Consider the following 399,770-nt stretch of genomic DNA (forward strand, 5'->3'; position numbering starts at 1 on the left):
TCGACCCATACGCCGCTATAAGAGAGGGATAATAAGCAGGGATCCCAATTATCCTATTATCTCCTTTAATTTCAACAATAAATTTCTGCCCCTTCATATCCGACTCAACAAAGCCGATATCCACGCTTGAGGTGTTTATCATATCCACTATTTTTTTGGTGTTTCCGATTTTAAGATTAACCCGTGCCCTCGGGTTGATTTTCATAAAGTCGGCAATAATCTGCGGAATGAGGTAATTTCCTATTGTCAGGCTTGCCCCTACCCGAATGCTGCCCTTTGTCAGCCCTGTAATCTTACATATCTTCTTTTCTGCGTCCCCGTACAGGGATAAAATGTCTTTGGCATACCTGTAGAGAATCTCACCGGCAGGGGTCAGCGCTATGCTGTTTGTTGTCCGGTCAAAGAGTTTTGTGCCGTAATACTCCTCAATGACCTGTATCTGGGCGCTTACCGCCGGTTGAGTCAGATGGATTATCTCAGAGGCTTTTGAAAAACTCTTCAGCTCCGCTACCGTGCAAAAAACTCTTAACTTATAGTCTTCCATCGCTTCCCTGCACACCTCCTACGAATCTCTCTCCATGTAGGAGTATCCCGATGGTGAATCCTCCCGCCGATTTATACCAAGTAGCAGTCAAAAGAGTAACGAGGCGGCAAGGAGAAAGCGACACCTCCCCTTACAGGGGATTCCCCTTTGGGGAGACGTCAAGGAGCTTTCGACGAAGCCAACAAAGTTAATCGAATGAATGCAACTTGGTATTAGCACCTCTTGAGGCCGCCTCCCTTATGCCGGTAAACCACTCTTTTCCGCTATCAGTTTCCCTACATTATGGGCAGCCTCAAGGTGCAAATCCTCTGTCTCTCTACCGCCTACTACACCTATTATTACCACAAATTATATCTTAAATATCATAGTAGAGGAAAAACTCGTATGGGTGAGGGCGCAGTCTCATTGCGTCCACCTCGTTGGTTCTCTTATATGATATCCACGTTTTAAGGGAATCCTCGGTAAAGACGTCTCCCTTTAACAGAAAGTCATGGCCGGCCTCAAGATTATTCAAAGCCTCATCAAGGCTACCCGGCATCTGGGGCACTGAGGCCAGCTCCTCCGGCTCAAGATCATACAGGTCCTTATCAAGAGCCTCACCCGGGTCTATTCTGTTTTGCACACCATCAAGGCCTGCCATCAACATGGCGGCAAAGGCAAGGTACGGGTTACAGGATGGATCAGGATATCTGACCTCACATCTTTTAGCCTTTGGGCTCTGGGAGTACATGGGGATTCGGATTGAGGCCGAGCGGTTTCTTGCCGAATAGGCCAGATTTACCGGTGCTTCAAACCCCGGCACCAGTCTCTTATAGGAGTTGGTTGTAGGGTTGGTTATAGCGGCCAGTGCCCTTGAGTGCTTAAGAATTCCGCCAATGTAGTGCAGGGCCATCTCACTGAGACCCGCATAGCCGTCCCCTGCAAACAAAGCTTTACCGTCTTTCCACAGACTCTGATGAGTGTGCATACCGGAGCCGTTGTCACCAAAGAGCGGTTTAGGCATAAAGGTCACTGTCCTGCCGTTTTTAAAAGCTACGTTTTTAATTACATACTTAAACATCATCACAAAGTCCGCCATCTTTACAAGCGGGGAAAACTTCATGTCTATTTCACCCTGTCCCGCTGTTGCCACCTCATGGTGCTGTGCCTCTATCTCTATGCCGCACGCCTGAAGCACCATACACATCTCAGAGCGAAGGTCCTCAAATACATCTGTTGGTGATACCGGAAAGTATCCCTCTTTAAAACGGGGTTTGTAAGCAAGATTTGGTTTTTCGTCACGCCCTGAGTTCCATATCCCTTCGATGGAATCTATATGGTAGTAACCCTCGTGAGCTTTCTGGTCAAAGCGCACATCATCAAAAATGAAAAACTCCGCCTCAGGGCCGAAATATGCAGTATCGGCAATCCCTGTTGACTTCAGATAGTTTACCGCCTTCATTGCAATGTAGCGAGGGTCACGGCTGTAGGATTCCTTTGTTATCGGATCCAGAATATTGCATATAAGGTTTAACGTGGTGTGCAGCCTGAAAGGATCAATAAAAGCCGATGTCGGGTCAGGAAGTAACAACATATCGGAAGCATTGATGGCCTGCCAACCCCTTATGGATGATCCGTCAAAACCAAAGCCCTCCTCAAAGGACTCCTCCTTCAATTGACCTATCGGCACTGATAGGTTCTGCCACACTCCGGGAAAATCAACAAACAGTAAATTCACCATTACAACATTTCTTCTCTTGGCTAGCTCAAGTACCTCTTTTGGCGTCATTTGTTTTCTAAACCTCCATTTCTTAAGTTTTTTCTTAGAGAGCTATGTCTCCTCTCTCTCCTGTCCTTATTCTTACAGCATCTTCAACACTGTAGATGAAAATTTTGCCGTCGCCGATTTTACCGGTTTTAGCAGCCTTCTCTATGGCCTCAATCACCTTCTCAACCAAATCATCCGGCACTACCACCTCGATTTTCACCTTGGGGATAAAATCTATAACATACTCCGTACCCCTGTAAACCTCCGTATGCCCCTTCTGTCTTCCAAAACCTTTAACCTCCGTCACCGTCATGCCCGCCACACCCAAAACATGCAAGGCATCCTTGACATCATCAAGTTTAAAGGGTTTAATTATTGCGTCTATTTTTTTCAAGTAAAACCCTCCTTTCCCGGGTATTTATGTTATGTTCCAAAAAATTCACCATAAAAATCCATAGCACGCTTTAAATACGAATCAAAAATCTCATCGGTTTGTTTCCTTAACTCCCCGAGGTCAACGTTCTCTGTGCTCATCCACTCCATAACCATTTGCTTGTTGACTTCCATGTGAAACTGAAAAGCATACACTGTGTTTTTGTACTTAAACGCCTGGTTAGGGTAGAGCTCCGAGGAAGCAAGTCTCAGCCCTCCCTCGGGAATATCAAAAGTTTCACCGTGCCAGTGGAATACTTTTAGTGTTGATGTCTCCGGCACTATGAGTTTTGAAAAAGCGCTGTCGTCAATACCTGCGGCTGTTGCTTTAATGTTATACCAGCCTATTTCTGGAGCCGGCCCCCTATAGACCCTCTGCCTTAAAACTCCGGCTATCATCTGAGCGCCCAGGCAAATCCCCAGAACCCTTTTCCCTTTATCTATGAACTCCCTTACCAGTGCCTCTTCCAGTTTTAAAAAAGGGTACTTCTCCGTGTCGTTAACACTCATAGGGCCCCCAAGTATTACAAGGGAATCAAACCCCTCCGTCTCTGGAATTTTCTCTTGTTTCAGATAAACTATTTTATAGGCGATGGAATTACTGTTAAGGTAATCCACAATAGTGCCGGGGCCCTCGTTAGCTATGTTTTTCACTATCAGGACTGACACCGCATAACCTCCATTGTGGCCATAGTTTGCACAAAATCACAGTATTCTAACAAATGAACGTTTAAAAATACATAGCTATTTATTATTTTGCTATAATAATAAATAACAAGCAATAAAAATAAATTTTTAAGGAATGTATATGAACAAACTTTTAGCCTCCGCCATATTTTTTCTTTCCGGCTTTATGCTTGCCATATATCCACACTTTCTGCTTCCACTTAGAAACTTTGTAAGTACCGCCAAAGCTAATGTCCTAAATATCTGCTTTATCCACTATCACCCTGAGTTATATCTTGGTATCGGCGCTATGGCTGCCGCTATTTTATCATTTAAATACAAAAAAATTCACTTTATTTCAATTTTAATCTCCGCCGCTGCACTAATCCATGCTCTTACCCTAAACCCTGTAAGCTACTACTTGTCTGAAAAGGAAATTTTAGTGGCAGCCAATACCGTATCCATAAGGGCACATTCCGGTATTAAGTATATGATCTTAACCATTGCCGCCGTTATGCTTTTAACTTCACTCTGTGCTTTATTAAAAAAACAAAAAAAACTGTCCCCAAAAATCAGTATCTTTCTCTATGCACAGGCTAATCTTAAAATGTGCGGATTTCGCAGCAGCGCTCTCATTGCTGCTGTCTCAGTGGTTACGATAGTGACGCTGGTATCATTTTCTGTGTTTGAGACGGTTAAAAAAACTCTCACACTGTCCGCTTCCAGGCTAAAGGCTGATGTTGTGGTTGTGCCTCAGGGGAAAGAAACCGAGGCCTTTAATCTTATCACAAGGGGAGAGCCCTCGCTGTTTTATTTTGATGAGGGCGTGTATGAGAAACTCCTTAAGGTGCAGGGCATAGGCGAGGTATCCCCGCAGTTATACCTGCAGCCTTTTTCTTACGAGATTGAATCTGAAATTGAGAAAGTGCTGATAGTGGCCATTGACCCTGAACATGATTTCATAGTGGGGCCATGGATTGAGTACTCAATCGGGCAGGCAGCCGGACTGAGCGTTGGTTATAAAGTGAAGTATTATCCCGGACAGGAGATTAAATTATTTGGCAAGAAGCGAAAAATTACCGCAGCCCTGACTCCCACAACAGTCGGTTATCTCGATTATGCCGTTTTTATTGCCGTCAATGAGGCTAAGGAGTTTATAACGGAATACAAAAAAATGCCTGCCCCAAAGGTTCCCAAAAAGCCGCTGCCCGGTATGGATTTTATGGATACTAATCAAAACGACACCCCCGACCTCTCTCTGTTGAACCCCGATACGTTCTCAGCCGTTTTCATAAAAGCTGACAAGGGAATGTCGGTTAAAGCGCTGACACACAATATATATGAAACGGTCAAAGGCGTATCGGTAATAGACCTAAACGTAACATCTAAAGAGGAGAAAAAACTCCTGATGTCCAAAGCCAAGCCGCTTATTATTCCGGCAATAACGGTTATACTGTTTAGTGCTGCGATATTATTTACAGCTTTTTCATTAATTGTAAATGAGAGACGGCGGGAAATCGGCATGATTCGAGCGCTGGGAGCAAAACGCTCCGGGGTTTTCTACGGAATAATCATTGAATCGCTGTTAATCTCTTCAATCGGCTGGTTTTTAGGTATCATCTTTGGTAACGCTATATTTTTTGCGGTAAAAAATACGATAATGAGCAGCCTCGACCTGCTCTACATCCGGCCCTCACTTGCCTCGATAATTTCTGTTTTAGCGCTGACTTTTACCGTAAATATTGCAACCACCCTATTTGCCGTTATAACCCCGGCCATCAGCGCATCAAGAATCGACCCATACGCCGCTATAAGAGAGGGATAATAAGCAGGGATCCCAATTATCCTATTATCTCCTTTAATTTCAACATCGTTACTCGTTTTTCTTACCTCTATGCCGGATTTCGAATATTGACAAAACCATGACTTTGGCGCAATAATACACCATGACTGCAGGGACCATTGAAAGAGATTTAGAATTAACGGAAATTATTAACGGAGAGGAAATCATGGGGCCTAGTCCTTTTATGAGACATCAATATATTGTTCTTAATTTAACAGATATCATACATAATTACGTTAAAAAGAAAAACCTCGGCAGATTATATATAGCTCCCCTTGACGTAATATTTGAGGAAGGAGTAAACAGGCTCCAACCCGATATCCTCTTTATAAAGAAAGAAAATTCACATATTGGACAGGACTGGGTTCGAGGTGTACCGGATATGGTCTGTGAGGTAATATCTTCAGGCAGTTATGAGATGGATACAGCAGTTAAGAAGGCTATATATGAGAAATACAAGGTGCCGGAGTACTGGATAGTTATGCCTGAGCCACAAACCATTGAGATATTAACCATCGCAGGTGATAAGTATAAACTACATTCCTTTGCAGCACTTGAGGGCATTGTTACATCTAAAGTCATAGAAGGGCTTTCAGTTAACATTTCTGATGTATTTGAATAATCACCCCCAATTAGAAGTGGAATTAGACGATTGAATGGCAGCTGGGTATAACAATCAAAGCGGCTCAATCTCAATAATAGTGACCTCAGGCGGGGCTAAAAGCCGTATGGGAGGCCCCCAGGTGCCTGCCCCGCGATTTACATATATGGATGAGCCGTTATGAAGCTCACTGAAACCGGTGTTGATTTTAAATATCAATTGTGGAAAAATGTTATATGGAAAAATCTGTCCCTTATGAGTGTGTCCCGAGAGCTGAAGATCGAACAGACCGGTTGCCGCCTGATTTATTAAAGGCTTGTGTTTAAGTAAAATATTGTATTTAGCCTTAGGCAGTGACAAAAGCAGCTCTGTTTCCGATTTTGTTAAAGAGATATTAAATCTGCTTATTTCGTTGTCATCTACTCCGGCAATACTAATAAAACCGGAAGTTACCGCCTCATTTCTCAATACTCTAAAACCGGATTTTTCAGTAAACTCCAGTGCTTCATCAAGCCCTGCATACAGTTCATGATTTCCAATTACTGCAAATTTGCCGGAGGGCGGTTTAAGCGCCTTAAAAAGCTCTGACAGGCCATCCAGATGATCCAGCTGTCCGTCAACCAAATCTCCTGTTGATACTATTATATCGGGATTTTCTCTTTTAAGGATTAAGGTTATTGGTTTTAGCCTGCTTTCACGGACAAGAAGACCTGTGTGAACATCTGATATCTGGGCAATTTTTATTTTTACAGCTCCTTTGGGAAGCTTTGGAGTTTTTATTGTAACCCGCTCTGTTCTTATCATACGGGCATCTATGAAGGCATAGACATAGGCTGAAAGTGTAATGATTAGAGAAATAAAAAAAAACGTCCGTTCTGTAAAATTCATGGCTGAAAATTTTGAAATAAAACCTGAGCTGCATATTGTTTTTGTGATTTGCAAAAGCACCGAAACAGGAATAAAAATAACTATCAGTCCCATCCACGTATAACCGGTGTACGCACTTAATGCCGCAGCATTTGTATAGCCATACTTTTCTAAGACTCTTATGACTATTGGGCCGGCCACCATTAATACCATAAAAAAAACTATGAAAAGTCTCAGAAAGAGCGGCATGGTTAGCGCAGCAGTTATCCGGCTGTAAACATAGATGTGCATGGAGCCATAAACCACCACAAAAATGATTATAAACAACTTCAATGCTGCGTTAATCCTGACTTGCTGATTTTTATCATATTATTTAAAATAATAACATCTTACTCTATAACATGGAAACAAAATAAAACAGCGAAAAGGGAGCAGCTGATCTGATGTTTAAAATACAGAGAATAAAAATTGAAAAAAAAACAGTGGAAAAAATGATAACCCTCTACTGCAGGAAAAACCACAACGGCACAAAAGAGTCATTGTGTCCCGATTGCCTGAGCCTGCACGATTATTCCCAAGCCCGCCTTGATAAATGTAAATTTCAGGATGACAAACCCAACTGCAAGGACTGCACCATACACTGCTATAAGCCCGATATGAGAGAAAAAATCAGAGCGGTTATGCGTTTTTCCGGTCCGAGAATGATTTTCAGAAATCCTATCCTATCCTTTTTACATGCAATTGACGGTATAGGCAGAAAAAAACAGAAATCCTGAGAACAGCCGGGTAGCGGTTAATACCGGGTTGCAGTCAAAACTTTTGTTATATTCAAAATTGCGGGAAATGTTATAATCACAAATAAAAGCAGTGGATAAAGAGAAAAACATAAGATTTGCCCTGATAGGCTGCGGCGCAATAGCCGATAAACATGTTACCGCCATAGGGCGGCTTGATAACGCCTCCCTCTGTGGCGCATATGATATTGACCCCAAAGCCGCCGAGGCTTTTACCGTCAAACACGGCATTAGAGCATACACCGATGTCGAAAAACTGATAGCAGAGGCCGGCCCTCACGTTTTAAACATACTTACCCCTTCAGGACTCCACGGAGAGAACATTCTGGAGCTGATGAGATTTAACCGCCACTTTGTTGTTGAAAAACCATTTGCCCTCAGTCTCCTTCAGATTGACAAAATACTTGAGGAATGCGACAGAAGACGGATTAAAATATTTATAGTCAAACAAAACCGCTTTAACCCGCCCATTGTAAAACTCAAACAAGCGCTGGATAAGGGCAGGTTTGGTAAACTCGTGCTGGCCTCTGTACGTGTGCGCTGGAGGCGTGACGATACATACTATAAGGCAAAATCGTGGCGCGGCAGCTGGGCCTATGACGGAGGTGTGCTTACAAATCAGGCAAGCCACCACATTGATATGCTGATTTGGCTTATGGGGCCGGTTGAGAGCGTCATGGCAAAAACCGCAACAGCCCTTGTGGATATTGAGGCCGAGGATACAGGAGTTGCCATCCTGAAGTTTAAAAACGGTGCGCTTGGTATAATAGAGGCAACAACGGCAACAAGGCCGAAAGACCTTGAGGGCTCAGTGAGCGTACTGGGACAGAGGGGCACGGTAGTGGTCGGTGGATTTTTTATGAATGAACTGAAAACGTGGGAATTTCAGGAGCCGGATGAGGAAATGGATGCCGATATCTGGGAAAATTATTCAACAGTGCCTAAGGAAAGTGCATGGAACCACACGGAGTTTTTTAAAGACGTGCTGCATAGCCTCACTCATGACAAGCAGGGGCTTATCGGAGGCATCGAGGGACGTAAATCAGTGGAGCTGATACATGCAATGTATGAGTCCGTTGAGACCCAAAAAGAGGTGTTTTTATTATTTACTCCAAAGAAGTGCCGTCTTGGTATCACAAAATGATTAGTAAAACAGCGATAATATATCCTAACGTGGTTTTAGGGCAAAACTGCACGGTTGAGGACTTTGCCGTAATAGGGGTGATACCTCAGGGCTACAGCGGTGAACCGCTTGAGACTATAATCGGGGATAACGCCGTTATTCGCTCTCATACCGTAATTTATGCCGGAAACACTATAGGCGACAACTTTCACACCGGTAATAAGGCAAACATCCGGGAGTCTAACCTGATTGGCCACAATGTCAGCATCGGCACTCTTACCGTGGTTGAGCACCACGTAGCAATTGGAAGCGGTGTGCGAATTCACTCGCAGGCCTTCATCCCTGAGTACTCTGTGCTTGAAAACAATGTGTGGATTGGTCCTAATGTGGTGTTAACCAACTCAAAGTACCCTAACTCACCGTCGGCCAAAGAGTCCCTGCAGAGGGTATGTGTGAGAGAGGGAGCCGTCTTAGGGGCAAATGTAACTGTGCTTCCCGGTGTTGTAATAGGGCTGAAAGCTCTTGTCGGAGCAGGCTCCGTTATAGTAAAAGAAGTGCCGGACGGTGCGGTAGTCATGGGTAATCCGGCTAAGGTGCTTAAAAATATTGATGAGCTTCCATATCAGGTTTAGTTAATTTCAATAAAGGCCTACGATTGATACGAATATAGAGTTATTTGACAAAACGGTTGTTTTGGTGCTATATTGGGCTATGCTTGCGGCAACCATAGAGAGAGATTTTGACTTAACTGAAATCATCAACGGAGAGGAAATCATGGGGCCTAGTCCTTTTATGAGACATCAGAGGATTGTCGGCATACTGCATGACATTATACGCCGGCATATCAAGTTATCGAATTTGGGAGATGTGTATCTGTCTCCACTTGATGTAATATTTGAGGAAGGGGTTAACAGGCTCCAACCGGATTTATTATTTATAAAGAAGGAAAATTCAAAAATTGGGCAGGATTGGGTACGAGGCGTGCCGGATATGGTTTGTGAAATAATATCACCATGCAGTTATGAAAGAGACACGCAGGTTAAGAAGGCAATCTATGAGAAATACAGGGTGCCGGAGTATTGGATTGTTATGCCGGAGGTGCAAACGATAGAGATATTAACCATTGACGGTGATAAGTATAAATTATATTCAGTAGCGGCATTTGAGGGTACTGTTATATCTAAAGCCATTGAAGGGCTTGTAGTTAACGTTAATGACATATTTGAATAACATGCAGATTCATGGTGTCAGCACCTGACTGGGATATGCACTCGATAATAAGGTAAGTGCTCTCTATGGGCTTGGAATGAGCTATACTGACATTTTTCTCTCACCTCTCCCCAGAGTTATTCCATAATTAACCAAACAAATAGTATAATACCTCAAATCAAAGCAAGAAGCTCGATAACAGGAGGTAGAGGACTATGTGGCAGTGTCAAGCGGCAACGTGTGGCTATATATACAACCCGGAAAAGGGTGACAAGAAAGGGAAGATACCACCCTTAACAAAATTTGAGGATTTACCGGATGACTGGAAATGCCCACTGTGCGGGGTAAATAAAAAATTCTTTAAGCACGTAGAGGATTGAAAAATATGAAATATATAACCCTCTGTGATGGATCAGGTTTGAACGCCTATTGCAGGTAAATAATCATACCAAGTAGCAGTCAAAAGAGTAACGAGGCGGCAAGGAGAAAGCGACAAAGGCGTACTATGCTCGTACGTCAAGGAGCTTTCGACAAAGCCAACAAAGTTAATCGAATGAATGCAACTTGGTATCAATACTTATTGACCCAAGCATTATATCTAAACAATGAAAAATAAACTGAAATGGCAGCTTGTTTTGGAGATTTCCTTAATTTTGCTTTCTCTGGGGATTTATCTGATACAGATTTTAATTTTTCATGATGCAAAAAACACATTATTTTATTTTATGCAGGATGTCGCATTTCTTCCTATACAGGTGCTTTTAGTAACTCTTGTGATAAACAAGTTGCTTGCTTACAGAGAAAAAGTCAATATGCTCCAGAAGCTGAACATGGTGATAGGATCTTTTTTTACAGAGGTTGGAGTTAGTTTATTAAAGTATTTTGAACGCTTTGATTCTAATGTGGAAAGCATCAGGAAAGAACTGATGTTTGACACAAACTCAGGTCAAGATGAATTTAATAGATCCCTCAATAAAGTAGGCAAATACATAAGCCATATCGATTGTCATACCGATGGACTTGTCAGATTGAAAGAATTCCTTATAGGGAAACGAAACTTTATGCTGGGTCTTCTTCAAAACCCTAATCTCTTAGAACACGAAGCGTTTACAGAACTACTTTGGGCAGTTTTTCATTTAACCGAGGAACTATCACTTAGACCGGATGTTACAAAACTTACAAACTCAGATTACGAGCACTTAAATGTCGACATCCAAAGGGCTTATTCTATTTTAATCACCCAATGGCTTAATTACCTAAACCACCTGAAGGAGGACTATCCGTATCTGTATTCTTTTGCCGTAAGAACCAATCCTTTTCGTCATAGATGACCTATAGTTGTATGGGTTTTTCTCACAAACTTGAAATATAAAACAAACCCCATTAAAAACGGTTCAAACCGCAGAAGCAGATAATCTGTGAAATGATATAAAACCACGTGCACATTCATTTCTATAACACCTACGTCATGAAGGCTTTTATCATAAATCACACGTGTTAAGGCAAGTGTTTCTAAACTGTACAGATATAAAAGATGAACGCTCAGTAGTATAATTAATGTATAGAGCAATGCCTGTCTCCTTCTATAAATCCACGGGATGAACACTGTTGCTATTGCTAAAGTTAACGGCGTGTTGTAGGTGTATCGTGAGGTAGAAATACTTAGATTACACTCCTCTTTAAATTTCTTCAGTATCAGTTTAATTTTTACAGTATCACCACTTTGCATTAAGATTTCAAAAGAGGCATCTTTTGTTACACAAGCCAATGGTGAAGCCGCATAAATCAAAGCAACAGCATAATAGTTCTTAACCTGGATCCAAATGATAAAAAACACCATATAGGCAACAATAAAAATAACTACAGCCTTTATTGTTTTGTTAGGAATTTTTCTTCTCCACAAAGAGTACATCTTCTGATATAGATAATAAACAGTGCAAGTGATACTGCAATCATGATACTTTGTGCAAAATACACATGGAAGTAATCAAAGTATTCCTTGTAACGGATAGCAACAAAAATAATTCCCAATAGCCTGAAGATATTTAATATTTGAATTACTACAAAACCAACGGCAATTCCTTTAATTTTATAAACCCAGGTTGATGGAAATGACAGTATTGCAAATACATACATTATTGTCGCTTCCAACCCATTGCAGCCAAACTTTACGTTTAGTGAAATATTTGAAAGATTTATAACAGTTCCCCTCTCTACCGGATAATACGTTGTATGAATTCCAAATAGTTTGACAACATTAGAGAGTAGAACAACAATAGCCTTTGAATATACTCCGTTTATATCCAAGTAGTTCTCAAAGTAGTTTAATTGTACCAGATTGAAAAAGACAAACATCAGAACTATATAGAGTACAACAAACCGCCACAGGGTTATCTGCTTTTTTTGATTTTTTACCATTATTTATAACTGTTTTTCATGGTTTAAAGACATACAGTGCAGCATGTTCAAATCTGTTTATTGTATAAGCACTATGGAAGGTAAAGTCAAGCTTACGAAAAAAGATAATTTAGCTATATAAAATATAATCTCCTTTGTTGTAAATTATACTGTGCTATGATAAATTACGATATTACCGGAAACAATAAAAGGGGGAAGTTATGTTAAGTTCAGAGACAGGTTTAAAATCATTAATAGTTCTCATGTTTTGTTTGTTGGCTGCTGTAGATGCTTTTGCAGGCTTAGCGCCAACCACTACGACGGCAGCAGCAACAACCGTACCTGTAATGACAAATTCCGGTCAATTGGTATTTGCAGTTATCTCCGGTATCGGTGGAGTATATTTTATTATTAAAGCCGGAATAAAGAAATAGTTTTTAAGGTTTTCTTAGAAAGTTTTATTCATTTGTAATAGAAAGGATTTTTTATTATGTACAGATGCTGACAAACAAATATATCTTAACTGATTGTCTCATTTTAGGGATTCATTATATCTTTTATGAAAAACATCGCAAGGTATTTACGGCTGATATTACAGAGCCCGCTTGAGGAGTTTAAGAGACGGCTAAAAAGACGGCTTAATTATTTACTATTCAGAATAAGAGATACTTTTCTGCCTGCTTCAACAGGCGGAAAAATCGAAATCACCCAAAGGTTTATTACTATAAAACCCGATAGACCATATACTAATAATAAGCAGATAAACCTTACCTTAAACCATAAATTTAATATTCTGGGCTCCGGCTGGATAGAGGTTAAGCATGGCATAGAGTGTAAAGGGCTTCACGGCTATCGCTATAACTCCGGTAAAGCAGTAAAGGCGGACGGAAACGGCATGTGGTTATTAAATCGTGTAACCCTTCCCAACTTTTTCAGATCAAAGAACCTCTGGATGCTTATCGGGGGTGGCTACAGCCCGATAGACTGGCAGCTGGATTTTAAATCGGGCCACAGATGGAAGGAAAGCACCTGCTACGCTAAACAATCCTTTTTGAATAAGCCTGGGGTGGATATAAAAGTGCCGTGGGAACTGGCACGGCTCCAGCACCTGCCGCCGCTGGCACTTGCCTGCTTCAAAAACGATACAGCACAACCGGGCCCGAAGCGTTTGGCCGCAGAGTTTCAAAATCAGGTGTTGGACTTTGCAGCAGCCAACCCCCCGCGCTTTGGTGTCCACTGGCTCAGCGGTATGGATGTGGGAATCAGGGCGGCCAATATGCTCTTAGCTTATGATATGTTCTCACTTTCCGGAATTTTATTTGGAGACGGTTTCAATAAGCACTTTGGCCGGTTAATATACGACCACGGAGGTTTTATCATAAACAATCTGCAATGGTCTCAGAGCCTCAGAGGTAACCACTATTTAGCTGAAATTACCGGTCTGTTGTTTGTTGCCGCTTACTTGCCTGCCTGTGAGGAGACTGACTGTTGGCTGGCCTTCGGCGTATCTGAGTTAATAAGTGAGATCGACTTTCAGTTTAACAATGACGGCACTCACTTTGAGGGCTCCACCGCTTACCACTGCCTGTGTACTGAGTTGGTGCTTTATGCAACAGCCCTTGTTATCGGACTTTGCAAAACAGAGCGTATTAATGTCTTTAAAAATTATAATTATAAACTCCACAAAGTATATCCCAGGCTTTTGCCGCCTCCAATAAGGCTCTATCCGTTAGGCACCACCGGCCTGTTGAGCCCCTTTTCTTCACAATACATTACAAAGCTCCGGAACATGGGTAACTTTATAACTGACATTCTAAAGCCCGGTGGAAAGGAGATTCCGCAAATCGGAGACAATGACAGCGGCAGATTGTTTAAGCTTACCACCTCATTTAAAACAATGAGTATGGATGAGGCGGCGAAAACATATAAAAACCTTGAGGGTTTTGAGGGCGGTGAAACATACCACGATGAGGACAGCCCTGACTACAGCGGTGTAGTTTCAGCCTTTAAGGGGCTTTTTGAGCCTGCAAATCCAGTGGATGCAACAGAGGCCTATATAATAGGAAATTACACAAACGGAGTCGTTATCCCTCCGGATGATTATTGTTCAAATGTAACCCTAAAAGAGTATGGCAAAGCTGATGATTTTCAAAATTTAATTAGTGAGTTTAATAACTCTGATACAGCCAAGAGGGACAAAATAACCATACCGGTTAAAGCGCCCGGTGTTTTGGATGGATTAACCCCGGCCGGTTATCCTGACTTTGGCCTGTATATTTTCAAAGCGCAGGGCTTATACATGGCAGTGCGCTGTGGAAAGATTGACGGCAGATATAACGGGGCACATGCACACAATGACCAGTTGTCGGTGGAGCTTAGTGTTGAGGGAGCGGAATATTTCACTGACCCGGGAAGTTATCTCTACAGCCCTGTGCCGGAGCTCAGGGACAAATACAGGTCGGTCTCATGTCACTTTGCACCACAGCTTGAAAACCACAGAGAGCCGGGGGAGTTAACTCACGGGCTTTTTGAGTTAAGAGACAAATGCAATTGTCAATGTATTTACTTTGGCGGCAGGGGTTTTGCCGGAGTACACTACGGCTTTGGAGCCGCCATATACAGAGTGGTCATACTGGAGGCCGGAAAGATTGAGATTTTGGATTATTATACAGGCACTGAATCAATCAGAAAGCTTTCTACGACAGAGGGCAGGGTTAATGCCGGTTATTCAAAGGGCTATGGGGTATTATTCCAATTCTAATTCATTTGTCTAACTTCGTTGACTTCGTCACAAGCTCCTCAACGTACAAAACAGTACGTCTGCGTCACTTGTTCCCAGCCGCCTGCGTTTACCTTTTGAATTAGAATTGGAATTATTCAGGTAGTCTGGAATTTTAATCAGAAATCGTAAAACTTAGCCATCTCATCAACGCTAAGCTGTCCCGGCGCTGTGGTTGTCTCTATCGTGGCAAACGTAAAAAGGCTGCCTATCAGAGGGAAAAATACACGGGACGCCATTCCCACACTACCCATGGATATACACACTATGGCGGCATCCCTGTGCCTCAGTGTAAAGCCGGCAAGCAGCCCGACATCTTCCATTGTGTTAGCCATGAGGGCTATTTTAGTTATATCAGCGCCGGCTTGTTTTGATTTTTCAAGAATATGTTCAAGCTCATCCTGTGGCGGCGTTTTTTTGAAATCATGAAAAGAGGCTATCAGTGGAATTTCCTTAGATTTGGCAATTTTCATAATATCACCAAAAATACGGGAGTTCAGCTCTATGTCTATGGCATCAGCACACTGCGCAGCCGCAGTTAATAAGTCAATTCGTTTGCCGTCATTGATTTCAACAGCACCACCCTCCTCAAACGCACGGCATGTGGCTATGACAGGAAGGTTAAATTTCATTTTTGTTTCATTGAATACGGCACTTACACAATTCATGGAAAAATCTGAAAACATATCGATTCTAAGCTCGACAACGGAGGCGGTTTTTATCTCCGATACGGTCTTAACGGTTATGTCCGTAAGAGGCACCACTATAACCGGAGCACCGCCCAGAGCAACATTTCCAATTTTTATCTGTTTCATTAAATTAAAGGGGGAGAGTCTTATACTCTCCCCTTGCCGGATTTAAGTAACTTTTCTCTCAATGGCCGTTAACAGGGAAATAATCTCCTGACTCATCGGCCCGATATGTGTAAATTGTGCTTCAGCTGAGGCTGTGTCGCCGGAATTTTTCATTCGCACTATATCCTTAACTAATGAATGAAGCTCCTCGTGAATTTTTTCAAGTTTTAGCATCTCAGGTATATCGCCGAAGGTGGAAATTCCTTTGGAATATAACCACTTACCAAGATCGCAGTCTTTATGTGAAACAGCCTGTGCTTCACTAAGACTTTCTTTACCGTCCAGAAAGTCTCTAAGCCTGCTCTTCCATGCAAGATGTTTACTTCTTGCGTTGGAAAAGTCAAACGTTATCTTTGCCTTATCGGAATGATTGTTATGATGAGTCAACTGTATGGCTCGGGCAGGCGCCTTTTTAACAGGTTTCATTTCATAGGCAATGTGGGATGGAGGCGTATGTTTTCTTACTGTTGCGCCGCCGGAATCTGCTGTAGTGATATGGCCTGTTTTAAAGTATGCGATAGCGTCATGTAATTGGCCGGCCTGTGAGGTCAGTTCCTCACTTGTTGAGGCCATCTGCTCTGCGGCTGCTGCGTTTTGCTGAATCACATGGTCAAGTTGTGCAATCGCCTTGTTTATCTGCTCGGCACCAATGTTTTGTTCATTGCTTGCAGCGCTTATCTCTTGAACCAATTCCGCCGTTTTTTGAATATCGGGTACCAACTGCTTAAGCATAGCGCCTGCTTTCTCAGATACCGTGACCGTTGTGGTTGACAGTGTGCTGATCTCCCCTGCGGCTTTTTGGCTTCTCTCCGCCAGTTTTCTTACCTCAGAGGCTACCACTGCAAATCCCTTACCATGCTCACCGGCACGGGCCGCCTCTATGGCTGCGTTAAGCGCTAAAAGGTTGGTCTGACGTGCTATTTCCTCTATTATAGATATCTTACTTGCTATTTCTTTCATTGCCTTTACTGCCTCATTCACGGCTTTTCCGCTCTCCAGCGCATCTTGAGAGGCCTTAATCGACATCCGGTCGGTCTGCTGGGCGTTATCGGCATTTTGCCTGATATTGGACGCCATCTGCTCCATTGATGATGATACCTCCTCAACCGCCGCCGCCTGCTCTGTTGCCCCCTGCGAAACAGATTGTGATGCGCTGCTTAACTCCCCGCTGCCCGCCGATACATTTTCCGAGGATGCCCGAACCTCTCCTATTACTCCCTTGAGCTTATCCACCATCGTTTCCATCGCTGACAACAGGTGTCCAGTCTCGTCCCTGCCTGTAACATCTATGCTTACTGTAAGATCACCGTCTGCCAAACTGTTGGCTACATACACCGCCTTATTTATCGGTTTTACAACACTGCTTATTATCCACCACGCAAATACCAGTGATAATAACAAACTTATTATAACAGCGGCTATTGACATAGTCCGTGCATTTGCATATGTTTTCTCATTTTGAACTTCCAGTTCTTTGCCCACACGGTTTTGAAGATTTGTTAAATCATCAACACCGGCTTTAGCCTGATTATAAAGAGGTAACACAGTCTTTACAATGAACAGGTTAGCCTCGTTGAATTTCCCTTCCTTAAGAAATGTCGCACATGGCTTTAACCCGTCAGTTACAAATTTTGTCCTGAGCTCTAAAAACTTCTTTGCCAGTTCACTCTCCTCCGGTGTCAGGGTTGTAGCCATATACTCTTTCCACAGCTTGCCGATATCCTCAACGTTTGAATCAACCTTATCTGTGTGCTTTGTTATAGGGTGGTCGGCGTTATGAACCTTGCTTACCTCTATGATTGGATCATGAAAAGAGGCAAGCAGCAACTGTTGTACGTTTTCACGCATTTTGTCGTTAATTGTTGACAACTGCTGAAGAGGCACCATCCTGTCAGCGTAAAGACTGTCGAAATTAGCATTTATGCTCTTTGAAGCCATTATGCCCAACACACTAAGAGCAATGATTATTACGGACATGAAGCCCACCAGTAAATATAGCCTTGTGCCGATTTTCAAATTTTTAAACATTTCTCTCCTCCATGTAATATTTATACCTTTGTAAACATTCACACCTGCGTAGTCAACGCATGTCTAAATCAGAGACGGACAAATCTCCACTATTGCACCTCCATTTGACGATATTGTATATGTTATAGATAATATTTTTCAAGTGCAGTTCAGATTTCCAAAACTTGACAGAAGCATAAACTAAAATGTAGCATATACCCTGATGTTAATGTATAAAGAGCTACCTTGTTGTGGTGGAGGCTGGTTTAATGAGTGAGAGTAAAGATGTAAATGTTGATATAATGCAGTTTCTGGGTTTTATCAAATCGTCATTTTATGCCACACTGGATAACATATATGAAATCCATGAATTAAGTGAAAAAGTGCTCATTGAAATGGCGGCATCGGGGAAGGCTATCCAAAATGAGGGAGAGAAAGTGATAAGAGAGTTTCTTGAAACCTCAAGAAAAAGCAGAGACGATTTCAGGCAGGTAATTGAAGAGGGTTTTAAGAAATTGGAGGAGACTCTGAAGCAGTAGTTACACTTAGCTTGTCAAGCACAAACTGTAGTAAGGAATCAGAGAAATGAGAGAAGGATATTTTGGTATTTATGGGGGCAGATATGTTCCGGAGACGTTGATTCCGGCCCTCAGTGAACTTGAGACAGCCTATAACGACTCAAAAGGTAACAGTGATTTCCAAAGCCAATTAAAGGAAATTCAGAGTAACTACATAGGGAGGCCGACTCCTCTGTATTATGCCCAAAGGCTTACTAAATATCTGGGCGGCGCTAAGATATATCTGAAACGTGAAGATTTGGCTCATACCGGCGCCCATAAAATAAATAATGCAGTCGGGCAAGCGCTCCTTGCCAAAAAAATGGGTAAAAGACGTCTCATTGCCGAAACCGGCGCCGGTCAGCACGGTGTTGCCACAGCAACGGGTGCAGCTTTTTTTGGACTTGACTGTGAAATATACATGGGCTCGGAGGACATGCAACGCCAATCACTTAATGTCTTTCGAATGCGCCTTCTGGGGGCTCAGGTCAGGGAGGTCTCTCTGGGCTCTAAAACCCTAAAAGATGCTATCAACGAGGCTCTCAGAGACTGGACTACAAACGTCAGAGATACTCACTATGTGCTGGGCACAGTCTTTGGCCCTCATCCTTTTCCTTCCATGGTACGAGACTTTCAGTCTGTAATCGGGCAGGAGGCGAAACAGCAGATACTTAAGGCCGAGGGGCGCCTTCCAGACTACCTGATAGCCTGTGTCGGCGGGGGAAGTAATGCTATGGGACTTTTCAATTCTTTTTTAACGGACAGAAAGAAAAAACACATAGAATTCATCGGTGTAGAGGCGGGAGGGCTGGGGATTGAGACCGGAAAACATGCGGCACGCTTTTCAGGCGGCTCTGTGGGGGTTTTTCAGGGCTGTAAGAGTTACCTGCTGCAGGATGATAACGGCAATGTCCTCAGCACTCATTCAGTCTCGGCAGGGCTGGACTATGCCTCCGTAGGCCCCGAACACGCCTATCTGCACGATACCGAGGCCGTGCAGTACTCATATGCCCTTGACTCCGAGGCTATGGAGGCCTTTGAAACTTTATCCAAAACCGAGGGAATTATCCCTGCCCTTGAATCGTCCCATGCTATTGCCGAGGCTGTAAAACTTGCTCCCACTTTGTCAAAGGATACCATTATTATAATTAACTTATCGGGCAGAGGCGACAAAGACGTTCAACAGGTTGCAAGAATTAAAGGGATTGAACTCAGATAGAAATCAGTATATATTTGTTGTGGCAATAAATTCTGTGTCACTTAATTAAACACAAAAAACTTTAAATTTTGTTATAATTACGGAATCGGGAAGATTGTGGGGAAAGTAATATCAATTTCAAATCAGAAAGGCGGAGTGGGCAAAACTACGACCGCAATAAATCTGGCCGCCTCAATGGGGTTGGCCGGTAAGGATATTTTAATAGTGGATACCGACCCGCAGTGTAATTCAACAAGCGGATTAGGTATTGACAGGAAAAACCTTGTCAAAACACTCTATGATGTTTACACATCAAAGCATAAGATAGAAGACATCATCATCACAACCCCGTATGACCATTTGTTTTTGGCCCCTTCCTCAATAGACCTGCTGGCCGTGGAGCTGGAGATGGTTAACCGTGACCGCCGTGAGTGGCTGCTCTCAGATGCGCTTATACCCCTAAGGGACCGCTACCAGTATATTTTCATAGACTGCCCGCCCTCACTTGGGCTTATAACTTTAAACTCCCTGGTGGCCGCCGGCTCTGTAATAGTGCCGGTTCAGTGTGAGTACTACGCACTTGAGGGACTCACCATGCTTATGAGAACCATTAATCTTGTTAAACGGTCTTTTAATCCGTCACTTTCTATAGAGGGAATCCTGCTGACTATGTTTGACGCCAGAAACTCTCTGTCATCGGCGGTGGCAAAAGAGGTGAAAGCTCATTTTGGGCAGAAAGTCTATACAACAATTATTCCGAGAAATGTAACCCTTGGTGAATCTCCCGGGCACGGCAAGCCGGCCTTGTACTATGATGTTCGTTCAAGAGGCGCACAGACTTACCTTATGCTGGCAAGAGAAATTCTCGGTGATATGCAGCCGCAAAATAAAGTGAGCTTATGAAAAAAGCCCTGGGAAGAGGACTGGATGCACTGATTCCTGTTGAGGGCGAGGAAATCCACCAGATTGAGATTGAAAAAATCTTTCCAAACCCGTCTCAACCCCGTAAGCATTTTTCAGATGAATCGTTAAATCAGCTGGCTACATCGATAACTCAGCAGGGAATAATTCAACCCATCATAGTATCCAGAGCGGGGGACGGCACTTTCACCGTGGTGGCAGGCGAGCGCCGCTGGAGGGCCGCTGCAATTTCAGGCATCAGGAAAATCCCCTGCATCATTCGTGACGAGAGCTCTGAGGAGTCATTTGAGATCTCACTTATAGAAAACATCCAGCGGGAGGAGTTAAACCCTATAGAGACTGCGGCGGCATTTCTCAGAATCATAGATGAGCAGGGGTTAACCCAGGAGGAGCTTTCTCAAAAAATCGGCAAGCAACGGGCCACTGTGGCAAACTATCTGAGGCTTCTCAGCCTGCCGGAGGAGATAAAGTCTTTTGTAATATCCGGGGCGCTTTCCATGGGACATGCCAAGGCGATTCTCTCTCTTACGGAACAGCCCGCCCAACTGGAGGCGGCTCACACTGTGGTTAAAAATGCGCTCAGTGTGCGCGAAACGGAAAACCTCTGTAAAAAACTCTCCACCGCCACAACAACCAACGTAAAAAAACCGGAACCTCCTAAGAAGGACCCGCATATCGCAGGCGTTGAGGATGAACTGATTCGCTCCCTGGGCACTAAAGTCAGAATCCATCATAACGGTAAAACCGGACGTATTGAGATAGATTATTATTCAATGGATGACCTTAACAGGATTATTGATATACTGAGAGTATGACAAAAGCTGCTGTTATTGTACCGGCGCGGTACGGCTCAACGAGGTTTCCGGGCAAGCCACTGGCGCTGATAAACGGTAAACCCATGATTGAACACGTATGGCTGCGGGCAAAAACGGCACGCCTTGCGGATGCGGTTTTTGTGGCCACAGACAACACAGACATATTTAACACTGTGGAGGGTTTTGGTGGTGTTGCCGTTATGACAAGTGAGTCTTGTGCCTGTGGCACGGACAGGATTGCCGAGGCGGTGCGAGACTTGCCCTTTACCGTGGTTGTAAATGTACAGGGGGATGAGCCGCTCATTGAGCCCGCTATGATTGACGCTGTAATTGAGCTAATGCACGATGACAGAGCTTCAATGGGAACACTGAAAAAGAAAATAACAGACACCTGCGAACTATTTGATCCAAACATCGTTAAGGTTGTCACAGACTGCGAGGATTTTGCACTTTATTTTTCGAGATCAACGATTCCTTATCTTAGAGATGTGTTTGACGGTAAATTACCACTTATTAACATGGATGATATAAACCCTGCGGGGATACAATATTTTAAGCATATCGGAATATACAGTTATAAAAAAGACGTCCTCATCAGGCTTTCAGAACTGCCTGAGAGTGTTTTAGAGAGGGCGGAAAAGCTGGAGCAATTACGGGCTCTTGCTAACGGTTATAAAATCAAAGTCGGTGAAACCGCCTTTAACACTATAGCGGTGGACCATCCTGAGGATACAGGGAAGGTGGAGAGATGGCTAAATACATATTCCTGACAGGCGGAGTGGTATCGTCTTTAGGCAAGGGGATAGCCGCCTCGGCAACTGGTGCGCTTTTGGAGGCAAGGGGGTTAAAGGTAAGCCTTCAAAAACTGGACCCTTACATAAACCTTGACCCGGGCACGTTAAGCCCTTTTCAGCACGGCGAGGTGTATGTGACTGAGGACGGAACGGAAACAGACCTCGACCTTGGCCATTACGAGCGGTTTACACATGTTCAGAGCTCTCAGAAAAACAACTACACAACAGGAAAGATATACTTTAATGTTATCCGAAAAGAACGGCTTGGGCAGTACCTGGGCCAAACCGTGCAGGTGGTGCCCCATGTTACGGATGAGATAAAGTCGGCGATACGGTCTCTGGACTGTGACGGTGTGGATGTGGTAATAGTGGAAATCGGGGGCACAATCGGAGACATTGAAAGTTTGCCGTTTCTTGAGGCCATCCGGCAGATTCCCTATGATGTGGGCAGGGACAACACCATGTATTTTCATCTGACCCTTGTGCCCTACATCGGCAGTGCGGGGGAGTTGAAATCAAAACCTACTCAGCACAGCGTAAAAGAGCTTCGTGAGATAGGCATACAGCCAGATGTGCTTCTTTGCCGCTCAGACAGGGCAATTCCACAGGATATGAAAAGAAAAATCGCCCTGCACTGTAACATCGAGGAGGACTCCGTGATAAGTGCCATAGATGTGGACACCATTTATGAGGTTCCGCTGGTGCTTCATAAAGAGGGGCTGGACACTCTGATAGAGCGGAAGTTTAAACTCAACACGGATGCCCCTAAGCTTGATGTATGGCATAATGTTGTAAGCACTATAAAAAACCCTGCCAATGATGTAACAATCGCTTTGGTAGGAAAGTATGTCGGCCTTAAGGATGCTTACAAAAGCCTGATGGAATCGCTAATCCACGGTGGAATTGCAAATGATGCAAGGGTGGATTTTAAATGGATTGATTCTGAGGAGATAGAAAAACATGGGGTGGAGGGGCAGCTTTCCGATGTGGACGGGATACTGGTGCCCGGGGGGTTTGGAGTTAGAGGCATAGAGGGGAAAATAACAGCCGTGCAGTATGCGCGGGAAAAGAGGATTCCATATTTTGGAATATGTCTTGGAATGCAGTGTGCGGTAATAGAGTTTGCAAGAAACGTCTGCGGGGTAGCCGGAGCTAACAGTGCCGAGTTTGACGAGCATACGGTGGAGCCGGTGATTTACCTGATGGAGCAGTGGTTTGATTTCAGGAAGGGTTTGATAGAAAAGCGCTCCGCCGAAAGTGAAAAGGGGGGCACAATGCGCCTTGGCGGTTATCCGTGCGTCCTTGAGCCGGGCTCTAATGCCCATGCCGCCTATGCGGCGGCGGAGGTGACGGAACGCCACCGGCACAGGTATGAGTTTAACAACAAGTACAGGGAGCTTTTTAAATCCAGGGGGTTGCGGATAAGCGGGTTGAGCCCTGACGGGGAATTGGTGGAGATAGTGGAAATAGGGGGGCATCCGTGGTTTGTCGGCTGCCAGTTTCATCCTGAGTTTAAGTCTCGGCCGACTGAGCCTCATCCCCTTTTTAAGGCATTCATATCAGCGGCAATTAGGGAAAAGCGTTCCCTGTTTCCAACACATGGAATAAGCGCCTTAGACAGAAGGTAGCGCAGAGTGATTTCAGAGAGTAAAATAATAGAAACCGCCCGGGGAGTACTATATGAGGAGGCGCAGGCCATCCTTGGATTAATGGATAAGCTTGACAGCCGTTTCATTGCGGCTGTGGACCTGATTTTTGAAAGCCGCGGCAAGGCAGTGCTTACAGGAATGGGAAAGTCAGGGCTGATAGGAAAGAAAATATCGGCAACCCTTGCCTCAACCGGCACACCCTCGTTTTTCATGCACCCAGCTGAGGCAGGCCACGGCGACCTTGGCATGGTGACAAGCGACGATGTGGTTATTGCCATATCAAACAGCGGCGAGACTGAAGAGATTCTGAAGCTGATCCCTTTTTTCAAACGATTTAACATAAATCTAATCAGCATGACCGGCAATATAAATTCAACACTTTCAAGAGAGTCTGTGGTAAACATAGATATAACGGTTAAGGAGGAGGCGTGCCCGATGGGGTTTGTGCCGACCTCCTCAACAACTGCGACTCTTGCCATGGGGGATGCCCTTGCCGTGGTGCTGCTGCTTAAGCGCGGATTTAAGAAAGAGGATTTTGCTTTTTTTCATCCTAACGGAGCAATAGGCAAGCAGCTTTTCATAAAAGTGGAAGATTTAATGCACACCGGCGATACGCTTCCGTACATTAAACCCGAGGCTAAGATGACGGAGGCTGTGATGGAAATATCATCTAAGCGGCTGGGGGTAACCATTGTTGCCGGAGATGACGGGAAAATCCTTGGCATAATAACAGACGGAGACCTGAGGCGAGGAATAGAGCAGTGGGGGCGTGGTTTTTTTGATATGACGGCGGCGGCGGTGATGACAAAAAATCCGCTTTCTATCTCTGCCGATGAGCTTGCCGTGAAAGCCCTGTCAGTTATGGAGACTCGTTCAATCACATCCCTGGTTGTGCCTGACTCTGAGGGCTGCGCCACAGGCATCATCCATCTGCATGATATCTTAAGAAAAGGAATTGTGTAAAGTGAATTGATAATATCCTTTGATTGTCACATTGTATTAGTAGTGAATCTCATCCAGCACCTTTTTAGCGGCGTCAACAGGGTTTTTGGCTGAAATTATGGGTCTGCCTATTACAATAATATCGGCCCCTGAGGATATGGCCTCTTTTGGGGTCATAAAACGTTTTTGATCGTCAGTGGCCGACCATGCAGGCCTTATTCCGGGGGTGAGAATTATAAAGCCATTGCCACAGGCTTCTCTTACAGGTTTTATTTCACGGGCGGAGGCAACGACTCCATCCAGTCCTGCTTCTTTAGCAAGTCTGCTTAAATGAAGCACATGTGTTTGTACATCCCCAGGCACTCTCAGCTCATCGTTTAAAATCTTGCCGTTTAGGCTTGTAAGCACGGTGACAGCCAATACAACCGGTTTTTGAATGTTGCGTTGCGCCGATTCTGTATTTAAAGCGTTTGAGACGGCGCTCATCATTTCAAAACCGCCGGAGGCATGAAGGTTAAAGATTGCGGCTCCTGAATTCATTGCCTCAATTGAGGCCTTAGCCGCAGTGTTTGGTATGTCGTGGAATTTTAAATCCAGAAAGACTTTCCCGCCCTCCGCTATAATGGCTTTTACTATTTGGGGCCCCTCACTTGTAAATAATTGAAAACCGACCTTAAAGTAACCGGCATAGTTTTTTAACTTGCTTACAAGCTCCATAGCAGCGCTGGAGGTGTCAACATCCAGAGCCACACATAATTTATTTATTAATTCCTGTGTCATCGTTTTTTTACTTATTTAACATTTAAACCTGAAAAAAGCAGTTCACTTAATCATAACGAGATATAATCAGGCTTCAGCCTAAAAAACACTCACCCGGAAGCAGGTAAAATGAACTGCTTGCTGAGAACTGCTCCGGAAAAAATCTATCGCTCAGTGGAGACTTCTATAGTTTCCATTCTATTAAAAAGTATGCCTCATGTGCACAAGAAACAGTATGCCGATAGACATAACACAGAGCGTTAGAATTATATCCAGAATCGGCGACAAAATGAACCTTTCAATGCAAATCTGCTTTTCGATTTTCTTATACCGGATAAAGCAAAATAAACTTAACACCACTCCAAACACTATCAACATCTTACCAATTGAGGTGGAATACTTCTCTATCTCCTCTACCTCTGCAGCCTTTAGGGAAGCTGCATTCAGAATATCCATTGATTTAAGTAAAAACAGGCCGAACTTCTCGATTACAAATCCAAATGCCATAATTGAAATGCTCGTCCGTATCCACGAAAGAAACGTTCTCTCATTTGAAAGATGCTGAAGTATATGGCTGAATTCATTAGTTTTTTTTTCTTCCATTGTTCCCCTTAGAAAGATTTATATAAATTATAAATTAACACTACGCTTATAATCAGACCTACCATGGTAATAAAGCACGTTAAATAATTGGGAATCGTATAACGGCCTTGTTTTACCATTTTATTTACATTTTTATACCGGATGGCTGCCATAAAAATAACGGAAGTCCCCAACACCAGCAGTACGCTTCCAATTACCGATGAGGTTAGCAATATTCTTGAAAAAGATATACCCCCTCGCTCCGTCACAGATGAAAACGCTGTAAGTCCCTCTATGAAAACAACAAACTTCTCACTGATAATTCCAAACACTACAATGGAAATCCCAGTCTTAACCCAGGCAAGGAAGTTTCTGTCCATCACCTGCCGGACACGTTCTATATATTTTTCCTGCTCCGTCAAAACACGATAATCTACCATATTTTATTTAAAATATGCTAACATAGCTTTGTACAATGACACCGGTGTCCAAAGAAAAGGTGTTGGGGCTTGCACAGTTAAGCCGCCGTGTTTCCGGCCTGAAGGCCGAAGGTAAGAAAATAGTGTTTACAAACGGCTGCTTTGACATTATTCATGCCGGCCACACAAGGTACTTAACACAGGCCGCAGCCCTGGGGGATGTCCTAATAGTTGCACTTAATTCAGACTCCTCAGTCGGAAGGCTTAAGCCGGGAAGACCTATCATCTCTGAAAATGAACGCGCTGAGGTGCTCTCTAATCTTACAATGGTTGACTACGTGGTGGTTTTTAACGAGGATACCCCCTGGGAGACTATCAACGTCCTTCGCCCCGATGTGCTCGTTAAAGGCGGCGATTGGAAAATACAAGAAATCGTGGGCTCAGACCTTGTGCCTGAAGTCCACAGCCTGCCCTATGTTGACGGAAGATCCACCACGGAAATTATAAATAAAATTTTAAGACTCCGCTCTTAAAGGCCGTTGCCCCTGTGTCCGTAAAAGATTTAATAGAAAAGAGTCTCGGGCATCTTACAAAACCCCTGCCTCAGAGGATTTATAACTTGAAGGGTTCCCTGCTTCCCCTGTTGCTTTGCCTTGTGGATAAATCATTTATGGCAATAACAGAAACGGAAGATGAAGCTGTTTCCGTTTTTAACGGATATGAATATTTTTCAAAACTTATGGGAAAACGGCCGGCCATCTACTTCCCTGAATCAATAGATGCTGAAACCGCAGGCAGACAGATTGAGATACTGCTTAATGCTGAAAACGACTCATCATTTATTCTGACCCTCACATCTTTTACAGCACAGGTTACCGGCAGAGCCGCCATTACCGGTCAGGCCATAGAACTTAGAGCAGGCGAGGAGTTTCCCCGTGAGTACCTTAATGAAACCCTGACGGCAATGGGTTACAAGAAAGTATCTATGGTGGTTGATGAGGGCGAATTCAGCCTGAGAAACTATATATTTGACATTTATCCGCCGGGAAGAAAAAACCCTGTACGGGTTGAGTTCTTTGGTGATGAGATAGATTCCATAAGAGCCTTTGACGTCAACACTCAAAAAACAATAGAAAAACTACATGGCGAGTCCATCCTGCCGTTGTCACAAGGTGGTGGTACAGAATACTTGTTTGAGTCTTTTGACATAAAACATCTGTTTTTTATAAACGACTCTAAAGCTAAGGCAATGGAGTTTATCGCTGATTTTAAAAACGCCCCACCCTCAACGGTACTCTCCGGGCTTGCAATAGACACTGAGGGCGTGGATGCCGGAGCGCTTCAACTCAACGGCATGGGAATACTCACAGAGGAACGCAAGAGCATATCTGAGCTGCCGGCAGCAATAGCGCTGGTTTCTAAGGCCGCACAGGTAATGCTGGTCTCTAAAACCGCTGCCCAGTCGGAGCGTATAAGGGAGCTCTTTGCCGAGGTCTCAATGAGTATTCCCCTTGTTTCAGAGCGGAGGGCTTTTGCTGAGTACGATGGAAATATTTTTGTAGTGACCGGAACACTTAATGAGGGATTTTATCTGGATGGGCTTTTGGTGCTGACTGAGACCGAACTCTTTGGTGAGGTACGCCGTCCCAAGAAGTACAGGAAGGCGGCAAAGGGAGAGCTGCTAAGGAGTGTGGATGATTTAAAACCCGGTGACTATATAGTCCACAATGAGCATGGAATCGGGTTGTTTGAGGGACTGAGGCTGGAAAGCGCCGAGGACTTTACATATGATATGCTTGCAATCCAGTATGCCGACGGTGCCCGGCTCTACGTGCCGGTTTACGGAATTGGGCTGGTTAAGAAGTACCATGCCTCTGAGGGAGTTGTCCCGCGGATTGATAAACTGGGCGGTAAAACATGGGCTGCTGTTAAGAGAAAAGTCAGAAAAAACATAGAAGAGCTGGCTCAAAAACTCATAGCCCATTATGCCCAAAGGGAAATAACTCCGGCTTTTGCCGTAAGTGCCGATGCACACTTGCATCAGGAATTCGACACATTTTTCCCCTACGAGCCGACCCCTGACCAACTAAGCGCAACGGCGGAAATCAAGTGTGACATGGAATCGGACAAACCCATGGACAGGCTCCTTTGCGGTGATGTCGGATATGGTAAGACTGAGGTAGCCATGCGGGCGGCGTTTAAGGCCGTTTTCGACGGCAAACAGGTTGCCGTCCTGGTTCCCACTACTATACTTTGTGAGCAGCACTACATGACGTTTAAAGAAAGATTCTCGCCATTTCCGGTAAGTATAGACTATGTCAGCAGGTTTAAGAATAAATCTCAGACGGAGGGCACGCTGCTGATGGTGTCAAAGGGTGAGGTTGATATTATTATAGGCACACAGGCGCTGCTTGCCAAAAAGGTGAATATCCCAAACCTGGCGCTTCTGATTATAGATGAAGAACACCGCTTCGGTGTGGCACAGAAAGAGAAAATAAAAGAGCTGAAAAGAGGTGTCCACTGTCTGACACTCAGTGCAACACCGATACCCAGAACCCTTCAGATGTCACTCTCCGGCATATGGACAATGAGCACGATTGAGACGCCACCGGAGGAAAGACAGGCCGTGCGGACTTTCGTGCTGAATTTTGACAAAAATATAATAAAAGAGGCCATCGGACGGGAACTTCACAGAAACGGACAGGTGTTTTTTGTTCACAACAGGATTGCCGATATTGACAAGTATGCCGTTATGATTAAGTCATTTTTTCCGGATAAAACCGTGGCTGTGGCACATGGGCAGATGAAAGAACATGAGCTTGAGGACAGGATGCTTAAGTTTATGAAAAAAGAGACTGATGTGCTTGTGTCCACCTCAATAATCGGCTCGGGGATAGACGTGCCCTCAGCTAATACGATAATAGTAAACCGGGCGGATATGATGGGACTTGCGGACCTTTACCAGTTACGGGGCCGGGTGGGAAGGTCTAACGTCAGAGCCTATGCGTACCTTATCACCCCCGGAGAGGATGCTATGACAGGGGATGCGAAGAAGCGTCTTACGGCTATAGCGGAGTTGAGTTACCTTGGAGCGGGGCTTAGGCTTGCCATGAGAGATATGGAAATCCGCGGGGCTGGAAATCTGCTGGGGCCGCAGCAGTCGGGGCACATATATGCGTTAGGATTTGATACCTACATGGAGCTGCTTGAGGAGGAGGTGGCAAAGCAACGGGGAACACCTATAAAGCGGGAGTTTGACCCCACCGTGGACTTACGCATACAGGCACTGATACCGGAGGACTACATTGAGGATGTCGGCCTGCGGCTTAATTTTTACCGAAGGGTTGCTACCGTAAAAGATGAGGATGCGCTGCATGAACTTAAGGATGAAATGAGAGACCGCTTTGGAACCATTCCTGATACGGTTGACAATCTCCTTGGAGTTGTAAGGGTAAAACTTCTTTGTAAAACCCTTAAGCTGGAAACAGTTAAACGTTTTGGCCAAAAAATAGTGGTAACCGCAGCAGAGGACGCCGGCTTAGATGTTGAGCACTTGCTTACTCTCAGGAAAGTATCAGGAAATAATATAAAAATTCTTAGCAACGGTTTTGAATTTTCCCCCGCCAATTTCAAAAAAGACCTTATAATTAATGAACTGGCCGGAGTGTTCAGAAAACTTATAGAAAAAACCCCTATTAGCTGATACCAAGCAGCCCGGCATTGTAAAAATGGGGTCAAGGGGGCTGCGCTCCCTTGCAGGAAGGAGTTATACCCTGTAGCAATTAACCTCCTGTGTTCTGAACTAAATAAAATGACAGACCGCTGCTCCAATTGCTCAAGCCTGCATTATTATAAGCTGCCAGATACCAAGCATATCTTGTCCAATATGCAAGACTCGTTGATGGTGTATATTCACAAGAGGCATTAAGCTCACAACCAGCATCAGATGGTGTAATTACTTCATTTATTACTATATTATTTGCTGAATCGACAACGTATAAATAATAATTAGTCGCATTAGATACACTATCCCATTTATATGTCGGGGTTTTTGAATATGCGTAATCAACTGGTGATATCAAAACAGGTTGAGCCGGCAATGTCGGCGGTGAATCTGATAATAACTCCAATGTATAAAACTTATAAGCATCATTCCAATAGCCGTATGTCGAATTATAGTGGCTGCAATTATAATTCATATTCATGGAAATACTAAAAAGTCCATTAGGGCGTATTGTAGATGAACCCCAGCTGTTAAGGACAGTCCAGTATTGATTCTCCGGCTTGCCGTCTTCATCGTTAAACCCTGTGATAGCAGTTACATGACAATCACCGGTCGGTGTCCATAGTTTACCACAGTGTTCGTCATTGTTCCATGCAACGGTCTCGTTGTCATTTAACCAAAAGATATCGAACTTTTCCCATACTGACGAATCCGGGAAACAGTATAAAAACAGGACGGCTTTTTTTTGCAATAAGGCATTTTTAATGTTCTCTATAGCAATCGATCTTAGCCCGTATGTGTTTTGAGCTAAATTAGAATTTGCACCCAATGCATCCTGTGTAGTCGGGATAGCGGTATAATACATGTCTATCAATGAGTATGATGTATCTGTCGATATGCTGCTGCATGAGGCTGAGCTTGAGGGGCACATATTGTTATCACATTGACGGGTTGAATCCACATATGAACCGTTTGTTGCCGACCATGGAATAAACTTACCTGCTGCATTGTAAAAGATGACAAAATCGCCGGGATAACCTCCGCAACATGCACACACACCGGTTTTACATGAATTAATATATTGAATAGATAATCTGTCTTTAATCTGGTTTTGCACATTTAAAGCAACCTCTGCTACTGCAGTCGGCCCCCATACAAAACAATTCCCACAATCACCCTCGTCACGCTCAGAAGGAGTATATTGCAGATAATGTAATAAACTGACTTTATTGCCGCTTACACTCTGCCTTGTTTTTTGCTGCAATTTGTCGTAAGTATAATTGTAAGCAGGCATTTTTTTAAATTCATCATGGAGCTGCTTCAGCTGATGGTCGTTATAATGTTTTCCGGTGTGATTGTCGGCTGCGTAGATATTTAAATCTCCAAAAATCATAATTTTGAATATAATGAAAAAAGCCCAAAAGAAAGAAATCGAAATAAATTTCAGTAAAACCCTCTTTTTATCAGATAAATTTATACATCCACTTTTCATATCATGCCCCCTGTTTAAGTTATAACTGCTATAAAACAAAAAACATTTGCGGAGCTTGGCAACGGAACAAGTGCTCTTGACGTTTTAGCGACAGCAGTGTGTATAACTCTGAGTCAACCTTCCTGTTAAAATACCGGCATACTACATTCTACAGCATAGTGGAACCGGCTCCACAAGTTATTTACCATCAAATCTATATGTCAGGAGCTTAAACTATTACAAATCCTCCCTCTGTCCCGGGAATTGAATTTTAAAAGCTCTTCCTTAAGGTTGCCGTTGGAAATGAATTTCCGTACCCATCGTCAAACTGATTACCGCCGGCTATTTTTTCAAGGTGTTTTTCACTTAATTCGGTGCTCTTGAGGGTGATTTGCTTAAGCTCCGCCTCTGTAAAATCAAATCCGGCTTCTTTAATTATTTTGTTACGCACTTCTTTGTCTTTAACGGCTTCCACCTTGTTCCTAAACTCCATATCACTACTTAGTTTTTCAATGTATTTAATTGCACTTTCCACCGACATTCAAGACCTCCTTATTTTAAGGACAGTAGTCAACTTCAAACCTCATAATAATATAAATTATTAGTCAATTAAAGTCAATTAAACGTTTGTAAAAGGAGCTTTCAACGATGCCGGCAAAGTTAATCGAATGAATGCAGCCTGGTATTAACGCTAATTTTTCCATAAATCATTGATTTTAGGTATATCGGGAGAGGGTATATCTGCAAGCCCCACTGGTTTAAGATACCGGTCTGGATTTGCAAAGACTTCTTTCAGGTCAATTTTAATAATGCTGCCGACATTTTGGTAGGTGTCAAGATACCAGATACCGTTTTTAAGATCCTTGACTACCCTCCATAGTGTGTAGTCCTGTGCGTAATTTCCATCGTTCATCTTTTCCCTTACCGAACCAAAGGGGATGTCAACGTTGTTTAGTATATGTATAACAGAGCGAACACCCTCCATTGCCGTATCCGGTTGTTTGGCATGCAATAGGAGGTATGCAGCCTTTACAAAACGTGAAGGGGGGGTATAATCACCTGGTACTCCAATCATACCTGAGCCCTGTCCGAAAGGCTTAAGGTTAATACCGTTAAATGTCCTGACAACATTGTCAGGTGATAAATTGACATAGTTCTTAAGGTTCTCGGTCATCCATATGTAATCAGGGCTGTTTGTCATAACCTTTATGTTATTATCATAGATATGTAGTTTTTTCTTTATATATTCGATTATTATGCTCTTTCCGCCTTTATCGTGGACTACAAAATGAAATTGTGGAATCTGGTTTGACATCAACACATTTGGTTTACCCCACACCGTCATCAGTGGTAATTGCTGCTTTATCTCATCTACGCTGCCAAAATTACCAAGTATCCATGTGCCGAAATCATCCGTAGCTATTACATTTTTATCGTTTGGTTTAACATCCTGATACTGGGCATATCCAGGGAAATTTAGCATCTCCAATGAAAGCCCTGCACTGTTTTGCCCATCGGATACATTGGTTGAAGTTTTATTGCCGACAAACCCGAAATAGGCATACTTAGAAGTCCAGCTTGCACCGGCGGAACCATCCGGCCTGACGCTTGTAATCTTATTACCCACAGGCCAAAGCCGTAAAGCATAATCGAATTGATTATATATATAAGATGAACCATCTGCGCTCTCCTTTAAAAATCCTTCCCATTCCAGAGTTCTTCCCACAACAACTGAACCATCCTTTGCAATCAATTGAATATCTGTGCAAGTAAAAGCAAATCGGGGAATCAAAAGTAAAACAATTATAACAACAGCAGATAACATGCCTTTCATACTCTGCTCCTCATACCAAGTTGCATTCATTCGATTAACTTTGTTGGCTTCGTCGAAAGCTCCTTGACGTCTCCCCAAAGGGGAATCCCCTGTAAGGGGAGGTGTCGCTTTCACCTTGCCGCCTCGTTACTCTTTTGACTGCAATCTGGTATCATTTTAACTCATGGTATCTCATTAGACTCCGGTTATCAATTTACGCTCCCATGAGTGTATAACGCTGATGGAATCGCACATTGTCCTAAAACTCTTCTCAGATTTTAACATGGCTTAGGTGTAATGTCAATAGTTGATACCGGCCCCGAAATCCGATACATAGATATGAAAAACGGGTAAAATGCTTAATGCCAAAGGAGAAAGAGCCATCGAATTACTTCATATTTCCATTGATACCATATAGCCGTCTGACGGCGGCAATAAGAATGTCACGGTCCTCGTCATCACTTTTTAGGGCAACGGTTGGGGGGTGAATGAGTTTATTTACGATAGCGGAGGCCATCAGCTCAATTGATTTCTTTTCCTTCTCGCCAAGACCGTCCAGTTTGTTAAAGAGCTTAGCCAGTTCATCGTTTCGGATTTCCTCAGCAGTTTTTCTTAAGGCCACTATGGTTGGCACCGCATCCAGTGACTGCATCCATTTAAAAAACACTTCCACCTCTTCCTTTACTATTTCCTCAGCCCTGAGAGCCTCCCTCTGCCGCTCATGCAGATTGGAATCAACCACGCCTTGCAGATCGTCAATGTCGTACAGATACACGTTGTCAATGTCATTGACCGCAGGGTCAATGTTGCGCGGAACGGATATGTCTATAATAAAAACGGAACGCTTTTTTCTGTCTTTCATTATTTTTTCCATATCGTGTTTATTTAAAACATAGGAGGGTGCTCCGGTAGAGCATATCACAATATCGGCTTTAGTTAATTCGGCTTTAAACATGGAAAACTCTATAGCCCTACCTGAAAACTCATTTGCAAGCGCACAGCCCCTTTCATAGGTACGGTTGGCCACTATAACTTCCCTGACGCCGCTGCCGGTAAGATGCTTTGCCGCAAGCTCGGCCATTTCCCCTGCCCCCAGCAACATAAAGACTTTATCGGAAAGCTCTCCAAAAATCTTCTTTGCCAGCTCAACAGCCGCATATCCTATAGATACAGCATTTTCGGCTACTTTTGTCTCCGTGCGCACCCTCTTAGCCACAGAGATGGCTTTTTTCATCAGTTTATTTAAAATTATCCCTGATGAGGAATTCTTTAGAGCAAGGTCAAAGGAGTCCTTTAGCTGTCCCAGTATCTGGGGCTCTCCCAACACCATCGAATCCAGACTTGACGCCACCCGGAATATATGCCTTACACCTTCATAATCACTGCGCAAATACAGAGCTGCTTCCAGTTTTTGTCTTTCAATGTTGCGAGCCCCTGAAAAATAGTCCTTAACACAGGCGGATATGTTCTCTGTGTTATCACCGCTTAGGTATATCTCGACACGGTTACAGGTTGATAAAATAACCGCCTCATGTACGTTTGCCATGCCTCTAAGAGTGCTCAGGCCTGCAGGAATCTCCTCGGCTGTAAAAGCAATTTTTTCCCTGACCTCAACATCAGCCGTCTTGTGGTTAAGCCCTACTACCAGAATGTTCATTTAAACTCGTGTATTGTTTTTAAAAGTATATTTACACCGAAAAATGTAAACAGCACAGCGATAAACCCGGCGATTGACAGAATTGCAGAGCGTTTGCCGTGCCAGCCCACGGCAATTCTGGCATGTAAGATTAGTGCATAAAAAAACCATGTAATCAGTGACCAGACCTCTTTTGGATCCCATCTCCAGAAAGTGCCCCACACACTCTGTGCCCACACGGCTCCGGTTAAGATGGCAAGCGTAAGCAGTGGAAACCCGATAGTTATAAGCCTGTAGTTGACCTCATCAAGAACCCGCAGGCTTGGAAGACGATGAAACAAGCCGCCCAATTTTTTAGCTTTCACAAAATGCTCCTGAATCAGATACATAACCCCAACGCAGCAGGCTACCGCAAAAGCGGCATCACCGGTAAAGGCTAAAAGCGTGTGTATCCATAGCCAGTAGTTTTGGAGCACCGGGCTTAACGGGTTTATCTCCCTGGGCAGTATGGAGGATGAGAGCATCAAAATAAACGCCACGGGAAGGATAAATGCACCAAGCAAACCAACCCTGTATTTAATCTCGATAATAAAGAACACAAGTACCACACTCCACGCAAAAAAAGAGGCCGCCTCGTGAAGGTTAGTCACAGGCATATGGCCGCCCTCAATAAATCTCATAAACACAGCCACCGTGTGCAGGGTAAAGCCGGAAACTGCAAAAATCATCATACCTCTTGACGTTGCCTTAGTTCCCCTCACTAACTCCAGCACGCCAAGGATTGTTGATATGAAATAACATGTCAGGGCTAATTCAAATACTATAATCAATTAAAAACAACCCAGCTCACAGTTCTTTATTTTAATATTAAGTCTATCCGCCATCTCCCCTAATTCCTTATAAGGTATCTCCAGCTCCTGCGCCAGAGCTCTTGCCTGGGCACAGGGGATTTTACCATTTGCTGAATTCTCAAGCAGTTTTTTTTCCATCTCTTTAGTTTTCAGTGTTTCCATAATCATTACGGTACATGTTTCAAAGTCCAGCTCACCGGTATTATATACTTTAGCGGTACAAGTTTTCATCCCCTGCGGCCAAATTTTTATTTTGTGATACTCCACCGGTAAATGGAAAACAACAGCGATATCAGAGTGTTCAAAAAACACCACTGCCGTGTCCTTAAAGCGACCTGTGTCAACACCGGAAACAAAAATGGTGAGATCGGCTTTTACAAAATCACGGGGGCTATTGCCCTCTATAATAATACCTCCAACCGGGGGCAGGTCAAACATAGCAAACCTTATGGCCTCATCGAGGGCACTATATGGGCACTGTAGCCATTTCACTGCTACAGCTCCTGCGTCTAAGAGCACTGTGGAGTCCTTGCTTTCCTGATGTCTCAGGTCCTTGGCGTCAACAATGGATGTGTAAAATGAGGTCTTCGTGTATTTTATCGCAGCCCACCGGCCTTTTAAACTTCTTAAGAGCGCCACGGCAAGGGAGGTCTTCCCTGCACCACTGTACGCCCCCCCTATACATACTATCAGCGGATTAGTCATATTGTTTTAATCTATACTTAGATGATAGCAAGTCTGAGAAATTAAGTAAAGCCCCTTTGGAGCGGCTCAACATGCGTTAAGCGGGAACTGAAGGTAACGTTCACCTCAATTTCCTCGTCGAGCTTGCCGAGAATTGAAATCATCCGGTCAAGCGTAAAGCGCTGAAGCTGTGCATTTCGGATGCGTGAGAACTCCGAATGTGATACGCCTGTTAGCCTTTCAGCCTCGCGTGTAGACAGTCCACGTTCATCAAGTGTGCGTATAATTTTTGCGGCAAGAATCGCTCGAGCCTGTTCAACGTTGGCATTGGAACGTTTAAAGTCTCGGAACACGTTTCCGCTGCCACGTATCAATTCAAAATCGTCTTTCATTGAAGAGCCTCCTTCAAACGTTTTATGCGTTCACGGATAAGGTCAACCTCCATTTGAGGTGTTTTAATTCCTGTCTTTGATTTTTTCTGAAAGACGTGAATAACCCAAATGTCCTCAGCGATTTTCACGGCGTAGAGGACTCGGAAAGCGTCCCCCCGATGTTTAAGCGTTATTTCAAAGACTCCACCTTCAACACCTTTGAAAGGCTTAACGTTGTCCGACTGGCTGCCCTCGGCTGCAATCGTAAGCGCACTCATCATGCCAGCCTGCACGTCTTCAGGAAATTTCTAAAAATCCCTTCGTGCAGATTTTATCCATGAAATAAGCCGTGTATCCCTCATTGGTGTATGTTGACATATTTGCCACCAATTTGCAAGCTCTTTTTTTGTAACTTGCAACAGCAATGGAACCGAGAAAGTGATTTCACAATCTTATCATCATGAACTGTATTGGTTATAAACGTTAAGCTCGATAGTAAATTTAGCGCCGTCACCCTCGTTTTGTGCATAGAGTGCTCCGTTCATGTTGTTTTCTATTATGACCTTTGACATGTAAAGCCCTATGCCTGTTCCCTGTTCGGCCTCTTTAGTGGTAAAGTACGGCTCAAACAGCTTACCCAGTGCCTCTTTAGGGATTCCACCGCCATTGTCTTTTATTTCTATTAATACCCTGCCCTTTACCTTTGAAACCAGAATTCTGATGTCTCCCTTTAGTCCAGGACTTATCACAGCCCTGCTTACTATAGCATCTCTGGAGTTGTTTACTATATTCATCACCACATGTTTAAACTCATTAGGGTAACCCAGCGCTATTATCTCCTCTGAACCAGCCACACTTATATCTGTCTTTTTAATTTCCCTTTCAGTATCTCCATGTTTGTAAAAAAACCTTATTTCTATCACAAGCTTTACAAACTGCACTGTTAAAATAGAAAGAAGCTCCTTTATTGCCGCTACTACACCAAATGGAATTCTGTCTTTGCTTGGTTTAAAGAAGTTTCTGAAATCATCTATCGTACGCGACATATAAGAAATCTGTTCCATGCTTTTCCTAACTGAGTCTGACATAGAGGGGCTGTCAAGCTCCCCATGCTCATACGCATCCTCCATATCCTGAATCAAGAGCCCCAGAGAATTAAGCGGTTGTCTCCACTGATGGGCTATGGCTGCAAGCATCTCCCCCATTGCAGCCATTTTCGACTGTTGTATCAGCAATTGCTCCTTTTTCCTGCCCCTGTCTATTTCCTCGGCAACGAGAGTTTTTAAATTTTTATTTAAATCCTCAAGCTCTTCTGTTTTTCCCTTTAGTGCATTTTCTGCTTCTTTCCTGCTGCTTATGTCTGTACAGAGCCCGATATATCCGGAGAAGTTCCCCTCCGGCAAATTAAAGGGCACCGCTCTGTTTAAAAACCAAATATATACGCCGTCATATCTTTTTAAGCGGAATTCCAACTCAAAAGATTTAAGCTCGATAAATGAATCAGCATAAATGTTTCTTGTCTTTATCATATCATCAGGATGTACAATATCATTCAAACAGTCGCCGGCATTGTCACTCAACAATTTACCTGTAAATTCCTGCCACTGCTTGTTTACATAACTGCATCCGCCCTCCAGACTTGACATCCAGATAAGTGAAGGGATGCTGTCTGAAATCATTTTAAAATGCTTAACCGCCTCAAGCAATTCCTCTTCCGCTTTTTTCCTCTCCGTTATATCTCTTATTATCCCAACTGTCCCTGAGGCCTCAACAGGAAAGGGTTTAATCACTCCTATCGTACCTGAGAGCTCTCTTTTCATTGTAGAACAGTCTATATCATAGACACCGGAGCTGTTTACCTCCGCTATCATACACTTGCCTCTTTCGCTCTCTGCATCATCAGTTTTTTTCAGAATATAGACCTCAAGCCCCGTAGTGCCCCTTGAGCCGGTTCTTCTTTCGTCAAAAAGTTTGGGGGCGGTGCTGTCTCCGGTTTTAACACCGGCCAATTTCGGCAGCACACATGCTCTGCTAACCTCCTCAACATAATCAGTTGATATTATTTTACTGAAATGCTGCCCGATTAGTTCCTCAGGAGAAAACCCTAATTTTCCTATTGTGCTGTTTAAATACGTAAATCTGCCCTCGGAATCCAGTCTGTAAACAATATCAGGAATAGTCTCTACAAGGGTTTTAAACCGCTCCTCAGATGCCGCCAGTTCGCAGACCTTTAAGTTTAGCTCTGCATTAAGGTCTCTAAGACGTTGTTTTGCCTTACAGCACTCCATGATTTGAATCTTAAGCGGACGAAACAGAAAAAAATACAAGCCGGGCAAAACAAATATCACAAGAGAGGTAGCATCTATCGTGCTCCTTGTAAAATTAGATAAATCACTTAACTGAGGAATCAAAGTCATTATAAACCACTCGGAGACAAAAATTGTTAAGACTATAAATGCTGAAAAGACTGCCGGTGAATCAAGGTTTAGATGCCTTAAGGCCCTCTCACTAAACACTTTCATCAGTATGGAGTCCTTAGAGATTTTCAACTAAAAGCCCTCCTTATATCCTGCGCTGCCTGCCACCTTAATAAAATATTACCACTGCCTGAATTATTATGTCCATATTCAAAGTCACCTATTTTATAATATAAACATTTGTAAGTTGTTTTAGCAATTATTTCATTTGATTTTTTGTTTTTTTTTCTGTATAATTAATGCAATTATGGCAATTTCGGTGATAGATGAAAAAGTAAGAACAAGGATTGTGAGAATTCTGCAGCAAAGAGGAATTAAACAAAAGGAATTATCTGAGATGATAGGTGTGATGCCTCAGAATTTAAATGCCTACATGACGGGCAAGAGGGGCTTTGGCAAGAGAAACATAACCAGAATAGCATCAGCCCTGGGCATTTCAGAAGAGGCGATATACTCCGATTCATCCGCTATCAAATCCAGAATAAAGAAGACAAAAAAGATACCGCTGATATCATGGGAAAAGGCCGGCCAATGGCACGAGGCTCTGGACATATTTGAGACCGGCTATGCCGATGACTGGGTTTCCTTTGACACTGAGGATGAAAATGCCTTTGCTCTGACTGTTTCAGACAACAGCATGGCTCCGGAGTTTATACAAAATGATAAGGTCATGGTCTCACCCTCTGTTGATACGAAAACAGGTGATTACGTAATCGCCATGCTCAGTGACAGCATAACGCTAAGGAGGGTAAAGTACCTCGATGAGGCGGTTTTGCTTAAAACCATTAATCCTGATTACGATGACAGTATTATAACCGGAAGAGACAGGAAGAATTTAAGAATCATCGGAAAAATTATTGCAAGGTTGGTAAAATACTGATAATTTTCCCGATACTTTGCCGGCTGTGAATCTCCTCTTTGGCAGAGGAAGGTTCTCTCTAAAGTGCCGGTAATTTTAATAAGCCCTTTTTGGCTGTGTATAGTTTACTGGAGGTTTTAGTATGCTTTTAGAAAAATACAACCTAGGGACAATGGAATTAAGAAACCGGATGGTACGGTCGGCCTGTTATGAAAAGATGGCTGACGATGACGGCTTTGTTACAGATATGATACTAAATCTGTATAGGGATTTAGCCGCAGGCGGGGTGGGATTAATCATAAGCGGCAATACGCTGGTGCACCGCAGTGGATTTACGGTAAACAAGATTCTCTGTATATATGACGATAAATATGTTGATGGGCTTAGAAAAATGGCCGATATTGTACATAAAGAGGGTGGCAGGATTGCTCTTCAGCTAACTCATGGGGGCAGACAGAGTGTGCCGGCATTGTTAGATGACAATCAACCGATTGCACCCTCAGCAGTGTATGAGCCTTTCATGAAGGCACTACCCAGGGAGATGACGGAAGATGAGATATGGGAAATTATAAATGCCTTCGCATCGGCTGCAAAGAGAGCGCAACAGGCGGGCTTTGATGCGGTTCAGATTCACGGCGCCCATGGTTATCTGGTTAGCCAGTTTCTCTCGGGATACACAAATCGCCGCACGGATGCCTGGGGCGGCGATGAGGAGCGCAGGTTTCGGTTTGTTGGAGAGATGGTTAAGGCTATACGTAAAGAGGTCGGTAACACTTACCCTGTATATATAAAAATGAACTATGACGACTATCTGCCGGGGGGGCTAACCCTGCCTGAGGCTCTAAGGATTGCAAAACGTCTTCAGAGTGCCGCCATAGATTCCATAGAGGTCAGCACCAGCATGTATGAATCAAAAGTTAAAACGGCACGGCCGAAAATTCTGACGCCTCCGGATGAGGCATACAACCGTATGGCGGCTATGGAGTTTAAAAAAACGGTTTCAGTGCCTGTGATGCTGGTTGGCGGGGTTCGTTCAAAGGCTGTGGCCGAGGATATCTTAAAACAAGGGCATGCGGACCTTCTGTCATTTGGCAGACCTCTTATAAGACAACCAGACCTCCCAAATCTGTTTAAACAGGGGAAAGAAACCGCCGATTGCATCTCCTGTAACGGTTGTATGAATTATATGAAACTCGATTACGTCAAATGCGTGCAAATAAATAAGTAGTACCTGAATCAACTCTTATCAACCGGTAAGCGGACTTCTAAATAAGCAGAGCGGGCTGCTCTGATGTTGTAAGTGAAAAAGGAACATAATACTGTGGTTAAAACGGAAATTTCGGTAGAGTTATACGATCAAACCTTGCTTGCAGACGTTAAGGGACGTCTTGACACCATAGGCGCACAAGAACTTGAAAAAGACATTAATTCAAGCCTTAGTGAACAGATCCTTTGTGTGGTAATTAATATGAGTCTCACCGATTACATAAGCAGTGCCGGGTTGAGAGTGATTCTCAGCATAAATAAGAAACTAATGAAATCAGGCGGCTCAGTGGCTCTGTCAAATCTCAACAGATACTGTGCAAGTGTCCTTGACATGGCAGGTTTTAAGAATATACTGCCAATCTTTGATTCATCTGCTTTGGCGTTAAACTATTGTGAGCAGATATCCTCGGAAAGGGCAATCATTGCCAACTGGCATAATTTACCGTCAGAAGAGGTTGGTATTGGCTCTATGGTGTTTATTGCCGGCGCAGAGGATGCAGGCGCTATAGAGATTTTAGGTAACGTTGACGACGTGCTCTATAGTAAAATCACTTTAAACCACTTAGCCTCGAAGAGATTTTCAAAAACCGAGTATTCAATCGGATTGGGGGGGCTGGGGGATAAGGTGGAGGACTACTTTCCGATAATGGGAGAGATGATGACAATAGGGGGCACGATGGTTTGGCTTCCAACAGACGGCAACGATGTGCCTGATTTTTTTATTCCACAGTATGATACCGGAGGCGTAACTGTCAGAACCACCTTTAATGCTTCAATTACAGGGAAATTCAATGAATATATATATTTTGAAAGCGCCAGTGAGGGCGGCTGCACGCTGACGGAATTGTATCGGGTGCTTTTTAACTCTGCAAAACAACGGCGCTCTGACTTTAAGGGTGTAATAGGAGTGGCTATGATGGCTGATATGGCTGCCGTGTATGCCTCAGGAGTGAAAAAATCTCCCATATTGGACAATGTCCCGTCAAACGGGCAGATGATAGTGCATTCCTCCAATATAGCCGTATGGTTTGATATAGACACAACGCCCCGCCACAGAGACGCCACAGTGTTGATTTGCGGCATTGGGGCAGACCTCACCATGGATTTATCGGCTTATGACGATAAGGAGCTGAAATCAGTGTTTTACCTCCATCCTGCAAACATCGGAGGAAAGACCGAAATGCTTCATAATCACGGCGTAATATTCTCTCCAATTCCGATGACTGAAAAACCGGTAAATTTTGAAGCCGAAATTAAAAATGTCATCAACAAGGGCGATTTTATTGATATGAGACACTTGCTTGACATCTCCACCATAAAAAAAGCTTTTATCGGTCTAAGCTACACCCAAAAATTTGTAAGAGAGTGATAAATATCGACAACGGATGCGTAATTGCGGAGGAAATAATAGAGAAAAAGATGAGGGGTGGTATAGCATAAGAAATTAATGAATGTTGTCAACTGAGGATAGAAATATGAAAGATGAGCCTGTGTTAAAATCGCTGACTGTGCTTTATGCAGAGGACGAGGGATATATAAGGGAATTGGTTACCCGTTTTCTAAAAAGAAGGGTTGCCGCTGTTCATGAGGCCGGCAACGGCAGGGAAGGTTTGGATATTTTCAGATTAAATAAAGCCGTTATTGATGTGGTGATAACCGATATTCAGATGCCGGTTATGGATGGGATGACAATGATAGAAGAAATACTGAAAATAGAAGAAACTCAGCCGATTATAATAACCACCGCTTTTAATGACGAATACCACACAAGCGACAAGGTGTGTAAAAATGTGATAAAACCGATAAATCTTGACCGGTTACTTGAAAGCATAATGTTTTGCATAGGGATTGGGGTTCAAAATTAGGGTATTTTGGAGGGGCCCGGCTCCCTTAGTATAAAACCCCCTTATCCTTAGCAGGATAAGGGGGTTTCCTTGCCTTTATATATTCCTTTTCCAGGGCTTAAATAAACAACGGAGCCAGTACGAGTGTAATCGTGGAAAGGAGTTTAATCAAAACGTGAAGTGAGGGGCCTGCAGTGTCTTTGAAGGGATCGCCTACAGTGTCACCGGCAACGGCTGCCTTATGAGCAAAAGAGCCCTTACCACCCATATTCCCGGCCTCAATGAATTTCTTGGCATTATCCCATGCACCACCGGCATTATTAAAAAACGTTGCCATAAGAATACCGGCTATTGTTCCAACCATTATAAATGCTGCTACAGCTTCAGCGCCCTTTCCTACTTGTTTAAACAATAACCCCACAACAACGGGGCTCAGGGTTGCAACAAGGCCCGGGACAACCATCTGCTTAAGTGCTCCCTTTGTAACAATATCAACGCAGCGGCCATAATCAGGTTTCTCGGTGCCGGCAAGAATGCCGGGCTTTTCCTTGAACTGGTCCCTGACGTCCTGAATGACGTAATAAGCAGCGGTGCCGACGGCCTTAACCGCAAGCGCTGAAAATATAAACACAAGAGCTGCACCAAGCAGAGCTCCGACAAATACCACAGGTTCCGCCAAGTCAACTGTCTCTATTTTGTGTCCATAATTGTTAACCTCATCAAGGTATGCTCTGAAAAGCAGAAAGGCGGCCAAAGCAGCCGAACCGATGGCATAACCCTTTGTGAGAGCCTTTGTTGTGTTTCCGGCTGCATCAAGTTTATCCGTTCTGTTTCTGACGTCTTCCGGCTGGTCACTCATTTCAATAATACCGCCGGCATTGTCAGCTATCGGGCCGAAAGTATCCATTGCTAACACATAAGCAGCCGGCCCGAGCATTCCCATTGTAGCTACCGCCGTGCCGAATATCCCTGCGTTTGGAAACCCGGAGTGCTGCCCTAAGTAGTAGGCAAAAAGAAGGGACAGAGAAATGGCTATAGCTGTCGGCGCTGTGCATTCAAGACCGATTGCCACACCTGTTATTATATTGGTGGCCGGACCTGTCTGGCTTGACTCGGCTATCGACCGTACCGGCCTGAACCTGAACTCTGTGTAGTACTCAGTTATGTATATAAACGCTACCGAGGTTAGCACACCTACAACGCCGGCCATAAAGAGATATTTCCATGCGCCCGGATAGTCCGGATGGAAAAACAAAAGTTTACTTGCTATGGCAAGCCCTATAATGGCCAGCACAACGGTCACATAGTAACCTCTGTTAAGCCCTGCCATCGGTTCCTCATCTTCTTTGATTTTAACAAACAAAATACCCACTATCGAGGCTATTATGCCAAAGGCTCTGGCAAGCAGCGGAAACATCATAACGCCGATAATCCAGGCCGGGTTTACATTGGGTACACTGCTGGCCATAACTGCAGCCAAAATCATAGCACCGATATTTTCTGCAGCGGTTGACTCAAATAAGTCGGCGCCACGGCCTGCACAGTCTCCGACATTATCACCGACCAGGTCGGCTATAACCGCAGGGTTTCTGGGGTCATCCTCAGGAATGCCGGCCTCAACCTTACCTACCAGGTCCGCTCCCACATCGGCTGCCTTGGTATAAATACCGCCTCCCAACTGAGCAAATAAAGCCACAAATGAGGCTCCAAAACCATAACCCACTATCATAAAAGGAACCTTAACGGCATCCACATGTGCAAAGTTTTTAACAAGTACATAAAGGCCGGCAACGCCCAGCAAGCTCATACAAACCACCATAAGCCCCGATACCGCACCACCTCTGAGGGCAACCTGAAGCGCATCGTTTACACTATACCGTGCCGCCGCCGCTGTTCTTATATTACTCCTTATGCTTACCCACATGCCTATGTAGCCGGCAAACAGTGAACATATCGCTCCAAACACAAAAGACAGTGTTATCCATATAGCCAACTCAACACTCGATGACACAGGGTCAAAAGACTGATGTTGTCTGACAAGACCGTAGCCTACGAATAAAACCACAGAAAATATTGCCGCAAGTATCACTATTGTTTGATACTGCCTTTTTAGAAAGGCGTTTGCGCCCTCTTTGATAGCATCTGATATAGCTCTCATGTTCTCTGTGCCGTCATCTTTTGCTAAAACCCATTTGGCAAACATGAACGCTACTAAAATGCCGACTATGCTGATACCGAAAATCAGCGCCAGTAAGACATTTTCCATAACTCCTTATCTCCTTAACATTTTATTTATATACATTTGCCACACTATGCGTGGCCTATTCTAACCCGTTTTACGATTAACCTCAACGGCGCAGCTTTCTTGTCTTGAGGTTGTAACACGTAGGCAAACCTGCTCTAAACCCTTACACCACCATAACACCGGCCGGTTATCTGGAATATGGACTTGTAACATAACTTGCAATTATATATCTTTAACATCTTATTGTCAAGAATTTTTAAATGACCCGAAATACAATATAGAAAATCAATATCCAAAGTAAAAAGGATTTTTTTGGAAAAAGTTTTAAGTTACAGCGGAACTATACTTTTTTATGGTTCAAAATATCATTTTGTCAGCGATAAGTATTAAATCATCATATGTTTTCTGTAATTTGTCAGCACTTTAAAGGAAGCTCTTTCTCTTTTAGGATTTGTAAAGTATAGAGCATCTTTCATTTCAACAGCAAATTCCAATTTTTCTAGTTGTTATATTACTATCTCACATGGTTAAAACATCTATCCACATACGAACGGCTGCCAGTGCTATCATAACAGCAAGAGCTTTTCTTAATGCCTGAGCCGGTATTTTTTTTGTAAATCCTGCTCCTAACTATAGTAATCCCTGCAACCTGTTTCATACTAAGTATCCCCACACCAAGCAAGGGAGGAATATAAAGCATCATGGGCACGAGGATTATGGCACCTCCCAGACCCAACATACCGGAAAAAAAGGCTCCTGTTACACCTATAAAAAACACTGTTATCAGTAATCCGTAGTCGCTCATATTTTTTGACCTTTTATCCTTTTAAGAATTTCATTTTCAAGTTCCTCAGAGGTTACATTTCGCCCCTCAAAAACAACATGTCCGTCAATGCTAACCGCAGGGAATTCCGGCTCTGCATGACCACAACCTAAACACATGTTGTTTTTAATATCACTTTTTTTAAGTATTGTAAATTCAAGATCATATTTGTTCATCAGATTAATAACTGAGCTTAGGATATTAGTGCACCTGTTGCCGGGCGGTTCGTTAAGAAACAATTTTAACTGCATAGGAAATTCCTCCATCTCTGTATATTAGTTAATTCTAATATTAGAATATACTAATATAATATAGGCGCCTTGATTAAGTCAATACTAAAAAGTTATATTAAATGTCATTAGGGGGCAATACTATGAAAAGTTTAGGTAAAAAAATAGAGTTATTAAGGGTGATTGCACATCCTGTGAGAATCAGAATTCTGGAAGAACTCAGGAAGGGAGTTAAGTGTGTCAGTGATTTTGAGAAATTTCTGGAAATAAGCCAACCCAACGTATCCCAACACCTTTCCTTACTGCGAAACCATGGGGTTATTAACTACTATATGGATGGTAATCTCAGGTGTTATTTTTTGGTTGATCCTATCATTATTGATATATTGACGTTACTTAACAAAGAATACACAGAACCTCTTCCACCTCCTGCGTGCTGTCCAGTAAGAAAAAGGGAAAAAACAGGATTGGAGCAATAATCTGTTTAAACTGAGAGCTTTATATGGAATTATTCCAATTCTAATTCATTTTAAGGATCACAACGTTTCAATGTGAAATATTTTGCATGTGTGCATGTTTTAGCACACAATGTGTGAATCAAATATCATGTTTTTTAGTATCCGGAAATTTGATAAGAATAACAGGAATAAACCATGTTGCGAGAAACATAATAAAATCAATAAGTTAAATTCAAATGCCGGGAGATAATATTTTAAAAATCTTAATTATTAATATGGCACAGTAATTGCGTATTATAGTTAATATTCAGGCAACGTTCACAGGCACATATTGTCATGGATATTGGGTAGTTTCGGGGAGTTTTCTGAAGAGGAACAGATGGTCGTAAAAATAATTGGGCAGGGTGTATCCGGGGAGGAGACACCCTGTTTTCTTTTTTATTTTATATTATATATATTATCAGCTTTTTCATTGAATTCTGCTACTTTCACTTATTATAATGTTTTGTCATAATAGTAAAGTGGTATAATATGTTTTTGGGTGTTTTCACTTTCGCAAATAGTAGTACATAACAGACCATTACAGCATATGCTGTATCCACGTAATTAATATTTAAAAATCCAAATAATTATGACAAAGCATACTATTAATCCAAATAAAACAATGAGATGAAGGGGTTAAGGGGGCTGGCCCCCTTACAGGATGGGGTAATAAGGGGAAGGACAGAGTCCTTCCCCTTATCTCTCTACCTATATGATTTATCCACAGCTCTGGCCAGCACAACGGCGTTGACCTCGGAGGCGCCGGCTTTAAGCAGTGTTTTTGCGCATTCGTTGATAGTTGTGCCTGTTGTTACAACGTCATCAATGAGGATAACGCTCTTGTTTTGAACATCTGCGGCTGTGTAGAAAGCCCCTCTGAGTGCCTTTGTACGGTCAGCTTTGTTAAGCAGAGATTGACTGGGTGTTTCCCTTTTTTTTAGCAATAAATCGCGGGCTAACTTAATACCTGTATGTTTGGAAACTTTATCGGCAAGCAGAAGGCTTTGATTAAATCCCCTGTAATGAAGTCTCCTTCTTGTTAAGGGAACCGGCACTAAGACGTCTGCCTGTGGAGCTGGCAATTGACATAGTAATTTACCAAGAGGCGTTGAGAATCTAAAAATCTTAGAAAACTTGAAAAGATGTATCGCCTCTTTTAGCGCTCCGTCATAAATACCATATGCTAAAAGACCTGAGATGTTTGGCCTGTCCTTATAGCAATCACCGCAAATGGTAACGCCGGTATGAAGGCCCGGCTTTGAACAAAGGCGGCAAATGCCGCCTTTAAGCCGCTCTATTGTATTCCAGCAGTCCCTGCAAATGGGAGAGACGGAGATATCATCTTTCCCGGCCGTTGAACACAGAGGACACGGGCAGGGATAAAAAAGCCTGCTTACGGCATTAGCTATTTGTAATCCCAGCCCCATAGGGTATAACTCTTACTTTAAAAATCCTTCAGATATATTATGTTTTCTCTTTTTTTGCCGGTTGAGACAATAACTATGGGTATGCCTAGTTTTTCCTCTATCATTTTTAAATATGCCCTTGCATTTACAGGGAGCCTGTCAAAAGATTGTACTGCGCCGGAGGTTTCAGTCCATCCGTCAAAGTGTTCGTACACGGGTTGACAAGCCTCAAGTACCGGTAGTTCCGTAGGGAAATCATTTAAAATCTTTCCATTGCTCTTGTAACCGACACAGACACTTATCTTATCAAATCCGTCCAATATGTCAAGTTTTGTAATGATTAGCCCTGTGAGGCCGTTTACCCTTACAGCATGTCTGAGAACAACTAAGTCAAGCCAGCCGCAGCGTCGTGCGCGCCCTGTGGTTGCTCCGTACTCCCCGCCCTTTTCTCTGAGCAGTTCCCCTGTATTGTTGAGCAGCTCGGTTGGAAACGGGCCTCCCCCCACACGCGTTGTGTAAGCCTTCACCACCCCGAAAACCTCATCCACCTTCTTTGGCCCCACCCCCAGACCGGTCATAGCCCCTCCTGCACAGGCACTGGATGACGTAACAAACGGGTACGTTCCGTGGTCTATGTCAAGCATTGTACCCTGAGCGCCCTCAAAGAGTATTTGCTTGCCGTCTTTGATTGCGTTGTCAATTATCACATCTGTGTCATCCACATGTGGGGCAAGCATATCTGCGCAGCGCATGTACTTATCGTAAATTACCACAGCATCCAGTGGCTCTTCATGATAGAGATTTTTTAACAAAAAATTTATCTCTACAAGATTGTTTGTAACCTTCTCCTTAAATATTTCAGGCCAGTAGAGGTCGGAAATCCGAATACCGGAGCGGGCAATCTTATCGGCATAGGCAGGCCCTATGCCGCGCCCTGTTGTGCCGATTTTCTTCTCTCCCTTTTTCGACTCTTTAACACTATCCAGTACGGCGTGGTAGGGCATTATCATATGAGCGCTCTTACTAACCTTGAGATTGTTACCAACCTCAACCTTACGCTTTCTGAGTTCCTCTATCTCCTCAATCAAAGCCTCAGGGTGGATTACCAGTCCGTTACCCATGATGCAGAGCTTTTCCTTATGAAGTATTCCTGAGGGGATAAGATGAAGTATAAACTGCTCTTCACCTATTACTACCGTGTGGCCGGCGTTGTGTCCGCCCTGGTAACGGGCAACAACATTCGCTCTCTCCGTCAGGCAGTCAACCACCTTACCCTTACCCTCATCGCCCCACTGTGCCCCTACAACTAATATATTTGCCATTGTGCCTCCGTGTGCATGTATCACCTAATCTATGGTTATTTTTTTAACACTTATGATATTGGCAAGTTTTTTTATTTTGCCCATAATTTCGCTGCTTATATCGTCATCAACACTTACCGCTGAAATGGCCACACCGCCTTTTGATTCTCTTCCAAAGGACATGCGGGCTATGTTAATTCCGCTTTCACCCAGCAGCATCCCTATGCTGCCTATCACGCCGGGTTTATCCACATTATTTATAAACAGCACAATGCCCTCAGGAATCAACTCAAGGGAGTAGTTGTTGATTTTGATAATTCGAGGGTCATTTTTGCTGAACAATGTGCCGGAAAATACATGGTCTGTTCCGTCACATTTTATTTTTAACGTCAGCATTGTGTTATATGCCCCTGCATCGGCGCTCTTTGTCACCTTTACATCAATGCCGCGCTCTTTTGCAATTATCGGAGCATTTACAAAGTTTACGGTCTCCTCAAGTATGGGGTTCAGATATCCCTTCACGGCTGCTATTACAACCGCCTCTGCAGGGATCTCTGCGGCCTCACCGGTCAGCTCTATGTTTATCTCTCTAACCTCATGCTCAATAAACTGAGAGGCAAAAGCGCCCATCCTGCTTGCCAGGTCTATGTATGGCTTCAAAACAGCTACTTTGTCCTGAGGAATTGAGGGGAAGTTCACAGCATTTCTGATAGTGCCGTTTACAAGATAATCCGCCACCTGCTCGGCCACAGCCAGGGCAACGTTTTCCTGGGCTTCCATGGTTGAGGCGCCCAGGTGCGGCGTGCAGACTACCTCGTCAAGGCCGATAAGGGACAGCACCTCAGGGGGCTCCTTTTCAAACACATCCAGTGCCGCCGCCGCCACCTTCCCGCTCTTTATGCCCTCAAGCAGGGCTTTTTCATCCACTATGCCCCCACGGGCACAGTTTATTATCCTCACACCGGTTTTCATCTTTGCTATACTCTGTGTATTTATTACATTTTTCGTCTCAGGTGTCATAGGCGTATGCACTGTTATAAAATCTGAGTCTTTAAAAAGCTCATCCAGAGACACCTTTTTTATGCCCATATTCAGAGCCGTTTCCTCACTAAGAAACGGATCAAACCCAACCACATTCATCTGAAGTCCAATTGCCCGCTTTGCAACCTGTGCTCCGATATTACCTATACCTATGATTCCAAGTGTTTTATTAAAGAGCTCTACACCCATGAATTTTTTCTTTTCCCACTTGCCGTCTTTCATTGACTGTGTGGCCTGTGGTATTTTTCTTGCCATAGAGAAAAGCAGTGCGATAGTGTGCTCAGCCGTTGTTATGGTGTTTCCACCCGGGGTGTTCATTACAACTATGCCCTTTTTAGTAGCTGCACTTTTATCCACATTGTCAAGGCCGGAGCCTGCCCTGCCTATTACCTTCAGCTTCTCAGCTCTTTCTATTACATCGGCTGTCAGTTTGGTTGCGCTTCTTATCACTATGCCGTCATAACCGGCTATGCAGTCCTTAAGCTCCTGCACACTCATCCCAGGCTTTACTTCAACCTCAAGACCGGCGCTTTTTAGTATTTCCACTCCTCTTGCCGATATGTTATCACTTACCAAAACCCTCATCTGATAAAACCTCCTGATGCTTTTTCAATTATACCTGCTTTACTAAATAAACAATACGTTGAGCTAAAAGAGCAGCTCCTCAGCCGCAGCCACGCCCCTGCCAAGGGCCACCTCGGCGCCAAGTCTCCTAAGGGTCATCTCTATAGCTGAGATTGCCGTAATAATATCAAACCTGTCTGCATAACCCAGGTGTGCGATTCTAAATATTTTTCCCTTTGCGGCATCCTGTCCTCCGGCACATGTCACTCCATAGGTCTCCCTGAGTACTTTATAGATTTTCTGCCCGTCAACACCGGCCGGGGCCTCAATGGCGGTAACTGAGTTACTGGGATTTTCCTTTGCATAAAGGCCGAGGCCCAGTGCTGTGGCGGCGGCACGGGTGGCATTAGCAAGCCGTGTGTGCCGGTCAAAGACATTTTGGAGTCCCTCTTTTTCCAGAATCTTTATGCACTCGTTGAGACCGATTATAAGGGTAACCGGCGATGTAAAATTTGTCTGGTTTTCACTTTGTTTTTGTCTTTCCACTTTTAAGTTAAAATAGTAATGGGGAAGTTTAGATTTTTCGGCCATTTTCCATGCTTTTTCAGAGACACTTACAAAGGCAAGCCCCGGTGGCAGCATTAGCCCCTTTTGAGACCCCCCTACCATTATATCCACCCCCCAGTCGTCGGTTTTTAAATCATGGGCAACCAATGAGCTTATGGCGTCAACAACAAATATGGAGTCATGATTTTTGACAACTTTGCCGATAGCTTCTATATCGTGATTGACGGCGGTTGAGGTCTCAGTTGCCTGCACAAACACTCCTTTAATGCCGCCGTCTTTCTTAAGTATCTCAGCCACCTCTTCAGGCTTTACCGAATACCCCCAGTTGACGTTTAACTCCACAGGGATAAGCCCATAGGACTTAGCAATCTTAAGCCACCGCTCTCCGAATTTTCCGCCGTTTATCACAAGCACCTTGTCATCTTTATTGAAAAAGTTGGTAACAGATGCGACCATACCGCCGGTGCCGGAACAACTGAGGATTAAAACGTCGTTGCCTGTCTGATACAGCCACTTAAGCCCCTTGCGGGCTGACTCAAGGATGGGGATAAAATCCGGCGCTCTGTGATGAATCATGGGCATTGCCATGGCAAGGAGTGCTTCCGGAGGCACCGGTGTAGGTCCCGGCGCTAACAAATATTTTTTTAACATGTCACGTACCTCCTGGGCATATTTTTCTATTTTAACTTTTTAACACTTGTACACTATCTTTGTTTACTGAATCCACGTGAAAAATACCCTTGTTTAATAAATATAATTTTTATACGTATTTACAACATGGCAATATGACTATTATAATAAAAACTGTGAAAAAAATATAGGTTTTCACAAAAATTCTTAACTTCTTATCGTAATGGTTGCGGTAAGGGATTAAAATAAGGGGGTGTGTAGAAGTGGCGGTATTTTTCAGGCTTTTTATTTTCGTAATTTTTGTAATCGGCGGATATCATCTTATGAAGCCGTATGGCTTTACTTATGAAGGAGCCTTTGTCGGCATCATGCTGGGGCTAATGGTGTTGGGCAGCGAGTATTTTCTGAAGAAATTAAAGATTGGAAAAATTGTAGGCGGCATAACCGGCCTTGTTCTTGGAATTACATTAGGCAGACTCATCATTTTTCCTATCAGAAATCTCATAGGAGTTTACCCTGTAATATCGTATTTTATTGAAGCTTTTACCGGCTATACCGGCCTTTTAATCGGTCTTATAAGGGGCGAGAACCTTTCTGCATCCAGTATTATAAGACTTTTCAGAGGGCAGGGACTGGAGGAAAACCTTAAAATTCTTGACACCAGTTCCATTATTGACGGCAGAATAGCCGATGTTTGTGACACGGGTTTTCTCGAGGGGATTTTTATTGTTCCCCAGTTTATCCTTCAGGAGCTTCAACACATAGCGGATTCATCTGATTCAATGAAAAGGAGCAGAGGCAGACGAGGTCTTGATGTTTTGCACAGGATACAGAAACTATCCAACATAACCGTAAGGTTAATTGAGGAGGATTTCCCAAAAATCAAGGAAGTTGACTCCAAACTCGTAGCACTGGCAAAAATGATGAATGCAAAGATTATCACCACGGATTTTAATTTAAACAAGGTTGCCCAGCTTCATGACGTTTCAGTGTTAAACATCAATGAACTGGCAAATGCTCTTAAACCGGTGGTGTTACCCGGGGAGACGATGAAAGTGTTTATTATTAAAGAGGGTAAGGAGTCCAATCAGGGGGTTGCCTACACGGAGGACGGCACAATGGTGGTTGTTGAAAATGCAAGAAAGATGATAGGCAAAAACATAGAGGTTGCCGTAACGAGCGTACTTCAGACAACGGCGGGCAGGATGATCTTCTCTAAGCCGGCAAACGAATTTTAAACAGACAGTATCGGGCTGCGGTTAAGGCCGCAGCCCGGTACATGTTTTATAATAATCTAATTGCGGATATTTGAGGTTTTGTCTTAATGTTTACAGTTGCAGTGATACCGGGCGCCGGTCAGGGCAGCAGATTTAACTCTGAAAAAAATAAAATATTCCACACAATTTGCGGTAAACCTGTGGTTGCCTGTGTTTTAGAGGTATTTCAGAACCTGGACATTATTGATGAAATCATCCCGGTACTAAGAGACTGTGATTTAAGGGACTGTGATTTGATAGTTGAGAAGTATGGGATAACTAAAGTCAGGAGGGTGGCTCCCGGGGGGCGGATTCGTCAGCAATCGGTTTTAAATGCGCTTAGGTTAATTGAAGACAAAAGCGCACGGATTGTCGTCCATGACGGGGCAAGGCCGTTTGTAACGGCGGAGTTGGTGCTAAATTGTATAAATTCACTGCACGGCTGTGATGCAGTGGTGGCAGGCGTTAACATTAAAGACACGGTCAAGGAAGTTAAAGACGGCCTATATGTTGAGAGGACACTTAAGCGGCAGGAGCTGATGGCCGTGCAAACCCCGCAGGTTTTCCGGCATGAGACGATTTACAGAGCATATGAGAGGGCTGCCGCAGATAACCTTGAGTTTACAGATGACACATCGGCGATAGAGCACTACGGGGGTAGAGTAAAAATAGTACCGTCATTTTATGGAAACATCAAGATTACCACAAAGGAAGACATGGACTATGCAGAGTTTATAGTCTCACGGGGTGGATTTTCACGGTGATACGCGTGGGGATTGGGTATGACAGCCACAGGTTTGTAAAAGGCGGAAGACTAATCATAGGCGGTGTGGAGATACCCTTTGAGTATGGCCTTGCGGGGCACTCCGATGCTGATGTCTTAACCCACAGCATAACGGATGCCATAATAGGTGCGGCGGGGCTTGGCGACATCGGCAAACTTTTTCCAGATACCGATCCGAGGTGGAAAGATGCCGACAGTGTTGCGATGCTCTCTGTAGTTATTGATAAAATTAAAGAGCTTGGGTTTGAGGTGCAGTGGACAGACTGTGTTGTGATAACTGAGGCTCCAAAGATATCTCCTTATGTTGAGAGGATGAAAGAGGCCATATCAAAATCAGGCATACAGGCGGGCTGTATCAATATCAAAGCAAAAACCAATGAGAAAATGGGCTTTATCGGCAGGGGCGAGGGGGTGGCTGCTATGGTTACGTGTGTTCTTGTGCAACTATAAAACTGTTTTTATAATTGAACCGCATGATTTTTAGAAGCAGAAATAAATCTTTGAGCTCAATGTCAACCAGCGATTATACTAAGCTGCATTCAGAATAAAAATGAAGGGAGTCAAAATACTATCCTCAAACGAAAACCTTATAGATGAGATTCTCTCACTGCTGGTCACGGATGGTAACGATTATTCATCCAACGTAGTGGTTTTCCCAGGCAAACGTCCCGGGCATTTTTTAAGAAAAGCAATAGCAGATAAGGACGGAACCGCATTTATACCTCCTCTGATTTTTTCAATGGATGCGTTTGTGGATTATATTTATACCGAGGTACTGAATCATCACGAAAGAAAAACGGATACGCTGGATGCCATTGCGATCCTCTATAAACTTCACAGACAGGCGATAAAGCCAATCGGCGGGGATTGTTACCTTGGCGCTGATAGTTTCCTCTCCGTGGGAATCGATATTTACAAAGATATCGAGGAGCTTTACATTGAACATGTCAACATAGAAGCTGTCACTGAGATTGACCATATAGCGGAGGATGCGCTGCCCCCCCGCACCAGAGATATGCTCAATTCGCTCTCGTTTTTCTATAAAGAATTTTATGCTAAGATAAAAACTCTGAATCTCTCCACCCGCTCGACAAGGTATGTGAAAGCCGCTGAGGAAGTTGATGTTGATGCATTACAAAAATTTGATCGAATTATTTTTGCCGGTTTTTTTGCTCTTACAAAAAGCGAAAAGGAGATATTTAATAAATTATCAAATGCGGCAGGCAGCAGGTTCATATTTCAAAACGGCCCGGGAATTGACAATCTTCTTAAGGCGCTGAATGTTGATGAGACTGCAGACTATGGCAGCGGCAATGACAGCCCTGAGATTAATCTCATAAGTTGCGCTGATACACATGGTCAGGTCTTTGGCGTAAGCAGCATTCTTAGCGGCAACTGTGATCTCAGTAAGACAGTTATAGTGCTGCCGCTTCCTGATACACTGTTTCCGCTACTCTATCACGGCATATCGTCATTTGGTGAGACCTCCTATAATGTATCGCTGGGGTATCCGTTAATACGGACTCCGGTTTATGGCTTTTTTCAAAGTCTTATGGAAACAATCCTGTCTATGGAAGACGACAGGGTATATGTGCCTGACTATATTAAGTTTACACTTCACCCATACACTAAAAACGTGTTTTTCAAAGGACAGGCTGAACTTACAAGAATAGTTTTTCACACAATAGAAGAGGAGCTTTCATCCAACAGGGCAAGGACATTTCTTAAACTCAGCGAGATAGAAAATCTAAACGGAATCTTTGAAAAAATCATCAAAAAACTTGACGGCTCAGCGGAGGTAATAGAGGAGGATAGTCTCAGAGGGCATTTAAAAGGCATTCATAATGCCTTTATCAGCAGTTTTTTGAGTTTCAAAAACATAGGTGATTTTGCCGGCGGATGCCTTAAAATTTTAAGTTATATTTATGACAATACAACGGCAAAGAGCCATCCATATTTTTATCCGTTTGCCGAGGCATTTGCCGAGGCATTATTTACAATAAGCCGAAGCCTGCTAAAGGATATGGAATTTTCCAGCCTTTCCGGTTACTTTAACCTCTTTAGAAAGTATATTTCCACCTGTCACTGTCCTTTTGAAGGCACACCGCTTCGGGACTTACAAGTGTTGGGTTTTTTGGAGACGAGAAACATACAATTTGATCGTGTGATTTTTTTAGATACCAATGAGGAGATTGTACCAGTGGCCGGAAAGGAAGATACCCTGCTTCCGTTTAAGGTACGGATTATGCTTGGGCTTCCGGCATATGAAGACAAAGAACGTCTTTCCTTGTACTACTTTGAAACCTTGTTAAGGGGTGCAAAGGAGGCACACATATTTTATGTGGAAAACGACAGAAAAGAGCGCAGCCGTTTTGTTGAAAAAATTCTGTGGGAAAAACAAAAGGCCTCAGGGCGGCTTAACGGACATATAAGACAGATTCAATATAAAATAGAATTGCGCAATCAACCTGTTGAGCCGGCATCGAAAACACCTGAAATGTTAGAGGCTCTGAGAAACACAGTTACCCTGAGTGCCACGTCACTTGATACATATCTCAGGTGCGGGCTCATGTTTTATTACCGCTACGTGCTGTCGTTATACCGGCGGGAGACTGTATCGGGAAGTCTTGAAATTGCCGATGTCGGTTTGTTTGTTCACAAGGTGCTGAGGGATTTTTTTTCAGCTAAGACTGAAGGTATCCTGACTGAAGACAGATTAAGCATACGTGAGGTCAACCATCTGGTTGAAACAGCGTTTCTTAAATCTTACGGTAAGGATGCCTCCGCAGCGGCATATCTTATGAAAAACCAGGTGAAAAAACATCTTGGTGATTTCATAAGCGGCTATCTTAATGTCCTTGTCAGAAATAATGAGGTAAAAGTCCTTGGAGTTGAGAAACAACTTACAGCCGCCTCTGAGGGATATAATATTGGGGGGCGAATAGACCTAATCCTAAGCATAAATGAAAAAATCGTCATCGTGGATTTTAAAACCTCAGCGAATCCGGCAGCTTATGCAATCCGAAAAGACAAATTAATTTTTGAAGACAGAACCACATGGACTAAATATATCGGGAGCATTCAACTGCCATTTTATCTGTATCTGTTTTTAAAAAGCCGGAATGAGAAAATAGAAAACCTTAACGCTATGTTTTTAATGCTTGGCAGAAACTACTTAAACGAAAAAATAGAATTGCCGCTTTTTACCGCTAAGGATGATGTCTCTGAGGTTTACGGCAAGTTAAGCGGCATAATTACAGCACTCATTAAAGAAACAAACAATGTAAATATTCCCTTCACGCCGGCATCTGAACGTAAAAGCATTTGCCCTTACTGTGATTATGCAAACCTTTGCGGAGAGTATCATTAAAGTTAAACTTTTCCCGACTTCATCACTTTTAAGAGCTAACGTATTGATATATAAGGAAAAAACAAAAAACAGGGCACTACATTTTCCGCCCTAACTATAGTCACTTATTTTTAGGCGTTTTCACGCTCTCTTTTGTGCACGAAGTGATAAAGTCGGGTGGAACAACAAGGATGGGGATGGAGGAAATTCAAACCACCGAACGCCTTTAGTGCATTAATTTACCCAAATGTTATAATATCACCAAATGCCAAAACGCTATGACAAGGTTATAAAGGAGATACTGAAGGATGTCGTAGATACCCTAATTACAGAAGTAATCGGGTTAAAAATAGTTAAATCCACGGCAGTAGAAACTAAACTTACGAGAAATATTAAACCGGCTTAGTAAACTTGTGTTAAAAGATGAGATTACCACGAAGCTAACGCTCCTCGTAATGACGAATAAAAAACGTTGGAGCAACAACCCCGTGCCGTCATTGCGAACCCCCGCAGGGGGTGTGGCAATCTCAGCCTTTAAAGTTGCCAAAGGAAGAAACGCTTCGTGCAAAGTACATAAGGCAAGTGGAAGTCCTGTCACAACTAAGGGATTTACAGAACGAAGTATGTAAGGAGGCGGAGGATATGGCATTAGTTTATAATTTAGAAAGAGATGTGAGATTTAAACAAGGACGACAACAGGGATTGTTTGAGGGTCAACAGAAAGGGTTGTTTGAGGGTAAGCGTGATGGATTGCTTGAAGGCATTGAATTAGGGCTTGAACTAAAATATGGTTCAGCCGGACTTGAGTTGATGAATATGGTTAAGGCCTTAAACACTATAGATAAATTAGAAGAATTTAAAAATTTTATCAAGAAAGCCGGTTCAGTGGATGAATTGAAGGAGTTTTTGACGTGCGGCATGAAGTCGCTTTAATTATTGTAAAGCCTTATAGAATAAGGACTTAACCCTGTTTTCCGTAGCAGGTAGCTTAGTCCGGCAAGCAGAGGTGGTAACGCATCTGTTTGAAGCCCGGACGACAATGTAACCCGTTAACTCCAACCCGTGAGGAGAGACTGATAGCATCAATCAGTAGGGGGCTAATCTTCAGATGGTATGCTTAACATAAGTGAACTGCCGTAAGCGCCGTTACTCCTGAAAGCCAAAGATGCTGAGAGGCTTCGACCAAAAGATGAATGGGTGGTTGGCATTCTCTCAAATAATGTTACACGGACATGAAACCCATCGGTGTACAGGGAGAAGCTAAACCATCAACATGTAATTTTAGCGGAACATGGTAAGCCCGATTAGTTGCTGTACACAACAGCAAAGAAAACCGTGAGGAATTCTGATGGTTAAGCGGGTAGAGGAAAGCGTAAAAAGCGAATGCCCTCTTGTAATGAGAGAGATAAGGAATTTTATACCTTTACCAGTCAGGATAAGACTCTATCTGAAACGCAAGAAATAATGAAACAGGTACCGCCGGTATTAACATATCCGGGGGAGTTGGTCGTTTGTCAGCATTTCAATTATACGTTTACCACCTTGAGCAGTTTCAAGTATTACTACGCCCGATGGAGCAGGAAGCACCTCGCCGATTATTGCAGCATTACTGCCGTCAGGGTGTCGATTCATTTTCTCAAGCAGGCCTGGAGCATCGCAGGCGTTAACTATAGCTATTAAAATCCCCTCATTGGCAATGTAGAGCGGGTCAAGCCCCAGAAGGTCACACAGGCCTCTTACCTGATTTTCGATGGGTAAGCACTGCTCTTTTATCTTTATACAAAGGCCTGAGGCTGTTGCGGCCTCTTTAAGGGTGGTGGCAACGCCGCCGCGTGTCGGGTCTCTCATGAAATGTATGTTTTTTGTGCATAACAGCATTTCTTTGACCAGAGCATTTAACGCCCTTGTGTCACTCTTTAAAGGTGGCGTAAAACTCAGTCCGTTGCGCCCGGCCATTATGCAGGCACCGTGATTACCTATCCCGCCGCTTATTATGACAACATCTGATGTTTTTATTTTTACTGGGGATATATCTATGCCCTCAGGCAGTAGTCCGATGCCGGATGTGTTTATGAAAATCCCGTCCGCCTTGCCTTTCTCTACTACCTTTGTATCACCCGTTACGATTTTAATCCCTGCCACCGCCGCCGCCTTTGACATAGATTGCACTATTTTAGCCAGGTGTGAGACTAAAAAACCTTCCTCAATTATAAATCCGGCACTAAGGTATAGCGGCTTAGCTCCTGAGACCGACAGATCATTTACAGTACCGTTTACTGCAAGCGTTCCAATATCACCACCATCAAAAAACAACGGGGACACTACAAATGAATCTGTGGTAAAGGCCAGCCTGCCCGCAGCGGTATTTAAAATTGCGCAATCACACAACTGTCCTAAATCAAAAGCCGGAGCAAAGCACTCCTCGATGAGTGTGTGCATAAGCCTCCCGCCACTGCCGTGAGCCAATAGTATTCTATCCATCCGCCGCCCCTCCATAACGATAATATGCGGCACAACTGCCCTCTGAGCTTACCATGCAGGCCCCAACTGGATTTTCCGGTTTACAGCCCTTACCAAACAGTGCACACTCAGGCGGACTCTTCAGCCCTCTTAAAACATCTCCACACATGCAGGCATTTGATTCAGGGTTGCAGTGGTCAATCTCTATTGAAAAGCGTTTCTTAGCATCGCACTGTGAATACTCATCTTTGAGGATTAACCCACTTTGGGGAATTTGCCCAATCCCGCGCCAATAAGTGTCTGAAACATCAAAATACTTGTGAATCTTAGAAATTGCTTTGGGGTTGCCCTCCGGTCTTACCACTTTGGTGTACTGTATTTGTATCTCAGCTTTTTTATCAGATATTTGTAAAAGCAGCATGTAAATGCCCATCAAGATATCATCAGTGCTAAATCCGGTGATTACACCGGGTTTGGCATAATCCGATGCCAAAAACTCATAGGGCTCTTTACCGATTATGGCGCTAACGTGGCCTGGGAGAATGAAACCGTCAATATCCACCGCCGGAGAGCTCATAAGAGCGCTGAGTGCCGGCGGTACAAGCTTATGGGAGCTGTAAACATAAAAATTACCGATGCCTCTGTCTCCGGCCTCCTCAATGGTCGCTGCTATTGAGGGCGAGGTGGTCTCAAAACCTGTTGCAAAAAACACTACCTTTGAACTGCCGTTGTCTGTTGCAATTTTAAGTGCATCCAGCGGGCAGTACACAACCTCTGTACATGCCCCCTGTGCTTTTGCCTTATACAGAGACATTCTGTCTCCGCCGGGGACGTGCATCATATCTCCAAAGGTCACAAGTATCACACCTGGAGTCATTGACAGACTTATTGCAGCATCAATGTCCTTAACGCTTGTCACACACACGGGGCAGCCGGGGCCGCTTATCAGTGTTATTTCCTTAGGAAGCAGGGATTTTATTCCGCCTCTGAAAATGCTTACCGTATGAGTGCCGCATACTTCCATGAGCTTAAGGTGCTTAGGTGGTGTTATATCATGTATTAGCTTTACAAAGCCATTCATATAACCTCGCTGTTTTTTAATCTCTCCCGTGCTATGTAACCCTGGCCCAGAGACAGCCCTCCGTCATTACAGGGGACCCTTTCATTTACAAAAACAGCCATGCCGGTTTCCTTAAGAGCCCGTACTGTCTTATTTACAAGAAAGGCATTCTGAAAAGTCCCTCCGCTTAAGACCACATTTCTAATATTTCTCTCTTTGCTTACTCTGTTAACAACCTCGCAAATTACGGCTACCATGGTGTTGTGAAATGAGGCCGATATTCTACCTGTATCCACAGCGTTTAATATATCCTCAATTATTTTTGAGATGGTTAATGAAAAATCTATGAAACGCTCAGTTGTTATAGAAAAAGGATAGCTGCCGCTGTAATCCTCATCAATTACAGACTCCAAAGCCATAGCGGCCTCTGCCTCAAATGTGTTTATATCACACAGCCACAGCAGTGCCGCTACCGCATCAAACAGCCGTCCGGCACTCGATGACAACGGGCTGTACTGTCTCTGCGGGATTATCCGAAGCAGATTTTCTGTAAATTGCCTCCCGTGCCTTTCTATAAATCCAAGGTCTTGCAGCACAGCCATGGTGTTTTCCTTATAAACATCCACAATATAACTTACAGCCATTCTGCGGGGTTCTCTGACAGCCTGTGCGCCTCCGGGAAGTGGAATATATTTAAAATGTGCTGCACGGTCAAACTCATAAACATCGGCAACTAAAAACTCCCCGCCCCACAGGTTGTTATCCGTGCCGTACCCTGTGCCGTCAAACACAACACCGATTGCTTTACCTTGTAAATTGTGCTCCGCCGCCACGGAGGCAAAGTGGGCGTGATGGTGCTGAACTGCCGTTTTTACCACCACTGTGCTGCCTGAAACGTACTCAGAGGAGAAATACCCCGGGTGCATATCACAGGCTGCAACCAGAGGTTTTATATTATACATGGACATTATGTTTGCAAGGTTGAGGCTGAAAAATTCAATTGTATCAATGTGTTCCATATCTCCGGTGTGGGGCCCCGGTATTGCGTAGCAGCCCTTTGCCACCGTAAAAGTGTTTTTTATATCACCACCGAGAGCCAGCGTATCGGGGCCGTCCTCAGAAAGCATAACCGGAGCCGGCACAAACCCGCGTGCTCTCCTTATGAGGTTTATCGTGCCCTCAGCCCGCACGCTTAACACAGAGTCGTCAATTGCCATGTAAATATCCCTGTTGTGTGTGATAAAGGCGTCGGCCACGGTGGAGAGCTTCTTTATCGCCTCCCCGTTGTCCGATATTATCGGCTCACCAGGCTGGTTTCCACTTGTCATAACCAGCGCCTTAAAGTTATATTGTGCCGGAGGGAAAAAAGTGTTTTCCACGGCTGCAGTGCAAGGATAATGGAACAAGAGATAATGTAGAGGGGTGTAGGGCAGCATAAAGCCGTACGATGGACTCCGGCTGCTTACACCATGCGGTATGCCGCCCTTTTTCTTTAGCAACACAACAGCCCGTTGTGGACTCAGAAGCATTTCCCTCTCTCGGGCTGAAACATGTGCAAACTCCTCAATTGCAGTTATATCGGGTGACATCATGGCAAAGGGTTTTTTATCTCGTCTTTTTTTATTTCTTAGCCTCCTGAGAGCTTCCTCATTCAGAGCATCACAACAGAGGTGATAGCCCCCAAGGCCTTTAACCGCCAGTATTGCCCCCTGTTTTAAATACTCTACGGCTTTAAGTAGGGGATGTGCTGAGAGTCCGGTTTCCGGGAAAAGCGCAACTTTCGGCCCGCAGCTGTGACATGCTATCGGCTCGGCGTGAAAACGTCTGTTGCCGGGGCTCTCGTACTCAGCCCTGCACTCACCGCACATTGTAAACACAGACATTGTTGTGTTTGCCCTGTCGTAGGGGATGGCTTTAGTTATCGTATATCTGGGGCCGCAGTTGGAGCAATTGATAAAAGGATACAGATACCTTCTGTCTGAGGGTGTGAACATTTCTCTTAAACAATCCTCACAAATTGATATATCGGGGGAGAGCATAGTAAATGATGTTTCGTCGGAAATGCTGCTCAGGATTTCAAAATCGCTGCTACCCTCCGTGGGTAGTGTTGAGGTGTTGATATAATCTATATGTGAAAGCGGCGGCGGATTTTTTAAAAGGCGCTGCATAAAACTTTCCGTTTCCTCTCCCTCGACCTCAATTTTTACGCCTGCGGAGGTGTTGGTCACAAAGCCTTTTAAGCCGCAAGCGTGCGCCAAATTATACACATAGGGCCGAAACCCCACACCCTGCACTGTGCCGTTAACAGTTATCTGAGTCCTTTTAACCACGTACAAAAGTCCCCGATTCCATCCCTCGTCTTACAGGATGTTTTAAATATCTTAATAGCAGGGTTTATAGAGAGGGCGTCTCTTAGGGCTCTGTCTATATCAACGTCAATATAGGGCAGAAGGTCAACCTTATTAAGCAACAGAGCGGTGGACTCACGAAACATAAGCGGATATTTTAGTGGCTTGTCATGCCCCCCGGTTACACTTAGTACCATAACTTTTATGTCCTCCCCGACTTTAAACTCCGCCGGACAGACAAGATTCCCTACATTTTCAATTATCAGTATATCCAGGGAGTCAAGTGGCATGGAGTCCAGAACTTCACTTATCATATTGGCGTCAAGGTGACAGGCCCCACCGGTGTTTATCTGAACTACGGGCACATCAAGCGCACTAATCCTTTGGGCGTCCTCAGAGCCTACAATGTCACCCTCGATTACTCCAACCCTGAGTGTATCTTTCAGAGTTGTGATAACACGTTCTAAGACGCTTGTCTTGCCTGCTCCGGGAGCTCCCATAAGGTTTATAGTGTAAATACCGGCAGCTTTCAGCCGTTGGTTGTTAGATTCGGCAAGGCGGTCATTTGACTCAAGTATTTTCGACACTACCTTTATATTCATAGCGCTTCCAGTTGCAGCAGTTGTAGTTCAAAGCCCTTAGTTATATTAACATCAGAGGAGAGGCAATTAGGGCAACTCGTGAGGAATACCTCAGCGGGTTCAAATATTTCCAAGCAGTTTTTACAAACACACTGAGGGGTTATTTTCTCTATGATGAGCTCTGCCGTCTCTGCGATAGTGCCGCCCTTCAGAGCGTCAAAGGCAAAGGCAAGCGCCTCACTCATAACGCCCGCAGCAAGGCCGACCTGTACCGTTACCGATTCGATGCGGCTGCATCCGTTTTCCATGCAGTGAGTGACGGCTGTCTCCAGTATGCTTTGAGCAATATATAGTTCGTGCATTAGCCCTCATCAAGAGGCACTCCCGCCTCCTTAAAAAAGCACAGAGTCTCCAGTGCAGCTGTTTCGTCAACTTTTTGGATTGCAAAACCGGCATGTATTAATACATAATCCCCTGCAGTGACCTCCTCAGGCATTAGAAGTAAACTTATCTCCCTCCGCACCCCCATAACATCAACCACCGAGGTATGATTATCAACACTTATGACTTTTGACGGCACAGCAAGACACATATTTTATTTCCCTTTCCTTTCTCTGGAGCAACCCTGCATCACAAGATTACCTTCTTATACCAAATCGCAGTCAAAAGTAAACAACCTCTCCATTGTTTTTTTATTACCAAGTTTATCCTCTTTTCCTCCTCTAACACACCGGTTATCACTTCAAATCAAAGACGGAAAGGGTCTCTGCATGGTAGGTGTTAGGGAACATGTCAAACAACCGGACGGAAGAAAGAACATATTTATCGAGAAGCTTTGCAGCATCACGAGCAAATGTGGAGGGATTACATGAAACATAAACTATTTTAGCCGGAGAGAGCGCTTTAAGTGTTTCCATAGCGTTGTTGGTTAATCCCGCCCGCGGTGGATCTGTGATGACAACATCGTATGTTTGTAACGAGCGATATTTTTCAAATGGTTTTGCTTTAAAGGTCACGTTTTTAACATTATTGAGTTTTACGTTGCGGAGGCCGTCCTCAACACTGTGGCGGTTTTCTTCAATTACCGTAACGCTGCGGGCTGAAAATGACAACGGGATAGCAAAATTACCACCGCCTCCATAAACATCCAAAACGCTTTTGCCCTCGATAGGGCCGGCGAGCTCCAATACTTTTTCCACCAAAAGCGCATTCATCCCCTGATTAGCTTGTAAAAACCCCATGGGAGATACCGTATAAGTAAACTGTGGCCGGCTGTTTTCCAGTACGCAAAAGCTCCGGCCCAATGAAAGCCCCTCATCCGACACTACCCCGTCAAATCCGATGTCGATGAAAAAATCCAACTGTGCCTCATCCACTCCATCGCCCTTTACATAAGCTATCGTGTTGTCACCGGTCAGAATGTGAATCTCCTTCAATCCCCTGAGAAAGCGGGCTCCGGTTAATTTCTCTAAAAACTTATTTATCGTAGGGTTTAACAGATGACATTGTGATATCGGAATTACATGTCTGGAGTGTTCTCTGTAAAAACCTATCCCGGGCTCATTCTGTCCTGAGACCTTAAATTGCGCCTTGTTTCTATAATTCCATTGATTAAGAAAGACTGTCTCAGACAGTGGTATATCTATTTTACCGATTCTCTGAAGGCAGTCCAGAAGGATTTCCTCTTTAATGGAAAGCTGCCGTTGATAGGAGATGTGCTGATAGTGGCAGCCTCCACAGAGGTTATAGTCTTTACAGCGGGGAGTGACTCTGTCTGTGGAGCCGTTTAGAATCTCCACCGTCTGTGCTATAGAATAGTCACGTTTGCTCTCTGTCAGCTCCGCTATGACTCTCTCGCCGGGTAAGGCCCCTTTTACGAAGATAACTCCGTCTTTTTTCGACAGGCACATACCTCCGTAAACAGGGGCCGACGGCTCAAGCTCGAGAAATTTCATTTTTTGGCTAAAAGGGTCTTTATCGTGCTCTTCAACTCTGTTAGATCTGCTGATTTTACAACGTAAGCGTCAGAGGCCCAAACGGAGAAATCATCCCTGTAATCGTAAGCCGTTGACATTATGACGGGAAGGCCGGGTTTCTTTTCCTTCATCCTTCTGAGCACCTCTATGCCATCCATTCCAGGCATTAAAATATCCAGTGTTACAATATCCGGAGTTTGCTTTTCAAAAAATTCCAGTGCTTCCTTGCCGGAACTTGCGATAAAAACCTCGTAGTTTTCATCCTCAAGCTCCGCCTGATAAAGCATTCTGAGATGTTGGTCGTCATCAACTATCAGCACTTTAGGTTTACTCATTGTTTCCCTCCTTTAATGGTAAATTAATTTTAAATATAGTTCCTACACCAACTGTACTTTCTACTTCTATTGTTCCTTTATGCTCCTCAATTATTTTTTGTGCTATGGTTAAACCCAAACCTGCCCCCGTTGTCTTTGTCGTGAAAAACGGATCAAACAGATGCTTTAACTCCTCCTCTTCTATCCCGGCCCCCGTATCTTCTATCTCTATGGCGGCTGCATTATCCTGCCGCCGTGAGTGCACTATAATCTTCCCATTGCCCTCTATTGCCTGCCGGGCATTGTCAAAGATATTAAAGAGTGCTTCCTTTAAACTCCCCGGATTACCGGTTATTTCAAGGGTCTTCTCACTATGGATTTCCTCTATGCGGATTTTACCTTTAATCGGCTGCTCTATCATAGAAATTATAGAGTGCAAAAGGGCTATAACATCAACTTTTTCATTGGATATTTTGTTTTTTCTTACAAAACCAAGGGTCTGCCTCAGCAGTGCCTCCAGCCGTCCCACCTCACTTACGATTATGTGGGCATACTCTTTTAACGGCTCATCAAGCTTTTTCTCAAGCCTTCTGGCAAATCCCCCTATTGAGGAAAGGGGATTCCTTATCTCATGTGCTACACGGGCTGCCATCTCACCAAGGGCCGCCACTTTCTCTATGCTGGCTAACTGCTCACGAAGGGCTTTTATCTCCTTCACATTACTAACTATATGGATTGTCCCCTTAAATCGGGCGTGATGGTCAAATATTGGAGAGTTCGACACACTACATGTATCCTTTAAGCGATAATAAAAACCCTCCACCTCACTTACCCCTGATTTCCCCTCTTCCAGAATCTGCCTATGAGGGCAGTTAGGCCATGGCTCGGAGGTGGCGTGAAATATCTCATAGCACTTTCTCCCTATAATTTCAGACGGCGGTAACTCTGTAAGGTTACACACCGACTTATTAACCTTTACAATGTTTAAATCCTTATCCGTTATATAAACCAGATCGTTTATGGATTCAAACATGTTTTCCAGTTCCGTCTCAGCCAGTTTTACTTGTTCAAAAAGTCTGGCGCTCTCGATAGCTGTTGCAGCCTGATCGGCGAAACTTAACAAAAACTCCGTGTCATCCTCTGTTATTGGGCGGTGGTTAAAGAGATTATCCACCCACAACACCCCTATTGCCCTGTTGCGGGCTATTATAGGTACAACTAAATATGCCTCCGTCTTGAGGTATTGAGTCAGTATGGGATTAGACATGGGGTCTGTGGCCGCCGATTTTACATTAAAGTGCATCTTTTTAGCTATCGCCGTCGAAAGATAACATTCCGACTCAAGGGGTATTTGCAGGCTCATGGAAAGCTTATCCATAAAGGAGTCCTTACTAAGCGGGCCGTTTTCAATCTCCTGCAGGATGCTGTGAAGTGATTTGTCCTCAAATGACAAGTCCTGCCATATCCTTGCCGCCTCCTCATGATTGGCAGGCCCCACCCCCATCATTCCCTTCAGCATCCGCTCCGAATCATCACAGAGAAAGATTATTGCCCTGTTAAAACCCAGTCCGTCGCTTACCGTTACCGCCGTTAGAATCATTCTGAGGAGCCTGTTGAGCTCAAGTGTGCCGCGCATAGCGGTACTTATAAAAAATAACCTCGAAAATTTCCTGTTACTTTTAACCAGTTTTTCCGCTATAGATTTCCTTAAAGATATGTCACGCGCTATCATGCTCATTCCGGTAACAACCCCTGTGGCATCCTTTATAGGAGAGATGGTCAGGCTTATATCAACCATTGAGCCGTCCTTACGGTTCCCGCTTGTTTCAACATCTTTGAGAATCTCACCTTGTCTTATTGCATCCAGGTGTGCTTTGCCGTTAATTAAGGCCGACTCCGGTAAAAAAGGGATACAGGTGTCTATAGCCTCACGCAGGGTAAAGCCGAATATCAGCTCGGCACTTTTATTCCACGAGGTAATTACACAGTCTAAATCAGTCGTTATTATGGCATCGGCGGAGTTCTCTATAAGACTCTCAAGGCGTTCCTTTGTATCTGACACCTTTTGGTATAACTCCGTAATTTCCATCTGGCTGGTTATTCTGTCGGTTATATCCCTTACCATGACTATGCACTCGTCTATCCGCTCATTTTCCTTTATCGGGTAAGCGGATATTTCAGCATAGCGGCCATGTTTTTCGTAATTGACCGTGCATATATCCCCTGAATCGAAAGTTGCCTCAGCCACACACTGGGGACATATTCCCTCTTCATACGGAAAAACTTCATGACACTTCCTGCCCGGTATTTCCATTACGTTAAAAGACGTCCATTTCTCAATGGCCTTGTTTGCCGTTGTAATGGTTAGCCATTTGTCAACAGTGACAATTGCAGCGTTTACGCTGTTAAAGAGGATTTCCATCCTGTTTTGAGATACAGTTTTAGCCCGTTGCCATTCGAGCTCTTTTTTGTGTGCAAGAGCGCGTTCTATGCTCAGAGCCGCAAGAACTGCAAAACCCTCAAGCGTTAAAAGATCGTCCGTTGTCAGCACAGGTGCAGCTGCGGCGGAGGGCTGTTTTACTTTATCATAGACCTCAAGGGTGCCTATGAGTGAGCTGCCGGTTCTCAGAGGCACTATGGCCATGGAGCGGATCATTAATTGAAGAACCCGCAGCTCATTTGGCAGCACTTTGGTATCGTCAATCAGAAGTGCCTGATTTTTTTTAAGAACCTGGGAAAAAACCTCCTCACCAACCTTTTGAGTCAATATACTTAAAACACCCTTAGTAAGTCCAAACGATGACTTTATGGTGTATCCGGCCTCTCCCTTTAGCCTTATAGCGCAACCTTTAACATTTGCAAGAGCTGTGACGGTTTTGCAGATAGTCTCAAGCAGCTTATCAAGGTCGGAAAGAGAGCCTGTTTGTCGTGCAAAATCAAAAAGACAAAGGAGCCGCTCCGCCTTTATAAAAGGCTTATATTGAAGTAATTGTTCAGGGTCGTTAAACCCCGACAACTGTTTTTGTGCCGTCTCGGTTTGCAATTAAAAATCCTTGAGAGCTCCCCCTATTGCTCTAAGCTCCACCCTTTAGGAATCTGACGGCATCCTCAGGAGACGTTGGATTAATATAAAACCCTGAGCCCCACTCAAAACCCGCCATTTTCGTGAGTTTGGGAAATATTTCTATGTGCCAGTGGTAGTAGTTGTTCTCCTCGGCATTAAGTGGAGAGGTGTGAATTACAAAATTATACGGTGGAACGTCCAGTATTTTATCAAGCATCTGTAAAGTAGTCTGGATGATTTCGGCAAGCTCGGCGAAGGAGTTGTTCTTAGGCCTGAATGATGATTCGTGGTTCTTTGGCATTATCCACATTTCAAAGGGCACACGCGGAGCATAGGCCGACAGGGTAATGTATGAATCGTTTTCACACACTACACGCTTATTTATGTGTTTTTCCTGTTGCACAAGGTCACAGTATATGCATTTTTCCATAAAGTCAAAATATTTTTTTGAGGAATCCAGCTCTTCCTGCACTCTCTTGGGAACAATCGGAAGGGCTATCAGTTGGCTGTGCGTGTGCTCCAGGGTTGCGCCGGCGGCCTCTCCCTCGTTTTTATAAATCAGGATATACTGAAAACGGTGGTCCTTCTTTAAATCTGTAAGACGTGAGTAATAAGCCCACAGGACATCCTCTGCACTCTTGCGAGGCATGGTGGAGAGAGAGTATTCGTGGCCCGGGGTCTCTACGATGATCTCATGAGCGCCGATACCGTTCATTCTGCCGAAAATGTGCTCTCCTGACCTCTCCAGCTCTCCCTCTATCTGAAGTGCCGGAAACTTGTTAGGTACAACCCGTAGTGTCCAGTCGGACGGTCCGGTCTTATGAGAGCCTCTGAAAGCGAGTATCTCGTTGGGGGTTGTGTACTCATGACCCGGACAGAATGGGCAAAACCCGACTAATTTCTTCCTCCTTGATGAGGGTGATAAGAAATCAGAGGGTCTTTTGCCCCTCTCCGTTGATATTATAACCCAACGCCCTATTATAGGGTCTTTTCTTAACTCTGACATTGAAGCCTCCTGTTTATTAATATTTTTGTATTGAATGTTTCTGAATCCGCTTTATATCAAAACTTTCTTCAGTTTTTTAAAATATGTTTTAAGTATGAACCCACCTCTTTCTCTAAAATAGTCAGGTTATTGTATCATAAATAAGGAAAAGTTTGAATATGAAAACAACATTTTTTTGTAAGCCGGTAAACAGCCCTTTTGAGGACCCTGCAGTGTATGTACGGCTGCGGTGCCAAAGGCGCACTTTTCTCTTTGATTGCGGCGATATATCTGCATTAAACCAGCGGGAAATACTGAAAATATCAGCTGTTTTTGTTACCCACATGCACATTGACCACTTTATCGGCTTTGATTTAATATTGAGGCTTCTGCTTGGTCGTGACACGCCCCTTAGCATATATGGCCCCATGGGAATCATCCACGCCGTGGAAAGCAAACTCAAAGGCTTTACGTGGAATGTAATCAAAGAATATCCAATTAAAATAGAGGTCTTTGAAATTACACAAAACTCGATAGCTCATGCCGGCTTTTATGCAGAGTGCGCCTTTGAAAAAATCCAAATGCCTGATTTGCCCTTTAATAACACTGTCTATAGTGAAGACGGCATTACTGTTACCGTGGAGATTTTTGACCATGGGATACCGGTAGCAGGATTTTCGTTGAGTGAGGAAAGCCACATAAATATAAACAAGAATGAGCTGCTACGGCTGGGGTTTGAGGTAGGTCCGTGGCTTAATGAATTTAAAAAAGCTATCAGGAACAACACAGAGGACTTCAGGGTAACCCATCAGGGGAAAACCTACACATTAGAGGACCTTAACAGTCTTGTGATGATAACTGAGGGGCAGCGGATTTCATACATCACAGACATTGCCCCGACAGATGAAAACATAAGAAAAGCCGTGGAGCTTGCCTCAAACTCAGACATCCTCTACATAGAGGCTTTTTTTCTGAAAGAGGACCATGAGAGGGCGGTTAAAAGAAACCACCTGACCACCTCCCTTGCCGGCCTTATTGCTAAAACGGCTAAGGTTAAGCATATCGAATTAATCCACATATCCCCTAAGTACACCGGCTTGTACAGTAAAGTGGAGGCGGAAGTATTGGAGATGTTGCCGGAGGCATATCAGGATTAATACCAAGTTACATTCATTCGATTAACTTTGTTGGCTTGTTCGAAAGCTCCTTGACGTCTCCCCTAAAGCAACCGTGATGTCAAGCAAAATTTTTAAGAAATAGTTCTTTCACGTTTTGAGTGGGTAAAAGAACCATTTTACTTTTTTGATTGTAGCTTGGTATTAATTGGAAACAGAACCGGCTGTGTGTTTGCACTCTTTGTTCTGGCAGAAAATAACAGTCTCTCCGGTTTTATTTATTTTTTCATACATGGCGGGCGTTCCGCAATCCGGGCAGCTTTCGTTTACCGGCTTGTAGTTAGAGATAAATTTACACTCCGGGTACTTGCTGCAACTATAGAAAGTCTTTCCCCTAAATTTTCCTTTTGAGGATCTTCTCTCTATAATGTCCCCCCCATCCATCGGGCACTTAAGCCCTGTAGGGATCGGTTTGGCGTTTTTACACTTCGGATAGCCTGAACATGCCATAAACCTGCCGAACTTTCCTGTTTTTATAACCATAGGAGCCGAACACTTATCACATATCTCATCGGTCTGCTCCACATGGGCGTTTGCACCGTTTTGGCCGTCCTCAAGAGGCATGGTGTTTTTACACTTCGGATAACCGGAGCATGCCAGAAACCAGCCGTTTTTACTCCACTTTTTAACCATTGCCATGCTGCATTTATCACACACAATGTCAGTCGGAATATCCTCCGGTTTAACCCTGTCCTTAGCCGATGAGGCATCATCCAGCTCTTTTTTAAAGGGCGGATAGAAGTCCTCAATAAGAGCATTCCAACGAATGCTTCCCTCTTCCACCTTATCAAGGTCGTCTTCCATTTTAGCCGTGAATGTTATGTCAATAAGCTCAGGGAAACGTTCAACGAGCAGATCGTTTACAACTTTTCCAAGCTCAGTGGGTTTAAACTTTCCCTCCTCTTTTTCCACATACCGGCGCTCCCCTATAGTGGATAATATGGTGGCATAGGTGCTTGGTCTGCCTACCCCTTTTTCCTCCAAAGTCTTAACAAGGGAAGCCTCAGTGTATCTTGGGGGTGGTTGTGTGAAATGCTGTTTAGGCAGCAGATCGAGTAATTTTAATATCTGTCCTTCAATTAATGAAGGCAATATAGCGCCTTCCTCGGTCTCATCTCCTTCCTGGGTATCCGAATAAAGCGCCAGAAATCCCTTAAATTTAATTATCGTGCCGGAGGCCCTGAAGAGGGCCTTTTCAGCGCTGTCTGTTATATCAAAGGAGGTTTGTTCAAGCTCGGCTTGTGCCATTTGGCTTGCCATGAAGCGCTTCCAGATGAGCTCATAGAGGGCATATTCCTCAGCTTTAAGGTATTTCTTAATCGCCTCAGGGGGGTACTTAACATACGTTGGCCTTATTGCCTCGTGAGCATCCTGTGCACTGCCTTTAGTCTTAAATTTATGGGGTTTATCCGGCACGTATTTTTTACCGAAGGTCTTCTCTATAAACTCCCTGGCCCACTTTACCGCCTCGGGCGCACATCTCACAGAGTCAGTACGCATGTATGTTATTAAACCGACTGCGCCCTCCTGCCCCAGGCTGACACCCTCATAAAGTTTCTGAGCGGTCATCATGGTTTTTTTAGCTGTAAAACGAAGATGTTTGATTGCCTCCTGTTGCAGTGTGCTTGTGATAAAGGGCGGATAGGGCATCCTTTTCTTATCCTTTTTATCAACACTCTTTAGCTTAAACGTATCAGATAAAAGACTTTCCTTTATTTTAGCGGCCTGCTCCTCTGTGGTTATAAAAAACTTATTACCCTTTGGCGACTTCTCTATTACGATATGGCCGTTATATTTATGGAGCTTTGCCAAAAAAGACGGTTCTGCATTTGCTATAAATGAGGCGGTTAAAGACCAATATTCCTCCTTGTTAAAAGCCTCTATCTCTCTTTCCCTGTCAACAATCAGCCGTACCGCCACAGACTGCACTCTGCCTGCGCTGAGTCCCCTGCTTACTTTTTTCCACAAGAGCGGACTTAGTCCGTAACCCACAAGCCTGTCAAGCACCCTTCTGGCCTGCTGGGCATTTACCTTATTCATGTCTATGTTAGCCGGGCGTGTCATGGCGTCTTTCACCGCTTTTTCCGTTATTTCATTAAAAGCCACCCGAAACATTGCAGGTTTGCTCTCTGTGTTATCAGCTATAATGGAGGCTATATGCCAGGCGATAATCTCGCCCTCTCTGTCGGGGTCAGGGGCAAGATAAACCTCCTGCACTTTATTGGCAGCCTCTTTCAGCTCCGATGTGATTTTCTCCTTACCCGGAATTGTTATGTACTCCGGTTTAAAGCCGTTTTCCTTATCTACTCCCAACACTTTTTTGGGTAAATCCATTATATGCCCTACTGAGGCTTTAACCGTAAAGCTCTTACCCAGTATCTTCTCTATCGTTTTTGCTTTGGCCGGGGACTCCACTATTACCAATTTTAATGCCATACGATCCTTTTACCGGCCCCAAATACCATCGAATAAATCTCATCCCTGTCCATGTGAGTGTCTTTTGAGATTACATATGCTAAAAATGATTTAAGGGTGTCAATGTCCTCGTCACTCATTATGCCAAGACTCTCCAGATCCATTAAGTCCTCGTATAAATCTGCTACGTTGTAGTCTTTGACCATCATTCTGACGTTACTCTCTTCAAAATTTAAATCATTTGCGACTATCTCATTTGCTATCAACTTCAGTAACGTCATAAATTTCTTGTACATCCCTAACCTCCGGTCTCTTACATTTCCACGTATTCTATCAAAACATTCAACTTAAAGAAACACTCTCTGTCACACAATGCAAAATTTCATACCATCAGTTTGTTTAACCAGCCCTTTTAGTTCAAGCTCAAGCAACACATTTAGTACCCTGTGAGCCGGCAGTGACGTCTTACGGATTATCTCATCTACATGAAGCGCCTCAAAACCCAGCACAGAGAACACCCTTTTCCCGTCGTCATTATGTTCAGGATTTTTTTTGACAACCTGCTTACCTGCAGGCTCTGCAGCTTTTTCTTTCCTTTCAACTGCTCTCTTAGCTTGTAGTGCCTTCCGTTTTACTGCCGGTTTTTCTTTTCTTTCTTTGATATAGGCTTTTATTAAATCACCAAGCTCCTCTAAAATATCCTGAGAGTTGTTGACAAGCTTTGCACCGTGTTGAATAAGGGCGTGAGTGCCCTGTGCATTTGAGGCCATAATATTACCCGGAATTGCAAATACCTCTTTACCCTGCTCCAGCGCAAAATTAGCCGTAATTAGAGCTCCGCTTCTTTGCCCTGCTTCAACCACAAGCACTCCCAGTGAAAACGCACTTATCAGCCGGTTTCTTATTGGAAAATTCTCCCTCTGAGGCCGGCTGCCCGGTAGGAACTCCGAAACTACGGCTCCGTTTTCCGCTATCCGTTGCATAAGCCACAAGTTCTCAGGCGGATACGCTATGTCTATGCCACAGCCCAGGACCGCTATGGTGCGGCCGTAGCCCTTTAAAGCCTGCCTATGCGCCACTGTATCTATTCCCCTTGCCATGCCGCTTACTATCGTAAAGCCCATATCCACAAGCTCGCCGGTAAATTTCTCCGTCACACTCTTACCGTAATGGCTAAGCGTTCGAGTTCCCACTATCGCTATAGCGTAGCGGTCCTCAGGTGTGATATCCCCTTTGACAAACAGTAGTATCGGGCTATCCGGCAACTCCTTGAGCATCTCCGGATACTCATCCTCCGTATGGCAAAGCACTGTTATCTGATTTTCCTCTATCTTTTTTAAAGCCTGCTCCACAACATCCCAACCGTTGAAATTACGTATGCTTTCAGCGCGAAATTTTTTTATTCCCTCCACTTCCATCAGCTCAGACAAGCCGGCCTTGAAGATGTTTTCAGGGTTTTTAAAATGGGCAAGCAGCTTGCGCCCCGTGCCTGGTCCCACGTTTTTTATTGCTGAGAGCGCCAGCCAGTGTTTGATATCCCCTTGCATTAGTTCCTTAAAACCGCCTTTGTAGTCAAACTTGATAAAAACTGGATTACTGCTTTCGCAGCAATGACGGAAAAGGAATGACAATAAAGAAAAATCCCCACCCTTTGTCATTGCCGCCACCAAGCGGCAATCCAACCCTATTTATTTCCAACATAAAAGCCTCTATCTGTATATTCAAATTTTCAAACGCCCTGTCTTTAACCTTAGTGCGTTTAGTTTGATAAAGCCATCGGCATCCGCCTGATTGTAAACATCTTCCTCCTCAAAGGTGGCAAGCCTGGCATCATAGAGGGAATGTGGTGACTTCCTGCCCACAACCGAGCAGTTACCCTTATAGAGTTTAAGACGCACTGTGCCGGTTACCTCCTCCTGGCATTCATCCATGAATTTCTGTAGGGTCAGTCTCTCAGGTGAAAACCAGTATCCATTGTAGATCATCCCGGCATACCTGGGAATCAGCGAATCCCTCAGATGGAGCACTTCTCTGTCCATGGTCACAGACTCAACGGCTCTGTGGGCAATATGCAGCACAGTGCCTCCTGGGGTTTCATACACGCCTCTTGATTTTATCCCGACGTAGCGGTTTTCAACAACATCAACCCTACCCACGCCGTTACTACCGGCTGTTTTATTAAGTTTAGAGAGCAGCTCAAACGGGGTTGTCTTTTTGCCGTCTATTGCCGTGGGATTTCCCCTTTCATACTCTATTTCTACATATGTGGCGGCATCGGGGGCATTTTCCGGTGATACCATAAGCGTAAACATGTCCTGTGGGGGCTCCGCCCAAGGATCTTCCAAAATACCGCCCTCGTAACTTATATGAAGCACGTTTCTGTCCGTGCTGTAGGGTTTTTCCTTTGTCACGGGTATGTCTATTCCATGTGAGGAGGCGTACTCTATAAGTGATTGTCTTGATTTAAAAGGCCACATGCGCCATGGGGCTATTATCTTAATGTCAGGCTTAAGTGCATAGGAGCCAAGCTCAAAGCGTACCTGGTCATTGCCCTTACCGGTTGCGCCATGTGCAACGTATTCTGCATTTTCCTTTATAGCCGTCTCTATGAGTTTTTTTGCTATTAACGGTCTAGCAATTGATGTGCCAAGAAGGTAGTACTGTTCGTAAACGGCATTAGCCCGCAGCATTGGAAAGACGTAATCACGGACAAACTCCTCTTTCACATCTTCAACATAAACTTTAGAGGCGCCGGTTTTGAGAGCTTTTTCCCTGACATGGTCAAGTTCCTCACCCTGACCCAGGTCGGCGCAAAATGCTGTCACATCGGCATCAAAGCTCTCCTTTAACCACTTTATCCCTACCGACGTATCAAGCCCGCCGGAGTACGCAAGCACTACCTTTTTCATTCTGGCCAACCCCTCCGATTTCTTTTCTTTAAAAGTTAGCATTATAGTGTTAAAAATGTAAATATTTTTTTGCACTTTTAGCAAAACGGCTGTGCAAAAAAAAGGAATCCGGTATCCGGTGACCAAATCTCTAAACATGTGCTATAATGTGATAGTGCAAAGCAACGAGGGGATAAACCGGTTAAAGCAACACGTGGCAAGCCTCAAACGCCTTTGCCTTGAACACCTGTTTATGCTTAGCTCAACAGCACGTGGTGTGGCTAAGGAACGGGAAGTAAAATCTGATGAAATCAAAGGAGGATAACACTAAGGGTGTCAAAAGACGCTTATCAGGCAAATCTCCTGGGCGATATAAAATCAATACTTCTGTGCACAGACTGCTCTGAGTACTCAAAGTATGCCGTGTCGGAGGCGGTCAACTTGGCCGGTGTTTGCGGTACGAATTTAAATATTTTATATGTAAAGGAAAATCCGTCATTTTTAGAGGATTACACAGCAAACGAACAGCGCCACATGGATGAAATTCTTGAAATGGCCGCAGCTAATAATGTTGAGTGCAGCGCGCTGATAAGGTATGGATTAGAGCCTCATGAGGCAATAGCAGAGGAGTCAAGGAGGCTGAAAACCGACATAATCGTAATGGGTAAGCACGGTGGCAAAGGACTAAGCCGCCTTCTGATGGGAAGTGTTACAGCAAAAGTTATTGCCTATGCCGATTGCAAGGTTGCTGTTGTACCCAGGGACTCGGAGATGAAAGGAGAGACAATCCTGCTGGCCACAGACGGCTCTGCTTGCAGTAAGGCTGCTGAGATGGAAGCCATAATGATGGCTAAGCGTTGCAATAAGGTTAAAAAACTTGTCTCTATCACCGTTTATCCACACGAGGATAAACGTTACGAATATGAGGAAATAGTGAGCTCTTTAGAGTCCGCCGCCGCAGAAAACGGCGTTGCAGTGGAGTCCCTGCTGCTTTGCCACAACGACCCCTACAAGGCCATAGTGAATGTCTCCCTTGAGAGTGGTGCGGATTTAATCATCATAGGCAGCCACGGCAGGACAGGCCTAAGCAGGCTTTTGATGGGAAGTGTGTCGGAGCGGGTGGTGGCTCTTTCTTTTTGCCCCGTGTTGGTAGTTAAAGGCACATAAAGCGTGTTTGATACGTTAGTGTATGTGGGTGGTGAAAACGCCTTTGAACGGGGCGCCATCGGCACGCACATGCGCGGAGTAGTCAACGCCTTCCATAACACAAGCAGATTTAAAATTATCTTTATCGGCGGCAAGTACCACGATGAGGTTAACGACGGTGGCATCAAGGCCCACGAAATAAACATTCTGCCGGTTAACAGAAGCACCTCAATGGCCGGACGAATGGCAGCCTGTCTCAGGTACTCTTATAGTGTTATCCAGGCACTGAAAAAACTAATGCGTAACGGCAGTGATTTTTATGTTTACACACGGTACTCTCTTTATACCACTCCGGTTGTCCTTACATTTCTTAAAAAACACGGCATCAAAACCATTGTTGAATACAACGATGTAACAACAGACGTGTTGCTTTTTGAAAAAAACCTCAATCCTGGATTTTCAGCCGGAAAACTCATAAGAACCGGCAATTTAACTGTTAAAGCCATCCAAAGGCTTGAGGCATATTCATTTAAAAAGGCCGGCCTTATTGTCACTATGACTGAGGGACTCAGTAGATACATCCACGGCCTTACCCCTGAGGCCAACGTAATAGTTTCCAACAATGCCACCGGCATTGAAAATATCAGATACACCAGAGGCATAGACAAAAGTGGGCTGAGAGTAAAACTAAATTTATCGCCGGACTTATTTTACATCTGCTACCTAGGCACGATAACGTGGTGGGACGGCCTCGGGATTTTGCTTGAAGCCCTGCATATGCTTAAACACAGGGCGGATATCAGGTTAATTATGATAGGCTATGGAGCGGATTTAAAACTCGTGAAAGATACGGTTAAAAAGCTCGGATTGATGGAGCGTGTCATATTTTTTCCTGCCATGCCCTTTAAAGAGGCCTATGACTACCTGATAGCCTCAGACCTAGCCCCTGTGGTTAAGCTTATTGACACCTACGAATACACGCCAATCAAGTACTATGAGGCCATGGCCTCTGCTACACCGATAATCGCTAACGACATACTTTACATAAACGAGGCGGGCAAACACCGGTGGGGAAAAGTGCTGCCTCACCCCCCCTCGGCAAAAGACATGGCAGAGGCCATAGAACATTTCTACGCAATAAAAGATACACTGGATGCAATGAAAGAGGAAATCCTCAACTACGCCGAGTCTTTTCACACATGGGACAGACGTGTAGAGGCTGTCATCGCCGCTATGAGGGCGGTATTAGGGGAAGGACTCCATCCTTCCCCTAATACCAAGTTGCAGTCATTCGATTAACTTTGTTGGCTTCGTCTAAAGCTCCTTGACGTCTCCCCAAAGCTTACTCACTCTCTATTGAAACATACAAGGGGAATCCCCTGTGTGCTTTCTCCCAGCCGCCTCGTTACTCTTTTGACTGCTACAGGGTATAAAACTTGTTAAAGGACGTATTTTTATTATAAATTTAATGTCAAACCTGAACATGGCATTACCACACCGTTAAGAGTTTTTTCATATTTTCAGTCTCACCTTGTAAGCCAAAGGCTTTTTTTAGTTTTGACTCTCTGTATGAATCAAGCACAAGCCCCTTTTTGCCCTCAGTAACTTTAACGGCTCCCATTATGTCAGTCCTTAAAATCAGTGTGCTACTGAGCCTCTTTATCACCTCAGCCGAGGGATGGTCAAAGATATTACATCTGCCGGCACTTATCACGGAAACTCTTGGTGACACTGCCGACAGAAAACTATAACTGGACGACGTTTTGCTTCCATGATGAGCCACCTTTAAAACATCACTTTTAAGGTAATCCTTGATGCTCCCCATCGTCTGTTCCCCTTGTTGCTCAATGTCTCCGGTAAATAAAAATGTATTGTGTAAGCTCTTTAACTGAAAAACCAATGATGAATTATTCACGTTGTGTATTCTGTCCGAATAATAATTTTCAAAAGGATGAAGCACTTTAATTGATACACCGTCTATGTTAATTATATCGCCTTTTGTGAGGTGTTTTATTTTATTTTTCTTGTGCGCAACTCCATAATCTATAAAACCGTTGTCAAAGACCACCGCTATTTCAAACTTAGCGTAAATAGCGGTAAACCCGCCTGCATGGTCGCTGTCACCGTGGGTCAAAAACAGTGTCTCTATTTTGTTTTTACCTAAGTAGTGCAGAAATCCCTCCAGCTCCCTGCCGTTCTTTCCGGTATCAACAACAATAATTTTCCCCGACCGGGTTTCTATAACCATTGAATCACTCTGTCCGACATCAAGGTATGTCACACGCAAGTCCCCCCGTGTTTGTGAACTATAAAAAAACACTATAAATGAGAAAACCGTTAAAATCAGAAGAAGTGCCGCCCTTTTCACATTCTTAAAAAAGTACAGAATATTAACATACAGAATAATCATTAATGCCGGGGGAAATGCCCCTGTGTTTATCATTGAAAATGGTATCCTCGAAAAAAACTCCATTAGTTTTATTGAATAAAGCAAGATTTCTGAAATCACAGAGACAAATGGAAGTACACCGGTTAGCAGAAATATAAAAGTGGCCAATGCAATCAAGGGCATAGCTAAAAGACAAACTACAGGAACAACCACAAAGTTTGCAACAACTGATATAAGTGAAATATTGTAAAAGTAGTACATTACTATGGGCAGGGTGCCGGTTGTTGCCGAGACGGTTATAATGAGATTAGCATAGAGGTATTGAACTGCAATTTTAAGTTTTGTGTGGAAAATATTTTTAAGATAACTGATAATATACTTAAACCGCTCAGTGCTCAGATTATATTGCTCACTGTCAAAAGTTATACCCGCAGTTTCAGTATGTATAGCATCGCTGAGGAATCTTTCAGACGCTAAAGCAATAAACATCACTGCATTAAATGAAAGCAAAAAAGATATATTAAAAATGGAAGCAGGGTCGGTTAACTCTATTACAAATGCTGCAAACAGAAGGCTGTTCCACCATGTACCCTTTCTGCCCATGAGTAAACCTACAATATAGACTCCAATTGTGATAAATGACCTGTATGATGGAATGGTCAGTTCGGAAATAAGAAAATATGATACGATAAAGGGGGCGGCAATCAGGGCTGAGAGTTGATTTAAACTCAGGTATGCAGTTATCTTAAGGAGCATTTTAAATGGAAATAAATTGATTATAAACCTTATGAGTAAGAAAGCCGCAAGCGAAAGCATTCCGAAATGAGTTCCAGAGACACTTAAAAGGTGGGTAAGTCCTGTAACTCTGAAAACCTCCCTCACATGTCCCGATATTGACGACGTGTCCCCAATCGTCAATGCCTTAACAAGGTCTGCAGAGTCGCCACGAAAATTCTCTTCTATTGAAGCTGCAAGTTTTTGTCTTATTTGTGGAAATATCCAAGCAATTGAATCCGGCTCTTTTAATGAATATATTTTTCTTATCACAGCGGAGGGTTTATAGGGAAACGGATATGTTCCGGGATTAAAGTGCCTGTGGTCAGGGTTAATTCTGATATCCACTGTTGCCTCGACTCCTGCACCGGCTACGGTTTGGTTATCATGGAAAAAGACCGTTACCGCTAACGGCAGTTTAAGGGTTGCCGCCTTATATCCCTGCTTGTGTCCACACGGCAATACCCCGGCAGCCTTTGCGGAGTTGATTGTAAAATCCTGCCGGATATATGTCTCAGACGGTTGAGACAACGGAGATGCTCTTTTGACTGTTACCGGCCTTGATGTGAAAACTCCCCGGGCTTCTGTGATTTCAACGGGATTGGAAAAAACCTCCATACCTTCCGGCTCATATCTCATATAAGTATAGAGAAACCCGGCAGCCGCTGCTGCTAATATCAACAGGTATAAAGCCGGTTTTTCTCTGAGCCTGAAAAAACAAAACAGAGCAGCTCCACCTGCCGCTGCCACAGTCGTATAAGGAAAATACAGATAAGAATAAAAAAACACTGCCCCGAAAATAAACGGAGCAAACAGATACATCTCAGGCCATTAGCCTTTCAACTGTTGCTGAGACCCTCTCTGCAATCTCCCCGATAAGCTCACTGCTGCGCCCCTCTACCATAATGCGGATTTTAGGCTCTGTGCCGGAGGGTCTCACAAGAATTCTGCCTGTATTGTTTAGTGCCTTCTCGGCCTCTGCTATGGCGTTAATGATTTCAGGGAAACCCCTGTAGTCCTGCATTCTGGAGACACGCACGTTTTTCAAAATCTGAGGGTAGAGCGTGATCTCCGAGGCAAGTTCGGAAAGTGGCTTTTTAGATTTCCTTGCTATGTTAAGAATCTGCACGGCAGTAATGGGGCCGTCACCGGTTGTGCTGTGGGCAAGGGAGATTATGTGTCCTGACTGCTCACCCCCAAAGTTGTAGCCCCCCTCCAGCATTCTCTCCACCACATATCTGTCACCTACTTTGGTACGCAGTAGGGTTATTCCCTCTTTTTCAAGATAGTGCTGCAACCCCAGGTTACTCATAACAGTTGAAACCACAGCAGCGTTTTTAAGCTTTCCCTCTTTGTGGAGTTCTTTTGCCCATACAGCCATAATAAGATCGCCGTCCATTGTGTTGCCCAATTCATCACACATCAGAGTTCTGTCGGCGTCTCCGTCATGGGCGATTCCCACATGTGCTCCGTGGCTTAGTACCGTCTGTGAGAGACTCTGCAGATAAAGTGAGCCGCAGTGGTCATTTATGTTTTTTCCGTCTGGATTGTCGTTTAAACTTATGACCTCAGCGCCCAGTTCTGCAAGCAAAAGCGGGGTAACCTTATAGGCTGCTCCATTGGCTGAGTCAACCACGACTTTTAAACCGTCAAAATCGGCATCACGCGGAATTGTTGATTTCACATATTCGATGTAGCGTGCCGTGGCGTCCTCAAGCCTGTAGGCTTTTCCTATTTTACCGGCGGGGGGCAGAGTCATGCCGGAGTTGAACACCAGTCTTTCTATTGTTTGCTCAATATCGTCTGAGAGTTTAAAGCCATCCCTGTCAAAAATCTTTATGCCGTTGTCCTCAAATGGATTATGAGAGGCTGAGATCACAATGCCTGCATCAAATCGCAGGGATTTTGTTAAATAAGCCACACCGGGAGTTGGAAGCGGGCCTACCAGAGTTACATTCATACCCATAGCGCAGATGCCAGAAGTAAGTGCGCTCTCTATGGTGTAGCCGGAAAGCCGTGTATCTTTCCCTATCAGGACCATGTTTTTCCCGTTGTTTCTGTGAAGGATTTGCCCTATAGCCATGCCTATACGCACAACTGTCTCCGGTGTCATCGGATGCGTATTTACCGCCCCCCTTATGCCGTCTGTACCAAATAATTTCATTTAGTCTCTCCTGTTATTACAACTGTCACTTTCACTGTGTCTTTTTGTGAGGCCATGGTGTAATTGTTAAGTATTAGCGGCACCGTTTTTTCCACTGTTGAGTCGGCACCTTTTATTTCTATAGGCTCGGTTTCGATGGTTGTTTTTCTACTAAGGGTATGTTTGGTTCCTGTTACTGACACTTCATCAGGGGTTATAGTAATTTCAGATATTACATATCCCTTATTGGGACTGCCCTTTATTACGGGTTTTACTGAGAGTGTTTTTGTAAGAAGCTCATCAATATGGATAATCAGGTATGAGGGGGCAATCTTTTTTATTGTAAGAGATGACGGCAGTTTTATGTTGCTGTTTTTAAGATAAAAAATTGACTCTCCTGGTTTTCCCTTTGACATATCCAGATAGACGCTTATATCCTGAGGGTTTAGAGCCTTTATTAAACGTTCCTGTCCGGCAACGGTCACATTTACCGTGCTGGTGCTGGTGCTTGAAAGTTCATATCCCTTAGGGACATTTTTAAATTCCACGGGCAGTTCAAGTATCACCTCAGATTGTCCCCTGTAGGTGACAAAAGACCAAAGTAAGATGGAAAGAACAAGAGTTATTATTTTTGCTTCCCAGTTATGTGTGATAAATCTCTTAAACATCAACCCTGCCTGTGGTCTGTAAATAAATCAGTGAGTTCGTTCCTGAGCTGGTTCATATCAATGCTTTTAATGAAATCGCCTCCGATAGAGATAGATATATCCCCTGTCTCCTCAGACACTATGACGGCAACCGCATCAGTCTCCTCCGTTATAGCAAGGGCTGCCCTGTGGCGGGTGCCCAGTGTTTTATCAATATCGGGCCGGAAGGAGATCGGTAAAAAACATCCTGCCGCCAGTATCTTGTTTGCTTTAAGCACCACTGCTCCGTCATGTATCGGAGAGGTAGGATGAAAAATACTGAGTAACAGCTCCCTGCTTACCCGTGCCTCCAGGTATGTGCCGATTTCTATATAATCCTTTAATGACGTCTCCCGCTCTATTACTATAAGTGCCCCTATTTTGCGCGCCGACAGAGATGCCGTTGATTTAACGACCTCATCTATAGACTTAAGTTCCTCTGCCGGTGTAAACGGTAAAAATGGGGCTTTTCCCATCTGTGCCAAAGCACGCCTGATCTCGGGTTGAAAAAGAACTACCATCGCTAATATTATATACGTCCAGAAGCTCTGTATCATCCAGTCTATGGTATATATCTTCAGGTAACTTGAGGCAAATGACGCCACAAGAAGCACACCAATCCCCAGAAGCATCTGCACGGCCCGCGTCCCCTTTATCAGTAAAAAGAGCCTGTAAAACACCAGCCATATCAACAGAACATCTAAAATATCCTGCCATCGTATCTGACTTACTAAGTTCATAAGAAGTGCCGGATTAGCGCCGTTTTACCGCCTTGTTAATAGTATTTTATGTTTAATCAATGAAATCTCTCCAATATCGCCGTCAAAAAACCTCTGTTCGCCGAAAAGGTTCTTCATGAAAAGTTTGCCGTCCTCCGGGCGCAGTACATCAACATTTTCAAGATACAGCACCTCGGTTCCGTCTTTTTCCCGTATATAGACGTTAGCTTCACACATGAGTTTGGCCTCCAATGAGATTCTTTACTTTTTCTATCAAACAATCAACCTGATGGGGCAACGGCTCCCTGGCGCCGCCAACCACCTCTATTCCTTCCTGGTTCAGATGAAGCAGGATTTTTTTTGCTTTAGACTCCGCTATGCCCTGTGCCATTTTAGGAGTCAGCTCACCCATCATCGAATTTGCTATCACTATGCTAAGCGGTCCTGTTATCACATCCACCCTGTTTGAGTTCAGCACTATAGCGTTTTCACCGGTAGCCCCCCTGTTGGCCTTTGCCCTGAGCATTGAGGTTGTTGCCGATGAGTTTGTACCAAGGGCTATTATCTCCACCGCATCATCAAATTCATCGCGCAGGCGTTTCACTATTACACTGCCGATCCCTCCTCCCTGCCCATCCACTACCGCCACTTTTAACATAAATTTGTCATGTTCTCTTTTATTTACTTTGTTATTTGATTATATTTAAGTATAAATTAAAACGCCTATACTGTCAAATATTGCAGTTTTTTATAAATCTAAACATTGTATTGCTTTTGTTTTATATAGTGACGGGTAAAAACATGTTCGTATCGATAGCCCTCATACCAAGTTGCAGTCAGAAGTAAATACAGGCGGCAAGGAGAAAGCGACGCCTCGTCATACTTTTAAATTAGAATTGGAATTACACTTCGGGAAAGCAGACTGAACACTTTTATTTTTCCCTGTCCCTGAATCATCAATGGCTGTCATGTGAGTGCCATATAGGTGGTATGCACAGTCGGGACCAACCATCTGAGCCGCCGCTTTATATGGAATTCTGATTTTTCCCTTCATTATTAACCCCCGATACAGGTACTTAATTCTTATTTGCTCTGATTTCTCACTTTTCATAAAAACTCCCCTCTATTGAAATCTTTTCTCAAAACCGGTCTCACCAAGGTGTTTTCTAACCGTGTCATAGTAAAGTTGTTCATACCGGCGTATTTAGGTACAACGGCTCTGACGTCATGTCCTGCTTTTGCAAGCTCCACAGTCAGTGAGTCAACCACATCGGCAAGGCCACCCTCCCTGGGCAAACGGGAACATCTCTGAGGCTGCCGTGAAAATCTTTAGTTTTCTTAGCACCTTTCTTTATCTCTCAGCCGTAATTATAACAGTTGGGCACACAGTATGACGGCCTCGTTAATATGGTTAGTTGTAGTTACAGTAAAACCTGACCTTTTTAGCCATGATTCCATCTCACTCATTGAGTAGCACCTGCCTCCTTCCGAATTGACAAGCATATTTACAGAAAACAGAGCGCCCTCAAGTGGAGATACCATGTCATCCTCTATTAAAAACTCCTGTATTACTATTTTACCTTTTTTGTTTAGTGCTTTTCTAACTTTTCTTATAAGCTCTGTACACTGCTTAACAGTATAGGAGTGGAAGACCTGACTGATAAGGGCCAGGTCGTAACCACCGCCGATAGGGCCGGTGGTGAAATCCCCCTCCATAAATTTAATGTTCTTAAGCCGTGACTTCTTTATGTACTCTTTGGCAATGGCGATGGTATCGGGCCTGTCAAAAAGGGTGGTTTCAATCCCGCGCTTTGCTAATTCGATGGTATAAGTGGCAGGCCCGCCTCCGATATCAATAGCGCTCTTTACACCGGATAAATCAACAGAGTCAATAACCTCTTTGACTTTCATTATGGATAAGTTGTGCATAGCCCGTATAAAGCTGCTGTGGTTGTGAGCTGTACGATTTGGGCTACCGGTTTTGACAATCTCATCAAGGCCGCTCCAGTTTTTCCACAGTGTGTCGCTGTGGCTTATGATATCCCCCTGATAGTGGGGAGTTGCGCTTAGAAGGTACTGAGTAGCTATCGGCATGTTTACATAACGGTGGCCGTCTTTTCTAAGTAGCTCAAGGGCGGTTAAGGCATCAAGTAAAATGGTGGTGGCTCTGAGATTGGTGTCAAGTTTAGCAGCCAGTGCTTTTGCAGATTTTGGTTTTTTAAGGTAATCGAAAATTTTCAGATTGTTGGCGGTAAAGAGGATTCTGCTTTTTCTGTATCCCCCCATGAGATTTTTAAGCTTAAGTATATCTGCCATATCCATTATGACTTCCTCCCCTTAACGTGTATAAATTAAGCAAGATAATATTAAAGTTATATGTATTATATAAAAAAATTATAAAAACAATGTTTGATAATAGTTATGTAATTAAGAAAAAAATCTTGACAAAAAAAATCGTTTGTGTGATAATGAACATCGTTCTTGAGCACATTAAAGCGGGCGGATAGCTCAGTTGGTAGAGCACAGCCCTTACAAGGCTGGGGTCACAGGTTCGAGCCCTGTTCCGCCTACCATAATTATCTTTTGAAGTGAGTTGAGTACAAAGCGGGGGTGGTAGTTCAGCTGGTTAGAACGCCGGCCTGTCACGCCGGAGGTCGCGGGTTCGAGCCCCGTCCACCCCGCCATATAAAATCCTTTATAATCAGTAACTTAGCTTCCACTGTTTTACATAATAACTGTCCCCAGATATACTTTTTAAGCCTCATCACTACATGTAATATGTAAATGAAAATAACCGCTCCAAGGCAGTTGTGGTGTTTCTGGTGAGGTGTTTTTGATAGAGCTATGTCTTACTAAGAATGGAAATACGCTTCACTTTCCGTCTAAGATTTCCAATACTGCTTTAACGGGTATCCTCTTAACTTTACGCACGAGTGTTTCAGGTAGCTCACCGGACCTCAACATCCGGTAAATAGTGGATTTTGACACTCTAAAGACCTTTGCCACTTCTGAAGGTATTAAGAACTGCCGATTGCTGAGGTTTATCCCGTTCATGTGGCTATTGTATCAAATTTTCCCCGTGTTGTGGATATGATTTCCTTTTAATTCAATGAGTTATCTATTATTTGAATCACTTATTAATTATTGACTCTACCGGTAGCGTTTATTGAAATAAAATAATTCCTATATATACCCGTTTTAATGTCCTGTTTGTCCTGTTCGTCCTGAAGGCTTGATTTAAGCCGTTCTACGAGCAGGACGTTGAAATACAGAAAAAACGAACGTCCTTACCGATTCCTTAAAGTGAGCACCTGAGATAGAAATATCTATACTGCAAAAACCACCGACAAAAGCGACAAAAGTTAAGGGGACATAATCAGTCGGTTTCAATTTGTAGCCAACGCAAAATTGCGTTGGTTAACTACATAGATGTGAAAATATATTAAATATTGTAAAACAGCAAAATAAGTGGCAATGTGGCATAGAGCAAGGAAATAAGCCGGTCTATACCATGCAACATATAAAAACAGAAGTGGCACTATGTGGCAATGTGGCAGTAAGTCGCATTTTATAGCTGCGGCCCACTGAGCAGCCGTCCGTTATAATCCTCAAAATCACGCATAAGTATAACCCCAAGGTCATTATCGTGGCGCTGCCCTTTCAGGTGTACGACCACTAAAGGTGTCTTACCATCCGGTGCATTCCTGACGGCCTGAGACATCCACTCTGAAGCTACAAACTTTTGACGGGCTTTAACCTCTACAGAGAACACCAGATGAGATATATCCTCAGCACCTAAAATCCCTACCCGTTTACCAGACATGCGGGAAGCAATAGCACGTTCTGTAGCCTTACCACGTTTCCTATTAGCGTTTGGGTTCACAGTCTAACGTTGCCTATTAATGCTATATGTTTCTGTCATGTAAAGAAAAAACTCTTCAAAGACACTTTCAAAAGCAGGTGCAACGTCCGGTTTCTTGGCCATTAACCACTCTGCAAAGATTTTCATTACGCCTTCAAAGGACTCCACCTTAGCCTTTTTAGTTTTGGAGTAGGCATCTATCAATGAATTATAAATGCCTGTAACAGCCGTTGCCGCATGTGCTGACTTCTTATTCCTGAATACCTCTAATGCCTCATTTTTTACATGGTAGAGCTCGCAGAACAAGTCCTCAGTACCTACAAACTTAGCGAACTGATGGCTTTTAAGATTTCTATCCCATCCGTGCTTTTTTACCCACTCTGAAAACGCAGGGATTGAAATCTTTAAGTGAAACCTGTCTTTTAAAGTTTTTACCGCTTTTGATAAATTGCCGTCTGAAGACAAATAGACTGCTTTTGCAAGTAACAAGTTAGCTTCATTACTTCTGCAAGATTTTAAAGGCATTTTTAAGTCAGTTTCGTTATTTATCAATGTGTTATCCAATTTTGATATACCTCCCCTAACATACATGTAATATTTCCGTACTGTATTATATCTTTAAGTGTATAAATGTATCAATTATTGATATATATTAGTGTATTTGTAATCCATATAACTAATACCCTCTGAGCAGGAGTATAAGCCTTATGGTTTGTCTGTTACCCAAAAGACAGAGGATTCTTTGTGAAATCAAAGTAGCTCTCTGTTGGTCGTTACAGTGAGTTTTAGTGGGGGTGTAATATTTGTGGAGTGGATTAATCCTGTTTGAAACAGGAAAAATAAGAGGAAAGGGGTCGGTATAAAATACCCACCCTTGAATGCCCACTAAGGATGAATGGAAAAGGGATGATGAAACTCAACACCCCTATTAGAAGATGATGAAAGGGGGGCGGTAAAACTGGACACCCTTGGTGGATTACTTAAGCAGGCCTAACAACCGGAACATAACAGCCATTAAGCTGGCTTGTGCTACGAGCATTGCGGCTACCCACTTGATGATGTCAGACTTGGATGTTTCTATTTTAACTTCGAGTTTGGCTATGTCTTCTTTAGTAGATAAGTCCTTGCGGGCATTTGTCTCTGACTCATTAATAACTTTAACAAGGGCTTCTGCGCCGTCATCGCCGAGCTTCTTTCTTAAGACCTCTGGTATTGTTATCACGCTCATACATTCATTGTATCATGCTATAGATTTTCTGTCAACCCCTCTTGACATCCTCATCATTACTGTGGTATTCTCGAAGCGTCTATATTACAGGGTTGCCCGCTGACCTTATCAGTGGTTTTTTAGTTTTAAGAGGCATATTTATTAGTAAAGCCGAGTGTCCACCTAACCGTGAGGCGGTGGCTGCCCTGTAAGCAGAGACAACACTCGGCATATTTTATGCCTAAATGTCTATATTACAGAGGTGTAACATGACAACACGGAAAGTACAAACCAGACCTCACCAAACATCAGTAAACTCACCACAAGCTGTCGGATATGTGCGAGTATCCACAGTAGAGCAAGCCACAGAAGGAATAAGCCTTGACACTCAGAAGGCTAAAATCAGGGCTTATTGTGAGCTTAACGGGCTAACGCTTGTTAATATCTTTGAGGATGCCGGCAAGAGCGCTAAGAACACCAAACGTGACGGCCTTCAGGAGCTTCTGTTGCTGGTTAAAAGTAAGCAGATACAGCCATAGTGGTTTATAAGCTGGACAGGCTAAGCTGTTCGGTACTGGACACTCTACAGCTCATAGAGAGCTTTAAGAGCACCGGAGTAGCCTTTCACAGTGTAAACGAAAAGATTGACACCACAACAGCCACAGGTAAGTTTTTCTTAACGATTATAACAGGGCTTGCAGAAATGGAAAGAGGGCTTATCAGTGAGAGGACATCTGATGCCTTGCAGATGAAAAAGAGGAATCATGAGAGAGCCGGACAGATACCATACGGCTGGTCGTTAGCAGAGGACGGTAACACACTTATAGAGGACGGAGAGGAAACTAAGGCCATTGAGCTTATAAAGGAGCAGAAGGCTAAGGAGTTCAGTTTAAGGGCTATATGTAGTGAGTTTTCCGCTAAGGGATACAGGCCATGAGGCGCTAAGTGGCATCCAATGACAGTAAAAAGAATACTCACGGAGGCGGCATAATGGATAACAAGGATAAAAATGTAACACACCACCATCCGGTGAGTGACAAAAAGAGAACAGGCCGTAAGCCGATAATGGGTTGTCATGTAATAAACCCTGATAATCCGACAACAGCAGATGTTTATCCCGACTTCAACGCTTTTAAGAGCTAACATAATGAAATAAAAGGAAAAAGCGAAAAAAAACAGGGCACTACATTTTCCGCCCAATCTCTACCCCCTTATTTTTTGCCATTTCTTACTCTCTACTACGCTCAATGTGATAAAGTCGGGAATATGTTTACCTTAATCGAATTCTTGACTGCTCTGCGCGGATATCTTCCTCTTTTGCACTTTGTCTCCAATATTGTGCTATTTTTTTAAGTAAAGTTGTTGTACGCGGCCATGTATTTCCTGTTGTTACAGCCCACTCTTCCCATTTTTTAGTTAATTGTAATTCTTGCACTCCCCCTTCATTTTTAGCTCTAATGACTACACCCCTTTTACTAATTTGTGCTGAAAGAATTCCCTCTTCAATAGAATGGTTTAATAAAACCTCAAAAATATCTCGTATTTCTTTATGTGGCCAGGCACTATCGTCCGGATCATAAAAGGGGTTGCGGATGTCAAAAAAAGTGTGAGGAAAGGTTTTTTTATCGAAGAAATTACTCGAAAATATCCTTGATATTAACTTGAAGTCCTTCAATCACTTTAGATGTAACTGTACCTTCAAGTTCCGCAATGGAATGTAATTTATACTTATTGTTTTCTATGGTAAAAATCTCGACAGTTTGTAGTTCGGGTATAACAATCCAATATTCAGGCACCCTGTATTTTTCATAAATTGCCTTCTTAACTTCTGTATCCTTCCTGAATGTGCCTGGTGATACTATCTCGCAAACCATATCCGGCACGCCTCTTATCCAGTCCTGTTCAATATCCACATTCTCCTTTCTAATAAATAAGATATCTGGTTGGAGCCTATTTAACCCTTCCTCGAAGATTACATCAAGTGGAGAAAAATAAACCTTTCCTAATCTATTTGTTTTTACATGATTCCATATAATACCATTTAAATTGCTGCTAACATTTTGATGCTTCCTAAACGGACTTGGACCCATAACCTCCTCTCCATTGATTATTTCAGTTAAGTCTAAATCTCTTTCGATTGTCTGCATAAATGTATTATATCAATAGAGGGATGGGTTTGTCGATGATACGATTTTAAACCCATATGTCCGAACAAGTATCAAAATGATCATATACATATCCATCTTTGAAATGTCGAGGTTAAGCAAAAAAAGCTACAGGATCGAGTGAGCAGAAAAGTAAGAAGTATCCTCTGTCGCCTGAACCACAGTAGCCTACAGGTAAAAGGGGAAGTCAAGTTTTGCGAAAGCAAATTTTGACATTTTTGCATACCGAAGACTACCCTTTGTAAGGCCACAGGAGTTTATTCTTTCTTTTACCCACTCTACCAAGTTGCAGTCATTAAACAACAAAATGTGCTGTGCTTCCCTTGCCGTTAAAAGTAATCTCGAGGCGGGCATCTATTCGCTCTTTTAAATCTGGAACATGGGATATTATGCCTACGAGTTTTCCGGCCTCCTGCAGATCAATAAGTGCTTTGAGGGCAAGGTCAAGCGATTCCGGGTCTAAGTTTCCAAACCCCTCATCAACAAAAATCGTCTCAAGATGAATGCCTCCGGCATACGACTGTACAACATCAGAGAGTCCCAGGGCAAGCGATAACGAGGCAAGAAAACTCTCACCCCCCGAAAGAGTGGACACCTGCCGGCTTATTCCCGTGTAGGAATCATACACCTCAAGGTCAAGCCCCCCGGCGGTACGTCCGCTTTTGGTTGAAACACTACGCTCTAAAGTGTACCGTCCCCTGCTCATCAGCTGTAGTCTCTTAGAGGCCACCAGTAAGCAATCATCTAGTACCGATGCCAACACAAACCTCTGAAATGTTAAGTTGTAAGGGTTCTTACCGTTTGCCACATCAGCTATATAGCCCAGAGTGCTGTATGTTTTTTCAAGTGCCGTGATTTCTTTTTCAATCTTTTGCAGCCGTTGAATATAATTGCCGATATTGCTGTGTGTGTTTTTCAACTCAAACAAGGTTTTCAGTTGCTCATCATATTCTGTTGTTGCAAAGTTATACGCTTCCTCAAATGTTTTAAGCTCTGAGGGCGTCAGTCCGGCGGCGGCCTCTTGAGCCCGTTTCAACCGCTCTGATGCAGCTGAAACAGATGCAGAGAATTCACTGACTTCAGTCTCCAGATTTTCAATATCAGGAAGAGTCATTTTTGAGTTTTGAAACTCCACTGCATCCTCAAATCCTGCTTCCTTTAGTTTGCTCTGAAACAGCCGCTGCAGTTGCTCTTTCCTCTGTAAACTAAGTTGCAGGTTCTCATTCTTCATCTTTAGTGATTCAGCCTTTGCTGCAAAATCAGCGGTTGCGGCGCTCTCATCTGCACGGGCTTTTTCCATGAGTTTCTTAAGCTCTGATACAAGGCCTTGAGCATACTCTATGGCCTTTAGCAACGCCGTCTCCGTGCGAAGCTCCTCACTTACGTCCTTTTCAATGACCTCCGCCTTAGACCTTGCCTTTGATTCATTCTCTATGGCAGCTTTAAGTAGTTCATCATCTCTCTGAAGTTCCTCTTGCAGCCTTTCAACCTCTGAGTTATCCGTGGCTTTCCGTAGGGCTTCCAGTTCTGCTTGTGCCTCTGTGGCTCTACGAAGTCTCTCCTGAGTTTCCTTAACAGCGGCGGCGATGTCTTTGTCTGCAAAGTCCAAAAGAGCACCCCTGATGGATTCGATGTTAGCGCTAAGCACGGCTATAGCACTCTCTATATCGGCCTGTTCCTTTAGCATCATGCTTTTTTCCTGTTGGAGTTTTTCAACCGCCTGCTTTTGTGTTTTTAATCTTACCTCAGTCGGGATAGTTTCCGCCCCGGCAGCCGGCAACGGATGCTCTGTAGAGCCGCAAACCGGACACGGATTTCCGGCAACCAAAGTGCTTGCAAGAAATGCCGCCTGACCCTCGCTCCAGAGTCCGTTAAGTTCATCCAGTTTTTCCTTTTCCTGTTTCAGGCGTAATTGCAGAGATTGGAAGGCTTCACGGGTTTGTGCTAATTTACTCTGAGCTGCAATAAGTTCTTTTTTTAATTCATCTGACTGTATGCTCCAGCCGTGCTTCTGCTGAAGACTTTTAAGCTCTCGTTCTAAGTGTTCTTTCTGAGATGCCGCAACTGAGACAGTTAACATTTCATCTTGGCGCTCTGTGATTTCTTTTTTAAGGTTTTCATATCGTACCCCTGCGGTTGCTATTTTTTCCAGGAGTTGCTTGCGGGTGTTTTCAAAGAGAGTGATTTCCGCCTTTGTGCTCTCTAATTCTTTTACCTTAACACTCAGACCGGTTAGCAGAGAAAGCGTCTCCTGAGCCTTCAGTCTTTCACTTTCCCGTGCCAGCTCCGCTTGCAGAGACTCAGCAGCGGTTTTCTTAATTATACCGGCAGTTTCAAGTTCACTTACCGCCACATCGTGTTCCTTAACTGCCCGCTCTGAGTCTTCAGTGCCTGCACTCAGGGATTTTTCCACCTCGGAAAGTGGAAGCGCCTTGCGGGCCCTTATCAGCTTAGCTTGTTTTAAATCAAGCTCATCACTGCGGGATTGAAGTTTTCTTAGGGCTGCCTCAGCATTTGCCTGTTCCTGAAGTTTTTCATTGTCTCTTCTGACCCTTTCCAGGGAATTCCTTGCCCCCTCCGCCCTGTCTTTTAATTCATAGACTATTGCTTCCTTTTTAGATATACACAATCCGTACTCATAGTGTTTAAAACCCAGCTCATCAAGTGAGGACGAATCACTTTCGTTAAGAATTTCCTTCTTTTTAATAAGAGCGTGCTCAATCTTAGTTTTTAAGTCTTTTGAGGCCTCCTTCAGAGCTTCTTCTATTATTCTGAACTCCCCGGTCTTAAATAAAACCTCAAGAATTCTCTGACGTTCTTTTACAGGGGCCATAAGAAGCTCTCTGAACCTGCCCTGAGGGAGCACTACCACCTGCCGGAATGTTTCAACATTGAGTCCGAGCAGTTCTATGATTTTTTCGTCGGCCTGTGTCTTTTTATTTGCTATCAACTTGTGATTGGCCGTCTCTGTGGTATTCCAAAGCGCCGCCGCCGGTGCTTTTTTGCCTTCATGGACAGGACTTCTGGTTATGCGGTAGCAGTTGCCGCCCACGCTAAATTCAAACGTTACCTCGGTAGGGGTACTACTGCCGGCAAAATTACTTCTCATCTGGGTGCCGGTTCTTTCATTGCCGGAGGTCTCACCGTAGAGGGCAAAGCATATAGCATCCAGTATGGTTGACTTCCCCGAGCCCGTGTTGCCGTGAATCAGAAACAGTGTCCTCTGTCCCAATACTGTAAAATCTATCTCCTGCTTGTTCACATACGGGCCGAAACCCTCTATTGTTAATTTCAGCAGTTTCAAAGGTTTTCCGCCCTCGTTACCGTCTCCAAAATTTCGTTAAATACCCTTTGCTGCTCAGTGCTCAGCTCTCTGCCTTCCACCTCTTTAAAGAAACTGCTAAAGAGCTCGGATTTAGTGTGGTCACGGTTATTTGAAGAGAATTTTATATCGGCCCTGACAAGCATCGGACGCTCGATTTTAAGCACGTTAGGGTATATCTGTCTTAGTTTATCCATAGGATTTAACAGCGCTCCCTCATCAAGCAGTGTGACCTCAAGATAGTCATCCGAGCGGTTTCCATCCTTAAGCAGGTTATCAATAAAGCCTGTGATTTGTCTGATATCTCTTTTTGGCGTAAGCGTAATACGCTCTGTCTTACAGATGCCGTCTCTGTCCATATCCACAACTTCCAGCGATTTTACATGCTTTGATTCAGAGAAGGAATATTTCATCAGAGAGCCGCTGTATCTGACAGTATCACTGCCAACGGTCTGAGCCCTATGGAGATGCCCCAGGGCTGTGTAGTTAAAACTGTTAAACAGGGCTGCATCAATGGTATCAAGGCCGCCCGCTGATGAGCACAGGGGGCGTTCCGACTCACTGGTTAGCCCTCCTGTTGTAAAGGCGTGTGCTATTACAATTGTCCTGTTTGCAGCTGAGTGTTTTTTTATAATATCCACTACCGAGGACATGGCGGTGTTGTGGCTTACAATGTTGTTATTATCAAGAGCCTCCCTTACAGTAACAGGCTCGGTGTATGGCAGTGCGTAAATGTTTACGGGGCCGTAAGTATCCGATATAGTTACAGAGTCAATATTAGGGTTGAATGTTCCAAAGACAAATAATTTCTGCTCCGATAAAAACCGTGAGCCAAAAGCCATACGCTGTCCGTTGTCATGGTTTCCTGCTATGATAATTACCGGCACTTTCAGCTCTGATATGATTTTGCAGAGTACCTCGTCTAAGAGTGTAATAGCCTCAACAGGTGGTATGCCGCGGTCATAGACATCACCTGAGATCAAAAGCACATCTGGTTTTGTGTCTTTCACTACAGGCAGTAATTGCTCCTTAAGTAGATACTCCTGATCGTCTGTCAGGTGCAGCCCAAAGAAAAACCTGCCCAGATGCCAGTCAGACGTATGCACAAACCTCATTGCCTCTCCTGTAAAGGAAGTACATAGAATCCCCGACCCCCTTGACCCCATTTTGTTAAGCAAAGCCTGAGCCTAAACAGGTCCCATGCCGATGGATTTTATCATACCAGTGTTCTGTGAATTGTCAAGAGCCGGGTTTATTCCCCACCCTGGGAACAGACTTTTTCATTTTACTATAATCATCACACCTGTTGAGTCCCTTTCCTACAACTTTCTCATAATTGCTCTTACAGGGGAGCCGTCGCTGCCTGATATTTTAAGTGGAAGACATATGAGGTCGTAGTTACCTTCTGTGGTTTTAGATAAATCAAGGCTTTCGATTATCCAGATACCTGCGCTAAGCAGCATCTTGTGGACAGGTGCAGATTTACCGCACTGTGCAATTGAGTAATAATCAATTCCGACAACGCTTACTTTGCTGCAGAGAAGGTAATCGGCGCCCTCTTCAGTCAGATAGACGTAGTTTTCATAAAATTGCGGCTTCTTTAGATGCTCGGTAGAGTTAATCGTTTTAAAGAGAATCCTCTGTCCTTCTTTTAAGTTATGTTTTTTGAGCTCCTCAGGCTTAATGGATTCCCTGTCCTTGATGCAAATAACTCTTGCCGGGCCCACTGTTGCCTCAACCGGCATCGCATCTATTGAGAGGCCGTCTTTTATAAAATGAAGCGGACTGTCCATGTGTGTCCCGGCATGAACACTCATGGTAACTTCTGAAAGATTCATATTGTCTATATCCATACTCATTTTTTTCCGAATGCTAAAAGGTGGATCTCCTCTCCATACCACCATATCCGGACTAAGCGTCAATGTTGCATCAATCCATGAGTTATCAGCCATGAGTCAGCTCCCTGTTTTTTTATATTACAAACACCTCGTTCAAAGAAATTCACGGCAAAAAGTGTAGCCGGACTGAGTTTTTTTATTTTCAGCCCGGTGGAAAGTGTGTGCCACCGGGTGGTGGCCTCAGGCCGGTAAGCTCCGGGTGTGTTGCTAAAAACTTGTCAAGGTCTTTCAGTATGGAATCAAGAAATTTTGCGGCCTCCGCAGGGTCCCTTCTGCTTAGTTCGTCCAGTTGTATAGATTTTTCACGTGGAAACACCGAATCTATATTAGCACGTTTTGCCACCATGGCTTGTGCCCAGCGTTGCAGGATAACTACCCGGTCGTTAAGATTTGCCGGTGTGGTGCTCTGTTTCTTGCTCTGTGCCAATAGCCCGGTAATGCCTTCTGCAGGGGGCATGACGGGCTGCGCCGGTTGCGGATTATTTGCATACTGAGGAGCCGGTGCAGCGGAAGGTAATGCGCTTGTCGTACTTGATGAATCAGAGTAGCTCTGCGCCGATACAGGGTATTGTGTTTGAGGTTTAGCCCCCTGGTTAATAAACTTTTCAACATCGGCATATATAGCATCAAGCATTTTATAAGCCTCTGAGGAGTTTTCATTTGCGAGTGCCTCAAGTTTTCTTCCACGCTCCGGAGGCAGCACACCGTCAATATTTACTCCGCTGACCATCATGCTTTTTGCCCAAAGATTCAGAGCTTCCATCCGTTGACTAATATTTGACTTATCTGTGGGGGCGGTTTTTACCTGCTTTACAATTTCCTCAATATTGACAGGACTGCCGGCTGCTTTCGGCGGCTCTTTAGGCGGTGACACAGCAGGCTCCGGCGTGCAGCCAAACACAATTGACATAGCAGCAGCAATGCACAAAAACATTATCATTACAATCTGTGGCTGTTTTGTGTTCATTGTATATATCCTCCATGTTGTGATTAGTTTTCATTGAGTAATTTTTGCTGATTTATGCCATGTTCTTTTTACCAAAAATTTTATTTTTTAATTCCCTTAATCCCCGGCCTGCCAGTGACCGCCATCTTACTATTTGATACAGCCTGGTTAACTGCTTTGAGGTTAGCTCACTTACAGGATAAGGTGATTTGTATATATCAAAGTTACCCCAGTCTATTGTGTCAAATTTGTACTTATTCTTTATGTAATAATACACATCGGTACCCGGCAAAGGAAAGCACAGATTGAATTTAACCAAAGGGGTTCCAGCGGAAAAGGCAAACTTTATGGTCTGTTGCATCTGAGCCCTTGACTCACCGGGAAAACCCAGAATAAACCACGCAAAAGGCTCTATGCCGCTTTCAGCTATAAGCCTGATCTTTTCGTTTATCATTTCAAGTGAGCCGTGCTTGTTCATAACCTTACGGGTCTGTTCAGAGCCGGACTCTATGCCCAGGTGGATCATCCTGCAGCCGGACTTATACATAAGGGAGAGTACCTCAGGGGTCAGATTGTCAAGACGTTCGTAACTAACACAGTCCCACTCAACCTTCATGTCTGAATCAACCATAAGTTGACAGAGCTTTACAAGGTTATTCTTAATTGATGTAAAGCTGTTGTCCTGAAACATAAAGCTTCTGACGTTATAGTTGTCATACAGGAAGCACAGCTCTTTAAAGACATTTTCAGGGGATCTGAAGCGGATTTTTCTGCCGCTTATATTGTGGACGTCACAAAAGGAACACTTTCCGGTGCAGCCCCGTGTGGTTATGACAGGAGCCGGCACGCCCACTGACTTGTCGGAGCCGTGTATGGTGGCAAAGTAGTTCATGGGATTTATCATATCCCAGTCAGGGAAATCAATGTCGTCCAGTCCGGTGTGAAGGGAAATAGGATTAGCACATACACCGGTGTTGCTGCGCCATGTGAGGCCGGGTATGGCAGAGGCAACAGCATGTTCTAATCCGACATGTCTGCTTTTGCCGTTAATGGCACTAAGCAGGAGGGGAAAACTCTGTTCAGCTTCACCCTTTATTGCATAGTCACAGATGCTGAAATCACTCATAAGCTCACCGGGCTCTGTGCTTGACGGATGCGGTCCCCCTATAACAATAAAAGCCTCCGGCAGTGTTTCCCTCACGATTTTAACTGTTTCCTTCGCTGCCCCCACATCTTTGGTAAACAGCTTAACCCCCACACACTGCGGAGCGTTATCAACTAACCATTTCTTAAAGCCGGAGACTGTCAGATTCATATTCCAGTCCATGATTGTGACGTCATGGCCGTGTTTTTTTAATGCCGACACTATATAGCCTAGCCCCAGATCAGGAATATTGGGCGGATACTTTACAAATTCCTTAAAGGGCTGCATAACATGGACTTTCATTATTCGCTATTTCCTTTCTCGTGCTATTTTCTCACCTATATGCTATATCTACACATCTCTTGCTGTCAATCCCTATGTGTACGTAAAACAGTTTTTTCTGCATATAAATTATTTTTTCATTGCAATTTGGTTTAATTTTTGTTATAAAATATTACGAAATGGGTATTGTGCAAACACTAAAAGGTTATTTAAATCCTGCTGGTTTTTTAAAGTGGCTTTACTGGAAGTATCTGAGAGTTGTTTTCTCTGAACTGCCTCCGTTTGTTATAAATACGATAATGTCTTTTTTAGCAAGGTTGCAAATGGCCTCAAGCAGGAAACGCAAGCTAGTTACGCTTGAGGAGCTTTATAAATCGGGATTAATAGACGGCACTGAAAACTTACGTGAAATATTACATATTGCATTTCAAACGCAGCTAAACTCATGGGCAAAACTCTGCTACTTAAGGAAAATCAACAGCGGCAATGTTGAAACCTATATTACGGCAACAGGGTTAGTACACCTTGAAGAGGCACTAACAAAAAACAAAGGGGCTATACTATTAAATCCGCATTTCGGCCCCTTTATGCTGATAATGCCTGCGCTTGGGTACAGGGGATATAAGGTAAGCCAGGTAGCCATTCAGGGGGAGCCGCCGACTGTGGCAAGAAGGGGCTTTGTCTGGTACGCTAATAATGCCAAGTTTCATGCCGTTGAAAAACTTATGCCGGTGACTTTTATAAACGCCGGTATTCCCCTTGAAGACAAGTACGGTCTGAGGAACATGTCTATGAGGGAAATAATGCTCTCTTTGCAGAGAAATGAGGTCATACTGTTTCCTGCAACCGGGCGTGGCGGCAGAAAGTGGTGTGAGGCCGGATTTTTAGGCCGTAGAGCCAACTTTAATATATCTCCCTTCAAACTTGCCATTAAAACAGGGGCGGCACTCTTGCCGGTGTTCCTCGTTGACAAAAAGGATGGTGTGGCCGAAATGGTGGCGGAGCCTTCCATAAATATTTCAAAAGAAGACACTCCGGAGACCCTGCTGGATAAGTATCTGATTGTTTTAACCAAATACGTCAGGCAGCATCCGGAGCACTTTGCATATTTTCTTTATGAGATGAGGATGAAAGCGTGGTGGGATGACCATCCTTTTTTCAATGATTATAAAAAAGCCTGACAACCGCCACTGACAAATACGTTCAACGTTAATTGCCTGCTCTTACATGATACCTCATCTTTCGATGTATAATATCGAAAGATGAGGAGCCTTCATCAGGCATAAATAGTTAAGCACATAAAGCAAATCCTGTACCATGGCACGTTGGGCATTCCTTTTCGGGTTCGGTTATGCAATCCTCCAGTGCGTCGTCAGATTTATTAGCTCTCCACTCCATATTGCAGACGGTTTCGCCGGCAATTACCGTTTTTCCCTTACACTCCGGGCAAATAGTTTTAGCGTCCATAATGTTTTCCTCCTTACCTTATATAAGCGGGTTAACAATCATAGAATACGCCTCTGCTGATTTTATTATACAAAATAGAACATACAGATGTAAATACGGACCGGAAATCCAACGCAGAAACTATGCCGGCTTACTAACCCAATCAAAAGAACAAAAAAAATTGCTCAAATTATTATCTCAAAAAAACACTTGACAATATTCAAACATTCGAATATATTAATAATAGCATATATTAGTTATCTTCTATTATGGAGGCATTGTATGAAAAAACTGTTTCTTGTCGAGTTCTCTGTTAAACATCCCAAAATAGTTGTTACCCTGACGTTACTCATTACTATAGCCTTTATTACACAGTTTCCTAAAATAAAAACCGACACCAATCCAAAACATATGCTCCCTGCAACATCTGACGTCAGGATGTGGAATACTGAGGTAGATAAAACATTTGGCCTTTACGAGGATATGATTGTCCTGGGGGTAGTAAATGAAAACGGTATCTTAAACAAAGAAAGTCTTGGAAAAATCTATAGGATAAGCGACGAAATAGTCAAAACTAAAGGAGTTGCGGCAAGGGATGTCAACAGTCTCTCAACTATTACCAATGTGACGGCAGACAAAGGTATTTTAAAAGTCGCTCCTTTAATGGTGGATATTCCAAAAACCGAACCGGAGATAGCTTCTATCAGAAAGAGTCTATTTGAAAACCCTGTCTTTATTAACCGCATTGTATCAAAGGATGAAAAGGCCACTGCCATATATATACCCCTTGAGAAAGGAGCAAATGGAAAAGAGATAGCTGATAAGCTCAGAGAGATAGTTAAACTGGAAGGCGGCCCGGAAAAATACTATGTAGCCGGTGACCCTGTTGTAAGAGACACCTTTGGTGTAGAGATGTTTAAACTAATGGCAATTTTTGCTCCCATTGCAGGAATGCTTATGTTTACTTTGAGATATCTCATGTTTAGGGACTTTTTTCTCTCAGCCACGCTGATGATGGATGCGATGATTACAATTGTGTGGAGCATGGGAGCTTTGATAGCTCTCGGATTTCCTATCCATATTATGAGTTCAATGGCTCCTGTATTTTTAATGGCGGTTGCCACTGACAGTATCCATATCTTTAATGAATTTTATTTCCGCTACAAAGAAAAGAAAGACAAAAAGGCTGCAATACTTGAAACTATGCAGGCTGTAGCTCAACCGGTTAAATATACTGCATTAGCAACAGCAGCTGGATTTGGCGTACTTCTATTTATGAATATTATTCCTGTAAAAATTTTTGGTGGTGTTTTGGTTTTAGGTACGGTTCTCTTAAGGGTACTCAGTTTCAGTTTTATCCCTGCCATGTTTACCTTTGTAAAAGAACAACACATAGAGGAGGCATCAAAGAAAGAAGACATAGCAGTCAGTGGTACTTCTCAATTTCTGAGGGCTCTGGCAAGTTTTGGTGCCGGTGAGGCAAAGAGTACAGTTGCTGTGGGGTTGATACTTCTGTTAGTAGCCATTATAGGGATAACGAAGATACGTGTTAACAACAACATGGTGGAATGGTTTAAGAAAACCAGCGATGTTCGTACCGCCGATACGATAATTAATAAATCGCTCGGAGGCACATCATTAGGATATATTGTGGCCGAATCAAAGGAGGACGATTTCATTAAAAATCCGGAGGTAATGCGCTACATGGAAGGTCTGCAAAGGCACATGGAAAAGCTCTCTGTTGTTGGTAAAACAAGTTCTGTCGTTGATTATGTAAAAACAATTAACCGGGTACTTCATGATGATAACCCTGTATATAACTCAGTACCCAATACAAAGGCGACAATTGGGCAGTATTTGTTTTTGTTTAGCATGTCGGCAAAACCATCTGATCTTAACAATGTCGTTGACTATCCCTTTAGAAGAGCCAACATATGGGTACAGCTAAAAACCTGGGATGCACAGGCAATGAGTGATGTTATAAGGGCGGTAGATGAGTACAAAAAGGCCAATCCAATATCTTTGGAGTTCAGGCCGGCAGGCATCGCTTATTTTAATCTCATCTGGAATAATGAGGTGCTCTGGGATATGGTTAAAGGATTTATTTTAGCCTTAATAGCCGTTTTGGTGATTCTTGCCTTTAACTTTCGCTCCATAAAATGGGCAATAATCGGATATATTCCTCTGCTTTTTACAATCACTTTTATATATGGAGTTTTAGGCTTTATTGGTAAAGACTTTGATATGCCGATTTCTGTGATGAGTTGTTTAAGTCTTGGCATGGCGGTAGATTTTGCCATCCATTTCATTAGCCGGTTCAGACAGAGGTTGGCTGAAATGCAAATTTCCAGCGCCGAAAAAGATTATACTAAGGAGATTTTAACCGATTCTTTGCTCTGGAGCGCCTCAAGACCTGGTAAAGGGATACTTCGCAACGCAGTGCTCTTTGCCGCAGCTTTTTCCGTTATGATATTTGCACCCCTTACGCCTTATGTTACCGTGGGAGTTTTTATTGTAAGCATGATGAGTTTAAGTTGTGTATTAACAATTATTTATCTGCCGGCTCTTATCATTTTATTAAGAAAATGGTTATTTCGGTAGAGGGAGGGTAAAGTGAAAAAGATATTGAAAAGCCAATGGCACTGGTCAATGGCAGGGATTTTAGCCGGAGTTTCTATTTTAGCTGCCATGACGCTTTCTAAAAACCTTGCTATAGCTGGAGCATTTGTAGCACTTGTGAGAAAGATAGTTAATATTGTTAACCCTGATTACTTAGCGGGTACATCATTTATCGGAGAGATCAGGGGCAGCGATACGTGGATGGTTTCAATGCTTGGCGGCATAATGCTGGGGGCTTTTGCAGCATCGAAGCTCTCCGATACCTTTCGGCTGCACGGGGTAACGGCACTATGGGGCAGGGCCTTTAGCCGCAGTGTATGGAAACGAGGTGTGGTTGTTTTTGGCGGAGGTGTTTTATTAGGCGTTGGGGCCAACATTGGCGGAGGATGCACTACAGGAGCATTTCTTACGGGAGTACCCACACTGTCTGTAGGCAGCATTGTAACAAGCGTCTCCTTTTTTGGCGCTGCAATACTGACAGCAAACCTGCTTTACTTAGGCAAAGATAAGAAAGTAGGCAATCTGTCATATAATGACGATTAAAGGGAGGAAATGATAAATGGATATGGTTTCCGGTTTAATAATAGGTTTTTTGTTTGGCCTTGCGCTGTGGAAGGCAGGGGCTTTGAGGTACTCGGTGGTAGTTGGCGCTTTACTTCTTAAGGACTTCCGCCTATACGGATTTATGATGACAGCTCTGGCAACGGTTGTGTTCGGTATCATCCTGTTTAAACTATTTGGAGTTAATGTAGAAGTAGGAATCAGGCCATACTGGGGGCTCTCTCATGTCATAGGCGGTGGTATTTTCGGTATAGGCATGGGCCTGCTTGGCATGTGCCCTGGTACGTGTGTGGGACGAGCCGGAACAGGAAAATACTTAGCTCTTTTGGGGATATTGGGAGTATTAATTGCCTCTTGTATTGCAGAGAAAATTCTACCGGTAATGGGTGGTTTGGGTTTACGGTTTGATGAACCCAGAGAGCTTACCATTTACCAACAGGTCGGAGTAGAATATTTTACCGGTATAGTTCTGTTAGAAATTCTTGTCTTATTCTTTTTAGGAGGATTATTTTTTCTGGAAAGAAAAAAAGCTAATGATGTACAAATATAAATAATACGGAGGTCGGAGATGATAAAAAAACTCATTATTCTTCTTATAATTATTTTACCATTAGATGTATTTGCGCTTACACCTGAGGAAATAGTAAAGGAATCACAGGCTGTTTTCTTCTATAAGGGGCAGGATTTTAAAACAAGGGTTTCTATGAAATTAATCGGCGGCAGCGGCCAGGGAAGAATAAGGGAACTAACGATGATAAGAAAAAACTATGGAGATACGGGCGGTCAACAGAAAATTTTTATGTATTTCTTTCAACCGGCTGATGTTAAAGATATGACTTTTATGGTTTACAAGTATCCTGCAAAGGATGATGACAGGTGGCTGTTTATACCGGCGGTAAACATGGTAAAGAGAATTTCGGCTCAGGATAAACATTCAAGTTTTGCCGGTTCAGATTTCACGTATGAGGATATTTCAGGGAGGGATGTTGAAGACGATACGCACGAAATCAAAGAAGCCGGCAGAACCTTGCCGATAGGAAATGAAAACAGAGATTGTTTTGTTATCAAAAGTACTCCCAGATTCCCAGGCGGAGATTATAGTTACAAACTTTCATACATAGACAAGGACACATTTGTCCCTCTGAAGGAGGAGTATTTTGATAGAAAAGGGGAACTTTATAAAATCTATACGGCAGATGAAATTAAAATCATAGACGGCTTTCCAACCGTTATAAAAAGAACAATGAAAAACCTCTCAAGCGGACACAAAACAGAGGTCGTCCTTACAAAAACCAATTACAATATCGGCATTGAGGATAATTTGTTTTCTGAGCGTTACCTCAAACAGCCTCCTCAGAAGTTGATTGAATAAATGATACCGTAGGAGATAGAAAATGGTTGGCACAAATCGTTATAAGTTGAAACTTACATGGTGTTTATATTGTTTAGCCTTTATAAACATTTTGTTGTTGTCCAAAAATGTTGCCGCATCGGATATCTCTGTTAACGGGTTTTTTCAGGGTAATTACTCCGGCGGCCTGAATGCAAATCCTGACGGCGGCGATTTCAAGTTGGCCGATGAGAGATTTCAATTAAAATTAGCCGTAAAAAAAGAGCCGTTTAAGTTCTTTATCAAAACAGACACATACCTCGATAATGTTGTTAAAAAAGGAGATATTGATGTAAGAGAGCTCTACTTTGACTATGTTACTCAGCACTGGGATTCAAGAGTGGGCAGACAGATAATAACATGGGGAGTTGGCGATCTTATTTTCATTAACGATGTTTTTCCTAAAAACTACAACGCCTTTTTTTCCGGGTATCCTATGGAGTATATGAAAAAGGGTATTGATGGTGTAAAAATTGGACTATATCCCGATTTTGCTTCTCTTGATGTTGTGGTCATACCTTTTTTTGAGCCAAACAGTTACCCTGACCCTGAACGGTTCCAGATGTATGATTCGGTAAAAAGAGATGAGGAAAAGCCTGTGATATCACTTAAAAACACGGAATTAGCTTTCAGACTTTACAAAAATATCTCAGGCACAGATATATCGTTATACTATTACCATGGTTTTTACAGACAACCATCTTTGTCATCCGACAACCAAATGACTCTAATTTATCCCCGACTTACGACATATGGGATGAGTTTACAGACGATGGGGTTGGATGGTATTTTAAGTTTTGAGGCAGGTTACTATGACTCAGTGGACGACAGGGGAGGGACTGATCTAATGACGCCTAATTCGCAGACAAAATTTTTAGCAGGTTATCAAAAGCAGCTCTGGGAGGATTTCACGGCAGGTTTGCAGTATTATTGTGAATATATGAATGATTACTCAGAATACGAGAAAACCCTTGTGGAAGGTTATCCTAAGGAAAAGCAACTAAAAAACCTGATATCCGTCAGACTTACACAAATTCTCTTGCATCAAACGTTAAGACTTTCGTTTTTTTCTTTTTGGGGAATCTCAGACAACGATTATTTAATTAATCCTGAGATAAAGTATAACTTTACAGATCATATATGGGCGGCGGTAGGAGCAAATGTCTTTGGCGGCCAAAAGAAGTGGACTCAGTTCGGCCAGTTTGATAAAAATGATAACGTGTATGTTCAGTTAAGATACGAATTTTAACCGAAGGAGGTAGCAATGGAAAAGATTATTAAGAATGCATCTATTATGTGTTTTCACGACGAGTTGTGCCAGGTCTATAACGCACTAATGACAGCTTTGAGTCTTTTGAGGGAAGGCTCAAGGGTAACGATTTTTTTTGGTTCACGCGGTGTTAATGCAATCCATAAGGACAAGGTAAATGATCTTAGGTGTCTTACCGATCAACCCAAAGATATAGCTGATGCTGTAATGGAAAGAATGGAGGAAATGAATCTGCCGTCTGTTGAGGATCTACTTGTCATGTTAAACATGGAAGGTGCTAAAATGTTAGCATGTCCTTTGAATGTCCCTTTATTTGGAATGAAAAAAGATGATTTTGTAGAAGGTGTGGAACTTGCCGACCCTGCTACGTATTACAAAGAAATAGTTATAAAAGCAGATATGAATTTAACATTTTAAGTTTTTTTACAGAAAAGGAATTTAAGTAAAAGGCGCTGCCCACTACTGCGGGGCGCCTCACTCTTTTCCGTCATCTCAAACTGCTAATTCCAATTTTAATTCAGAAGTAAACACAGGCGGCCGGGAACAAGCGACACCTCCCCTGATTCCCCTTTAGGAGACTACGCCCCGGAGCTTGTGACGATGCCAACGAAGTTAGACGATTGAAGGCTACTTGGTATGAGAAGCTATTAATTTGTTGTGTCTCAACAGGTTTGCAACAGAAATAAAAAATAATAACGGATTTTCAGGATGAATAATGAAAAAAACAGTTGACTAAACTGTCCAATAAAATATTAAATATACAGGTGTTGAAAATGAAGACAACGATAGTATTCATATTAGCGGTGTTATTTGTGCTGTCCTGTTCAAAGAAAGAGGTCAAGCCAACATACACGGAGCCAAAGGAAACCTACGCCAAGGCTCTCGCGCTAATTGAGGATAAGGATTACGAGGAGGGAAGGATACTTCTCACAGAGATAACCAATCGTGACAGTGCAACAGATTATGCACCTGCAGCCCAGTTAAAGATAGCTGAATCATACTCAAAAGAAGCTGAAGTAGAGCTTGCAATAACAGAATACAGGAAATTCCTGCGCCTTTACCCCGATAATAAGAATGCCCCCTACGCACAGTACATGATAGCAACCCTCACGTTTAATCAGATAGAGGGACCGGACAGAGGATTCAGGGCTGCCGACAATGCTATAAAAGAGTTCAACAAATTATCGGAAATGTTTCCACGGAATCCCTACCGCGAAATAATCGCCCTGAGAATTCAAAAATGTAAAAACATCCTGGCAGAACACGAGTTTTATGTTGGTTCTTTTTACCTTGAGAAAGAATCATTCCATGCGGCTTTGGAACGTTTTAATATTGTGCTTCAAAAATACCCTGATTTTACCAATAAGTCAACCCTGTATTACAATTTAGCATTGTCATACGAGGGACTTAAAAATACACCGTTGGCTAAAGAGTATTTTCAAAAAACAATAGATACCTCTACAGACAAGAAAATTATTAAAGACGCAAGGGCCAGACTCGCCAAGCTAAAGTAAAGTGGATTTCTATCCGATTTTCGTTTCAGTAAAAGGGAAAAAATGTATTGTTTTAGGCGGCGGCGATGTTGGGCAGAGGAAGGTGATAACACTTACAGAGGCTGGAGCGGATGTTACCGTTATAAGCCCGGCTCTGACGCCTGTTTTAGAATTACTCAGGGCAGAAGGTAAAATCAATCATATACCCCGGTTATATAAAGAGGGGGACCTCACGGAGGCATTCTTAGTGATTGCTGCAACAGATGACATAAGTTTAAACAACAGGCTCTGCGAGAACTTTAATGGTCTGATAAATGTAGCAGGAGGTGATAAAGAATACGGTAATTTTATAGTACCCTCCACGGTTAATCGCGGTGCTTTAACATTTGCCATATCAACACAGGGCATAAGTCCTGCTCTTGCCAAAACCGTCAAGGAAGAGGTTCAAACCTTATACTCTGAGGATTTTGCCGCTTATCTGGAATTTTTGAAAGAATTCAGACACAAGACTCTTACTACAGTGTCAGACTCTGCTCTGAGGCGGCAGCTCTTAAGCAGTGCCGGTGGCAAGGATTGCGTTGATAAAATCCGTGCAGGCTGTATCGAGGAGTTAAAAGAGCAACTATGCGGGATTTTGTCGTTACACGGCAGTGGCAGCCATGAGTGATTTAACCCATTTTGATGAAAACGGAGCTGCCCGTATGGTTGATGTAACCGAGAAGGTAGTTACCGGCCGTTTTGCCCTTGCAAGTGCAACCCTCAAGATGAGACATGAAACACTAAACCTTATTGTAAATAAAGAGTTGGCAAAGGGTGATGTGTTTGCAGTATCACGTCTGGCGGGAATTATGGCCTCAAAGCAAACTCCTCATCTTATACCTCTGTGTCATCCATTGATGATAACCGGTGTAAGTATTGAGTTTAATGTAAATCAGGCTAAGTCTGAAGTACAAATTTTTGCAGAGGTGAAAACCTCAGGGCAAACCGGTGTTGAGATGGAAGCACTCACTGCAGTGGCAGTCGCCGCCCTTACCGTATATGATATGTGTAAAGCTGTGGATAAAGATATGGTTATCTCAGACGTGTTGCTGGTTGAGAAACGAGGGGGTAAGAGCGGAACTTTTAAAAGGGAGTCACACCATGGCATTAAAGATTAAAATATGCGGCATAACAAATCTTCAAGACGCTCTTTTAGCCTGTAAATTAGGCGCTGATGCTCTTGGCTTTGTTTTTTATGAAAAAAGTCCAAGAGCTGTGACAATCGCCATGGCAAGAGAAATCATAGAACAGCTTCCACCTTTTGTGTTGACAGTGGGTGTATTTGTTAATGAGGACATGGATAAAATCCTGAGAATATATGAGCAAGCAAGTCTTGATGTTATACAACTTCACGGAGATGAAACACCACAACTATGCAACACTCTGAAGCGCCATGTAAAGAGGGTCATAAAAGCCTTTAGAGTAAGGAACTTCACAGACCTTGACACACTCAAGACATATGAGGCAGATGCTTTTTTATTGGATACATATACAAAGGAAGTCTATGGCGGCAGCGGCACAGTGTTTAACTGGGACATAGCGCGGGATGCCAGGGAATTTGGGAAAATAATTCTTTCCGGCGGCCTTACCCCGCAAAACATTGAAGAGGCTGTCACATGGGTTAATCCCTATGCGATTGATGTAAGTTCCGGCGTGGAGGAAAAAAAAGGCAAAAAAGACCATGAGAAAATGCGGCTGTTTATTGAAAGAGCACGATTAGTTTCAGATTAAAAAGGTAATACATGGTCGGAGCATTGATTAATTTCACAGCATCATGATACAATTACTTAAAAAATTTAAAGGAGGTAAGGCATGGGAAAAAGGGATTTATACACAATATTGTTTGTAGGGATACTAATGATGTCTATGTTGTTTTTTAGTCCTGTCTTTGTAAAGTCAGCAGCAACGGCACCAGGTGATTTAACGACTACAACAACGGTGCCCGGGGGCGGAGGAATGACAACCACAACAACGGCGGCAGGCGGTGGCGGGCAAACAACAACAACTGTACCAGGTGGAGGGGGCGGCACAGTTATGGGAACGGTGTCTTATTATATACCATATCTTCACACCCATACGAATAATGTCACATACTGTTACATAGCAAATTTTTCGTCAAACGCCCTTACAACCTCCTTCACGGTCAACGCAGCAGCCACAAAGCCGGTAGGGAACGCTACAACATTTGGTGACACACTTGGAGCCGGCCTTTCAAAAATGGTAACATTTAGCGGTACCACTATAAGCCTTGGCGTAGAGACTTTGGATTTGGCTTCAGAAACAGGTACAGGTTTGACAGCATATGGTGGGACATTGAAGTTTACAACCACTGTCACAGGTGGAGCTAGCTGTAAAAATGTGATAATATCATGTTTTCAGGGAACTACACAGCCAAAGCGTAATGTGGTCGGTTATCTCTGTGGGGATGACAGCACCTCAGGGCCGGGAAGCAGCAGTATTTTGCTTGGATTCTAACAGTTATACCAAGTAGCATTCAAAAGAGTAACGAGGCAGCAAGGAGAACGCGACGCAGGCGTACTTTACGTACGTTGAGGAGCTTTTGACGAAGCCAACAAAGTTAATCGAATGAATGCAACTTGGTATTATTAAGTAATATTTTATATGCAGAGGGGTGGGAGGGGCCGCCTTGGCCCCTCTTATCTGCCGAAAAGTACTTGTCAGCTTTACTTACGGAGGAAACCGGCAGATATCAATCCTTAAGCAAAAACCGCCCTGTACCTGCATCTGTAGTAAGTATCTCACCACTAAAATTAAGCGTGGTAAATTTTTCCGAGATTAAATCCACATCACCACCTGGAGTTAAAGCCACTTTAAAAAGCTCCACTTCACAGTTACGGCTGTTGGCTCTGTCAAGGCCGATAAACCTTACAAAAGCCTCTATTTGCTTTTCTGTCGATATATTGGTTATGCTGCCGGTTAGTGAGTCATAGGAGTAATCCACAAGGAGGCTTTGACCATCCTCAATATCGCCGCTCTCTATCACATATATGCGTCCTATCTCATAATCCACCTCATAATCGGTGTCCTTGACAAACGTATATTTCCGGCATGTCCATGTCACGGTGCCATCTACTACCGTATTACCCACAACAGTCGGCCACGTGGGTTCAGTCGTATCGTCCGATGTCCCCGCTGTGGTCACCTCAAAAAAGTAACTGCTACCGGCAGGCTTTACAATATCACCCAGTGCGTAAGCGTGAGCCGCCGCCCATGTGCCTGAGGCATTAGCTTTAACTACCACATCAGGGGAGCTCTTTAAGTTTCTGTAGATCAGCTTTGAATACTTGCCGGAGTGAGCCGTCATCAACTCGCCTGTTACAGAACCGGAGGACTGAGCTAAGTCCTCATTATCACCCATGAAGGCCAGTTTGAGATTTTCCTTTGTATAATCAGACAGGCTAAAACTTAGAGACTGTTTAAACTCTGTTATGACGGATTTAAGCACTTTACCGTAGGATTCTCTCATTTTAGATTTCAATTCTGCTTTGCTGATTTCCGGTGTGGCAAGTTTAAATTCAGCAACATTGCCAAGGAAAAACTCGCCGGTTTTAACCCCTGTGGTGCTATCCAAAATGTCTAAATATAAATCCCCTGAGCCTATAAACGACTTTTCTACATATGTCGGCATATTACTCTACCTCCTGTTTGTGCCAGGGCTTTTCATTGGCACCGGTTGCATATGTTGGTTCATATTTCTTGCCCAGTTTATAATACCACCAGGACTTTTCCTCTTCCGTTAGTTGTACCTTTCCGTAACTGTGCATTATTCTCTCCTTCTATTTATCCCCGTCTTTGGCGGCCAACAAACCCGCCGCAGACATTACCCCAATGACTGCCATAGCCGTGTCTTTGTCAATTTTACCGGCAAGCAACGCCATCACAGTAGCTATGATTAAGACCCCCATCGTGGAAGTCCGGGGATGCTGTAAAATTGCCTCAATTAACTTATCCATAAAGCCCCTTTTCCTTTAATTAGTCCCGCAACTAATCTTGCCCCAGACTTGCTGGTGGCTGCCGTTTTCATTAAGCACCTCCGTCACCTCATACCGGCAGCCGTTTTGCATACTGCCGAAAATCCCCAGCGTGGTATTGTCGCTGTCAGATGAGGCAGACATCCCTATACCGGCACAACCGCAAACCAATACCGCCCATACTAAAGCTAATACCACAAGCAAGAAATGAATTCTCTTCATTATTCCCCTCCTAATTCTTTGATGATTTTTACAATTATTTTTTGCTGTGCCTGGTCACTGAAAGCGTCCTTAGCGTCTTTGAGCAGTGTTTTCATATCGTCCTTCTTTGCTTTTTTGGCGGTTACAACATCAGGTTTGCCGATACGTTCCGTCTCCGCAAATGCGTAAGCCGTGATTAACAGCCCTGCGGCAATAAGTATTGTGATTTCCACTCCCCTAAAGGTGATTCCCCTTAGATACCTTATGTGTTTATTCATTTCACCTCCTAATTCTGAGATTGCCACGCCTTCGGCTCGCAATGACGGAAAAGATAGAAATAATAGGCTGTCATTGCGACTGCCCCCACCGCCGTCATTGCGAGCAAAGCGAAGCAATCTCATCTTTTCCCTTGGGGAACGACTGCCGGTCGCCCCCCTTAATCCCACACATGCCACACCCCCAATAATTTGTTAAGTTTATTCCATGTCTGAATCTTCCATCTCATACCGGTGCCGGCTCCTGTCAGATTTACGGAGCCGGAATACATCGTGACGTTATCGCTGTACATGCCCTCTTTGGCCAAAGTTATTTGATTCCAGTTAGTACCGTTGTCGCTTGTGACGTATGCCTTCCAGTCAGTATTAACAACTGCGGCGGGGTCAAGCTGTTCCTGCAACACTCCAAACCGTGCTGTTGCCGGAATTGTCAGCGCTGCAGTTGGTTTTGAGACCAGTGTCATATTGTCTGTGTAGCTGCCGCCTAAACCCCATGGAGATGACGGCAGTGTGGCTGAAAAATCTGTTGTCCAGCGGGCTATTCCTTTTGAGATGTGAATTTCATCCATATAACCGGTGTGGTAAAAACCGGCGTGTCCGCCTATCTTCATATCTCCGGTACCGTTAGGGGCAGCAGAGCTATAGCTGCCGCCTTGTAGAGTTTTTGTTTTTGGCACTCCATTAACAAAATAGTACCATGTGTTTACATTCCTCACTAACGCCATGTGGTACCACTGACCGGTGCTTAGTGTCGTAACATCAGCAGTAAAGTTTAGCGGGGAGCTGTCACCGAGAAAAACTTGACAGGATGTAGCGGTACAGTTTATTACAAAACCGCCTGACTGCTCAAAAAGATAATTAGTGCCAAAGGAGCTGAAATATACCCAGAAATCTACCGTAAAATCCACGGTATCAAAATACCAATCGTTAGAATCCGGTACGGTTAAATAATCTCCCGCACCGTCAAAATAAGTGCTCTTTCCGCCAAACTTACTTTGTACCGCCGATTGCGTGACGTCTCCGTTAGCTGTTACTGTATGAGGACTTAGCGAGCTGTCAACAAACGTCTGCCCTGAACCATCCGCATGAATCAACAACTTAGAATATGCATCTGCACCTCCAACCGCCTGTGACGTTGTATAGCCGCCCAAACTCCACACATAATTAGACGACACACTGCCTGAGACATTATCCAGCGTTGTTGTATCTTTAAACTTATCCACTATGCCGTCAACCATATTAAACATTGACATTGATGCATTGGCCGCCATCCGCAGAGCATTTAAAAAGATGTTTTGCTCTATCCTGTCAGCGATTTTTAAAGCTCCTCCACCGGTCTGCTGAATAGTAAAGTTATCTATTGTCACCGTAGCACCTCCTCCACCCTGTGCCGCAGCATTTACCCACTTACTGCCGTTATAGGTTAGTACCTGATTAGCTGCGGGTGATGTTATCGTTGTATCGTCTAAGTCAGCATGAGTTAACCCTGCCGCCGTGACAATGCCGGAGGGCGTTGCGTGCATATAGCCCGAAAGCGGCGTAGTTATGCTGCTTAAGAAATTGACAGCGCCCTGGGCATACAGGGTGCCCGTAGTAGTTGCATTTGAAGTCACACCAACAAAGGTTGGGCTTGATGTGTTTGTAACGCTCTGGTTAAGGTAGTTGCGGTAGGTATCGCTAAAGGGATGCACGGTCGGGCTCTCTGTGATGTTGTCATAGTAGAGCTTACCGGTTATGGCCGAAAACACGGAAGCGTTATGAAAATATTTATCGGTGGCGCCTTCCGTGATATTATCGGTGGTCAATCCAGTCAAAAGCGGCATAACCTGAGCGTTGGCCCGTGCCGGGGTGTAGTAGAGATACCCGGCGCTCTCAGTAACGTTGTCGGTAAATAATTTGCCTGTTAAGCCCTGATACAACAGGTAGTTGTGCCAATACTTATTAACACCGCCCTCTGTGATGTTGTCGGTAGTTAAGTTATCTCCGGCGGCAGTCGTTGTGTATGAGTAATAGGTGTTATAAGTGGCTGTGCCGCCGCCTGCGCCTGTGGGAGCCCCCTGCCAGCCGCCGGTTATTTGCCAGGCGTAAGCTGATACTGTAAATAATCCTGACAACAATAGCAATACCGTCATTGCGAGCCGCAGGCGTGGCAATCTCAGCCTTAAAACGTGAATAACAGATGAGATTACCCTCCCCTTAAGAGGATTCCCCTGGTCGCTAACGCTCCTCGTAATGACGGATAAAAAAACGCCGCAACCACAGCCCAATGCAAATAATCTTTTCATCGCCCGCCTCCCTATTGCGCACCGATACAGGACATCTTAACCGTCACGTTATCGGGGTTAGAGAGCAGGTTACCGCGCACGTATTTAACCGGTGTGCCGTTGATGCTGAAGAAGGCCGTTTTATTGGCAAGCTCAGCAGCCGTAAAATCGTGATTAACCATCTCTCCGAAACTAATGCCGGTCACGCCGCCCTCAAGGGCCACTGTCACATTATCTGCCGCCGCGGATATGTTTACCTGACACGTCCAGTCTTTCAACGGCTGGATTAATAACTGAGCGGCTCCCGCACCTGTAGCAGTTTTTTCAAACAAAGTAAAACTATCGGCAAAGGATAGCGTTGCCAATCCTAAAACTATTATTAACAGTATTAATACCGGTACTTTCCTCATACGTTACTCCTCTTTGCTGTTAGTGCTTCCCTGCATTTATAATGCTGGGAGTAAATTACCACTCCTGTCTTTGTCATAACCTCTAAGCCCTCTTCCTCCCATATCAGAGTGGCGGAGCCTTGTTGCAGTCCATTTAAAGAGCCTCTTACATCCTCAAGGATTGTCTTAATGCTTTCCCCGGCTTCCTTCCTGCTCTTTAGACTTTTACCAGCAATAAAAACCGTAAAGCGGAAGTCCACATTATACAGAAGTCCTCTGCCGCCCTCAGTCTGTAAATCGGCCTTAGCGCCGCTGTAAACCAAAAGTGCTGCCGGTAATTTCATACTGCCGCTTAAAGCATCCTCTATCTTACCGATGTATATATCCACAGTTTTCAGGCCGGATATCAGCTCTAATTTATTTAACATCATGGCTTCCATTTCCGCTATCTTAAGCATTTTTATCCCTGTCCACTCGTGTTCACTAAAAACCTTTAAGCGTATCCTGGGTAAACACCCTGTCGTTTGTTGTTTTGTTAGTGCTTGAGGAATCGGGATTTTTAGCTGTCTTTTCCTCAAGTCCTAAGCCGGCCACTCCTTTTGCTATGTCCTTTAAAAACTTAATAGCGTCATCGTAAACCTTGATGCGTGTTTCAGTAGGATTAAACGCACCCCTTTGACACAAAACCCAAACTGTGACACTAACGGCAATGGATTTAACAATCTCAGGCACAATAGATAACGGTAACTGATAACGGCTGCCAAGATAACTGTCTATAACACTATCGGCTTGCACAATAGCAGACTCAATCAGAGCAGTGTTTTGTACCCCTATATCGCCGTCATCAGTGAGCGCTATAACATCCGATACTTGCATTACTACTGTTATGTCCGTTGCCGTTATGTACATTTAATCCTCCTTTGAGAGCAGTAGAGCAACAGAGCAGTAGCAAGGATTAGTGTTCTGTTGCTCTGCCGCTGTGCTGCACTACTATCCCAGCCAGGGCACTATCAGCAGCTCTGTCGTGCCTTTCCAAACGTTTGCAGCACCTGATGTGTTCCTGTCTGCCTGTAAAAGCTCCCGCGCCTCACCCTCCAGAGACGGCGGCACTACCATCAAGTTTGGCATTATACCAAGAGGTCTGCCTGAGTCATCTGTATATTGCATCATCGCTGAACGGGCTGAGGAGTAGTTGGTGGCGTCCAGGCTTTTTTCCGATCTGTAAGCCAGCTGCCATAATCCATAGCCGGCATTATAGCGGACATCTACGCCATAGACGTATTTACGTTTAAAAAACGCATTAGAGTCTTTAAGATCATCGAGGGTGATAAATTCGACCGCCCTGCGGCTTTGAAACACAAAGGGTTTAACTGCTCTGGATAAGTCAAGCAGATACCACGGCGTGCCGCTGTCATCTGCAAAGTTTGAGACGCTCTTGTTATTAACTCTGTGATCTGCTGCAAAGAATGCCTTACCGTCGTAACACTCATTAACAGTGCCGTCTTTAAAAAGCTCAAAGATCAACTCATCCGGGTGAGTGGCTGCAACACGGGCAAACTCCTGCACTATGGGGTTATAGATTCCAAGGTTGTCGTCTTCTATATCGTTACGGTCAACCTCTATAGTACTTTCAAAGTCTTTGTTTTTGATTGTAAAGTCGTGAGTTGACAGGTTTTGCAGCACCCGGTCACCAACCCACTCCCTCATACGCGGGAAGGCCCCTAAAAAACCGTACTTCTGCTCTTTGGTTTGTGTCTGTACGGTCATGGCAACACGCTGATAGAGCGGTGCTATGCCGTTAAAGGCGTTTTCAAATATCAGGCTGAATGACTGATATATAGCGTCTAATGTTTGTTGGTTTAGTATCATTTCTTTGTTATCCTCCTTGTTTATATTTTTTTTTATCATAAGCAAAAGGCTGAGATTGCTTCGCTCCGCTGCCAATGACGGATAGAAACATTATAGTAATCTTCTGAGCCGTCATTGCGAACCCCAGATGATGACCACCCCATCCGTCATTGCGAACCCCCGGAAGGGGGTGTGGCAATCTCATCCTTAAAAGATAAATAATTATTCATTTAAAACTTCACCCAAACACCATGACTGTTTACGTCAAAAACGGTTCCTGCAATTGACCTTGTGCCTGTTCCGTCCGTCTTTGCCACGGTCTGGTCATCCACTATGTAGCAGTCTTTGCCAATATCGGCCTTAGTTATTTCATCAGCGGCGCTGCTGTTTTCATATGCAAATACTCCCTTTGACACGGCAACAATTTTATTGCCGTCAGCGCCACCAGAGTTGTCCACATACGCCTCAGCAGGCCTATGCCTCTGATGGTAGTGGCTGTTGCTCCCGCAGTGGCATAACCATTTGCATCCACCGCCACCAGTGCTCCCTGGTAGAGTATCTTACCGGCTGCCACCTCCATATGCAGCACATCCCCGCTCCTTGACACCGTGTTTCTATCTGCTGTCAATGCCGCCATTATTTAACCTCCTTATTAATCTGAGCATCCTGACCATGTTGCAGGATTACCGTGGTTTTTTCCTTTCCTGTCAAAGAGCGTTGTTTCCAGAGCTTGTCACTAATCCCAAGTTGTTTGTTGACCATGAGTTGGGTCTCATCAATGGCCATATCGTCATTTTTAGCCATCCCTCCGGTTATATCTTTTAGAGGAATGGCTTCCGGGGCTTTGGCTGCAAACATCTTAAAACCGTCCGGGTCTTTTGTGGCATACTCCATAGCCCAGTCCCTTTGTGCCGGCATTAGCTTTCCCTGAGTCAAAGCCAAATTAACGGTTGTCTCCGCCTCCGCTTTGGCCATTACTTCTTTTAAGACCATGACCTCTTTAGTGAGACTCTCAACACTGCCGTGGGATTGTTTCATTGCCAACACTGTTGCCTTAAGTTCAGAAATGCCGGCATCCGGTTTAAGACCTGCTGCCTCACATATCTCTTTGAAGGCACTTGCTGTTGTTGTTACTTCTTTAAGCGCCATAACTGCTGTTAATACATTGTCTTCACTATCCCCGTCTTTCAAGCCCAGGGCCTCATACACTTTCTTCATTTGTTTAACCTCCGTTTGTTTGTCTTTTCCTGCTGTTGTGCTGCTCTGCCGCTCTCTCCCTTGAAGGGGATTTCCCTGTGCTCTATCCTTATTGACCAGCGGCACCATGCCGTCTATAGCAGGCTGATTCGTAAGCGCTGCATTAATAAGTTTTATTACCCGGTTGTCTGCCGTCTCTTTTAAAAACACCGGAGAGAGGTACCGATACTCTTTGTTGGTCAGATAGGCTTTTGCCTTATCAGTCCACTCCACTTTTGCCCATATTCCCTCGTGGCCTTTATCTATTAATTCTTTAATCCAGCCGGCGGCGGGGGCCTCCGATCCGGTAAGAGTCTGATGCTCATAATCAATCACCATATCGTTTTGACGGCGGCGGAAGTCTTTCATTATCAGGTCAACCGAGTCCTCATCGCAAAGAAAATCCCCTTTACCGGTTTTGTGATAGCCATAAGGGATTACTTGAACCTCCTCTGTAGTACCAACTATTTCACTACACACTATTACTTTCATTTTGCGGCCTCCAAAATCGCCAGGGTTTTTTCACCTTCTTTAGGCTTGGGAATTCCGAATTTTTCATATATATGGTTAGTGCTGATATCCTTAAAACCCATATCAACAAGTGTCTTATAGGTTTTAGCGGTTTTTTCCAGATCTTCCTCATCTTCAAAATTAAATCTGAATTTAGGGATGCCTGCCTCAGGCCCAAAGCTAAACATAACCCAGGGGGTTAAAATGCAGGTTTTAATGGCTTTAGCAAGTGCTACAGCATCGGACTCCAACAGATCGTGTCTAACGCCGTATGCTTCTCTTTCACCGCCGAGTTTTCCCGGTGTGCTTTCCACAGCACCGGTGTGCCCTAGCACAGCCTTTGTTATAGATCTGTCACAGAAGGATATAAAGTCTGAAAAGGCGGAGCTGTTACCGTTTATGCGGGATTCAAGGAGCTCTATCAGGGTGTTGTCTGAGACCACAGCAGCGGCATCCACGCCAAGATTAAAAACAGCCTGTTTAAGGACATCTATTTCATTCTGTGTGGCTCCGGATTTATATTTACCTATACGCATCGGCACGGAAAACAGCTCATTGAAAACTACCCAGTCCTTTATCCCATAATTTTTAAACAGATACATATAGGCACACGGCCTTAGAAGCCCTGCCCGCGGAAGTATGCCCGAGCGGCTGCGATATTTGTGAATTACAAACTTATTTGCCGTTAACACTTCACCATAGATTGGCTCTTTTTCAGTTATTAAGTTTGGAGTTGATAATATGCCGTCTTTAGATGAAAACGTAAACCTTTTTTGGTCAATCCACTTAAGGGTATCTATCCAAACCTGATTTTCCGATATACTCCACATAATCTCAAGGACTGAAAAACCTTTTCCGACAGCGTCAAGCATATCTATGAGTGCATCCTCGAGATTGTCGATATAATCGAACATTTCTTTGGCTGCACGGGCAATTTCGACATCTTGTTGTGATTCTGATGCAGGTAGTATTTCCCATCTCAGGCCTGCCACCTGTGCTTTTCTGATTTGCAGAACACTTCCAAGGTGAGTGTCTTTTTCTTCTATTTCTAAAAATATTTCCGCTTGTTTAGAAATGTTTCCCAAATCCGCTTCCTTAAATATTCTTGATAGTTTTTCAGGAGTAAGTCCCTCAGACGGATAACTGTTATATCTCTGACGAACACCGGCTACTGCGATTTCATCAAAAACCGGCCGCCCTGGGATGTTGATGTTACTTTTAGAACTTTTGCGTCCTTTAACGGAGATTGCCATGTACGTTCCTCTCTTTTGTTGTTCCTTGTTTTAAAACTAATACTAAGCTGCATTCAGAAGTAAACACAGGCGGCAGGGAGCAAGCGCCGCAGGCGTGTTTTTTCGTACGCAGCGGAGCTTGTGACGCCGCCGGCAAAGTTAGACGATTGAAGGCTGTTTGGTATAAATCATACATATGATTAAGTTATCAGATAATTTAATGCGGGTATGTAAAATCTGATAAAAGTGTCTGATACCAAGCTGCAGTCATACCAAGTAGCAGTCATAAAGAGTAACGAGGCGGCTGGGAGAAAGCGACACAGGCGTACTGTTTATGGCATGTTGCAACTAAAAAAGTAAAATTAATATTACGTCTTTGAACGCTACTTGGTATTTGTATGTTGAGGAGCTCTTGATGAAGCCAACAAGGTTAGACGATTGACTGCAACTTGGTATAATATACATCTTTGGTATTATTATTCGTTAGCTTTCCCTTAATTCCTGTATCTATTCTTTCCTTGTCATCTTATAAAGAGCAAACATACGATTACGCTCGGTGTAGTGGTGTACTTGACGGCAATCGTAGGTGTCGAGGATTTTTTTACAAAACCCGGTCTGCACGGGATCTGCGGTGTTACACCAGTAGTTGTAGTGAAAATAAACGTTGCCATTGTAGCGGTCAAACAGGTTGTTTAATCTGCTGACGTTTGTTGTGGCGGTAGATGTCTGTACTGCGTTGGCGCCCCACAGAAGAAACATATTTGGATTGTGGGTCAGCACAATGGAGTTGTCTTTGTCTATCATGGTAAGCATTTTCTGAGCTTCACGGTAGTCAACCCGGCACTCCCATGATTCCTCACCAAGCGCTCTTATATGAGGCATAAACGAGATAAAGACAAAACACAGTATCATTACCGGTATAAGTTTTTTGTTATTAGCGGAGGTTTTAAACATATTTTGTATTACAGAAAATCCGGCGCCGGCAAGTATCGCCATCGGCATGTATGATACCAGTGAGTAGCGTACATCCTGTCCATAGTTGTAGCTTCCTGCATAAAAAAATAAAAATATTCCCCAAAGTAATATAAACCAGAGTCCTAAAAAGAGTTTTTCTTTAAAGAAATTCTTCATGGCAACCAGCCCGACAATGGCAAGCACAGTAAAGAGTGCAGGAAATTTTACGTTGTTAAGATAGAAAAGGCCGTTGACTTTCAGGTTACCCCAGAAATAGGAAACAGCCATTCTGTCTCCGCTTGAGCCCCAGTTTTCGTTTCTGACCGAATATATCTGCAGGATATGGGTAAGGGCAAGGATCAATGAAATAAGCAAAAACAGGTAAAACATCTGTGACTTTAAGATGCTTCCGTCCTTCAACACAATATACAAAAATATAACCGGTAAGATTAATACCGCCTCAAGACGGAATTGAAGTGAAAAGGGCAGTACCACAGAGAATAAAAACAGGGATTTGTTATCTTTTTCTTTCAAATATATTAGAAAACACAGGATTGTAAAGCCGGGGAACAACAGTGCGGAGGGCTCAACAGCAGCAGTGTTGCTCCACATTATGTTTTCAGGAATCATGGCAAATATAAGGGCCGCAAATACTGAAAGAGTAATCTCATCAAAAAGCATATAACTTATTAAAAACACGGTAATAGTTGACAGCAGAAAAGTTACATTATTAAACAAAAAGCCTGTCAGTTCAGAGCTTCCAAAAAGTTTAAACAGCAGGCTTAAAAGAAACGGATACGCATATGGCTGTTTGTTAAATTCAACAATGTCACAGCCATAGACGCCGTAGTGGTTATTGCCGTCGTTACACATGCCGGCCTTGCCTAAAAAACCGATGTTTTGCCCAATGCTGAGGTAAATGTTTTCATCGTAGTAGATTCTGTGAATCCGAGGGGCCACAAAAACTACCATAACAAGAGCAAAAGCCAAAACACCACCCAGAGCGTACCATTGCCCCTTTGTTAATTTACTGAACACTGTGGTTATCGCTTTATAATTAATAACTACGCCAAGGAGTATAAGAACAAAATTAACCGCAAGACAGACAGGAATCAGTGTTATAAGATGCTGCCTTATAATTTCAGAACTATGTCTGTGAGCATAAATATGGGCTGAGACGAAAACTACAATGAAACCTGCCGCAATGAAAACCCACTTTTTATCAAAAGCTGTCTTACCCTGCGTTTTCGTTTTCAACTAAATAGCTCCCTATAGCCAAATATTTGTTTCCGGCTGTGATAAGGGTTTTAACTGCATCCGCAGGTGTGCAAACCAGCGGTTGTCCGTGAATGTTAAAACTCGTATTAAGCACAACGCCCCTGCCTGTCAAATTCTTCAACTCTAAGAGCAGATTATAAAACAAACCGTCATGTTCGTCAACAACCTGAGGTCTGCACACGCCCCTTAAACTGACTATCCCTTTCATATCCGGGACTAACTCCGGCTTCACCCTGTACCCCATAGCCATAAACTTATTATAAGTGCTGTTTCCGTTTCGATCAATCAGAGAGTCAAAGTCCTCTTTTAATATGGATGGGCAAAATGGCTGATACCACACCCTCATTTTCAACTTCAGATTAAGGCGGTTTTTAATCTCCTCGGAATTTGGAAGCGCAAGGATGCTTCTTTTGCCAAGTGCCCTTGGACCATACTCCATCCTGCCGTTAAACCAAAATACAATGTTGCCGCTTGAAATCAGTTCTGCCGCAGCTTTGGCAATGTCCGGTTTCTTTTCAAACTTCAGGTTGTGCTCTTTTAATACTGTTAAAATATCGGAATCATTGAAATCAGCACCCAAAAACACATCTTTAAACTCATATTTTGCCACCTCGTTTAAATTGTAATTGGCACACATGGCCGCACCCACGGCAAGCCCGCCGTCTCCCATGTGAGGAAATATAAAACAATCCGACACTGTGGGAAGCTCACTTATCAGCATATTTACCACGATATTAGAAAACACTCCTCCCGCAAGAGCTATATGGGTGCAATCGGTTATAGTGAGCGCATTTTTCACCAGCTCCGTCACCTTTACCTCAAGCAGTCTCTGTGCCATAAAAGCAAACTGCTCGGAAGGATACATCCAGAGGATTCTCTTTAACTGCCCGTACATTTTCAGGGAGCCGTATTTTGCGTTGACACTGAGACCGTTAATCTCAAAGAAATCCAGCAGTGGATTCTTTTTATCATCTATCGGATATGCATAATCGGCAAGCGCCATGACCTTACCCTCATCCTCAAGCTCTCTCATATTCAAAAGATTCGTCACGTGTTCAAAAAAAATACCGAATGAATCCCTTCCGTGTATTGTTTTAATTAAACTGAGCCTATTATCATCCATGAGACTTATGCCGCCGGAGAGCCCGTCTCCGATTCCGTCAAGTGTTACGACAAGGGATTTATCATATCCGCAGCAGAATGCTGCGGCTGCGGCATGGCAGTCATGATGGCTGTACTGATGGAAATCAGTCTTTTTGAATCCGATATCTTTTAGCTCTCTAGTTATCAGGTGGCGGCTGATGTAGCGGCTTGCTGCTGAGGGACCTATTTCGGTCAGCATGTACTTTGCCTTCTTCTTTAAACTCTCAAAGGCGCCCTGTTTAACTTTTCGACGCCGGATAAGATAGTACTGTTCCTTTAGGGATGGAAATGCCCGCGTCAGTGTTTTAGAAAAATCCGTAGTGCAACTGCTTATACAATTAATATCTTCAGGGCGCAGATTCAAATATCTTAAACATTCCTTTATGGAAAGAACCGGAAAACCGGCATCCAACTTTCTTCCGGAAAGTCTTTCCTCGTTTACCGCCACAAGTATTTTATTATCTTTAATGATGGCGGCCCCTGCGTCATGCCCATCCCATATGCCCATTATATACATGTGTTTATACCACCACCTTTAAAAATTTTAATGTGGAGATTATGGTTCTGAAAAGCGATTTCGGGTTTATTAATTTTATGATTCCAAAAATAATTTTTGGTCTTAAATAAAACTCCCTTACAGCCTGTGCCCTTATTTTTTCAACCTCATCAGGAGATATCCCCTTTAAAGACATAATTGCCCGCTCCTGCCGGAAAGCGTTAAAGCCGCCTTCTTGTATCCAACCGTTTGCCAGAGCTGTGATGTAAAGCTCGGAGCCCGGGAAAGGGACGGCACAGTAGAACTGTGCAAAGTCCAGGTCCAGAGCCAAAACTTTCCGTTTAGTTTCCACTGCCGAGGCAGCCGTTTCATCAGGCAGCCCGAAAATTATATGTCCTGACGTTAATATTCCTGTTTTCTTAGCTATTGAAAGCGTGTTTTTAATCTGTTCATACTCTATGTTTTTTCTCACACCTTTAAGCACCTCTGAATTAACCGACTCTATGCCAAAACTAATCATCCAGCAGCCGGCCCGCCTCATCAAGTATAATAGTTCCTCGTTGACCGTGTCAATTCTGCTGTTGCAGACCCATGAAATCTTTAGTTTACTTTCAATTAACCCCATGCAGAGTTCCTTAACAAATGCAGGATTAGCTGTGAATGTTTCAGCCCAAAAGAAATAATCATGCACTGCATATTTTTCAATGTCAGCCCTGATTTCCTCGATGATTGAGGCAACCTGTCTGAATCTTATCTTTTTCCCGTAATACGTCCGGCTTGTGCAAAATGTACATGGAAAGTGGCAGCCGCGCAGCGGCATGACCATAAGAAACGCAGTGGCTTTCAGTGGCAGCAGGTAGGAATTAATATTTATCATACTCCAGTCGGGAAACGGCAGCCTGTCCAACTCAGAGCTGAACTCTCTGTCCTCGTTGCGTATGATGTTACCGCCGGCTCCTCTGTAAGTTATTCCCCGCACCTCCGCCAAATTGTTTAAATTATTAACCGTCTCAAGGGCTGTTATTTCCGGCTCATTTCTGATAACTATGTCTAAATCCGGCCTCTGTGCAAGCACCTGCTTATCGAGCACTGTTACATGTGTTCCGATGACAACAGTGGTAATTGCCGGATTCATCGTTTTTATTAATGAGACCACTGCAAGGTCGTTATCAATTGACGGAGTGCCGGTGCTGAGAATCACAACTTCCGGCCTGAAAGAATCAATTATCACCTTAAGCCCTGTTAAATTTATGCCCTCGGCAGGTGCGTCTGTGACTCTGACATCATAACCGTTATCCTTTAGCAGTGTTGCAATATACACAAGTGAAAGGGGCGGCCACAGGGTTGACCATATACCGCTTTGCTGGGTACATCGGCCCTCTCGAGTAAACTTCTCACCTGCTGCATCAGGCGGATTAAGCAGGAGCACGGATTTATAAGGGAAGGTTCCATCTTCTCTTATAATCCCATCCGCAAGGGGGCCTGCCCCCTTAACCCCTTTATTTTGCCGGTTAGCAGTGTTAGCCATTTGTTGTTTTATGTGAGTAAAAAACTAATAATACTAAAAAATAAGTGTTGGATTTGTCAATATTTTTGTATCGCAGTGGTATGCAATGAAGATATCAAAAATTCATGTGTATTTTTGCCTTGACTTTCCCTTCCCTTCAACCGTTAAAATAGGAGCACTAATGAAATGAAAACATATTGAAATATGGAAAGATTGCTTCTTAAATCCTCTTAAAACACACAAAGTTGGAAAGGAACTAATGACTGCATATGGAAACAGCCTTAATAGTGCTTAATCAGGCAGGGGCCTCTGTTGCTGAGAAAATTGCAGGGGAAATACCTGCAAGGATATTTGTTAAAAATGAAGCTCTTCAGTATCTAAACACCATGCCTGATGTAGAAGGCTATAACAGGCTTTCTGAGTGTGTATCCGCCAATTTTAATAAATACAGACGGTTTGTTTTTATCATGTCAATGGGCATAGTAAACCGCACCATAGCACCACTGATTAAGGACAAACGTACCGACCCTGCCGTGGTGACTCTTGATGAGTCCTGCCGGTTTGCCATAAGCACACTTTCCGGGCATGAGGGAGGTGCAAACGAGCTTACCTTTATAATCAGCTCGATAACCGGTGCAGAACCGGTAGTAACAACAAAGACAGAGTCGGACCGTATCTACATCGTGGGGGTTGGCACAAAGAAAGGCGCCCTTAAAGAGGATATAGTACATGCCATTACGGAGGGCTGCAGGATGGCTGGTATTACGCCCTCCAAACTCCGCTGTATTGCCACAGCGTGGGTTAAGAAAGATGAAAAGGGACTCTTACAGGCAGCAGCCGAGCTTTCCCTCCATATCAGATTTATACCGAAATGGATGATTGAGCACTACTATAATGTCACTGCACAAGCCGTGCGTTCTGAGACTGCGTTTAAATCCGTGGGAGTGCATGGGGTGTCGGAGTCATCGGCGGTGCTCTCAGGTAAGAATGCCCAACTGGTGCTTCCTAAAACCGTATTTAAGAAAGTCACAATTGCCATGGCAAAGGAGACACTTTTATTTAGCCGTAAGGCAGCCTATAAACCCAGGGATATGGTGTTGATTCTGGGTGGTACGACAGAGGGGGTTTGTGAGGCACAGAGGCTTGAGAGTGAGGGCGTCCCTTTTTATATTTCTACAGCCACAGAGTATGGGTATAATTTGTTTAGGGAAAAATTTGGTGACAAGGCGGTATTAGAGAATTTTACACATGCCTCACTTAAAAAGTTTATAAATGAAAAAGAGGTTAGAAGAATTATAGATTGCACACATCCATATGCACAGGTTATCACTCCTCTTGCGCAGAAGGTATCGGCGGAGCTTCAGATAGAGTACTTTCAGAAATCACGGAGCACGGATGTGACGGATGATTTGGGCTACGACAAGCTGGTATTTGTAAAATCGCTGGATGAGTGTGTAAAGAGGATTTTAGAGCTAAAGATAAAAAAGCCGCTTTTTACAACCGGCAGCAAAGAGCTTGGCTTTGTTAAGCAGTTGTCGGCTCATGGCATAAGTGATGTCTATGTACGGGTACTGCCGTTTGAAAATTCCATATCAAGCTGTCTGAGTACCGGAGTAAAGCCGCAAAACATAATAGCTATGCATGGGCCCTTTAGTGCGGAGCTTAACACCGCCGTAATCCGTCTTTACGGGATAGATTGCCTGATAACCAAAAAAACCGGCAAAGAGGGTGGATTTTTTGAAAAGGCATCGGCTGCTATGGAGTGCGGGATTTTCATCTTTGTAGTTGAGAGGGAGGGCTGATGTCTGCTGTTGTGTATTTTGTGGGAGCAGGCCCGGGAGACCCTGAGCTAATCACAATTAAGGGTAAGAGGCTCATAGAGCGGGCGGATTTGATTATCTATGCGGGCAGCCTTGTTAATCCTGAAATATTTAAAGGCACAGCGGCCCAGGTGGTTGATTCATCCGCCCTTACCCTTGAAGAGTTGACAGCCCTGATGGAGAAGTGGACATCGGAAGGTAAAACGGTGGTACGTCTTCATGCGGGGGATTTGTCATTTTACAGTGCCATATCGGAGCAGACGGAGAGGTTGGCGGAGTTAAATATAGATTACGAGGTGGTGCCGGGAGTGTCCTCTTTGGGGGCGGCATCGGCAGCCCTGAGGCAGGAGCTGACTATCCCTGAGATAAGCCAAAGCGTGATTATAACGCGCCTTGAGGGCAGAACACCGGTACCTGAGTGTGAAAGACTTTCAGCTCTTTCCCTTCACAATGCCACCATGGTGATTTTCCTGAGTGTATCAATGACAGAGCAGGTGGTGGAGGAGCTCAGGGCTGGGTACAGGGACACAACACCGGTAGTGGTGGTGGAGAGGGCCTCGTGGCCCACGCAGAGGATTATCAGAGGAACACTGTCTGATATTGCCTCAAAGGTAAAGGAGGCAGGGGTAAAAAAGACGGCGCTTATTTTAGTGGGAGAGGCGTTAAGGGCGTCTGAGGAGCCCACCGGTAAGACATCTAAACTTTATGATGCTGATTTTAAACATGGCTGCAGGGGATAACTTTTTTTAAATTTAAATACAGGGGTTCTGAATGAAAGGTAAGATATTTGTAGTTGGCACCGGGCCGGGCAGACGGGCGCTTATGACAACAGAGGCCCAAAAAGCAATAGAAGAGTCGGAAGTAATCGTGGGATACAGGATTTATGTGGACTTGATTCGTAACATGTTAACAGGTAAAGAGGTCGTTACAACCGGTATGACACATGAGGCAAAGCGTTGTATGGCAGGAATTGAGATGGCCTCCAGGGGAAAGGTAGTCTCAATAATCAGCAGTGGCGACCCCGGCGTGTATGCCATGGCAGGGCTTGTACTGGAGCTGATGAAAAATTGCTCCTCAGAGACTGCACCGCCGTGGGGCTCTGACAGCACAAATCGTCCTGATGTAAAAATCATCTCAGGTGTCCCTGCTCATTGTTCATGCGCATCCCTTCTGGGTGCTCCTGTTATGCACGACTTTGCAGCAATCAGCCTATCTGACAGACTAACCCCGTGGGAACTGATAGAGAAGCGCCTGCATAGCGCCTCAGTGGCTGATTTCGTTATAGTCATATATAATCCAAAAAGCAGAGGGCGCAGCCATCATATAAACAAAGCCCGTGACATCATGCTTAAGTACAGGGCGGAGGGTACTCCCGCAGGAATAGTAAAGGCCGCCATGCGAGATGATGAAACTGTAGTGCTTACAACTCTCGGTGATATGCTTAATCATGAAATAGATATGCAAACCACAATAATTGTGGGTAACTCACAGACGTTTTGCTGGGAAAACTGGATGATTACCCCCCGCGGGTATAGACTCGCCCCGGAAGCCGAAATTTGAAGCGGCAGGTATCCGCTCAACAATGCGCATAGTATTTGTAACGGGAGGGTCAAAAAGCGGCAAGAGCTCATTTGCACTGAAAACTGCGGAGAGTTACACAGGAAGAAAAGCGTATATTGCAACGGCTCAGGCCCTCGATGATGAGATGTCTGAGCGTATAGAGGCACACCGCAGGCAGCGCAGTAACCTCTGGGACACGGTGGAGGAACCGCTCCATATCCATAAAACCATCTCCTCATTAACCGCCACACATGAGGTTATTATCGTGGATTGTCTGACACTGTGGCTGTCAAATATTTTGCTCAGAGAGCCGCAGTCCACAAATGATGAAGTTTACAGCACTTTTTCCAAACTAACGGATTCTCTGACAACTGCAAAACATGTAAACCCGGATGGAGCAATTATTTTGGTATCAAACGAGGTTGGGCTTTCCATAGTGCCGGATAACCTCCTTGCACGGCTTTTCAGAGACTACGCCGGTGTCCTCAACCAGCAGGTAGCGGCTGTCTCCGACGAGGCATATTTAATTGTTAGCGGTTTGTCTCTCAGGTTAAGGTCTTTGGTGTCAGGTCTTGACATAGATGGAGTAGTTTGAAATCTCCCCAATGCAGGGCATATGCGTCTTACCCACTAAGTCTCATATATATGTCTTTAAATATATGAGCGCATTTTTTTTCTGTGTTTAATTCTATATTTTCATCTACCACACGGATGTACTTTGCAGTTCCACCAATCTCTCTAACAGGTTCGTAAACGCCTGGGGTCCACTATAGTATTCCGGAACAAAACCGGAACGAGTGGATAAATTAATGAATTGGCACATTTTATTTTAGTGCATTAATTTATCCAAATGTTATAATAATGTCAAATGCCTAAACGCTATGATAAAGTTATAAAGGAGATACTGAAGGATGTCGTAGATACCCTAATTACAGAGGTAATCGGGTTAAAAATAGTTAAATCCACGGCAATAGAAACTAAACTTCAGATAACGAATGAGCGAGAGGCTGATTTTATTTTACTTGTGGAATTTGAGGATGGTTCTAAGTCTATTTTACATATTGAATTTCAGGCAACTAATTATTCAAGGATGGAGTATCGGGAGTTGGAGTACTGGACATATATAACGGTAGTTCATGGAATACAACCGATACAATATGTGTTTTACATAGGCAACGAACCGCTAACGATGAAAAACACCATACAAACTGATACTCTGAACTACAGGTATAACCTAATCGATATGCGCAATGTTGATTGCGAAAAATTCTTGTACTCGGAGAAACCTCAAGAGGTGATTATATCAATCTTGTGCAATTACCAAAAGAAAGGTGTTAAAATATTTATACGAGAGATATTAAACCGGCTAAATGAACTTGTGAAGGAAGAAACGCTTCGTGCAAAGTACATAAGGCAGGTGGAAGTCCTGTCGCAACTAAGAGATTTGCAGGATGAAGTATGTAAGGAGGCGGAGGATATGGCATTAGTTTATAATTTAGAAAGAGATGTGAGATTTAAACAAGGACGACAACGGGGATTGTTTGAGGGTGAAAGGAAAGGACTACTTGAAGGTAAGCGGGAAGGGTTGCTTGAAGGGATTGAAGGGATGCTTGAACTAAAATATGGCTATGCCGGACTTGAGTTGATAAATTCAGTCAAAGCCATAAGTACTATAGAAAAATTAGAAGATTTCAAAAACTTTATAAAGAAAGCCGGTTCAGTGGATGAATTGAAGGAGTTTTTGACATGAGTATATAAAACTCATGAGGGGATGGCGTTGTAACACCACCCCCCAGAATTTATAACAACCACTCAATAGGCAAACTTATTGGTTCCGTCCTCACAGGTATGCCCGACCAAATTACGTTTAGGCGATGTTGTTCCCTGAAAACAACTCATAGGAACATCGCTACAGGTTACAGTTGAAGACGTTATAGCCCCGCTAAATTCACTATCCCCGCTTGAGGTTGTCCCTGTAAATGCTAATTTACCACTATAGCCTGTAGAACTGCCTGACGTTAAATCAGACAAGAAGATTGTTGTACTGCCTGTAGTCATGGTGTTGCCTGAAAATGTCATCAGTTGAGTTGTCTTAGCATCTACACTAAAACTTGTACCTGCTGTTTGATTTGCTGAACCACTTTCTACCGTCATTGTTGTAAATGAACCTGTTACCGGGCTTGTTGATACATTAGATACAACACAATAAACCACATTATTCGTATTTGTATGAATATACGGCATATAATATGTTGCAGTATCGGCTTTATCGGCTATTGTTAAACTTAAAGTTATTGTTATCAGTAATGCTGTTAATGTATATGCTATTATCTTTTTCATTTGTATTGTCTCCTTGTTATAACAATTATCAATAGTATGTTCATATTAATTTTTTTAAAAGATGAGATTACCCTCCCCTGAAGGGGATTCCCCTGGTCGCTAACGCTCCTCGTAATGACAAATAAAAAAACGTTGGAGCAACAACCCCGTGCCGTCATTGCGAACCCCCGCAGGGGCTGTGGCAATCTCAGCCTTTAAAGTTGCCAACGGAATTTTGCAAACCACTATAATCTTAATGAGCATAGTAGCTGCTGCCATCGTAACAAAGAATTCCCGATAAGTTTCTCTTAGGGCTTGTTGTTCCCTGGAAACACGCAATCCCGATAGTGCTGCAACTAGCCGATGTATCATTAGAAGCAAATGTCAATTTAGTTCCATACATTACAGATGCGCTTGATGCGCCGCCTGTATTGTTAAGCAAACTTATTGACGTTGAACCAGTTGTTACGGTTTGTCCTGAGAACGTAATCATCTGGGTGCTCTTCGCTAGGAGTGAGAAAGTAGTAGCCTCATATGATTGTGTTGGTTTTAATGTCGCGCCATTTGCCAAAACCATTACATAACCTGTAGCTGATGATGTTGTCATGTTACTTGCCATGCAGTAAAGCACCTGATTTGTATGTGTTTGAAGATACGGCATTATATAACTTATATTTTTGGTAGTGCCTGTTGTGGTTAAAGAAGTCGTTGTGGTTAGGGATGTTGTTGTGGCTATGGCTGTGGTAGTGGTTGAGAGTGCTGTTGTGGTTGTTGCTGTGGTTGTTGTGGCATATGACCCCAGTATTTGTATTTCTTCAACTGAAATGTTATTATCCGAACCGCCTCCTGAGCTTGCCGAAGGACTGAGCCTGTCGAAAAACGCTCCCGAGCGAGAATACAGTCTTTTTTTAATGACATGGATTCCGGCTTTCGCTCGGAATGACAGAAAAAAAGGAATGACAGAAAAGGAAAAAGGAATGACGCCCTCCTTTGTCATTCCCGCCTACGAGCGGGAATCCAGTCCCTTTTTTCTTCCTATGTAGTTCTGGTTTTGAAGGTGAGTTAGTGACATAGGTTAAAAAAGACAATACTTTACCATAAGCCGGAAATGGCAGAGCTTTGTGCAAAACTGGTTTTTCTTTTTTGTTAGTGTGAAATGGTTGGTGAGTATTTACTGCTTTTGCGATAGATAGATGTTGCCTGATTAATTGCTCTTTTTTAGTTAAAAGCATATAAAACACTTCCGCCTGCTGCCTCCCTACATTTTGAAGATAACTATAGAAAATATGTTAGTGCACAAAGCAATGGCAAGTGGTTTCAATGTAACAAGCTAATATGTATCATCACCCTTGACGATTTCTGTTAACTCATGGATATCATTGTATCTGCTGTTTAAGTGCTTGAGTACCTTAGTGCCAAGCGGGGTTATGGAGTAGCCCTGGGCCTCGCTGCTGGAGATTAGCTGCAGTTGTTTCAACTTAATCATAAACATTTTAATCATATCCGGTGGTATGTCAACCGGTTTTTCAAGGTCTTTAAAACGCACATGCCCCTGCTGTTTAAGCAATTGTAACGTCTTTGCAATCCAGGGTTTAAAACTTTTCTGCTCCAGTATAAGCAATTGCTCTTTTATGTTGAAAATATCTGATTCCTTTATATTGCCCATAGCCCTCTGATAATCCTCGATGTTCTCACCAAGATATTCAAACTCAATCCTTACCGCTCTTTCTGTTTCATAGTTATAATCAGCATCATAATCAAGGGCCTTCATAAAATGGTGACGAAAATCCTCAAAAGTCTCGTAACCGGCACACCGGATCTCTTCCTCTGTTATATCCATAAGGTCTTTAAAGTTAACATCCAAAACCCGGAGATAACCCACATTTTGAGCCCTGTAGATTTTACCCTTAAGAAACTTAAACGTATCCCAGTACCTGAAAGCAAGCGTTATAGTGCCAGCTTTTATACCATCACGTCTTATTCTGTCAAACACTAACATCGTAATACTTACACTAACATATCTGAATAAAAAAATCAAGTAACTTTAGACATTAAGTTAAAATTAATTTTTGGATGATATTCAAAATAAAAAAAGGCTAAATACCAATATATTTATCTCAGACCTCCGATTTATCCTTTTCAGCGGATTTTCCAATTCCGACTATCATGTTTTCCGGGCCTACATCCATAATTCTGACGCCCTGGGTGTTTCTGCCGGTTACCGGTATGTTTTCAGCCGGTGTGCGTATCAGCTTGCCCGCCTTTGTGATAAGCATTATCTCATCCTCATCACGAACCTGTATAAGGCCTACCGCCATGCCGCCCTTTTCTGTTATCTTTATTGATATAACCCCCTGCCCCCCGCGGCTCTGAGCACTGTAGCCTGCCGCTTTTGTCCTCTTGCCATAACCAAGCTCCGTAACAGTCAGCAGGGTTGAGCGTTCATCTATCACATCAGCAGACACTACTGCATCCTTTTTCTTTAAGCGTATGCCGATAACCCCTCTTGCACCACGCCCCATATCACGAACGTCTTCCTCGTTAAACCTGATAGCGTGTCCCAGCTGTGTCCCTATTATCACGTCAGATTTCCCGTCTGACATCTTTACAGCAATCAGCTCGTCGTCATCATCTATTGAAATCGCTATAACCCCCTTGCTGCGGGGATTACTGAACTCAGCCAGTTGAGTTTTCTTTACAATACCCTTTTTTGTAAACATCATAAGATATCCGCTCTGAAACCCTTTAACAGGCAGTGCTGTGGCCAGTTTTTCACCATGTTGTAACTGAAGCAGGTTCACTATGGCCTTACCCTTTGTCGCCCGCCCGGCCTCCGGTATCTGGTAAACCTTCAACCAGTAAAGCCGCCCAAGGTTTGAAAAAAACAGGATATGGTCGTGCGTAGAGCCTATAAACAACTGTTTGACATAGTCCTCCTCACGCGTCTCCATTCCGATTGAGCCCTTGCCACCGCGCCTCTGCCGCCGGTACTCAGACAGTGGATTGCGCTTTATATAGCCGTTGTGGGAAACCGTTATCACCATCTCCTCAACAGTGATTAAGTCCTCGGCGCATATCTCTGAAATGTCGGAGACAATCTCAGTGCGCCTCTTGTCGGCATACTTTTCCCTGATTTCCTTCAGCTCGTTTTTTATAATCCCGGCAATGAGGGCCTCACTTGCCAAAATTGCCCTCAGACGCTCTATCTCCTTTATGACATCGTTGTACTCACTTACTATTTTTTCCCGCTCAAGACCGGTTAATCTCTGCAGACGCATCTCAAGAATTGCATTGGCTTGTATCTCAGACAGTGGAAACTCAGTCATTAGGCCGCGCCGCGCTATCTCAGGGGTTTGAGCCGCCCTGATGAGCGTGATTATCGCATCCAGATTATCCAGCGCAATCTTAAGCCCCTCCAGTATATGGGCACGCTCCTCCGCCTTTCTTAAATCAAACCGCGTGCGGCGTATCACTATCTCACGCCTGTGCTTAAGGAAATGGTTTAAAATGGTCTTAAGCCCCATCACTCTTGGCTGCCCCTCGGAAAGCGCCAGCATTATTATTCCAAAGGTAGATTCCATAGCCGTATGTTTATACAGATTATTTAAAACCACCTGAGCCATTTCATCCCGTTTTATCTCTATCACCATTCTGATGCCGTCACGGTCGGACTCATCCCTCAAGTCGGAAATCCCCTCTATTTTCTTCTCTCTCACCAGCTCCGCTATTTTTTCCATAAGACGAGCTTTATTAACCTGATACGGAAGCTCCGTCACGATTATACTCTCCCCGCCGCGGGAACGCTGCTCAAAATTAGCCTTTGCACGTACCTTTATCTGTCCCCTGCCTGTCTCATAGGCATTGATTATCCCCTGAAGGCCAAAAATAATACCTCCCGTCGGGAAGTCCGGCCCTTTTATGTGCTGCATTAAATCACGGGTTTGAACGTCGGAATCTGTGTTTTCAAGCAGATATATCAGGGCGTCTATTACCTCGCCAAGGTTGTGCGGAGGAATGTTTGTAGCCATACCGACCGCTATGCCTGAGGCCCCGTTTATGATAAGGTTGGGAACGGTTGCCGGTAGAACCACCGGCTCCTCCGTGGTTTCATCAAAATTGGGGATGTAATCAACGGTTTCCTTATCTATGTCGTTAAGCAGTTCCTCGGCAATCTTAGCAAGCCGCGCCTCGGTATATCTATAGGCTGCAGCAGGGTCGCCGTCCATGGAGCCGAAATTACCCTGCCCGTCAACCAGCGGATACCTCATGTTAAAGTCCTGAACCATGCGCACCAACGCATCATATACGGAGCTATCCCCGTGAGGATGATACTTCTTCAGCACCTCCCCGACCACACCGGCGCTCTTGGAATACCGCCGGCTTGAGAGCAGCCCCTCTCTGAACATCGCATAAAGAATACGCCTCTGCACCGGCTTTAAACCGTCTCTTACCTCCGGCAGCGCCCTGCCTATTATTACGCTCATAGCGTAATCCAGGTAGCTTACCTTCATCTCCTCTTCTACGCTTATCGCTATTGTTGACATTGTCTCACTTTTCCTTATTTATGGGTTTTATTATTCTTTCCATCAGTTCATTGCTCATTCGGATTGCCAAGACCTCATCAGTTTTGGCAGTTTCAATCACCTTCTTTGCCTCTCCCTCATCAAGTAATTCAAATTGATTTTGGCATGGACAGAAACTATTATTTAGATCACCTGGTTCAAATTTATCTAAGTTATCACCATAACTTCTTTTATTCGTTTGTATTATCTTCTGACCTATATCACTGAGTAAATACACAAACAATTTGTTTATAATTTGTTCACCAAACATATTTGGATAAAAAGAATGAAAGCATGTAAAATTAATCGCTGTCGTAAAATTTCTTATTACTTTTAGACGGCCTCTGTTAAATACACCAAACAAAATTGGAGCAGGATTTCTTTGTTCAATTTTATACCATGGATTTCTTTTTTTTGTAAGATACCTTTCATGATATCCCTTCTTTTCACCCTCTTTTATATAATTATTAATTTCATGGTTTTCGTGGTTTTTTACATCTAAACAATGAACAGCTTTATCTGCATTATAGAGTGCATTAAAATCATTGTCGCTAAATACTGCTTTTCTTATTTGTGGGCTTTTTGTAATACATTTACATAGATTAGTGTCATCTATTTTTAATTTTTTAATATTTGATTTTGTTAGAGCAAAAAAATCATTTGCGCCGGTAGCAATACCTCTCGTAAATGTGCCATATAGAGATAATTTACAGAAACTATCTGAGGGTTGTTGTTTTATGAATAATGATAATATAATCGGTGTCCATTTTTTATTATATGGCAAATCCAATGTGTTGATTTTACGCTGATAGAAATTACTAATATCAGATATTTTATCAATTTCCTCATTGGCTTTGATTTGTGTAATTTTTACAGCTTCTTCTTTCCCGTCATTTTTACAAAGAAGCACACAGACTGTTGTAGTTACATCCGGAAAAATTTCTTTTTCATTTGAAAATATTATTATTTGCTTTAACAAATGATTCTCAAGCAGACTTCCCTTAACTTCATTACCATAGCCGGTATTAAAAAACTCGAAAGGCATAATGAAAGCCAAATTACCATTTACTTTAAGTTCTTTTAAGGCTTTCATAAGAAAAACAGAGGAGATGTTAGAATACCCAAGAAGTTTCTTCCCTATTTGTTCCTCAATTTTTGGCAGCACATTGTGGCGGTTAAGAAACTTTTGAAATCTCATATATGGCGGGTTGCAAATTATCCCATCAAAAGACCCAACTTCAGATTCAAGGTAATCGTTATTGATAATTTGAAGATTCATACTGTTTCTATTATGGTTCCGATACGCAATAATATGGTTATCAATTTCATAACCAACAAATAGCGATTGTTTTCCTGAATTAATTTTCATTACTTCATCATAAAAAACTCCCAAACCAAATGCCGGATCCAATATGATTTCTGGATTATCTTGCATAACCCATTCTGCCAAAAGACGCGCAACAGGATTAGGAGTAAAGAACTGGCTATAATTTTTCCGATGTTTTATAGGAGTTTCCGATATGTATTTTGATTCAAGCATTGATAACGTCCCTTACAAATACATCGCTATCGAGATATCCTTTTCCACCTTTAAATGTGACATAAAATAATAGACGGCCTCTGTCTAACTCCTTCATAGCCGATTTATGTTCAGGCATTTCAATCTTTCCAATTATTTCCCTTCCAATTTGTACATTTATCTTTATCGTAGTTTTGCCTTGATTTTTTATATCACTCTCTATCGAGAAATTATTGCCGTCATTGTTATCGCTTGAGATCAATGTTAGAATATTCTTAAAGGATATTATATATGCTTTATCAAAAAATACCTGTAGATAGAAATGTTTAACATTGTAATTTTGTATCCATCTGTTGACAAGAGCAATATCCTCTATTTTTGGCGTAATGCTTAAATAATCACGTTTATGCAATATTTTTATATTTTCTTTTAAATCTTTCAATAATGTTGTTAAATCTGTCAGTTGATTAGTTAATGACCATGATGGACACCGAAAGTCTAATTCTCTAAAAGTGTCATCAGTAGCGTTTAACAGTAGATTGTAAATGGTTTCGTTTTTACGCCTTAATAGATTACCCAAATCAGTATTTAAAATTGTGTTTCTAATGTCTGTGCATTTATTAATCGCTTGTTGTTGCCTTTCACGCATGAATACAGAATATTTATCCGCTAAAAACGAGCTTGACCTTACCTCAAGAGCGGCAACCGATTGCCTTATGTGTTCATCATTTTCTATATCAATGTTTCTGTTAGGAAAATCAGTAACCTTAAATAGAAGAATATCAGGCCTTTTCCCTATAACATTAAGTTCATTTTGATATTCTCTATAAAAGTCAGCAAACCCATCATTACCCGACGCTATTGATTCAGAGTGGCCATATTCAACAGCAAAATAATCATTTGAATATTCATTGATTGCCTTAAAAACAATATTTTCCGCCCAGTCGCCCTGTTCTTTGTTTGTAAGAAATTCTGAGCTTGCCATCGTTGGAGGGCGACCGCTCAGTTGTATTTCGGTATCAATATCCAGCGGCGAATTCTTAATCAAATCAAGAACATCATCTTTGTACATATTCATCAAAAATTTATCCTGACTTTATTGAATAAACTATACATCAATATTCCTTGCATCAAGAGCGTACTTGGTTATAAACTCTTTTCTGGGCTCAACGGCATCTCCCATTAAAATTGTAAATATAGCGTCTGACTGTACCGTGTCCTCTATGGTAACCTGCAGGAAGATCCTCCGCTGCGGGTCCATCGTTGTCTCCCACAACTGATGAGGATTCATCTCCCCCAACCCCTTATACCGCTGTATGTGAAGCCCCTTTCTTGCTATTTTCATTACAAACTCCAAAACCTCCGTTGGGCTGCCAAACTCATGGTCAACCCCCTGATGGCTTATAACATACGGCGGCTCTCCCATGTCTTCCACTATCGCATGATAATTCCTGAGCTCTTTATACTCCGGTGATTTTATATAATTAAGACTGAGTGATAAACCCTTATTTTGCCTTTGCAGTTTTACTGAATAACTCATGTGCTCCTTGTCAAACACTATCTCACTCCACTCTGTATCCTTGTAAATATCTTTTATTACGGCAAGAAAATCCATGAGCTTTCCCTCGTCTTTTAACGTATCCTCCAGATTTTTAAATTTCAGCACGTATCTGAGCAAATCACTGTCACTTTGTCTTCTTACATGCCATTCGATTAGCTTTTCATAAGACATGAGCCTTTTGAAATGCGGCAGGAGGGTTTTACCTCTGAGTTCTGACCCCTTTATTGTTGTCTCAAGCTCGGAAACGGCAAGCTCAAAAAGCATGTCCTGAAGTTCCCCGTCGTTTTGTACGTATTTCTCGGTTTTACCTTTTTTTACTTTGTAGAGGGGGGGCTGTGCGATATAGAGGTATCCGCGCTCTATAATTTCCGGCATTTGGCGGTAAAAGAAGGTTAGCAGAAGAGTCCTGATATGGGCGCCGTCCACGTCTGCATCAGTCATCAGGATGATTCTGTGGTACCTGAGCTTGGCGATGTCAAACTCATCAGAGCCGATGCCTGTACCAAGGACTGTAATCAGGATACGAATCTCCTCGGAGGAAAGCATCTTATCAAAGCGTGCCTTCTCGACATTTAAAATCTTACCCCGCAGAGGCAGTATGGCCTGAAAGCGTCTGTCTCGCCCCTGCTTTGCCGAACCTCCGGCGGAGTCACCCTCCACTATGTAAATCTCACTCTGTGCCGGGTCTTTTTCCGAGCAGTCGGCAAGTTTGCCGGGAAGGCCGGAGTCCTCAAGGGCACCCTTACGGCGTGTGAGTTCCCTGGCTTTCCGGGCCGCATCCCGTGCCCGCAGTGCCTGTATGGATTTTTCTATTATTTTCTTAGCCGTTGATGGGTTCTCTTCAAAGTACTTCCCCAATGAGTCATTCACTATTGACTCCACTATGCCCTTAATTTCGGTGTTACCCAGTTTCATCTTTGTCTGCCCCTCAAACTGGGGATTTTGCACTTTTACACTTATTACAGCAGTAAGGCCCTCACGCACATCCTCGCCTGAGAGGGAACCCGTTTTCATAAGTCCTGCGGCTCCGGCATAAGCGTTGGCGGTTCTGGTCAGAGCCGCCTTAAAACCCGTCAAATGAGTGCCGCCCTCACGGGTGTTTATGTTATTGGCAAAGGTGTATATGAGCTCTGTGTAACCGTCATTATATTCAAGGGCAATTTCCACGTGGCAGCCTTCACGCTGCCCCGATATATAAAGGGGTTTGTCCTGAACTGTAACCTTGTTTTTATTTAAATGCTCAACAAAGGACACTATGCCGCCCTCATAGAGAAACGTATGCCGCCGTTCGGAGCTCTCCTCCGACAGGGAAATACTGAGCCCTTTGTTAAGAAAGGCCAGCTCTCTTAATCGCTGAGCAAGGGTGTCAAAGCTAAACTCCGTGTTTTCAAAAACTTTAGGGTCCGGCTTAAAAGTGATTTTTGTACCCCTCACTTCCGTCTCACCTACAACGGTAAGTCCACAGGCGGGCTTACCACGCTCAAACCGCTGCTGATATACTTTACCCTCTTTTTTTATCTCAACCTCAAGCCACTCACTGAGGGCGTTAACCACAGAGACCCCCACTCCGTGAAGTCCACCTGAGATTTTGTATGCCTTAGAGTCAAACTTGCCCCCGGCGTGAAGCTCCGTCAAAACAATTTCTGCAGCAGTACGCTTTTTAGGGTCCCCCGGATGCACCTCCACAGGAATCCCCCGCCCATCATCTATGACCGTGCAACTGCCGTCATGGTGAAGGGTCGTCTCTATGTTTGTGCAATGCCCGGCAAGTGCCTCATCAACACTATTGTCAACCACCTCATAAACCAAATGGTGAAGACCCTCTATGCCGGTTGATCCTATATACATAGCCGGTCTTGCCTGTACCCCTTCAAGACCTTTCAATATTTGTATTGACTCAGCCTCATACGACACATCCCCTGCTGCGGAAGTACCATTTGAGACCACGTCGTCACGGCTATTTTCCATTAATCCACCCCTGTGTTACCATTGTTTTTTTACATTACTAATTAACTATCAGCACAAATCAGCCGCTTGTTGTTTTTTGCACCTTTTTAACTAAAACAACACCGGTTTCAGTATTAAAAATTATCTTTCTCCCCTGGTTGCCACCTATGTCAGAGCCTGCTATCATAATCTTTTCCTCCGCAAGCAAGTCCTGGGCTATCATTATGTTTCTCTCGCCGACATTTAAGAGCCCGGAGGAGTTTTGCATTATTGCGGCACCGCCAAAAACCTTTGCCTGAATGTTTCTCCTGTTACAGCCAAACGATACCACTTTCTCAATGAGTTTTATAATGGCAATGTTTCCGTACTTGGGAGAGGCCAGCCCTTCCCCGTTCCAAAGCGGAAGCAGGTAGTGGTTCATCCCGCCACACTTAAGCTGCATGTCCCACAAGCATACGGAGATGCAGGAGCCCAGCACTGTGGTTATCGCATAGGGGGACCTATCGGCAAGCAAAGTTCCCGGATATAAAAAATGTTCGTTCATCTATATATTAAAACTGCTGCGCATCGTCAAAAAGAAAATCATTACCATCAGAGGAGAAAGACTCCAGCTCAATCTGACCCTCCAGCTCCGGCAAAATTACTGTAAACAGAGTCCATTTATCCACCTCAGACTCAACCGTTACTTTACCATTAAGCAGGTCAACAAGGGTCCTTATTATGCTTAAACCCAGGCCATGCCCCCTGTGAGACTTCATTGTTCCTACATCAACCTGTACAAATCTGTCAAATATCGCCCGGAGATTCTTGTCTTGTATCCCTATACCATAGTCTTTTACTTCAATGTGCAGTTTAGCTTCTTTCTTTGAAACTCTTATCTCTACAATACCATCCTGTTTGTTGAATTCTATTGCATTACTTATCAGATTTGTAAGTATCAGATGAAGCTTTTCAGAGTCGGTTACAAAAAACAACTGTCTGCCGTCTCCTTCTGCAGCATCATCAACAAGCGGAGAGAAGTAAATTTTAACACCTTTTTTTCCCGCTAAGTTATTAAAGGAATCAATGACGTCTGAAACGAGAGAAACGATATCAACCATAACGTGGGTCAGAGTAGTCTCCCCTGATTCAAGTTCGGCGGCCATAAAAATATTTTTCAACTGGAAATCCAGCACAAATGACTCCTCGTGAATCAACTGTGCCATCAGTGTGATATCGTCACATTCCATGTGTGAGGCTTTTTTATAAAGCTGCTCGGAAAAACCCAGAATGGAGGTCATGGGGTTGTTAATTTCATTTTTTATATTTGACAGAAAATTACTCCTGAGCGACTCGGACTCTTGCAGCCTTAAATTAACCTCCTCAAGTTTTTTGGTCATTATACGTATATCGGAAATCGCCTTTTCCCTCTCCCCAAACCGTTTCTTTAATTCCTCTATAAGCTCGGCATCTGTCAGTTGTTTCATCATATTATATCCTCACAGGCATAATAACACATCTGTAGTTCTCAGTGCCCTCTTCCATAAAAAGCGTGGGATTTTGGCTGTCCAGGAATTTAACAACTACATTTTCAGCTTCCATACTTAAGAGCAACTCCAGCAGGTACCTCGAATTAAAACCGACATTAATGGCTTCGCCGTCAAAATTGACCTCCATGGAATCACGCGCCTCACCCAATTCAGGGTCGGTAGCAAATATTTCCATTTCATTTTCATTTATGTCTATCTTTATAATCTTGCTTTTGTCACGATTTATTACTGAGACTCTCTTTAAGACTGTTATGAACTCCTCACGGTTTATTGTAGCGGTTTTATCATTATTTTTTGGTATTACCTGATCGTATGTGGGGTATGAACCCTCTATAAGTTTGGTAAGAAACTCTTTTTCAAAAAGATTAAATCTGATGTGGTTCTGAGAGAGGTCAAAAGATATCTCACCGTCTATGCCGGTTAAGAATTTCTTTAATTCAGTTACACTCTTGCGCGGCACTATAAGCTTTAATTCATCTGTAAAAGGAACATCTATAGGTGTTTCAATAACAGCAAGCCTGTGACTGTCGGTACCAACCAGCAGCATCTTTTTTTGCTCCCCAAAGATGTGAAACAAAACCCCGTTTAAAGTGTAACGGGGGTCAGCCTCTCCAGCGCTGTAAAGCGTCTTTTCAATCATGCCAAGGAGCTTATGGGCATTAATTACAATTTGCTTATCCTGCTCGATTTCAGGCCACTGGGGATACTCCTCACTTTCCAGAGCTGCTATACGAAAGTAACTCTTGCCGGCTTTAATACTTACCCAGTTGTTTTCAGTTTCTTCAAATGCTATCTCACCTGTTATCTCGCGGGCGATTTCATATAGTTTCTTTGCAGGAAGGCAAAACTTCCCTGGTTTTTCCACACTTGCCGTCGTTACCGGCTCCTTTATGGCCATGTCAAGGTCAGTTGCATAAATAGTGCTCCCGTCATTTTCCACATTTAGCAGAAAATTACTAAGTACAGGCGTGGTCGCCTTTTTCTCTATAATGCTCTGGATGTCTGAGAGCTTTCTCTGTAGCTCAGAGCTGTCTATTTTAAAATTCATACCCGTTTACCTCCCAGGTTTATGGTTTTATTCTGTTTATCAATTGATCCACAACTTTGCTGAAGTTTTCGTCACTTTCAATTTTGCTCTCAACTTGCTTACAGGCATAAATAACCGTAGCATGGTCTTTTCCTCCAAAGGACTTTCCTATATCGCCAAGAGATAAATCCGTCAGCTTTTTTATAATATACATAGCCACCTGTCTGGGAACTGTCACCTCTTTGGTACGCTTTTTAGCCTTTATGTCTATTGGTTTTATGTTGAAATACTCAGAAACTGTTTTTTGTATATACTCAATGCTTATTGGTTTAAAATCATCAACAAATACATCCTTTAAGACGTTCTTTGCCATGGAAATATTTATAGGATTTCCTGTCAGATTGGAATTAGCGGCTAATTTAATGAGGCAGCCCTCCAGTTCTCTTATGTTAGAGCGAATACGCGTGGCAAGATAGTAGGCCATATCATCTTGCAGGAAAATTTTCTGCGCTTCCGCTTTTCTTTGTAAGATTGCAACTTTCAGCTCCACAGACGGAGGTTGAATATCTGCAATTAATCCCATTGTAAAACGGGATTTAAGGCGGTCTGTTATTGAAGTCAATTCTTTTGGAGGTCTGTCCGCCGAAATTATTATCTGTTTTTGTTTTTCGTAGAGGGCGTTAAAAGTGTGAAAAAACTCCTCCTGAGTTTGAGTTTTATTTGCTATGAATTGTACATCGTCAATAAGGAGGGCGTCCAGTCCCCTGTACTTGTCTTTTAATTCGCCCATCTTTTCGTGCCTTATGGCAGAGACCACCTCATTAGTAAACTGCTCCGATGATACGTACATAACAGCGGCATTATGGTCGGTATCTATAACCATGTTGCCGATTGCACTTATCAGATGTGTCTTACCTAAGCCGACATCACCATAAATGAAAAGTGGATTATATGTTTTTCCCAGTGACTCCGAAACAGCAAGGGCTGCTGCATGGGCAAACTGGTTACTTGGGCCTACCACAAAGTTATCGAAAGTATATTTTGGATTAAGATGAATTCCCCTGTTGGCTAATCTAGTCCGGCGGGTTTGCATCATAGTGTCTTTTTTTGAAAGCTCGTTCGACTGCCCCTGATCTACTTTAAAAACAACACTCATTTGTTTCAAAAGTACGTTTTCCAATGCCTTGTTAAATAGATTAGGGTAATTGTCCTCTATCCATTCCCTGAAAAATCTGTTGGGAACCGACAACACAGCTCTGTTGTCTTTGATTTCCAGCGGCTTTACAGGTTTAAACCACAGCTCAAATGCCGAACTACCCACGGATTCCTGTATAACGCCTTGTACCCTCTGCCAAATCTCTTCAATATCCATAAGTTTTTAACAAATTATCAACAATTGTTAATAATTTATAAATAACTCCTTTCAAAAATCGGTAGTATATTGTTAATATTTAAATATAATTTTAAATTGTTAATAAGTGTGTAAAAACTGCTAAATTCCCAACAACAAACCAAACACCATAAGCAGGCATTAAATCTGTGGCCACAGCAGGTTCTCAACAAATTAACACCACCTACTATTACTGCTGTTTTCTTTATATAAATAGTAATAGAAGGATTAAGCATTTTTTCTCCAAAGTAAAAACTCCTTAATGAAGGAACCTATTTCACCGTCAAGCACAGCGTTAACATTACCCATTTCATAACCTGTTCTGTGGTCTTTTATTAATCTGTAGGGGTGAAGTACGTAAGAACGAATCTGGTTTCCCCATTGGATATTTTTTTTATCTCCGATTATTCCGTCAAGTGTTTTCTCCTGCCTGGCAACCTGCAGCTCATAGAGTCTTGATTTAAGAATTCTCATGGCTCTTTCCTTGTTTTTATGCTGAGAGCGTTCATTTTGGCAAGAAACTACAATTGAAGAGGGCAAGTGTGTGATTCTTACGGCGGAGGAGACTTTATTAACATGCTGTCCTCCCGCCCCCGATGCCCTGAATGTGTCAATTCTTAAGTCATCATCTTTGATTTCTATCTCGATGTCTTTTTCTATTTCAGGATAGGCCAGCACTGCGGCAAATGATGTATGCCGTCTTTTGTTGGTGTCAAACGGGGAGATTCTGACAAGCCTATGTACTCCTATTTCAGAGCTCAGGTAGCCGTAGGCATAGGGCCCGGTAAATGTTATCATGACACTTTTAATGCCTGCCTCATCACCGCTTAATAAATCAACGATATCGGCCTTATATGAGTTAAGTTCGGCCCATCGTAAGTACATCCTCATCAGCATCTGTGCCCAGTCCTGGCTTTCAGTGCCGCCGGCTCCTGGATGAATTTCCACAATAGCGTTACAGTCGTCAAACTTTCTACTGAGAAGGTGCTTTAACTCAAGAGAATCTATTTTCTCTACCGTGCTGTTTAGTTTCTCTTCAAACTCACTTACAAACAGTTGGCCGTCCTCCTCATCAAGTATTGAAAGAGACTCCATCAGGTAGTTGACATCGCCTTCCACATCAAGAAAAGACCTAACTATGTCCTGAACTCTGGACTGTCTTTTTTTAAGCTCAGAGACCTTTTCATGGCTGGACCAGTTTTCCGTTATACCCAGTTGAATTTCTATATCGGATATTTCCTTAAGCAGGTTTTCCACCTCAAAGATAGCCTCTGAGATGATTTAATTTCAGTTCCAGCGGCTTAATTTTCTCTTTTATTTCTACAAGCCCAATCATAAATAAAAATTACCTCCGTCTTTTAACTATCAAAAATGCTGTAATGAAAACACTGTAAATCAGACAACTATATGCAAAGACATCTCCAAAGACCGTGTAAAAAGTAACTCCTCCGGCAGATTTATAAATATCTCCGGTTAAGGTTACTCTTTCAAAAAGAGATGTTTTTTTCAATATACCGCCCTTTGGGCCGACAATTGCCGATATGCCGGAGTTAGTAGCCCTTATAAGATATTTTCCATTTTCCACCGCCCGCAGCACTGCTATTGCAAAGTGTTGATACGGGCCTGATGTATCGCCAAACCATGCGTCATTGCTAATGGTTACTATAAAATCACCGCCGTTTATATAAAATCTCCTTACCAAATCCGGGAATATAATTTCATAACAAATATGCGTTCCAAATGAGCCGAATTCCGCCCTACCTGACACAAAATCCCTGCCCGGAGAAAATTCACCTGTTGAGCCGACAAGTTTATCGACAAAAAAAAGCAGCTTTCTCAACGGCACATATTCCCCAAACGGTACCATATGGATTTTATCATAAACATAATCAATTTTTCCATCTTTCCCCAGTAAAACAGCACTATTTGTGAGAATTAAAGATTTTCCTTTTCTGCCTCGTATCAGATCTGTGCCAAAGAGAAGACTTTTTCCCAAATATTTTTGAAACTTGACAAAATCATCCGTATATTTCCGGTCACTCATGAAATAAAACGGCAGTGCCGACTCAGGCCATACCACTAAATCGGTATTATCAGGTGTATTTTCCAAAGTCAGAGTCTCGTAGGTGTTTATAATTTTATCTGTATAGTCCCGTGATAATTTCATTTCCTGCGGGATATTACCCTGAACTAAGGTAACAGTGACTTTTTCGGTGTAATTTAAAGACGGCTGTTTTTTTAGTCCATAAACTATAGCAAGGATAAAAATAACGGAGGCGATAATAATTGGTTTGAGTTTTTTAAGCGGATTCTTTTTGAGAGTATAGTTATTTTCAAAAAAAGTCAGATAGAGTGCGCAATTAAAAAATACTATCAAAAAAGAAATGCCATAGACGGCGGTTATGTCAGCTATTTGAATGAGCGGGATGAATTTGTACTGAGAGTACCCAAGGAATGACCACGGAAACCCGGTGAGAAATATTCCCTTTAAGTATTCAAGGCTTACCCATATAAATGGTGTGCTGTAGCAGGCTCCTCTGATGGATCGTCTTTTTCCAATAAGATGAAACATAAGCGCAAAGACGCTGATGTAGAGACTTTGGTAGAGACAAAGGACAAAGACAATAATTATGCTTAAAATAAACGGGATGCCGCCGAAGTGGTTAATTGAGTGATAAATCCAGTACTGAGTGCCGAAGAAAAAGATAAATCCCGTTATAAGACCGCTGCATATGGCCCGTAGCTTAGTATCTGCCGCCGTAATTGAGTAAAAGAGCGGCAGGAGGGCGGCCCATGCCAGCGTGGAAAGCTCGGGCTTAGGGAAGGCAAGAAAGAGCAGTATTCCCGAGAAAGCCGGCAGGAAATAATTAATAAAAAAAAACTTTGGAGTAAGTTTTTTTATAATGCTTGACAATGAAAGAGCAAAATTGTGTAATATATCCATGTGTGGGCAGTTAGCTCAGTCGGTAGAGCAGAGGCCTGAAAAGCCTCGTGTCCGCAGTTCAATTCTGCGACTGCCCACTCTTTTTACTTTATTGCCTGTTTTAGTGTTCTTGTGTTTAATCATAAATCACATTGTCAAGTGTTGATTATATATGAAACGGGTATAAATTTGCTAATGTGGGGTTGTAAGCTATTTGCTTTCAAAAGGGTGCTTCATAACTTATGGGCAAGGAGCGAATTCAGATGCGGAGCAATTTCACTTTGCTACTATAAATTATAAATTATTTGTTGACAAAATAATAATATTAAGTTACAGTAGATGCTCTTAATGGATAGAGTATCTATAATTAAAATTAACAGGAGGGTAGGCAATTGCATGCTTTAGGTAAGCATCTATTAGTTGAATTAAGGGAATGCAATCCCACCAGGATTATTGATCTAAGAGAAGTAACGGACGCATTGGTAGGTGCCGCAAAGGCGGCAAAAGCGACGATAGTTGATGTTTCATTTCATGAATTTAACCCTTTTGGTATCAGCGGAATGGTTATTATCGCTGAGTCACATCTTTCTATTCACACATGGCCTGAGTATAATTATGCTGCGGTAGATATATTTACCTGCGGTGATATTATTAATCCCGACCATGCAGCAAAGTATCTCATAGACAAATTCGAGTCAAAATGTCCTTCTATTATGGAGATGAAAAGGGGGATTATTTCTGAAGCAGACGTTAAACTGCCTCATAAGGTATTTCAGGATGACTTCCAATATGTCTCATAGGACGGTAAAACAAATATTACCTTCTTTAACAGAGCTTTCTATGTTAAAACTCTTTATCTATATACGCAGGTTGAAACTTTAGAATAAAGTACGTTTCACAAAATCTCTTTCAATTGCTTGCATAAGATATAATCACTACTTTAAGATTTTGTCTATATACGCATGAGTATTCGCACCTCCTTTTTTTCTGATCGAGCAATAGGGGACCGGCGGGGGTTATTTACTGCTCCAATAATCGCCAATACGGTAATGGACAAATAGCTCATAAATTTTTAGGGACGGCTGTTTTATTCCTTAGCTTTAACGGCAAGTTGTAAACCAAGTGTTTTTAGGAGTGCAGAAAGGCTTGAAAACTCAGGATTCCCCTTTTCTGATAGCATACGGTACATGTTTTCTCTGTTAAGCTTTGATTTTTCAGAGACACTTGATAGCCCCACAGCCTCGGCAACGTTACGAAGAGCCAGCAGAAAAGCCTCCGGCGCTTCCTCTTCCAACGCGGCGCTAAGATATAAAGCCGCCTCCTCAGGATTCTTTAATGACTGCAAAAGAGTGTCCTTATAATTTATTGTCTTTTTTAATATCATCTTCTTTTATAGTCCTCCCAATATGAAAATGCTTTTTTAATATCATGCTTCTGTGTGCCTTTATCCCCTCCACATAAAAGTATTATTATGTTGGAATCCGCCTGTCCATAATATACACGATACCCTGGACCACAATCCACTTTCAATTCATGGACACCATCCTCTAAAGACTTACAATCGCTGAAGTTACCAAGACTCAAGCGATCTATTTTTACCCTTATTTTAGCTTTACCTTTATAATCTTTAAGAGCATCCAACCAGTCCAGAAAAGGTATCCTGCCTTCACTTGTTACATAAATCTCCAGCTGCCTGGGGAATGCTTCCATTGAAATTATTGTAGCTTATAAGCTACTCTTTATACAAGAGCTAAACCCTTAAACACAGATAAAAGAGACCGCAATCTTTGCATATAACCCGCTTCCGCTGCAAGATTGCACCGAAACATTTGGAGATTCCAACCAACATCAATTCCACCACAAATGCACCCATGCGTATTGCAAAAAAAAGTGCCACGTTGTAAAATTAATTAAAGAAATGTTATATATTAGGTTATAAGCGTTTGATTTACTGCTGATTCAGTATGTCTGTCAGCAACTAAAATAGTATGAAAATACTTTTTAAGAGGTACCGATGCGAGTTCAAGACGGGTCGCACCCAAAAACTGTTAGGCAGACAATGTATTATGACGGTAAGCTGCAATATGGCGGAGTTGATAGTCCTAACGTTACTGTGATCAACAATCAACTGAAAGCATTCATTATTTATACAAAATATCATAATAATGATGCCGACATAAGCAGTTTAACACAAGTGAAGCCACCTAAGAAGGTGGAGATTGAGTCATTTATACCATCTGATACTCTCATTAATTTAGTAAATAAGAACAGACGAAAACCTAAAGCAGGGCTTCCTAAGGCATTAAAAGCATTATATGGAGTATTTCCTCAGGAAGATATGAAAAATGAACATGAAATCGTTAAAGAGAGAATAACAAATGAGTTGGAGGGAATGTTGATAAGCCTTGTTAGAAGAAATCCAGGAAATAATGAAAATATCATAATTTCAAAAAAAGACGGTTTTACGGACAAAATAACCCTGGAGTTAGTGGAAAGATTAGCGATAGATAGAAAAAAAACCAAAGATGTCTTATCACAGCTTTATAAAGAATTCAATAAATTTATTTCTGAAAAACCTCGCAAACGTCTATGGGGTGAAATTAAATTGATTGACTCCATGATTACATTAGTTCCTGATTATAGCATGTTATCGTATCCCAATATGGATTTTGACGACGAGAATTCATGGGAAACGATTTGATGTTAATTGGAAATATTAAAAAATGAGTATCTTGAGGATTTTACACTGGTCAGACTTGCATATTTCTGAAGCGAGTAATGTTTTAAGGTTCTTTCACATTTTGAGTGGGTAAAAGAAAGAATAAGTCCCTGTCGCCTTAAACAGGGTAGCCTTCAGGTAGACAAAAATGTCAAATTTTCTTTCTGAAAATTGCTTCACTCCGTTACGCCCCTACGGGTGACATTTTTTACCTTTCGGCTATGTGAGAATTAGGCGACGGGGAGGGCCGTGGGGAAGGGACCCCAAACCCCGCAAAGGAAGTTCATAATCTTACCAGCTCAGAAAAGAGCATTTACTTAGCAGATAAAAGAGACCGCAATCCTCATAATCCCGCTCCTGCCGGCAGTTTGACCAAGTGCAAAGAGCAGTTTTACGGACTATGGAGAGCGCATTATGACAGGCCACAGCTCTGCACTCTGTATGCAGGCTTTTTCGCTACAGGGATAGATTCAAGCCGCAGCTGGTTTATAAATAAAATGAAGGCCAACCTGCAGTCAGAAGTAAACACAGGCGGCAATGAGGAAAGAGACGCTTTAGACATCCAGGAGCTTTTGACAAAGCCAACAAAGTTAGACCATTGAATGCAGCTTGGTATTAAATACATGCTTTTCCCAGAGCTGTAAGGTTGCCCTGCCTCCCCCGTCGCCTAATTCTCACATAGCCGCAAGGTAGGGGATGTCACCCGCAGGGGCGTAACGCAGTGGAGCAGTTTTGCGAAAGCAAAACTTGACCTCCCCGTTTACCTGTAGGCTACTGTGTCTAAGGCGACAGCGGTTACTTCTTACTTTTCTACCCACTTCTGCAGTAGCTCCTGCACGGTCTCTAAAACCTTATCAGGAGATACCCTGAGAGATTCCTTTGATTTTCTGATTTTTATTTCAATCACGTTTTCCTTAAGGCCTTTGGGACCGATTACCACCTGTAGAGGTATTCCGATAAGGTCGGCGTCCTTAAATTTAATGCCTGCCCGCTCATCCCTGTCATCCATTAAAACCTCGATGTAGTTTGTGGTAAGGGAATTATAAATATCTTCAGCTGCTTTTTGTGAGACTGTGTCATTTACGTTAAGAGGCAATATTACAACAGCAAAGGGAGCTATTGAAGGCGGCCATATGATGCCGTGCTCGTCATGGTTTTGCTCAATGGCTGCTGCTGCTACACGAGCCGGCCCTATGCCGTAACTTCCCATTATAATTGGTTTTTCCACACCGTCCTTATCAAGAAAAACTGCATTAAGTGCAATGGAGTACTTAGTTCCAAGTTTAAATATGTTTCCTATCTCAATTACCCGCTCTATCACAATGGGCTTGCCGCAAGCAGGACAGCCGTCATTATTGTGTGCCATATGAAGGTCGTAGTAATCGGCACTGAAATGTACGCCGGGCTTTATTCCTCTGATGTGGTAGTCCTTTTTATTTGCGCCGCTTACGTAACTGCCGGTCCCTAGTACATTGTCGGCTATCATCTTTATAGTGTGCCCGACAGGGCCGATAAAGCCAGCCTCAACTCCGGCTATGTCCTGGATTTCATCTTTTCGTGCAATGCGAAAGTTTCCGATTATCCGCTGGGTTTTCTTTTCATGAAGCTCCTGGTCTCCGCGGATTAGTGCCAGCACCGGCCCGCTGTCGGAAATTAACACCAGAGTTTTTATGAAATCTTGTGAATCCCTTTCTAAGAAACCGGCAACCTCATCAATTGTTCTCTTGCCGGGAGTGAATACCTCTTCAAAGGGTGTTTCATCAAATTCAATTGCCCGAGACGTTGTGACGGCAAGCTCCACGTTGGCTGCATAGCCGCATGAGCTGCAGAGTGCAACATCGTCTTCACCAGCCGGGCTTGGGGCCATGAACTCATGCGCAGTGGCACCTCCCATCATTCCCGGATCAGACTCCACCATGTAAAATTTCAGGCCGCACCGTGTATAAATTCTCTTATAGGCTTCTGCATGAAGCTCATAGCTGATATTTAGACCATCCGTGCCGGCGTCAAAACTGTAACTGTCCTTCATTATAAACTCACGGGTGCGAAGTATGCCGCTTTTGGGTCTTGCCTCGTCCCGGAGTTTGGTCTGGATCTGATACCACATCTGTGGTAATTCCCTGTAGGAGCGGATTTCCCGTGAGGCCAGCCATGTCATTATTTCCTCATGAGTCATGGCAAGGCACATATCCCGTCCTGTTCTGTCCTTAAGACGAAACATCTCATCTTTTATGTCATACCAGCGTCCGGTCTTTTGCCACACCTCGGCAGGATGCAACACCGGCATGGAGACCTCCTGGGCTCCTATAGCGTCCATCTCTTCCCTGATTATTTTATTTATTTTATTCATAACCCGTAAAAAAAGGGGCATATACAGGTACAGCCCTGCTGCCAGTTGTCTGACATATCCGCCCCTTAGCATTAGCACATGGCTGACAGCCTCCGCCTCAGAGGGCGTTTCCTTAAGCGTGGGGATGAGAAGTTTTGAATATTTCATTTTATTTATTCCTTATATTTTTTTATAAAATATCTTTAAACCAAAAATTGGCATTTAAGAGCTCTTATATAATATAATAAGTGCGGCAATATTACAAATGCGGCTAATGAATAAAACTTAAACACAGGATGATGATGAAATTTGCACCGGAAGGGATACCGTTTATTGCAGGGGCCATGGCTGTTACGGTTGCAGTTGGGCTTTTTGCATTTGCCAGAAGTTGGAATTTCGTGGTTTCTCTGTTACTTCTGTCCTTTTGTATGGATGTAACGGTGTTTATGTTTTATTTTTTTAGAGATCCGGAGAGAACCACACCTGTGGGGAACAATGTTGTAGTGTCCCCGGCGGACGGGAAAGTTATAGTAGTGTCGGATGTCTATGAGGATACAACACTGAGGGCTGATGTCAGAAAATTAAGCATCTTCATGTCCCCCCTCAATGTCCATGTAAACCGTATTCCCTACACCGGGACGGTGGTACATGTTAAGCGTAATGCAGGGAATTTTTTTAAAGCATTTCTTGATGAGGCATCCCTTAAAAATGAAAACGTTGCTACCACCCTGGAAACTGACAGAGGCACTATGTTGATAAAGCAGATAGCGGGCTCTGTGGCAAGGCGGGCTGTGTGCAGGGCAAAACCGGGAGACAAACTTAAAACCGGTGAAAGATTTGGTATAATTAAGTTCAGCTCCCGTGTGGATTTATTTTTACCGCTGGAAGCAAATATTGTCGTAAAAACAGGTGATATGGTCAGAGCCGGCGAGACGGTAGTGGCCAACTGGACGGAAAAGGAGTAACCCCTGAATTTATGAAAAGAGGCGTCTATATTTTACCTAACGGCCTGACACTGGTCGGCATGTTTTTTGGTTTTTTTTCAATAGTGTCCTCATTAAAGGGGGATTTTACAATGGCCGGCTGGGCAATACTTATTGCAAACATATTTGACGGCCTGGATGGCTGGACGGCAAGGATGACAAACAGCACATCGAGATTTGGAATAGAGCTGGATTCACTTTCCGATCTTGTGGCATTTGGCGTGGCTCCCGCCATTATGATTTTTACCTGTGCCCTTTCCCCGTTTGGGCGCATTGGGTGGGCGGTGTCGTTTCTTTACGTCAGTTGCGGGGCTTTGCGTCTTGCCAGGTATAACGTGCAAATGGTCACGGCTGAAAGTAAGCACTTTACAGGGATGCCGATACCGGCGGCAGCCTCTATCCTGTCAACCTATGTGATTTTCTATCAACATATGTTCAATACCCATCCTGGTAAAAGCTATTTTGTGTTGGCTCTGACCGTTTTAATATCCCTGTTTATGATAAGCACACTCAGATTTCACGGTGCAAAAGAGATTAATTTTAAAGAGCGCAGGCCGTTTCTTTTTCTTGTGGCTCTGATACTTATTCTTACTGTTGTGGTAGTCCACCCTCCGATAACTCTCTTTGTACTTGCAATTCTCTATCTCATATGGGGTATCATAGAAAATACATATTTATTTTATCTAAAGGTAAGACAGCAGAGCCGGCAGTCTGAACAGTAAGCAGTTGAGTTTAAAGTACAGGGAGAACGCAAATGCCGAAGAAAATAATAAAAATATTTGACACTACCCTCAGAGACGGTGAGCAGTCCCCGGGGGCGGCTATGAATGTTGACCAGAAGATTCAAATAGCCCGTCAACTGGCGAAGTTAAAAGTGGATGTAATAGAAGCCGGATTCCCAATATCCTCAATCGGTGATTTTGAAGCGGTAAAAAAAATTGCTGAGCAGCTTAGAGATGTAACTGTAGCGGGGCTTGCCAGAACCATAGAGGGGGATATAGACCGCGTAGGGGAGGCGATAAGGGGCAGAGATAACGGCAGGGTTCACATCTTTATCGCCACAAGTGATATTCACTTGAAATATAAACTAAAAATGGACAGGGATGAGGTTTTGCAAACCGCTGTAAAGGCAGTTAAACACGCAAGGAAGTACACGGATGATGTGGAGTTTTCAGCCGAGGATGCAACTCGTTCCGACTGGGATTTTCTTTGCAAGATAACAGAGGAGGTTGTAAAGGCGGGGGCTGCAACGGTAAACATTCCCGATACGGTCGGTTACACGGTGCCTCAGGAGTACAGTGAGCTAATTGAATACCTGTTTAATAAGGTACCCAATATAGATAAGACAGTAATTTCCGTGCATTGCCATAATGACCTGGGGCTTGCCGTGGCAAATTCTTTATCTGCGGTTCTTAAGGGGGCAGGCCAGGTGGAGTGTACGGTAAACGGGATAGGTGAGAGGGCAGGCAATGCCGCTATGGAGGAGATAGTGATGGCGTTGAAAACCCGTCCGGCTTTTTTCAATGCCGATACTACAATTGTAACCCACGAGATATATAAAGCAAGCCGTCTGGTGTCAAAGATAACCGGTATGGCGGTTCAGCCCAATAAGGCCATTGTCGGGGATAATGCCTTTGCTCATGAATCAGGCGTGCATCAGGACGGGTATTTAAAGGAACGCTCCACATACGAGATACTAAAACCGGAGGAGATAGGAATTCCAAAGAGTAAACTGATACTGGGAAAGCTCTCCGGCAGACATGCCTTTAAGGAGCGTCTGATGGAGCTTGGGTATTTCCCGGTTGATGCAGAACTGGATAAAGCTTTTGAGAGATTTAAATCGCTTTCCAATCAAAAGAGGCACATCTTTGATGAGGACCTTGAGGCCCTTGTTGCAGAAGGCGTGGGCGGAACCTGTGATGTTTTTTGCCTTTCCAGTCTTTACATATCAGGGGGCACCGAGCAAAAACCTGTTGCAAGAATAAAGATCACTATAAACGGCAGTGAGCTTGAGACACAGTGTGACGGTGACGGTCCTGTGGATGCGGTTTACAGGGCTGTCGGGGAATTGACAAAAACAAAGAGCGCTTTAAATAAATTTGAAATAAAAAGTATAACCGGCGGAACCGACGCACTGGGTGAGGTCTTTGTCACCCTTGAGGAAGATGACAGAGTGGTCAGAGGCAGCGCATCTGACCCTGATATAATAGTGGCCTCGGCTAAAGCTTATATCAATGCACTCAATAAGCTTGAGGATAAGAAAAGAAACATTAAAAAAGGCATATAGACTATGGGCCCCTCTCTGTTAACAACGCGGTGTCTCCTGCCGGCAATGTACATGTGTTAAAATTATACACATTGCTAATATTAGCTTGTATCAATTAAAATCACATTTTCTTTGGGGAGAGTTCTGTATGAATGCCTGAGATAAGTATAACAAAAAGGAGCAGGTGGATGAAAGCAGAAATAATTAATCCATTTTTGGTATCAATCGTAAATGTTTTGGCGACAATGGCCCAGACCGAGGCACGGGTTGGTAAACCGGTGCTTAAAAAGGATAATGTCGGCAAGGGAGATGTCTCAGGGGTTATCGGCCTTGCCGGTGAACAGACTAAGGGCTCTATTGCGATTACTTTTACCGAGAAGGCCATAATAGATATAGCCTCAAAGATGTTGGGTGAGCAACTCAACACTGTGGATGAAACCGTGGCTGATATGGTTGGTGAAATAACAAATATGGTAACCGGTGGGGCTAAAAAAATCCTTTCTGAAAAGGGGTTGAAGTTTAACCTTGCCACTCCCTCAATTATTGTAGGCAAAGGACATATGATCTCGCACAGATCAAAGGCTCCTGTGATATTGCTTCCTTTTGAAACAAATGCAGGCAGTTTTTTCGTGGAAATTTGTTTTGACGAGTTTGCCCTGAAAAAGTGATGTAACCTTTTTCGCCGTTAATCCGTTAATGCCAAGTTGCCACCTGCGTTTACTTTTGAATTAGAATTGGAATAATGTTCCGGAGCATTGTTTCAACGCAGTGGCTGGATGAGATTGCACAAACGCCTGGTGGCACTGTATAAATACAACACGGGAGGGCTCACCAAACCTCCCTCTCCAAGGAAGTTTCTACCCCCAAGCCCCTACAAAGGGGGCTCTATGAGTTTTTCAGCTATCTGGACGGCATTCAAAGCTGCTCCTTTTCTGAGATTATCGGAAACCACCCACATGTTAAGGCCGTTTTCTATGGACTCATCCTCACGTACCCTACCTACATACACAGCATCCTTGCCGGCGCAGTCTATGGCGGTAGGGTAAATGTTTTTAGCCGGTGCGTCAAAGAGTATTACTCCCGGGGCCTCAGACAGCAGTGCCCTTGCTTCATTTGCCGTGATTTTTCGGTGCGTTTCTATGTTGACGCTTTCTGAGTGTCCCCTAAAGACCGGTACACGCACCGTCGTAGCCGTTACGCGTATTGTGCCGTCTCCCATAATTTTCCTGGTCTCGTGGACCATTTTCATCTCTTCTTTTGTGTAACCGTTTTCAAGAAACACATCTATATGCGGGAGACAGTTATAGGCTATCTGATGTGGATAGACGGAGATTTTTATATCCCTGAAATGGAGTAAATCCCCTGTTTGTTCTAAAAGCTCATCCATAGCCTTCTTACCGGTACCGGAGACGGCCTGGTAGGTGGATACCACGATTCTCTTAATCCTCACGGCATCATGAATAGGTTTGAGGGCTACCACCATCTGAATGGTGGAGCAGTTGGGGTTTGCAATTATCCCTTTATGTTTTTTTAAATCGTGAGGATTTACCTCAGGAACGACAAGGGGAACCTCCGGGTCCATGCGCCATGCGCTGGAATTATCAACAACAACGCAGCCTGCGGCTGCGGCATCCGGCGCAAACTCCCTGCTCCTTTCCGCACCTGCTGAAAACAGGGCGATATCTATACCTTTAAAGACCCCCTTTGTAAGACGCTCCACAGTTATCTCAGCATTCTTAAATGTGAGGGTCCCTCCCTCAGACCGTTCCGAAGCAAACAACCGTAGTTTATCTACCGGAAAGTCCCTCATCTGAAGAGTTTCTATCATTTCGTTTCCCACAGCCCCCGTAGCTCCCACCACTGCCACTACATATTTGTCTTTTTTCACGAGCATTTAAATCCACCTCTTTGAAATCTTTTTGTGATAAATATTTCTCTTCATACAGACGGTTATTATAACATTTTGCTATAAAACTTTCCTGTTTCTTAAAACAATCGAAACAGTGTATAATAGGTTGACATAAGAGACGTTTCATTTAAACAAAGGAGTGTGGATGGCACAGAAAAATTATGAGGCAAATCTTGAGACAGCCCTGTCTTATTTAAAAAATGATCAGAGAAAAGACGCCGTCTCTACTATGAAACGTGCCCTTTCTCAGGTGCCGGAGAGCGAAAAGGGACCTGAGAACCTCGTTTATTTGAAAATATTGTTTTTTTGCGCCAGATTTGCGATAGAGGATACCGATGAAAGGGTTGCATACCATTATATAAAAGAGGGGATTAAACTTAAAAAATTCTATGCCGATTTTCTGTTTCTCGATGTTTTCCTTGCCAAACTTCAACACAGATACGGTGATATGTTAAGCTCACTCATTGCATATCTGATTTCAATTGATTTGCCAGACACTGACACATACGGCTACGATTTCGTGAATCCTGACGCTGTCAACGAGGTCCTTACAGTCTATCTGCCCCTTGCATACAATAACACTCAAAACCATGCCATGATTTTAAATGTACTTAATAACACGATAGAAAAGGTTAAGGAATTCTCCACCGCTGAAAATCTCACTAAAGCATACGATATTATGCGCTCGATGGATTTCAAAAGCAACTGACCATGACTGCCCCTAAAGTGCTTTTACCCATCGGCGAGACCGAACTGCAGGCGACAAGCGGACGCCTTCTCCACATCGCCAAAACGCTTGCCCTTGAGGGCATATCGGTTGACGTTATCACCTACAGCGAGTCCATTAAGGAGTTTTCCCTTGAGTTGTTTAAGGAAATGAAGGCTGTCACAACAATTCGTATCGAGTCTGAGCCTACACACTACCACCACGTCACATCGCTTGTTAATACATTTATAAAGCTAACTTATGAGATTTATCTGCCCGAGACTGAGTTGAAATTTTACAAAATGACTGCTTTTGACGATTTCAGAGGCCACATAGCTAATTTTACTTATCCTGAGATTGACTTTGTCCCGTACAGCGCCGTTATTTTTCCAATTCCTTCTAATGAGATTCCTCCGCTTCCCGATGCCGACATCTTTTACTCCACCATATGCTTTTATGCCAGGGAAAATAAGGTACCGATAGTCGGCATTCAACTCTACCCGGTGGTTCAGACCCCCCCCATATACTACAGTGCCATGGATTATTTAATATTAAAACACGACTGGGAAAGAGATATGCTCAAAGAATTTGCCTACGATTTAAACAAAGTTTTTGTGGTTACATACAATCATGAGGGTTATTTTTTCAGTACCATAGAGGATAAATATTTGGATACTCTGCTTAATCCCGGTATTTACATTCCCAAACATGAGCTGTCAATTATGCTTATAAACCATCCGAGGCTCAGGTTTTGTGTCTCAGACGCCCTCGATGTTATTAATGAACTTAATGTGCCTACAACCGTTTTCTTTCTGAAGCGAAAATTTGTTATACGAGAACTTACCGAGGATAACATCATAAATGACTACTATATGCCGAAAATAAAGAAACTAAAGGGCAGAGCTTATATGATGGAGCCTGACTCAAAGGGAACTCTGCTTATGCTCTCAGACGTTATAATATCACCGGCTTACCTGACAACCCTTGGCTTTGCAGCAGGGTATGGAAAGTTGGCTGTTGTGTATAACCCTCTGGTGGATAAAAAACTGGCCGACCCTAACGCCACGTTTATAGAAAATAAAATTGAGTTAAAAGCCGCTATTTTAAAGCATTACGAGGAGAAAAAATCCTTAATATCCATGCCTGATATAATTAAGAGGGTAATACGGGAGAGGACTCACATGTGAAAATATTTATTTTTATAAAAAAGGCTAAAGTTTTAAATAATGTTGCCGATAAGGAAAGTGACAGTTGTAGGGATTGATAAAATATTATAAGGTGGTAACACTTGGTGAGGAGGTGTGTGAGGGCCGGAGATTGGAAGCGCCGCAAAAGTACCGGAGGAGATGGTAGAAACAGGTTTTAAAATAATAGCAGGAAGCTGTTGTTTTATCAGTACTTAATTAAATTTACAAGGAGGTAAACTATGGCTTTTGTAATTAATACAAACATAATGTCTCTAAATGCTCAACGTAATTTAAGGCGAACACAGGGACCGCTGCAGGATGCAATGGCCAGATTATCATCGGGTTATAGGATAAACTCAGCTAAGGATGACGCAGCAGGTCTTGCAATATCAACAAGAATGTCTTCACAGGTAAGGGGTTTAACCGTCTCTGTAAGAAATGCCAACGACGGCCTCTCGATGGTGCAAACCGCTGAGGGCGCAATGGATGAAATAACCAACAACCTTCAGAGAATAAGAGAGCTGGGCGTTCAGGCTATGAGTGGGCAGTATGGTGTAACAGACATATCGTACATGCAGAAAGAGGTTAATGCTCTTGTTGAGGAGATAGGCAGAATATCTGAACAGACCAAGTTCAACGGCCAGCGGCTGCTTGCCGGAGGGTTTGATTCAAAACTTCACACAAGTTATTCAGCCTCTGACTCGCAGATAAGGATATCTGTAGGCTCTATGAACACAGATGCCCTAGGCGGCCAGATATTTACAGCAACCGGCAAAAACGGCGCAACTATGTTTTTAAAAGACATCCACACGGCTACATCTTCCGGTGTGCAAGGTATCGGGGACGCCACTTTTGTCAGTGGTGCGGGGTATCCGCCTAACTACAGCTTTGAGGCTAAATCCTCTATAACATACACCGGTTCATCATCGTTTCAGGTAGCTGATTCAACCACTGCAACCGGTTACAGGTCCCAGGCGTCAAATGCCATAGCCATTATAGACTCAGCGCTGAATTTTGTGACAAGCGCCAAAGCGACTATGGGTGCTAAGGCTAATCAGTTTGAGGCCTCTATCAGAAACATAGACAACACGATAGAGACAACGCAGGCTTCGCGTTCAAGAATAATGGATGCCGACTTTGCAGCAGAAACGGCAAATCTTACTAAGTCAATGATATTACAGCAGTCCGGCATCTCAGTTCTGTCTCAGGCTAATTCAGCTCCGCAGAACGTGCTTGCCCTGTTGAAATAGATTAATGAGGGAAGGCTCTGGGGAAGGTGAATCCTTCCCTCTCCTTTTAACAGGAGGAAGGAGGTTTTAACATGAATATTAATTTAGGGCCCCTGAGCTCATATGCCTCAGAGTGGGGGAAACAGCCCCAGAAGAGGGATATCACTGTAAGTGAGCAGGAGCAGCGCAGTGGGGGACAGTCAACAGGTGACGGCAAGTTAAATAAAGCTTTAGAAAAGGCACCGGCGGAGCAATCAGCCGAATTAAAAGAGAATAAGGCGGTTTTTGCTGTTGATGAGAATCAAAAAGTTGTAATCAGAATCGTTGATTCCGATGGTAATCTTCTTAAGCAGATACCTGCCGAGGAGTATGTAAAAATGGTGCAACAACTGGAGCAGAATTCCCAGAACTTGTTCCATAAGGAGACATAACATGGCTGCGATAACCTCAACTGTAGGAGCTTTCTCAGGAATAAACACCGGAGATATTATTGATAAGCTTATGACGATAGAGAAGCAACCTTATGAAAAACTTACTACTAAAAAGAAAGAATTTCAAACGGATATAAGCTCCTACGGGGAGGTAGCGTCCAATTTGTCATCGCTTAAGGCTGCGCTGGCAAATATTCAGTCAAAAAAGCTCAACTCATATACCGCCTCATCATCAGATGCGCAGTATGTGAAAGTTACGGCAGACACGGGGGCAAGTGCAGGGCAATATGGATTGAAGGTTGCTCAACTGGCTCAGGAGGAGAAACTTTATTCACAGGCATTTTCCTCTACATCGGATGTTTTTAATTCCGGCACAATAACAGTCTCAAACGGCGGCCACAGCACTACGATAACACTCGATTACTCTAATAAGACTCTCTCGGGCATCAGAGACGCCATAAACTCCGCCGCTACCGACGTCAGTGCCACAATACTTCACGACAGCACCGGATATCGCCTGATGCTTAGCTCCCGCGGTGGTTCCACATCATCTCCCCTGTCTATATCTGTTTCAGATGCCGGTGGCTCAGCCAATGCGCTGGATGCTTTCACCTATGATCCCACAACAGGGGGCAATATGACTTTGCTTCAGTACCGGCAGGACGCCCAGTTTTCCGTTGACGGTTTCCAGTTGACAAGTCCTACAAACAGAGTATCCAACGCTGTAAGCGGGTTAACTTTCGACCTGGTTAACCCCACTTCCAACAGAACGGTTACAGTTACAGTCAATCCTAATTCAATATCTACTTCCGACAACATGAAAACCTTTGTTGAGGCTTACAATAATACACTTGCTAAATTAAAGGAGCTTACCGCAAAGGGGCAGCCTCTTCAAAGTGATGGAACTATCAGAACTATAATTAATTCCATGAGAAACGTCTTTATCTCCGGCACATCAAGCAGTTCCGTGGCGGTATTCGGTATTGCACACAACAAAGATGGTACATTAGCGATAGACAGCACAAAGATGGATACTGCTATTTCAAGGAGTATGGTTAATTTTTATAAATCAATTAATTCTTTTTCCAGTTCTTTTACCACTACACTGACAAATATTCTTACTAACACTTTATCTGTTAAAAATGATACTATTAACACACAGATAAGGCAAATTGATGACAAGCAGAGCTCTCTATCTGATATTCTGGATAAAAAGCGGGCAGCGTATGTTAAAAAGTTTGCGGCGATGGAACAGGCTATAGCAGATATGCAATCTCAAAGCCAAAGTTTAAACAACATAACCCGTTCAAGCACTACGTCGAAATAATTTTTATATCACAGGAGGATACTAAATGCAAAACATCTCTTATGCGCAGCACGCTTACAGAAGCATTGATATAAGTAGTTTATCGCCCCTTGACCTCATAATAAAGCTATATGACGGCGCAATAAGCTTTCTGTCAAAGGCGGCAGTCGGCATAGAGAAAAAAAATAAACTGGTTAAAATCGAGTATATAAACAAAACCCGCATGATTTTAGAAGAACTTCTTGCATCATTAAACATAGAGGCAGGCGGCGAAATAGCCCTCCACCTGCAGGACCTCTATACCTACATGCTCGTGGAGCTTACCCGCGCAAATGCCAATGATTCCATTGATAAGGTATATCACGTTCAGGAACTTATGAAAACTCTCAGAAGCGCCTGGCAAGAGATAAAGACTACTACTCCGGCAACTGACCTATATACCAGCAGAACCATAAACAGTTCACACTGAGAGACCGGAGAGTTAAAACTATTTTTGTTTTCATAACCAATTCACCTTGTTGTAGTTTGTTTGGCATTAGAAGCTCTCAGTTGACACATCGTAATATTTTCTGCTATTTTACACTGATAGTAGTATTACTACAGCAGAAGTCTGCTTTTCTATGAGACTTTAACGGAGCCGCAGCAAATGTCACTAGGAAAGAACATAAATGTAGTTTGTAAGATAATGCCTAAGCCGGAGCAGTATATTGCCTCTGTAGTGGAGATAAACAATGATGTTATCTTTTTAAATGTCAAGGAAGGTGCTGCCAATCTGCGTATAGGAATGAGTCTTGTTGTGGCAACAGAAACGATGGATTATTACACGGAGGTTGCAGATGTAAAGGGCAATATAGTTACGTTAAAAGTTCATGGCAGCGAAAAGAGGGATTATTTCAGGGTTGATGATACCTTTCCTGTGGTTATAACAAGTATAGCCGGCAATCCATACGAAAAAAAGTCTAAAATTCTGTCTGAATATGGTCTGGAGTTATCGGATATGAGATCGTATATGGTTGATGTGCCTGATGAGAATATAAGCCCTGTGCTTTGGAAAATGCTTGTTGATATAAATATGAAAGTCGGTCTCATACTGGACAGGCTTTTTCTTGACCATGAGGGGTTAATGAAAGCACCCGAGAGGGCTGTAAATATAAGCGGCTCGGGAATACGGTTACGGTTGGATAAGAAATTCGAGCTTCATGACAATGTGGCTGTGAAAATGCTCTTACCCTCTTCCCCGCCGATAGGGTTGTCGGCTATGGGTGTGGTAGTGCTTAGTCAGGTGGTTGAAGACGGGCGATTTGATACAGCAATAAGTTTTACAAATATTGAGGAGGGTGTAAGAGACGAAATAATCCAATATACTCTTAAGAGGCAAAGAGAGGTATTGAGAGCGCAAAGGGGGCTTAAACCTTAAACTATGATTGTAATCATGGGATTTGTTGTGCTAATGGGCGCATTATTAGGGGGCTATGTAATGGAGCATGGCAATCTTGCCATGCTTATCAATATACCTGAGTTCATTATATTGGGAGGTTGTGCGGTTGGCTCTTTGATGGTATCCAGCCCGCCTGCTGTTTTGAAACTTGTTATGGCAAGTATTCCGACAATATTTGGCAAGGGAGGCGCACATAAGCATGAGTACCTTGAGCTGTTGTCCCTGCTCTTTATTATATTTTCAAAGGTCAGAAAAGAGGGTTTGATATCTATCGAGCAGGATGTCGAGGACCCGAGTAAAAGCGCAATATTTACAAAATACAAGAGTGTTTTGGATAATAAGAAAGCTATGGGTTTTATATGCGATAACCTGAAAGTGATAATAACAACCAACATGCCGCCTCATGAGCTTTCCGACCTGCTGGAGATAGATATTGAGGCAAATGCCCACGAGGCTCTTCTGCCCTCACAGAGTATCGGTAAGGTGGGTGATTCTATGCCTGGGTTTGGAATAGTGGCGGCGGTTTTAGGAGTTGTTGTGACAATGGGCAAGATAAGCGAACCACCGGAGGTACTTGGACACAGTATCGGTTCAGCCCTTGTCGGAACCTTTCTTGGTATTTTGATGGCTTATGGATTTTTGGGGCCTATGTCAACCAACCTTGAGCTTAAGGCAAAGGAAGGTGAGGTATATTTCCACGTAATCAAGGCTTCTCTGGTTGCTTTTGTAGGGGGGGCGGCACCGCAGATAGCAGTTGAGTCGGGAAGGCGTGCTATCCCTAATTCTGAAAGGCCGTCTTTTGCAGAGCTTGAGGAGGCGATAAGAAAATGAAAGGACAGACTGTAATAATCAAAAAGGTGAAAAAAGGTGGCCATGCCGCCGCTCACGGCGGTTCATGGAAGGTTGCCTATGCCGACTTTGTGACGGCTATGATGGCGTTTTTTCTTCTTATGTGGCTTATTTCTATGGTGTCTCCGGAAAAAAAACTTAAATTATCCACATATTTTAAAACTGTCGGTATTATGGAAGCGGCTGGTTTAGGTTTTATGGGTAAGGGCAAGGAAATACTTGACACCGAGATTGTCAGCACCGCCCAGGATGTAAATGAAAAAAAAGGTGACAGTTTTTACAAGCAAAACAAGGAAGAGTTTAAGGAAAAACTTAAACACGATATAGAGACAAAATTAGCCGCTGCAAAGGACCAGGTGCTTGTTGATGTGATAGAGGGGGGTGTGAGGATAGACATTGTAGATAAACTGGGTAAGCCTATGTTTACCATTGGCAGTTCTGAGCTCACGCCTGAGGCGAAGGCGGTTTTGAAACTGGTTACTGAAAACATAACAGCCTTTAAAGATATGAAAATATCAATAGAGGGACATACCGATTCAACGGCATACTCAGGCAATAAATATACCAACTGGGAGCTTTCCACCGACAGAGCGTCTGCGGCAAGAAGGGAACTTGAAAAAAGCGGTTTGGATCCTAACGATCTTGCTAAAGTTTCAGGTTTAGCGGCAACGCAGCCCCTTATAGCTGAAAATCCCACAGACCCGCGAAACAGAAGAATAAGCATAATGGTTTTATCGTCAGATCAACCTGCAATTGAGAAGGTAAAGGACAATCAGGATGAAAAAACAAGTGTAAGGAAAACTAGTGCCCATTAAGGGAGGTATTTTATTATGAGTGGCAAGTTTGAGACAGAAGTAAAGGGCAGTGTGATAATAGCCCACTACGTGGGTGAAATGAGCAGTGAGTTGGTAAATGATTCTGCAACGCAGATAGAGCAGTTGTTAAATACAACAGAGGCAAATAAGATACTTTATGATACATTAAATATGTCAAAACCCCCGATGAAGCTTGCGCTTCAGATGAAGAGTTTTGATACCCGCATTAAGGATAAGGTAATAAAGAGCGCCACTGTTGTTCCAGGGGCTGCCACTGCACTTAAGGCATCTATTGCCTTTGTACTTTCAAAGCAGCACAAGGTGTTTCATAACGACTATGAGGGCGCTATTGAGTGGCTAAACACCTGATATGTTTTACAGTCTGCTCTAAATAAGAGGACGGCAACTGTGAAAGTGACTCTTAATGTTATAGCCGGTCCAAATACCGGAGAGAAGTTTTTCTTTACCGAATCGGATACTTTTTTGGTAGGCAGGTCAAAGAAGGCACATTTGAGGCTTGCCAAAAAGGATGATCTCTACATATCACGAACGCATTTCATCCTGGAGATAAGACGCAATGTCTGTTACATAACCGATATAAACAGTACAAACGGAACCCTTGTAAATGGCAGGAGAGTTGACAGAACTGAGCTTCACGACAAAGATGAAATAACAATAGGCAACACTAAAATAAAAGTGCTGATTGATCAGGATGACACACAGAAGTTCCACTACGTTTATTGTGCAGTGTGTCATGAAAACGTTGACCATGAGGTGGATGAAAGCATACCACAGACAGAGCGTAAATCGATGCACTACATATGTAATAGGTGCAGGGCGGAGTTGGCCGGTGGCAAAGTATTAAAAAAACACAGCGATTCACACAAACATTACCACTGTGTCAGCTGTAATTCCGACTTGACTGAGGCAGCAAACTCTGACGGCAGAGCCGATGAGTTTCAGGACGGTATGTATTTGTGTAATAACTGTGAGTGGAAGTGGCGTACAAAGGCTCCGATTTTTGATGCAGGGGAGGCTTATGTTGTTTTAAGCCAGATAGGCAGAGGTGCTATGGGCAGTGTGTATAAGATAGTTCAGGTAAGCACACGGCGTGTGTATGCACTTAAAAGGGTCAATATAGACGGCAAGAAAAACTTATCCGGCCTGAAGCTTTTTTCACGGGAGATGGATATTCAGGCCCGCCTGAATCATCCGTATTTGGTACGATACCTTGACAAGGGTGAGGCTGGGGATATGCCGTTTCTGATTAGTGAGTTTATGTCAGGAGGTGATTTGGGTAAACTTATAAAGACAACTCTTAAGGGCCCGTTGCCGCCCGATTTAGCCTGCAAGATAATAATACAGGTTTTGACAGGTCTTGAGTTTATCCACGGCAGCGGATATGTTCACAGGGACTTAAAACCATCAAATTACCTTCTGAACAAAATCCATACCGATGCTGGTTTAGTGGTAAAAATCACTGACTATGGCCTTGCTAAATCCTACGAGGAGGCAGGGAATTCACTGTATGATTTTACACAGACAGGAACCTTTGGTGGTTCTTTGATGTTTTTATCGCCGGAGCAGATTACAAATTATAAATCTGTAAAGCCTCCCTCTGATGTTTACTCAGCCGGTGTAAGCCTCTATTATATGCTGAGTGCTAAATACACCGTTAAGTATCCGCCTGAATCCAGCCGCTCAGGGAAAAAATGGAGACACCCTCTTGATATGGTCTTAGAGGACACCCCGATACCTGTTCAAGAACGCAACAAAAACCTTCCGGCAGCCCTGGCCGCAGTTGTTGATAAAGCGGTGTCAAAAGAAGAGCATAAAAGATTTCAATCAGCCTCGGAATTAAAAGAGGCGGTAGTGCAGGCTGCAAAGAAAGACGGGCTTAAAATAGTCTGATGAGAAACTGTATGCCGGCTATCCGGTGCGTGTCTGCTTCAGCTTCAGTTTCAACTGTTATTTCAATTCTAATTCAAAAGTATAACGAGGCGTCGATTGTTCCCAGCCGCCTCGTTACTCTTTTGATTGCCACTTGGCATTAATGAAAACCTGTACTAAAAAAAAGCTCAATCCATTTATGAAATTGGCGCTATGAATGAAAAAAAAACACGCGTTTATAGTAAGCTCTTACATACCGTTAAGCAAGCCGCAACACAACACCAGCCGGCTAATATCTAACTCTCAATCATGTTTTTTCTTTTTATGGTTCTTCTTTTTATCGTGCTTTTTCTCGGTATGGTTGTCATTCTCTAATTCTTTTTTTTTTCTTCATTGCTGAAGGAGGAATTAAGCACTTTTTTCCCTTCATCCAAAGTGGAAGCGATAGTGGTTTTAAAGCCGCTTATGAGTGTATTGCCTTTTTCCACAGCAAGGTTTAGTCTGTCCTCAGTTTCTTTAGACAGTGCTAAAATATCGGTCTTTACATGCTCAGGGACATCCTTAAGCTCTGTTTTGAATTTTTCCAACACACCTGGAAGCGTACCGTCAACTTTCTTAGCTATTGTGTTGACACTGTCAACCAATTCACCGTAGGTTTCTTTAATCTTTTCTCTGGTCTGTTTACCGGACTGAGGGGCAAGCACAAGTCCAATCACTGCTCCCATCATACTGCCTATTATCGTTGCTACTGCAATAAAGGCAGATGAAACCCCCTTTTCTCCCTCATTCTTCTTCATTTTGACCTCCCTTTTTCTTTAATCCTTTTATTAGCATTTCTATAGCCTTTTTGAGTAAGCCAAGCAGGCCTGTTGTTTGTGACATCAGATTAACTAAATAGCCTATAGAGTCCTTAAGTGCGCCGGAGAGTTTTCTTGCGCCCTCACCCAGCTCCCTCAGTGCTCCTACAAACTCTCTGAATCCGGCTATGACCTCATCTATTGTTTTCACTATGTTGTTTGCCGTCTTAACGGTTACCGTTACCTCAGACACGAGAGTGCCAAGAGACGTATCAGCTGTTTTTATCAACCCTGTCAGTGAACCAATCATACGGCTTATCTGAATTAGTATATGCACAACAAACGGAATCAGAACTGCCAGTAGCAGAAAAGAAAGCAGCAAAAAAAGCTTACTATCCATTTAAACATCCTTTAAAGCCTGTATTTGCCGTTAGCGTTATATTAGTTAACATTGTCTTCTATGTGCTGCCCTGAAGTTTCCGAGACATTTTCCACGGCATTCTTAGCGGCATCATCAATAGCCTTTATCAGAGAGTCGCCCACGTGTTCAACCAGTTCCTGAAACTTATTCTTTACCGGAGTAAATAAGTCTCTCTGTATATCGGTAAGGGTTTTCTTTCTGTCCTCAGGGCTCTGTGGCACTAAAAGCAGAGCAGCCGTTGCCCCAATCAGGCCGCCGAGAAACGAACCTAAAAACACATATCTCTTAACATCATGTCCTGTCTTGTGACTACCCATAACAGACCTCCACTTTTACAGATTTCAACCCCGGCGGTTTAACTCAACCACAAAAGCCCTCTAATCTGAGCCGCCGGTAAACTGTACCGGCTTTACCCTAACATATTTTTACTGTTTTGTCAATTACTGAAAACCGTCTCTGTGAACTGTTTTATTTATAGGCGGTACCGCCTCTGAAGCCTGAAAACAATGACGCAATCCCCTTTGGGCGTTCTTTAAGCCAGGGGCTTTCCCTGAGGGCTTTTACCATGTCGTTATAACCGTGCTCGGCACGCTCTCTGATAGAACTCTTAGAAAATTCACAGTCCTTAGTTGGTACTTCAAAGGCTGGAGCATCATAAACAATGTGCACAATATCAAATATTTTATCTCTGAGCATAAATTTCAGTTCTGCGTACGTGTCACTGTCAAGGTTGGCGTTGCCCAGCGCTTTGGAAAGTGCACAGGCAAGGTTATGGCGCTTATTGATGTATTTTATGTGGTCAAATGTGCGACTTGAGTACAGAATGTCTTTATACCTTGTCGTAACGTCATTCATATCCTCCGGTTCTTTCCCTATGGGGTTAAACAAGTCAATCATAAAGACCAGCATGTCCATGTCCGGTATGGCTTTGTATATACCCTTAAGTGGGGTATTGGAGATACAACCGCCGTCCCAGTAAAGGTCGCCGTCCACTCTGATTCCAGGAAAACCGGGTGGCATGGCACCGCTTGCCATTACGTGCTCGGGGCCGATTTTGTAATTATTGTCTTTGGCATGCCGGCTGTCAAAAAACTTTAGCACTGAGTCCTTTACGCGTACGGAACCCAGAAGAAGGCGTGTCTTACTGGTGTTGATTCTGTCAAAATTTACAAATTTCTTAAGTGTGGAGGCCAACTCCTCAGTGTCGTAGTAACTTGTCGCCTCAGTGGAGCCCACCGGATAGAACTGTGGTGCAGGCAGCCGTGGTGAAAAGAAATTAGGCTGGCCAAATAAAAACCCCTGTATTGAAGACAGTGTGTTGTGAAACCTCTTTAACTGTGTCCCTGCTTTTGCAAAACCGCTTACATCCGGCCATGCAATAGAATCCCAGAATCCGTAAAGGCTTTTAAGTCTGTCCTGTGGCTCATTGCCGGCTATTATAGCCGCCGTAAAGGCTCCTATTGAGATGCCGGAGACAACATCCGGCTCATACGAGCCCTCGGAAAGTGCCTTATATGCTCCTATATGATAGGCGCCCAGGGAGCCCCCTCCCTGAAACGCCATCCCTATACTCTCATACCCATGTTTTTTCACAATTTCACCTCGTTGCATTTTTTGTAATCATTTCCGCCCGCACTATTGTACCCGATTAAAAAATATTTTTTCAATATTGGTTTTTTCAACAGAGTTTAAGACTAAGTACAACGAAGGTTTCTTAGGAGTATCCGATGCCCGATGTGGCCGGACATTCCTTTAGTAAGAACTTAATATGGCAATAGACTCTTGTTGTCAATCCTGCGAAAGCAGGAATCCAGGTCCTTTGAAGATGTTTTTAAAGGACTGGATTCCCAATCAAGTTGGGAATGACAGAGAAGTGAGCTCTCGATAGGCTCAGCCCTTCGACAAGCTCAGGAGCACAGAATGACAGAGGAGTTGGCGGCATGATTTACACAAATAAAACGGTTAGTTGCTTGAAAAAAATCCTTCAAAAACAAGCACTTACGATGAGTTTCTTAGTAGTATAACATTAGAGAGGCTGATATTCTAGTGTCTAATTGCAGAAGTTTGCGATAGTTTTTCAGAGTTATATCCTTTTTATAATGGCTTGCAAAATTTTGTTGTCAATGAGTTTTACCTTTAAGGGCTGAGATTGCCACACCCCTTTGGGGTTCGCAATGACGGCGCTGGGCTGTGCGTTGACGTTTCTATCCGTCATTACGAGGAGCACAGCGACGTGGTAATCTCCTCTTTTAAAAAATTAATCAGAATTATTTGAAATATCTATTACTTTTGCAATTAGACACTAGTTAATCCAAATATCTCTTAAATCAACAACGACAGCCGAATACCTGCTGATGAGATGTTCTATAACCTTATCAACATCCTGGAAGTTGTGCAATCCAACAGTTGCCTTTAAATCCCCCACATTCATTATTGCTATGTAGTTTAACCTGACATTTTGTGTTTTCATAATTTTATATCGGTTTTTTCCGAGACTAGCTTAAACCTGACATTATGCTGGAACTAAACATCTGAAAAAAGTTTGGTTTTAGTACTTAATTCTTCCATTATTACTTTTATCCTTTTCCGCTAAACTGCTATAATAGCATTTTAAGCTGTACGATTTAAAAATTGCTTCACCGGAGGCATAAAAGTTGGAAATAGCGATAACCGGGCTTGTAAATTCCGGAAAGACTACTATATTTAATGCATTAACCGGCCTGAATCTGGAGACGTCCATATATCCGTCATCGCCCTCTGAGCCGCACCCGGGCCTTGTAAAGGTGCCGGATATCAGAATTGATGAGCTTTCTAAAATCTTTAAACCAAAGAAAATTACTTACTCCACCATAGAGTATAAAGATTTTATGGGGATTTCCAGAGGCGGCCTGCTTCAAAACAGAAAAGTCTTTGACGCTCTGAAAGACGCAGATGCTTTTGTGGAAACCATCAGAGTGTTTAAGGATGACTCGGTGGTTCATCAGGAAAGCACGGTTGACCCTGTCCGTGACGCCCTTAACGTTGAGATGGAGTTGATTTTTGCCGACCTTGACCTGGTTGAAAAACGCATAACCAGAATGGAAGACGGCTTAAGGCGTGGTAAAAAGCCTGATGAGGCGGAAATGAGGCTCCTTACCAGGGTCAGAGCACTGCTTGAGCAGGAAAAGCCCCTCAGGTCTGTGGACTTTACAGAGACAGAGCTTAAGGAGCTCAGGCACCTCCAGTTTGTTTCAATAAAACCAAAAATAATTGTTCTGAATATGGGTGAGGGCGACACGGAGCCTGCCGGCACAATATCTGAAATAAGCCGGAAACTCAACTTCCCCACTCAGTTTATAATACCTGTGTATGGTAAGATTGAAATGGAAATAGGGCAGCTGCCCCCGGATGAGGCAAAGGAGTTTCTTGATGATTTAAATATTGGTGAGCCTGCTCTTAAAAAATTAATAAGGGCAGGATATTCTCTGCTCGGACTTATCTCATTTTTAACGGTTGGGCCGGATGAGGTAAGGGCCTGGACTATTAAGCAAGGCAACACGGCTCTTGAGGCTGCAGGGAAAATCCACTCCGACATTGAGCGAGGTTTTATTCGGGCGGAGGTTGTCTCCTACACTGATTTTATGGCCGCAGGGTCTGTGGCGGATGCCCGTAAAGCCGGCACCGTACGCCTTGAGGGAAAAACATATCTTGTAAACGACGGAGATATTGTCAATTTCCGGTTTAATGTGTAAGATTTTTTCCGGCAACAATACCGGATTGCTTTTGCCAAACCATATGGTTTTAAGCTATAATGGCACTGCATGATTTGATGTAAATTAACAAGATGATGGTGTATCGGCAGCCTGAAACTGTCGGCTGGTAACTGTTTAACACCCAAAAGAGGAGTGTTGATGAAAGCACTGATTTTAACAAACGAGTATCCGCCTAATGTTTATGGAGGCGCAGGTGTACATGTGGAGTACCTCAGCCGCGAGCTCTCTAATATTATTGATGTAGAGGTAAGGTGTTTCGGTAATCAGGACTTTAGCAATAGTGCATTAAAAGTAAAAGGCTATGGTTTTGACCAAAAACTGTTTGACAATACTGACAAGCAACTGAAGTCGGTTTTTACCGCCCTGTACAACTGTGTAATGATGAATGCCGCCCCTGTGGATGCAGATGTAATCCACTGCCACACATGGTACACCCACTTTGGGGGAGTAACCGCCCGTAAATCCTACAATATTCCGTTTTTTATAACGACTCATTCCCTTGAACCCCTCCGGCCATGGAAACGAGAGCAATTGGGCTACGGCTATGACATGTCTGTGTGGATTGAAAAAACCGCCCTCAACATGGCCGACTCCATTGTCGCCGTCTCTGAGGGGATGAAAAATGACATTGTCAGGCTCTTTGACATAGATGAAAAGAAAATAACTGTAATATATAACGGCATAGATACAGAAGAATACAAGCCCACACAGTCTGAAAAAATATTAGCGGAGTACGGTATAGACCCAAATAAACCATATGTGCTTTTTGTAGGCAGAATTACAAGACAAAAGGGCATAATCCATCTGGTAAACGCCATCTCCCACATAAACGATGAGGCACAAATTGTGCTCTGTGCCGGAGCACCGGATACCCCTGAAATTAAAGCTGAAATGGAAGCCAGCGTTATGAAAATCCAGACAAAACGTAAAAATGTTATCTGGATTCAGAAAATGGTTGCCAAAGACCATATAATCCCAATTTACTCGCACGCATCGGTCTTTTGCTGCCCATCCATATATGAGCCGTTTGGAATTATAAATCTGGAGGCTATGGCTTGCTCAATACCGGTAGTTGCCTCTGCTGTGGGCGGCATTGTGGAAATCGTTGAGGACGGGATAACCGGCACTTTGGTTAAACTGGAACAACTTAAGGAATGTCCTTTTGAGCCGGTTGAACCGGGTGTGTTTTCAAAGGATCTGGCACAGGCAATAAATAAAATTCTTGACGATAAAGCACTACGGCTTGAGATGGGGCTTAAGGGCAGACAGAGGGCTGAGCAGCATTTCAGCTGGAAAACTATTGCACATGAGGTTGTTGATTTATATAAGAAGTTTATATGACAGACAAGTTTTTGTTTATTTTTCATTAACACTGAAAAACCGGTTGGAGGATTCAGGATGAATACTTTTTTTATAAAGCCGTTTGTGATAGAGGCGATAACGCCTGCCGTTGACGGTGGTAAGTTTCCAATAAAGCGTGAAGTGGGGGAAACTCTGGTAGTAAAGGCCGCGGTTTACAGAGACGGCCACGACCTGACAAGGGTTAACCTTAAGTATAAGGAAAAATATGGTGACAACACGTGGCAAAGTGTTGAAATGGAATCATTAAACCAGGGGCTTGATTTATGGCAGGGCTCCTTTATTTTAGAGAAAAACACAAGATACCTTTATACCATAGAAGCATACACGGACATTTACCAGTCATGGCTTAAGGATACAACAAAGAAACTTGCAGCCGGGGCGGATATAAGAAGCGAACTGGCAGAGGGTGAGATTTTCCTGACATCTCTCATAGACGAAAGTGTTCCCGACGATGAGAAATCCTACCTGAAAGGGATTCTTGTATTAATAAGCAAAAAGAAAAACCAGAAGGACAAGCTGACGATAATGTCCGATGCAGTGTTGACGGACTTTGTTACGATGTATGAGCAAAAACCCGATCTGACTGTCAACGAACCCTTCCTTGAGGTAATAGTGGATAGAGAGCGGGCGCGTTATGCAGCCTGGTATGAGATATTCCCGCGTTCTCAGGGCAACAAACCCGGCAAGAGTGCAACATTTAAAGATTGCATAAAGAGGCTTCCTGAAATAAAAGAAATGGGTTTTGACGTTTTGTACCTTACCCCCATCCACCCAATAGGGGTTACAAACCGCAAGGGGCCAAACAACAGTTTAAATCCCACCCCACAGGACCCGGGCTGTCCCTACGCTATAGGCAGTGAGCTGGGCGGCCATAAGGCAACAGAGCCGGGGCTGGGCACGATAAAAGACTTCACGGAGCTTGAAAAAGCCTGTAAAAGCATGGGAATGGAGATTGCATTGGACTTTGCAATTAACTGCTCCCCCGACCACCCATATGTTAAAGATCATCCGGAGTGGTTCTTTAAACGCCCCGACGGTACTATTAAATATGCCGAGAATCCCCCTAAGAAATATGAAGACATATACCCTCTTAATTTCTACGCCCCCGGAGATGCTAAAGATGCGCTTTGGGAGGAGATGAGAAGCATCCTTGAGTTTTGGATTAAGCACGGTGTGCGGATATTCAGAGTGGATAATCCACACACTAAACCAATACCGTTTTGGCAGTGGTTGATTACTGAGCTGCAAAGGGTTTACCCTGATGTGATATTTCTCTCGGAGGCTTTTACAAGGCCTCCTGTGATGAGAATGCTGGCAAAGGTGGGATTCACTCAATCCTACACTTATTTTACGTGGAGAAACTTTAAAGGTGAAATCACGGAGTATTTTACGGAACTGACGCAGTCGGAATGTGCTGAGTATATGAGGGGGAATCTCTTTGCCAATACGCCTGACATTTTGCCTCAGATTCTTCAAATTGCAGGCCGCCCGGCTTTTAAGATGCGTTTAGTGCTTGCCGCTACGCTGTCCTCTGTCTATGGCATATACAGCGGGTATGAACTCTGCGAAAATGCTGCAGTTGCAGGCAAGGAGGAGTATTTAAACTCCGAGAAGTATGACTACAAGGTTTGGGACTGGGACAGAGCCGGCAATATTAAGGATTTTATCACAAAAATAAATAGAATAAGGCGAGAAAACCCTGCCCTGCACCAGTATAAAAATCTGCGTTTTCATCATTGCGATAATGACAATGTTTTATTCTACGTAAAGACCACTGTGGATAATAAGAGCATTATTTTGTGCGTTGTTAATCTGGATCCCTTTAACACTCACAGTTGCAAGCTTACTATTCCTGTCGGGCAATTCGGCATTGCTTACGATGAAACCTACGAACTTCATAACCTTATAAACGGCGAACGTATGCTGGTTAAAGGGCAGGAGTACTTTGTCACTTTAAATCCCGACTGGGAACCTGCTTTTATATATAAGCTGACCCGCTGGGTTCATACGGAGGAAAAGTTTGACTATTTCAACATGTAAAGGTTTAGCGGTGCTGTACAGGTTTTTTCTTATAATCAAGGAGAAGGACTTTTATTCTTTTGCTTAATCATGCACTATGTCTTTCATGCACAGTGTTTTAGGGGCATAAGTGAAGGGTGTGTTTAAATATATAGCGGATATGGTGAGCAACAGCGGGTTGATTTTTGAGCTGACCAGGAGGGATTTCAAATCAAAGTATCTGGGCTCCTATCTCGGGCTCATTTGGGCTTTTGTTAATCCTGTAGTTTATGTCGTGATTCTGTGGTTTGTGTTTCATCTTGGTTTTAAAAGCTCGCCTGTTGAAAATTTTCCTTTTTTCCATTGGCTTATTGCAGGGATAGTGCCGTGGTTTTTTATTTCCGACAGTTTAGCCAATGCTACCCACTCTATTTTAGACTACAGTTTTTTAGTTAAAAAGGTTGTGTTTCGAGTTAGCATGCTTCCGCTTGTTAAAATATTATCAGCTCTGTATGTTCATTTGTTTTTTCTTTTTTTAGTTATTCTGATTTATTTTTTTTCCGGCTACAGTATCGGCCTGTATGTTCTCCAGATACCGTACTATCTTTTTGCCGCTATTGTGTTTGTTACCGGAGTTTCGTGGATAACCTCTTCTGTAACTATTTTTTTTCGTGACATGGGGCAAATAGTTAACATGCTCTTGCAGTTTATTTTCTGGTTGACACCGATATTTTGGCATGTTAAAATTATACCGGCAAAGTTTATATTGTTTTTAAAATTAAATCCGGCTTATTATATAATAAACGGATATAGAAACAGCTTGATAAACAATGTGTGGTTTTGGGAGGAGGGTATGCTCTCAATTTATTTTTGGATCGTTGCAACGTCTGTGTTTTTTTTAGGAGCCTTTCTTTTTAAAAGGTTAAGGCCTCATTTTGCGGATGTAATATAAAAGGCGATGGATACGCTTACGTTTAACGGAAACCCTGTGTTAACTGAAAACTCGCAGCTGTCCCGTGATTGTGCACTAACTGCTGAGGATTGCCGGTCAGGGGAGACGGCTATAAGGGCTGAGGGCGTCTCTAAGGTCTATAAACTCTATAAAAGAAAAATAGACAGGCTTAAGGAGTCAATTCATCCGTTTAGAAGAAAATATCATATGGATTTCTATGCGCTGAAGGATGTCTCCTTTGAGTTGAAAAAGGGACAAACTATAGGGATAATTGGGAAAAACGGGGCTGGGAAATCAACGCTTTTACAGATTTTGACGGGAGTACTTACACCGACCTCGGGCACTGTACACCGTTGCGGCAGAATATCTGCTTTGCTTGAGCTGGGGGCAGGTTTTAACTCGGAGCTTACCGGCCTGGAGAATGTTTATTTTAACAGCACTCTTATGGGCTATTCTAAAAAGGAAATAGACGAAAAAATAGACGATATAGTGAGTTTTGCCGAAATAGGGGACTTTGCCGACCAGCAGGTTAAGACATATTCAAGCGGGATGTTTGTGAGACTTGCCTTTGCTGTTGCGATAAACATAGACCCTGCGATACTCATCGTGGATGAGGCATTGAGTGTTGGAGATATCCGCTTTCAGCAAAAGTGTTTCAGGCGTTTCAGGGAATTTAAAGAGCAGGGAAAGAGCATAATATTTGTTTCCCACGATATGGGAGCAATCAAGAGCTTCTGTGATGTTGCGGTGTGGCTTAAGGATGGTTCCATATATCGTTACGGTGACCCTGAATTGGTAAGCAAACAGTATTTTTCCTTTATGTGCTACGATTCGATAACAGTGGAGGAAAACAGCAAGGGGATAGCCGGCGGCAATAATATCGACAAAAAGCAAAACGATATATACAGCAACGCCTCCTTGTGGGAGGACGTCACTGGATACTCGTCATTTGGTGAGGGTGGGGCGGAAATACAAAGGGTAACTCTCATCAACAGGACTACCGGACAGCGGATCGGCTCTTTAAGCGGGGGAGAGGACGTTCGTTTCATTATTGAAGCCAGAGTGGCAAAACCAATAGCTAATCCGGGCTTTGGAATAATCCTTAAGGATGTGTATGGTAATTTCATGTTTACACTTAACAATTACATGTATAACATCCCGATAAAACCGATTGGGCCTGCCGACAGAATCAGGGTAGAGTTTGACTTTGTGTTTCCAAAACTTAAAAACGGCCATTACACTTTTACGGCTTCCATATCTGACGGCACTCTTGAGACCCACATACAAAACCACTGGGTGCATGACGCCTATCTGGTACAGTTGGCCAATAACGATATGCGCTATAAGATGGGCTGTTACGTCATTCTGGACGATGTTGATATGAATGTTGTACCCGGATAGATATTTATTTCCAGCTCATATCTCCTTTAGAAGGAGTGTTGTTAAATAAAGCAGGTATGCCGGCCACAACGCCCTGGAAATGCAGCATAAGTGTCTATGCCGCTTGCGTTTACTTTTGAATTAGAATTGCAATTACTATGCCATAAATTTCCTGTGCCACAGCTGGAACATCAACAGTGTCCATATCTGATGAGTGAAGTTAGCTTTGCCCGCTATATGAGGAGCAGCGATTTTTGTGTAAAGGTCCAAGGAGAATATTCCCTGCTCTTTAATGTATGACGGTGAAAAATACTGATGCAGCAGTGGTTTTAACTTATTGCGCATCCATAACTCAATCGGTAAAACAAACCCCCTCTTACGCCCTGTTATGACCTCAGGGGGCAACATATCCGTAAGCAGTTTTTTTAAAAATGATTTCATCATGCCACCTCCGGTTCGTATCTGCGGAGACATTTTAAACACTGTCTCAATCAGTTCGTGGTCTAAAAAAGGCACTCTTGCCTCCAGTGAATGAGCCATTGAAAAACGGTCTGTAACAAGCAAAAACTCCTCCGGCAGCTGCAGTTGAAAGTCAATGTAAGCAACCCCGTTGCGGGCACTCTTTGTGCCAGATGCCCTCCGGAGATTTTCTATAAGCTGCTCTGTTGACTCATCAGCAGGGGCTTTTTTATCAAAAACAAGGGAATCCTTAGCGGCGTCTGAGAAGTACCTGTGATAAAAATGCCCAAACGGATAGTTTAAAGCATCCCGTATCTGTTTAAGAACATTTTGCCCTGCGCTGTCTCTAAGAGCTCTTAAATGCCTGTAAAGAGCGCTCCGTTCATATATTAAATACTTCTCATAATTACCAAACAGTTCATCCCCGCCGGTTCCGGTCAGGCAAACCTTTACGTCATTGCTGATTATTTTATACACGTACCATGATGGGAGACCTCCACCGTAGGGCTCATCGAGGTGCCAAACCATTGAATCAATGTCCTCAATCAACGTGTCACTCTCAATGGTTACTTCATGATGTATGGTGTCATATCTTTTGGCAACCATGGCGGCAAGTGGCAGCTCGTTAAGCTCCTTGCCCTCCTGCCCTGTAAAGCCAAAGGAGTATGTTCGCAAATTGCCGGCTCCGGCCTCAGATAAATGAGCTACGATTGCGGATGAGTCCAGCCCGCCTGAGAGCGAGCACGCAAGCGGCACATCGCTTAGTGTCCAGCGCCGGATTGCTTCTCTTAATTTTTCTTGCACTATCTCCAGCCACTGTGCCTCAGTCCTGTCCTCTGTGTTATTAACATCCAGCCGCCAGTACCGCTGAACGTCAAGACTCCTTGAACTGAGTGTGTATGTAAAAAAATGCCCGGCCGGCAGTTTCTTTATATCATTGAAAATGCTGTTTGGCGCCGGTACAAACTGTAAGCTGACATAGTGGTAAAGGCTGTTAAAATCTATATCTTTTGATACATAGTCAAGAGCTAAGAGGGATTTTAACTCCGAGGCAAATGAAAAGGCGCCGCCTTTGAGTGTATAATAAAAGGGCTTTATGCCGACCCTGTCCCTTGCCCCGAAGATTACACCTCTTTTTTTGTCATATATAACAAAGGCAAACATCCCGTTAAGTTTGGACAGCATCTGTACAGACATGTCCTGGTAGAGTGTAAGGAGCACTTCAGTGTCTGAGTTTTTTGTCGTAAACTTATATCCACGACTCTGCAGTTGAACTCTCAGCTCGGGGGAGTTAAATATTTCACCGTTAAATACTATGGTGTAGTTTCCGGTCTCATCGGTCATGGGCTGCTTACCGTGTGCTATGTCAATGATGGCAAGGCGGCGCATAGACAGATACACCAAGTTGGCGTTGTCGGCATAAGTACCCTCATCGTCGGGGCCGCGATGAGCCTGAAGTGCGTTCATTTTAGAAAGTAGCTCCGGCCTGTTTTTCCCGATTATGCCGACTATCCCGCACATTTTATTTAATACAGGAGCTGTACAGGGCAGCAAAGCGTTCAGCCTGTCCTGTCAGCGTGTGTGAGGATTTAACCCTTTTGAGGCAATTAGCCGACAGCGCTGCATATAAAACTGAATCTGTTAGAAGCATCTCAGTCCCATTATACAGACTTTCAAAGTCCTTAACCGGTGCAAGATAGCCGGTTTCCATGTGACTGACAATGTCCTTTACGCCGCCAACGTCAAAAGCCACGGCTGGAACTCCGCAGCCCATTGCCTCAAGCACGCTGTTGGGTAAATTCTCCGCCACTGCCGGGTGTAGTATGAGGTCTGCGCTGTTATAGATGTCAGCTAAAAGGCTGTCGTTATTAACAAAGCCATGCCGCCACACAGGACAGTTTATCTCGTCAGAGAGCTGCTTGGCCCCATCCCCTGCTATCATGGCAACAATGTCGCCCTTATGTTTAGCGGCTAACCTGTTCATAACTTCCGCAAAAAATGCTCCTCCCTTACGAGGGTTGTTCTTTACCACATGGGCCAGAAATAAAACCACCTTTTTATTTTGGGGAATACTTAACCTGTCCCTGCAGGTGGACTTGTTTAACGGCTTAAAGATGCCGGTGTCGATGCCGTTTGGTATAACGGATATTTTAAAAATGTTAAGAAGCGGACTTTCCATTGCAATGTTGCTCATCCACACAGAGGGCGCTATCAGATGTATGTTTGACCGGCAGTAAACTGATTTTTTCCATTTCCACAGCAACGATGCACTGTCAAAAGCAAGAGGTGGATAACAGGCGAGATCAGGGCACTTTTTACAGCCTGTCATCCACAGTGTGCAATCTCCGCTGTATGTGCAGTGGCCGGTTACAGGCCACATGTCAGAAAGCCGCCAAAATACGTGTTTTACTTTACAAAGTGCCGGCAGCACGCTGTGAGAGAAATAGTTACCGTGTGTGTTATATAACTGAATGATGTCGGCCGCCCGGATCTGCGGATTTCTCAGCAATCCGATGGAAGATGGCATAAAGAGGTACTGCAGGGATAATGCATTAGTGATCTTTGCGGCAATTTTATCGGATACAGACATTATACCCTTTGAGATTTTCACAACATCAGGGTCTGTGCAGGACTTGTAACCGACCAGCATTTTTGAGTCAATACCCAGGTTTAAAAGCCCCTTGTGAATCTTATAGGCGGAACGGCCTGAGCCGCCGATATTGTCGGCTGTGCTTAGGTGAACAACTCTCATTGTTTTAATCTAAAGTATAAATTGTAAAATGTCAATCTTATATCTAATAATTATGTGTTGACAGAAAATCCTCATCAGTGGAAAAAGCGATAAAGCGGGCAATATTTGAAAACTGTTTGCTTTGAAAGACCTCTGTATCTATAAGGTTAAAGTCTCTGCATATGGGATGTCCCGGGGGGTGCGTAAACAGATCGTTTATAAGGAGATCGAATTTTGCAGGACGGATTATGAAAAAAAGATATGCATGTTTGACGGCTAAGGCTATTTCACTGTGGGAAAGAGGTTTTATCTCATGAATGTTTCTTATTTTTTGCAGGTACTCTGAGACGGAGGTGGAATCCACCGTAAAGCCCTTGTTAGCGTAGCGTCCGGTTCCAGCCGTAAGCACAGGGACGCCGAAACACGGTAACTCCGCCCCCACTGTGCCCCGTACAGTGACACCATAGTCTGCAATCTGAAAAAAAGACCATGGATTTATGCCGGTATCGGGAAGAATCACTTTGATGTTTTCAGGCAGTTGCCCTAGAGCCTCTTTTATGGCGGCTATCTCGCCATACTCGCCACTGTAGTTTTGAAACGCCCGTCTATAGACATTAGCCGGATGCAGCTTTAAAAGCCAGTTGACATGAGTGTTAAGGGCTGCAGCCTCTACGGTTTTTACCAGCCACTCTGAAAAACCGTTTACAAAAATATCCTCTCCGAAGAAGAGGTTGGCGTCGTCAAGTATATGAGAAAAAATGACTGCAATTTTTTTGCCGGGATTGAGCCCGTAAGTTTTTATTATTTCATCTTTATCTGAGAGGACTTTATCAGCCGCCAGTTTTTTGTACTCAAACCATCGTCCGTTTAAATATCCGTCTTTGAGAATACTATAAACGGACTCACTGTGGTCGTTGTTGTCGCTGAGAACTTCCCGCCATGATTTGTCGGAGATGGAAAAAGGATGGGCACGGTGATTTCTTAAATTATAACGTTTTAACATCAGAGAATTCGGCTCATGGCAGCTTAACCATGAAACGTAGTCAATCCCCCTGTGTAATGCCTCATAAAACAATTCACAGTTTCCGATGTTGCCTTTTTCCATGCTTATAATTTTTAAAGGTTTTATTTCGTCAAGGATTTTTTCTACTGCACCGGCTGCCATCAGAGAGTACTTAACGTTATTATATATTTGTGCAAAAAACGCTCTGTTACCGCTAATATCCCCTGTTGGAAGAGCTCCAGGGTAAGAGGCTAAAGCATGCAGTCCAAGGGGAATATTTCTGTAATGTACTTTTTTTATTTCAGGGATTGTTTTCATTTTCATGATACTGTTTAAAATCTCTTTAGCCTGCCTGGACAGAGTAACCGGCATAAAATCCTGTAGATATAATATTTCACTGAAACCGTGAATTTGTTTATGGATTCTGTCTGAGAGGCCTTTATGTTCATATTTGGTTAAAAAGATTACTCTGAAACCGTTGTTTTCTAAAAATCTGCCTGCAATTGATTCCATTTGCATACTGTAGGCCATGTACAACGGGCTGTTTATTAAAACAACGGAGCCGGCTTTGTTTATTTTTCGGGGTTTTCTGCACAAGTAAGGATACTTTTGTTCAAACTCTCTTGCATACGAGGCGATATCCTTATCATATTTACCGGTGGTATCGGACTTTAAGTGTTTCTTTACGAGTAACTTGCTTTTAAACAAAAATGAATAGATCATTCAGAGCGTCCACCTTTGCGCAAGAGCAGGCATTGAATAACCTCCCTCCCTTGCTTTTACAATGGATGCAGATTTTTTTATTTTGGATGCAACAACATCTTTCAACAGGCCGGTGTTTTCCCCTACCCATTGTAATACAGGTGATTTAATCTTAACGTTTTTAGACACCGCAGACATTAACACCTCCTGCGTCTGTAAACCACACTGTAGCTGCATTTTCAGCCTCCCTCTTATTTATTGTATATCAAAAGAGAAATATTTATCCATTGCTTATGAGACGGCTTCATTGAGATTTGCTCTTACGAAACACTCTCCTCCACATATATAAGCACTTCATAGCCCTCGTCTGATTCAGAATCATAGTTGGCAGGCTGTGATATGCTTATTGAGTAACTGTCATAAGTGCTTTCGTAGCTTAAGCGCCCCACGGCAACACCCTCCGACTCTGAGCTGACCTCCATATCGCCGCTCTTTTTGATTGTTCCAGGGGATGTCCCCCACCACGTTATTGAATTGATGGAGTTAATCGGATATGACACTTCAGCCGTATTTGTGTTTTCAAATTTTATGGTTTCCTCCTGTGTTACACTCTGCTGTGTTCCCACAGTTGTGAGTGTACCGTCTGAGACTGCCGTCTTGTACCCCGAAATGCCGGCTGTTTTATATACCCTGAAATAGTAGTTATCTCCAAACGTAAAGCTGGATTTTTCATCCCCGCTGCTATCTACATTTAAGTCCTTATCCGCCTCCACTATGATGCTTTCCCCCGAGCTTGTACAACTGCTTTTAAATGATACAGTTTTCGAGGCCTTTACCTTTGATGAACCCCCCACTACCATCCCTCCTCATAAGCACAGATTTTTATGATTTCTTTTAGTTTTACCGCACCACCGGAAAGTGATATTTCAAGCGATGCCTCTCTCACTATCCCTCTGACGAATGTCCCCCCGGCCTCATCATCCACCGTGGCTACCTTTCCGTCCTCAACTCCGCTATAGGGAACGTCTATTGTATATTTCTTACGCCGGTAGTAATGTTCATACAGGTAGAGCTCTCCAACGGTGCTGGCTTGTGACTCGGTGGTTATCAAGGCGTTATTAATAGCGCCGGCCTCTTTGCCGCCACCGCCCATTATCACTGTTACTGAGGAAGTGGCGGTATCCGTACTGACAGACAGTGACACTGTTTCAGTTACAGCAGATGTGAGCTCCCACAGGTCGTAATATTTAACCTCCTCATCCTCCGACTCCGAGTACGTGCCAATCTTAGTTGCCGTAGCTGTGCCGCTTACGTTGAGGCTGTAGAGGGCATTTGCCGAGGGAATATAAACTTTCATCTGAAGTGTTTCCCCAGGCCTTGCACATGTGCCGTCCACCGCCTTGATTGAGTACTTTTGCAAGCCGGCACTGTTGGTACTGAGATTAACTGTGACAGCGTTGAATTCTGGCTGCTCCTCAGCGTAATCCAGTGATGTTATCCCTGTGCGGTCAAATGAATATATAGCAGTTTCGTTTAATAACTCATCAGGTGTAACTGGAAACTTACTCCTGACGGTTAGTGAACCATCCATTTTAGTTCTCACCACAGCACCTATACCCTCAGCCAATGTAACCAGCACGTTTAACGGATAGTCATCCGCCGTAAATGTGCTTATCCAGTAGTCGTCACAATCCCATGTAAGCGTAATATCACCGGCGATTTCAACTGCTATCTCTGAGGCGTACTTATTTGAGTATGTCCCTGTTAATTTTGTTGCAAACCCTTCAGCTAATATTGCCGTTTTTTGCCTGCCCCAGATGTTCATACCGGCTTTAAACCCCTCTCCTGCCGATTCGTTCTTTTCACGGCTCTCCAGATAGAATTGATACTCATTGCTATTTATTGTTAACTTAATCCGTAACTCCCCATAGTTTGTGGCAGGGTTACAGGTATCCCATAACGTTAGCCCTGCCAGCTCAATCTCTATCTGGTCTATAGGTTCAGATTCCCGCCTGTCCATGTTTATTTTTTTTGTATATCTCTTGATTGATACGCCCTCCAGTGTTAAATCCCACACAGGAGAAACTCTTTTTACAGGTACCGGCGCTAAAGAATTGCGCAGAAAAAACGGTATATGCAAATGATCCTCAATTGTGTTTGTAACATAAAGAGTCGAATTAACAGGATCAGCCATGCTGGTTAATAGTGCCAAGGTTTTATTAATTCCCTCCGCTATCATTGTCGTAAAGGTAATGTCCTTTGTATCAGATAATGAGCTGCTTATGGTAAGCATCGTCTCGATCCCTGAGTCCACTATTTTGCTCTGAATGCTCAGGAACTTATTCCAACCCTCTGATATTGTGAGAGGTAAGCTATTTGTCTTTGAATCGCTGATGCCGCTGCTTATGGCAAGCATCGCCTCAATTCCGGAATCAACTATCTTGTTGCAAATAAATAAACCCTTGGTATGACCCTCAGCAATATCCAGTGAAAAATGTAATATGCGTTCCAACAGCAGCGGTTGTTTGATAAATAACATTGCCAGGTCGCCGCCATAAGTGTTTATAAGGTTAAGATATTCGTTGCTTATGGCGCTTACAAAGTACTCCGTGCCGGAATCACCTAACGCCTGTGGAACACTAAAAAGCAAATTATCGCTGAGGCTGTTAAAAAAACAGCGTGTCATTATCTCAGAAGTAATAAGGTTTAAAGAGCTGAAAGTACCCATATCGGCAAGTGCAGACGATACTTTTAAAACCTCGTTGTCACCGGTTGCATGGTTAATCTTTACGTTATCGCTATCTGAAACTGAACCCGATACAGCACATTGATTGTTAAACTCTCCCACCCAGTTACGAGCCACCAAATCCACATTTTTATACGGCTTTGAGAAATACCCTAAAACATAAACTTTTACATGCGTGCTCTCACGCTTACACTCAAACGTCTTAGCCGCACCCATGCCGGCAACATATGTAACGTTGCCTGTGGAATAATACATGTCATCGGTTGACCCCGGAGCCCGTAGAGCTATGCGTGGGTTATCGCCGTTGTCAGTCCATGTCTGCACCAGTGCTCCGGCGTAGCCCCACGGCGGATGGTCTGCGCTCATATCTATGGTTTGATATGATCCTGTTGCAGGGGATTTATCGAGGCCGTTAATTTTGCCTTTACCGTTTGTAATATAGCCATGTAGGTATAATTTGGTTGGCCCGACGTTTCTTGCAGCTTCAACTTTGCGGTTGTTATCCAGTGCAATAATATAACCGTAATGCCATCCTACCCCTGACCATGTGCGTTGAGTATCCGTGCTGCCATAAGCTCTTATGCCGGTTCCGTGGTTATCTGCTCCGGCCAGTATTTCAAGCACTGCAAACTTAGCACCCAAAGGCACGTAACTGTTGAGGTCATACGCCGCCCAAGAGGTGGTTAAGTCGGAAGCTATCTGATAAGGATTTGAAAACCCAATAGCATCACTGGTGAAGTAACCGCAGAGGTAGCAATAAACATTTGTATTTTGACGTTTTATCTGTATTTTTCTGTCTGTGGATACGGCTGTATAAAATTCTGAATAACCATTTACGCCGCTATTTGTAAAGTAATTATCATAAGTAGATCCATACGCTCTGAAGCCATACCAACCACCCCCTCTTATCCGGACACAAACAACCGTGGCCCCCTCAGGTATATATGAAGACAGGTCAATAGTTACCCATGAACCCTGTGCACCGGGTGTTATCTCTGTAAAATTTGTGAAAAAGTGTGCCATAATCCTCCTGATACAATGACTGATTAATACAGTAATACCAAGTTGCAGTCATTCGATTAACTTTGTTGGCTTCGTCTAAAGCTCCTTGACGTACGAGCATAGTACGCCTTTGTCGCTTTCTCCTTGCCGCCTCGTTACTCTTTTGACTGCTACTTGGTATAAATTCTGTTAACCACATAATTATTTACTTTTTAGAATCATATAGTATGAAAAATCTGATAAAAGCAAGGAATATTTTTAGTAGTGACGTAGCAATAATTAGTAAAAAAGTGTTAAACTCATCGAGTTTGTTTTGGAGAGGTGTCCGAGCGGCTGAAGGAGCACGACTGGAAATCGTGTGTGGGGCGTAAGAACTTCACCGAGGGTTCAAATCCCTCCCTCTCCGTTGTCAAGTCTGTAGCTTTGGCAGGGGAGATATGATTCTTAAATAGATATATGTTGTATGAATTTGTTAAAAGATTGCTTGACATATCTTTGGGCTTGGTATTGCTTGTCTTTTTAGCTCCGGTAATGTTAATAATAATACTGTTGATATGGTTTGGCTCCTCCGGTAATGTAATCTTCTGTCAAAAGAGAGTGGGTAAAGGAGGTGTGGAATTTAACATGTATAAGTTTCGCACAATGGTGGTCAATGCCGATAAAATAAAGAGTTCATTGTCAAGTGAGGTGGATGGTCCGGTGTTTAAAATCAGAAACGATCCACGTGTGACCAGGGTGGGCAGAGTGCTCAGGAAGTGGAGTCTTGATGAGATTCCTCAGTTATTTAATGTGCTCTCGGGGGATATGTCGCTGGTGGGACCACGTCCGCTGGAGGACAGGGAGATGGCGGAAAATCAGCACTGGAGAGACCTCCGGCTCACTGTTAAACCAGGAATGACCGGCCTTTGGCAGATAAAAGGCAGAGAAACCGGCCAATTTGCCGACTGGGTGGCCTATGACTGCGAGTATGTAAAAAACAGAAATATATTTTTGGATTTAAAGATTATTTTTATGACAATAGAAGCAGTATTAAAAAGGAGAGGGGCCTGCTGATTATGGAAAATGTTGTTACTCTGGATATGGCCTTACGGCGGAATTGTATCGAAAAGCCCGCCAAAATATTTATCAGGTACCACCACACGGAGATGTCTTATGAAGAGGCCGGATGGATGGTTCTTGGGTTTGCCGAGTTTCTGAGAGAGACACAGGTGCAAAGAAATGACCGGATATGCATGATCCTGCCCCGTATCCCCGCTCTTGTTATAACCATGCTTGCCGCCCTTGACGTCGGAGCCCTTTGCGTTCCAGTTAACTACACAATAGAGAAACCGGCAATTACCGCTTTTATAAGACACGTTGCACCAAAGGTGACTGTTGTCTGTGAAAAGCTGTTAAATGTGGTTGATTTAAACTCATTTGCCGGCACTGTTGTTGTGGTTGAATCAGAGGGTAAAGCAAAGCACGGTTTTATCCCATGGAAAAGTGCTTGTTACAGAAAAAAGGGATTACCGGAGGCCAAATCCGCTGCCGGTGATATAGCATATTTAAACTACACAACCGGTTCAACCTCAGACCCAAAGGGTGCAATAGCAACTCATGCCAATGTGTATTACAACACGTTGTCGGCTATAGAGACATTTAAGATAACACCGGAGGATAAGCACCTGTGCATGTTTGCCTCCTTTGCCCATCCCCATGAAATATTCAGCCGTGCACTCTACACCGGAGGCACGCTGTCTTTACTTGAGGAGATAAACCCAAAAACCATAGCAAACACTATAAAAGATGACTCCGTCACTATGATGATGGGTATAGCTCCCATGTACGATATGCTTTTTTCACACTGTTACGGTTATAATATCTCCACCTTGAGGATAGCGGAAAGTGGAGGGATGTACACAAGACCGGATATAACGGAGGGTTTCAAAAAATCCTTTGGTATCCCTGTACTTTCTGTGTGGGGAAGCACGGAAACCAGCGGTATATCGTTGGCAAACCGGCCTGAGGATTACCGCCAGGACGGCTCTATGGGAAAACCCTGCCCGTACTATGACATAAAGATTATAGATGAGGATGGTAAAGAGGCACATACCGGGGAGATGTACATAAAGGGCCCGGCTGTTATATCAGGGTACATAGATGACAATGTGGAGTTTTTATCTCAGGATGGATGGTATCAAACCGGAGACCTTGTAAAAAAAGACAGTGACGGGTACTATTATTTTTTAGAGAGAAAGAGTGGACTTCTAAAAGTGGCCGGGTTAAAGGTGTATCCGCTTCAGTTGGAGTTGGCCATAAGAGAGTATCCCGGGGTCAGTGATGTGGCTGTAATAGGCATTGAGGATAAAAGCCGTGGTGTTGTCACGGCAGCGTTTGTTGTTGCCAAAGACGGCTTTGATATGACCTCAGCCGGCTTAAACCATTATCTGAGGTCAACAGTTGCCAATTACATGTTACCCAGAAGGGTGGAATTTGTTAAGGAACTTCCAAAGATAGGTAGCGGTAAAACAGATAAAAAGAGGCTAAAGAGACTCTTTGAGGATGGACAGATATGAAAGCACTTGTAGTGGAAGCCACGTGGAAGCCTGCTGCCGGGTATATTCCCACTGCTAAGGAGATACAGCTCAGGCGGGCCTCGATGGGCAGCCGGGTTTGGAAAAACCCTGTGTTTGAAATTCGGGAGGTTGCAGTTCCTGATGTAGGAGACAATGAGGTGCTGGTGAGGGTAAAACGCTGCGGCATCTGCGGCTCAGACACCCACATATATGAAAATGACGGAGACGGCTATATACTGTTTTCCGGTCCTGCCCGTTTCCCCTGCATAATAGGACATGAGTATTCGGGGGTGGTGGAAAGGGTTGGGAAAAATGTGGATACCTTAGTGCCCGGCGACCTTGTGGCGGCAGAGAGCATTCATTGGTGTGGAAAGTGTACACCGTGCCGCAGCGGGGCATTTAACCAGTGTCAGAAGGTGGAGCTTATAGGTATAACTAAAGACGGGGCGCTGGCTGAGTTTATATGTGCTAAGGAGCGCCACTGCTGGAACATTGAATCACTCGGAGAGCGTTACACTGAGGAAGACGTATTTTCTTTGGGGGCACTGATTGAACCGATAGGGTGTGCCTACAACGGGATTTTCATAAGCGGCGGCGGATTTAAGCCCGGTGCAACCGTAGTTGTCTATGGGGTGGGGCCGATAGGGCTGGCAGCCGTTGCGCTGGCAAGACTTGCAGGAGCAAGTTTAATTATAGCCTTTGACACCATAAATGAAAGACTCCATATAGCAAAAGAAATGGGGGCGGATATGTGCTACAACATAAATGAACTCACAGGCAGGCCCCCAGGAAGTATAGTTATGGAAATGACAAAGGGTGTCGGGGCGGAGTTTCAGGTAGAGTCTGCCGGTGCCGCTCTTTTTACTGTTCCTGAAATGGAAAAATCCCTTGCCGTTAACGGCAAAATAATCTATCTTGGAAGGGCAGCAACAACTGTACCCCTGATGCTTGACACTCTTGTCTCCGGCGCTAACAGCATTGTCGGGGCAAGGGGACACGCCGGTTACGGCATCTACAACAACATTATAAGACTACTTGCCTCAGGCAGGCTAAACGTTAAAAAAATGATTACCTCCACGTATGAATTTAAGGATGCCGTTTTAGCAGTTAAAAATTCAACGACTCGAACCGACGGAAAAAGCCTGGTGTTTGTTTCGTAAACCTAAGCTGAGGTAGAAAATGCAACTAAGATATTTTATTGAACTGCTCCACAGGCGCAGGGTAATCATATTAACAGTGTTTGCTGTTATTTTCTTAACAATAACACTGGGTACCCTTGCCATTGCTCCATCGTACGATTCCACAGCAAAAATAATGTTGAAACGTCCGGGAGCACTTAACGTGTTAAGCTCCGCAATGGGAGTAACAACTGAGTCCTCTACGTTTACCTCAACAGACAGGGCGGATTATCTGGCGCTGTCATCACTACGCCCTACGGCTGAGCGTGTTGTGAAGAAACTATCTCTTAAAAGAATTCGCTTCAGGCAAAGGGTTCTGAATGCTCTGCCTTTTCTTAAACCTCTGCTGAGACCCCTTGGTGTAGATATTGACTCCGTCAGCAAGGAAATGACGGCGGAGCAGTTGTTAAGTTCAAATATTATGACGAAAATATTTCCGCGTCCAAACATAAAGATAACTCAGATTGAGGACACGGACTTATTTACAATAACGGCTAAGGGGGCAAACCCTGAGGCCGCCGCAGACATAGCTAATGCTATGGCTGAGGCTATTGTGCACCAGGAAATTAGCAGAGTCTCAGATGCTTACAAATATGCCGACCAATTCATAGATGACAACATTGATAAGGTCAAAACACAGGCACTTGAAAATTTAGAAAAGATAAAAGATTTTCAGGAAAAAGAAAAGGCCGTGGCACTGGACACACAGACAACCAACATACTGACCGACCTTAACTCTTACACTAAAAATATAGAAACAAATAACGTATCTATCGCAAAGACTAAAGTTTCTATCTCAAAGGTGGAGAGCCAGTTGAGGAACGTACCGGCTTTTGCTAAAGACGGCAGTACCATGGGTAACTCCGATCTGCTATCTTTTTATAAGCAAAAACTGGCTACCCTGTACCAGACCTATTCTGAGTCAAAGACCAAATATACTAAAAATCACCCGACTGTTATGGACGTGGAAAACCAGATTAGCATGGTAAAAGAGCTTTTGCAAAAAGAATATGAAAAGGTCTTTGACTCCAAGTCCTACAACATGGATGACATATACATGTCTGCAAGAAAGAACCTCATCACCTACTACCTTGAACTTGACGGATATTATGCCCAAAACAGAGCCTACCCTGAAATTATTAAAAAGTATGAACAAAAGCTTGCATCGATTCCACAAAAACAATTGACAAGTACAGCTCTTACTCAGGAGGCTACGGCTACCAACACAGTCTATTCAAATCTTCTTACCTACAAGTACCGTGTCGGCCTTATGGAGTCCATAGAAATGTCAAACATAAATATTGTGGAGCCGGCAATCGTTCATGAAAAATCCACCCATAAGCATCCGTCATTTTTTCTAAATCTGATTATAGCAGTGTTTTTGGGCTTTGTTCTTAGTCTGTTAAGTGCATTGATTATGGAGATACTGGACAGTTCAGTTAAGGGTGTGAGGGATATAAAGGGATTAAAAAATATAGCGCTTCTGGGTGCAGTAAAAAAGCTAAAAGAAGGCCACTTCGGTCCCTCTGCGGCGACACAGGTTAAATCCTTTAAGACCATATCAAACAGCATTTCAATGATTCACCGTAACACTCCGGTAAAAACCATCGTGGTATCCAGCACACAAGACGGTGAGGGGAAGAGTTTTTTGTCGTCAAACCTTGCACTGTCTATGGCAAATGAGGGTAAAAAGGTGCTTCTTATTGATGCTGATACCACAGCAAATGCTCTTAGCACTATTTTAAAGGTATCCAACACACCCGGCCTTTCTGATTTTTTAACCGGCAAGGCAGCCGACTCTTCAATTATTAACTCCACAGGGGTTGCAGGTCTTTTCCTTATTCCTGCCGGTGAAGCGGGGTTAAGCAATTTAATCTCAGAGAGGTTTGCCGGCTTCTTAAACACTTTAGAAAGGAATTATGATTTTATTATAATAGATACGCCCTCTCTGCTGTCCTCAGATGAGGCGTTACTTATAGGCAGCCATACGGGCAAAAATCTTGTTATTGTTGTTGAAAATGAGCGCACACGTATTGATGTCCTTTCCGGAATCTTTTCAAACTTTAAAACAACAGGAATAAACTTTTCAGGAGTTGTTCTAAATAAGGTCGAAACTATAGAATTCGGCTCAGAATACTACACCACAATCAGATACTTTCCAAAGAATGAGGCTGCCGGCGTTTAAGCGCTTTTAGTGTGACATAAACGTAGTTACTTTCAGGGTTTCCTTAGAGTAACGAGGCGGCAGCGATAAGGGGATTGGAGCGTACGCCCCTGAGCTTGTGATGATGCCGGCAAAGTTAGGCAATTGAAGGCTAAATGGTATTAGTGATATCTTCAGAACAAAAACGGAGGGAGAGATGGACAGACGCGATTTTTTAAAAAGCGGGGCTGCATTAACGGCCCTGGCAGCCGCTTTCGATACAGGTGTTGCTGAGGCCGCAGAGGATAAGCAACCCACAATAAAACGCTATCAAGAAATTGGAAAAACCGGCCTGAAGATGAGTGATATATCATACGGGGGCGGGCACATTCCTTCGGCTTCAATGGTGCTTCGTGCAGTAGAGCGCGGGATAAATTACTTTGACACCGCACCGGATTACGGACAGTCTGAGTCATATATCGGTGAGGCAATGAAAAACATCAGGCGGGATAAAATTATCATAGCCTCCAAGTTCTGTAACCCAATACCCTATCCAGGACACCTTTCCACAGGCACTTCAAAAGACCAGTATGTCAAATCGGTGGAGGACAGCCTAAAGCGCTTAAAAACAGATTATCTGGATTTTTGCTTCGTACACGCCATAGGTGAGCAGAGTAAGGACAAAGAGGCTGAAATGAAGCGTCTTTTTGACGAAAATATGCTATCAGCGGTTGAGACCCTTAAAAAGAGCGGCAAGGTCAGGTTCCTTGCCACCTCATCTCACGGCCCCTCAAACATGGAAGCACTCCTTATGGAGGCGGTTAAGAGCGGTAAATTTGATATGATCATGCCGTCTTTTAATTTTATGAAATTTCCACAGCTGCCGGATGTGCTAAAAGAAGCTAAAAAGCGCGGAGTCGGCGTCATTGCTATGAAAACCCTTGCCGGTGCAAAGGACATGAACATGGAATTTAAGGAGTCCAACTATGCACAGTCCGCCTTTAAGTGGGTATTGAAACATCCGGAGGTCAACGGCCTCATTATAACAATTAAAAGTGTAGGCGACCTTGATAACTACCTTCCCGCATCGGCAAAGGAATACACCGCTGCGGATGAGTATATCTTACAGCGATATGCAGCTCTCTACGGCTCAAGTTACTGCCGTACAGGCTGTGACACCTGCCAATATAGCTGTCCCTACGGAGTTGAGATTTCCTCAACTTTAAGATATAACATGTATTTTCATGACTATGGTATGGAGAAGCGAGCGATGACCTCCTATGCCTCTGTCAATAACAAAGCCGGCAGATGCAGCACTTGCACTACTAAGCCCTGCACAGGCGCCTGCCCCTATGGTTTGCCGGTTGCTGAGATGCTTGTGGAGGCACATAACTCTTTAACTTTTATCGCATAAAGAGGCCATTATGATAACTTGTTTTAGAATATGACGGCATGAAAGCTGCTTCAAATTCAGTCTCATATGTGTTGCTGGGCTTGTTGCCGGTAATTGCGGCTGTTATCTGGTTTACAGGGCAGCGCTATGACCATGCCCTTATTGATTTTAAGGCTTATGGTGCAGCCTTTAACCTGCCCTTAACATTTGCCGACTTAAAACAGTTACCCAGTCCCCGCTCCTACACACAGGAAAACCTCTATGAGTATATTGACGGACATGCCGACTATTTCATTAGTAACGGTTTTATATCGCTTGGAGTGTTTGAGTATATTAAAGCAAATGGAAATCCGGCAAGCCCCGATGTTACTGTGGAGGTTTACGATATGTCCGCCCCTATTCAGGCCTTTGCCGTACTAACCGGTGAGCTGCCCGACGGTGCACAGTCCGTTGAAATTGGAAACATGGGATACATGACGTCAAAAGGGATAAGTTTCTTCACAGGCCGGTACTTTGTCAAAATTACGGCATTTTCTGAGGGTACTGATGTCAAGGGTATTGCCGAAAAGGTCGCCTCCTCAGTTAACCCGACTCCTGAGCCGTTTCCTTTATTTGCAGCATTTCCCGACATAGGCAACCATATCTCCACGCGCTTTATTAAAGAGAACTACCGCGGCCTCGATTTTATGAAAAACGTCCTTGAGCGGCAATATAATATCGGTGGCAAGCAACTGACCATTGCCCTGTTAAGCACCAAAGAGCCGGAAGCCTTTGTCGGCCGGACCCTGTCGTTTTTAAATAAGTCCAAAATCAGGGTTGAGGCGGTAACACGGGGTAATGCTAAGTACTACAAGGTATTTGACCCCTACGAGGGAACATGGTATTTGATACCAAACGCTGAGCGGGTGTTTGCCCTCTACGGAGATGCGGATGATGAGATCATCGGAAAAGTTATTAAGCAATAAATTGCCTTTGTAGTTAACTGCTATGTTGAAATGTCAAGCCTTCTTTTTTTTCTTTTCTAAATTTTTGGAGAAAATTTAGAAAAGAAAAAAAAGAAGGCTTGACATTTCAACATAGCAGTTAACTACATAAGCATTAACAATAAATTAACGCAACTTACAGTTGACAAGGCAAAATGTCTCTGATTTTACTTTACTAAAACGTTGAGCATATGGTACATTCCATCATATCAGCAAGAGCCTGCCATAGTATTGTAATGAGGATGTAATTAAAGGAATAATGGGCAACCTATTTATTTACGGGAAATTGATAGAAAACATTTATAGATTAAAACACTGCGTTTATATATTGGCTAATCAGGCCGGGTTTGTAAGGCTTGGGCGATAGGGGAGACAGAGCAAAAGCTATGCAAAATCTATTGCACGACCTCATGAGACTTCTTGAGCAGGACGACCGTTTGGTTGTGGAGGGGCAATTGCTCAAGAATAAAATTGTTGAATTGGCTTTGGGGATGGATTCAGGGTTGATCCGGCTATTATTGACACATAAGGGTATCCGCCGTCATTTTTTTACTGATATAGACGGAGTTTTGGTTTTCGATAAAATCAAGTTTCAGCAATTTGTGAGCAACAAGGATTTTTTACCGGACAGTTACACTACCTTCAAAAACAAAATCGGTTTGACAGCGGACGGCCGTTACCTGACGGACAGTAAGGAAGTCGTTTTGGCATGGCCTTATAAGGACTGTGTGTTGGAAGGCGGTCAAACGAAAGAGGATGCAAAGCGCAATGAGATTTTTTGGAATGAGACACTTGCGCCTGATCAAATTGACAGGCTTTTGTCGCCGAAGGTTCTTACGAATTTCAAAAGATATGATAGAGGCGGTGAACACAAAGTTTCCACTATAAGTTTGGATGATAATCTCGTTATCAAAGGTAATAACCTGTTGGCTCTACATACCCTGAAAGGTGTTTATGCCGGACAAGTAAAGTTAATTTACATTGATCCACCCTATAATACTGATGGAGATGACAATGTCTTTTCGTATAACAATACCTTTAACCACTCGACATGGCTTGTATTTATAAAAAATAGACTAACTATAGCCAAAGAGTTTCTATCCAATGACGGTTTCATTGTTATTGCTATCGATCACGCAGAATTATTTTATCTTGGTGTTCTTGCTGATGAGGTTTTTGGTCGAGATAACCGAATTTCAATTGTAACCGTTGAACACAATCCAAAAGGCAGAAATCAAGCTGAGTTTTTCTCAGCCAATAGTGAGTTTATGCTTGTTTATGCAAAAAATAAATTTCTTGCTGAATTTAACAGCGTCGCAATCAATGAATCTGTCAAAGCACTATTCAATGAGTTTGATGAAGAAGGAAGCTACCGATGGGAGCCTTTTATTAGGGCTAGGACTGTTTGGTCAAGAGAAAATAAACCCAATAATTGGTATCCAATCTATGTGAGCAAAGACCTAAAGCACATAACGAGTGAACCTTGTATAGATTACTACGAGATTTATCCCACGACAAGCAGTGGTGAATTTTCCTGGAAGAAAATAAAACAATCATTCAATGATCTTAACAAAGGCGATTATTTCAAAGCCACAAGAGATGGCGATAAAATTGTTTTACTACACAAATACCGTGAACAACAGGTGCTCAAGAATGTATGGACGGACAAGCGTTATCATTCAGAGTTTAATGGAACCAATCTTCTGAAGAAGTTGATAGGCAAGACTAAGTTTAGCTACCCAAAGTCAATTTATGCAGTGATTGATGTAATTAAAATTATGACTAATAGCGATGACCTGGTTATGGACTTCTTTGCTGGAAGCAGCACAACTGCACATGCTGTCTTACAGGTAAACAAAGATGATAAATCAGACAGAAAGTTTATATGTATCGAACAGCTTGATGAACATGTCGATGTATCTATCAGAAGGTTAAAAGCAGCAATTAAAGGTACTTCGGATATCCCATCCATTGAAGAAGGTGCATTTGTCTATTGTGAACTGCTAAGAGCAAACCAAATCTTTGTTGACCGCATACAAGCTGCAAAAGCCACTGAGGTGTTACAGGCAATATGGAGTGAGATGCAGGACAGAGCTTTTTTGAGTTATAAAATTGATCCGAAAACGATTGACTTAAACAGCGCTGAATTCAACACCTTAAGCCTTGAAGACCAGCAGCGTTTTCTGATAGAAGTGCTTGATAAAAATATGTTGTATGTCCCATTGAGTGAAATGGACGATGAAACCTATGGTATCAGTATCGAAGACAAAAAATTGAACCGTCAGTTTTTTAGTCAGCGGTAATTCGAGGTAGCTGTGAACAACATTAAGACCCTTCATCAAATTCTGATAGAGGAACTTGGAAAGAGAACGATTGACAAAACGGAATTACCAACCGTGATTACCGGCAATCTGAATCCGTCCTTTAAGTTACGGCCTTATCAGGAACACACCTTACAGTTTTTTCTGAACTACTGGCAGGAAGATTTTGACGGCAAGCCGCGCCAGAATCATCAATTGCTGTTTCACATGGCAACGGGAAGCGGCAAGACCCTTATCATGGCAGGGCTGATGCAGTATCTATATGCACAGGGCTATCGCAATTTTCTGTTTTTCGTCAACAGCACCAATATTATTGACAAGACGAGGGATAATTTTCTGAACCCTCTTTCCGGCAAATACCTGTTTGCCCCGCAATTAAGCATAGGCGACAGACATTTTACCGTGCGGGAAGTTGATAATTTTCAATCATCCAATGGAGACGATATCAACATCGTGTTTTCGACAATTCAAGGCTTGCACTTGAGCCTGAACGTGCCCCGCGAAAACAGCCTTACTTATGATGATTTTGAAAATCAGAAAATTGTCCTTATTTCCGATGAGGCACACCATATCAATGCCGGCACAAAAAAAGGAGAAAAATTCACTCAAGATGCTCTCTTTGAGTCAGCAAGCTGGGAAAACACCGTACAGCGTATCTTTATGGCGAATCCTGAAAATGTCCTGCTGGAATTTACGGCTACCGTGGACTTTTCCGATCAAAATCTGGAAGCTAAATACAAGCCAAAGTTGATTTTTGATTATACGCTTAAAGAGTTTCGTAAAGACGGCTATTCTAAAGAAGTGACGGTATTGCAAGCCGACTTGCCGCCTTTAGACAGGGCATTGCAGGCTATCTTGCTTTCCCAGTATCGCCGAAAAATTTTTGAGAAAAATAAACTTGCAATTAAGCCGGTCATTCTTTTCAAATCCAAAACCATCAAGGAGAGTGAAGATTTTTTTGAGGATTTCAAGGCTGGTATTGCTTCACTAACCAGCAAAACTCTTGCCGATATTCAGGCACGCAGTAAGGACTATCTGCTGACAGCCATGTTTGCCTATTACGCAAACACGGAGATCACCCTTGATAATCTTGTAACAGAGCTAAAAGCTGATTTCTCCGAAGACAAAATGATTGTTGTCAACAGCAAGCAAGAAAGTGAAGCGAAACAGTTGATTGTCAATTCATTGGAGGCTGCTCACAACGAGTACCGCGCCGTGTTTGCGGTTGAAAAACTTAATGAGGGTTGGGACGTTCTAAATCTTTTTGACATAGTACGCCTTTATAACACCCGTGACAGCAAGGCAGGGAAAATCGGCAAAACGACCATGAGCGAAGCACAGTTAATCGGACGGGGTGCGCGTTATTGCCCGTTCCGGCTATTGCCTGACCAGCCTTTTGATCAGCGAAAATATGACCAGGACCTTGATAACGAAATGAGGATTTGTGAGGAGCTTGTTTATCACAGCGCTTATAATCCAAAATACATTCAGGAATTAAACACGGCCATGCATGAAATAGGCATCAAGCCGAAAGAAACACGCAAGCGGACCATTAAGCTAAAGGAGTCATTCAAACAAACAAAGCTCTATAAGGCCGGGCACATCTTTCTCAACAACCGGCAAAAATACGATCGCCACAACATTTTTGGCTTGGATAGTACCCTGATACAAAAAACCTATGCTTTTAAGTTACACACCGGCCAGAGCCGGACCAGTGTTGTTTTTGAAGAGACAAACGGCGCTAAAGCCAACATTGATCGAACATCTAAGGATTATGAGCTATCGGATTTTGGCGTTTCAGTTATACGAAAGGCCATGCAGCGCATAGACTTCTACCAGTTCGACAACCTTAAAAAACGGTTCCCAGGACTTAAATCAGCGCAGGAGTTTATAACTTCGGAGCGATATCTTGCCCTCGTTAAAGTTGAAGTTTCCGGCAAAACCGGCAGCGTAAATAATTTGCTTCCTGATGATAAACTACAGGCAACGACAAAAGTTTTGATGGAAGTTGCAGACGGCATTGTTTCCAACAAGCTGGAATACGAGGGTGCTAAGGAATTCAAGCCCTATTTGCTCAAGGATAAAATCACCGACAAGACCCTCAGTTTTTCCTTAGACGAAAGCGATGACAAGCAATTCGGAAAGTCTATGAGCAATGCCAATGAAACACCCGAGCAGTATCACCTTGATTTGAGTAAGCGAGATTGGTTTGTGTTTGACGATTGTTATGGGACTTCCGAAGAAAAATTGCTCATTAAGTTTATAGACAAGCGTTATGACGATCTGAAAAAGAAGTTTGCAGACATCTATTTGATCCGTAATGAACGGAATTTTAAGATATATAACTTTTATGACGGCAGACCCCTTGAGCCTGATTTTCTGCTTTATCTCATTGGTAAGGAAAAGAAGGACACCATGTACTATCAAGTATTCATTGAACCAAAAGGTGGACACCTTCTCAAAGTTGACGAATGGAAGGAACAAATGCTTGCCAACTTAAAGGTTAAGGCTGTTATTGATCAATTATGGAAAGATAAAAAATACGTTGTTTGGGGGATGCCATTCTTTAATAGTGAACAAAGGATGCCTGAATTTGAAACTGCATTCAAAACACTTGTTGAATAAGATTTCAGTATAAATAAAGGAAATAATATGGATTTACTAGTATTCAAGAAGAGTTAAATGCTTAAGCAAAAAATACGTGCCTGCCTCAATGGATATTTCAGTGCAGCGGCGTGACTTTCTGAAAGCATGTGCACTATCAGTCGGGGCTGCGGCAACCGGGGTTGTGTTTTACAGTAAAGAGCCGGTATTAAGGCCTCAGGAGAGGATTCATGTTTTAAAGGATTACCGTGTTGTACAGAGCGCAGTTTATCCTAAGCTCTGCATAGTCCACGGCAAGGATGCCTTAAAAATGGTAACGGCGGCAGTAGAAAAGCTGGGCGGCATATCAGAATTTATAAAAAAAGGCGACCGTGTACTGATAAAACCAAACGTTGGGTGGGACAGACAGCCGGAGATTGCCGCTAACACTAATCCTGATGTTGTAGCGGCGGTTGTGAAAGTTTGTCTTTCAGCAGGGGCTAAAGAGGTCTGTGTGACGGATGTATCAATAAACGACGCCTTCAGAAGTTTTGCACGCTCCGGTATCGAGCCGGCGGTATTAAAAGCGGGCGGCAAGGTCAAAATACCAACGGAAAATGACTTCCTTTCCACAGACTTAAAAGGTGAGATGCTAAGCGTGTGGCCGGTTGTAAGCTTTTTGCATCAGGCGGATAAGGTGATAAACATTCCTGTGCTAAAACACCATTCTTTAAGCAAGTGTACACTTTCTATGAAAAACTGGTATGGGATTCTGGGTGGCAAGCGAAACCGCCTTCATCAGGCGATAAATGTCTCCATTGCTGACCTTGCAGCCGCCGTTAGACCGACTCTGACCGTTATGGATGCTACCCGTGTGCTGAAACAAAACGGTCCCACAGGGGGCAACCTCTCAGATGTATCGGCGGCGGATACAATAATTGCAGGCACCGATGAGGTTGCAATAGATGCATTCTGCCTTAAATATCTGGACTTAACTGTGGATGATGTGCTTTTTCTTAAGATTGCACAGGCACGAGGGATAGGACTTTACGACTGGAAATCCCTCAGCCATGAGGAATTCTCCGTATGATCACCTTGGCAACTATACGACGGATTTATTCCGTCTTTTTTTTCATACTTTTTGTAGTTCTGCTTTTTGCCACAGATTTCAGACACCTCAAGGGATACGAGACTTCACTGTTTTTAAAGATAAGTCCACTTACATTTCTTTCAACTCTTTTGAGCAGCTTTACCGTTTATAAGGGAATCATTTTATCGCTTTTTGTAATTATCCCCACTATTTTTCTTGGTCGTTTTTTCTGTTCATGGATATGTCCAATGGGTGTTTTTAACCAATGGATAAGCCATGTTTTTAATAAGTGTAAAAATGTTGACCACTGCAAGAATAACTCCTACCGCAGCATATTTGCATTTAAATACTATCTGCTAACCGTTTTAATAATTTTAGCGGCATTTGGGGCGCTGCAGAGCGGCCTTTTCGATCCTGTTTCATTTTTAACCCGTTCTTTTACTGTTTCTCTGTATCCCGCTATAAACTATACAGGGGGCACATTTTATCTGAAGCAGCCGATATTTAACGGCGGGATGCTGATAACCCTAATATTTATAATAATCATCTTTTCCAATAGATTTATAACCCGCCTGTGGTGCCGGGCGCTGTGTCCGCTTGGTGCGCTCCTTGGCGTTATTTCTGCTTTTTCAGTGCTTAGGATACGCCGCAATACGGCTAAGTGTACCGACTGCCGGAAGTGTATGAGGTTTTGCCATGGTGCCTGCGACCCTCACTTGTCACTGAGGCAAAGCGAATGCCACCTGTGTATGACTTGCATTGAGGAGTGCCCTGAGGGGGCAATCCATTACGGATGGGAAGAGGCGCAAAGCTCGGAGCACGTGCCGGTTGATGTAAGCCGCCGCAGGATAATCGAAACCGCTGTGGCTTCAATTGTGGTGTTTCCGATGATGAGGAGCGCCGTCAACGCCCATACGCTGGATACCGATAGTGTAATTCGCCCGCCTGGAACAATTGCCGAGGGGGATTTCCTGAGACGGTGTATCAAGTGTGGAGAGTGTATGCGCATCTGCCCAACCAACGTGCTACAGCCGGCCCTCCTTGAGGCGGGACTGGAGGGGCTCTGGTCTCCGGTGTTGATTAACACCATCGGCTACTGCGAGCACAACTGTGTGTTGTGCGGACATGTTTGCCCCACAGGAGCTATCATGCCGCTTAGTGTTGAAAAGAAGATAAAGACAAAAATCGGCACAGCCTTTTATGACCGCGGCAGGTGTCTTCCCTGGGCTATGAACATTGAGTGTATAGTTTGTGAGGAGGTCTGTCCGACCTCACCCAAGGCGATTTGGTTTCAAAACGTAGAGCTAACCATGAGAGACGGCAGCACTAAAACCCTGAAACGCCCCTTTATAGATACCAAACACTGCATAGGCTGCGGCATATGCCAAAATAAGTGCCCGGTTCACGACAAACCCGCTGTATATGTCACCTCCATCGGGGAGAGCCGCTCTAAAACCAACCAAATGATCTTAAAAGGGTGATGCAGGTTTTAGGATTATACCCCTTCCTGCGAGGGGAATGATTTCCCTCTATAAACGCTACTTGGTCTAAACAGCTTCTTTAATAAATCATTATATGATCATATAAAAGATACTTGACATGAGTGTTATAAAGTATTATACTATTAGTAATAAATATATGAAGTGAGGAACTAAAATGGCAACGGGCGCAAAGGACTATTACGACTTACTCGGGGTTGGGAGGACCGCCAGCCAGGAGGAGATAAAAAAGTCATTCAGAAAGTTAGCCAGAAAGTATCACCCAGACCTTAACCCCGGCAACAAGGACTCAGAGACCAGATTTAAGGAAATAAACGAGGCATACGATACCCTGGGAGACCCTAAGAAGCGCAGTGATTACGACAATATGGGCAGAAATCCGTTTGGATTTCAGAGTGGTTTTGACAGAGGAGCAGGTAATAATTTTACCGGTGGTTTCAGAGATTTTACAGATAAAAGAACCGGTGCTAATTTTGAGTTCGGCGGTTTTGGTGATATTTTCTCTGAATTCTTTGGCTTTAACGAAAGAGCCTCCGGTGCATCAACAATGTTTTCACGCGGAACCGATATAACAACCAACCTTACTCTTACACTTGAGGAGGCATATACCGGAACTACTAAATCCCTGAATTTAAAACGAGAGGCGCCATGTAAAAACTGCGCAGGCTCAGGTAAAAAAAACAAGATACCCTGCCGGATATGTAACGGCACGGGGTTTACCCATGCTAACGAAAATATAAAAGTACGGATTCCACAGGGGGTCTCAACAGGCTCAAAGATGCGTCTTAAGGGTAAAGGCGCTGTGGGAAGCGGAGGCGGACAGCCCGGAGATATCGTAATTGAAATAGAAGTGCTGCAACATACTATGTTTACCAGAAAAGGCGATGACCTGTATGTGGATATCCCTGTAACTTTTGTTGAATCAACCCTTGGTGCTAAAATTGAAATACCCTCCTTAAACGGCTCATCCATAATGACGCTACCGGAGGGCACACAAAGCGGCAGAGTGTTTAAACTTAAGGGCAAGGGTATGCCCAGCACTCAGAGCGGCAACATGGGGGATTTATACGCCGAGATAAAAGTAATGGTACCGACAGAGCTCACTGAGAAGGAAAAGGAGCTGGTCGGCCGGATTGAGTCTCTATACAAACAAAATCCGAGAACCGGGATGGTGAATAAGTAATGTTTACAAAAGATAAGGACCGTCCTCTTTATGTTATAAGTGTGGTGGCGGAGATGCTGGGAGTTCATCCCCAGACCCTCAGGCTCTATGAACGAGATGGTTTTATTGCTCCTACAAGATCAAACAAACAACGCAAGTACTCAGATGACGATATAGATGAGCTGTCATTTATTCTTAATCTGACAAAAAACATGGGAGTAAATAAAGCGGGCCTTGAGATTATACTTCAGATGAGACGGCGTTTTCAGGCGCTTCAGAATGAAATGGAACAGTTTATGGTCTGCCTTGAGGATGACTCCAGAAAGGACTTGCAAGAGAGGCTGAAGAGGGTTCTGCAGGGGGTAAAATGACTTTAGATAAATTGACTGTTAAAAGCCAGGAGGCATTGGCACAATCACAAAAAATAGCAGAGAGGTTTGGTAATCAGGAGCTTAACCCGGAGCACCTGTTACTTGCTCTTTTGTCGGACAAAGAGGGCACGGTTATACAAATTCTCCTTAAACTGGGCATAAACCGCACTGATTTAACAAAGGCGGTGGAGGAGGGGATAGATAGATTTCCCAAAGTCAGCGGCTCAACCCCTATGGGGCTGACATATGTATCGGCACGATTTAAGGAAACCCTGGATGAGGCCTTTAATCAGGCCACTGCTTTTGGTGACGAGTACGTAAGTGTTGAGCACATTATGCTGGGGATAATAATCAAAGGGGGCAACGCCTCTGAGCTGTTAAAAAAATATGGAGTAACGGCTTCGGACTTTCTTACAGCCATGCAGGCGGTGCGGGGGCACAGTTGTGTGTCGGACCGCAGCCCTGAAGATAAATTCCAGGCTCTTAAAAAATACAGCAGGGATTTGACGGAACTTGCCCGTACCGGGAAACTTGACCCTGTCATCGGCAGGGATGAGGAAATACGGCGGGTCATACAGGTGCTGGCACGGCGGACAAAAAATAATCCGGTTTTAATCGGAGAGGCCGGCGTGGGGAAAACTGCTGTAGTAGAGGGGCTTGCTCAGAGAATTATAGCAGGGGATGTCCCTGAGCCTCTTAAAGAAAAGAGAGTGGTGTCACTGGATTTGGGCTCTCTTATAGCAGGGGCAAAGTTTAGGGGTGAGTTTGAGGACAGACTTAAGGCTGTTCTGAAGGAGATAGAGGGATCCTCAGGCGGGGTAATTTTGTTTATAGATGAGCTGCACACCCTTGTCGGGGCAGGTGCTGCGGAGGGGGCAATGGACGCCTCCAATATGCTCAAGCCAGCCCTCTCCAGAGGTGAGCTTCGCTGCGTTGGTGCTACCACGTTGGATGAGTACAGAAAGCATATTGAAAAGGATGCCGCCCTGCAACGCCGCTTCCAACCGGTTTTGGTTAAAGAACCCACCGTATCCGATACAATCTCAATTCTGAGGGGCCTTAAGGAAAGATATGAAATACACCACGGAGTGAAGTTTAAGGATTCTGCATTGATAGCCGCCGCCGCTCTTTCTCATCGCTACATAGCGGACAGATTCCTTCCCGATAAGGCCATTGACCTTATTGATGAGGCCGCCTCCAAGCTCAGAATGGAGATAGACAGTATGCCGGCTGAGCTCGATGAGATGCAGCGCAGGGCCAGACAGCTTGAGGTTGAACGTCAGGCGATGCTTAATGATACATCTGAGGAGGCAGTGGAGCAACTTGATAAGATTAACAGAGAGTATGCGGATTTAAACGAAAAACGTAACGCACTTAAAGCTAAATGGATGGGTGAAAAGGAGATAATTTCAAATATCAGAAGCCTTAAAGAAAAAATTGACAGTGTACGCACTGAGGCGGAAACGGCGGAAAGAGAGGCGGACCTTGCACGCGCCGCAGAGCTCAAGTACGGTACACTCATAGAGCTTAATAAGGCTCTGGATGCAGAAAATCAAAAACTTAAGCAACGCAGTGCAGGTAACAAAATGATAACCGACGTAGTGAGCGAGGATGATATCGCAGGGGTGGTTGCCAGATGGACCTCAATTCCCGTCACCAGAATGCTGGAGGCTGAGACAGATAAACTTATTCACATGGAAGACCGCTTGAAGCTCAGAGTTGTGGGACAAAGCGAGGCTGTTGGGAAAATATCAAACGCCATAAGGCGGGCTCGGGCCGGCATTCAGGACCCTGACCGCCCAATAGGTTCATTTATATTTCTGGGGCCTACCGGAGTGGGTAAAACGGAATTGGCTAAAGCCCTGGCTGAGTTTCTCTTTGACGATGAAAACGCCATTGTACGCATAGACATGTCGGAATATCAGGATAAGTTTTCAATGTCAAGGCTTATCGGAGCCCCGCCCGGATATGTCGGCTACGATGAGGGCGGGCAGCTGACTGAAAAAATCAGAAGAAAACCCTACTCGGTAGTCCTCTTTGATGAAATCGAAAAGGCACACCCTGAGATTTTTAATCTGCTGCTGCAACTCCTTGATGACGGACGTCTTACTGAGAGCCACGGAAGGACGGTTGATTTCAGAAACACTCTCATTATTATGACCTCTAACGTCGGCAGCAGACATATTGTTGAATTTCTCGAGGATAAGTACCTCCACCCGGAGTCGTACTGGCAGCCTGATGAAAACTCAGTTATCATAGAGAAAATCATGGAGGACTTGAAAGAGCATTTTAAGCCGGAATTTCTTAACAGGGTTGACGATGTGATTATATTTAATCCTCTCAATAAGGAGCTTATTAAAAAAATAGTGGATATTCAGCTCTACAGAATGAGAAAATATCTGAAACATAAACAGATAAATATAATTCTCACAGACCTTGCCAAGGAGGCACTGGCTGAGTCCGGTTATGATGCCGTGTATGGTGCAAGGCCTTTAAAACGGGTACTTCAAATGGAGATTATCAATCCGCTTGCAATGAAGATTCTTGACCGCACAGTTGCAGAAGGTGATACGGTAGAGGTTGACTATGTCGGCGGTCTCATGCGTTTTTCTAAAGTTGATGTGCCTGAGACTGCCTGAGAGAGGGTTAAAAATAAGTGTAAAAGACGGCGGATGTGTTGACAAAAAACTTTTTTTATTATATCATTGTCAATAGGTTTCTGTTAAATAAAGAAAATTTATTATGGAGGTAGGCAAATTGACTAAAAGGAAGTTGTTTTTATTGGGACTTATAGTAATATCGCTTTCGATGTTAACAGCAAGTTGCGGATTTGTAGCAGACGGGCCGTTTGGGTGGGTCTATACCGACAATAAGGTGCCGGTAGCTATGGGGACGGCTCAAACCGGTGCAAAAGCAGGGAAGGCCTGTATTCATTCTTTTTTGGGAGCAGTAGCTATAGGAGATGCAAGCATTGAGACAGCGATGAAAGCTGCTGGAATTAAGACAGTATATTCGGTCAACAAGGAAAATCTGAACATATTCGGCACCTACACCAGACAGTGCACTATAGTGGCCGGAGAGTAGTATTTTACGGGTGGGTACTTATTTAAATACCGATACAATCAAGGAGGTGATATTATGTCAAATGACAAAACGTTAACAAACGAATCTCCTAAGAGTCGTTTAATATCGTTGTTACTGTGCTTTTTCTTAGGCTGGGCGGGAGGCCATAGGTTTTACTGCAACAAAATAGGAACAGGACTAATAATGCTCTTTACTATGGGCGGTTTTGGTTTGTGGTATTTTGTGGACATCGTAATGATTTCTCTGGGGTCGTTTAAAGACAAGGACAATCTCCCTATATCAAGATGGTAACTTGTAAGAGATATGTTTGACAGACCGGCTAAAAGGGGTGGTTATGATGATGACTTCCACCACTGTCGGTTTATACGGGTTAAAATAAGATGACGGAGATAAATCAGGACACATTATGGTAAGCATAAATAACAGCAGGGATATCAGGCAGCTGCTCCCGATAGTGTTGCTTTTGTTTGTTTCGGTAATATTATCAATAGCGTTTCGCAGCGGCTGGCCATTATTGCTGGCGATAACGGCTGTGTTTGTTTACAGACCAAGCTGGTGGCTTGTAATAATAATGGGTTTTGCTTTTACGGTGTTTCTAAAAAGCGGCTGGCCTCTGATAGGGTCGGTTGTATTTGCTTTTGCCGGCAAGCCTAAGCGATGGTGGCCGATACCTGCCGGTATCGCCTTTGCTCTTGTGGAGGTGTTGTCCTTTTATTTATCCGAGAGGCCTTTGGGAATAACCAGAGGATATACCGTTATGGCGGCTATAACGGAATATTTGATTTATCCGCCCCACGTTGACCTCATTGAATACTGGAGCATATATGAACCAAAAATTGACTGGACTATAGCGTTAATTTTGGGGCTTACAATAGGGAGTTTTATGTCGGCCAAGTATTCAGGGGATTTTAAATGGATGAGTGTGCCCTATATGTGGAGGCAGTCCAAGGGACCATCGGTATTTAAACGCTGGGTGTGGGTTTTTTTAGCAGGGATACTTATGGGTTTTGCAGCCAGGATAGCCGGCGGCTGCGTAAGCGGTCTTTTAATTTCAGGCGCTATTCAGTTGATGCCATCGGGGTTTATTTTTATGATTTCTCTGTGGATAGGCGGTGTGGTTATGACTTTGCTTTTCTACAGAGGCGGAATAATAGCAATAAAGAAGGAGTAACATGTTAGAGCTTGTCACATTTAATGAATTCCTTAGCAGGCTGGCCTCAATATTTGATTCCGGGACGATTGAAGGTGTAAGGGGCGGGTCAAGCCTCTACGGCGGCTTTATAATCGGCCTTATTTTTGGAGTGGTATTACAAAAAGGAAGGCTTTGTAAGTACGACACTGTATCGGGACTTTTCAGGCTTCAGGATTTCACAGTGTTTCGTCTTGGGGCGCCGATTCTCATGGTTTCTATGGTACTGGTGTTTTTGTTGACAGATTTAAAAATAATAGAATTGCATGTTCCTAAGACTGTGATTGTTCCTCAGATAATAGGTGGTTTGATGTTTGGCGCGGCTATTGCTATAATGGGTTTCTGTCCTGGCACGGCGGCAGGGGCTTTAGGCGAGGGCTCCCTTGATGCTATACCAGCTATCGGGGGTATGATGGCAGGGGCTGCTATATATGCTGAGTTTTTCCATGACGACTGGTCAAAGACGTTTTTGACGTGGGGAAATATCGGGTCAGAGACTTTTGCTGAGCTGCTAAAAATTAACCATTGGTATCTGATTGTGTTATTTATACTGATGGCTGCCATGTTTCTTATCATGACTACAATGTTTGACTGGATGATTGTGTTTTTAAGGAAGACGTTTAACATGTATATGGATTTGACAGAAGCTCTTGAGGAAAAGATTCCTCCCGCCGTTAAACAATCACAGGGCAATGTCAACGAAACAGTACGCAATCTTAAAAAGAATATAAAGGATATTTTCTCTAAGTGATACCATATTCTTTCATCTTTGCCATAATGCTGCGGTAGGAAATTTGAAGCATTGTGGCTGCTTTGGTGCGGTTGCCCCCGCAAACTTCCAGAGCGTCCTTAATAGCCTTTCTCTCCTGCTGCGCAAGCGTAACTTTCAGCGGTATGCACGCTCCTTTGATAGTTTTTGCTGTCTGATTATTATTACTCTCATTATCAAGCAGCGGCTTTATGTGCTCATAGCGGATCAACCCGTCATTGCAATAAAGCACCGCCCTCCTCATCACATTTTTTAACTCTCTGATATTGCCCGCCCATTGGTTTTCATTTAAAAGTTCCAGAGCCTCATCTGTTATACCTCTGATTGGTTTGTTAAGTTCATCGGAGGCCTCTGCTACAAACCTGCCGGCAAAAAAATTAATGTCCTCACGCCTTTCCCTTAGCGGCGGCACTGTTATAATAAACTCCCCAAGTCTGAAAAACAGATCATTTCTCAGATTTTTTTTATCCATCAGTTGTTTTAAGTTACCGTTGGTAGCTGTGATTATTCTTACATCTATCTCTATCGGTGCTCTGCTGCCTACCGGATAAAGCAGTCTCTCCTCTACTACCGACAGCAGCTTTGCCTGTATGTTGGGAGACATATTTTCTATTTCATCAATAAATATTGTGCCGCCGTGGGCAGTTTCGAAAAATCCCTTTGACTTTCTGTCTGCTCCGGTAAAAGCACCCCGCTCATGTCCAAAAAGCTCGCTTTCTATAATGTTTTCAGCTAAGGCCCCTATGTCAACCTTAACAAAAGGCTTACCTGCTCTTGCACTGAGGTTGTGAATTATTCGTGCTATATATGACTTCCCTGTGCCTGTCTCACCTTGCAATATTACAGAGAAATTGCTCTCCGCCACTTGCTGTATATCTGCTATGAGTGAGCTGATTATGGCGCTTTTCCCTAACTGGCTTTCTAAGGAAGTACCCACTACATTTCTTAGCGCTACAGTCTCCTGTTTTAACTGCCGCTCTTGAATTGCTCTTTTTACGGTTATTATCAATTCATCGAAATTAGGTGGTTTAACTACAAAATCATATGCTCCCAGTTTCGTTGCCTCTACCGCTGTTTGGATGTTTGCATAGCCGGTCACTATTATTACGGGTACATCAGCACTTATTTTTTTTAATTCTTTTAATGTTTCGATCCCATCCATCCCATTCATTACTAAATCCAAAAGAACTGCCGATGTCTCTCCCTGCTTTAACAATTCTATTCCCTCAAGGCCGCCCCGCACACTTACCACCTCATAGCCGACAGCACCTATTAGTTCTTCCATACTTTGTGCCAATACTACATCGTCATCTATTATCAGTATTTGCTCCGTCTTTGCCATTCTCCCTCCCAGTAAATAACAACTCTATCGCCTCTGTTAACAGTATCAGGTTTTAAATTTTTTAGAAAAGTCAAAAGGGGGCGCTCTTTCATATCCAAAGCCGGCACTCCATTTACATTACAGTTACAATTTTGCACAAATACATTTAGTGCATATTTAGAAGGAGAGCCGTTTTGGGGCTCTCCTTTGTATTGTACTTATTATATAGAGCTATATTTAGCTGTTTACACAAAATGGTTAAGGTTTTTTAGTCTCGCCACCGGTTGGAGCTACCGGTCCCTGGCTGTCCTTGTTAGTGTCATCCTTAGGCTGTACTCCTGCGCCGCTAAGCGGTAGATTTGACCCAGCAGGTGAACTCTTTGGAGCAGCTTGAGGGATAGTGACAACCGATGTCTTTTTTGCCTCGTAAATGGCAAGCAGTAAGGCTGTTATCATAAAGATAACGGCAGTGGCGGTGGTAGCCTTAGCAAGGAAGGTGGCCGCCCCTCTTGCACCAAAAATAGTCTGGCTGGAGCCGCCAAAGGCCGCGCCCATCTGTGAACCCTTTGAGCTCTGAACCAGCACAACAAAAATCAAAAACACACAAACCAGCACATGAACTATCAGTAGGAGTATATGCATGTGTGTTACCTGAACTTCACTATTTTTTCAAAACTATCGGGCTTTAGGCTGGCACCACCTACAAGGGCGCCGTCAACATCAGGCTTTTCCATAAGCTCTTTGACGTTTTCAGGCTTTACGCTGCCGCCGTAGAGGATTCTCAGCTCATCGGCCTTGCCGCCATAGACATTACGCAGTTGGTCTCTTACGAAGGCGTGCGCCTCCTGGGCCTGCTCAGGGGTGGCGGTCACGCCTGTGCCGATAGCCCATACAGGTTCGTAAGCGATAACAAGGCCGTTGGTATCAACGTCTTTGAGGCCGCCTGTAACTTGTCTTTTTATGATGTCAAACATTTTGCCGCTGTTTCTTTCGTCAAGTGTCTCGCCGATGCAAAATATAACATCAAGACCGGCAGCCCTTGCCGCTTTGACTTTTTTATTCAAAAACTCATCTGTCTCACCGAAGTACTGGCGTCTTTCCGAATGGCCGAGGATTACATATTTACAGCCCAAATCGAGGAGCATCTTAGCCGATATTTCACCTGTGTAAGCTCCCTCGGCCTCAAAGTACATGTTCTGAGCCGACAGGTCAACATTTGTGCCCTTTAGCAGCTCACCGGCTGCGGCTAAGGAGGTAAAAGGCGGTGCAAGCACGATGTCAACATCCGCCACAGATTTAACCGCCGGTAAGAACTTGCTTATAAAATCCTTTGTCTCGCCGGTGGTCTTGTACATTTTCCAGTTTGCTGATATAAAAGGTCTCCTCATTATTAACATCTCCTTATATTTATTTTTTACTTTTCTGTTCTTTTGCTTTTGACTAGTTATTAGCCTTTGAAAGTTTAAAAAAATTATGCTTAAAAAGTCAACCCGAAATCCGATATATATAGTAGCAAAGTGAAAATGTCCGGATTTCAGCAAAGTGAAAGTGTCCAAAAGAGATAGTCCATAGTATGCTCATTTGAAGAGGGAGGATACTATGGCAGGCGAGGACATAATAATGCTAAGGCAAAAAGAGTTAAAGAGATTTACATTTAATAAAAATGGTAGAATAAAGACTCTGTTCCGGCATATAAATAAATTATGGTAAAACAAATTAAAATTTTACACAACGTGATAATGTGAACATGTTAAGAGGGTTGTTTGGAATCACGATACTGCTTCTTTTTTCCTGGATTATTAGCGAAAACAGAAAGGAGATAAAATTTAAACCTGTGATTTCAGGCATAATCCTTCAGGTATTGTTCGTATTGTTGATTTTAAAAGTACCTGTTTTCAAAGTTTTTTTTCAATTATTAAATAAAGCAGTGCAGGTTTTGGAGAAATCCACTCAGGCCGGTACAACACTGGTGTTTGGTTACTTAGGTGGCGGCAAACTTCCCTTTGCCGAGACGATACCGGGGGGCTCCTTTGTACTGGCCTTTCAGTCGCTTCCGATGGTACTGATTGTTAGTGCTTTATCGTCACTGCTGTTTCACTGGCGCATATTACCATACATTGTGAGGGGGTTTTCTTACGTCCTTCAGAAAACCATGAGTATAGGCGGCGCAGTGGGGTTAAGTACCTCGGCTAATGTTTTTTTGGGGATGGTTGAATCACCGCTTTTTGTTAAACCATATTTGAGGGAGATGTCACGAGGTGAGCTCTTTGCAGTTATGTCAACAGGCATGGCAGGCATTGCCGGTACGGTTATGGTGTTATATGCAAGCATTTTAGGCCGGGTGATTCCGGATGTTTTAGGGCAAATTCTTCTTGCCTCGGTAATAAGTGCTATAGCATCCCTTGTGTTTTCTTTTATAATGGTGCCACCGGTTGGTAAGCCGGCAAGCGGTGACATTACCGTCCCACGGACTGCACGCAGCTCACTGGATGCTGTGGTTAAGGGCACGGAGGAGGGTATCGGCCTGTTAATAAACATAATAGCCACACTCATAGTCTTTGTTGCGCTTGTGCATTTTACAAACTATGGGCTTTCTTCTTTATTGCCGTCTTTTTACGGAGAGCCGTTGACATTGCAGCGGATTTCAGGCTTAATTATGGCCCCTGTTGTGTGGGTTATCGGAGTGCCGTGGACTGAGGCTGTGACAGCGGGCTCTCTTATGGGAACAAAAACTATATTAAATGAATTTGTAGCCTACATTGACCTTGCCAATCTGCCTGAGGAAGCGCTTAACCCTAAAAGCCGCATCATTATGCTTTATGCCCTGTGCGGCTTTGCTAATTTGGGAAGCCTCGGCATACTTATTGCGGGCCTTAGTTCGATGGTCCCTGAAAAAAAGGACGTAATTATCTCCCTCGGCTTTAAATCCATCATCTCAGGCACCCTCGCCTCCTGTATGACCGGTGCGGTTATAGGTATGTTTTATTAAACTCAACACCGTTGTAATTCCCTCTTTGATTTGTTTATTGTGCCTCCTTTTTTTTCGCACAATTATGACACCTTTGATGCTTTATGGGAAGATGGGGTTTATTAAACGATTACCCTTCTAATAAATGCCTCTTCCATTCATTGACCTAACTCACATGGATACCAAAATCCTGAGCTATTTCATTTGCCATTCGTTGGCCATTGAGGGCTTCTATCACTACTTTTGACTTGAACTCATTGTTGAACTTCCGTCTATTTTTCATCTGTTTTCCTCCATTGATTACAAACAGCTCTATCTTAACTGATTGTCTCAATCTAGGAATCCATTATACCTAGTTAAAAATATGAAATATTTAATGTCTTGAGTCAATTTTCAAATTAGGGTCATTGTATAATTTTAATAAGCTTTTAGCCTGTTTCAATATTGTTTTAGCCTGTTCTTTTTCAAATATTTCTGAAGCGTCATAGTCGGCTTTTTTACGTTCTATGTGTAGCCTTTGTAAATCTAATCCTATTTTTTTTGCTATTCTCCCGGATGAATAATTGAATTTGTCATGCACGAATGTGTGTGAATCTCCTTTTGGAACTTTATCTCCAAGATATTCTTCAACTTTGTCTTTTGCAATACAATAAACACCATAATAAGATCGGCTGATAGAAGTTCTATAATAGGCAGACTTTATATCAGAACTCTCTCCGTTATTAATAAGCTGCTCTGACAGTTCAATATACTCAGACCATTTAAATATCATTAATTATACCGTCACTATAATAAGCTTTCTCATACTGACATCTTTATTTAACCAATAATCATAATCGAATTGATCTAATAAGTTAAGTTTTTCATCAATTGACAAATCAGTATCAATTTTTACTAGTAACATTTCTAAATATTCTTCTGGATCATAAAAATGTTCTATTTTTAATTCTTTAATGTTATGCTTAAAAATTCTATTGATTTCACAATGTACCTCCTTAAGCACCTCAAGCAAATTCATCTTCATATATATAAAACCTTGAACCTGATATCTGTTTGTAATAGTATAAAGGTATTTTAACTGATCAAATATTAATGTTTCTACTGAGGGTTTAGTGGAATTTAATAAATCTCCGACATTCACAATATCATATGTGTACTTAGATATATCACGGTAAGGCGTTAATATGTTTGTATTTGGTTTAACTTCTAAAGTCCGCATGTTTAATCATCCTTGTTTTTTAAATTTGTTAATAATAGAAAACAATGTAAAACAAGACAGCTAATTCCGGAAGTTAAAAGCTCATGCCTTATAATGCCATGAGCTATGTTGTTTCTTAAATTTAATCCGGTTGAATCGCAGAAAACAAAATAAAAATGCCTGCTTAGATATTCACCCAGAACATTCTTGATATCCTCCCGCATTAAAAAAGCACCAAATGTTTGTTCCTTGATGCTTATCCCTTCATCTTTTGTATACTCAGGCACGACTACATTATATCCAGCATTATGAAATGTCCTGCGTAGTATACCCTCGAACTGTGGTACCAGGATATGAAGAGCACTAATGTAATCCTTTTCAAAGTGCTTCTTTACACCATGCTCCACAATTGATTTGTTTTCCTGATGCATAAACTTCCATGAACCAAGGTATTTGTTAAATTCAGTGTCATTGAGATTTTTCTCTTTCTCTAAATATAGGAAAGCTAATTCCAAAAAAAGATGAGCCCTCATCTGAACATGATTAGACAAAAAAATCTTTTTTTGCAAGTCAATGCCTGTTCTTTTTAATCCCTCACCAGCAATTTGAGTTCCCATTCTACCAATGATTACATTCTGTGCGATTAAACTGGATAAAGGAGGATTACAGGTGAACATTTTCTCCAAACTATCATAATCCGGCACAATACCAGGATAACCTATCAAGATGCCTATCGCTTTTTCAAGTGATTCAGCTTGCCGAAATGGGGTAAGAAACTCTTTGGTCTGTTTTTCCCCTAATTTTAATTCAAATTCATGTTTCGAGAATTGACCTGCCTGTTCCGCCTGTTGAAAGTATCTTGTCTTCTGAGCGGACAACTTTTTCATGGTTTCATGGTCATCGCCTGCTTCCGCTAATATAATTGCCATGTCCAGTATTATTGAAGCTGATATATAATCGCCATTTTCTGCACGCTGATGCGCTGCCATAGCAATTTGTTCAACACTCTTATTTTTTGCTCGTCTCTCCGGCTCCTCTTCTCCTAACAATTTGCCGATCCTTGCCGATAAATTGTTTGCGGAGTATATTAGATGTAATAAGCCATCAGCATTAGCAAATCCATTGGCACATTCCTCAGCCCAACTTTTTATATATTCCTTATCCGATACAAGGCTGGAATATGTTTTGTTGTCAATAACGCGGACATATGATTGAACAACAGGAAACAACCATCTCCAGTCCATTGCCAAATGAAAACTCTTTCCGAGTTCCTTTAGAATTACCAGAGTCTGAACAATCTTATCTTGTTGATTGAACTTCAAACTTAATTCAAGGGCTCTATCCAAAGAATCCATAATGGCAAGATGCCAAAACTCCGGCCGTTCAGCTTCAGGTTTCTTTTTAAGTTCCGTTACTTGAATAAGATAGCGGTCAATTGTTCTTTGTGCTAGAGTAATGACGTTAATGCCTTTATAATTTTTTAATTTGTCCTTCGATTCAATCAAAATATCATCCAAAAAAGGTGCAATAATATAATGATTAAGTAAAGTGGAAACTTCATTTATAAATATAAGTTCATTTTCTTGTAATTCAATATCCCCACCTGTTTTTGTATAGAAACGAGATTTATCTTCTGTTGATGGATTGTGCTGTCCTCTGACATCAAAGAAAAAGACTTTTTTAAATGATTCTATTGCTTTTTCATCTTCCTGTGACAATTCACTTTTATATTTTTCAGAAAATAATCGCAATTGATTACGTGCTTGATATATTTGATAGGGCTGGATATCTGCTTTATCTAAATCTTCTGAAAGTTCTTTTACCAAATTATCCATTTATTTTGCCTCCTAATAATTCAAAGGATTCCGGAGGATATAATCCTAGTTTATCGTCACATTGAAATACAGAATTTTTGCATAACCTCCCTTTTGAGAAGGATCCATACGTAAATTATACTGTACCATAGAAATTCATAAATTTTCAATCTGCAGAATTGCCCGAAATCCGACATAGAAAAACCGGTTCTCCGGAAAAAGGGATATTTTGTAAAAAATCGTAAGGCTACAATATGTCCGGAATTCACCATCAAAATAATTAGTAATGCCGGTATTATTTTTTTGGGGTTTTTAAGATTAATTTAGAGCTTATACCAAGACAACAAAGTTAACTGTCGGATTTTCTATGCCGGATTTCTGGTGATACATTTTCCGTATATTTTTTCATGTTATGTGGTACAATAAAACAGGCTGTTAGATATAACAACCGGCATTAAGGAGGCCATATGACAAAAGATACCCAAGGGGAAAAGGACAGAACCGCAGCTAAAGACGCTGATACCACAGATGAGCCGCAATTAACCGGATTAATAAAAAACTATGTGCCCGGCACCAATGTGTGCAAGGTTACTTTTATGCTTCCTAAAGAGGCCACAGAAAATGCCCAAAAGGTAACTTTAACCGGTGATTTTAATGACTGGGACACCGAGGCTACACCGCTTACAAAAGATAAGTACGGGGTATTTTCCGTTACTGTTGAATTAGAGGCCGAAACAGAGCACCAATACAAGTTTTTAATAGACGCAGAGCGCTGGGAAAACGACTGGAATGCCGACAGATACGAAAAAAGCTGTCTGGGTGAATTTGAAAATTCGGTAGTGGAGTTATACAGAAATTAGGATTACTGCGCCCGGTAAAATATTTAACAAGTGGATAACCTAAGAAGTTTGGGACTATTTGGCGGCACCTTTAACCCTGTCCACTATGGGCACCTCAGGGCGGCGGAAGAGGCGAGGGCCGCCTTTTCACTTGATAAGGTGATTTTTATACCCTCTTGTAATCCGCCGTTGAAGAAGCATGAGCTTGCCATGCCGACGGACAGACTTGAAATGGCAAGGCTGGCCACACAAAGCAACGGCTGCTTTGAGGTCTCAGACCTCGAATGCAAACGTGAAGGGCCTTCTTATACAGTGTGCACTCTTGAGGAGGTAGTTAAAGATTATGGTGGCCGCTGCAATCTATTCTTTATACTGGGACTTGATTCCTTTTTAGATATTCCCGCCTGGTATCAGGCTGAAACTGTTATCTCTCTGGTTAACTTCATAGTGCTTACCAGGCCGCCGCTGAATGAAAATGCAGTTTTACAATCCCCATATGTTGTGGAGAGGTCATCAGAGCCGGAGAGCACAAATGTTGTAAAAGTTAAGTTAAAAAGCCGGCGGGAGGCATTCTTGCTAAAAATAACATCCATTGATATTTCCTCAACCCGCATAAGACAATTAATCAGCAGCGGGGAAAGCGTAAAATACCTCTTGCCTGAAAACGTGCAATCATATATAATTCATAAGGGATTGTATAAATAATGGACAGGTGTCTGAAATAATGTTGATTTATAACGGAGAAGGCGGTTAATTTGGAAAATACGGAAAAGCATTTAAAAGAGATTGTTGAGTCTCTTTCAGAGAAGAAAGGTGACGAGGTGGTTGTACTTGATCTGAGGGGACTTACTCCGATAGCAGATTTTTTTGTTATTTGCACAGGGGGCTCAACCTCACACATAAAGGCTCTGGCCGATAGTGTGGAAAGCAAACTGAAAGAAAGAAAAATCAAACCTCTGCACATAGAGGGACAGAAAAACTACAGCTGGGTAATTCTGGACTACGGCGACATCCTGATTCACATATTTAATCCTGAGGCAAGAGCGTATTACGAGTTGGAAAGATTCTGGCTTGACGCCCGCAGGGTTTACTTTGATGAAGTTCCTAAACAGGAAGCTTTTGCACGCTGATGATCAGGGTGACCTCATTATTGTTTTTGGCCATGCTCTGCGGGGTCTTCTACCTTGCCATATACAACAGCGATTCCGTCAGATTACATCTTACAAAAGATGTAGCCTATGACCTTCCATTAATAGCCCTGATGGCTATATCCACAGTGGCCGGCGCTGTTTTAATGTTTGTGATTTTCTTTATAAGGGATACGAAAAACTATATCCAGTCACGGCTGACGCTGAAAAAGCGTAAGAGGGAGGAGATGTCGCAGGTGTTGTACTCAAAGGCTCTCAACTATGCCTCAGCTAATCTGACAGAGGAAGCAGTGAGTGAGTTACAAAATGCACTAAAGGAAAATCCTGAACATATACCGTCAATTATAAAGTTAGCCGATACTTATGTCGAAAAAAATGAGCCGATGAAGGCTCTGGAACTTTACCATAAGGCACTTAGCATGGACTCCGGTAACATCGAGATTCTCTTGAAATCACTTGAGGTACGTATAGCCCAGGGGGCTTTACATGAGGCCGTGGAAATTGCCGATAAAATCCTCTCAACAGAGCCCAATAACGCTCCGGCCTTGTATAAAAAACGTGAGATATTTGAGCGGCAGTCCCGCTGGGATGACCTTATGCACCTGCAAAAGACAATAATTAAGAATCTGCCTGAAAATGATCCCCAAAAAGAGACACAGGGTAAAATCCTCCACGGCTACGAATACGAATACGGAAGGCAGTCTTTGGAAAACTCCGAGGTTGAGAAAGCTCGAAAAGTCTTTAAGGAAGTAATAAAGCATGAGAAGTCATTCATACCGGCGCATCTTGGGCTTGCCGAGGTGTTTTTGCTTGAGGGCAACACCGAGGAGGCGATAAATTACCTTGAAAAGGTTTATAAAGAAACAAACTCTTTAATAATACTTGCCCGGCTTGAGGATTTGCTTATAAACGAAAGTGAACCTTCACGTCTTATCAGAATTTATAAAAATGCTCTGTCTGATGACCCCGGGGCTGATGCGATAAAACTTTTTTTAGGTAAACTCTACTATCGTCTTGAGATGCTTGACGATTCTCTGGATACGTTTAACTCCTTTGACGGTACATCCACCTATTCGGAGGTGCATAAGATTAAGGGCAGTTTGTTTCTCAGAAGAGGTGAGTGTGAAAAGGCATCGGCTGAGTTTTTAAAAATTATAGGGCTTAAAAGAGCACTAAGAATCCCCTACCACTGTCTAAACTGTAATCATGAGGCCACAGACTGGGAAGGCCGCTGTCCCTCCTGTAAAACATGGAACACTTATGATTTTAATTTCGATAAACATATCAGACCATAAATAACAGAGGTTAATTTATGAAAAAAGTAATCATCTTTGCTACATTTTGTATAGTGGTTTTTTCAATGGCTGTTGTTGCCGCCGCTTCCGAGTCAAATCCTGAGACTGCTGTAGAGTATTTCAAGCGTGGAGTTGACTATGCGCAGAGGGGTGATTATGATAAGGCCATCGCCGATTTCACCAAAATTATTGAAATAAACCCAAAGTATGCTTTAGCATACCGTAACCGCGCACTGGTTTGGTTTAGTAAAAAAGATTATGACAAAGCCATTGCTGATTTCACAAAGGCTATAGAGATAAATCCGGCATTTGCTGAAGGCTATCATGGTCGGGCATTAGTTTATGACGCCATGAAGGAGCACGATAAGGCTAAAGCCGATTATGCCAAAGCGGCGGAGATAGACGGCACACAGTAGGTTTCTGTACAGGTCAAGACATCCCCCTCTGCTGTAACAACAGCCATAGCACGTGTAATTCCAACAGACACTGTTCTATTTCAACAGAGCAAGCACATTTTGCGGGGCCGAATTTGCCTGGGCCAACACTGATATGCCGGACTGTTGTAAAATCATGGACTTAGTAAGATTTGCCGTCTCTGAGGCAAAGTCGGCATCTATTATCCTTGACCTTGCCGCCTGTGTCGTCTCCAGTGTGTTGTCTATGTTTCTGACGCAGGCTTCAAACTGGTTAGCCTTAGCGCCCATATCGGCCTTTGAACTTGTCACAAAATTAAGTGCAGAGTCAATAATGGCTATAACGTTTGATGCCTGAGACCTGAAACCCGTCTGTGTAGTTGAATCCGCCACCTGTAGTGATGATATGCCGGTGTAAGCAATTGTGCTTGAGGCTGTAAAGCTGTAATTGGGCGGAAAGCCAAAGCCTGCGCCGCTTACAAAAGCACCATCACCTATCCCGTTTACTCCTGTTGTGGTCGCTGTATGAATATCTTTTAAAAACAGTAGCGGTCCGTTCTTTCCGGTTTGTGTAAATATGGGACCGCCCAGGGCATCTGTGTTCATTGAGCCGATATGTACCCTTATCTGGGAATCACTGGCGGCAAAGCTTGTATGAAGTCTCGAATCAAAGTTACCGGCCAGCAATCGCACTCCGTTAAATTTAGTCTGTTCAGCTATTCTACCAATCTCCTCAACAAGTACATTTACCTCTTTCTGCATGTAAGATATATCTGTTACTCCATACTGGCCGCTCATTGCCTGCACACCAAGCTCTCGTATTCTCTGAAGGTCCTCGGTTATTTCATCCATTGAGCCCTCTGCAGTTTGAACCATAGACAAACCATCGTTGGCGTTTCTTACCGATACGGTCAGGCCCCGTATCTGAGTGCTCATTCTTGTTGATATTGCAAGACCTGCTGCGTCGTCTTTAGCCGAATTTATCCTGTACCCGGATGACAGCCTAGCCATAGCATCCTGCAGCGGTCCCTGAGTTTTCTTTAAATTACGCTGTGAGTTAATGGACATTATATTTGTGTTAATAACGAAACCCATTATTTTCCCCCCCGTCCAGCTTTATTTTTTTTAATCACTTTTAGCTTAACAAGCTAATTTGTATCCTTAAAAAAGTAAAGCAATTTTTATGCCAAATGCATACTTGCTTTTTTTGTGATACTATCAGCCTAAACAGTTGGAATTAGACGATTGAATGCGGATTGGCATGAAAAATCGTAAAAAAACGGCAATATTTTCCTTGCAAAGAAGAAAAAATTTCCCTGGGCATAGACACTGTTTATGGTGAATAATATAGGATAGAAAATGTAATACCAATGGCAATGCGGACTAAAACATACACATCAAGGTTAGCGACTGTCTCTGGTGACGGTGTATTGACAAAACGAGATGATATTTGAAAAAATAAAGAGTGGAGAAGTTTTAGTCGCTAAAAGAAGTGGCAACACTGTTTACAATCTCAAGGGCTACAATTTATCGATTAGTAGAGAAGGGGGAGCTACATCCGGAAAAACTTTGAAAGAGAACTCTTTTTACAGAGCAGGAAATTAACAGTTTCATAGAAAAGATAAAAAATCCGGCCTTAGCACCGTAGCTTAAGGAGTAATTTATTTGGCACATCGAGTGAAGAAACACACACCAGGAGAGGCTTTAAGGTATTTGGCCAATGCAAAGGAATTATTGAGTCAATCGCCGATAGAGGGTAACTTCTACCTTGACAAGAAGCCTGTAAGGGAGGCTTTCGGTACGGCCTATTTAGCCATGCTTGAAGCTATTAACGAGGTGTTAATAGGGAAAGGCTTTACTTCAAAGGAACTGCCTAAATCAGTAGATGGATACAGAGCAGCTTTACAAAAACATCTTTCTGTGAGTAACGGGAAACTTCTGACGGAATTTGAACGTCTTTATGACGCTCTGCATATAGCTGGCTATTATCGAGGCTTAATCACCAGCACGAGTATGGTTAAAGACGCTTTAAAAGATACAGAAGCGTTTATAAAGAAGGTAACCGGCTAATAATTATTTTGATAGCAAGTTCATAAGTTTGGGGCAAGCTATGCAAAGAGTATAAAAAAGCCGGTGATCCCAAGTTGTATTCATTCGATTAACTTTGTTGGCATCGTCAAAAGCTCCTTGACGTACGCTCCTCTAAAAGGGGAATCCCCTGTAAGGGGAGGTCGCTTTCTCCCAGCCGCCTCGTTACTCTTTTGACTGCTACTTGGTATGACGGTATTTTTAAGGGTTTTGAGAGGATTTATTCTTCATTATCAAGGGTTTAGTAAATGCCGAAGGGGGGACTCGAACCCCCACGGAGTTGCCCCCACAAGACCCTGAACCTTGCGTGTCTGCCAATTCCACCACTTCGGCTCCGCCTAATTATTGAGACTAACACACAGCACAGGCGGCTGTCAACACGGCGAGGCGGATTTGTCTTAGTTTTGTGCAATATTTACAGGAGCTATCTTTAGTGCCCTCATTGAGGGATAGACCCCTGACACTACACCTGTCAACGTGCAGCAGACTAGTGCAAGCACAACCCCTTCAATAGAAACACTAAAGGGAAGTTCCGAAAAATAACTTATCCCTGTTGTTATCAAAATGCCGAGCATAAGCCCTGCAAGCCCTCCACTTATTGAGATAAATGATGACTCCACTATAAATTGAGCCACAATATCTTTTTTTCCGGCTCCCACCGCCCTCCTTATTCCGATTTCAACACGGCGTTCCATCACCATTAAAGCCATTATGGAAAGTATTCCGATAGCGCTTATCGAATAGGATGCCGTTGCTGCACACAGTCCCAGAATTTTAACTATACGGATCGTTTTATCCTGCATCAGACTTATATCTTTCAGAGTAAAGACAGTAAAATCATTTTGCTCACCCTCTTTTATGCCGTGGCGCTCTTTCAGTATCCTCTGTATTTGTTCCTTAAGCGGCTCTGTTGAGGTCTTATCAGCTCCTTGCACATGAATACTGGTGAGCTTTAATGTGTTTGTGAATCTTCTAAGAAAAGTCTGAAGCGGCAGATAAACGAGGTTATCCTGATTTATCTCGGAAAAATCCACCCCCATCGGCGCAGCCACCCCTATAACCTCACATGGTACTCTCTGAATGTATATGTATTTTCCCAGGGAATCTCCATCTGGTAAAAATCTCTCCGCTATGTTTGAACCAATGACAACCACTCTCTGAAGTGATTGAGAGTGGGCTTGTGTAAAGAGGGCACCACTGCTGAGTTTAAGGTCCCTGATTTTAAAATATTCCTCAGATACACCCATTACGACAGCCCCGGGAAGCGTGGTATTACCGTAGCGGACGGGAAACGATCTGCTTGAAATGGCAGCCGTCTCTTTAATAAATGAGGATTGCTCCTTTATGGCTGCGGCATCAAGGAGAGTCAGTTTTGGAGAGTCAGCCATTACATTTGGCCTGCCATGGCCTTTCATCTGCCCACTTCTGACTACAATCAGGTTTTTACCGAAGGAGGCGAGTTCCCGCTCTGTTTTTATCTTCATCGATAAGGATACGTTTGATACCACGGTTATTGAGAGCGATCCAAGGACTGCGCCCATTATGGCAAGGGCGGTTCTTAATTTAAAGTTACCCAGGGATTTCACTGCAATTTTAAGGTTAAGAATAAAGTTTCCGGGTGCATACTCACGCAGCCAAAGAGGTTTCAACGTATTGCCTCAATGGGATTTAAGGATGCGGCATCTCCGGCCGGTTTTATGCCAAACACAATGCCTGTTAAAATTGACAGGGTAAGACCTGTTGCAAAGGCTTTCCATGAAAAATGGACGGGGAAATCCGCTGCAGCATTAAGAATTTCAGATACAATAACTCCCAGAAAAAAACCCGCAAATCCACCCAGTGCGGTTACCAGCGTAGCCTCAAATAAAAACATGGTAAAAATATCTCTCTTTGTTGCCCCTATAGCCCTTCGTATTCCTATCTCACGGGTCCTTTCCTTAACAGAAAGAAGAAACAAATTTGCCAGCACAAACCCCGACACAACTAACGATACTATACCGGTTATACCTAAAAAAACCACTAAAGAGCCTGTTAAAGCAACCAGAAAAGATATTATCTCATCAGCGCTTACTATTTTGAAATCGTCGTCTTCATCCTCTTTAAGACCGTGGCGTGACCTCAGGAATTCTCTTAACTCACTAATGTGGTATTTCAGATTTTCCTGATCTTCAAAGCGCACCTTTATGACCGACACGTAGCGGGATTCATTAAGTAATTTACGCATAACCGTAGAAATGGGCATTATTACTCTGTCGTTGAGGTCGGAGCCCATCTGAGAGATCGTTCTATCTGCAAGTACGCCTGTGACTTTACATGGTATTTGTCCAACCAGGATGGTCTGCCCCACCGGGGATTTATCTGCAAAGAGTTCACGGACAACTTTTACCCCGAGCAGGCAGACACTTGCTCCTGAGACAATATCATCCGCCGTAAAGTCAGAGCCTTCTTCAACCGGCCAGCTCCAGCTCCTGCTGTAGTCCTCCGATGAGCCCAGAACCAGAGTCTGGTGTTTTTTACTGCCGTGTGAGACACCGGTTCCCTGTTTTATAACCACAGGAAGGACTAACCAGGCCGTCATAAAAGCGTCACGGATTGCCTGAGAATCGGTAAGCGTCAGGGTTTTATATCTGTACCCTGCTGCTTTGGCAACCTCTCCGCCACCTATAATGAGGGCGGTATCGGGACCAAATTTATCAACAAGCTCATAGGCGCTTTTATACGCACCCTCCACTGCGGCCACTATGGCGGTTATCGAGGCAATGGCAATGCTGACGCTGAGTATGCAAAAAAAACTCCTGAGCCGGTATGCTCTGACGGCTGAAACAGCAGAGCGTGCATTAGATAGTATTCCGTAGCGGTTTATCAAATTCCTCCGTGAAAAACAGCTTATACCAAGTAGCAGTCAAAAGAGTAACGAGGCGGCAAGGAGAAAGCGACACAGGCGTACTATGCTCGTACGTCAAGGAGCTTTCGACGAAGCCAACAAAGTTAATCGAATGAATGCAACTTGGTATTCCTGCTTAATCAGCTCAGCAAAAGGGCACTGCCAAAGGCCGCCCTCCAAACTATCAGAGCTTTCTATAGTGATGTGCATGATTCCGTTTATTATTTTTAAGGCTGAGATTGCCCTCCCCTAAAACAACCGATAAGTCACCGCTACAGCCGCCCGATGCCTCGTTCAGTTGCAGGGCGGGGTTTTCTATAGACTTTAAACCACCTGTTTGTAAACGGCTTGACTTGCCGAATCCCTCAGACTTCAAATAAATCTCCTATTTCACCTTAAGGCGGTTTTTTCTGACCAGCACAGAGTCGGCGTGGCCGTGTAGTCCCTCGCAAGTGGCAAGGTCATATACGGCATCGGCAATATTTAAAAAGCCGGTCTCCGAGAATTTTATATAACTTGTACGCTTTATAAAGTCATAAACACCAAGGGGCGAGAAGAACCGTGATGTACCGTTTGTGGGAAGCGTATGGTTTGGCCCTGCTGTATAGTCCCCCAGAGGCTCAGCTGAAAATTTTCCTAAAAACACCGCTCCCGCATTTTTAACCTTATCCAGACACTCATCAGGGTTTTTAACCATTATCTCCAGATGCTCCGGCGCAATCTCATTTGAATACTCAAACGCCTGCTTCAAATCATTAGCATAAACCAGCGCTCCGAAATTACTGAGGGATTTCTGTGCTATTTCTTTTCTTTCTAAAGTCTCCAGCTTACTTATTAATATTTTTTTAACATTATCAAGCACCTCTTTTGAGGTCGTTATCAGCACAGAGGAGGCCATTTCATCGTGCTCGGCCTGACTAAGCAAATCAGCAGCTATAAATTCAGGGTCGCCGCCTTCATCCGACACTATTAGAATCTCAGAGGGCCCCGCTATCATATCTATATCAACCACACCGAAAACCTGTTTTTTAGCCTCGGCTACGTACATATTTCCGGGGCCTGTAATTTTATCCACCTTTTTTATGCTCTCAGTTCCATATGCCATAGCGGCTACAGCCTGAGCGCCTCCCACGGAATATACCTCAGTTATTCCCAACTCAAGGATTGCTCTCATAACGTATGGGTTAAGCTCTCCCCACGGCGTGGGCACACACAGGGCAATCTCCTGCACTCCGGCAACCTGCGCCGGGATTACATTCATAAGCACAGTTGAAGGATAGGCTGCCTTGCCCCCCGGCACATACACCCCTGCGCGCTGTAAGGGCCTTATCAACTGCCCTAACTCAGCGCCCTTGTAACAATACCGCCGGCTCTTTTCCCGCTGTTTCTTATGAAAACGCCTTATCCGCTCTATGGAAAGTTTTAGTGCTTTTACAATTTTTGTTTCCACTGCCCGGGCACTTTGCTCAATAACACTCTCCGGTATTGTTATTTTATCGAGCTTAACATTATCAAATTGCTGCGTATATTGTTTTAGTGCCGCATCACCGGTGTGCTTTACATTTTTGATAATCTCACTGACCACCTCCGTCACATTTGAGTCAGTCCCCTGAGCTCTGTTGCTGAGAATTTCCATGAACTCTTTAAATTGTTCCGCTTTATATATTTCTCTCACTTTTTATCTCTCTCTTTTTCCAGTTTTTGATGTGTTATAAAATCACATTATATCAGATAATAGAGGATAACATAAAATGGACCTTAGAGGATGCTTTACCGAAATCTCTTTGCAGTTAAAACTTAGTGGACACCTGTGCCTGCCTACAATGTACTGTCATAAAACATTTTGAAGTTTTTCTTTAAGCGGCGTGGGCTCTATGGCAATCTTTAGTATATTGTTTATTACCTGTTGTATCTGGGTATTATCGTCAAGCTCCCTCGTTCGTTCCTTTACACTTATTTCAAGCTCTTCCGTGTAATTTGCTATTTTTGCCGTCATCTCATTAAACAGCCTGATAAAATTAGAAAACTCATCATTGCCCCTTACTGGTATAGGTTGGGATTTTTTCCCGTTATATACAGCCATAGCCGCATTTTGAAGCTCTTTTAATGGGGCGGAAAGCCTTCTGGAGAGTACCACACTAAATATAATGGAAACAGCTATAACGACCAACAGGATTATCAAACCGGTTTGAAACAGTCTGCTGCTAAAGGCGCTCCATCCCTCATTTAGTATCTCATCCTGTTTGCATAAAAAATCTGCCAGCGGTTTATCGGAAAACTCCACCTGCCCGTAACCTATAGTGTTTTTATTTAATCCTATTGGAAACAAAACCATGTGCCCTGTAGTAGTCTTTGAGATTACAAGTGCTAAAGCGTTCGGAGGTTGTAGTTTTGAGATATCTATATAAGAGCCGGGTGAGGCATTTTCATAGGTGCCCTCTGTCAGAACTTTTCCGGTTGAATCCGCTATTTTTATTGCTGAAACATCCATTTCGGATTTTATTTTTTCTATAAACTGATCCATCCCTTCTATATTGAGCTCGTAAAGTAAGTCAAAAAAAAGATGAGACAAAAATCCCGACAATTGTTTTATCTTCTTTTCATGGTCCAGCTCGTAGTTACTTACATATTGATTCTGTAAACTGGCTTTTAGAGATAAGGCGTCTTTATGCGCAACAAAATAAAAAACTGAAAGCATAATAAAAACCAGGATTATAGAAATCAGCCAGATGATTAAAGCGTATTTAGTATGAATGCTTACCTTATAAGGCATTGATCTGTGAACCTCCCAAGACCTAATATAAGCAGATTATCAGCATACAACAAGGTACTGTCAAGAAAAAGAAGGGTTAAAACATAAAGTATAAATAAACTCCTCTAATACATATGCCTCCCCAATGTATTTTTTGAAATCCGCTTTTATAATCGCCTATATCAAAAAAAACTTATCAAATGAAGATTATATTTATTTGCTATTTTTTTCAAGAGTATAATAATTAAACATATCTGTTTTTTTCGTGCAAATCTTTCGTATAATAGAAATTATTTGCTCAATAATCACTAACAGATAATCTCAGCAGAGCAATGGTGATATGGAAGAGACAAGTGAAATCAAAATAGAGGAAATTAAAGTTAAAACAATACGTTTTAACATTCCTACAGCGTTGACATTAAGCAGGATTTTACTAATCCCCGTGTTTTTGTATGTAACTCCTGCATATCCGGTAACAGGGGCGGCAGTGTTTGCACTGGCTGCGATTACAGATTTCTTAGATGGCTATCTGGCAAGACGTTCGGGACAGATTACAACGTTTGGGATAATTATGGATCCGATAGCAGATAAGTTTCTGGTCATAGCAGCTCTAATCCTTCTTGTTGACATGGGCTCTCTCTCCATATGGCCTGCCGTAGTTATTATTGTCAGGGAGTTTCTTATTACAGCTCTCAGGGTTGTGGCTCTGTCGAAGGATATTGTAATAAAGGCGGAGATGGGCGGCAAACTTAAGACCGGAGCGCAGATAGCAGGTATTCTTTGTATGATAGTGGAGAGCAACCTCCTTGGGATTAACCTCTACACCCCGGGACTTATGTTTTTATGGATTTCAGTGTTTCTTGCCGTTGTTTCAGGCATCCAATATACTGTTTTGTTTTGGAGGAAAATTTGATCGTACTATATCTGCTGCTTTCGTTTCTGTTGGGTTCTATACCATTTGGAGTGGTAATTGCCAAAGCTAAGGGTGTGGATTTAACAAAAGTTGGAAGCCGCAACATTGGCGCCACTAATGTGCTCAGAACGGTTGGAAAAGGGGCAGCCCTCTTTACTCTCCTTGGCGATTTGCTTAAGGGCTCTGCTGCCGTGCTAACCGGACATCTAACCGGACAGAGCGATATTGCAGTTGCCCTTATGGGGCTCTTTGCCGTGTTAGGCCACGATTTTTCTGTTTTTATGAAATTTAAAGGTGGCAAAGGGGTTGCAACAAGCATTGGAACCACTCTTATTTTCATGCCCTATGCCGGTGTGTTTGTTATACTACTGTGGCTTATCACAGTGATAATCACAAGATACTCATCGCTTTCGGCACTTGTGTCATTTGCTCTTTTACCATTTGCCACCGTTTTTATATACGGCTGGACTTTTAGTAAATTCAACTTCAGCCTCATATTGGCACTCCTGATTTTCTATAAACACAGGGAAAACATACGAAACCTTCTCAAAGGTGACGAACACAGGGTCGGTAAAGAAACCGGTGAAAAAAGCGGTAGTTCTTCTTAGCGGCGGTGTGGATTCCTCTACAACCCTTGCCGTTGCAATCTCTGAGGGTTATGACGTCCATGCCCTGTCTTTTGATTACGGCCAAAGGCACCGGATAGAGCTCCTGTTTTCAAAGCGAATTGCCGCCCTGTTTAATGTTAAAAAACACACGGTTTTAAGTTTTGACATGAGAGAAATCGGCGGCTCCGCCCTTACTTCCGATATTGCTGTTCCTAAAGGGACACATACCGGTTCTGAGACCATTCCGGTAACATACGTGCCTGCCAGAAACACAATTTTTCTTTCATTTGCCCTTGCTATGAGTGAAGCCGTCGGAGCCGCAGATATCTTTATCGGCGCCAACTCTGTTGACTACAGCGGCTACCCCGACTGCCGCCCACAGTATCTGAGGGCTTTTGAGGCTATGGCTAATCTGGCAACAAAGGCCGGTGTTGAGCACACCTCTGTTTTTAAAATCCATGCGCCCCTGCTTCACCTAACAAAGTCTGAAATTATTCAACTCGGTGCCTCCCTTGGCGTTGACTTTGCTCTTACCTTAAGCTGCTATGACCCCAGTGCTGAGGGCAGCCCGTGTGGAGATTGCCAAAGCTGCATAATCAGAGCTAAAGGGTTTAAAGAGGCGGCGCTCACTGATCCTCTGCTGCTGTAGAGCATGAACCCTGTCGAATACATTTACTACATGGGATACCGGTTAAGCCGTTGGAACGGATTACGTAAGCAGCGGCGACTTCCCCATAAAACTATAAGCATTGGAAACCTCACCCTTGGCGGTACCGGTAAAACCCCCCTTGTTATCTCTATTGCAGAAAAAGCAAAAAAACTCGGATACTCGCCATGTATATTAACAAGAGGCTACAGAGGGCGGGCTAAGAATCCTGTTTTTGTCTCAAAAGGGGACGGCCCGCTTATTGATTACAGTGACTCCGGTGATGAGCCGTATTTGATGGCGCTGCGCCTCAGAGGGGTTGAAATCATAAAGAGCGCCGACAGGTACGAGGCTGGTGTGATGTCTGAGAAAGCCGACCTGTTTATAATCGATGACGGCTTTCAGCACAGGCGGCTCCACAGAGATGTAGATATTGTGTTAATTGACGCCGGCTGCGGATTTGGAAACGGAAGGCTCTTTCCCGTTGGACCGCTTAGAGAACCAATTACTGAACTCTCACGCGCATCAATCATCATACTCACTAAAAACACTACTACCTGCGTTGCTGCTAAATCCGACATATACCGGTTAGCCGGAACTTCTATACCAAACATCACAGACCATATATACAAAGCCTCCCACGGAGTAACCTCCCTGATAACTCCACAAGGTGAGCGATTACCCGCCTCCATGTTAACCGGCAAAAACGTATATGCCTTTTGTGGTATAGGCAATCCGCAGTCTTTTGCAGATTCACTGAAAGCAGCAGGAGCAAATGTCCTAAAACTCCGTATATTTCGTGACCATCATAACTACAAGCCCTCAGAGATTAAATCCCTCTTAACTGAAACTAAATCATCATCAGCCAAATTGATTATAACTACCGAAAAAGACCTGATAAAACTTAAGGATTTCCCCGCCCAAAACCTCTTCGCTCTTGTGATTGATTTTATAATTGATGATTCATTTTATGATATTGTGATATAAAGAAATTGCAGCTATCCCAAAAAAAACATTAAGTTAAAGCGACTAAACCTTGGAGACCGGGGGTCGAGGGGAATCATTCCCCTCGCAGGAAGGGGTATGAGGGGAAGGACAGCGTCCTCCCCCTTATTAATTTTACTTTTTTGAATGCAACTTGGTTTTATTATACCAAAGCCGCTAGTAAACCATAACAAGGCGTCTCATTCTGATATTTATAAGAATCCCTGCAATAATGAAATTAGAGATTAGCGATGTGCCGCCGTAGCTCATAAAAGGAATCGGCACACCCACCACGGGCATCATCCCAAGTGTCATCCCGATGTTTATCAGAAAATAGAGAAATAACATAAAGGTAAGCCCCGAGGCCAGATATTTGCCGAATTCGTCTTTTGCCTTTATTGCCGTATCAAACCCCCTGATAAAAAAAATAAGATAGAAGCCAAAGAGCATCATCGCCCCTGCAAATCCCCACTCCTCGGCAAAAACCGAAAATACAAAATCCGTATGTTTTTCCGGTAAGAACTTAAGAGGTCCCTGTGTTCCTTTGAGAAATCCTCTGCCAAACGCCATCCCTGAGCCGATTGTTATCTTTGACTGCTCTATCTGATAGCCTATCCCCTTAGGGTCTATCTCAGGATTAATGAAAGCTAAAATGCGGTTTTTCTGGTAATCTTTAAGATGCTTCCAAATGGTTTTTCCACCCAGGGGCACTACCACCAGCGCTATTGCTATAAGAATTAGAAGCAGTTTTTTTTCTATTTTCTTAGACAACGCTAAAAAAAAGAATGTCGTAAAAAGAATAATCCCTGTACCAAGATGTGGCTGCTTAATTATCAAAATAAATGGAATAATTCCAAAGATAAGCAAAGACAATAAAAATGACCTCTTATCAAGCGGACTTTTTACGGAACTAAGGTACTTTGAAACCCCGATTACCAGAATCAGCCTAAATATCTCAGACGGTTGAAAGGAGATAATTTTTAAATCCAGCCACCTCTGTGCACCAAGACCGCTTTTGCCCATAACTAACACAAGTACAAGTAAAAATATCCCAATGCCGTATATGGCATAGCCCGCTTCCCGAAGCCATAAATAATCGTAAACCATAACGATAAATAAAACAATGAACCCAATAAGCACCCATACCAATTGTTTCAAATAGTAGTTGGGATGTATTGCCGAGGACATAATTGGCCGTGTGGTACTGTAGATGGTCATAACACTTATTATTGAAATAGCCAACAGCAGTATAAGCATGAGGGCATCTACCTGTTTAAGGTACTTTCTGTTAATCTGAAAGAAACTCATTCCTTTGCCGCCTCATGTTTTTTATACCATGGGCTTTTAAAAAAAGCCTCGATCACGTTTTTTGCAATAGGAGCGGCAGCACTTCCTCCATGCCCGCCGTGTTCAACTACAACCGCAACCGCTATCTGAGGCTCCTCAGACGGTGCATAGGCAATGAACCACCCGTGGTCTCTGAGATGTGGTTTAAGGGTTTCTGTTTTTACTCTGCCCTTTACTACCTGAGCAGTGCCGGTTTTGCCTGAGACGCGGGCTATCGTACTGCGTGCTCTGCCCCCTGTTCCGCCATCCTCATTAACAACCCCGTACATGGCGCTTTTAACCTCGGCAAAGACCTCAGGTTTTATTTTAAGCCGTTTGGATTCATCAGGGAGGGGGGTGCCCTTTATCAGGCTAAGACGCACCGGAAGTCCCTCGTTTGCAACCATGGCTGAAAGTAACGCCGCCTGCGCCGGCGTTATATTAACATATCCCTGCCCGATTGAAGCTACAAAGGTCTCACCAAGGAACCATGGCTGCTTCATAGTCTTTTGTTTCCATGTTGTTGATGGAATGAGCCCCTCTCTCTCATCAGTCCCTACAATGTCAAGGCCGGTCTTTTTACCCAAACCAAACATAGAGGCATATTTTTTTATTTTATCAATGCCAAGTTTTCTGCCAACCTCATAGAAGTATATATCACAGGACTGTACCAGCCCTCTGTGGAAAGTGACGGAACCGTGAGCGCTCCAGCATCCAAATGACCACGAACCATAGTGGAGCTCACCACCGCAGCCCACCTGAGTTTTAGGTGTTATCACACCGTCATCAAGTCCGGCTACCGACATGAGAACTTTAAATATCGAACCCGGAGGATAAGAACTCTGAAGCGCCCTGTTTAAAAGCGGATACCGTTTGTCTTTATGCAAAGACGCCCACTTCTCGGAGTCTATTCCCATGACAAAATCGTTAGGGTCAAAAGACGGCAGGCTTGCCATGGCAAGGACCTCACCGTTGCGGGGGTCTATAGCTACCAGAGAGCCGGTTTTATCCTGAAATGATTCCTCTGCTACCCTTTGGAGGTTTATATCCAGGCTGAGAGTTATGTCATCACCTGTGCTGGGCTCTATGATTTCCAGTTCTTTCAACTGTCTGCCCAGAGCATCCACCTCGATTATCTTTTTCCCTGCACTTCCCCTCAGAGTGGCGTCAAAAAGCTGCTCCACTCCCCACTGTCCCACAAATGTCTCAGGGGATATATCATCCAGTTGTAGTTTCTCTATCTGTTGTTTATTGGGTTTTCCAAGGTAACCTATAACGTGAGAGCCCACGGTGTTATAAACATAGTTTCTCGTCACGCTTGTTTCTATAATAAGGCCCGGAAAATCAGACTTACTTGCCTCTATTTCCGCCACTTCCTTAAAAGACAAACCCTCTTTGAGCACAATTGTTTTAAAAATATTGTTTTTCTCTTTTCTTATCTTTGCAGCAAGTTTAGACTCATCGGTTTTAAGAATTGCGGCAAGTCCGGCAGTATCAACCGTAGTGTGCCCGGGAATAAGAGATGCGTAAAAGTAAGGTTTATTTTTAACAAGGGGCACCCCCCCTCTGTCGTATATGATTCCACGCGATGAGGGCATCATAACAACCCTAACCCTGTTTGAATCCGCAGCCTCACGATAATCGCTGCCTTTTAATATCTGGATGACGTAGAGCCTTACGGCAAGTATAAAAAACACCGTAATTATGACATAAACCGTAAAACCGGCAAATCCTTCAAAATACTCCTTATTCATCTCTTTCTCGCATGACAAAATACCCTGACACGGCATTTATCAGGGATTGAAACATTATATTGTCAATGGCTGTAGATATATCCACAGGCCTGGTATCAAAAACAGATAAGGATGAATAAACGACAACACCGTCAACAATGGTGAAAGCAAAACTAAGAAGTGCATTAAGCAAGGGGGTGAAGTTAAAGATGCCGGTCTTAAAAAAAGAGGCTATGAAAATCACTGAGCTTTTAGAAAGCATGTTGGGGCCGATTATTCTAAGTGAGAGGCTGTCCTCTATAAACCCTATACCTGAGGCCCATAAAAAAGCCTTTGATTCAGGCCACTTTATACCCATATAATAAACTAAGAGCAGAGTTAAATTTAGTTTTAAGTTTAAAAAACCAGCCCTGTCAACAGCCATAGCCAAAGCGGTAAGAGACAACCAAAAAAGGTATTCCCTCGCCTTTTTCATTTAAGTGCCTTCTCTTGAGACGACAAGAACCTCTTCAGTTTTTATTGGCTGTGCAAAGAGCTCTACCGATATCTCATGAAACATGCCGGTGGCGGCACGCTCTACGTTTACAACTCTTCCTACCGGAATACCCGACGGAAAGAGGCTGTCTGTCCCGGATGTAACCAGCTCCACGCCGGGCTTTACGTCTTCACTTACCGGGATATATTTGAGGCTGCACAGTTGGGTGCCATTGCCTGAGAGCACCGCCTCCGTACGGTTGTCCTCAAACCTTACAGCTACCGAGGAGTGCACATCGGTCAAAAGCAACACAGTAGAGTAGTTGGGCTCAGACAAAATGATTTTCCCGATTAGCCCATTCTCTGTCCGCACCGCCATGTTTTTTTTTACACCCGCTCTTGTGCCGCTGTCTATCACCATTTGGTGGTACCATCTGTCGGGCTGACGGGCTATCACACGTGCAGATGTCACATAGTTTGTTATTTCACTTTTCAGAGACAGAAGGCTGATAAGGCGGTTGTTTTCGTAAATAGCCTCATCATAAAGCTGCTCTTTTAGTAACAGCTTGTTTAGTTCAATCTTTAAGCGGGCATTTTCCCTTTCAAGAGCAAACAGAATGACAAATGGTTTCTTAATTACGTCCAAAGTTGTAGAGATAGCATCGTTAACAAAAAAAAGTGGATACCTCAGGCGAAACAGCGGCTGGAAGGGCCCCTTAAAACTCTGGTATGTCATAAGCGAAATAAGAAAAAAGACATAAATTAAAAAGAGAGTATGATGCTTTTTGAGCATTAACTGACGGCAACTCTCCTAAGCAGCGCCAAATCCTCAAGCATCTTTCCCACTCCCATTACTACCGCAGTCAGCGGGTTTTCCGGCACGATGACGGGGAGTCTGGTTTCCTGCCTGATTAGCTCATCCAGCCCCCTGAGCAGCGCCCCTCCCCCGGCAAGCACAATGCCGTTGTCAACAATATCTGAGGCAAGCTCCGGCGGGGTGTTTTCTAATGCCTGTTTAATTGTGCTCACAATTATGCTCACAGGCTCGTTTAAGGTCTCACGTATCTCGTTTTCACGGATAGTTACCGTTTTGGGTATCCCTGAGATAAGATCGCGCCCATTGACATCTATGGAAAGCTCCTCCTTTGATATCTTAAAAGCTGAGCCTATCTCTATTTTTATTTGCTCGGCTGTTCTGTCCCCTATCATAAAGTTGTACTTTTCCTTGACGTGGGTTATAATCTTTTCATCCATCTTATCCCCGCCGACCTTTACTGCCTTACTATAGACTATGCCATCCATTGAAATAACCGCCACGTCTGTTGTTCCCCCGCCAATATCAACAATCATATTGCCGTAGGGCTCATCAATGGGAAGTCCCACCCCTACTGCGGCAGCCATGGTCTCCTCTATAAGATATACTTCACGGGCACCGGAGGCCTCCGCCGCCTCCTTTACCGCCCGCTGTTCCACCAGAGTTATTGCCGACGGTACCCCTATTATTACACGCGGAGAGACGAAACTCTTTCTGTTATGAGCCTTTTTTATAAAATATTTCAACATCTCGCCGGCGGCGTTAAAGTCCGCTATTACTCCGTCTTTCATCGGCCTTATTGTGATAATGTTTGCAGGTGTTTTACCAAGCATTCTCTTAGCCTCAGCCCCTACCGCTATCACCTTTTTTGTATCCATCCTCATTACAACTACCGAGGGCTCATCGCAAACAATCCCCTTTCCTTTAGCATACACCAATGTGTTGGCCGTACCAAGGTCTATAGCCAGATCGTTGGAAAATAGCCCCAAGAGCTTATTAAAAATCATTTTACCTCCATTTTACCGATGACGGACACAACCACTGTGCCGGCAAGCTCGTCACCTATTCTCTTTCTTTCTGCATTGCCTGTCATTACTATAAACTCTATAATAAGTATTCCTGCAAAGAAAAACCATCCTAAAAGCGGTATCCGCCACAGCAAAAGTGCCGCCGCCATGGTTAAATTTCTAAGTATGGAGCACCTGAGGGCGGCTCCGGCCTCAGCCCTCTGTGACACTACCCTTAAACCCATCAGTTTTTTGCCGACACCTGCCCCCTCAAATAACCCGTCCGCTGTCAGCAAGTACATTACCGCCACGTAAAACCCAGCCCTCGGGACCAGTTCAATCAACACCATAACAATTAAAAAGTCCACAGCTCTGGCTACCACCCTTGATAAAATGTCGGGTCTGCCCGTTCCTTCACTCATCATACATAATAGCAGATACGCTTTCTAATTATCAACAAATCGCTTTTTGTTCAACCATGTCAATTGTTAAAATTTTTACCTTATACCGGAAGTTCAGCGTAAGAAATGGCGTTAAGTAGCTATTGCAATCAAAAAAGTAAAATCAATAAGGGGAAGGACTCTGTCCTTCCCCTTATACCCTTTCCTGCGAGGGGAATGATTCCCCTCGACCCCCGGTTTCCAAGGTTTAGTCGCTTTAATTTAAATAATTTTAATATTACGTCTATGAATGCTACTTGGTATAAGTAGTTAATAAATAAGAAAAAAGCAATTGTGGAGGGTTGAAAATATCCCAGCTACACGGTATCTGTAAAATTAGTAGAAGGAGTATTCGTTTATATTTTGTTAATTTGAATTTGTACGAGTGATACGGCGGTTTAACTCTCCGTAGTCCTTTACTTCAGCTTAAAATCTGTCACGTATTTTTTAGCTTCCTTTACAGCATGGCGGATGATGTTTTTTACGTATATTCCGAATGCCGCATAGAACAGGTCCAGGGTTACAATCCGTTTGAAGACATATTTCCATGAATAAAATCTTTTCATCGAATAGAGCGTTTCCATGTGCAGAGCCGATGGGGTCATCTGTGCCGGTGTAAACACGGTGTGGTGGATGTCGTACTTATCCCACTGTGTGTGAAGAATCCTGCCGGCATTTTGAAGCTCATCATAGACGGGAGTACCGGGCAGCGGGGTTAGTATCATAAACTGGACGGAATCAATCCCCGAGTCGGAGGCAAAGTCAACCGTTTTCCTGATACTTTCAACCGTGTCTGTGTCTGCGCCAAGAACAAACATCCCGTGAACCTTTATCCCATGGTCTTTGAGTGCTTTTACTGAGGCGATATTGTCCTGATGGGTTTGTTTCTTGTCATATGCAACAAGAGTCTCAGGCGTGATTGATTCAAAACCGAGACATGCCGTAAATTTCCCAACCTGCGCCATAAGGCTTAGTAACTCTTCGTCCTTTACCACATTTGGTCTCATCATGGCAGACCATCGGGGGGTGATTCTCTCCTCAAGCATGAAGCGGATAATCTGTTTTGTCCGCGTCCTGTTGGCAGCAAAATTATCGTCAACAAAAAACAACGGCGAGCTGGATACGGCTGCGATTCTTTTTAGTTCATCCGTAACACTCTTAACAGAGCGAAACCTGTACTTTCTGCCAAACATCGGGGAGACCAGGCAAAACCGGCAGTTATAAGCACACCCTCTCATTGTGGCCACTGGGTGAATGTTGGAGTTCTTCCATTTATAAATTAACGAGAAATCAACATCGGGAAGAGAGTCAAGGTCCTGGATAAACTCTCCTGACGGATTGTGTTTAACAGTGCCCTCAGAGGTCTTATACGAGACTCCGGCTATTGTGCTAATATCAGGGGCACCGGTTCTCAGGTAATTGATAATTTTGGGTAGCGCTATATCACCCTCACCCCGCACCACAAAATCGGCAAACCCCAGACACTCCTCAGGCCGGAAAGAAGGATGCGCCCCTCCCATAATTACCGGTATGCCGAGTTTCTTTAATCCGGCGGCGGTTTTGTAAGCAGTACTAACCGTGGAGGTTATCGTTGATATGCAGACAACATCGGAGCTTTCAACAAAACTCCAGTCAGGCCGGCATATGTCTTCTATAAAAACCTTTACCTCAAAGCCCATTTTACTTAAAATTGTTGACAGCAGAACACTGCCTACACGCGGAATGGGAAATCTTCTGAATATGTACGACTCAGGTGACCTGACCTCTATAAATGATATTCTCTTTATATCCATACCGGCGTTATATTAACACTTTTGCAATAAAATAATCTTAAATCATTCAGTGCTGATTTTTTGTGTGATGATATGCTAAATTACAATGGTGTCGAGTTTATTATTTAAAGGAGTGCAGCCATGTACATAGTGATGGTGACGCCGGAGATAGCGCCGGTAGCAAAGGTAGGGGGGCTAGCAGACGTTGTATTTGGGCTTTCGCGTGAGCTTGAAATCAGAGGCAATTCCGTAGAGATAATTTTGCCCAAATATGATTGCATGTGGTATGACCGGATATTTGACCTTCAAGTTGTTTATGATGGACTTTGGGTGCCATATTACAACACATGGATTCATTGCACGGTTTTTTTTGGTTTTGTTCACGGCAGAAAGTGTTTTTTTATAGATTCACATTCAGACAAAAACTTCTTTAGCCGAGGAGTGTTCTACGGCCACGGGGATGACAACGAAAGATTTGCTTTTTTCTGCAGGGCCGCTCTTGAGTTTATGTATAAAGCCGGTAAAAACCCCGATATCATACACTGCCACGACTGGCAGACAGCCCTTGTGCCGGTTCTTTTATACGAAATTTACCAACACATCGGAATGAGCCACCCTCGGGTGATTTTCACACTTCACAATTTAAAACATCAGGGAATAGCCGGTGAATATGCACTCCGTGAGGTTGGTCTTGACGCAGGTAAACTTATTAACTACGAAAGGCTGCAGGATGACCACAACCCTCACGCCATAAACCTCATGAAAGGCGGAATTGTATATTCCAATTTTGTTACCACTGTCTCACCACAGTACGCATGGGATGTGCGCACCTCTGAGCAGGGCTTTGGGATGGGGCATACTCTGCACATTCATCAGAGCAAATTTGGCGGCATATTAAACGGCATTGACTACGATGTGTGGAACCCCGAGATTGACCCGCATATACCCTTTAAGTATGGTACTTCAAACATAGATGATAAGTATAAGAACAAAGAGGCGCTGAGGCATCGTCTCTTGCTGAGGCAGGACCTTAAACCGATAATTTGCGCAATCGGCAGGTTGGACCACCAAAAGGGAGTGCATCTGATAAAGCACGCCCTCTATTACGCTATCCAAAACGGCTGGCAGTTTATTTTACTCGGCTCAAGTCCCGACAGAGCCGTTAATGATGAGTTTCTCCACATAAAACATCAACTTAACGACAATCCCGATTGCCATCTGGAAATCGGATACAATGATGAGCTGTCGCATTTAATGTACGCAGGCTCCGACATGCTTTTGATACCCAGTCTGTTTGAACCCTGCGGCCTTACCCAGATGATTGCCATGAAATACGGCACGATTCCAATAGTACGAAGTACCGGAGGCCTGGCTAACACAGTCTTTGACGCCAATCACTCAGACAGGCCGTTTAACGAAAGAAACGGCTACGTTTTCCACGGCACTGATTACGGCTCTCTTGAGCACGCCATGCACAGGGCTACAGGGCTCTGGTACTCCTACCCCTCCGATTTCAGAAACCTTATATTAAACGCTATGAACTACGATTGGTCATGGAACTGGCCGGGGAAACACTATCTCGATATTTATGAATTTATAAGAAATAAGTAGAAAAGCAGAGATAGAGTGCATGATACCAAGTAGCAGTCAAAAGTAAACACAGGCGACTGGGAGCTTTCGACGAAGCCAACAAAGTTAATCGAATGAATGCAGCTTGGTATGAGAAGGAAGATGAAGTGAAAAGAAAATTGGTATTACATCACACAATCACTATGACCTCTTTCCCTATCACGATTTAGCCTTATTGGTCCAGGCTGTTGCCAGGTTAAAAAGCTGGTCATAATCAACCGGTTTTGAAATATAGTCATCAGCTCCTGCCTCGATGCACTTGTCTCTGTCATCTTTCATTGCTTTGGCAGTAAGGGCTATGATGGGCAGCTTTGCTGTTTTAGGGTTTTTACGTATTTCTCTCATAGCTTCAAAGCCGTCCATTACGGGCATCATTATATCCATAAGAATCAAGTCAATTTTATCGAAGTTGTCCTGTAAAATATCAAGGGCTTTTTGTCCGTTTACCGCAATAAGTGTCTCGGCCCCCTGGCTTTCCAGTGTGGCGGAGAGGACAAATATATTCTTAGAGTCGTCATCCACAACCAATACCCGTTTTCCATCAAGCATTTTTCCGCCGCTCTTTAACGCCGGTATATCCTTTGCGTAGTCCTTATGCACCCTGTGCAAAAACAGCGATACCTCCTCCTTTAGCCGTACATAGGAATTAGCAGTTTTAGCTATTATGCTTTGAGAAAACCTCCTTAGCTGCGCATCCTCCTCCGGTGTTATATCCTTGCCGGTATAGACGATAACAGGCACATCAAAATCATTGTCCCGTATAAATTTACAAAGCTCAATTCCACTGCCGTCTTTTAACTTTAAATCCACAACTACCGCGTCATAAATTTCTTTTTTTAATTCAACCTTTGCCTCCTCCGCCCCTGAAACTCCCGTAACTCTAACATAACTGTCAGCCACCAGCTCGATAAGGGATTCCCTCTGGTGTTGTTCATCCTCAACTATGAGCAAATCTTTGGGGGTTTTAGTTGAAAATTGTGCTATATGGTCTATGGCCTTCTTTATGTCCTCATCTGTTACGGGTTTAGCGGTAAAACCGATGGCTCCCAGGCTTTGCAGATAGACGTCCTTTTCCCTGCCGCTGATTATTTGTATGGGAATGTGAATAGTGGAGCGGTTGGACTTAAGTTCTTTCATAACCTCTATGCCGCTTGTGTCGGGCAGTCCCAAATCAAGAAGTATGCCCATGGGATTGTATTTACGGGCAACATTGAGTCCCTCCTCTGCGGTTAATGCAGTGATGGCTTTAAAACCACCTGCACGGACGCTGTCTCTGAGGATTTCGCAAAACATAAGATCATCCTCCACTATGGCGATGATTTTGTCACCTGGCTGCAAGTTATCCCTGTCGTCATCCAGCTGGTTTTTTCTTGGCACAGAGTCTTTAACAGGCAGCAGAGGCCTGCTTATTTCAACGGAGGGACTTCTCTCTACAGTAACTTGCCTGACAGACTCTGTACGTCCTTCAAACTTAAGAGGTAAGCAGAGGAAAAACTCGCTTCCAGAGCCGTGCCGGCTCTTAACGGTAAGGGTGCCGCCCAGGACTGTGGCAAGCTCGTGGCTTATAGAAAGCCCAAGGCCGCTGCCTCCGTGTTCACGGCTTATTGAACCGTCAGCCTGCTTAAAAGCCTCAAAAACCACATTTAGCTTATCTGCCGGGATACCAATGCCGGTGTCTTTTACTGAAATAAGAACAGGCCGCTTAGTGTCGCCGCTTCTTTTGATTGTAAGGTTTACACTGCCGGTTTTTGTAAATTTAAAGGCGTTTGATAAAAGATTTTTCACAATTTGAGCGGCTTTGTCCTCATCGGAAACTATTTCTGTTTCCAACTCATCTGCAATGTTAAATTGTAGTTTCTTTTCTTTTGCCAGCTCCTCAAACAATTCCTTAAATTTATTCAGGAATCTTGAACTATGGAATTGTTGAATGTTTAAGGCTACAACACCGGATTCTATTTTTGAGAGATCCAGGATGTCATTAATCAGCAACAGCAGATCGTTACCTGAGTTGTATATAACATCAAGTTTTTTAACATCATCGGCACTGAGGTTTCCTGCCTTATTTTGACTCAGTATTTTAGAGAGTAAAATTATCGAATTAAGCGGGGTGCGGATTTCATGTGAAACGTTTGCCAAGAATTCGGATTTATACTTGTTGGCAAGTTCAAGCTCCCTGGTCTTTTTGCTAAGCTCATCCTGTTTTTCAATTAAAAGATAGTTTCTCTGTTTTAGCTCCTCCGATTTAGACTCAAGCAGCTGGTGTTGCTCCTCCATTTGGGTATTGGCCTGTTCAAGTTCCTCGCTTTGTATCTGCAGTTCCTCGTTTGCCCTTTGTGAGGCGTCAAGGAGGTCACGTATCCGGTCTGTTTGAGTGGACAGGAAAATGTAGTTGGCAACAGTGGAGCCGATAAGGTTTAAAAACTCCAGTTTTTGGCTGTCAAACTCCTCATGAGAGGCAAGCTCAATAACCCCCAGTATTTCCTCTTCAAAGAGCAGTGGAAAAGTGTAGGTATTAAGCGGCGGTTCACTCGTTGTTCCGGTTGTAATTACGGAGTGGGTTCTTTTTATGTTTCGTAACAGTATAGGGGATTTTTGAAGTCCCACCTGTCCGACCGTTCCCTCACCAAGCCTAAACTCATTGGAGAGCTCTTGCCTTTCAACAAAAGCATAAGAGGCATAAAGTTTAAAGAGCCTGTTTTCAGAGTCATAAATGAAAAGTGTTCCCACTGCTGAGGACGTATAGGCGGCCACGTAGTCAATGGCCTTAGAGGCAATTTCCATGAGAGTGGGATTTCCTTTTAATATGGTGTTTAGGGTGTTAACACCGTCTTTTATCCAGTTTTGCCTGTCGTTGTTAATTTTATTTTGCCGCAGGGTTTCAGTCATACGTAAAAGGGCTGAGGCAAGCTCGTCTTTTGCACTGAGGGGCATTATTGAAGTTGAATAATCACCCTCAGCTATATGATTGGCTTGATGCACGACATTTTGGAGATTTACTATCATATCCCTCAGGGAATGTCCAAGGATATCGTTTTCGCCCCTTACCTCTACTTGCAGCGAGAAGTTACCCACTGAGACCATATAAGCGATATTTGCTACTTCCCGCAGATTTTCTATCATCCGGTTTATAGAATTACACAGAATGTCATGTTTTCCCTTTGACTCAATTGATGCGGCGAAATTACCCGTGGAGATGGTTTGTGCAATTTCTGCAATATCTCTTAGGGTTTTAGTCATAAAGTTCAGGGAGCCGCCCAGTCTGTCATTATCCGAAAGCAGCACAACATCTTGCGAGTAATCCCCCTGTGCAATGGCATTAGCCTGATTTATAGTTGATTTCATGTTTTGCACAAGGCGGTCTGAGGCTCTGACCATGGCGCCGATTTCATCCCGCGGCAGATACTCAATGGTTTCCTCAGGAATCTGCCCCAGCGACAGAGCCGTTAACCTTCTGCTTATTGCAAGAATCGGCGGTACGAGTGTGGATATAAATCTTTTTGACAGAACAAGAATCATAATCAGCACAATAATCAAAATCGCAAAAAAGGCATACTTGAAACGCTGCAGGGAGATTAAGGCGATTTTTTTATCAGTTGCAGTGAAAAGTGTCCAGGATGCTGAGTCATCGCCCTTTTCAATGGTTATTTTTTTAAGATTTGCAATTGAGCCGCCTTCCATAAAGTTACCGCTTTTGCCGGCGGCAGCCATCTTATATACCTCAGGAAATTCTGTCCTAAAGGACGTTTTTTGGTTTAACAGCTCCTCCCACAGCCTGTCCCTGTTTTCAAGGTAAAGGTATCTGCCTGAACTGTTAAAAAGGTAGAAATCCGTATGACGTGCAGCCTGCTCCCTACCTGTGCTTTGTGCGGCGGCATCAATTGTTTTTAAAATCTCATCTGCAAACAACGAAAGTATAACTACGGCACGGGTAACGTTGTTTTTATCCACAATAGGTGTGCTAAAGACAATTACAGGCGTGTAGGGCCTTATTACCATGTTGCGGTCTTTGGCTAATTCTATATCGGAGGTGTAAATCTGAGATTTTTTCAGAGACAACGTTTCTTTAAAAACCGTGGTGTCAATTAAATTTTCCAAATTCTGTTCATGTATCATTTTTGCAATCTGAACTACTGTCTGAGTTGTTTTATCAAAAGTAATATGGATGTCTTCTCTGCCGTCATGACCGATAATTTGCACGGAGTGATAAATACCTCTTGATTTTACAAATGAATTGAGAACACTTATGGAGACTTTATACCATTCTCTCATCTTTGTCTCTTCACCAATTTCCTCCCAGTGCAGGTATCTTTCAATAAAAACACTGCCTGCTAAAAAATTTAAATCTGATTTAGCGGTGTCTATCTGATGTTCAATATTACCTGCTGTATTTACGGCTTTGATTTCGTTTGTTAAAACGGCGTTGTTAGTGTAACCCCTCAGGGCATTTTCATAGGAGTAATAACCGATTGCCAAAGTTGAAAGCAGGGTCGTTGAAACAAAAATAATAACTATCTTCTTCTTTATGCCAAGACTGGAAAAAACAGTTATTAACTCTTTTATAAACGATTTCACAAAAGCCGCCGTTTTTACCTTATTTAATTGTTTTTATAAGTTGAATTCTCAATAAAGACCAACCCATCAACTGAAGCACATCTGCAGGGATTTTGTTTTTATATGTTTTAGCTGCAGGAGTTATATATATGTTAAGCTTCAGATACGCTTTTAACGTTTGCAGCTCTGAGATTACCATCAGCTGTAGATTAAACACATCGGATGGTTTTGTATGTTCAGCCCTGAAAACAGAGAAATCCACAGTTTCAATTCCCACAGATTTTTGAAGTTTCTGGACATATTCCATTAAAGCATAGGTAGTGTCAAACACTTCCTTAGGGGTTGCATCAGGAAGCCTCTTAGGAGGTATCGTAGAATCATTTAAACCCAACTCATTAACCATCAGGCTGATGTCGTCGAGAATTATCATGCTCTGTGCAAATGTGTAGTCAGGAGTAACCGTCTGTTCCGTTACAAGCTCAAGCTCTAAGAATACCTGATGAAGACGATTAAAAACATCTATGGGATGCTTATCGGAGTACTGTTGCCGGTCAGTGGCTTTCTCGGTAATACCCATCCTGCGTTTAAAGATGCTAAACTCGGTCAGGATTCTTTGGGTTTGCTCATACACAAGCACCGGGTCAACATTAATAACCGGTTCAATTATGGGAATTGAAAGACCTGGAAGGCCGTTCTTTTTTCTTAATAAATTAAGTTTATAGTAAACAGCATAAGACATCTGCCAGACATTGCGGGGTTGTATGTTTGTTTTAAAATCTCTTACCTCGGCGGATGTTTTAATTTTAAAATGTTTTTTTATAATTTCCACCTCTTTCAATATCTGCATAGCTTCAGTGTAAACATCAAAGGAGGCTATCTCTGCGGCAGTTGATTTAAGGGGCAAGGCGGCCGCAATGAATAAAAGAATAAAAAAAACGGCGGCTGCAGATATTCTCCTCAGATTTATAATCTTTTGTTTCAGCTTAGTTTAACTCCTTTTTAATTTTATTATACAAGAATTATGCAATGGAAAAAAATATTTTATTTTGGTATGTTTACATTTATTTCAAATTAAGTATATACTGAAGTGGTATGTTTGGATACAGATTCCTTTTGTGCTGGTCTTGTGAATCCAAAAAAACAAAAAATAAAAGAGCAAGGGTAAAAAATGAAAAAAAATAAGATTCTTTTTGTATCTCCGTTTCAACCATATGGAATAAACGATCAATTCGGGCACAAGGATGTTCAGGGTGAGTTTTTTTTGGCTCATATAACAAGAAATCAGGGGATGTTTCAGATAAGAAGTGTAAATCCGTTTGTTAATTTGCATTTTCTGTCAATAAATATTAAGACACCGTCTGTGGTCTTAGAATATCCAACCGTAGAGATGTATATTAATGAGTTGAAAAAGGGCTGTTATACGCACGTTGCCATAACAACGGTGCTGGCAACAAACCCGAAGGCTAAACATATGATAGAGCTTAGCGCTCAGTACGCTCCGTCAGCGGAAGTAATCATAGGCGGTTACGGTGTGGCAATGGAAAATCCGGAAGCCTATTTCGGCGTTGACTTGGAGCATATTTGCCGCGGAGACGGGGTCACATTTATGAGAAAACTACTGGGTGAGGAAGATGCTCCGGTTTTAAACCCGTTGATAGAGAGCAGGCCATCTCATGTTTTAGGCTTTAAGATGGATACGACTCTTTACATTGTAGGCTCTATGGGTTGTGAGAACAAATGTGAGTACTGTATAACCTCGCATTTTTATGATTGTAAAAATGAAAAGGTATTAAAAAGCGGCAAAGAACTCTACGACCTTATAATGACCCACAGAGCGGCCAACTATGAAACATTAAAGAAAAACGGCGTTCAGACGGTATATATATTTAATGAGAACTTCTTAGGCGACAAAAAACTGGTTGAAGAGTTTGGAGCACTAATTGAGGGTGTGGATGATTTCCCTGTCTCAATAGGATGTTTCGGTTCAGCGGCGGCGGTTATGCAATATGACCATGCGTATTTAGCAAAAATCGGCATATCAAACATTTGGATAGGCGTGGAGTCTCTTAAGTTTAAACACAAAAAATTAAGAGACATTAATATGAATGAAATGTTCCAGTCTTTGTATGAAAATGGGATTTCAACTATCGCCTCTCTTATAATAGGATTTCCATTCCATACACCGGAAAACATTCAGGATGATATAAACTATTTCTTTTCACTTAAGGCTACGTTTTATCAGTTTACAATATACTCCCCAACCCCCGGCACGCCAAGTTTTGAGCTGGCAAAGAAAAACAACTGGATAGGGGCTGATTATGATTTAAGGGCAATAAATGGATTTAATGAGTACTTTAAACATCCAAATTTTGAAAGCGGCGGGCTGGAAGAGGTTCTAAATAGCTGTGTGCAACGGGAGATGGCTGAAAAGGGACCGACCATTTTCAGATATTTGGAAATAGCGGCAAGAAAACTTGAAATAGCGGACCAGAGCACTCTTAACAGCACGGCAAGCTCTTATCAGAAAAAATACTATAAAAGGATATTAGACAGGGCATTGCTGATGTCTCCGCTGGGACTGTTGATAATGCCGACCAGATTTAAGAAAAACGCTTATGTGCTGTCGGTTATTTATAAGATGCTAAAGGCACGGAAGATATCCGGCCTGTTGGCGCTCTTGTTGTCTCCGCTGGGAATGCTCTATGTGTTAGTTTATAATTTATTTTATGACAAGACAGAGCAGCCGGAAGCCATAGCCTTCGTGTATGAAAACTACAAGCAAATACCGGAAGAAAAATACACGGAAAGTACAAATCCAACGGGGCTGTTTGCCAGAATCTCAGAGAGTATAAAAAATATATTTACAACAAAACCTGAAGCATCACTAAGTCCTGAACCGTCTGTGAATAAACAATAATCAGCTGACTATACTGATATTTTGCAGGGACCGCTAAATTTTGATTATATCAGATTTAGCGGCTCTTTATTTTTATAGTAAACCTATAGCCTTAAAAAATGTTGAGGAGAAAGTATTTAATAGATATACAGAATACCGGTTTTAAAGTCGGAGGTTGAAAAGCTTCTCTGTGCGGATAAATAAATACATGGGCGGCGGAAAGACAATAGCCCCTCACAACGAAAGGGATGAGACACTGTTTCTTATAGAGAATCCTCTGAGGACTGGAATTCCTTTGCCTCTGTACTGAACCATTACCTTGTGGCTTTGCCCCATGCCGCCGCCGGTAATGAGCCTCTTAATCTTTGCCGCCTGAAAAAGAAAATCTTCTGTATGAGCCGTCTCAGCTAAAAATTCATCAATGCCCAGAGAAACCAGAAATGTCCCCTGCGGGCAGTACCCCAAGCACTCAAAGCCCATCAAGAGCCCCCACTGCATTAAAGACGTGAAATTAACGTGCGCTGTTATATCCTGAGCGCCGATATTTATATAAGGGTTTTCATTTACACTATGCCTGTGGTAACACATAAGTGTTCCTCTGTTTCGCTCCGGCGCATAGTACTCCCACGCTGTGTAACCATAATCTATTGTTAATATAAATCCTTCAGACAAAAATCCTGAAATCTCCAAAAGCCAGTCTCTTAGACCCAAATTTATTTCCGTCCTGTATCCAACACTTAAATCAAGCGGGATTGATATGTTAAATTCCCTGAAATAATCCGATACGCCTATGGATGGACTGAAAAAAATTTCCTTAAAATTTTCATCAACGAAAACCTCCTCGATTTTGTGTTTTTTTGCAAATACTAAATTAACCGCAAATGAATCCAATAACTCATTTGAAATAACGCATCCCAAAACCTGCGGGAAATCTTTCGTATCAGCGTGCCATATGACTTTATTTGAGAAGTCAGTAAGTTTTTCCTTTTGCTTAACTTGAAAATAAGGGTTTCGTTCAACAATTACATACGATATGCTGTCAAAAATCTCCTTGTCTTTCAAACTGCGCATTATGTCAAAACAAAGCAATCCGCCCCCGCCGCCATACTCTATAATATGAAAACATTCCGGTTTTTTCATTAGTTCCCACATCTGCTGAATCTGCCCTGCTAAGGCCCATCCAAACGCACTATGAAGATTTGCTGCTGTGAAGAAATCCCCCCTGCGGCCTATCTCTGTACCGTTGTTCATGTAATACCCAAGTTCAGGGAAATAGAGTGCCATGTCCATAAAAGACCTAAAGCTAATCGGCCCATGCCGCCGTATCCGCTCTTTTATGATTTGCTCAAGAGCCATGTTAGAGAGGATTAAGACAAAGGCGTTGCCCGTTGCAGCAGTGATGTCTCAAAAGTAATGTTTCCCTTATAGAGATTCCGAAAGTCTCCTCAAGCTTGCTTTTTCACCGAGAATCTCCTTAGCCTCACCCAATAAATAAAACGAACCGGTTACTACTATTAATGAACCTGGACGGTACAAATCCATTGCTTTGTTGAGTGCCTCGACAACTGTTTCCGTTAAATGAAAACTCCTGGCACTGAATTTCCCTGTGCACTCAGAGAGCAGACTCTCCGGCTTTTCAGCCCTGCTATAAGAGGGGGCGGTAAAGATAATCTCATCCCCTATGGGAACTATCTCATCAAGCATATGCTTCCAGTCCTTATCATTCATAGTGGCAAGGATCAAAATTACTCTGTCGTAGGGAGAGCCGGGGTTGCCGGTCTTTAAATAAACATTCCACAGTGTTTCAGAGAGCAGGCTTAACGCATCGGTGTTATGAGCGCCGTCAAACAGAAAATGAAAGTTGTCAATGATGTTAAGCTCGTTCCTTCCGGGCCATTTAATTTGCTTTAATGACTCTTTAAGCATATATTCGTTGCCGTTAATTTTACCACTTTCCCTCAGTAACTCCCACGCCCTGACGGCACAGATTATGTTTATTGCCTGATGGTGGCCTACAACAGGCGCAAACAGCCTTTTTATTGTGCTCCTGCCGTGGTAGTTAAAGGTACTTCCCTGCATGGTAGTCATCAGGTTTTTTACGGAGAAGTTCTCTCCATATAGATGCATGGGGCTTTGGTTTTCCATACAAGCATCAGTAATTACCTCTAATGCCTCAGGCCGCTGTGGTGACACTATAACCGGTACATGTGATTTAATTATTCCGGCTTTTTCAAATGCTATTTTTTCAATTGTATCGCCAAGGAACTCCTTATGGTCCTCACCGATTGTTGTTATTATTGAAAGAGCAGGGGTGACAACGTTGGTTGAGTCAAAGCGTCCGCCCATACCGGTCTCTAAAACAACCCAATCGCACTCCGTGTTTTTAAAATAAAGAAATGCCATGGCTGTTACAAATTCAAAAAATGTCGGCTTTATATCAGGGTGCTCTCTAAGAGCGTCTAAAATCACACCGGTTAGGGTTACAACCTCACTTTCGGAAATCTCAGAACCGTCTATTGTGATACGCTCGGTAAAGCGCACCATATGGGGTGAGGTAAACAGGCCGGTTTTGTAACCGGCTCCGGTAAGGATACTTTGCATAACTTTGGCAGTTGTGCCTTTACCGTTTGTACCTGCAATATGGATGATTTTTACGTCAGACTCAGGGTTATGTAAAAGAGCACAAATACATCGAGTATTCTGAAGGCCTAATTTTATCCCGTGTTTTTGCAGTGAGTATAGATAGTTGACAGCTTCAGCGTAATCCATCAGTCAGGTTTGCAGTTAGAATTCTGATAATGTTGGAAAGAGTGGCCTTTAAATCTCTCCTGTGGACAACCTTATCAATGAGTCCGTTTTTAAGAAGGAACTCCGCCTGTTGAAAATCTTCCGGTAACTGGCGGTTTATAGTTTGCTGGATGACCCTTGCCCCGGCAAATCCTATAAGGCTTCTGGGCTCAGCTATTATAATGTCGCCAAGCATGGCAAAACTAGCGCTTACGCCGCCAAAGGTGGGGTCAGTTAAAACAGTAATGTACGGTATCTGTTGTTCCTTTAAGGCGGCTATTGTGCAGGAGACCTTCGCCATTTGCATGAGAGAGAAAATCCCCTCCTGCATCCTTGCACCCCCGGATGATGTAAACACTATCAGAGGTATCCTCTCTTGTAATGAGCGCTCAGCCGCTCTTACGATTTTCTCTCCGACTACGGAGCCCATACTGCCACCCATGAAAGAGAAATCCATTATTGAGAGCACCACAGGCTGCCGGTTTATCGCACCACGGCCTGTCACCACAGCCTCTTTGAGATTACTCTTTACCTCGCTGCTTTTTATCCGTCCCATGTACGTTACAGTGTCTTTAAACTCAAGCGGATCGTTTGCAGTAAGGTTTGAATCCATTTCCTCAAAACTGCCGCCGTCTGCCGTAAGAGCTATCCGTTCCTTTGCCCCTATACGGAAGTGGTAATTACACTTGGGGCAGATTTTAAGGTTTTTTTCAAATTCCTTGCGATAGATTATCTCCTTACAAAGCGTACATTTGACCCACAGGCCCTCAGGGATTTTTACTTTTCTATGCGTCTGTGTATCTATGGGTTTTTTAAACCATGGCAAAACAGGGGTCTCCTCTTGTTAAATAGCCTTTCTTAAACTAATTATATAATTTTCGAGATTTTTTTCATCATTAAGCATGGCTGAGACTATAGAGCTTCCCACAATTACGCCGTCTGCGTGGCGGGCTATCTCTGAGGCCTCCTCCGGTGATTTTATGCCAAACCCCACGGCCACTGGTTTACCGGAAATTTTTTTGATTTTTCCGACCATCTCTTTCAGCTCAGCCCCTATACTGATTGTTGAGCCGGTTATGCCGGTTATGGAAACATAGTATATAAAACCCCGGGAGGCTTGTGATACAAGTTTTATTCTATCGCCGGTTGAGGTGGGAGCCAGTAGGTAAATTGTATCAAGGTTATTTTTAAGGGCAAGTCCCTTAAAGCCCGGTTCCTCATCAGGCGGCAAATCAGGGATTATTACTCCGTCCACACCCTTTTGTACGGCATCAAGGATAAACATCTCCATCCCATACTTAAACACCGGATTGAAGTATGTCATAAGGACAATGGCTATATCGGTCTTCTTACGTAATCCGGCAACAAGGTCAAGAACTTTCCTGAGGGTGATGCCGTTTTTAACGGCTATATCAGCTGCTGCCTGAATTGTCGGACCATCGGCAAGGGGGTCGGAAAAAGGCACTCCCAGCTCCACTATGTCACACCCAAGCCGTGCAAAGTTTAAAACCCATTCCTCAGTCTTTTCCAGAGATGGACACCCGGCCATTATGTAGGGGATAAATGCCCTCTTTCCTTCTTTCAAAATGGTTTCAAATCTCCGCCCTATTCGTGTGTTTTCCATATCTTCCTCTTATCTTTTCACTTTAGTCCGGCTCATGGTTTGCTATTATAACTTAAATTCCTAAAAAGGACAAAATTTTTTAAGGATGAAAGGCGTCAGTCGTGACATTATTGAAAACCCTTGTACTCTGAATTTGCCGGCGATTATGTCTATAAGGGTTGCGTAGGTTTGGGTTGCTCTTTTTTCAGAGGGCAACTCTTTGATGAAAAGCAACAGAACAGTTGATGTTTTTTATATTGATAATCTCAAACAAATAATCCCCCATTTCTTATATTTAACGGCTTATCTCCCACATATAAAAGTATCTGTCTTGGTAATCTGTCATAATCGTTGAAAATACGTGCATAATAAAGAAACATCCGCTTTAACATTTTCTCAGGATACACAGCTCAATATAACAAGGAATCATTTAGTTAACACAAATGTAACATAATTTTCACTTTGTTGTAACAATTAAAATGTTAGTATTGTCGTAATGCAAAGTAAGGAAGAGTCTGAATAGTTTTGTTTAGCAACGAGCTTAAAGAAAAGCTGATAGAGGGGCTTTTGTTTTTGTCCGCCCTTTTATCCGTGTTAACAACAGTCGGGATTGTATTGGTCCTGGTGTTTGAGACTTATGAGTTTTTTATGGTTGTCAAAATCAGGGATTTTCTGTTTGACACACAGTGGACGCCTTTGTTTGAAGATAAACACTTTGGGATTATGTCACTGTTTTGCGGCACCCTTCTAACTACACTTATCTCTATGCTGATATCATTACCGATAGGACTTATCGGCGCCGTCTATACGAGTGAATATGCCGGCGCAAAGACAAGAAAGATATTGAAACCGGCAATTGAAATTTTGGCGGCTGTACCCACGGTAGTTTATGGCTACTTTGCCCTGCTTTTAATTACCCCGTTTTTACAGAAAATCATTCCTGAGCTTTCCGGTTTTAACTCAATCAGTCCGGGCATTGTGATGGGCATAATGATAATACCTGTGGTGCTTTCCATAAGCGAGGACTCACTCAGGGCTGTACCGATAAGTATCCGGGAGGGGTCATACGCCCTTGGGGCATCTAAACTCCAGACGTCTTTTAAAATAGTGCTCCCTGCGGCTCTTTCAGGTGTGGCGGCGGCATTTATTCTGGGCATATCAAGGGCAATCGGCGAGACGATGATTGTTGCCATAGCAGCCGGTCAGCAGCCCCGCTTTACGCTAAACCCCCTCATTCCCATAGAGACCGTTACTGCATACATTGTGCAGGTTAGCCTCGGGGATACACCGACCGGGACAATAGAATTTAAAACTATTTTTGCCGCCGGAATGAGTCTTTTTGTAGTTACTTTTTTGTTAAATATCCTCAGTTATCATTTAAAGAAGAAATTCAGATATGTTTATGAATAAATCTAAAAATTCAGAAATATTTAACAAGTGTTTTTCTGTAATTGGTTTTCTTGCTGCGGTTTTTGGTCTTGTAATAGTGATTTTTCTCATATACAATGTCTTTACCACAGGGTATCCAAGGTTAAGCTGGAAATTTTTGTCAAGTTTTCCATCCAGAAAGCCTTTAGAGGCCGGGATTCTGTCAGCATGGGTAGGGTCGGTGTGGATAGTGGTAACCACCGTGATGGTTTCGTTTCCTGTTGGAGTTGCCGCTGCTATTTACCTTGAGGAATATGCTCGGAAGAACTGGATGACCGAGGTGATAGAAATCAATATAGCCAACCTTTCAGCCGTGCCGTCAATAATTTACGGGCTTTTAGGGCTTGAGTTGTTTGTACGAATTTTAAAGTTAGGAAACAGTGTTCTTGCCGGAGGGTTGACGATGGGGCTGCTGGTATTGCCGATAATTATAATATCCTCCAGAGAGGCTATAAGGTCAATACCTTCAACGATACGGGAGGCCTCATATGCGCTTGGGGCTACTAAATGGCAAACCATAAGAAAGCAGGTGTTACCCTCTGCAATGCCCGGGATTCTAACCGGCGCAATCCTTGCCATATCACGTGCTATTGGGGAGGCGGCGCCTCTTATAATGATAGGCGCTCTTACTTACATAGCGTTTCTGCCTGAGATGCCGATAAAGACGGAATTTCCATTCTTTTCTCTGCAGGGGTTTATGGATGGATTTACCAATTTGCCGATTCAGATATTTAACTGGGTATCAAGACCGCAACGGGAGTTTTCAGTTAACGCCGCCGCCGGTATTACCGTTTTGCTGGTCATTGTTTTTATCATTAACGGACTCGTTGCAGTGCTCAGAAATAAATACGAAAAAAAGATGCGTTGGTAAGATGCGCTAATCTTTTGTGATTTTTGGGCCGATGTAAACTATATACAGTTTTTCGCCCGATGTTTTCTTTGGCCAGTTGAAGTGTATCCTAAATTGCCGGTCCATTTTGATTTTTCCATGAAACGGGCAAAATAACTCTTTACTCTTGTCCTCAGGGTGCTCAAATGTCAGGTCTTTCTTATGGTTTCTTTTATTGGTATCCGATTCATCAGTAAAAAGAGCTTTCTTTTTGCTAAAATAGTTATTCTTGATGTCTTGCTTTCTTTGTTGAAGTTCAGCACTACCGGTTTTATCACATTCGCACATATTTAATTCATTTAAAATCTCAAGCAGAACTTGTACTCTTGCTGCAAGCTGTTGTGAATATGGCTCCGGTGTAAGTTTATCTATAACATAGTCTGCAAAATGGAGATATGTACAATTTCTTTTTGCCCATTCAATAAGAGTATCCCATGAAGAAACTTTATTTTTGTCACTTTCCTTAAGAAATATACCGAGTTCCGCGAATTTCCAAAAGTTGTGTATTTCTTTGGTTGTGTTTCTATTTTGAATTAAAACGCTTAAAGGTGTTTTTGTATAATCTGAAGGTTCATAACTTAATGAATAACATCTGCTGCCATAAAAAGCTCGTATTGCCGCCTCTGAAAGTGAGGCAGCCGTTATATCAGTATTACTTGAGTTATTTATCAGCCTGAAGGTATCGTCTTTATCTTTATATGATTCATTTTCCCAAAAAGGGCCTGTCTTGTGTATCCACGATAAAACGCTTCTTGTAAAGTTTTTATCTGCAATATCATTAACTGCTTTTTGAAATGTTACATCCCCATAAACCATGATACTATATAGATTACCTGAGCAGTACAGTTTATAGCCTGACTTATTAACTAAGGAATGACATCTGAGGATTTCCTCAGTGGATGAGCGAAAATCACCTAAATTCTTAAACTGACTATGGACTGAAAGCTCATTAAAAAAAAACTCCATTTACTCACTCCAACCTGCAAAATACTCCATGTCGAGATCAAATTGATCGAAAAAACCTTTTGGCCATTCACCAAGATTTCCATTACCATCAATGACAGGTGAAATTACCTGTGGTATATGTGTTTCATCCTCTTTGGGGCGGCGGTTAAAAAAGTGGATGGCCACATCCTCATGACTTATCTTATTTTTTTTGACAGCCTTTCGTATGCCGTTTAAGATATGGTCACTGTGAGTTTCCACAATTACCTGCACACCGGAGGCTGCAACCAAACCCAAAAACTCTCCCATCTTACTTTGCCCTGCCGGATGCAAATGAGACTCAGGGCTTTCAATCAACACAATGTCACCCTTGCCGGCGCCAAGGCAGGCCGTAATAATAGGCAGTATGTGAGTAAGGCCATATCCAACGTTTTGAGGTCTGTGAAAATCCCCTCCCTCACTTGAGCGTATTGTCAAGGTCACATAAGGCGTCCCCCTCAAAGACTCTACAAGAAAACCTGAGCCGGGGAAAAACTCTCCCATCCAGGCATTTACCTGACTCTCAAGGGTTGACGGGTTGCCCTCTTTACATAACATGGGCTCTACTGTTTTATATGAAAATTCATTCAGATACCACGGGGTTAATTCCCCGTTTACCCCAACATCTCTTCTGCGATCTGATGTACTAACATTGTATGTTTCCCTTGGGCCTAGTCTGTCAGCAGATACGTAGGTTAGGTTTTCCAATAAATTTTCATATTTTTTAACTGTTTTATATAATTTTGGCTCTAATTCATTCTCGGAAGTACTAAACGGAGAAAAAATAAAATATAATCCTTCATATTCTATTTTCTTTTTAGATTTATGAATATCCTCATCTTTATAGTGGCACTCAACTTCTTGTAAGGGGATAACTAAGTTATCCTTATCAGCAGCGTTGAACTTCCAGGAAAAACTATCTTCTTTAAAACTCAATCTTATAGTTAATTCATCCCTTCCGGTTACTTTATCAACGATATCACCAGCAGTACCTAAACGTATAACAGAGCCGTGTAACAAAAGTGAATCACTATATGTATTATCAACGGCAGTTTGGTGAAGTAATAACAACGCCTGTAATATTGAAGATTTCCCTGAAGCGTTAAGGCCGGTAAGTAATGTTAAAGGCGCCAGCGGAAGCCTGAGTCTCTCAAAGCACTTAAAATACTCAAGGTAGATTTCTGTCAACATCAGCCTAAGACCTCTTTAAAGGCATTTTCTGTATAGCTAAATCTTGTATTCACTCTTTTCTTATCATTTGTACCGGAGGTAATAGAAGCAACAAAATCCTGATTTTCCATAGTTTTATAAAAAGCGTTGTGAATTAAATCAGCGTTTGCTGCTATCATTTCTTTCTTATACTTTGCCATAAATACGGAATAAACATCAAAAAGAGACACATTAATTATGTTTCTTGCCTGCTCAGGGTTTGAATGTTTTCTAAAAGCGTGTTTGCCAAACACCAGATAATTATTCTCCATACTCTGATAAAAAATATCAGAGAGCCCTTTTAATTCATCATCAGTCATTTTATTCATATGCTTAAGTGTTTCTGCAAGAAAACTATCCATGTTGCCGTCATATGTGTTTGTGCCAAGAAGATAAAACCCGCAAAAACGGTTTATACACTCTCTGTCCCGCATAGTTTTAGAATCAAGGCTGTCTCCGGTTGCCTTCTTAAATATTTCATTTTGTGCACATTCTTTAAGCCAATTTGTGGCTTTCCCCATATAAATACAATTTCTCATCTGCTGTCTTGAAAGAGGAACTCCGCCATTTACCCGCTCAAAAATATCCAGCCTTGCCTGTTCCGGCACTTTGGAATCTATAATATACAATATAAGGTTTGTATCTTCTATCCGATTTTGAAACTTTGGATGGAGGGCGGCAAATGTTTTGCCGTTCAAATTCTTTCTTGGATCAACGAGCCCTTTTAAAGAAAACTCATTATTATGAAAACGGTAGAATGTTGTCAATCTCTGAAGGCCGTCAACAACAACAGTCATGCCGTCTTCACGCTCGGCCAGATATAACACCGGCAGAGGAATACGCATTAAGACAGACTCTATCAGCTTGCTTTGTTTATCTACTTCCCAAACGAAATCTCTCTGGAAATCAGGATTTAATATAAACTGCCCGGCCTTTATCCTTCTTAACACGTCATAAACAGTTCTTGATTGAGTTCTGATCAAAATGTTGTCAATCGGATATTCACCTAACGCATCGGATGGCAAACGATCGTATCCCTCAACATTATCTCCTGACTGGTTTGACTCCACAATGCTATTTATTTCCATAGTTCCTTCCATAATATATGCTCCAGTAAAATATATAATTTTGATCTATGTCAAGAAAACAGGTACTTTCATCTTAAAGCATGTGACAAACTTTTGAATAAAACAGAGTTTTCCCTGCGGGTTTTTACTGCTATTCGCAGGTGATTATCGCTTAGTCCATTATAGTCAGCGCAACTTCTTAATAAAATCCCACGGTCTCGTAGTTTTTCGTAAATATGTGCCGCCCGTTCATGCTTAATCAAATAAAAATTAACGCTTGACGGAAAGTATTGAATTTCACGCTTATTAAATGATTTTTCGAAAAAAACCTTTTCCTCTTTTAATAAAGCAAACGTGTCACGTTCATATACCTTATCTCTGAGGGCCGTAACCAGCGCCCTCTGAGCAAGCGTATTAACAGTCCACGGCTCCTTATAAGTTTTCAACAGTTGAACCGTTTTTTTATCTGAAAACACAGCACCGATTCTAAGGCCGCACAGTGCATAAAACTTGGTGTATGACTTCAGCACAATAAGATACGGGTTTTTTAAAACATGATCAATTACGCTAAAGCCGCCCGGGTTTTCACTGTGAAGATAAAAAAAATCCATAAATGCCTCATCCACAACCAGATAACACCCTGTGGCCTCAGCCGTCTCAGAAATCCTGAGCATATCCGCCTTGTTTATAAACCCGGCGGTCGGTGTGTTTGGGTTACAAAGAAATGCAATATCCCTGTCCTTGAGCTTCTCGGTAAAGGCAGAGACGTCTAATTTGAAATTGTCCGTCTCTTTCAGCATCATCACGGACAAGTCACTAACTCCATACATTCTTAACGCATTTTCGTACTCGCTGAAGGTGGGAGCAACAAGAAGCGCCCGTTGAGGCTTCAGAGCACGTACAATTAAGTATATCAACTCGGTGCTGCCGTTGCCACAGAGTATATTTTCCGTACCGGCCACGTAACGCTCAGACAGCACTCTTGTCAATCGCCGGCTTTCAGGGTCAGGGTAATTGCTCAGAAATTTAAGGTACTTCCGCATCTCAGCTCTTACCTTTTTAGAGACGCCATGAGGGTTGGGGGACGAGCTGAAATCAATTATTTTTCTCTCCGGTATTTTTAACTTCTCAGCCGCAGAGTAAATATCACCTCCATGCAGGCCGGACACTACACAACACTCATCAGGCCTTCCCAATGTCTGTAAGAATACCCTTCATTACTTTATAAAACAGGTCGTTTTCGGAGATAGCCTTATTGAGAATTACTTTTAAATTCGGTAGATCCTTTACGTTTATAATCACATTTACACTCTTTGTATAAGCAGTCATATTGTCCAGCGTCTTATAATTATTGCCGATAAGGGCTAAAAACACCTTTCTCCTGTTATTTATGGGCATTGTTTGAAATGTTTCAAGAAGTTCATTTCTGCCGGCGTCCCCTCCACCAAACACCTCATCAAGGACCAGAACGTCATACTGGTTGTACCTGATACGTTCAAAGGCGTCCTCTAAATTAGGTGATATGACAACATTATATTTCAAATCATTAAGGGTATCGCTTATGAGTTTAAGATGCTCCTTATTTTCGACACACACCATAGATTCCTTAAATCCTTCAGTGTAGTGCTCAAAGTTCATTCCCTGGTAGTCTTGCGTTGGCATAAGATTCGTCTCCTCTTTTATCTTCCCTGAGGCGGTCTGTTTGGCAATTTAGCCTTACGTGCGTATTCTCTATCCAGTGACAAGTCCTCAATGTCGGTGGTTTTCTCGCCCCTGGTACTCTTTACCGTGTCTATGCCGCGGCCAACCAGAGCCTTTCTTGAGGCATATGCCATTGCCGTCTCCTCGGTAATGAGCCCTACCCTGTAGAGGTTCACTATGGACTTGTCAAAGGTCTGCATTCCGTAGGTTTCACCGGCGTCTATTATTTCGTAGAAGGTCTTACCCTCCGACTCACCGTTTATAAGACTGTCTTTTACCCTTATGTTTGTTTTCATAATTTCAATGGCGGCCACCCGGCCCCCGCCTACTTTTGGAAGCAGCCGCTGACTTACTATCCACCTGACCGTGTCCGAGAGGCGGTTTCTTACCAACACTTCCTCTTCTTTATCAAACATGCCGATTATTCTGTTTATTGTCTGGCCGGCATCTATAGTGTGGAGTGTGGAAAGCACAAGGTGTCCGGTTTCAGCCGCCGTCATGCCGATTTCAACCGTTTCACGGTCTCTCATCTCTCCAACCAGAATGACCTTGGGAGCTTGCCTCAGCGCCGCCCTTAACCCACTTGAAAATGCATCAAAATCCAAACCCATCTCCCTCTGGTTAAACGTTGCCTTCTTATGCGGATGGACAAACTCTACAGGGTCCTCAAGGGTAAGAACGTGCACTTGTTTGTTTTCGTTAATTATATTTAAAACTGCGGCAAGCGTTGAGGATTTACCACTGCCGGTTGCCCCTGTTATAAGGACAAGTCCGTTTTTTTCCTCCGCAATCTGTCCTAAAACCTTTGGAACTTTTAAATCGGCAAGTGTTGGTATTCTTGTTTCAAGCTTTCTCAGAACGATGGAATAATTCCCGCGTTGTGAAAATATATTGACTCTGAACCGGGCCTTGCCCGGAAGGGAATAAGATAAATCACAAGAGCCTTGTTTCAAAAGATTTTCTGTAAGCCGCCTGTCGGAATTTATCAGGTTCAGAGCAAACATTTCCGTCTGAAACGGCGTTAATTCCTCTATCGGCATTTCTTCCAGATGTACCGGTAATAAGACGCCGGATGATTCCACCTGAAGGGGCTTACCAACAGTAAGGTTAAGGTCGGAAACATTTGCCGCACTTTCCAGCATTCCTGAAAGGATAAAATCTACCTCGGCTCTTCTCATAGTTATATCACCTCTTTCTTTTTTTTAAAAGTCCGGCGGCGGTTCTTTCAAAAATGGAATAAACCGTTTTTTGTCCATCGATTTATCATAGGCATCCTCGGGGGATATCCATCCCTTTTGAAGTAAGTCAAGGATGGCGTCATCAAGGGTCACCATGCCGAGTTTCCTACCGGTTTGCATGACTGAGGCAAGCTGCGGTGTTTTTGCCTCCCTGATAAGGTTTGCAGCCGCATAAGTTATAACCAGAATTTCAAGCGCAGCGCAGCGGCCTTTTTTATCTATACGTTTGAACAGGTTCTGGGCAACCACACCTTTTAAGGCCTCCGAGAGGGTTGTGCGAATCTGTGCCTGCTGGTTAGCCGGAAAGACGTCTATTACTCTGTCAACGGTCTTGGTAGCGCTCTGTGTATGCAGGGTGCCAAAGACAAGATGTCCGGTTGAGGCCGCCTCAAGGGCAAGCTGTATTGTTTCAAGGTCTCTCATTTCGCCGACAAGTATTATGTCAGGGTCTTCACGCAGTGCCCCTCTCAGGGCTGCCGAAAATGATTTGGTGTGAAGGCCGACCTCTCTGTGGTTTACGATACAGCTTGCGCTTTTATGGACAAACTCCACCGGATCCTCTATGGTCAGAATATGGTCTTTTCTGTTTTTATTAGCATAGTCAACAATGGCGGCAAGTGTTGTTGACTTGCCGCTTCCGGTGGGCCCGGTTACAAGCACAAGCCCCTTATTAAGCATAGCAAACTTTTTACACACCGGAGGCAGCCCAAGCTCGTCAACCGTGGCTATTTTTTCCGGTATTTGCCTGAAGACGGCGCCGACTCCCCATTTCTGTTGAAAAAAGTTAGACCTAAATCTGCCTAACTTTGGTATTTCATAGGCAAAGTCAACATCACCGGTTTCCTCATACTGCTTAACTTTGTCCTCGGGGGCTATTTCATAAAGCATACCCTTGAGCTCATCGTTTTCAAGCTCTTTGTACTTTATACGCTCCATCTCCCCGCGGATACGCAGTATAGGCTGAGAGCCCGACACCATGTGTAAGTCCGATGCACCCTGCTCATTCATTAGCTTAAAAAAGGCATCTATTTTTGCCATTAAGACCTCCGCCCTCGCATGTCTTTATAAAAAGCATTCACCCACCTTCAACGCAAGTGTATCAAATATATCATGGCTTTGTCAAAAGGGCGAATTGCCTCATCAAAAAACTATACGAAAAAGTACGCCTGCTTCGCTTGCCCCTTGCAGCCTGTGTTTACTTCTGACGTGTTTGTTGTAGGGGCTACCCCTTCTTTCCATATCAATAGTTTCTCTCTAACAAAAGCACCGGTACCGGAGGAAAGGACGCTCTTAGGCCCATCTCCACAGGGAAATAACAAAAAGCACTGCAAAAACCAAAAACAGATTCATATATACAAAAAAGAAAAACAACCGCTTATGAAAAGGTTCCTTTGCTGTTTTCTGCTCTTGTACCAACTCACCGACAACCGGATACCTCGATAGTTTATCCTCTCCGTGAGGCGCTTGTTTCAGCGACTCCGTGTGGTCAAAACCGGCTGGATGTTTTCCGGCATGTTTGCCGTCTTTCCACATCCTGCTGGCGGTAAGGTCATAAATATTCCCTTTATACTGAACATATGCAGGCCTGCCGTCCTTACCGTCACATTTTGCAATTTCCTCCGGCGTAAAAAAGCCCTTTTTAGTGTCAACTGTGCCCGCCACTGCCTCCTTAAGTTTCTTGCCGATAAAAAAAGTAACTATTGCCGCCGTTGTCACCATCAATATGTAAATAAGTATTTTTATGGTTAAAAGAACTCCAAATTTTGTATGAAATAGTGTCTGTAAATTACTGATCCGAGCTATGGTCAAAAGAAACCCTGTGATACCCACAGCACAAATAGAAATCCAGCCAAGAGTCAGCTCTCCGCGTGGAAGCCCCCGTGAAGCATAGGCAGGCTTTAACAGAATATGCACATAAAGTATCGCACCAAACCACGTAACGCCCCCTGTTATGTGTAAAAAACCAACAATAAACCTGATTATCTTCTGAGCGGTTGTACGCTCCAACCCCTTGCCTTTGCTAAATAGCTCTGTCTTATAGGCTTCTCCCTCAGCTGTTAATTTCCCGCCGCCGTCGGAATCTATATGGCAGTACCGGCATTCTTTTTTTGTCTTTTCGGAAAACTCGCTATAGGCAAACGAATTACCGCTGACAATTATAACAACAGACAAAGCAACAATGGTTGCTTTAGCAGACTTAATAAACATCCGATATTGTAAATATTTGCCAAAAAATACGCAAGTACATAAATACATGGCTTGTAACTTCTCTTCAACCTCAGCGTTATTACAGTTTTTTGTAGTAAGCGTTGTTGTGAAAGCACGCCTTACACACTGCTTTGCCGTCTTTTTCTATATGTCTCATGTCTTGCACAAATTCACCGCAAAGGTGGCACTGAAGTCTCTTGAGAGGCCGTCCGGGCATGTCCTCAGGAGCAATAGATACGACAACATCTGTTAAGTCAAAAAGCTCCTCGTTTTTCATAATCATATAGGCCTGAAGCTGAGCCTTATGAGTGTCTGTCTCATCCGGGAAATACTCTGTAGATTTAAGGCGGGAATCCTCTCTTGCCACAATTCTGACAGCGTGGCCGGTCTTTAGATTGACAAAAGTTGCCGCCATCTTGCCGTAATCCATAAACTTAAGGGACCGCTTTCCAAGGCTTGCTCCTGTAACCGACTGTATAGCATCTGTGGCGCAACGGTCAATTTCCACATACACAATGAAATCTTTTCTTTGCGTGTTCTTTGGGTCGGTGATACCAATTGAGTTAAGCCCCAGCATGGATAGACGCACACCAAGGACCTGCCCTGGACACAGGTGACCATGTATTCTTACCGACTCTTCTAAAAGTGCATCAAAATCATCTGACATTTCTTTAACTTACCCATTTAACCATGCTGTTGTCCCCTAAGTCAAGATGTGCCCTGTGGTTTTTGTGGACAGTCCTCTTAATGAGATATAAACGGCCTTATACCAAGTTGCATTCATTCGATTAACTTTGTTGGCTTCGTCTAAAGCTCCTTGACGTCTCCCCTAAAGGGGAATCCCCTGTTAAGGGGAGGTGTCGCTTTTTCCTTGCCGCCTCGTTACTCTTTTGACTGCAACTTGGTATTAGGAAAGGGATTGCAAGTGAGCTCTGGCGGTTTCCACTTTTGCACTTTGCTCGGGGGAGTTCTTTGCCTCTGATATAAAAAGTTTCCAATATAATATGGCTTCCTCGTTTTTCCCAAGATGTTCTGAAGACAGTGCGAGATTAAAAAGCGCATCAAGAGTATTTCTGTTTAGTTTATATGCTTTTTTGTAGTCGGCGGCGGCCGCCTCAAAATTGCCCATAGCAAAGTGCGCATTTCCACGGCTTTGGTAGGCTTTGACATAGTTAGGCTTAACACGAATAGCCTCTCCGTAGTCTGCAACGGCTTCATCGAGTTTGCCAAGTTTTCTTAAAACAACACCACGGTTAAAGTACGCTTCAGCATAGTTTTCATCAAGCTCTATCGCCTTAGTGTAATCCTCCGCCGCTTTTTCGTTGCGTCCTGTGGCAAAGTATGTTACCCCGCGGTTGTAGTACGTCTCGGCTGATGCAGGGTTTAATCTTAAAGAATCTTTAAAATCCTTTATTGCCTCATCAAATTTACCCAAAGCATGATATGTGCTCCCGCGGCCTCTGTATGCGTCCGGATTTGATGCTTTTAGCCTTATGGCTGCATTAAAGCACTCAAGTGCCTCATTATAGTACTTTAGGTTGAAAAGAGATATCCCCTTGTTAATAAGTTCCCACGATTTTTTAATAACCGATTTATCATCCTGATACACCCTTGAGCCGGTAAATGAATGATACATGTCGTTAAGTTCATCTCTGATAATGCTAAAATCGCTGTACCTTTTGTTTTTGTCCTTTTTAAGGCAGGTACCTATTAAGGCAGAGAGCCTGGCCGGTAAATCGGGGATTGGTTTAGGTGTTACATTTATGTGAAGTTGTTTAATTTCATCAAGTGTTGCGGCTGCAAACGGCGGGTTCCCTGTAATCATTTCATAGAAAACACAACCAAACGCATAGATATCGGCTCTTACATCCAACTCCTTACACAACCACTGCTCAGGAGACATATAGTAGGGAGTACCGACAATCGTACCAACCTGGGTAAGAGAAAAATCCTCCGGCTCATCATCATTTTTGCGCTTTTTATCTGCTTTAGCCTCCGGCTCCAGTGCTAACTTTACAAGGCCGAAATCTGTAATTTTTAATACCCTCTCCGCTGTAACCATTATATTTGCCGGTTTTACATCCCTGTAAATAAAGGGACGCTTCATTTCCTTAAACTTTGTAGAGGCGTGGACCATACCGTTACAAAACTGTAAAGCAAAGTTAACACTGCCGGGCAAGTCAATGCCGCCCTTTCTTATCCAGCCCTTAAGCTCCGCTCCGTACTTTTCATTTCCCTCTATGTACTCAAGACAGATAAACGGCAAGTCCTCAATCTTTGTAACGTACTCCGCAACAACTATGTTTTGATGTTTTTCAAGCCGCACCCACGTCTCCGCCTCCCACATAAACCGTGCACTGAGGGTTTTACTGCTTAAGTACCGCTCCTGAAGCGTTTTAAGTGCTACCCTTTTTTTGAATTTGCGGTCATAACAAAGATATACGATTCCCATACCACCGGCCTTTATGTCTATGATCTCATAGCGCCTAGTGATTTCATCACCCTGTTTCCATTTGCTGTCAACTAATGAGCCCATATCTCGCTTTCTATTGTAACACAGGTGTTTTTTTTAGTGTAATTTTAACACACTGACCGTGTTGACTCAGGGCGCCCTCCAAATGTATTATCTATATATCTATCTTTAATATGCTTTTGACAATGACTACTAAATTGTGCTGATAATGTTTTGGTGCAGCTTACATAATAATATTTCATAAAGGATACACATGAACAATGTTGCTACAGGGAAGCAGGGGGAAAAATTAGCCGGTGAGTTTATAAAAAAGCTGGGGTATCAGATTTTAGAAAAAAATTACAAGAATAAAATAGGTGAAATTGATATAATAGCAAAGGACGGCGACTGTGTTGTCTTTATAGAGGTGAAAACGAGGCTCAATGATACATTTGGAATGCCGGTTGAAGCAGTTAACTTTAGAAAAATTCATAAAATAAAAAACACGGCATTAATTTATATGAAAACCTTAGATAATCCGGCAGCGGTCAGATTTGATGTTATCAGCGTTATGATAGGTGCTAAACAGTATCAAATCGAGCACATAAAGGGCGCCTTTGAGGGTTAATACCGCCTATGTCACTGCTTAGTGTAAATCAGCTCAGCGTTAGTTTTAAAATCGGCGGCAGAGATGTACGCGTTGTCAATTCCCTGAGCTTTGATATAAATAAAGGTGAGATATTTGGAGTTGTCGGTGAAAGTGGTTCCGGTAAAAGCATGACGGCTCTTTCTATTATGGGTATTTTGCCTGAAAATGCCAAAAGTGACGGACAGATTTTTTTTAACGGCGAGAACCTTGAACTTCTTAGCCCGCAAAGACGCAGAGCACTCAGGGGCAATTCAGTTTCCATGATTTTTCAAGAACCCATGACTTCCTTAAATCCTGTACTTACCGTGGGCTACCAGATAGCTGAAGTGCTGGTAACACATAAGTGTCTCTCATGGCGTGAGGCTAACAACAGGGCTGTTGAGCTGCTCAATGAGGTAAAGATACCATCTGCACAGCGCAGGGCTAAGGACTATCCCCATCAGATGTCCGGTGGTATGAGGCAGAGGGTTATGATAGCCATGGCAATTGCTTGCCAACCTGAGCTCCTTATCGCCGATGAGCCCACTACAGCTTTAGATGTCACTATTGCTGCTCAAATACTAAACTTGATACACTCTATTAAAGAAAATAAAAACATGTCTGTAATGTTTATAACACATGATTTGGGAATTGTCTCCGAACATACAGACAGAGTGGCGATAATGTATGCAGGCACAATCGTTGAGTCTGCAAAGACTGAGGAGCTGTTTAATCGCCCCTTGCATCCTTATACTATAGGACTTCTTAATTCAATACCAGGGAACAAGGGACAGCCCCTGGAGTCTATACTGGGCACAGTGCCGCGGGCTGACTGGCTACCCTGCGGCTGCAGGTTTTCAGACAGGTGCCGCTTTGTTCTGCCAAAGTGTTTGTCAGATGAGCCGGAGCTCAGAGACACCGGTGACGGCAGACTTCTCAGGTGTATCAGAAACGAAAGGCTGTCATCATAAGTTTTTATGGAAACTTTTTTAAAAGTAATATCGCTTAAAAAGCACTACGCAGTCGGCACCGGTGTCTTTAAAAAAACCGGCTATGTCAGAGCCGTTGACGGTGTTGACTTTACTATTAACAACGGCTCGGTGTTTGCCCTTGTCGGTGAAAGCGGCTGTGGGAAATCCACTGTAGCGCGACTTGTTTTACGCTTGATTGGGGCTGACGGCGGTGATGTTTTATTTAGAGGTAAAAGTGTCTTTTCTCTTAAAGGTGACGAATTAAAAGCCTACAGACGCTCGGTACAGATTATTTTTCAGGACCCGTTTGCATCGTTAAATCCCAGAATGAGGATTTATTCTACACTTGCTGAACCACTCATTATCCACAAGCTCTTTCCAAAGCGACAGATTAAGGAGCGTGTCGGAGAGCTGCTAAAGCAGGTGGGACTTGAGCCTGATGTTATGAGCCGTTATCCTCATGAATTTAGCGGCGGACAACGGCAGCGTATATGTATTGCCCGTGCACTGGCACTTTCCCCTGAATTAATTGTTGCAGATGAACCACTGTCCTCTTTAGACGTTTCAATACAGGCGCAGGTGCTTAATTTACTTGAAGAGCTAAAGAATACTTACGGTCTCTCTTTTCTGTTTATCAGCCACGATTTAAATGTTATCCGGTATTTTAGTGATTCAATCGGTGTTATGTACCTTGGAAAAATAGTCGAACTTGCACACTCTGACGCCCTCTTTAGTGCACCCATGCATCCATACACTGTGATGCTGCTTGATGCGGTTCCAAAAATCAGAACCTCAAAGCCTCAGAGAAAGACATTTGACATTAACTCTTTCGATGTCCCCTCTCCCATAGATATACCTCCCGGCTGTCCTTTTCATCCAAGATGCCCCAAAAGTTTTGAGAAGTGTAAAATCGTACCCCCTCAGCTTCTGCTCACTCATGGAAGGCAAGTCTCCTGTCATCTTTATGAATAATATTCACCTTTAATTGCAACCTTGTATGACAAACGCAGAGGATAACAGTTATTTAATAATAATGCTTGGTATAATCAGATTTTATTTAGAAGCCTGATAAATTTATCAGTAAAGGACATAGTTGAGAACTGTTGCTTAACTGTTTCGCAGCCGTTTTTTGAGATCATTGCTGCAAAGGATGTATCATCAAGCAGTCTTGAAATTGAATCCGCCAACGCATCAGTATCATTTGGTTTAACCAGCACTCCGTTATAATTGTTTGTAATAATCTCAGGAATTCCGCCGACATCAGAGGCGATACAAGGAATTCCCATTGCCATCGCCTCAATCAGCGACATTCCAAATGATTCAAGACCTGAGGTCGGTAAAACAAAAATATCAATGCTGCTGTATAAGAAAGCCATGTCTGATCTGAAGCCTGTAATGGTCACTTTGCCGGAAATGTTATACTCAGAGGCTTTCCGGTCGATTACCTCTCTAAGAGGCCCGTCTCCAATAAAAAGCAGGTGCAGGTTATTAAATTTCTTCAATAACAGTACAAAGCTGTCAAACAAGACTAAACCGCCTTTGTCTTCATATAGCCTGCCGGCGGTTCCTATAATAACCGTTTCTTTTTTGATTGAAAGCGACTTCTTTGCCTCGGCTCCGATAAACCTGGAGCTGTCAAACACTGTAAGATCAACGGAATTGTATATAACTGTGACCCTTTCTGAGCTTACTCCACATGAGGTGAGAGCGTATTTAACAGCACCACTTACTGCTACAACATGGTCACAGAGGTGTCGGATTAGCAGGTTGGTGACGTATTTTAATTTGTTTGCCTGATGGCGGACTATTACAAACTTAGTGCGCAGCATAAGTGAGACAAACGCTGCGTGCCAGTACTCCTTGCCAAGATTAGACACAATAACATCTATCCCCTCTGTATAAACAACGTACAGAAGCCTAAAGAGCGCTAGAAAATCCATGAGATTTTTTAATTTCAAATGGTAAACATATACTCCCGCCGCTTTGCAGTTTTCAAAAACAGCACTACCCTTTGGACATGCAACAATGACTTCGATGCCGGAATTTAAAAGTGAATTAGCCAGCAGTGTTCCGTGAGAACCGATGCCGCTCCACTTTGTGTTTGTATATAAAAGAAGTACTTTCTTCATGTTAACGGAGCAGCTTCCATGTAAAGGCCAGAGGCCCAGTGTTAAGCTTAATTGACATACGTTTAAACTCAAAAGGGTCATCGCCGCTATAAATATATCCTTTTTTTGTGGTAAAGGCTCCTTTAAATCCAGACTCTTTAATACTCCTTATAACCCTGCTGTCATAATCGCCGTATGGATAGCAAAAAAAATCCACAGGAAGGTCTAATGCAGATTGCAGATCGTCTTTGCAGCCTCGCACCTCTGCCTCAAGTTCAGTGTCTGAAAGTGTGGGAAGTGATGGGTGTGTCCTTGAGTGGGCGCCAAATTCGAACCCTTGTTTCTTTAAGAATTCTATGTCACTCCAATCCATCATTTCTTTTGTATCTTTTAGGTCCACACAATCCCATTCGTTATGTTTTCCAACTAGGGATGAGACTAAAAAAATGGCTGCTGGGAAGTTGTACTTGTTTAGAATTGGAAATGCAAGCTCTATGAAGCTCTTAAAACCGTCATCAAATGTTATTGCTACCAGTATAGAATCAGAGGGCTGACCCAGAGAGAAATTAAAAATATCGGTCAGACTTACAACCTTATACCCGCAGACCTTAAGGTAGTACATTTGAGCGGCGAACATCTTAGGGGTGACGTATAGACCCTGAAGCCTGGCTCCCTTTTTGGGCTGACCAATGCTATGGTATGTTAGAACAATAGCTTTTTGCATATTACAGGTTTTTTTAAGATATTATAGCAGAAGAATATAAATAAATATTTTCGAGTTATATTTTGTGGAAATTGACATTAGAAATTCTGTATTGCTATAATGAAGTGTTGCTGAGGGTATGTAATCCTGGGTAGCTCAGTCGGCAGAGCGGGTGGCTGTTAACCACCTTGTCGGGGGTTCGAGTCCCTCCCCAGGAGCCAAGTCAAAAAATAGTTCCAAAAAAAATTCGTGAGGAGAGCTTGAGAATGAAAAACCCAATGATAGAGTCCTTTTTGATACCATTTATTACTTCTGTTCATGTTGTAAGTATTTTAATTTGGATAGGAGGAGTTGTATTTGTAACGACAGTAGTGTTTCCTATGATAGTTCGCATGGAGGATTCCATGGAAAAAGTATTTTTTTTCCAGGGCGTAGAACAACGGTTTGCTAAAATTGCTAAGGTTTTCGTTTTGATAGCAGGATTGACCGGTGGTGTATTAATATATTTAAAAGACGTTTTACATACGCTTTTCCACAAAGACGGATTTTATTTGACATTAATGCTGATTTTGTGGACGATTTTTTTAACAGTTCTTACTTTTGAGAAAAAACTATTTAATATAATATTTAAGGGTGAGGCACAGCATGATACAAAAAAGATTTTTATGCGTTTAACTATGTTTCACTGGATAATAATGTGTGTAAGTCTGGTAATCGTTTTTCTCGGCGTTTATCAGGGACACAAAGGCACATTTTAGTTTTGGAATTTAATTATGTCAAATTTTTTATTTAAGACAGTACTCCTCTTTCATTTATTTTTTTTTGCGTACCCTGTTAATTCCCTGCAAGCTAATTGGATCAAATTAGATGAGGGTATTGAATTTTCCGAATTTGAGACCTCAACTGAGTCTGCCGGCGACGGCGTGAAAATTACTGTTTTACGGGCAACCCCTAAATATTATGAGTTAAAATTACTTACATCCTCAGATGCAGGCGGCGGCAGCATGACAGTAAAGGAGTGGGCTTACAAGTATAATTTATTAGCTGTAATTAATGCCGGCATGTATCAGGAGGATGGTAAAACTAATGTAGGTTATATGAAAAGCAAAGGTCGTGTTATTAATTCTCACATAGCAAAGGCATACAAGACAATGTTGACACTTGACCCTAAGGACAGATCAGACAAAGAATTTCAAATAATTGATTTAGAGTGTAACAATGACAATTCTACATTTAGCAGATACAGAACATTAGTTCAAAACATAAGAATGATTAGCTGCAAACAGCAAAATGTCTGGTCACAGCAGGCGGCCTCATGGAGCATTGCAGCACTCGGCATGGACAAGTCCGGTAATATTCTTTTTTTAATGTCTGTCACCCCACTTACAGTTCATGAGTTTATAGATATAATTTTGAATCTCCCTATAAGAATATATAATGCAATGTATTTAGAGGGCGGCAAACAAGCATCGTTGTATATAAACATTGGCGGCAAGGAAATTGAGCGCTCAGGAAGAGGGGGCGTATATTTGTCCAATAAAAACACCAAGGATTCCTATTGGCCGATTCCAAATGTTCTTGGTCTGGTTAAGAAGAAATAATTTGGCTCTGCTGTGGTTTTGTGTGGGTAGAAGCAGCCACAGACTCAGCTATGGAGCTTTCGACGAAGCCAACAAAGTTAATCGAATGAATGCAGCTTGGTATTACAACTCTTTCATGGCCCATTTCTAACTTACATTTTTGGAATTTTCAGGGAAAAAATGCATTCGTATAACTGACGAGATTCGTCTGTTTTATCACAAGCCATATCATACTATGTCTTTAAAATAAAATCCAATATCGGCTGTTACAAAGCGTTATACACAACATCGATTTTTTCATGAGACTTTGTTCCACGTGGAACATTGATAGGTGGATCAGTAATCCGTTTTGCGAGAATCAATTATTCCAACAGCAGCGATAGTGGCAACAGCTATTGTAAAGCCTATGAATAAGCCGAGGACATTCGCAATTTTAAAATAGATTAATGATGACATAGTAATTATAAAAAAAATTAGACGAAAACTGTTAAAAAAAATTGCAACAGGTTTCGCATCCAATAGTTTTGATATACCGCAAGATAAAAAAATAAAATTAATTAAGGATACAAAACTGCTTATCACTACGCTAAAGGCAGTATCAGTATGACCGGTGAAATATAAAATAGAAAAAGCAGAAAATGAAAGAATGAGGGTAAAAAAGGAAACCTGTTTAATCATTGTCTTTCATGGCTCTTTGAACAAGACGAAACATCTCTAAGAAACCGGATATGATTCCAAAAATTAAAAATATAATTGTAAGCCAAGGAGCAGTTTTAAAAAAGCTGTCCAGTCCGCTACCGATTATATATCCAACAGAAGTTGCAACCACCAGATTAAGACCAACCTGACCTGCAAAAAATAAATGCCTGAATATGCCTGATTTTTTTTGAGCTGTCAAAAAATGCTCTGTTAATGCGACTCCTTCAAGTTGCGGCGCATATTGTGAGAAAGAAAACTTAGTTCACCCTTATATATCGGAATAGCAGTCTTAAGTAGAAGTGTATAAAAAAATGCTCCAAAAGCCCAAATTCCTGCGCTTACACTTATCTCAGTATAGGAGGGCAGATAGTCATATATCTCACCAAGTGTATCCGGCACAAATCCTGGAATTACAAAGCCCATACCTTTTTCTATATAGACTCCGATAAAAACCAGTACACAGGCAATATTTAGGTATAAAAATCTGTTTCTTAATCCGGGTGAAAGTAAAACAACAAATGCAATCAGGTTAAATACCAATGCAGTCCATGTAAACGGCACTAAAAGTGTGTGTCCCTTAAGTCCATGAAACATGTACTCCAGAGGCGCTACGTGTATGCTCATTGAGTAGAATTCTTTAAATATTTCTGCTCCATACAGAAAAAGATTAACACCCATAGCATAAGCTATCAGCTCTGCAATTTTAAAAATTGCCTTATCATTAACCTCTATGTCGGAGACTTTTCTGGCAATCTGAAACACCAGTATCATGAGTGCCGGCCCCGAACACATCGCTGATGCAATAAACCTCGGCGCTATTATTGAAGCATTCCAAAAAGGCCGTGAGGATAAACCATTGTATAAAAAGGCAGTTACTGTATGAATGCTAAATGCCCATGGTATTGATATTAATACTAATGGCCACATAATATACATTTTATATTCCCGACCGTTGGCTGCACAATAAAGAACATAAATAACCGCTAAAGAATTTAATATAAGATAACCATTCAGCACAATAACATCCCACATGAGTATTGAACTGGGAAAATTCGGTGTCACAAATAAATGCCATGATGCTAATGGTTTACCTAAATCTACTACTACAAAAAGCAGACACATTAAAACAGCAGTCACGGCTACCATCTCACCAAAAAGCACTATTTCCTTTATCGGCTTAAAATGATAAACATACGACGGTATTACAAGTATAACAGCCGCCGCCGCCACACCAACCAGAAAAGTAAAATTTGCTATATAAAAACCCCAAGAAACCTGATCTCTCATATTTGTAACGATTAACCCATGAGTTAGTTGATTAATATAGGAAATTAACGCATTTAACATTACTACGGCTAAAACCCCAAGCCATATAAAATACGCTCTTTTTCCTGTAGTGATGTGCTTGAATAAATCCTTGCTAAATCTTAAAATTGTCATATCAACATCTCCTCATAAACTAAAGAAATAGTAAAACTTAGGTTGAGTGTTTAACTCTTCTTTAAGACGAAAGACTCGCTTAGTCTCTATTAGAGTACGTATTTCACTGTTTGGATCGAGTAAATTGCCAAACTTTCTAGCCCCAACCGGGCAGATTTCCACACATGCAGGGTAGCGGCCTGGGTTTTCCCTAACCCTCTGCACACAAAAAGTGCATTTCTCAACAGCGCCTCTTAAGCGCGGTCTATTGCCAAGATAATGAGTTTCAGTATTGATCTCATCCAGTGGAATCTCCGGCTCTCCCCAGTTAAACTTGCGAGCACCATAGGGGCAGGCCGCCATACAGTATCTGCACCCGATGCACCAGTTATAATCAACAACTACAATACCATCCGGTTCCTTCCACGTAGCCTGAGTAGGGCACACCTTAACGCATGGCGGGCGCTCACACTGCTGGCACTGTACAGGCATATAAAAATGCCCTGCCTCAGGCACCTCCTCAGCATTGTAGTACTTCTTTGCCTCTTCAAGATCACTGACCCACTTCTCTCCCTGTTTAAACTGTAAAACAGTTATATAATGAATTTGTGGTTTGCGTGATTGATTGTTTTCTGTAACACAAGCATAAACACATCTTCTGCAACCAATACAGCGGGATAAATCAAGGCCGTATCCGTAGAGAACGTTAGGAAGCGCAGGTGTTGATTTGACTGTTATCCGCTTCTTGTATTTTTGCATATATTCTATTTCAAGCCTTGCAACAACATCCTTTTTTTCCTTATCATTCATCTCTCTAAAGTGCTTTTGAAAAAAAGCTTCCCAAACAGAGGCATCGCTGTCTTTAGCAGGAAGTAAAATACCGCCGACACCAAGAGCTGCACTTTTTAAAAAACCTCTTCTGTTCATCACTTTATCCTTCCTTTATACTGTGGTATGGAGAGTTTAGTGCCGCCAACTTCAACTAATGAAGTACTCTGTACTTTATTAACATCCTGTGGTTTTGCAGGTTCCGGCATGGGTTTAACGGCTTTAAATCGTGGAGAATGCGGACTATGGCAGTTTACACAAAGATAGTAGGTTTTATCGCCATTCCAATATCCTACCCTTTTACCATGTATGCCGGTTTTCCAATCCCTGAAAACATTACCATGACACTGGCCGCAAAGATTATACGAGGTTTCAAAAGATACAAGGTCACCATTAGCCAGTTTTAGCATGTCCCTGTTAGATGAATCATGACAGTCAAGACACCAACGTTGCTTCTGAGCGTGATTCAACTGAATTTCCGTGTGAAAGCCTAACTCACGCCGCTGCCGGTTAGGCTCCATTGAAGCATGACAGCTGGAACATGGAAAAAGCCCCTCTGTAAACTCAGGCTTTGTTGTTACATATTTTGGAATATCATCTGTCGTTGAATTATCCAGCGCCTCTGCATAAAGGGGTAAAAAAAATGCAGTAAGGCAAAACATTAAACAATATATCAGTTTATTATTCATATTTAAAACCTCTCTATGTTATATATTTTATTTTAAAGTATTATAAAGTAAAGAATACAAAAAATTGAAGTATTCTTATAAAGAAAATTAAAAGGAAATCTCATCTAATTATTGTGCTTCTGCGGCCTGCTGTCATGATAATCGTTTAGTTCTTTAAATTTTATAGTAAAGGCGGTACCACACTCTCTACTCAATGAAATAGAACCATGCAGCTGCTCCTCCGAGAGACTTACTACAAGTTGAAATCCAAGCGTATCAGAATTTCTGAAATCCACATTTTTAGGTATTCCCACGCCTGTGTCCCTGACGGTAAGCTCGAAATAACCATCCTCAATTTGACGCATTAAAACAGAAATCTCACCTCCCGCACCGGTGACAAACGCATACTTCAGAGAATTTGAAATTAACTCATTGATTATAAGTCCACAGGGAATAGCAGTATCAATGCCCAGGGTAACACCACCTATGTCAACTTTAAGAGGTACATTGACAGGGGTCAAGTAGGAGCTGTAAAGACCAGATGTTAAGCTCTTGACATAAGCGGCAAAGTCAATACTTGACATATCATTTGATTTATAAAGTTTTTCGTGAATAAGCGCCATAGACTTAATCCTGTACTCGCTGTCTTTAAATATGGCTAAGAGTTTTTCATCTTCTATATACCTTGATTGTAATCTGAGCAGGCTTGAAATTATCTGCATATTGTTTTTTACACGATGATGAACCTCCCGCAGAAGAACCTCTTTTTCTCTAAGTGAGGCCTTAATAAGTTCTTCTCTGTTGTGCCGTTCGGTAATATCGTGAACTGTCAACACAAAACCGGCAATTTCTGAATTATGCTCCCATATCCCTGAAAGTCTGCACTCCAGAAGATACGACTTGTTTTCAATTTTTGTGGTTAACGGAAATTTATAATCTGTATCCCTGCTTACCGCAGCAGCAATATCTAAAAAAGTGGCACGTAATTCCGCTTTCTGAAATAACTCTGGAATAGGAAAACCTTTAGCTCTTTCTATTTTCACGCCAAGAAATTTCTCAGCTGCAGGGTTATAGTACCTTATACAAAAATCGAGATCCATGGCAACAATTCCAACGTCTGAAGAGGAGCGCAAAATGCTGTCAAGATACAATGTTTTTTCACTTAGTTTCTTAATGCTTTTTTGCAGAGCAGCGTTTAATTTGATTATTTGCCGCTGCTGATAAATTGCATTTGCGCAACTGACTATTGCTGAATTAAGTTGTTCAAATTTAACTGGTTTAACCAGATATTTATCTATCCCTATATCTATAGCAGACAGAAGAAAATTGAGATCATTATAAGAAGTTATAACAATTATTGGAACAGACTGTTTCCTTTCCTTTATTGCCTTTGACATCATCAGCCCATCCATGACAGGCATACGTATATCGGTGATTACCAGCTCCGGTTCACAAGAATCAAACAAAGAGAGGCCTTCACTGCCGTTTGCGGCTACGAAAAGTGATCTAACATTTTTTTCTAAATAGTGGACAAGAGTCTCCCTTGTCGCCACGTCATCCTCTACATAAAGCACCGACACATCATGCTTTATACGAATATGTTGAGTCTCACTTATCATATGTCTCGTTTTGTGCTCTTTTATAACAAAAAATAGAATTCATATTTTGATTTTAACATATATACATCTGTTAAAACTGTGTGATTGAAACAATGTAGTAAGAGGTAAAGGAATAATAAATAAAAACTAACCAGTATATTTAAGTTCAAATACTTTATGAAGTCCGGAAATACCTTTGAGCTCAAAGAAACCGACCGGCTGAATTTTAATTCCATCCATTTTTTTAGCCTCCTCGATGACGTGCTCAGTAACAAAAACTCTGTTTACAAGAGGCATATCACCAGGCTTCATGCCGCCCTCCATGGGAACTAAATCTGCTGCTTTTACACCCTCCACCCGAAAAGTCATATTAGTGGCAACACCCAGTCTGTCTCCCTTGGCATCAGTTCTGGTCTCACCCAAATTAATAGCAAAACGCAGGTCTATATGAGCAGATTCCTGAGCAGCCTCGTTGTACTTAGCAATTTCCCTGAGAAGATCGAAAGCAAAAGTAACAGCGTTTTTAACTTTCGGGAAAGTTATGAGAAATCCGTCTCCTGTGCTTTTTAAAAATTGTGCTTGCTGCCGCTTTGAGATAGGTTTGACTTTCTCTGTGAGTGTTTTAGTCAAATTAAGTGCAAATTGGTCACCGTACATATTTGCAATGCCTGTTGAGTTACATAAATCCAGAACAAGAATTGTCTCTGTCTGGATTGAGCCCTCAGGAAGGATATGACCCATAATTGTTCTGGTTCCGATAGCGCCGCTATCCATCGATCTGGCGTCACCGGCTTTAAATACTTTACCGGTTATTTTCTTTAAGGCCTCCACGGCTTCCATTTTTACATCATCATCATCGGCATTAAGCAGTTCCTTAATTTGAGGAACAGTTTCAGGCATTCTAAGTTTACCCAGCGCTCTCAGAGCCTCTACGCGTACACGCTTCTGCCTGTCATTCATTAGTGTCAGAAGCGGAGGAATAACATCTTTTCCACCGATTTTTAAAAGAGCATCCGGTATAACACCTTTTATTTCTTCATCATCCATCATTTTTGAAAGGGGTTCGATGGCACGGGGGTTTTTCAGCGTTCCTAATGCCGCCACTGCTTTTTCCCTAACCCACCAATCTGTATCGTCAAGTGCCTTAATTAAAGGCTCTAGTGCAGATTCGTCAGGAACTCTGGAAAAAAACTCAGCAGCAAGACGCCTCATGCTTTCATCTCCGGCATCCTTCAGCATAATAATAAAGAACTTAACTATATTTTCGCCCTTTAGCTCCGACAGTGCATCGGTTGCAATTTGACGCACCCACCAGTCGGAGTCTTTCATGGCTTTAAGCAGCACTTCTGAGGTTCTTTGGTCTCTGAGGCCGTTTAAAACATCCACTGCACAGCGCCTCACATTTACGTCCTTATCTCGCATTAGACCGATTACATCAGGAATAACATCGGCGTCCGCCACCTGGAGGATGTAATCAACGGCCTTTTGCCTGATCATCATATCGTGGTCCCTGAGCATGGAAAGCATAGGGTATGCTGCACGTTTGTCCCCGATTGAACCAAGCGCCTCTAAAGTAGCTCGTCTTATCAGAGAATCATCTTCTGAGAGCTTATCAACTAATTGCATCACTGCATCGCGCTCTTTCATAGCACCCAGGGCTCTTACAGCCGCCACTTTTACAGAAATTGTGCTATCGTTAAGCGCCCCTATTATAACCTTTGATGCTGTAGGGCCTCCGGTTTCAGATAATATTTTTATTATATTTTTCTTTGTTTCGGCGTCACACTCGCTAAAGATAAGTACAAGTTTTGGTACAGCCTGCTGGCTCTTTATAACACCTAACAACTCTGTGGCATTTGAGCGGGTTGTCATATCCGGCGATTTTAGGTACTCGATAAGAAAAGGGATTGACTGTTCCTTCCACTTTTTCAGTATTAATTCTTTTGCTACCATTCTGACATCGCTTTGCCTGTCACCAATTAATGGCAACACCTCGTAAAGGCACGTTTCGTCACATATCTTCTGTGCTATATAGTGGAATCGTTCATAATTGATTTTCCTGTTTCTGAAAATATCAACAACTCGAATAAAAGCTGCGCTTCCAAAAGATATCAGATCATCAATAGCCTTGATTTGATCATCCTCAGTCTTTGCCTCCTCAAGTCTGACAAGAATTTTCTTTATCCTTATTCCTTCAAACATACTGCCTGTTAGACCCTATAGAAGACTGCATTTCTAAATAAACTCCCGCTCTTAAAAGTATTCAACACCATTTAAAGCGCTGTCTGTTTAAACCACACAACGGCGGCAATTTCAGCAATTGCAGCCTCTAACTTATTTTTTTAAAATATGGTTTTCCGATGTAAGCGATACCAGCTGAGACGTAGTCTGTCTAAGTCTTTCTACCAAAGTAGTTAATATCAGGCGAAACTCCTCAGATGTTTTATTGATTTCTTCTTCTAAAAAATTTTTATCAAGAAGTCCGCACTGCACATCACCCACGGCTATGGCTGAAGCTGAGCGGGGTTGTCTGTCTAGATAACTCATTTCGCCAAAATAATCGCCTTTTTCAAGAGTCGCTATCACCACATTGGCGTTATTTATCTTTTTGACAATTTGTACTTTACCGGAAAGTATCACATAAGTACCCTCACCATAGCTAGTCTCTTTAAATATTACCTGTCCGTCCTTGTATGACTCTTTTATAGCTATTCTTCTCATGCTCTCCTTCCTCTTGCAGGCACTATCCACTATTAAGCATTACTATTTTATCATATGTCTGCAGAAAATTAAAACAATGGTTGATATAATAACAAAGTTTTGTATATTATTGTATCGAGTATAAGTATGGACAGACCGGCAAATATACAAAAGGAAGCATCGGGGCGTAAGCGTGTTGTCATAGTGGGGGCAGGTTTTGGGGGTCTCTGGGCGGCAAAGAGCCTTGCTAAGAAAAATGTTGATGTTTTGCTTATTGACAGAAACAACTACCACACTTTTTTCCCACTTCTTTACCAGGTAGCCGCTGCAGAGCTTGAGCCCGAAGATATTGTCTATCCTGTAAGAAGCATAATAAGAAATTATTCCAATATAAAGTTTATTTTGGCTGATATTGAAAAAATAGATTTTTCAAATAAAATAGTGAAAAGCTGTGATTATGCCATTCACTATGACTACCTTGTGCTTGCAACCGGCACGATAACGCAATTTTTTGAGACACCGGGAGCAGAGCAATATGCTTTTCAGCTTAAAAACCTTCAACAGGGGGTTGAGTTAAGAAGCCACATATTAAACTGCTTTGAGCTGGCCTCAAGGAAAATCACTGAAGCACATAAGCAGAGCCTGCTTACGTTTACCGTGGTTGGAGGGGGGCCAACCGGTGTTGAATTCTCGGGAGCGCTTGCCGAGTTGATTCACGGGCCGTTTAAAAAGGATTTTCCCAACATAGACTTCAACTACGTCCATGTGATACTGATAGAGGCGGCAAACTCATTGCTTGTGTCGTTTCCAAAAAATCTCAGAGACTATGCCCAGGGCAGACTCAGCCGTATGGGGGTTGAGATAATGCTTCAGACCTTTGTCTCTCATGTTACTGAACAGACCGTTCACCTGAAAGACAAGGGAGTGATTCCCACTGAAACAGTGCTTTGGACTGCCGGGGTGTGTGCAGACCCGATTACAGAGAAATGGGGATTACCCACAACCCGCAACAATTTGGTAAAGGTGCTGCCCACACTGGCACTTGAGTCCTATCCCGAGGTTTTTGCTATCGGTGATGTGTCCTCCATAGATGAGGGCAGACGCCAATTGCCGATGACAGCCCCTGTTGCCATACAACAGGGGGTGTTAGCCGCTAAAAATATAATGGCCGCTATAACTGAAAAGCCGCTTGAGAACTTTACCTATAAAGACAGGGGGGCTATGGTTACAATAGGACGCAATTCAGCCGTTGCTCTTATCGGTAAAAAAACCTTTACCGGTTTCTTTGCATGGATAATTTGGCTTGTCATTCATCTTATGAATCTTATCGGCTTTAGAAACCGGCTCATGGTGTTGATTAACTGGGCGGTTGATTATGTGTTCTTTGAGCGGGCGATAAGGCTGATTTTCCCGGCCCCTAAACAGAAGAAGCCTCCCCGTAGCAGCACTTGACTCTGAAATTTTGGAAATCCATGCAACCATAGGGCCTAAAAGCAAAAATGAAGGCACACTTAGAGAGCTGATTAAAGCAGGCGTTACGGCGTTTCGTTTAAATATGTCTTATGTTGCACCCGGTGAGATGGCGGGGTTAATTGATGTTATAAGAAATATCTCTTCAACTGTAAGAATCGGCGCCGATATCAAAGGCAGAAAGCTCAGAATAGGCCCCATTGAAAAACCTATCCACCTGACTGCGGATTCCCTGCTCACACTGATTCCCTCAGAAACAGAATTTACAGGCGGCGCCACCGGCGTGTGCATAAATTACCCGCAAATTGCCGCTTTGCCCGCACCCGGAACTAAGATTTTACTTGATGACGGTGCAATCACTCTTACAGTCACAGACCTCACAAAAGAAGCTATCACCTGCAGAGTCATAAAAGGCGGGCAGCTCACAAGCCGCGCCGGACTCAACCTGCCGGGCATTGCACTAAACCTTCCACCCCTCACTGACAAGGATACGGAGGATTTGTCTGAAGTATCCTCAGCCGGCATCGATTTTCTTTACTTTTCATACGTTGAGACTAAGGAGGATATCACTGCACTAAGGGAAGCCTCAAAAGCAGCAGGCTTTAACGTCCCGATAGTGTCAAAGGTGGAGTCGATGTATGCGGTTAAAAACGTCACGGAAATCTGCGGCCACTCAGATGCAATATGCATCGCAAGGGGAGACCTTGGCGTTGAGGTTCCTCATGCCTCACTCCCATATGTTGTCAGGGATATAACGGCAGCTGCAAAAGCAGCAGGAAAGCCTGTTTTGCTGGCCGGTGAGGTTATGTTTTCTCTTATCTCAAGAGAAGTGCCCTTCAGAGCGGAACTCACTGACGTTGTTGTGGCCATCGAGAGCGGTATTGACGGTTTTATACTGTCAGATGAAACCGCTGTCGGTATTAACCCTGCCATCGCTGTCAATTATATAATGTCTATCGCTAAAGAAGTATATAACAGAGTTCAGAGGAAGTAAAAGAGATTGTGCCTGAAAAAGCTATTTTGCGCTGCGGAAGCTGAATATGGAACAAGAAATTAATATCAAAAATACTAATACCAACAAGCATATAGCTTTATTTGAAAAACTTCTGTCAGCAAGCTCAAACAATTATGACACAGCCGCAAAAACACAATCCCGCCTTTTATTAGCAAGCTTAATTACATCAGCAACTAAATGAACATAGCCGACCAAATAATAAACGGTAACCTTAAATTATTCATAATGGGTGATTTATCATCTAAAGAGGATATATCTCTTTTTATAAAATTAACGGAAAAAACCTACAGAGGAATTGAAATAACCTTTTCCGATGCGGAAGTACTTAGCGCAAAAGTGATTGAACGTCTATACAGCCTGCATGAACGATACGGCAGTGTTGGACTTAAAATATTGGTTTTCAAAAGAGTACTCACCTCATACCTGATGAGGCTCAACATAAAAAATACGCTGATTGCTGAAAACAAAGACGACCTGAGCCTTTTATCCCAAAAGGCAATAAAGGTGATAGCACTTGGAGGCTCTTCAGGTAGTTTTGACAAAATAAAAAAAATACTTCAGGAAATTCCGGTTAAAAATCTCACATTTTTTATTGTACAACACGTAAATGAAGCTATGCCCGCTGAGGCAGAAAAACTCTTTCAAAGTTTTACCGGTTATGAAGTTGTATATGCACAAAACGATACGATGGTTAAAGCAAAAACGATATATTTAGCCCCTCCGGGCTATCACACTATCGTAGTGGGAGAGTATATTTATCTGACAAGAGAAAAAAAAGTACACTTTGCAAGGCCCTCTGTTGATGAGCTTTTCAGAACCCTGTCGTTGTGTTACCAGGAGGAGTTTCTTGCTGTTTTACTCTGTGGGCACGGCAAAGACGGTTCAACGTCGCTTTCTGAATTGAAAAATAACTGCTCAACAGTTATAATAGAGGACCCTGAGGATTGTGAGGCTAAGGATATGCCGTTAAATGCTGTAAAAACAGGAAATTACGACTACATATTACCGATAGATGGAATAATTGGTTACCTTAAAGGTTTAGGGTCCGATACCGGCTATGGTGATGGTGAGCTAAACGCATTTTTAAAAGATATACATAAGACATATGGATATGATTTTACACTCTATCAGATTGAAAGCATAAAGCGGCGAATAGCAACTGCAATGGCTAAAGAAAGGATCGCTTCTTTTTATGACTTCAGAGCGGCTGTTTTATCTTATAAAGATATGTTCAGGAGGTTATTTTTTGATTTTTCAATTAATGTAACATCTTTTTTCAGAAACCCTGAAACCTATAAGATTATAAGAAACGAAATTTTGCCATACCTTCAAACATATCACCATATAAAGATATGGTGTGCCGGTTGTGCAACCGGTGAGGAGCCCTACTCCATGGCAATACTGCTTAATGATATAGGAATACTCAGCAGATGCCAGATATTTGCAACCGATTTTAATCCAATAATTATAGAACAGGCTAAAAACGGTCTTTTTCCTATGGAATCTTTAAAAATCAGTGAACAAAACTATAATGCAGCAGGGGGAACAGCCTCTTTCAGAGGGAATTTCTCCCTTTATGGGTTGTTTATGAAAATAAATGATAATCTGCGGGAAAAAATCCTGTTTTTTAATCACAACCTTACAACAGACGGTGTCTTTAATGAGTTTCAGCTTATACTTTGCAGAAATGTGCTTATCTATTTCGATTTGAAACTTCAGGGCCTGGTTTTAAAGCTTTTTAACGATTCCCTTGACATGAGTGGATTTTTGGTTTTAGGTGAAAGTGAAAACATACGTCACAATGGAGGAGATATATACTTTAAGCCCTATGACGCTAAATCAAGAATATTCAAAAAACAATTTCCGATGATGTCAAAAATGGAAAGAATAAACTAATGGCTCAACTAAAATTCATACATAAAATTCTCTGTGTTGACGACAATGAAAATAATCTGTTTTCACTTGAGGTGTTATTATCAGAGATAAACAACTGCCGCGTATTAAAAGCACAGTCCGGGCACGCCGCGTTGGATATTTTAATTGCCGTGGACATTGATATTATTCTTTTAGATGTACAGATGCCGGAGATGGATGGTTTTGAGTTGGCAGAGCTCTTAAAATCAAATAAACGCACTAAAGACATCCCGATAATATTTTTAACAGCTGTGTTTAAATCCGATGAGTTCATCAAAAAAGGATACAGAACCGGTGCGGTTGACTATCTTACCAAGCCTGTCAATGACGATCAATTGTTAAATAAGATATCCCTGTATCTTAAACTCTGCGACAGGGAAAAAGAGTTGCGTGACTTAAACAACTCTCTGATAGAGCGGGTGCAAGAGGAGTTGCGGTTAAACAGACAAAAGGACTTCATGATGATTCAGCAGTCGCGGCTGGCCTCAATGGGAGAGCTGATAATGCAGATAGCGCACCACTGGCGTCAACCCATAAACATAATCGGCCTTCTCATACAAGACCTGCTGGATGCCTACGACAGCGGTGAATTAACACGTGAGTATCTGGCTGTAAATATCGAAAAGAGCATGAGAACACTGACTGAAATGTCTGACACCATTGATGAGTTCAGAAGATATACAAAGTCATCATTGACCAATGAGCCTTTTGACTTGCGGGAAATAGTTGAAAAAACCGTAGCTCTCATTGAGCCCATATTCAAATATGACGGCATCAGTATTGAATCTGAGTATCCTGCCGAAAATATAATAATATCTGGTTTTGTCGGGCAGTACAGTCAGGTGCTGATTAATTTATTAAACAACGCCAAAGATGCCATAATAGAACACAAACCGGAAAATCCTTTAATAAGAGTACAATTGTACAAGGATGGTGAAAACTCTGTGCTGTCTGTAGCCGACAATGGAGGGGGCATAGCCCCAGGTATTATAGAACGAATTTGCGAACCTTATTTTACATCAAAAGAAGGAAGTAACGGCACAGGGCTGGGGCTTTTTGTAGCAAAAAATTTTATTGAAAAAAATATGCACGGCAAACTCCTTTATCAAAATATTGAGGGCGGCGCCGAGTTTAAAATTGTTATATAGTAATTATTATATAGGCGGAGATAATTTTGTAACACAAGTTATTCGAATATATCCCTGATGTTAACTTCAAGCCCTTCTATGGCTTTAGACGTAACAACGCCGTCAAGTGCTGCAAAGGAATGCAGTTTATAATTATCACCATCGATGGTTAATATTTCGACAGTTTTAGACTCAGGTAGAACTATCCAGTACTCCGGCACTCTATACTTTTCGTAGATAGACCTTTTAACGGCGGTATCTTTTTCGTATGTTCCCGGTGAGATTACTTCACATACCATATCGGGTACACCTCTTACCCAATCCTGAAAAATACCCATGTTCTCTGTTCTTATAAAAAGTATATCGGGTTGGACCCTGTTAATACCTTCCTCAAGGATTACATCAAGCGGAGATAAAAAAACCTCACCCGACTTTGTCACTTTGATATGTTGACGTATAATATCCTGCAGTGTGCCGACAATTCTCTGATGGTGTCCAAATGGACTAGGCCCCATGATTTCCTCTCCGTTGATGATTTCCGTTAAGTCTAAGTCACTTTCAATAGTTCCCGCTTTCATATCATAAAGTAACGCTAAAGCAGCAGTTTTGTCAACAATTCACTATGATCCCAAGTTGCAGTCAGAAGTAAACACAGGCGGCTGGGAGAAAGTTTAGTACTTTTGACGAAGTCAACGAAATTAGACGATTGAATGCAACTTGGTAAAAGATGCATAAAGGGGAAGGACTTATGTCCTTCCCCTTTAGATTATCAATACAGTCTGTGAACAGGGTTTTACTTAGCGGCGGCTTTTTTGTGAGGTTTGCCGTCTGCTCTTTTGTGTAACCACTCGGAAATTGCAGGAGCTAATTCTTTCTGTGATTTAGCTCCAACAAAGACGCCGATGTGGCCGCCCTTAAACTCGTACAGCTCCTTGTCCGTGCTGCTTACGAGATCATTAAGAGGCTTGGTGGCGGCAGGGGGAACTATATGGTCTCCGCTTGCATAAATATTCAAAAGAGGCATCGTTATCTTTTTAAGGTTGACGTCCTTTTCACCTATCTTTAAGCCACCTGAGGCAAGTTTGTTGCCCTGGTACATGTCTTTAATAAATTGTCTTAGACACTCCCCTGCCTGGTCGGGGCTGTCAAATATCCACTTTTCCATCCTGAGGAAATTAAGGAGTTTATCCTTTTCCCCCACAACATCCAACATGCCGATGTACTTGCCGACATTAAGGGTAATGGGCATAAGCATAAGAAATCCTGAGTTCAGAAAATCTCCGGGCACCACACCGTATGCATCAATGAGGGAATCCGGGTTTATGTTCTTTGACCAGTTAAAGAGCAGTCCCTTCTGTATGGAAAAATCTATGGGAGTTACAAGGGTAATGAGGTTCTTAATTTTTTCCGGGTATATGGCTGAAAACATAGTTGAAAATGTACCGCCCTGACATATCCCCATGAGGTTAATCTTGTCATTATTTGACCTTTCTCTTATGAAATCCACGGCATCATGTAAATAAACATTTATGTAGTCGTCAAGGCCGATATATCTGTCGGCCTTAGTTGGATATCCCCAGTCTATTATGTAGAGGTCAAGGCCGCGGTCAAGCAGGTTTTTCACGATACTTCTGTCCGGTTGTAAGTCCAGCATGTACTCTTTATTGACTAAAGCATAGACAATCAGAACCGGCACACTGCAAGTCGGTTTGTTTTTCGACACGTAGTGGTAGAGCTTCATTTTGTCTTGCTGAAAGACAAGCTCCTTTGGGGTTGCCCCAACGTCTATATCTTCAATGCCCATTATTGTCTCGGCCCCTTTAATCATTTTCTGTCCGAGATCAAATAATTCTTTTGTCATGTTTTTTGTGTCAAAAGTTAAAAAAGGTGCCTTCATTATTATTCACCCTCCTTTACGGTTTTAACATTAGCATTTCTCTCAAGGGCCCGCAGTCTTTTCTTTAAATCATAGATGGTTTTATATACGTCATCCATCTCGGAACGTACGGGGATAGGCAGGTCGGCAAGATTGAGCTCAATGAGTTTATGGTATTGTTTTCTGAATTCAAGTGCAGACTCAAGGAGAGAACCCTGCACTGTTGAGAACTCCTCTGTGTTAAAAAGCTCAAAGTACTCGGCCTCGTTAATATCAGCCCAGATTTTATAGAAATCGTTATAGCCCTTAATTTCCTCACCGGCTTTTATTTTCTGTGCCAGCGACTCTATAACTTTCCGCATGGCGCCCTCACCGGCTACGTACATCTTGTGCTGAAACTCGGCGTTCTTTGCTATATAGACCGAGTAGAGATCCATAGTACGCATAAGCAGCTCAAGCTTCTCTCTGTCCTTACCAACTTGCGGAGTTTTAAACACTTTGCCGAAGGTCTTTTCAAATGCGCTGTAGAAATTATGGAACAGGTTCATGCTGGCATTTGGATCGGCAGCGGAGGAGGCATCAAGCACGATGTTAAAATTCTTCTGCATTGAGTCCATCCATGGGTGGACGAAGTTCTGAGCCGCTGCACCCCATGTTTCAATTAACCCTGATGCCTGGCCGAAAAACTCTGTTGCAGACTCCGGTCCGCCAAAACCCAGCACCCTATCAAGCAACTCCTTGTATTTTGATGAATCCAAAAGGTCCTTATAGGTGTCGGGATTAAAAGTGTTTTCTTGAATAGCCTTTATAACCGGCTGCCAGAAGTCATAAAACTTCATATAAGCGTCAAATCCCCTGAACAGTTTCGATACCGTATCTTTACCCAACCCCGACGGATACATTTTCATCATTTCATCGAATGAACCGCCTACAGTTTTAAGCCATGAATTGTACATATTTAACATATCATGTGGAGCATTTGTGCTTTGTCCTGCACCTTGAAAAAAAGGCTTTTGCATGTTGGTGGCAGCTTGTGTCCAGTTGTTCATAAATTCCTTCTGTGCCTTTAGCAAGGCGTCGAAGAAAAAAGAGCTTTCTTGCATAGAATTTGTCCTCCTCGCATTTTAATTCCCGGCAGCTTTAGTGCCGCCTCTTTATTTTGCTTCCTTTAACATTTCAAAAAATGACTTTGCTAATTCCGTGCTGACTGATAGCTGTTTGTCTAATGCTGTTTTCCATGTCTCCTGAAAAGTCCTGCTACCCTCTTCAAAGACCTTTAGGTTCATCTTTTGTATTACTTCTTTCAGAAAAGCATTCTCTCTTTTGAGCTTTTCGTTTTCCTCCAAGGCCTCATCGTATTTCTTACGGCTGATAAATCCCAGCCCTGAATAGAAATCTACCATCTTTTCAAATATGTCCGCCCCGCCGCTAAACAGGGCACTTTTGTCAGAAGCTCCCATCCAGTACCGGCGTGCTGATTCCAATCCCTCTTGCTGCATTTTTGTTAAATAATCCGTAAATGCCCCTTTAAATAACGGATTACTGTACAGGGACATCAAGTCCTTTATGAAATTTTCATTCATGGCTGCCTCCAGTGGTTGCCCATTTATCGCTTGCTCAGGCTTACCAAAATTTTTTATCTACATCAATTCAAGATTTTAAAAAACAAAATCACGTATATACTAATTTTTTTTTCTACAATAAGTCAATACGACAGCCAAGCCAATATAGAAAACAGGGTTTTTCGGTAAAAGAGATTTTTGAGAAAATTTATCAATAACTTAAATGCTTATGCAGTTAACTCAGGCAGATAGTTTTCTGTCATCTGGAGATGCAGAGATAATACTGGATTGCCGCTTGGTGGCGGCAATGACAGAGGGTAGATTTTCTGTAATTCCGAGCGGAAGCCGGAATATAGTTCTTTGTCAGCGGAGTTACTGCAAAGGCAATTTAATTCTGTTTTGAGTTTAGTTTTAGCCGCTAAAAATAATTTTTGAAATATGCTAAAATAGATTAAAGAATTTTCTAAATTTGCAGTGACTTTTCTGATAATTACTGTAAAACCTGTGAGCAAGAGAGGCAATATGCATCAAAAGTTTGATGTTACAATGAAAGATCTTTTGAAAGACATGCCCAGAGTGTTTTTAAAAATTCTCACTGGTTATGACACCTGTAAATTTATAGACGTCCAGTTTCCTGATATTCAATTAAGAGAACCAGACCTTGTGTTGGAGGTACCTGATGGAAATCTATTTCAGGTTGAGATTCAAGGCGGAAATCAGAATAATATGTTGGAGCGGATGTATTTGTATTCGGGATTCATATTTAACCAACATAAGAAATTGCCTATACAAATAGTGCTTTATATTGGCAATGAACCTCTGAATATGAAATGTCATATGGAAAATAAATATGTTAAATACTCATATAAGGTGATTGATATAAAAGAGATTGATTGCAGTCAACTTTTAGCAGGCGACGATCCTGAGGATATCGTGTTGGCGATACTGTGCAAAACCAATGATGTGGATGTCACAATAAAAAACATTCTTAAAAAATTGTCTGTATTACCGCCCAAAGAGTGTGAGGGTTATATCAGAAAGTTACTGTATCTGTCTGATTTGAGAAAATTGTATCCAAAAGTAAAAATGGAGGTAAGTAAGATGCCTATAACTATTGATGTAAGAGAGAGTGATATTTTTCTGGAAGGGTTAACTGAAGGTATTGAGGGAATGCTTGAAATCAAATTCGGCTCCAAGGGGCTTGAACTGATGGATATGGTTAGGATTGTACCCACTGTAGATAAACTTGAGGAATTTAAAAATCTTATCAAAAAATCCGGTTCAATAGAGGAATTAAAAGAATTTTTGGGAAAGAATATTTAAATATGTTCAAACGATTCCAATCATTTATTTCCGTTTTGCATAATATAGTGGATCCCAAATATGAGACAATCAGATAAAGTATAATTGGTTAAAGTTCTTGGAGGGAAACAGATGAAAAACAGACGGAAGTTTGGCAAGGAGTACAAAGCGAAAGTAGCGATAGGAGCACTGAAGACGAAGCCAAGCAGTTTAGCAGCGTGCAAAAATAAACGGAGAGGCAGGGATTCGAACCCTGGGTGGAGTATTACCCCCACAACCGCTTAGCAGGCGGCTGCCTTCGACCGCTCGGCCACCTCTCCACTTAATCTGCTCTAACGGCAGGTAACTATAATGTCTTAGAGTTTAGCATCTTAAATCTAAAAATAGCAACCACCGTTTTAGTAAGCACTACATTGAAATGTCTGTTTAAAGCGCTTGTTAAATTCCTCTTTTGTAAATTTAAAATTCTGCGGCCCAAAGACCTCAACACAGTATGAGGCGGCGGCGGCTCCTATTTTACAGGCAAAGCTGAGGTTGTTTTTATCTAAAGCCAATCCTTTCAGAAGGCCGCCCCTGTAGGCATCCCCTGCTCCGGTTGGGTCGCTTACCGTAGTGGTTTTAACTATCGGAATATCCTCTGTTTTTACACCGTCACCCTCAAGTGTTTGAATTACTGAGCCGTATTCGCTCTTTGTGGTTATCACGGTTTTGCAGAGTTTGAGTAAATCTGCGAGTGTTTTGCCTGTTTTTTCCAGCACAAGGTTTAATTCGTAGTCGTTGCTTATGAAAATAAATGAGCCTGTTATCATTTCTATCAGGTTCTCTCCGTTCCAGGCGGGAAGCGATTGCCCGGGGTCAAATATATACTTAATCCCTTTTTGTTTATAAACCCTGCTGAAATTCAACATGTCATCAAGATTTCCGGGGGCTATGATTGCTAAGGTCTTTGAGGGTTCAAGTGTGTCGAAATCATATGTGGATGGAAATTTCATAGCTCCGGGATTAAATGATGTTATCTGGTTGTCATCGGCGTCTGTGGTTATGTAAGCTCCGGCTGTCAACTCTTCTTTGTATATTTTTACATGCTCTGTTGATATATTGTTAGATTGCAGCCTGTATTTGTAATGTTCAAAATCCCGTCCGGCCTGAGAAATCAGGGTTGGGGTCTCATCAAGCAAAGACAAGGTATAGGCGATGTTGCCGGCTGTGCCGCCAAAATTCTCCCTTACCCCGTTTATCATAAAACACACGTTTAATATCTTCAACTTATCGGCAATTATGTGGTCGGAAAACTTCCCGGAAAAATCCATAATCCTGTCAAACGCCAAAGAGCCTGCTACCAATATTTTCATCCATGCCTCCATTGCTTTATTATCATATCATTTTATCATAAATCCCTTAATTGAGCATATTTTAAGCTACCTCGTTGTTTTTTTGTAACCCTTCTATAATAGTTTCTGCAAGTTTCTTATTAAATCCTTCTATTTGTGAAATTTCCTCAACTGTTGCGGCCCTTATGGCGGAAATACCGTCAAAGTGCTTAAGAAGAGCTACCCTGTGCTTTTTAGATATTCCCCTGAGTCTTTCCAGAGGAGATTCCACAAGCCTCTTTGCCCTGAGTTTTCTGTGGTACGTTATGGCAAAACGGTGTACCTCATCCCGTATCCGCTTTAAAAATAATGAAGACGGCAAGCCGTCTTCTATGTTTAAAGGTTTTTTGACACCGCTCTGAAAAAACACTCTGTCCGGTTTTTTAGCTATTGAAACAATTGTTACCCCTGCCATGTAAGGCATGTCCTCAGCAATCAGTGCCCTCATCGCCTTAAGAGCCGCCTCCAACTGCCCGCGCCCTCCGTCAATTATTGCAAGCTCAGGGAAATCCGCCCCAAGGTTTTTTGCAACACGCTCAAAAGTTTCCCTCATCATCGAGTAGTCATCCACGCCGGTTACACTCTGTATTCTAACATGTCTGTAGAGATTTTTATTAAACCCCCCGTCTTGCCAGCATATGAAAGCTCCAACCGATTCGCTTCCCGATATTGTGGAAATATCAAATGCCCCAACACAAGACGGTGTTTTACTAAGCCCCAGCCTGTAGCTAAGCTCATCCAATATAAAGGCATCCGAGTTACCCTGTTTTATCTTAAAAGATGTTGCGGCGTTTTCATTTGCCATTTTAAGCAGGTTTATCCTTTTTACATCTTTTGGTACTGTTATTTTAACCACAGTGCCGCGCTTTCTTTTAAGCCACTTCAAAAGTGTCTCCCTGTGCTCAGGTTTTTCATTTACGATTATCTCACCAGGCGGATATATGTCCTTGTTATAAAACTGCTCGATAAAGGTGGAAATTAATTCTTTCACGTCAACTCCGCCAATGTCTTTTATATAAAAATCCTTAACACCGGTTAAACAGCCGTTTCTGACAAAAAACACATTGATGAGCCCCTCCGTGCCGGTCCGGTAAAGGCCTAAAACGTCCATATCGGCAAAGTTGACATCAACCACCTTTTGCATCTCCCATGCCGCCGCTATGGCCTTTATCTTATCCCTGTATCCGGCGGCGGCCTCATATTGCAAAGCCTCCGAGCAGGCATTCATTTTTTCGGTAAGTTTATCCAGTAAAGACTGTCTTTTACCCTTTAGAAATTCTACGGCCTCATTTACGTGCTCCATGTACTCTTCCTTACTGATGAGCCCCACACACGGCGCACTGCAGTACCCTATCTGGTAATCTACACACGGGCGGTTGATGCTCTCAAGACGATAGTTACAGGTTCGTATGGGAAAATATTTTTTAATGAAATCAAGTGTCTCCCTCATGCTCCTGGATGATACATAAGGCCCTGTGTAAACATTGCCGTCATGGTTAAACCTGCGCACAATGTCAATTTTAGGCCATTTCTCAGTCATGGTAATTTTAAGGTATGGGTAGTTTTTGTCGTCTTTAAGAATGATATTATATTTTGGCCGGTGTTGTTTTATTAGATTGGCCTCAAGAGCAAGCGCTTCCACCTCGGATTCTGTCACGATAAAAGTGAAATCATGGGCCTCTCTGACAAGTGCCGACTTTCTCAAATCACTTTTGATACTTGAATTAAAATAACTGCGCAGACGATTTCTCAGTACCCGTGCCTTTCCCACATACAGGATACTTTCCTTTTCATTTTTAAAAAGATACACCCCCGGCTCAACCGGCACAGTGCTGAGTTTATCTGCAATTTTATTCATAAATAACAGCCATCCGCTCAAGCCCTGCATAGTCTTTTTTGAAGTGAATATTTTTAAAACCGGCTTCTTTGGCAATTTTTTCAACCCCTGCAGCCTCATCACATCCAATTTCCAAAACTATCAGAGCTTTCTCTCGATACATATGACTTTTAGCCTGCTTCAGGATTGCTCTGTAAAACAGTAGTCCGTCAGCACCTCCGTCAAGGGCCTCTATCGGCTCATAGCAGCTGATTTCAGGCTCAAGTCCGCTGATGTCACCTGTTTTTATGTAAGGCGGGTTTGAGATTATTAAATCAAATTTCAAGCCACCGACCGGCTCAAAAAGATTACCCCTTAGAAAATCCACATTGCCGATACCATTGAGGCGGGCATTTTCACGTGCATAACTTAGTGCTTTATCTGATACATCAACCCCACAGACAAGGGAATCCGAAAGAGCTTTGGCAAGACTCAGTGCAATGGCACCGCTGCCTGTGCATAAGTCTAAAATTGTAAGGGGCTGATTAAAAATCTCTTTTAAGAGTTTGATGGTTTCTGCGGTGACAAGCTCTGTCTCAGGCCTCGGAATAAGCACACCGGGGCCGACTTTTAAAGTTAAGTCTAAAAAATCCATCTCTGAGATTATATACTGCAGGGGTTCTCTCAGAAGACGGCGGGTTATAACATCCTGGTACATGTCTTCCGTGATTTCAGGGTTATCCCTGTAAAGGGAGTTTTTGCCGGTTTTTAGGGTAAAACAAACGATAAGTTCCGCTTCTTTTTCAGAGGCGGTTATGCCTGCGCCCTTAAGCTGAGCTGATAGTTTTCGTATGGCCTCATTTGCTCTCATACAGGAGCCGCCTTCAATCGTCTAACTTTGTTGGCTTTGTTACAAGCTCAAACTCAAAAGTCTTGCCGCAGTAGAGGCAGGTTATCGAAATTTTACCGGAATTATCAGGAGCATCAACATCCGGTAAGTTTATACCGCTTATCCCCCTGCATTGAGGGCATTTTGCTCTCTTAAAAATTCCCATATCAATAATTTAAATCAAAGACGGTATCAGAATCTGTTAAAATATTCATTGACTTCAAATAATAATTCTTTCCCTTCCCTGAAAGTAATTGTTGAGAGTGCCTCAGCATAGCCGGCCCATTTGTAGTGCATGATTTCGGATTCCTGAATCGTAACGGCAGGGTTTTTCACAAAGGCTAAAAAAAACGTAACGGTTTTATTAACAGCTCCGCCCTGCCTCATCACTATATAGTTTTCGACAAAGGGAGCGAGGTCTGAGAGTTCATAATCAGTGACGGCGGTTTCCTCTTCGAATTCCCTTTTAGCCGCCTCCGCCGGGGTCTCTCCCTCATTAGCGTGCCCCTTTGGAAATGCCCAATGCCCTGCATTATGTTGTATTAAAAGAAAAAGCCTTTTTCCGTCCTGCTCATACACCGGCACTATTCCGTATGAGCGCTCCTGTTTAATGTTTAAAATCACGGCCTGTTCGTCACACTCAGGGAATTTCGGGCACTTCAGACACTCTCCCCATATTTTTTGCGGCAATTGTGACTTATCTGTCTCAGTAAAACCGTGTTTTATGAAAAACCCGGGCACATAGGTTAGAGCAAAGACCCTGCTGATACCAAGTTTTGAGGCATCTTTTAAGCAGCGTTTCAGCAGCTCCCTTCCAATAGAGGTTTTCTGGGCGCTTTCCCTTACTGCAAGAGATTTTATTTCAGCCAGGTCCTCCCACAAAACGTGTAAAGCACATATTCCTGTCAGCTCTCCCGCCTCATCCTCGCAAATAAAATAATCCCGGATGTGTTCATAGAATTCATTTAACGACCGCGGCAGCATTACCCCCTGCAAGGCAAACTCATTTACCAGCTTATGGGCTGATTTTATATCAGAGACCAGTGCGTTTCTGATTTTCAATTATCTCAAAACCTTTCTCTATTGCACGCTTGTTAAGCGCAAGAGTCTCAGCGGGTAATCTTGCTGAGTCCTTTTCCATAACCGACAGAAGATCATCTTTCTTTAAAATACCTGACATTGAAGCGACAGCCCCCAGCATGAGCATATTTGCAGACTTCTTACTGCCAAGCTCTGAGGCAATAGTTGTGGCGGGAATCCCCACGGCATTTATTTCAGCGGCTACATTGTCATATGAAAGCAGTGATGAATCATAAAACAACAAACCGTCTTTTTTTAATCTGCAAATGAATTTTTTTAAAGACATGTCGTTAAAAACAACCAGCACGTCAATGAACTTTATAACCGGTGAGCCTATTGCTTCATCCGACACAATGACGGTACAGTTTGCCGTGCCGCACCTGATTTCAGCGCCGTATGAGGGAAACCACGTCACCTCCATGCCGCTGACCATTGCGGCAGAGGCTATAAGGTTACCCATAAAAAGGATACCCTGTCCGCCGGAACCTCCGATAAGAAACCGTTTCTCCATTTCAGAGTTTTCCCCTGCCGGGGTCAACATCTTTAAGTATCCCGGGTTTAAACACCGCAGACATATCCGTGTGTATCCATCTAAATGAGTCAACAGAGCTGAGGTGCCAGTCGGTGGGGCAGGAAGAGAGGATTTCAAGAAAACTAAACCCTACACCTCTTAATTGATTCTCAAACACTCTCAGGATAAGTGACTTTGTTGCTGCTACACCCTTAATGCCGTCAAGAGCTGCTCTGGCTACAAAAGCGGCGCCGTCAACGGTTGCTATCAGCTCACTAACCTTAAGAGGATAGCCCTCTGCGGCTATGGTTTTTCCCTTAGGGCTTGTCGTGGTTTTTTGATTTAGTAAGGTTGTCGGGGCCGCCTGCCCGCCTGTCATTCCATAAGTGGCGTTATTTATAAAGAAAAACGACAGATTTTCACCTCTGTTTGCGGCATGTATAATTTCTCCTGTGCCGATAGCGGCCAGGTCGCCGTCTCCCTGGTATGAAAAAACTATAGAGTCTGGGTTAACGCGCTTTAGTGCTGTTGCTACCGCAGGGGGCCTGCCATGAGCGCACTCTATTACATCAAAGTTAAAGTAATCGTAAGCAAACACAGCGCACCCCACCGGGGCTATTCCGATTACTCGTTCCCTGATTTGCAGCTCATCTACCGCCTCGGCTATCATCCTGTGCACCAGGGAGTGGCCGCAGCCGGGGCAAAAACGGAACGCCGCCTCTTTCAGACTCTCCGGTCTTTTAAAGACCTGCTTCATAAGTTGATATCCATATCGCTTAAGATTGTCAATTATAACATATTTAATATCATGTTTAATCAAATTGCCCCGGACTGCCGGAAAAGCCGATTTTTTAAATCAACCCTCGTCTTTCATAAAAAACAATAACAACGAGCTTAAAATAACCACTGCAGATGCCAGGTAGAACAGGTAATTTATACCGAGGTACTTGACCATGTATCCGCTTAGGGCAACCCCTGCGGCTGAGGCGAAGCTCACTGCCGCCTGAAATTTCCCTACGGTTTGGCCCCTGAACTCTCTTATGGTTATGTCGCCTAGTATCACGGTTTTTATTGTTCCCATCACCCCGTTTGTAATACCAAGAATAGCTTGCAGTATATACAACTGGTAAGTTTGAGTGACAATGGTGTATAAAAACATGGTTACGGCCTCAACTACGGCTGTTGCGATAAGTATGGGCTTTCTGCCGACTTTATCCGCATAGTGCCCTGAGAAATACGACGACACGGCTTGAAGGAAAATCATAATGCCAAATGCTATACCCAGTTTCTCAACCCCGTCACTGAGCTCCTTTACCTTTATTACAAAGTACGGACCTATAAAACCATAAACAACCGCCCATATCGAGCTGACTGTGGAAAATATATAAAATGTCTTTTTGGCCGATGAAGTGGTCAAGCTTTGCTTATAAGCTGATTATATTTGACTTCCTGCTTAATAAGCACCTCTAATGTTGAATCTAAAGTTTTTTTCTTACAATCCATCCCTTTCATATTCCCATCTTTAGCGTTTTTTATGTATCTGCACCCTCCAAAACATATCGGCAGGTACTCGCATGACAAACATTTTTTGTTTTGCCACCATGAGTTTAAATTTAACTTCTCCGTGTAATTCTCAATTCCACGGTCAAGGCTGCCCACTGCATATTCCTTGTGTCCCAGCATCGGAGGACATTTGTACATCAGGCCGTCATAGTTAATTATCAGATTATCCTTAAACTCCACCACACAGGCACTGGGAACCAGCTTCCCGGTTGTGTATCCCCTTTTCATTATCTCCTCCCTCAGGTATGAATGTGCCATATGCGCCCACGGCTCATCCGATGACACACATCCGTCTGTGAAGTCGCTTAGCGCAAATTTGCTTTTAAGCTGCATGACGGGATCAAATTTAAGCATATAGAGCTTATCAGGGGTAATTCCCTGCTTATAAAGATAATCAATCAGCTTAGGAAACTCTGAATAGTTGTCCTTAGTGTAATTGCCGCCTATCTCCAGTTTCACATGTTTTATAACTTCTTTTATGTTTTTAATTATAACATCGAAAGAGGGATCCCCGTTTTTAAAGGGCCGAAACACATCGTGGTTATCGCTTATTCCGTCAAGTGTAATTCTTGCACCAACAAGCCCTAAAGGCACTAATTCCGCAGCCTGTTTGCCTGTAAAAAGCGTACCGTTTGTCACTATCTTAAAAGCAAACTCAGCTTTGAAACTATCAGCTAAGGACCTTACCCTGGTTGCGATGTGTTTCATCAAGCTGTAGGTTATAAAAGGCTCGCCGCCGTAAAAAACCAACGTTATATTATCCTTGCCTGCTTTGAGCTTATTGTGAACCATTTCAATAAGGCTCTCTGAGGTACTCATCTGCATATAAAACTCACCCTTTTGTGTCCCCTCAAAGCAATACCTACACGCCAGGTTACACTGGAGATTAAGAACTACTGTGGCGTTAAAAAATTTCCCTTCATTGTTTGCCTTGTCAATGCTTTCCAGCATCTCTTTTTTTTCTTTTGCCTTGCTTTCTACAACTAATCCATTTTTCTTACAGAAAGTAAAAAACTCCAGCTCCTTTTGGTTTGTTAACTTCTGTGGATTAAACGCATCCCAGAATTTTTTATTTATAACCATTTTCAGAGCCCTTTTAGTTGAATACAACAGATAGGAATCAGGTTTATCTTCTAATTCGAAAGTTTTAATATAAATTGATTTATCCATGCCTTTCCTTCCATTTGATTATAGCAGCCTGAAAACACAGCTCCGGCTGTAATTAAAGAATATATGTATTGCCTGAGTTCACTTTCAGAGGATGGTATAAGTCGTGTATATATTTTGTCAAGAAAACATTTTCTTTCATATATAGATAGAAAACAGCGCAATTTTGAAAATTTTTTTCATATTTCCGTCTCTAAGCTACTGAGGGCTGTCTCCCAACATATGGTATTTTCTGAGAATATTTCTTATTTCCATATCCTTGTGAGTGCCGGAGCTCTCTAGTGTCTCCCTTAGTTGCCCTAACATGTCCTGAATTTCCGGTTTTGTACTGACTCCGGCATTCATTATTGTCAGTATTTTTTCATGAGATGTCCTAGTTATCTTCTCAACAGAGGTATATAGCTCTTCCCTTAGTTTTTCGGCAGGGCGCAGGCCAATAAACTCAATATCAATATCTTTATATGGCGTCATGCCGTGAAGCCTGATTAACTCCTCGGCCAGCTCAAGAATCTTTACCGGTTTTCCCATATCAAGGATCATGATGTCCCCGCTCTGCCCTATAACACTGGCTTGTAAAACAAGCGATACAGCCTCCGGTATAGTCATAAAGTACCGCTCCATATCCCTGTGTGTTACGGTAAGCGGCCCGCCCTTGCGTAATTGCTCAAGCATAAGGGGCAGTACGCTTCCCCTGCTTCCGAGCACATTTCCAAACCTCACGGATATAAAAGACGTAGCCCCCGCCAACACTCTGCAAATCTCCTCTGCAGCCCTCTTGGTTGCCCCCATTATCCCGCTGGGGTTTACCGCCTTATCGGTTGAAAGCATAATAAATTTTTTCACCCCGTAACGTTCCGAACATGTTGCTATATTGTGAGTGCCTAAAACATTGACCTTGATAGCCTCCGTAGGATTATGTTCCATCATGGGGACATGCTTATACGCCGCCGCATGAAACACCTTATCCGGCCTGTACTGTGTAAAAACCTCCTCCACGCGCCGGATATCCGTTATGTTACCTATCACATAACTTATGTTTTGTTTCAGTGCCGGATAGTGTTTACTTAACTTGTGTTCAATATTAAACATGGCCGTTTCATCCATGTCAAACAGTACAAGGTGTGAGGGCTTAAGCGCACAGAGCTGGCTTGCCACCTCAGAGCCGATTGATCCCCCTGCTCCAAACACCACTATGCGGTTATCCGACAGAAAATCCTTTATTTTGCCGTAATCAAGCTTTATCACCTGTCTTCCGATAAGGTCCTCGATTTTCAAATCCTCCAGTGAATTGATAGCTATGTTTACGTTGTTGTCACCGTGCATCATAGGTGTGATTTTTATGTTTTTTATGCCTGAGCCCCTCGACATCTCATATATTTTCTTAAGTGCCCCGTAATCAAGATTGGTTATTGCAATAATAACCACCGCAATGTTGTGTTTATATATAAAATCGCGGAGTTTTTCGATTTTTCCAAGTACCTTAATGCTGTGAACATAAGCGCCGATTTTATTGGGATCATCATCAAGAAAACCTATTACATTAAATTCCGGCACCAGTTGCCTTGATATCTCTCTTACAAGCATTTCGGCGGAGTTGCCGGCTCCGATTATTATCGTGTTCTTGCCCTCTTTACTCCGTTTCCGGCTTAGTATCTCATGGTAGAGGCGCTTGGATATCCTTATGGCAGACATAAAGAATAATGACAAAATCCAGTCTATGACTATTATACTGCGGGGAAACATCGTGCCGCTCCCCGATAATCGCTGCGTTTCCGTCAAAAACATGTAATATATGACCCCTATGAGGACCATCTCAGCGGTTATTAAGGCGTTGACTATCTTACACAAATCGTTTAGTCCGACATATCGCCATGTGATACTGTAGATTCTGAATACATAAAATGTGGATATTTTTACAATCATGAAAATCGGCAGGAAAAACAATATGAGTTGAAGGTACTTATCCACAGTATCAATTGAGAAATCAAACCGGATATAAAAAGACAAATAAAAAGACGCTGCTATGATTAGCATATCGGATAAGATGAAATAAAATTTGCGCTTCATGCCACTACCCTGTCCTGTAAACCACGCCCTGTCCCAGGCATTCAGAGAGCTCCACAGGGTAATAAACCCAAAAACAGACTATATGATTTTGTAATTGCGGCATTTTTGTAATTCTACTTATCTGACAATTTTACGTTTTCTACGGGCTTATGTCAAGAGTGACAATTGCCTCATCAAAAAACTATGCAAATAGGCGGCTGGGAGCTGGCGACGCTCGGAGAGTACGCCCCTGAGCTTGTGATTCAAGCCAACGAAGTTAGACGATTGACTGCAACTTGGTATAACTACAAATCTCGTCTTCTTGACAAAAGAGCTGCAATAATATAGCATAATACACAGTACGTTTTAGTATGCGGCAACGATGCTGATTATAGTAAAATAACATAAGCAAAGGATGTGTGGGCAGCTGATGTTTGCAATAGTGGTATTTCCCGGCAGCAACTGTGACCATGACTGCTATCACGTGATAAAGCACGTCTGCGGAGCCGATGCCGGGTTTGTATGGCATAAGGAGACCTCACTGGGAAAGGATGTTAACGTTATAGTGCTTCCCGGTGGTTTTTCACACGGAGACTATCTGAGAGCCGGGGCAATAGCAAGATTTTCTCCCATAATGCAGGCGGTGTCTGACTTTGCAGCCGCAGGCGGCCCCGTTATCGGTATCTGCAACGGCTTTCAAATACTCCTTGAGGCAGGCCTGCTGCCGGGGGCCATGTTAAGTAACAAGAACTTGAAATTTATCTGTAAAGATGTTTATATCAAAGTTAAAAATACAAACACTCCGTTTACCTCCACCCTTAGAGAGGGGCAAATTTTGAAAATCCCCATAGCCCACGCACAGGGTAATTACTATGCTGATGTGCAGACCATAGACAAGCTAAAACAGCACAATAGCATCGCCTTTACCTACTGCAAAAGTGACGGAGAGGAAAACGGCGACGGTAACCCTAATGGCTCAATACTAAATATTGCAGGGATTACAAATTCAGCAGGTAACGTGGTTGGTATGATGCCCCACCCTGAGAGATGCTCAGAGGAGATACTTAGCAATACCGATGGCAGGGCGATTTTTGAATCAGCTTTGCAATATATAAAAAAAAGGCTCTAAAGAGGAGGTTATATGCCAGGAGGTATTTTTGACGGGTATGAACCCAGAATTCCCAAACCGGTTTTTAAGAAGAGTTATCTTGTTATTGCCTTACTGATAGTGGGATTTTTTGTACTTCTTGCAATAAATCCATTTGTAACAATAGGAGCAGGCGAGAGGGGCGTTGTGCTTAATTTTGGAGCAGTGCAGCCTATTGTTCTTTCCGAGGGACTCCATGTGGTAATTCCAGTAGTGCAAAAAGTGGTGAAGGTGGATGTAAAGGTGCACAAAGCGCAGACTAATGCAGACGCCTCATCGCGTGATTTACAGGAGGTTACTACAGTAATCGCTATTAACTACCACATCCTGCCGGATAAGGCAAACATTATTTATCAAAATATCGGTCTCAGCTACAAGGAAAGAATCATAGACCCTGCCCTTCAGGAAGTAGTAAAGGCGGTAGCGGCACGATACACTGCTGAGGAGTTAATAGCCAAAAGACCGGTTGTGAGCACTGAGATGAAAGACGGCCTTATGGAAAGACTGCATAAACATAATATTATAGTAGATGAATTTTCAATAGTCAACTTTGCATTTTCAAAGCTCTTTATGGAAGCCATCGAGTCTAAGCAGACGGCTGAGCAGTTGGCACTAAAGGCCTCGCGTGACCTTGACAGGATAAAGATTGAAGCTGACCAGAAGATTGCACAGGCAAAGGCTGAGGCTGAGGCGTTAAGGCTTCAGAAAGAAAACATCTCCCCGGATCTTATCAAACTAAGAAGAATTGAGGCCAACATGAAGGCCATAGAAAAGTGGAACGGCATAATGCCGAAGGTTACCACTCAAACTATGCCGTTTATTGATGCAACAAATCTGGAATAAAACATTAAGGGGACTTCCCTCGGTTGATGCAGTACTTCAATCGGAGGAAGGCCAGCGCTGGCTGAACGCTTATCCCCGCAAATTTCTCCTAAAGGCAATCAGAGAAGCAATCGGGGAAAGACGTTCAATGCTGCTTAAAGATACTCCTGATAGCCATGACTCCGGCAATTTGTTCGATGATATACAGAAAAAGCTTTCCGATATAGGCTTATACAGCCTCAGAGCGGTAATAAATGCAACCGGCATAGTGATTCATACAAACCTTGGCAGAGCGCCGCTTAGCGGCACCACGCTTAAACACCTCAACGACATAGCCTCCGGGTACTCCAATCTTGAGTACGATTTGAAAGCAGGCGGGCGCGGCAAGCGTCATGTCCATTTAAATACAATACTAAAGGAACTGACGGGGGCCGAGGATGCCATGGTGGTAAATAACAATGCCGCCGCCGTGTTTCTTGCCTTAACTGCACTTACTTCCATTAAGAAAGAGGTGATAGTCAGTCGGGGGGAGCTGATAGAAATCGGCGGCTCCTTTCGCATTCCTGACATAATGGCGGCAGGCGGGGCTATCCTTAAAGAGGTCGGCACTGCCAACAAAACACATCTCTATGACTATGAAAGTGCTGTCTGCGCAAACACCGGAGTGATTTTAAAGGTTCATCGCTCAAACTTTACAGTGACCGGTTTTACCGGCGAGGTTGAAATTGCCGGCCTGGTAAAACTAGCGCAAAAGACGTCAACACCTGTGATGTATGATTTAGGCAGCGGCTGCCTTGTTGATCTGCGTCCCTGGGGTATTCACACCGAGCCTGTAGTGAGTGAGGTGGTAAAAGCCGGTGTTGACATTGTAACTTTTAGTGGAGACAAACTCCTTGGCGGCCCCCAGTGCGGTGTTATTACAGGCAGGCAAAAGTATATAGAGCTATTAAGAAAGCACCCGCTTGCAAGAGCCCTTAGAGTGGATAAATTTACCATATCAGCCATGGAGTCTGTGCTTATGGATTATGCCGCCGCAGAGGGGGTAACTGAAAATATCCCGATTCTTGGAATGCTTCTGGGAGATGTTGAAAAAATAAAGGAGCGGGCACTTAAAATACAAGAGGGTTTAAATGCCCTCACCTCACTAACCGTAACAGTTAAGGAAGATGAATCCGAGGCTGGAGGGGGCTCTCTGCCCGGTGTTAAATTTAAAACATTTACCCTGCTAATTAAGCATTCAACTCTGTCTGCGCAACAACTGCAGCGTCTTATAAGAAATACCAAAAAGACGCCGATTATTGGACGAATTAAGGACGATACTCTGATTCTCGATGCCCGCACTATCTTCGACAACCAAGTGCACCGGATTATAGATACTATGATAGAAATATAAAGGACAGCCCCCTCATACCAACTGGGTATTACTTCCGGCTGCAACTTGCAATAGCATGTTGATATAGAAGTCAAAAAACAGGGCACTATACAGTGTAATAGCCGGAGTACCAATCTATGAAATTTTTAATTCCCTCACGTAGTGGAGTTTTTGGTGTGAAATCAAAATCCTGTGTCAGAGCGTCAATATCTGCATATGTGGAGGGCACATCGCCGGGCTGAATCGGTAAAAACTCCTTAACAGCCTTTTTGTTTAACAGCTCCTCAATTATTTCAATAAAATCAAGTAGTTTCACAGGTTGATTGTTGCCGATATTATAGAGTTTGTATGGAGCAAAGCTAATAGAAGGGTCAGGGGTTTCACTGTTCCAGTATGCTGATGGTTCAGGGATTTTCTTTATTACCCTCACCAGCCCCTCAACTATATCATCAATGTAGGTAAAATCACGGTTCATATTTCCAAAGTTAAAGACCTTAATGGGATTTCCCTCAATGACAGCTTTTGTGAAAAGAAAAAGGGCCATATCAGGGCGCCCCCATGGACCGTAAACCGTAAAGAAACGAAGTCCGGTTGCCGGCAGCCTGTACAGGCTACTATAGACATGAGCCATGAGCTCATTAGACTTCTTTGTTGCAGCATATAAAGAAACCGGGTGATCAACATTTTGGGTGACTGCAAAGGGCATCTGCGTGTTTGCTCCATAGACGGAACTTGATGAGGCAAAGACCAAGTGCTTTACCCCCGTGTTTTTGCAACCCTCGAGGATATTTAAAAAACCCATTACATTGGAGTCAATGTAAGAGTATGGATTTATCAAAGAATACCTTACACCGGCCTGAGCAGCAAGATTTACAACCACGTCAAATCCCTCTTCAAAGATTTTAGAAGTGGTTTCCCTGTCGGAAAGCTCACACTTATAAAACTTAAAGCTGCTGTGTTTTGTTAATTGGCTAAGCCGGTCTTCTTTTATTTTAACATCGTAATAATTATTCATATTATCTATGCCTGATACAGGTTTTCCCTCATCAAGGAGTCTTTTACACAGATGAAAGCCAATGAATCCAGCGGCACCGGTTACAAGCACATTATCCTTCATTTTCAGGCTCCTTTAGTATATGATTAGCAAATTTAATACCCTGAGATACGGCGGGAGGGGTCATACAGAAGAAGAAACCGCCTAATCTGCCAATAGAGTACAGATTTTTATATTTTTTGATTTCTGCAAAATTTCTTTCAAGCTGCACCTCGTAATCGAGGCCGTAAAGCGGCATAGAGTTACCCAGCCGGACAACCAGAGAGTTGCGCAGGTTCTCAGCTTTAAATATTCCCGCCCTTTCTAAATCAGCCGTGCACCTTTTAACAAGTCCGGTATCCGTCATAGCGGAGACTTCCGGTGTTTCATGAATTGTAAGGCAAATGCCTTCTTTCGCCGCGGCTGTATTGTCGCCAAAAATGTTTGACGGGTAGTATAGCCTCTTAAATATATAAGAGGGGTCTGTGTAGTAAACATAGAGAAGCGGTCTTTTCTTTAGGCGTCTTTGTTCGTAGGTAAGAAATACGTTTGTTATATTGGCATAGTGGAAATTCAGAGATGGGACACCTAATAGCGTGTTTAATTGATTTGCAGAGGCGCTCCAGAGAACATTTTCAACATGGTACTTGTTGCCGTCAACGATTACCGCTGTAATACGGTCTTCATTTTTTTCAAGCCCTATCTTTTTACAATTTAATATTATATCGCCTCCGGCCTCTTTATATCTTTGAAGCAACTGATTTGGGATAGACTGAAATCCGTTTGCCGGATATACGTACTTCTTATAAATGGCATTAATGATGTATTTAACTTTATGCAGGATACCACCGGCGTGAGGGTCTCTGAATGGTTCCTTGTGGTGACGGATATCCCTGTCCACACGTGCAATCCAGTCGGCATGTACTGAGCCGGCAGGCATAAGTGCTTTTTTATGGATCATAGGGCCCAGCACTTGGTTATAATAAACATGACCGAATTTTGCTGTAATGTCCGCCTCCGCCGATATAAGCTCTTTTGGATTTATCTGCCCTTTCTTAAGATACGATTGCAATATCTGCTTCTTTATAATCCATGGGTAAAACAACAAATCCATAATACCTGCGGGCATAGTCCATGATTTATTGCCGTTGACTATGCCGAATTTCCATCTTCTGGTAATCAGAGGCTCTTCCTTTAAGAGCTCGAATATTAATTCCTCGGCCTCGGCTCCCGGATTGGGAAACAGCACGTGAGGGCCCAGGTCAAACACTATGCCGTCAAGAGTAAATGAGCGGCACTGCCCGCCCGCCGAAGATTCCTTCTCAACAATTAAACACCTCTTCCCGGCTTTAGACAATAAGTACCCTGCTGTAAGACCTGTCACTCCGGCTCCCACTATCAGAGTTAAATTGCTTTTATTTTCTTTGGTGGTGTTCATAAGACGTTAGAGGTTACCACAGTGGCCACAGCAGTGTCAAACACTCGTAGTTTGTGTTGCGATGATCAAAACACAAGAAAGCGTAAATTGCACGGCCATCGAAGTAGCGTTGTATATGTTCCGAACTAATACGCATAGCCTCCTCGAGTAACTGTGTTAGTTTTTCATCCTTGCCAGCAGGGCGTTTACCTTGGCATCGCTTTTTTTGAGTTTTTCTGTGAGGATGATGGCCAGGTTTTTATAGAGTTTTAAACATAGCTTAGGCTCGGAGGTTCTGAGGATAACCTCGTTTATGGCAATGAGGTTACAATCGGTTTCCGCTATGGCTGCGGCAAACCTGGGAGCTGCCGATATAAGAGACATCTCCCCAAAACACTCGCCTAATTTCAGTACATTTAGTACAGTCTCAGGGCTGGAGTCGTCAAACTTTTTAGTGATTTTCACCTGGCCGGAGATTATTATATACATCTTACTGCCTACGGTGTTTTCCTTAAAAATAACCTCTCCCTTTTTATATGTCAACTTGAGGCTGATGTTGTAAATCTTGTTAAGTTCATCAATAGAGAAATCAGAAAAAAAAGCATAATTTCTCTTGAGGCTTTGCAGGAAGTCCTTATCTGCATACTCTTTAGAGAGATCAAGTCTCTGAGTTTCGTGTAACTCTTCCTGATTATGAAAAATTTCAAGGTCATCGGCAAATTCACCTGCGGACTGATATCTGTTGTCTTTGTTTTTTTCAAGCCCCTTTAATATACACTTGCTGAGATTTTCAGGAATATTACGGTCAATAGCATGTGGAGGCGTAGGGTTAAAGGTTTTAATTTTATGAAAAAGTTCAGGAAGCGCAGGTGCCACAAAAGGCTTCTTTCCCGTAAGAAACTCATACGTAAGGCAGGCCAGGGAGAAAACATCCGTTTGTCTGTCCAGTTCCAGACCGGATATCTGCTCAGGGGACATGTAGGAGGGTGTTCCCAGGATTCTCTCTGAAGAAGGTTTACCGATAGGGGAGCTTGAGGAGGAGAGCATGGCAATACCAAAGTCCATAATCTTCACCTGATAATCCTTTGTTACTTTCTTATCGTCTGAGACAATCATAATATTGGCAGGCTTAATGTCTCTGTGAATTACTCCTCTTTGGTGTGCATAGTGGAGCGCATTGGCTATCTGGATAAGTAATCCCACCTTTTCAATGAGTTTAAAAGAGGCCTTTTCCAAAATTATGCTTTTTAGATTAATGCCGTCAACATACTCCATTACGAAATAATGAATGTCGTTATATTCACCAACGTCAAAGATGGTTGCTATGTTGGGATGAGATAGCTTTCCGGCTATTCTCACCTCCTGATAAAATAGATTGAGCATATCCCTTAAATTGATATTAGTTATGGCTTTGCCGATTTTGATTGTCTTGATTGCAACCACTCTGTCAATAATAGTATCCACACCCTTATAGACAAGCCCCATGGCCCCCTGCCCAAGCTCATGCAATATCCTATATCTGCCTATTTTAGTCAGGCCTACTGTGGAGTCATATAGTAAATTAAAATATCTCATATAAACGGGCTTTATTATAACATAGTTATTGAAATGTGGTGTTAGTAACCTGCGGCAGCGAACATATCTTTGCAAATAAAGTGAATATATCTTTACAAATAAATTATAATAATGCTATAGTCTCGGAAATTTAAAATTCAGGGGGTTAGAAATGAAAAAAATCTTTCTTTCAGTTTTTATTTGTTTTTGTCTGTTGGCAGCAATCTCAGTCTATAGTAGCAGTGAACTGTATGCAGGTAGTTATGTAAGATTCTACCTTCCATACTTACACACTAACTCAAACAATATTACTTATTGTATTGCTGCTAACTCAGGGAGCGCCTTTGACAACATTACAGCTCTTGAATTTAAGGTGACAGCCAGTGGCTCCGGTTCATCAACGTCTTTAGGCAGCCCTCTTTACACGACAGCCAACAATTTGAGAACCAACATTACTAATTTTACTTCAAAAAGAAGCACTCTGGTAACATTTAGTGGTCAGGGAGTATATGTTGGTACCAGTACTGATGCATTATGGGACATCTCCGGCGTTACCGATACAACTTTGGGACAGTATGCCACCGCACTGACTTTTGTCTCTACTCTTGCCGGCTCAACCGGTGAATCAACAGGTGACAAAATAGCGTCAAACCTGGATTGCAAGAAGTTCGGATTAACTTGTTTTCAGGGCACAACAAGCCCAAAGCGTAACGTTGTAGGTTATACTTGTGAAGCCGGCACTTATGACGGCACAACTTACAGGGTTTATAGGAATAGGAGCTATAATTCCGTTCACTTTGAGTGGACGAAATTGACCCAGAATGGGCAACAACCTTCTTATGTGCTACAAAGTACGTTTTTTATGCCTAACAATGGAAATGTAGATTCAGGAGCAGATAACGCTACCGACCTGACTTATTAATATTTCATTAGAAATGCTTTTGCCTTGCCGGTTGGTTTTATAGCCAACCGGCATTTTTTTTAGAGTTACACGGAGGAGATTTCTTATAGATATTACCCATTTTTTTATCTATACCATTAATGTGCTGATACCACCAGTTCCGCATCCACGGCTGAAATTCTTTTGCTATTTTGAATATTTCACCTTTAGTACCTATTTTTATTTTCTCAAACTCTGTAAAATCTCTGATAAACGCATCATGTTCACTCTTATGCTCCACATAATTTATAATCCCGTATTCATAGTTAATATTACTCTTAATAAAATCATCCTCGGTTTCAAAGTGAGTATCGACATACTGCCTCACAAATATAAATGTCCTGGCTATCTCTCTTAAATCGTTAGTTTCTATAGACTTAAATAATACATTTATACGTCTGAAGAGTTCTTTATGTTGAGTGTCAATAACATCAACACCAATTATTAAATCATCTGTCCACTCTATTTCCATTTTCCTTAGTACTCCTTTATACGATTGAATGCAACTTGGTATTAAATAAGCGCTGTGAGTTTTGTGTATATGGCTGCTGTCTGTGTGCCGAGCGCTTCAAGGCTGCCGGAGTTATTTATAACAAAATCCGACAGGGGCAGCTTTTTCTCATCCGGTATCTGAGCCGACAGTCTGCTCTCTATGTCCTCTTCACTAAATCCTCTCTTTTTTAACCGCTCAGGAAGAAGCACCCTGTCACTTATTATCGTTATTATTTTATCAACAACACCGGTATAGCTATCCTCAAAAAGAAGTGGAATTTCCGCAATAACCAGTCGTTCTTTATTTGCAGAACCGATATGTATTATTTCCTCTTTTACTAAAGGAAGAATAACGCCCTCAAGGGCCCGGCGTAAAGCAGGATTATTAAAAACCAGTGCTGCCACCATTGGTTTATTTATTTTGCCGTCAGCATCAAAAATATCACCAAGAAGCTCACCGGCTCTGAGCTTAACGGCAGGCTCAGCTAAAAGCCTGTGAACTATTTCATCGGCACTGACAGTTACCGCCCCAAGTGCTTTAAACACATTAAGGGCTGTGGTTTTTCCACAACCCAGGTTTCCAGTCAGACCGGCCAGCACAGTCTCCGCTCCGGCAGAAGTGTTACATACACTTAGTGTAGCCGCAATCGTGGCAAACTGCACAGCCGCTTTCGTGCTCGACCACGCCGCCACACTCAGGGCACGCCCCCATGGACATGTTTACCATAGACTTAGGCTTTTCACTAAAATGCGCACTGTGGCTGCAGTAAGTCTCTATCGCCTTAGCTATTGCGTCTGCACAGGAGGATATTTTACCGCCATTTGCCCATATCGGCTGATGGCACGAAATCCCTTTAAGCTGGGAGATTACCTCATCCGGTGATATATTGCACCGCAGCGCCAGTGAGACAAGCCGCCCTATGGCTTCCGACTGGCTTGAGGCACACCCCCCTGCCTTACCTATATGGTTAAACACTTCAAAAGGTAATCCGTTTTCGTCCTCATTAATTGTGACATAGAGGTTTCCGCAGCCCGTTAATGTTGACTCAGTAGTGCCCTTAATTAGTTTTGGGCGTTTTCTGGGTGTCAGCTTTGCCACTGTGTTAAAAGTTGTGTCCAGATTCAGGTGTTTTCCGTCAGTGGGCTCCGGCATGGTTTCTTTTGAGGCGGTTGAAATCACCTGCCCCTCACGTGAGCCGTCCCTATAGACGGTAACACCCTTGCAGCCCAATTTATACGCTGACATATAAACTTTTTTAACATCCCCTGCGGTTGCCGAGTCAGGGAAGTTGACGGTTTTTGATACAGCATTATCCACATATTTCTGAAAGGCCCCCTGCATTCTTATGTGATATTCAGGGGAGATGTCATGTGCCGTCACAAAGACCCTTCTGAGGTCATCCGGTATGTCAAAAACCTCTGAAATCGAGGGCTTTGTTGATATATCCTCCATAAGGTCAAGAGAGTAAAACCCGCGCTCATTTGATATTTTCTCAAACCATGGGTTAACCTCGTAGAGCTTTGTACCGTCCATCACGGTTTTAACATATGAGACGGCAAATATGGGCTCTATGCCTGAGGAGCAGCCGGCTATTATTGAAAGAGTTCCGGTTGGCGCTATTGTTGTTATTGTTGCGTTTCTTTGTTTTCTTTTCCCGTCATGTATGCTGTCTTTAAAATTTGGGAAAACCCCTCTTTCTCCGGCAAGGGCCTCTGAGGCATTTCTTCCCTCATCCCGTATAAATTTCATAACAGTTTCAGCGGTTGACAGCGCCTCTTCCGAGTTATAGGGAATACCTAATTGCAAAAGCATATCAGCCCAGCCCATTACACCTAACCCTATTTTTCTGTTTGCTTTTGTCATTTCCTCAATTTTTTTAAGAGGATACTTATTTAAATCTATAACGTTATCAAGAAAATGAACGGCCTTATGGGTGATTGCCCTGATACGGGCATAGTCAATTTCCATTGCGCCGGTTGAGGATTTCCTGAGCATTTTTGAGAGGTTTACAGAACCCAGGTTGCAGGATTCAAATGGAAGCAGCGGTTGTTCACCACAAGGATTTGTGGATTCAATGTTTCCAATATGCGGGGTCGGATTAGATTCATTTAACCTGTCAAGGAATACAATGCCGGGCTCGCCGTTTTGCCATGCGTGCTTTACGATGAGGTCAAAAACATATCCTGCGCTTATTTTCTTTACGGCCTTGCCGTTTCGCGGGTTTATAAGCTCGTAATCACCGTCCTCTAAGACGGAATCCATAAATTTATCTGTAAGGCCCACCGATATGTTAAAATTATTAAGCCTGCGGCTGTTTTCTTTACATGTTATAAAGTCTGTTATATCCGGGTGATCTACTCTTAAAATGGCCATATTTGCACCACGCCGGGTGCCGCCCTGTTTGACTGCCTCTGTAGCCGTATCGAAGACGGTCATAAAGGAAATCGGCCCTGATGAAACCCCCTTGGTTGAGCCTACAACATCGCCTGAGGGCCTGAGCCGGGAAAAACTAAAACCTGTGCCGCCGCCGGATTTATGAATCATGGCTGCGTTTTTAACAGCCTCAAATATACTCTCCATCGAGTCCTCAATGGGTATAACAAAACATGCACTCAACTGTCCCAGACGCCGTCCGGCATTCATGAGTGTCGGAGAGTTCGGAAGAAAACTCATATCTGCCATCATCTCGTAAAAATCCTTTTCCAATTGCTCCATCTCGGAAAAACTCTTGCCGTAGTTTAAATCGTTTGAAGCTATTGCATGTGCCACTCTTGTAAATAAATCATGTGGGGTTTCAACCGGCTGTCCGTTTTCCCCCTTTTTTAAGTACCGCCTCTGTAGTACTTTAAGTGAATTTTGCGTTATGTTTATTTCTGTTGCAGTTTCCAAAGTTATACTCCCCCAGGTATATAATCCACCCTGTTTTGAACAAAAATCAGCTGTGTTGCTTTATATTGTAAGCAAAACTCCTGAACAATTTCAAGTATTAAAAAACAAAAAGTATCAATTATCCGTAAAGGCCTTTTTTTGTAAAAAAATCCGAAGATTATGTTATAGTCTGTAAAGATATGGAAATTTTAGTTTTATGGCTTGTAATGTCCGCCGCCATACTGGTCTCTGCTTATATAACACCGGGGGTCAGGATGAGAGGGTTTACAACCCCTTTGATAGTGTCACTTCTGTTGGCTGTTCTAAACCTCATCCTGAAACCGGTTCTGCTTATTCTGACCCTGCCTGTTAATATTCTCACTCTTGGCTTATTCACGCTGGTTATTAACGCCTTCATTATCATTATAGTTGATAAGATGGTGGATGGATTTAAAACAGACGGTTTTTTTTGGGCTTTGCTATACGGTATTGTTTTGACGGTAGTCACTTCAATCCTGAGGCATTTTTTTACTGTGTAGGTATTGTGCCGATGTGGCCAAAGTAATGTATGTGTGTATAACTTGTGGAAAGAAAATACTATTTAAAAGAAATTTTACTTATCCTGATTGTAGCATTCTATAGTCTTCTTTTAGTAAATATTTTAAAATATCACCTGACTATTATTTATCATCCATATCAGTTGGAGCAGGATGAATTGGGAATGGTCCTTTCAACCGACTTATTGCTAAAAGGTGGAAATCCGTATGATTTTGCAAACCAGCCAATGTATATTAATATCTACGGTATTGCATACAACTACGTTGTAATATCTGTTCACAAGGTAATTAGTCTAATGTATTCCAATAACAGTGCCACGCTCATTTTGTCTCACAGGATGACATCCGGCATTTTTATAATATTCTCTGTAATGCTCCTTATTATTGTAATGCGCCGGCTAAATTTTAATTATATTTACATCTACGGAGCTGCATTAATTCAATATGCAGCATTTATGGTCAATACCACCCCAATTATCAGGCCCGACAGCTTTGGAACATTTATGTATTTATTAAGCATTATTATCCCGTGGCGCTACAATTATACAATATTCAGTATTTTGTTTAGTATTTTATTTAGTCTGCTGGGTTTTTATTCAAAAGTATATTTTATCATGGGCATCTGTGTGGTTTTATCTTATATATTTATTTATATTTCAAAATTAAGAGCTATGCTGTACTTTTTATTATTTGGATTAATTTTTTTGATATCCGTATTAGTTATGAATACCTTTTATGAGTCTTACTTCTATAACGTTTTACTGTTACAGTTCAACCAGCTGCCTTATAATTTTGGTGTCATGATAAAACAGAGTTGGATGTTTGTCTTATGTAACATAGCTCTTGTTGCATACTTATTGATTGCAATGTATTATTTATTTTTAAAAGACTACGCAGAAGCTGTGTACAATTTTTTTAGCGGATTTTCCGCCAACATAAATATTTTAGATTTAAGAGAACCTTTGTACAGAAATAAGGTAAGCATTTTTTCCTATGCCGCCTTTACAACACTTTGTGCGCTGCAGTTAAAGCTTGCCTGTAATTCCGGTGCATGGATGTCTTATTATTTTCAGTTGTTTTTACCCTTTTTTCTTGTATATGTATTAGGTGTAAAGATAAAAACTTTTAAATCAAATTTTTTGCTTATATTGTTATTAACTGTTACAGTTTACACTAATTATTCATTTGGTTTGTTTACCAACAGAACAGGTAGTCTCCAGCTTCCGGTTGCCTCTTTAACAGAGGACCCAACTACCAGACTTAAAACAAAACAGTCGCATGATTTTTGGGAAGATATGTCGGAATTGATTAAAAAACATAATAATGTTCTGGTATCAAAACCGTTTAATTTTTTGGTTTTCAACAATGGACAAAGAGTGTACGATTCCGGATTCAACAACTATTACGACAAAGTAATTACTAAAAACAAATTGCTGAAAAAAATTTTCCCCATGGAGTTTTCTGATTTACATAAGAGTTTTTTGAATGATATTGACAGTAAAATAAGCCGGAAGCATTTTGATTTACTTATTCTTACCCACGCAAATGATACCGGCTTTAGGTATCTGCAACCCTGGTTTATTCTGAATAAAACAGTTTTTGACAATTATGCGGTAGTTGGCAGTTATAGATACACCGCTGATGATTATATACTTAAGGGAACCATTGATTTTTTAATTTTAACTCCGATGAGGTAAGTCATCATTTTTTTTTAGTCAGAGACGGCGGAGCCGCCGCCCACCGTCTCTTATGTGAAAATCCTGTACAAATCTTTCAACACTAAACCTATATGTTTAAATAATTACTCAACTTTTCTCATATCAGTGCCGCATGTACACTTGCCGGGCTTATTAGACACTGTGTTACACGCGCAATCAGCGCCGCAATTGCAGACGTAAAGCCCTTTGAGGCTGACTCTTTTAACATCTTTCCCGCATCCGCACTTTGTGGAGTCGTTTGGATCAATTTTACAAATACAGCCCTTTCCGCAAGTACACAATAAGGCCTCATCGCCCTCAATCTTTAATATGTGCATAGCAACAGCTTTTTTCCCACAGGTACACTTCCCCGGCTTTGTGAAAACGCCTTTGCATGAACACTCATCCCCGCAAGCACAAACGTAAAGAATCTTGGATGCACCCTTGCCCTTTTTGCCGCCGCCTTTTTTCTTGTCTCCCTCGGCAAAAACCATTCCGGCACTAAGCAGCAGTGCTAACACCACTACCCATAAAACCACAAGCTTTCTCTTCATACAAACCTCCTGATATTTTAATTTTTATTGTTTTAATTTTATCATATACCAGTCAATAAAAAGTAAACAAAAGTGGAGAGGGGTAAAGAAATGCCGGGGATATTGGTTATAGATGATGAGCCGGACATATGCCGGTTTTTAGAGATTTTATTTAAGCGCGAGGGCTATGATGTAACAGTTACCCATACTGCCGAGGAAGGCATCGCCCTGCTGTTGCGTGAGATTTTTGAAATAGTCATAACGGATTTAAATCTTCCCGGTCTAAGCGGTATGGATGTGGTTGAGCACGTAAAGAGGGAAAGCCCTGTGTCGCAGGTGATAGTTATAACCGGCTACGGAACGATAGAGACCGCCGTGAAGGCTATCAAAAACGGCGCCTATGACTACCTTACTAAGCCACTAAATATAAATCAGGTTCGCACCATGTGTAAAAGAGCGATAGAGAAAACCACCTTGATAGATGAAATCGAGGCACTGCGGAGAGAACTTCATCACTCATATGGGGTTGATAATATGGTAGGTAAAAGCACTCGGATGTATGAGGTGTTTAAGCTGATTAAACAAACTGCAACAAGTGACTGTAACGTTATAATAACGGGTGAGTCGGGGACGGGAAAGGAGCTTGTGGCAAAGGCAATCCACTACAACTCAGGAAGACGCAAGGAGCGCTTTGTGCCCGTCAACTGCGGAGCTATTTCGAGGGAGTTAATCGAATCGGAACTGTTTGGACACGTTAAAGGTGCTTTTACCGGAGCGATAAGGGACAGAGAGGGATTTTTTGAAACGGCCTCCTCCGGCACACTGTTTTTAGATGAGATAACCGAGACCCCGCCGGAGTTTCAGGTTAAGCTTCTTAGAGTGCTTCAGGAGGGGGAATTTTATAGGGTAGGCAGTTCATCTGTTCATCCCATGAATGCCCGTGTCATTGCAGCCTCAAACAGAGATATAGAGACGGCAGTGCGGCAGGGGACGCTCAGGGAGGACCTGTTTTACAGATTAAACGTAATGTCTGTCCATATACCGGCCCTCAGGCAAAGGCGGGAGGACATTCCTCTGCTGACACTGCATTTTCTGGATAAGTTTTCAAAAAGGGATAACATGGCACTTAAGTATGAAATTACTCAGGAGGCACTTGAGATACTTAGCAATTATACCTATCCCGGTAACGTGAGAGAACTTGAAAATGCCATAGAATACGCCGTGGCAACATCGAGGCACGGAATAATAAACCCTGAAAACCTTCCTGTCAATATCAGGAAAAAAACAACAGCAAGTGGCAACACCGGCGGTTCCGTAAAAATCAAACCGCTTAAAGACGCTCTGTTTGAGTACGAACGCTCTATGATACTGGCAGCCCTAAGAGAAACAGACGGCAACATATCGGCATCTGCAAACCTGTTAGGGCTTTTCAGGCAAAGTCTTCAAAGAAAAATCAAAGAACACTCAATCAGTGTTGTTACACTAAAAAATAAATAGCCCTCAAGCCAGGTTAGCAACCTTTGAGGCAAGCCTTGAAATCTTCCGTGATGATGTGTTTCTGTGGATCATCCCCTTGGAGGCGGCCTTGAAAAAAGCACTCTCCGCTTCAATCAACTGCTTTTGCGCCTCATCCTTATTGTTAGAGGCAATGGATTCCTGAACCTTTCTGGCAAGTGTCCTCAGTCTGCTTATAGTCATCTTATTAATTAACTGCCTCTTAAGCGACTGCCGCGCTCTCTTTTTTACAGATTTACTTTTCTTAGGTCTGGATCTTGCCGCCATTGTTTAGTTAACTCCTTTCATTGTGTATATATTTTATAATAAATTAACAAATTATCATCTCGCTATACAGAGTCACACGAACGGTTTGACAGGTAGTTCCATGTGTTGGAGTCAATCTCGTCTATATAATCAGACAGCAGAAAGCGTGCGCCACATTCCATGCAGCGTAATTCCACCGAGCGTCACCTCACTATGAGGTCTAATTTGCTGTCACAATCTCTGCATTTCATTATCGCTCTGTCTCTGTCCAATGTTGACTACCTCTTTTTCTTATATTTACGTCTTTATTATATATCATTTGCAAAAAATTTAAAATACAAGAGGGATATTTATTTTAATAAAAAATTATTTACCTTTATAAATAGTTCCGCTTTGGTATCAGGCGATACGGCTCTCCTGAGCAAATTGCTTTTTAAAGTCTCCGCCATCTGTACAAAAACAATAAAAACAGGTTATAATAGGAGTGATTTTTTTGACTATAGAATATTTTTTTATTTTTTTGCTAAAATTGGAAGCTCAATGTGAAACTAAGGAGGGGTAGAGCCGAATGAAAAATCGTGTAGCGCTGATAACCGGTTCAGCAAGAGGCATTGGAAAGGCGATAGCATCGGAATTGGCTCAAATGGGAGCCAATGTGATAATTTCTGACGTTAACCTTGAGGAGGCACAAAAAACCGCCGCCGAAATTGCAGCCCTTGGCGTAAAAACCCTTGCTGTGAAATTTGATGTATCAAATTCTAAAGAAGTAGCAGAGGCGTTTTCCGCCATTACAGGTGAATTTGGCCGCCTCGATATCCTTATCAATAATGCGGGCATTACCAAAGACTCCCTTATAATGAGAATGAAGGATGAGGACTGGGACGCCGTAATAAATGTAAATCTCAAGAGCGTGTTTCTGTGTTCTAAAGAAGCTCTTAAAACTATGTCTAAGCAGCGGTACGGCAGAATTGTAAACATTGCCTCTATAGTTGCTTTCATTGGAAACCCTGGACAGGCCAACTACAGCGCCTCTAAGGCCGGTATCATCGGACTTACAAAGACCACTGCTAAGGAATACGCTAAAAGAAATATAACTGTTAACGCAGTAGCACCGGGATTTATTAAAACCGCTATGACCGAGTCGCTGCCTGAGAAGGTCAAGGAGGAGATGTTTAACTCCATACCGATGGGGCGCTTTGGCGAGGTCACAGATGTTGCAAATGCAGTGGCTTTTTTAGCCTCGGAATCGGCTATGTATATAACCGGCAACGTCATACACGTAAACGGTGGAATGTATATGTAAAGTGCTAACTTATGCTGCTTCAGGTACAAAAATTAATATAAAAATAAACGGAGGTTAATTTAATGTCGGTAAATGTTGAGGAAAAGGTAAAAGAAATAATATCCAAGCAGTTGGGAATAGAGTTGGCTCAGATAAAACCGGAGGCTTCATTTGTAGAGGACTTGGGGGCGGACTCCCTTGATACTGTGGAGCTTGTAATGGCTTTTGAGGAGGCTTTTTCAGTTCAAATACCGGATGAAGACGCCGAGAAAATCACCAAAGTCGAGGATGCCGTCAACTATATAAAGAACAAGCTTGGCCAGTAAGTAAATTTCAGATTTCTGTAGCTGCTGAAACTTACGTAAAGGAGGTATATGGCAAAGGCAAGAGTCGTGATAACGGGCCTGGGACTAATAACCCCTCTGGGCACGGGGGTGGAGAAATCCTGGCAATCGCTCATAGCCGGTAAGTCGGGTATAAGGCGAATAACTAGATTTAATGATCCGTCAATTCCTGTACAGATAGCTGGTGAGGTTGATGATTTCGACCCTGAGAGCTATATCCATCCCAAGGAAATCAAAAAGATGGACAGATTTATCCACTTTGCTATCGGTGCTTCAGATATGGCGGTAAAAGACTCCGGATTAAAAATAACCGAGGAAAACGCTGACAGAGCAGGCGTCTATATAGGCTCAGGAATCGGCGGATTACCCGCAATTGAGCACTACCATAAAGCCTATCTTGATGGTGGCTACAGGAAAGTATCTCCTTTTTTCATACCTATGCTGATAATTAACCTGGCTGCCGGAAATGTCTCTATGATGACAGGAGCAAAGGGGCCCAACTCCGCCGTGGCAACTGCCTGTGCCTCAGGAAATCATGCCATAGGAGATGCATTTAAAATAATTCAGCGTGGGGATGCCGACATTATGATAGCCGGCGGTGCTGAGTCGGTAATAACCCCTCTGTCAATATCCGGCTTTACAGTTATGAAAGCGCTGTCAAGGAGAAATGATGAACCTCAAAAGGCAAGCCGCCCTTTTGAGCTAAACCGTGACGGCTTTGTTATGGGTGAGGGGGCGGGGATACTTGTATTGGAAAACCTCGAAAGCGCTCTTAAAAGGGGCGCCAAAATATACGCCGAATTAGTCGGCTACGCCATGACTGGGGACGCTTACCACATAACCTCTCCGGCCCCGGGAGGTGAGGGCGCAGGCAGATGTATGGCGGCGGCTGTCAGAGATGCAGATGTTTCACCTGACAAAATTGACTACATTAACGCCCATGGTACTTCCACTAAATTTAATGATGAACTGGAATCCATGGCGATAAAAAATGTTTTTAAAGAACACGCCTATAAACTCATGGTCAGCTCTACCAAGTCAATGACAGGACATCTGCTGGGAGCATCGGGGGGCGTGGAAGCAGTGTTTTGTGCTCTTAGTATTTATAACGGAATTGTTCCGCCAACCACTAATCTTGATGAGCCTGACCCCGAGTGTGACCTTGATTACGTGCCGCACACGGCAAGAAAAGCTGATATTCAATACGCCATGTCCAACTCCTTTGGCTTTGGCGGCACTAATGCGTGCATAATTTTTAAAAAGTACTCTGCGGATGGGATATCACCGGTATAAATGCTTGAGGAGGCGTTAAATTACCATTTTGTAAATAAAACACTCCTTGATGAGGCCATAACTCACAGGTCATACTATCATGAGTGTCCGGACAAGAGCCGTAAGTATAATGAGAGGATAGAGTTTCTGGGGGATTCAGTTTTAGGGCTTGCCATAACAGAGGCGCTCTTTAGGGAGAACTCTGTTTTCACGGAATCTGAGATGTCCAAAATGAAATCCTATCTGGTGTCAAAAAAAATGCTGCACAGTATAGCCTCAGGGCTTAACCTTGGCAGTTTCCTCAGGCTGGGTAAAGGGGAGGAGATGACAGGGGGGCGGGAGAAGGCCTCCTTGCTGGCAAATTCCATGGAGGCTGTAATTGGGGCGGTTTTTCTTGACTCTGATTACGAAAGGGCTAAAGAGGTTGTCTTAAACCTTTACAAAAAAGACATCGAGGAATTGGTAGTCAAACAGCGGTGTTATGACTATAAGACAGAGCTTCAGGAGCTCGGGCAGAAACTCTATGCCGAACTGCCTGAGTATGTGCTTGTGGCGGAGACCGGCACTGACCATGATAAAGCATTCACATACGAGGTAAGGCTTAATGGCAGATGTTTTGGCAGCGGTGAGGGCAAAAATAAAAAGTCGGCACAATCCGAGGCTGCCCGTATGGCCCTTGAGGCGATTAAAGACGTTGTTGTATTAATTCAAAAAAGAGATGAAAGAACCACGTTTAACGTATAAAGACGCAGGCGTTGATATAGAGGCCGGAGACGCCTTTGTCAAACGCATTACCCCTCATGCGGCAAAAACACTTCGCAAAGAGGTGCTTACCGGTATAGGGCCCTTTAGCGCCCTGTTTAAGTTAGACGTGTCCAGGTACAAATCCCCTGTGTTGGTAAGCGGCACGGACGGTGTCGGCACAAAGTTAAAAATAGCATTTATGACGGGCATACATGACACCGTGGGCATTGACCTTGTAGCCATGTGTGTTAATGATGTGTTAACAACGGCGGCGGAGCCGCTGTTTTTTCTTGACTACCTGTCCGTGTCGGAGTTAAAACCGGAGGTGCTTGAGCAGGTTATTAAAGGGATAGCGGACGGTTGTCTTTTAGCGGGCTGTTCATTAACAGGCGGTGAGACCGCCGAGATGCCCGGGTTTTACGAAGGCGGCGAGTATGATATGGCAGGGTTTTGTGTGGGAGTTGTCAACTCCGATGAGATAACGGATGGCTCCACTATCAAAGAGGGAGACGTAATTATCGGGCTTCCCTCAAGTGGTATTCACAGCAACGGTTATTCCCTTGTGAGAAAAGTGTTTTTTGAAGCCGGAGGCTTGAAGGTTGACTCATACGTAAAAGAGCTTGGAAAAACAGTTGGCGAGGAACTTTTAACGCCTACATCAATATATGTAAAGACCATCCTTTCCCTTAAGGAGACAATTAAAATAAAAGGTATGGCTCACATAACCGGAGGCGGCATAACCGGAAATGTTCCGCGTGTGTTACCTCAGGGGCTGGGAGCACAAATCAATAAATCCTCATGGCCGAAACCGCCTGTGTTTGAACTTATAAAAGACATGGGTAATATATCAGAGGAAGAAATGTTCAGTACCTTTAATATGGGCATAGGGTATGCGGTTATAGTGAGCCCTGAAGACTCCGATAATACTATGAGAAAACTTAATGATATGGGGCGGAAGGCTTATCCGGCAGGCGAGGTTATAAAGGGAGAGGGAGTTGGTTATAGTGCTTAAGGAGATGCGATGGCTCTTTGCCGCATTAGGGGATAAAGAAAAAAAGTAAACCCTGCCGCCTCAAAATACGAACTACTTAAGAAGCCCTAAGAGCCGAAACATAACAGCCATTAAACTGGCTTGCGCCACAAGCATAGCCGCTACCCACTTTATGATATCAGACTTAGCGCTTTCAATGTCTGCCTTAGTCGCTAAATCTTTACGGGAGTTTGCCTCAGCCTCATTAATGACTTTAACAAGGGCTTCTGCGCCATCGTCGCCAAGTTTCTTTCTTAAGACTTCCGGTATAGCTATTACCGCCATGTCTTCATTATATCAAATTAAAAAAAATTTATCAATACGTACGTCACTTACTAGCCTACAAAAGTGTCATTATCGCAAAGTTATTTATTTCATTGTTGGATTTGACCCCCAAGACAAGCCCCTGATAACAGTATCATAGACGAACTTAGCAAGCCTAAGTGGTAAATCAGCCTGCGACTGTGTCTGTAACTATTTAAAACAATACATTCAATACTACGAAAAGTGTAGCCGCGATACCTTTGCAAAAACAAAAGATCGACTCAAACAGGCTATAGAAAATGATAGGAAACTTGAGAAAGACAGGGAATCAACGGGAACAGATAATCCATCAACTGATATACACCACCTGATTAAATATTTCAACGAGCTATGTAAAGAAAGAATGAAAGTGTCAGTTTTAAACATGTAAACAAGGGAACAAAGGGGGCAGGTTACTCAAATATATCGTTAAGGTTAACTTGAAGTCCTTCTATGACTTTAGAAGTAACAAACCCCTCAAGCGCTGCAACTGAGTGTAGTTTATACTTATCGTCTGCGATGGTTAAAATCTCAACTGTTTGTGGTTCCGGCATAACTATCCAGTACTCCGGCACTCTGTATTTCTCATAGATAGCCTTCTTAATCGCCGTATCCATTTCATAACTACCTGGAGATATTATCTCACAAACCATATCCGGAACGCCTCTTATCCAATCCTGAAAGATACTCATGTTATCTTTCCTGATAAATAATATATCGGGCTGAAGTCTGTTAATTCCCTCTTCAAAGATTATGTCTAACGGCGAATAATAAACCCGTCCTAAGTCCCTCATTTTAACATAATGATGAATAATATAATTTAGATTGCTGCTAACCCTCTGATGTTTTCCAAATGGACTAGGCCCCATAATCTCCTCTCCGTTTATGACTTCCGTTAAGTCTAAATCTGTTCCTATTGTTTGTATATTCATGCTTTAATATTACATCTAACTTGCTGTTTTGTCAATTACAAGAAGTACCTGCTATCTGCGTAACTATCCTGTTTCAGCGTGAATTGGACATTTCACTGATTAAGTTGGTATAGTACAGAAAAAAGTTTGTGAACTCGCTATTGAAAAAAAACATCTATATAAACAGTATAGCTCTTGATGAGGCGGAAAGTAAGTGGACCACTTTTCTCAAAGAAAAAGGACTCCAAAACCCACTTGGCACAGTTATCGCCGATGTAACGCAATCCTGCGGCGCTGTAACGGCTGAGCCGCTGCCTGCTAAAGTATCATCCCCGTTTTTTCACTCATCCGCAATGGATGGGTTTGCCGTAAGGTTTGAAGATACGTTTGGAGCCAAGGAAACCGCCCCTTTAAAGTTGAAAATCCCCGATGCGGCAGTGTATATAAACACGGGAGAGCCTATCCCTGAAGTTTTTAACGCAGTTATCATGATTGAGGATGTTAACATGGTAACTGAGGGCACAGATGAATTTATAGAGATAACCGCTGCCGTGACGCCCTACAAAAATGTAAGAGTAACCGGAGAGGACATAGTGGCCACGGAGTTGATATTGCCGGAAAACCACCGGATACGCCCTATAGATGTTGGAGCGCTTATTGCCGGCGGGTACAGCGAGGTGCCGATAAGAAAGAAACCAATTGTGGCCATAATCCCAACCGGCAACGAGCTTGTACCCCCATCAGTAACGCCTGAGCGTGGGCAGGTGTCAGATTCCAACTCGTTTATGCTAAAAGGTTTGACAGAGGAGCTGGGAGCCACAGGGCTGCGGTATGAAATAGTGCGCGATGATCTGCCGGCCCTCAAAAACGCCATAATCAGAGGAGCTGAGGAGGCTGACCTTGTACTTGTGATAGCGGGTTCATCGGCAGGGCACAGGGATTTTACGAGATTGGCAATAGATGAGTTGGGTGAGGTGGTAGTTCATGGTGTTAATATCAAACCGGGCAGACCTCTCCTTCTGGGATTTGTACAGGGCAAACCGGTTATAGGGATTCCCGGTTTTCCTGTCAGTGCCTATATAACTTTTGACCTTTTTGTGAAACCTCTAATCCTCACGTGGTTTGGACTTACGGAGACATCAGAAGAGACACTAAATACAATTAACTCAAGAAACATCAGCTCAACCATAGGGCAGGAGGAGTTTGTCCGTGTAAAGGTTGGCATGGTGTCGGATAAGTTTATATCAACTCCACTTGGTAGAGGAGCAGGGGCTATGATGTCTCTGGTGCGTGCCGACGGGATACTAAGAATACCGGCAATGAGTGAAGGCGCAGGGGCTGGGACGGAAGTTGAAATTGAGCTGCTTAAACCGTTTACTGAAATCGTAAACACCATAGTTTGTATCGGAAGCCATGACAACACATTGGACGTGCTGTTTAATTTATTGAAAAGACGATATCCGCTCTATTCCTTGTCATCTGCGCATGTGGGGTCAATGGGCGGCATAACAGCTATAAAACGGGATGAAGCCCACATCGCAGGCATTCACCTTCTGGACACAGTCTCGGGGACTTACAATGTGCCGTTTATTGAGAAGTTTCTTGCCGGAGAGCACGTAATTTTAATTAATCTTGCTTACCGTCTGCAGGGGCTTATTGTGCAGCGTGGAAACCCTAAAGGGATAACATCAATTACCGACCTTAAACGCTCTGATGTTACATTTATAAACCGGCAGGCCGGCACCGGAACAAGGCTTCTGACGGATAAGTGTTTGTACGAAGCCGGTATTTCTGCAAATTCAGTCAGGGGCTATGATAGGGTTGAATATACTCACATGGCGGTGGCTTCGGCGGTAGCCTCAGGAGTTGCCGCTGCCGGCATGGGGATACTGTCGGCGGCTGTTGCTCTGAATCTTGATTTTATACCCATTACACAAGAGCGGTATGATTTTCTGATGAAAAAAAAATCCTATGAATTACCATTGGTTGCAGCTTTGATAGATATAATAAGAAATGACGGGCAATTTAAAGAAATCGCATTGGCTTTGGGCGGCTATGACGTCTCCCAAACCGGTGAGGTTATGTACTGCAATTTTTAGTCCTCTGTGCTTTTGATAAAGCCAACGAAGTTAGACGATTGAATGCAACTTGGATTAATCTTTAAAAATAGCCTTAAGCGTACAGCAACCCTCCTCATCGTGTCTTTCGATTGCAGCATCTAATGAGTTAAACAAAGCAATCATAGAGAGGTTTCCCGACATGGTTTCAGCTATGAAGCCAAGGAGTCCCTGTTTTTGGGCAATAAATGTCAGATGGTTAATCAGTGCCTTTCCAATCCCCTTCCCGTGGTAATCGTCTCTGACTACAAAAGCAGCTTCCGCCATGTAGTTGTCCTTAGAAAGAGCATATTGGGCAATTCCGGCTATCCATTCCTTTTTGCCCTCTCTCATCAGCGCTACAATGACGATTTTAGACGTATAATCAATCGCTATAAACTCCTGAAGCCTCTCATGAGGCATGTCTTTTCTGACTGATGTAAACCGTTTATAGAGCGTATCGTCCGAAAGCGAATAAAAAAAATCCTTCATAAGCGGTTCATCACTAATCTTTACCGGCCTGATAAAAATATCCAACCCGCTCTTTAGTGTTTTGTAAGCTTCAAGCTCAGAGGGATAGTTACCTGTAACACAAATCTGGTCCTTGTATATAAGATTAAGCTTCTTAGCCTCCTCAATTAGCCACGGCTTGAAGTGAGGATGAGATATGGAAATAAGCTCCATCGCACGCTCTCTGATGTTTTTGCCGTGAAGATAGCAGATTCCGTACTCTGTTACAACGTAATGGATATCCCCGCGATTAAGTGTTACCCCAGCCCCTTCACTCAGATATGGAACTATCCGTGAAACTGTTTTAGCCACGCCTCTTTTATCGGTAACCGTGGCCGTTGACTGGATTATTAAAATAGCCTTACCGCCCTTTGAAAGCACAGCTCCACGCATAAAATCCGCCTGTCCCCCTATGCCGCTGTAAAACACCTTTCCTATGGACTCCGCCGAGGCCTGTCCGGTTAAGTCCAATTGCAGGGCACTGTTTATCGCTACCATATTGTCATGTGCCGCTATTACCATCGGGTTATTTGTGTAATCTGTGACTCTGAACTCTATCGAGGGGTTATTGTCAATAAAATCATATGTGCTGCGGCTTCCCATCGAGAAAGCCGCCACTGTTTTGTTGCGGTTTATGTTCTTTTTACAATTATTAACTATTCCGAGTTTTATCAGCTCAACTATGCCGTCTGAGAGCAGCTCCGTGTGTATGCCAAGATTCTTTTTACCTGTCAGATGTGCCATTATTGCATTAGGAATGCTCCCGTAACCCACTTGCAGAGTATCACCATCCTGAACCAACCTGGACACATACCGGCCTATGCTCTGTACGCAGTAACTGTCCACTTCAGGGTGGTACTGCAAGATGGGTTCATCTGCGGCTACTATGAAATCCACGTCATTTAAATGAATAAAACCATCACCGTGCACTTTGGGGCTTTGAGTGTTTACCTGAGCAACCACCATTGAGGCGGCTTCAAGAGCCGCCTTGACTATATCAACACTTACGCCCAGGTTCATATAGCCGTGTACATCAGGTGGTGAACACTGAATTAGCGCTACATCAACCGGCACAATTTTACGCCTGAATAGCTCCGGCACTTTTGAAAGAAACACAGGGCTGTAGTCGGCAAGCCCCTCATTTACCGCTTCTCTGGTGTTACCGCCCACAAAAAACGAATTGTACCTGAAATTGTTTTTATATCTTACATCAGTATACGGGGCTACCCCAAGAGTCCAGACATGAAAAATCTCAGTGTCTAAAAACGCCTTGGGGTTAGCCTCCGCATATTTTATCAACGCCTTTACCAGATACTGCGGCTCGGCACAGCCGGTGCCTATAAAAATCCTGCACCCAGGCCTGATACGGCTAAATATAGCCTCCTCACTCGTGCACTTGCCGCGGTATTGCTCATCCACACTCATTGTTACAGCTCCAGCCACCCTGAAGTATAAGGGATTTTAAAAATCAATAATTTTCAGCGGCAATTTCAAAGTGCGCTTTCGGATGGTTACAAGCAGGACAGTTATCAGGAGCATTATTGCCCTCAACGATAAAACCGCAGTTTCTGCATTTCCACTTTACCTTTGAGCTGCGGCTAAAAACCTCACCTTTCTCAATATTGCTTAAAAGGGCGCGATACCTCATTTCGTGTTCCTTCTCAACCATAGCTATGGCTCTGAAGGCCTGCGCCACGGCAGGGAACCCCTCACTATCTGCAATTGCGGCAAACTCAGGGTACAACACCGTATGCTCATGGTTTTCACCGTCCGCCGCCGCTTTGAGGTTAGCCTCTGTGCCGGCTATCACACCAGCCGGAAATGTAGCGGTAATTTCCGTATCCCCTCCTTCTAAAAACTTAAAGAACCTCTTAGCATGCTCCATTTCGTTTTCCGCCGTCTCTGCAAATATGGCTGATATTTGCTCATAGCCTTCTTTTTTAGCTACTTTTGAAAAATATGAATAGCGGTTGCGGGCCTGAGACTCACCGGCAAATGAACCAAGCAAATTTTTCTCCGTCCTTGTACCCTTTAAACTTCCCATCGTGTCTTTACCTCCTCTGAATATTAATTTAAACCCCTTAACTATAATAACCCACGGAGTTGACTTTGTAAACAGGCTTTATACCAAGTTGCATTCATTTGTCTAACTTTGCCGGCTTCGTCGAAAGCTCCCAGACGCCTGCGTTACTCCTTTGACTGCTACTTGATATAATCTGTATCAATTTGATTTAGTGAGCCGGAGACAATGACTATATATTTGTATCATTTATCAAATCCATTTTTATGCTATAATAATGTCTAAAGTGAAAATGTATTTTTAAGGAGTTCGCTGATATGCCCATATATGAGTATGAATGTACAGAGTGCGGCGATGTTTCAGAGGTGATTCAGAAATTCAATGACGAGCCCCTGTCAACATGTACTAAGTGTGGAGGGCAGCTGAAAAAGTTGATTTCTAATACCGCTTTTGTTTTAAAAGGAGAGGGCTGGTATGTCACCGATTACCCGTCAAAAGACAGAAAAGCCGCCCTGGATAAGGAAAAACCAGCCACTGAATCTAAAGATGCCTCAGTTTCCGCTGACGCCAAAAAGCCGGAAACAACCTCAAAACCGGAAACAACACCTAAAGAGACCTCCGGCTCGGATACCGCCTCAAAAACCCCCTGATGCGTTAAAGCAACTACTTGGTTAGCTCCATGTTTCTTTGAGCTTCCACATACGAGGGGTTTATCTGCAGCGCCTTTAAATAGTATTCTTCAGCCATTGTTTTATTGCCGGCAAGCAGATGCATATTGCCTGTTGTTGTTAAAATCTCAGGACTCTGCGGGCTTATCTCCAACGCCTTGTTCAGAGCATCTGCTGCATCGTCAAATCTGTTGAGGGCTAAATAAGCATTTGCAAGATTTTTAAACCCTGTTATGTAGTCCCCTTGAATTGCTATTGCTCGTTTGAATTCATTGACAGCCTCCGTCATTTTGCCTGTGGAGGCATATAAAACCCCAAGGTTGTTATAGCCCTCATACAGCTTTGAGTTAAGCTTAAGCGCCGTCATAATTTCCGTATCGGCCAGAGTATAATTTCCGGTCTGTGTATAAAGGTGTCCAAGAGCGTTGTGTGTTTCAGCGCTTTGTGGATATAGTTTCAGTGTATTTTTATATTCATTAATAGCTTCTGTGATGTTGCCGGTCATGGTCAGTGCATGGGCTAATAAATGATAAAGTTCAAAAGAATAGTTTCCGTATTTAAGAGACAGTTTCAGCTCTTTTATCGACTCCGGCCACATATTTTTGGCCGCTAATACCTTACCCTTACTGAAGTGGCTAAAAGGCAGATAAGGGTTAATACTAATAGATTTATCATATTGCTCAATTGCCTTGTCAAACTGTCCCTCTTGAGCAAATACATTGCCGATTTGATAAGGAATCTCAGGAAATTCCGGTTCCATTTGTTGTGCTGTCTCAAGCTCCCTGAGGGCATCCTTAAAAAGTTTAGCCCCGGCATAGGCCATACCTAACTGAATACGGGCAACAGGGTGCAAAGGCTCTTTCTTTACATTATCCCTCCAAAGCAGCACCTCCGACTTCCAGTTTCGGTTCTGGTAAAATGTAAAAAAGGTGTTAAACACTATTATCGCTGTAATTAAATAAATGAAGGCTTCTCTGTTTCTAAAAAAATGTAATAACAGAAAAAACGAGGCAATAAAAAAACCTGCTGAAGCCAAATACACCCTGTACTCAAAAATAGTCCAGCCATACTTGTTGATTAATCCGGATTGTGGGAAAATTCCGATAAAAAACCAGAATATCCCAAAAGAAATAAGGCTTTTTTGAATATTATTTTGTTTAAAGCCCTGAGAAAACATGAAACAGCCGGTAAGAAATATGGCCAGAAGAAATAAAAACGAAAAAATCACTTTTAATTCAAAAAACCCTCGTGATACCGGATAATAATGGACCAATGTGAGGTTTACAGGCAAAACAAGCATTCTCAGGTAGGTGACAATAACCCGCAATTGTGTAAAAAGATATTCAATCCGCGTTTTTGCAATTAACGGGCTCTTTACATCATACTCGATAGCCGCCTGTACTGTATTGTCACTAAGTACATACTGGGTTTGCATCTGCCCGGCAAATGTAACACTTCTTACGGCAAACGCATTTAAAACAACTAAAGGCAAGATCAAATAAAACGGTAAAACATAAATAAGCCTGGATTTAGTTTTACCACTAAAAAAAGTAAACTCACAGAGTGTAATCAAAAGTGGCAGCACTACTGCAAGCTCTTTTACTTTTACAGAGCACATGGCAATAATAATTGCTATTGCATAAACTCCAAATGATTTTGTTTTAGAATTTCCACTACTGTAATTAAGCCTCCACATTAAGTATGTGTTTAAAGAGGCCAAAATGAAAAAAGTGACAAGGGATGTGTATCTTTGTGAAAGAAATGTCACCGACTGAATCTGTATAGGATGTGAGAGAAAAAGCAGGGCGATTAAAAATGAGTATTTTTTTGCAGAATCTTCCCTAATTTTTAAAAAAGGTGTTTTATAGATTTGAACCATAAACAGATAAATTAATACTCCGTTTAAAGCGTGAATTGCTATATTTACAAAATGGAAACCAGGTAGCCACAGGCCATGAAATAAAAAGTTAAGGGCAAAAGTATTTTCTGTAATGCTTCTGATTTCTATAAAACGCCTGAAGTTTAAAAAATTATAAATAACTACGTCATCAAAAACAAAAGGAGCATTAAACACATTTACATATGGAATAAATGCTGAAACCAGTATAGCAGATAAAATTACAGAGTTTTTTCTAAACATCTCTGAGTCACTGCCTGCTCTGTTGGTGTTGTATGTTAAATAATGCGCTCTTTGCTTCAACATCATCCGGTGAGATAGTTAAAATATGCCGGTATTGAATTGCAGCATCGGCGATAAGCCCCTGTCTGATATAGACCGCCGCCAGATTGTGGCGGGCATTTATACTGTCTTTATTATACTTAACGGCTTTTAGATAGTTTGCTGCAGCCTCCGTAAATGCACCCCTTTCCTCATCTATAGTTCCCATAATGTTATAAGCTTCTGAGTATGACGGGTCAATCATTATGGCTTTTTTCAGGCTCTCCAGTGCCAAACCTCTGAGCCCTCTGTCGGCATACAACGCACCAAGGTTAACGTAGGGCTCAACAAGGTTTGGATTAATAGCGATAGCTTTGCTAAATTCTTCTATTGCTTTTTCCTTTTGACCCATTTTTGCGTAAAGAGTGCCAAGATTGATATGTGCACCGGGACTTCGCCGGCTGATTCCTATAGCCCTTTTAAACTCAACTTCAGCCTGTTCATTCATCCCTCTATTTACATACAAACGGCCAAGGTTAACAGCAGGGGAGGCATATGATTTATCGAGGCTCATGGCGTGTTTAAATTTATCCTCGGCATCCTGTAACAGCCCCTTGCGTTCATACACTAAGCCAAGGTTATTATGAGCCTCGGCAATGCTTGGGCTTAAGCCGATTGCCAGTTGAAATTGAGCCATTGCATCATCATATCTTTTAGCCGCAAAGTATGCACTCCCAAGGTTTATGTGCGGTATAGGATGTTTTGGTTCCTTTTGCACGTTGTCCTCCCACATGGTTATCTCTGTTGCCCAGGTCTTATTGTTCTTATATGTTAAAAATGTTAAGGCCGCAGAAATCAGCAAAAGTAAAGAACAAACTAACCTCCACTGAGCCCTAAAAAGACTGAACAGCGTAACTATAACAGCAATATAAATTCCTAAAGAGGCCATATATGCCCTGTATTCAAAAATCATCCAGCCATGAATCGGCACTATGCTCGATTGCGGCGCTAAGTTTATAAAAAACCACAGTAATCCAAATCCGGCTAATTTACTTTCAAAACAGTTCAGGAAAACAGTTTTTACGCCTGCTTTCCCCCTGTAAATCAACCAGGCCCCACATACAAATAAGATAAGAAGGAACAGAAAGGCTGATACAACCTTAGGTTCAAAAAAAGTCCTTGATACAGGGAAGTAATGAATAAGCGTAAGGTTGTCAGGATAAAACATCAACTGTAAATATGTCGTTATCACTTTAAACTGTGTAAATAGGTACTCCCACCTGTTGGCGGCAATAAGTGAGGCTCCGGGGGCAGCCTCCGTTTTAACTGTGTTGAGAATTATATTACTTTGAGGTTCACTCAAAAGAACATCCACACCTATAGCATTTACTTGAATTATAGTTAGTGGAATAAGTAAAAAAAATGGTAATACGTATATTATCCTTTTTTTTATATTCCCTTTAAAAAATATAAATTCACAAATTGTCAGCACAATAGGTAAGGTGACAGTGATTTCCTTTGTTTTTGCAGCCAAAAGCGCACATAACAAAGACAGAGCATAATTTAGCTTTAGCGCTGCATTGTTTGAAACTCTTGATTTTATGTAGAAAAAAAGTGCCGACAAGTACAACATAGCAGCCAAAGAAGTAGCTCTTTGAACTGTATATGTTACGGCAAATAATTCTAAAGGATGGATTGCAAAAATCAAGGCGATAAAAAATGCAGGTTCATAGTTATAATGGAATTCATCCGTAGTTTCTGTTTTGCTAATAAGTGAAACAAGAAAATAAATCAGCAGTCCATTGATTACATGAATAATTATATTAAAAACATGGTAGCCGGTAACATTAAGATGGTTAAGCTTGTAGTTAAGTAAAAATGAAAGATTGACGAGTAATCTTGGATCTAAAATAGTCGGCAATACCGTTCCTTTTTTTATGGCGTCGTCATCAAAGATAAAAGGACACTCTAATGTGTTGAAATATGCTATAAGTACAAAAAAAATAATTGTAAAAGGATAAACAATTCTTGAAATAACAGAAATCTTAACGGGAATATGAGCAGATTTCATAATTGCAGCAATGAGTGGTAAAAAAGAAGCAGGCCTTTTTAGGCCTGCTTCTTTCCAAAAATTAATAACCTGTTGGAGGGTACATGGAATTGACGGTATCCATGCACATGTAACCGACAAGGTTTCTCTTAGGAGATGTGGTTCCCTGGAAACATGCCAAACCCATAGTCTGACAGGTAAGAGGAACAGTTGAGTAGCCCATATACTGGTTTACATAACTTCCATTTTGTAAACGAGCGGCCTTTCCATAAGTATAGCTAGGTAAAGATGAGAAACCGCCTATTGTGCCTCCACCTTGACCTGCTCCTGCTATAGCTACTGCTGTAATATTAAGTGGAGGACGTGTGTACCAAATTCCCGTTGTAGTATTGGTGGTATTTGCACCGACAAAATTAACAATAGCACCATAAGCATTTCCGCCTGATGCAACAGAACTGGATATGTCTCCGCTGGCACCTGAACTGCTTGTAACGGTAGAGCCGCTAAATGTGAGCATTGTGGTTTGCCTTGCATTTAATGTCAGTCCCGAGAGCGCTACCGGTGTCCATGAGAGAGAATAACCTGTTGGGTTTGTCATTACCGAGATACTGACAGTTGCATTATCTGAGGACATATTAGATGCTATGCAGTAAACAACATTGTTTGTGTGAGTGTGCAAAAATGGCATTATATAGGAAACATTATCCATAGCCATAACACCTTTTCCACTTTCATTAACTGCCACTGCCGTTATTATGAGCAGAAGTGCCAGAAAATATATTAATCTTCTCTTCATTATAGTTTCCTCCTCCACCTTAGTAACTAATAGGTTTGATAAATGTATTAATACTGTCCATACACGTGTAACCGACTAAGTTACGTTTCGGTGTTGTCGTACCCTGGTAACAAGCAAATCCTATAGTCAGACAGTTCACTGGAACGGTTGGCTTGCCCTGATAACTCATAGTCGTGGTGGTTTGAGGTCCAAACACCGTATTTGGTCCTGCTGTCAATACAGTAGTGGTGACGCCGGTATACTGTCCGATAAAGCTGACATTAGCACCATAGATAGTGCCGCTGGATGTACCGGTTTGCTGAGACAAATCCGCTACCGCCGAGCCTAGTGTTGCTGTTGCACCCGTAAAAGTTATCATGCTTGTCTGTTTGGCGTAGATAATCATACCACCAAGCATTGCCATATCCTGGGACGGATCAGAACTAGTGGTTGACATTACAGAGACGCCGACACTTACATTATCTGTTGACATGTTTGAAGCAAAACAATAGACCACGTTATTTGTGTGGACACCCAAAAACGGCAATGAATAAGTAGCGTTGTCCTGGGCACTCACTGTGTTGATGCCAACTCTTACAGCAAAAGCAGTTAAAATAAGAGCCAGTAAAAGAATATATACCATTCTCTTTTTCATTACATCCTCCTTACTATTCTTTTCTATATAGTGAATAAAAAAAAACCTGCTAAGCAGTTTACTACCTACGAAAAAACCTACACCCCCTTTCTTTATACTTTCTAATTCCTAATACCAAATTGCATTCATTCGATTAACTTTGTTGGCATCGTCGAAAACTCCTTGACGTCTCCCCTATAAAGGGGAATCCCCTGTAAGGGGAGGTGTCGCTTTCTCCTTGCCGCCACGTTACTCTTTTGACTGCTACTTGGTATAAAGCATACTTCTTTACCAAAGTCAGCTTACTTTCTTGATTCTCTAATATATCACCTGTAACCTCCAATGTCAATAGGCTCAAACAACATTTGCTTAAAAAAGCACAAGATTATTATGTTTTAAAGCAAATAAAGCCGTCTAAACATTGGCCCCACACATCCTGTATGATAAATCAGCATCCTGCGTCCGGCTCTTTGTCCCGTACATCTTCCCCACCTCCTTAGTGGACTCTGCCCGACCTGTTATTTTTAATTACTTTATCGGTATATAGTTTCAGAAACTTAAACATTTATTATTTTTAATGTAACCATCCCAGACCATCCTTCATTTCTTTGGTTGCCGATGAGGCTTCCTCAGCATTATGTACTATTTTCGGAGTTATCAGAATTATCAGCTCAGTTTTTCTCTCATTAGACGAATCAGCCTTAAATAACTGTCCGACTATGGGAATATCACCTAAAATCGGCACCTTACTCTCGGAATTTGAAATTGTTTTTGTTCTTATACCGCCGAGAACCACAGTGCTTCCGTCGGCCACTACCACTTTGGTGTGTACTGACCTTGCGAGAATCAGCGGAGAGTCAATGCTTGAGGTATTGTTCGTCTCAGCCTCACTTACCTCCTGGCCGATTTCAATTGTAACAAGCCCCTCGGAGTTTATAGTCGGTTTCAATTTCAGCATTACGCCGGTGTTTCGGTATTGGACATTTCTCAAAACGCTTGAGGTAGTTGATGAGGTTGTGGTTACATCCGCTGCCGATACCTCGCTTGTTATAACCGGGACCTCAGTTCCAACCCTAATTGTCGCCTCCTCGTTGTCAAGCACCATCAGATGGGGCCTTGACAGGATTTCCACCTTTTTGTCTGTTGCTAAAAGACTTGTCAGCAGTTCAAGGTTGCCGCTGTCGGCGGTAAATGTATAAGCCAGGCCGGTGCCGCTGCTTACGCCCAGGTTGCCATAGGTCCCTAAACTAAATGGTCCAGCAAATTTCCCGCCTGCCACGTTGCTTAACATTCTGCCGGCAAGATACCATTCAAATCCCATATTGTTTTTATCGTCCAGGGTTAGTTCAGCAACCGTGGCCTCTATTAATACCTGCCGCGGGGGAGTGTCAAGCTCTTTAAGCAGACCTAACACTGTTCTGTATTGGGTCGGAGAGGCCATCAGTAGCACTACGTTTCTTTTGTCGTCGGCTGTTATCTTAAGGCTGGGAACTTGTAGTGAACCCTCTGTGCCGGGAGCCGTAGGTAAAAGCCCTGTTGTTGCTGTTGCCGCCGACCTGGGTAGAGCAGCAGGTACTGCAAATTCGCCTTCGCTGGCAGCTTTGCCGGCTTGTGCTTTTGCAGAGGCCGACGGTAATGCTCCGGTTACAGAGGTTTTACCCTTTTGCGTCTGAGTAACTCCGGTTTTTAAACCGTAAAGCCGCTGTACGGAATCTACCAGTTCCGATGCTGCCGAGTATCTGGGTGTATAGACATATATTTTTTCCTCTGCACCGGCTGACTCGGAGGTGTCAAGACGACTCCTCCACTTCATTACCAGCTCCATTGCTGTTTCATCGGGGGTTATGGCCAATACACTGTTTAGAAACTTTATCGGTATAAATGTCACTCCAGGCATCTTCGGATCCAACGATACCGTTACCCCTATCCCTCCCAGTATTGACGCCATCTGGCTTACAAACTCCTCCGGTTTCCAGTAAACAAGCTTTATGAGCATCAGTTTTTTCTTATTCAAATACGGCACATCCAAGACCTCTATGAAGCTCAATATATCCTTCATAGCTGCCGCCGTGCCGGTCAATATCAATGAATTGTCTTTTGGGTAGTTCTTTACAGTTATGCTTGTCTTGTAAAGCTCAGCGACAAGAGGCACAATGTCTGCTGAGCTTACATACCTCAGCGGTACTATCTGAACTATTCTTGTGGAGCTTGAGATAACACCGCGCCCTAGTCTCACATCTGTCGGTTCCCCTGATGTGGCAGGTTTTAAAATATACAGTCCCGGCCCCCGCGCTCCAACCAAAAGGCCGCTTTGTCTCAGTTGCTCCACCACAATTTCAAGTACGGTTTCCGGGGGAAGCTCCTTTGTCATTCTAAGAGTTACAGGGTTTTTAAGTGATTTTACCGCCTCATCTATAAAGAAAGTAACCTTTAAGGCATCCCCTACGGCATAAATTATAAAATCGCTCAAAGGCATCCCATCCACATTTATCATTACAGGTTTTGTCTCAGTCACCATTTTCTTAAAATCTATCGGCTCCAGCTCCGCCGCCAGTTTTTCCGGTGAGGTTCGCTCATATGCCGGCAACGTTATCTCCTCAGCTTTACCCTCTTTTTGCTTTTCTTCAAACTCAAGTACCGACCCGGTACCGGGCATACGTCTGGTTATGTTGTCTTTCGTTACATTGTCTTTAGCACCGTCCACCGTGCTTTTTTCTATTTTTAACTCCCTGAAGATCATCGAACATGACATTGCCAACATTAAAGGTATTAATAATAAATATTTTATTTTCATTTATTTTCCACCGTCAAAATTTTCAATCTTTTTTCCTCCCTGCCATTTCTTAAAACCACTGATATATTATCAACACCCGCCACCTCACTTCCATCCTCAAGCTTATCACCTTGCTTGACAACATACGTTGTCCCAAGGTTATCCACTAAAAACACCTGATTGGCCTTTGCCCTGATGATTCCCACAAGTGTGTATGTCCTGGCGGATTTGGGCGGAGCATCCGGCTCATATTTACCGTCCTGAGAAAAAATATTTCTCTCATTAATAATGGGATATTGTTTATCAATCCCCCCTGATACCATTCCGAGCAACGTTTTTTTGTCAATATAGGTATTATTGTCGCCACCGCCCTTAGGGCTGTAGCCGGCATTCGGTTTTTTCACTGCCAATAAGGGCATTAGGCTTAACAGAACCAGCAATATTACAATATCCTTTCTATGCTTTTTCAGACCGGAAAACCGGCTGCCTGGAGCACTCCGGTCACCTCTGAAGTATTTCGTTAAGCTTTTAATATATTCTTTTACCATTGGTTGTTGTCAAGCTATAATTTTCTAATGTAACCTGAGGCTACAATTTTAACGGAATACTCGCTCTCACTTCCCTGATTTATTTCTGTGTTCTTTATTCTGACAAGCGGTTTATGAGTTTGGATTTCTCTTAAAAACCCAATAATTTGTTTTGGTTTACCTTTCACTTTAACCATAACCGAGACCTCTGTGACAACCGGGCCCTCTGAGCCCTCAACCATCTGAAAGTTTGACACATTGAGGTGTTTGCTCTCAGCCGTTGTGGTAATAAATTTGAGAACGTCGGTTTGAACAGATGTTTTATTACTTTCTTTTGGGAAAACAAGTGTGGATAACTCCTGGTTTACCTCAGGGTAGTCATTCATATCCACCGATGAGTACCTTTGAAGCAGCTCCATCTTTGAGGCATAAGTAACCCTATAGTCCTCAATTACAGATTTCTTTCTTTCAACCTCGCTTCTTAACGGAAACAGCCCAAAACGTGCTATTGTCAAAAGAACTATCACAAAAAATCCAATTTTTCGCATTCTTTCCTTACTGATTCCACCCCCTGTGTGTTTTATATTCTGAGACATTAAAACACCTTACCGGATTTAATCACCGCCTGGGGGGACGATGGTGTTGTAAGCGTATTGATCTGGCCGGATTTAATCACCGCCTGTGGAGAGGACGGCGCCTTAATTGTGTTTACACTTGCACTGCCTGTGGTCAGAGCCGGCAAGGGGGCCTCTACAATGGCCTTTTGTGAAAGTAATACTTTGGAGAGCCTTACGGAGTCTGCAACCGTAATTGACAGATTAATTTTGTATTTATCCTGAGCGTCTTTCTGAGGCTCACCCACCAGTTGTACAAACTCTACAGTGGGGCTGGTGCTGAGGCTTTTTATGGCGGAGGCCGGGTCTGCCGTAAGCATTGCGGCATTTACGTTTCTGTTGGTTATCTGAATCTGCTGAAACCGGGTTCCCTCAGGGGAGGCCGCCGCAAGTGCGTCTAAAACCTCAAGCGGCGGGGTGGTCTCGGCAACTTTACCGGCAAGTGTGGTCAGAACTTTTGAGGTTATATCCTTAGCCTGTACCTCGGCTAAAAGCATAACTTTCTTATTTGTTTCTGAAATCTTACTCTGGAGCTCCATAGCCGTGCCGTCAAGCCTGCTTAATGATATGTAGGTTGAAATCATATAGCAGGTCATAGAATAAGCTGACACTCTCAGAAAAAAATCAATATCCAGTCCGGCATACCATGGTTTTGACAAAAACGGATTGAGATTAAATGCAGAAATATACTCAAGAGCCGCCGGATAGTCTTTCCTCACGGTCTCCAAAACAGGTATTGAGAGTGCAAACCCATTGCTAAGGCCTAAGTCGGTTTCTGAGACAAAAAACTTAACTGCCCTTATTTTTTCCCTTGCACTCCCAAGGCCTCTTATGAAAGTCTCCACGTCTTTGGCTGTGACTGCTCTTATATAGAGGCGTGTGCCAATAAAACCCTCAGGACCATGGGCCACCAAAGAAGTCCTTCCGCCGGTAAAAAACACTGAAACCTCATACTCAGACGACTTAAATAAAACATCCTCCGGGACCGTGTAATTGTAGGGAAACTCATTGGCAAGCCGGCCTGCTATCCGGCTCTCCCAAGCCCATATATCCACAACAACATAGTTTTCATGTTTTTCAAATACATGAAAATAAAAGACCGGAGAGGAAATCATTGGGAAGAGCTCATCCAGCTCATTTGAAATCATTCCCATCAGATTTTTGTCGCTTGCCGGAGGGTACTTGCTCCTTAAGTAGAAAGATATCTCCTTGCCGATTATCAGAACATTTCTACCAAAAATCTTGTTTATAAAAGATACATTCCCATTTAAAACTCTCTCTACGCCGTCTTTTCCGATTTTAAAATAATCAAATCCATTTTCATATGCGTAGCAGGCGGTTATGGTTGTCTTGCTATCTTGCCGATTATGTCTAAAAACACTTTTAAAGTAGCGTTTAATGCCGCCCAATATTTTCTTAATGGGTTTCAATGCAGGGGTCATCCCTCCTTCCAGTAATATACCGAATGTGGTGAAAACCCTGTTGTGTCTCTTATGCTGATTCCTGACTTTATGCGGTATAGACTCCCCCCTGCTCTTACATCCAGGGATATTTCAAAGTACTCCGACGCTGTTACGTGTGTATCCTCAAAAGAACTTGTATTTAAACCGGTTATCTGGTTGAAAGTGTCAGTGGTCTCGATGGTGTTCTTAGCCATGTATTGGCGCAGAGACTCCATGGTCTCGGCGTTTAATCCGTAATGGGCGGCAATTATCTCCGGCCGTGCAGTGTTAACGTTAAATCCGGTGCTCCTAAGCAGCGTTATAAACGGTCTGAGTTTACTGAACAGTTGAATATCCATTCCCTTAATCATAAGCAGCTCCTCAGGTATCTGAAGATGAAAATTTCGAGGCTCATAATCAGCTCCGATCATTCTGTAGTACTCCGACTCCGCCCCGCTTGTGCGTACAAGGTCGTCTGTATCAATCCAGTCGTTTATGCAATCCACGATTTCATAAGCGTTTCTCTCAGGCGCCAGCGTCTGTATCAGCTTTATCAGGTCATCGCCGATTTTATCAGCAAGTGAAACCAGACCGTTAGAGTCCTGAAGCCGCAAAATAATGTTTTCGTTAACCCACAGAGGGGTACCGTTTGCTATAATCTGATTTACACCAAGCAAGGATTCATCCGTAAAGGCAACACCTCTGTTGGTAAGCTTTCCGGTTAAGATTGCAAACATAGCGGTATCAAAGGATGATTCGGCTAAAATCATTGCCTCGGACTTGTCCCTGAGTGCCCCTGCCGTCTTTATATGCTCTTTAACAATCCAGTTAAATCCCACCCCTACCGTTATTATTATTGACGCTATAAATATAGTCAGCAAAACGGCTGAGCCGTTTTCATTTTTTACTGCTCTGTTCATATCTCCATGCCTCTGCGGTATTATACTATATTATGTTAGGGTCTGAGTGAAAAGTTCCGTTAACCCTGACATTTAAAAAAATGGTCTCATTTATATTATTTTTTCTGTAATTTATTTTGACGGCTGTCGGAAGAATCGTGACGCCGGGTTTAGTTTCGTAACTGTCAACCCAGCTCCAGAGCTTTGTTAATGAATCCATGGCGTAACATTCCATTGAGACATCAGTTACGTCTTCAATTATGGTAAAAGACTGTCCGGTTTTATACAATCCACTGTCATAGTCGTGGTGTATTTCCTGCATATTTTTTGTATAAACCGGCAGCTCATAGTACATGAGATCAAAGGTGTTGTCAGTGGGGTTTCTCTCCGCTGTTATCCATGCAACTACGGGGATAGTTCCAGCCAAAGGAGTATTGCTGACATAACTCAACAGCTCCGGGCGGCACACAATGTATGGCCGCCATGTGTTCCATGTAAGCCTTTTTTCGTCACTCACATAGTAATAGACCATGCCGCTTACGCTTTTGTGAAGCCAGTAACTCCGGGCTATTTTCCAGAAATTAACACCCTCCTCCATTATATCCTTGTACTGTTTAAAACCCTGATTAAGTACCACCATTGCAAGCATTATCATGGCGGAGAATATTGCCACGGCTACAACCGCCTCAATTAAAGTGTATCCTTGCGGGGTTTTCTTAGTATCTGAGTACATTTACCGTGTACTCTCTGGCCAGTTTATTGCAAGTTACCAAAAAATCAACCTTATACAGGGTAAGAGAATATGTTTTCCTTGGATTAATTATCAATGAGGGCGAGCCCTGCCTTATCGGGGTTGCCTTCCAGGTAAGAACAACCCCTGTACCCATATCAACACTGCGTTTGACTTCCGCCAGATCGGCATTTTTAAGAAAATCTATTATCTCCGGCATTTTAGCCGAAATCATATTTGAATCCCGAGCTCTTGAGAGACTCTCGTAGCCGATTCTCAGCAGATACATGCTGGCCGCTATGGCAGCCGTAAGGATAAGACCTGAAATCAGGATTTCTATTACAAGAAACCCGCCGTTTTGTAAGTGTTTTTTTATAAGAACACCCCTTTAAAAGATTATACACTCTGCAGGTTTTTATTTCAAGCACATCGGCCATAAGGACACAATATATTCTTAGCGAGAATTATAATTAAATATCACACAGGTATTTCTACTAAAATATTATCATAGCTTACCGTTGGAGTTGTTTTTTCTCTGCCGTCTTTAGTTTTTTTAAGCTCTATGAGCCCCATTTCAGCAAGGAATTTAACATCATCGAAAGTGTTCTTAGTATCCCTGTCGAGAATTTTAGCAAGTTCATATATTGATTGAGGATTATTTTTCTTTATTCCCTTGAGTACTTTTATCCGTCCATCTGTGAGGATTTTTCTCAGTGTGTCTATATCATCAAAGGATATTTCCTCATGTTTTTTTATTTTTTCGTTTTGTTCTATCTTTCTGACAACTTCTTTGACCTCTTTAAAAATATCCTCGTCGGATTTAATGACTATCTTTATATTTTTCACTTTCATGGTCTGTCCCCTTTATAGAGTTTAATATCAGTTTCAAAGTCCGCCCACAGTCTTTCTAAAGTTTGAAATTTGTATGGATACTCTATTCCCATAAAATGCCTGTGATCACCTTTGCCCTCAGAATTATCATAACCGACAATTCGTTCACTATTTACAATATAAACCAGAGAATACTTATAGCCAAATGGTTTATCTTCAGACCAGGGAACTTTCCATATTTTTATTTCCTTAATGGCGCCATCTTTATAATATTTCTTTTGATGATAAACAAGCTCCGCCATCATATATTAGTAATATCATACCATAGATTAAACTTAAAATCAATACGTAGAATTGCCTCATGAGAAAATCATACGAAAGTTCAATCATTGACAAAACCGTTGGTTTGATGCTTTATTGTAACATGGCTACGGGAACTATCGAAAGAGATCTAGGCTTAACAGAAATCATCAATGAAGAGGAAATCACGGGGCATAGTCCATTTATGAGGCATCAGAGGATTGTTTTTACTTTGGAGAGGCTAAAGATGTGAGCACCATCGGGGTGCTTTATTAGGTTACTTGTCACTTGGTATAGCTAAGATGATTTACTCATACGTTATGAGCCTCCATCCTAATTTCCCCATATGGTGGTGCAATTTTCACGGCAAATATGAACTCCTTTACATAGACCATTACCACACCCCCTGAGGTTGTGCCGTTTGTAAAAAACAGTATAGGGGTTGGAATATAAACAAAGTTAATTTGGGCCTCAGGGCTTTGTTGTTTCGGTTGGGGGCCGGAGGGATTTACCGGAGCGTCTGTGGAAAACATGTGGGCAACACCATTTACCGTTATGAGCCCCTTATCGGTTTCAACCAGTTTTTCCTCTCCGTCTAAAAAAGAGTCCCTCTGGAGCTTAAACATATATAGCATTACCTTTTCCGCCTCGATGGAGGCTATGTGCCTGTTGTACATACTAACGGAAACGGGCAGTGTTACGGCAAAAATCATACCTATGATTACAATTACGATAAGCAGCTCAACGAGTGTAAACCCCTTTTGGCTCACAACTTTATATTTCCCACATTCATTACGGTAAGAATAAGTGAAATCACTATAAATCCTACAATCATTCCCATCAGAATTATAATGGCAGGCTCAATGAGGATGACGATTCTCTTTATTGCTCTTTTAAATCTGTCGTCAAAGACATTGAAAAGCTCAAGGAAAATCTCCTTCATGTTGCCGCTCTTCTCACCGACTGTCACCATACTGGGCACAATATCGGGCAGCATCTCTATGCCGGAGAACACCTCTCCGATACTGCGCCCCTCTTTTATTAATTTTAACGCCGGCTGAAACACGTTTTGTACTTTCTCATTTTGAATTAACTCTATGGAGTACTTCAGCGCCTTTATAAACTCTATGCCGCTGCTTAGCATTGTGTGCATAGAGTAGGAAAACCTCGAAAGCTCAAGGTTTAATATAAGGGTTCTGAAGACGGGAAGGGACAGAGCATGGGCATAAACATTCAGAAAAATTTTTTTAACGCCCACATATTTAAAAAATATCATAACTGCCGCAATAACGCCGAAAATCACATAAACGTTTAAGTACTGGGACATGGCAAAGAGGATTTTTGAAACAGTGGGAAGGTTCTGCAGCTGGTCTGTGCCAAAGACGCTGAAAAACCTGGGAATTATGAATTTAAAGATAATAAACAGGGTGACAAGGCTGGCAAGTATCAGGAAAACCGGATAGGTCAGGTTATTTTTGATTTCCGCCTTAAATTGAATCTGGAAATGTAGATTTCCAGCTATCTGTTCAAAAGACATCTTGAGGTCGCCCACACTCTCGCCCACTCTGATAACGGAGAGCATGAGGTTATTAAAAATACCGGTTTTTTCAAAAGCCTCGGCAACGCTCTTACCTGCCCGTATTTCCTTTACCGCCGCCGCCAGAGCAGCCTTAAGTGCCGGATTTGCCGCCGTCTGTGTTACAATTTCCAGGGAGTTGTCAATTCTGAGCCCGGCTCTTAGTAACACGCTGAGTTCTTTGGACATGTTATAAAGGTCAGACTCTTTTACACTTGTACTTTTAAAAGATGAAAAGGGCGATTTAATGGCTGACGACTCACTGATGGATACGACTCTGAGCCCCTTGTCTTTGAGTGTTGCCCGAGCCTCCGAGACGCTTGCGGCGGTGAGGGTTCCGGTGCTTTCCTTACCGGCAGGGTCCACACACTGATACTTAAAGCTGCTCATACCAGGCAGCATCCAGAAGTAAACACAGGCGGCTGGGAGCAAGCCCTCATAGGGGATTCCATGGGAGACGTTGAGAATCCTATGACAAAGCCAACAAAGTTAGACGATTGAAGGCTGCCTGGTATCACGTAACCCTTAGCACCTCCTCAATTGTTGTTATACCGGAAATTACCTTAATAAGTCCGTCCTCCCTCAGGGTTCTGAAGTTATGCTCCAGTATGAGTCTGCGTTTCAAAGAAACGATGGAGTGTTCTTTTATAAATAGGTCCTTGAGGTCCTCAGTGTATTTAAAGACCTCGTAAATTGCAAGCATTCCTCTGTAACCGGTGCCGGAGCATTTTCTGCAACCCTGTCCTTTTTTCATATTCAGGGTCAGATTAAGGCTGCTGAATCGCTTAATCAGCTCCTCAAGATTATATTTTTGAATAATATGCGGCGGGGGCTCTGTCGGGACGGAACAGTTCAGGCAATTTCTCCGGACTATTCTCTGAGCGATGACGCCAAGGACTGAAGCATTTAGCAGATAATCCTCCAGCCCCATTTCAATTAACCTAAACAGACTGCTGGGGGCGTCGTTTGTGTGCAGGGTTGAGAGCACAAGATGCCCTGTGAGAGCGGATTGAACGGCTACCTCGGCGGTTTCAGGGTCACGGATTTCACCAACCATTATGACGTCCGGGTCATGCCTTAAAATTGAGCGAAGGGCTGCGGCAAATGTGAGGGCGATTTCCGATTTAACCTGTATCTGGTTTATTCCGTCAAGTTTGTACTCAACGGGGTCCTCCACAGTTATGATTTTTTTTTCTTTTCTGTCCAGGGTGCTTATCATAGAGTACAGGGAGGTGGTTTTCCCTGAACCGGTCGGGCCGGTTACAAGTAGTATCCCAAATGGCACATTAATAAGCTCTAATATAAGGGGTGCGACATCGGGCTCGATTCCAAGTTTTGTAATGTCAAATGTAAGGCGCTCCCTGTAGAGGAGCCTCATGACAACTCCCTCCCCTATGGCAAACGGTATGGAGGACACTCTGATATCAATGAGTGAGGATGCTATTTTTGTGCTGAACTTACCATCCTGCGGAAGCCTCTTTTCAGCAATATCGAGCCCTGCAAGGAGTTTTATTCTGGAGACGATAGCCATGTAGAGTTTATCCTCAACGTCCTGAGTCTCGTGCAGTACGCCGTCTATGCGCATCTTTATGCGGTGGGCGCTCTCTGAGGGCTCTATGTGAATGTCTGAGGCTCTAAGTTCTACAGCTGAGCTAAGCAGGTTATTTAAAAACTTAATGACCGGAGCTTCCGACGCCATTTCTTTAAGCAGCTCAGGGTTGTCATCCATGCTGAGGGATACGAGGTCCTTGCCGGAGACCCTGAATGGCCTTGAAAACTCATTTATAGTCTGCTCAGTGGCAAGCAAAACAGAGACATCGGCCACCAGCGACATTGTGATGTAATCTATTATGGGAGCATTAAGGGGATCGTTTGTTATAAAGGTAACTGAGAGCCCGGCAGGCATTTGTTTTAACTCAATGGGCACAAAGCGGTTTTTAATCAGGTACTCGATATTAAGTTTACCGGTAAATGATTGAACCAGGTCGTCCTTTGGCTCTCCGAATGATTCCCTGTCAAAGACGGCAATCCCCAGTTGAGCGCTGAGGCTTTCAATGAGCTGGTAGTCTGTGATAGCACCGGTGCTGATAAGAATTTGTCCGAGGAATCCGCCTATTTCTTTTTGTACATCAAGGGCTTTTTCAATTTCCTGCTCTCTGATGCCGAATTTGTTGACAAGTATTTGGCCAACCGGCATGGAGGAAAACCGGGCTGTGGGCGCATAATCAAATGGCTGCGAAGCCTCAGAGGCGCAGGGGAGCGTGTCTGTTGAGGTTTCTTCTACCAATTTTTTATTATCTGCTCGTCCACCTTGCCGTTGGGTCCGAGGGAGTAGAGATCAAAAGTGCCGTGTTCACCAGGACACTTGTACTGGTAGGCCCTGTGCCAGGGGTCTTCAGGAATAATTTTTTTAGAAAGATATGGTCCTCTCCAATGTTTTTCCGTTGAAGCAATCAGTTCGTTTAAATCAGTCGGGCAGCGCCCGATGTCAAGATAAAAAGACTGCACGGAGGCTGAGAGCATCTCTACCTGCGCTTTGGCTATTTCCTCCTGGCTCCTTGCAAACCTGCCCATAATGTTGGGAGCTATCAGGGAGGCAATGAGACCTATAATCATAACCACTATGAGTATTTCCATAAGCGTAAAGCCCTTTTGATTTCTCAACTGCCGTGTTACTAAAGAAAGTAAAATTTTCCTGGTTTGTTTTATCACCGTGTCAGCTCCAATCATTCAGAATCTATTATATAAACTATCCGATATTTAATCATTTTTACAGGTATGCCGTCAATGTTTAAAGTAATTTGTTTTGGTTTCTTTCCATTTTGTGTGGGTAAGAGATTTAATAAAAGGGTATTAATCGCTTTGGAGGCGAGTGGTTAATGGGGAAAATATGCAGACGTGTTGACAAAACGGTGAGTCAGATGCCATACTGTATCATGATTATGGGAGCTCTCGAAAGATTTCAGGTTTAACGTTAATGATATATTGGAGTAACCTCAGTGCCCGGGATATTTCCGTCCATTGTCATTTGATGTTAATCGGTAAAAATCTTTTTCAACCTCAAACGGCTAAATAATGGCAAATCAAGAAATATTAAAATAGCACACAAGGTAAACAGACACAGTTATGCTTGAATACAATAAATTATTTGAAGTTAAAAAGGATTTAACCATACTGTTTGTTGACGATGAGGATTCCCCCTGGCTAATCAGAATACTGATGAGAATCTTTAAGGAGGTCATCGTTGCAGAAAGCGGTGAGGCGGCCCTTAGCAAATACAGCCAACACCATATTGACCTGATCCTGACCGATTACATGATGCCGGAGCTAAACGGCCTTGAAATGATAAGAGAAATACGTAGAATTGATACCCGTGTTCCAATTATCCTCATAACCGGCTACATAGACACCAATTTCTTAATTGAATCAATAAACCTGGGTGTAACCCAGTTTGTTACAAAACCCATAATGATGCCCACCCTCATTAATGCCATAGAGTTGGCGGTAGCGCAGTATGTGGTGGAAAATATGGCGCGAAAAAACCAGGCTCAGGAACTGGAAATTCTCCGCTACAGAGAAAAATACCATTTGGCACAGCAGGATATGGCTTTTCTTAAGGAGCTTAAGATAATTAAAAACGATCTGAACTATAAATCAATAAGCTCTGCGGAGGGTAATTCCATCTGGTTTGCCGAGGTTTGCTATGTTCCGCTTGATATACTAAGCGGGGATAGCTACTCATTAAGGGAGGTGTCGGAGCAAAAATACCTGTTTTTTATATCAGACGCCATGGGTAAGGGGCTCTCCGCCTCGGTTACAACCATTCTTACGACCTCTTTTATTAATCATATGATTGACCAGAGTGTACAGAGCGGCTGTTTTGATTTTAATGATTTTATAATAAACTATACAAACTTTATAAAGAAAGAACTGCTTAGTGAAGAAATCCTGTGCGCCGCTTTTGTTTTTTTCGACTTTAAAAATGAGACTATGGACTATGCCCTGTACTCCATGCCCCCTATACTTGTTGAAAAAAACGACGGCTCCATACTGAAACTAAAAAGCAATAACCTGCCGATTATGAGCTATCTCAACACTCATACTATCAACAGTTGCAGTCTTAAAGAGTTCAAAAAAATTCTCATTCACAGCGACGGTTTAAACGAGTGCGGCGTAAGACAAAATACCGCCATTTACCAGGAACAGATAGAGGAGGATTTCCTTAATAGTTTCTTCAAAGAGGAATTGTACGGAAAATTTAAAGCAGTAACGGAAGCATCCGAGGATGACATTACCTTTATCTTGCTTCAGAGATTTAACGAAACTGATGACAACATGAGGATATACAGTATAGAGAGCCGGATTGAAGAGGTTAACCGGCTTGAGTGTGAGGTGGAAAAATATCTGACGGCTATGGGAATTAGCGTCAACCTCAATGCCTCAGTTATGAACTCTTTTACTGAACTGTTAATGAATGCCTATGAACACGGTAATTTGAACATAAAAGCTATTCAAAAAAACGAATTGATCAATAAAGGTACTTACGAGGAATTCTTACTTGAAAAAGAAAAAGATATTGATGAAAAAATAACCGTCACGATTAATGTTGTCAAAAACAAGGGAAAAGAGTTTTTGCTGATAAAGATTGCAGACGAGGGTTTAGGCTTTGACCTTTCCATACTCAGTGATACAAACCCTGATAACAAGCAATTTACCGGAAGGGGAATCAAAATTGCAAAAGCTCTCTCCAATATATTATTATACAGCGCAGGTGGTACCGAGGCGGTACTGATAAACACTATAAGGTGAGGGAAAGATGGAAATTTTGGTAACTGGTGATTCGGAAGTAACTATAACCGGACATATTAAAACAATAGATGATTATCTGAAAATCAAAGACTCTCTCAATAGTCTGGTGGAAAAGGGGAAGAATTACATATCAATAAAAATACCGGAATCTGTTTCAATGACGTCCTCATTAATCGGCTATTTATTAAAACTTGTTTTAGAAAACAAGATAGAAATCAAACTTTTTATTAAAGATGAACGCTTGTACAATTTGCTTGAAACATTAAATCTGGTTGAGGTGCTCAAAGCACAGAAAATCTGATACCATGTAGCGTTCGTAAGACGCAATATTTTAAATTATTTAAATGAGGGCTTATTTGTGCAGTACTTCAGTGGAATATTTCAAGTTACTGTCTCCGTTTTAAATCATTGACAGGCCTGCTGTATGGAAAGCAGACTCATAGGGCTTAAGGATGTACGTATTGGGGAGCCGCTGGAGCGTCCCATTTATGACGTCAACGGAAAGCTCATGCTCCGCAAGGGTTACGTAGTTAAGAACGATGGGGAGCTTCGTCTGCTGACTGAGCTTATGACCCCCTATGCAACGGCCGTGTATCAGGACTTTGAGCAGGATGAGCTGGGAGGGCAGGGCGATAAGATACTTGAAACCCCCTTTGAGATAATCAATACAGTAACGGATAATTTAAACGGCCTGCTAAATGATAGTACCGGCAAATCAAACATATCACTTCGTATCGGGCAAATAACAGACAACATTGTACAGTGCTGCTATGATGACGAGGACCTTAGTCTGGGAGCCCTCTACATGGACAGAAATCTTTCATACACAGTAAAACACCCGGTGCATGCCGCCACGGTGGCGGAGATTATAGCCAAAAGGCTCAACTGGCCTGTAGAGCAAAGAAAATCCCTCATAGGAGCTGTCCTGACCATGAACATATCAATAGTGGAGCTTCAGAACAACCTGCTGTGCCAAAGCCTTCCTCTGACAGATGCTCAGCGCAGGGAAATAAAAGAGCACCCCGCCAAAAGTGTTGAAATGCTGCAATTGCGCGGTATAAATGACCAACTGTGGCTAAAGACGGTCATGCAACATCATGAGACTTATGACGGCAGCGGCTACCCCTCAGGCCTAAGGGGAGATGAAATCACGGAATGTGCCCGTGTTGCCCGCCTTGCCGACATATACTGCACTATGGTGTCGGAGAGAAACTACAGGGGGGCGCTCTGTGCCAATGAGGCAATGAAGAGGATTTTTCTGCAAAAGGGCAAGGACATAGATGAAAATCTTGCCATGATCTTTATAAAGCATCTTGGAATTTACCCGCCGGGGTCCTTTGTAAAACTTAAAAATAGGGAGGTGGCCGTTGTTGTAGAAAGGGGCAGACAGGCAAACACGCCGGTTGTGAAAACCATAATTAGGTCTAACGGCTTTTTAGCAGCTAATCCCATCAGGCGCGACACATCGGAGCCCGACTATGCCGTAGTGGAAATGCTCTTATACTCAGACATTCATCTGCATATAAATCCGCACAAACTTTGGGGATTTTCCGATTTTGAGAAATCCTCTGCGATGAAAAGGCGCCACAGCAGGTTTACAGCCAACTGTGAGGTAGAGGTTACAGAGCCCATGGGCGGTTTTTCCGCACGGTCTCTTATTCTTAACTTTAGCTCCGGTGGTGCTCTGCTTAAGATTTCAACCAGGTCTTTTACAGCCGGCCATGAGCAGTTGAAAATTAAGCATATCTATAACCTGACATTTGAACTTTTTGACAAACATCTTAAAAATATTAGGTTTCAGATAAGAAACTCTAAAATCAGCGGAGGTTACCAATTTGCCGGCGGTCAATTTGTTGATATGACAGAGGATGAAAAATCCATTATAAGACTATACGTGGAAATAAAAGGCAATGAAAAAGGGTAGTGGTATAACTCCGATGACGTCATAGTCAAGGGAAAGGCTAAGGCCGTAAGAATATATAAGGTCCGTACGTATTGTCTTTTTACTATTATGTCCTCCCCTGCCATAGCCCCTCCTTCTTCAAATGAGGATACTATGACCGCTCTCTTTTGGACACTTTCATTTTGCTAAGAACCGGACATTGTTACTTTGCTAAGACAGGGTGAATATTTTGCTTGACTTTTGTATATATATATGAGTATATTCTGTAGAGATGGCGTTTATCTGTGGGGGGTATCAATAGAGTGTCATTATTTACTTTTTGAATTTAATGAATTGTCCAGCAACTTGGTATTAGCCTTGATGGACTATTGCTTTTGTATAATTGATAATCATAAAGAGTTTCTTTATTAAAGGAATACATGAGCGCTGAATTTATGATAACATTGAAACGATGTTATCGTGGGGATGAATTTGTAAGTTGTGAATCCTGCTCTATAGATGTTTAGGGTTTACCTTGGGGGGTAGCGCCATGAAAGCATGCACAATAGGACAGACGTTATACTGCTCTTAATATTAGTTATTCCACTGCTTGCAGGAAGTGATGATAATGGAGATACAGTTTTATTGTGCCGCTTAGGTTTGACCTGCCGGCTGTTGAAAAGAGCATGCACGGAAGGCTTACGGTAATAAACATTGATGGTGGTGCTGAGCTCAGAATAGAGATATGACAGTGTTCTTGTTTATTGTGATAAACCTAATTAGCGAAATGAAAAAAGGTTTAAAAAACCGTGTAATGTACTATCGTCTTTTTATTGTGTATATAATGATTTGTCTGGTTGCACTGGGAATTACGGTATTTTGGACAGAACACAGTACAATACTATATCTTCACAATAAGGCTGTGGAGCATTTAATTGTATATGATCATTACTTGACCGATAAACTGAAAAATTACATCTCTGCAGCACACGTATTGTCGGAAAATCCTGTAATCATCGAATTTTGTAATCATCCGGCTGAAGTTGCGGCGATGAATGAGTACTTATTGCGGTTTAATGCCTCAGTTGGCGCTGCTGTAACCTATATAATGAATACAGAGGGGCTTACGCTGTCATCAAGCAATTACAAATCACCGCAAAGTTTTGTTGGTAAAAATTACAACTTCAGGGAATACTTCAAGAAAGCTGTTAAAGGCCAGCCGGACAGATATATTGCTATAGGCAGCACATCGAATGTTCCTGGGTATTATTCTGCATATCCTGTAAAAAATGGTGAAGATATAGTCGGAGTAGTTGTAATCAAATATGATTTAAATATTTTTGAACCAAAAACCACTGCAATCAATGGGATATTACTTCTTGTAGATGCTAACAGTGTGATTTTTGCTTCTAATGATGAAAGATACAGGTTTCACTCTATAAATAAATTATCTGATAAAATCATGCAAGAAATAAAAGATACCAGGCAATATGGTACAGAGCCTATACCTCCTCTGCCAATAACAGAATCATTAATCAAAGGTAATTTAAATATTGTAACAATTCGCCGGAATGACCCTGAAACAAATCAATATGTTAACATCAGATATATTTTGGAGAGTGCTCATAGCACAGAGGACGATTGGCATATGCATTTACTCGTTGAACTTTCTGAAGTAAACAAAAGAATTTTAAAAAATTGTCTGTATGTATTTTTGATAGCAAGTGTGATATTCCTTACAGGTGCACTCATGTTATTTATGTCGCTGGATATAAAAAGGCGCAAGGAATATGAACATGAAATACAGAGAATTAATGAAGAGCTGGAGAGCAGGGTAGAAGAAAGAACGGTTCAGCTTAATGATTATAATCTACAGCTTCAGACTGAGATAACTAAGCGTAAAAAAGCTGAGGATATTTTAAAAAAATCGGTTTTAGAGAAAAAGATGCTATTAAGGGAGTTGCATCACAGGGTAAAAAACAACCTGCAGTTGATTTCAGGGCTTATTGAGCTTCAAATAAAATATGTTAAGGATGAAACGTACAAAGCCATGTTTATACAGACTCAGAACAGAATTAAATCAATAGCGTTAGTTCATGAAAATCTTTATAGCACAGAAGATTTAGCTGGTATTGATTTAGGTAAATACATAACAACTCTTACAAATGAGCTTGTTGTTTCATTAATAATTGATGAAAGTAAGATTGGTTTAAAATATGACATAGATAATTTCAGTGTCGGAGTAGCGGTTGCTATTCCATGTGGAATAATAATAAATGAGCTGTTTACTAATATTTTAAAACATGCTTTCAGGGATGGCAAAGGTGGTGAAATTAAATTATCACTTCATAAACATGAGGATGACGAGATTGAATTAATCATAAGCGATAACGGGACAGGATTTCCGGAAGACATGGACATTAGACGGGAGAGAGGTCTGGGGCTCCAGATAGTTTTTCAGCTTGTCAGACAACTTAAAGGAACCATAGAAACAGACGGAACAAACGGAGCAAAATTTATTATCCGGTTTATTAAGAGTTATGATTAAAAATGGTTACATAGAGTTTTATGGTGGAGGATTGCAATGAGTAAAGCCAGGATTATGATAGTAGAGGATGAGGTAATAACCGGAATGTGTACAAGGGATATTCTGGAAAACTTGGGCTACATCGTAACCTCGCATGAGATGACGGGAGAGGCGGCTATCGGACGTGCATTGAAAGATATCCCTGACCTGATTCTTATGGATATAAGACTGGAGGGACGATTGGATGGTATTGAGACAGCTTATGAGATATCCAGCAAAATTGATATTCCTGTCGTGTATCTTACCGCCCATTCAGATGCCGAAGTGTTGGAGCGGGCCAAAGCAACACAGCCGTTTGGTTACATGATAAAGCCATTTAACAGCAAAGAGTTACAATCTAATATTGAGATAGCCTTGTACAGACATAGTACGGAAAAGAAACTGAAGGAACTAAAGAAGAAATTAGAGGAAGAGGCGGTTTTGAGCAAGAAATTTGAGGAGGAACTGAAAAATTCTTTAAATGAGTTGAAAATGACAAAGCAATTGCTGGAGACGGTCGCAAACGGAATTACAGATGAAATACTCCTTATTACAAAGGATTTTAAGATATTATGGGTAAACGACTCTGTGCTCAAAAAAAGAAAGAATGTAAAAACAGAGCCAGTAGGGATGTGTTGTTATGAACTGACACATCACAGGGGCGCACCTTGCCTGTTGCCGGATACTCCGTGCCCGATAGAGGAGTTTTTAAGAACCGGGAAGGCGGCGGCGGTTAATCACATTCATTATAACAATAGTAAAAGTTCGAAGATTTATGTTGAGGTTGCGGTGTATCCTATTATAAATGCAGTTGGAGATGTAGATAAGTTTATTCATGTATCTAGAGATGTCACGGAGAGAATGGCAAAAGAGGATGAGATACGTTCTCTTAACAAAGCACTACAGCAGAAGATTAAGGAAGAGACGGCACTGAGGGCACATGAGAGACGCCTGCTTGCACAACAATCCAGGCTGGCCTCTATCGGTGAGATGATAGGCGCCATAGCACATCAATGGAAACAACCCCTGACTGCTATATCTTTACTGTCACAGGGAATAAAGGATGCATACAAATACGGAGAGATAACTAAGGAATACATGAATGAAACAGTTGCCCATATTATGAATAAAATTGATTTTATGTCAAAAACTATTCACGATTTCAGGAATTTTCTTAAGCCGACAAAGGCCTCCACTATGTTTGACCTCAGAGACTCAATAGAAGATGTATTATCTATGTTTAGTGACATGCTAAATACATCCAATATAGTCGTTACATTTGATAAAGGCAGCCCTTCCGAGCGGTTTTTAATTACCGGACATGAAAACGAATTCAAACATGTAGTTTTAATCCTGATAAACAATTCACGGGATGCCATCACCGCTTGTCGGGAAAACAATCTCATGAGCAGGGACATCATGGGTGAGATAAAGATTGGTCTTTCAAAGGCAGGCGGCAAGATTATATTAACAGTTGGTGACAACGGCGGAGGCATTGCAGATGATATTATCGGCAAAGTCTTTGACTCTTACTTTACGACCAAATCCGAGGACAAAGGCACGGGCATTGGTCTGTATATGAGTAAAAACATAATTGAGAGTATGGGCGGCTCTATCACATGCAAAAACATAAAGGGAGGTGCTGAGTTTAAAATAGCACTGTAGCGGTTGGGGATACGTTATACCAAGCAGCCTTCAATCGTCTAACTTTGTTTGCTTTGTCACAAGCTCCTTAAATGTATGTAAAAGTACGCCTGCGTTTACTTCAGAATGCTACCTTGGTATTACAATTACAGAGTACATCATGTTTTTTCAGATAAGTTTCAAAAAGTTGTAGTCCCTGCATATGTTTTTCAGTAAGGTCATAAGAGATATTTTCCCAGTACGAGACAAGCATGTCTTTAGAGAATATTTTAGAGCAGGGGCAGCCCTGTGCGATTTCAGAGAGGCTGTTCAATGAGCGGTTTTTTGCGCGGTTAAGAGCTAATACAAACTCTGAGAGCAGATTTTGGTTGCAATCTTTTCTTGATATCCACAGAGCAAAGACAAACGGCAGACCGGTGTGTTCATACCACAGAGCTCCAAGGTCGTATGTGAATATTTCCGTTGAAATACCGGCACGGCAGTGAAGTTTGTACAAAGCGTTATCACCTATCAGCAGATAGGCGGGGTGAGTGTTCAGGCCCTCGGCAAGTGTGATGCCGGTTGTCTCAATGTTGACATTTATTTCGTAAAATTCCAAAAAAATGATCTTAAGAAGTGCCGCAGATGTTTCCGACTGGAATGAGGCAAGCACTGTGGTGCCCTCAAGCTTAGTAATATCCATTTTGCTAAACAGGATGATGCTTTTTACAGGACCAAAGGAGCTGACAGAGTGCCCGGGCACTATGTCATAAAGCTCAGGGCGTCTAAGGTACTCAATTGAGGATGAGGGGCTTACGTCTATTTTCCCCTCTCTGATTAGTGAGTTAAGATGAGAGGGCACGCCCGGGATTATTTCATAGTACTGTTTTTCTGTGGAGTTTCCTGCAATGTCCTCTTCAAGGCACCGAAAAATTGGATATAAATTAACAAAGTTGATTTTTCCTATTTTCAGCACTCTAACCCTTTATAACGCCTATGGGCTTTAGCATAGCTACTTTTTTAGATATCTGAGCGCTGTCAACAACGCTTACCACATTTGCAATATCCTTATACGCCTCCGGCATTTCCTCGGCAAGCGTGCCTCTGCCGGCACTTGTGGCTGTAACTCCGGCCTCAAGGAGTTCCTGCCGTATTTGCCTGCCCTTTGCCGCCCTTATAGCGCCGTGGCGAGACAGTAGTCTGCCTGCTCCGTGACAGGTTGAGCCGTAAGTTTCCGTCATTGCCTGCGGGGTGCCGATTAGTACAAAGGAGGAGCGCCCCATATCGCCTGGAATCAAAACCGGCTGCCCGACAGCTTTGTAAATATCGGGAAGCTCAGGGTGCCCTGCAGGAAATGCCCGCGTTGCCCCTTTTCTGTGAACAACCAGTTTGATGTCACGGTTTCCAACTCTGTGGGTTTCCACTTTAGCGATGTTATGTGCAACGTCATATATAAGACTCAGGCCGGCACTTGAAGGAGAGCCTCTCATTGCCGTAATGAAGGACTCTGACACAAGGTGCATAATGCACTGCCTGTTAGCCCAGGCATAGTTGGCGGCCCCCTTCATAGCGGCAAAGTAATCCTGTGCCTCCTGTGAATAAAATGGAGCGCAAGCTAACTCCCTGTCGTGCAGCTCGATTCCGTACTTTTTAGAGGCTTTTTCCATCAAAGGAAGGAAATCCGTGCAGACCTGATGTCCAAGCCCCCGAGAGCCGGTGTGAATCATGACAGTTACCTGTCCCTCAAAAAGTCCGAAAACCTGTGCAGCTCTTTCATTAAATATCTTGCTTACATACTGGATTTCGATAAAGTGATTACCTGAGCCCAGGGTTCCCTGCTGGTTTCTGCCCCGTTCCAAGGCTTTTTCACTTATTACGGAAGAGTCGGCGCCTTCCAGCACTCCGTCTGATTCGGTTTTTTCCAGATCGGAGGCACTGCCGTAACCCCGCCCGAGAGCCCACAGTGCGCCTTTTACTATGATTTTTTTTTGCTCATCGGGGCTTAGTCTGATCTTGCCCTTTGAGCCAACCCCGGAGGGAACACTGTTATATATGGCTGAGACAAGATCGTTTATCCTGGGAAGAACCTCCTGCCTTGTGAGATTGCTTCTAAGCAGCCGCACTCCGCAGTTTATATCATAACCGACTCCACCGGGAGAGATTATCCCCTCGTTTATATCAAATGCCGCCACACCGCCTATGGCAAAACCGTATCCGGTATGAATATCCGGCATGGCAAGAGATGCCCCGACGATGCCGGGCAGTGTGGATACATTTGCCACCTGCGCTATCGCCTGCGGCTCAAGAAACTCCCCAAGCTGTTCATTTAAAAAAATCACGCCCGGCACAAGCATTCCACCCTTGTAACCTATCGGTACCTCTATCCGGTTTTCATCCTTTCTTATCAGCTTTCCTGCCATAACACCACCTCCACCTGCTAAAATGATACTCTAAGGGGAGAGTTTCACTCTCCCCTTAGTATCCCCTCTCACAAGGGAGCGCAGCCCCCTTGACCCCCTTAAATATCCAGAATTATTTCCAGAGACGAAAAAGACTCGCCGCTTTCTATTTTAAGGCCGTGATAGGTGGCGGCTTTTATCAAAAAACCTTTTTCATGTCTGTTTTCGTCGAAAGTCTCACCTTTGACAGTGGCGCTTATATGAGTTTGAGAGAATTCTTTGATTATTATTTCCTTGCAGAGAAATCCGTTTGTGTCAAAGTTATAAATTAGCTCATTAAGCCACGCAACGATGAGGTCAGAGGTGGACTCGGCGGTAAGGATGATTTCCATGGTATCTGCGGCCTCTATCTTATCAAAATCGGTAGTAAGTGAGGAAAACGCACAGGCCGCCTTAACAAATAACTCAGCCATGTTTGCGGCGGTTACTCTGAGCCCGATGTCGCCCGATACGTCAAGGAACTCCACTGCGTCCATATCTTAAATTAACCCTTTGGCGGCAGCAGAGTCAATGTGAGGAGCTAATAATACCAAGTAGCAGTCAAAAGAGTAACGAGGCGGCAAGGAGAAAGCGACACCTCCCCTCATAGGGGATTCCCCTTAGGGGAGACGTCAAGGAGCTTTCGACGATGCCAACAAAGTTAATCGAATGAATGCAACTTGGTATAAAGATGTACTTGTGTATGGCAGGAGCTCTTGCAGGCTTTATATTTTTTAAACAAAGAACCCTAACATCTTTAAGTTAAAGATTTTTTATGTTATAATAAACTATTAGACAGAAGAGGCCGGATGAAGTGTATCTTTGATAAGTTAAGGGAAAAGCTCCTGGCGTGTTGCCGAAGGAGACTGGAAAGAGCCTTGTACATGGGCGATTTCCTATGATTGAGGTGTGTACTAACTAATATTATGGAGTAAGATGAAAGGTAGAATATTCTTTTTTTTGCAGTTGTTACTGTTGTTTAGCTTTGTTTTTAATGCAGGGGCATACGCCACCGGCGCTAATTCAAATTCAAATTCAGGTGAAAGCAGAATTGAGTATGCCTGGTACCACTACATGCTTGGAGTCATAGCCGAGGAGCAAAATGACTGGGCAAAGGCGTTAAAGGAATTTAGAACAGCTTTAAAGGAAGACCACGACTCGCCGTATCTGAAAGTTCAGATAGCGTATATTTTGCTCAGGCAGGACAGAGCGGATGATTCGGTAAAGATTGCCGAGGAGGTGTTAAAGAAAAACCCCAACTATATCCCTGCCCTAAAGCTCCTGGGAGAGCTGTACAATGCACGGAAGAGCTCTGATGAATCCATAAAACTCTATGAAAAAATCATAGACCTTGACCCCAACGACACCGGTGCAATAGTGTTTTTAGGCGCACTGTATCTGTCAAAGAAAGATTACGAAAGTGCCGGCAGGGTGCTCAGGGTCTTTGTTGATAAAGATCCTTCCAATGTTATGGGAAATTATTATCTGGGTGTTATATATATGGAGACCGGTGACTTTGATAATGCAACCAAATATTTAAAAACAGCCATTACCATCAACCCGTCTTTTGACCCTGCAATTGTTTATCTGGGTATAATCAGTGAAATGAAGGGCAACAAGGACGAAGCGGCAAAACAATACAAGAGCGCCCTTGCAATAAATCCACAGAACCTGAAGGCCAGGGAGATGCTCTCAAGGCTTTATATGACAAACAAAGACATTCCTAAGGCTATAGAGGAGTTAGAGGCACTAAGTAAAGAGTTGCCTGAAAATGTTGACATACATTTAAGAATCGGTCTGCTGTATCTTGAACAGGAAGTCTTTGACAAAGCTGTTGATGAATTTATGCTGGTTAAGTCGGCCTCGCCAAGGAACGTTTTGGCCAGATACTATCTTTCATTAGCATACGAGGCTTTAAGGAAATTCGATTTAGCGATTGAAGAGTTAAAACAGGCTGTCAACATATCTCCTAAGAATGTAAAAGCCTTTCTGAGACTCGCATATTTGTATAAGGAAACTAAGAATTACGAAAGGGCTGCTTATTTTTACGAGGAGCTTCTTTCTTTTGATACATCAAAGCCTGAGTATTTCCTTTATACCGCACTCGTTTACACTAATATGAAAAATTACAATAGGGCAATGGAGCTGCTGTCTAAGGGACTGGAACTGTACCCTGACAATGAGGAACTGTACCTTAATGTTGCCAATGTGTATGAAAAGCTGCATGACTATGATACGATGGAGAAGTATATAAAGAAGGTGATAGAGCTTAATCCCAACAACTCCGATGCTTTAAATTACCTTGGATACTCCTACGCCGACAGAGGAATAAAGCTCGATGAGGCTCTTGAGTTAGTGAAAAAAGCCTTGAAGCTTAAACCAGACAGCGGTTATATTATGGACAGCCTCGCCTGGGTTTATTTCAAAAAGGGCAAATTCAAGGATGCCCTGAAAGAGCAGGAAAGGGCTGTAGGTTTTGTTAATGACGACGCCACCATATTTGAACATCTTGGAGATATGTATGCCAAACTGGAGATGCACGAAAAAGCGCTTGAGGCATGGAAAAACGCTATCAAACACTATAAAGACGAGATTGGCCTTAAAGAGCGGGTGGAAGAGAAAATAAAAAATTCAGCTAAGCCTGTGAATAATTAGTTCCCACTTGTATGCTTATACTAACGGCACCTGCAAAAATCAACTGGTTTTTGTACGTTACCGGCCTGAGGGCTGACGGCTACCACGATATAGCCTCTCTGTTTCAAGCTGTAAGTGTCTGTGACACTCTGGAGTTTAAGAAGACGGATGACGCCACTGTGTTTTCACCTCTTACATTGGAAAGCGACTTAAAAATACCGGCTGATGCAAATCTTGTTTCAAAAGCACTGAAAGTTTTAGCCGGTTATATAAAAAGTTCCTGTGCAACAGCCGAAAATAATGATGGCAAAATCTATATCAGACTTAAAAAGGAAATACCGTCAGAGGCAGGCCTAGGTGGCGGAAGCTCAGATGCCGCCACTGCCCTGATGGGTATGAATATGCTTTTTAACCTTAACCTCAGTACAGGGACCCTTGTAAAATTAGCATCGGAGGTTGGCTCAGATGTCCCATTTTTTATCAGAGGCACTACAGCCATGGTAGAGGGCAGAGGGGAGCTTGTTACGCCTGTGGAGCTTGACAGCACCGTGCCTCTGCTGTTGCTGAAACCCCCTGTTTCAATATCAACCCCGTGGGCTTACGGCAGGGTTGACGATATGACGGATAAAAAAATTATGAGGCATAATAAAGCTCTGAACATACCTGCTATTGTCAATGAATTTATTAAAGCAATGAAAACCGGTGATTTTCAATCTGTGGCTAGCCTAATGAGAAATGATATAGAGGAAGCAATCAGAGGAGACTTTCCGTGGATTGATGAAATAAAAGGACTGCTAAGAAGTAAGGGAGCACTTGTGTCACTTCTCAGTGGCAGTGGCTCAGCGATTTTCGGCGCATTTGACAATGACCGGAAAAGAAATGCGGCATTGGAGTGTTTTGAAAAGAGATATCCTGATTTTTGGATAAAGCCAGCCGTAACCCTTAAATCGTCTCTGTTTTCAATAAATGACGGTCCCTAAAAATTTTTTTGTAAAAAACTATAATTTATAGCTTAACTCCCTTGACACAAAAAAAATATATTTGTAAAATCCTAAGGTATTGCATAGTTATTTGCGTAAAGCCGGGAAGTCCGTCTTGACAACGGAGAATGTTTTTGTGTATGATGTTGCCGGATGTGTTGTGCAGTTTAAGGGAATGAATGGATAAAAGGGTTAAATTTAAATAGACCAGTACCGCATTAAGACAAACGGAGGAGATATGAGATTAGTTATGCTTGGAGCGCCGGGCGCCGGCAAGGGAACTCAGGCTAAGATGCTGATAGACAAATATGGTATTCCTCAGATATCAACCGGGGATATTTTGAGAAAACATGTGGCAGACGGTACCGCCCTTGGAAAAGAGGCCAAAGGCTATATGGACAGAGGAGAACTTGTGCCCGACAGTGTGGTGATTGGCATGGTAAAAGACAGGCTTTCGCAGAGCGATTGCAAGGCTGGTTTCATACTTGATGGATTCCCACGCAACACCGCCCAAGCTGCGACCCTTGATACTGTTTTAGAGTCTATGGGAATGCCGCTTCAGAGGGCGTTAAGTGTGGATGTTGACTTTGACATCCTGATGAAGAGATTAACCGGAAGGCGTACCTGCAAGGGCTGCAACCAAATGTACAATGTTTACTTCAGTCCCCCAAAAACTGAGGCTAAATGTGACAAGTGCAGCGGAGACCTTTATCAGAGAGATGACGATAAAGAGGATACTATCAAAAAAAGGCTCGACGTATATAAGGCTCAGACTGAGCCTCTCATAGATTACTACGGAGGCAAGGCAATTCTGAAGAGGGTTGACGGCCAGGGCGATATAAATGAGATATTTAATAAAATAACCACGATGTTATCATAATAAATCACAGGAGGTAGTAAAGATATGGCACTGGTAAGGCCGCATGGCAAGGACAAGGTATTGAAGCCGCTTCTTTTAGAGGGAGCAGCTCATGCCGAGGAAATGAAGAAAGCTAAGACTCTGACTCAGGTTAAGATGGCCTCAAGAGAAGTCGGCGATCTTATAATGATGGGTATAGGGGGCTTCACACCCCTTGACGGATTCATGGGGCATGATGACTGGAAAGGAGTCTGCGATAACTACTTGATGACAGATGGAGTATTCTGGCCGATCCCCGTCACCATTTCAACATCAAAGGAGCAGGCTGATAGTTTAAAAAATAACCAAGAAGTCGCCCTCGTTGATGATGAAACCGGCGAGATCATGGGCACCATGGTTATAAAGGAAAAGTATTCAATAGACAAGATACACGAGTGCAAGAAAGTTTACAGAACCGACGACCAGGCTCATCCCGGTGTAGCCATGGTTATGCAGCAAGGCGATATAAATCTTGCAGGCCCCGTAAAAGTTTTAAGCCAGGGCACATTCCCAACCGAATATGCAGGCATATATCTGACCCCTGCCGAGACCAGAAAGATATTTGAAGATAAGGGCTGGAGCCGTGTGGCAGCGTTTCAGACCAGAAACCCGATGCACCGTTCCCATGAGTTTCTTGCAAAAATTGCTATCGAAATTTGTGACGGCCTTTTAATTCACCAGCTTTTAGGTAAACTCAAACCCGGCGATATTCCTGCAAACGTAAGAAAGGACTGTATCAACCTGCTCATGGAGCACTATCTTGTGAAAAACACCTGTGTACAGGCCGGATACCCGCTGGATATGAGATATGCAGGCCCCAGAGAGGCCCTCTTACATGCACTGTTTAGACAGAACTACGGCTGCAGTGACCTTATCGTGGGCAGAGACCACGCAGGTGTGGGCGACTACTACGGTCCGTTTGATGCCCAGACTATTTTTAAAGAGATTCCATCAGATGCTCTTGAAACCAAGCCGATGAACATTGACTGGACATTCTACTGCACCAAGTGCGACGGTATGGCCTCCATGAGAACATGTCCGCACGGTAAGGAGGACAGACTGATGTTAAGTGGTACAGCCTTAAGAAAGATGCTCTCTGAAAATCTCGAGGTTCCCGATCATTTCAGCCGCCCTGAGGTTCTTGATGTTCTGAGGAAGTACTACGCCGGACTGACTGATAAAGTTGAAATAAAGATGCACAAACATTCAACCGGCTAAGTAAAACAGGGGGTATTTTTATACCCCCTTTTGTATTACAAAACAGGGCTGCTTTGTATGACAAGGCAAAAGCCTGAAAGAGAACAATTAACGCTGGCTTTTTAAGCCAACAATTAAAAAGGAGGTAACATATGCCGAGTTTTGTTATGACCGAGAAGTGCGACGGCTGCAAAGGGCAGGAAAGAACCGCTTGTATGTACATCTGTCCTAATGACCTTATGAAGCTGGATCGCGACAGAATGAAAGCTTTCAACCAGGAGCCTGAGCAGTGCTGGGAATGCTATAGCTGTGTAAAGATATGCCCGCAGCAGGCCATCGAGGTAAGAGGCTACCAGGATTTCAATCCCCTTGGTGGAAACGTTATTCCTATGAGAGGTTCTGATTCCATTATGTGGACTGTAAAGTTTAGAAGCGGTGCACTGAAGCGCTTCAAATTCCCTATTCGTACAACCGCAGAGGGCTCAATAGACCCGTACAAGGGCAAGCCTGAGCCTAATTTCGACAATCTGAAGAAGCCCGGTTTCTTTAACCTGCCGGAAGTGAAAAAACCGTAACTGAAGTAAATACTAAAATTAAAATAGTATAAATTAGGAGGAAACTAATGGAATTAGAAACATGTAATTTTTCTTTTTGCCAGAAGCCTGAGATGATCGAGGTTGAGACCGACATGCTTTTAATCGGCGGTGGTATGGCATGCTGCGGAGCAGCTTTTGAGGGAGCCCGCTGGGCAAATCCAAAAGGCATTAAAATAACCATGGTTGACAAGGCTGCCACTGACAGAAGCGGCGCAGTTGCAATGGGTCTTTCAGCAATCAACACATACATGGGTGAAAACGATCCTAAGGATTATGTTAAGTATGTAAAGGGTGACCTTATGGGAATCATAAGGGAAGACCTCGTATATGACGTAGGCAGACACGTTGACGATTCAGTACACCTTTTTGAAGAGTGGGGCCTCCCTGTATGGAAAAGGGCGGATGACGGCCATACTATGGACGGAGCACAGCCGGCAAAGAAACTTACCGAGGGCGGCAAGCCGGTAAGAAGCGGTAAGTGGCAGATAATGATAAATGGTGAGTCCTACAAGGTAATAGTAGCAGAGGCGGCAAAGAAGGCCCTTGAGATCAACAGAGCGGCTACAGGCGTTGCCCAGAACCACTACGAGAGAATTTTTATCGTAAAACTCATCCTTGATGCTAAAGAGCCTAACCAGGTGGCGGCAGCGGTAGGTTTTAGCACCAGAGAGAATAAAGCTTACATATTCAAAGCAAAGTGTATGCTTCTGGCGGCCGGCGGAGCTGTTAACGTATTCAGACCCCGTTCAGTTGCAGAGGGCCAGGGAAGAGCATGGTACCCGGTATGGAACGCAGGCACCACCTACGCATTAGCGGCACAGGTTGGAGCAGAGCTGGTTCTGATGGAAAACAGATTCGTACCTGCAAGATTTAAAGACGGTTATGGCCCTGTCGGCGCATGGTTCCTTTTCTTTAAAGCAAAAGCAACCAACGCTCTTGGTGAGGACTACTGTGTAACCAACTTTGAGGCAACCAATAAACTCTATGGCAAGTACTGCTCAGACCCACACAAACTCGGCACAGCAATCAGAAATCACATGATGATGATTGACATGAAAGCCGGTAAGGGTCCTATCCTTATGAATACCCACCTGGCTATGGCGGAGCTTGCTAAGACCATGGACGCCAAACAGATCAAGCACCTTGAGGCGGAGGCATGGGAAGACTTTCTTGATATGTGTATCGGACAGGCCGGAATGTGGGCATCCAACAACGTAGAGCCGGATAAGTCCCCATCAGAGATCATGCCTACCGAGCCTTATCTCCTTGGCTCACACGCAGGTTGCGCAGGTCTTTGGGTAAGTGGTCCAAGTGACCTCGGCGCTCCAAAAGAGTGGTGCTGGGGCTATGACAGAATGACCACCGTAAAGGGTCTCTTTACAGCAGGCGACGGCGTTGGCGCATCCGGACACAAATTCTCCTCAGGCTCACATGCCGAGGGCAGAACCGCAGCTAAGGCTATGGTAGCTTTCTGTCTTGACAATGCCGGCTACAAGCCTACAGTAGCAAAATCCACAGAAGAACTGGCAGCTGAACTTTATCTGCCGTTTGAGATATATGAGAAGTACAAAAACTACAGCACAGATCCTAACGTCAACCCCCACTACATCAGACCTAAGATGCTTCAGGTCAGACTCCAGAAGATCATGGACGAGTATGTAGCAGGAGTATCAGTATGGTATATGACCAGCAAGACCATGCTTACAGAGGGTTTAAGACAGTTGGCAATGCTTAAGGAAGACTCCTTAAGAATGGCGGCCTCAGACCTTCACGAGCTTATGAGATGCTGGGAGAACTACCACAGAATCTGGACTGGTGAGTCCCATGCAAGACACATTCTCTTCAGAGAAGATTCCCGTTACCCTGGTTACTACTACAGAGGAGACTTCAACCTCGTGGATGACCAGAACTGGAAGTGCTTCACGATTTCTAAGTACAACCTTCAGACCAACCAGTGGGAGATGTCAAAGAGAGATTACGTACAGTTATTCCCAGACTGATAGATAAACGCATTTGTGGTATCAGGGACCCCATCAAGTGTGGGGTCCCTTTCCGCATTTTTGCCCGTTGAATAAAAAGTGGAGGAGTTTTTATCATGCCAGAGGAAAAAACAGCACAAATGGTGGTAATAGGCGGCGGTATAAGCGGTATGACTACAGCTATAGAGGCTGCTGAGGCGGGTATAACCTCGGTAATCATAGAAAAAAGTCCATATCTTGGCGGTCGTGTTGCCCAGTTAAATAAGTACTTTCCTAAGCTCTGCCCGCCGTACTGCGGATTGGAGATAAATTTCAGACGTATCAAGCAGAACTCTAAAATAAGTTATTACACTATGTCGGAGGTAGAGAGCGTCAGCGGCTCCGAGGGGAATTTTACTGTAAAAGTTAAGGTTAATCCGCGTTTGGTTAATTCAAAGTGTACTGCATGTAATAAGTGCGTTGAGGTGTGTCCGGTAGAGCGCAGTAACTCGTTTAATTTTGGAATGGACAAGACCAAGGCCGTTTATCTTCCCCATGATATGGCTTTTCCTATGAGGTATGTGATAGATGAGTCGCTTTGTACAAAAGCCTCTTGTGCTAAGTGTGTCTCTGTTTGTAAATATAATGCAATAGATTTTAACATGAAGCCTGAGACAATAGAGATAAAAACACAGTCGGTAGTGTATGCCACAGGTTGGAATCCTTATGATGCAACAAAGATGGATAATCTTGGTTTTGGCAAAGTAAAAAACATGTTGACCAATATGATGATGGAGCGTTTAGCTTCCCCTAACGGCCCTACTAAGGGGAAAATAGTCAGGCCTGCCGACAAAAAGGAGCCAAAGACGGTAGCCTTTGTTCAGTGTGCCGGCTCAAGGGATGAAAACCACCTTATCCACTGTTCGGCCATTTGTTGTATGGCCTCCCTTAAACAAGCAACATATATAAGAGAGCAGTATCCGGATTCCAAAGTGTTTATTTATTACATAGATTTAAGGACGCCTGGAAAGTATGAGGACTTTTTGCAGAAGATACAGGCGGATGAAAACGTGCAGATGATAAAGGGCAAGGTGGCAAAAATTGAGGAGGACCCGGAAAGCGGTGACCCTGTACTTACTGTTGAGGATATAGAGGGTGGTACAAAGATAACGAATAAGGTTGACATGGTGGTCCTGGCAACCGGAATGGAGCCGGCCATAAAGACTGCCGGTAAACACGGTTTGAAGCTGGATGACAATGGATTTATAGATGCCGATACTCAGAGTGCAGGCATATATTCATCAGGTGTGGCAAAGAGGCCTAACGACGTTAGTAATTCCGTTCAGGACTCCACGGCATCGGCCCTCAGGGGCATACAGTCCACGGTGAGGAGGTAACACAGACATGGCTGACAGTAAACTGGGCGTATATATATGCACCGATTGCGGTATCGGTGAGGCTATTAACATTGAGGAACTTCAGAAATCGGCCAGGTCGGCTGCTCAATGCAGAGCCCATCCTTTCTTATGTAGTGATGCCGGAGTGCAGATTATCAAAGATGATATAAACAATGAGGGTATAAATAAAATAGTAATAGCTGCCTGTTCACCCAGGGTTAATACCGATGTTTTCGATTTCGATCCGCTTCTTTATTTTACCGAGCGGGTTAACCTCAGAGAGCATGTAGTGTGGACGCAGCCTGCGGGTGCCCCCGGTACCCAGCTGCTTGCAGCGGATAATCTTTGCATGGGAATGGCAAAGGCGCAGAGAGCGGAACCACCGGTTCCTAAAACCACCGATGTCAGCAAATCTGTGTTGGTAATTGGCGGCGGCGTAACTGGTTTGACTGCCGCCATAGAGACGGCAAAGGCAGGCTATGAGGCTGTCATAGTGGAGGAAAGCTCAGAGCTTGGTGGTTTTGCTAAAAAGTCGTTTAAGGGTTATCCGGTAAAAGAGCCGTTTAATAAGTTGGCGGAGCCAACCATCGGAGCTAAAATAAAAGCGGCTGAGAGTGATTCTAAGATAAAGATACATCTTGGTTCAAAGGTGACCTCGATAGAGGGCGAGCCCGGTATGTTTGATGTTATCGTTGATAAGGGCGGTAAAGAAGATAAATTTACGGTTGGAGCGGTAATACTTGCCACCGGCTGGAAGCCTTATGATGCGACAAAACTGGTGTCCTATGGTTACGGCCGCTTTAAAAACGTGGTAACAAACGTTGAGATGGAGGCAATAGCCTCAAAAGGCAAGATAACAAGGCCCTCAGACGGTAAAACGGCAAACAGCGTGCTGTTTGTTCAGTGTGCCGGCCAAAGGGATGAAAACAATGTGCCCTACTGTTCCTCAGTGTGCTGTAATGTATCCCTGAAGCAGGCAAAGTATGTAAGAGAGTCTAATCCTGACTCAAGTGCTTATATTATCTATAAGGATATGCGCACGATGGGCCAATACGAGGGTTTTTACAAGGCCGCCCAGGATGATGAGGGAATATTCCTTGCCAAGGGTGAGGTGCGGGGCCTTGAGGAAGCTGCAGACGGCGGCATAATGGTTGATGTGTATAATCAGTTGCTTAAACGTGATATGAAGATAAAGGTTGACCTTGTGGTGCTTGCCGTGGGTATGGTTTCAAATATGCTGCCGGAGGGCAGGGCGGTAAACAGCGTTACACCGGAGTACATTGGAGATTTAGTTACCAAGCAGACCCAGGATGGTTCTATAACAGAACTTAACCCTGTACCTATTGTTTTAAACTTAAAATACAGGCAGGGACCTGAACTGCCTCATCTGAAGTATGGCTTCCCTGACTCGCATTTTATATGTTTCCCGTATGAGACACGACGAACCGGAATATATGCGGCAGGTGCGGTAAGACACCCGATGGATGCACAGCAGTCAAGCACAGATGCCACAGGAGCAGCCCTCAAGGCTATTCAGTGTATAGAGCTGACGGCACAGGGCAAGGCGGTACACCCGAGGGCGGGGGATATGACATTTCCCGAGTTCCGGCTTGAGAACTGTACGCAGTGCCGCAGGTGTACGGTTGAGTGTCCCTTTGGCGTGTTGGATGAGGATGAAAAGGGTACTCCAAAAGAGCATCCGTATCGTTGCCGCCGTTGCGGTACTTGTATGGGTGCCTGTCCGCAGAGAATTATTTCGTTTAAGAACTACAGTGTTGATATAGTGTCCTCGATGATAAAAGCGGTTGAGGTACCAACTGAGGGAGATGAACCCTTTATATTGGCATTTATTTGCGAAAACGACGCTTATCCGGCACTTGATATGGCAGGGCTCAACAGGGTTGCACTGAATCCCAATTTCAGGTTTGTGCCTTTGAGATGTCTTGGTGGAACTAACCTTGTGTGGATAGCCGACGCCCTTTCAAAAGGCATTGACGGAGTAATGCTGATAGGGTGTAAGTACGGGGACAATTACCAGTGCCACTTCATAAAGGGCTCTCAGGTTGCAAGTGAGAGGCTCAGTAAAGTGCAGGAGACACTGGGCAGGTTGATGCTTGAGGCTGAGAGAGTGCAGCAGGTTCAGCTTTCGATAGATGAATGGGACTTGTTACCTAAGTTAATGAATGACTTTTCGGAGCAGTTGAAAGGTTTCGGCCCCAATCCATATAAAGGTTTCTAACAATAAAATGGTGGAGGTAAATATGGGTGATGGTTCGGTATTGACGCCTGATCTGGATTTTGTTAAAAGTTTAAAGAGTTCAGGTGCAGATACGTTAAAGAGATGTTACCAGTGTGCTACGTGCTCGGCTGTGTGCAGTTTAACGCCGAGTGATGATCCGTTTCCGCGCAGGGAAATGTCAATGGCGCAGTGGGGCCTTAAAGATGAATTGGCAAAGGACCCCAATGTATGGTTATGCCATAACTGTAACGAATGCACAAAGTACTGCCCAAGGGGAGCAAGACCAGGTGATGTTCTTGCTGTTTTGAGAAAACAGGCTATCACGGAAAACTCATTTCCCCGCTTTTTAGGAAAGATTGTAGGAGAGCCTAAGCTGTTGGTGATTACGTTTCTTATACCGATAGTGTTATTTCTTATTATTTTGAAAACTACCGGGCACCTAATGATACCGGATGGAGACGTGGTGTATGACAAGTTTTTCCCAATCCACTACGTTGACCCGATATTTTTGACTTCAGCATCCTTTGTGTTTCTTTCCTTTGTGATAAGTATAAGCAGGTTTTGGAAAAATTTAAACTCAAATCCATACAAGCTGCTGGCTCACGGCAATCTGCTTAAGAGCATACTGGAGACACTGAAGGAATTTCTGCTTCACAAAAAGTTTGACAAGTGCAGTGTCAACAAAGACAGAACAATGGCCCACAGACTGGTTTTCTTTGGTTTTGTAGGACTGTTTATAACTACCAATTGGGCGGTTTTTCACATTTACGTGCTGGGGTGGCACTCACCATACAGACTGGATGACCCCGCCATATTAGCTCTTTTCAACGGTTCAAAGGATTTGGTATTTCTCCTGTATATGGCCTTTAAGGGATTTGGCAACCTCAGCGCTTTGTTGCTGTTTATAGGCGCCGTAATGATTTTTTCCAATAAGGCTAAAGATAAAGGATTTGTCACCAAGACTTCGTGTTTTGACGGCAGTTTTAACATTGTTGTTATGTTACTTTTTGTCACCGGCATACTCTCTGAGTTTCTCAGGTGGGCAAATGTGCCAAAGATAGCATATCCGATGTACTTTGTACATTTAGTGCTTGTGTTTTACACGATAGCTTTTTTACCTTATACTAAACTGGCTCACATGGTTTACAGGACAACAGCTATAGTCTATGCCAAGATGGCCGGCAAGGAAGCATAGACAAAGGTTATCAGTTATGAGATGTGAGATTGCCAACCCCCTACGGGGGTACGCAATGACGGCTTGAGCTGCTTTATCCGTCATTGCCCAGAAGCGGTAGCTTCGTGGCAATCTCAGTCTTTAAAGTTATCAATAGATTTGAAAACTACTATAAAAAACTAAAAACACCCCGGCATTCCGCCTTGCACAGGCTGCCGGGGTGTTTATTATTAAAAGGATTTGGTAAAAAAATATGGATGAGGTATTTAACAAGTTAAGGAGTTTTCCTGGAGAGAAGATAGAGCTGACTTACAAGGACACGTTTAGCTTTAAGTGCCATAAGGGCATTGAGTGCTTTAATCAATGCTGCAGGGGAGGATTGGAAATTTTCCTGACCCCCTATGATGTGCTCAGGATAAAAAACACTATTGGAATAACATCAACCGAATTTCTGGCGACTTACTCACTTACTGTAATGCTTGAAAAGAGCAATGTTCCGTTTTTAAAGCTGAGGATGGATGAAAGCAAGAATTGTTATTTTAACAGAGAAGACGGTTGCGCAATATATAAAGACAGGCCCCTTGCGTGCAGGTATTATCCGATAGGTTATGCAGTTATGAAATCAAACAGGCCCTTTGAGGGTGATGATTTTTATTTTAAGATTCAGGAGGATTTTTGCAAGGGCCATAAAGAGACGGCGCTGTGGGATATTGAATCATGGCGTATTGATCAGGAGATTAACACATATGAGGATGCCAACAAAGACTGGGTTGACTTGATTTTAAATAAAAAGCTCTACGGAAGCTCCATCAAACTTGATGATAAATCAACATCTATGTTTATGCTGGGCAGTTTTGATGTGGATGCTTTCAGAGAATTTTTATTAAAGAGTACGTTTTTGAAGCGTTTTGATGTAGAAGAGGATGAGTTGGAGTTGATAAAAACGGATGAGCTGCAGCTGCTGAAGTTTGCACATAAGTGGCTTAAATTTGCTTTGTTTAACGAGCCTACAATGTTTTTAAAAGAGCCCCAAGTATAGGGCATCGGTATTAGAGGCAATTCAATATAAACAAAAAAAAGGCAGTGAGCACATGGCCACTGCCTTTTTTCATTATTGAAGGAGAACTACTTCTTCTCTTCTTTCTTCTCTTCTTTCTTCTCTTCTTTCTTGGCGTCTTTCTTAGCGTCTTTCTTAGCGTCTGCTGCAGGGGATGCTGCAGGGGCTTTATCCTCGGCAAATGCTACAACTGAAAGTGAAAGTGCAAATACTGCTGCTACTAAAATTGATAAAAGTTTCTTCATTTTTTTCTCTCCTGTTTGCTTATTTACTTTTTATTAAATAAAAAGTTTACTAATTTATTTTGCTTCCTCTGTTGCTGCTGCCGCCTTTGCTTTTTTAGCTTTTTTGGCCTTATGCTTTTTGTGTTTCTTAGCTGGAGCTGCTCCTGCATCTGCTGCCGGCTCCTCTGCTACTGCAAATACTGCAAATGAGAGCGTAAGAACTAATGTTGCCAAGATTGCGAGTAATTTCTTCATATCTGTCACCTCCTTTAATTCACTTTTCTTATTTATTGTTACCATCTTCTCAGCTTTCTATTTTCATGTAATAGACATCATTCGTTTTGCAAGTATCGTGCCAGAGGCTTAAATGTTAACTTTAGACAAGAATATGAGTAGAAAACATAAATAAATATTCTTAAATCAGCACATGTGTCCTCATTTGAGGATACTGCTTACTGCTTATCAGTCCCCGTTAAATAATTTATTGCTGAGGGGATGGATTCAATAAGGTCGGATGCAATAGTTGAATAAACGCCGACTTTACCGGCTGCAATTTCACCTGTCATTCCATGAATGTAAACTCCCAGCAGGGCGGAATATAGCGGAGGTAAACCCTGTCCGGAGAAAGATGAGATGATGCCTGTTAATACATCTCCGGAGCCTGCTGTTGCCATCGAAGGACTACCGGTGGGATTAATAAAAGTGTTGCCCTCAGGGTCTGCGGTGATTGTGGGTACACCCTTAAGTATAAGGTATGATGTTGAAGAAGAGGAGAACTTTGAAGCTTCACCGACTCTGTCTCTCTCAACCTCCATGCACTTAGGTGAGAGATTAGATGTTTTGCCCTCAAGTATCAATCTTGCCATTTCCGCCGTATGAGGCGTAAGGATAACAGGAGATGGTGATGTGTTAAGTATGTTTATCCTCTCATGATATTTCAGGGCGGAGAGTGAGTTAATGCCGTCAGCATCAAGCACTATAGGTATGGGTGAATTAGAAATCAGCTCTCTGACCAGCTCAACAGTATCGGGGTCAACACCCATGCCGGGGCCGATAGCAATAACATCACAGCGGCGCTCGGCAAAGTCCAGTATTTCATTAAAAGCCTTTTTGGAAAATCTTCCTTTACCCTTGTCGGACACAGGAAGTACCATTTCCTCAAGTGCTCCGCACTGATAACTATCCAAAAGGGAAGAGGGAACTCCAATAGTGGTAAGCCCCGAACCTGCTCTCATAGCAGCTTTTGCCGCCATCTTTATGGCGCCGGTTTTGCCCCGCGCTCCCCCTACAAAAAGCACATGGCCATAGTTGCCTTTATAAGAATAGGATGGGCGGTTTGGCAAAAACATTGATACTAGTTGTCTTTCCACTGTTTCACATATAATGTTTTCATCGCTGAGAAGTGCCCTGGGAAATCCTATATCTTCCACAAAAAGCTCTCCTGTATAGTCACTACCGGGATGCAGTAAATGGCCGCGCTTAGGAAGGCCGAATGTTATAGTTCCATTTGCTTTTATTGCTCTTCCCAATATCTCACCGGTGTCGGATGACACACCGGAGGGTATGTCAACAGAAAAAATATAACTGCCTTTAGCGTTTATATAATCAATAGTCTTTGCCATAGTGTCTTTTACCTGGCTTTTTAAGCCGGTACCAATCAGGGCATCTACCACAACGTCACCGACTATATCACTTTCGCGAACAACGGGTTTAGTAAATATCTCTATATCGAATTTTTTAAGAATTTCCAGTTGAAAACGGCACTGCTCACTCAATGAGGCAGACTCAGATACTATAAAAACATGGACACAGAATCCATTATTGTAAAGTTCCCTTGCGGTAACCAGGCCGTCACCACCGTTGTTGCCGCCGCCACAGAGTATTGTTATTGTCTGAGGAGGAAAGCGCTCCATTATACGCTTTGACACTGCCAGTCCTGCTCTTTCCATTAACACCACAGCAGGTATTCCTACATCTTCAATAGTTTTACGATCAATCTCCGTCATCTCCGCCGCTGTCACAACTTTCACTGTATTTTGACCTCCTGACTCTCAAGCACTACTATTGCCACACTGTGAGTTGATTCATGACTTAAACTCAGGTGAACACGGTTAACTCCGCTTTGTTTTAGAAAATCACCGGCAGTGCCGTAAAGTAAAAGAAACGGCCTACCTCCGGGCTCATTACACACCTCTATTGAGTTATATGGAAAAAAAGAACCTGCAGCTTTTATGAATGCCTCTTTAGCTGCAAATCTTGCTGCCAACGAGGTCTCTGAAAAACGCTCTCCAATACAATAGCTGCGTTCTGCCTCTGTATAAATACGGGATATAAAACGCTCTCCCCATCTTTCGAATGCCGCTCTTATACGCTTATTTATGATTATATCAATGCCAATGCCAAAAATCATCCTGCCTGCCTGAGTACGTCAACCATTTCGCGCACAGCTCTCTCCATACCTACCATAACAGCCCTTGACATTATCCCATGCCCAATGTAAAGCCCTCTGATATGCTCTGTAGCCGCTATGGGCGAAACGTTTCTGTAATTCAAGCCGTGTCCAGCATTACAGCCTAAACCGACGGTGTAGGCTCTGTACACAGAGAGCTTGATCTTATCCAGCTCTATAGCTTTTGCTTTAGAGTCCGCTGCATTAGCATAAAGCCCGGTGTGGATTTCCACCATCTCAGCCGATATCTCATAAGTTGCCTCAACATCGGCTGCAGAAGGATTTATAAACAGGCTTACCGGGATGCCTCTGGACTGGATTTTCTTTACAGCTTCAGTCAGACGCTGCTTCTGTCCAATAACGTCAAGGCCGCCCTCTGTTGTCAGCTCATGGCGCCTCTCCGGTACGAGAGTAACCATATCCGGCTTTACTGCTAAAGCAATGGAAATCATTTCATCAGTTGCCGCCATCTCCAGATTCAGGGGGGCGGTTATTATCTGCCGTAGTAGGGTCAAATCCCTGTCCTGTATGTGTCTGCGGTCTTCCCTTAGATGCACTGTTATTCCGTCAGCACCCCCCGAAAGCGCAAGCAATGCTCCCTCCACAGGGTCTGGTTCGCAACCTAAGCGTGCCTGCCGCAGTGTTGCTATATGGTCAACGTTTACACTTAGAAACATATTTTCCTTCCTGCAGCTATTATATATCATCTGTTGTTTTTTTTTAAATAGTCTGAAGAAATTGTTATTATCCTGAAGTTAGGTTTTCGGATTTATGGTATGGAGAGATGCTGGAAATTTTTGTCATTCTAAAACAGATAAATAGCGAAAATGCTGATTAATTTGTTAAACTATCGTTCTGAGAAGGAACAGAATAAGTGTTAAAAAAAGAACCTCCCATTAGGGGAATTATAAAATCACTGGGTCTTGTCTTTGGAGATATTGGTACAAGCCCTATATATACCCTGACTGTGGTCTTTCTGCTTCTTAAGCCGACTGAGTCAAATATAATGGGAGTTCTGTCTCTTGTTTTCTGGACTATCATAATCCTGGTTAGTATTGAGTATTCATGGCTGGCTATGAGCCTTGGAAAGAGGGGTGAGGGGGGCACTATTGTGCTCAGGGAAATTATTTTGCCACTGCTTAAATCATCCCGGGCAGCCTCTTTTATAGGTATCCTGTCCTTCCTGGGCATTTCCCTTCTGATTGGTGACGGTGTTATTACACCGGCTATCAGCATACTGAGTGCCGTTGAGGGTCTTACGCTTGTGCCGGGTCTTGAGTTTTTAAAAACAAACGCCCTTATCGCCATAGCATCCTGTATTGCAATTGTTCTTTTTGCAGTACAAAAACATGGCACGGAAAAGGTGGCGACTTTTTTCGGCCCGCTAATGCTGATGTGGTTTGTTTGTTTATCAATCTCGGGGTTTGTCTCTTTAACCGATCACCCCGCAGTAGCCTTTTCTGTAAATCCATACTATGCTGTTAATTTTTTCAGGGAAAACGGGCTCACCGGTTTTTTCATTCTATCGGAGGTTATACTGTGCGCTACCGGTGGTGAGGCACTATATGCCGACATGGGACACCTGGGCAGAAAACCTATTTTAAGGGCGTGGTATTTTGTCTCAGTGGCGCTCATCATTAATTATCTCGGACAGGGCTCATATTTGTTAAGCCATCCGAACACAAAAAATATACTCTTTGAAATGATTATGTTTCAAACTCCGGCACTGTATATTCCTTTTTTAATACTAAGTATAGCTGCAACAGTGATAGCATCACAAGCTATGATAAGCGGGATTTTTTCTATTGTTTATCAGGGGATTATGACAAACATTATACCGGCCTTTAAGGTTCACTACACATCTGAGGAGCTGCGCTCCCAGATATACATAGGGACAGTGAATTGGTTCTTACTTGTTGCCGTTTTGTTTATAATGATAGAATTTCAGCGCTCGAGCAATTTAGCCGCCGCCTATGGCCTTGCTGTTACCGGTACGATGGCGATAACCGGTATTATGATAACATGGATTTTTTACCTGATGAAAAACTACCTTAAAACTGCAATCGCCGCCTTTGTAACACTCGTTGACCTGGCCTTTCTATTTTCAAACACATATAAAATTCCGCACGGTGGTTATTGGTCTATTGTTATATCAATGCTGCCACTGTGCTTGATCTTTCTTTATACAATAGGGCAGAGAAAGCTCCATCAGTGCACGGAGCCAATGGAACGGGATGAATTTCTGGAAAAATATAACCACTCATATAACAACAAAAGTAAGATAAAAGGCACGGCTCTTTTCTTCACCCGATATGCAGACAGAGTAAATCCGTATATTTTGCAAACTATGTTTGTTAATGAGATAATTTACGAGGATAATATAATTATCAATGTAGTGGTACGGGTTGACCCGTTTGGTGCAACAGGTTTTTTCACCGCATACCTGGCCGACGGACTCAGTGTTTTTGAAATACAGCTGGGATATATGGAGGTTGTTGACGTTGAGGAGATTCTCAGGGAAAACAGTATAGATGAAAAGACTATCTTTTACGGCATTGAGGACATAATAACTGAAAATCCGCTTTGGCAGATATTTTCAATTATTAAAAAGCTTTCCCCAAGGTTTGTTCAGTTTATAAAACTTCCCTCTCACAAGCTCCACGGAGTGGTGACAAGAATTGAGATGTAATTCTTAATTTATGTGTTGCCGTGTTGAGCGTAACACTATAAAAATAACCGCCGCCGTTGAAAAGTATAGAGCCGCAAACTGATAATTAACAAAAGAGGGCAAAACCGCGCGGATTATGCTGTAATAGTGATGAAATGAGGCGATATAACACAGCAGGCACATGAAGCCGGCATGTTTGTATGTCATAAATTTCAATGAATGTGCTTTATCGGAGATAAGAGCAATAGCGGATACAAGGGGAATTGCTGCAAAGCTGACAAGGCGGGTGGCGCTTTCAGGGTTACCGTTCATAACCGGCTGAAGCATTATCAGCAGGGCTAATGAAACCATAAGGCAAAGCTGTTTGAGCAATTCAGAGTCTTTGCGGTGCAATAGCATTTCAGGTACTAAAACTGCAATCGGAATGATTAGCGATATAATATCCCGTGATATAAGATTCATAAAAAAATAAATAATTCCCGCTCCATGCAAATCAGGCAGTGACGTCCTCAGATAAACGATTAAACTAAAGAGCTGCAAATAGTTAATATTTTCTCCTCCAAAAAAAGAAGCAAAAAAACCTGTGAGTTTATAGAGAAATATAATGATAAAAGACAGTACAGAGATAAAAATTAGTTTGCTGTTAAAGTGTTTACTTCTGAATGTTTCAGAGATAAACAGCCAGAGAAAAAAAGCAGGTATAAAAACAACAGTTGTCTGTCGTGCCAACACAGCCGTGATGCAGCCAACGGCAAGGATAAAACGGTTGTTTCTTATCAACCCTAAAATAATTACAGATGTTCCAAAAAGAAAAAGGAGGTCGGTAATCATTCCAGGGGAGGTTAAGTATGATCTGAAAACATAAGGGTTAAAAATTAAAAGCGCCATACAAAGACAATATAAAGGGGTGGAAACATTATAAAAGCTGAGAATTCTGTCTGTTACATACAAGGTAGCTATGAGAGAGACAATTGTAACAGACAAAAAAGACAGATAGATGGAAATCCCCGACACATAGCTAATCATGCCGATTATGTAGGGAAAAAACAGCCTCTGTGCATGGTGAAACATAGTGACGGATTCTGGAAAGTGTGGAAAAGCATCTGCAATAGCCCTGTAGGAGGCGACATCTGAAAAGCCGTTACCAATAGCCTCTGTAAGACTAACAAACCTATTTGTGGCAGCTACAGTAAAAAACATAAAAAATACTATAGATGCCCGTAAGATGCTATTGTTTATTTGCATCTCTTATTTGCACCCGTTATGAGGCGGCCGGTTCTTCATTTTTGTGATTTCTCAGTAAGTAATCTGAGGTTATCCTTAGCGTTGATATAATTGGGATCTATTGTCAGAGCCGTTTTATATTCATATTCCGCAAGGTCAATTAATCCCTTTACCTGATAAACAGTGCCGAGATTATTGTGAAACTCTGCAACATCAGGTTTAAGTGCTATGGCAGTTTTATACTCATTTATAGCACCGTCCAGTTGCCCTGCGTCTGCATAGACGTTGGCTATGCTTGCGTGTGCAGCGGCATTGGTGGAATCATAATGGAGTACCTTTTGAAATTGTCTAAGGGCATCCCCCAATAATCCCTGCCTCAGAAAAACATTTCCGATGTTCATATATGCACTACTATAGCCGGGACGTAATTTTGCCGCTATCTGAAACTCTCTTAACGCTTCAGCGACATTTCCAAGTCTGTCATAAGCAACTCCGGCATAAAAATGAGCCTCAGGGAAATCACTGCGAATAGCTATTGCTTTTTTATAACATTGTAACGCCTCGCTAATCTTACCTTTCTTTAGATAAATACCACCCATACCCATAAAAGCATCGGCGGGACGCAGGTCAAAAGAAGCCTCAAGGGAATACTCCAGCATAGCTTTATCGTCAAGCCCCTGCTCCAGATACAAGTTGCCCAGGTTGTGGTGCGCCTCAGGAAAATCAGGCCTTATCCTGAGAGCTTTTCTAAACTCCTCTTCAGCCTTTTCATTATCCTTGAGCCGTATGTAGATGGTGCCGGTGTTGTTATAAACCTCCACCCTCCATGGGTCCATCTCCAGGGCCTTTCTGAACTCCTTCATGGCTTTTTCGTACTGTTCCATGCTCAGATAAGTATTTGCCAGGTTTATGTGAGGTATGGGGTTAAGGGGATAATTCCTTATATTTTCCTGCCATAACATCTCCTCTGTTTTCCAGTAACTGTTTCTCTTATAAGTTAATGCTGCAAACGTTATCAGAGTAAATATCAGCAAGGCAGTGGCAATTTTACGGTGCCGTTGTCCTGTAAAATAAAAGATCATTGTAACAAGAACAAACAAAAACCCTGTTGAGGGTAAATACGTTCTGTAGTCAAAGATTACCCAGTTGTCTGCAGCCCTGACTACAGACTGAGGCAAAATATTAAAAAAAAACCAGAACATGCCAAAAGGAACAATAATAAGAACTATGTGTTTGTCGTTGCTGCGGTATCTGATAAATAAAAAAACTGAGACAAATACAATTAAACCGAGAAATGCTAAAGAAGCTAAAGCTGAAGGGTCACCGAAAGAACGGGAAGCAGGATAAAAGTAAATGGGTGCAAGCTTATACGGCAAAACAAGCATTCGCAAGTAAGAACATGTAACTCTTAATTGTGTTAAAGCATGTTCTTTCCATGTGCGCACCTTCATAAGCTCTGCCGGGCCCTCTTTAATACTCTCCAGAGCCTCCTGATTCTGTCGTAATGTTATTGCTCTGTCCTTGTGAGTGTTTGCCGTAGTACCGCTTTTTTCAGAGGCCGACTTATAAATTGAAACTCTCAGCGCATTAAGTACTCCGACAGTGTTAAATAACCCTGCAGAAAACGAACTACTAAAAATAATCGGAATAATTATGAAAAAGGGTAAACACCGGATAAGAATTTTCTTTAAAGTATCCTGATAAAACATGTAATCATAAAGAAGTAAAACTACAGGAAGTGTTACGACTATTTCCTTTGTCCGTGTCGAAATTAAGGCAGCTACCAACGAAAGGGTGTAATAAACTATACGCTTTAAAACATGGTGTTTCGATAGTACACTACTGCCGCAGCCTTCTGTTGAAAGAATACGATATTTAGCATACAAAACAATAGTAAGCAGGTAAAACATTGCTGCAAGCGATGTGAATCTCTGAATAGTAAATGTAACCGACATTACTCCTAAAGGATGCACTGCAAATAAAGAAGCTGTAAAAAAAGCTGCAAGTGAAGCAGTCCTTTCATTAAAAGAGTGTCTGAGTTTTGTACAATTAAGAGTCAGTAAAACAAACCAATAGAGCAATAGAGCATTTAATATTTGTATAAAAAGATTTACAACATGATAGCCAAAGGGTTTAAAACCGTGCAATTTGTAATTTATAATGAATGTCGCCACCGTCAGGCTTCGCTGTGTTTTTGAAAAATCTACAAGGCCGGCAAGAAAATGGTTTTTATCTATATTAAAGAATTTGTATTGCTCAAGAGATGCGTCATCAAACGTAAAAGGACAGTTGAGAGTGTTTGAATAAGCCAGAAAGCAAACAGTTGTGATTATTAATACCTGTAACGGCCTTCTTCCCAAAAAGTGCGATATCAAATTGCAAATCTCCTCATAAAAAACGGCTCAATGTAATAGTAACTTAAAATACGTGTAATTGTTAATAGTACTGTTATTTTAAATTTTTCAGAAGCTCAACATAATCCCTGGCTTTAGAATGTTCAGGGTCAAGCTCAAGAGCTTTTTTGTAGTGCTCATAAGCCTTATCCATGACACCTTTGTAGATGTAACAGGCTCCGAGATTACTGTGTGTTTCCACTGAGTCAGGATTTATTTTTAAGGCCTTTTCGTAGTACTTAAGCGCCTCATCAGGTTTTCCCTGTTTGAGATGAACACTGCCCAGATTAGTTAATGCCTCAACATAATCAGGTTTTATTTTTAGTGCATTTTCATACTCCACCCTTGCCGCGTCCATGTCTTTTTTAGCAATATAGGCATTTCCAAGGTTGTTGCGTGCCTCGGCATAATCAGGCTTAAGCCTCAGAGCCTCTGAAAACTCTTTAAAGGCACCGGCAACGTCTCCGTTTCTAAGGTAAATATTGCCGATATTGTTGTGGTTAATCGGGTCCTCAGGGTTTAGGTTAAGAGCAATACGGTACTGTTTGGCTGCATCTTCAAAACGTTTATTTGACAGATATACATTGCCTAAAAGGATGTGAACATAGTGATGGAGCGGCTCTTTTCTTACATTGTCTTCCCAGACGGAGGTTTCATTGCGCCACTTGGAATTATTTATGTAAGTAATAGTGCCCAGAGTTATAACTATCAAAAAACACGGCAGGTAAAGGCTGAGATATAGATATTTATGACATCTTTTAAAAACTTCTGTTGCGGCGGCGGTAATTACAGCGAAAAAACCTATTGAAGGCAGATAGACTCTGTGCTCCAGAATAATCCAGTTTTGTATTGGAATTATGCTTGCCTGCGGTAAAAGGGTAAGAAAAAACCATGCAATTCCAAAAGAGATTAAGCATACAGAGCCGGTTTCCATTTTAAATATTCTCTTGCCGCTGCGGGATTTATAAAACAGGTACAAGGCAAAGCAGGCAAAGGCGGCAATAGTGATAAAAGACAGCAGCACCTTAAACTCAAAAAAAGATCTGGAAACGGTGAAATGGTGGATAAGAGTGAGGCCATATGGTAAAACCAGCATTCTCATATATGTGATAATCACCCGCATCTGAGTGAAAAGGTACTGAGCTCTGTTTTCAAAATTTTGAGACGGCGGCAGGTTTGCATTTAATTGTACAAAATCAGAGTCTTGTTGTGCAACAAGGGGGCCGGTAACGATACTGTCTTTACGGAAAAGTCCGAAATTGGTATAATCAAAGAATATTATTGATGCAATGGCAACATATGGCAGGATATGCAGGATACGCTTTGTTATGTGTCCTTTAAAGAAACAAAATTCGCAAATCAAAAGCACCGCCGGTAAGGTTATAACAGTTTCCTTTGTTCTGATTGATATTAAATAAATACAAAGTGAAAGGATATAATAAAACGAAGTGGCCGGCTTCTCTGTAATCCTCCACGCACTGTAGAGGATTATGGCCATTAAATACAGTGTGGTTGAAAGCAGGGTAAAGCGTTGAATTGTCAGAGTAACAGCCTGTATCGCTATTGGATGAGCCACAAAGAGCAGGGATGCAAAAAAAGGAGCCGCACGTTTGGAGCCTCCTTTAAAAGAGGGAGTTCTCTGTACAAGTAATAACAACACATATACTAAAACGGCATTAACAATGTGTATTATAATGTTAACAAGGTGGTATCCCCAAACGCTGTTTCCGCCAAGCTTATGATTTAAGACGAATGATGCAACAACAACAGAGCGCTGGTCGTTCCAGCCCTTGAAAACAGTGTATTTGTTTATGTTTACATCATCAAAGAAAAAAGGGACATTAAAGATATTGGAATAGACGATAAATCCCGTAACTAACAATGTTAAGACAACCGGGCCATGTGCTTTTGCCGCATTGGTGATTATTTCAAAATGTTTTGTTTTATCCGGCATCTTCTCATGTGTTTCACTGATATGGTACTATTATAAACGATATGCTGACATATCCACAAATAAAACCCTATTTGTTTAAAATCGGGCCGCTTCAGGTAAGATGGTATGGCCTTATGTATCTTATCGGCTTTATTTTATCCTACTTAATAGTACAAAGAGAGATAAAGCGAAAAAAGATAAACATAAAAAAAGAGGACATAGAAAACCTATATCTGTACCTGATTCTTTCATTGGTTTTAGGGGCTAGGGTTGGGTATGTTTTGTTTTACAATCTTTCGTACTATATACATAACCCGCTTAGTGTGTTTGCACTGTGGCAGGGTGGGATGTCGTTTCACGGCGGTCTAATCGGTTGTTTAATCGGGGGATACATCTTTTGTAAGACCATGAAGGTGGATTTTATTGCCATAGCGGATACAGTATCACTAACAGTGCCGCCGGGGCTTGCGCTGGGGCGGCTTGGTAACTTTATAAACGGTGAGCTCTTTGGCCGCACAACTGATGTTCCCTGGGCTATGGTGTTTCCCGGGGGGGGGGGCCAATCCACGCCATCCGTCTCAACTGTATGAGCTGTTTCTTGAGGGGGTGGTTTCATTTGCCGTTCTTTGGCTGCTAAAAAACAGACTGACGGCAAGGGGGGCAACCGTCTCACTGTTTGTACTTCTTTATGGAATCTTCAGATTTATAGTTGAGTTTTTCAGAGAACCGGACCCTCAGGTAGGGCTGATATTAAGCCTTCTCACCATGGGGCAGGTGCTCTCCGCCGCTATGGTGATTGCCGGTGCTGCAGGATTATTTATTTCAATAAGTAAATCTGCTAGGTCTTAAGAAGTTCTCTTGCGGTTTTGAGGATATTATCGGCGGTAAAACCGAAATGTTCAAACAATACATTTGAGGGCGCCGACACACCGAATCTATCAATCCCAATCACTTTACCCTTAAGGCCGACATATTTGTACCAACTGAGTGAGCACCCTGCCTCAACGGCAATTCTCTTTTCCACCGCCGGTGGCAGCACGGAGTTTTTATAATCATCAAGTTGTTTTTCAAAGAGTTCAAAAGAAGCCATATTTACAATTCTGACGCCGGCGCCTTCCTTTGCCAGCACCTCGTATGCCTCAAGTGTGCAGTGAACTTCCGACCCTGAAGCGATAAGAATCAACTCAGGTGTTTTTCCTGAATCCGCCAGCACATAACCGCCCTTATAAATACCCCGTGCTTTGGCGTACTTTGTTCTGTCAATAACCGGCACGTTTTGTCGTGTAAGCACAAGGGCTGTAGTGCCGCTTCCGTGCTGAAGGATGTACTGCCATGAGCGTACGGTTTCGTTAGCGTCGGCAGGGCGGATTACCGTAAGTTCCGGGATCGCTCTCATTGTGGTTAGCTGCTCCACGGGGTGATGACTTGGGCCATCCTCGCCAACGCCTATGGAGTCATGGGTCAGAATGAAAATGACCTTTGCTCCCATCATAGAGGACATCCTTATTGCCGGCAACATGTAGCTTGAAAACACCAGATATGTGCCCACATAGGGTATCAACAATCTGCTAAGGGCAATACCTGCGGCGACAGAGCCCATGGAAAACTCTCTTATGCCGAAGTGAATATTACGGCCTGACCGGCCGGGAGCAAAAATTGGTTTGTTTTTCATAAATGTCTGATTTGACGGTGAAAGATCAGCCGAGCCACCAATCAGATTTGTAACAGTGTCAGCTAAGGCGTTAATTACTGCGCCTGAGGCTGTACGGGTTGCTATGGACTTGCCGGGTTCATAAACAGGCAGAAGTCCCCCAAGATCAATGTTTATTTTACCACTTACAAGGGAGTCCCAATTTTCAGCCTCTTTTGGATATTGCTTTCTGTACTTTGCCAGCAGGTCTTCCCAGCTCTTTTGAAGTTTTGCACCATTGTCTATAGCCACACGGCAGTGCTCAGTGGCCTCTGCAGGCACATAAAACTCCTCCTCCGGCCAGTTAAAATGAGCCTTTGTTGCTTTAACCTCATCGGCCCCAAGCGGAGCACCGTGAATGTCAGCGCTGTCTTGTTTATTGGGGCTGCCGTATCCAAGGTGCGTATTAACTATTACTATTGAAGGACGGTCTTTCACAGCCTTAGCTTTCCCTATCACATCAGCCAGTTCCACATGGTTATAGCCGTCTGCGTATTGAACATGCCAGTTCTGGGATTCAAATCGTTTCCCCACATCTTCTGTGAATGTTAAATCGGTTGAGCCGTCTATGGTCGTATTATTTGATGAGTATAGATATATGAGTTTCCCGAGTTTCAGATGCCCGGCTATCGAGGAAGCCTCGTAGGAAACTCCTTCCATTATGTCGCCGTCACTAACTATGCCATAGATGTTGTAATCTATTAAATCAAAACCGGGACGGTTGAACATATCGGCAAGGTATTTTTCCGCAATAGCCATTCCAACCCCCACGGCAAAACCATATCCAAGGGGGCCGGTTGAGACCTCCACCCCTGTGTTGAGGCAGTACTCGGGATGTCCCGGAGTACAGCTATCCATTTTCCTGAAATTCTTTATATCATCAATGGATATATTATATCCTGTCAAATACAACAGACTGTATAGCAGCATTGACCCATGACCGGCGGATAGAATGAATCTGTCTCTGTTTGGCCATGCTGTGTCTTTGGGGTTATGCTTTAAAAACTCCGTCCACAACACATAAGCCATGTCGGCGTCCCCCATAGGCATACCGGGATGTCCTGAGTTAGCCCTCTGCACTGCATCAATGGCCAGCATCCTTATGGTGTTGACACATAGCTCATCTACTTTGTTCATTTACAAGCCTCCAAAAAATTTTATAAGAGTAAGTTTATTCCTAATGCTCTGGATTTGTCAATCTTTTTAAAACTTGTGTCAGGGCATACACATTATACTCCGGTAGTCTGCTCAACTGCCTTGATAAATCCTCGTATTTCCCTCGTATCCGTCCATTGAATAACTCTTCTCCCCCGGTTAATATCGTTATGTGCCAACTCTCTTACTCCTGTTGTCATCATTTCTGTTGCCCTCCTTTTTGGTCTTGGCTACTATTTTAACCAATGAGGCTATCTTTCATGTTTCTATCATAGTATCTCAGTCAATAAGAAACTGGATTCCCGTTTTCACGGGAATGACAGAAAAGGAGGAAAGAAAGACCTCCCCAATAACGTACTGCTCTGTCATTGGCGCCTACGAGCGGGGGTCAAGTCCTTTTTTCAATAAAAAAAATGAAACAAGCCTCCTCAGAATCCAGAAAAACCTCTGCCGGAGTTAACTATAAAGGCATTTAAAAAAAATATACTTATTGACAAAGCTAATTAGGTGTGTAAAGATAATCAAGGGTTGTTTGGGATAGATTAATATGCTTGTTTAAAAAGCTTGTTTAAAAAAAAAGTTGAGGGATAAGAGATGGAGGAGCTTTCATCTGTTGATGTAGTTAATAAGCATGTAGAATATATGACTAAATCTCTGTTGTCTGTTGATAAATTGCAGGTAAAAAAGATGTTGATGGAATTAAAGGAATCATATGAGCCCATAGCTATTGTGGAGAGGATAATTGTTCCTTCTTTAGAGCAAATTGGTGAGGGCTGGATGACAGATACAGTGTCGCTTTCGCAAGTCTATATGAGCGGGAAAATATGCAGCGAGATACTTGATGATGTGATACCACATGAACAGATTAACAGACAACAGCAATTAAAAATGGCCATAGCCACGTTGGAGGATTTTCACACACTTGGTAAGCAAATAGTCAAGGGGTTTTTATATGCTTCAGGGTTTGAAGTAGCCGACTACGGCGGCGGTCTCACAGTTGGCAGCCTTGTGGAGCGGGTAATAAGAGATAAAACAGATGTTCTTTTAATCTCTGTACTTATGCTGCCCTCAGCATTGAGTATAAAAGAGGTGAGAAAACAATTGAGGGAAAGACACGCAGCAACAATAATTGTAGCCGGTGGCGCACCGTTTAACTTTGACGATGAATTATTTAAAGAGGTTGAGGCGGACTATGCGGGAAGAACTGTATCTGATGCGATACACATTGTACGCACTTTAGAAAATAATAAGGGGGTATGATGTCTCTTCACATGACTTCAATGCAGAGGGTTTTGACTACGCTTAAACATCAGGAGCCTGACCGCGTGCCTCTGTGCCTTCCATATACAATGCATGGGGCAAAAGAGCTGGGAATTTCCATTAAGGAATATTATTCAAAGGCTGAAAATGTTGCTGAGGGGCAGTTGCGTGTGTGCGCAAAATTCAAAAATGACTGTATCAACGGTTATTTCTACGGACCGATAGAGGTAGAGGCATGGGGCGGTGAGGTGATATTTCGTGAAGACGGCCCGCCTAATGCCGGTATGCCGTTTATAAGGAAGGTTGAAGATATACGGGGATTGACGCCTCCTAAAGTGGGAGAGTGCCCGTGTCTGATTAAATCCTTAGACGCCCAGAGAATAATGAAAGAAAAGGCTGGTAATGATATTGCAGTTATGGGCACTGTAATGTCGCCGTTTTCCTTACCGATAATGCAAATGGGTTTTGATAAGTACATCGAACTTATTTATGAAAATGAGGAATTGTTTGAACATCTGATGAGAATAAATGAAGAGTTCTGTGTTGACTGGGCAAATGCACAAATTGATGCCGGATGTACTGCTATTTGTTACTTTGACCCTATGTCTTCAACAACGATAATAGATAAGGAATTATACTTAAAGACAGGTCACAAGATAGCTATGCGCACATTGAAGAGGATAAAAGGCCCTACGGCAACCCACTTTGCGGCAGGAAGGTGTTTAACAATATTAGATGACGTTATACAAACAGGCACCTCCGTAGTAGGCGTAAGCGTACTGGAAGATTTGGAAAAGATAAAAAACACCTGCAAAGGACGAATAAGTGTAATGGGAAACCTCAATGGCATAGAAATGAAGCGATGGACCATCGCTGAGACAACAAGGATTGTAAAAGAAGCAATTGCAAAGGCCGGCAAGGGTGGCGGATTTATTTTATCTGATAACCACGGGGAGATTCCGCTTCAGGTGCCGGACGATGTGTTACACACAATAGCTGAGGCTGTGAATGATTGGGGCAATTATCCGCTGAAATGGTTGGAAAGATAGTGGCGGCAATGAACAGAGAGTTTCCCAGGATTAGATGCAGCAAGAGAATAATATAAACGGACACGACAAAAAACTTGCAGATTATGCCATGGCTTGTGAATTGGTAGGCCGGATTGCGTCCTATGAATCCGAAGACGGTGTGATAGATAACATAATAGAACTATTGCGAACTCTTTGTGCACCTACAAATATAATCTATATTTCCATGGTTGACGGACAGCCTTCTGAAATAAGGACATTTCCTGAAGCGAAAAATTCTGAAGAGGTAATAAGTGATTTAATCAATAATTTCAAGGATGATTATGCGTGGACAGCCTCCGGAGCGGGTTTTAGATTAAAGATTAAGGGCAGAGACGGGGTGTTTGGGTTAATAGAGATAGACGGAGTGTTATTCCCTGATTATAAAAACCATTATCTTAATTTATCTTTGACCATTGCAAGTGCCCTGGGTCTTGCAATATCCAATGCACGAATATATCAGTCACTTTTAAATGCAAATATACAGCTAAAGCTGGAAATTGAAAAGAGAGAGATAACAGCAAATGCCTTGAAAATTTCCGAGGAGAAATATCGTACCTTATTGGATGATGCCGCAGAGGCGATAATAATATCAGACCTCAGTGGGAATTTCTTAGACTTGAATAAAAAAGCCGAGGAGCTTACAGGTTTTGTTAAGTCTGAAGCTCTTAGCCTTAATTACACCCAAATTCACCCTGAGGAGGAGCTAAAGAGAACAAAAGCTGCATTTGACAATATTATTAACAATGGTTTTGGTACCTTAACTAACGCAAAAGTAAAGAGAAAAGATGGAACTATGATTCCAGTTGACATAACCGGCAGAGTGATAGAGTACGGTGGTAAGAAAGTAGCACAGGGGATTTTTAAAGATATAAGAGAGCGGCTCCAAACAGAGCTGGTATTAAGGGAGTCTCATGACAGGTTGTTGAAGATACTTGAAAATATGGAGGCAATTGTTTATGTTGCAGATATGCAGACATACAAGATGATATTTGCAAACCGCTATTTAAAGGAAGCAATAGGCAATGTAGATATATTGGACAGACTCTGCTGGAATACGATTCAAAGCGGACAGGGCGGACCGTGTAGTTTTTGTACTAACAACAAACTCCTTGATGAAAAAGGCAACGTAACCGGAGTATATACGTGGGAGTTTCAAAATACGGTTAATAAGAAATGGTATTACATGCAAGACAGAGCTATCAGATGGATAGACGGAAGGATTGTACGATTAGAGATAGCAACCGATATCACAGAGAGGAAAATATTAGAAGAAAAACTGGCGCTGGAACACTCTTTTCGTAAGGCGATAGAAGAATCAGTCATGGCAGGTATTGCAGCTACAGATTTAGATGGAAGACAAATATATATAAATCCCTCTTTCTGTAAAATGCTCGGATATGATGAGAGCCAACTAATTGGGTTACACCCGCCGCATCCATACTGGGCTCCTGAGGATTACGCTCATATCAGAGACGCTTTCCGTTGTACACTTGAAGGAAAAGCTCCCAAAGAAGGCTTTGATCTGATATTTATGAAAAAAACCGGAGAGAGGCTATATGTAAATGTTCTGATGTCTCCTCTTGTCAGCAAACAAGGTGAAAAGACGGGGTGGCTTGCATCAGTGTATGACATAACAGAGAGGAAAATGCTTGAGGATGAATTAAAAACAAAGACATACATTCTCTCACAGTTAAATAAGAAACTGGAACTTGTCGTTGATGATAAAATAAATGAAATACGTCAGAAAGAACAGATGTTAATTCAGCAATCCAAGATGGCGGCAATGGGCGAGATGATAGGAGCCATTGCCCACCAGTGGAAACAGCCTTTAAATGCCATGTCTTTAAACATACAGGATATACAGGATGCGTATGAATTTGGCGAGCTTAATAAAGAATATATTGATAAAATGATTGAGACTTCAACCGAACAAGTCGCTTTTATGGCAAAAACGATAGATGATTTCAGAAATTTTTTTAAGCCGAGTAAGGACAAAACCATATTTAATGTTGTCAACTCCATCAAAGAGATACTTTCAATGTTTAAAGAGATGTTTAAGAAAAACAGCATTTCTATAGATTTTCTATATAATAAAGACAACGAACTAAAATGTAATGGATACCCAAACGAATTTAAACAGGTAATACTTAACCTCATAAACAATTCTAAAGACGCCATTGTCGCAAAACGCAGCAGAAATACCAGAACATATTTAGAAGGTAAAATCCAAATAACTGTACAAAGTGAAGACCATGCCGTTGCTATAACAATAAGTGACAACGGCGGCGGCATACCGGAGGCTGTAATAGAGAAAATCTTTGAACCATATTTCACAACCAAACCGTCTGAAATCGGCACCGGAATAGGGTTGTATATGTCTAAGACAATAATTGAGACAAATATGGACGGCAGACTTACAGTGAGAAATATTGAAGGCGGCGCAGAATTTATGATAACAATGAACAGGGTGATGTTATGACGGATAAAGAAAAACTAAAAAAAGACTGTGTGCAAAAAATAAAGCAACACGTAACTCTTCTATACGCAGAGGACGAAACAATGGTTAAAGAGGCATCCATAAAATCACTAAAGAGAAGATTTAAAGAGGTCTATACGGCGGTGGATGGTAAAGAAGGATTGGGCCTATTTAAAAAATACAGACCTGATATAGTTTTAACAGATATTTTGATGCCTAAACATAATGGTTTTGAAATGATTAAACAGATAAGAGAGATAGATCAAAATGTTCCTATAGTTGTAATTACCGCCCTGCCGGAAGATACTTATCTGGCACATGCAAAGGAATACTCAGTACAAGGTTATTTTATAAAACCGATTAAAGAAGAGCAGTTTTTAGAGTTTCTCTACAGTGTATCTACTACTTTAATTGATGTCAGCGATGCCTGCGATGATTGAAATTGTAGTGTACTCCCGTTGCCAAGACCGCTTTTAAGTGGAGTTAAGGTAAACACTACCGCTGGATTCTGATGCTCTGATAGCGGCCGGGGATAAACATCTTGGTGTAGGGCTGGATTATATATGTCAAAGATGTTGCGGGTGGCACAATGTTTACTATTGAGATTGGGTGTTGATGACAGATGAAAAGTAAGGGATTAAAGACGGATTTATCTAAGATAACAAAATCGGCAGCCTCTTTATCTATATTTTTGAGGATGGTAGTGTTGTGTGTTTTACTGATTGATATCTTTGTTGTTATTTTGGGTGTAGGATATTTGCGCCACAGCAAACATCAGACAGAGCAGCAGGCTGCTGCTACTTCTCAAAATTTATCACAGGTACTAGAGCAGTATATAAAAGGATTTATTGACATGATAGACCTGACTTTGATGGATATTGCAGAGGAGATCAATAATGAAAAGCGTAAAGGTACAATTGACAGAGACGAGGTAACCGCACTTTTGGCTAAACACCAAAGGTATCTGCCTGACCTTGAAAGCCTGAGAATAACCGATGCACAGGGAATTGTAAGATACGGCCTTGGTGTGCCTAAAGACGCCAAAGTAAACCTCTCAGACCGTGATTTCTTCATTGCGGCGCACAGCGACCCTAAGTTGAAGCTAATAATATCAAAACCGGTATTTGCACACATCAGTAAGAAGTGGGTGATAGTGCTTGCGCGCCGTATAGATGGCCCTGAGGGCGCTTTTGGAGGTATTGTTTATGCAAATGTTGCTTTGGAGCACATAATTAAAGCTTTTGCCTCTATTGATATCGGCCGGCACGGGGGAATCAGTTTACGTGACAGTGAGATGGCAATCATCGCCAGATATCCGCAGCCTAAAGAGGTTGGCACTGATATTGGAAATAAAAACATATCTTCTGAGTTGAGAAAACTGTTTGAGTCCGGTCAACCCTCCGGAACTTTTTTTACTCCAACCAGCTTTGATAATAGACCTAAATATGTTTCTTACCGTAAAATAGCCGACTATCCACTGTTTGTTGTTATAGGCCTTGCTGCAGATGATTACCTTAAAGGGTGGAAATATGAATGCATCGTAACATCGGCACTCATTATTATCCTCATTATCGCAACACTCATATTTTTGTACCTTGTTTACAGATATGTTATTTATCGTAAAGAGCTGGAGAGAGCACTGACGGAGAGCCGCAATCAACTCCAGGCGATAATAGACAACACGATTGCAGTCATTTTCCAAAAAGATTTACAAGGCCGTTATATGCTTATAAACAGCCGCTATGAGACGCTTTTTCATATATCTAAGGACGCTGTTATCGGCAAGACCGACCACGATATCTTCCCAAAAGAGGCGGCGGACAGTTTCAGAGCAAACGATATAGAAGTGATGGAAAAGAATGTGCCTTTAAGTTTTGAAGAAATAGTCCCTCATGAAGACGGCATACATATTTATATATCCATAAAGTTTCCCTTGTTTGATACACAAGGGCAAATATATGCCGTCTGCGGCATAGCCACAGATATTACTGAGCGTAAGGGCATGGAGGAGACCCTCAATAGTAAGACAACACAGCTCCAGTCTCTAACAAAAGAGCTGGAGAGAATGGTTGCCGATGAGATGAACATCAGACTTCAAAAAGAACAACTGCTGATTCAGCAATCTAAGATGGCAGCTATGGGTGAGATGATTGGAATGATAGCCCATCAATGGAAGCAGCCTTTAAACGCTTTATCCATTAATGTATTTGATATAAAAGATGCATATAGATATGGTGAACTTGATGAAGAATATATAAATAACATGGTAAAAACATCAAGGGAACAAATTACCTTTATGATAAGAACGATTGATGATTTCAAAAACTTCCTGTTACCGGACAGAGAGAAGGTTCCCCTTTTAATATAAAAAACACAGTTGATGAGTTGTTGTATATGTTTGGGGGGGTGTACAGAAAAGACAACATAGAAATATCCACGGAAATATTTGCTGAAGAATCAAGCCTAATCACTGTGGGCTATCCTAATGAGTTAAAGCAGGTGCTCCTCAATATTTTAAATAATGCCAGAGACGCGATTTTGAACAGACGTAAAAGTGACAACCCGGATTTTACCGGTCAGATAAAGATTGTAATCTCTGAATTGGGGGATAATACTATTAGTATTTCAATAACCGACAATGGCGGGGGAATTTCGGAAGAGATAATTGCTAAAATCTACGAGCCTTATTTCTCAACCAAAAAACATGAGGGAGGCACAGGGCTTGGGCTATACATGTCAAAGACAATAATTGAGACAAACATGGGCGGTACGCTGACTGTTAGAAACGTGGATGATGGGGTGGAGTTTTTGATAAGGTTAATAAAAATTGGTAGTGTGTGAATAAAATTACTTTATGCCAAACTTGACTCCCGGCAGATGCAGTGTATCCGGTGTGAGAGAAAATATAAGAGTCATTGATGCTGTAGTTAACTTGACGCTTCCCTCTAAAACAACAATCTGCCGCCGAATTGTTTAAGTGCGTTGATAACAAAAGACTGTATAAAACGTATTATTAAAATAACAATAACCGGTGAGATGTCAATGCCGCCCAGGGTGCCTATTTTGCGTCTTATGGGTCTTAACACGGGCTCTGTAGCCAGATACAAAAACCTCACAACAGGATTATAAGGATCAGGATTTACCCAGCTTATCAATGCCGATATAATTAAAATCCACATATAGGCGCTCAAAACAATATCCGCCACGGTTGCTACAGAAATAAAAAAATGCCCGGCAACAAACATATCTTTCACCTCCCGTTTTATATTGAAGCCATTAAATTATCTCTTTATTATAACTATCAAACACTACCATGACCCTGTGTGTGTCATTTACCCAGTTCAGCACTTCTCCGTGATGCGGCCGTTAAGGCTTCCGACACAATATTTATAAATCCACGTTGCTCAAATACTTTTAAGCCGGCCTCTGTTGTTCCCCCGGGGGATGCCACCATTGTAATTAACTCTTCCGGTAACCGCCCACTGCTGAGCATCTTTGCCGTCCCTGACATGGTCTGTACGGCAAGTTTCAGGGATATTTCCCTGCTTAACCCAAGAGCCATCCCGGCCTCTGTAACACTATCTGCAAAAAGAGCAAAAAAAGCCGGTCCGCTTCCTGACACCGCCGTTACGGCATCCATCATCTCCTCCGGCAAAAAGACAACCTGCCCTATTGACGAGAAAATCTCCTCCGCCCTGTCCCGTATCTGCAGGGGCACCGAGTCATCCACAGAGAGCGCTGACATTGCCTCAAGCACCAAAGCCGCAGTGTTGGGCATCACCCGCACTATCCAGGCGGAGGGAAACACAGACCTAAGATTTGCGATTTTTACCCCTGCCACTATTGAAACAATTGTTTTGCCGGTAAAATCAGCTCCCTTAAGCTGCTCTCTTAGCTCCGGCATGTTCTGCGGCTTAACTGCTACTACAACTATATCTGAGTCACTTATTACCGCCATATTATCGTAATGAGCTCTTACTTGATAGTGTGCTCTTAAATAGTCACATCTTTTCTGAGCAGGTTCTGAAACTAAAATATCATTAAAACCCTTTGCAATTAACCCCTTTATAAGAGCTTCCGCCATGTTACCACCGCCGATAAAACCTGTCATAACCCCCCGCATAGCCTTTATCGAAAAACTAATTACGTTTAATTATAAATTAATATATCTCTAAATGGCAAGGACTTTAACTGCTCTGACAACACACACACTTAACCTTCATATCGAGGTCTCCTACGGCATACTGATTTTCAAATCATAGCCGCCAAGGGCTACACTACCGGCTATGCCCTCATCCCAAAGAAGGCTCATCACTTTTTGCTTAGTCCTCTCCGGTACCATTACAATTAACTTTACACCTTTGCCTGAGAGCTGTTTCCACCGTTTGGCTCTCTCAGCCGTTATGGTGGTCTCGGTCTCCACCTCTACAACTCCCACCGTCATACCGTAGTTATTTAGTATCAGGTCCGGGTACATGCCCTCAAATTCATTTTCCTCATTGAGATTTGTCAGAATTTCGGTATAATCTCTTGAGAGTTTCCGCTTTAAGTACATAAGCAGCCAGTCATGAAATATCTTTTCTGATTCCATATTTTTTCACCTTATATCCAATCTGTCTCGGCGTTATGCCAAGAAGGTCAGCCGCACGGGCATAAACCCAGTGTGCATTTTTCAAAGCCTCGATTATTTTATCTCTTTCCAGCTCAGTAAGCGACAGTGCTGCAGTATGCTTATTAGAAAAACCGCCGGAGGCCTGCTGATTCAGCACTCTTATATTAAGAGGCAGATGTTTTGCTCTGATTATATCCTCAGGTGACATAATAACTATTCTTTCCACTGTGTTTTCTAGTTCCCGCACGTTTCCGGGCCAGCGGTACTGTTTCATTAAGCTGAGGGCCTCATCGCTAAGTTCCACAGACCGCTCGTTTTCCGTATTGAATTTTTTAAGAAAATGCTCAATTAACTCAGTGATATCCTCCGTGCGGTCCCTAAGAGGTGGTAAACAGACAGGTACCACGTTTAACCTGTAGTAGAGGTCTTCTCTGAAACTGTTTTGAGATACAAGTAATTGAAGATTCTTTGACGTTGCCGCTATCACCCTGACATCAACTTTGATGGTTTTTTCCGACCCGATGCGTTCAAATTCACGCTCCTGTAAGACACGCAGAATCTTAGGTTGAAGCCCTATGCTTAAATCCCCGATTTCGTCAAGAAATATGGTGCCCTTGTGGGCAAGTTCAAAGCGTCCCCTTTTTACAGCCATTGCTCCTGTAAATGCCCCCTTGTCGTGGCCGAAAAGCTCAGCCTCAAGGAGTCCCTCCGGAATTGATGCACAGTTGAACTTTATAAAGGCTCCGTTGCTTTGCTTACCCATGTAGTGAATGGCCCGGGCTATGAGTTCCTTTCCCGTGCCGCTCTCTCCGGTTATCAAAACGGTAGCCTTTGTTTTTGCCACCCTGTGCACGGCTTCAAAGACATCCTGCATAGCCCCTGAGCCACCCATTATGTTGTCAATCCGGTACTTACCCTTAAGCTCTGTTTTAAGGGATTCCCGTTGCTGTATCAGGGCTTGCTTTTGCACTTGTACCTCTTTAGAGAGCTCTGTCCACTGGGCTATCAGGGAGGCTATGATTTTAAGAAGGCGCAGGTCATCATCCAGAGAAACTTTGGCTGACCTGTAAATTCTGTTGGCACTTAAAACCCCGATTATTTCTTTTTTTAATTTCATGGGAACACATAAAAAGGCTTTCTTTTCAACAGATTGTACACCAAAGCGAATGAATTTTTCTGAACCCTGCGGTACGTCTGCAGCGTCAGGAATCACTACAGGGTAGCCGGATTTTGCCACGTTTGCCTCAATGCTCTCCGCAGGGAAATATTTAGAGTTTTTTATCTCTTCTGCAGTAAATCCGTGTGCCGCTTTTATAATAAGTTGTCCTTTTTCTTTAAGTGCAATGGCGGCTCTTTCTATATCCAGAAACACGGAAAGAACCTTTAGTGCGTTTTTAAGAGTTTTTGTAATATCAAGCGATGAGCCCAGTATTTTGCTTATTTCATATATTGCTGAAATTTCCAGAGAGCTTCTGTCCATTTTTTATAATAATCCTCTTTCTCTGAAGCTGAAATAGGAATACTTGTTTACGATTATATGGTCGTGAATTGCGATAGAGAGGTGTGAGGCGGTATCAACAAGCTGCTGTGTATGCTTAATATCTTCTGCAGATGGTTCAAGTTTTCCATCCGGATGGTTGTGAACATAGATGATGGCCGTGGAGTCATACTTCAATGCAATTTCAAATATGTTTCTCATGTGGACATATACGTAGTTAACTACCCCCTCGCTTATTATATCCTCACGGATAATTTTATTTTGAGAATTTAAAAACAACGTCAGAACAGTTTCCCTTTTTTTAGCGCCGAGCTTTGCCCTTAAATAGTCCACAACTTCAGAGGCATTGTTTATTGCCTTTTTGAAAACCTGCGTTTCATATAAGTATTTAGTGCTTAAGTCTTTGACAAGTTTTATTAAAATTGCGCTCTGAATACCTATGCCCTCTGTCTCAAGCAGGCGCTCTATGGGAGCGTCCAGTATTTCGGCCAGATTTCCGAAGGTTTTTATTAATTTCTTGGCTTCAGGCTTCACATCCCTTTGCATACGGGTATATGTAAGGAGTAACTCCAGTACCTCATAGTCGGCAAAAGAGCTGAGTCCGGCCTTTATATACCTCTGTCGCAGCCGCTTTCTATGGCCGATATGAATCCTTTCGGTTGTTTTTTCTTTCATCGAAAAGTAGCCTTCTGAATATGCACTAAATCGAAAATATTATATCACAAAAAAATATTTATATTTTTAGTAAAATAGGGAAAAAAAAATGAAAAAAAATAGACACTTTCATATATAATGTTGTAAATTATACGTGGTTGAATTTAAGAGGCTAAAGGTTGCCGATAAAAATGGAAACACAAGAGGTGGGGTAGATGTCAACAACCGGCTGGCCGGCAGGTCAAAGCAGTGTGTTGCTTGTTGGAGCGCTTGGGTTTTTAGGTAGTGAAATAGCTGATGAGTGTTTGGCTCAGGGAAAGCTTTTGAGGGTTCTGGTGCGTCCCGGCAGTTTGAAAGATGACCGGAAGTCCAAAAAGGTATCATCGCTGAGGGCTAAAGGTGTGCAAGTACTCGAGGGTTCCCTTGAGGATACGGAATCTTTAAAAAAAGCCACGGAGGGGGTAAGTGCCGTCATAAGTGCTGTCAGCTTTGATGCAGCACACAAACAAACCGACCTTATAAATATTGCTGCGCAGGCAGGTGTGCAGAGATTTATTCCCTCTGACTACGGCTTAAACCCATACTATGTCGGTGTTGGTATTTCCAATGTTATTGACGTGAAACTTCGCGTTCATGAGGCTGTGTGGGACAGTAAAATTGGATATACGTTTATATATGCCGGATGCTTAATGCAGTGGTATGCCGTCAATCTAGGGATGCTTTCTTACCCTGAAACCAACCCTCCTTTTCCGCAGTTTGTTGATGTCTATGGCACAGGTGATAAAAAGGCTGCTTTAACTCTGACAAGGGATGTTGCAAGGGTTACGGTCAGAGCAGTTGATGACCCTGAAATGCTTTATAAACACATCCATGTAACAGGTGACACTATTTCCCAAAATGAAATGATCCAGATATTTGAATCAGTCTTCGGCCAACGGGTAGAAAGAATTCCTGTAAGCGACGAGCAACTGCAGAAGACTATTGCAGAGGCGAAGGAGGAGAGGGATTTTTTCAGATTAATCTCTGCACAACTTGCAAGTTACATATGGATACGGGGCAGCAGTGCCGCCATTCCCGACAATTGTATAGACTCCGGCGTCAGCTATCCGGATATAAAAATGACAAAATTTACAGATTATATAAAAACAGTCAAATACAGCCATTAAAGTGTGCCTGAGACAGATCAGAATAGGCAATCAAACGGCATTTTCATCACAGTCACCTGAAACTCCTTTTAACTATGCAATAGAGCACTCCTTTGACTCCTTTGAGTGGTTTCCCGATAAAAAAGATTATGGACAGGGCTGGCTTGAACATGAAATTACCGGTCTGCAGCGGTGTGAGATACGCACTAAGGCACTGATGCATGGCATAGAGCTTTCCGTTCATGCACCGGTCACGTTTAATCCTCTGAGTAATGACGGCGCTGAACGATTTGCCACCACACTTGATTTTGCACTCGATATCGGAGCTACACTTATAAACATACATATGTTTACCGAACAGGGGATACAGGCCTTTGCTCAAGCTGTAATCCCACTTATTGAGTTAACGGCAAAGCATGGGTTGAAACTCTCAATTGAAAACACAACCACTACGGCGCCGTGGGACTTTAACGAGTTTTTTACAGTTCTATCAATGTGTAAATCAATAAGTACCAAACATGTCGGAATGTGTCTGGACATAGGTCATGCAAACGTTTTTTACGACACCAGAAATAATTTTATTAAATATATTGACTCGCTTTTGGAGACTGTGCCGATAATACATCTGCACATTCATGAAAACTACGGCGATGTTGACAGCCATCTGGCAATTTTTACAGGACCCTCATCTGAAAACCCTCTTGGAATGAAATGTTTTATAAAGCGGCTGAAAAAGAGGAATTTTACCGGCATGATGGTTCTTGAGCAGTGGCCTGTGCCGCCTTCCATCCTTATTGCAGGCAGAAACAGACTGTTAGAGCTGATTAATGACAGCACTGTATAAAAAGCCCTAAACTTTTTAACCTTACAGTGTTTTAGTAATAAATTATGGAGGTAAAAATGTCTCAGCAACAGTACTGGAATGAGTTTTATATTTCAAAAGTCCAATTAAACTACTTTGAGTTGTATTTACAAGAATCTGAGTTTTACGATAAGACTTTTACTATTATTTTAGCAATAGCGTCAAGTGTCCTTGTACCAATATTGGTATATAAGAAAAACGATCCTGTATATGCTGTAATTTTAGGTGGTCTTATTGTAATATTGCAAACAGTTGGCATCATCTGTAAATTTTTACCATATAAGGCAAGACTTAAGGCTATGCCGGGTTTAGTGCGTGAACTTGAGGATTTATTATTAGTTGCAGAGATAAAGTGGTTTAATGTTGCCAATGGCGAACTAACAATTGAGGAAATAAACAAACTTACTGCTGAGCTCATGACAAAGAAACTAAAAGCTCAACACAATCATTTAAAAGGTATTATTTTACCGGAAAAAGTAAAAACACTAGAAAAGGCAAGGCAAAAAGCAGACACGTACTTTAACGGCAAATATCCGATTAAGGAGGAGTAGATGTTAGATAACACGTTGGATAAAGCACAAGTTTTAGAAGCATCAGGGGTAAAAACTGGAAAGGGCTTCCCGTCGGTGGATAACCCACGGCCAATGCCGCCGGTAAAGCCACCAAAACCCTCTGTAGAGCCGCCAAAACCCTCTAAAGAAAATGACTCCAACGGATAAAAGAGCCATATTCTTTTACTGAAACGCAACAGCAACAAAATGATGCACGCATCATTTTGTTGCGCCTTGGTGTGTCGCCATTTTAGCCTCATTTTTCAGTAGTGCAACAAAATGTTGCAGTAACCCACAGTCGGCGAATTATTTTATCTTTTAATATCAGCATGTTATAGCTGGCACATGTTTTGCTGTCTATTCTGCGAGTATCAGGCTCTAAGTGTAAATTTATGTAAAAAATCAATAAAGGAGGATTTAATGGGATTTTGCAGAAAAATGTATGTTTTTTTACGTGCCGCCTCGGCGGAGCACGCCCGGTGGGACTATGAGGTTTCGATGAGTATTATAAAAAACCGCAAGAAAATGCTTATTTTACTCGTTTCCTTGTTACCAATACTGTTGGTAAGCGTTCTCAATGCAGGGGATATGATAGGGAGCAAGGAGGCGTATGCGCCGGCATTTTACTCAAACCTGATTTTCTTTGTATCCATAGCTGTAGGGTTGGCGGCAGGGCTGATTACAGGGTGTATCGGAGCCGGCGGCGGGTTTATCATAACACCGGCGCTTATGGCGGCGGGGGTCAAAGGAATACTGGCTGTGGGCACAGACGTTTTTCATATATTTGCCAAAGCGATAATGGGAACCACGGTACATAAGAAGCTGGGAAATGTCTCGGTTAAACTGGCGGTAGCATTTTTAGCGGGCTCCGGCGGCGGTACTGTAATCGGGATGGCTCTTGGGTTAAGCAGGGAAATATCCCTGAAACTTGCCGTACAGACCATGTCAGGGACGGCAAAGATGC

Annotated in this window: 369 protein-coding genes, 7 tRNA genes and 6 pseudogenes; 168 read left to right on the forward strand and 214 right to left on the reverse strand. The window is 42.9% G+C overall.

Annotated features, from left to right (window positions below):
* The 4 genes from H7844_00005 to H7844_00020 all read right to left on the reverse strand — a co-directional run.
* The coding region (locus H7844_00005) for a LysR family transcriptional regulator (protein MEO5355668.1) at positions 1-544 on the reverse strand (544 nt) is incomplete at its 3' end.
* 355 nt (positions 545-899) lie between these two features.
* The gene (gene glnA, locus H7844_00010) at positions 900-2,312 is read right to left on the reverse strand and encodes a type I glutamate--ammonia ligase (GenBank protein ID MEO5355669.1); all 1,413 of its coding nucleotides are present in this window, start codon (positions 2,310-2,312) and stop codon (positions 900-902) included.
* A gap of 34 nt (positions 2,313-2,346) precedes the next feature.
* Positions 2,347-2,685, reverse strand: a complete 339-nt coding sequence (locus H7844_00015; protein ID MEO5355670.1) for a P-II family nitrogen regulator — start codon at positions 2,683-2,685, stop codon at positions 2,347-2,349.
* Positions 2,686-2,714: 29 nt separating this feature from the next.
* A complete protein-coding gene (locus H7844_00020; GenBank protein MEO5355671.1) occupies positions 2,715-3,392 on the reverse strand; it encodes a type 1 glutamine amidotransferase in 678 nt (225 codons plus the stop codon).
* A 139-nt stretch (positions 3,393-3,531) separates the two neighbouring features.
* Between H7844_00020 and H7844_00025 the strand changes: the two genes are divergently transcribed.
* Both H7844_00025 and H7844_00030 read left to right on the forward strand, forming a co-directional pair.
* Positions 3,532-5,214 (forward strand): FtsX-like permease family protein, encoded by a 1,683-nt coding sequence (locus H7844_00025; protein ID MEO5355672.1) that lies wholly within the window; start codon positions 3,532-3,534, stop codon positions 5,212-5,214.
* Between the two features lie 121 nt (positions 5,215-5,335).
* Complete coding sequence (locus H7844_00030) at positions 5,336-5,854, forward strand: Uma2 family endonuclease (protein MEO5355673.1); 519 nt, start codon at positions 5,336-5,338, stop codon at positions 5,852-5,854.
* Positions 5,855-5,908: 54 nt separating this feature from the next.
* Here H7844_00030 and H7844_00035 read toward each other — a convergent pair whose 3' ends face one another.
* Positions 5,909-7,027 carry a metallophosphoesterase gene (locus tag H7844_00035; protein ID MEO5355674.1) on the reverse strand — a complete coding sequence of 373 codons (1,119 nt, stop codon included), beginning with the start codon at positions 7,025-7,027 and terminating at the stop codon, positions 5,909-5,911.
* A 116-nt stretch (positions 7,028-7,143) separates the two neighbouring features.
* Here H7844_00035 and H7844_00040 point away from each other — a divergent pair, with 116 nt between their 5' ends.
* From H7844_00040 to H7844_00065, 6 genes are all read left to right on the forward strand, one after another.
* Positions 7,144-7,476 (forward strand): nitrous oxide-stimulated promoter family protein, encoded by a 333-nt coding sequence (locus tag H7844_00040; protein ID MEO5355675.1) that lies wholly within the window; start codon positions 7,144-7,146, stop codon positions 7,474-7,476.
* A gap of 91 nt (positions 7,477-7,567) precedes the next feature.
* A complete protein-coding gene (locus H7844_00045; protein MEO5355676.1) occupies positions 7,568-8,638 on the forward strand; it encodes a Gfo/Idh/MocA family oxidoreductase in 1,071 nt (356 codons plus the stop codon).
* The gene (locus tag H7844_00050; protein MEO5355677.1) at positions 8,635-9,249 is read left to right on the forward strand and encodes a transferase; all 615 of its coding nucleotides are present in this window, start codon (positions 8,635-8,637) and stop codon (positions 9,247-9,249) included. Before H7844_00045 ends, H7844_00050 begins: the two co-directional genes overlap by 4 nt.
* 79 nt (positions 9,250-9,328) lie before the next feature.
* Positions 9,329-9,847 carry a Uma2 family endonuclease gene (locus H7844_00055; GenBank protein MEO5355678.1) on the forward strand — a complete coding sequence of 173 codons (519 nt, stop codon included), beginning with the start codon at positions 9,329-9,331 and terminating at the stop codon, positions 9,845-9,847.
* A 194-nt stretch (positions 9,848-10,041) separates the two neighbouring features.
* Positions 10,042-10,206 carry a rubredoxin gene (locus H7844_00060; GenBank protein ID MEO5355679.1) on the forward strand — a complete coding sequence of 55 codons (165 nt, stop codon included), beginning with the start codon at positions 10,042-10,044 and terminating at the stop codon, positions 10,204-10,206.
* Between the two features lie 225 nt (positions 10,207-10,431).
* Positions 10,432-11,157: a hypothetical protein gene (locus H7844_00065; protein ID MEO5355680.1), complete on the forward strand. Its 726-nt coding sequence runs from the start codon at positions 10,432-10,434 to the stop codon at positions 11,155-11,157.
* Here the strand turns inward: H7844_00065 and H7844_00070 are convergent.
* Positions 11,148-11,729, reverse strand: a complete 582-nt coding sequence (locus H7844_00070) for a hypothetical protein (protein ID MEO5355681.1) — start codon at positions 11,727-11,729, stop codon at positions 11,148-11,150. The genes H7844_00065 and H7844_00070 overlap by 10 nt on opposite strands.
* Positions 11,696-12,181 carry an archaeosortase/exosortase family protein gene (locus H7844_00075; protein MEO5355682.1) on the reverse strand — a complete coding sequence of 162 codons (486 nt, stop codon included), beginning with the start codon at positions 12,179-12,181 and terminating at the stop codon, positions 11,696-11,698. Before H7844_00075 ends, H7844_00070 begins: the two co-directional genes overlap by 34 nt.
* A 263-nt stretch (positions 12,182-12,444) precedes the next feature.
* On the opposite strand from H7844_00075, the gene H7844_00080 reads away from it, so the two are divergent.
* Both H7844_00080 and H7844_00085 read left to right on the forward strand, forming a co-directional pair.
* Entirely contained in the window at positions 12,445-12,657 is a 213-nt protein-coding gene (locus H7844_00080; GenBank protein ID MEO5355683.1) for a hypothetical protein, read from the forward strand.
* A gap of 125 nt (positions 12,658-12,782) precedes the next feature.
* Positions 12,783-14,984 carry a heparinase II/III family protein gene (locus H7844_00085; protein MEO5355684.1) on the forward strand — a complete coding sequence of 734 codons (2,202 nt, stop codon included), beginning with the start codon at positions 12,783-12,785 and terminating at the stop codon, positions 14,982-14,984.
* 137 nt (positions 14,985-15,121) lie between these two features.
* Here H7844_00085 and aroD read toward each other — a convergent pair whose 3' ends face one another.
* Together aroD and H7844_00095 are read right to left on the reverse strand one after the other, a co-directional pair.
* Positions 15,122-15,817, reverse strand: coding sequence for a type I 3-dehydroquinate dehydratase (gene aroD / locus H7844_00090; GenBank protein ID MEO5355685.1), 696 nt, complete (start codon positions 15,815-15,817; stop codon positions 15,122-15,124).
* Between the two features lie 42 nt (positions 15,818-15,859).
* Positions 15,860-17,884 (reverse strand): methyl-accepting chemotaxis protein, encoded by a 2,025-nt coding sequence (locus H7844_00095; GenBank protein MEO5355686.1) that lies wholly within the window; start codon positions 17,882-17,884, stop codon positions 15,860-15,862.
* A gap of 248 nt (positions 17,885-18,132) precedes the next feature.
* On the opposite strand from H7844_00095, the gene H7844_00100 reads away from it, so the two are divergent.
* From H7844_00100 to H7844_00130, 7 genes are all read left to right on the forward strand, one after another.
* Entirely contained in the window at positions 18,133-18,402 is a 270-nt protein-coding gene (locus tag H7844_00100; protein ID MEO5355687.1) for a hypothetical protein, read from the forward strand.
* Positions 18,403-18,448: 46 nt separating this feature from the next.
* Positions 18,449-19,639 (forward strand): tryptophan synthase subunit beta, encoded by a 1,191-nt coding sequence (gene trpB, locus H7844_00105; protein MEO5355688.1) that lies wholly within the window; start codon positions 18,449-18,451, stop codon positions 19,637-19,639.
* Between the two features lie 96 nt (positions 19,640-19,735).
* Positions 19,736-20,521, forward strand: a complete 786-nt coding sequence (locus H7844_00110; GenBank protein MEO5355689.1) for an AAA family ATPase — start codon at positions 19,736-19,738, stop codon at positions 20,519-20,521.
* Positions 20,518-21,354, forward strand: a complete 837-nt coding sequence (locus tag H7844_00115) for a ParB/RepB/Spo0J family partition protein (GenBank protein ID MEO5355690.1) — start codon at positions 20,518-20,520, stop codon at positions 21,352-21,354. Before H7844_00110 ends, H7844_00115 begins: the two co-directional genes overlap by 4 nt.
* Positions 21,351-22,124, forward strand: coding sequence for a 3-deoxy-manno-octulosonate cytidylyltransferase (gene kdsB / locus H7844_00120; GenBank protein MEO5355691.1), 774 nt, complete (start codon positions 21,351-21,353; stop codon positions 22,122-22,124). The genes H7844_00115 and kdsB overlap by 4 nt, the downstream gene beginning before the upstream one ends.
* Positions 22,103-23,776 (forward strand): CTP synthase, encoded by a 1,674-nt coding sequence (locus tag H7844_00125; protein MEO5355692.1) that lies wholly within the window; start codon positions 22,103-22,105, stop codon positions 23,774-23,776. The genes kdsB and H7844_00125 overlap by 22 nt, the downstream gene beginning before the upstream one ends.
* Positions 23,777-23,782: 6 nt before the next feature.
* Positions 23,783-24,760 carry a KpsF/GutQ family sugar-phosphate isomerase gene (locus H7844_00130; protein ID MEO5355693.1) on the forward strand — a complete coding sequence of 326 codons (978 nt, stop codon included), beginning with the start codon at positions 23,783-23,785 and terminating at the stop codon, positions 24,758-24,760.
* A 36-nt stretch (positions 24,761-24,796) separates the two neighbouring features.
* Here the strand turns inward: H7844_00130 and pyrF are convergent, their stop codons facing one another.
* The 3 genes from pyrF to H7844_00145 form a co-directional block, all read right to left on the reverse strand.
* A complete protein-coding gene (pyrF, locus tag H7844_00135; protein MEO5355694.1) occupies positions 24,797-25,519 on the reverse strand; it encodes an orotidine-5'-phosphate decarboxylase in 723 nt (240 codons plus the stop codon).
* Between the two features lie 180 nt (positions 25,520-25,699).
* Entirely contained in the window at positions 25,700-26,101 is a 402-nt protein-coding gene (locus tag H7844_00140; GenBank protein MEO5355695.1) for a DUF202 domain-containing protein, read from the reverse strand.
* An 8-nt stretch (positions 26,102-26,109) separates the two neighbouring features.
* Positions 26,110-26,520, reverse strand: coding sequence for a DUF202 domain-containing protein (locus H7844_00145; GenBank protein MEO5355696.1), 411 nt, complete (start codon positions 26,518-26,520; stop codon positions 26,110-26,112).
* A 35-nt stretch (positions 26,521-26,555) separates the two neighbouring features.
* Between H7844_00145 and rfaE2 the strand changes: the two genes are divergently transcribed.
* Together rfaE2 and mfd are read left to right on the forward strand one after the other, a co-directional pair.
* A complete protein-coding gene (rfaE2, locus tag H7844_00150) occupies positions 26,556-27,032 on the forward strand; it encodes a D-glycero-beta-D-manno-heptose 1-phosphate adenylyltransferase (GenBank protein ID MEO5355697.1) in 477 nt (158 codons plus the stop codon).
* 14 nt (positions 27,033-27,046) lie between these two features.
* The gene (gene mfd, locus H7844_00155) at positions 27,047-30,202 is read left to right on the forward strand and encodes a transcription-repair coupling factor (protein ID MEO5355698.1); all 3,156 of its coding nucleotides are present in this window, start codon (positions 27,047-27,049) and stop codon (positions 30,200-30,202) included.
* A 79-nt stretch (positions 30,203-30,281) separates the two neighbouring features.
* On the opposite strand, the gene H7844_00160 is transcribed toward mfd, so the two are convergent.
* From H7844_00160 to H7844_00200, 9 genes and pseudogenes are all read right to left on the reverse strand, one after another.
* Positions 30,282-31,715, reverse strand: coding sequence for a hypothetical protein (locus H7844_00160; protein ID MEO5355699.1), 1,434 nt, complete (start codon positions 31,713-31,715; stop codon positions 30,282-30,284).
* A gap of 250 nt (positions 31,716-31,965) precedes the next feature.
* Positions 31,966-32,235 carry a Nif11-like leader peptide family RiPP precursor gene (locus H7844_00165; GenBank protein ID MEO5355700.1) on the reverse strand — a complete coding sequence of 90 codons (270 nt, stop codon included), beginning with the start codon at positions 32,233-32,235 and terminating at the stop codon, positions 31,966-31,968.
* Positions 32,236-32,385: 150 nt separating this feature from the next.
* The gene (locus tag H7844_00170) at positions 32,386-33,528 is read right to left on the reverse strand and encodes a choloylglycine hydrolase family protein (GenBank protein ID MEO5355701.1); all 1,143 of its coding nucleotides are present in this window, start codon (positions 33,526-33,528) and stop codon (positions 32,386-32,388) included.
* Between the two features lie 367 nt (positions 33,529-33,895).
* On the reverse strand, positions 33,896-35,164 hold the full coding sequence (gene hemA, locus H7844_00175; protein ID MEO5355702.1) for a glutamyl-tRNA reductase: 1,269 nt from the start codon (positions 35,162-35,164) through the stop codon (positions 33,896-33,898).
* On the reverse strand, positions 35,161-35,973 hold the full coding sequence (ccsB, locus tag H7844_00180; GenBank protein ID MEO5355703.1) for a c-type cytochrome biogenesis protein CcsB: 813 nt from the start codon (positions 35,971-35,973) through the stop codon (positions 35,161-35,163). Before ccsB ends, hemA begins: the two co-directional genes overlap by 4 nt.
* A complete protein-coding gene (locus tag H7844_00185; protein MEO5355704.1) occupies positions 35,974-36,699 on the reverse strand; it encodes a hypothetical protein in 726 nt (241 codons plus the stop codon).
* 41 nt (positions 36,700-36,740) lie between these two features.
* A complete protein-coding gene (locus tag H7844_00190; GenBank protein MEO5355705.1) occupies positions 36,741-37,070 on the reverse strand; it encodes a helix-turn-helix domain-containing protein in 330 nt (109 codons plus the stop codon).
* A pseudogene (locus H7844_00195) lies at positions 37,067-37,411 on the reverse strand (type II toxin-antitoxin system RelE/ParE family toxin). Before H7844_00195 ends, H7844_00190 begins: the two are co-directional and overlap by 4 nt.
* A gap of 96 nt (positions 37,412-37,507) precedes the next feature.
* Positions 37,508-39,598: a PAS domain S-box protein gene (locus tag H7844_00200; GenBank protein ID MEO5355706.1), complete on the reverse strand. Its 2,091-nt coding sequence runs from the start codon at positions 39,596-39,598 to the stop codon at positions 37,508-37,510.
* Positions 39,599-39,773: 175 nt separating this feature from the next.
* On the opposite strand from H7844_00200, the gene H7844_00205 reads away from it, so the two are divergent.
* The 4 genes from H7844_00205 (at position 39,774) to H7844_00220 (ending at position 43,516) form a co-directional block, all read left to right on the forward strand.
* Positions 39,774-40,406 carry an XRE family transcriptional regulator gene (locus H7844_00205; GenBank protein ID MEO5355707.1) on the forward strand — a complete coding sequence of 211 codons (633 nt, stop codon included), beginning with the start codon at positions 39,774-39,776 and terminating at the stop codon, positions 40,404-40,406.
* A 121-nt stretch (positions 40,407-40,527) separates the two neighbouring features.
* Positions 40,528-41,613, forward strand: coding sequence for an NADH:flavin oxidoreductase (locus H7844_00210; protein MEO5355708.1), 1,086 nt, complete (start codon positions 40,528-40,530; stop codon positions 41,611-41,613).
* Between the two features lie 72 nt (positions 41,614-41,685).
* Entirely contained in the window at positions 41,686-43,020 is a 1,335-nt protein-coding gene (locus tag H7844_00215; protein ID MEO5355709.1) for an STAS domain-containing protein, read from the forward strand.
* A gap of 106 nt (positions 43,021-43,126) precedes the next feature.
* Positions 43,127-43,516, forward strand: coding sequence for a response regulator (locus H7844_00220; protein MEO5355710.1), 390 nt, complete (start codon positions 43,127-43,129; stop codon positions 43,514-43,516).
* A 97-nt stretch (positions 43,517-43,613) separates the two neighbouring features.
* Here H7844_00220 and H7844_00225 read toward each other — a convergent pair whose 3' ends face one another.
* Positions 43,614-45,761 carry a sodium-translocating pyrophosphatase gene (locus tag H7844_00225; protein MEO5355711.1) on the reverse strand — a complete coding sequence of 716 codons (2,148 nt, stop codon included), beginning with the start codon at positions 45,759-45,761 and terminating at the stop codon, positions 43,614-43,616.
* Between the two features lie 780 nt (positions 45,762-46,541).
* On the reverse strand, positions 46,542-46,814 hold the full coding sequence (locus tag H7844_00230; protein MEO5355712.1) for a hypothetical protein: 273 nt from the start codon (positions 46,812-46,814) through the stop codon (positions 46,542-46,544).
* A 122-nt stretch (positions 46,815-46,936) separates the two neighbouring features.
* Between H7844_00230 and H7844_00235 the strand changes: the two genes are divergently transcribed.
* Complete coding sequence (locus tag H7844_00235) at positions 46,937-47,272, forward strand: metalloregulator ArsR/SmtB family transcription factor (GenBank protein MEO5355713.1); 336 nt, start codon at positions 46,937-46,939, stop codon at positions 47,270-47,272.
* Positions 47,273-47,997: 725 nt separating this feature from the next.
* Here the strand turns inward: H7844_00235 and H7844_00240 are convergent.
* From H7844_00240 to H7844_00255, 4 genes are all read right to left on the reverse strand, one after another.
* A complete protein-coding gene (locus H7844_00240; protein ID MEO5355714.1) occupies positions 47,998-48,720 on the reverse strand; it encodes a ComF family protein in 723 nt (240 codons plus the stop codon).
* A gap of 17 nt (positions 48,721-48,737) precedes the next feature.
* Positions 48,738-50,021: an adenylosuccinate synthase gene (locus tag H7844_00245; GenBank protein MEO5355715.1), complete on the reverse strand. Its 1,284-nt coding sequence runs from the start codon at positions 50,019-50,021 to the stop codon at positions 48,738-48,740.
* Between the two features lie 24 nt (positions 50,022-50,045).
* Positions 50,046-51,626: a phosphoglycerate dehydrogenase gene (gene serA / locus H7844_00250; protein ID MEO5355716.1), complete on the reverse strand. Its 1,581-nt coding sequence runs from the start codon at positions 51,624-51,626 to the stop codon at positions 50,046-50,048.
* Positions 51,627-51,689: 63 nt separating this feature from the next.
* Positions 51,690-52,823, reverse strand: coding sequence for an alanine--glyoxylate aminotransferase family protein (locus tag H7844_00255; GenBank protein ID MEO5355717.1), 1,134 nt, complete (start codon positions 52,821-52,823; stop codon positions 51,690-51,692).
* Between the two features lie 242 nt (positions 52,824-53,065).
* Here H7844_00255 and H7844_00260 point away from each other — a divergent pair, with 242 nt between their 5' ends.
* From H7844_00260 to H7844_00285, 6 genes are all read left to right on the forward strand, one after another.
* Positions 53,066-54,040 (forward strand): TRAM domain-containing protein, encoded by a 975-nt coding sequence (locus H7844_00260; protein ID MEO5355718.1) that lies wholly within the window; start codon positions 53,066-53,068, stop codon positions 54,038-54,040.
* Positions 54,041-54,126: 86 nt separating this feature from the next.
* Positions 54,127-54,822 carry a 2-C-methyl-D-erythritol 4-phosphate cytidylyltransferase gene (gene ispD / locus H7844_00265; GenBank protein ID MEO5355719.1) on the forward strand — a complete coding sequence of 232 codons (696 nt, stop codon included), beginning with the start codon at positions 54,127-54,129 and terminating at the stop codon, positions 54,820-54,822.
* Positions 54,819-55,292, forward strand: coding sequence for a 2-C-methyl-D-erythritol 2,4-cyclodiphosphate synthase (gene ispF, locus H7844_00270; GenBank protein MEO5355720.1), 474 nt, complete (start codon positions 54,819-54,821; stop codon positions 55,290-55,292). The genes ispD and ispF overlap by 4 nt, the downstream gene beginning before the upstream one ends.
* 100 nt (positions 55,293-55,392) lie before the next feature.
* Positions 55,393-58,212, forward strand: coding sequence for a PD-(D/E)XK nuclease family protein (locus tag H7844_00275; GenBank protein ID MEO5355721.1), 2,820 nt, complete (start codon positions 55,393-55,395; stop codon positions 58,210-58,212).
* 244 nt (positions 58,213-58,456) lie between these two features.
* Positions 58,457-58,597, forward strand: a complete 141-nt coding sequence (locus H7844_00280) for a hypothetical protein (protein MEO5355722.1) — start codon at positions 58,457-58,459, stop codon at positions 58,595-58,597.
* A gap of 236 nt (positions 58,598-58,833) precedes the next feature.
* Positions 58,834-59,124 (forward strand): hypothetical protein, encoded by a 291-nt coding sequence (locus tag H7844_00285; protein MEO5355723.1) that lies wholly within the window; start codon positions 58,834-58,836, stop codon positions 59,122-59,124.
* Between the two features lie 552 nt (positions 59,125-59,676).
* Here the strand turns inward: H7844_00285 and hypE are convergent.
* The 10 genes from hypE to galT form a co-directional block, all read right to left on the reverse strand.
* Positions 59,677-60,672, reverse strand: coding sequence for a hydrogenase expression/formation protein HypE (gene hypE, locus H7844_00290; GenBank protein ID MEO5355724.1), 996 nt, complete (start codon positions 60,670-60,672; stop codon positions 59,677-59,679).
* Complete coding sequence (gene hypD / locus H7844_00295) at positions 60,665-61,732, reverse strand: hydrogenase formation protein HypD (GenBank protein ID MEO5355725.1); 1,068 nt, start codon at positions 61,730-61,732, stop codon at positions 60,665-60,667. Before hypD ends, hypE begins: the two co-directional genes overlap by 8 nt.
* Positions 61,729-64,041: a carbamoyltransferase HypF gene (hypF, locus tag H7844_00300; protein ID MEO5355726.1), complete on the reverse strand. Its 2,313-nt coding sequence runs from the start codon at positions 64,039-64,041 to the stop codon at positions 61,729-61,731. The genes hypD and hypF overlap by 4 nt, the downstream gene beginning before the upstream one ends.
* Positions 64,020-64,661, reverse strand: coding sequence for a hydrogenase nickel incorporation protein HypB (gene hypB / locus H7844_00305; GenBank protein MEO5355727.1), 642 nt, complete (start codon positions 64,659-64,661; stop codon positions 64,020-64,022). Before hypB ends, hypF begins: the two co-directional genes overlap by 22 nt.
* Positions 64,658-65,002, reverse strand: coding sequence for a hydrogenase maturation nickel metallochaperone HypA (locus H7844_00310; protein MEO5355728.1), 345 nt, complete (start codon positions 65,000-65,002; stop codon positions 64,658-64,660). Before H7844_00310 ends, hypB begins: the two co-directional genes overlap by 4 nt.
* Positions 65,002-65,232, reverse strand: coding sequence for a HypC/HybG/HupF family hydrogenase formation chaperone (locus H7844_00315; GenBank protein MEO5355729.1), 231 nt, complete (start codon positions 65,230-65,232; stop codon positions 65,002-65,004). Before H7844_00315 ends, H7844_00310 begins: the two co-directional genes overlap by 1 nt.
* Positions 65,233-65,377: 145 nt before the next feature.
* Entirely contained in the window at positions 65,378-66,550 is a 1,173-nt protein-coding gene (locus tag H7844_00320) for a class I SAM-dependent RNA methyltransferase (protein MEO5355730.1), read from the reverse strand.
* Positions 66,551-66,591: 41 nt separating this feature from the next.
* Positions 66,592-66,951 carry a response regulator gene (locus H7844_00325; protein ID MEO5355731.1) on the reverse strand — a complete coding sequence of 120 codons (360 nt, stop codon included), beginning with the start codon at positions 66,949-66,951 and terminating at the stop codon, positions 66,592-66,594.
* On the reverse strand, positions 66,944-69,973 hold the full coding sequence (locus tag H7844_00330) for a PAS domain S-box protein (GenBank protein MEO5355732.1): 3,030 nt from the start codon (positions 69,971-69,973) through the stop codon (positions 66,944-66,946). The genes H7844_00325 and H7844_00330 overlap by 8 nt, the downstream gene beginning before the upstream one ends.
* Before the next feature lie 31 nt (positions 69,974-70,004).
* Positions 70,005-71,000 (reverse strand): galactose-1-phosphate uridylyltransferase, encoded by a 996-nt coding sequence (gene galT / locus H7844_00335; protein MEO5355733.1) that lies wholly within the window; start codon positions 70,998-71,000, stop codon positions 70,005-70,007.
* A 158-nt stretch (positions 71,001-71,158) separates the two neighbouring features.
* Between galT and H7844_00340 the strand changes: the two genes are divergently transcribed.
* The gene (locus tag H7844_00340; protein MEO5355734.1) at positions 71,159-72,136 is read left to right on the forward strand and encodes an MBL fold metallo-hydrolase; all 978 of its coding nucleotides are present in this window, start codon (positions 71,159-71,161) and stop codon (positions 72,134-72,136) included.
* 162 nt (positions 72,137-72,298) lie between these two features.
* On the opposite strand, the gene topA is transcribed toward H7844_00340, so the two are convergent.
* From topA to H7844_00360, 4 genes are all read right to left on the reverse strand, one after another.
* Positions 72,299-74,590, reverse strand: coding sequence for a type I DNA topoisomerase (gene topA, locus H7844_00345; GenBank protein ID MEO5355735.1), 2,292 nt, complete (start codon positions 74,588-74,590; stop codon positions 72,299-72,301).
* Positions 74,581-74,865, reverse strand: a complete 285-nt coding sequence (locus tag H7844_00350; GenBank protein MEO5355736.1) for a hypothetical protein — start codon at positions 74,863-74,865, stop codon at positions 74,581-74,583. The genes topA and H7844_00350 overlap by 10 nt, the downstream gene beginning before the upstream one ends.
* Before the next feature lie 69 nt (positions 74,866-74,934).
* Entirely contained in the window at positions 74,935-76,116 is a 1,182-nt protein-coding gene (dprA, locus tag H7844_00355; GenBank protein ID MEO5355737.1) for a DNA-processing protein DprA, read from the reverse strand.
* A 174-nt stretch (positions 76,117-76,290) separates the two neighbouring features.
* Complete coding sequence (locus H7844_00360) at positions 76,291-77,478, reverse strand: argininosuccinate synthase (protein MEO5355738.1); 1,188 nt, start codon at positions 77,476-77,478, stop codon at positions 76,291-76,293.
* A gap of 136 nt (positions 77,479-77,614) precedes the next feature.
* Here H7844_00360 and H7844_00365 point away from each other — a divergent pair, with 136 nt between their 5' ends.
* From H7844_00365 to H7844_00375, 3 genes are read left to right on the forward strand one after another with little or no spacing between them, the layout of a single operon-like run.
* Entirely contained in the window at positions 77,615-77,782 is a 168-nt protein-coding gene (locus tag H7844_00365) for a hypothetical protein (GenBank protein ID MEO5355739.1), read from the forward strand.
* Between the two features lie 8 nt (positions 77,783-77,790).
* Positions 77,791-78,624 carry a universal stress protein gene (locus H7844_00370; protein ID MEO5355740.1) on the forward strand — a complete coding sequence of 278 codons (834 nt, stop codon included), beginning with the start codon at positions 77,791-77,793 and terminating at the stop codon, positions 78,622-78,624.
* 3 nt (positions 78,625-78,627) lie between these two features.
* Positions 78,628-79,902, forward strand: coding sequence for a glycosyltransferase (locus H7844_00375; protein ID MEO5355741.1), 1,275 nt, complete (start codon positions 78,628-78,630; stop codon positions 79,900-79,902).
* 190 nt (positions 79,903-80,092) lie between these two features.
* On the opposite strand, the gene H7844_00380 is transcribed toward H7844_00375, so the two are convergent.
* The 9 genes and pseudogenes from H7844_00380 to H7844_00420 all read right to left on the reverse strand — a co-directional run bounded on the left by H7844_00380 (position 80,093) and on the right by H7844_00420 (position 87,636).
* Positions 80,093-82,588 (reverse strand): DNA internalization-related competence protein ComEC/Rec2, encoded by a 2,496-nt coding sequence (locus tag H7844_00380; protein ID MEO5355742.1) that lies wholly within the window; start codon positions 82,586-82,588, stop codon positions 80,093-80,095.
* Between the two features lies 1 nt (position 82,589).
* Positions 82,590-83,930: a phosphoglucosamine mutase gene (gene glmM, locus H7844_00385; protein MEO5355743.1), complete on the reverse strand. Its 1,341-nt coding sequence runs from the start codon at positions 83,928-83,930 to the stop codon at positions 82,590-82,592.
* The gene (locus H7844_00390) at positions 83,927-84,577 is read right to left on the reverse strand and encodes a CdaR family protein (protein MEO5355744.1); all 651 of its coding nucleotides are present in this window, start codon (positions 84,575-84,577) and stop codon (positions 83,927-83,929) included. Before H7844_00390 ends, glmM begins: the two co-directional genes overlap by 4 nt.
* Positions 84,577-85,335, reverse strand: coding sequence for a diadenylate cyclase CdaA (gene cdaA / locus H7844_00395; GenBank protein MEO5355745.1), 759 nt, complete (start codon positions 85,333-85,335; stop codon positions 84,577-84,579). Before cdaA ends, H7844_00390 begins: the two co-directional genes overlap by 1 nt.
* A gap of 24 nt (positions 85,336-85,359) precedes the next feature.
* Positions 85,360-85,551, reverse strand: coding sequence for a CooT family nickel-binding protein (locus H7844_00400; protein MEO5355746.1), 192 nt, complete (start codon positions 85,549-85,551; stop codon positions 85,360-85,362).
* Entirely contained in the window at positions 85,544-85,972 is a 429-nt protein-coding gene (locus H7844_00405; GenBank protein ID MEO5355747.1) for a DUF3842 family protein, read from the reverse strand. Before H7844_00405 ends, H7844_00400 begins: the two co-directional genes overlap by 8 nt.
* Before the next feature lie 219 nt (positions 85,973-86,191).
* On the reverse strand, positions 86,192-86,425 hold the full coding sequence (locus H7844_00410) for a hypothetical protein (protein ID MEO5355748.1): 234 nt from the start codon (positions 86,423-86,425) through the stop codon (positions 86,192-86,194).
* A gap of 89 nt (positions 86,426-86,514) precedes the next feature.
* A pseudogene (locus tag H7844_00415) lies at positions 86,515-86,620 on the reverse strand (glycogen/starch synthase).
* Positions 86,621-86,682: 62 nt separating this feature from the next.
* Positions 86,683-87,636 (reverse strand): acetylserotonin O-methyltransferase, encoded by a 954-nt coding sequence (locus tag H7844_00420; protein ID MEO5355749.1) that lies wholly within the window; start codon positions 87,634-87,636, stop codon positions 86,683-86,685.
* Between the two features lie 175 nt (positions 87,637-87,811).
* Between H7844_00420 and H7844_00425 the strand changes: the two genes are divergently transcribed.
* Together H7844_00425 and H7844_00430 are read left to right on the forward strand one after the other, a co-directional pair.
* Positions 87,812-87,887 (forward strand) — tRNA-Val (locus H7844_00425).
* Between the two features lie 34 nt (positions 87,888-87,921).
* Positions 87,922-87,998, forward strand: a tRNA-Asp gene (locus tag H7844_00430).
* A gap of 187 nt (positions 87,999-88,185) precedes the next feature.
* Here H7844_00430 and H7844_00435 read toward each other — a convergent pair.
* The 4 genes from H7844_00435 to H7844_00450 all read right to left on the reverse strand — a co-directional run bounded on the left by H7844_00435 (position 88,186) and on the right by H7844_00450 (position 90,398).
* Positions 88,186-88,278: a hypothetical protein gene (locus tag H7844_00435; GenBank protein ID MEO5355750.1), complete on the reverse strand. Its 93-nt coding sequence runs from the start codon at positions 88,276-88,278 to the stop codon at positions 88,186-88,188.
* 604 nt (positions 88,279-88,882) lie between these two features.
* A complete protein-coding gene (locus H7844_00440) occupies positions 88,883-89,197 on the reverse strand; it encodes a hypothetical protein (GenBank protein MEO5355751.1) in 315 nt (104 codons plus the stop codon).
* Positions 89,198-89,200: 3 nt separating this feature from the next.
* The gene (locus H7844_00445; GenBank protein ID MEO5355752.1) at positions 89,201-89,740 is read right to left on the reverse strand and encodes a hypothetical protein; all 540 of its coding nucleotides are present in this window, start codon (positions 89,738-89,740) and stop codon (positions 89,201-89,203) included.
* Between the two features lie 412 nt (positions 89,741-90,152).
* A complete protein-coding gene (locus tag H7844_00450) occupies positions 90,153-90,398 on the reverse strand; it encodes a DUF1640 domain-containing protein (GenBank protein MEO5355753.1) in 246 nt (81 codons plus the stop codon).
* A gap of 254 nt (positions 90,399-90,652) precedes the next feature.
* Here H7844_00450 and H7844_00455 point away from each other — a divergent pair.
* Positions 90,653-91,320: pseudogene (locus H7844_00455) on the forward strand (recombinase family protein).
* 53 nt (positions 91,321-91,373) lie between these two features.
* Positions 91,374-91,526 (forward strand): hypothetical protein, encoded by a 153-nt coding sequence (locus H7844_00460; GenBank protein ID MEO5355754.1) that lies wholly within the window; start codon positions 91,374-91,376, stop codon positions 91,524-91,526.
* A 127-nt stretch (positions 91,527-91,653) separates the two neighbouring features.
* Here H7844_00460 and H7844_00465 read toward each other — a convergent pair whose 3' ends face one another.
* The 7 genes from H7844_00465 to H7844_00495 form a co-directional block, all read right to left on the reverse strand.
* Entirely contained in the window at positions 91,654-92,058 is a 405-nt protein-coding gene (locus tag H7844_00465) for a hypothetical protein (protein ID MEO5355755.1), read from the reverse strand.
* Complete coding sequence (locus H7844_00470) at positions 92,018-92,530, reverse strand: Uma2 family endonuclease (protein ID MEO5355756.1); 513 nt, start codon at positions 92,528-92,530, stop codon at positions 92,018-92,020. Before H7844_00470 ends, H7844_00465 begins: the two co-directional genes overlap by 41 nt.
* A 313-nt stretch (positions 92,531-92,843) precedes the next feature.
* Positions 92,844-95,852 (reverse strand): AAA family ATPase, encoded by a 3,009-nt coding sequence (locus tag H7844_00475; GenBank protein MEO5355757.1) that lies wholly within the window; start codon positions 95,850-95,852, stop codon positions 92,844-92,846.
* Positions 95,849-96,985, reverse strand: a complete 1,137-nt coding sequence (locus H7844_00480; GenBank protein ID MEO5355758.1) for an exonuclease SbcCD subunit D — start codon at positions 96,983-96,985, stop codon at positions 95,849-95,851. The genes H7844_00475 and H7844_00480 overlap by 4 nt, the downstream gene beginning before the upstream one ends.
* Before the next feature lie 204 nt (positions 96,986-97,189).
* Positions 97,190-97,822 (reverse strand): cyclase family protein, encoded by a 633-nt coding sequence (locus H7844_00485; GenBank protein ID MEO5355759.1) that lies wholly within the window; start codon positions 97,820-97,822, stop codon positions 97,190-97,192.
* A gap of 88 nt (positions 97,823-97,910) precedes the next feature.
* Positions 97,911-98,735: a hypothetical protein gene (locus tag H7844_00490; GenBank protein MEO5355760.1), complete on the reverse strand. Its 825-nt coding sequence runs from the start codon at positions 98,733-98,735 to the stop codon at positions 97,911-97,913.
* 52 nt (positions 98,736-98,787) lie between these two features.
* A complete protein-coding gene (locus H7844_00495; GenBank protein ID MEO5355761.1) occupies positions 98,788-100,161 on the reverse strand; it encodes a radical SAM protein in 1,374 nt (457 codons plus the stop codon).
* A 167-nt stretch (positions 100,162-100,328) separates the two neighbouring features.
* On the opposite strand from H7844_00495, the gene H7844_00500 reads away from it, so the two are divergent.
* Positions 100,329-101,321: a lysophospholipid acyltransferase family protein gene (locus H7844_00500; GenBank protein MEO5355762.1), complete on the forward strand. Its 993-nt coding sequence runs from the start codon at positions 100,329-100,331 to the stop codon at positions 101,319-101,321.
* Between the two features lie 109 nt (positions 101,322-101,430).
* On the opposite strand, the gene H7844_00505 is transcribed toward H7844_00500, so the two are convergent.
* A complete protein-coding gene (locus H7844_00505; protein MEO5355763.1) occupies positions 101,431-101,607 on the reverse strand; it encodes a hypothetical protein in 177 nt (58 codons plus the stop codon).
* Between the two features lie 261 nt (positions 101,608-101,868).
* On the opposite strand from H7844_00505, the gene H7844_00510 reads away from it, so the two are divergent.
* The 11 genes from H7844_00510 (at position 101,869) to H7844_00560 (ending at position 111,433) form a co-directional block, all read left to right on the forward strand.
* Positions 101,869-104,187 (forward strand): MMPL family transporter, encoded by a 2,319-nt coding sequence (locus tag H7844_00510; GenBank protein MEO5355764.1) that lies wholly within the window; start codon positions 101,869-101,871, stop codon positions 104,185-104,187.
* Between the two features lie 12 nt (positions 104,188-104,199).
* Positions 104,200-104,748 (forward strand): YeeE/YedE family protein, encoded by a 549-nt coding sequence (locus H7844_00515; GenBank protein MEO5355765.1) that lies wholly within the window; start codon positions 104,200-104,202, stop codon positions 104,746-104,748.
* Positions 104,749-104,764: 16 nt separating this feature from the next.
* Complete coding sequence (locus H7844_00520) at positions 104,765-105,316, forward strand: YeeE/YedE family protein (GenBank protein ID MEO5355766.1); 552 nt, start codon at positions 104,765-104,767, stop codon at positions 105,314-105,316.
* A gap of 18 nt (positions 105,317-105,334) precedes the next feature.
* Positions 105,335-106,138 (forward strand): outer membrane lipoprotein-sorting protein, encoded by an 804-nt coding sequence (locus H7844_00525; protein MEO5355767.1) that lies wholly within the window; start codon positions 105,335-105,337, stop codon positions 106,136-106,138.
* A 22-nt stretch (positions 106,139-106,160) separates the two neighbouring features.
* A complete protein-coding gene (locus H7844_00530) occupies positions 106,161-107,405 on the forward strand; it encodes a hypothetical protein (protein ID MEO5355768.1) in 1,245 nt (414 codons plus the stop codon).
* Positions 107,406-107,420: 15 nt separating this feature from the next.
* Positions 107,421-107,843: a DsrE/DsrF/DrsH-like family protein gene (locus H7844_00535; protein ID MEO5355769.1), complete on the forward strand. Its 423-nt coding sequence runs from the start codon at positions 107,421-107,423 to the stop codon at positions 107,841-107,843.
* Between the two features lie 356 nt (positions 107,844-108,199).
* Positions 108,200-108,940, forward strand: coding sequence for an outer membrane protein assembly factor BamD (gene bamD / locus H7844_00540; protein MEO5355770.1), 741 nt, complete (start codon positions 108,200-108,202; stop codon positions 108,938-108,940).
* A 1-nt stretch (position 108,941) separates the two neighbouring features.
* Positions 108,942-109,586, forward strand: a complete 645-nt coding sequence (locus H7844_00545) for a bifunctional precorrin-2 dehydrogenase/sirohydrochlorin ferrochelatase (protein MEO5355771.1) — start codon at positions 108,942-108,944, stop codon at positions 109,584-109,586.
* On the forward strand, positions 109,579-110,076 hold the full coding sequence (gene moaC, locus H7844_00550) for a cyclic pyranopterin monophosphate synthase MoaC (protein ID MEO5355772.1): 498 nt from the start codon (positions 109,579-109,581) through the stop codon (positions 110,074-110,076). The genes H7844_00545 and moaC overlap by 8 nt, the downstream gene beginning before the upstream one ends.
* Entirely contained in the window at positions 110,060-110,689 is a 630-nt protein-coding gene (locus tag H7844_00555; GenBank protein MEO5355773.1) for a phosphoribosylanthranilate isomerase, read from the forward strand. The genes moaC and H7844_00555 overlap by 17 nt, the downstream gene beginning before the upstream one ends.
* 81 nt (positions 110,690-110,770) lie before the next feature.
* On the forward strand, positions 110,771-111,433 hold the full coding sequence (locus H7844_00560; GenBank protein MEO5355774.1) for a hypothetical protein: 663 nt from the start codon (positions 110,771-110,773) through the stop codon (positions 111,431-111,433).
* 235 nt (positions 111,434-111,668) lie between these two features.
* Here the strand turns inward: H7844_00560 and H7844_00565 are convergent, their stop codons facing one another.
* The 15 genes and pseudogenes from H7844_00565 to H7844_00635 form a co-directional block, all read right to left on the reverse strand.
* Positions 111,669-112,607: a hypothetical protein gene (locus H7844_00565; protein ID MEO5355775.1), complete on the reverse strand. Its 939-nt coding sequence runs from the start codon at positions 112,605-112,607 to the stop codon at positions 111,669-111,671.
* 148 nt (positions 112,608-112,755) lie between these two features.
* Positions 112,756-112,932, reverse strand: a complete 177-nt coding sequence (locus tag H7844_00570; GenBank protein MEO5355776.1) for a hypothetical protein — start codon at positions 112,930-112,932, stop codon at positions 112,756-112,758.
* Positions 112,933-112,947: 15 nt separating this feature from the next.
* A complete protein-coding gene (locus tag H7844_00575) occupies positions 112,948-113,172 on the reverse strand; it encodes a hypothetical protein (GenBank protein MEO5355777.1) in 225 nt (74 codons plus the stop codon).
* Positions 113,172-113,429: a hypothetical protein gene (locus H7844_00580; protein MEO5355778.1), complete on the reverse strand. Its 258-nt coding sequence runs from the start codon at positions 113,427-113,429 to the stop codon at positions 113,172-113,174. Before H7844_00580 ends, H7844_00575 begins: the two co-directional genes overlap by 1 nt.
* A 158-nt stretch (positions 113,430-113,587) precedes the next feature.
* On the reverse strand, positions 113,588-115,711 hold the full coding sequence (locus H7844_00585; protein ID MEO5355779.1) for a LamG domain-containing protein: 2,124 nt from the start codon (positions 115,709-115,711) through the stop codon (positions 113,588-113,590).
* Positions 115,712-115,722: 11 nt separating this feature from the next.
* Positions 115,723-116,100, reverse strand: coding sequence for a hypothetical protein (locus H7844_00590; GenBank protein MEO5355780.1), 378 nt, complete (start codon positions 116,098-116,100; stop codon positions 115,723-115,725).
* Positions 116,097-116,537 carry a DUF1834 family protein gene (locus H7844_00595; GenBank protein MEO5355781.1) on the reverse strand — a complete coding sequence of 147 codons (441 nt, stop codon included), beginning with the start codon at positions 116,535-116,537 and terminating at the stop codon, positions 116,097-116,099. Before H7844_00595 ends, H7844_00590 begins: the two co-directional genes overlap by 4 nt.
* Positions 116,538-116,562: 25 nt before the next feature.
* Positions 116,563-116,988, reverse strand: a complete 426-nt coding sequence (locus H7844_00600) for a DUF1320 domain-containing protein (GenBank protein ID MEO5355782.1) — start codon at positions 116,986-116,988, stop codon at positions 116,563-116,565.
* Positions 116,989-117,069: 81 nt separating this feature from the next.
* On the reverse strand, positions 117,070-117,948 hold the full coding sequence (locus H7844_00605) for a Mu-like prophage major head subunit gpT family protein (protein MEO5355783.1): 879 nt from the start codon (positions 117,946-117,948) through the stop codon (positions 117,070-117,072).
* Positions 117,949-118,157: 209 nt separating this feature from the next.
* A pseudogene (locus tag H7844_00610) lies at positions 118,158-118,564 on the reverse strand (hypothetical protein).
* Positions 118,564-119,655, reverse strand: a complete 1,092-nt coding sequence (locus tag H7844_00615; protein MEO5355784.1) for a phage protease — start codon at positions 119,653-119,655, stop codon at positions 118,564-118,566. Before H7844_00615 ends, H7844_00610 begins: the two are co-directional and overlap by 1 nt.
* Positions 119,652-120,926, reverse strand: coding sequence for a DUF935 domain-containing protein (locus tag H7844_00620; GenBank protein MEO5355785.1), 1,275 nt, complete (start codon positions 120,924-120,926; stop codon positions 119,652-119,654). The genes H7844_00615 and H7844_00620 overlap by 4 nt, the downstream gene beginning before the upstream one ends.
* A gap of 486 nt (positions 120,927-121,412) precedes the next feature.
* Positions 121,413-123,116, reverse strand: coding sequence for a glycosyltransferase family 39 protein (locus H7844_00625; GenBank protein MEO5355786.1), 1,704 nt, complete (start codon positions 123,114-123,116; stop codon positions 121,413-121,415).
* The gene (locus tag H7844_00630) at positions 123,094-124,797 is read right to left on the reverse strand and encodes a hypothetical protein (GenBank protein ID MEO5355787.1); all 1,704 of its coding nucleotides are present in this window, start codon (positions 124,795-124,797) and stop codon (positions 123,094-123,096) included. The genes H7844_00625 and H7844_00630 overlap by 23 nt, the downstream gene beginning before the upstream one ends.
* Positions 124,798-124,801: 4 nt before the next feature.
* The gene (locus tag H7844_00635; GenBank protein MEO5355788.1) at positions 124,802-126,304 is read right to left on the reverse strand and encodes a radical SAM protein; all 1,503 of its coding nucleotides are present in this window, start codon (positions 126,302-126,304) and stop codon (positions 124,802-124,804) included.
* A 248-nt stretch (positions 126,305-126,552) separates the two neighbouring features.
* On the opposite strand from H7844_00635, the gene cobK reads away from it, so the two are divergent.
* From cobK to H7844_00660, 5 genes are all read left to right on the forward strand, one after another.
* A complete protein-coding gene (gene cobK / locus H7844_00640; protein MEO5355789.1) occupies positions 126,553-128,085 on the forward strand; it encodes a precorrin-6A reductase in 1,533 nt (510 codons plus the stop codon).
* Complete coding sequence (gene cobM / locus H7844_00645) at positions 128,085-128,843, forward strand: precorrin-4 C(11)-methyltransferase (protein ID MEO5355790.1); 759 nt, start codon at positions 128,085-128,087, stop codon at positions 128,841-128,843. Before cobK ends, cobM begins: the two co-directional genes overlap by 1 nt.
* A 31-nt stretch (positions 128,844-128,874) precedes the next feature.
* A complete protein-coding gene (gene cobJ / locus H7844_00650; protein ID MEO5355791.1) occupies positions 128,875-129,663 on the forward strand; it encodes a precorrin-3B C(17)-methyltransferase in 789 nt (262 codons plus the stop codon).
* Between the two features lie 22 nt (positions 129,664-129,685).
* Positions 129,686-130,258, forward strand: coding sequence for a bifunctional adenosylcobinamide kinase/adenosylcobinamide-phosphate guanylyltransferase (gene cobU / locus H7844_00655; GenBank protein MEO5355792.1), 573 nt, complete (start codon positions 129,686-129,688; stop codon positions 130,256-130,258).
* 273 nt (positions 130,259-130,531) lie between these two features.
* A complete protein-coding gene (locus H7844_00660) occupies positions 130,532-131,413 on the forward strand; it encodes a hypothetical protein (protein MEO5355793.1) in 882 nt (293 codons plus the stop codon).
* A 62-nt stretch (positions 131,414-131,475) separates the two neighbouring features.
* On the opposite strand, the gene H7844_00665 is transcribed toward H7844_00660, so the two are convergent.
* The 3 genes from H7844_00665 to H7844_00675 form a co-directional block, all read right to left on the reverse strand.
* A complete protein-coding gene (locus tag H7844_00665) occupies positions 131,476-132,003 on the reverse strand; it encodes a hypothetical protein (protein ID MEO5355794.1) in 528 nt (175 codons plus the stop codon).
* Between the two features lie 99 nt (positions 132,004-132,102).
* Positions 132,103-132,246, reverse strand: coding sequence for a hypothetical protein (locus H7844_00670; protein ID MEO5355795.1), 144 nt, complete (start codon positions 132,244-132,246; stop codon positions 132,103-132,105).
* Positions 132,236-132,601 carry a hypothetical protein gene (locus H7844_00675; protein ID MEO5355796.1) on the reverse strand — a complete coding sequence of 122 codons (366 nt, stop codon included), beginning with the start codon at positions 132,599-132,601 and terminating at the stop codon, positions 132,236-132,238. Before H7844_00675 ends, H7844_00670 begins: the two co-directional genes overlap by 11 nt.
* A gap of 73 nt (positions 132,602-132,674) precedes the next feature.
* Here H7844_00675 and H7844_00680 point away from each other — a divergent pair, with 73 nt between their 5' ends.
* Positions 132,675-133,025, forward strand: a complete 351-nt coding sequence (locus H7844_00680) for a hypothetical protein (protein ID MEO5355797.1) — start codon at positions 132,675-132,677, stop codon at positions 133,023-133,025.
* Between the two features lie 287 nt (positions 133,026-133,312).
* Here H7844_00680 and H7844_00685 read toward each other — a convergent pair whose 3' ends face one another.
* From H7844_00685 to lnt, 11 genes are all read right to left on the reverse strand, one after another.
* Positions 133,313-133,975 (reverse strand): hypothetical protein, encoded by a 663-nt coding sequence (locus tag H7844_00685; protein ID MEO5355798.1) that lies wholly within the window; start codon positions 133,973-133,975, stop codon positions 133,313-133,315.
* 124 nt (positions 133,976-134,099) lie between these two features.
* Complete coding sequence (gyrA, locus tag H7844_00690) at positions 134,100-136,526, reverse strand: DNA gyrase subunit A (GenBank protein MEO5355799.1); 2,427 nt, start codon at positions 136,524-136,526, stop codon at positions 134,100-134,102.
* A gap of 4 nt (positions 136,527-136,530) precedes the next feature.
* Entirely contained in the window at positions 136,531-138,084 is a 1,554-nt protein-coding gene (locus H7844_00695; GenBank protein ID MEO5355800.1) for an SAM-dependent methyltransferase, read from the reverse strand.
* Positions 138,077-139,135: an AccI family restriction endonuclease gene (locus H7844_00700; GenBank protein MEO5355801.1), complete on the reverse strand. Its 1,059-nt coding sequence runs from the start codon at positions 139,133-139,135 to the stop codon at positions 138,077-138,079. Before H7844_00700 ends, H7844_00695 begins: the two co-directional genes overlap by 8 nt.
* A gap of 36 nt (positions 139,136-139,171) precedes the next feature.
* Positions 139,172-141,592, reverse strand: a complete 2,421-nt coding sequence (gyrB, locus tag H7844_00705; protein ID MEO5355802.1) for a DNA topoisomerase (ATP-hydrolyzing) subunit B — start codon at positions 141,590-141,592, stop codon at positions 139,172-139,174.
* Positions 141,593-141,650: 58 nt separating this feature from the next.
* Positions 141,651-142,115, reverse strand: a complete 465-nt coding sequence (locus tag H7844_00710) for a chemotaxis protein CheD (protein ID MEO5355803.1) — start codon at positions 142,113-142,115, stop codon at positions 141,651-141,653.
* A 7-nt stretch (positions 142,116-142,122) separates the two neighbouring features.
* A complete protein-coding gene (locus H7844_00715) occupies positions 142,123-143,040 on the reverse strand; it encodes a HAMP domain-containing histidine kinase (GenBank protein MEO5355804.1) in 918 nt (305 codons plus the stop codon).
* A gap of 1 nt (position 143,041) precedes the next feature.
* Positions 143,042-144,148, reverse strand: coding sequence for a DNA polymerase III subunit beta (gene dnaN, locus H7844_00720; protein ID MEO5355805.1), 1,107 nt, complete (start codon positions 144,146-144,148; stop codon positions 143,042-143,044).
* Between the two features lie 19 nt (positions 144,149-144,167).
* Positions 144,168-145,499 (reverse strand): chromosomal replication initiator protein DnaA, encoded by a 1,332-nt coding sequence (gene dnaA / locus H7844_00725; protein ID MEO5355806.1) that lies wholly within the window; start codon positions 145,497-145,499, stop codon positions 144,168-144,170.
* 246 nt (positions 145,500-145,745) lie between these two features.
* Positions 145,746-146,853, reverse strand: a protein-coding gene (gene prfB, locus H7844_00730) for a peptide chain release factor 2 (GenBank protein ID MEO5355807.1) whose coding sequence is annotated in 2 segments (ribosomal slippage) — positions 145,746-146,789 and positions 146,791-146,853 — 1,107 coding nt in all. Because the reading frame shifts where the segments join, the coding sequence is not laid out codon by codon here.
* Between the two features lie 9 nt (positions 146,854-146,862).
* Positions 146,863-148,461, reverse strand: a complete 1,599-nt coding sequence (gene lnt / locus H7844_00735; GenBank protein MEO5355808.1) for an apolipoprotein N-acyltransferase — start codon at positions 148,459-148,461, stop codon at positions 146,863-146,865.
* A gap of 4 nt (positions 148,462-148,465) precedes the next feature.
* Here lnt and H7844_00740 point away from each other — a divergent pair.
* Together H7844_00740 and speD are read left to right on the forward strand one after the other, a co-directional pair.
* A tRNA-Phe gene (locus H7844_00740) sits at positions 148,466-148,538 on the forward strand.
* A 294-nt stretch (positions 148,539-148,832) separates the two neighbouring features.
* Positions 148,833-149,240, forward strand: a complete 408-nt coding sequence (speD, locus tag H7844_00745) for an adenosylmethionine decarboxylase (GenBank protein MEO5355809.1) — start codon at positions 148,833-148,835, stop codon at positions 149,238-149,240.
* A gap of 287 nt (positions 149,241-149,527) precedes the next feature.
* On the opposite strand, the gene H7844_00750 is transcribed toward speD, so the two are convergent.
* Positions 149,528-149,824, reverse strand: coding sequence for a putative addiction module antidote protein (locus tag H7844_00750; GenBank protein ID MEO5355810.1), 297 nt, complete (start codon positions 149,822-149,824; stop codon positions 149,528-149,530).
* A complete protein-coding gene (locus H7844_00755) occupies positions 149,821-150,150 on the reverse strand; it encodes a type II toxin-antitoxin system RelE/ParE family toxin (GenBank protein MEO5355811.1) in 330 nt (109 codons plus the stop codon). Before H7844_00755 ends, H7844_00750 begins: the two co-directional genes overlap by 4 nt.
* Positions 150,151-150,499: 349 nt before the next feature.
* On the opposite strand from H7844_00755, the gene H7844_00760 reads away from it, so the two are divergent.
* Positions 150,500-151,141 carry a hypothetical protein gene (locus tag H7844_00760; protein MEO5355812.1) on the forward strand — a complete coding sequence of 214 codons (642 nt, stop codon included), beginning with the start codon at positions 150,500-150,502 and terminating at the stop codon, positions 151,139-151,141.
* A 386-nt stretch (positions 151,142-151,527) separates the two neighbouring features.
* Positions 151,528-151,761 carry a hypothetical protein gene (locus H7844_00765; protein MEO5355813.1) on the forward strand — a complete coding sequence of 78 codons (234 nt, stop codon included), beginning with the start codon at positions 151,528-151,530 and terminating at the stop codon, positions 151,759-151,761.
* A gap of 200 nt (positions 151,762-151,961) precedes the next feature.
* On the opposite strand, the gene H7844_00770 is transcribed toward H7844_00765, so the two are convergent.
* A complete protein-coding gene (locus H7844_00770) occupies positions 151,962-153,656 on the reverse strand; it encodes a proline--tRNA ligase (protein MEO5355814.1) in 1,695 nt (564 codons plus the stop codon).
* A gap of 134 nt (positions 153,657-153,790) precedes the next feature.
* Here H7844_00770 and H7844_00775 point away from each other — a divergent pair, with 134 nt between their 5' ends.
* The 4 genes from H7844_00775 to H7844_00790 all read left to right on the forward strand — a co-directional run bounded on the left by H7844_00775 (position 153,791) and on the right by H7844_00790 (position 157,405).
* On the forward strand, positions 153,791-154,453 hold the full coding sequence (locus H7844_00775; GenBank protein MEO5355815.1) for a phosphatidylserine decarboxylase family protein: 663 nt from the start codon (positions 153,791-153,793) through the stop codon (positions 154,451-154,453).
* Between the two features lie 11 nt (positions 154,454-154,464).
* Complete coding sequence (gene pssA, locus H7844_00780) at positions 154,465-155,193, forward strand: CDP-diacylglycerol--serine O-phosphatidyltransferase (GenBank protein ID MEO5355816.1); 729 nt, start codon at positions 154,465-154,467, stop codon at positions 155,191-155,193.
* A 32-nt stretch (positions 155,194-155,225) separates the two neighbouring features.
* Entirely contained in the window at positions 155,226-156,758 is a 1,533-nt protein-coding gene (locus tag H7844_00785; GenBank protein MEO5355817.1) for a 2-isopropylmalate synthase, read from the forward strand.
* 167 nt (positions 156,759-156,925) lie between these two features.
* Positions 156,926-157,405, forward strand: coding sequence for a chemotaxis protein CheX (locus H7844_00790; protein ID MEO5355818.1), 480 nt, complete (start codon positions 156,926-156,928; stop codon positions 157,403-157,405).
* A gap of 203 nt (positions 157,406-157,608) precedes the next feature.
* Here the strand turns inward: H7844_00790 and H7844_00795 are convergent, their stop codons facing one another.
* Positions 157,609-158,631, reverse strand: coding sequence for an aspartate-semialdehyde dehydrogenase (locus H7844_00795; GenBank protein MEO5355819.1), 1,023 nt, complete (start codon positions 158,629-158,631; stop codon positions 157,609-157,611).
* A 160-nt stretch (positions 158,632-158,791) separates the two neighbouring features.
* Between H7844_00795 and H7844_00800 the strand changes: the two genes are divergently transcribed.
* The 11 genes from H7844_00800 (at position 158,792) to H7844_00850 (ending at position 168,518) form a co-directional block, all read left to right on the forward strand.
* A complete protein-coding gene (locus H7844_00800) occupies positions 158,792-159,355 on the forward strand; it encodes a hypothetical protein (protein MEO5355820.1) in 564 nt (187 codons plus the stop codon).
* Positions 159,356-159,357: 2 nt separating this feature from the next.
* A complete protein-coding gene (locus H7844_00805; GenBank protein MEO5355821.1) occupies positions 159,358-160,539 on the forward strand; it encodes a hypothetical protein in 1,182 nt (393 codons plus the stop codon).
* 239 nt (positions 160,540-160,778) lie between these two features.
* A complete protein-coding gene (locus H7844_00810; protein ID MEO5355822.1) occupies positions 160,779-161,789 on the forward strand; it encodes a flagellin FliC in 1,011 nt (336 codons plus the stop codon).
* A 71-nt stretch (positions 161,790-161,860) separates the two neighbouring features.
* Positions 161,861-162,199, forward strand: coding sequence for a flagellar protein FlaG (locus tag H7844_00815; protein ID MEO5355823.1), 339 nt, complete (start codon positions 161,861-161,863; stop codon positions 162,197-162,199).
* 1 nt (position 162,200) lies between these two features.
* The gene (gene fliD / locus H7844_00820) at positions 162,201-163,526 is read left to right on the forward strand and encodes a flagellar filament capping protein FliD (protein MEO5355824.1); all 1,326 of its coding nucleotides are present in this window, start codon (positions 162,201-162,203) and stop codon (positions 163,524-163,526) included.
* Between the two features lie 25 nt (positions 163,527-163,551).
* Positions 163,552-163,974, forward strand: a complete 423-nt coding sequence (fliS, locus tag H7844_00825; protein MEO5355825.1) for a flagellar export chaperone FliS — start codon at positions 163,552-163,554, stop codon at positions 163,972-163,974.
* A 177-nt stretch (positions 163,975-164,151) separates the two neighbouring features.
* Positions 164,152-164,922, forward strand: coding sequence for a PilZ domain-containing protein (locus H7844_00830; GenBank protein ID MEO5355826.1), 771 nt, complete (start codon positions 164,152-164,154; stop codon positions 164,920-164,922).
* A 3-nt stretch (positions 164,923-164,925) separates the two neighbouring features.
* The gene (gene motA, locus H7844_00835) at positions 164,926-165,774 is read left to right on the forward strand and encodes a flagellar motor stator protein MotA (protein MEO5355827.1); all 849 of its coding nucleotides are present in this window, start codon (positions 164,926-164,928) and stop codon (positions 165,772-165,774) included.
* Positions 165,771-166,607: an OmpA family protein gene (locus H7844_00840; GenBank protein MEO5355828.1), complete on the forward strand. Its 837-nt coding sequence runs from the start codon at positions 165,771-165,773 to the stop codon at positions 166,605-166,607. The genes motA and H7844_00840 overlap by 4 nt, the downstream gene beginning before the upstream one ends.
* A 15-nt stretch (positions 166,608-166,622) precedes the next feature.
* Positions 166,623-166,976 carry an STAS/SEC14 domain-containing protein gene (locus H7844_00845; protein MEO5355829.1) on the forward strand — a complete coding sequence of 118 codons (354 nt, stop codon included), beginning with the start codon at positions 166,623-166,625 and terminating at the stop codon, positions 166,974-166,976.
* A gap of 39 nt (positions 166,977-167,015) precedes the next feature.
* Positions 167,016-168,518, forward strand: a complete 1,503-nt coding sequence (locus H7844_00850) for a serine/threonine-protein kinase (GenBank protein ID MEO5355830.1) — start codon at positions 167,016-167,018, stop codon at positions 168,516-168,518.
* 350 nt (positions 168,519-168,868) lie between these two features.
* On the opposite strand, the gene H7844_00855 is transcribed toward H7844_00850, so the two are convergent.
* From H7844_00855 to H7844_00875, 5 genes are all read right to left on the reverse strand, one after another.
* Positions 168,869-169,294 carry a YtxH domain-containing protein gene (locus H7844_00855; protein MEO5355831.1) on the reverse strand — a complete coding sequence of 142 codons (426 nt, stop codon included), beginning with the start codon at positions 169,292-169,294 and terminating at the stop codon, positions 168,869-168,871.
* Positions 169,281-169,694: a DUF948 domain-containing protein gene (locus H7844_00860; GenBank protein ID MEO5355832.1), complete on the reverse strand. Its 414-nt coding sequence runs from the start codon at positions 169,692-169,694 to the stop codon at positions 169,281-169,283. The genes H7844_00855 and H7844_00860 overlap by 14 nt, the downstream gene beginning before the upstream one ends.
* A gap of 41 nt (positions 169,695-169,735) precedes the next feature.
* Positions 169,736-170,032 carry a hypothetical protein gene (locus H7844_00865; GenBank protein ID MEO5355833.1) on the reverse strand — a complete coding sequence of 99 codons (297 nt, stop codon included), beginning with the start codon at positions 170,030-170,032 and terminating at the stop codon, positions 169,736-169,738.
* Between the two features lie 151 nt (positions 170,033-170,183).
* The gene (locus tag H7844_00870) at positions 170,184-171,308 is read right to left on the reverse strand and encodes a patatin-like phospholipase family protein (GenBank protein ID MEO5355834.1); all 1,125 of its coding nucleotides are present in this window, start codon (positions 171,306-171,308) and stop codon (positions 170,184-170,186) included.
* A 709-nt stretch (positions 171,309-172,017) separates the two neighbouring features.
* The gene (locus tag H7844_00875; protein MEO5355835.1) at positions 172,018-172,185 is read right to left on the reverse strand and encodes a hypothetical protein; all 168 of its coding nucleotides are present in this window, start codon (positions 172,183-172,185) and stop codon (positions 172,018-172,020) included.
* A 184-nt stretch (positions 172,186-172,369) separates the two neighbouring features.
* Here H7844_00875 and ychF point away from each other — a divergent pair, with 184 nt between their 5' ends.
* The 5 genes from ychF (at position 172,370) to H7844_00900 (ending at position 179,180) form a co-directional block, all read left to right on the forward strand.
* Positions 172,370-173,446 (forward strand): redox-regulated ATPase YchF, encoded by a 1,077-nt coding sequence (gene ychF / locus H7844_00880; protein MEO5355836.1) that lies wholly within the window; start codon positions 172,370-172,372, stop codon positions 173,444-173,446.
* A gap of 159 nt (positions 173,447-173,605) precedes the next feature.
* The gene (glgA, locus tag H7844_00885) at positions 173,606-174,808 is read left to right on the forward strand and encodes a glycogen synthase (GenBank protein ID MEO5355837.1); all 1,203 of its coding nucleotides are present in this window, start codon (positions 173,606-173,608) and stop codon (positions 174,806-174,808) included.
* Positions 174,809-174,865: 57 nt separating this feature from the next.
* The gene (locus H7844_00890) at positions 174,866-176,869 is read left to right on the forward strand and encodes an alpha-1,4-glucan--maltose-1-phosphate maltosyltransferase (GenBank protein ID MEO5355838.1); all 2,004 of its coding nucleotides are present in this window, start codon (positions 174,866-174,868) and stop codon (positions 176,867-176,869) included.
* Positions 176,870-176,987: 118 nt separating this feature from the next.
* The gene (locus H7844_00895) at positions 176,988-177,779 is read left to right on the forward strand and encodes an ABC transporter permease (protein ID MEO5355839.1); all 792 of its coding nucleotides are present in this window, start codon (positions 176,988-176,990) and stop codon (positions 177,777-177,779) included.
* A gap of 6 nt (positions 177,780-177,785) precedes the next feature.
* Positions 177,786-179,180 carry an ABC transporter ATP-binding protein gene (locus tag H7844_00900; protein MEO5355840.1) on the forward strand — a complete coding sequence of 465 codons (1,395 nt, stop codon included), beginning with the start codon at positions 177,786-177,788 and terminating at the stop codon, positions 179,178-179,180.
* Positions 179,181-179,315: 135 nt separating this feature from the next.
* Here H7844_00900 and asnB read toward each other — a convergent pair whose 3' ends face one another.
* From asnB to H7844_00930, 6 genes are all read right to left on the reverse strand, one after another.
* On the reverse strand, positions 179,316-181,085 hold the full coding sequence (gene asnB, locus H7844_00905; protein ID MEO5355841.1) for an asparagine synthase (glutamine-hydrolyzing): 1,770 nt from the start codon (positions 181,083-181,085) through the stop codon (positions 179,316-179,318).
* A 55-nt stretch (positions 181,086-181,140) separates the two neighbouring features.
* Positions 181,141-182,370 carry a glycosyltransferase family 4 protein gene (locus H7844_00910; GenBank protein ID MEO5355842.1) on the reverse strand — a complete coding sequence of 410 codons (1,230 nt, stop codon included), beginning with the start codon at positions 182,368-182,370 and terminating at the stop codon, positions 181,141-181,143.
* Positions 182,371-182,413: 43 nt separating this feature from the next.
* Positions 182,414-184,075 carry a hypothetical protein gene (locus tag H7844_00915; protein MEO5355843.1) on the reverse strand — a complete coding sequence of 554 codons (1,662 nt, stop codon included), beginning with the start codon at positions 184,073-184,075 and terminating at the stop codon, positions 182,414-182,416.
* On the reverse strand, positions 184,076-184,252 hold the full coding sequence (locus tag H7844_00920) for a hypothetical protein (protein MEO5355844.1): 177 nt from the start codon (positions 184,250-184,252) through the stop codon (positions 184,076-184,078).
* 122 nt (positions 184,253-184,374) lie between these two features.
* The gene (locus H7844_00925) at positions 184,375-184,914 is read right to left on the reverse strand and encodes a hypothetical protein (GenBank protein ID MEO5355845.1); all 540 of its coding nucleotides are present in this window, start codon (positions 184,912-184,914) and stop codon (positions 184,375-184,377) included.
* Positions 184,908-187,823 (reverse strand): hypothetical protein, encoded by a 2,916-nt coding sequence (locus H7844_00930; GenBank protein ID MEO5355846.1) that lies wholly within the window; start codon positions 187,821-187,823, stop codon positions 184,908-184,910. Before H7844_00930 ends, H7844_00925 begins: the two co-directional genes overlap by 7 nt.
* Positions 187,824-188,117: 294 nt before the next feature.
* Between H7844_00930 and H7844_00935 the strand changes: the two genes are divergently transcribed.
* From H7844_00935 to H7844_01020, 18 genes are all read left to right on the forward strand, one after another.
* A tRNA-Ser gene (locus H7844_00935) sits at positions 188,118-188,208 on the forward strand.
* A 125-nt stretch (positions 188,209-188,333) separates the two neighbouring features.
* Positions 188,334-188,855 carry a sugar transferase gene (locus H7844_00940; protein ID MEO5355847.1) on the forward strand — a complete coding sequence of 174 codons (522 nt, stop codon included), beginning with the start codon at positions 188,334-188,336 and terminating at the stop codon, positions 188,853-188,855.
* A 2-nt stretch (positions 188,856-188,857) separates the two neighbouring features.
* Entirely contained in the window at positions 188,858-190,357 is a 1,500-nt protein-coding gene (locus H7844_00945) for an acyl--CoA ligase (protein MEO5355848.1), read from the forward strand.
* Positions 190,354-191,517: an alcohol dehydrogenase catalytic domain-containing protein gene (locus H7844_00950; GenBank protein MEO5355849.1), complete on the forward strand. Its 1,164-nt coding sequence runs from the start codon at positions 190,354-190,356 to the stop codon at positions 191,515-191,517. Before H7844_00945 ends, H7844_00950 begins: the two co-directional genes overlap by 4 nt.
* Positions 191,518-191,536: 19 nt before the next feature.
* Positions 191,537-193,720 carry a polysaccharide biosynthesis tyrosine autokinase gene (locus H7844_00955; GenBank protein MEO5355850.1) on the forward strand — a complete coding sequence of 728 codons (2,184 nt, stop codon included), beginning with the start codon at positions 191,537-191,539 and terminating at the stop codon, positions 193,718-193,720.
* Between the two features lie 175 nt (positions 193,721-193,895).
* A complete protein-coding gene (locus H7844_00960; GenBank protein ID MEO5355851.1) occupies positions 193,896-195,092 on the forward strand; it encodes an aldo/keto reductase in 1,197 nt (398 codons plus the stop codon).
* 38 nt (positions 195,093-195,130) lie between these two features.
* Positions 195,131-196,036, forward strand: coding sequence for a hypothetical protein (locus H7844_00965; protein MEO5355852.1), 906 nt, complete (start codon positions 195,131-195,133; stop codon positions 196,034-196,036).
* Between the two features lie 404 nt (positions 196,037-196,440).
* A complete protein-coding gene (locus tag H7844_00970; GenBank protein ID MEO5355853.1) occupies positions 196,441-198,357 on the forward strand; it encodes a site-specific DNA-methyltransferase in 1,917 nt (638 codons plus the stop codon).
* A 93-nt stretch (positions 198,358-198,450) separates the two neighbouring features.
* Positions 198,451-201,000 carry a DEAD/DEAH box helicase family protein gene (locus tag H7844_00975; GenBank protein MEO5355854.1) on the forward strand — a complete coding sequence of 850 codons (2,550 nt, stop codon included), beginning with the start codon at positions 198,451-198,453 and terminating at the stop codon, positions 200,998-201,000.
* A gap of 88 nt (positions 201,001-201,088) precedes the next feature.
* Positions 201,089-202,048 carry a DUF362 domain-containing protein gene (locus H7844_00980; protein ID MEO5355855.1) on the forward strand — a complete coding sequence of 320 codons (960 nt, stop codon included), beginning with the start codon at positions 201,089-201,091 and terminating at the stop codon, positions 202,046-202,048.
* Positions 202,045-203,529: a 4Fe-4S binding protein gene (locus H7844_00985; protein ID MEO5355856.1), complete on the forward strand. Its 1,485-nt coding sequence runs from the start codon at positions 202,045-202,047 to the stop codon at positions 203,527-203,529. Before H7844_00980 ends, H7844_00985 begins: the two co-directional genes overlap by 4 nt.
* Before the next feature lie 175 nt (positions 203,530-203,704).
* Positions 203,705-204,730: a DnaJ domain-containing protein gene (locus tag H7844_00990; GenBank protein ID MEO5355857.1), complete on the forward strand. Its 1,026-nt coding sequence runs from the start codon at positions 203,705-203,707 to the stop codon at positions 204,728-204,730.
* Positions 204,730-205,080, forward strand: coding sequence for a MerR family transcriptional regulator (locus H7844_00995; protein ID MEO5355858.1), 351 nt, complete (start codon positions 204,730-204,732; stop codon positions 205,078-205,080). The genes H7844_00990 and H7844_00995 overlap by 1 nt, the downstream gene beginning before the upstream one ends.
* Positions 205,077-207,719 (forward strand): ATP-dependent chaperone ClpB, encoded by a 2,643-nt coding sequence (gene clpB / locus H7844_01000; protein MEO5355859.1) that lies wholly within the window; start codon positions 205,077-205,079, stop codon positions 207,717-207,719. The genes H7844_00995 and clpB overlap by 4 nt, the downstream gene beginning before the upstream one ends.
* Positions 207,720-207,837: 118 nt before the next feature.
* On the forward strand, positions 207,838-208,164 hold the full coding sequence (locus H7844_01005) for a TRL-like family protein (protein ID MEO5355860.1): 327 nt from the start codon (positions 207,838-207,840) through the stop codon (positions 208,162-208,164).
* 54 nt (positions 208,165-208,218) lie between these two features.
* Positions 208,219-208,455: a TM2 domain-containing protein gene (locus H7844_01010; protein ID MEO5355861.1), complete on the forward strand. Its 237-nt coding sequence runs from the start codon at positions 208,219-208,221 to the stop codon at positions 208,453-208,455.
* A gap of 115 nt (positions 208,456-208,570) precedes the next feature.
* Positions 208,571-209,335 (forward strand): YeeE/YedE family protein, encoded by a 765-nt coding sequence (locus tag H7844_01015; GenBank protein ID MEO5355862.1) that lies wholly within the window; start codon positions 208,571-208,573, stop codon positions 209,333-209,335.
* 1 nt (position 209,336) lies between these two features.
* Entirely contained in the window at positions 209,337-210,104 is a 768-nt protein-coding gene (locus H7844_01020) for a YeeE/YedE family protein (GenBank protein ID MEO5355863.1), read from the forward strand.
* On the opposite strand, the gene H7844_01025 is transcribed toward H7844_01020, so the two are convergent.
* From H7844_01025 to tpiA, 3 genes are all read right to left on the reverse strand, one after another.
* Positions 210,097-211,464 (reverse strand): sigma-54 dependent transcriptional regulator, encoded by a 1,368-nt coding sequence (locus H7844_01025; GenBank protein MEO5355864.1) that lies wholly within the window; start codon positions 211,462-211,464, stop codon positions 210,097-210,099. The two genes, H7844_01020 and H7844_01025, sit on opposite strands and share 8 nt — an antisense overlap.
* A gap of 237 nt (positions 211,465-211,701) precedes the next feature.
* The gene (gene secG / locus H7844_01030) at positions 211,702-212,085 is read right to left on the reverse strand and encodes a preprotein translocase subunit SecG (GenBank protein ID MEO5355865.1); all 384 of its coding nucleotides are present in this window, start codon (positions 212,083-212,085) and stop codon (positions 211,702-211,704) included.
* Between the two features lie 5 nt (positions 212,086-212,090).
* Complete coding sequence (tpiA, locus tag H7844_01035; protein ID MEO5355866.1) at positions 212,091-212,831, reverse strand: triose-phosphate isomerase; 741 nt, start codon at positions 212,829-212,831, stop codon at positions 212,091-212,093.
* Between the two features lie 359 nt (positions 212,832-213,190).
* Here tpiA and H7844_01040 point away from each other — a divergent pair, with 359 nt between their 5' ends.
* Positions 213,191-214,432 (forward strand): nucleoside:proton symporter, encoded by a 1,242-nt coding sequence (locus H7844_01040; protein MEO5355867.1) that lies wholly within the window; start codon positions 213,191-213,193, stop codon positions 214,430-214,432.
* 145 nt (positions 214,433-214,577) lie between these two features.
* Here the strand turns inward: H7844_01040 and H7844_01045 are convergent, their stop codons facing one another.
* The 4 genes from H7844_01045 to H7844_01060 form a co-directional block, all read right to left on the reverse strand.
* A complete protein-coding gene (locus H7844_01045) occupies positions 214,578-214,694 on the reverse strand; it encodes a transposase (protein MEO5355868.1) in 117 nt (38 codons plus the stop codon).
* 90 nt (positions 214,695-214,784) lie between these two features.
* Positions 214,785-215,183, reverse strand: a complete 399-nt coding sequence (locus tag H7844_01050) for a HEPN domain-containing protein (GenBank protein ID MEO5355869.1) — start codon at positions 215,181-215,183, stop codon at positions 214,785-214,787.
* Between the two features lie 3 nt (positions 215,184-215,186).
* Positions 215,187-215,630 carry a hypothetical protein gene (locus H7844_01055; protein MEO5355870.1) on the reverse strand — a complete coding sequence of 148 codons (444 nt, stop codon included), beginning with the start codon at positions 215,628-215,630 and terminating at the stop codon, positions 215,187-215,189.
* A 2-nt stretch (positions 215,631-215,632) separates the two neighbouring features.
* Entirely contained in the window at positions 215,633-217,444 is a 1,812-nt protein-coding gene (locus tag H7844_01060) for a DUF4209 domain-containing protein (GenBank protein MEO5355871.1), read from the reverse strand.
* Between the two features lie 446 nt (positions 217,445-217,890).
* Here H7844_01060 and H7844_01065 point away from each other — a divergent pair, with 446 nt between their 5' ends.
* From H7844_01065 to H7844_01085, 5 genes are read left to right on the forward strand one after another with little or no spacing between them, the layout of a single operon-like run.
* Complete coding sequence (locus tag H7844_01065) at positions 217,891-218,283, forward strand: isoamylase early set domain-containing protein (GenBank protein MEO5355872.1); 393 nt, start codon at positions 217,891-217,893, stop codon at positions 218,281-218,283.
* A 30-nt stretch (positions 218,284-218,313) separates the two neighbouring features.
* A complete protein-coding gene (nadD, locus tag H7844_01070; protein MEO5355873.1) occupies positions 218,314-218,967 on the forward strand; it encodes a nicotinate-nucleotide adenylyltransferase in 654 nt (217 codons plus the stop codon).
* A 50-nt stretch (positions 218,968-219,017) separates the two neighbouring features.
* Complete coding sequence (gene rsfS, locus H7844_01075; protein MEO5355874.1) at positions 219,018-219,392, forward strand: ribosome silencing factor; 375 nt, start codon at positions 219,018-219,020, stop codon at positions 219,390-219,392.
* Positions 219,392-220,705 carry a hypothetical protein gene (locus H7844_01080; protein ID MEO5355875.1) on the forward strand — a complete coding sequence of 438 codons (1,314 nt, stop codon included), beginning with the start codon at positions 219,392-219,394 and terminating at the stop codon, positions 220,703-220,705. Before rsfS ends, H7844_01080 begins: the two co-directional genes overlap by 1 nt.
* A gap of 17 nt (positions 220,706-220,722) precedes the next feature.
* Positions 220,723-221,121, forward strand: a complete 399-nt coding sequence (locus H7844_01085; GenBank protein MEO5355876.1) for a tetratricopeptide repeat protein — start codon at positions 220,723-220,725, stop codon at positions 221,119-221,121.
* Positions 221,122-221,196: 75 nt separating this feature from the next.
* On the opposite strand, the gene H7844_01090 is transcribed toward H7844_01085, so the two are convergent.
* Positions 221,197-222,213, reverse strand: coding sequence for a flagellin FliC (locus tag H7844_01090; protein MEO5355877.1), 1,017 nt, complete (start codon positions 222,211-222,213; stop codon positions 221,197-221,199).
* A 348-nt stretch (positions 222,214-222,561) separates the two neighbouring features.
* On the opposite strand from H7844_01090, the gene H7844_01095 reads away from it, so the two are divergent.
* Together H7844_01095 and H7844_01100 are read left to right on the forward strand one after the other, a co-directional pair.
* Complete coding sequence (locus tag H7844_01095; GenBank protein ID MEO5355878.1) at positions 222,562-222,723, forward strand: hypothetical protein; 162 nt, start codon at positions 222,562-222,564, stop codon at positions 222,721-222,723.
* 60 nt (positions 222,724-222,783) lie between these two features.
* On the forward strand, positions 222,784-223,188 hold the full coding sequence (locus tag H7844_01100; protein MEO5355879.1) for a DUF5618 family protein: 405 nt from the start codon (positions 222,784-222,786) through the stop codon (positions 223,186-223,188).
* A gap of 267 nt (positions 223,189-223,455) precedes the next feature.
* Here H7844_01100 and H7844_01105 read toward each other — a convergent pair.
* The 6 genes from H7844_01105 to H7844_01130 form a co-directional block, all read right to left on the reverse strand.
* A tRNA-Leu gene (locus H7844_01105) sits at positions 223,456-223,539 on the reverse strand.
* A gap of 65 nt (positions 223,540-223,604) precedes the next feature.
* Positions 223,605-224,855, reverse strand: a complete 1,251-nt coding sequence (locus H7844_01110; GenBank protein MEO5355880.1) for an ABC transporter permease — start codon at positions 224,853-224,855, stop codon at positions 223,605-223,607.
* The gene (locus H7844_01115; GenBank protein ID MEO5355881.1) at positions 224,852-226,072 is read right to left on the reverse strand and encodes an ABC transporter permease; all 1,221 of its coding nucleotides are present in this window, start codon (positions 226,070-226,072) and stop codon (positions 224,852-224,854) included. The genes H7844_01110 and H7844_01115 overlap by 4 nt, the downstream gene beginning before the upstream one ends.
* Before the next feature lie 202 nt (positions 226,073-226,274).
* Positions 226,275-226,466 (reverse strand): hypothetical protein, encoded by a 192-nt coding sequence (locus tag H7844_01120; protein MEO5355882.1) that lies wholly within the window; start codon positions 226,464-226,466, stop codon positions 226,275-226,277.
* Between the two features lie 9 nt (positions 226,467-226,475).
* Positions 226,476-227,726 carry a histidinol dehydrogenase gene (gene hisD / locus H7844_01125; GenBank protein ID MEO5355883.1) on the reverse strand — a complete coding sequence of 417 codons (1,251 nt, stop codon included), beginning with the start codon at positions 227,724-227,726 and terminating at the stop codon, positions 226,476-226,478.
* Between the two features lie 195 nt (positions 227,727-227,921).
* Complete coding sequence (locus H7844_01130; GenBank protein MEO5355884.1) at positions 227,922-228,863, reverse strand: HAMP domain-containing protein; 942 nt, start codon at positions 228,861-228,863, stop codon at positions 227,922-227,924.
* A 319-nt stretch (positions 228,864-229,182) separates the two neighbouring features.
* On the opposite strand from H7844_01130, the gene pgsA reads away from it, so the two are divergent.
* Genes pgsA through lpxK form a run of 4 tightly spaced genes read left to right on the forward strand, consistent with a single transcriptional unit; the run spans position 229,183 to position 231,996 of the window.
* Complete coding sequence (gene pgsA / locus H7844_01135; protein ID MEO5355885.1) at positions 229,183-229,755, forward strand: CDP-diacylglycerol--glycerol-3-phosphate 3-phosphatidyltransferase; 573 nt, start codon at positions 229,183-229,185, stop codon at positions 229,753-229,755.
* Positions 229,752-230,363 (forward strand): glycerol-3-phosphate 1-O-acyltransferase PlsY, encoded by a 612-nt coding sequence (plsY, locus tag H7844_01140; GenBank protein ID MEO5355886.1) that lies wholly within the window; start codon positions 229,752-229,754, stop codon positions 230,361-230,363. Before pgsA ends, plsY begins: the two co-directional genes overlap by 4 nt.
* The gene (queC, locus tag H7844_01145) at positions 230,338-231,012 is read left to right on the forward strand and encodes a 7-cyano-7-deazaguanine synthase QueC (GenBank protein ID MEO5355887.1); all 675 of its coding nucleotides are present in this window, start codon (positions 230,338-230,340) and stop codon (positions 231,010-231,012) included. Before plsY ends, queC begins: the two co-directional genes overlap by 26 nt.
* 3 nt (positions 231,013-231,015) lie before the next feature.
* A complete protein-coding gene (lpxK, locus tag H7844_01150) occupies positions 231,016-231,996 on the forward strand; it encodes a tetraacyldisaccharide 4'-kinase (protein ID MEO5355888.1) in 981 nt (326 codons plus the stop codon).
* Between the two features lie 174 nt (positions 231,997-232,170).
* Here lpxK and rodA read toward each other — a convergent pair whose 3' ends face one another.
* The 7 genes from rodA to H7844_01185 form a co-directional block, all read right to left on the reverse strand.
* Positions 232,171-233,301, reverse strand: a complete 1,131-nt coding sequence (gene rodA / locus H7844_01155) for a rod shape-determining protein RodA (protein ID MEO5355889.1) — start codon at positions 233,299-233,301, stop codon at positions 232,171-232,173.
* Positions 233,298-235,073 carry a penicillin-binding protein 2 gene (gene mrdA / locus H7844_01160; GenBank protein ID MEO5355890.1) on the reverse strand — a complete coding sequence of 592 codons (1,776 nt, stop codon included), beginning with the start codon at positions 235,071-235,073 and terminating at the stop codon, positions 233,298-233,300. The genes rodA and mrdA overlap by 4 nt, the downstream gene beginning before the upstream one ends.
* Positions 235,066-235,527: a rod shape-determining protein MreD gene (gene mreD / locus H7844_01165; GenBank protein MEO5355891.1), complete on the reverse strand. Its 462-nt coding sequence runs from the start codon at positions 235,525-235,527 to the stop codon at positions 235,066-235,068. Before mreD ends, mrdA begins: the two co-directional genes overlap by 8 nt.
* On the reverse strand, positions 235,528-236,319 hold the full coding sequence (mreC, locus tag H7844_01170; GenBank protein ID MEO5355892.1) for a rod shape-determining protein MreC: 792 nt from the start codon (positions 236,317-236,319) through the stop codon (positions 235,528-235,530). It abuts the gene before it with no gap.
* Positions 236,319-237,347 carry a rod shape-determining protein gene (locus H7844_01175; GenBank protein ID MEO5355893.1) on the reverse strand — a complete coding sequence of 343 codons (1,029 nt, stop codon included), beginning with the start codon at positions 237,345-237,347 and terminating at the stop codon, positions 236,319-236,321. The genes mreC and H7844_01175 overlap by 1 nt, the downstream gene beginning before the upstream one ends.
* Positions 237,344-237,772: an RDD family protein gene (locus H7844_01180; GenBank protein ID MEO5355894.1), complete on the reverse strand. Its 429-nt coding sequence runs from the start codon at positions 237,770-237,772 to the stop codon at positions 237,344-237,346. Before H7844_01180 ends, H7844_01175 begins: the two co-directional genes overlap by 4 nt.
* A gap of 431 nt (positions 237,773-238,203) precedes the next feature.
* On the reverse strand, positions 238,204-239,580 hold the full coding sequence (locus tag H7844_01185) for a B12-binding domain-containing radical SAM protein (GenBank protein ID MEO5355895.1): 1,377 nt from the start codon (positions 239,578-239,580) through the stop codon (positions 238,204-238,206).
* A gap of 120 nt (positions 239,581-239,700) precedes the next feature.
* Here H7844_01185 and H7844_01190 point away from each other — a divergent pair, with 120 nt between their 5' ends.
* Complete coding sequence (locus H7844_01190; protein ID MEO5355896.1) at positions 239,701-241,170, forward strand: glycogen synthase; 1,470 nt, start codon at positions 239,701-239,703, stop codon at positions 241,168-241,170.
* 177 nt (positions 241,171-241,347) lie between these two features.
* On the opposite strand, the gene H7844_01195 is transcribed toward H7844_01190, so the two are convergent.
* Both H7844_01195 and H7844_01200 read right to left on the reverse strand, forming a co-directional pair.
* A complete protein-coding gene (locus H7844_01195) occupies positions 241,348-245,760 on the reverse strand; it encodes a response regulator (protein ID MEO5355897.1) in 4,413 nt (1,470 codons plus the stop codon).
* Positions 245,761-245,779: 19 nt separating this feature from the next.
* A complete protein-coding gene (locus H7844_01200; GenBank protein ID MEO5355898.1) occupies positions 245,780-246,643 on the reverse strand; it encodes a hypothetical protein in 864 nt (287 codons plus the stop codon).
* Between the two features lie 264 nt (positions 246,644-246,907).
* Between H7844_01200 and H7844_01205 the strand changes: the two genes are divergently transcribed.
* Positions 246,908-248,656, forward strand: coding sequence for a hypothetical protein (locus tag H7844_01205; GenBank protein ID MEO5355899.1), 1,749 nt, complete (start codon positions 246,908-246,910; stop codon positions 248,654-248,656).
* A 213-nt stretch (positions 248,657-248,869) separates the two neighbouring features.
* Here H7844_01205 and H7844_01210 read toward each other — a convergent pair whose 3' ends face one another.
* The 4 genes from H7844_01210 to trpA all read right to left on the reverse strand — a co-directional run bounded on the left by H7844_01210 (position 248,870) and on the right by trpA (position 253,046).
* Positions 248,870-249,991, reverse strand: a complete 1,122-nt coding sequence (locus tag H7844_01210; protein MEO5355900.1) for an SAM-dependent methyltransferase — start codon at positions 249,989-249,991, stop codon at positions 248,870-248,872.
* A gap of 66 nt (positions 249,992-250,057) precedes the next feature.
* Entirely contained in the window at positions 250,058-251,404 is a 1,347-nt protein-coding gene (locus H7844_01215) for a bifunctional folylpolyglutamate synthase/dihydrofolate synthase (protein ID MEO5355901.1), read from the reverse strand.
* Complete coding sequence (gene accD, locus H7844_01220) at positions 251,391-252,248, reverse strand: acetyl-CoA carboxylase, carboxyltransferase subunit beta (protein MEO5355902.1); 858 nt, start codon at positions 252,246-252,248, stop codon at positions 251,391-251,393. Before accD ends, H7844_01215 begins: the two co-directional genes overlap by 14 nt.
* 18 nt (positions 252,249-252,266) lie before the next feature.
* Positions 252,267-253,046 carry a tryptophan synthase subunit alpha gene (gene trpA, locus H7844_01225; GenBank protein MEO5355903.1) on the reverse strand — a complete coding sequence of 260 codons (780 nt, stop codon included), beginning with the start codon at positions 253,044-253,046 and terminating at the stop codon, positions 252,267-252,269.
* Between the two features lie 504 nt (positions 253,047-253,550).
* Between trpA and pstC the strand changes: the two genes are divergently transcribed.
* The gene (gene pstC / locus H7844_01230; GenBank protein MEO5355904.1) at positions 253,551-254,435 is read left to right on the forward strand and encodes a phosphate ABC transporter permease subunit PstC; all 885 of its coding nucleotides are present in this window, start codon (positions 253,551-253,553) and stop codon (positions 254,433-254,435) included.
* Complete coding sequence (pstA, locus tag H7844_01235) at positions 254,428-255,324, forward strand: phosphate ABC transporter permease PstA (GenBank protein ID MEO5355905.1); 897 nt, start codon at positions 254,428-254,430, stop codon at positions 255,322-255,324. The genes pstC and pstA overlap by 8 nt, the downstream gene beginning before the upstream one ends.
* 6 nt (positions 255,325-255,330) lie before the next feature.
* Here pstA and H7844_01240 read toward each other — a convergent pair whose 3' ends face one another.
* The 10 genes from H7844_01240 to H7844_01285 all read right to left on the reverse strand — a co-directional run bounded on the left by H7844_01240 (position 255,331) and on the right by H7844_01285 (position 266,285).
* Positions 255,331-256,308 (reverse strand): hypothetical protein, encoded by a 978-nt coding sequence (locus H7844_01240; GenBank protein MEO5355906.1) that lies wholly within the window; start codon positions 256,306-256,308, stop codon positions 255,331-255,333.
* A complete protein-coding gene (locus tag H7844_01245) occupies positions 256,309-257,517 on the reverse strand; it encodes a DUF3696 domain-containing protein (protein ID MEO5355907.1) in 1,209 nt (402 codons plus the stop codon).
* Positions 257,517-258,635: a DUF262 domain-containing protein gene (locus tag H7844_01250; GenBank protein ID MEO5355908.1), complete on the reverse strand. Its 1,119-nt coding sequence runs from the start codon at positions 258,633-258,635 to the stop codon at positions 257,517-257,519. Before H7844_01250 ends, H7844_01245 begins: the two co-directional genes overlap by 1 nt.
* Positions 258,636-258,691: 56 nt before the next feature.
* Positions 258,692-259,771, reverse strand: a complete 1,080-nt coding sequence (locus H7844_01255) for an aminotransferase class I/II-fold pyridoxal phosphate-dependent enzyme (GenBank protein MEO5355909.1) — start codon at positions 259,769-259,771, stop codon at positions 258,692-258,694.
* A 13-nt stretch (positions 259,772-259,784) separates the two neighbouring features.
* A complete protein-coding gene (locus tag H7844_01260; protein MEO5355910.1) occupies positions 259,785-260,264 on the reverse strand; it encodes a hypothetical protein in 480 nt (159 codons plus the stop codon).
* A 17-nt stretch (positions 260,265-260,281) separates the two neighbouring features.
* Positions 260,282-261,481, reverse strand: a complete 1,200-nt coding sequence (locus H7844_01265) for a PilT/PilU family type 4a pilus ATPase (protein ID MEO5355911.1) — start codon at positions 261,479-261,481, stop codon at positions 260,282-260,284.
* A 24-nt stretch (positions 261,482-261,505) separates the two neighbouring features.
* Positions 261,506-262,579 (reverse strand): type IV pilus twitching motility protein PilT, encoded by a 1,074-nt coding sequence (locus H7844_01270; GenBank protein ID MEO5355912.1) that lies wholly within the window; start codon positions 262,577-262,579, stop codon positions 261,506-261,508.
* A gap of 252 nt (positions 262,580-262,831) precedes the next feature.
* Complete coding sequence (locus H7844_01275) at positions 262,832-263,749, reverse strand: cytochrome B5 (GenBank protein MEO5355913.1); 918 nt, start codon at positions 263,747-263,749, stop codon at positions 262,832-262,834.
* Between the two features lie 79 nt (positions 263,750-263,828).
* Positions 263,829-264,416: an FmdE family protein gene (locus tag H7844_01280; protein ID MEO5355914.1), complete on the reverse strand. Its 588-nt coding sequence runs from the start codon at positions 264,414-264,416 to the stop codon at positions 263,829-263,831.
* A gap of 240 nt (positions 264,417-264,656) precedes the next feature.
* Complete coding sequence (locus tag H7844_01285) at positions 264,657-266,285, reverse strand: tetratricopeptide repeat protein (GenBank protein MEO5355915.1); 1,629 nt, start codon at positions 266,283-266,285, stop codon at positions 264,657-264,659.
* A 190-nt stretch (positions 266,286-266,475) separates the two neighbouring features.
* On the opposite strand from H7844_01285, the gene H7844_01290 reads away from it, so the two are divergent.
* From H7844_01290 to H7844_01300, 3 genes are read left to right on the forward strand one after another with little or no spacing between them, the layout of a single operon-like run.
* Entirely contained in the window at positions 266,476-266,829 is a 354-nt protein-coding gene (locus H7844_01290) for a YraN family protein (GenBank protein MEO5355916.1), read from the forward strand.
* 8 nt (positions 266,830-266,837) lie between these two features.
* The gene (locus H7844_01295; protein ID MEO5355917.1) at positions 266,838-267,800 is read left to right on the forward strand and encodes an ABC transporter ATP-binding protein; all 963 of its coding nucleotides are present in this window, start codon (positions 266,838-266,840) and stop codon (positions 267,798-267,800) included.
* Between the two features lie 6 nt (positions 267,801-267,806).
* Positions 267,807-268,772 (forward strand): ATP-binding cassette domain-containing protein, encoded by a 966-nt coding sequence (locus H7844_01300; GenBank protein ID MEO5355918.1) that lies wholly within the window; start codon positions 267,807-267,809, stop codon positions 268,770-268,772.
* A 74-nt stretch (positions 268,773-268,846) separates the two neighbouring features.
* Here H7844_01300 and H7844_01305 read toward each other — a convergent pair whose 3' ends face one another.
* Both H7844_01305 and H7844_01310 read right to left on the reverse strand, forming a co-directional pair.
* Positions 268,847-269,929, reverse strand: a complete 1,083-nt coding sequence (locus H7844_01305) for a glycosyltransferase family 4 protein (GenBank protein ID MEO5355919.1) — start codon at positions 269,927-269,929, stop codon at positions 268,847-268,849.
* 1 nt (position 269,930) lies between these two features.
* The gene (locus tag H7844_01310) at positions 269,931-270,530 is read right to left on the reverse strand and encodes a polysaccharide deacetylase family protein (GenBank protein MEO5355920.1); all 600 of its coding nucleotides are present in this window, start codon (positions 270,528-270,530) and stop codon (positions 269,931-269,933) included.
* Between the two features lie 226 nt (positions 270,531-270,756).
* Here H7844_01310 and H7844_01315 point away from each other — a divergent pair.
* From H7844_01315 to H7844_01325, 3 genes are all read left to right on the forward strand, one after another.
* A tRNA-Asn gene (locus H7844_01315) sits at positions 270,757-270,832 on the forward strand.
* Positions 270,833-270,877: 45 nt separating this feature from the next.
* Positions 270,878-271,369: a hypothetical protein gene (locus H7844_01320; protein MEO5355921.1), complete on the forward strand. Its 492-nt coding sequence runs from the start codon at positions 270,878-270,880 to the stop codon at positions 271,367-271,369.
* A gap of 15 nt (positions 271,370-271,384) precedes the next feature.
* Positions 271,385-272,212 carry a phosphodiester glycosidase family protein gene (locus tag H7844_01325; GenBank protein MEO5355922.1) on the forward strand — a complete coding sequence of 276 codons (828 nt, stop codon included), beginning with the start codon at positions 271,385-271,387 and terminating at the stop codon, positions 272,210-272,212.
* 649 nt (positions 272,213-272,861) lie between these two features.
* Here the strand turns inward: H7844_01325 and H7844_01330 are convergent.
* The 7 genes from H7844_01330 to H7844_01360 form a co-directional block, all read right to left on the reverse strand.
* Positions 272,862-273,089 carry an AtpZ/AtpI family protein gene (locus H7844_01330; protein ID MEO5355923.1) on the reverse strand — a complete coding sequence of 76 codons (228 nt, stop codon included), beginning with the start codon at positions 273,087-273,089 and terminating at the stop codon, positions 272,862-272,864.
* An 11-nt stretch (positions 273,090-273,100) separates the two neighbouring features.
* The gene (gene nrfD / locus H7844_01335; GenBank protein ID MEO5355924.1) at positions 273,101-274,330 is read right to left on the reverse strand and encodes a polysulfide reductase NrfD; all 1,230 of its coding nucleotides are present in this window, start codon (positions 274,328-274,330) and stop codon (positions 273,101-273,103) included.
* Between the two features lie 12 nt (positions 274,331-274,342).
* The gene (locus H7844_01340) at positions 274,343-275,236 is read right to left on the reverse strand and encodes a 4Fe-4S dicluster domain-containing protein (GenBank protein ID MEO5355925.1); all 894 of its coding nucleotides are present in this window, start codon (positions 275,234-275,236) and stop codon (positions 274,343-274,345) included.
* Positions 275,236-275,826: a hypothetical protein gene (locus H7844_01345; protein MEO5355926.1), complete on the reverse strand. Its 591-nt coding sequence runs from the start codon at positions 275,824-275,826 to the stop codon at positions 275,236-275,238. Before H7844_01345 ends, H7844_01340 begins: the two co-directional genes overlap by 1 nt.
* 104 nt (positions 275,827-275,930) lie before the next feature.
* A complete protein-coding gene (locus tag H7844_01350) occupies positions 275,931-277,424 on the reverse strand; it encodes a response regulator (GenBank protein MEO5355927.1) in 1,494 nt (497 codons plus the stop codon).
* A 126-nt stretch (positions 277,425-277,550) separates the two neighbouring features.
* The gene (locus H7844_01355) at positions 277,551-279,605 is read right to left on the reverse strand and encodes a HEAT repeat domain-containing protein (GenBank protein MEO5355928.1); all 2,055 of its coding nucleotides are present in this window, start codon (positions 279,603-279,605) and stop codon (positions 277,551-277,553) included.
* 132 nt (positions 279,606-279,737) lie between these two features.
* Positions 279,738-280,124: a cyclic nucleotide-binding domain-containing protein gene (locus H7844_01360; GenBank protein MEO5355929.1), complete on the reverse strand. Its 387-nt coding sequence runs from the start codon at positions 280,122-280,124 to the stop codon at positions 279,738-279,740.
* 126 nt (positions 280,125-280,250) lie between these two features.
* On the opposite strand from H7844_01360, the gene H7844_01365 reads away from it, so the two are divergent.
* Genes H7844_01365 through H7844_01385 form a run of 5 tightly spaced genes read left to right on the forward strand, consistent with a single transcriptional unit; the run spans position 280,251 to position 285,650 of the window.
* Complete coding sequence (locus H7844_01365; protein ID MEO5355930.1) at positions 280,251-281,555, forward strand: NAD(P)/FAD-dependent oxidoreductase; 1,305 nt, start codon at positions 280,251-280,253, stop codon at positions 281,553-281,555.
* Positions 281,556-281,565: 10 nt separating this feature from the next.
* Entirely contained in the window at positions 281,566-282,567 is a 1,002-nt protein-coding gene (locus tag H7844_01370) for a pyruvate kinase (GenBank protein MEO5355931.1), read from the forward strand.
* A gap of 46 nt (positions 282,568-282,613) precedes the next feature.
* Positions 282,614-282,769, forward strand: a complete 156-nt coding sequence (locus H7844_01375) for a hypothetical protein (protein MEO5355932.1) — start codon at positions 282,614-282,616, stop codon at positions 282,767-282,769.
* The gene (locus tag H7844_01380) at positions 282,766-284,484 is read left to right on the forward strand and encodes a hypothetical protein (protein MEO5355933.1); all 1,719 of its coding nucleotides are present in this window, start codon (positions 282,766-282,768) and stop codon (positions 284,482-284,484) included. Before H7844_01375 ends, H7844_01380 begins: the two co-directional genes overlap by 4 nt.
* Positions 284,484-285,650, forward strand: coding sequence for a hybrid sensor histidine kinase/response regulator (locus H7844_01385; protein ID MEO5355934.1), 1,167 nt, complete (start codon positions 284,484-284,486; stop codon positions 285,648-285,650). Before H7844_01380 ends, H7844_01385 begins: the two co-directional genes overlap by 1 nt.
* Before the next feature lie 38 nt (positions 285,651-285,688).
* On the opposite strand, the gene H7844_01390 is transcribed toward H7844_01385, so the two are convergent.
* The 4 genes from H7844_01390 to H7844_01405 all read right to left on the reverse strand — a co-directional run bounded on the left by H7844_01390 (position 285,689) and on the right by H7844_01405 (position 289,088).
* Positions 285,689-286,207 carry a Uma2 family endonuclease gene (locus H7844_01390; GenBank protein MEO5355935.1) on the reverse strand — a complete coding sequence of 173 codons (519 nt, stop codon included), beginning with the start codon at positions 286,205-286,207 and terminating at the stop codon, positions 285,689-285,691.
* Between the two features lie 215 nt (positions 286,208-286,422).
* The gene (phaC, locus tag H7844_01395; GenBank protein ID MEO5355936.1) at positions 286,423-287,526 is read right to left on the reverse strand and encodes a class III poly(R)-hydroxyalkanoic acid synthase subunit PhaC; all 1,104 of its coding nucleotides are present in this window, start codon (positions 287,524-287,526) and stop codon (positions 286,423-286,425) included.
* Positions 287,527-287,528: 2 nt separating this feature from the next.
* Positions 287,529-288,608: a hypothetical protein gene (locus tag H7844_01400; GenBank protein ID MEO5355937.1), complete on the reverse strand. Its 1,080-nt coding sequence runs from the start codon at positions 288,606-288,608 to the stop codon at positions 287,529-287,531.
* A gap of 51 nt (positions 288,609-288,659) precedes the next feature.
* Positions 288,660-289,088 carry a hypothetical protein gene (locus H7844_01405; GenBank protein ID MEO5355938.1) on the reverse strand — a complete coding sequence of 143 codons (429 nt, stop codon included), beginning with the start codon at positions 289,086-289,088 and terminating at the stop codon, positions 288,660-288,662.
* A 525-nt stretch (positions 289,089-289,613) separates the two neighbouring features.
* Between H7844_01405 and H7844_01410 the strand changes: the two genes are divergently transcribed.
* On the forward strand, positions 289,614-290,390 hold the full coding sequence (locus H7844_01410; GenBank protein MEO5355939.1) for a hypothetical protein: 777 nt from the start codon (positions 289,614-289,616) through the stop codon (positions 290,388-290,390).
* Positions 290,391-290,600: 210 nt separating this feature from the next.
* Here H7844_01410 and H7844_01415 read toward each other — a convergent pair.
* From H7844_01415 to H7844_01470, 12 genes and pseudogenes are all read right to left on the reverse strand, one after another.
* A tRNA-Ser gene (locus H7844_01415) sits at positions 290,601-290,689 on the reverse strand.
* Between the two features lie 78 nt (positions 290,690-290,767).
* Positions 290,768-291,721, reverse strand: a complete 954-nt coding sequence (locus H7844_01420; GenBank protein ID MEO5355940.1) for a carbohydrate kinase family protein — start codon at positions 291,719-291,721, stop codon at positions 290,768-290,770.
* A 61-nt stretch (positions 291,722-291,782) separates the two neighbouring features.
* The gene (gene uvrC / locus H7844_01425; GenBank protein MEO5355941.1) at positions 291,783-293,597 is read right to left on the reverse strand and encodes an excinuclease ABC subunit UvrC; all 1,815 of its coding nucleotides are present in this window, start codon (positions 293,595-293,597) and stop codon (positions 291,783-291,785) included.
* Positions 293,590-294,426, reverse strand: coding sequence for a peptide chain release factor N(5)-glutamine methyltransferase (gene prmC, locus H7844_01430; GenBank protein MEO5355942.1), 837 nt, complete (start codon positions 294,424-294,426; stop codon positions 293,590-293,592). Before prmC ends, uvrC begins: the two co-directional genes overlap by 8 nt.
* A gap of 13 nt (positions 294,427-294,439) precedes the next feature.
* Positions 294,440-294,610: a hypothetical protein gene (locus tag H7844_01435; protein ID MEO5355943.1), complete on the reverse strand. Its 171-nt coding sequence runs from the start codon at positions 294,608-294,610 to the stop codon at positions 294,440-294,442.
* A 26-nt stretch (positions 294,611-294,636) separates the two neighbouring features.
* The gene (locus H7844_01440; protein MEO5355944.1) at positions 294,637-295,068 is read right to left on the reverse strand and encodes an NUDIX domain-containing protein; all 432 of its coding nucleotides are present in this window, start codon (positions 295,066-295,068) and stop codon (positions 294,637-294,639) included.
* Positions 295,051-295,506: pseudogene (locus tag H7844_01445) on the reverse strand (N-acetyltransferase). The gene H7844_01440 and the pseudogene H7844_01445 overlap by 18 nt, the downstream one beginning before the upstream one ends.
* Positions 295,478-296,035 carry a 2-oxoacid:acceptor oxidoreductase family protein gene (locus H7844_01450; GenBank protein ID MEO5355945.1) on the reverse strand — a complete coding sequence of 186 codons (558 nt, stop codon included), beginning with the start codon at positions 296,033-296,035 and terminating at the stop codon, positions 295,478-295,480. Before H7844_01450 ends, H7844_01445 begins: the two are co-directional and overlap by 29 nt.
* A gap of 1 nt (position 296,036) precedes the next feature.
* The gene (locus tag H7844_01455; GenBank protein MEO5355946.1) at positions 296,037-296,792 is read right to left on the reverse strand and encodes a thiamine pyrophosphate-dependent enzyme; all 756 of its coding nucleotides are present in this window, start codon (positions 296,790-296,792) and stop codon (positions 296,037-296,039) included.
* Positions 296,793-296,891: 99 nt separating this feature from the next.
* The gene (locus H7844_01460; protein MEO5355947.1) at positions 296,892-297,452 is read right to left on the reverse strand and encodes an MFS transporter; all 561 of its coding nucleotides are present in this window, start codon (positions 297,450-297,452) and stop codon (positions 296,892-296,894) included.
* Positions 297,449-298,768, reverse strand: coding sequence for a geopeptide radical SAM maturase (gptM, locus tag H7844_01465; protein MEO5355948.1), 1,320 nt, complete (start codon positions 298,766-298,768; stop codon positions 297,449-297,451). The genes H7844_01460 and gptM overlap by 4 nt, the downstream gene beginning before the upstream one ends.
* Before the next feature lie 195 nt (positions 298,769-298,963).
* Positions 298,964-300,832, reverse strand: coding sequence for a polysaccharide biosynthesis protein (locus H7844_01470; protein ID MEO5355949.1), 1,869 nt, complete (start codon positions 300,830-300,832; stop codon positions 298,964-298,966).
* A gap of 406 nt (positions 300,833-301,238) precedes the next feature.
* Between H7844_01470 and purQ the strand changes: the two genes are divergently transcribed.
* Genes purQ through selA form a run of 3 tightly spaced genes read left to right on the forward strand, consistent with a single transcriptional unit; the run spans position 301,239 to position 304,173 of the window.
* The gene (gene purQ, locus H7844_01475; protein MEO5355950.1) at positions 301,239-301,940 is read left to right on the forward strand and encodes a phosphoribosylformylglycinamidine synthase subunit PurQ; all 702 of its coding nucleotides are present in this window, start codon (positions 301,239-301,241) and stop codon (positions 301,938-301,940) included.
* A 12-nt stretch (positions 301,941-301,952) separates the two neighbouring features.
* Entirely contained in the window at positions 301,953-302,801 is an 849-nt protein-coding gene (locus H7844_01480) for a prohibitin family protein (GenBank protein ID MEO5355951.1), read from the forward strand.
* Positions 302,782-304,173, forward strand: coding sequence for an L-seryl-tRNA(Sec) selenium transferase (gene selA / locus H7844_01485; GenBank protein MEO5355952.1), 1,392 nt, complete (start codon positions 302,782-302,784; stop codon positions 304,171-304,173). The genes H7844_01480 and selA overlap by 20 nt, the downstream gene beginning before the upstream one ends.
* 85 nt (positions 304,174-304,258) lie before the next feature.
* Here selA and H7844_01490 read toward each other — a convergent pair whose 3' ends face one another.
* From H7844_01490 to H7844_01500, 3 genes are all read right to left on the reverse strand, one after another.
* Positions 304,259-305,269, reverse strand: coding sequence for an NAD-dependent epimerase (locus H7844_01490; GenBank protein MEO5355953.1), 1,011 nt, complete (start codon positions 305,267-305,269; stop codon positions 304,259-304,261).
* Entirely contained in the window at positions 305,259-306,623 is a 1,365-nt protein-coding gene (locus tag H7844_01495) for an FAD-dependent oxidoreductase (GenBank protein ID MEO5355954.1), read from the reverse strand. The genes H7844_01490 and H7844_01495 overlap by 11 nt, the downstream gene beginning before the upstream one ends.
* Positions 306,624-306,779: 156 nt before the next feature.
* Complete coding sequence (locus tag H7844_01500) at positions 306,780-308,177, reverse strand: serine/threonine-protein kinase (GenBank protein ID MEO5355955.1); 1,398 nt, start codon at positions 308,175-308,177, stop codon at positions 306,780-306,782.
* 151 nt (positions 308,178-308,328) lie between these two features.
* Here H7844_01500 and H7844_01505 point away from each other — a divergent pair, with 151 nt between their 5' ends.
* The gene (locus H7844_01505) at positions 308,329-309,078 is read left to right on the forward strand and encodes a hypothetical protein (GenBank protein MEO5355956.1); all 750 of its coding nucleotides are present in this window, start codon (positions 308,329-308,331) and stop codon (positions 309,076-309,078) included.
* A 37-nt stretch (positions 309,079-309,115) separates the two neighbouring features.
* On the opposite strand, the gene H7844_01510 is transcribed toward H7844_01505, so the two are convergent.
* From H7844_01510 to H7844_01520, 3 genes are read right to left on the reverse strand one after another with little or no spacing between them, the layout of a single operon-like run.
* Entirely contained in the window at positions 309,116-309,568 is a 453-nt protein-coding gene (locus tag H7844_01510; protein ID MEO5355957.1) for a hemerythrin domain-containing protein, read from the reverse strand.
* Positions 309,569-309,609: 41 nt separating this feature from the next.
* Positions 309,610-310,281 carry a dephospho-CoA kinase gene (gene coaE, locus H7844_01515; GenBank protein ID MEO5355958.1) on the reverse strand — a complete coding sequence of 224 codons (672 nt, stop codon included), beginning with the start codon at positions 310,279-310,281 and terminating at the stop codon, positions 309,610-309,612.
* A complete protein-coding gene (locus H7844_01520) occupies positions 310,211-312,478 on the reverse strand; it encodes a vitamin B12-dependent ribonucleotide reductase (protein MEO5355959.1) in 2,268 nt (755 codons plus the stop codon). The genes coaE and H7844_01520 overlap by 71 nt, the downstream gene beginning before the upstream one ends.
* A gap of 179 nt (positions 312,479-312,657) precedes the next feature.
* On the opposite strand from H7844_01520, the gene H7844_01525 reads away from it, so the two are divergent.
* Positions 312,658-312,996, forward strand: coding sequence for a phage holin family protein (locus tag H7844_01525; GenBank protein ID MEO5355960.1), 339 nt, complete (start codon positions 312,658-312,660; stop codon positions 312,994-312,996).
* 44 nt (positions 312,997-313,040) lie between these two features.
* Positions 313,041-314,711 (forward strand): hypothetical protein, encoded by a 1,671-nt coding sequence (locus H7844_01530; protein MEO5355961.1) that lies wholly within the window; start codon positions 313,041-313,043, stop codon positions 314,709-314,711.
* A 104-nt stretch (positions 314,712-314,815) separates the two neighbouring features.
* Here H7844_01530 and H7844_01535 read toward each other — a convergent pair whose 3' ends face one another.
* Positions 314,816-315,265, reverse strand: coding sequence for a hypothetical protein (locus H7844_01535; GenBank protein MEO5355962.1), 450 nt, complete (start codon positions 315,263-315,265; stop codon positions 314,816-314,818).
* A 90-nt stretch (positions 315,266-315,355) separates the two neighbouring features.
* Here H7844_01535 and H7844_01540 point away from each other — a divergent pair, with 90 nt between their 5' ends.
* Positions 315,356-316,741, forward strand: coding sequence for a sigma-54 dependent transcriptional regulator (locus H7844_01540; protein ID MEO5355963.1), 1,386 nt, complete (start codon positions 315,356-315,358; stop codon positions 316,739-316,741).
* A gap of 3 nt (positions 316,742-316,744) precedes the next feature.
* Here H7844_01540 and rpsT read toward each other — a convergent pair whose 3' ends face one another.
* Positions 316,745-317,026 carry a 30S ribosomal protein S20 gene (rpsT, locus tag H7844_01545; protein ID MEO5355964.1) on the reverse strand — a complete coding sequence of 94 codons (282 nt, stop codon included), beginning with the start codon at positions 317,024-317,026 and terminating at the stop codon, positions 316,745-316,747.
* Between the two features lie 547 nt (positions 317,027-317,573).
* Here rpsT and fabG point away from each other — a divergent pair.
* The 5 genes from fabG to purM all read left to right on the forward strand — a co-directional run bounded on the left by fabG (position 317,574) and on the right by purM (position 321,659).
* Positions 317,574-318,308, forward strand: coding sequence for a 3-oxoacyl-[acyl-carrier-protein] reductase (fabG, locus tag H7844_01550; GenBank protein ID MEO5355965.1), 735 nt, complete (start codon positions 317,574-317,576; stop codon positions 318,306-318,308).
* A 62-nt stretch (positions 318,309-318,370) separates the two neighbouring features.
* A complete protein-coding gene (gene acpP, locus H7844_01555) occupies positions 318,371-318,613 on the forward strand; it encodes an acyl carrier protein (GenBank protein MEO5355966.1) in 243 nt (80 codons plus the stop codon).
* A gap of 48 nt (positions 318,614-318,661) precedes the next feature.
* Entirely contained in the window at positions 318,662-319,924 is a 1,263-nt protein-coding gene (gene fabF / locus H7844_01560) for a beta-ketoacyl-ACP synthase II (protein MEO5355967.1), read from the forward strand.
* Positions 319,925-320,647 (forward strand): ribonuclease III, encoded by a 723-nt coding sequence (gene rnc / locus H7844_01565; protein ID MEO5355968.1) that lies wholly within the window; start codon positions 319,925-319,927, stop codon positions 320,645-320,647.
* Positions 320,622-321,659 carry a phosphoribosylformylglycinamidine cyclo-ligase gene (gene purM, locus H7844_01570; protein MEO5355969.1) on the forward strand — a complete coding sequence of 346 codons (1,038 nt, stop codon included), beginning with the start codon at positions 320,622-320,624 and terminating at the stop codon, positions 321,657-321,659. Before rnc ends, purM begins: the two co-directional genes overlap by 26 nt.
* Positions 321,660-321,731: 72 nt before the next feature.
* Here the strand turns inward: purM and H7844_01575 are convergent, their stop codons facing one another.
* Entirely contained in the window at positions 321,732-321,962 is a 231-nt protein-coding gene (locus H7844_01575) for a hypothetical protein (GenBank protein ID MEO5355970.1), read from the reverse strand.
* Between the two features lie 431 nt (positions 321,963-322,393).
* Positions 322,394-322,912 carry a Uma2 family endonuclease gene (locus tag H7844_01580; protein ID MEO5355971.1) on the reverse strand — a complete coding sequence of 173 codons (519 nt, stop codon included), beginning with the start codon at positions 322,910-322,912 and terminating at the stop codon, positions 322,394-322,396.
* A 128-nt stretch (positions 322,913-323,040) separates the two neighbouring features.
* Here H7844_01580 and H7844_01585 point away from each other — a divergent pair, with 128 nt between their 5' ends.
* Complete coding sequence (locus H7844_01585; protein MEO5355972.1) at positions 323,041-324,990, forward strand: molybdopterin biosynthesis protein; 1,950 nt, start codon at positions 323,041-323,043, stop codon at positions 324,988-324,990.
* Between the two features lie 54 nt (positions 324,991-325,044).
* On the opposite strand, the gene H7844_01590 is transcribed toward H7844_01585, so the two are convergent.
* Positions 325,045-326,922: a GNAT family N-acetyltransferase gene (locus H7844_01590; protein MEO5355973.1), complete on the reverse strand. Its 1,878-nt coding sequence runs from the start codon at positions 326,920-326,922 to the stop codon at positions 325,045-325,047.
* Positions 326,923-326,965: 43 nt separating this feature from the next.
* Entirely contained in the window at positions 326,966-327,541 is a 576-nt protein-coding gene (locus H7844_01595; GenBank protein MEO5355974.1) for a rubrerythrin family protein, read from the reverse strand.
* Positions 327,542-327,834: 293 nt separating this feature from the next.
* Between H7844_01595 and H7844_01600 the strand changes: the two genes are divergently transcribed.
* Positions 327,835-328,167, forward strand: a complete 333-nt coding sequence (locus H7844_01600; protein ID MEO5355975.1) for a zinc ribbon domain-containing protein — start codon at positions 327,835-327,837, stop codon at positions 328,165-328,167.
* A 13-nt stretch (positions 328,168-328,180) separates the two neighbouring features.
* Here the strand turns inward: H7844_01600 and H7844_01605 are convergent, their stop codons facing one another.
* The 17 genes from H7844_01605 to gspG form a co-directional block, all read right to left on the reverse strand.
* Entirely contained in the window at positions 328,181-330,325 is a 2,145-nt protein-coding gene (locus H7844_01605; protein MEO5355976.1) for a tetratricopeptide repeat protein, read from the reverse strand.
* Between the two features lie 7 nt (positions 330,326-330,332).
* On the reverse strand, positions 330,333-332,414 hold the full coding sequence (locus H7844_01610) for a tetratricopeptide repeat protein (protein ID MEO5355977.1): 2,082 nt from the start codon (positions 332,412-332,414) through the stop codon (positions 330,333-330,335).
* A 61-nt stretch (positions 332,415-332,475) separates the two neighbouring features.
* Positions 332,476-333,189, reverse strand: coding sequence for a hypothetical protein (locus H7844_01615; GenBank protein MEO5355978.1), 714 nt, complete (start codon positions 333,187-333,189; stop codon positions 332,476-332,478).
* A gap of 19 nt (positions 333,190-333,208) precedes the next feature.
* Positions 333,209-333,823, reverse strand: a complete 615-nt coding sequence (locus H7844_01620; protein MEO5355979.1) for a hypothetical protein — start codon at positions 333,821-333,823, stop codon at positions 333,209-333,211.
* Between the two features lie 553 nt (positions 333,824-334,376).
* On the reverse strand, positions 334,377-336,596 hold the full coding sequence (gene gspD, locus H7844_01625) for a type II secretion system secretin GspD (protein ID MEO5355980.1): 2,220 nt from the start codon (positions 336,594-336,596) through the stop codon (positions 334,377-334,379).
* Positions 336,593-337,123: a hypothetical protein gene (locus H7844_01630; protein ID MEO5355981.1), complete on the reverse strand. Its 531-nt coding sequence runs from the start codon at positions 337,121-337,123 to the stop codon at positions 336,593-336,595. The genes gspD and H7844_01630 overlap by 4 nt, the downstream gene beginning before the upstream one ends.
* 14 nt (positions 337,124-337,137) lie before the next feature.
* Positions 337,138-337,698 carry a GspMb/PilO family protein gene (locus tag H7844_01635; protein ID MEO5355982.1) on the reverse strand — a complete coding sequence of 187 codons (561 nt, stop codon included), beginning with the start codon at positions 337,696-337,698 and terminating at the stop codon, positions 337,138-337,140.
* The gene (locus H7844_01640; GenBank protein MEO5355983.1) at positions 337,698-339,158 is read right to left on the reverse strand and encodes a hypothetical protein; all 1,461 of its coding nucleotides are present in this window, start codon (positions 339,156-339,158) and stop codon (positions 337,698-337,700) included. The genes H7844_01635 and H7844_01640 overlap by 1 nt, the downstream gene beginning before the upstream one ends.
* Positions 339,155-340,078 (reverse strand): general secretion pathway protein GspK, encoded by a 924-nt coding sequence (locus H7844_01645; protein MEO5355984.1) that lies wholly within the window; start codon positions 340,076-340,078, stop codon positions 339,155-339,157. Before H7844_01645 ends, H7844_01640 begins: the two co-directional genes overlap by 4 nt.
* Positions 340,079-340,103: 25 nt before the next feature.
* Positions 340,104-340,790: a prepilin-type N-terminal cleavage/methylation domain-containing protein gene (locus H7844_01650; protein MEO5355985.1), complete on the reverse strand. Its 687-nt coding sequence runs from the start codon at positions 340,788-340,790 to the stop codon at positions 340,104-340,106.
* Positions 340,774-341,076, reverse strand: coding sequence for a hypothetical protein (locus H7844_01655; protein ID MEO5355986.1), 303 nt, complete (start codon positions 341,074-341,076; stop codon positions 340,774-340,776). Before H7844_01655 ends, H7844_01650 begins: the two co-directional genes overlap by 17 nt.
* 188 nt (positions 341,077-341,264) lie before the next feature.
* The gene (locus H7844_01660; GenBank protein ID MEO5355987.1) at positions 341,265-341,639 is read right to left on the reverse strand and encodes an ArsR family transcriptional regulator; all 375 of its coding nucleotides are present in this window, start codon (positions 341,637-341,639) and stop codon (positions 341,265-341,267) included.
* Positions 341,636-341,923 carry a DUF6516 family protein gene (locus tag H7844_01665; protein ID MEO5355988.1) on the reverse strand — a complete coding sequence of 96 codons (288 nt, stop codon included), beginning with the start codon at positions 341,921-341,923 and terminating at the stop codon, positions 341,636-341,638. Before H7844_01665 ends, H7844_01660 begins: the two co-directional genes overlap by 4 nt.
* Positions 341,924-342,229: 306 nt before the next feature.
* The gene (locus H7844_01670; GenBank protein MEO5355989.1) at positions 342,230-342,688 is read right to left on the reverse strand and encodes a type II secretion system GspH family protein; all 459 of its coding nucleotides are present in this window, start codon (positions 342,686-342,688) and stop codon (positions 342,230-342,232) included.
* Positions 342,685-343,884, reverse strand: coding sequence for a type II secretion system F family protein (locus H7844_01675; GenBank protein MEO5355990.1), 1,200 nt, complete (start codon positions 343,882-343,884; stop codon positions 342,685-342,687). The genes H7844_01670 and H7844_01675 overlap by 4 nt, the downstream gene beginning before the upstream one ends.
* Before the next feature lie 124 nt (positions 343,885-344,008).
* Entirely contained in the window at positions 344,009-345,781 is a 1,773-nt protein-coding gene (locus tag H7844_01680) for a GspE/PulE family protein (GenBank protein MEO5355991.1), read from the reverse strand.
* Positions 345,775-346,206, reverse strand: coding sequence for a type II secretion system major pseudopilin GspG (gene gspG / locus H7844_01685; protein MEO5355992.1), 432 nt, complete (start codon positions 346,204-346,206; stop codon positions 345,775-345,777). The genes H7844_01680 and gspG overlap by 7 nt, the downstream gene beginning before the upstream one ends.
* Before the next feature lie 414 nt (positions 346,207-346,620).
* On the opposite strand from gspG, the gene H7844_01690 reads away from it, so the two are divergent.
* From H7844_01690 to H7844_01710, 5 genes are all read left to right on the forward strand, one after another.
* The gene (locus H7844_01690; protein ID MEO5355993.1) at positions 346,621-348,303 is read left to right on the forward strand and encodes a fused response regulator/phosphatase; all 1,683 of its coding nucleotides are present in this window, start codon (positions 346,621-346,623) and stop codon (positions 348,301-348,303) included.
* A 7-nt stretch (positions 348,304-348,310) separates the two neighbouring features.
* Positions 348,311-348,604 (forward strand): hypothetical protein, encoded by a 294-nt coding sequence (locus tag H7844_01695; GenBank protein ID MEO5355994.1) that lies wholly within the window; start codon positions 348,311-348,313, stop codon positions 348,602-348,604.
* Between the two features lie 123 nt (positions 348,605-348,727).
* Positions 348,728-350,227, forward strand: a complete 1,500-nt coding sequence (locus H7844_01700) for a PilZ domain-containing protein (protein ID MEO5355995.1) — start codon at positions 348,728-348,730, stop codon at positions 350,225-350,227.
* Positions 350,228-350,972: 745 nt separating this feature from the next.
* A complete protein-coding gene (locus H7844_01705) occupies positions 350,973-352,733 on the forward strand; it encodes an ATP-binding protein (GenBank protein MEO5355996.1) in 1,761 nt (586 codons plus the stop codon).
* Positions 352,734-352,769: 36 nt separating this feature from the next.
* Positions 352,770-354,416 (forward strand): response regulator, encoded by a 1,647-nt coding sequence (locus H7844_01710; GenBank protein ID MEO5355997.1) that lies wholly within the window; start codon positions 352,770-352,772, stop codon positions 354,414-354,416.
* Between the two features lie 100 nt (positions 354,417-354,516).
* On the opposite strand, the gene H7844_01715 is transcribed toward H7844_01710, so the two are convergent.
* The 3 genes from H7844_01715 to H7844_01725 form a co-directional block, all read right to left on the reverse strand.
* Positions 354,517-355,350: a menaquinone biosynthesis protein gene (locus tag H7844_01715; protein ID MEO5355998.1), complete on the reverse strand. Its 834-nt coding sequence runs from the start codon at positions 355,348-355,350 to the stop codon at positions 354,517-354,519.
* 1 nt (position 355,351) lies between these two features.
* Positions 355,352-356,794, reverse strand: a complete 1,443-nt coding sequence (locus H7844_01720) for an RtcB family protein (GenBank protein ID MEO5355999.1) — start codon at positions 356,792-356,794, stop codon at positions 355,352-355,354.
* Positions 356,795-356,892: 98 nt separating this feature from the next.
* Positions 356,893-357,309 carry an archease gene (locus H7844_01725; protein ID MEO5356000.1) on the reverse strand — a complete coding sequence of 139 codons (417 nt, stop codon included), beginning with the start codon at positions 357,307-357,309 and terminating at the stop codon, positions 356,893-356,895.
* A gap of 439 nt (positions 357,310-357,748) precedes the next feature.
* Between H7844_01725 and H7844_01730 the strand changes: the two genes are divergently transcribed.
* From H7844_01730 to H7844_01775, 10 genes are all read left to right on the forward strand, one after another.
* The gene (locus H7844_01730; protein MEO5356001.1) at positions 357,749-359,467 is read left to right on the forward strand and encodes a tetratricopeptide repeat protein; all 1,719 of its coding nucleotides are present in this window, start codon (positions 357,749-357,751) and stop codon (positions 359,465-359,467) included.
* 11 nt (positions 359,468-359,478) lie between these two features.
* Positions 359,479-360,426 (forward strand): 4-(cytidine 5'-diphospho)-2-C-methyl-D-erythritol kinase, encoded by a 948-nt coding sequence (gene ispE, locus H7844_01735; protein MEO5356002.1) that lies wholly within the window; start codon positions 359,479-359,481, stop codon positions 360,424-360,426.
* A gap of 238 nt (positions 360,427-360,664) precedes the next feature.
* Entirely contained in the window at positions 360,665-361,306 is a 642-nt protein-coding gene (locus H7844_01740; protein ID MEO5356003.1) for an adenylate kinase, read from the forward strand.
* Between the two features lie 24 nt (positions 361,307-361,330).
* On the forward strand, positions 361,331-362,542 hold the full coding sequence (gene sat / locus H7844_01745) for a sulfate adenylyltransferase (GenBank protein ID MEO5356004.1): 1,212 nt from the start codon (positions 361,331-361,333) through the stop codon (positions 362,540-362,542).
* Positions 362,543-362,673: 131 nt separating this feature from the next.
* Positions 362,674-363,096, forward strand: a complete 423-nt coding sequence (gene aprB / locus H7844_01750) for an adenylyl-sulfate reductase subunit beta (protein ID MEO5356005.1) — start codon at positions 362,674-362,676, stop codon at positions 363,094-363,096.
* Positions 363,097-363,143: 47 nt separating this feature from the next.
* Entirely contained in the window at positions 363,144-365,117 is a 1,974-nt protein-coding gene (gene aprA / locus H7844_01755; GenBank protein MEO5356006.1) for an adenylyl-sulfate reductase subunit alpha, read from the forward strand.
* 95 nt (positions 365,118-365,212) lie between these two features.
* Positions 365,213-366,472: a CoB--CoM heterodisulfide reductase iron-sulfur subunit A family protein gene (locus tag H7844_01760; protein ID MEO5356007.1), complete on the forward strand. Its 1,260-nt coding sequence runs from the start codon at positions 365,213-365,215 to the stop codon at positions 366,470-366,472.
* Positions 366,473-366,479: 7 nt separating this feature from the next.
* Positions 366,480-368,711 (forward strand): hydrogenase iron-sulfur subunit, encoded by a 2,232-nt coding sequence (locus tag H7844_01765; GenBank protein ID MEO5356008.1) that lies wholly within the window; start codon positions 366,480-366,482, stop codon positions 368,709-368,711.
* 22 nt (positions 368,712-368,733) lie between these two features.
* Positions 368,734-369,906: a quinone-interacting membrane-bound oxidoreductase complex subunit QmoC gene (gene qmoC, locus H7844_01770; GenBank protein MEO5356009.1), complete on the forward strand. Its 1,173-nt coding sequence runs from the start codon at positions 368,734-368,736 to the stop codon at positions 369,904-369,906.
* A 232-nt stretch (positions 369,907-370,138) separates the two neighbouring features.
* Complete coding sequence (locus tag H7844_01775) at positions 370,139-370,924, forward strand: YkgJ family cysteine cluster protein (GenBank protein MEO5356010.1); 786 nt, start codon at positions 370,139-370,141, stop codon at positions 370,922-370,924.
* 86 nt (positions 370,925-371,010) lie between these two features.
* Here H7844_01775 and H7844_01780 read toward each other — a convergent pair whose 3' ends face one another.
* The 5 genes from H7844_01780 to H7844_01800 form a co-directional block, all read right to left on the reverse strand.
* Entirely contained in the window at positions 371,011-371,187 is a 177-nt protein-coding gene (locus tag H7844_01780; protein ID MEO5356011.1) for a hypothetical protein, read from the reverse strand.
* A gap of 54 nt (positions 371,188-371,241) precedes the next feature.
* Positions 371,242-371,466: a hypothetical protein gene (locus H7844_01785; protein ID MEO5356012.1), complete on the reverse strand. Its 225-nt coding sequence runs from the start codon at positions 371,464-371,466 to the stop codon at positions 371,242-371,244.
* A 152-nt stretch (positions 371,467-371,618) separates the two neighbouring features.
* On the reverse strand, positions 371,619-373,196 hold the full coding sequence (locus H7844_01790; protein ID MEO5356013.1) for an NAD(P)H-hydrate dehydratase: 1,578 nt from the start codon (positions 373,194-373,196) through the stop codon (positions 371,619-371,621).
* Positions 373,193-373,576: a holo-ACP synthase gene (gene acpS, locus H7844_01795; protein MEO5356014.1), complete on the reverse strand. Its 384-nt coding sequence runs from the start codon at positions 373,574-373,576 to the stop codon at positions 373,193-373,195. The genes H7844_01790 and acpS overlap by 4 nt, the downstream gene beginning before the upstream one ends.
* Positions 373,573-374,292, reverse strand: coding sequence for a pyridoxine 5'-phosphate synthase (locus H7844_01800; GenBank protein ID MEO5356015.1), 720 nt, complete (start codon positions 374,290-374,292; stop codon positions 373,573-373,575). Before H7844_01800 ends, acpS begins: the two co-directional genes overlap by 4 nt.
* Before the next feature lie 197 nt (positions 374,293-374,489).
* On the opposite strand from H7844_01800, the gene H7844_01805 reads away from it, so the two are divergent.
* On the forward strand, positions 374,490-376,304 hold the full coding sequence (locus H7844_01805; GenBank protein ID MEO5356016.1) for a KUP/HAK/KT family potassium transporter: 1,815 nt from the start codon (positions 374,490-374,492) through the stop codon (positions 376,302-376,304).
* Positions 376,305-376,307: 3 nt separating this feature from the next.
* Here H7844_01805 and H7844_01810 read toward each other — a convergent pair whose 3' ends face one another.
* The 3 genes from H7844_01810 to H7844_01820 all read right to left on the reverse strand — a co-directional run bounded on the left by H7844_01810 (position 376,308) and on the right by H7844_01820 (position 381,854).
* Entirely contained in the window at positions 376,308-377,528 is a 1,221-nt protein-coding gene (locus tag H7844_01810; protein ID MEO5356017.1) for a hypothetical protein, read from the reverse strand.
* Between the two features lie 35 nt (positions 377,529-377,563).
* Positions 377,564-379,882, reverse strand: a complete 2,319-nt coding sequence (locus tag H7844_01815) for a tetratricopeptide repeat protein (GenBank protein MEO5356018.1) — start codon at positions 379,880-379,882, stop codon at positions 377,564-377,566.
* Between the two features lie 73 nt (positions 379,883-379,955).
* On the reverse strand, positions 379,956-381,854 hold the full coding sequence (locus tag H7844_01820) for a tetratricopeptide repeat protein (GenBank protein MEO5356019.1): 1,899 nt from the start codon (positions 381,852-381,854) through the stop codon (positions 379,956-379,958).
* A gap of 41 nt (positions 381,855-381,895) precedes the next feature.
* On the opposite strand from H7844_01820, the pseudogene lgt reads away from it, so the two are divergent.
* Positions 381,896-382,682: pseudogene (gene lgt / locus H7844_01825) on the forward strand (prolipoprotein diacylglyceryl transferase).
* Here lgt and tkt read toward each other — a convergent pair.
* Entirely contained in the window at positions 382,672-384,660 is a 1,989-nt protein-coding gene (gene tkt / locus H7844_01830; GenBank protein ID MEO5356020.1) for a transketolase, read from the reverse strand. The pseudogene lgt and the gene tkt overlap by 11 nt on opposite strands.
* A 612-nt stretch (positions 384,661-385,272) precedes the next feature.
* Between tkt and H7844_01835 the strand changes: the two genes are divergently transcribed.
* The 6 genes from H7844_01835 to H7844_01860 all read left to right on the forward strand — a co-directional run bounded on the left by H7844_01835 (position 385,273) and on the right by H7844_01860 (position 392,325).
* Positions 385,273-385,938, forward strand: a complete 666-nt coding sequence (locus tag H7844_01835; GenBank protein ID MEO5356021.1) for a cobalamin-dependent protein — start codon at positions 385,273-385,275, stop codon at positions 385,936-385,938.
* A complete protein-coding gene (locus tag H7844_01840) occupies positions 385,935-386,987 on the forward strand; it encodes a uroporphyrinogen decarboxylase family protein (protein ID MEO5356022.1) in 1,053 nt (350 codons plus the stop codon). Before H7844_01835 ends, H7844_01840 begins: the two co-directional genes overlap by 4 nt.
* A 34-nt stretch (positions 386,988-387,021) precedes the next feature.
* On the forward strand, positions 387,022-389,487 hold the full coding sequence (locus H7844_01845; protein ID MEO5356023.1) for a PAS domain S-box protein: 2,466 nt from the start codon (positions 387,022-387,024) through the stop codon (positions 389,485-389,487).
* Positions 389,484-389,924: a response regulator gene (locus tag H7844_01850; protein MEO5356024.1), complete on the forward strand. Its 441-nt coding sequence runs from the start codon at positions 389,484-389,486 to the stop codon at positions 389,922-389,924. Before H7844_01845 ends, H7844_01850 begins: the two co-directional genes overlap by 4 nt.
* Before the next feature lie 182 nt (positions 389,925-390,106).
* The gene (locus tag H7844_01855; GenBank protein ID MEO5356025.1) at positions 390,107-391,852 is read left to right on the forward strand and encodes a PAS domain-containing protein; all 1,746 of its coding nucleotides are present in this window, start codon (positions 390,107-390,109) and stop codon (positions 391,850-391,852) included.
* 38 nt (positions 391,853-391,890) lie between these two features.
* Complete coding sequence (locus H7844_01860; GenBank protein ID MEO5356026.1) at positions 391,891-392,325, forward strand: HAMP domain-containing histidine kinase; 435 nt, start codon at positions 391,891-391,893, stop codon at positions 392,323-392,325.
* A gap of 104 nt (positions 392,326-392,429) precedes the next feature.
* Here the strand turns inward: H7844_01860 and H7844_01865 are convergent, their stop codons facing one another.
* The 5 genes from H7844_01865 to radC form a co-directional block, all read right to left on the reverse strand.
* Positions 392,430-392,729, reverse strand: a complete 300-nt coding sequence (locus H7844_01865; protein ID MEO5356027.1) for a YggT family protein — start codon at positions 392,727-392,729, stop codon at positions 392,430-392,432.
* 83 nt (positions 392,730-392,812) lie between these two features.
* A complete protein-coding gene (gene proC, locus H7844_01870) occupies positions 392,813-393,595 on the reverse strand; it encodes a pyrroline-5-carboxylate reductase (protein MEO5356028.1) in 783 nt (260 codons plus the stop codon).
* 123 nt (positions 393,596-393,718) lie between these two features.
* On the reverse strand, positions 393,719-394,075 hold the full coding sequence (locus H7844_01875; protein ID MEO5356029.1) for a hypothetical protein: 357 nt from the start codon (positions 394,073-394,075) through the stop codon (positions 393,719-393,721).
* Positions 394,050-395,576 carry a sigma 54-interacting transcriptional regulator gene (locus H7844_01880; protein MEO5356030.1) on the reverse strand — a complete coding sequence of 509 codons (1,527 nt, stop codon included), beginning with the start codon at positions 395,574-395,576 and terminating at the stop codon, positions 394,050-394,052. Before H7844_01880 ends, H7844_01875 begins: the two co-directional genes overlap by 26 nt.
* Before the next feature lie 3 nt (positions 395,577-395,579).
* Positions 395,580-396,269, reverse strand: a complete 690-nt coding sequence (gene radC, locus H7844_01885; protein MEO5356031.1) for a DNA repair protein RadC — start codon at positions 396,267-396,269, stop codon at positions 395,580-395,582.
* A gap of 194 nt (positions 396,270-396,463) precedes the next feature.
* Between radC and H7844_01890 the strand changes: the two genes are divergently transcribed.
* The 5 genes from H7844_01890 to H7844_01910 all read left to right on the forward strand — a co-directional run.
* Complete coding sequence (locus H7844_01890; GenBank protein ID MEO5356032.1) at positions 396,464-397,414, forward strand: NmrA family NAD(P)-binding protein; 951 nt, start codon at positions 396,464-396,466, stop codon at positions 397,412-397,414.
* Between the two features lies 1 nt (position 397,415).
* Positions 397,416-398,237: a sugar phosphate isomerase/epimerase gene (locus H7844_01895; protein MEO5356033.1), complete on the forward strand. Its 822-nt coding sequence runs from the start codon at positions 397,416-397,418 to the stop codon at positions 398,235-398,237.
* 44 nt (positions 398,238-398,281) lie between these two features.
* Positions 398,282-398,806 carry a hypothetical protein gene (locus H7844_01900; protein MEO5356034.1) on the forward strand — a complete coding sequence of 175 codons (525 nt, stop codon included), beginning with the start codon at positions 398,282-398,284 and terminating at the stop codon, positions 398,804-398,806.
* Positions 398,807-398,974, forward strand: a complete 168-nt coding sequence (locus H7844_01905) for a hypothetical protein (protein ID MEO5356035.1) — start codon at positions 398,807-398,809, stop codon at positions 398,972-398,974.
* A gap of 252 nt (positions 398,975-399,226) precedes the next feature.
* Positions 399,227-399,770, forward strand: a 544-nt coding sequence (locus tag H7844_01910) for a TSUP family transporter (GenBank protein ID MEO5356036.1), incomplete at its 3' end; no start/stop codon positions are given.

It is taken from the genome of Nitrospirae bacterium YQR-1, from assembly GCA_039908095.1.
Lineage (GTDB): Bacteria > Nitrospirota > Thermodesulfovibrionia > Thermodesulfovibrionales > Magnetobacteriaceae > Magnetomonas.

Excerpts from the sequence above, each read along its gene's own strand:
- glnA (MEO5355669.1), bottom strand. The coding sequence starts at position 2,312 with ATGACGCCAAAAGAGGTACTTGAGCTAGCCAAGAGAAGAAATGTTGTA.
- H7844_00025 (MEO5355672.1), top strand. The coding sequence starts at position 3,532 with ATGAACAAACTTTTAGCCTCCGCCATATTTTTTCTTTCCGGCTTTATG.
- H7844_00030 (MEO5355673.1), top strand. The coding sequence starts at position 5,336 with ATGACTGCAGGGACCATTGAAAGAGATTTAGAATTAACGGAAATTATT.
- H7844_00040 (MEO5355675.1), top strand. The coding sequence starts at position 7,144 with ATGTTTAAAATACAGAGAATAAAAATTGAAAAAAAAACAGTGGAAAAA.
- H7844_00050 (MEO5355677.1), top strand. The coding sequence starts at position 8,635 with ATGATTAGTAAAACAGCGATAATATATCCTAACGTGGTTTTAGGGCAA.
- H7844_00055 (MEO5355678.1), top strand. The coding sequence starts at position 9,329 with ATGCTTGCGGCAACCATAGAGAGAGATTTTGACTTAACTGAAATCATC.
- H7844_00060 (MEO5355679.1), top strand. The coding sequence starts at position 10,042 with ATGTGGCAGTGTCAAGCGGCAACGTGTGGCTATATATACAACCCGGAA.
- H7844_00065 (MEO5355680.1), top strand. The coding sequence starts at position 10,432 with ATGAAAAATAAACTGAAATGGCAGCTTGTTTTGGAGATTTCCTTAATT.
- H7844_00075 (MEO5355682.1), bottom strand. The coding sequence starts at position 12,181 with ATGTTTGTCTTTTTCAATCTGGTACAATTAAACTACTTTGAGAACTAC.
- H7844_00080 (MEO5355683.1), top strand. The coding sequence starts at position 12,445 with ATGTTAAGTTCAGAGACAGGTTTAAAATCATTAATAGTTCTCATGTTT.
- H7844_00085 (MEO5355684.1), top strand. The coding sequence starts at position 12,783 with ATGAAAAACATCGCAAGGTATTTACGGCTGATATTACAGAGCCCGCTT.
- aroD (MEO5355685.1), bottom strand. The coding sequence starts at position 15,817 with ATGAAACAGATAAAAATTGGAAATGTTGCTCTGGGCGGTGCTCCGGTT.
- H7844_00095 (MEO5355686.1), bottom strand. The coding sequence starts at position 17,884 with ATGTTTAAAAATTTGAAAATCGGCACAAGGCTATATTTACTGGTGGGC.
- H7844_00100 (MEO5355687.1), top strand. The coding sequence starts at position 18,133 with ATGAGTGAGAGTAAAGATGTAAATGTTGATATAATGCAGTTTCTGGGT.
- trpB (MEO5355688.1), top strand. The coding sequence starts at position 18,449 with ATGAGAGAAGGATATTTTGGTATTTATGGGGGCAGATATGTTCCGGAG.
- H7844_00115 (MEO5355690.1), top strand. The coding sequence starts at position 20,518 with ATGAAAAAAGCCCTGGGAAGAGGACTGGATGCACTGATTCCTGTTGAG.
- kdsB (MEO5355691.1), top strand. The coding sequence starts at position 21,351 with ATGACAAAAGCTGCTGTTATTGTACCGGCGCGGTACGGCTCAACGAGG.
- H7844_00125 (MEO5355692.1), top strand. The coding sequence starts at position 22,103 with ATGGCTAAATACATATTCCTGACAGGCGGAGTGGTATCGTCTTTAGGC.
- pyrF (MEO5355694.1), bottom strand. The coding sequence starts at position 25,519 with ATGACACAGGAATTAATAAATAAATTATGTGTGGCTCTGGATGTTGAC.
- H7844_00140 (MEO5355695.1), bottom strand. The coding sequence starts at position 26,101 with ATGGAAGAAAAAAAAACTAATGAATTCAGCCATATACTTCAGCATCTT.
- H7844_00145 (MEO5355696.1), bottom strand. The coding sequence starts at position 26,520 with ATGGTAGATTATCGTGTTTTGACGGAGCAGGAAAAATATATAGAACGT.
- rfaE2 (MEO5355697.1), top strand. The coding sequence starts at position 26,556 with ATGACACCGGTGTCCAAAGAAAAGGTGTTGGGGCTTGCACAGTTAAGC.
- H7844_00160 (MEO5355699.1), bottom strand. The coding sequence starts at position 31,715 with ATGAAAAGTGGATGTATAAATTTATCTGATAAAAAGAGGGTTTTACTG.
- H7844_00165 (MEO5355700.1), bottom strand. The coding sequence starts at position 32,235 with ATGTCGGTGGAAAGTGCAATTAAATACATTGAAAAACTAAGTAGTGAT.
- H7844_00170 (MEO5355701.1), bottom strand. The coding sequence starts at position 33,528 with ATGAAAGGCATGTTATCTGCTGTTGTTATAATTGTTTTACTTTTGATT.
- hemA (MEO5355702.1), bottom strand. The coding sequence starts at position 35,164 with ATGAACATTCTGGTAGTAGGGCTTAACCACAAGACGGCTGATGTTGAG.
- H7844_00185 (MEO5355704.1), bottom strand. The coding sequence starts at position 36,699 with ATGACTAATCCGCTGATAGTATGTATAGGGGGGGCGTACAGTGGTGCA.
- H7844_00190 (MEO5355705.1), bottom strand. The coding sequence starts at position 37,070 with ATGAAAGACGATTTTGAATTGATACGTGGCAGCGGAAACGTGTTCCGA.
- H7844_00205 (MEO5355707.1), top strand. The coding sequence starts at position 39,774 with ATGGCAATTTCGGTGATAGATGAAAAAGTAAGAACAAGGATTGTGAGA.
- H7844_00210 (MEO5355708.1), top strand. The coding sequence starts at position 40,528 with ATGCTTTTAGAAAAATACAACCTAGGGACAATGGAATTAAGAAACCGG.
- H7844_00220 (MEO5355710.1), top strand. The coding sequence starts at position 43,127 with ATGAAAGATGAGCCTGTGTTAAAATCGCTGACTGTGCTTTATGCAGAG.
- H7844_00225 (MEO5355711.1), bottom strand. The coding sequence starts at position 45,761 with ATGGAAAATGTCTTACTGGCGCTGATTTTCGGTATCAGCATAGTCGGC.
- H7844_00230 (MEO5355712.1), bottom strand. The coding sequence starts at position 46,814 with ATGCAGTTAAAATTGTTTCTTAACGAACCGCCCGGCAACAGGTGCACT.
- H7844_00235 (MEO5355713.1), top strand. The coding sequence starts at position 46,937 with ATGAAAAGTTTAGGTAAAAAAATAGAGTTATTAAGGGTGATTGCACAT.
- H7844_00240 (MEO5355714.1), bottom strand. The coding sequence starts at position 48,720 with ATGGGGCTGGGATTACAAATAGCTAATGCCGTAAGCAGGCTTTTTTAT.
- H7844_00245 (MEO5355715.1), bottom strand. The coding sequence starts at position 50,021 with ATGGCAAATATATTAGTTGTAGGGGCACAGTGGGGCGATGAGGGTAAG.
- serA (MEO5355716.1), bottom strand. The coding sequence starts at position 51,626 with ATGAGGGTTTTGGTAAGTGATAACATATCGGCAAGAGGAGTGGAAATA.
- H7844_00255 (MEO5355717.1), bottom strand. The coding sequence starts at position 52,823 with ATGTTAAAAAAATATTTGTTAGCGCCGGGACCTACACCGGTGCCTCCG.
- ispD (MEO5355719.1), top strand. The coding sequence starts at position 54,127 with ATGTTTACAGTTGCAGTGATACCGGGCGCCGGTCAGGGCAGCAGATTT.
- H7844_00275 (MEO5355721.1), top strand. The coding sequence starts at position 55,393 with ATGAAGGGAGTCAAAATACTATCCTCAAACGAAAACCTTATAGATGAG.
- H7844_00280 (MEO5355722.1), top strand. The coding sequence starts at position 58,457 with ATGCCAAAACGCTATGACAAGGTTATAAAGGAGATACTGAAGGATGTC.
- H7844_00285 (MEO5355723.1), top strand. The coding sequence starts at position 58,834 with ATGGCATTAGTTTATAATTTAGAAAGAGATGTGAGATTTAAACAAGGA.
- hypE (MEO5355724.1), bottom strand. The coding sequence starts at position 60,672 with ATGGATAGAATACTATTGGCTCACGGCAGTGGCGGGAGGCTTATGCAC.
- hypD (MEO5355725.1), bottom strand. The coding sequence starts at position 61,732 with ATGAATGGCTTTGTAAAGCTAATACATGATATAACACCACCTAAGCAC.
- hypB (MEO5355727.1), bottom strand. The coding sequence starts at position 64,661 with ATGAATATAAAGGTAGTGTCGAAAATACTTGAGTCAAATGACCGCCTT.
- H7844_00310 (MEO5355728.1), bottom strand. The coding sequence starts at position 65,002 with ATGCACGAACTATATATTGCTCAAAGCATACTGGAGACAGCCGTCACT.
- H7844_00315 (MEO5355729.1), bottom strand. The coding sequence starts at position 65,232 with ATGTGTCTTGCTGTGCCGTCAAAAGTCATAAGTGTTGATAATCATACC.
- H7844_00320 (MEO5355730.1), bottom strand. The coding sequence starts at position 66,550 with ATGTGCCTGTCGAAAAAAGACGGAGTTATCTTCGTAAAAGGGGCCTTA.
- H7844_00325 (MEO5355731.1), bottom strand. The coding sequence starts at position 66,951 with ATGAGTAAACCTAAAGTGCTGATAGTTGATGACGACCAACATCTCAGA.
- galT (MEO5355733.1), bottom strand. The coding sequence starts at position 71,000 with ATGTCAGAGTTAAGAAAAGACCCTATAATAGGGCGTTGGGTTATAATA.
- H7844_00340 (MEO5355734.1), top strand. The coding sequence starts at position 71,159 with ATGAAAACAACATTTTTTTGTAAGCCGGTAAACAGCCCTTTTGAGGAC.
- topA (MEO5355735.1), bottom strand. The coding sequence starts at position 74,590 with ATGGCATTAAAATTGGTAATAGTGGAGTCCCCGGCCAAAGCAAAAACG.
- H7844_00350 (MEO5355736.1), bottom strand. The coding sequence starts at position 74,865 with ATGTACAAGAAATTTATGACGTTACTGAAGTTGATAGCAAATGAGATA.
- dprA (MEO5355737.1), bottom strand. The coding sequence starts at position 76,116 with ATGCAAGGGGATATCAAACACTGGCTGGCGCTCTCAGCAATAAAAAAC.
- H7844_00360 (MEO5355738.1), bottom strand. The coding sequence starts at position 77,478 with ATGAAAAAGGTAGTGCTTGCGTACTCCGGCGGGCTTGATACGTCGGTA.
- H7844_00365 (MEO5355739.1), top strand. The coding sequence starts at position 77,615 with ATGTGCTATAATGTGATAGTGCAAAGCAACGAGGGGATAAACCGGTTA.
- H7844_00380 (MEO5355742.1), bottom strand. The coding sequence starts at position 82,588 with ATGTATCTGTTTGCTCCGTTTATTTTCGGGGCAGTGTTTTTTTATTCT.
- glmM (MEO5355743.1), bottom strand. The coding sequence starts at position 83,930 with ATGAAATTATTTGGTACAGACGGCATAAGGGGGGCGGTAAATACGCAT.
- H7844_00390 (MEO5355744.1), bottom strand. The coding sequence starts at position 84,577 with ATGTTTAAGAGATTTATCACACATAACTGGGAAGCAAAAATAATAACT.
- cdaA (MEO5355745.1), bottom strand. The coding sequence starts at position 85,335 with ATGAACTTAGTAAGTCAGATACGATGGCAGGATATTTTAGATGTTCTG.
- H7844_00400 (MEO5355746.1), bottom strand. The coding sequence starts at position 85,551 with ATGTGTGAAGCTAACGTCTATATACGGGAAAAAGACGGAACCGAGGTG.
- H7844_00405 (MEO5355747.1), bottom strand. The coding sequence starts at position 85,972 with ATGTTAAAAGTGGCGGTAGTGGATGGGCAGGGAGGAGGGATCGGCAGT.
- H7844_00410 (MEO5355748.1), bottom strand. The coding sequence starts at position 86,425 with ATGAAAAGTGAGAAATCAGAGCAAATAAGAATTAAGTACCTGTATCGG.
- H7844_00420 (MEO5355749.1), bottom strand. The coding sequence starts at position 87,636 with ATGGATATGGCAGATATACTTAAGCTTAAAAATCTCATGGGGGGATAC.
- H7844_00435 (MEO5355750.1), bottom strand. The coding sequence starts at position 88,278 with ATGTTGAGGTCCGGTGAGCTACCTGAAACACTCGTGCGTAAAGTTAAG.
- H7844_00460 (MEO5355754.1), top strand. The coding sequence starts at position 91,374 with ATGGATAACAAGGATAAAAATGTAACACACCACCATCCGGTGAGTGAC.
- H7844_00470 (MEO5355756.1), bottom strand. The coding sequence starts at position 92,530 with ATGCAGACAATCGAAAGAGATTTAGACTTAACTGAAATAATCAATGGA.
- H7844_00480 (MEO5355758.1), bottom strand. The coding sequence starts at position 96,985 with ATGAGGTTTGTGCATACGTCTGACTGGCATCTGGGCAGGTTTTTCTTT.
- H7844_00485 (MEO5355759.1), bottom strand. The coding sequence starts at position 97,822 with ATGGCTGATAACTCATGGATTGATGCAACATTGACGCTTAGTCCGGAT.
- H7844_00490 (MEO5355760.1), bottom strand. The coding sequence starts at position 98,735 with ATGAACACAAAACAGCCACAGATTGTAATGATAATGTTTTTGTGCATT.
- H7844_00495 (MEO5355761.1), bottom strand. The coding sequence starts at position 100,161 with ATGAAAGTCCATGTTATGCAGCCCTTTAAGGAATTTGTAAAGTATCCG.
- H7844_00505 (MEO5355763.1), bottom strand. The coding sequence starts at position 101,607 with ATGGACGCTAAAACTATTTGCCCGGAGTGTAAGGGAAAAACGGTAATT.
- H7844_00510 (MEO5355764.1), top strand. The coding sequence starts at position 101,869 with ATGAAAAAACTGTTTCTTGTCGAGTTCTCTGTTAAACATCCCAAAATA.
- H7844_00520 (MEO5355766.1), top strand. The coding sequence starts at position 104,765 with ATGGATATGGTTTCCGGTTTAATAATAGGTTTTTTGTTTGGCCTTGCG.
- H7844_00525 (MEO5355767.1), top strand. The coding sequence starts at position 105,335 with ATGATAAAAAAACTCATTATTCTTCTTATAATTATTTTACCATTAGAT.
- H7844_00530 (MEO5355768.1), top strand. The coding sequence starts at position 106,161 with ATGGTTGGCACAAATCGTTATAAGTTGAAACTTACATGGTGTTTATAT.
- H7844_00535 (MEO5355769.1), top strand. The coding sequence starts at position 107,421 with ATGGAAAAGATTATTAAGAATGCATCTATTATGTGTTTTCACGACGAG.
- bamD (MEO5355770.1), top strand. The coding sequence starts at position 108,200 with ATGAAGACAACGATAGTATTCATATTAGCGGTGTTATTTGTGCTGTCC.
- moaC (MEO5355772.1), top strand. The coding sequence starts at position 109,579 with ATGAGTGATTTAACCCATTTTGATGAAAACGGAGCTGCCCGTATGGTT.
- H7844_00555 (MEO5355773.1), top strand. The coding sequence starts at position 110,060 with ATGGCATTAAAGATTAAAATATGCGGCATAACAAATCTTCAAGACGCT.
- H7844_00560 (MEO5355774.1), top strand. The coding sequence starts at position 110,771 with ATGGGAAAAAGGGATTTATACACAATATTGTTTGTAGGGATACTAATG.
- H7844_00565 (MEO5355775.1), bottom strand. The coding sequence starts at position 112,607 with ATGCCGACATATGTAGAAAAGTCGTTTATAGGCTCAGGGGATTTATAT.
- H7844_00570 (MEO5355776.1), bottom strand. The coding sequence starts at position 112,932 with ATGGATAAGTTAATTGAGGCAATTTTACAGCATCCCCGGACTTCCACG.
- H7844_00575 (MEO5355777.1), bottom strand. The coding sequence starts at position 113,172 with ATGAAGAGAATTCATTTCTTGCTTGTGGTATTAGCTTTAGTATGGGCG.
- H7844_00580 (MEO5355778.1), bottom strand. The coding sequence starts at position 113,429 with ATGAATAAACACATAAGGTATCTAAGGGGAATCACCTTTAGGGGAGTG.
- H7844_00585 (MEO5355779.1), bottom strand. The coding sequence starts at position 115,711 with ATGAAAAGATTATTTGCATTGGGCTGTGGTTGCGGCGTTTTTTTATCC.
- H7844_00590 (MEO5355780.1), bottom strand. The coding sequence starts at position 116,100 with ATGAGGAAAGTACCGGTATTAATACTGTTAATAATAGTTTTAGGATTG.
- H7844_00595 (MEO5355781.1), bottom strand. The coding sequence starts at position 116,537 with ATGCTTAAGATAGCGGAAATGGAAGCCATGATGTTAAATAAATTAGAG.
- H7844_00600 (MEO5355782.1), bottom strand. The coding sequence starts at position 116,988 with ATGTACATAACGGCAACGGACATAACAGTAGTAATGCAAGTATCGGAT.
- H7844_00605 (MEO5355783.1), bottom strand. The coding sequence starts at position 117,948 with ATGATACTAAACCAACAAACATTAGACGCTATATATCAGTCATTCAGC.
- H7844_00615 (MEO5355784.1), bottom strand. The coding sequence starts at position 119,655 with ATGAAAGTAATAGTGTGTAGTGAAATAGTTGGTACTACAGAGGAGGTT.
- H7844_00620 (MEO5355785.1), bottom strand. The coding sequence starts at position 120,926 with ATGGCAATCTCCGTTAAAGGACGCAAAAGTTCTAAAAGTAACATCAAC.
- H7844_00630 (MEO5355787.1), bottom strand. The coding sequence starts at position 124,797 with ATGTATATAATGGGCATATGGGATGGGCATGACGCAGGGGCCGCCATC.
- H7844_00635 (MEO5355788.1), bottom strand. The coding sequence starts at position 126,304 with ATGGCTAACACTGCTAACCGGCAAAATAAAGGGGTTAAGGGGGCAGGC.
- cobK (MEO5355789.1), top strand. The coding sequence starts at position 126,553 with ATGGAAACAGCCTTAATAGTGCTTAATCAGGCAGGGGCCTCTGTTGCT.
- cobM (MEO5355790.1), top strand. The coding sequence starts at position 128,085 with ATGTCTGCTGTTGTGTATTTTGTGGGAGCAGGCCCGGGAGACCCTGAG.
- cobJ (MEO5355791.1), top strand. The coding sequence starts at position 128,875 with ATGAAAGGTAAGATATTTGTAGTTGGCACCGGGCCGGGCAGACGGGCG.
- cobU (MEO5355792.1), top strand. The coding sequence starts at position 129,686 with ATGCGCATAGTATTTGTAACGGGAGGGTCAAAAAGCGGCAAGAGCTCA.
- H7844_00660 (MEO5355793.1), top strand. The coding sequence starts at position 130,532 with ATGCCTAAACGCTATGATAAAGTTATAAAGGAGATACTGAAGGATGTC.
- H7844_00665 (MEO5355794.1), bottom strand. The coding sequence starts at position 132,003 with ATGAAAAAGATAATAGCATATACATTAACAGCATTACTGATAACAATA.
- H7844_00670 (MEO5355795.1), bottom strand. The coding sequence starts at position 132,246 with ATGCTCATTAAGATTATAGTGGTTTGCAAAATTCCGTTGGCAACTTTA.
- H7844_00675 (MEO5355796.1), bottom strand. The coding sequence starts at position 132,601 with ATGGCAAGTAACATGACAACATCATCAGCTACAGGTTATGTAATGGTT.
- gyrA (MEO5355799.1), bottom strand. The coding sequence starts at position 136,526 with ATGTCAACAATAGCGATAAGCGTAGAAGAGGAGATGAAGGTAAGCTAC.
- H7844_00695 (MEO5355800.1), bottom strand. The coding sequence starts at position 138,084 with ATGCTTGAATCAAAATACATATCGGAAACTCCTATAAAACATCGGAAA.
- H7844_00700 (MEO5355801.1), bottom strand. The coding sequence starts at position 139,135 with ATGTACAAAGATGATGTTCTTGATTTGATTAAGAATTCGCCGCTGGAT.
- gyrB (MEO5355802.1), bottom strand. The coding sequence starts at position 141,592 with ATGGAAAATAGCCGTGACGACGTGGTCTCAAATGGTACTTCCGCAGCA.
- H7844_00710 (MEO5355803.1), bottom strand. The coding sequence starts at position 142,115 with ATGAACGAACATTTTTTATATCCGGGAACTTTGCTTGCCGATAGGTCC.
- H7844_00715 (MEO5355804.1), bottom strand. The coding sequence starts at position 143,040 with ATGATGAAACAACTGACAGATGCCGAGCTTATAGAGGAATTAAAGAAA.
- dnaN (MEO5355805.1), bottom strand. The coding sequence starts at position 144,148 with ATGAATTTTAAAATAGACAGCTCTGAGCTACAGAGAAAGCTCTCAGAC.
- dnaA (MEO5355806.1), bottom strand. The coding sequence starts at position 145,499 with ATGGATATTGAAGAGATTTGGCAGAGGGTACAAGGCGTTATACAGGAA.
- lnt (MEO5355808.1), bottom strand. The coding sequence starts at position 148,461 with ATGGATATATTACACAATTTTGCTCTTTCATTGTCAAGCATTATAAAA.
- H7844_00750 (MEO5355810.1), bottom strand. The coding sequence starts at position 149,824 with ATGATATTAAAAAAGACAATAAATTATAAGGACACTCTTTTGCAGTCA.
- H7844_00755 (MEO5355811.1), bottom strand. The coding sequence starts at position 150,150 with ATGGAAGCATTCCCCAGGCAGCTGGAGATTTATGTAACAAGTGAAGGC.
- H7844_00760 (MEO5355812.1), top strand. The coding sequence starts at position 150,500 with ATGTATTATGACGGTAAGCTGCAATATGGCGGAGTTGATAGTCCTAAC.
- H7844_00770 (MEO5355814.1), bottom strand. The coding sequence starts at position 153,656 with ATGAAATATTCAAAACTTCTCATCCCCACGCTTAAGGAAACGCCCTCT.
- H7844_00775 (MEO5355815.1), top strand. The coding sequence starts at position 153,791 with ATGAAATTTGCACCGGAAGGGATACCGTTTATTGCAGGGGCCATGGCT.
- pssA (MEO5355816.1), top strand. The coding sequence starts at position 154,465 with ATGAAAAGAGGCGTCTATATTTTACCTAACGGCCTGACACTGGTCGGC.
- H7844_00785 (MEO5355817.1), top strand. The coding sequence starts at position 155,226 with ATGCCGAAGAAAATAATAAAAATATTTGACACTACCCTCAGAGACGGT.
- H7844_00790 (MEO5355818.1), top strand. The coding sequence starts at position 156,926 with ATGAAAGCAGAAATAATTAATCCATTTTTGGTATCAATCGTAAATGTT.
- H7844_00795 (MEO5355819.1), bottom strand. The coding sequence starts at position 158,631 with ATGCTCGTGAAAAAAGACAAATATGTAGTGGCAGTGGTGGGAGCTACG.
- H7844_00800 (MEO5355820.1), top strand. The coding sequence starts at position 158,792 with ATGGCACAGAAAAATTATGAGGCAAATCTTGAGACAGCCCTGTCTTAT.
- H7844_00805 (MEO5355821.1), top strand. The coding sequence starts at position 159,358 with ATGACTGCCCCTAAAGTGCTTTTACCCATCGGCGAGACCGAACTGCAG.
- H7844_00810 (MEO5355822.1), top strand. The coding sequence starts at position 160,779 with ATGGCTTTTGTAATTAATACAAACATAATGTCTCTAAATGCTCAACGT.
- H7844_00815 (MEO5355823.1), top strand. The coding sequence starts at position 161,861 with ATGAATATTAATTTAGGGCCCCTGAGCTCATATGCCTCAGAGTGGGGG.
- fliD (MEO5355824.1), top strand. The coding sequence starts at position 162,201 with ATGGCTGCGATAACCTCAACTGTAGGAGCTTTCTCAGGAATAAACACC.
- fliS (MEO5355825.1), top strand. The coding sequence starts at position 163,552 with ATGCAAAACATCTCTTATGCGCAGCACGCTTACAGAAGCATTGATATA.
- H7844_00830 (MEO5355826.1), top strand. The coding sequence starts at position 164,152 with ATGTCACTAGGAAAGAACATAAATGTAGTTTGTAAGATAATGCCTAAG.
- motA (MEO5355827.1), top strand. The coding sequence starts at position 164,926 with ATGATTGTAATCATGGGATTTGTTGTGCTAATGGGCGCATTATTAGGG.
- H7844_00840 (MEO5355828.1), top strand. The coding sequence starts at position 165,771 with ATGAAAGGACAGACTGTAATAATCAAAAAGGTGAAAAAAGGTGGCCAT.
- H7844_00845 (MEO5355829.1), top strand. The coding sequence starts at position 166,623 with ATGAGTGGCAAGTTTGAGACAGAAGTAAAGGGCAGTGTGATAATAGCC.
- H7844_00855 (MEO5355831.1), bottom strand. The coding sequence starts at position 169,294 with ATGAAGAAGAATGAGGGAGAAAAGGGGGTTTCATCTGCCTTTATTGCA.
- H7844_00860 (MEO5355832.1), bottom strand. The coding sequence starts at position 169,694 with ATGGATAGTAAGCTTTTTTTGCTGCTTTCTTTTCTGCTACTGGCAGTT.
- H7844_00865 (MEO5355833.1), bottom strand. The coding sequence starts at position 170,032 with ATGGGTAGTCACAAGACAGGACATGATGTTAAGAGATATGTGTTTTTA.
- H7844_00875 (MEO5355835.1), bottom strand. The coding sequence starts at position 172,185 with ATGAAAACACAAAATGTCAGGTTAAACTACATAGCAATAATGAATGTG.
- glgA (MEO5355837.1), top strand. The coding sequence starts at position 173,606 with ATGAAAGCACTGATTTTAACAAACGAGTATCCGCCTAATGTTTATGGA.
- H7844_00890 (MEO5355838.1), top strand. The coding sequence starts at position 174,866 with ATGAATACTTTTTTTATAAAGCCGTTTGTGATAGAGGCGATAACGCCT.
- H7844_00900 (MEO5355840.1), top strand. The coding sequence starts at position 177,786 with ATGGATACGCTTACGTTTAACGGAAACCCTGTGTTAACTGAAAACTCG.
- asnB (MEO5355841.1), bottom strand. The coding sequence starts at position 181,085 with ATGAACGCACTTCAGGCTCATCGCGGCCCCGACGATGAGGGTACTTAT.
- H7844_00910 (MEO5355842.1), bottom strand. The coding sequence starts at position 182,370 with ATGAGAGTTGTTCACCTAAGCACAGCCGACAATATCGGCGGCTCAGGC.
- H7844_00915 (MEO5355843.1), bottom strand. The coding sequence starts at position 184,075 with ATGATCTATTCATTTTTGTTTAAAAGCAAGTTACTCGTAAAGAAACAC.
- H7844_00920 (MEO5355844.1), bottom strand. The coding sequence starts at position 184,252 with ATGTCTGCGGTGTCTAAAAACGTTAAGATTAAATCACCTGTATTACAA.
- H7844_00925 (MEO5355845.1), bottom strand. The coding sequence starts at position 184,914 with ATGGTAGTGGGGGGTTCATCAAAGGTAAAGGCCTCGAAAACTGTATCA.
- H7844_00930 (MEO5355846.1), bottom strand. The coding sequence starts at position 187,823 with ATGGCACACTTTTTCACAAATTTTACAGAGATAACACCCGGTGCACAG.
- H7844_00940 (MEO5355847.1), top strand. The coding sequence starts at position 188,334 with ATGTTAATAATAATACTGTTGATATGGTTTGGCTCCTCCGGTAATGTA.
- H7844_00945 (MEO5355848.1), top strand. The coding sequence starts at position 188,858 with ATGGAAAATGTTGTTACTCTGGATATGGCCTTACGGCGGAATTGTATC.
- H7844_00950 (MEO5355849.1), top strand. The coding sequence starts at position 190,354 with ATGAAAGCACTTGTAGTGGAAGCCACGTGGAAGCCTGCTGCCGGGTAT.
- H7844_00955 (MEO5355850.1), top strand. The coding sequence starts at position 191,537 with ATGCAACTAAGATATTTTATTGAACTGCTCCACAGGCGCAGGGTAATC.
- H7844_00960 (MEO5355851.1), top strand. The coding sequence starts at position 193,896 with ATGGACAGACGCGATTTTTTAAAAAGCGGGGCTGCATTAACGGCCCTG.
- H7844_00965 (MEO5355852.1), top strand. The coding sequence starts at position 195,131 with ATGAAAGCTGCTTCAAATTCAGTCTCATATGTGTTGCTGGGCTTGTTG.
- H7844_00970 (MEO5355853.1), top strand. The coding sequence starts at position 196,441 with ATGCAAAATCTATTGCACGACCTCATGAGACTTCTTGAGCAGGACGAC.
- H7844_00980 (MEO5355855.1), top strand. The coding sequence starts at position 201,089 with ATGGATATTTCAGTGCAGCGGCGTGACTTTCTGAAAGCATGTGCACTA.
- H7844_00985 (MEO5355856.1), top strand. The coding sequence starts at position 202,045 with ATGATCACCTTGGCAACTATACGACGGATTTATTCCGTCTTTTTTTTC.
- H7844_00990 (MEO5355857.1), top strand. The coding sequence starts at position 203,705 with ATGGCAACGGGCGCAAAGGACTATTACGACTTACTCGGGGTTGGGAGG.
- H7844_00995 (MEO5355858.1), top strand. The coding sequence starts at position 204,730 with ATGTTTACAAAAGATAAGGACCGTCCTCTTTATGTTATAAGTGTGGTG.
- clpB (MEO5355859.1), top strand. The coding sequence starts at position 205,077 with ATGACTTTAGATAAATTGACTGTTAAAAGCCAGGAGGCATTGGCACAA.
- H7844_01010 (MEO5355861.1), top strand. The coding sequence starts at position 208,219 with ATGTCAAATGACAAAACGTTAACAAACGAATCTCCTAAGAGTCGTTTA.
- H7844_01015 (MEO5355862.1), top strand. The coding sequence starts at position 208,571 with ATGGTAAGCATAAATAACAGCAGGGATATCAGGCAGCTGCTCCCGATA.
- H7844_01020 (MEO5355863.1), top strand. The coding sequence starts at position 209,337 with ATGTTAGAGCTTGTCACATTTAATGAATTCCTTAGCAGGCTGGCCTCA.
- H7844_01025 (MEO5355864.1), bottom strand. The coding sequence starts at position 211,464 with ATGGCAAAGACGGAGCAAATACTGATAATAGATGACGATGTAGTATTG.
- secG (MEO5355865.1), bottom strand. The coding sequence starts at position 212,085 with ATGCATATACTCCTACTGATAGTTCATGTGCTGGTTTGTGTGTTTTTG.
- tpiA (MEO5355866.1), bottom strand. The coding sequence starts at position 212,831 with ATGAGGAGACCTTTTATATCAGCAAACTGGAAAATGTACAAGACCACC.
- H7844_01040 (MEO5355867.1), top strand. The coding sequence starts at position 213,191 with ATGTTAAGAGGGTTGTTTGGAATCACGATACTGCTTCTTTTTTCCTGG.
- H7844_01045 (MEO5355868.1), bottom strand. The coding sequence starts at position 214,694 with ATGAAAAATAGACGGAAGTTCAACAATGAGTTCAAGTCAAAAGTAGTG.
- H7844_01050 (MEO5355869.1), bottom strand. The coding sequence starts at position 215,183 with ATGATATTTAAATGGTCTGAGTATATTGAACTGTCAGAGCAGCTTATT.
- H7844_01055 (MEO5355870.1), bottom strand. The coding sequence starts at position 215,630 with ATGCGGACTTTAGAAGTTAAACCAAATACAAACATATTAACGCCTTAC.
- H7844_01060 (MEO5355871.1), bottom strand. The coding sequence starts at position 217,444 with ATGGATAATTTGGTAAAAGAACTTTCAGAAGATTTAGATAAAGCAGAT.
- H7844_01065 (MEO5355872.1), top strand. The coding sequence starts at position 217,891 with ATGACAAAAGATACCCAAGGGGAAAAGGACAGAACCGCAGCTAAAGAC.
- H7844_01080 (MEO5355875.1), top strand. The coding sequence starts at position 219,392 with ATGATCAGGGTGACCTCATTATTGTTTTTGGCCATGCTCTGCGGGGTC.
- H7844_01085 (MEO5355876.1), top strand. The coding sequence starts at position 220,723 with ATGAAAAAAGTAATCATCTTTGCTACATTTTGTATAGTGGTTTTTTCA.
- H7844_01090 (MEO5355877.1), bottom strand. The coding sequence starts at position 222,213 with ATGGGTTTCGTTATTAACACAAATATAATGTCCATTAACTCACAGCGT.
- H7844_01095 (MEO5355878.1), top strand. The coding sequence starts at position 222,562 with ATGATATTTGAAAAAATAAAGAGTGGAGAAGTTTTAGTCGCTAAAAGA.
- hisD (MEO5355883.1), bottom strand. The coding sequence starts at position 227,726 with ATGGAAATTCTCAGCAACAGAGCTCAGGGGACTGACTCAAATGTGACG.
- H7844_01130 (MEO5355884.1), bottom strand. The coding sequence starts at position 228,863 with ATGCCTTATAAGGTAAGCATTCATACTAAATACGCTTTAATCATCTGG.
- pgsA (MEO5355885.1), top strand. The coding sequence starts at position 229,183 with ATGGAAGAGACAAGTGAAATCAAAATAGAGGAAATTAAAGTTAAAACA.
- lpxK (MEO5355888.1), top strand. The coding sequence starts at position 231,016 with ATGAACCCTGTCGAATACATTTACTACATGGGATACCGGTTAAGCCGT.
- rodA (MEO5355889.1), bottom strand. The coding sequence starts at position 233,301 with ATGAGTTTCTTTCAGATTAACAGAAAGTACCTTAAACAGGTAGATGCC.
- mrdA (MEO5355890.1), bottom strand. The coding sequence starts at position 235,073 with ATGAATAAGGAGTATTTTGAAGGATTTGCCGGTTTTACGGTTTATGTC.
- mreD (MEO5355891.1), bottom strand. The coding sequence starts at position 235,527 with ATGAAAAAGGCGAGGGAATACCTTTTTTGGTTGTCTCTTACCGCTTTG.
- mreC (MEO5355892.1), bottom strand. The coding sequence starts at position 236,319 with ATGCTCAAAAAGCATCATACTCTCTTTTTAATTTATGTCTTTTTTCTT.
- H7844_01175 (MEO5355893.1), bottom strand. The coding sequence starts at position 237,347 with ATGATTTTTAATAAGCTCTTGGGGCTATTTTCCAACGATCTGGCTATA.
- H7844_01180 (MEO5355894.1), bottom strand. The coding sequence starts at position 237,772 with ATGATGAGTGAAGGAACGGGCAGACCCGACATTTTATCAAGGGTGGTA.
- H7844_01185 (MEO5355895.1), bottom strand. The coding sequence starts at position 239,580 with ATGGATATAAAGAGAATATCATTTATAGAGGTCAGGTCACCTGAGTCG.
- H7844_01190 (MEO5355896.1), top strand. The coding sequence starts at position 239,701 with ATGTACATAGTGATGGTGACGCCGGAGATAGCGCCGGTAGCAAAGGTA.
- H7844_01205 (MEO5355899.1), top strand. The coding sequence starts at position 246,908 with ATGAAAAAAAATAAGATTCTTTTTGTATCTCCGTTTCAACCATATGGA.
- H7844_01210 (MEO5355900.1), bottom strand. The coding sequence starts at position 249,991 with ATGGCTCTTGAGCAAATCATAAAAGAGCGGATACGGCGGCATGGGCCG.
- H7844_01215 (MEO5355901.1), bottom strand. The coding sequence starts at position 251,404 with ATGGATTACGCTGAAGCTGTCAACTATCTATACTCACTGCAAAAACAC.
- trpA (MEO5355903.1), bottom strand. The coding sequence starts at position 253,046 with ATGGAAAACACACGAATAGGGCGGAGATTTGAAACCATTTTGAAAGAA.
- pstA (MEO5355905.1), top strand. The coding sequence starts at position 254,428 with ATGAATAAATCTAAAAATTCAGAAATATTTAACAAGTGTTTTTCTGTA.
- H7844_01240 (MEO5355906.1), bottom strand. The coding sequence starts at position 256,308 with ATGGAGTTTTTTTTTAATGAGCTTTCAGTCCATAGTCAGTTTAAGAAT.
- H7844_01245 (MEO5355907.1), bottom strand. The coding sequence starts at position 257,517 with ATGTTGACAGAAATCTACCTTGAGTATTTTAAGTGCTTTGAGAGACTC.
- H7844_01250 (MEO5355908.1), bottom strand. The coding sequence starts at position 258,635 with ATGGAAGGAACTATGGAAATAAATAGCATTGTGGAGTCAAACCAGTCA.
- H7844_01260 (MEO5355910.1), bottom strand. The coding sequence starts at position 260,264 with ATGCCAACGCAAGACTACCAGGGAATGAACTTTGAGCACTACACTGAA.
- H7844_01265 (MEO5355911.1), bottom strand. The coding sequence starts at position 261,481 with ATGAGAAGAGCCGAGGTAGATTTTATCCTTTCAGGAATGCTGGAAAGT.
- H7844_01270 (MEO5355912.1), bottom strand. The coding sequence starts at position 262,579 with ATGGCAAAAATAGATGCCTTTTTTAAGCTAATGAATGAGCAGGGTGCA.
- H7844_01275 (MEO5355913.1), bottom strand. The coding sequence starts at position 263,749 with ATGTTTATTAAGTCTGCTAAAGCAACCATTGTTGCTTTGTCTGTTGTT.
- H7844_01280 (MEO5355914.1), bottom strand. The coding sequence starts at position 264,416 with ATGTCAGATGATTTTGATGCACTTTTAGAAGAGTCGGTAAGAATACAT.
- H7844_01285 (MEO5355915.1), bottom strand. The coding sequence starts at position 266,285 with ATGGGCTCATTAGTTGACAGCAAATGGAAACAGGGTGATGAAATCACT.
- H7844_01290 (MEO5355916.1), top strand. The coding sequence starts at position 266,476 with ATGAACAATGTTGCTACAGGGAAGCAGGGGGAAAAATTAGCCGGTGAG.
- H7844_01295 (MEO5355917.1), top strand. The coding sequence starts at position 266,838 with ATGTCACTGCTTAGTGTAAATCAGCTCAGCGTTAGTTTTAAAATCGGC.
- H7844_01300 (MEO5355918.1), top strand. The coding sequence starts at position 267,807 with ATGGAAACTTTTTTAAAAGTAATATCGCTTAAAAAGCACTACGCAGTC.
- H7844_01305 (MEO5355919.1), bottom strand. The coding sequence starts at position 269,929 with ATGAAGAAAGTACTTCTTTTATATACAAACACAAAGTGGAGCGGCATC.
- H7844_01310 (MEO5355920.1), bottom strand. The coding sequence starts at position 270,530 with ATGTACTACCTTAAGGTCTGCGGGTATAAGGTTGTAAGTCTGACCGAT.
- H7844_01320 (MEO5355921.1), top strand. The coding sequence starts at position 270,878 with ATGAAAAACCCAATGATAGAGTCCTTTTTGATACCATTTATTACTTCT.
- H7844_01325 (MEO5355922.1), top strand. The coding sequence starts at position 271,385 with ATGTCAAATTTTTTATTTAAGACAGTACTCCTCTTTCATTTATTTTTT.
- nrfD (MEO5355924.1), bottom strand. The coding sequence starts at position 274,330 with ATGACAATTTTAAGATTTAGCAAGGATTTATTCAAGCACATCACTACA.
- H7844_01340 (MEO5355925.1), bottom strand. The coding sequence starts at position 275,236 with ATGAACAGAAGAGGTTTTTTAAAAAGTGCAGCTCTTGGTGTCGGCGGT.
- H7844_01345 (MEO5355926.1), bottom strand. The coding sequence starts at position 275,826 with ATGAATAATAAACTGATATATTGTTTAATGTTTTGCCTTACTGCATTT.
- H7844_01350 (MEO5355927.1), bottom strand. The coding sequence starts at position 277,424 with ATGATAAGTGAGACTCAACATATTCGTATAAAGCATGATGTGTCGGTG.
- H7844_01355 (MEO5355928.1), bottom strand. The coding sequence starts at position 279,605 with ATGTTTGAAGGAATAAGGATAAAGAAAATTCTTGTCAGACTTGAGGAG.
- H7844_01360 (MEO5355929.1), bottom strand. The coding sequence starts at position 280,124 with ATGAGAAGAATAGCTATAAAAGAGTCATACAAGGACGGACAGGTAATA.
- H7844_01365 (MEO5355930.1), top strand. The coding sequence starts at position 280,251 with ATGGACAGACCGGCAAATATACAAAAGGAAGCATCGGGGCGTAAGCGT.
- H7844_01375 (MEO5355932.1), top strand. The coding sequence starts at position 282,614 with ATGGAACAAGAAATTAATATCAAAAATACTAATACCAACAAGCATATA.
- H7844_01380 (MEO5355933.1), top strand. The coding sequence starts at position 282,766 with ATGAACATAGCCGACCAAATAATAAACGGTAACCTTAAATTATTCATA.
- H7844_01385 (MEO5355934.1), top strand. The coding sequence starts at position 284,484 with ATGGCTCAACTAAAATTCATACATAAAATTCTCTGTGTTGACGACAAT.
- H7844_01390 (MEO5355935.1), bottom strand. The coding sequence starts at position 286,207 with ATGAAAGCGGGAACTATTGAAAGTGACTTAGACTTAACGGAAATCATC.
- phaC (MEO5355936.1), bottom strand. The coding sequence starts at position 287,526 with ATGAAGGCACCTTTTTTAACTTTTGACACAAAAAACATGACAAAAGAA.
- H7844_01400 (MEO5355937.1), bottom strand. The coding sequence starts at position 288,608 with ATGCAAGAAAGCTCTTTTTTCTTCGACGCCTTGCTAAAGGCACAGAAG.
- H7844_01405 (MEO5355938.1), bottom strand. The coding sequence starts at position 289,088 with ATGAATGAAAATTTCATAAAGGACTTGATGTCCCTGTACAGTAATCCG.
- H7844_01410 (MEO5355939.1), top strand. The coding sequence starts at position 289,614 with ATGAAAGATCTTTTGAAAGACATGCCCAGAGTGTTTTTAAAAATTCTC.
- H7844_01420 (MEO5355940.1), bottom strand. The coding sequence starts at position 291,721 with ATGAAAATATTGGTAGCAGGCTCTTTGGCGTTTGACAGGATTATGGAT.
- uvrC (MEO5355941.1), bottom strand. The coding sequence starts at position 293,597 with ATGAATAAAATTGCAGATAAACTCAGCACTGTGCCGGTTGAGCCGGGG.
- prmC (MEO5355942.1), bottom strand. The coding sequence starts at position 294,426 with ATGAGAGCAAATGAGGCCATACGAAAACTATCAGCTCAGCTTAAGGGC.
- H7844_01435 (MEO5355943.1), bottom strand. The coding sequence starts at position 294,610 with ATGGGAATTTTTAAGAGAGCAAAATGCCCTCAATGCAGGGGGATAAGC.
- H7844_01450 (MEO5355945.1), bottom strand. The coding sequence starts at position 296,035 with ATGGAGAAACGGTTTCTTATCGGAGGTTCCGGCGGACAGGGTATCCTT.
- H7844_01455 (MEO5355946.1), bottom strand. The coding sequence starts at position 296,792 with ATGAAGCAGGTCTTTAAAAGACCGGAGAGTCTGAAAGAGGCGGCGTTC.
- gptM (MEO5355948.1), bottom strand. The coding sequence starts at position 298,768 with ATGGATAAATCAATTTATATTAAAACTTTCGAATTAGAAGATAAACCT.
- H7844_01470 (MEO5355949.1), bottom strand. The coding sequence starts at position 300,832 with ATGAAGCGCAAATTTTATTTCATCTTATCCGATATGCTAATCATAGCA.
- H7844_01480 (MEO5355951.1), top strand. The coding sequence starts at position 301,953 with ATGCCAGGAGGTATTTTTGACGGGTATGAACCCAGAATTCCCAAACCG.
- selA (MEO5355952.1), top strand. The coding sequence starts at position 302,782 with ATGCAACAAATCTGGAATAAAACATTAAGGGGACTTCCCTCGGTTGAT.
- H7844_01490 (MEO5355953.1), bottom strand. The coding sequence starts at position 305,269 with ATGAAGGATAATGTGCTTGTAACCGGTGCCGCTGGATTCATTGGCTTT.
- H7844_01495 (MEO5355954.1), bottom strand. The coding sequence starts at position 306,623 with ATGAACACCACCAAAGAAAATAAAAGCAATTTAACTCTGATAGTGGGA.
- H7844_01500 (MEO5355955.1), bottom strand. The coding sequence starts at position 308,177 with ATGAGATATTTTAATTTACTATATGACTCCACAGTAGGCCTGACTAAA.
- H7844_01505 (MEO5355956.1), top strand. The coding sequence starts at position 308,329 with ATGAAAAAAATCTTTCTTTCAGTTTTTATTTGTTTTTGTCTGTTGGCA.
- H7844_01510 (MEO5355957.1), bottom strand. The coding sequence starts at position 309,568 with ATGGAAATAGAGTGGACAGATGATTTAATAATTGGTGTTGATGTTATT.
- H7844_01525 (MEO5355960.1), top strand. The coding sequence starts at position 312,658 with ATGGAAATTTTAGTTTTATGGCTTGTAATGTCCGCCGCCATACTGGTC.
- H7844_01535 (MEO5355962.1), bottom strand. The coding sequence starts at position 315,265 with ATGAAGAGAAAGCTTGTGGTTTTATGGGTAGTGGTGTTAGCACTGCTG.
- H7844_01540 (MEO5355963.1), top strand. The coding sequence starts at position 315,356 with ATGCCGGGGATATTGGTTATAGATGATGAGCCGGACATATGCCGGTTT.
- rpsT (MEO5355964.1), bottom strand. The coding sequence starts at position 317,026 with ATGGCGGCAAGATCCAGACCTAAGAAAAGTAAATCTGTAAAAAAGAGA.
- fabG (MEO5355965.1), top strand. The coding sequence starts at position 317,574 with ATGAAAAATCGTGTAGCGCTGATAACCGGTTCAGCAAGAGGCATTGGA.
- acpP (MEO5355966.1), top strand. The coding sequence starts at position 318,371 with ATGTCGGTAAATGTTGAGGAAAAGGTAAAAGAAATAATATCCAAGCAG.
- fabF (MEO5355967.1), top strand. The coding sequence starts at position 318,662 with ATGGCAAAGGCAAGAGTCGTGATAACGGGCCTGGGACTAATAACCCCT.
- rnc (MEO5355968.1), top strand. The coding sequence starts at position 319,925 with ATGCTTGAGGAGGCGTTAAATTACCATTTTGTAAATAAAACACTCCTT.
- purM (MEO5355969.1), top strand. The coding sequence starts at position 320,622 with ATGAAAGAACCACGTTTAACGTATAAAGACGCAGGCGTTGATATAGAG.
- H7844_01575 (MEO5355970.1), bottom strand. The coding sequence starts at position 321,962 with ATGGCGGTAATAGCTATACCGGAAGTCTTAAGAAAGAAACTTGGCGAC.
- H7844_01580 (MEO5355971.1), bottom strand. The coding sequence starts at position 322,912 with ATGAATATACAAACAATAGGAACAGATTTAGACTTAACGGAAGTCATA.
- H7844_01590 (MEO5355973.1), bottom strand. The coding sequence starts at position 326,922 with ATGAGTGTGGATGAGCAATACCGCGGCAAGTGCACGAGTGAGGAGGCT.
- H7844_01595 (MEO5355974.1), bottom strand. The coding sequence starts at position 327,541 with ATGGGAAGTTTAAAGGGTACAAGGACGGAGAAAAATTTGCTTGGTTCA.
- H7844_01600 (MEO5355975.1), top strand. The coding sequence starts at position 327,835 with ATGCCCATATATGAGTATGAATGTACAGAGTGCGGCGATGTTTCAGAG.
- H7844_01605 (MEO5355976.1), bottom strand. The coding sequence starts at position 330,325 with ATGTTTAGAAAAAACTCTGTAATTTTATCTGCTATACTGGTTTCAGCA.
- H7844_01610 (MEO5355977.1), bottom strand. The coding sequence starts at position 332,414 with ATGAAATCTGCTCATATTCCCGTTAAGATTTCTGTTATTTCAAGAATT.
- H7844_01615 (MEO5355978.1), bottom strand. The coding sequence starts at position 333,189 with ATGAAGAGAAGATTAATATATTTTCTGGCACTTCTGCTCATAATAACG.
- H7844_01620 (MEO5355979.1), bottom strand. The coding sequence starts at position 333,823 with ATGAAAAAGAGAATGGTATATATTCTTTTACTGGCTCTTATTTTAACT.
- gspD (MEO5355980.1), bottom strand. The coding sequence starts at position 336,596 with ATGAAAATAAAATATTTATTATTAATACCTTTAATGTTGGCAATGTCA.
- H7844_01630 (MEO5355981.1), bottom strand. The coding sequence starts at position 337,123 with ATGGTAAAAGAATATATTAAAAGCTTAACGAAATACTTCAGAGGTGAC.
- H7844_01635 (MEO5355982.1), bottom strand. The coding sequence starts at position 337,698 with ATGTCTCAGAATATAAAACACACAGGGGGTGGAATCAGTAAGGAAAGA.
- H7844_01640 (MEO5355983.1), bottom strand. The coding sequence starts at position 339,158 with ATGACCCCTGCATTGAAACCCATTAAGAAAATATTGGGCGGCATTAAA.
- H7844_01645 (MEO5355984.1), bottom strand. The coding sequence starts at position 340,078 with ATGAACAGAGCAGTAAAAAATGAAAACGGCTCAGCCGTTTTGCTGACT.
- H7844_01650 (MEO5355985.1), bottom strand. The coding sequence starts at position 340,790 with ATGTACTCAGATACTAAGAAAACCCCGCAAGGATACACTTTAATTGAG.
- H7844_01655 (MEO5355986.1), bottom strand. The coding sequence starts at position 341,076 with ATGTATCTGCTGAGAATCGGCTACGAGAGTCTCTCAAGAGCTCGGGAT.
- H7844_01660 (MEO5355987.1), bottom strand. The coding sequence starts at position 341,639 with ATGAAAGTGAAAAATATAAAGATAGTCATTAAATCCGACGAGGATATT.
- H7844_01665 (MEO5355988.1), bottom strand. The coding sequence starts at position 341,923 with ATGATGGCGGAGCTTGTTTATCATCAAAAGAAATATTATAAAGATGGC.
- H7844_01675 (MEO5355990.1), bottom strand. The coding sequence starts at position 343,884 with ATGAGCAGCTTTAAGTATCAGTGTGTGGACCCTGCCGGTAAGGAAAGC.
- H7844_01690 (MEO5355993.1), top strand. The coding sequence starts at position 346,621 with ATGCTTGAATACAATAAATTATTTGAAGTTAAAAAGGATTTAACCATA.
- H7844_01695 (MEO5355994.1), top strand. The coding sequence starts at position 348,311 with ATGGAAATTTTGGTAACTGGTGATTCGGAAGTAACTATAACCGGACAT.
- H7844_01700 (MEO5355995.1), top strand. The coding sequence starts at position 348,728 with ATGGAAAGCAGACTCATAGGGCTTAAGGATGTACGTATTGGGGAGCCG.
- H7844_01705 (MEO5355996.1), top strand. The coding sequence starts at position 350,973 with ATGAAAAAAGGTTTAAAAAACCGTGTAATGTACTATCGTCTTTTTATT.
- H7844_01710 (MEO5355997.1), top strand. The coding sequence starts at position 352,770 with ATGAGTAAAGCCAGGATTATGATAGTAGAGGATGAGGTAATAACCGGA.
- H7844_01720 (MEO5355999.1), bottom strand. The coding sequence starts at position 356,794 with ATGGCAGGAAAGCTGATAAGAAAGGATGAAAACCGGATAGAGGTACCG.
- H7844_01725 (MEO5356000.1), bottom strand. The coding sequence starts at position 357,309 with ATGGACGCAGTGGAGTTCCTTGACGTATCGGGCGACATCGGGCTCAGA.
- H7844_01730 (MEO5356001.1), top strand. The coding sequence starts at position 357,749 with ATGAAAGGTAGAATATTCTTTTTTTTGCAGTTGTTACTGTTGTTTAGC.
- ispE (MEO5356002.1), top strand. The coding sequence starts at position 359,479 with ATGCTTATACTAACGGCACCTGCAAAAATCAACTGGTTTTTGTACGTT.
- H7844_01740 (MEO5356003.1), top strand. The coding sequence starts at position 360,665 with ATGAGATTAGTTATGCTTGGAGCGCCGGGCGCCGGCAAGGGAACTCAG.
- sat (MEO5356004.1), top strand. The coding sequence starts at position 361,331 with ATGGCACTGGTAAGGCCGCATGGCAAGGACAAGGTATTGAAGCCGCTT.
- aprB (MEO5356005.1), top strand. The coding sequence starts at position 362,674 with ATGCCGAGTTTTGTTATGACCGAGAAGTGCGACGGCTGCAAAGGGCAG.
- aprA (MEO5356006.1), top strand. The coding sequence starts at position 363,144 with ATGGAATTAGAAACATGTAATTTTTCTTTTTGCCAGAAGCCTGAGATG.
- H7844_01760 (MEO5356007.1), top strand. The coding sequence starts at position 365,213 with ATGCCAGAGGAAAAAACAGCACAAATGGTGGTAATAGGCGGCGGTATA.
- H7844_01765 (MEO5356008.1), top strand. The coding sequence starts at position 366,480 with ATGGCTGACAGTAAACTGGGCGTATATATATGCACCGATTGCGGTATC.
- qmoC (MEO5356009.1), top strand. The coding sequence starts at position 368,734 with ATGGGTGATGGTTCGGTATTGACGCCTGATCTGGATTTTGTTAAAAGT.
- H7844_01775 (MEO5356010.1), top strand. The coding sequence starts at position 370,139 with ATGGATGAGGTATTTAACAAGTTAAGGAGTTTTCCTGGAGAGAAGATA.
- H7844_01780 (MEO5356011.1), bottom strand. The coding sequence starts at position 371,187 with ATGAAGAAACTTTTATCAATTTTAGTAGCAGCAGTATTTGCACTTTCA.
- H7844_01785 (MEO5356012.1), bottom strand. The coding sequence starts at position 371,466 with ATGGTAACAATAAATAAGAAAAGTGAATTAAAGGAGGTGACAGATATG.
- acpS (MEO5356014.1), bottom strand. The coding sequence starts at position 373,576 with ATGATTTTTGGCATTGGCATTGATATAATCATAAATAAGCGTATAAGA.
- H7844_01800 (MEO5356015.1), bottom strand. The coding sequence starts at position 374,292 with ATGTTTCTAAGTGTAAACGTTGACCATATAGCAACACTGCGGCAGGCA.
- H7844_01810 (MEO5356017.1), bottom strand. The coding sequence starts at position 377,528 with ATGCAAATAAACAATAGCATCTTACGGGCATCTATAGTATTTTTTATG.
- H7844_01820 (MEO5356019.1), bottom strand. The coding sequence starts at position 381,854 with ATGCCGGATAAAACAAAACATTTTGAAATAATCACCAATGCGGCAAAA.
- tkt (MEO5356020.1), bottom strand. The coding sequence starts at position 384,660 with ATGAACAAAGTAGATGAGCTATGTGTCAACACCATAAGGATGCTGGCC.
- H7844_01835 (MEO5356021.1), top strand. The coding sequence starts at position 385,273 with ATGGAGGAGCTTTCATCTGTTGATGTAGTTAATAAGCATGTAGAATAT.
- H7844_01840 (MEO5356022.1), top strand. The coding sequence starts at position 385,935 with ATGATGTCTCTTCACATGACTTCAATGCAGAGGGTTTTGACTACGCTT.
- H7844_01845 (MEO5356023.1), top strand. The coding sequence starts at position 387,022 with ATGCAGCAAGAGAATAATATAAACGGACACGACAAAAAACTTGCAGAT.
- H7844_01850 (MEO5356024.1), top strand. The coding sequence starts at position 389,484 with ATGACGGATAAAGAAAAACTAAAAAAAGACTGTGTGCAAAAAATAAAG.
- H7844_01855 (MEO5356025.1), top strand. The coding sequence starts at position 390,107 with ATGAAAAGTAAGGGATTAAAGACGGATTTATCTAAGATAACAAAATCG.
- H7844_01865 (MEO5356027.1), bottom strand. The coding sequence starts at position 392,729 with ATGTTTGTTGCCGGGCATTTTTTTATTTCTGTAGCAACCGTGGCGGAT.
- proC (MEO5356028.1), bottom strand. The coding sequence starts at position 393,595 with ATGACAGGTTTTATCGGCGGTGGTAACATGGCGGAAGCTCTTATAAAG.
- H7844_01875 (MEO5356029.1), bottom strand. The coding sequence starts at position 394,075 with ATGGAATCAGAAAAGATATTTCATGACTGGCTGCTTATGTACTTAAAG.
- H7844_01880 (MEO5356030.1), bottom strand. The coding sequence starts at position 395,576 with ATGGACAGAAGCTCTCTGGAAATTTCAGCAATATATGAAATAAGCAAA.
- radC (MEO5356031.1), bottom strand. The coding sequence starts at position 396,269 with ATGAAAGAAAAAACAACCGAAAGGATTCATATCGGCCATAGAAAGCGG.
- H7844_01890 (MEO5356032.1), top strand. The coding sequence starts at position 396,464 with ATGTCAACAACCGGCTGGCCGGCAGGTCAAAGCAGTGTGTTGCTTGTT.
- H7844_01900 (MEO5356034.1), top strand. The coding sequence starts at position 398,282 with ATGGAGGTAAAAATGTCTCAGCAACAGTACTGGAATGAGTTTTATATT.
- H7844_01905 (MEO5356035.1), top strand. The coding sequence starts at position 398,807 with ATGTTAGATAACACGTTGGATAAAGCACAAGTTTTAGAAGCATCAGGG.